The organism is Haemophilus sp. HN_Hi10 (assembly GCF_049821985.1).
GTDB lineage: Bacteria > Pseudomonadota > Gammaproteobacteria > Enterobacterales > Pasteurellaceae > Haemophilus > Haemophilus influenzae_D.
The window spans coordinates 1,323,601-1,784,973 of sequence record NZ_CP187495.1; the positions used below are offsets into that span (position 1 = coordinate 1,323,601).

The 461,373-nt window shown below is 38.4% G+C and carries 448 protein-coding genes, 6 tRNA genes, 1 other RNA gene, 13 pseudogenes, 1 riboswitch and 1 other annotated feature (2 of these 470 cut by a window edge); of the genes and pseudogenes, 247 read left to right on the forward strand and 221 right to left on the reverse strand.

Annotated features, from left to right (window positions below; all coding sequences use genetic code 11):
• The 3 genes from mukB to mukF form a co-directional block, all read right to left on the reverse strand.
• On the reverse strand, window positions 1-3,649 hold the 5' portion of the coding sequence (gene mukB, locus ACPT8Q_RS06525; RefSeq protein ID WP_050949201.1) for a chromosome partition protein MukB. 884 nt of this gene lie to the left of the window's left edge; the window shows 3,649 of its 4,533 coding nt (coding positions 1-3,649); the start codon lies at window positions 3,647-3,649; the stop codon falls past the left edge of the window.
• A complete protein-coding gene (gene mukE, locus ACPT8Q_RS06530; RefSeq protein ID WP_005637804.1) occupies window positions 3,649-4,383 on the reverse strand; it encodes a chromosome partition protein MukE in 735 nt (244 codons plus the stop codon). Before mukE ends, mukB begins: the two co-directional genes overlap by 1 nt.
• Window positions 4,384-4,531: 148 nt before the next feature.
• Window positions 4,532-5,866 (reverse strand): chromosome partition protein MukF, encoded by a 1,335-nt coding sequence (mukF, locus tag ACPT8Q_RS06535; RefSeq protein ID WP_050949202.1) that lies wholly within the window; start codon window positions 5,864-5,866, stop codon window positions 4,532-4,534.
• A gap of 149 nt (window positions 5,867-6,015) precedes the next feature.
• Here mukF and ttcA point away from each other — a divergent pair, with 149 nt between their 5' ends.
• The 5 genes from ttcA to ACPT8Q_RS06560 all read left to right on the forward strand — a co-directional run bounded on the left by ttcA (window position 6,016) and on the right by ACPT8Q_RS06560 (window position 13,102).
• Entirely contained in the window at window positions 6,016-6,948 is a 933-nt protein-coding gene (gene ttcA, locus ACPT8Q_RS06540) for a tRNA 2-thiocytidine(32) synthetase TtcA (RefSeq protein ID WP_050949203.1), read from the forward strand.
• 1 nt (window position 6,949) lies between these two features.
• The gene (locus tag ACPT8Q_RS06545; RefSeq protein ID WP_050949204.1) at window positions 6,950-7,285 is read left to right on the forward strand and encodes a TusE/DsrC/DsvC family sulfur relay protein; all 336 of its coding nucleotides are present in this window, start codon (window positions 6,950-6,952) and stop codon (window positions 7,283-7,285) included.
• A 118-nt stretch (window positions 7,286-7,403) separates the two neighbouring features.
• Window positions 7,404-7,613 (forward strand): TOBE domain-containing protein, encoded by a 210-nt coding sequence (locus tag ACPT8Q_RS06550; RefSeq protein WP_005631673.1) that lies wholly within the window; start codon window positions 7,404-7,406, stop codon window positions 7,611-7,613.
• 163 nt (window positions 7,614-7,776) lie between these two features.
• Window positions 7,777-10,218: a TonB-dependent receptor plug domain-containing protein gene (locus tag ACPT8Q_RS06555; protein ID WP_076773276.1), complete on the forward strand. Its 2,442-nt coding sequence runs from the start codon at window positions 7,777-7,779 to the stop codon at window positions 10,216-10,218.
• A 103-nt stretch (window positions 10,219-10,321) separates the two neighbouring features.
• On the forward strand, window positions 10,322-13,102 hold the full coding sequence (locus tag ACPT8Q_RS06560; protein WP_050949206.1) for a M16 family metallopeptidase: 2,781 nt from the start codon (window positions 10,322-10,324) through the stop codon (window positions 13,100-13,102).
• A gap of 122 nt (window positions 13,103-13,224) precedes the next feature.
• Here the strand turns inward: ACPT8Q_RS06560 and thrS are convergent, their stop codons facing one another.
• Window positions 13,225-15,156 carry a threonine--tRNA ligase gene (gene thrS / locus ACPT8Q_RS06565; RefSeq protein ID WP_050949207.1) on the reverse strand — a complete coding sequence of 644 codons (1,932 nt, stop codon included), beginning with the start codon at window positions 15,154-15,156 and terminating at the stop codon, window positions 13,225-13,227.
• 284 nt (window positions 15,157-15,440) lie between these two features.
• Between thrS and ACPT8Q_RS06570 the strand changes: the two genes are divergently transcribed.
• Complete coding sequence (locus ACPT8Q_RS06570; protein WP_050847130.1) at window positions 15,441-16,025, forward strand: FMN-dependent NADH-azoreductase; 585 nt, start codon at window positions 15,441-15,443, stop codon at window positions 16,023-16,025.
• A 65-nt stretch (window positions 16,026-16,090) separates the two neighbouring features.
• Here the strand turns inward: ACPT8Q_RS06570 and topA are convergent, their stop codons facing one another.
• Window positions 16,091-18,697, reverse strand: coding sequence for a type I DNA topoisomerase (topA, locus tag ACPT8Q_RS06575; protein WP_050949208.1), 2,607 nt, complete (start codon window positions 18,695-18,697; stop codon window positions 16,091-16,093).
• Between the two features lie 95 nt (window positions 18,698-18,792).
• Between topA and ACPT8Q_RS06580 the strand changes: the two genes are divergently transcribed.
• On the forward strand, window positions 18,793-19,710 hold the full coding sequence (locus ACPT8Q_RS06580; RefSeq protein WP_050847132.1) for a LysR family transcriptional regulator: 918 nt from the start codon (window positions 18,793-18,795) through the stop codon (window positions 19,708-19,710).
• Between the two features lie 62 nt (window positions 19,711-19,772).
• On the opposite strand, the gene pntB is transcribed toward ACPT8Q_RS06580, so the two are convergent.
• Together pntB and pntA are read right to left on the reverse strand one after the other, a co-directional pair.
• Window positions 19,773-21,197: a Re/Si-specific NAD(P)(+) transhydrogenase subunit beta gene (gene pntB, locus ACPT8Q_RS06585; protein ID WP_005637794.1), complete on the reverse strand. Its 1,425-nt coding sequence runs from the start codon at window positions 21,195-21,197 to the stop codon at window positions 19,773-19,775.
• A gap of 10 nt (window positions 21,198-21,207) precedes the next feature.
• A complete protein-coding gene (gene pntA / locus ACPT8Q_RS06590) occupies window positions 21,208-22,746 on the reverse strand; it encodes a Re/Si-specific NAD(P)(+) transhydrogenase subunit alpha (protein ID WP_050949209.1) in 1,539 nt (512 codons plus the stop codon).
• A gap of 775 nt (window positions 22,747-23,521) precedes the next feature.
• Between pntA and uspE the strand changes: the two genes are divergently transcribed.
• The gene (uspE, locus tag ACPT8Q_RS06595) at window positions 23,522-24,451 is read left to right on the forward strand and encodes a universal stress protein UspE (RefSeq protein ID WP_005656626.1); all 930 of its coding nucleotides are present in this window, start codon (window positions 23,522-23,524) and stop codon (window positions 24,449-24,451) included.
• A gap of 199 nt (window positions 24,452-24,650) precedes the next feature.
• The gene (locus ACPT8Q_RS06600; RefSeq protein WP_050949210.1) at window positions 24,651-25,487 is read left to right on the forward strand and encodes a DUF4198 domain-containing protein; all 837 of its coding nucleotides are present in this window, start codon (window positions 24,651-24,653) and stop codon (window positions 25,485-25,487) included.
• Between the two features lie 83 nt (window positions 25,488-25,570).
• Here ACPT8Q_RS06600 and purN read toward each other — a convergent pair whose 3' ends face one another.
• Window positions 25,571-26,209 carry a phosphoribosylglycinamide formyltransferase gene (gene purN, locus ACPT8Q_RS06605; protein ID WP_061671202.1) on the reverse strand — a complete coding sequence of 213 codons (639 nt, stop codon included), beginning with the start codon at window positions 26,207-26,209 and terminating at the stop codon, window positions 25,571-25,573.
• Between the two features lie 54 nt (window positions 26,210-26,263).
• Window positions 26,264-27,298 carry a phosphoribosylformylglycinamidine cyclo-ligase gene (gene purM / locus ACPT8Q_RS06610; protein WP_061671201.1) on the reverse strand — a complete coding sequence of 345 codons (1,035 nt, stop codon included), beginning with the start codon at window positions 27,296-27,298 and terminating at the stop codon, window positions 26,264-26,266.
• Window positions 27,299-27,477: 179 nt separating this feature from the next.
• Between purM and ACPT8Q_RS06615 the strand changes: the two genes are divergently transcribed.
• From ACPT8Q_RS06615 to trpA, 3 genes are read left to right on the forward strand one after another with little or no spacing between them, the layout of a single operon-like run.
• Complete coding sequence (locus tag ACPT8Q_RS06615; RefSeq protein ID WP_050949213.1) at window positions 27,478-28,236, forward strand: SDR family oxidoreductase; 759 nt, start codon at window positions 27,478-27,480, stop codon at window positions 28,234-28,236.
• A gap of 19 nt (window positions 28,237-28,255) precedes the next feature.
• Window positions 28,256-29,449, forward strand: coding sequence for a tryptophan synthase subunit beta (gene trpB / locus ACPT8Q_RS06620; protein ID WP_050949214.1), 1,194 nt, complete (start codon window positions 28,256-28,258; stop codon window positions 29,447-29,449).
• On the forward strand, window positions 29,449-30,255 hold the full coding sequence (gene trpA, locus ACPT8Q_RS06625) for a tryptophan synthase subunit alpha (RefSeq protein ID WP_005662346.1): 807 nt from the start codon (window positions 29,449-29,451) through the stop codon (window positions 30,253-30,255). Before trpB ends, trpA begins: the two co-directional genes overlap by 1 nt.
• Before the next feature lie 50 nt (window positions 30,256-30,305).
• On the opposite strand, the gene ACPT8Q_RS06630 is transcribed toward trpA, so the two are convergent.
• Both ACPT8Q_RS06630 and ACPT8Q_RS06635 read right to left on the reverse strand, forming a co-directional pair.
• The gene (locus tag ACPT8Q_RS06630; RefSeq protein WP_005662349.1) at window positions 30,306-30,662 is read right to left on the reverse strand and encodes a DsrE/DsrF/TusD sulfur relay family protein; all 357 of its coding nucleotides are present in this window, start codon (window positions 30,660-30,662) and stop codon (window positions 30,306-30,308) included.
• A 25-nt stretch (window positions 30,663-30,687) separates the two neighbouring features.
• Window positions 30,688-31,641, reverse strand: a complete 954-nt coding sequence (locus tag ACPT8Q_RS06635) for an oxidoreductase (RefSeq protein ID WP_050949215.1) — start codon at window positions 31,639-31,641, stop codon at window positions 30,688-30,690.
• Window positions 31,642-31,699: 58 nt separating this feature from the next.
• On the opposite strand from ACPT8Q_RS06635, the gene ybaK reads away from it, so the two are divergent.
• Window positions 31,700-32,176 (forward strand): Cys-tRNA(Pro) deacylase, encoded by a 477-nt coding sequence (gene ybaK, locus ACPT8Q_RS06640; protein ID WP_050949216.1) that lies wholly within the window; start codon window positions 31,700-31,702, stop codon window positions 32,174-32,176.
• A gap of 45 nt (window positions 32,177-32,221) precedes the next feature.
• Here ybaK and recD read toward each other — a convergent pair whose 3' ends face one another.
• The 16 genes and pseudogenes from recD to ACPT8Q_RS06720 form a co-directional block, all read right to left on the reverse strand.
• The gene (recD, locus tag ACPT8Q_RS06645; RefSeq protein ID WP_050949217.1) at window positions 32,222-34,144 is read right to left on the reverse strand and encodes an exodeoxyribonuclease V subunit alpha; all 1,923 of its coding nucleotides are present in this window, start codon (window positions 34,142-34,144) and stop codon (window positions 32,222-32,224) included.
• Entirely contained in the window at window positions 34,144-37,779 is a 3,636-nt protein-coding gene (gene recB / locus ACPT8Q_RS06650) for an exodeoxyribonuclease V subunit beta (RefSeq protein ID WP_050949218.1), read from the reverse strand. Before recB ends, recD begins: the two co-directional genes overlap by 1 nt.
• 108 nt (window positions 37,780-37,887) lie before the next feature.
• Window positions 37,888-38,241, reverse strand: a complete 354-nt coding sequence (rplT, locus tag ACPT8Q_RS06655; RefSeq protein ID WP_005596075.1) for a 50S ribosomal protein L20 — start codon at window positions 38,239-38,241, stop codon at window positions 37,888-37,890.
• A gap of 65 nt (window positions 38,242-38,306) precedes the next feature.
• Entirely contained in the window at window positions 38,307-38,504 is a 198-nt protein-coding gene (gene rpmI, locus ACPT8Q_RS06660; RefSeq protein WP_005596065.1) for a 50S ribosomal protein L35, read from the reverse strand.
• Between the two features lie 210 nt (window positions 38,505-38,714).
• Window positions 38,715-39,260, reverse strand: coding sequence for a translation initiation factor IF-3 (gene infC / locus ACPT8Q_RS06665; RefSeq protein ID WP_425613348.1), 546 nt, complete (start codon window positions 39,258-39,260; stop codon window positions 38,715-38,717).
• 129 nt (window positions 39,261-39,389) lie between these two features.
• Complete coding sequence (locus tag ACPT8Q_RS06670; protein WP_050949219.1) at window positions 39,390-40,202, reverse strand: D-hexose-6-phosphate mutarotase; 813 nt, start codon at window positions 40,200-40,202, stop codon at window positions 39,390-39,392.
• Window positions 40,203-40,276: 74 nt separating this feature from the next.
• Window positions 40,277-41,722, reverse strand: a complete 1,446-nt coding sequence (locus ACPT8Q_RS06675; protein WP_050949220.1) for a sulfatase-like hydrolase/transferase — start codon at window positions 41,720-41,722, stop codon at window positions 40,277-40,279.
• Entirely contained in the window at window positions 41,722-43,401 is a 1,680-nt protein-coding gene (locus ACPT8Q_RS06680; RefSeq protein ID WP_050949221.1) for a solute:sodium symporter family transporter, read from the reverse strand. Before ACPT8Q_RS06680 ends, ACPT8Q_RS06675 begins: the two co-directional genes overlap by 1 nt.
• 417 nt (window positions 43,402-43,818) lie before the next feature.
• On the reverse strand, window positions 43,819-44,073 hold the full coding sequence (locus ACPT8Q_RS06685) for an IS3 family transposase (RefSeq protein WP_005662443.1): 255 nt from the start codon (window positions 44,071-44,073) through the stop codon (window positions 43,819-43,821).
• 245 nt (window positions 44,074-44,318) lie between these two features.
• Window positions 44,319-45,359, reverse strand: coding sequence for an ACR3 family arsenite efflux transporter (arsB, locus tag ACPT8Q_RS06690; RefSeq protein ID WP_042600632.1), 1,041 nt, complete (start codon window positions 45,357-45,359; stop codon window positions 44,319-44,321).
• 92 nt (window positions 45,360-45,451) lie between these two features.
• The gene (gene arsA, locus ACPT8Q_RS06695) at window positions 45,452-47,245 is read right to left on the reverse strand and encodes an arsenical pump-driving ATPase (protein WP_202860973.1); all 1,794 of its coding nucleotides are present in this window, start codon (window positions 47,243-47,245) and stop codon (window positions 45,452-45,454) included.
• The gene (gene arsD / locus ACPT8Q_RS06700) at window positions 47,196-47,618 is read right to left on the reverse strand and encodes an arsenite efflux transporter metallochaperone ArsD (RefSeq protein ID WP_005662454.1); all 423 of its coding nucleotides are present in this window, start codon (window positions 47,616-47,618) and stop codon (window positions 47,196-47,198) included. Before arsD ends, arsA begins: the two co-directional genes overlap by 50 nt.
• 96 nt (window positions 47,619-47,714) lie before the next feature.
• On the reverse strand, window positions 47,715-47,996 hold the full coding sequence (locus ACPT8Q_RS06705; protein ID WP_005662456.1) for an ArsR/SmtB family transcription factor: 282 nt from the start codon (window positions 47,994-47,996) through the stop codon (window positions 47,715-47,717).
• Window positions 47,997-48,123: 127 nt separating this feature from the next.
• Window positions 48,124-48,381: pseudogene (locus ACPT8Q_RS06710) on the reverse strand (PP2C family protein-serine/threonine phosphatase); the annotation flags it as partial.
• Window positions 48,381-49,226: an SIR2 family NAD-dependent protein deacylase gene (locus ACPT8Q_RS06715; RefSeq protein WP_050949222.1), complete on the reverse strand. Its 846-nt coding sequence runs from the start codon at window positions 49,224-49,226 to the stop codon at window positions 48,381-48,383. The pseudogene ACPT8Q_RS06710 and the gene ACPT8Q_RS06715, both read right to left, overlap by 1 nt.
• Complete coding sequence (locus tag ACPT8Q_RS06720) at window positions 49,223-49,423, reverse strand: DNA translocase FtsK (protein ID WP_050949223.1); 201 nt, start codon at window positions 49,421-49,423, stop codon at window positions 49,223-49,225. Before ACPT8Q_RS06720 ends, ACPT8Q_RS06715 begins: the two co-directional genes overlap by 4 nt.
• A gap of 220 nt (window positions 49,424-49,643) precedes the next feature.
• On the opposite strand from ACPT8Q_RS06720, the gene rhuM reads away from it, so the two are divergent.
• Window positions 49,644-50,648 (forward strand): RhuM family protein, encoded by a 1,005-nt coding sequence (gene rhuM / locus ACPT8Q_RS06725; RefSeq protein WP_050847951.1) that lies wholly within the window; start codon window positions 49,644-49,646, stop codon window positions 50,646-50,648.
• Window positions 50,649-50,696: 48 nt separating this feature from the next.
• Here rhuM and ACPT8Q_RS06730 read toward each other — a convergent pair whose 3' ends face one another.
• The 8 genes and pseudogenes from ACPT8Q_RS06730 to ACPT8Q_RS06765 form a co-directional block, all read right to left on the reverse strand.
• The gene (locus ACPT8Q_RS06730) at window positions 50,697-51,407 is read right to left on the reverse strand and encodes an SIR2 family NAD-dependent protein deacylase (protein WP_050949224.1); all 711 of its coding nucleotides are present in this window, start codon (window positions 51,405-51,407) and stop codon (window positions 50,697-50,699) included.
• Between the two features lie 3 nt (window positions 51,408-51,410).
• Window positions 51,411-52,289: pseudogene (locus ACPT8Q_RS06735) on the reverse strand (5' nucleotidase, NT5C type).
• 58 nt (window positions 52,290-52,347) lie between these two features.
• Window positions 52,348-53,301, reverse strand: a complete 954-nt coding sequence (locus tag ACPT8Q_RS06740; protein ID WP_005662473.1) for a helix-turn-helix transcriptional regulator — start codon at window positions 53,299-53,301, stop codon at window positions 52,348-52,350.
• 64 nt (window positions 53,302-53,365) lie between these two features.
• Window positions 53,366-53,851 (reverse strand): C40 family peptidase, encoded by a 486-nt coding sequence (locus ACPT8Q_RS06745; RefSeq protein ID WP_050949225.1) that lies wholly within the window; start codon window positions 53,849-53,851, stop codon window positions 53,366-53,368.
• Between the two features lie 52 nt (window positions 53,852-53,903).
• Window positions 53,904-54,194: an integration host factor subunit alpha gene (locus ACPT8Q_RS06750; protein ID WP_042602652.1), complete on the reverse strand. Its 291-nt coding sequence runs from the start codon at window positions 54,192-54,194 to the stop codon at window positions 53,904-53,906.
• A 1-nt stretch (window position 54,195) separates the two neighbouring features.
• Complete coding sequence (gene pheT / locus ACPT8Q_RS06755) at window positions 54,196-56,583, reverse strand: phenylalanine--tRNA ligase subunit beta (protein ID WP_050949226.1); 2,388 nt, start codon at window positions 56,581-56,583, stop codon at window positions 54,196-54,198.
• 33 nt (window positions 56,584-56,616) lie between these two features.
• Complete coding sequence (pheS, locus tag ACPT8Q_RS06760; RefSeq protein ID WP_021035163.1) at window positions 56,617-57,606, reverse strand: phenylalanine--tRNA ligase subunit alpha; 990 nt, start codon at window positions 57,604-57,606, stop codon at window positions 56,617-56,619.
• 149 nt (window positions 57,607-57,755) lie between these two features.
• Window positions 57,756-58,481 (reverse strand): hypothetical protein, encoded by a 726-nt coding sequence (locus tag ACPT8Q_RS06765; protein ID WP_050949227.1) that lies wholly within the window; start codon window positions 58,479-58,481, stop codon window positions 57,756-57,758.
• A gap of 45 nt (window positions 58,482-58,526) precedes the next feature.
• Here ACPT8Q_RS06765 and yfaE point away from each other — a divergent pair, with 45 nt between their 5' ends.
• Window positions 58,527-58,775, forward strand: coding sequence for a class I ribonucleotide reductase maintenance protein YfaE (gene yfaE / locus ACPT8Q_RS06770; protein ID WP_050949228.1), 249 nt, complete (start codon window positions 58,527-58,529; stop codon window positions 58,773-58,775).
• Here yfaE and dapB read toward each other — a convergent pair.
• The 6 genes from dapB to ribH form a co-directional block, all read right to left on the reverse strand.
• Window positions 58,770-59,582, reverse strand: a complete 813-nt coding sequence (gene dapB / locus ACPT8Q_RS06775; RefSeq protein ID WP_050949229.1) for a 4-hydroxy-tetrahydrodipicolinate reductase — start codon at window positions 59,580-59,582, stop codon at window positions 58,770-58,772. The genes yfaE and dapB overlap by 6 nt on opposite strands.
• A gap of 16 nt (window positions 59,583-59,598) precedes the next feature.
• Window positions 59,599-60,228 carry a LysE family transporter gene (locus ACPT8Q_RS06780; RefSeq protein ID WP_050949230.1) on the reverse strand — a complete coding sequence of 210 codons (630 nt, stop codon included), beginning with the start codon at window positions 60,226-60,228 and terminating at the stop codon, window positions 59,599-59,601.
• Complete coding sequence (locus ACPT8Q_RS06785; RefSeq protein ID WP_050949231.1) at window positions 60,228-60,719, reverse strand: phosphatidylglycerophosphatase A family protein; 492 nt, start codon at window positions 60,717-60,719, stop codon at window positions 60,228-60,230. Before ACPT8Q_RS06785 ends, ACPT8Q_RS06780 begins: the two co-directional genes overlap by 1 nt.
• Window positions 60,716-61,702 carry a thiamine-phosphate kinase gene (gene thiL, locus ACPT8Q_RS06790; RefSeq protein ID WP_050949232.1) on the reverse strand — a complete coding sequence of 329 codons (987 nt, stop codon included), beginning with the start codon at window positions 61,700-61,702 and terminating at the stop codon, window positions 60,716-60,718. Before thiL ends, ACPT8Q_RS06785 begins: the two co-directional genes overlap by 4 nt.
• A gap of 66 nt (window positions 61,703-61,768) precedes the next feature.
• Complete coding sequence (nusB, locus tag ACPT8Q_RS06795; protein ID WP_050949233.1) at window positions 61,769-62,203, reverse strand: transcription antitermination factor NusB; 435 nt, start codon at window positions 62,201-62,203, stop codon at window positions 61,769-61,771.
• Between the two features lie 3 nt (window positions 62,204-62,206).
• Window positions 62,207-62,680, reverse strand: a complete 474-nt coding sequence (gene ribH / locus ACPT8Q_RS06800) for a 6,7-dimethyl-8-ribityllumazine synthase (RefSeq protein ID WP_050949234.1) — start codon at window positions 62,678-62,680, stop codon at window positions 62,207-62,209.
• A 226-nt stretch (window positions 62,681-62,906) separates the two neighbouring features.
• Between ribH and asnS the strand changes: the two genes are divergently transcribed.
• From asnS to ACPT8Q_RS06815, 3 genes are all read left to right on the forward strand, one after another.
• Window positions 62,907-64,310 (forward strand): asparagine--tRNA ligase, encoded by a 1,404-nt coding sequence (asnS, locus tag ACPT8Q_RS06805; protein WP_050949235.1) that lies wholly within the window; start codon window positions 62,907-62,909, stop codon window positions 64,308-64,310.
• Between the two features lie 75 nt (window positions 64,311-64,385).
• Window positions 64,386-65,081 carry a carbonate dehydratase gene (can, locus tag ACPT8Q_RS06810; protein WP_050949236.1) on the forward strand — a complete coding sequence of 232 codons (696 nt, stop codon included), beginning with the start codon at window positions 64,386-64,388 and terminating at the stop codon, window positions 65,079-65,081.
• Window positions 65,082-65,333: 252 nt separating this feature from the next.
• Window positions 65,334-65,816 (forward strand): YbhB/YbcL family Raf kinase inhibitor-like protein, encoded by a 483-nt coding sequence (locus tag ACPT8Q_RS06815; protein ID WP_230304878.1) that lies wholly within the window; start codon window positions 65,334-65,336, stop codon window positions 65,814-65,816.
• A 342-nt stretch (window positions 65,817-66,158) separates the two neighbouring features.
• Here the strand turns inward: ACPT8Q_RS06815 and infB are convergent, their stop codons facing one another.
• The 5 genes from infB to hldE form a co-directional block, all read right to left on the reverse strand.
• The gene (infB, locus tag ACPT8Q_RS06820; protein WP_050949237.1) at window positions 66,159-68,693 is read right to left on the reverse strand and encodes a translation initiation factor IF-2; all 2,535 of its coding nucleotides are present in this window, start codon (window positions 68,691-68,693) and stop codon (window positions 66,159-66,161) included.
• An 11-nt stretch (window positions 68,694-68,704) separates the two neighbouring features.
• Window positions 68,705-70,195, reverse strand: a complete 1,491-nt coding sequence (nusA, locus tag ACPT8Q_RS06825; RefSeq protein WP_021035153.1) for a transcription termination factor NusA — start codon at window positions 70,193-70,195, stop codon at window positions 68,705-68,707.
• Between the two features lie 16 nt (window positions 70,196-70,211).
• Window positions 70,212-70,667: a ribosome maturation factor RimP gene (rimP, locus tag ACPT8Q_RS06830; RefSeq protein WP_050949238.1), complete on the reverse strand. Its 456-nt coding sequence runs from the start codon at window positions 70,665-70,667 to the stop codon at window positions 70,212-70,214.
• Window positions 70,668-70,889: 222 nt separating this feature from the next.
• Window positions 70,890-70,966 (reverse strand) — tRNA-Met (locus ACPT8Q_RS06835).
• A gap of 185 nt (window positions 70,967-71,151) precedes the next feature.
• The gene (gene hldE, locus ACPT8Q_RS06840; RefSeq protein ID WP_061671200.1) at window positions 71,152-72,582 is read right to left on the reverse strand and encodes a bifunctional D-glycero-beta-D-manno-heptose-7-phosphate kinase/D-glycero-beta-D-manno-heptose 1-phosphate adenylyltransferase HldE; all 1,431 of its coding nucleotides are present in this window, start codon (window positions 72,580-72,582) and stop codon (window positions 71,152-71,154) included.
• 96 nt (window positions 72,583-72,678) lie between these two features.
• Between hldE and ACPT8Q_RS06845 the strand changes: the two genes are divergently transcribed.
• The 4 genes from ACPT8Q_RS06845 to gltS all read left to right on the forward strand — a co-directional run bounded on the left by ACPT8Q_RS06845 (window position 72,679) and on the right by gltS (window position 79,151).
• Window positions 72,679-73,614 (forward strand): Kdo(2)-lipid IV(A) acyltransferase, encoded by a 936-nt coding sequence (locus ACPT8Q_RS06845; protein ID WP_050949240.1) that lies wholly within the window; start codon window positions 72,679-72,681, stop codon window positions 73,612-73,614.
• Window positions 73,615-73,686: 72 nt separating this feature from the next.
• Window positions 73,687-75,585, forward strand: a complete 1,899-nt coding sequence (gene parE / locus ACPT8Q_RS06850) for a DNA topoisomerase IV subunit B (RefSeq protein WP_050949241.1) — start codon at window positions 73,687-73,689, stop codon at window positions 75,583-75,585.
• A 66-nt stretch (window positions 75,586-75,651) separates the two neighbouring features.
• A complete protein-coding gene (parC, locus tag ACPT8Q_RS06855) occupies window positions 75,652-77,895 on the forward strand; it encodes a DNA topoisomerase IV subunit A (RefSeq protein WP_050949242.1) in 2,244 nt (747 codons plus the stop codon).
• A gap of 41 nt (window positions 77,896-77,936) precedes the next feature.
• Window positions 77,937-79,151: a sodium/glutamate symporter gene (gene gltS, locus ACPT8Q_RS06860; protein ID WP_015702357.1), complete on the forward strand. Its 1,215-nt coding sequence runs from the start codon at window positions 77,937-77,939 to the stop codon at window positions 79,149-79,151.
• Window positions 79,152-79,188: 37 nt separating this feature from the next.
• Here gltS and ACPT8Q_RS06865 read toward each other — a convergent pair whose 3' ends face one another.
• Window positions 79,189-80,097 (reverse strand): RimK family alpha-L-glutamate ligase, encoded by a 909-nt coding sequence (locus ACPT8Q_RS06865; protein ID WP_050949243.1) that lies wholly within the window; start codon window positions 80,095-80,097, stop codon window positions 79,189-79,191.
• Between the two features lie 116 nt (window positions 80,098-80,213).
• Between ACPT8Q_RS06865 and ACPT8Q_RS06870 the strand changes: the two genes are divergently transcribed.
• Window positions 80,214-80,477, forward strand: coding sequence for a GrxA family glutaredoxin (locus tag ACPT8Q_RS06870; protein ID WP_005650929.1), 264 nt, complete (start codon window positions 80,214-80,216; stop codon window positions 80,475-80,477).
• Window positions 80,478-80,539: 62 nt separating this feature from the next.
• Here ACPT8Q_RS06870 and fabB read toward each other — a convergent pair whose 3' ends face one another.
• A complete protein-coding gene (fabB, locus tag ACPT8Q_RS06875) occupies window positions 80,540-81,760 on the reverse strand; it encodes a beta-ketoacyl-ACP synthase I (protein ID WP_050847971.1) in 1,221 nt (406 codons plus the stop codon).
• 147 nt (window positions 81,761-81,907) lie between these two features.
• Here fabB and mnmC point away from each other — a divergent pair, with 147 nt between their 5' ends.
• The 5 genes and pseudogenes from mnmC (at window position 81,908) to licD (ending at window position 87,435) form a co-directional block, all read left to right on the forward strand.
• Window positions 81,908-83,920 carry a bifunctional tRNA (5-methylaminomethyl-2-thiouridine)(34)-methyltransferase MnmD/FAD-dependent 5-carboxymethylaminomethyl-2-thiouridine(34) oxidoreductase MnmC gene (mnmC, locus tag ACPT8Q_RS06880; protein WP_050949244.1) on the forward strand — a complete coding sequence of 671 codons (2,013 nt, stop codon included), beginning with the start codon at window positions 81,908-81,910 and terminating at the stop codon, window positions 83,918-83,920.
• An 87-nt stretch (window positions 83,921-84,007) separates the two neighbouring features.
• Window positions 84,008-85,062: pseudogene (licA, locus tag ACPT8Q_RS06885) on the forward strand (phosphorylcholine kinase LicA).
• Window positions 85,062-85,940: a choline transport protein LicB gene (gene licB / locus ACPT8Q_RS06890; protein WP_005650938.1), complete on the forward strand. Its 879-nt coding sequence runs from the start codon at window positions 85,062-85,064 to the stop codon at window positions 85,938-85,940. Before licA ends, licB begins: the two are co-directional and overlap by 1 nt.
• Window positions 85,937-86,638 carry an NTP transferase domain-containing protein gene (locus ACPT8Q_RS06895; protein ID WP_050949246.1) on the forward strand — a complete coding sequence of 234 codons (702 nt, stop codon included), beginning with the start codon at window positions 85,937-85,939 and terminating at the stop codon, window positions 86,636-86,638. The genes licB and ACPT8Q_RS06895 overlap by 4 nt, the downstream gene beginning before the upstream one ends.
• On the forward strand, window positions 86,638-87,435 hold the full coding sequence (gene licD / locus ACPT8Q_RS06900) for a lipopolysaccharide cholinephosphotransferase LicD (RefSeq protein ID WP_050949247.1): 798 nt from the start codon (window positions 86,638-86,640) through the stop codon (window positions 87,433-87,435). Before ACPT8Q_RS06895 ends, licD begins: the two co-directional genes overlap by 1 nt.
• A gap of 37 nt (window positions 87,436-87,472) precedes the next feature.
• On the opposite strand, the gene sppA is transcribed toward licD, so the two are convergent.
• Window positions 87,473-89,320 carry a signal peptide peptidase SppA gene (gene sppA, locus ACPT8Q_RS06905; protein ID WP_050949248.1) on the reverse strand — a complete coding sequence of 616 codons (1,848 nt, stop codon included), beginning with the start codon at window positions 89,318-89,320 and terminating at the stop codon, window positions 87,473-87,475.
• 98 nt (window positions 89,321-89,418) lie between these two features.
• On the opposite strand from sppA, the gene ACPT8Q_RS06910 reads away from it, so the two are divergent.
• Window positions 89,419-89,973, forward strand: a complete 555-nt coding sequence (locus ACPT8Q_RS06910) for an NAD(P)H nitroreductase (protein ID WP_050949249.1) — start codon at window positions 89,419-89,421, stop codon at window positions 89,971-89,973.
• A gap of 43 nt (window positions 89,974-90,016) precedes the next feature.
• On the opposite strand, the gene ACPT8Q_RS06915 is transcribed toward ACPT8Q_RS06910, so the two are convergent.
• The 3 genes from ACPT8Q_RS06915 to sstT all read right to left on the reverse strand — a co-directional run bounded on the left by ACPT8Q_RS06915 (window position 90,017) and on the right by sstT (window position 92,544).
• Window positions 90,017-90,571 carry a TorD/DmsD family molecular chaperone gene (locus tag ACPT8Q_RS06915; RefSeq protein WP_061671198.1) on the reverse strand — a complete coding sequence of 185 codons (555 nt, stop codon included), beginning with the start codon at window positions 90,569-90,571 and terminating at the stop codon, window positions 90,017-90,019.
• Window positions 90,571-91,179 (reverse strand): NAD(P)H-dependent oxidoreductase, encoded by a 609-nt coding sequence (locus tag ACPT8Q_RS06920; protein ID WP_050949251.1) that lies wholly within the window; start codon window positions 91,177-91,179, stop codon window positions 90,571-90,573. The genes ACPT8Q_RS06915 and ACPT8Q_RS06920 overlap by 1 nt, the downstream gene beginning before the upstream one ends.
• Before the next feature lie 120 nt (window positions 91,180-91,299).
• Entirely contained in the window at window positions 91,300-92,544 is a 1,245-nt protein-coding gene (gene sstT, locus ACPT8Q_RS06925) for a serine/threonine transporter SstT (protein ID WP_050949252.1), read from the reverse strand.
• Window positions 92,545-92,829: 285 nt separating this feature from the next.
• On the opposite strand from sstT, the gene ACPT8Q_RS06930 reads away from it, so the two are divergent.
• Window positions 92,830-93,270, forward strand: a complete 441-nt coding sequence (locus ACPT8Q_RS06930) for a LexA family protein (RefSeq protein WP_050949253.1) — start codon at window positions 92,830-92,832, stop codon at window positions 93,268-93,270.
• A gap of 78 nt (window positions 93,271-93,348) precedes the next feature.
• Here the strand turns inward: ACPT8Q_RS06930 and aroG are convergent, their stop codons facing one another.
• From aroG to dinB, 17 genes are all read right to left on the reverse strand, one after another.
• On the reverse strand, window positions 93,349-94,437 hold the full coding sequence (gene aroG, locus ACPT8Q_RS06935; protein ID WP_050949254.1) for a 3-deoxy-7-phosphoheptulonate synthase AroG: 1,089 nt from the start codon (window positions 94,435-94,437) through the stop codon (window positions 93,349-93,351).
• A 216-nt stretch (window positions 94,438-94,653) separates the two neighbouring features.
• On the reverse strand, window positions 94,654-95,904 hold the full coding sequence (gene lolE, locus ACPT8Q_RS06940; RefSeq protein ID WP_050949277.1) for a lipoprotein-releasing ABC transporter permease subunit LolE: 1,251 nt from the start codon (window positions 95,902-95,904) through the stop codon (window positions 94,654-94,656).
• On the reverse strand, window positions 95,904-96,587 hold the full coding sequence (gene lolD / locus ACPT8Q_RS06945; RefSeq protein WP_005693575.1) for a lipoprotein-releasing ABC transporter ATP-binding protein LolD: 684 nt from the start codon (window positions 96,585-96,587) through the stop codon (window positions 95,904-95,906). The genes lolE and lolD overlap by 1 nt, the downstream gene beginning before the upstream one ends.
• A gap of 81 nt (window positions 96,588-96,668) precedes the next feature.
• The gene (gene bioD, locus ACPT8Q_RS06950) at window positions 96,669-97,310 is read right to left on the reverse strand and encodes a dethiobiotin synthase (protein ID WP_061671197.1); all 642 of its coding nucleotides are present in this window, start codon (window positions 97,308-97,310) and stop codon (window positions 96,669-96,671) included.
• 8 nt (window positions 97,311-97,318) lie between these two features.
• Window positions 97,319-98,101 (reverse strand): malonyl-ACP O-methyltransferase BioC, encoded by a 783-nt coding sequence (bioC, locus tag ACPT8Q_RS06955; protein WP_050949256.1) that lies wholly within the window; start codon window positions 98,099-98,101, stop codon window positions 97,319-97,321.
• The gene (locus ACPT8Q_RS06960) at window positions 98,089-98,736 is read right to left on the reverse strand and encodes a pimeloyl-ACP methyl esterase BioG family protein (protein WP_050949257.1); all 648 of its coding nucleotides are present in this window, start codon (window positions 98,734-98,736) and stop codon (window positions 98,089-98,091) included. The genes bioC and ACPT8Q_RS06960 overlap by 13 nt, the downstream gene beginning before the upstream one ends.
• A gap of 9 nt (window positions 98,737-98,745) precedes the next feature.
• Entirely contained in the window at window positions 98,746-99,888 is a 1,143-nt protein-coding gene (gene bioF / locus ACPT8Q_RS06965) for an 8-amino-7-oxononanoate synthase (protein WP_050949258.1), read from the reverse strand.
• Between the two features lie 8 nt (window positions 99,889-99,896).
• Window positions 99,897-101,186 (reverse strand): adenosylmethionine--8-amino-7-oxononanoate transaminase, encoded by a 1,290-nt coding sequence (gene bioA, locus ACPT8Q_RS06970; protein ID WP_050949278.1) that lies wholly within the window; start codon window positions 101,184-101,186, stop codon window positions 99,897-99,899.
• Between the two features lie 21 nt (window positions 101,187-101,207).
• Window positions 101,208-102,389: a lipoprotein-releasing ABC transporter permease subunit gene (locus ACPT8Q_RS06975; RefSeq protein ID WP_050949259.1), complete on the reverse strand. Its 1,182-nt coding sequence runs from the start codon at window positions 102,387-102,389 to the stop codon at window positions 101,208-101,210.
• Complete coding sequence (locus tag ACPT8Q_RS06980; protein ID WP_050949260.1) at window positions 102,389-103,336, reverse strand: 2-hydroxyacid dehydrogenase; 948 nt, start codon at window positions 103,334-103,336, stop codon at window positions 102,389-102,391. Before ACPT8Q_RS06980 ends, ACPT8Q_RS06975 begins: the two co-directional genes overlap by 1 nt.
• 58 nt (window positions 103,337-103,394) lie before the next feature.
• A complete protein-coding gene (gene kdsA / locus ACPT8Q_RS06985; RefSeq protein ID WP_005654784.1) occupies window positions 103,395-104,249 on the reverse strand; it encodes a 3-deoxy-8-phosphooctulonate synthase in 855 nt (284 codons plus the stop codon).
• A gap of 14 nt (window positions 104,250-104,263) precedes the next feature.
• Window positions 104,264-105,067, reverse strand: coding sequence for a SirB1 family protein (locus ACPT8Q_RS06990; protein WP_050949261.1), 804 nt, complete (start codon window positions 105,065-105,067; stop codon window positions 104,264-104,266).
• The gene (prmC, locus tag ACPT8Q_RS06995; protein WP_050949262.1) at window positions 105,067-105,945 is read right to left on the reverse strand and encodes a peptide chain release factor N(5)-glutamine methyltransferase; all 879 of its coding nucleotides are present in this window, start codon (window positions 105,943-105,945) and stop codon (window positions 105,067-105,069) included. The genes ACPT8Q_RS06990 and prmC overlap by 1 nt, the downstream gene beginning before the upstream one ends.
• Window positions 105,945-106,385: an RDD family protein gene (locus ACPT8Q_RS07000; protein ID WP_050949263.1), complete on the reverse strand. Its 441-nt coding sequence runs from the start codon at window positions 106,383-106,385 to the stop codon at window positions 105,945-105,947. Before ACPT8Q_RS07000 ends, prmC begins: the two co-directional genes overlap by 1 nt.
• A gap of 57 nt (window positions 106,386-106,442) precedes the next feature.
• Window positions 106,443-107,525: a peptide chain release factor 1 gene (prfA, locus tag ACPT8Q_RS07005; protein ID WP_050949279.1), complete on the reverse strand. Its 1,083-nt coding sequence runs from the start codon at window positions 107,523-107,525 to the stop codon at window positions 106,443-106,445.
• A 93-nt stretch (window positions 107,526-107,618) separates the two neighbouring features.
• Window positions 107,619-108,155: an elongation factor P hydroxylase gene (locus ACPT8Q_RS07010; protein WP_050949264.1), complete on the reverse strand. Its 537-nt coding sequence runs from the start codon at window positions 108,153-108,155 to the stop codon at window positions 107,619-107,621.
• A 32-nt stretch (window positions 108,156-108,187) separates the two neighbouring features.
• On the reverse strand, window positions 108,188-109,255 hold the full coding sequence (dinB, locus tag ACPT8Q_RS07015; RefSeq protein WP_050949265.1) for a DNA polymerase IV: 1,068 nt from the start codon (window positions 109,253-109,255) through the stop codon (window positions 108,188-108,190).
• A 172-nt stretch (window positions 109,256-109,427) separates the two neighbouring features.
• Between dinB and ssrA the strand changes: the two genes are divergently transcribed.
• The 7 genes and pseudogenes from ssrA to ACPT8Q_RS07050 all read left to right on the forward strand — a co-directional run.
• Window positions 109,428-109,793, forward strand: a transfer-messenger RNA (tmRNA) gene (gene ssrA / locus ACPT8Q_RS07020).
• 80 nt (window positions 109,794-109,873) lie between these two features.
• Window positions 109,874-110,902: pseudogene (locus tag ACPT8Q_RS07025) on the forward strand (tyrosine-type recombinase/integrase); the annotation flags it as partial.
• A 175-nt stretch (window positions 110,903-111,077) separates the two neighbouring features.
• Window positions 111,078-111,920, forward strand: a complete 843-nt coding sequence (locus tag ACPT8Q_RS07030) for a hypothetical protein (protein ID WP_050949266.1) — start codon at window positions 111,078-111,080, stop codon at window positions 111,918-111,920.
• A gap of 243 nt (window positions 111,921-112,163) precedes the next feature.
• Window positions 112,164-112,373, forward strand: a pseudogene (locus tag ACPT8Q_RS07035) (helix-turn-helix transcriptional regulator).
• 116 nt (window positions 112,374-112,489) lie between these two features.
• Complete coding sequence (locus tag ACPT8Q_RS07040; protein WP_050949267.1) at window positions 112,490-112,720, forward strand: helix-turn-helix domain-containing protein; 231 nt, start codon at window positions 112,490-112,492, stop codon at window positions 112,718-112,720.
• A gap of 77 nt (window positions 112,721-112,797) precedes the next feature.
• A complete protein-coding gene (locus tag ACPT8Q_RS07045; protein WP_080358487.1) occupies window positions 112,798-113,460 on the forward strand; it encodes a helix-turn-helix domain-containing protein in 663 nt (220 codons plus the stop codon).
• 215 nt (window positions 113,461-113,675) lie between these two features.
• Window positions 113,676-114,100 (forward strand): annotated as a pseudogene (locus tag ACPT8Q_RS07050) (IS1595 family transposase); the annotation flags it as partial.
• On the opposite strand, the pseudogene ACPT8Q_RS07055 reads toward ACPT8Q_RS07050, so the two are convergent.
• The 8 genes and pseudogenes from ACPT8Q_RS07055 to ltnD all read right to left on the reverse strand — a co-directional run.
• Window positions 114,100-114,302: pseudogene (locus ACPT8Q_RS07055) on the reverse strand (cyclase family protein); the annotation flags it as partial. The pseudogenes ACPT8Q_RS07050 and ACPT8Q_RS07055 overlap by 1 nt on opposite strands.
• A gap of 11 nt (window positions 114,303-114,313) precedes the next feature.
• Window positions 114,314-115,657: a phospholipase gene (locus tag ACPT8Q_RS07060; RefSeq protein ID WP_061671196.1), complete on the reverse strand. Its 1,344-nt coding sequence runs from the start codon at window positions 115,655-115,657 to the stop codon at window positions 114,314-114,316.
• 58 nt (window positions 115,658-115,715) lie between these two features.
• Entirely contained in the window at window positions 115,716-117,182 is a 1,467-nt protein-coding gene (locus tag ACPT8Q_RS07065; protein ID WP_050949269.1) for a GntP family permease, read from the reverse strand.
• Window positions 117,183-117,190: 8 nt separating this feature from the next.
• Window positions 117,191-118,138: a D-erythronate dehydrogenase gene (gene denD, locus ACPT8Q_RS07070; protein ID WP_050847019.1), complete on the reverse strand. Its 948-nt coding sequence runs from the start codon at window positions 118,136-118,138 to the stop codon at window positions 117,191-117,193.
• 55 nt (window positions 118,139-118,193) lie between these two features.
• Window positions 118,194-118,970, reverse strand: coding sequence for a 2-oxo-tetronate isomerase (gene otnI / locus ACPT8Q_RS07075; protein WP_050949270.1), 777 nt, complete (start codon window positions 118,968-118,970; stop codon window positions 118,194-118,196).
• Between the two features lie 2 nt (window positions 118,971-118,972).
• Window positions 118,973-119,605, reverse strand: a complete 633-nt coding sequence (locus ACPT8Q_RS07080) for an aldolase (protein ID WP_050949271.1) — start codon at window positions 119,603-119,605, stop codon at window positions 118,973-118,975.
• The gene (gene otnK, locus ACPT8Q_RS07085; RefSeq protein WP_050949272.1) at window positions 119,602-120,843 is read right to left on the reverse strand and encodes a 3-oxo-tetronate kinase; all 1,242 of its coding nucleotides are present in this window, start codon (window positions 120,841-120,843) and stop codon (window positions 119,602-119,604) included. Before otnK ends, ACPT8Q_RS07080 begins: the two co-directional genes overlap by 4 nt.
• 2 nt (window positions 120,844-120,845) lie before the next feature.
• The gene (gene ltnD / locus ACPT8Q_RS07090; RefSeq protein WP_015702001.1) at window positions 120,846-121,751 is read right to left on the reverse strand and encodes an L-threonate dehydrogenase; all 906 of its coding nucleotides are present in this window, start codon (window positions 121,749-121,751) and stop codon (window positions 120,846-120,848) included.
• 170 nt (window positions 121,752-121,921) lie between these two features.
• Between ltnD and ACPT8Q_RS07095 the strand changes: the two genes are divergently transcribed.
• The 3 genes and pseudogenes from ACPT8Q_RS07095 to ACPT8Q_RS07105 all read left to right on the forward strand — a co-directional run.
• On the forward strand, window positions 121,922-122,680 hold the full coding sequence (locus tag ACPT8Q_RS07095) for a DeoR/GlpR family DNA-binding transcription regulator (RefSeq protein WP_041175318.1): 759 nt from the start codon (window positions 121,922-121,924) through the stop codon (window positions 122,678-122,680).
• Between the two features lie 45 nt (window positions 122,681-122,725).
• Window positions 122,726-123,379 carry an IS1595 family transposase gene (locus ACPT8Q_RS07100; protein WP_050949273.1) on the forward strand — a complete coding sequence of 218 codons (654 nt, stop codon included), beginning with the start codon at window positions 122,726-122,728 and terminating at the stop codon, window positions 123,377-123,379.
• Window positions 123,380-123,400: 21 nt separating this feature from the next.
• Window positions 123,401-124,267, forward strand: a pseudogene (locus ACPT8Q_RS07105) (sodium-dependent transporter); the annotation flags it as partial.
• A gap of 369 nt (window positions 124,268-124,636) precedes the next feature.
• Here the strand turns inward: ACPT8Q_RS07105 and ACPT8Q_RS07110 are convergent.
• From ACPT8Q_RS07110 to modA, 9 genes are all read right to left on the reverse strand, one after another.
• Window positions 124,637-125,863 (reverse strand): fimbrial protein, encoded by a 1,227-nt coding sequence (locus ACPT8Q_RS07110; RefSeq protein WP_050948440.1) that lies wholly within the window; start codon window positions 125,861-125,863, stop codon window positions 124,637-124,639.
• Window positions 125,856-126,485 (reverse strand): fimbrial protein, encoded by a 630-nt coding sequence (locus ACPT8Q_RS07115; RefSeq protein WP_230304877.1) that lies wholly within the window; start codon window positions 126,483-126,485, stop codon window positions 125,856-125,858. Before ACPT8Q_RS07115 ends, ACPT8Q_RS07110 begins: the two co-directional genes overlap by 8 nt.
• 13 nt (window positions 126,486-126,498) lie before the next feature.
• Complete coding sequence (locus ACPT8Q_RS07120; protein ID WP_230304876.1) at window positions 126,499-127,119, reverse strand: fimbrial protein; 621 nt, start codon at window positions 127,117-127,119, stop codon at window positions 126,499-126,501.
• A 15-nt stretch (window positions 127,120-127,134) separates the two neighbouring features.
• Window positions 127,135-129,717 carry a fimbria/pilus outer membrane usher protein gene (locus tag ACPT8Q_RS07125; protein ID WP_050948443.1) on the reverse strand — a complete coding sequence of 861 codons (2,583 nt, stop codon included), beginning with the start codon at window positions 129,715-129,717 and terminating at the stop codon, window positions 127,135-127,137.
• Between the two features lie 117 nt (window positions 129,718-129,834).
• Window positions 129,835-130,542: a fimbria/pilus periplasmic chaperone gene (locus ACPT8Q_RS07130; protein WP_050948444.1), complete on the reverse strand. Its 708-nt coding sequence runs from the start codon at window positions 130,540-130,542 to the stop codon at window positions 129,835-129,837.
• Window positions 130,543-130,619: 77 nt separating this feature from the next.
• On the reverse strand, window positions 130,620-131,258 hold the full coding sequence (locus tag ACPT8Q_RS07135; protein ID WP_230304875.1) for a fimbrial protein: 639 nt from the start codon (window positions 131,256-131,258) through the stop codon (window positions 130,620-130,622).
• Window positions 131,259-131,511: 253 nt separating this feature from the next.
• Window positions 131,512-132,567, reverse strand: a complete 1,056-nt coding sequence (gene modC / locus ACPT8Q_RS07140) for a molybdenum ABC transporter ATP-binding protein ModC (RefSeq protein ID WP_050948446.1) — start codon at window positions 132,565-132,567, stop codon at window positions 131,512-131,514.
• Window positions 132,554-133,282, reverse strand: a complete 729-nt coding sequence (gene modB / locus ACPT8Q_RS07145) for a molybdate ABC transporter permease subunit (protein ID WP_050948447.1) — start codon at window positions 133,280-133,282, stop codon at window positions 132,554-132,556. Before modB ends, modC begins: the two co-directional genes overlap by 14 nt.
• Window positions 133,283-133,403: 121 nt before the next feature.
• Entirely contained in the window at window positions 133,404-134,168 is a 765-nt protein-coding gene (gene modA, locus ACPT8Q_RS07150; RefSeq protein WP_050948448.1) for a molybdate ABC transporter substrate-binding protein, read from the reverse strand.
• A 137-nt stretch (window positions 134,169-134,305) separates the two neighbouring features.
• On the opposite strand from modA, the gene ACPT8Q_RS07155 reads away from it, so the two are divergent.
• Window positions 134,306-135,073, forward strand: coding sequence for a TOBE domain-containing protein (locus ACPT8Q_RS07155; protein WP_050948449.1), 768 nt, complete (start codon window positions 134,306-134,308; stop codon window positions 135,071-135,073).
• Window positions 135,074-135,131: 58 nt separating this feature from the next.
• Here ACPT8Q_RS07155 and lsgF read toward each other — a convergent pair whose 3' ends face one another.
• Genes lsgF through lsgA form a run of 6 tightly spaced genes read right to left on the reverse strand, consistent with a single transcriptional unit; the run spans window position 135,132 to window position 140,807 of the window.
• Window positions 135,132-135,935 (reverse strand): lipooligosaccharide biosynthesis galactosyltransferase LsgF, encoded by an 804-nt coding sequence (gene lsgF, locus ACPT8Q_RS07160; protein ID WP_050948450.1) that lies wholly within the window; start codon window positions 135,933-135,935, stop codon window positions 135,132-135,134.
• A gap of 14 nt (window positions 135,936-135,949) precedes the next feature.
• Window positions 135,950-136,831 carry a lipooligosaccharide biosynthesis N-acetyl-glucosamine transferase LsgE gene (lsgE, locus tag ACPT8Q_RS07165; RefSeq protein WP_050948451.1) on the reverse strand — a complete coding sequence of 294 codons (882 nt, stop codon included), beginning with the start codon at window positions 136,829-136,831 and terminating at the stop codon, window positions 135,950-135,952.
• An 11-nt stretch (window positions 136,832-136,842) separates the two neighbouring features.
• A complete protein-coding gene (gene lsgD / locus ACPT8Q_RS07170; RefSeq protein ID WP_050948452.1) occupies window positions 136,843-137,616 on the reverse strand; it encodes a lipooligosaccharide biosynthesis galactosyltransferase LsgD in 774 nt (257 codons plus the stop codon).
• 11 nt (window positions 137,617-137,627) lie between these two features.
• Window positions 137,628-138,689 (reverse strand): lipooligosaccharide biosynthesis family 4 glycosyltransferase LsgC, encoded by a 1,062-nt coding sequence (gene lsgC, locus ACPT8Q_RS07175; RefSeq protein WP_050948453.1) that lies wholly within the window; start codon window positions 138,687-138,689, stop codon window positions 137,628-137,630.
• A 1-nt stretch (window position 138,690) separates the two neighbouring features.
• Window positions 138,691-139,605, reverse strand: coding sequence for a lipooligosaccharide biosynthesis sialyltransferase LsgB (gene lsgB / locus ACPT8Q_RS07180; RefSeq protein ID WP_050948454.1), 915 nt, complete (start codon window positions 139,603-139,605; stop codon window positions 138,691-138,693).
• Window positions 139,602-140,807, reverse strand: coding sequence for a lipooligosaccharide flippase LsgA (gene lsgA / locus ACPT8Q_RS07185; protein WP_050948455.1), 1,206 nt, complete (start codon window positions 140,805-140,807; stop codon window positions 139,602-139,604). Before lsgA ends, lsgB begins: the two co-directional genes overlap by 4 nt.
• 131 nt (window positions 140,808-140,938) lie before the next feature.
• Here lsgA and ACPT8Q_RS07190 point away from each other — a divergent pair, with 131 nt between their 5' ends.
• A complete protein-coding gene (locus tag ACPT8Q_RS07190; protein ID WP_061671386.1) occupies window positions 140,939-141,682 on the forward strand; it encodes a YdcF family protein in 744 nt (247 codons plus the stop codon).
• 79 nt (window positions 141,683-141,761) lie between these two features.
• On the opposite strand, the gene ACPT8Q_RS07195 is transcribed toward ACPT8Q_RS07190, so the two are convergent.
• Window positions 141,762-142,436, reverse strand: coding sequence for a cytidylyltransferase domain-containing protein (locus tag ACPT8Q_RS07195; protein WP_050948457.1), 675 nt, complete (start codon window positions 142,434-142,436; stop codon window positions 141,762-141,764).
• Window positions 142,437-142,549: 113 nt separating this feature from the next.
• Here ACPT8Q_RS07195 and ACPT8Q_RS07200 point away from each other — a divergent pair, with 113 nt between their 5' ends.
• Complete coding sequence (locus tag ACPT8Q_RS07200; RefSeq protein WP_050948458.1) at window positions 142,550-143,212, forward strand: NAD(P)H-dependent oxidoreductase; 663 nt, start codon at window positions 142,550-142,552, stop codon at window positions 143,210-143,212.
• A 46-nt stretch (window positions 143,213-143,258) separates the two neighbouring features.
• On the opposite strand, the gene apbC is transcribed toward ACPT8Q_RS07200, so the two are convergent.
• The gene (gene apbC, locus ACPT8Q_RS07205; RefSeq protein WP_050948459.1) at window positions 143,259-144,371 is read right to left on the reverse strand and encodes an iron-sulfur cluster carrier protein ApbC; all 1,113 of its coding nucleotides are present in this window, start codon (window positions 144,369-144,371) and stop codon (window positions 143,259-143,261) included.
• A gap of 150 nt (window positions 144,372-144,521) precedes the next feature.
• Here apbC and metG point away from each other — a divergent pair, with 150 nt between their 5' ends.
• Window positions 144,522-146,570 carry a methionine--tRNA ligase gene (metG, locus tag ACPT8Q_RS07210; RefSeq protein ID WP_050948460.1) on the forward strand — a complete coding sequence of 683 codons (2,049 nt, stop codon included), beginning with the start codon at window positions 144,522-144,524 and terminating at the stop codon, window positions 146,568-146,570.
• Window positions 146,571-146,682: 112 nt separating this feature from the next.
• Entirely contained in the window at window positions 146,683-147,543 is an 861-nt protein-coding gene (gene tehB, locus ACPT8Q_RS07215; protein ID WP_050948461.1) for an SAM-dependent methyltransferase TehB, read from the forward strand.
• 43 nt (window positions 147,544-147,586) lie between these two features.
• Here tehB and gloB read toward each other — a convergent pair whose 3' ends face one another.
• Together gloB and ACPT8Q_RS07225 are read right to left on the reverse strand one after the other, a co-directional pair.
• Window positions 147,587-148,303, reverse strand: a complete 717-nt coding sequence (gene gloB, locus ACPT8Q_RS07220) for a hydroxyacylglutathione hydrolase (RefSeq protein ID WP_050948462.1) — start codon at window positions 148,301-148,303, stop codon at window positions 147,587-147,589.
• A 171-nt stretch (window positions 148,304-148,474) separates the two neighbouring features.
• Window positions 148,475-148,546: pseudogene (locus ACPT8Q_RS07225) on the reverse strand (carboxymuconolactone decarboxylase family protein); the annotation flags it as partial.
• Window positions 148,547-148,716: 170 nt separating this feature from the next.
• Here ACPT8Q_RS07225 and ycaO point away from each other — a divergent pair.
• Complete coding sequence (gene ycaO, locus ACPT8Q_RS07230) at window positions 148,717-150,480, forward strand: 30S ribosomal protein S12 methylthiotransferase accessory factor YcaO (RefSeq protein WP_061671385.1); 1,764 nt, start codon at window positions 148,717-148,719, stop codon at window positions 150,478-150,480.
• A 567-nt stretch (window positions 150,481-151,047) separates the two neighbouring features.
• A complete protein-coding gene (gene gyrA / locus ACPT8Q_RS07235) occupies window positions 151,048-153,690 on the forward strand; it encodes a DNA topoisomerase (ATP-hydrolyzing) subunit A (RefSeq protein ID WP_050948464.1) in 2,643 nt (880 codons plus the stop codon).
• A gap of 65 nt (window positions 153,691-153,755) precedes the next feature.
• On the opposite strand, the gene metX is transcribed toward gyrA, so the two are convergent.
• The gene (metX, locus tag ACPT8Q_RS07240; RefSeq protein WP_050948465.1) at window positions 153,756-154,832 is read right to left on the reverse strand and encodes a homoserine O-acetyltransferase MetX; all 1,077 of its coding nucleotides are present in this window, start codon (window positions 154,830-154,832) and stop codon (window positions 153,756-153,758) included.
• 157 nt (window positions 154,833-154,989) lie between these two features.
• On the opposite strand from metX, the gene ACPT8Q_RS07245 reads away from it, so the two are divergent.
• A complete protein-coding gene (locus ACPT8Q_RS07245) occupies window positions 154,990-155,670 on the forward strand; it encodes a SanA/YdcF family protein (protein WP_050948466.1) in 681 nt (226 codons plus the stop codon).
• Window positions 155,671-156,582: 912 nt separating this feature from the next.
• On the forward strand, window positions 156,583-157,893 hold the full coding sequence (locus ACPT8Q_RS07250) for a hypothetical protein (RefSeq protein WP_230304874.1): 1,311 nt from the start codon (window positions 156,583-156,585) through the stop codon (window positions 157,891-157,893).
• Window positions 157,894-157,965: 72 nt separating this feature from the next.
• Here ACPT8Q_RS07250 and folC read toward each other — a convergent pair whose 3' ends face one another.
• Window positions 157,966-159,270 carry a bifunctional tetrahydrofolate synthase/dihydrofolate synthase gene (folC, locus tag ACPT8Q_RS07255; protein WP_050948467.1) on the reverse strand — a complete coding sequence of 435 codons (1,305 nt, stop codon included), beginning with the start codon at window positions 159,268-159,270 and terminating at the stop codon, window positions 157,966-157,968.
• A 1-nt stretch (window position 159,271) separates the two neighbouring features.
• Entirely contained in the window at window positions 159,272-160,162 is an 891-nt protein-coding gene (gene accD, locus ACPT8Q_RS07260; protein ID WP_050948468.1) for an acetyl-CoA carboxylase, carboxyltransferase subunit beta, read from the reverse strand.
• 194 nt (window positions 160,163-160,356) lie between these two features.
• On the opposite strand from accD, the gene ACPT8Q_RS07265 reads away from it, so the two are divergent.
• Window positions 160,357-161,748, forward strand: coding sequence for a DegQ family serine endoprotease (locus ACPT8Q_RS07265; protein ID WP_050948469.1), 1,392 nt, complete (start codon window positions 160,357-160,359; stop codon window positions 161,746-161,748).
• 52 nt (window positions 161,749-161,800) lie between these two features.
• Here ACPT8Q_RS07265 and mfd read toward each other — a convergent pair whose 3' ends face one another.
• The 7 genes from mfd to ACPT8Q_RS07300 form a co-directional block, all read right to left on the reverse strand.
• The gene (mfd, locus tag ACPT8Q_RS07270; protein ID WP_050948470.1) at window positions 161,801-165,241 is read right to left on the reverse strand and encodes a transcription-repair coupling factor; all 3,441 of its coding nucleotides are present in this window, start codon (window positions 165,239-165,241) and stop codon (window positions 161,801-161,803) included.
• Window positions 165,242-165,343: 102 nt separating this feature from the next.
• Window positions 165,344-165,517, reverse strand: a complete 174-nt coding sequence (locus ACPT8Q_RS07275) for a DUF5363 domain-containing protein (RefSeq protein ID WP_005657572.1) — start codon at window positions 165,515-165,517, stop codon at window positions 165,344-165,346.
• Window positions 165,514-167,484, reverse strand: coding sequence for a tRNA(Met) cytidine acetyltransferase TmcA (locus ACPT8Q_RS07280; RefSeq protein ID WP_050948471.1), 1,971 nt, complete (start codon window positions 167,482-167,484; stop codon window positions 165,514-165,516). The genes ACPT8Q_RS07275 and ACPT8Q_RS07280 overlap by 4 nt, the downstream gene beginning before the upstream one ends.
• A gap of 4 nt (window positions 167,485-167,488) precedes the next feature.
• Complete coding sequence (locus tag ACPT8Q_RS07285; protein WP_050846956.1) at window positions 167,489-167,830, reverse strand: SirB2 family protein; 342 nt, start codon at window positions 167,828-167,830, stop codon at window positions 167,489-167,491.
• A 61-nt stretch (window positions 167,831-167,891) separates the two neighbouring features.
• Window positions 167,892-169,562 carry an energy-dependent translational throttle protein EttA gene (gene ettA / locus ACPT8Q_RS07290; protein ID WP_050848571.1) on the reverse strand — a complete coding sequence of 557 codons (1,671 nt, stop codon included), beginning with the start codon at window positions 169,560-169,562 and terminating at the stop codon, window positions 167,892-167,894.
• Window positions 169,563-169,656: 94 nt separating this feature from the next.
• Window positions 169,657-169,920, reverse strand: a complete 264-nt coding sequence (locus ACPT8Q_RS07295; protein ID WP_061671384.1) for a type II toxin-antitoxin system YafQ family toxin — start codon at window positions 169,918-169,920, stop codon at window positions 169,657-169,659.
• Window positions 169,917-170,192 (reverse strand): type II toxin-antitoxin system RelB/DinJ family antitoxin, encoded by a 276-nt coding sequence (locus tag ACPT8Q_RS07300; protein ID WP_050948473.1) that lies wholly within the window; start codon window positions 170,190-170,192, stop codon window positions 169,917-169,919. Before ACPT8Q_RS07300 ends, ACPT8Q_RS07295 begins: the two co-directional genes overlap by 4 nt.
• Before the next feature lie 351 nt (window positions 170,193-170,543).
• Between ACPT8Q_RS07300 and zevA the strand changes: the two genes are divergently transcribed.
• Entirely contained in the window at window positions 170,544-171,164 is a 621-nt protein-coding gene (gene zevA / locus ACPT8Q_RS07305; protein ID WP_050846950.1) for a zinc transporter binding subunit ZevA, read from the forward strand.
• A 2-nt stretch (window positions 171,165-171,166) separates the two neighbouring features.
• Window positions 171,167-172,141, forward strand: a complete 975-nt coding sequence (zevB, locus tag ACPT8Q_RS07310; RefSeq protein WP_050948474.1) for a zinc transporter permease subunit ZevB — start codon at window positions 171,167-171,169, stop codon at window positions 172,139-172,141.
• A 175-nt stretch (window positions 172,142-172,316) separates the two neighbouring features.
• Here the strand turns inward: zevB and ACPT8Q_RS07315 are convergent, their stop codons facing one another.
• Together ACPT8Q_RS07315 and ACPT8Q_RS07320 are read right to left on the reverse strand one after the other, a co-directional pair.
• Window positions 172,317-172,511, reverse strand: a complete 195-nt coding sequence (locus ACPT8Q_RS07315) for a hypothetical protein (RefSeq protein ID WP_050948475.1) — start codon at window positions 172,509-172,511, stop codon at window positions 172,317-172,319.
• 225 nt (window positions 172,512-172,736) lie between these two features.
• Window positions 172,737-172,958 carry an ESPR domain-containing protein gene (locus tag ACPT8Q_RS07320; protein WP_050948476.1) on the reverse strand — a complete coding sequence of 74 codons (222 nt, stop codon included), beginning with the start codon at window positions 172,956-172,958 and terminating at the stop codon, window positions 172,737-172,739.
• Window positions 172,959-173,270: 312 nt separating this feature from the next.
• Here ACPT8Q_RS07320 and ACPT8Q_RS07325 point away from each other — a divergent pair.
• Both ACPT8Q_RS07325 and uvrB read left to right on the forward strand, forming a co-directional pair.
• Window positions 173,271-173,346: transfer RNA gene (locus ACPT8Q_RS07325), tRNA-Asn, on the forward strand.
• Between the two features lie 419 nt (window positions 173,347-173,765).
• Window positions 173,766-175,805, forward strand: a complete 2,040-nt coding sequence (gene uvrB / locus ACPT8Q_RS07330; RefSeq protein ID WP_005628806.1) for an excinuclease ABC subunit UvrB — start codon at window positions 173,766-173,768, stop codon at window positions 175,803-175,805.
• Between the two features lie 30 nt (window positions 175,806-175,835).
• On the opposite strand, the gene ACPT8Q_RS07335 is transcribed toward uvrB, so the two are convergent.
• Complete coding sequence (locus tag ACPT8Q_RS07335) at window positions 175,836-177,761, reverse strand: LTA synthase family protein (RefSeq protein ID WP_050948781.1); 1,926 nt, start codon at window positions 177,759-177,761, stop codon at window positions 175,836-175,838.
• A 267-nt stretch (window positions 177,762-178,028) separates the two neighbouring features.
• Window positions 178,029-180,299: an NADP-dependent malic enzyme gene (locus ACPT8Q_RS07340; protein WP_050948477.1), complete on the reverse strand. Its 2,271-nt coding sequence runs from the start codon at window positions 180,297-180,299 to the stop codon at window positions 178,029-178,031.
• 197 nt (window positions 180,300-180,496) lie between these two features.
• On the opposite strand from ACPT8Q_RS07340, the gene ACPT8Q_RS07345 reads away from it, so the two are divergent.
• From ACPT8Q_RS07345 to ACPT8Q_RS07355, 3 genes are all read left to right on the forward strand, one after another.
• Entirely contained in the window at window positions 180,497-181,117 is a 621-nt protein-coding gene (locus ACPT8Q_RS07345) for a DUF1919 domain-containing protein (RefSeq protein ID WP_050948478.1), read from the forward strand.
• A 96-nt stretch (window positions 181,118-181,213) separates the two neighbouring features.
• Complete coding sequence (rsuA, locus tag ACPT8Q_RS07350) at window positions 181,214-181,912, forward strand: 16S rRNA pseudouridine(516) synthase RsuA (RefSeq protein ID WP_050948479.1); 699 nt, start codon at window positions 181,214-181,216, stop codon at window positions 181,910-181,912.
• A gap of 1 nt (window position 181,913) precedes the next feature.
• Complete coding sequence (locus ACPT8Q_RS07355) at window positions 181,914-183,110, forward strand: Bcr/CflA family multidrug efflux MFS transporter (protein ID WP_061671383.1); 1,197 nt, start codon at window positions 181,914-181,916, stop codon at window positions 183,108-183,110.
• 32 nt (window positions 183,111-183,142) lie between these two features.
• Here the strand turns inward: ACPT8Q_RS07355 and ACPT8Q_RS07360 are convergent, their stop codons facing one another.
• The gene (locus ACPT8Q_RS07360; protein WP_050948481.1) at window positions 183,143-183,943 is read right to left on the reverse strand and encodes a hypothetical protein; all 801 of its coding nucleotides are present in this window, start codon (window positions 183,941-183,943) and stop codon (window positions 183,143-183,145) included.
• A gap of 98 nt (window positions 183,944-184,041) precedes the next feature.
• Here ACPT8Q_RS07360 and ACPT8Q_RS07365 point away from each other — a divergent pair, with 98 nt between their 5' ends.
• Together ACPT8Q_RS07365 and proA are read left to right on the forward strand one after the other, a co-directional pair.
• Entirely contained in the window at window positions 184,042-184,704 is a 663-nt protein-coding gene (locus tag ACPT8Q_RS07365) for a trimeric intracellular cation channel family protein (RefSeq protein WP_050948482.1), read from the forward strand.
• Window positions 184,705-184,724: 20 nt separating this feature from the next.
• The gene (gene proA, locus ACPT8Q_RS07370) at window positions 184,725-185,978 is read left to right on the forward strand and encodes a glutamate-5-semialdehyde dehydrogenase (RefSeq protein WP_050948483.1); all 1,254 of its coding nucleotides are present in this window, start codon (window positions 184,725-184,727) and stop codon (window positions 185,976-185,978) included.
• An 85-nt stretch (window positions 185,979-186,063) separates the two neighbouring features.
• Here the strand turns inward: proA and dnaJ are convergent, their stop codons facing one another.
• Entirely contained in the window at window positions 186,064-187,212 is a 1,149-nt protein-coding gene (gene dnaJ, locus ACPT8Q_RS07375; protein ID WP_425627513.1) for a molecular chaperone DnaJ, read from the reverse strand.
• Window positions 187,213-187,439: 227 nt separating this feature from the next.
• Window positions 187,440-189,347, reverse strand: coding sequence for a molecular chaperone DnaK (dnaK, locus tag ACPT8Q_RS07380; protein WP_050948484.1), 1,908 nt, complete (start codon window positions 189,345-189,347; stop codon window positions 187,440-187,442).
• 252 nt (window positions 189,348-189,599) lie between these two features.
• Between dnaK and ACPT8Q_RS07385 the strand changes: the two genes are divergently transcribed.
• The gene (locus tag ACPT8Q_RS07385; protein ID WP_050948485.1) at window positions 189,600-191,042 is read left to right on the forward strand and encodes a YdgA family protein; all 1,443 of its coding nucleotides are present in this window, start codon (window positions 189,600-189,602) and stop codon (window positions 191,040-191,042) included.
• 144 nt (window positions 191,043-191,186) lie between these two features.
• Here ACPT8Q_RS07385 and mgsA read toward each other — a convergent pair whose 3' ends face one another.
• On the reverse strand, window positions 191,187-191,645 hold the full coding sequence (gene mgsA, locus ACPT8Q_RS07390) for a methylglyoxal synthase (protein WP_005687337.1): 459 nt from the start codon (window positions 191,643-191,645) through the stop codon (window positions 191,187-191,189).
• Window positions 191,646-191,944: 299 nt separating this feature from the next.
• Between mgsA and aceE the strand changes: the two genes are divergently transcribed.
• From aceE to hda, 8 genes are all read left to right on the forward strand, one after another.
• On the forward strand, window positions 191,945-194,605 hold the full coding sequence (gene aceE / locus ACPT8Q_RS07395; RefSeq protein ID WP_050948486.1) for a pyruvate dehydrogenase (acetyl-transferring), homodimeric type: 2,661 nt from the start codon (window positions 191,945-191,947) through the stop codon (window positions 194,603-194,605).
• A 61-nt stretch (window positions 194,606-194,666) separates the two neighbouring features.
• Window positions 194,667-196,565 carry a pyruvate dehydrogenase complex dihydrolipoyllysine-residue acetyltransferase gene (gene aceF / locus ACPT8Q_RS07400; protein WP_425627515.1) on the forward strand — a complete coding sequence of 633 codons (1,899 nt, stop codon included), beginning with the start codon at window positions 194,667-194,669 and terminating at the stop codon, window positions 196,563-196,565.
• A 131-nt stretch (window positions 196,566-196,696) separates the two neighbouring features.
• Window positions 196,697-198,121 carry a dihydrolipoyl dehydrogenase gene (gene lpdA, locus ACPT8Q_RS07405; RefSeq protein ID WP_005657612.1) on the forward strand — a complete coding sequence of 475 codons (1,425 nt, stop codon included), beginning with the start codon at window positions 196,697-196,699 and terminating at the stop codon, window positions 198,119-198,121.
• 158 nt (window positions 198,122-198,279) lie between these two features.
• The gene (gene apt / locus ACPT8Q_RS07410; protein ID WP_014550691.1) at window positions 198,280-198,822 is read left to right on the forward strand and encodes an adenine phosphoribosyltransferase; all 543 of its coding nucleotides are present in this window, start codon (window positions 198,280-198,282) and stop codon (window positions 198,820-198,822) included.
• Between the two features lie 11 nt (window positions 198,823-198,833).
• Entirely contained in the window at window positions 198,834-200,900 is a 2,067-nt protein-coding gene (dnaX, locus tag ACPT8Q_RS07415; protein WP_050948488.1) for a DNA polymerase III subunit gamma/tau, read from the forward strand.
• 139 nt (window positions 200,901-201,039) lie between these two features.
• Window positions 201,040-201,666 (forward strand): uracil phosphoribosyltransferase, encoded by a 627-nt coding sequence (upp, locus tag ACPT8Q_RS07420; protein WP_050948489.1) that lies wholly within the window; start codon window positions 201,040-201,042, stop codon window positions 201,664-201,666.
• Window positions 201,667-201,769: 103 nt separating this feature from the next.
• Window positions 201,770-203,014: a nucleobase:cation symporter-2 family protein gene (locus ACPT8Q_RS07425; RefSeq protein ID WP_050948490.1), complete on the forward strand. Its 1,245-nt coding sequence runs from the start codon at window positions 201,770-201,772 to the stop codon at window positions 203,012-203,014.
• Between the two features lie 65 nt (window positions 203,015-203,079).
• Window positions 203,080-203,775 carry a DnaA regulatory inactivator Hda gene (gene hda, locus ACPT8Q_RS07430; protein WP_005689548.1) on the forward strand — a complete coding sequence of 232 codons (696 nt, stop codon included), beginning with the start codon at window positions 203,080-203,082 and terminating at the stop codon, window positions 203,773-203,775.
• Window positions 203,776-203,804: 29 nt separating this feature from the next.
• On the opposite strand, the gene yciH is transcribed toward hda, so the two are convergent.
• The 7 genes from yciH to cmk all read right to left on the reverse strand — a co-directional run bounded on the left by yciH (window position 203,805) and on the right by cmk (window position 209,237).
• Complete coding sequence (gene yciH, locus ACPT8Q_RS07435) at window positions 203,805-204,125, reverse strand: stress response translation initiation inhibitor YciH (RefSeq protein ID WP_005657626.1); 321 nt, start codon at window positions 204,123-204,125, stop codon at window positions 203,805-203,807.
• A 6-nt stretch (window positions 204,126-204,131) separates the two neighbouring features.
• The gene (gene pyrF, locus ACPT8Q_RS07440; protein WP_005657628.1) at window positions 204,132-204,824 is read right to left on the reverse strand and encodes an orotidine-5'-phosphate decarboxylase; all 693 of its coding nucleotides are present in this window, start codon (window positions 204,822-204,824) and stop codon (window positions 204,132-204,134) included.
• A 23-nt stretch (window positions 204,825-204,847) separates the two neighbouring features.
• The gene (gene lapB, locus ACPT8Q_RS07445) at window positions 204,848-206,038 is read right to left on the reverse strand and encodes a lipopolysaccharide assembly protein LapB (protein ID WP_005652936.1); all 1,191 of its coding nucleotides are present in this window, start codon (window positions 206,036-206,038) and stop codon (window positions 204,848-204,850) included.
• A complete protein-coding gene (locus ACPT8Q_RS07450; RefSeq protein ID WP_005652934.1) occupies window positions 206,038-206,331 on the reverse strand; it encodes a LapA family protein in 294 nt (97 codons plus the stop codon). Before ACPT8Q_RS07450 ends, lapB begins: the two co-directional genes overlap by 1 nt.
• A gap of 75 nt (window positions 206,332-206,406) precedes the next feature.
• Window positions 206,407-206,691, reverse strand: a complete 285-nt coding sequence (locus ACPT8Q_RS07455; protein ID WP_005652932.1) for an integration host factor subunit beta — start codon at window positions 206,689-206,691, stop codon at window positions 206,407-206,409.
• Window positions 206,692-206,813: 122 nt separating this feature from the next.
• Entirely contained in the window at window positions 206,814-208,463 is a 1,650-nt protein-coding gene (rpsA, locus tag ACPT8Q_RS07460) for a 30S ribosomal protein S1 (RefSeq protein WP_050948491.1), read from the reverse strand.
• A gap of 102 nt (window positions 208,464-208,565) precedes the next feature.
• Entirely contained in the window at window positions 208,566-209,237 is a 672-nt protein-coding gene (gene cmk / locus ACPT8Q_RS07465) for a (d)CMP kinase (RefSeq protein ID WP_050948492.1), read from the reverse strand.
• Between the two features lie 168 nt (window positions 209,238-209,405).
• On the opposite strand from cmk, the gene pdxS reads away from it, so the two are divergent.
• From pdxS to ACPT8Q_RS07485, 4 genes are all read left to right on the forward strand, one after another.
• A complete protein-coding gene (gene pdxS / locus ACPT8Q_RS07470; protein ID WP_050838452.1) occupies window positions 209,406-210,281 on the forward strand; it encodes a pyridoxal 5'-phosphate synthase lyase subunit PdxS in 876 nt (291 codons plus the stop codon).
• A complete protein-coding gene (gene pdxT, locus ACPT8Q_RS07475; protein ID WP_021035026.1) occupies window positions 210,282-210,863 on the forward strand; it encodes a pyridoxal 5'-phosphate synthase glutaminase subunit PdxT in 582 nt (193 codons plus the stop codon).
• A gap of 369 nt (window positions 210,864-211,232) precedes the next feature.
• Window positions 211,233-212,831, forward strand: coding sequence for a lactate permease LctP family transporter (locus ACPT8Q_RS07480; protein WP_076773374.1), 1,599 nt, complete (start codon window positions 211,233-211,235; stop codon window positions 212,829-212,831).
• A 287-nt stretch (window positions 212,832-213,118) separates the two neighbouring features.
• On the forward strand, window positions 213,119-215,944 hold the full coding sequence (locus ACPT8Q_RS07485) for a TonB-dependent receptor domain-containing protein (RefSeq protein WP_050948493.1): 2,826 nt from the start codon (window positions 213,119-213,121) through the stop codon (window positions 215,942-215,944).
• Window positions 215,945-216,028: 84 nt separating this feature from the next.
• Here ACPT8Q_RS07485 and ACPT8Q_RS07490 read toward each other — a convergent pair whose 3' ends face one another.
• The 4 genes from ACPT8Q_RS07490 to dsbC all read right to left on the reverse strand — a co-directional run bounded on the left by ACPT8Q_RS07490 (window position 216,029) and on the right by dsbC (window position 220,123).
• The gene (locus ACPT8Q_RS07490; RefSeq protein WP_050948494.1) at window positions 216,029-216,718 is read right to left on the reverse strand and encodes a 5'-methylthioadenosine/adenosylhomocysteine nucleosidase; all 690 of its coding nucleotides are present in this window, start codon (window positions 216,716-216,718) and stop codon (window positions 216,029-216,031) included.
• Window positions 216,715-217,410 carry a thiol:disulfide interchange protein DsbA/DsbL gene (locus ACPT8Q_RS07495; RefSeq protein WP_076773380.1) on the reverse strand — a complete coding sequence of 232 codons (696 nt, stop codon included), beginning with the start codon at window positions 217,408-217,410 and terminating at the stop codon, window positions 216,715-216,717. Before ACPT8Q_RS07495 ends, ACPT8Q_RS07490 begins: the two co-directional genes overlap by 4 nt.
• Before the next feature lie 4 nt (window positions 217,411-217,414).
• The gene (gene recJ / locus ACPT8Q_RS07500) at window positions 217,415-219,142 is read right to left on the reverse strand and encodes a single-stranded-DNA-specific exonuclease RecJ (protein ID WP_032824094.1); all 1,728 of its coding nucleotides are present in this window, start codon (window positions 219,140-219,142) and stop codon (window positions 217,415-217,417) included.
• 291 nt (window positions 219,143-219,433) lie between these two features.
• Entirely contained in the window at window positions 219,434-220,123 is a 690-nt protein-coding gene (gene dsbC, locus ACPT8Q_RS07505; protein WP_050948496.1) for a bifunctional protein-disulfide isomerase/oxidoreductase DsbC, read from the reverse strand.
• Between the two features lie 132 nt (window positions 220,124-220,255).
• Between dsbC and prfB the strand changes: the two genes are divergently transcribed.
• Window positions 220,256-221,354, forward strand: a protein-coding gene (gene prfB / locus ACPT8Q_RS07510) for a peptide chain release factor 2 (protein ID WP_105880429.1) whose coding sequence is annotated in 2 segments (ribosomal slippage) — window positions 220,256-220,330 and window positions 220,332-221,354 — 1,098 coding nt in all. Because the reading frame shifts where the segments join, the coding sequence is not laid out codon by codon here.
• A 152-nt stretch (window positions 221,355-221,506) separates the two neighbouring features.
• Complete coding sequence (lysS, locus tag ACPT8Q_RS07515; RefSeq protein ID WP_050838325.1) at window positions 221,507-223,015, forward strand: lysine--tRNA ligase; 1,509 nt, start codon at window positions 221,507-221,509, stop codon at window positions 223,013-223,015.
• 86 nt (window positions 223,016-223,101) lie between these two features.
• Here the strand turns inward: lysS and mdh are convergent, their stop codons facing one another.
• Entirely contained in the window at window positions 223,102-224,037 is a 936-nt protein-coding gene (mdh, locus tag ACPT8Q_RS07520; RefSeq protein WP_012055457.1) for a malate dehydrogenase, read from the reverse strand.
• A gap of 206 nt (window positions 224,038-224,243) precedes the next feature.
• On the opposite strand from mdh, the gene argR reads away from it, so the two are divergent.
• Together argR and ACPT8Q_RS07530 are read left to right on the forward strand one after the other, a co-directional pair.
• Window positions 224,244-224,699, forward strand: coding sequence for a transcriptional regulator ArgR (gene argR / locus ACPT8Q_RS07525; protein ID WP_050848262.1), 456 nt, complete (start codon window positions 224,244-224,246; stop codon window positions 224,697-224,699).
• Window positions 224,699-225,589: a TIGR01777 family oxidoreductase gene (locus ACPT8Q_RS07530; protein ID WP_050948497.1), complete on the forward strand. Its 891-nt coding sequence runs from the start codon at window positions 224,699-224,701 to the stop codon at window positions 225,587-225,589. Before argR ends, ACPT8Q_RS07530 begins: the two co-directional genes overlap by 1 nt.
• A 65-nt stretch (window positions 225,590-225,654) precedes the next feature.
• On the opposite strand, the gene purF is transcribed toward ACPT8Q_RS07530, so the two are convergent.
• The 3 genes from purF to yfbV form a co-directional block, all read right to left on the reverse strand.
• On the reverse strand, window positions 225,655-227,172 hold the full coding sequence (gene purF / locus ACPT8Q_RS07535; RefSeq protein ID WP_050948498.1) for an amidophosphoribosyltransferase: 1,518 nt from the start codon (window positions 227,170-227,172) through the stop codon (window positions 225,655-225,657).
• Window positions 227,173-227,182: 10 nt separating this feature from the next.
• A complete protein-coding gene (locus tag ACPT8Q_RS07540; RefSeq protein WP_005657117.1) occupies window positions 227,183-227,674 on the reverse strand; it encodes a CvpA family protein in 492 nt (163 codons plus the stop codon).
• A gap of 86 nt (window positions 227,675-227,760) precedes the next feature.
• Window positions 227,761-228,204: a terminus macrodomain insulation protein YfbV gene (gene yfbV, locus ACPT8Q_RS07545; protein WP_050948499.1), complete on the reverse strand. Its 444-nt coding sequence runs from the start codon at window positions 228,202-228,204 to the stop codon at window positions 227,761-227,763.
• 216 nt (window positions 228,205-228,420) lie between these two features.
• On the opposite strand from yfbV, the gene ACPT8Q_RS07550 reads away from it, so the two are divergent.
• Window positions 228,421-229,626 carry an acetate kinase gene (locus ACPT8Q_RS07550; protein ID WP_061671380.1) on the forward strand — a complete coding sequence of 402 codons (1,206 nt, stop codon included), beginning with the start codon at window positions 228,421-228,423 and terminating at the stop codon, window positions 229,624-229,626.
• Between the two features lie 67 nt (window positions 229,627-229,693).
• Window positions 229,694-231,829, forward strand: a complete 2,136-nt coding sequence (gene pta / locus ACPT8Q_RS07555; protein WP_005686526.1) for a phosphate acetyltransferase — start codon at window positions 229,694-229,696, stop codon at window positions 231,827-231,829.
• Window positions 231,830-231,905: 76 nt separating this feature from the next.
• Here pta and smrB read toward each other — a convergent pair whose 3' ends face one another.
• The gene (smrB, locus tag ACPT8Q_RS07560) at window positions 231,906-232,409 is read right to left on the reverse strand and encodes an endonuclease SmrB (protein ID WP_061671379.1); all 504 of its coding nucleotides are present in this window, start codon (window positions 232,407-232,409) and stop codon (window positions 231,906-231,908) included.
• A 130-nt stretch (window positions 232,410-232,539) separates the two neighbouring features.
• On the opposite strand from smrB, the gene prmB reads away from it, so the two are divergent.
• Entirely contained in the window at window positions 232,540-233,484 is a 945-nt protein-coding gene (gene prmB, locus ACPT8Q_RS07565) for a 50S ribosomal protein L3 N(5)-glutamine methyltransferase (protein ID WP_050846899.1), read from the forward strand.
• A 58-nt stretch (window positions 233,485-233,542) separates the two neighbouring features.
• On the opposite strand, the gene cysB is transcribed toward prmB, so the two are convergent.
• From cysB to ACPT8Q_RS07600, 7 genes are all read right to left on the reverse strand, one after another.
• Window positions 233,543-234,514, reverse strand: a complete 972-nt coding sequence (cysB, locus tag ACPT8Q_RS07570) for an HTH-type transcriptional regulator CysB (protein ID WP_061671378.1) — start codon at window positions 234,512-234,514, stop codon at window positions 233,543-233,545.
• A 10-nt stretch (window positions 234,515-234,524) separates the two neighbouring features.
• A complete protein-coding gene (gene rluB / locus ACPT8Q_RS07575) occupies window positions 234,525-235,598 on the reverse strand; it encodes a 23S rRNA pseudouridine(2605) synthase RluB (protein WP_050948500.1) in 1,074 nt (357 codons plus the stop codon).
• Window positions 235,599-235,659: 61 nt separating this feature from the next.
• Window positions 235,660-236,283: an L-threonylcarbamoyladenylate synthase gene (locus tag ACPT8Q_RS07580; protein ID WP_061671377.1), complete on the reverse strand. Its 624-nt coding sequence runs from the start codon at window positions 236,281-236,283 to the stop codon at window positions 235,660-235,662.
• A 121-nt stretch (window positions 236,284-236,404) separates the two neighbouring features.
• Window positions 236,405-237,286: a succinate--CoA ligase subunit alpha gene (sucD, locus tag ACPT8Q_RS07585; protein WP_050948502.1), complete on the reverse strand. Its 882-nt coding sequence runs from the start codon at window positions 237,284-237,286 to the stop codon at window positions 236,405-236,407.
• Window positions 237,286-238,455 (reverse strand): ADP-forming succinate--CoA ligase subunit beta, encoded by a 1,170-nt coding sequence (gene sucC / locus ACPT8Q_RS07590; protein WP_061671376.1) that lies wholly within the window; start codon window positions 238,453-238,455, stop codon window positions 237,286-237,288. Before sucC ends, sucD begins: the two co-directional genes overlap by 1 nt.
• Window positions 238,456-238,490: 35 nt before the next feature.
• Window positions 238,491-239,582, reverse strand: coding sequence for a 23S rRNA (cytidine(2498)-2'-O)-methyltransferase RlmM (gene rlmM, locus ACPT8Q_RS07595; RefSeq protein WP_050948503.1), 1,092 nt, complete (start codon window positions 239,580-239,582; stop codon window positions 238,491-238,493).
• The gene (locus ACPT8Q_RS07600) at window positions 239,575-240,468 is read right to left on the reverse strand and encodes a transcriptional regulator GcvA (protein ID WP_005660440.1); all 894 of its coding nucleotides are present in this window, start codon (window positions 240,466-240,468) and stop codon (window positions 239,575-239,577) included. Before ACPT8Q_RS07600 ends, rlmM begins: the two co-directional genes overlap by 8 nt.
• 606 nt (window positions 240,469-241,074) lie before the next feature.
• On the opposite strand from ACPT8Q_RS07600, the gene ACPT8Q_RS07605 reads away from it, so the two are divergent.
• Entirely contained in the window at window positions 241,075-242,106 is a 1,032-nt protein-coding gene (locus tag ACPT8Q_RS07605) for a branched-chain amino acid aminotransferase (protein WP_050948504.1), read from the forward strand.
• A gap of 50 nt (window positions 242,107-242,156) precedes the next feature.
• On the opposite strand, the gene ACPT8Q_RS07610 is transcribed toward ACPT8Q_RS07605, so the two are convergent.
• Window positions 242,157-242,300, reverse strand: a complete 144-nt coding sequence (locus ACPT8Q_RS07610; protein WP_005689278.1) for a hypothetical protein — start codon at window positions 242,298-242,300, stop codon at window positions 242,157-242,159.
• Window positions 242,301-242,412: 112 nt separating this feature from the next.
• Window positions 242,413-242,457, forward strand: a riboswitch (PreQ1 riboswitch).
• Between the two features lies 1 nt (window position 242,458).
• On the opposite strand from ACPT8Q_RS07610, the gene queC reads away from it, so the two are divergent.
• Together queC and ACPT8Q_RS07620 are read left to right on the forward strand one after the other, a co-directional pair.
• A complete protein-coding gene (gene queC / locus ACPT8Q_RS07615) occupies window positions 242,459-243,151 on the forward strand; it encodes a 7-cyano-7-deazaguanine synthase QueC (RefSeq protein WP_050948505.1) in 693 nt (230 codons plus the stop codon).
• 202 nt (window positions 243,152-243,353) lie between these two features.
• Complete coding sequence (locus ACPT8Q_RS07620) at window positions 243,354-244,109, forward strand: Nif3-like dinuclear metal center hexameric protein (protein ID WP_050948506.1); 756 nt, start codon at window positions 243,354-243,356, stop codon at window positions 244,107-244,109.
• Between the two features lie 55 nt (window positions 244,110-244,164).
• On the opposite strand, the gene ffh is transcribed toward ACPT8Q_RS07620, so the two are convergent.
• Entirely contained in the window at window positions 244,165-245,553 is a 1,389-nt protein-coding gene (gene ffh, locus ACPT8Q_RS07625) for a signal recognition particle protein (RefSeq protein ID WP_050948507.1), read from the reverse strand.
• 280 nt (window positions 245,554-245,833) lie between these two features.
• Between ffh and ACPT8Q_RS07630 the strand changes: the two genes are divergently transcribed.
• The 3 genes from ACPT8Q_RS07630 to ACPT8Q_RS07640 all read left to right on the forward strand — a co-directional run bounded on the left by ACPT8Q_RS07630 (window position 245,834) and on the right by ACPT8Q_RS07640 (window position 248,476).
• Window positions 245,834-247,096, forward strand: a complete 1,263-nt coding sequence (locus ACPT8Q_RS07630) for an HlyC/CorC family transporter (protein WP_040034093.1) — start codon at window positions 245,834-245,836, stop codon at window positions 247,094-247,096.
• A gap of 128 nt (window positions 247,097-247,224) precedes the next feature.
• Entirely contained in the window at window positions 247,225-247,995 is a 771-nt protein-coding gene (locus tag ACPT8Q_RS07635; protein ID WP_005667922.1) for a threonine/serine ThrE exporter family protein, read from the forward strand.
• 1 nt (window position 247,996) lies between these two features.
• A complete protein-coding gene (locus ACPT8Q_RS07640) occupies window positions 247,997-248,476 on the forward strand; it encodes a threonine/serine exporter family protein (protein ID WP_005628250.1) in 480 nt (159 codons plus the stop codon).
• Between the two features lie 46 nt (window positions 248,477-248,522).
• Here the strand turns inward: ACPT8Q_RS07640 and ACPT8Q_RS07645 are convergent, their stop codons facing one another.
• The gene (locus tag ACPT8Q_RS07645; RefSeq protein WP_050948508.1) at window positions 248,523-248,741 is read right to left on the reverse strand and encodes a YdcH family protein; all 219 of its coding nucleotides are present in this window, start codon (window positions 248,739-248,741) and stop codon (window positions 248,523-248,525) included.
• A gap of 120 nt (window positions 248,742-248,861) precedes the next feature.
• Window positions 248,862-249,143 carry a hypothetical protein gene (locus ACPT8Q_RS07650; protein ID WP_050948509.1) on the reverse strand — a complete coding sequence of 94 codons (282 nt, stop codon included), beginning with the start codon at window positions 249,141-249,143 and terminating at the stop codon, window positions 248,862-248,864.
• Window positions 249,144-249,301: 158 nt separating this feature from the next.
• Between ACPT8Q_RS07650 and serS the strand changes: the two genes are divergently transcribed.
• Complete coding sequence (serS, locus tag ACPT8Q_RS07655; protein ID WP_050948510.1) at window positions 249,302-250,591, forward strand: serine--tRNA ligase; 1,290 nt, start codon at window positions 249,302-249,304, stop codon at window positions 250,589-250,591.
• 50 nt (window positions 250,592-250,641) lie between these two features.
• On the opposite strand, the gene selD is transcribed toward serS, so the two are convergent.
• From selD to seqA, 8 genes are all read right to left on the reverse strand, one after another.
• Window positions 250,642-251,682 (reverse strand): selenide, water dikinase SelD, encoded by a 1,041-nt coding sequence (selD, locus tag ACPT8Q_RS07660; protein WP_080358466.1) that lies wholly within the window; start codon window positions 251,680-251,682, stop codon window positions 250,642-250,644.
• Between the two features lie 56 nt (window positions 251,683-251,738).
• Window positions 251,739-252,695 carry a lauroyl-Kdo(2)-lipid IV(A) myristoyltransferase gene (gene lpxM, locus ACPT8Q_RS07665; RefSeq protein ID WP_050848281.1) on the reverse strand — a complete coding sequence of 319 codons (957 nt, stop codon included), beginning with the start codon at window positions 252,693-252,695 and terminating at the stop codon, window positions 251,739-251,741.
• Window positions 252,696-252,741: 46 nt separating this feature from the next.
• On the reverse strand, window positions 252,742-253,509 hold the full coding sequence (locus tag ACPT8Q_RS07670; RefSeq protein ID WP_050948511.1) for a TSUP family transporter: 768 nt from the start codon (window positions 253,507-253,509) through the stop codon (window positions 252,742-252,744).
• A 17-nt stretch (window positions 253,510-253,526) separates the two neighbouring features.
• A complete protein-coding gene (mepA, locus tag ACPT8Q_RS07675; RefSeq protein WP_050948512.1) occupies window positions 253,527-254,387 on the reverse strand; it encodes a penicillin-insensitive murein endopeptidase in 861 nt (286 codons plus the stop codon).
• Between the two features lie 357 nt (window positions 254,388-254,744).
• Window positions 254,745-255,818: a chorismate synthase gene (gene aroC / locus ACPT8Q_RS07680; protein WP_050948513.1), complete on the reverse strand. Its 1,074-nt coding sequence runs from the start codon at window positions 255,816-255,818 to the stop codon at window positions 254,745-254,747.
• Window positions 255,819-255,827: 9 nt separating this feature from the next.
• Window positions 255,828-259,151, reverse strand: a complete 3,324-nt coding sequence (gene mscK / locus ACPT8Q_RS07685) for a mechanosensitive channel MscK (protein WP_050948514.1) — start codon at window positions 259,149-259,151, stop codon at window positions 255,828-255,830.
• 42 nt (window positions 259,152-259,193) lie between these two features.
• Window positions 259,194-260,552 (reverse strand): o-succinylbenzoate--CoA ligase, encoded by a 1,359-nt coding sequence (gene menE, locus ACPT8Q_RS07690; protein ID WP_050948515.1) that lies wholly within the window; start codon window positions 260,550-260,552, stop codon window positions 259,194-259,196.
• A gap of 2 nt (window positions 260,553-260,554) precedes the next feature.
• A complete protein-coding gene (gene seqA, locus ACPT8Q_RS07695; RefSeq protein WP_050948516.1) occupies window positions 260,555-261,160 on the reverse strand; it encodes a replication initiation negative regulator SeqA in 606 nt (201 codons plus the stop codon).
• Window positions 261,161-261,229: 69 nt separating this feature from the next.
• Between seqA and ACPT8Q_RS07700 the strand changes: the two genes are divergently transcribed.
• The 3 genes from ACPT8Q_RS07700 to fur all read left to right on the forward strand — a co-directional run bounded on the left by ACPT8Q_RS07700 (window position 261,230) and on the right by fur (window position 263,099).
• Complete coding sequence (locus ACPT8Q_RS07700; protein ID WP_050948517.1) at window positions 261,230-262,012, forward strand: alpha/beta fold hydrolase; 783 nt, start codon at window positions 261,230-261,232, stop codon at window positions 262,010-262,012.
• Between the two features lie 94 nt (window positions 262,013-262,106).
• Complete coding sequence (fldA, locus tag ACPT8Q_RS07705; RefSeq protein WP_005648709.1) at window positions 262,107-262,631, forward strand: flavodoxin FldA; 525 nt, start codon at window positions 262,107-262,109, stop codon at window positions 262,629-262,631.
• Between the two features lie 27 nt (window positions 262,632-262,658).
• Window positions 262,659-263,099 (forward strand): ferric iron uptake transcriptional regulator, encoded by a 441-nt coding sequence (gene fur, locus ACPT8Q_RS07710; RefSeq protein ID WP_005671209.1) that lies wholly within the window; start codon window positions 262,659-262,661, stop codon window positions 263,097-263,099.
• Between the two features lie 108 nt (window positions 263,100-263,207).
• Here the strand turns inward: fur and gdhA are convergent, their stop codons facing one another.
• The 5 genes from gdhA to ACPT8Q_RS07735 form a co-directional block, all read right to left on the reverse strand.
• Window positions 263,208-264,557: an NADP-specific glutamate dehydrogenase gene (gdhA, locus tag ACPT8Q_RS07715; protein ID WP_050948518.1), complete on the reverse strand. Its 1,350-nt coding sequence runs from the start codon at window positions 264,555-264,557 to the stop codon at window positions 263,208-263,210.
• 361 nt (window positions 264,558-264,918) lie between these two features.
• Window positions 264,919-265,689, reverse strand: coding sequence for a twin-arginine translocase subunit TatC (gene tatC, locus ACPT8Q_RS07720; RefSeq protein WP_050948519.1), 771 nt, complete (start codon window positions 265,687-265,689; stop codon window positions 264,919-264,921).
• 9 nt (window positions 265,690-265,698) lie between these two features.
• Complete coding sequence (gene tatB, locus ACPT8Q_RS07725; RefSeq protein ID WP_050948520.1) at window positions 265,699-266,259, reverse strand: Sec-independent protein translocase protein TatB; 561 nt, start codon at window positions 266,257-266,259, stop codon at window positions 265,699-265,701.
• A 3-nt stretch (window positions 266,260-266,262) separates the two neighbouring features.
• Entirely contained in the window at window positions 266,263-266,490 is a 228-nt protein-coding gene (tatA, locus tag ACPT8Q_RS07730; RefSeq protein WP_021034982.1) for a twin-arginine translocase TatA/TatE family subunit, read from the reverse strand.
• A 217-nt stretch (window positions 266,491-266,707) separates the two neighbouring features.
• Window positions 266,708-267,115: a MerR family transcriptional regulator gene (locus tag ACPT8Q_RS07735; RefSeq protein ID WP_005671199.1), complete on the reverse strand. Its 408-nt coding sequence runs from the start codon at window positions 267,113-267,115 to the stop codon at window positions 266,708-266,710.
• 121 nt (window positions 267,116-267,236) lie between these two features.
• Here ACPT8Q_RS07735 and ACPT8Q_RS07740 point away from each other — a divergent pair, with 121 nt between their 5' ends.
• Together ACPT8Q_RS07740 and fghA are read left to right on the forward strand one after the other, a co-directional pair.
• On the forward strand, window positions 267,237-268,373 hold the full coding sequence (locus tag ACPT8Q_RS07740; RefSeq protein WP_050948521.1) for an S-(hydroxymethyl)glutathione dehydrogenase/class III alcohol dehydrogenase: 1,137 nt from the start codon (window positions 267,237-267,239) through the stop codon (window positions 268,371-268,373).
• Between the two features lie 8 nt (window positions 268,374-268,381).
• Window positions 268,382-269,209, forward strand: coding sequence for an S-formylglutathione hydrolase (gene fghA / locus ACPT8Q_RS07745; RefSeq protein ID WP_050948522.1), 828 nt, complete (start codon window positions 268,382-268,384; stop codon window positions 269,207-269,209).
• Window positions 269,210-269,394: 185 nt separating this feature from the next.
• Here fghA and ACPT8Q_RS07750 read toward each other — a convergent pair whose 3' ends face one another.
• Entirely contained in the window at window positions 269,395-270,834 is a 1,440-nt protein-coding gene (locus ACPT8Q_RS07750) for an alanine/glycine:cation symporter family protein (RefSeq protein WP_050948523.1), read from the reverse strand.
• A gap of 182 nt (window positions 270,835-271,016) precedes the next feature.
• The gene (gene nagK / locus ACPT8Q_RS07755) at window positions 271,017-271,931 is read right to left on the reverse strand and encodes an N-acetylglucosamine kinase (protein ID WP_044332088.1); all 915 of its coding nucleotides are present in this window, start codon (window positions 271,929-271,931) and stop codon (window positions 271,017-271,019) included.
• A 271-nt stretch (window positions 271,932-272,202) separates the two neighbouring features.
• Between nagK and tesB the strand changes: the two genes are divergently transcribed.
• Together tesB and ACPT8Q_RS07765 are read left to right on the forward strand one after the other, a co-directional pair.
• Window positions 272,203-273,063, forward strand: coding sequence for an acyl-CoA thioesterase II (gene tesB, locus ACPT8Q_RS07760; RefSeq protein WP_050948524.1), 861 nt, complete (start codon window positions 272,203-272,205; stop codon window positions 273,061-273,063).
• A gap of 10 nt (window positions 273,064-273,073) precedes the next feature.
• Window positions 273,074-273,940 (forward strand): ferritin-like domain-containing protein, encoded by an 867-nt coding sequence (locus tag ACPT8Q_RS07765; protein ID WP_050948525.1) that lies wholly within the window; start codon window positions 273,074-273,076, stop codon window positions 273,938-273,940.
• Between the two features lie 74 nt (window positions 273,941-274,014).
• Here ACPT8Q_RS07765 and cysS read toward each other — a convergent pair whose 3' ends face one another.
• Window positions 274,015-275,394, reverse strand: coding sequence for a cysteine--tRNA ligase (gene cysS / locus ACPT8Q_RS07770; RefSeq protein ID WP_050948526.1), 1,380 nt, complete (start codon window positions 275,392-275,394; stop codon window positions 274,015-274,017).
• Window positions 275,395-275,496: 102 nt separating this feature from the next.
• Between cysS and ACPT8Q_RS07775 the strand changes: the two genes are divergently transcribed.
• The 4 genes from ACPT8Q_RS07775 to ACPT8Q_RS07790 all read left to right on the forward strand — a co-directional run bounded on the left by ACPT8Q_RS07775 (window position 275,497) and on the right by ACPT8Q_RS07790 (window position 278,008).
• A complete protein-coding gene (locus ACPT8Q_RS07775; protein ID WP_005634038.1) occupies window positions 275,497-276,006 on the forward strand; it encodes a peptidylprolyl isomerase in 510 nt (169 codons plus the stop codon).
• Between the two features lie 54 nt (window positions 276,007-276,060).
• A complete protein-coding gene (locus ACPT8Q_RS07780) occupies window positions 276,061-276,849 on the forward strand; it encodes a TatD family hydrolase (protein WP_050948527.1) in 789 nt (262 codons plus the stop codon).
• A 111-nt stretch (window positions 276,850-276,960) separates the two neighbouring features.
• The gene (locus ACPT8Q_RS07785; protein ID WP_230304873.1) at window positions 276,961-277,479 is read left to right on the forward strand and encodes a hypothetical protein; all 519 of its coding nucleotides are present in this window, start codon (window positions 276,961-276,963) and stop codon (window positions 277,477-277,479) included.
• Entirely contained in the window at window positions 277,472-278,008 is a 537-nt protein-coding gene (locus ACPT8Q_RS07790; protein WP_230304872.1) for a peroxiredoxin, read from the forward strand. The genes ACPT8Q_RS07785 and ACPT8Q_RS07790 overlap by 8 nt, the downstream gene beginning before the upstream one ends.
• Window positions 278,009-278,132: 124 nt before the next feature.
• Here the strand turns inward: ACPT8Q_RS07790 and ACPT8Q_RS07795 are convergent, their stop codons facing one another.
• Window positions 278,133-278,837 (reverse strand): LexA family transcriptional regulator, encoded by a 705-nt coding sequence (locus tag ACPT8Q_RS07795; protein ID WP_061671374.1) that lies wholly within the window; start codon window positions 278,835-278,837, stop codon window positions 278,133-278,135.
• A gap of 239 nt (window positions 278,838-279,076) precedes the next feature.
• Between ACPT8Q_RS07795 and ACPT8Q_RS07800 the strand changes: the two genes are divergently transcribed.
• The 54 genes and pseudogenes from ACPT8Q_RS07800 (at window position 279,077) to ACPT8Q_RS08065 (ending at window position 313,816) form a co-directional block, all read left to right on the forward strand.
• Window positions 279,077-279,343 (forward strand): helix-turn-helix domain-containing protein, encoded by a 267-nt coding sequence (locus ACPT8Q_RS07800; protein ID WP_061671373.1) that lies wholly within the window; start codon window positions 279,077-279,079, stop codon window positions 279,341-279,343.
• 45 nt (window positions 279,344-279,388) lie between these two features.
• Window positions 279,389-281,368, forward strand: coding sequence for a Mu transposase C-terminal domain-containing protein (locus ACPT8Q_RS07805; RefSeq protein ID WP_061671372.1), 1,980 nt, complete (start codon window positions 279,389-279,391; stop codon window positions 281,366-281,368).
• Window positions 281,369-281,371: 3 nt separating this feature from the next.
• Window positions 281,372-281,578 carry a hypothetical protein gene (locus tag ACPT8Q_RS07810; protein ID WP_061671371.1) on the forward strand — a complete coding sequence of 69 codons (207 nt, stop codon included), beginning with the start codon at window positions 281,372-281,374 and terminating at the stop codon, window positions 281,576-281,578.
• Window positions 281,575-282,450, forward strand: coding sequence for an AAA family ATPase (locus ACPT8Q_RS07815; RefSeq protein ID WP_061671370.1), 876 nt, complete (start codon window positions 281,575-281,577; stop codon window positions 282,448-282,450). The genes ACPT8Q_RS07810 and ACPT8Q_RS07815 overlap by 4 nt, the downstream gene beginning before the upstream one ends.
• A 16-nt stretch (window positions 282,451-282,466) precedes the next feature.
• Complete coding sequence (locus tag ACPT8Q_RS07820; RefSeq protein WP_061671369.1) at window positions 282,467-282,679, forward strand: hypothetical protein; 213 nt, start codon at window positions 282,467-282,469, stop codon at window positions 282,677-282,679.
• A 9-nt stretch (window positions 282,680-282,688) separates the two neighbouring features.
• Window positions 282,689-282,880 carry a hypothetical protein gene (locus ACPT8Q_RS07825; protein WP_061671368.1) on the forward strand — a complete coding sequence of 64 codons (192 nt, stop codon included), beginning with the start codon at window positions 282,689-282,691 and terminating at the stop codon, window positions 282,878-282,880.
• Between the two features lie 2 nt (window positions 282,881-282,882).
• Window positions 282,883-283,500 carry a DUF3164 family protein gene (locus ACPT8Q_RS07830; RefSeq protein ID WP_061671367.1) on the forward strand — a complete coding sequence of 206 codons (618 nt, stop codon included), beginning with the start codon at window positions 282,883-282,885 and terminating at the stop codon, window positions 283,498-283,500.
• A 108-nt stretch (window positions 283,501-283,608) separates the two neighbouring features.
• Complete coding sequence (locus tag ACPT8Q_RS07835) at window positions 283,609-283,818, forward strand: ANR family transcriptional regulator (RefSeq protein WP_061671366.1); 210 nt, start codon at window positions 283,609-283,611, stop codon at window positions 283,816-283,818.
• On the forward strand, window positions 283,811-283,975 hold the full coding sequence (locus tag ACPT8Q_RS07840; protein WP_171970181.1) for a hypothetical protein: 165 nt from the start codon (window positions 283,811-283,813) through the stop codon (window positions 283,973-283,975). The genes ACPT8Q_RS07835 and ACPT8Q_RS07840 overlap by 8 nt, the downstream gene beginning before the upstream one ends.
• Window positions 283,972-284,253: a hypothetical protein gene (locus ACPT8Q_RS07845; RefSeq protein WP_061671365.1), complete on the forward strand. Its 282-nt coding sequence runs from the start codon at window positions 283,972-283,974 to the stop codon at window positions 284,251-284,253. Before ACPT8Q_RS07840 ends, ACPT8Q_RS07845 begins: the two co-directional genes overlap by 4 nt.
• Window positions 284,250-284,417 (forward strand): hypothetical protein, encoded by a 168-nt coding sequence (locus ACPT8Q_RS07850; protein WP_171970182.1) that lies wholly within the window; start codon window positions 284,250-284,252, stop codon window positions 284,415-284,417. The genes ACPT8Q_RS07845 and ACPT8Q_RS07850 overlap by 4 nt, the downstream gene beginning before the upstream one ends.
• Window positions 284,418-284,422: 5 nt before the next feature.
• A complete protein-coding gene (locus ACPT8Q_RS07855) occupies window positions 284,423-284,797 on the forward strand; it encodes a hypothetical protein (protein ID WP_061671389.1) in 375 nt (124 codons plus the stop codon).
• Window positions 284,798-284,808: 11 nt separating this feature from the next.
• A complete protein-coding gene (locus ACPT8Q_RS07860) occupies window positions 284,809-285,141 on the forward strand; it encodes a hypothetical protein (protein ID WP_061671364.1) in 333 nt (110 codons plus the stop codon).
• Complete coding sequence (locus tag ACPT8Q_RS07865) at window positions 285,134-285,376, forward strand: DUF551 domain-containing protein (RefSeq protein WP_061671363.1); 243 nt, start codon at window positions 285,134-285,136, stop codon at window positions 285,374-285,376. Before ACPT8Q_RS07860 ends, ACPT8Q_RS07865 begins: the two co-directional genes overlap by 8 nt.
• 9 nt (window positions 285,377-285,385) lie before the next feature.
• Entirely contained in the window at window positions 285,386-285,682 is a 297-nt protein-coding gene (locus ACPT8Q_RS07870; RefSeq protein ID WP_061671362.1) for a hypothetical protein, read from the forward strand.
• Window positions 285,683-285,794: 112 nt separating this feature from the next.
• Window positions 285,795-286,169 (forward strand): hypothetical protein, encoded by a 375-nt coding sequence (locus tag ACPT8Q_RS07875; protein ID WP_061671361.1) that lies wholly within the window; start codon window positions 285,795-285,797, stop codon window positions 286,167-286,169.
• Window positions 286,170-286,172: 3 nt separating this feature from the next.
• Entirely contained in the window at window positions 286,173-286,484 is a 312-nt protein-coding gene (locus ACPT8Q_RS07880; protein WP_061671360.1) for a hypothetical protein, read from the forward strand.
• A 106-nt stretch (window positions 286,485-286,590) separates the two neighbouring features.
• A complete protein-coding gene (locus ACPT8Q_RS07885; protein WP_061671359.1) occupies window positions 286,591-287,142 on the forward strand; it encodes a hypothetical protein in 552 nt (183 codons plus the stop codon).
• Window positions 287,123-287,539, forward strand: coding sequence for a gp16 family protein (locus tag ACPT8Q_RS07890; RefSeq protein WP_061671358.1), 417 nt, complete (start codon window positions 287,123-287,125; stop codon window positions 287,537-287,539). Before ACPT8Q_RS07885 ends, ACPT8Q_RS07890 begins: the two co-directional genes overlap by 20 nt.
• Window positions 287,540-287,605: 66 nt before the next feature.
• Window positions 287,606-287,950, forward strand: coding sequence for a hypothetical protein (locus tag ACPT8Q_RS07895; protein ID WP_061671357.1), 345 nt, complete (start codon window positions 287,606-287,608; stop codon window positions 287,948-287,950).
• A 509-nt stretch (window positions 287,951-288,459) separates the two neighbouring features.
• Window positions 288,460-288,678 (forward strand): hypothetical protein, encoded by a 219-nt coding sequence (locus ACPT8Q_RS07900; protein ID WP_061671356.1) that lies wholly within the window; start codon window positions 288,460-288,462, stop codon window positions 288,676-288,678.
• A gap of 113 nt (window positions 288,679-288,791) precedes the next feature.
• Window positions 288,792-289,217 (forward strand): Mor transcription activator family protein, encoded by a 426-nt coding sequence (locus tag ACPT8Q_RS07905; protein ID WP_061671355.1) that lies wholly within the window; start codon window positions 288,792-288,794, stop codon window positions 289,215-289,217.
• 95 nt (window positions 289,218-289,312) lie between these two features.
• Window positions 289,313-289,816: a glycoside hydrolase family 108 protein gene (locus ACPT8Q_RS07910; protein WP_061671354.1), complete on the forward strand. Its 504-nt coding sequence runs from the start codon at window positions 289,313-289,315 to the stop codon at window positions 289,814-289,816.
• Between the two features lie 168 nt (window positions 289,817-289,984).
• The gene (locus ACPT8Q_RS07915; RefSeq protein WP_061671353.1) at window positions 289,985-290,278 is read left to right on the forward strand and encodes a DUF2644 domain-containing protein; all 294 of its coding nucleotides are present in this window, start codon (window positions 289,985-289,987) and stop codon (window positions 290,276-290,278) included.
• A gap of 8 nt (window positions 290,279-290,286) precedes the next feature.
• The gene (locus ACPT8Q_RS07920) at window positions 290,287-290,538 is read left to right on the forward strand and encodes a DUF2681 domain-containing protein (protein ID WP_061671352.1); all 252 of its coding nucleotides are present in this window, start codon (window positions 290,287-290,289) and stop codon (window positions 290,536-290,538) included.
• A gap of 11 nt (window positions 290,539-290,549) precedes the next feature.
• Entirely contained in the window at window positions 290,550-290,906 is a 357-nt protein-coding gene (locus tag ACPT8Q_RS07925; protein WP_230304880.1) for a hypothetical protein, read from the forward strand.
• Window positions 290,906-291,172 carry a hypothetical protein gene (locus tag ACPT8Q_RS07930; protein ID WP_061671351.1) on the forward strand — a complete coding sequence of 89 codons (267 nt, stop codon included), beginning with the start codon at window positions 290,906-290,908 and terminating at the stop codon, window positions 291,170-291,172. Before ACPT8Q_RS07925 ends, ACPT8Q_RS07930 begins: the two co-directional genes overlap by 1 nt.
• Window positions 291,173-291,174: 2 nt before the next feature.
• The gene (locus ACPT8Q_RS07935; protein WP_061671350.1) at window positions 291,175-291,675 is read left to right on the forward strand and encodes a DUF1804 family protein; all 501 of its coding nucleotides are present in this window, start codon (window positions 291,175-291,177) and stop codon (window positions 291,673-291,675) included.
• Window positions 291,675-291,821 carry a hypothetical protein gene (locus ACPT8Q_RS07940; RefSeq protein WP_005688562.1) on the forward strand — a complete coding sequence of 49 codons (147 nt, stop codon included), beginning with the start codon at window positions 291,675-291,677 and terminating at the stop codon, window positions 291,819-291,821. The genes ACPT8Q_RS07935 and ACPT8Q_RS07940 overlap by 1 nt, the downstream gene beginning before the upstream one ends.
• The gene (gene terL, locus ACPT8Q_RS07945) at window positions 291,822-293,477 is read left to right on the forward strand and encodes a phage terminase large subunit (protein WP_061671349.1); all 1,656 of its coding nucleotides are present in this window, start codon (window positions 291,822-291,824) and stop codon (window positions 293,475-293,477) included.
• An 11-nt stretch (window positions 293,478-293,488) separates the two neighbouring features.
• Window positions 293,489-295,127: pseudogene (locus ACPT8Q_RS07950) on the forward strand (DUF935 domain-containing protein).
• Window positions 295,114-296,391: a phage minor head protein gene (locus ACPT8Q_RS07955; RefSeq protein WP_116954268.1), complete on the forward strand. Its 1,278-nt coding sequence runs from the start codon at window positions 295,114-295,116 to the stop codon at window positions 296,389-296,391. Before ACPT8Q_RS07950 ends, ACPT8Q_RS07955 begins: the two are co-directional and overlap by 14 nt.
• Window positions 296,392-296,501: 110 nt before the next feature.
• A complete protein-coding gene (locus ACPT8Q_RS07960) occupies window positions 296,502-296,987 on the forward strand; it encodes a phage virion morphogenesis protein (RefSeq protein WP_061671416.1) in 486 nt (161 codons plus the stop codon).
• A gap of 251 nt (window positions 296,988-297,238) precedes the next feature.
• Window positions 297,239-298,276, forward strand: coding sequence for a phage protease (locus ACPT8Q_RS07965; protein ID WP_061671415.1), 1,038 nt, complete (start codon window positions 297,239-297,241; stop codon window positions 298,274-298,276).
• The gene (locus ACPT8Q_RS07970) at window positions 298,276-299,199 is read left to right on the forward strand and encodes a Mu-like prophage major head subunit gpT family protein (protein WP_061671414.1); all 924 of its coding nucleotides are present in this window, start codon (window positions 298,276-298,278) and stop codon (window positions 299,197-299,199) included. The genes ACPT8Q_RS07965 and ACPT8Q_RS07970 overlap by 1 nt, the downstream gene beginning before the upstream one ends.
• A 63-nt stretch (window positions 299,200-299,262) precedes the next feature.
• Window positions 299,263-299,568, forward strand: coding sequence for a hypothetical protein (locus tag ACPT8Q_RS07975; RefSeq protein ID WP_061671413.1), 306 nt, complete (start codon window positions 299,263-299,265; stop codon window positions 299,566-299,568).
• Window positions 299,569-299,577: 9 nt separating this feature from the next.
• Window positions 299,578-300,009, forward strand: coding sequence for a gp436 family protein (locus ACPT8Q_RS07980; protein WP_061832748.1), 432 nt, complete (start codon window positions 299,578-299,580; stop codon window positions 300,007-300,009).
• The gene (locus ACPT8Q_RS07985; protein ID WP_061671411.1) at window positions 299,993-300,637 is read left to right on the forward strand and encodes a phage protein Gp37; all 645 of its coding nucleotides are present in this window, start codon (window positions 299,993-299,995) and stop codon (window positions 300,635-300,637) included. The genes ACPT8Q_RS07980 and ACPT8Q_RS07985 overlap by 17 nt, the downstream gene beginning before the upstream one ends.
• A complete protein-coding gene (locus tag ACPT8Q_RS07990; RefSeq protein WP_076773766.1) occupies window positions 300,634-300,810 on the forward strand; it encodes a DUF2635 domain-containing protein in 177 nt (58 codons plus the stop codon). The genes ACPT8Q_RS07985 and ACPT8Q_RS07990 overlap by 4 nt, the downstream gene beginning before the upstream one ends.
• Window positions 300,803-302,212, forward strand: coding sequence for a phage tail sheath subtilisin-like domain-containing protein (locus ACPT8Q_RS07995; RefSeq protein ID WP_061671410.1), 1,410 nt, complete (start codon window positions 300,803-300,805; stop codon window positions 302,210-302,212). Before ACPT8Q_RS07990 ends, ACPT8Q_RS07995 begins: the two co-directional genes overlap by 8 nt.
• A gap of 9 nt (window positions 302,213-302,221) precedes the next feature.
• Complete coding sequence (locus ACPT8Q_RS08000) at window positions 302,222-302,590, forward strand: phage tail tube protein (protein WP_061671409.1); 369 nt, start codon at window positions 302,222-302,224, stop codon at window positions 302,588-302,590.
• On the forward strand, window positions 302,590-302,937 hold the full coding sequence (locus ACPT8Q_RS08005; protein ID WP_061671408.1) for a hypothetical protein: 348 nt from the start codon (window positions 302,590-302,592) through the stop codon (window positions 302,935-302,937). The genes ACPT8Q_RS08000 and ACPT8Q_RS08005 overlap by 1 nt, the downstream gene beginning before the upstream one ends.
• Before the next feature lie 20 nt (window positions 302,938-302,957).
• Window positions 302,958-303,167 carry a hypothetical protein gene (locus ACPT8Q_RS08010; RefSeq protein ID WP_061671407.1) on the forward strand — a complete coding sequence of 70 codons (210 nt, stop codon included), beginning with the start codon at window positions 302,958-302,960 and terminating at the stop codon, window positions 303,165-303,167.
• Between the two features lie 47 nt (window positions 303,168-303,214).
• Entirely contained in the window at window positions 303,215-305,485 is a 2,271-nt protein-coding gene (locus tag ACPT8Q_RS08015) for a phage tail tape measure protein (RefSeq protein ID WP_061671406.1), read from the forward strand.
• Window positions 305,486-305,487: 2 nt separating this feature from the next.
• A complete protein-coding gene (locus ACPT8Q_RS08020; RefSeq protein ID WP_061671405.1) occupies window positions 305,488-306,876 on the forward strand; it encodes a DNA circularization protein in 1,389 nt (462 codons plus the stop codon).
• Window positions 306,860-307,993 (forward strand): phage baseplate assembly protein, encoded by a 1,134-nt coding sequence (locus tag ACPT8Q_RS08025; RefSeq protein ID WP_061671404.1) that lies wholly within the window; start codon window positions 306,860-306,862, stop codon window positions 307,991-307,993. The genes ACPT8Q_RS08020 and ACPT8Q_RS08025 overlap by 17 nt, the downstream gene beginning before the upstream one ends.
• A 1-nt stretch (window position 307,994) precedes the next feature.
• The gene (locus ACPT8Q_RS08030; protein WP_061671403.1) at window positions 307,995-308,630 is read left to right on the forward strand and encodes a phage baseplate assembly protein V; all 636 of its coding nucleotides are present in this window, start codon (window positions 307,995-307,997) and stop codon (window positions 308,628-308,630) included.
• Window positions 308,631-308,699: 69 nt separating this feature from the next.
• On the forward strand, window positions 308,700-309,050 hold the full coding sequence (locus tag ACPT8Q_RS08035) for a phage GP46 family protein (RefSeq protein WP_061671420.1): 351 nt from the start codon (window positions 308,700-308,702) through the stop codon (window positions 309,048-309,050).
• A gap of 14 nt (window positions 309,051-309,064) precedes the next feature.
• Window positions 309,065-310,129 (forward strand): baseplate J/gp47 family protein, encoded by a 1,065-nt coding sequence (locus ACPT8Q_RS08040; RefSeq protein WP_061832746.1) that lies wholly within the window; start codon window positions 309,065-309,067, stop codon window positions 310,127-310,129.
• Window positions 310,129-310,707 carry a YmfQ family protein gene (locus tag ACPT8Q_RS08045; RefSeq protein WP_061671401.1) on the forward strand — a complete coding sequence of 193 codons (579 nt, stop codon included), beginning with the start codon at window positions 310,129-310,131 and terminating at the stop codon, window positions 310,705-310,707. Before ACPT8Q_RS08040 ends, ACPT8Q_RS08045 begins: the two co-directional genes overlap by 1 nt.
• A 12-nt stretch (window positions 310,708-310,719) precedes the next feature.
• Window positions 310,720-312,318 (forward strand): phage tail protein, encoded by a 1,599-nt coding sequence (locus tag ACPT8Q_RS08050; protein WP_061671400.1) that lies wholly within the window; start codon window positions 310,720-310,722, stop codon window positions 312,316-312,318.
• A gap of 2 nt (window positions 312,319-312,320) precedes the next feature.
• Window positions 312,321-312,911 (forward strand): hypothetical protein, encoded by a 591-nt coding sequence (locus ACPT8Q_RS08055; RefSeq protein ID WP_230304895.1) that lies wholly within the window; start codon window positions 312,321-312,323, stop codon window positions 312,909-312,911.
• Window positions 312,904-313,392 (forward strand): hypothetical protein, encoded by a 489-nt coding sequence (locus ACPT8Q_RS08060; RefSeq protein ID WP_061671399.1) that lies wholly within the window; start codon window positions 312,904-312,906, stop codon window positions 313,390-313,392. Before ACPT8Q_RS08055 ends, ACPT8Q_RS08060 begins: the two co-directional genes overlap by 8 nt.
• Before the next feature lie 4 nt (window positions 313,393-313,396).
• Entirely contained in the window at window positions 313,397-313,816 is a 420-nt protein-coding gene (locus ACPT8Q_RS08065) for a Gp49 family protein (RefSeq protein ID WP_076773399.1), read from the forward strand.
• 334 nt (window positions 313,817-314,150) lie between these two features.
• On the opposite strand, the gene trxA is transcribed toward ACPT8Q_RS08065, so the two are convergent.
• The 3 genes from trxA to ACPT8Q_RS08080 form a co-directional block, all read right to left on the reverse strand.
• The gene (gene trxA / locus ACPT8Q_RS08070; RefSeq protein ID WP_050948528.1) at window positions 314,151-314,474 is read right to left on the reverse strand and encodes a thioredoxin; all 324 of its coding nucleotides are present in this window, start codon (window positions 314,472-314,474) and stop codon (window positions 314,151-314,153) included.
• Window positions 314,475-314,593: 119 nt separating this feature from the next.
• Window positions 314,594-315,589: a 2-hydroxyacid dehydrogenase gene (locus tag ACPT8Q_RS08075; RefSeq protein ID WP_050948529.1), complete on the reverse strand. Its 996-nt coding sequence runs from the start codon at window positions 315,587-315,589 to the stop codon at window positions 314,594-314,596.
• Between the two features lie 12 nt (window positions 315,590-315,601).
• Window positions 315,602-316,711, reverse strand: coding sequence for a methionine biosynthesis PLP-dependent protein (locus ACPT8Q_RS08080; RefSeq protein ID WP_050948530.1), 1,110 nt, complete (start codon window positions 316,709-316,711; stop codon window positions 315,602-315,604).
• A gap of 246 nt (window positions 316,712-316,957) precedes the next feature.
• Here ACPT8Q_RS08080 and ACPT8Q_RS08085 point away from each other — a divergent pair.
• From ACPT8Q_RS08085 to ACPT8Q_RS08140, 12 genes are all read left to right on the forward strand, one after another.
• Window positions 316,958-317,033, forward strand: a tRNA-Gly gene (locus ACPT8Q_RS08085).
• 6 nt (window positions 317,034-317,039) lie between these two features.
• Window positions 317,040-317,113, forward strand: a tRNA-Cys gene (locus ACPT8Q_RS08090).
• 27 nt (window positions 317,114-317,140) lie between these two features.
• A tRNA-Leu gene (locus ACPT8Q_RS08095) sits at window positions 317,141-317,227 on the forward strand.
• 75 nt (window positions 317,228-317,302) lie between these two features.
• The gene (locus tag ACPT8Q_RS08100) at window positions 317,303-318,139 is read left to right on the forward strand and encodes a ParA family protein (RefSeq protein ID WP_011271825.1); all 837 of its coding nucleotides are present in this window, start codon (window positions 317,303-317,305) and stop codon (window positions 318,137-318,139) included.
• 1 nt (window position 318,140) lies between these two features.
• Window positions 318,141-319,496 (forward strand): replicative DNA helicase, encoded by a 1,356-nt coding sequence (gene dnaB / locus ACPT8Q_RS08105; RefSeq protein ID WP_040975691.1) that lies wholly within the window; start codon window positions 318,141-318,143, stop codon window positions 319,494-319,496.
• On the forward strand, window positions 319,489-321,189 hold the full coding sequence (locus ACPT8Q_RS08110; protein WP_102703750.1) for a ParB family protein: 1,701 nt from the start codon (window positions 319,489-319,491) through the stop codon (window positions 321,187-321,189). Before dnaB ends, ACPT8Q_RS08110 begins: the two co-directional genes overlap by 8 nt.
• Entirely contained in the window at window positions 321,189-321,740 is a 552-nt protein-coding gene (locus ACPT8Q_RS08115; RefSeq protein ID WP_005653590.1) for a DUF2857 domain-containing protein, read from the forward strand. The genes ACPT8Q_RS08110 and ACPT8Q_RS08115 overlap by 1 nt, the downstream gene beginning before the upstream one ends.
• 149 nt (window positions 321,741-321,889) lie before the next feature.
• Window positions 321,890-323,113: an STY4528 family pathogenicity island replication protein gene (locus ACPT8Q_RS08120; RefSeq protein WP_102703749.1), complete on the forward strand. Its 1,224-nt coding sequence runs from the start codon at window positions 321,890-321,892 to the stop codon at window positions 323,111-323,113.
• Between the two features lie 265 nt (window positions 323,114-323,378).
• Window positions 323,379-324,134: a PFL_4669 family integrating conjugative element protein gene (locus tag ACPT8Q_RS08125; RefSeq protein ID WP_005667775.1), complete on the forward strand. Its 756-nt coding sequence runs from the start codon at window positions 323,379-323,381 to the stop codon at window positions 324,132-324,134.
• Between the two features lie 14 nt (window positions 324,135-324,148).
• The gene (locus ACPT8Q_RS08130; RefSeq protein ID WP_005653583.1) at window positions 324,149-324,622 is read left to right on the forward strand and encodes a DUF3158 family protein; all 474 of its coding nucleotides are present in this window, start codon (window positions 324,149-324,151) and stop codon (window positions 324,620-324,622) included.
• 245 nt (window positions 324,623-324,867) lie between these two features.
• Window positions 324,868-325,290 (forward strand): single-stranded DNA-binding protein, encoded by a 423-nt coding sequence (ssb, locus tag ACPT8Q_RS08135; RefSeq protein WP_102703747.1) that lies wholly within the window; start codon window positions 324,868-324,870, stop codon window positions 325,288-325,290.
• 26 nt (window positions 325,291-325,316) lie between these two features.
• Window positions 325,317-325,835, forward strand: a complete 519-nt coding sequence (locus ACPT8Q_RS08140; RefSeq protein WP_047922027.1) for a membrane lipoprotein lipid attachment site-containing protein — start codon at window positions 325,317-325,319, stop codon at window positions 325,833-325,835.
• A gap of 215 nt (window positions 325,836-326,050) precedes the next feature.
• On the opposite strand, the gene ACPT8Q_RS08145 is transcribed toward ACPT8Q_RS08140, so the two are convergent.
• Window positions 326,051-326,608, reverse strand: a complete 558-nt coding sequence (locus tag ACPT8Q_RS08145) for a plasmid fertility inhibition factor family protein (RefSeq protein WP_012564925.1) — start codon at window positions 326,606-326,608, stop codon at window positions 326,051-326,053.
• 90 nt (window positions 326,609-326,698) lie between these two features.
• On the opposite strand from ACPT8Q_RS08145, the gene ACPT8Q_RS08150 reads away from it, so the two are divergent.
• The 26 genes from ACPT8Q_RS08150 (at window position 326,699) to ACPT8Q_RS08275 (ending at window position 349,350) form a co-directional block, all read left to right on the forward strand.
• A complete protein-coding gene (locus ACPT8Q_RS08150; protein WP_204705054.1) occupies window positions 326,699-328,744 on the forward strand; it encodes a DNA topoisomerase III in 2,046 nt (681 codons plus the stop codon).
• Window positions 328,745-329,628: 884 nt separating this feature from the next.
• A complete protein-coding gene (locus tag ACPT8Q_RS08155) occupies window positions 329,629-330,057 on the forward strand; it encodes an STY4534 family ICE replication protein (protein WP_011271832.1) in 429 nt (142 codons plus the stop codon).
• Between the two features lie 114 nt (window positions 330,058-330,171).
• Window positions 330,172-330,813 (forward strand): DUF3560 domain-containing protein, encoded by a 642-nt coding sequence (locus tag ACPT8Q_RS08160; protein ID WP_011271833.1) that lies wholly within the window; start codon window positions 330,172-330,174, stop codon window positions 330,811-330,813.
• Between the two features lie 34 nt (window positions 330,814-330,847).
• Window positions 330,848-331,255 carry a hypothetical protein gene (locus tag ACPT8Q_RS08165; protein ID WP_011271834.1) on the forward strand — a complete coding sequence of 136 codons (408 nt, stop codon included), beginning with the start codon at window positions 330,848-330,850 and terminating at the stop codon, window positions 331,253-331,255.
• A 100-nt stretch (window positions 331,256-331,355) separates the two neighbouring features.
• Window positions 331,356-331,826, forward strand: coding sequence for a RadC family protein (gene radC, locus ACPT8Q_RS08170; RefSeq protein ID WP_011271835.1), 471 nt, complete (start codon window positions 331,356-331,358; stop codon window positions 331,824-331,826).
• 92 nt (window positions 331,827-331,918) lie between these two features.
• On the forward strand, window positions 331,919-332,515 hold the full coding sequence (locus ACPT8Q_RS08175) for a hypothetical protein (RefSeq protein ID WP_011271836.1): 597 nt from the start codon (window positions 331,919-331,921) through the stop codon (window positions 332,513-332,515).
• A 57-nt stretch (window positions 332,516-332,572) separates the two neighbouring features.
• Complete coding sequence (locus ACPT8Q_RS08180) at window positions 332,573-333,337, forward strand: TraX family protein (RefSeq protein WP_011271837.1); 765 nt, start codon at window positions 332,573-332,575, stop codon at window positions 333,335-333,337.
• A 98-nt stretch (window positions 333,338-333,435) separates the two neighbouring features.
• Window positions 333,436-334,065 (forward strand): lipoprotein, encoded by a 630-nt coding sequence (locus ACPT8Q_RS08185; RefSeq protein ID WP_011271838.1) that lies wholly within the window; start codon window positions 333,436-333,438, stop codon window positions 334,063-334,065.
• A gap of 3 nt (window positions 334,066-334,068) precedes the next feature.
• A complete protein-coding gene (locus ACPT8Q_RS08190) occupies window positions 334,069-334,809 on the forward strand; it encodes a TIGR03759 family integrating conjugative element protein (protein WP_011271839.1) in 741 nt (246 codons plus the stop codon).
• Window positions 334,788-335,546 carry a transglycosylase SLT domain-containing protein gene (locus tag ACPT8Q_RS08195; RefSeq protein ID WP_011271840.1) on the forward strand — a complete coding sequence of 253 codons (759 nt, stop codon included), beginning with the start codon at window positions 334,788-334,790 and terminating at the stop codon, window positions 335,544-335,546. Before ACPT8Q_RS08190 ends, ACPT8Q_RS08195 begins: the two co-directional genes overlap by 22 nt.
• 15 nt (window positions 335,547-335,561) lie before the next feature.
• Window positions 335,562-336,068: an integrating conjugative element protein gene (locus ACPT8Q_RS08200; protein WP_011271841.1), complete on the forward strand. Its 507-nt coding sequence runs from the start codon at window positions 335,562-335,564 to the stop codon at window positions 336,066-336,068.
• Entirely contained in the window at window positions 336,065-338,314 is a 2,250-nt protein-coding gene (gene traD / locus ACPT8Q_RS08205) for a type IV conjugative transfer system coupling protein TraD (protein WP_011271842.1), read from the forward strand. Before ACPT8Q_RS08200 ends, traD begins: the two co-directional genes overlap by 4 nt.
• Window positions 338,298-338,633 (forward strand): hypothetical protein, encoded by a 336-nt coding sequence (locus ACPT8Q_RS08210; RefSeq protein ID WP_005687581.1) that lies wholly within the window; start codon window positions 338,298-338,300, stop codon window positions 338,631-338,633. The genes traD and ACPT8Q_RS08210 overlap by 17 nt, the downstream gene beginning before the upstream one ends.
• Window positions 338,633-339,319 (forward strand): TIGR03747 family integrating conjugative element membrane protein, encoded by a 687-nt coding sequence (locus ACPT8Q_RS08215; protein ID WP_005687582.1) that lies wholly within the window; start codon window positions 338,633-338,635, stop codon window positions 339,317-339,319. The genes ACPT8Q_RS08210 and ACPT8Q_RS08215 overlap by 1 nt, the downstream gene beginning before the upstream one ends.
• Before the next feature lie 160 nt (window positions 339,320-339,479).
• Window positions 339,480-339,800 carry an RAQPRD family integrative conjugative element protein gene (locus ACPT8Q_RS08220; protein WP_005687583.1) on the forward strand — a complete coding sequence of 107 codons (321 nt, stop codon included), beginning with the start codon at window positions 339,480-339,482 and terminating at the stop codon, window positions 339,798-339,800.
• A 3-nt stretch (window positions 339,801-339,803) separates the two neighbouring features.
• Complete coding sequence (locus ACPT8Q_RS08225) at window positions 339,804-340,049, forward strand: DUF3262 family protein (protein ID WP_005687584.1); 246 nt, start codon at window positions 339,804-339,806, stop codon at window positions 340,047-340,049.
• A gap of 19 nt (window positions 340,050-340,068) precedes the next feature.
• The gene (locus tag ACPT8Q_RS08230; protein WP_005687585.1) at window positions 340,069-340,470 is read left to right on the forward strand and encodes a DUF2976 domain-containing protein; all 402 of its coding nucleotides are present in this window, start codon (window positions 340,069-340,071) and stop codon (window positions 340,468-340,470) included.
• 19 nt (window positions 340,471-340,489) lie between these two features.
• Window positions 340,490-340,861 carry a TIGR03750 family conjugal transfer protein gene (locus tag ACPT8Q_RS08235; RefSeq protein ID WP_011271844.1) on the forward strand — a complete coding sequence of 124 codons (372 nt, stop codon included), beginning with the start codon at window positions 340,490-340,492 and terminating at the stop codon, window positions 340,859-340,861.
• Window positions 340,862-340,872: 11 nt separating this feature from the next.
• A complete protein-coding gene (locus tag ACPT8Q_RS08240; protein WP_011271845.1) occupies window positions 340,873-341,517 on the forward strand; it encodes a PFL_4703 family integrating conjugative element protein in 645 nt (214 codons plus the stop codon).
• Complete coding sequence (locus tag ACPT8Q_RS08245) at window positions 341,517-342,386, forward strand: TIGR03749 family integrating conjugative element protein (RefSeq protein WP_011271846.1); 870 nt, start codon at window positions 341,517-341,519, stop codon at window positions 342,384-342,386. Before ACPT8Q_RS08240 ends, ACPT8Q_RS08245 begins: the two co-directional genes overlap by 1 nt.
• A 10-nt stretch (window positions 342,387-342,396) precedes the next feature.
• Window positions 342,397-343,797, forward strand: coding sequence for a TIGR03752 family integrating conjugative element protein (locus ACPT8Q_RS08250; protein ID WP_011271847.1), 1,401 nt, complete (start codon window positions 342,397-342,399; stop codon window positions 343,795-343,797).
• A gap of 9 nt (window positions 343,798-343,806) precedes the next feature.
• Window positions 343,807-344,214 (forward strand): TIGR03751 family conjugal transfer lipoprotein, encoded by a 408-nt coding sequence (locus tag ACPT8Q_RS08255; RefSeq protein ID WP_011271848.1) that lies wholly within the window; start codon window positions 343,807-343,809, stop codon window positions 344,212-344,214.
• A gap of 15 nt (window positions 344,215-344,229) precedes the next feature.
• The gene (locus ACPT8Q_RS08260; protein WP_011271849.1) at window positions 344,230-347,100 is read left to right on the forward strand and encodes a conjugative transfer ATPase; all 2,871 of its coding nucleotides are present in this window, start codon (window positions 344,230-344,232) and stop codon (window positions 347,098-347,100) included.
• Entirely contained in the window at window positions 347,072-347,515 is a 444-nt protein-coding gene (locus ACPT8Q_RS08265) for a hypothetical protein (RefSeq protein WP_005687593.1), read from the forward strand. The genes ACPT8Q_RS08260 and ACPT8Q_RS08265 overlap by 29 nt, the downstream gene beginning before the upstream one ends.
• Before the next feature lie 9 nt (window positions 347,516-347,524).
• Window positions 347,525-347,848, forward strand: a complete 324-nt coding sequence (locus ACPT8Q_RS08270; protein ID WP_011271851.1) for a hypothetical protein — start codon at window positions 347,525-347,527, stop codon at window positions 347,846-347,848.
• 8 nt (window positions 347,849-347,856) lie between these two features.
• Window positions 347,857-349,350: a conjugal transfer protein TraG N-terminal domain-containing protein gene (locus ACPT8Q_RS08275; protein ID WP_011271852.1), complete on the forward strand. Its 1,494-nt coding sequence runs from the start codon at window positions 347,857-347,859 to the stop codon at window positions 349,348-349,350.
• A 55-nt stretch (window positions 349,351-349,405) separates the two neighbouring features.
• On the opposite strand, the gene ACPT8Q_RS08280 is transcribed toward ACPT8Q_RS08275, so the two are convergent.
• Together ACPT8Q_RS08280 and ACPT8Q_RS08285 are read right to left on the reverse strand one after the other, a co-directional pair.
• Window positions 349,406-349,735 (reverse strand): hypothetical protein, encoded by a 330-nt coding sequence (locus ACPT8Q_RS08280; protein ID WP_005667844.1) that lies wholly within the window; start codon window positions 349,733-349,735, stop codon window positions 349,406-349,408.
• Between the two features lie 157 nt (window positions 349,736-349,892).
• A complete protein-coding gene (locus ACPT8Q_RS08285) occupies window positions 349,893-352,898 on the reverse strand; it encodes a Tn3-like element Tn3 family transposase (RefSeq protein ID WP_001143760.1) in 3,006 nt (1,001 codons plus the stop codon).
• Window positions 352,899-353,061: 163 nt separating this feature from the next.
• On the opposite strand from ACPT8Q_RS08285, the gene ACPT8Q_RS08290 reads away from it, so the two are divergent.
• The 3 genes from ACPT8Q_RS08290 (at window position 353,062) to ACPT8Q_RS08300 (ending at window position 354,930) form a co-directional block, all read left to right on the forward strand.
• Window positions 353,062-353,619, forward strand: coding sequence for a recombinase family protein (locus ACPT8Q_RS08290; RefSeq protein ID WP_001235713.1), 558 nt, complete (start codon window positions 353,062-353,064; stop codon window positions 353,617-353,619).
• 47 nt (window positions 353,620-353,666) lie between these two features.
• The gene (locus ACPT8Q_RS08295) at window positions 353,667-354,527 is read left to right on the forward strand and encodes a broad-spectrum class A beta-lactamase TEM-1 (protein WP_000027057.1); all 861 of its coding nucleotides are present in this window, start codon (window positions 353,667-353,669) and stop codon (window positions 354,525-354,527) included.
• Window positions 354,528-354,750: 223 nt separating this feature from the next.
• Entirely contained in the window at window positions 354,751-354,930 is a 180-nt protein-coding gene (locus ACPT8Q_RS08300; RefSeq protein ID WP_005667851.1) for a hypothetical protein, read from the forward strand.
• Between the two features lie 44 nt (window positions 354,931-354,974).
• Here the strand turns inward: ACPT8Q_RS08300 and ACPT8Q_RS08305 are convergent, their stop codons facing one another.
• Genes ACPT8Q_RS08305 through ACPT8Q_RS08320 form a run of 4 tightly spaced genes read right to left on the reverse strand, consistent with a single transcriptional unit; the run spans window position 354,975 to window position 358,788 of the window.
• Entirely contained in the window at window positions 354,975-355,382 is a 408-nt protein-coding gene (locus ACPT8Q_RS08305) for a hypothetical protein (protein WP_005667853.1), read from the reverse strand.
• A 15-nt stretch (window positions 355,383-355,397) separates the two neighbouring features.
• Window positions 355,398-357,398, reverse strand: coding sequence for an integrating conjugative element protein (locus tag ACPT8Q_RS08310; protein ID WP_005687597.1), 2,001 nt, complete (start codon window positions 357,396-357,398; stop codon window positions 355,398-355,400).
• 14 nt (window positions 357,399-357,412) lie between these two features.
• A complete protein-coding gene (locus tag ACPT8Q_RS08315; protein WP_011271853.1) occupies window positions 357,413-358,354 on the reverse strand; it encodes a TIGR03756 family integrating conjugative element protein in 942 nt (313 codons plus the stop codon).
• A complete protein-coding gene (locus tag ACPT8Q_RS08320; protein WP_005687600.1) occupies window positions 358,351-358,788 on the reverse strand; it encodes a TIGR03757 family integrating conjugative element protein in 438 nt (145 codons plus the stop codon). Before ACPT8Q_RS08320 ends, ACPT8Q_RS08315 begins: the two co-directional genes overlap by 4 nt.
• Before the next feature lie 380 nt (window positions 358,789-359,168).
• Here ACPT8Q_RS08320 and ACPT8Q_RS08325 point away from each other — a divergent pair, with 380 nt between their 5' ends.
• The 10 genes from ACPT8Q_RS08325 (at window position 359,169) to ACPT8Q_RS08370 (ending at window position 363,470) form a co-directional block, all read left to right on the forward strand.
• Window positions 359,169-359,525, forward strand: a complete 357-nt coding sequence (locus ACPT8Q_RS08325; RefSeq protein ID WP_005653504.1) for a hypothetical protein — start codon at window positions 359,169-359,171, stop codon at window positions 359,523-359,525.
• Window positions 359,526-359,609: 84 nt separating this feature from the next.
• Window positions 359,610-359,843, forward strand: a complete 234-nt coding sequence (locus ACPT8Q_RS08330; protein WP_005653503.1) for a hypothetical protein — start codon at window positions 359,610-359,612, stop codon at window positions 359,841-359,843.
• Window positions 359,844-359,896: 53 nt separating this feature from the next.
• Entirely contained in the window at window positions 359,897-360,094 is a 198-nt protein-coding gene (locus ACPT8Q_RS08335; protein WP_015701374.1) for a hypothetical protein, read from the forward strand.
• A 3-nt stretch (window positions 360,095-360,097) separates the two neighbouring features.
• Entirely contained in the window at window positions 360,098-360,256 is a 159-nt protein-coding gene (locus ACPT8Q_RS08340) for a hypothetical protein (RefSeq protein WP_005687605.1), read from the forward strand.
• Window positions 360,257-360,386: 130 nt separating this feature from the next.
• Window positions 360,387-361,340: an ArdC family protein gene (locus ACPT8Q_RS08345; RefSeq protein WP_204705046.1), complete on the forward strand. Its 954-nt coding sequence runs from the start codon at window positions 360,387-360,389 to the stop codon at window positions 361,338-361,340.
• A 103-nt stretch (window positions 361,341-361,443) separates the two neighbouring features.
• Window positions 361,444-362,205 (forward strand): N-6 DNA methylase, encoded by a 762-nt coding sequence (locus ACPT8Q_RS08350; RefSeq protein WP_204705044.1) that lies wholly within the window; start codon window positions 361,444-361,446, stop codon window positions 362,203-362,205.
• Window positions 362,202-362,471, forward strand: coding sequence for a hypothetical protein (locus ACPT8Q_RS08355; protein WP_425627516.1), 270 nt, complete (start codon window positions 362,202-362,204; stop codon window positions 362,469-362,471). The genes ACPT8Q_RS08350 and ACPT8Q_RS08355 overlap by 4 nt, the downstream gene beginning before the upstream one ends.
• Window positions 362,468-362,803 carry a hypothetical protein gene (locus ACPT8Q_RS08360; RefSeq protein ID WP_000806926.1) on the forward strand — a complete coding sequence of 112 codons (336 nt, stop codon included), beginning with the start codon at window positions 362,468-362,470 and terminating at the stop codon, window positions 362,801-362,803. The genes ACPT8Q_RS08355 and ACPT8Q_RS08360 overlap by 4 nt, the downstream gene beginning before the upstream one ends.
• 12 nt (window positions 362,804-362,815) lie before the next feature.
• On the forward strand, window positions 362,816-363,184 hold the full coding sequence (locus ACPT8Q_RS08365; protein WP_000567222.1) for a hypothetical protein: 369 nt from the start codon (window positions 362,816-362,818) through the stop codon (window positions 363,182-363,184).
• Complete coding sequence (locus ACPT8Q_RS08370; protein WP_001072467.1) at window positions 363,171-363,470, forward strand: DUF5960 family protein; 300 nt, start codon at window positions 363,171-363,173, stop codon at window positions 363,468-363,470. The genes ACPT8Q_RS08365 and ACPT8Q_RS08370 overlap by 14 nt, the downstream gene beginning before the upstream one ends.
• Window positions 363,471-363,587: 117 nt before the next feature.
• Here the strand turns inward: ACPT8Q_RS08370 and msr(D) are convergent, their stop codons facing one another.
• Window positions 363,588-365,051: an ABC-F type ribosomal protection protein Msr(D) gene (gene msr(D), locus ACPT8Q_RS08375; RefSeq protein WP_000420313.1), complete on the reverse strand. Its 1,464-nt coding sequence runs from the start codon at window positions 365,049-365,051 to the stop codon at window positions 363,588-363,590.
• Between the two features lie 119 nt (window positions 365,052-365,170).
• The gene (gene mef(A) / locus ACPT8Q_RS08380) at window positions 365,171-366,388 is read right to left on the reverse strand and encodes a macrolide efflux MFS transporter Mef(A) (RefSeq protein WP_000417519.1); all 1,218 of its coding nucleotides are present in this window, start codon (window positions 366,386-366,388) and stop codon (window positions 365,171-365,173) included.
• A 1,077-nt stretch (window positions 366,389-367,465) separates the two neighbouring features.
• On the opposite strand from mef(A), the gene ACPT8Q_RS08385 reads away from it, so the two are divergent.
• Window positions 367,466-367,657, forward strand: a complete 192-nt coding sequence (locus ACPT8Q_RS08385) for a cysteine-rich KTR domain-containing protein (RefSeq protein WP_001860868.1) — start codon at window positions 367,466-367,468, stop codon at window positions 367,655-367,657.
• A 59-nt stretch (window positions 367,658-367,716) separates the two neighbouring features.
• On the opposite strand, the gene ACPT8Q_RS08390 is transcribed toward ACPT8Q_RS08385, so the two are convergent.
• Window positions 367,717-368,070, reverse strand: coding sequence for a helix-turn-helix transcriptional regulator (locus ACPT8Q_RS08390; protein WP_001227347.1), 354 nt, complete (start codon window positions 368,068-368,070; stop codon window positions 367,717-367,719).
• A 503-nt stretch (window positions 368,071-368,573) separates the two neighbouring features.
• Here ACPT8Q_RS08390 and ACPT8Q_RS08395 point away from each other — a divergent pair.
• Together ACPT8Q_RS08395 and ACPT8Q_RS08400 are read left to right on the forward strand one after the other, a co-directional pair.
• Window positions 368,574-368,996 (forward strand): sigma-70 family RNA polymerase sigma factor, encoded by a 423-nt coding sequence (locus ACPT8Q_RS08395; protein WP_016399599.1) that lies wholly within the window; start codon window positions 368,574-368,576, stop codon window positions 368,994-368,996.
• Window positions 368,993-369,223 carry a helix-turn-helix domain-containing protein gene (locus ACPT8Q_RS08400; protein ID WP_000857133.1) on the forward strand — a complete coding sequence of 77 codons (231 nt, stop codon included), beginning with the start codon at window positions 368,993-368,995 and terminating at the stop codon, window positions 369,221-369,223. Before ACPT8Q_RS08395 ends, ACPT8Q_RS08400 begins: the two co-directional genes overlap by 4 nt.
• A gap of 261 nt (window positions 369,224-369,484) precedes the next feature.
• Here ACPT8Q_RS08400 and ACPT8Q_RS08405 read toward each other — a convergent pair.
• From ACPT8Q_RS08405 to ACPT8Q_RS08420, 4 genes and pseudogenes are all read right to left on the reverse strand, one after another.
• A pseudogene (locus tag ACPT8Q_RS08405) lies at window positions 369,485-369,667 on the reverse strand (recombinase family protein); the annotation flags it as partial.
• Between the two features lie 14 nt (window positions 369,668-369,681).
• On the reverse strand, window positions 369,682-369,873 hold the full coding sequence (locus ACPT8Q_RS08410; protein WP_005653495.1) for a hypothetical protein: 192 nt from the start codon (window positions 369,871-369,873) through the stop codon (window positions 369,682-369,684).
• Window positions 369,874-369,902: 29 nt separating this feature from the next.
• Complete coding sequence (locus tag ACPT8Q_RS08415) at window positions 369,903-370,109, reverse strand: hypothetical protein (RefSeq protein ID WP_204705025.1); 207 nt, start codon at window positions 370,107-370,109, stop codon at window positions 369,903-369,905.
• Window positions 370,110-370,134: 25 nt separating this feature from the next.
• The gene (locus tag ACPT8Q_RS08420; protein ID WP_204705023.1) at window positions 370,135-370,341 is read right to left on the reverse strand and encodes a hypothetical protein; all 207 of its coding nucleotides are present in this window, start codon (window positions 370,339-370,341) and stop codon (window positions 370,135-370,137) included.
• Between the two features lie 246 nt (window positions 370,342-370,587).
• On the opposite strand from ACPT8Q_RS08420, the gene ACPT8Q_RS08425 reads away from it, so the two are divergent.
• Window positions 370,588-370,875 carry a hypothetical protein gene (locus tag ACPT8Q_RS08425; RefSeq protein ID WP_070583400.1) on the forward strand — a complete coding sequence of 96 codons (288 nt, stop codon included), beginning with the start codon at window positions 370,588-370,590 and terminating at the stop codon, window positions 370,873-370,875.
• Window positions 370,876-371,181: 306 nt separating this feature from the next.
• The gene (locus ACPT8Q_RS08430) at window positions 371,182-371,862 is read left to right on the forward strand and encodes an ArsR family transcriptional regulator (RefSeq protein ID WP_227411644.1); all 681 of its coding nucleotides are present in this window, start codon (window positions 371,182-371,184) and stop codon (window positions 371,860-371,862) included.
• Between the two features lie 276 nt (window positions 371,863-372,138).
• Here the strand turns inward: ACPT8Q_RS08430 and ACPT8Q_RS08435 are convergent, their stop codons facing one another.
• The gene (locus tag ACPT8Q_RS08435; protein ID WP_425627518.1) at window positions 372,139-372,843 is read right to left on the reverse strand and encodes a phosphoribosyltransferase; all 705 of its coding nucleotides are present in this window, start codon (window positions 372,841-372,843) and stop codon (window positions 372,139-372,141) included.
• 236 nt (window positions 372,844-373,079) lie between these two features.
• On the opposite strand from ACPT8Q_RS08435, the gene mobH reads away from it, so the two are divergent.
• The 3 genes from mobH (at window position 373,080) to ACPT8Q_RS08450 (ending at window position 376,258) form a co-directional block, all read left to right on the forward strand.
• Window positions 373,080-374,972 (forward strand): MobH family relaxase, encoded by a 1,893-nt coding sequence (gene mobH, locus ACPT8Q_RS08440; RefSeq protein WP_070583407.1) that lies wholly within the window; start codon window positions 373,080-373,082, stop codon window positions 374,970-374,972.
• A 61-nt stretch (window positions 374,973-375,033) separates the two neighbouring features.
• Entirely contained in the window at window positions 375,034-375,876 is an 843-nt protein-coding gene (locus ACPT8Q_RS08445) for a tyrosine-type recombinase/integrase (RefSeq protein WP_080358713.1), read from the forward strand.
• Between the two features lie 306 nt (window positions 375,877-376,182).
• Window positions 376,183-376,258 (forward strand) — tRNA-Lys (locus tag ACPT8Q_RS08450).
• 223 nt (window positions 376,259-376,481) lie between these two features.
• Here ACPT8Q_RS08450 and thrC read toward each other — a convergent pair.
• Genes thrC through thrA form a run of 3 tightly spaced genes read right to left on the reverse strand, consistent with a single transcriptional unit; the run spans window position 376,482 to window position 381,206 of the window.
• Window positions 376,482-377,759: a threonine synthase gene (gene thrC / locus ACPT8Q_RS08455; protein ID WP_050948531.1), complete on the reverse strand. Its 1,278-nt coding sequence runs from the start codon at window positions 377,757-377,759 to the stop codon at window positions 376,482-376,484.
• Window positions 377,760-377,801: 42 nt separating this feature from the next.
• The gene (gene thrB, locus ACPT8Q_RS08460; protein WP_050948532.1) at window positions 377,802-378,746 is read right to left on the reverse strand and encodes a homoserine kinase; all 945 of its coding nucleotides are present in this window, start codon (window positions 378,744-378,746) and stop codon (window positions 377,802-377,804) included.
• A gap of 12 nt (window positions 378,747-378,758) precedes the next feature.
• On the reverse strand, window positions 378,759-381,206 hold the full coding sequence (gene thrA, locus ACPT8Q_RS08465) for a bifunctional aspartate kinase/homoserine dehydrogenase I (protein WP_050948533.1): 2,448 nt from the start codon (window positions 381,204-381,206) through the stop codon (window positions 378,759-378,761).
• Window positions 381,207-381,241: 35 nt separating this feature from the next.
• Window positions 381,242-381,360 (reverse strand) — a sequence feature (Thr leader region).
• 170 nt (window positions 381,361-381,530) lie between these two features.
• Between thrA and ACPT8Q_RS08470 the strand changes: the two genes are divergently transcribed.
• Entirely contained in the window at window positions 381,531-382,244 is a 714-nt protein-coding gene (locus ACPT8Q_RS08470) for a YggS family pyridoxal phosphate-dependent enzyme (protein ID WP_425622267.1), read from the forward strand.
• Between the two features lie 39 nt (window positions 382,245-382,283).
• Here the strand turns inward: ACPT8Q_RS08470 and ACPT8Q_RS08475 are convergent, their stop codons facing one another.
• The 14 genes and pseudogenes from ACPT8Q_RS08475 to ACPT8Q_RS08540 form a co-directional block, all read right to left on the reverse strand.
• Window positions 382,284-383,420, reverse strand: a complete 1,137-nt coding sequence (locus ACPT8Q_RS08475) for a glycerate kinase (RefSeq protein ID WP_021034965.1) — start codon at window positions 383,418-383,420, stop codon at window positions 382,284-382,286.
• Between the two features lie 8 nt (window positions 383,421-383,428).
• Complete coding sequence (locus ACPT8Q_RS08480) at window positions 383,429-384,688, reverse strand: GntP family permease (protein ID WP_005658366.1); 1,260 nt, start codon at window positions 384,686-384,688, stop codon at window positions 383,429-383,431.
• Between the two features lie 121 nt (window positions 384,689-384,809).
• Complete coding sequence (locus ACPT8Q_RS08485) at window positions 384,810-385,916, reverse strand: PucR family transcriptional regulator (protein ID WP_105882829.1); 1,107 nt, start codon at window positions 385,914-385,916, stop codon at window positions 384,810-384,812.
• Between the two features lie 116 nt (window positions 385,917-386,032).
• Window positions 386,033-386,248: pseudogene (locus ACPT8Q_RS08490) on the reverse strand (GntP family permease); the annotation flags it as partial.
• Window positions 386,249-386,336: 88 nt separating this feature from the next.
• Window positions 386,337-387,092, reverse strand: coding sequence for a class I SAM-dependent methyltransferase (locus ACPT8Q_RS08495; RefSeq protein ID WP_050848306.1), 756 nt, complete (start codon window positions 387,090-387,092; stop codon window positions 386,337-386,339).
• A 158-nt stretch (window positions 387,093-387,250) separates the two neighbouring features.
• Window positions 387,251-387,913, reverse strand: a complete 663-nt coding sequence (locus ACPT8Q_RS08500) for a YadA C-terminal domain-containing protein (protein WP_230306505.1) — start codon at window positions 387,911-387,913, stop codon at window positions 387,251-387,253.
• A complete protein-coding gene (locus tag ACPT8Q_RS08505) occupies window positions 387,897-388,208 on the reverse strand; it encodes a hypothetical protein (RefSeq protein WP_050948537.1) in 312 nt (103 codons plus the stop codon). The genes ACPT8Q_RS08500 and ACPT8Q_RS08505 overlap by 17 nt, the downstream gene beginning before the upstream one ends.
• Window positions 388,209-388,359: 151 nt before the next feature.
• Window positions 388,360-388,941: a hypothetical protein gene (locus ACPT8Q_RS08510; RefSeq protein ID WP_366663783.1), complete on the reverse strand. Its 582-nt coding sequence runs from the start codon at window positions 388,939-388,941 to the stop codon at window positions 388,360-388,362.
• Between the two features lie 243 nt (window positions 388,942-389,184).
• Window positions 389,185-390,333, reverse strand: a complete 1,149-nt coding sequence (gene nagA / locus ACPT8Q_RS08515) for an N-acetylglucosamine-6-phosphate deacetylase (RefSeq protein ID WP_050948539.1) — start codon at window positions 390,331-390,333, stop codon at window positions 389,185-389,187.
• A gap of 52 nt (window positions 390,334-390,385) precedes the next feature.
• Window positions 390,386-391,198: a glucosamine-6-phosphate deaminase gene (gene nagB / locus ACPT8Q_RS08520; RefSeq protein ID WP_050948540.1), complete on the reverse strand. Its 813-nt coding sequence runs from the start codon at window positions 391,196-391,198 to the stop codon at window positions 390,386-390,388.
• Window positions 391,199-391,481: 283 nt separating this feature from the next.
• Window positions 391,482-392,363 (reverse strand): N-acetylneuraminate lyase, encoded by an 882-nt coding sequence (gene nanA, locus ACPT8Q_RS08525; protein WP_050948541.1) that lies wholly within the window; start codon window positions 392,361-392,363, stop codon window positions 391,482-391,484.
• 10 nt (window positions 392,364-392,373) lie between these two features.
• Window positions 392,374-393,240 (reverse strand): MurR/RpiR family transcriptional regulator, encoded by an 867-nt coding sequence (locus tag ACPT8Q_RS08530; protein WP_050846807.1) that lies wholly within the window; start codon window positions 393,238-393,240, stop codon window positions 392,374-392,376.
• Window positions 393,233-394,135: an N-acetylmannosamine kinase gene (locus ACPT8Q_RS08535; protein ID WP_050948542.1), complete on the reverse strand. Its 903-nt coding sequence runs from the start codon at window positions 394,133-394,135 to the stop codon at window positions 393,233-393,235. The genes ACPT8Q_RS08530 and ACPT8Q_RS08535 overlap by 8 nt, the downstream gene beginning before the upstream one ends.
• A gap of 44 nt (window positions 394,136-394,179) precedes the next feature.
• Complete coding sequence (locus ACPT8Q_RS08540; protein ID WP_005648624.1) at window positions 394,180-394,866, reverse strand: putative N-acetylmannosamine-6-phosphate 2-epimerase; 687 nt, start codon at window positions 394,864-394,866, stop codon at window positions 394,180-394,182.
• 349 nt (window positions 394,867-395,215) lie between these two features.
• Between ACPT8Q_RS08540 and siaP the strand changes: the two genes are divergently transcribed.
• The 4 genes from siaP to ACPT8Q_RS08560 all read left to right on the forward strand — a co-directional run bounded on the left by siaP (window position 395,216) and on the right by ACPT8Q_RS08560 (window position 400,019).
• The gene (gene siaP / locus ACPT8Q_RS08545; RefSeq protein WP_005691499.1) at window positions 395,216-396,205 is read left to right on the forward strand and encodes a sialic acid TRAP transporter substrate-binding protein SiaP; all 990 of its coding nucleotides are present in this window, start codon (window positions 395,216-395,218) and stop codon (window positions 396,203-396,205) included.
• 64 nt (window positions 396,206-396,269) lie between these two features.
• The gene (gene siaT / locus ACPT8Q_RS08550) at window positions 396,270-398,120 is read left to right on the forward strand and encodes a sialic acid TRAP transporter substrate-binding protein SiaT (RefSeq protein ID WP_038439053.1); all 1,851 of its coding nucleotides are present in this window, start codon (window positions 396,270-396,272) and stop codon (window positions 398,118-398,120) included.
• A 175-nt stretch (window positions 398,121-398,295) separates the two neighbouring features.
• The gene (locus ACPT8Q_RS08555; protein ID WP_050948543.1) at window positions 398,296-399,423 is read left to right on the forward strand and encodes an N-acetylneuraminate epimerase; all 1,128 of its coding nucleotides are present in this window, start codon (window positions 398,296-398,298) and stop codon (window positions 399,421-399,423) included.
• 161 nt (window positions 399,424-399,584) lie between these two features.
• The gene (locus ACPT8Q_RS08560) at window positions 399,585-400,019 is read left to right on the forward strand and encodes a methyltransferase family protein (RefSeq protein WP_005691502.1); all 435 of its coding nucleotides are present in this window, start codon (window positions 399,585-399,587) and stop codon (window positions 400,017-400,019) included.
• Window positions 400,020-400,061: 42 nt separating this feature from the next.
• On the opposite strand, the gene hflC is transcribed toward ACPT8Q_RS08560, so the two are convergent.
• From hflC to yceD, 11 genes and pseudogenes are all read right to left on the reverse strand, one after another.
• The gene (gene hflC / locus ACPT8Q_RS08565; RefSeq protein ID WP_048951898.1) at window positions 400,062-400,949 is read right to left on the reverse strand and encodes a protease modulator HflC; all 888 of its coding nucleotides are present in this window, start codon (window positions 400,947-400,949) and stop codon (window positions 400,062-400,064) included.
• Window positions 400,949-402,169: an FtsH protease activity modulator HflK gene (hflK, locus tag ACPT8Q_RS08570; RefSeq protein ID WP_048951899.1), complete on the reverse strand. Its 1,221-nt coding sequence runs from the start codon at window positions 402,167-402,169 to the stop codon at window positions 400,949-400,951. Before hflK ends, hflC begins: the two co-directional genes overlap by 1 nt.
• 121 nt (window positions 402,170-402,290) lie before the next feature.
• A complete protein-coding gene (locus tag ACPT8Q_RS08575; RefSeq protein WP_050948544.1) occupies window positions 402,291-402,998 on the reverse strand; it encodes a 4'-phosphopantetheinyl transferase family protein in 708 nt (235 codons plus the stop codon).
• A gap of 60 nt (window positions 402,999-403,058) precedes the next feature.
• Entirely contained in the window at window positions 403,059-404,390 is a 1,332-nt protein-coding gene (locus ACPT8Q_RS08580; RefSeq protein ID WP_061671397.1) for an anaerobic C4-dicarboxylate transporter, read from the reverse strand.
• A 202-nt stretch (window positions 404,391-404,592) separates the two neighbouring features.
• A complete protein-coding gene (acpP, locus tag ACPT8Q_RS08585; protein WP_005627318.1) occupies window positions 404,593-404,823 on the reverse strand; it encodes an acyl carrier protein in 231 nt (76 codons plus the stop codon).
• Window positions 404,824-405,080: 257 nt separating this feature from the next.
• Complete coding sequence (gene fabG / locus ACPT8Q_RS08590) at window positions 405,081-405,809, reverse strand: 3-oxoacyl-ACP reductase FabG (protein WP_050948546.1); 729 nt, start codon at window positions 405,807-405,809, stop codon at window positions 405,081-405,083.
• Between the two features lie 13 nt (window positions 405,810-405,822).
• Window positions 405,823-406,761, reverse strand: coding sequence for an ACP S-malonyltransferase (gene fabD, locus ACPT8Q_RS08595; protein WP_050948547.1), 939 nt, complete (start codon window positions 406,759-406,761; stop codon window positions 405,823-405,825).
• Between the two features lie 240 nt (window positions 406,762-407,001).
• Window positions 407,002-407,952, reverse strand: coding sequence for a beta-ketoacyl-ACP synthase III (locus ACPT8Q_RS08600; protein ID WP_050948548.1), 951 nt, complete (start codon window positions 407,950-407,952; stop codon window positions 407,002-407,004).
• 41 nt (window positions 407,953-407,993) lie between these two features.
• Window positions 407,994-408,116: pseudogene (locus tag ACPT8Q_RS08605) on the reverse strand (phosphate acyltransferase PlsX); the annotation flags it as partial.
• 21 nt (window positions 408,117-408,137) lie between these two features.
• Complete coding sequence (rpmF, locus tag ACPT8Q_RS08610; RefSeq protein WP_005544470.1) at window positions 408,138-408,308, reverse strand: 50S ribosomal protein L32; 171 nt, start codon at window positions 408,306-408,308, stop codon at window positions 408,138-408,140.
• Between the two features lie 22 nt (window positions 408,309-408,330).
• Entirely contained in the window at window positions 408,331-408,855 is a 525-nt protein-coding gene (yceD, locus tag ACPT8Q_RS08615; RefSeq protein WP_050948549.1) for a 23S rRNA accumulation protein YceD, read from the reverse strand.
• A gap of 158 nt (window positions 408,856-409,013) precedes the next feature.
• Here yceD and asd point away from each other — a divergent pair, with 158 nt between their 5' ends.
• Window positions 409,014-409,883 (forward strand): archaetidylserine decarboxylase, encoded by an 870-nt coding sequence (asd, locus tag ACPT8Q_RS08620; RefSeq protein WP_050948784.1) that lies wholly within the window; start codon window positions 409,014-409,016, stop codon window positions 409,881-409,883.
• Between the two features lie 108 nt (window positions 409,884-409,991).
• On the opposite strand, the gene gorA is transcribed toward asd, so the two are convergent.
• Together gorA and ACPT8Q_RS08630 are read right to left on the reverse strand one after the other, a co-directional pair.
• The gene (gene gorA / locus ACPT8Q_RS08625) at window positions 409,992-411,362 is read right to left on the reverse strand and encodes a glutathione-disulfide reductase (protein WP_050948550.1); all 1,371 of its coding nucleotides are present in this window, start codon (window positions 411,360-411,362) and stop codon (window positions 409,992-409,994) included.
• A gap of 218 nt (window positions 411,363-411,580) precedes the next feature.
• Window positions 411,581-412,180, reverse strand: a complete 600-nt coding sequence (locus tag ACPT8Q_RS08630) for a YajG family lipoprotein (protein WP_005648659.1) — start codon at window positions 412,178-412,180, stop codon at window positions 411,581-411,583.
• A 93-nt stretch (window positions 412,181-412,273) separates the two neighbouring features.
• Here ACPT8Q_RS08630 and ACPT8Q_RS08635 point away from each other — a divergent pair, with 93 nt between their 5' ends.
• From ACPT8Q_RS08635 to mnmA, 12 genes are all read left to right on the forward strand, one after another.
• A complete protein-coding gene (locus ACPT8Q_RS08635) occupies window positions 412,274-412,585 on the forward strand; it encodes a BolA family protein (protein WP_021034939.1) in 312 nt (103 codons plus the stop codon).
• Window positions 412,586-412,874: 289 nt separating this feature from the next.
• Window positions 412,875-414,218 carry a Na(+)-translocating NADH-quinone reductase subunit A gene (locus ACPT8Q_RS08640; protein ID WP_050948551.1) on the forward strand — a complete coding sequence of 448 codons (1,344 nt, stop codon included), beginning with the start codon at window positions 412,875-412,877 and terminating at the stop codon, window positions 414,216-414,218.
• Between the two features lies 1 nt (window position 414,219).
• Window positions 414,220-415,455: an NADH:ubiquinone reductase (Na(+)-transporting) subunit B gene (locus tag ACPT8Q_RS08645; protein WP_050948552.1), complete on the forward strand. Its 1,236-nt coding sequence runs from the start codon at window positions 414,220-414,222 to the stop codon at window positions 415,453-415,455.
• Window positions 415,448-416,182, forward strand: a complete 735-nt coding sequence (locus ACPT8Q_RS08650) for a Na(+)-translocating NADH-quinone reductase subunit C (protein WP_021034936.1) — start codon at window positions 415,448-415,450, stop codon at window positions 416,180-416,182. The genes ACPT8Q_RS08645 and ACPT8Q_RS08650 overlap by 8 nt, the downstream gene beginning before the upstream one ends.
• On the forward strand, window positions 416,182-416,808 hold the full coding sequence (gene nqrD, locus ACPT8Q_RS08655) for an NADH:ubiquinone reductase (Na(+)-transporting) subunit D (RefSeq protein WP_005648665.1): 627 nt from the start codon (window positions 416,182-416,184) through the stop codon (window positions 416,806-416,808). The genes ACPT8Q_RS08650 and nqrD overlap by 1 nt, the downstream gene beginning before the upstream one ends.
• Before the next feature lie 3 nt (window positions 416,809-416,811).
• Window positions 416,812-417,408 carry an NADH:ubiquinone reductase (Na(+)-transporting) subunit E gene (gene nqrE / locus ACPT8Q_RS08660; RefSeq protein ID WP_005631374.1) on the forward strand — a complete coding sequence of 199 codons (597 nt, stop codon included), beginning with the start codon at window positions 416,812-416,814 and terminating at the stop codon, window positions 417,406-417,408.
• Window positions 417,409-417,420: 12 nt separating this feature from the next.
• Entirely contained in the window at window positions 417,421-418,656 is a 1,236-nt protein-coding gene (gene nqrF / locus ACPT8Q_RS08665; RefSeq protein WP_050948553.1) for an NADH:ubiquinone reductase (Na(+)-transporting) subunit F, read from the forward strand.
• Between the two features lie 143 nt (window positions 418,657-418,799).
• Window positions 418,800-419,840 (forward strand): FAD:protein FMN transferase, encoded by a 1,041-nt coding sequence (locus ACPT8Q_RS08670; RefSeq protein ID WP_050948554.1) that lies wholly within the window; start codon window positions 418,800-418,802, stop codon window positions 419,838-419,840.
• A gap of 2 nt (window positions 419,841-419,842) precedes the next feature.
• The gene (gene nqrM / locus ACPT8Q_RS08675) at window positions 419,843-420,103 is read left to right on the forward strand and encodes a (Na+)-NQR maturation NqrM (RefSeq protein WP_050948555.1); all 261 of its coding nucleotides are present in this window, start codon (window positions 419,843-419,845) and stop codon (window positions 420,101-420,103) included.
• Between the two features lie 64 nt (window positions 420,104-420,167).
• Entirely contained in the window at window positions 420,168-420,584 is a 417-nt protein-coding gene (locus ACPT8Q_RS08680; protein WP_050948556.1) for a nucleotidyltransferase substrate binding protein, read from the forward strand.
• Window positions 420,566-420,871 carry a nucleotidyltransferase domain-containing protein gene (locus ACPT8Q_RS08685; RefSeq protein WP_050846784.1) on the forward strand — a complete coding sequence of 102 codons (306 nt, stop codon included), beginning with the start codon at window positions 420,566-420,568 and terminating at the stop codon, window positions 420,869-420,871. Before ACPT8Q_RS08680 ends, ACPT8Q_RS08685 begins: the two co-directional genes overlap by 19 nt.
• A gap of 58 nt (window positions 420,872-420,929) precedes the next feature.
• Window positions 420,930-422,081 (forward strand): tRNA 2-thiouridine(34) synthase MnmA, encoded by a 1,152-nt coding sequence (gene mnmA, locus ACPT8Q_RS08690; RefSeq protein ID WP_050948557.1) that lies wholly within the window; start codon window positions 420,930-420,932, stop codon window positions 422,079-422,081.
• A 43-nt stretch (window positions 422,082-422,124) separates the two neighbouring features.
• On the opposite strand, the gene pgeF is transcribed toward mnmA, so the two are convergent.
• Both pgeF and rluD read right to left on the reverse strand, forming a co-directional pair.
• Window positions 422,125-422,859, reverse strand: coding sequence for a peptidoglycan editing factor PgeF (gene pgeF / locus ACPT8Q_RS08695; protein ID WP_425627520.1), 735 nt, complete (start codon window positions 422,857-422,859; stop codon window positions 422,125-422,127).
• A 1-nt stretch (window position 422,860) separates the two neighbouring features.
• On the reverse strand, window positions 422,861-423,835 hold the full coding sequence (gene rluD, locus ACPT8Q_RS08700) for a 23S rRNA pseudouridine(1911/1915/1917) synthase RluD (RefSeq protein ID WP_050948559.1): 975 nt from the start codon (window positions 423,833-423,835) through the stop codon (window positions 422,861-422,863).
• Window positions 423,836-423,942: 107 nt separating this feature from the next.
• Here rluD and ACPT8Q_RS08705 point away from each other — a divergent pair, with 107 nt between their 5' ends.
• Window positions 423,943-424,731 carry an outer membrane protein assembly factor BamD gene (locus tag ACPT8Q_RS08705; protein WP_050948560.1) on the forward strand — a complete coding sequence of 263 codons (789 nt, stop codon included), beginning with the start codon at window positions 423,943-423,945 and terminating at the stop codon, window positions 424,729-424,731.
• A gap of 79 nt (window positions 424,732-424,810) precedes the next feature.
• Here the strand turns inward: ACPT8Q_RS08705 and ACPT8Q_RS08710 are convergent, their stop codons facing one another.
• From ACPT8Q_RS08710 to tal, 5 genes are all read right to left on the reverse strand, one after another.
• Entirely contained in the window at window positions 424,811-425,293 is a 483-nt protein-coding gene (locus tag ACPT8Q_RS08710; protein ID WP_050846780.1) for a surface-adhesin protein E, read from the reverse strand.
• Window positions 425,294-425,324: 31 nt separating this feature from the next.
• On the reverse strand, window positions 425,325-426,065 hold the full coding sequence (gene pflA, locus ACPT8Q_RS08715; RefSeq protein ID WP_050948561.1) for a pyruvate formate lyase 1-activating protein: 741 nt from the start codon (window positions 426,063-426,065) through the stop codon (window positions 425,325-425,327).
• Window positions 426,066-426,195: 130 nt separating this feature from the next.
• Window positions 426,196-428,508 carry a formate C-acetyltransferase gene (gene pflB / locus ACPT8Q_RS08720; RefSeq protein ID WP_050948562.1) on the reverse strand — a complete coding sequence of 771 codons (2,313 nt, stop codon included), beginning with the start codon at window positions 428,506-428,508 and terminating at the stop codon, window positions 426,196-426,198.
• A 41-nt stretch (window positions 428,509-428,549) separates the two neighbouring features.
• Window positions 428,550-429,404 (reverse strand): formate transporter FocA, encoded by an 855-nt coding sequence (gene focA, locus ACPT8Q_RS08725; protein WP_005658158.1) that lies wholly within the window; start codon window positions 429,402-429,404, stop codon window positions 428,550-428,552.
• A gap of 314 nt (window positions 429,405-429,718) precedes the next feature.
• Window positions 429,719-430,672 (reverse strand): transaldolase, encoded by a 954-nt coding sequence (gene tal / locus ACPT8Q_RS08730; protein ID WP_050948563.1) that lies wholly within the window; start codon window positions 430,670-430,672, stop codon window positions 429,719-429,721.
• Window positions 430,673-430,965: 293 nt separating this feature from the next.
• Here tal and ACPT8Q_RS08735 point away from each other — a divergent pair, with 293 nt between their 5' ends.
• The 5 genes from ACPT8Q_RS08735 to oppF all read left to right on the forward strand — a co-directional run bounded on the left by ACPT8Q_RS08735 (window position 430,966) and on the right by oppF (window position 436,513).
• Window positions 430,966-432,591 (forward strand): ABC transporter substrate-binding protein, encoded by a 1,626-nt coding sequence (locus ACPT8Q_RS08735; protein ID WP_050948564.1) that lies wholly within the window; start codon window positions 430,966-430,968, stop codon window positions 432,589-432,591.
• 80 nt (window positions 432,592-432,671) lie between these two features.
• Window positions 432,672-433,592 carry an oligopeptide ABC transporter permease OppB gene (gene oppB, locus ACPT8Q_RS08740; RefSeq protein ID WP_046067751.1) on the forward strand — a complete coding sequence of 307 codons (921 nt, stop codon included), beginning with the start codon at window positions 432,672-432,674 and terminating at the stop codon, window positions 433,590-433,592.
• 9 nt (window positions 433,593-433,601) lie between these two features.
• A complete protein-coding gene (gene oppC, locus ACPT8Q_RS08745; protein WP_005651799.1) occupies window positions 433,602-434,537 on the forward strand; it encodes an oligopeptide ABC transporter permease OppC in 936 nt (311 codons plus the stop codon).
• Window positions 434,538-434,546: 9 nt separating this feature from the next.
• Window positions 434,547-435,518 (forward strand): ABC transporter ATP-binding protein, encoded by a 972-nt coding sequence (locus ACPT8Q_RS08750; protein ID WP_050948565.1) that lies wholly within the window; start codon window positions 434,547-434,549, stop codon window positions 435,516-435,518.
• Window positions 435,515-436,513 (forward strand): murein tripeptide/oligopeptide ABC transporter ATP binding protein OppF, encoded by a 999-nt coding sequence (gene oppF / locus ACPT8Q_RS08755; RefSeq protein WP_050948566.1) that lies wholly within the window; start codon window positions 435,515-435,517, stop codon window positions 436,511-436,513. Before ACPT8Q_RS08750 ends, oppF begins: the two co-directional genes overlap by 4 nt.
• Before the next feature lie 39 nt (window positions 436,514-436,552).
• Here oppF and ACPT8Q_RS08760 read toward each other — a convergent pair whose 3' ends face one another.
• On the reverse strand, window positions 436,553-437,419 hold the full coding sequence (locus ACPT8Q_RS08760; RefSeq protein ID WP_050948567.1) for a VirK/YbjX family protein: 867 nt from the start codon (window positions 437,417-437,419) through the stop codon (window positions 436,553-436,555).
• A gap of 104 nt (window positions 437,420-437,523) precedes the next feature.
• On the opposite strand from ACPT8Q_RS08760, the gene yihA reads away from it, so the two are divergent.
• A complete protein-coding gene (gene yihA, locus ACPT8Q_RS08765; RefSeq protein ID WP_050948568.1) occupies window positions 437,524-438,141 on the forward strand; it encodes a ribosome biogenesis GTP-binding protein YihA/YsxC in 618 nt (205 codons plus the stop codon).
• Between the two features lie 114 nt (window positions 438,142-438,255).
• Window positions 438,256-439,785: a YifB family Mg chelatase-like AAA ATPase gene (locus ACPT8Q_RS08770; protein ID WP_050948569.1), complete on the forward strand. Its 1,530-nt coding sequence runs from the start codon at window positions 438,256-438,258 to the stop codon at window positions 439,783-439,785.
• A 33-nt stretch (window positions 439,786-439,818) separates the two neighbouring features.
• Here the strand turns inward: ACPT8Q_RS08770 and deoC are convergent, their stop codons facing one another.
• Window positions 439,819-440,490: a deoxyribose-phosphate aldolase gene (deoC, locus tag ACPT8Q_RS08775; RefSeq protein WP_050948570.1), complete on the reverse strand. Its 672-nt coding sequence runs from the start codon at window positions 440,488-440,490 to the stop codon at window positions 439,819-439,821.
• Window positions 440,491-440,599: 109 nt separating this feature from the next.
• Between deoC and ACPT8Q_RS08780 the strand changes: the two genes are divergently transcribed.
• Window positions 440,600-441,103, forward strand: a complete 504-nt coding sequence (locus ACPT8Q_RS08780; protein ID WP_050948571.1) for a protein disulfide oxidoreductase — start codon at window positions 440,600-440,602, stop codon at window positions 441,101-441,103.
• Window positions 441,104-441,155: 52 nt separating this feature from the next.
• The gene (rfaD, locus tag ACPT8Q_RS08785; RefSeq protein WP_050848338.1) at window positions 441,156-442,082 is read left to right on the forward strand and encodes an ADP-glyceromanno-heptose 6-epimerase; all 927 of its coding nucleotides are present in this window, start codon (window positions 441,156-441,158) and stop codon (window positions 442,080-442,082) included.
• 50 nt (window positions 442,083-442,132) lie between these two features.
• On the opposite strand, the gene xylB is transcribed toward rfaD, so the two are convergent.
• On the reverse strand, window positions 442,133-443,614 hold the full coding sequence (gene xylB, locus ACPT8Q_RS08790; protein WP_050948572.1) for a xylulokinase: 1,482 nt from the start codon (window positions 443,612-443,614) through the stop codon (window positions 442,133-442,135).
• Between the two features lie 56 nt (window positions 443,615-443,670).
• Window positions 443,671-444,990: a xylose isomerase gene (xylA, locus tag ACPT8Q_RS08795; protein ID WP_042593772.1), complete on the reverse strand. Its 1,320-nt coding sequence runs from the start codon at window positions 444,988-444,990 to the stop codon at window positions 443,671-443,673.
• A 233-nt stretch (window positions 444,991-445,223) separates the two neighbouring features.
• Here xylA and xylF point away from each other — a divergent pair, with 233 nt between their 5' ends.
• From xylF to waaF, 7 genes are all read left to right on the forward strand, one after another.
• Window positions 445,224-446,222 carry a D-xylose ABC transporter substrate-binding protein gene (xylF, locus tag ACPT8Q_RS08800; protein ID WP_021034920.1) on the forward strand — a complete coding sequence of 333 codons (999 nt, stop codon included), beginning with the start codon at window positions 445,224-445,226 and terminating at the stop codon, window positions 446,220-446,222.
• A gap of 50 nt (window positions 446,223-446,272) precedes the next feature.
• Complete coding sequence (gene xylG, locus ACPT8Q_RS08805) at window positions 446,273-447,784, forward strand: D-xylose ABC transporter ATP-binding protein (protein WP_021034919.1); 1,512 nt, start codon at window positions 446,273-446,275, stop codon at window positions 447,782-447,784.
• Window positions 447,785-447,787: 3 nt separating this feature from the next.
• Window positions 447,788-448,915, forward strand: a complete 1,128-nt coding sequence (locus ACPT8Q_RS08810) for a sugar ABC transporter permease (RefSeq protein WP_061671396.1) — start codon at window positions 447,788-447,790, stop codon at window positions 448,913-448,915.
• Between the two features lie 274 nt (window positions 448,916-449,189).
• The gene (locus ACPT8Q_RS08815; protein WP_050948574.1) at window positions 449,190-450,362 is read left to right on the forward strand and encodes a MalY/PatB family protein; all 1,173 of its coding nucleotides are present in this window, start codon (window positions 449,190-449,192) and stop codon (window positions 450,360-450,362) included.
• A gap of 1 nt (window position 450,363) precedes the next feature.
• Entirely contained in the window at window positions 450,364-451,770 is a 1,407-nt protein-coding gene (nhaC, locus tag ACPT8Q_RS08820; protein WP_061671395.1) for a Na+/H+ antiporter NhaC, read from the forward strand.
• A 111-nt stretch (window positions 451,771-451,881) separates the two neighbouring features.
• Window positions 451,882-453,045 carry a XylR family transcriptional regulator gene (locus ACPT8Q_RS08825; protein ID WP_061671394.1) on the forward strand — a complete coding sequence of 388 codons (1,164 nt, stop codon included), beginning with the start codon at window positions 451,882-451,884 and terminating at the stop codon, window positions 453,043-453,045.
• A gap of 75 nt (window positions 453,046-453,120) precedes the next feature.
• Window positions 453,121-454,161 carry a lipopolysaccharide heptosyltransferase II gene (gene waaF / locus ACPT8Q_RS08830; RefSeq protein WP_425622268.1) on the forward strand — a complete coding sequence of 347 codons (1,041 nt, stop codon included), beginning with the start codon at window positions 453,121-453,123 and terminating at the stop codon, window positions 454,159-454,161.
• A gap of 108 nt (window positions 454,162-454,269) precedes the next feature.
• Here the strand turns inward: waaF and ACPT8Q_RS08835 are convergent, their stop codons facing one another.
• From ACPT8Q_RS08835 to cysZ, 3 genes are all read right to left on the reverse strand, one after another.
• Window positions 454,270-455,493 carry an MFS transporter gene (locus tag ACPT8Q_RS08835; protein ID WP_061671392.1) on the reverse strand — a complete coding sequence of 408 codons (1,224 nt, stop codon included), beginning with the start codon at window positions 455,491-455,493 and terminating at the stop codon, window positions 454,270-454,272.
• A 480-nt stretch (window positions 455,494-455,973) separates the two neighbouring features.
• Entirely contained in the window at window positions 455,974-456,924 is a 951-nt protein-coding gene (gene cysK / locus ACPT8Q_RS08840) for a cysteine synthase A (RefSeq protein ID WP_050948578.1), read from the reverse strand.
• A gap of 99 nt (window positions 456,925-457,023) precedes the next feature.
• Window positions 457,024-457,842 (reverse strand): sulfate transporter CysZ, encoded by an 819-nt coding sequence (gene cysZ, locus ACPT8Q_RS08845; RefSeq protein WP_050846777.1) that lies wholly within the window; start codon window positions 457,840-457,842, stop codon window positions 457,024-457,026.
• Between the two features lie 153 nt (window positions 457,843-457,995).
• On the opposite strand from cysZ, the gene zipA reads away from it, so the two are divergent.
• Together zipA and ligA are read left to right on the forward strand one after the other, a co-directional pair.
• Entirely contained in the window at window positions 457,996-458,982 is a 987-nt protein-coding gene (zipA, locus tag ACPT8Q_RS08850) for a cell division protein ZipA (protein ID WP_050948579.1), read from the forward strand.
• Window positions 458,983-459,090: 108 nt separating this feature from the next.
• Window positions 459,091-461,103, forward strand: coding sequence for an NAD-dependent DNA ligase LigA (gene ligA / locus ACPT8Q_RS08855; protein WP_050948580.1), 2,013 nt, complete (start codon window positions 459,091-459,093; stop codon window positions 461,101-461,103).
• Between the two features lie 3 nt (window positions 461,104-461,106).
• Here the strand turns inward: ligA and ACPT8Q_RS08860 are convergent, their stop codons facing one another.
• Window positions 461,107-461,373: the 3' portion of a hypothetical protein gene (locus ACPT8Q_RS08860; RefSeq protein WP_050948581.1), read on the reverse strand. Its footprint extends 33 nt past the window's final position; 267 of the gene's 300 nt are visible here — the last part of the coding sequence; its start codon lies beyond the right edge, outside the window; its stop codon occupies window positions 461,107-461,109.

Genomic DNA, 461,373 nt, shown 5'->3' on the forward strand with positions numbered 1-461,373 from the left:
GACTATCTTCCGACACTCTTAGACTATCACGTAGATATTCATTATCTGCCACTGCTGTACGCAACGCACCTAATGCTTTATCCGACATTGAACGTAATTCATCTGCAGATAAATAAGCAAGTTCTCGGCGATTGAGGCGTTTTTCCATATCAGAGTTGCGGGATAAGCGTAAAACAACACACCAACTCACTTTCGCTGCTACAACTAATTCACGTTGAGTTTTATAATCACGTTCGGTTTTACGAATAAGACGATTTAAGTTGTCCGCTTCACTTTCAATTAATGTCAGTTGTTTTTCTACATAAGAACGACGCTGACGGCTTGTTGAAAGTTGTTGATGTAATTCATCACGACGGATACGGGCACGTTCTTCAGCACCATCATCAGCTCTCACGCCAAGATCGCTAATTTCACCAATCAACTCATTTAAGAGCTGATATTTACTATCGTAAGAGCTTTGTAACTGAATCAATACGCGATTATATTCTGCAAATTGACTTTGTTTTTGACGAACTTGCTCACGTTGCATATCTCGCTGAGCCTGCATTTGTTCTAAACGTTGGCGAAGTTTTTCATTAAGTTCAGAAGTTTCAGCCTGCCCTGCATCTTCATAACCAAAATGCGGTTTACGTTGTACAACATCAGCTAAAGCAAATGCACGTTGTTGAACTTGTTTTTGACGCTCAATCGCTTGAGTTAATTCATTTTTTAAGCCGTCGTAATTTTCTGGATCACTTTGTAAACTATTTGCAATCGGCTCTAATTGTGACAACGTTACGCCATACTGACGAATAAAATATTCATCTTGCTCTGCAATATCTAATTGCTCGCGACATTCTTCAATACGATCAATTAAATCTTCATCAGCTAATACATTGAGTTGTGGAATTAACTTGTTGAGTAATTGCAGTTTTTCTTTTGCATTATCTAATTGAATGCGTAATTGTTGTTCGCCGCTATTAAATTGGTTTAATTCACGATCAATTTCATTGCGTTCGCGATTAATTTCAGACATTAACGCTTCTGGGTTTGGCTGGAACGCAAGCGCCAAATGCAACCCAACAAATTGGCTGAAATGTTCGTGTAAACGTTGGCATTTTTGTACATCAAACGCAATTTGTGCATGTTGTTCTGCCACTTCATCACGTTCAATTTGTAATTCTTCTAAACGTTTTTCACGTGCTGCACGCCCAAATAATGGGATTTCAGGGAATCTTGAATAGCGTAATTCCCGATCAGAAACTTGCACCACAACACCTAGCTCTAGTTCTTGTGCGGATAATACGCTGTCGTCAAATGCGGTAGGATCGCCTTCAATTAAATACAAATCATCAGGACAATCTTCTAATTGCGCAAGTTGTTCACGCACAGCATTGAGATCACGCACAACAATAGCATGACGTGCAGGCCCGTAAAGTGCGGAAAAATAAGGCGCATCTTCAATGGTTACATCATCGTAAAGCTCTGAAAGCAACACCCCACCAAAACGTTCTGTCAGCATATTTAAACGTGGATCTTCTGAACCATCTGGCTGACTTAAACGAGAAATTTGTTCATCTAATTGCAAACGTTTTTGTTCAAGTTGATCACGTTGCATCGTTAGTTCACGTTCTTTCACAAGTTGTGATTGCATAAAGTTCATCACATCTTGGCTATGTTCAAACGTCTCGCCACTTTGTTGCTCTAAGCGTTCTAATGCAGCTTGAGCTGTCAGCCAAGCCGGGGCTTTACGCGCATTTTCACCATAAAGTGCGGTTAAATTTTCACGTTTTTGACGAAGCGTAGAACGGTTTTCCACTTGTTCTGAAAGTCTTGCTGAAATATCTTCAATCAACGCTTCTTGCTCTGCGTGATAATCCTCTAATTCTTCTGCCGTTTGTAAACTTAAATTAGCACGTTGATTAAAATCATTAAGTAATTTGACCGCACTTTGTTGTTGTGCATAACGTTGCTCAAGTTCATGTAATTTTGTGCGAAGTTGTGGCGTTTGTTGTGCCTGCAATTTTTGGCTTGGATATTCACGTAATAATTCTTTCGCACTTTCCCACGCCGCAGAACGAGGCATTTCCCCCGCAATTTTGCATACCAATTGATACGCTTTATCGAACTGAGATTTTGCTGCTTCAGAAATAGACATTTTGTGCTCAAGCTCAAGTACGGTTTCAGTCAAACTTTCTGCATGGGCTTCAAATTCTGTGTGATAATCTTCTACATTTTTAACACTTAAATCCGCTAAACCGCATAATGTTTTCGCTTTTTCAAGAGCTGCAATGGCTTGTTGATATTGAAGTGCACGAGTTTGTTGGGCATCTAATGCTTGTTGATAATCTGCTAATTGGGATCGTACAGCGTCAATTTCGATTTCAGTTTGCTCAAATTGAGCTTGGCTTTCTTCTAACGCATCATTCGCATCTTCAACCACCATTTTTTGTTCTTCTAAACGCTCGGTGAGTTCTGCAATATCTTCTTGATAGCGCGTGATTTTTTCTTGGTGACGCAAAGCGTTTAACACTAAGTTAAGATGATCAACCGCACTTTGGTGATCAACTTCTAAAGTACGTTCATTTTCTGCCAATTCAGCCGCTTCTCGACTTAAATCAACTAAACGATGTTGAGATAAATTCTGCTCTGCTTTTGCTTTATACCACTCGCGACGAGATTCTAATGCAGCCTCAATATTGCCACGGCGTTCATTCGCATTACGCATATAATCCGAAGCAACATAATTAGTGGTTTCAGTAATTAAATGTTTAAATAAATTGCGATCTGATTGCGTGACCTTAATCGCTTCTAAAGTCATACGGTTCTCACGCAATGCACTTTCCATATCTTGGAAAGCTTTGCGCACACCTAAATTTTCTGGCAATAAATAGTCACGTAAAGAACGTGTGATTGCACTGGAAATACCGCCGTATAAAGACGCTTCGATAAGTTTATAGAATTTGCTTCGATCTGATGCTGAACGTAAACGTTTCGGAATAATACCTAAATCGAACATCATGCCGTGATAATCAGTGATGGAATGATATTGTTTGAATTGCGCACCGATATTTTCAATTTTATCTTTGAGTTCGTTTAAATTAAGGACGCGCACTTGACGTTCGCCCACGGTTTCTGTGAAAAGTGCGGTTGGATTTTGAGATAATTCGACGCCTTGAATTGAAAACGTTTTTAAATCAACTTTTTTATCACGACCTGCAATTTGTTGCAGACGCACACCAACAAGAATACGTTGATGACGTGAGTTAATGGTATCTAATACCGCGTAACAAACACCTGGACGCAATTTACCATGTAAACCTTTATCGCGAGAACCGCCTGTGGAGCCAGCCTCTGTTGTATTACGGAAATGTAAAAGGGTTAAATCTGGAATTAATGCGGTCACAAATCCAGCCATTGTGGTTGATTTACCTGCACCGTTACCACCAGAAAGTGTGGTAACTAATTCATCTAAATCGAAAGTACGTGCAAAAAAACCATTCCAGTTAATTAAGGTTAAAGAACGGAATTTACCACGCTCTACACCATTGTTTGCCGTCATGCTAAAAGGCATAGGTGCTTCAACGATTTCTTCGACGTTTTCATTCTCCATAATGACTTCATCGTTCTCTAATTCGATTTCATTTTCTAATTCAAAAACATCAGACATTATTCTTGTTCTCCGTCAAATTCTTCGTCAATTTCATCCGCACTTTCCGTATCGTTTTCCATTAATTGTGCTTGTTTTTCCAACGCTAAGGATTCAGGTGTTGCCGCTTCCCCATCACGAATGAGTCGAGCTTGCGCCTCTAATGGATCATCTCCGCTACGTACTTCCGCACCAAAACGAAATACAGATTCAGAAATCGTAAATTTCCCACTATTCTGTTCGCCAACAGTTTGAATCATACCTAAACGACGTAAACGTCCGATTGCTGCTCGCACTTTTTCTGCCAATTTTTGTTTATCTAAGTCAGAACCACTTGAACGCTGATTAACCGCTTTTAATAATTTTCCTTCATCAGCAAGATTTAATAATTCATCATATACTTCTTGCGTACTGAAAATGCCCTGTTGAGCTAAACGTTCTGGGCTTAAATAAAGATAACAAAGCACTTTACCAACAAGCATTTCCAGCTCAGAAAGTACTGAACGCGCAATTAATGTCGTTGCTTTCGGACGAAGATAGAAAAAGCCTTCTGGAGCACGAATGAGTTCCACGTTATAGCGGCGATAAAATCCATCTAATTCATTTTGGAAATCCATTAAAAAGGCGTGATTATCTAAATGCTCCGTGCTGATATGGCGACCAGAACGTAACAGGCTATCCACCGCTGGAAATATTGGATTTGCAATCGCCACAGCGAGTTTTGGGGAAATTACATCTTGAAGGTTGTCTGTCATAGGTTATTTCTCTATTAAAACTTTATTCAGTTACTTTCTTCGTTAATCATTATTGCCAAATCTCCCCTAGCCCCTCTTTGCTAAAGAGGGTTTGGGCATATTTAACAGAAGTAATTCCGTCGAAATTAGCTTTTAAATTATCTTAAAATCAATACTTATCAATCACATGCGCTTGCACTTCTGCGCCACGTTTATTAATTGCTTGCCAAGCTGGATAAATGCCCGATAAATCATTATTTGCCATACCAAGGCGCACTGCTTGATCAACAATGATTCGAGCTACATCAAAATGACGAGAAAGTGGATAATTTTCCAGTTGTTCTTTTAACACTAAACTCAAATCAATCGGACGGTTATTTTCACGATAAGCAATCAGTAAGCCTTGCATATGCTCTACAATTTGATCGTGTAAATCAGAAAGGGATTCGTATTGCAATTCTTCTGGCAATTCGCCTAAAGCATCATCTTCACGCAGCACTATTTCTTCATCGCGCAGATCGACTAAACGCTCAGCTTGCGCGGTCCATAAGAACCAAGGATGCTCAAAATAATGATGAATAGAATTACGTAAACGTTGTGAGAACACGCGATTTTTATCCATATCAATGGCAGTACGAATAAATTTATGTACATGGCGGTCATAACCAATCCATAAGTCTATGGCTTGTTGCCCCCAGCTAATAATTCGGTCAAGTTTTGATTGTAAATCGGTAATTAATTGATCGATAAAATACAAATCATCTCGCCCAATCACACAATCTTGAATACGCAATAATTGTGCTTGAAGTTTATCCCCTGCCGCATTTAGCGTATCTTGTAATTCGCGCAAATTCCCAGATGTTTCATCTAATAAACGTTCACAGCTTGAAATTGCCGCTTGCCAATCTTTAGTAAGAAGCTCTGCAATTTCATCTTTAATACTTTGCTGGTTTTCATCCATAATGCGTTGTGAAAGATCGATGCTATCAAAAATCTCTGCAACGGAATATTTTAATGGCGCAAACACATTACGACGCCAATAATGTTCACTTTCATTATTCTCCACGCCTTCTTCTGCAGAATCAGACGCGCGTTGAATTTCATCTGCCACAATGGAAAGTTGCACTGAAAGACGCAATGCGGAAAATTCACGCTGACGAATGTAATAATCAGACACGCCAACACCTAATGGCGTTAAACGATAAATTGCCAAGCCTTCAGTAAATTCGCTACTAAAACGATTTAGCAAACGTTGTTTCACTAATTCATTAATTGCATTATTCGCTCGTGTTGCAATGGCATCGGTGGATTGCTCAAAAGCATTCATCGTGTGGCGGAAAATATCCACAAGATCGGCTTCTAACATTTCGCCGTCTAAACGTTCGTTGTTATAAATTGCAATCGCTAGTAGGAAAACCAAGCGTTCGGTAGGTAAATTCAAAGAAAACTCGCGATCTTTTGCCCAAGAGACGAGTTCAGGAATAGTTTGGGATGTTTCAATCATTGAATTGCAAAGCGTTAAAATTGAACAAAAAATTGGAAAGATTATACAGGATTTTTTACGGATCTTAAAAATCTTCTTTTGAATTGACCGCACTTTTCCTATTTTTCACGTATAATGTGCGCCTTTCATGAATAACTAAAGATAACAGAATGACCCAGTTAGCCCAACAAGAAAAAAAACAAAGCTATAATTTCAATAAATTACAAAAACGTCTTCGCCGTAATGTAGGCAACGCCATTGCAGATTTTGGGATGATTGAAGATGGCGATAAAGTCATGGTGTGTTTATCCGGAGGCAAAGACAGTTATACGCTTCTCGATATTTTGTTGAATTTACAGCAAAGTGCGCCGATAAAATTTGATATTGTTGCGGTAAACCTCGATCAAAAACAACCAGGGTTTCCAGAACACGTATTGCCTGAATATTTGGAAAGTATTGGCGTAAATTACAAAATTGTACAAGAAAATACTTACGGCATTGTGAAAGAAAAAATTCCAGAAGGAAAAACCACTTGTTCACTCTGCTCTCGCCTACGCCGTGGGATTTTATATCGTACTGCCACAGAACTTGGTGCAACCAAAATCGCTTTAGGGCACCACCGAGACGACATGTTAGCGACACTATTTTTAAATATGTTTTATGGCGGCAAAATGAAATCCATGCCACCTAAATTAATTTCTGACGATGGCAAACAAATTGTGATTCGTCCGCTTACTTACTGCAAAGAAAAAGACATTGAAAAATATGCTATCGCGAAAGAATTTCCGATTATTCCTTGTAATCTATGTGGCTCACAACCAAATCTTCAACGCCAAGTTGTAAAAGAAATGCTCAATACTTGGGATCGCCAATATCCTGGACGCTTAGAAACTATGTTCAGCGCAATGCAAAACATTACATTGTCACATATGAGTGATCCAAAATTATTTGATTTCAAAGGAATCAAACACGGACAAATGATTAATGGGATTGAAGGCGATACCGCATTTGATGAAGAACAAATCACGCCAATGCAATTTGAGGACGAAGATCAAACTGATTTTTCAAACAACGAAATGATTAACTTTAAAGAAGTGAATTAATATGTTGAATATCAATGGAATTGAAGTTGAAGTTGAAACTGACAAAGACGGTTATTTGCTTAATAGCCAACAATGGAACGAAGATGTCGCTCGCTCTATTGCGCAGTTAGAAAGTCTTGAATTAACAGATGCCCATTGGGAAGTGATTTATTTTGTGCGAGACTTTTATCAAGAATATAACACCTCCCCTGCCATCCGTATGTTGGTAAAAGCCATGGCGGAAAAGCTTGGTGCGGATAAAGGTAATAGCCGTTATTTGCAACGCTTATTTCCTGAAGGCCCTGCAAAACAAGCCACAAAATTAGCAGGTTTGCCGAAACCTGCAAAATGCCTATAAAAGTGCGGTCAATTTTCCAAAAATTTTTAAACACTTGTGTTTTTACTTATGACTTGTCTTTTTTAAGATAAGGAATAAAATACAAGCTCTTTTAAACCCTAACTAACAAAGAAATGTTATGAAAATTAGTGCAAGAAACCAATTAAAAGGTAAAGTTGTTTCAATCGAAAACGGTTCAGTAAATGCAATCGTTCACATTGATATCGGTGGCGGTAACGTGCTTTCTTCAACTGTGTCTTTAGCAGCAGTTAAAGAATTAAACTTAGAAGTTGGTAAAGAAGCATACGCAATCATCAAAGCAACTTCTGTAATGGTTGGGGTAGAATAATTTCTTCCATAAAACAGAATTGAATATAACCGCACTTTTAAAAGTGCGGTTTTTTTTATTTCTTTGATACCTATTTTAAGTCGAATTCCCCTTGTATTCATAAATTTTAAAAATATAATGATAATCATTCTTATTTCTATCTTTTATTTTAGGGAACTATACTATGTATCAAAAAAAGCCATTAATGTTGTTATTCTGCTCAACATTTGTCAGTCCATTTATTATGGGGCAAACTGTTGACACAACCAACAACCAACAACCAACAACCAACAACCAACAACCAACAACCAACAAAAATATATTGCCCGAAATTGTTGTGTATGGCGACAATAATAAATCGCTTTCTTCCGTTAAAACACTCTCTTCTGACGAGATAAGTAAAACGCCTACATCAAACGGTAACATCACTGATTATCTTCGTTCTAATCCCCATATTCGTTATGAAAATAGTGACCAAAATGGTTTTCAACGTGGAGAAATCAAGCCTGAAAATATTTCAATTAACGGTGCCGATCCAAATCAAACCGCCTACTTTGTTGATAATGTCAATATAAATAATGATCTTGCTATTGATAACAGTATTTTTGACGGTGCTATGCAAGTTGTTCCCGGAATTAGTCACACTCAAGCTTATTTTTTTGATGCGACTATGCTTTCTAAAGTGGAAGTACAAGATAGTAATATTTCTGCGAGCTTAGGGGGCTTTATGGGGGGTGCCGTTATTGCTAAAACGAAACAATATAGCGGCACTGATAGCATAAAACTTAAATATCGCACGACAAATTCCTCTTGGGCAAAAATGGAAGCTGGAGACTCAGTACAAAAAATACTTAAACAAGTAAGACCCGATGATTCTGGTGCGGCAGAGTTACAACCTAAATACAATAAACAAACATTCAATATTTTGGCTGAAAAAAGACTAAATGATAATTTAGGAATGGTTCTTGGCTATAGTCGCAGAACATCATCTATTGAACAAAATCGTTTAATTGGTTTTGATGAAAATGCCAATAACAAAGCGCAACTAGACAAACAAAATCATCAACGACTTTCCGATAATCTTTTATTAAATTTCAATTGGACACCGCAAGAAAAAGAACGTATTGAACTCGGTTTACGTTATTCAAATTATAAAGAACTGAAATATTTTAGGGAAAATATAGGTAACAATGTAAGCGATTATCATCAAGCATTGGGGACAACACTAGCTTGGGTGCATTCATTCAACTCTGGCGTTTGGACAAATACTTTAGCATACGATCGTTTTAAAGATAAGCGAAAATCATCCTCGAATAATGTTGAAACAACATCGGTGTTAGATGAAAATTATGATCCACTTTATAATTTCGAAAAAGGCGGATATGGTAATAGCCGTTTAACCCAAGATAATTTACATTTTTCAACTGAATATGTAATGGATCCTTTTTATTTAGCTTCTACCGAGCATTCTGTTTCTATTGGTGGAATTTATCAGGCAACTAAATACCAATTTTATCGCCCACAAGATGTTCATTCAAAAATAATATCATCTACTTTGAAAAATGGGACTATGGATAATTCACCTTTATCAGAAAGTACAACATCAAAAGGTCGCGTTAAAACCACCTATCAGAATATTGTGGCTTATGCTGAAGATTTAATTAAATGGCGTAAATTTGAGTTTCGACCAGGCATTCGCATTGAACGTGATGATTATTTAAAAAATAATAATATCGCCCCGCGCTTTGTTGCACGTTACCGTCCTTGGGATAATACAGGATTTACACTAGGTTTAAATCGTTATTACGGTCGTTCTTTTGCTTCTTTAAAATTAGCGAATGGTATTTTAAAGCTCAATAATGATCAAACACGCCAGCATCAAAACTTTTCATCCCTAAAAAGCCCTTATGCAGATGAATTAAGTTTAAGTTTTGACCAAAATATGGGTAATTTAGCACTCAAACTCGGTTATATTCATCGTGATAATAAAAATCGTATCATATTGAAACGAGAGCCTGTAAAGGGAATAAAGAAAAGTAGTTATATTAATGGACGTCCGTTTGGTGTTGATATTTATACTTTCCAACTTAACAATATAGAACCTTGGAAATTAGGTAAAACTTATTGGACTATGTCACTTGGTTTTGATTGGCTAAATACAAAACGAGCTGATGGCGAAGAATTTGATCTGAATAAACCTGTTTTTTTAGATGGTAAATTAATGACTTATCGTGAAATGTTACGACAAGTTAATAGTAACACCGAAGATTGGATTGCTCGTCTAGGTATTGATATGACGATACCAGATTACGATATTACTTGGTCAAATAAAGTGTATATGAAAGCACCAATTCGTCGTTATGATCCAATTAATGAAGATAACTATGACGACGATGCTCCTCCACGCTATCGTAGCTATCATTACGGCAGACATACACAATGGGACAGTAGTATCCGTTGGCAACCCACCATTCGGGGTAAGCATAGCGTTTATATGCAAGTAGATATTTTAAATGTACTTAATAAAACACGTAAAAATAAAGTCACTACTATTTCCATTAACGATGAATACGGTGTTTATACGCCTGGGCGTGAATTTTGGCTAGAAGTTGGCTATCAATTCTAATTTTTTTCAATGTATAGGGCTTGTGGGCTTTTGAAATATCCACCAGCCCTACTCTACGCTTATTTTATTTAGCGTAGAGTTTTCTTTTTTCTAGGTAAAAATAATGAAAAAAACAACCGCACTTTTTTTGCTTATCTTTTCACTAATTGCTTGTCAATCCTTGGAACTATCGCCCAATAGTGATTTACCTTTTGATCCAAATATTCAGCACGGTAAACTATCAAATGGTCTGCAATACTTTGTATTAAAAAATACTGAACCCAAAGAACGCGTTTATATTCGATTAGTAATTAATGCAGGCTCAATGCACGAAGATGATGATCAAAAAGGCATTGCCCATTTAGTTGAACATATGGCATTTAATGGCTCAAAGAAATATCCAGAAAATCAAATTATTAATGCGTTAGAAAAACTTGGAATGAAATTTGCACGAGATATTAATGCTTTCACCGATTTTGAAAATACAGTCTATACTTTAAATTTAGATAGCAACAATCAGCAAAAATTAGAATTGGCTTTTGATGTCATCAATGAATGGATGAATAATATTACTTTTTTGCCTAAAGATGTGGATGGCGAACGTGGTGTAGTACAAGAAGAATGGCGGAGACGTTTAAGCCCAATGCTACGTATTGGCAATAAGAAAAGTGCTATTGAAATGGCGGGTTCTCGTTATGTATTGCGTGATCCAATTGGAGATATGGATATTATTAAAACAATTTCAGCTAAACGCGTCGCTGATTTTTACCACAAATGGTATCGACCAGATAATATGTCAGTAATTATTGTAGGCGATATTGATACAAAACAAGTAGTAAAACTATTAAAACAAAACCTATCCAAAGAAAACCCAATTACTAAAACAACATTGGAAAAAATTGATTTTAATATTCCTCTTATCAACAAATGGCGATTAGATTCTATTTCTGAACAAGGCACAACAATTCCGAGTATTGAATTAAGTTTTTTTGAAAATGCAATTGAAACCAATACATTAGCGAGTTATAAACAAGAATTAATTCAGCAAATTACCACTCGATTGCTTAACTTACGTTTACAGCAATGGGAAAAGGAAACAGAAAATGGCGTAGATTCTGCAAATTTTTATCGTACTCATTTAGGTAAAGAAACACTACAAAGCATTTTTTCTCTCCAGCTTATAGATACACAATATTCAAAAACAATAGATAAATTATTTGCCTTTATTGCCAGTATAAAACAACAAGGTTTTACTCAAAATGAATTAAACGGCGAGATTAAACGCTTAACTCAACTCAATGAAAAACAATTAAATATTCGTTCTGGTAGTTTAAAAATTACCGATGATCTCATTACTTCTGTGGCAAATAAGCAAGTGGTATTGAGCGTAAATGATCGTTATGAACTCAATAAACGTTTTTTATCTCAAATTACATTAGCTGATTTACAACGCACGTTAAATCAAACCTTAGCATTAAAAGCAAAATTACTATTAATCACTCAACCTTTGCCACAAAAAGCCTTGCCTTTTGATGTAGTAGAAATAGAAACTCGTTGGAACAATGCAATGGAAATGCAACAACATCAATGGGATGAAAAAAAACAACTCGAAAAATTACCGCACTTAACATTTAACACAGGCTCACTTTCTCAAGAAAAATACTGGGATCGTGGCGATATTTATGAATTTCGTTTAAGTAATGGAAGTAAATTGATCTACCACTATAGTGACAAAACTCCAAATCAAGTACATTTTCGTGCTGTTACTCAAGGTGGTTTACGTTCTATCCCAGATAAGGACTATCACTTATTACGTGCTGCCGTTAGTGTAGTTGATGAAACAGGTGTTGGAGAACTTTCTCTTTCTGCGGTTAATCAAATTTTTTCGCGTGATCCATTGGTAATTGCAACTGTGATTGATGATGATAAACAAGGTTTTACTGGTGTATCTAAACCTAAAGATTTGGAAAATTTACTAACATTGTTCCGCTTAAAATTACGTTCTTCGCCTATATCCGATCTTGCCTTAGAAAAATATCGACGTGAAACCCGTGATTATTTCAAACAAATTGATTTAGAAACACAATTTATGCAAGCCGTTTCAAAACTACGCTTTCCAAATATTGAAACTGTCTATAGTCAAAAACAAGCACAGCAATTAGCATTTGATAAAAACCAATTAAGTAACGCTTATCAACGTTATATTTTAAATAAAACAGATTTTACCTATTTTATTATTGGCGATATTGAACTTAATCAAGTAAAGAAATTGGCAGAACGTTATTTAGCTTCAGTTGAATCAAAAACTCAGATACGTCACTTTGTCCCAACTATTATTCATACACCAACTCAATCATTTATTATGAATGGCTTGAAAGAACCGAGAGCTGATGTAGAAATATACCTTACCGCAGATAATACTTGGCGAGCGGAACAAAAATATTTATTCAATATTCTTGCGGATATTGTGCAAGAAAAATTACGCTTAATTCTACGTGAAAAAGTTTCTGGTATTTATTCTGTAAATAGTTGGTTTATGCAAGATGTTCATACACCACAAATTGAGGGAAAAATTGAATTTAGTTGCGACCCTAAGCGCGTAGAGGAACTTACGCATCTTACAAATCAGGTGCTAGATGATATTGTAAAAAATAGCATTGATGAAAATTTATTACGTAAAAAACTAGCGGAACAACATACTCAGATTCGACGTGAATTTGATTCTTTAGTTTCAATTGCTTCAATTATTGAAGAAAGTTACTGGCAACAAGATAATCCAGATGCTATTTATACCGATCAACATTTAGATCAGTTAGCGACAAAAGCCACAATAGATGCGTTGGCGCAAAAAGCTCTAAAAAAATCAGGCAGATTTGTCAGCGTATTAAAAGCAACTACTTATTAGAAAATAAATGAAATCTCAATAGATCTGAAAGAGATAAAAATAACGGCGATCGCTTAAACGATCACCGTTAAATTGAAATTACTATTTAAACAGTAAATTATATTGGTTATTTTTGAGAAGTATTACTCTTCATTCAATAACTTTAATTCACGGCTTCTTACTTGATTTTTCAAGATTTCCGCAAATTCTTCCACTGTAAATGAGCCTAAATCTGCACCTTTACGTGTACGTACAGCCACTTTGCCTTCTGCGATTTCTTTATCGCCACAAACGAGCATATAAGGCACGCGACGTAAAGTATGTTCACGGATTTTGAAGCCCACTTTTTCGTTACGTAAATCAGTTTTCACGCGTAAACCTACATCGGAAAGCTGTTTTGCGACTTTCTGTACATAGTCAGCTTGGCTATCAGTGATATTCATCACAACTGCTTGGGTTGGAGCTAACCACGCAGGGAAGAAACCAGCATATTCTTCAGTAATGATACCAATGAAACGCTCAATTGAGCCTAAAATCGCACGATGAATCATTACAGGGGTTTTACGGCTATTGTCTTCTGCTACATAAGTTGCATCTAAACGACCTGGTAACGCGAAGTCTAATTGAACAGTACCACATTGCCATTCACGACCTAAACAATCGCGTAGTGCGAACTCAATTTTTGGACCATAGAATGCGCCTTCGCCTTCTTGGATTTCATATTCCAAGCCGTTATGTGCTAATGCAGCTGCAAGACCTGCTTCCGCACGATCCCACATTTCATCTGAACCGATACGATTTTCAGGGCGAGTAGAAAGTTTTACTGCAATATTAGTGAAACCAAAGGTGCTATAAATGTCGTACACCATTTTGATACAGCTAGTTACTTCGCTCTCAATTTGATCTTCAGTACAGAAAATATGCGCATCATCTTGAGTAAAGCCACGCACACGCATTAAACCGTGTAAAGAACCTGATGGTTCATTACGATGGCAAGAACCAAATTCCGCCATACGGATTGGTAAATCACGGTAAGATTTTAAACCTTGATTAAAAATTTGAACGTGTCCTGGACAGTTCATTGGTTTAATTGCATATTCACGGTTTTCAGATTGAGTTGTGAACATTAAATCTGCGTAATTTTGCCAGTGACCTGTTTTTTCCCACAACACGCGATCCATCATAAATGGGCCTTTTACTTCTTGATAATCGTATTGTTTTAATTTAGTACGCACGAAAGTTTCAAGCTCACGGAAAATTGTCCAGCCATCATTGTGCCAGAATACCATACCTGGCGCTTCTTCTTGCATATGATATAAATCTAATGCTTTACCAATTTTACGATGATCACGTTTTGCCGCTTCTTCTAAGCGTGTTAAATATTCAGCAAGTTGTTTTTTATCCGCCCAAGCCGTACCATAGATACGTTGTAACATTTTGTTTTTGCTGTCGCCACGCCAGTACGCACCAGCGACTTTTTGTAATTTGAAATGCTGACAGAAACGCATATTTGGCACGTGTGGTCCACGGCACATATCAATATATTCTAAGTGATGATATAACGCAGGCGTTGCAGTACGTTCAATGTTTTCATCTAAAATTGCCATTTTGTATGGCTCGCCGCGTTTTTCAAAGGTATCACGCGCTTCTTGCCAAGTAACACGTTTTTTCACGACGTCATAATTGGTTTTTGCCAATTCCAACATACGTTTTTCGATTGTATCAATATCTTCTTGGGTTAAAGAGCGATCTAAATCTACATCATAATAGAAGCCATTTTCAATGGTTGGGCCAATTGCCATTTTTACATCTGGGAATAATTGTTTAATAGCGTGTCCAAGCAAGTGAGCGCAAGAATGGCGGATAATCTCTAAACCGTCTTCATCTTTTGCAGTAATAATTTCTAACGTTGCATCTTGCTCGATAATATCGCACGCATCGTGACGTTCTCCATTTACACGGCCTGCGATAGTGGCTTTAGCAAGACCCGCACCAATATCTTGTGCGACTTCAAGAACAGAAACAGGATTATCGAATTGACGTTGGGAACCGTCAGGTAAAGTAATAATTGGCATTGTTTTTTCCTTATACAGTGGTCACCCATACGAAAGGTGACGTGTTCGTTTAAAATTCTATAAAAATTAACCGCACTTTTGCCCTACTTGGCTTCATTCCTACCATTGAACGAGCGAAATTAGGCAAAAAATGCGTGGCGAATTCTATCACTTTCTTAAGGTATTGTTAAATAAATGCACATATTTTACAGAAAGGAAATAATGTTTTTCTGACTAGGGGCTTTATATCCTAAAAATAAAGGCTAGAATAACCGCACTTTTAAATACACTGTTAAGGAATAAAAATGAGCAACGTATTAGTATTAAAATCTAGCATTTCAGGAAATAACTCTCAGACTAATCAATTAGTTGATTACGCTGTCGAAAAATTACAAGGTAATAACATTATCGTACGCGATTTATCTCAACAACCGCTTCCATATTTTGATACCGCAGCTGCAATTGCTGTGCGTGGGGAACCAAAAACAATAGAAGAAAAACAACTTCTGGCGTTGTCTGATGAATTAATCGAAGAATTAAAAAACGCACAGACATTAATAATTGGTGCGCCAATGTATAATTTAAACATTCCAACACAATTAAAAAGCTATTTTGATTTTATCGCACGTCCGCGCGTTACTTTCCAATATACAGCAAAGGGTCCTGAAGGTTTGTTGAAAGGCAAAAAAGTCATTGTGTTATGTGCATTTGGTGGGTTGTATGATGAAGAAAATTTAGTAACACAATATATGAAATCAATTTTAGGTTTTATCGGTATCACAGATGTGCAATTTGTTTATGCACAAGGCATTGGATTGGGTGCTGAAGCCATTGAAAAAGCACAATCATCTGCGAAAAATAAAATTAATGAACTTATCACAAGCCTTTAATCTTCAGATAATCTAAAAAATTTATTACAAACAAAAAAGTGCGGTAATTTACCGCACTTTTCTTGTTATTTTTTTCGTTCAACCCATTTTCCGTTGGTGAAATCAACAATCCATTTAGTCGCTTTTCCCTCTTTTTCAGAAGTCACATATTGCTTTTTCTCTTTACGACTAAAACGAACAATCGCTTCGTTCCCTTCAGGATCTTTTTGTGGTGCATCCGCTAAATAAGCTAATTTTTCAGGTAAACGCTCGCGATATTGCACAAGTTCTGAGATTTTAACTGGGCGTGTTTCGCGGGATTTCGGGAAGTTATGGGCTGACATAAACACGCCACTTGCACCATCACGCAATACAAAGTACGCATCAGATTTTTCACATTTTAGCTCAGGGAAATGTACTGGCTCTTCTTTCGGTGGTGCAACTTCGCCATTTTTCAAAATTTTGCGCGTGTTATCACAATTTGTACATCCCATATACTTGCCAAAACGACCAAGTTTTAAATGCATATCTGCACCGCATTTATCACACTCAACAACAGGGCCATCATAACCTTTAATTTTGAATGAGCCTTCTTCAATTAAATATCCATCACAATTTGGATTATTACCACAAATATGGATTTTACGATGGGCATCGATTACATAACTGTCCATTGCCGTTCCACATTTTGTACAACGTTTACGATCCATTAATGCTTTAGTTTCTGAAGATTCATCTAAAACATTCAATAATTCCGCTTCAGGAATTAAATTAATCGTTGTTTTGCACCGTTCTTTTGGCGATAACGCATACCCAGTGCATCCTAAAAACACCCCTGTACTTGCCGTGCGAATTGCCATTTTTCTACCACAAGTTGGGCATTTAATATCGGTTTCCACAAGGCTATTTGGGCGCATACCGCCTTCAAGTTCATCTAATTCAGCTTTAGAAAGTTGGCTAGAAAAATCCTTGAAGAATTGATTCAATTCAGTTTTCCAATTTACTGAACCAGAGGCAATTTTATCTAAAGTATCTTCCATATTCGCGGTAAAATCGTAATTCATTAATTCCCCGAAAGATTCATTGAGGCGATCAGTTACAATTTCGCCCATTTTTTCTGCATAGAAACGACGATTTTCAGTACGAACATATCCACGTTCTTGAATAGTAGAAATAATTGCCGCATAGGTGGAAGGTCTGCCAATACCACGTTTTTCCAATTCTTTTACTAAAGCCGCTTCAGTAAAACGAGCAGGTGGTTTAGTAAAGTGTTGTGTTGGTTGCACTTCTTTTAAAGCAAGTTTTTCTGAAACAGCAACTACAGGCAATTCTTGATCTTCAGGATTTTTACCTATTTGTGGCAATACTTTTGTCCAACCATCAAAACGTAAAATTCTGCCTTTTGCTTTTAAGGTATAATCGCCTGCTGAAACAGTCAATGTACTACTATCATATTGTGCTGGTGGCATTTGACAGGCTAAGAATTGACGCCAAATTAAATCATAAAGACGTACTGCATCTTTTTCCATTCCCTCTAAGGATTCAGGCAATGCGCGAATATCTGAGGGGCGAATAGCCTCATGCGCCTCTTGCGCATTTTCTTTACTAGAATAGAAATTTGGTTTTTCTGGTAAATATTGCGCCCCAAAATGATTTTCAATATAGCTACGTGCCATATTTAGCGCATCTTGACTTAAATTGGTTGAGTCCGTACGCATATAAGTAATATAACCTGCTTCATATAAACGTTGGGCTAACATCATTGTCTTCTTAACGCCAAATCCTAAACGAGTACTTGCCGTTTGTTGAAGTGTTGATGTAATAAATGGCGCACGAGGGCGAGAACTTGTTGGCTTAGTGTCTAAATTTGTGACAACGTAATCAGAAACATTAAGAAAATCTACCGCACTTTGTGCCTCTTTTTGATTCTTTGGATCAAATTTCTTGCCTTTATAATCCGTGACATCCAAACGTATGGCTTGTTTATTTTGATTGTTCGTAAGGACGGCAACTTCCCAATATTCTTCAGGCTGGAACGCTTTAATTTCACGCTCGCGTTCTACTAATAATTTAACCGCAACCGATTGAACTCGACCAGCAGAAAGCCCGCGCGCAACTTTTTTCCAAAGTAACGGAGACACCATAAAGCCCACTACTCTATCTAAAAAACGACGAGTTTGTTGGGCATTAACGCGGTCCATATTTAATTGTTCAGGCTTTTCAAAAGCTTGTTTTATTGCATTTTTAGTGATTTCGTTAAACACCACGCGACTAAAACGATCATCATCTCCACCAATCACTTCACGTAAATGCCATGCAATCGCTTCCCCTTCTCTATCCAAGTCGGTTGCGAGATAAATATGATCTGCTTTTTTAGCAAGCGATTTTAATTCGGAAACTACTTTTTCTTTCCCTGGCAAAATCTGATAATTTGCTTTCCAATCGTGATAAGGATCAATCCCCATACGTTTAACTAAGGCGTTACGTTCCTTTTCTGCTTTAATTTTTGCTTTTTCTTCGGCATCCATACCTTTAGTTGAAATTGGTTTAGCTTTTTCGCCTGTACTAGAACCTACAGTTGGTAAATCACGAATATGTCCGACGCTCGATTTAACCACATATTGGCTACCTAAATACTTATTAATAGTTTTTGCTTTTGCTGGCGACTCCACAATCACTAAGGATTTACTCATTTGATTACCTAATATTACTAGAATTTTATAAAATTGCGGGTATAGTGCAAAGTTATGTAGGCAAAATCAAGCATTTTTTCAAAAAAGGTCTATAAATGGATAAACTCAATGCGATTTCTATTTTCTGTAAAATCATTGAAACCCAAAGTTTTACATTGGCAGCAAAGCAGCAAAATATTTCTGTAGCGATGGCAAGTAAATTAGTTTCACAATTAGAAGAACATTTAAAAATACGATTATTACAACGTACCACCAGAAAAATTATGCCTACCGAAGCAGGAATGATGTATTACCAACGCTGCCAAGGCATTTTGCTTGATTTAGATGAAGCAGATTCCAGCATTACTCAGCTTACCAGTTCATTACAAGGAAATTTACTGATTTCTGTTCCTCGGGATTTTGGTTTACTTTTTATTGCACCAAATTTACCCACTTTTATGGCTAAGCATCCTCATTTGCATATTGAAGTCGAATTTAATGATAAGAAAATCGATTTATTATCCGAAAGCTATGATCTTGCTCTTCGTATTGGTTATATGGAAGATAGCTCGTTGGTTTCACGTAAAATAGGAACTACTACTGTTCATTTTGTAGCATCGCCTAATTATCTTGAAGCGAATGGTATTCCACAAACGCCTGATGATTTAGAACATCATAATGGCTTACTTTATAAAAATTCAATGAATCAGGTAAATTGGGTTGGTTCACGGATAAATCAAACCCAACGTTTCAAAATCCAATCCAAAGTGGTAAGCAATAGCGGTTTTGCCTTATTAAATATGGCAAAAGCGGGATTGGGTATTGCTAATTTACCAAAATTTATTTTAGGTAGCGCCTTTGAAAAAGGCGAGCTTATCGAATTATTGCCAGAATATAAGCAACAAAAATTAGAAATTCATGTGCTCTATCCAAACAGAAGACATTTGCCAATAAAAGTACGGGCATTTATTGAATTTTTATCTGGATTGGGCTTGTGTTCAGAAATTTTGGAATATCCTGAAGATAGTCACTAAATACCATAAAAAAATACCGCACTTAAGCAACCCAAAGTGCGGTTATTTTTATACGTGTTTTTTTATAATGCTTTTAAGATGTCTTCAACACGATCTTTTGCATCACCAAAGAGCATTTGCGTATTCTCTTTGAAGAATAATGGATTTTGTACGCCTGCATAACCTACAGCCATTGAACGTTTGAACACAATCACATTTTGTGCTTTCCATACTTCTAACACTGGCATTCCTGCGATTGGGCTATTTGGATCTTCCATCGCAGCTGGGTTTACCGTATCGTTCGCACCGATAACCAATACCACATCGGTATCAGCGAAATCGTCGTTGATTTCATCCATTTCAAGTACCACATCGTAAGGCACTTTTGCTTCGGCTAACAGCACGTTCATATGACCGGGTAAACGTCCTGCAACAGGATGAATACCAAAACGAACGTTCACACCACGTTCACGCAATTTTGCCGTAATATCAGCGACTGGATATTGTGCTTGTGCCACAGCCATACCATATCCTGGCGTGATAATTACAGAACTTGCATTTTTCAACAATTCAGCCACTTCTTCTGCCGTAGTTTCACGGTGTTCGCCTTGTTCTTCGCTTGAAGAAACTTGAACATCGTTACCAAAACCACCCGCAATTACGCTCACAAATGAACGATTCATTGCTTTACACATAATATAAGAAAGAATTGCACCAGAAGAACCAACAAGCGCACCTGTAACGATGAGCAAATCATTATTCAACATAAAACCTGCTGCAGCCGCTGCCCAACCTGAATAAGAGTTAAGCATTGATACCACAACTGGCATATCTGCCCCACCGATTGATGCCACTAAGTGCCATCCAAATGCAAGCGCAATCGCTGTCATTAATAACACAGGGAAAATGCTTTCTGGATTATTCAAGAATGCAACCATCAATAATGCAGATACCACAAGTGCGGCTAAATTTAATTTATGGCGATGCGGTAACATTAATGCTTTTGAATTAATTTTTCCGCTCAATTTACCAAATGCGACAACTGAACCAGTGAAAGTTACTGCACCGATAAAGATACCTAAAAATACTTCGACATTATGAATATTCGTTAATACCGCTTGCTCTGCCACAAATGCGGCTTGTGCTGCTGCATCTAATCCTTCAGGCATTAATGCCTCATGGTGTAAACCATAGCTATTAAAGCCTACGAGTACAGCCGCTAAACCGACAAAACTGTGAAGAATCGCCACAAGTTCTGGCATTTCAGTCATTTCTACTTTTAATGCACGTTGAACACCGATTGCACCACCGATGATCATTGCAATAATGATCCAAAATGTTCCTTCAGAATGAGGTCCAAAAATGGTTGCGATAAGGGCAATTGTCATACCAACAATACCGAACCAACAACCCGCTTTAGCAGTTTCATGTTTAGAAAGTCCTGCCAAGCTCATAATGAAAAGTAATGCTGCTAAAATATACGCAGCCTGTACTAAACCTTCAGACATTGTGCGCTCCTTAACCTTTTCTAAACATTGCTAACATACGTTGTGTGACACGGAAACCACCAAAAATATTGATGCTTGCCACCAAAATCGCCACAAAAGCTAACGCATCGATAAATAGATTGCCTGTTGGCTGACGAATTTGTAATAACGCCCCAACAATAATAATGCCTGAAATTGCATTTGTTACTGCCATTAATGGTGTGTGAAGTGCATGGCTAACATTCCAAACCACGTAATAACCCACCACGCAAGCTAAAACAAATACAGTGAAATGTGATAAAAATGCAGCTGGTGCTACAGAAGCTAACCAAAGGAATAACACACCAACACCTGCCATCACACCATATTTCATACGAGGATCTGTTGGTTTAGATTCTTTTTTCTCTGCCACTGGTGCAGCTTTGGTCTCTTGTTTTGGTTGTGCAGACACTTGAATTTGTGCTGGTGGAATTTCTTCTCCATCACGAACAACGGTTACACCGCGAAGAACCACATCTTCAAAATCAATATTGATATTGCCATCTTTCTCTTTACACAAAAGTTTTAATAAATTGACTAAGTTTGTGCCATAAAGTTGAGACGATTGCGTTGGTAAACGGCTTGGAAAATCTGTATAACCAATCACTTTCACTTGGTTTTCAGTTGTAACAACTTTCCCTGCTTGCGTATATTCACAGTTACCACCAGTTGCAGCGGCTAAATCCACAATTACCGAACCTGGTTTCATTGAATCCACCATTTCTTTGGTAATCAAACGAGGTGCTGGTTTACCTGGAATGGCTGCCGTAGTAATAATAATATCGACTTCTTTAGCTTGTTCTGCGTAAAGCTCCATCGCACGACGGTTAAATTCTTCCGACATCACTTTCGCATAACCATCACCACTGCCGCCTTCTTCTTTGAAATCAATTTCTAAGAAGCTCGCACCCATACTCTGAACTTGCTCTTTCACTTCAGGACGAGAGTCAAAAGCACGAACAATCGCCCCAAGGCTATTTGCCGCACCAATTGCCGCCAAACCAGCTACACCAGCACCAATTACCAACACTTTTGCTGGTGGAACTTTACCAGCAGCAGTAATTTGTCCAGTAAAAAAACTACCAAATTCATGCGCAGCTTCAATGACAGCACGATAACCAGAAATATTCGCCATAGAAGAAAGTGCATCCAATGCTTGCGCACGAGAAATACGAGGCACTGCATCCATGGCTAACACATTAATTTTCTTCGCTGTGAGTTTTTCCATTAACTCAGGATTTTGCATACGCCAAATAAAGCTCACAAGCGTTGCGCCTTCCTTCATTTGAGCGATTTCTTCATCTGTCGGTGCATTTACTTTGAAGATAATATCCGATTGCCAAATTTCAGCCGACGAACCGATCTTCGCGCCTGCCTCTAAAAATGCTTGATCTTCAAAACTAGCTTTAAAACCTGCATCGTGTTCCACGATCACGTCAAAGCCCAATTTCAATATTTGTTGAACCGTTTTCGGCGTTGCCGCCACACGGTTCTCATTCTCAAGCAGCTCTCTAGGTACACCAATTAACATACTGTTTCCCTCTGATTGATGATTGGGTTGATGAGATTAATGAACAAACTTTCGTCTATTCATCGTTAAAATGACAAAAAGTCAAACAGATACAACTGTATCATTGATTGAATGAAAATAGGTAACGTTTTTAAGTGGTTTTACAAGATATTGTGATAGGGATCACGAAAAATCTCTATTTATAATTTTCTATAAAAAATCAAAAAATAATAGATCTATATATCCTAAGTAATAATATTAGACACTGTAGTGGATTAACATCAATACCAAGCCACAAAAAAGAAAATGACACATTATAAATAAAAAATGCTTGAAAAATCTTATTAAATTTTTGTTGCTAAAGTTAGCTCAAGAACTACTGCAGATTTGCTTAATATTCAACCTAATACATACAGCAATTCTGTTTTATCCAAATTAGCTTTTTATTGAGTGCTATTTAGTACTTGAAGCTCACGGACTTGACAGCATTAAGATTAATGAAAATTACCTAAAGGAAAAAAGACATATAAACAACATAGGAAATTTTTAGAATTAAGGTAAAGCTTGTACTCTCAAAAATATAATGGAATTGATCTAAAATACTTTTCTTTATTCTTAAAGGATATGGATTTAAGCTTAATTTGGGTATATGGAAGGGCAATTGAAAATACTGAAAAATGATGCAAGATTTAGAACCGATCTACTATAGTCCAAAAATAAATTTATCCAAATTAATCTTGTACCTTGCCATTCTTGCTATTCTTTTTTATCCTATGCTCCAATTTTGGAGGCTATTATGAAATTTAAAAATATTCTCGTTGTACTTAATCCCAGTAATGAAAAACAGTACGCCCTAGCTCGTGCAGTGCGTTTAGTTGAAGAACAAAAAAATGAAACTAAGGTAAAAATCACCGCACTTTTATCAGTCTATGATTTATCTTATGAAATGTCAGCTTTACTTTCTTCTGAAGAACGTTCAGAAATGCATCAACAAGTAATAGAAAAACACCGTCACGCTGTTCAATATTACTTAGATAAATATGCAAATCCAGAAATTGAATTACAATCTCATATTGTGTGGAATAGTAATGAAGCTGATGCAATTAACGAAGAAGTAGAAAATAATAATTACGATCTAGTCGTAAAATATACCAAAGACGAAGAAAAACTTACGTCTCTAATCTTTACTCCCATTGATTGGCAACTTCTTCGTAAATGCCCTATTCCTGTCTTAATGGTTCGTGATGGCGATTGGAAACATCAACGCCGTATTCTTGTGGCTGTTAATGTATCTGGAGAGCAAGAATATCAAGATGAATTTAATCAAGAGCTGGTAGAAACTGGTATTTCACTCGCGGAAAATCTAAATCGTGGTAATGTCCATTTGGTGGCAGCCTACCCTTCCGCGCCAATTAATATGGCGATTGATTTGCCTGAATTTAATACTTCAGGTTATGAAAACGGTATTCGAGGTCAGCATCTCATTAATATGAAAGCGTTACGTCAGAAGTTTGGGATTGATGAAGATCATACTCACGTACGTGAAGGTTTCCCAGAGGAAGTTATTCCTGAAGTGGCGAAAGAAATTGAAGCTGAATTAGTGATTTTAGGCACAGTGGGACGCACAGGTTTATCTGCCGCATTATTAGGCAATACTGCAGAACATGTAATTAGTAAATTAAGTTGTAATTTATTAGGCATTAAACCATCGAAAAAAGACGATTAAAACATTTTCCTCAATTTATAAGACGCCCTAAATATTTTGTATTTAGGGCATTTTTATACTATTTCTTATGGTATTTTTCATTTTGTGATCTCGATCACAAATCTTAAAATTTTATTTAAATAGCTATTTAAATGATAGCTATTTTCATTTAGTATTTTGCACTCATTTTTTAACTCCCCCATTCTTATTAAGGAAATATATGAAAAAGACATTAATTACAAGCTTATTGGTTTTATCTGGCATAGCACAAGCTCACGAAGTTTGGGTTCAAGCACCGACGAAATTAGCATCAGGTTCTGTATTAAAAGCAGAATTAGCTTATGGGGATTACCCTTATGTAGAAAAAATTCCTGAAGCACGTTTAAAAATTTTTGCACCAATGGAAATTATTCATCAAAATGGAGAAAAACAAACCTTAATCCAAAAAGGCGAAAACTATCAATATCAATCAGAGAACGCATTGTCTGATGGTTCTTATTGGATAACAGCCACTTATAAACCAACATTTTGGTCACAAAATGCTGAAGGTTGGAAAATGGATAATTTGAAAGGATTAGAAAACCCAACTTATTGCGAACAAACTCAAATGTTTGGCAAAAGTCTCGTTACCGTTGGTAAAAAACCATTAAATGCAGAAATGGCAATGACAAGAGTTGGTTTACCGCTAGAAATTGTTCCTTTGCGTGATCCAAGCAAAGCGAAATCAGGCGAACCGTTCCCTGTTCAAATTTTCTACCAAGATCAACCATTAGCAGGCGAAACTGTCATCGCAACCGCTGATACTATTATCGTGAAAGATCTTGAAGCAAGTACAGGTCATCGTGAACCACAAGGTTTTTCAGGTAAAACAGATAGTCAAGGACGTGTGAATATCATTCCATTAATTGATGGAATTTGGAAAATTAAAGTTATTCATAAAACACCATTTGCAGATCAACAAACTTGTCAGCAATCTGCAAGCTATAGCACATTAATTTTACCGGTTGGTAAAGGATTAGCTAAATTACCACCAAAACCAGAACACCATCATCATTAACCTTGAAAGTGCGGTGGAATTTCACCGCACTTTTGCATCCTAATTAAATAAAAAATACAGAAATAGTCTGCCTAAATCCTAAGTTATTCATCTGCATATCCAGATTTTGGCAAGGGTTTCCCATCTAAATATGCCAAATTATCTTTAAGTCTTAACCGACCTTCGGTAAACCATTTAATCACAAGCGGATAAATTTGATATTCTTGCTCACGGGTTCTAGCTTCCACTTCTTCTATGCTATCTTCGGGGAAGATTGGCACTTTTGCTTGTAAGACAATCGCACCACCATCTACTTCTTCATTGACAAAATGGACGGTTGTGCCGTGTTCATTGTCGCCTGCTTCAAGCGCACGTTGGTAGGTGTTTAAGCCTGCGTATTTAGGAAGAAGAGAAGGATGGATATTTAAAATTTTCCCTGCAAAACGTTGAGTAAATTTTGGGGTAAGAATTTTCATATAACCAGCAAGGACGATCAAATCTACTGCTAGGCTTTGCAAATAATCGCCAATGGCATCGTCCATTTCGAGGTTATTGGCAAAATTTTTGCGAAGAAAGACCGCTTGCGGAATCTGTGCTTGTTTGGCTCGAACTAATCCGTAAGCATCAGCTTTGTTACTTACCACACAAGCAATTTTGGCGGGAATATCGCCTGAATGGCAGGCATCAATAATAGTTTGTAAATTCGTTCCTTGACCAGAAATAAGGACGGCAATTTTTTTCATTTTCTTCCTTATAGAAATCAGCTTAAAAGGGCTGAATTGAAATTTAAGATTTTATTATTGAATCTCAACCTGTGCTTCGTCTTCGCCAAGAGGTGCAATTTTGCCTATAACCCACGCTTTTTCGCCCGCTTGTTCAAGCAATGCGATAGCGGTTTCAACCTCTTTTTCTGGTAATGCAATTACCATACCTACGCCACAGTTAAAAGTGCGGTACATTTCATAACGACTAATATTGCCTTTTTCTTGTAACCAGTTGAAGATCGCAGGCCATTGCCAGCTTGATTCATCAATCACTGCTTTGGTGTTGTCAGGTAATACACGCGGGATATTTTCCCAGAAACCGCCGCCTGTTAAGTGAGCAATGGCGTGAACTTCGGTCTGCTTGATCAGCTGTAAAATCGATTTTACATAGATTTTGGTTGGTGCTAAAAGGTGTTCGCTAAGCGGTTTGCTTTCTAATAAATCCGCTGGATTTGCACCGCTCACTTCAAGCACTTTGCGAATAAGTGAATAGCCGTTTGAGTGAGCACCACTTGAGCCGAGTGCGATAAGCGTGTCGCCCGTTTTTACTGCTGTGCCGTCAATAATCTCTGATTTTTCTACCACGCCCACGCAGAAACCTGCCAAATCATAGTCGCCTTCGTGGTACATTCCAGGCATTTCAGCAGTTTCGCCACCGACTAACGCACAGCCAGACATTTCGCAACCGTCAGCAATACCTTTGATCACATTTGCTGCCACATCAACGTCTAATTTACCTGTTGCATAGTAATCTAAGAAGAAAAGCGGTTCTGCCCCTTGTACGATTAAGTCGTTTACACACATTGCCACTAAATCCTGACCAATGGTATCGTGTTTTTTCAAGTCAATCGCCAGGCGTAATTTTGTGCCCACGCCATCTGTACCAGAAACTAAAATTGGCTCTTTATATTTAGTTGGTAAAGCACATAATGCACCGAAACCACCCAATCTGCCCAAGACTTCAGAGCGGCGAGTGCGTTTTACATCGCCTTTGATACGTTCGACTAATTCATTCCCAGCGTGAATATCTACGCCAGCATCTTTGTAGCTAAGTTGTGTGTTGCTCACGATTAACCTCAATCAGTAGAAATAAAAATTAGGCAGATTATATCATTAAGCAAACGTTTGCGGTATTGTTAAATTAATTCATTTAATGGCATTTTTAAAATTAAAATGAAATTGCTTGCAATCAAAATCCATTTGTACTACTTTAATAGTACAAATAAGCTCAGGATTTAGGAGAAAAAATGAAAACCACAACCGCATTAGTTACAGGCGCAACTGCAGGCTTTGGCTTGGCAATCTGTAAAAAATTGATCGAAGCTGGCTATAAAGTAATTGGCACGGGCAGACGTGCAGATCGATTAGCAGAAATCCATTCACAATTAGGCAATAATTTTCTACCGCTTGCCTTTGACATTCGTGATGAACAAGCCACAATTAACGCTCTAAGCACCCTTCCTGAAGGTTGGCAAGCGGTCGATTTATTAGTGAATAATGCAGGTTTAGCCTTGGGATTAGAGCCAGCACATAAAGCGGATTTACAAGATTGGTATCAGATGATCGATACCAACATCAAAGGATTGGTTACTATCACTCGCCTTGTGTTGCCAAATATGGTGACTCGTAATCACGGGCAGATTATCAATTTGAGTTCAATTGCAGGTACTTATCCTTATGCTGGCAGTAATGTATATGGTGGAAGTAAAGCTTTTGTCACACAATTTAGCTTAAATTTACGAGCCGATCTGGCAGGCACAAAAATTCGAGTAAGCAATGTTGAACCCGGTTTATGTGGCGGTACGGAGTTCTCTAATGTGCGTTTTCACGGCGATGATGAAAGAGCGGCAAAAGTGTATGAAAACGTGCAATCGGTTCAGCCTGAAGATATTGCTAACATTGTATTATGGCTTCATCAACAACCTGAACACGTGAACATTAATCGCATTGAAGTAATGCCAACCGCACAATCATTTGCGGGAATGAGCGTTGCAAAAGATAACTAAAAAATAATAGGAAAAAAATATGTCAGACACACTTCTTAACCCTTATTTTGGCGAATTTGGCGGAATGTATGTACCCGAAATTTTAGTGCCTGTTTTAAAGCAATTAGAACAAGCCTTTGTGGAGGCTCAAAATGATCCTACATTCCAAGCAGAATTTGCCGATTTACTCAAAAATTATGCAGGCAGACCGACCGCACTTACCCTTTGTCGTAACTTAACCAAAGGTACAAAAACTAAACTTTATCTTAAACGTGAAGATTTATTACATGGGGGTGCCCATAAAACTAACCAAGTATTAGGGCAAATTTTGCTTGCTAAACGTATGGGCAAAACGCGTATTATTGCCGAAACTGGTGCAGGTCAGCACGGTGTTGCGACCGCCCTAGCTTGTGCCATGTTAGATATGCCGTGCCGTGTTTATATGGGCGCAAAAGATGTTGAACGCCAATCGCCAAATGTGTTCCGTATGCGTTTGATGGGTGCGGAAGTGATTCCTGTACAAAAAGGCTCTTGCTCTTTAAAAGACGCTTGTTGTGAAGCAATGCGTGATTGGTCAGCAAACTATGAAACCACTCATTATTTACTTGGCACCGCGGCAGGCCCCCATCCATTCCCGACTATCGTGCGTGAATTTCAAAAAATGATTGGGATTGAGACGAAACGTCAAATTCTCGAACGGGAAGCTCGTTTACCTGATGCAGTGATTGCTGCTGTTGGTGGTGGCTCGAATGCAATTGGTATGTTTGCGGATTTCATTGAAGAAACCGCTGTGAAACTCATCGGCGTAGAACCTGCGGGTAAAGGTATTGAAAGCGGTGAACATGGCGCACCGCTCAAGCACGGCACAACAGGCATCTACTTCGGAATGAAATCGCCAATTATGCAAGATAAAGATGGACAAATTGAGGAATCCTATTCCATTTCTGCAGGGTTAGATTTTCCCTCTGTTGGGCCACAACATGCTTATTTAAATGCGATTGGTCGTGCTGATTATGTATCGATTACCGATGAAGAAGCCCTCAACGCATTCCAAGAATTAGCAAAACACGAAGGCATTATTCCTGCATTAGAAAGCTCACACGCCTTGGCTTATGCCTTGAAATTGATTAAACAAAATCCTGAAAAAGAACAACTTTTAGTGGTTAATCTTTCAGGACGAGGCGATAAAGATATTTTTACCGTTGATAAAATTTTAAATGGAGGAACGAACTAATGAGCCGTTTTGAAACGCAATTTGCGACACTTAACGTAAAAAATGAAGGTGCTTTCGTGCCGTTCGTTACCCTTTGCGACCCTACTTTCGACCGCTCTTTTAAGATCATTTGCACACTTGTCGATAACGGTGCGGATGCTTTAGAACTCGGTTTTCCTTTTTCCGATCCACTCCTTGATGGCCCAGTTATTCAATCGGCGAATAATCGTGCTTTAACTGCAGGTCATAGCAGTGAAGATAGCTTTAAACTATTGGAAAAAGTGCGGTCAAAATATCCAGAGATTCCGATTAGTTTATTACTTTGTGCCAATTTAATTTTTGCCAAAGGTCTAGATGCTTTTTATCAACGTTGCGCAGAAGTCGGTGTTGATGCTGTACTTGTAGCAGATATTCCGTTACTCGCAAAAGAAGATTATGTACAAGCGGCTAAAAAACACGGCATTCAACCCGTCTTTATTTGCCCACCAAATGCGGACGAGAAAACGATCCAAGGTGTAGCGGAAAATAGCGAAGGCTATACTTATTTAGTTTCTCGTGCTGGCGTAACCAGCGCTGAAAATCAAGCTCACGCAGCAAATTTGGACACCCTTGTAGAACAGCTTAAAGCCCATAATGCCCCACCAATTTTACAAGGCTTTGGCATTGCTCAACCAGAGCAAGTTAAAGAAGCGTTGTCTTTGGGTGCTGCGGGTGCAATTTCAGGTTCGGCAACAGTAAAAATTATTGAGCGAAATTTAGATAATCATGAGCAATGTTTAGTTGAATTAGCTGAATTTGTTCAAGCAATGAAAGCAGCAACAAAATAAGCAAAAAAGAACCCGCACTTGTGGTGGGTTTCTTTTATCTACCGAGAAAATTAAAAATTTAATACTTTATCGGCTTCCATCGTCCAGTCTGCCAGCTCTGCTAACGTGCCGATTTCCACACCGTCCGCCAACGGTAATTCAGTGATACCACGAGCATTTGTACAGGTTTTACAAAGTTTAATTGTCGCCCTTTGCGCTGTTAAAATTTCCAACATTTGTTGTAAATGATACCCTTCTGCTGGATTTTGTTTTGCTAAACCGCCAGTTACCGCATCAGACATTAAAAATACTTTTAAATTAACCGCACTTTTATGTTGCTCTTGCAACTGTAACGCCAAACGTAATGCACTAAAAAAATGCTCGTCACCATAAGGGGATGAATGGATAATAAATAGAATATTTTGCATACTCTTCTCTTTAATTTCCTTGGTATTAATAACCTTGCTGATAAATTCCTTCCAACAATTTCACTGAAAGTAAGGCGAGATTAAAGCGTTGTTCATCTGCCACAGACCAAAATTCTACGCCATTTTCTACCGCACTTATTTGACTTAAATGAAGTTTTACTGATTCTTCGCCATTTTCTTGTTCTCCATTAAGAACAGGCGTAATTAAGTCTTCTTCTAAAGCGATAAGATCACTATTTTGAGGCTGATAGTCGAAATCATAGTCTGAAAGTGCGGTAACTTTTTGTGCCAATCCATAAAATACAGGCACTTGGATTGAGTGGAATGTAGCACGATCTAATTGAGGAAAAATTCGTTGTAATTGAGTGGATAAATTAGATGTTTGATGCGGATAAACATCAAATGCTAATCTAGTTTTTCCTTCATCTAATGGAATACCATTTAATAAACGGGCTGTTTGTCCCGCAAGTTTCGTCACGGTTTCTGCATCCGTATAAGAAGCCGGCAATAAAGAGGTGACAAACACTTGATTGAGATTAGTCTCTTGTAAAATCGGGGCAAGCGTTAAGGCAAGTTGGCTTACTTGTGGATCAGGCAAGCTAACAATGTTACGTTGTCTCAGTTCAAATAATTGTGATTCATTTACGGTTGGAACAACAACTGGCACATCTGAAAGTGCACTACAAACGCCTAACATATCAATGACAATACAGCCCTGCTCTGCTGCTTGCGCAATATGGGAAACTTGCTCAAGTTTTCCAGCAAAAAAGACATAATTAAAATCAACCCATTCAACTTCATTTGGAGAAAGCTGTTCAACGCCTTTATTGCGAAAACGAATATTTTGTTCTTCTTCAAAAGGTATCATTTCAACAATAGAAACGTTACTAATTTCAAGCTCACTTTGTTCTAAACGCTCTACAATTTTTTCACTTAATTCAAATTCTGCTGCTATCGCAATATTTAAGGTTGCGTCCATTTTTCTCTCCGCTGTAAAATAATCGGCATTATTTTACACCAAAACCAGGAACGAAATAATGACACCTGCAATTGATTTACTTAAAAAACAAAAAATTCCTTTTACCTTGCACACTTATGATCATGATCCAAACAATCAACATTTTGGTGATGAAGCCGCAGAAAAATTAGGCATTGATCCTAACCGCTCTTTTAAAACCTTACTTGTGGCGGAAAATGGCGATCAGAAAAAACTCGCTTGTTTTGTGCTTGCAACGGCCAATATGCTGAATTTAAAGAAAGCGGCAAAATCTATCGGTGTGAAAAAAGTCGAAATGGCAGATAAAGATGCGGCGCAAAAAAGTACAGGTTATCTTGTGGGGGGAATTAGCCCGCTCGGTCAAAAGAAACGCGTTAAAACCGTGATAAATTCAACCGCACTTGAGTTTCAAACGATTTATGTTTCAGGCGGAAAACGGGGGCTAAGCGTAGAAATTGCGCCACAAGATTTAGCAAAAGTATTAGGTGCAGAATTTACTGATATCGTTGATGAATAAGTGATTAATTTACAAATTTAAAGGCGGATTTATTCCGCCTTTTGACTACTTTAACTCTTCCAATAATTTACCCAATCCACTCTGGCGTCTCACTGTTTGGCGAATTGCTGTTTTCCATATTTTTTCATCGGCAAATACAGTGAGTTCTTTTTTTGCACGAGTCACGCCCGTGAAAACTAATTCTCGCGACAATACTGGATTCACTTCTGTTGGAAGCACCATGACGGTATGTTCAAATTCGGAACCTTGAGATTTATGAATCGTCATCATAAAAGCAGGTTCATGTGCTGGAATTCGACTTGTCAGCACTTCTCGATTGCCAAACCATACTTTACCATTTGCCAAGCAAAGTCCAATATCGCCGTTATAAAGGCGAACATTATGATCGTTTTCAGTAATCATAATTGGCTTGCCGATATACCAATCTTGTTCATTACGGAACCAGAGCAATTTTTCCTCTCGCAACGCTAATGCAATTTCTTTATTGAGATTTTCAACTCCTAAATTGTTATTACGAAGTGCGGTTAAAAATCTCACAGAATTAAATTGCGCTTGAATAGCCTCGGCATAGGAAATGCCTTGTTCATTTTTAGCGTTAGGATCAATTTTTTGTTTACGTAAATCGTCCAACATTTTTAAGAAAGTGCGGTAATTTTCCACCGCACTTTTCACCACTTGATTCACCGCATTGCTTTCATCATTTAAGGCATTAAAGTGCAATTCTTGCGGATAATGTTCAAATAACCCAAGGCTATCGTCTGCTTTACCTTTTTGAATGAATTCAGCCAACTTGCCAATACCTGAATCTTTATCAAAACGACGGCTTTCTGTTAGATGGCATAAACAATCTCGTATTGGATTTGAACAATCAGAACCTTCCACTTTATAGCCTGTTGTCACTTGTAAATACGCAGCTTGTTCATGACTATAAGGTTGAGTAACAAATTGAGCTAATTCTCCCAATACTGCCCCCGCCTCAACAGAGGCTAATTGCGCCTGATCGCCTAATAAAATTAATCGAGTTTCAGGCTTTAAGGCATTGATAAGTTTTGCCATCATCGGCAAATCAATCATTGATGTTTCATCGACAACTAACACATCTAACTGCAAAGGATTATGACTGTTATAGCGCGTGTAATCATTAAAGGCATTCACACCTAGTAAACTATGCAAAGTGCTGGCTTTTTGTGGAATCGCATTGAAAAGTGAATCGGATAAATTCATTTTTTCTTGCATAAAACCTAACGCATTTTTAATCGACTCTTCCAAACGAGAGGCAGCTTTGCCAGTCGGCGCAACTAATTTGATATGTAATTTACAATCAAATAATTCTTGTAGAACGAGCAATAAACGCGTAACTGTCGTGGTTTTTCCTGTTCCTGGGCCGCCTGTAATAATCGAAAATAGATTTTTAATCGCCGTTGCCACTGCCACTTTTTGCCAATCTGTTTTTTCCTGTTTTTCAGGGAAATATTTATCTAATTTTTGACGAATTTCATCATAAGAAAAGGCTAAAGTGCGGTTATTTTTTAAGGTGTTTTTTATATATTGTGCGATACGGTATTCATCTTGCCAAGCGCGATAGAAATACAGCACACCAAATTGAAATGCCATTGGTGCAATTTGATTGACGGGATCTTGCGTAAATGCCATATGCCCGCACAACGTATTTTGCCAATCTTCTACAGGTACATAACCAATTTTTTCACGAATTTCAGCTAAATAATCTTTTTCCGTTGTACGATAAGCCAAGCCAAATAAATTATGTTCTAAATAGCGATCTAATTGGCTACAAGTATTTCCCTGCGTATAACGCCAGCTACAAAGCGCGGCTAATAATATGGCTAAATTTTTGACTGGTTCTGCATAATCCGTATGGCATTGTTTATCAGCTATCAACTTAGCAAAATAATAATCACCTTGAGAAAGAATGCCCTGCTCTTTAAGTTTTTGTAATACGGATAACATTAAAACACCCCGTCTAATTCTGTGATTAATTCAACGCTTGGACGATCATAAAATACGCCAGATTGTGGCTCACCATTCATTCCACGTAAGAAAAGATAAAATACCCCGCCGAAATCTCGCGCATAATCATACTTAGGCACAACGCTTTGCAAATAACGATGTAATGCCAGCGTATAAATTAAATATTGCCAATCATAGTGACTGTGTAACATTTCTTTTTTCAATTCCTCTTGATTGTAATCAGCAAGGGTTGAACCTAAGAAATTAGATTTATAATCAACAAGATAATACTTTCCATTATGGCGGAAAACTAAGTCAATTGAACCTCTCACCATGCCCTGAATTTGTTCAAATTGAAGTGGTTCGCTTGGCAAATGATGATGGGCTTTTAACGTGCGATTAAACGCTTCAACATCAAAATGTTCCCAAATAGCCAGATAAAATGGCATTTCTTTAATGCAATCTTTATTTGCCAAATCAGCTAATGCTATTCCTATTTCATTAGAAAGTGGCGTATGTGAAATCTGTTGTAGCCAATTTTGTAGCGGTTCTGTAAAGGTTTCATCTAACTGTAAGGATTGTCTTAATTTGTCAATTTCTTCTGTATTTGCCAAGTCAGAAAAATAGCAATTTTCAAAATGGCGATGCAATGCCGTCCCGACTTGTTTACCTCGTGGTAAATCTAAAATGTTTGATTTATTTTCGTTTAAAAGTGCGGTAGACATTTCAATAGCATTTTGGCTATCGTAATCTTTTGCGTCATCAAAAACAACGTGTTTTTTACCCGCACTTTCAGTGAAATAATGCTGGCGGCGATGTGCTTGTTCAATTGAAGTAAAACTGGTTATTCGCCAATCTTGCTCAATATTGCCCGTAAATTCTGCGGCTTTAAGATCATCATTTTTTGTATTGGTTGATAAAGCCGGCAAAGCCTCTAGGTTTGGCTTAGTGCAGATTTCCACATTATCTTGCATTTTTTCTTTAAAGGTTTGCAACAACGTCTCGGTATTTTTAGAATCTGACAAATTTATTTCTTTGCCTATTTCGCCTTGGCTTAATACATAATGTAAGGCATTCCATTTTTTATCAAATTGACTAGGCAAAGCGAACGCCATTTGATATTTGGCACGGGTTAAAGCCACATAAAGTAAACGTAACTCCTCCGCAAACGTTTCTTCATAAAGTGCGTTTAAATTACGATTTTCCATATCCCATAAGGTTTCATCTCGTTCTTTAGAATAATAAATATTGATGTCTTTTTTACTTGGATCTTTGCTCGGCACAGCTAAAAATGGTAGCCAAACTAAATCGTATTCTAAGCCTTTAGATTTATGGATTGTCACAATTTTTACCAACTGGCGTTCGCTTTCTAAACGAATTTGAGCCTCTTGACGACCTTCGCCTTGAATTTGCTTTTCAAACCAACTGAGCAATGCCGCTTCAGTTTCGTGTAACGTGGCTGCTTGTTGTAAAATTTCTGCCAAATGTAGGAAATCCGTTAAATCTCGCTCGCCCGTTGCTTGGCTTAATAAGCGTTCTGAAATGCCTTGTTCCAATAAAATTTGGTGTAGCATTGCCAATATTCCTTGGCGTTGCCAAGTTTGTTGATATTGAGCAAAGCTATCAGCCCAACGTTGCCAGTCTGCCTCATTTTGCTGAATTTGATGAATATCCGCTGCATTTAAGCCAAAAAGTGCGGTCGCAATTGCGTTCAAAATTGGGCGTTCTGCCACATTCAAACAGGCTTTAAGCACCCAAGCTAATTCTTTCGCAACATTGCTATCAAATACGCTATTTTGATCAGAAAGATAAACCGACGCTATCCCTAATTTTTGCAATTCATTTTTTACTAAAGCCGCTTCATTTTTATCACGCACTAATACGGCAATATTCGCCGCTTGCAATGTTTTACAAGTATCTTCATTTTGAAAAACTGCCTGATTTTCTACCGCACTTTTTAGCCAATGTTGAATAGAAATAGCACATATTTTTGCCATTTCAGTTTTATTCACTTTGTCACTTTCTGTCAGATAAAAACGATAAGCTGGTTCGGCTTTACCGTTTAAATAACATCGCAGATGATCATCACGAGAATCAACAACAGTAAAGTTAATATTTTGATAAATAAATGGCGATTGAGGAAAATCGAATAAAGCATTTACGCCATCAACCAAATGCTTCTCTGAACGATAATTTTTAGTGAGTTCAAAGCGAGATTGGGCTTCGTCCGATGCTTTTAAATAAGTAAAAATATCTGCGCCACGGAAACGATAAATCGCCTGCTTCGGATCGCCAATCATAATAAAACCAGTATTTTTTTCTGGATTATCACGATAAATTTTTGAAAAAATAGCGTATTGTTGTGAATCCGTATCCTGAAATTCATCAATCATCGCGAAAGGATATTGGAAACGAATCATTTCCGCTAATTCATCTCCTTGCGCACCTTGCAAGGCTTCGCAAAGCAAACGCAATAAATCATCAAAGGATTTTTCTTGATGATTAAGTTTATAGTCTAAAAGTTTTTGTTGTAGGCCTTGGCGATAATGATAAAGAGTGAGTTTGCTTAGTAAATCTGGTGTCATTAAGGCATTAACGCGCTTTTCAAGCTCTGCAAAAATCGGGGCATAAAAAGGCGTTGCGGGTTTTTTATCTTTATTTTTATCCGTTGATTCTTCGCAATTTTTCTCAATGGATGATTGTAGGAAATAGTCTTTCAATGTGGTATTAATTTGATAATCTCTAGGATTATTTGACCATTGATTGATTTTATTAATCCAATCCCCTAAACGCTTTACTTGGTACTTTTTACGATTTAACGATTTTAACTGATTTTTTGGATAATCTTTCTCCAGTTCATTGGTAATAATCGCTGAAATTTCATCCGCACTTTCTAACCAAAATGCCTTTAATTCATTCAACGCCTTTTGATACCCCCCCAGATATTGCTGTAAAAAGATTTGTATTGGTACAGATAACGCCTGTTTATTTTCAATCTCCACCTGCAAATCTTTACCTAAATCCGCTTTCAACAAAGACAACACATTTGCTGGTGATACTAATTCTGTCGCGATAAAATTCGCAGATTCAAAATCCAACGGATAAAAATGCTCTCGCCAAAATTCATTAGAAAAACGAACCAACAAATCAGATTGATCTTTTATTAATTCTAAATTGAAGTGAATGCCAGAATGGAAAGCATATTGCATCAACATACGGCGACAAAAACCGTGAATGGTATAAATCGCCGCTAAATCCATATTTTGCTCGGCTAATTTCAAGCGATGAATTGCCTCAAAAATATCTAAATCCAGAGAAAGTGCGGTAAGAAATTCATCATTTTTAAATGAGGATTTATCTTTGGTTTCTGCAAAGGCTGTGAGTTTATCAATCGCATCTGTTATACGCTCACGAATTTTTTTCTTGAGTTCTTCTGTCGCCATTTCCGTAAAGGTTACCACCAGAATTTCTTCCACATTTAACGGACGAGAAAAGTTATTTTCTCCAGCCTTTAATAAAAGTCGGAGATATAAAGATCCAATAGTGTAGGTTTTCCCCGTACCAGCGGATGCTTCGATTAAGCTAATTTGATTTAAAGGCAACGTGATGGGATTCAGTGGGATTGTTTCGGCCATAGATTTTAACAGATGAGAATTAATGGCATTATTTTACAAAATTTGAAGCCATAAATGCAAAAAAGGACGCTTTTCAGCGTCCTAATTCTTTATCTAAACTTTAAAAAATTAAAGTGCAGATTTTGCTTTTTCAACTAATGCAGCGAACGCTACTTTGTCGAATACAGCGATATCAGCAAGAATCTTACGGTCGATTTCAACAGATGCTTTTTTCAAGCCGTTGATGAATTTGCTGTAAGATAAACCATTTTGACGCGCTGCAGCGTTGATACGTGCAATCCATAATTGACGGAATTGACGTTTACGCTGACGACGGTCACGATATGCGTATTGACCAGCTTTGATCACCGCTTGGAAAGCAACGCGATACACGCGTGAACGTGCACCATAATAACCTTTAGCAGCCTTAAGAACTTTCTTATGGCGTGCTCTTGCAATAACACCACGTTTTACACGAGCCATTATTTAATCTCCTATGTAATATTTTTCTAAAATGAACTAATCGTACGTTTTGCTTAAATAACGGCTTATGCGTATGGTAAGCAAGCTACTACTAAAACTTGGTCTGCTTTCGCAACCATTGATTTATGACGTAAATGACGTTTACGTTTAGTTGTTTTTTTAGTCAAAATATGACGTAAGTGAGATTGTTTACGCTTGAAACCACCAGAAGCAGTTTTTTTGAAGCGCTTTGCTGCGCCGCGTACTGTTTTGATTTTAGGCATTGTTAAAATAACTCCGCATTTTTCGTTTAAAACAACATAATCAGGCGAACTTAAAAAGTTACTTGGAAGCACTGATCATTTCCATCATAAGGCAAATTAAATTGCCTTTTCAAAAGCAGTTAGGCTGCGTAGTGTGCCCAACATGCAGTTGTCTTTTCATTTAAGTCAAACTTAAACAAAAAGATTTGCTGAGAAATCTCAGCAAAATTCTTATTTTTTCTTCGGAGCTAACACCATTACAGCCTGACGGCCTTCTAATTTACCTGGTGCAGATTCAACGACAGAAATTTCAGCTAAATCATTTTTTACGCGCTCTAGGACATCAAAGCCAATGTCTTGGTGAGCCATTTCACGACCACGGAAACGCACGGTAATTTTTGCTTTGTCACCGTCTTCTAAGAAACGGATTAAGCTACGTAATTTAACTTGATAGTCACCTTCGTCTGTGCCTGGGCGGAATTTAATTTCCTTAACTTGCACAACTTTTTGTTTTTTCTTTTGTTCTTTAGCGGTTTTACTTTTTTCGTAAAGGAATTTACCGTAATTCATAATACGGCAAACAGGCGGTTCAGCATTTGGGCTAATTTCAACAAGATCAAGTTCTGCTTGCTCTGCCATTTCTAGGGCTTGTTGAATAGAAACAATCCCTGCTTGTTCACCATCTTGGTCAATTAAACGAACTTCTTTTACACGAATCTCTTCATTGATACGGTTTGGGCGATTTACTGCCGGCGCTTTTTTTACGGTTTTAATAATCGTATTCCTTCTATTGGTTAATAGTAAAAATCTTTTCGCTAAAAATAAAAGATTTCAAATTTGTTGCCCGCAAGGAACGAGCAAAATCTTGCGAATTCTATAGTATTCACACCACTTATGCAACAAAATTTAGCCTTTAAGCAAAATTTCTACGCTTAAACTTTCGCCAAATTCAAGCAAGTGATGAATGCGAGCAGTTTCTAAACATAACATTGTTTGATAGCCTGTTTCAGTCATTCCACTCGTTTTCTTGTGCCAAGGATTCCAAAGGACAAATTGGCTTGCATTATGATGATGCAGTGCAATCGTACGATTGAAACTTTTATCTAGGATTTGATTCTGCATTTTTTCTGCGGAATAAATGCAATCAACATTTTCAGAAATGTGACGCGGTGACGGAACGTTTTCTTGTTGTTGGTTTAAGCTATTAAAACAAGTTTCAGGTAAACCTTGTACTTCCACTTGATTAATATCCCCAATATTGAAATAGGTATGCAACGCTACTTGTGCAGGTTCTTCGCCATAATGTGTGAAAGTTAAATGACATTTATCTGTGAACACCATTACAATTTTAGCTTCGATAATATTTAAATCAGAAAACAAGTCAAATTCTAACCGCACTTTATGTGCTGAAATATCGTAATGACTCAATTGCCATAAACGAATACGAGCTGTACCGTGCACAGGTTGTTTTACGCCACCAAACCAAGGATAACAAATCGGTACACCACCACGAATAGCATTGCCATTTTCGAATGGTTCTACTTCACTTAACCATAATATATCTTGCTTCGCATTTTGTGGTTGCCAGCTAAGAAGTTGTGCGCCTTGTAAGGAAATTTTTGCTGAGCCAACAGCGTGTTTTAAATGAAGAACTGGAATATTATTATGTTGAACAAGATGAAGTTCTGGTGTCAGTGTTTTTAGTAATGTTGTTTTCATATTTATTCCTATAATTTTAAAGGTTCAGAGATAACAAAGGGCGTATTAGATACGCCCTTAATCTACGACTTTGGTTAAATTTCGTCAATAATTCGATAAACCCAATTTTCCAGTGGGTCATTCAGACGTTTCATCTCAGCATGCATTTCTTCCAACATCTCTTTTTTGATGCTGTTATATTGTGAATCATAGAATAAATTATGCATTTCTTCTGGATCGTTACGGATGTCATAAAGTTCACACACATCGGTCGCATTAAATACGAGTTTGTAATCTTTACGACGCCACATACGTTGTTCAAAATACACAAAATGCCCCGCAAGCTGACCAAGTACACCTTTTCGTTGGTTATCTTGGTGTTGACGCATAATCGGAAGAACGCTCTGCCCTTCAAAACTTTCTGGCACTTTTTGATTGGCTAAATCGAACACCGTTGAAGTTAAATCGTGAAGATAAACAAGGTTATCATCTTCTTGATTTACACGATTAGAGTTTGGATCTTTGATAATCATCGGAATATTGTAGGTGGTATCAAACATAAACTCCCCTTTTTCAATCATTCGATGTGCGCCCATTGCATCGCCATGATCTGCCGTAGCCACCAAGAAAGTGCGGTCATAAATTCCGCATTTTTGAAGATAATTGAATAATTCACCGATCGCATCATCAATTAAGGTAATATAACCCCAGAATTTTATGATGACTTCTTTCCAATGATCTTCGCTCGCCTCCCACATTCCCCACATTTTTGAAATTGTGCGGAAATGCCCTGGTTTGCCCTCTAACGGTGTAAAGAAACTCTTATCAAGCACCACATCTTCTTTTCGATACATTGAATAATAAGGTTCTGGCACGATACAAGGCGTGTGTGGCCCCCAGAAGTTTATCCATGCAAAGAATGGTTTGCCTTCATCTAATGATTCTTGAATATATTTTTTCGCTTCATCAATGATGAAATAAGGGATGGTTTGCTCTTTCGTGCCTGAAAGTAAACCGCAAAGTTCTTGTACTCGTAAATGTGGGTTATCACCAAAGTAGGCACGACTTACTTCTGGGATGTCATACCCCTTTTCTTCTAACCATTTTTTATAACGATTGGAATGTGTTGGCGGTTGGTTGAAGACTAAATTTTTATATACGCCACTACCAGGATAGCCATAACCATCAAAGTTATGCCCTTTAATCCCATAATCTTCAGGTACAGATTTCGTACCTACGTGCCACTTTCCTACAACATAAGTATTATAGCCAGCCAATTTACCGATATTCGGTTTTTCTTGGCTAATTTCGCCTATACCGCCCTTTTCCCCATTTTTAATAATGCCGTGAGAAGACGGCATTAATCCAGTAAAAAGTGAAGTGCGAGCAGGACCACAAACAGAAGCTGGCGTGAAAGCATTATTAAAGCGAACGCCCTCTTTTGCCAATCGATCTAAATTCTGGGTTTTCACAATTTGGTGACCATAAGCCCCCAACATATCTTTACGAATTTGGTCTAATAAAATGTAAATAATGTTCATTATTTCGCCTCTTTATTTCGTACAACAAATAACAGGATAATTTGTAACACCGCCCATACGCCAAGAACCATTGATGGATTACCATTTTCTGATGCCATACCAAGTGGCGAAAGGAATGTGTAAAGTGCGATTAAGCCTAAAATCAAGGATACGCTAGTCACTTTTAAATATTTCCAGTTGGTTAAATCTACGTCGCCTAAGTTTTCTTTGTTTTCAATGTAAGGTTCGCGGCGTAAGAATTGTCCTAAGATGAGCATTAATACAACATCAAATACGAATAATCCGCCCATAACATACACAAAGTTGATTTTGACATTAAACACCCAAACAATGCTGAAATACAAGATAACATGAGCAAGTAAAGCAATACGTGCCGCTTTGCCAGATACGGTTTTGTTAAACATACCCACGGCAAATAAAGCAACGATTGGAATATTCACAAATCCTGCAAAACGTTTAGTGATTAAGAAGATGCCATCTGTACCAAACATGAGTAACGGTGCGAAAATCATAGTGACAATTGCCATAATGGTAGACACTTTTTTCGCGTAAGAAATTAATTCTGCTTCTGACCGCACTTTTTTACTGATAAATGGCAATAAATCTTTGCAGTAAATGGTTGCTGCTGAATTTAAGAATGAGTTAAAGGTACTTAAAATTGCGCCAAATAATGCAGCAATAAAGAAACCTTGTAACCAAGTTGGCAATACTTTGTTTATGAGTAATGGATAAGACGCATCAATTGGATTGATACCTTCGCCTAAAATATGGAAACTCAATAAACCTGGAAGATTTAAAATAATCGGTAAAGTTAATAAAAATAATGCGGCGATCAAAATCCCTTTTTGACCAGATTTTAAGTCTTTTGCACCTAAACAACGTTGTACGATGGCTTGGTTCGTTGTCCAATAGAAAAAGTGAACCACCATAATACCGGTGAAAATCGTTGGCCAAGGTGTAGCGTCGGTTTCACTACCAATCGCATTCCATTTTTCAATATGCGTTGTTGTAATTGTATGTAAGCCTTCAGAAAAACTGCCATCGCCTAAATACATCAAGGAAAAGAATGGGACAAGCAATGCGCCAATGACTAAAATAATCGCGTTAATAGTGTCAGATACTGCCACCGCTTTTAAACCACCCAAAATTGCATAAATCGCCCCAACAACGCCAATGGCAACAACTGTGTAAGTTATTGCAGCACCATAACTTAAACCAAATGCAGTTTCTAAGTTGAAGATTTTATTGAAAGCGATTGCACCTGTGTAAAGTGCGGTTGGAATTACGATGAAAAGATAAAATACTAAGAAAAGCGTGGACATAATCAAGCGAGTTTGACGGTCGAAACGGCTTTCAAAAAACTCCGGCACAGTGGTGTAACCGTTACGCAAATATTTCGGCAGCATATAAAGAGCCAAGAAACAAAGCGGAATAACCGTTGGAACTGTCCAAGCAATCACGGAAAAATTACCTTTATAGGACACCGCATTGACACCGATAAGTTGTTCAGTTGAAAGCGATGTCAGCACCATTGAGCAGCCAATTACTAAACCGCTTAACCCACGCCCTGCCAAAAAATACCCTTTTGAAGATTTTAAATCATCCCCTTTTGTTTTTAACCAAGAAACATACGCAACCACAGTGGTTACAATGAGGAAGCTGAGTATCGTCATAAGCATATATTATTCTCCCATATCGACTAACACAGCATAAAGATAATATAACGCTCTCTAAAGGGTTATGATAATTGTCATATTAAGATTGTGAGGTGGATCACAGAAATCATAATTGAAGATAAATTCAATGGTTTTTATTTTCTGGCAGTTGAAAAAACAATAAAAAATGCGGTCAAAAAACCATAAAAATTATGACCGCACTTTGATCTGCACCCCAAAACCTAGACACCTAATTTGAGGTGCAGATCAAAGTGCGGTGTGTTTTTGTGGCATTTTTACCGCTTTACATTGGGCATAATAAGCACTTTTAGACACCTCAAAAAGCGCACAAAGTCGTTTGATCCAGCGCGATTTTAACGTCGTGACGGCTTGGTATTTTGCCTCTCGAGAGACATTAAAATCGCAATAGCTTTTTTAGAATTAGCTTGTATTCTTCCAATTCTTTGATGCGTTTTCCAACTCGTAAATGCGCTGTTGTTCGAGGGAAATCGGTTTACTGCGGGGTAAGATATAACCTTGATTCTTCGCTTCAATTTGGCTTATCCAACGATGCAATGCTGTTTCACCGATGTCTAATTCTCGACAGGCTTGCGAAACCGAATAACCACGTTCTTGAATCAATCTAACCGCTTCAGCTTTGAACTCCGGTCTGAAAAAACGTCTTGCTCTTTTCATTGTAAAATCCTCTTGTTGAGGATAGTTTTCCACCTATTGAGGACAGTGGGATTAGTATACCACTACACTTCCACCTCCTAATGGGTATAAGAAAAGCCCTGAAGGTTTCCCTTCAAGGCTTATATTATATTTCTTGCTGATTATATAGTACCACAGACTATAGATGGACATTCTAGAACATATATCTGATCTAGCATTTTGTAAATTAACACTACTTGATTGTTGTTAGCAGTTTTAACTCATATTCAACGATTAAATTTATTTTCCATAGAATTGGCAAACTTTACCAAGGATAACATAACAGGAACCTCAACCAGAACACCTACTACAGTTGTTAGCGTAGATCCTGATACTAGCCCAAATAGAGATATAGAAACTGCAACAGACAGTTCAAAAAAGTTAGATGCACCAATCATGCCACATGGAGCTGCAATTGAATATGGTAGCTTTGCTAAATATGCTATGAAAAATGTTATTGCAAATATAAACAAAGTTTGAATTATCAAAGGTATTGCAATAAGGATAATATTTAGTGGCTGATCCAATATCTTCTGTCCTTGAAATGAAAATATTATAATTAACGTCAACAATAATCCCATCATAGTGTATTTATCAAATGCAGGGATAAAAGTTTTATTTAGGTAGTCTTCCCCTTTATTTTTTATGATTATACTTCTAGTTACCATGCTTAAAATAAGAGGAACAACAATAAATAATACAATGGACAATAAAAGTGTTCCCCATGGAATATTTATATCCCCAACCTTTAATAAGAAGCTCACAATTGGTATATATGCAATCAAAATAATTAAGTCGTTACTCGCTACCTGTACTAAGGTATAACCACTATCACCTCTTGTTAACTTGCTCCATACAAATACCATTGCTGTACATGGTGCAGCGCCGAGTAAAACCGCCCCAGCTAAATATTCTGATGCCAATTCCTTATTAATAAATCCTTTATAAATAATAAAGAAAAATAAGGAAGCGATTAAATACATGGTAAGTGGCTTAATGATCCAATTTATAAACCATGTAATAAATAGACCTTTAGGATTTTTTCCTATGTCTTTTATACTCTTAAAATCAATTTTCAACATCATTGGATAAATCATTATCCAAAGTAAAATTGTTGTTGGTATAGACACGTTGTAGAACTCAAATTTTCCTAACCAATCTGGAATAGAAGGAAAATATTTCCCAATAAATATGCCTATTACCATACAAATTAACACCCAAAAAGTCAGGTTTTTCCCAAAAAAACCAATTCCATTTATTTTCTTCATTCCTAAATCTCCTCAACTTTCTCAATTAATTTATGAACCTTACTTTCAATCTCCTTAATGGTTTTTATAAACTCTTCATCATTTTTTCCCCTCTATATCTGATAAAGTCTATCACCACAAAGGTATTCTTTTGTCCATTCAATGACGGCTAGTTTTCCTGAAGTATGATCTAATATCTTGTTAATCCACTTAACTTCTTCATTTGCTTTAGCAGATAACATCTTGTTACTAGGATTTGCTTTATACAAGGATGAATTAACAATCCACCAATTTGTATGAATTGATGCCCTTGTTAGATCTTCTTCTAATCGATATGCCTCATAAAATGGGGTAGCCTCCGCCAAGCTAACGATTAATACTTCTGTCTCCTCTCCCCTTAATCTAGGTAACAAGTTTTTTACAGATTCAGGTACCTGTCCTTGTGTTCTTTGAACTTCTTGATGATAACTTAAAGTTGAGTCTAACAATAACAAGGTATGACCCGTAGGAGCTGTATCAATCACCACTATTTCATCGTCTGCTTTTTCCACGAGCTCTGCAAAAGCTCTAAATACAGCTATTTCCTGTGTACATGGTGATCTTAAATCTTCCTCAATGTAAGCGACATCATCCTCACTCATTGTTTTTCTTGCATTTCCAAGTACTTCATCTTGATATTTTTTTAATTCTTCTTTTTCATCAATATGACTCATAGATATTCCACTTGAACTATCTATCATAAATTTTATATGGTCAGCGGGATCTGTTGTAGCCAGGTGTACCTTTTTACCAAGTTTGCTTAGCTTGAGGGCAACAGAAGATGCAATAGTAGTCTTTCCTACACCGCCCTTGCCCATAGTAAAGATTACTTTTCTATTATTTTTTATAAGATCACTAACAACATCATCTAAATTAAAGAGTTTGCCTTTTACTTCCACTTTTTGTTCATTTATTTGATCTTTCTTAAGGAGATTTCTTATAGAGTCAATTCCAGTGATGTTGTATGATCTCAGGGCAATTGTGTAGGTATCAAACTCAGTTAACATCTCTGGCATATTTTCAAGGGCTAACTTTTGTTTGTTAAATATACTTTCAGATAAGTCATCATCATAATTTTCTAAGACACAATTAATCACTAATATTTGATTTTTTATTCCAATCTCAGATAGCTCCTTTGATGCTCTGGCTACCTCATTAAGTGGTGTTTTATCAGGCCTTGTAACTAATACTAGGGTTGTTAAACTCTTATCTGATAAATTTTCAACTGCCTTTTTATAGGTTTCTTTTTTAGTCTCTAATCCTGATAACTGCCCTAAACAGGATGCTCCATGCGTACTTTCACTGATAAAATCACTCCAAGCAGAAGGAAGCTGTAACATTCTAAGGGTATGACCTGTAGGTGCTGTATCAAATATAATATGGTTATAGTCTGTATTGAGCTTAGAATTTGTAATGAAATTAGAAAACTCATTAAAGGCAGCAATCTCTACTGTACAAGATCCAGATAGCTGTTCTTCCATATTCTCAATAACAGAATCAGGCAATTTGCCCCTAAAAGGTCCGACTACACTTTCTTTATAGTTATGTGCCGCTTCCAATGGATCTAGATTGATTACTTCTAAATTATCTACTCCTTTAATTGGCTTTGCTTTACCGTCTAATTCTGTTTCAAAAACATCTTGAAGATTTGAAGCAGGGTCTGTACTAATAAGTAGTACTTTCTTTCCTTCATCTGCTAAAGCCACTGCTGTTGCACAAGCTGTAGATGTTTTACCAACACCTCCCTTGCCTGTGAAAAATAGATATTTAGTTAATTTAATATTTGCAAGATTAAATTCCTTCATAATAAATCCCACCTTAGCAACAAGAGCTATTATTTCCACAGCACCCTTGATTTGGTTCTTCATCTTCACTACAGCAAGAATCATTACCTGAAGAACAACAGCTATTTTGGTTACTACTTTCAAGATAATCTTTAGCGATTTGTAAAAGTTCCATTATTTCTTCATTCTTTGGATATCTGCCTTCTATGACTATATCGTCGTCCACAAGGATTAATGGCAGCCTATCGATTCCATTTTTATCCAAAGCATCTTTTACCTTGTTATTATTGATAAATGCCATTGGTTCACTTGATAAATTGTATCTTTCAATAGTGATACCATTTTTCTTCAAGTTGTTAATTACTGTTGAAATACGTACGAGTTCAGGATCGACATTAACTCCGCAAACACCTGTATCACAACACATAGCTGGTTCATAAATTGACATTCTTTTCATTTTTTACCCCTTTCTTCAATTTTTTGAATTAAACATTATTAATGCATCAACTTTTTTTGATGTGAAGAGTATTTTTTTAGTTACCCTTAAAGGTAACTAATTTCTTGCTGTAGATGATAAAAACATCTGTATTATTTTTTGTCTTCCTTGTTCAGATATCGTGTAGTAAACCCACTTGCCTTCTTCTCTTGCTGTAACAATTCCTGACTCTATCAATATTTTCATGTGGTATGACAAGCCTGATTGCGTTAAATCTAGTTTTTCTAGTAAAACACAGGCACATTCTTCCCCATTTTTTAATAAATCTAATATCTCTAGGCGAATCGCCACTGAAAAGGCTTTAAATATCTTTGCAGTTTTTACTAAATCTCTGTTCATAAAAGCTCTCATATCAAATTATTTTGATGTGTTTGTTGTATCACTAATTGTTCTTATTGACAAGTCTTATTTCGTGAGATATTAAAAATGCTTCAGGATAATCTTGTCATCTTATATTATTGTAATTATCGTAGATCGTTTGGCGACTTAGGCTTTCCATTTTGCTTAATAATTGCATTACTAACTTGTTCGCTTTTTCAGGTCGGTTGCTATTGGAAATACCATCTGCCACGCCCACAATAAAGTGCGGTCGGTTTTCAAGACGTTTTTCAGTCGTTTTGAGTTTATATTGAAACACCGCCTCACCATTAAAAAGGACATCTTGGTTGTGTCGCTTGTTGCTACCAATTTGTTGGCAGAAGGTAATTTCGCAAAAATTTTCCATTATTCAACCGCTTGTTGAGAAGGATTTAGAAGACAATCAATCGCTTTTAGCGCATCTAACGCTTTCATTTCGAGACTTAAAAAGTACATTTTCGGCACGCCTGCATCTTGTGGGTTAATACGGATAAATCCCCCTTTTTTTGCTTTCGCCGTACGCTCAGAAAATCGACGCACAGTTGGAATGGCTTTCCCAGCTCCCAGTTCGATGACGACGAGATTTTGCACTTCTTTTAACCACGATTCTAACCGCACTTTTTTAAAATCCTGATATTGGCTTGCATAACTCCAATCATTAAACATTAATACATTTTGACGAGCAAAGCCCCCACAATAAGGACAAGGTGGTTTTTCACTGGTTAAACATAAGTTTTCATTATCCACGATAGGTTGAAAACTTGATGCAGACCAACTTAATCCTCGACAATTATTGACACACTGGAGACGATCCAAAGTACCGTGTACTTCATAAACATGGCTATCATCAAAACCAGCCTTTTGAAAATGCCCATCCACATTACTGGTAAAAACAAAATATCCATGAGATTTAGCTCCCGCCCAGCGTTTTAAAATCTGATACCCTTCGTGAGGAATAGTATTTCGGTATTGAACTAATCGATGTCCATAAAACCAATAGGCAAGTTCCTGATTATGCTTATAAGCTAGTGGTGTCGCGATGTCTTCAAAAGATATATTATGTTCTTTAAACATAGGATAAGTATTCCAAAATCCACCAACGCTGCGGAAATCGGGCAGCCCAGAATCCACGCTCATACCCGCACCAGCTGTAATTAAAATGCCATCCGCTTTGCGAATAAGTTCTACTGCATAATTTAAATCATTTTTCATAATACTTTTCTCTGTCTATTTTTCATTGGTGAAATAATACCCGCTTGTTCCAACTGTTCTAAAATTTGTTCAGCTCGATTAAAACCCAACATAAATCTGCGTTGAATCATCGAGCAAGATGCAACTTTTTGTTGTTGCACATATTTTTTTACATCCTCAAAAAGTGGATCTCTTGCCATAATTACTTTCATTGCCATGATTTGCTCCTTTTTCTTAATTAAAGGCTTTTATAAATATGTAAGAAGTAAAGAATTTCTCTTTATGGAAAAATTATATGAAAGGATGCGACAACTTGTGTCGTTTGCGAATGTTGAAAGCAGTTATTTTTAAAAGATCTTTTACAAATAAGATTATCCTTATTACAATATGTATATTTATCTGGTTATATATACATGTAAATTTGTTAAGGAAAAGAATATGAATCATCAAAATCCGATTGAAATTTACCAAGCTCAAGATGGCACAACGCAAGTAGAAGTGAGATTTGAAAATGACACCGTTTGGCTAAGTTTACAGCAAATGGCTGATTTATTTGGGCGAGATAAGTCAGTTATTTCACGTCACTTACGCAATATCTATACTGATGGTGAGTTAAATAGAGAAGCAACTGTTGCAAAAAATGCAACAGTTCAAATTGAAGGCAAAAGACAAATTAATCGAACAATCGAATACTATAATCTTGATGTAATTATATCTGTCGGTTATAGAGTTAATTCTATTTTAGGTACTAAATTTAGAATTTGGGCAACTGCACGTTTAAAAGAATATCTGACTCAAGGCTATGCCATTAACCAAAAACGTTTACAGCAAAATGCTCACGAATTAGAACAAGCACTTGCACTTATTCAAAAAACGGCAAATTCAGCGGAATTAACGCTAGAAAGTGGTCGTGGATTAGTGGATATTGTCAGCCGTTATACGCATACGTTTTTATGGCTACAACAATATGATGAAGGTTTACTTGCCGAACCACAAACACAGCAAGGCGGTACATTACCGACTTATGCTGAGGCTTGTTCTGCACTAGCAGAGTTAAAATCACAGCTGATGGCAAAAGGTGAAGCAAGTGATCTCTTTGGACGTGAACGAGATAACGGCTTATCTGCGGTTTTAGGCAATTTAGATCAAAGTGTATTTGGTGAACCCGCTTATCCAAGCATTGAATCAAAAGCGGCACATTTACTTTATTTTGTGGTCAAGAATCATCCTTTTTCAGATGGTAATAAACGTAGCGGCGCATTTTTATTTGTGGATTTCTTGCATAGAAATGGGCGTTTGTTGGATCCGAATGGGCATCCAGTTATCAATGATACAGGGCTTGCAGCACTCACTTTATTAGTTGCTGAATCAGATCCGAAACAAAAAGAAACACTCATTAGGCTTATTATGCATATGCTTAAACATAAGCAAGATCAGCAATGATAAATAGCGACCGAAGTCGCTATTTATTTAAAAAGTGCGGTTGTTTTTCTATAATTTTTTAATTTTCTCCAATAACTCGGCGACCACTTTCGGTACGCCCTCACCTGCTTTTTCTTTTATTGCAATCACTTTCTTACGGACAAATCCTGTATTGGGATTAGGATCGATCAAATAGATAAATGAACCATATGGAGTAAGATTTACCAATCCATTAGCTGGATAAACCTGTAATGACGTGCCAATGACAATCACAATATCTGCCTTTTTCACTAACTTTTCTGCTTTAGGAAACATGGGTACATTTTCCCCAAAAAAGACTATATGTGGACGCATTGGATGACCGTGATTATCCTTATCCTCTAATAGTTGATCACCCAAACATGGAACAATGTAATCGGTATTAAAACTACTGCGAGCTTTGTTCAGTTCACCATGTAAATGGAGTACGTTAGTACTTCCCGCTCGCTCATGCAAATCATCCACATTTTGAGTGATTATATGAACTTCATAAAACTCTTCCAACTCAACCAAAGCCAAATGTGCTGTATTAGGCTCTGCAGCTTGAGCATTACGACGTCGTTCATTATAAAACTCCAATACTTTTGCACGGTTTTTCTTTAAGGCTTCAGGCGTGCAAACTTCTTCTATTTTATGTCCTGCCCACAAGCCATCTTCTGCTCTAAAAGTAGGAATGCCACTTTCAGCACTAATGCCTGCGCCAGTTAATACCACGCAAATTGGTTTATTTTTTACCGTCATTTTTCACGCTCCTTTTTGTCCTAAAATTTCATCAATCTGTCTATCTCTAGTCATCATGCCAGATATATTCCCCGCTTTATAAAGGGGTTGATAAGTATAGCTTTCAATATGCAAGAATGGCTTCTCTGAAAGGCATTGGAAATATTGTTTTAGCAGTGATTTTGAGCGTAATAACACGTCATTCCGCTTGAATATGAGCACTCATTGCTTCAATACGTATTTTAAATTCATCACTGAGATAAGGACTGATAATTAAATAGACTGTTTTCTGTTCGGTTGTTGTTTCATTCGCATAAACACATGCCAAATTAAACACTTGCCATTTATAGCGATCTGCAAAAGCACCAATGACTCGGCTTTGCTCCTCATTTTCAACTTGCACAAGGGCGGCTGACTTTTTCAAACAATCTTGCAAAATATCACTTGGTGTAAAAGGCCCACAGCCTAAGTAAGATAAAACGCAATTCCAATTAGTAAATTGTTCTGTACCAAAATGAACATGTTCGCCTTGAAATTTGCCAGCACCATTTTTAGTGCGATCATCAATTAAATAATCGCCTTGGTTGAGATTTTTATGATGGGATAAAATCAATCGTTTGTATAAGGCTGAACCTTTTTCTTCACCGAAATAATGTTGAATCCATTTTACTTTATCACTCCACGCCGATGGATTATGCCAAGGGGCGGTAGAAAGTGCGTAAATATGATATTTCTTCATCAATTTATGCACACATTCGGCATTGGCTCCATTAAGCTAAAAATGCCCTCAACTTCATCATATCGCCCCTCATACTCTTGCTTGGTTTTTTCATCTAATTTTGCAATACCAGACGGAAAATCAACCATCACATTATCCATATCAATGTACACAATCTGGTTCATTTGAATGTCCTCTCTTCAGATAGATTTATCATAAAGCGCAAAGCGACAATTTATGTCGTTATACTGTTTCTTCTAAATATACACGCTCAATTTCTTGATAATTTTCACCAAAGTGAGCTATCCACCACTCCAGCATTTGACTTTCGATCACTGTTGCTGAAATTTCATAATTATCCCCAGAATCTTTCACAGTTTGCTCCGTTGATAATGGTGTTTCTGTTAAAAATCCACCAATATCCTTATTAATGCGGAAAGTTAATCGGATTTTTCGACCATAGGTAAAACCAAACTTTTGGCTTTCTACATAAGATTTCAAATTAAAATCAGGGCGTTCAAATATCATTGTACTCACTGTTACCTTAAGCAAACGATGCAAAGCCAAGTGTAAAATATCGCCATTCTCATATTGTGCAACTAAATAGCTACTTGGTCCTTGTTGTACCAAAGCCAATGGCTTGACCTGTGCCTTATGTTCTTTACCGTGAATACTCCGATAATGCACCTGTAAAAATCGATTTTGATAAAGTGCGGTGCTAATTTGAGAAAAAATTTCTGAATTGATTTTGGCAGGTAATAACGGCTGACTAGTTGGTGCAATAGCAACTTTATTAAGCCATTCTGCCCCTGATTTTTTATGGCTGTCATAAACTAAATTATATTCGGCCTGTTGAAAGAACGCTTCCATTGAGCTCATAATGCTAGAAGGCAAAATGCCATTGAGATATTGTTTAGCAAGCATAAGCACAAGTGATTGCTGTTCATTTAAAATCGGTAAATCCAAGCCTTTAGCATTTGATTTCCATCGATATCCATAAGGTTTATCACGCATATCACGTTCAATTTCAAACTGTTGAGACAAACTTTCTAGCTGGCGTTGGATTGAACGAATATCACGTTGAACACCAATATCAGCAAGTTTTTGTAAGATTTCTTCGGCGGTAATGAAACGTGTTTTTGGAATAAGGCGTAAAATTTCAAGTTGAATTTGAAGTGCGGTTAAGTTTGAGGACATTTTATCTCCCAAATTTGAAAAAAATCATTATAAAAAATGCTGGAAAATTCCAGCATTATACTTTCTAAATCCGTCTGACTTGCCAGAAGGCTTTCGACCAATAAGGGTTATTCATTGAAGAATAGACAACTCCCCCTCTGGTGGAAGCGTGCAGGAATTTGCCTTCTTTTACATAAATTCCCACATGATAGCCATTAGGGCCTCGGCCAGTTTTAAAGAAAATTAAATCACCTGTTTGAATATCTTCTTTGCGTACATGTTTACCATAATTGGCTTGTTCAGTTGTGCTTCTTGGCAAACGAAGATTAAAACGATCGAAAAAAGTTTTCTGCACAAAACCAGAACAATCTACCCCACGACGTGAAACACCGCCGAGCACATAAGGCGTTCCCGCCCATTCATGTTGTTGTTCGCTCAACATGGCTATAGCCATAATAGGATCGCCGATTTGACCTTTATAGTTCATCGCATAATCATCGTTTTGAAAACTGGAACAAGCGAATAAAAACAGAGAGGCAGTAGCGATTAAAAATGATTTATATACTTTCATACCTTTTCATATGAAAAGTGCGGTAGAAATTCACCGCACTTTTTGTTCCTTGCTATTTAGTTTTTTCTACACGAGCACGTAACTTTTGCCCTGGTTTAAATGTCACCACTCGGCGAGCAGAAACTGGCACAACATCACCAGTTTTCGGGTTACGACCTGGGCGAGATGACTTATCACGTAGTTCAAAATTACCAAATCCTGATAACTTCACATCATGACCAGATTCTAGCGATGAACGAATCTCTTCTAAAAAGTTCTCCACCACATTTTTCGTATCTTGTTTAGATAACTGATATTTATCACTTAAATATTCAATAATATCAATTTTGGTTATCGTAGCCATATTAATCCCTTAATTCAGCATTAAAGCGTTGTTTTACCTCCGCTAATACAGCTGAAATCACTGCATTAATTTCTTCATCTTCAAGTGTTTTTTCATTATCTTGGACAGTCAAGCTAATCGCTAAACTCTTATAGCCTTCAGCGACGCCCACACCTTGATATACATCGAACAAGTTCACTTGCACCAATTTTTCGCCGCCTGCTTGTTTACATGCTGCGATCAATTCCCCTGCTGGTACGCTATCTGCTAGGACTAAAGCTAAATCACGACGGTTTGCTGGGAATTTAGAAATTTCTTTTGCTTGCACCACATTACGTGCTGCAATTGCATTCCAAAGAATTTCAAATACAAAAGTTTTGCCATTTAAGCCAAGTTTTTGGCTAATAGATGGATGAATTGCACCAATAAAACCAATTTCTTGGCCATCTAATTCAATAGCAGCAGATTGACCAGGATGTAATGCATCAAATTGTTTTGCAACAAAACGAACTCTATTCCCCCCCTCTGTTAAAGAAAGTACTGATTCTAAATCGCCTTTAAGATCAAAGAAATCAACAGATTCTACTTTACCTGCCCAATGTTCAGATTTTGCCGTTCCAGTAATCACCGCACTTAAAACAAATTCTTGACGCACGCCAAATTCTGCATTGGCATCTGGTACAAAACGTAATCCAGTTTCAAATAAACGAACACGGGATTGTTGGCGATTTTGGTTATAAAGCACAGCACCTAATAAACCACTCATTAAAGACACGCGCATTGCGGACATTTCCACAGAAATAGGATTTGGCAATACAAGTGCTTCTTGATGTGGATGTAATAAACTTTGAATTTTTGGATCCACAAAGCTATAAGTAATGGCTTCTTGATAATCTGCATCTACAAGTGCGGTCTTAATTCGAGCTAAATCTAAATCAGATTCTTTGTGCTCACGCATGCGGAGATGCGCTAATGGCGCATTGTTTGGAATGCAGTTATAACCATAAATACGCGCTACTTCCTCAATTAAATCTTCTTCGATTTCAATATCAAAACGCCAGCTTGCAGAAGTTACCGTCCAAATATCATTTGCATAAGTAACATCGAAACCAAGACGGTGGAAAATTTCTGTTACGCTTTCTGTTTCAATATGATGACCTAAAAGTGCATCTAATTTACTACGGCGAAGTTGAACTGTATTGACTTTAGGAAGATGAGTTTCATTGCTTGCTTCGCAAATTCCCCCTGCTTCACCACCACAGATTTCAAGCAATAATGCGGTTGCTCGTTCCATTGCTTTACGGGCTAATTCAAAATCCACACCACGTTCAAAACGGTGTGATGCATCAGTATGTAAACCATATTGTCTTGCACGGCCTGCAATAGCTAATGGTGCAAAAAATGCGGATTCTAAAATCACATCTTTCGTTTCACTATTCACGCCACTTTCAGCACCACCAAAGATCCCTGCCATTGCTAAAGGCCCATTTTGGTCGGCAATTAATAAAGTATTTGATTGAAGTTTTGCAGTTGAACCATCTAATAATACTAATTCTTCACCTTCTTTTGCTAAGCGAACTTGAACAGGTTGTGCAACTTTGGCCGCATCAAACGCGTGCATTGGCTGACCAAGCTCAAGCAAAATATAGTTAGTAATATCAACAATAGGATCAATAGAACGAATACCACAACGACGCAATTTTTCTTGCATCCACATTGGCGATAGTGCTTTTACATTGACGTTCTTTATCACACGTAATAAATAACGCGGGCAGGCATCTGGTGCTTGTAAATCAATTTGAACTTTATCAGAAATTGTTGCTGGCATCGCTTCAAAGTGCGGTTGATTTACTGGCTGTTTATTTACCACACCAATTTCACGCGCAATACCCGCAATGCTCAAACAATCCGCACGATTTGGCGTTAAGCTAATTTCGATGGCATTATCATTTAAACCCAAATATTCACGTAAATCAGTGCCGATTGGTGCATCAACTGGCAATTCAATAATACCGTCCGCTTCAACATCAATACCTAATTCAGAAAATGAACAAAGCATTCCTTCTGATGGTTGACCGCGTAATTTGGTTTTCTTAATTTTGAAATCACCAGGTAATACCGCACCTTCTGTTGCACAAGCAACTTTTAAGCCTTTACGGCAATTTGGTGCGCCACACACGATATCCAATAAACGATCACCGCCTACATTCACTTTAGTTACACGTAATTTATCCGCATCTGGATGTTGTGCACATTCCACCACTTCACCCACAACGACACCATTAAATTTACCCGCAACGGCTTCTACACCATCCACTTCTAAGCCAAGCATGGTAATTTGCTCGCATAATTGCTCGGTGGACACCGCAGGGTTCACCCATTCTCTTACCCACTGTTCACTAAATTTCATTTGTTGTTATCCTTTTAATTCTAATCCGAGAAATTACTTAAATTGTTTTAAAAAACGTAAGTCGTTTTCAAAGAACGAACGTAAATCTGTGACGTTATAACGTAACATTGTTAAACGCTCAACGCCCATTCCCACGGCAAAACCAGAATATTCATTCGGATCAATACCAACGTTACGCAACACATTTGGGTGCACCATACCACAGCCCAACACTTCTAACCATTTACCGTTTTTACCCATCACATCCACTTCGGCTGAAGGTTCAGTAAACGGGAAATAAGATGGACGGAAACGCACTTGTAAATCTTCTTCAAAGAAAGCGCGTAAGAAATCGTGTAATAAGCCTTTCAATTCTGTGAAATTTGCTTTTTTATCCACATAAAGTAGTTCAATTTGGTGGAACATTGGCGTGTGGGTTTGATCGTAGTCATTACGATATACACGTCCCGGAGCCATAATGCGAATTGGTGGCTGCATTTTTTCCATAGTACGAATTTGCACGCCAGAAGTTTGGGTGCGAAGTAATAATTCTGGATTAAACCAGAAAGTATCGTGATCGGCACGTGCTGGGTGATGTTTAGGAATATTTAACGCATCGAAGTTGTAATAATCACTTTCAATTTCAGGGCCATTTTCAACTGAAAAGCCAAGTTCTGAGAAAAATTTTGTTACACGATTAATCGTCATAGTAACTGGGTGTAAGCCACCAGTTTCAACTTTGCGACCAGGTAAACTGACATCAACACGTTCTTTTTCTAATTTTGCGTTAAGTTCAGCCTGTTCCCACTCCGTTTTTTTTGCATTTAAAAATTCTAACGCAGCTTGTTTTGCTTCGTTAATTTTTGCGCCCATAGCCGGACGTTCTTCTGCTGACACATTACGCAATTCTTGCATTAATTGAGTAAAATGCCCTTTCTTACCAAAATATTCGACACGGATTTCATCCAAAGCCGTTAAACTTTTATCCTGAATGGATTCAATCGCTAATTTCGCTTTCTCAACAAGCTCGTTCAGATGTTGCATAGTTTCCCCTGCTTCTCTTTTCTCTATAAAATAAAAAAACCGAGTAATGATAATACCAAGTCCTTAAAAAGTAAAAGAATAATACGAAAAATCATTGGTTTATCAAAAATAAAAATGGAATAACCTTATCGCTATTCCATTTTGTCTTGTTACCAACAAAATCGTTCATTCACAAAATTTTCTGACCGCTCTTTTTGCCATTTTTCTTTATTTTTTGGATTGCCAAAAAAACGTGCTTGTTCCTGTAAACGTTGAACTAATTTTTCCTCAGCTTCTTTTAATGCTTTTCTACGATCTGCAAATTTTGAGGGCAATGCTGGTAAGAAAATCACTTCATAAGGATGAGTAATTGTCCATTTCACCGCATTTCCTGCAGCACGACTTTGTTTATCAAAATCACAAAACGCATAAGCATTAACAAACTGCCCTACTACGTGGCTGAATCCTGTATTATCCTGTACCGTTTGTTTTGGTAAATCCAATACATAAAGTGCGGTGATCAAACGGTTTTGTCCACGATAAAACCAAGTAACCGCTTCATCTCTTAAGCCAAAATCATAAGCCCGAGCGGCTAATGTGAACATTGTGATTGGGGAAATACGAGCAGGATTTTCTTCTACAAATTTTACCGCACTTTTATAACCTTTTAGCGTATTTTCACGTAACATAGGATCGATTTCTTTATGTACAAATACATTTTCTGCTTTTCCATTTTCAGCAGAATAATAAGGTTTGATATAAACATCCACAGATTTCACTGGAGTTTTACTGATAGAGCTACAAGCCGTAATAAAAAGTGCGGTTATAAAACATAGCATTTTAACAAAATTCAAACAAATCCACTGACTAAGTGAAGTTTTTATCAATAATTTCATATTTTCCTTATATAATGGCACGACAAATTTCAACATATCGTTATTATGAAAATCCACCTTATCCGCCATAACACCACATTAGAATTTAATAATGAAACAAGTTTACTCGATCATCTCGAGAAAAATAATATTCATCATGAATATCAATGCCGCAGTGGCTATTGTGGTTCTTGTCGTGTGAAGATTAAAAAAGGCAAGGTGTCTTATAAAGAAATGCCCCTTGCCTTTCTACAACCCGATGAAATTCTACTTTGTTGCTGTCAAGTAGAAAGCGATATTGAACTTGATTTATAAATTATTTAAATCTAATACATCGGTCATATCAAATAAGCCATTCGCCTTATTTTCTAGCCATTTACCAGCACGCACTGCGCCATTAGCGAAAGTCATACGGCTTGATGCTTTATGGGAAATTTCTACACGCTCGCCAATATCAGCAAACCAAACCGTGTGTTCCCCCACCACATCCGAAGCACGAATAGTTGAAAAACCAATTTCATCACGTTTACGTTCGCCTGTAATTCCTTCACGGCAGAACACTCCGTGAGTTTTTAAATCACGACCTAAGGTTTTCGCGATATGTTCCCCCATAGAAAGTGCGGTGCCAGAAGGTGCGTCCACTTTGTGGCGATGATGTGCTTCGATCACTTCAATATCGCAATAATCCCCCATCACTTTTGCCGCTTTTTCTAAAAGCTTGAAGACTAAATTCACACCAACACTGAAATTTGATGCAAACACAATAGCAATTTTATCTGAAGCTGCTTTAATCGCTACTTTACCATTTTCATCAAAACCAGTTGTACCGATCACCATTTTTTTATTATTCGCTACACAAAATGCAATATGTTCAAGGGTGCCTTCTGGGCGAGTAAAATCTATTAATAAATCGAATTTATTTTTTTGGCATTCAAGATCGTCCGAAACTATTACACCAATTTGACCAATTCCTGCCAATTCTCCCGCATCTGTTCCGACTAAAGATGATCCTTTGCGTTCAAAAGCCGCTCCTAGTTCTACGCTTTCCGCAGAATGAACCGCTTGAATTAATTGACGCCCCATTCTTCCGCCAGCACCAGCGATTGCAATTTTTAATGTCATGTTACTTCCTTTTTTATTAATGAATTATTTCGTTGATGCCATTATAGACAAGCACACAACCAAAAAATAAAAATACAATACCCGCCATATTATCAATATAACGGCTGTATTGACTATATAAACGCTTGGCAATATTACGTGAAAAAATCAATGAAATCACATAAAAATAACAAAATGTTTCAACCACAATTACCATAAAAGCCAAGATAATTTGCCACATTTCAGTGATATTTACTAAGACAAGCGACATCACGCTACTAAAATACACCACGACTTTTGCATTGGATAAATTCACTAAAAGCCCTTTCACAATTTCTTTTTTGATCGTGGTTTGTTGATTGAATTCTGTTGTAGAGTGCGGTTCAAATTGAGCGTGTTTTTTACTGCGAGCCATTAAAAAACCGAGATATGCTAAGTAACTACCACCTAGAAACATAATCACGCCATGTAATGCTGGAATGGTAACGAACAACACCGCCAATCCCAACATAGAAAGCATTCCCCAAAAAGCGACGCCAAGCGTTATGCCTAAAATACCACAAACTGTATTACGACGAGAGTTACTTGCCGCCATTCGGCTTACATAGAAGAAATCAGGGCCTGGCGTCATTAAGCCAAATAAATGCACTATGATTAAATTTAGCATCACAACATCCAATACTGAATTGCAAATACGACAATCACGGCATAAATTGCCGCTAATACATCATCGACCATAATGCCAAAACCACTTTCGAGTTTTTCGTCAAAATAACGAATTGGGAACGGTTTTAAAATATCGAAAAAACGAAATAACGCAAAAGCAGCCAAAATCCATTGCCAAGATAATGACGGGATCGCCGTTAATACAATAAATACACCGACAAATTCATCCCAGACGATAGAACCATGATCATGCACACCCATATCTGCTGCGGTTTTTTGACAAAGGTAGCAACCGAGTAGAAAACAAAGTGCGGTAAAAATTAAAAAGGTTTTTAAGCCTAATAAGGAAAGTAAAATCACGCCTAAAATTGTTCCGGCTAAACTCCCCCACGTGCCTGGAGCAGGATGAATTAAGCCCGATCCAAAACCAACGGCAAGCAAATGAATAGGATTTAAAAGAGAGATTTTTTTAAGAGGATTATTTTCTGTCATTTTGATTCCTTAAAATGATCGAAACCACTTGAAAAAGTTATATTCACAGGTTTTCCATCACGTAAAAAACGAGGCGAAAAGTCGCCGCACTTTTCTGTGATCTTGCCAATGCAAGTACAAGACACATTCAGTTTTTTCAAGCGTAATTCTAATTCATCTTTAGATTCTGTCGGAATAGTAAAACAAAGTTCATAATCTTCTCCGCCAGTTAAGGCAAATTGTTCCGCTTGAACGCGATCATATTTATTCAAAATCGCTGATGAAAGAGGTAATGAAGAAAGTTCAACTTCGGCACTACATTGGCTTCGTTCAAGAATATGCCCTAAATCAGAGATTAACCCATCGGAAAGATCAATGGCTGCATGGGCAATATCAATTAACACCCGTCCAAGTTCAATTCTAGGTGTGGGTCTAAGATGTCGTTGTTGCAAAAAAACATCATCAGAATCAACCGCACTTTTGCCCGATAAAATTTGTGTTAAACCTGCTGCGCTATCGCCTAAAGTACCTGAAACATAAATTAAATCGCCGATTTGTGCTTTATGCCGACAAATCGCCTTCCCTTTTTCAACAAGACCTTGTGCTGTAATGGTAATAGATAAGTTACCTTTTGTAGTATCGCCACCAATTAATGTGACGTTGTATTGTTTTAATGTATGCAATAAACTTTGGCTAAATGTTGAAAGCCAATTTTCATCTACATTTGGCAAAGTTAATGCCAGAGAAACCCATTTTGGCAAAGCCCCCATTGCAGCAAGATCGCTTAAATTTGTTGCAACGGCTTTGTAAGCTAAATCTTCAGGAGAAATACTTGGTAAAAAATGCGTATTTTCCACCATTGTATCCGTCGTAATGGCAAGCTGATAATTCTCAGGAATAGAAACCAGCGCACAATCGTCGCCAATAGACAATTGTACAAAATCATCAACTAATATTTGTTGCTGAAAATATCCTTTAATTAAATCAAATTCACCCATTGCCATTTTTCACCTATCTTATTAAAGAAAAGGCACGCGTTAAAAACGCGTGCCATTTTCAGTTTAAAAGGATTATTTACGCCCTAATGCGGGTGCGATTTTATCAAGTACGCCATTGATATATTTATGGCTTTCATCTGCACCGAAGACTTTTGCCACTTCAATCGCTTCATTGATAACCACTTTATATGGCACATCTAACTCGAAGCGCAATTCATAAACGGCTAAACGCAAAATTGCCGTTTCAATAGGATCAAGCTCATCAAAAGCGCGGTCAGTATAAGGCGAAATTGAAAAATCAACGGTTTCAATATTTTCTACTGTTTGACGAAATAATTTACGGAAGTAAGGTTTATCTACCCCATCCATATCTTGATCTAACACAAAGGCTAATTCCACTTGTTCTACAGTATTGCCGGATATTGCCCAAGAATACAAGGCTTGAACAGTACATTCACGCGCACGACGACGAGCAGAAGGCTTTTTCACTTGTTTTTGTTCTGTCATGGTTTATGCCGCATCAATTTGTTGAATAAGATTAACCATTTCAAGTGCTGTTAAGGCTGCTTCTGCACCTTTATTACCTGCTTTAGTGCCAGCACGTTCAATTGCTTGCTCAATATTTTCTGTGGTTAATACGCCAAAAGCGACTGGGATTTCAGCATCCATTGCAACTTTTCCTAAACCGTTGCTTGCTTCCCCTGCTACATATTCAAAGTGTGCTGTACCACCACGGATAACTGTACCTAATGCCACAATCGCATCAAATTTTTTACTTTCGGCTAAACGACGAGCAACTAATGGCAATTCATAGGCACCAGGAGCACGCACGATAGTGATATTTTCATCTTTCACTTGGCCGATACGTTTTAATGCATCAATTGCACCTTCTAATAAACTTTCATTAATAAAACTGTTAAAACGAGCAATTGCTACTGCAACTTTTGCATTAGGTGCTGCGACTGAGCCTTCTAAAACTTTCATATTTTTTCCTATTATTAGCCATAATGATTTTGACCCGAGATTTTAGCATAAAATCGCATATATTCAATATTAATAAGGCTTTACCCTATTTTATTTAGGGCTCATTTTTAAGGCTATTTTATTGTTCATAGACCGCACCAATACTATATTTTTATGGAAAATTTCCTTTATTAAGGTAAACTATCGGTCATTTTAAATGAATTACATTTAGTTACAGAGGTTTAATATGTCTAAAGTGGCATCGATTGTTGATGTATTACGAGGAAAAGTGGCGATTGGCGAAACCGTCACTGTACGTGGTTGGGTGCGTACCCGCCGCGATTCTAAAGCAGGCTTATCTTTCTTAGCAGTTTATGACGGTTCTTGTTTTGATCCAATTCAAGCGATTATTAATAACGATATTGAAAATTACGAAAACGAAATTTTACGTTTAACAACAGGCTGTTCTGTGATTATAACAGGTAAAATCGTTGAATCTCCTGCAGAAGGACAAGCGGTTGAATTACAAGCAGAAAAAGTGGAAGTGACAGGGTTTGTTGAAGATCCAGATACTTACCCAATGGCAGCAAAACGCCACTCTATTGAATATTTACGCGAAGTAGCTCACTTACGCCCTCGTACCAATATTATTGGTGCAGTTGCGCGTGTTCGCCATTGCTTATCTCAAGCAATTCATCGTTTCTTCCACGAACAAGGTTTCTACTGGGTGGCAACTCCATTAATTACTGCATCAGATACTGAAGGTGCGGGTGAAATGTTCCGTGTTTCAACACTAGATTTAGAAAATCTTCCACGTGATGAAAATGGAAAAGTGGATTTCAGCCAAGATTTCTTCGGTAAAGAATCATTTTTAACGGTTTCAGGTCAGTTAAATGGCGAAACCTATGCTTGTGCATTAAGTAAAATTTATACTTTTGGCCCAACATTCCGTGCGGAAAACTCGAATACCACCCGTCACTTAGCTGAATTCTGGATGGTTGAACCCGAAGTAGCATTTGCAACGTTAGAGGATAACGCAAAACTTGCCGAAGATATGTTGAAATACGTATTCCGTGCAGTGTTAGCAGAGCGTAAAGACGACTTACAATTCTTTGAAAAACATGTAGATAAAGATGTTATTACGCGTCTAGAAAACTTTGTAAACTCAGATTTTGCACAAATTGACTATACTGATGCCATTGATGTGTTATTAAAATCTGGTAAAAAATTTGAATTCCCTGTTTCTTGGGGTATCGATCTTTCTTCTGAACACGAACGTTTCTTGGCGGAAGAATATTTCAAATCACCGGTTGTGGTGAAAAACTATCCAAAAGACATTAAAGCATTCTATATGCGTTTAAATAACGATGGAAAAACGGTGGCAGCAATGGACGTGTTAGCACCGGGAATTGGTGAAATCATCGGTGGTTCACAACGTGAAGAACGTTTAGAGGTGCTTGATAAACGTATGGAAGAAATGGGATTAAATCCAGATGATTATTGGTGGTATCGCGATCTTCGTAAATATGGTAGCGTTCCACATTCTGGTTTTGGTCTTGGTTTTGAACGCCTAATCGTCTATGTAACTGGCGTGCAAAACATTCGTGATGTAATTCCATTCCCACGTGCACCAAGAAATGCGAATTTCTAATTCAATTTAACGTTAATATTGACCGCACTTACGCCAAAGTGCGGTCAATTTTTTCAGAATTTTAAGGAAAGCAAAATGGATAAAATTAAACAACTCTTTGCCAACAATTATAGTTGGGCGAAAAGAATGAAAGAAGAAAATTCGACTTACTTCAAAGAGCTTGCGGATCATCAAACGCCACATTACCTTTGGATTGGTTGCTCTGATAGCCGTGTGCCTGCTGAAAAATTGACAAATCTTGAACCGGGCGAGCTTTTTGTTCACCGTAATGTTGCTAACCAAGTAATTCACACAGATTTTAATTGCCTTTCTGTTGTGCAATATGCCGTCGATGTACTTAAAATCGAACATATTATTATCTGTGGTCACACCAACTGCGGGGGAATTCACGCTGCTATGGCAGATAAAGATTTAGGGCTTATCAACAACTGGCTCCTTCATATTCGCGATATTTGGTTTAAACACGGACATCTTCTCGGTAAACTTTCCCCAGAAAAACGTGCCGATATGCTAACTAAAATTAACGTAGCGGAACAGGTTTACAATCTAGGTCGCACATCAATTGTCAAAAGTGCTTGGGAACGAGGACAAAAACTCTCATTGCACGGCTGGGTATATGACGTAAATGATGGATTTTTAGTGGATCAAGGTGTAATGGCAACCAGTAGAGAAACCCTTGAAATTTCCTATCGAAACGCTATCGCTCGTTTATCCATACTTGATGAAGAAAATATTTTGAAAAAAGATCATATTGAACCAACAGCAAATTGATACTTGCAATATTTCCACTAGAATTTCATTTATCTATTGTAGAATTTTATTGCTTGTAATGTCTTTTTATTTCAGCAGATTTTATAAGTTTAGGTCGAGAAAAACGATAGTGGATAAAATAAAAAAGAAGCTAATTTTCCCGAAAATTTGCAAACCATATCAGAAATAAAAAACATTTGAGCGTTTTTGCACAATTTTAGTTAATAAGATTTCCTATACTGATACCTCATGTACATCAGAAAAGGGAAAATTATGAAAAAAATGATCTCAAGCGTATTTTGTTCGCTTATTGCTGGTACATCTTATGGTTTTGGTTGCAATGGAGGAAATCTGTCACCAGCAATTTCTTGGGCGAATGCCCCGAAAGGGACGAAAAGTTTTGTAGTAACGATCTATGATAAAGATGCACCAACAGGCATTGGCTGGATGCATTGGGTCGTTGCAAATATTCCAGCAAATACGACTACTCTTCCTGAAGGTATTAAAGCTGATGGTACTAATTTACCACAAGATGCACTACAAACCCGCACTGATTTTGGCGTACCAGGCTTTGGCGGAGCTTGTCCACCCGAAGGACAAAAACATCGTTACGAAATTAAAGTCACAGCGGTAAGTGTAGAAACCCTGCCAAATGTGGCGGCAGATACACCAGCTTGGATAATTTTCTCTCCATTTATCCAACGCAAAATTTTTCTACCACGCCTAACCCAAATAACGGCAGGTTGCGTAAAATAGGATTTATCTAGTTTCAATTTATGTCTTTGTATAATGGTATTTTTTTCAGCAAGATTAGGACGAATGGGCATAAAAATTCCTTGTAAAAGTGCGGTCATTTTAAGTAATTTTTTATGAGTGTTCTAAATTATGCTAAACACTCTCCCAATTTTTAAATGAAGGAGCATTTAGAATAATCTGCTACCTATACAGATAAAATTATCGTTCAGTTATGTAATCAAATAATAGATGGAGAAGATTGCGAAGAATTTAACTGATTTATAGCTTTTGATATGATTATTTATAATAAAAAGAGCAGTTAAAAATTATGATATTTTTAACCGCCCTTTGTTTTGTTAAAGGTTAGATTGAACGCTTAACCTCAACCACTTCAAACACCTCGATTTGGTCGCCGACTTTTACATCGTTGTAGTTTTTCACGCCGATACCACATTCCATACCGTTACGAACTTCAGATACATCATCTTTGAAACGACGAAGAGATTCTAATTCCCCTTCAAAGATAACGACGTTGTCACGTAATACACGGATTGGGTTGTTACGTTTCACTACCCCCTCGGTTACCATACAGCCTGCGATTGCACCAAATTTCGGATGACGGAATACATCACGAACTTCAGCTAAGCCAATAATTTCTTGTTTAAATTCAGGCTCTAACATACCGCTCATTGCGGCTTTAATTTCATTCAACAATTCATAAATGATTGAGTAGTAATGTAAATCAATGTTTTCTGCCTCAATGACACGACGAGCTGTTGCATCCGCACGAACATTAAAGCCAACAATGATGGCATTAGATGCTGCCGCTAAAGTTGCATCAGTTTCAGTAATACCACCTACACCTGAACCAACAACTTTAACTTTTACTTCATTAGTAGAAAGTTCATTTAATGCTTGAACAATCGCTTCTACAGAGCCTTGTACGTCGGCTTTCACAATGACGTTCAATTCAGCCACATCGCCTTCAGACATATTGCTAAACATATTTTCAAGTTTCGCTTTTTGCTGACGAGCTAATTTAACTTCACGGAATTTACCTTGACGATATAACGCCACTTCACGTGCTTTTTTCTCATCACGTACAACGGTTGTTTCATCCCCCGCTGCAGGCACACCTGAAAGACCTAATAATTCAACTGGAATTGAAGGACCAGCTTCATCAACTTCTTTTCCGTTTTCATCACGCATTGCACGTACACGGCCGTATTCAAAACCACAAAGTACGATGTCGCCTTTACGTAGCGTACCTGATTGAACCAAGATAGTTGCCACGGGGCCACGACCTTTATCCAAATAAGATTCAATGACTACACCACTTGCCATGCCGTCTTTTACAGCAGTCAATTCAAGCACTTCTGATTGAAGTAGGATAGCATCTAATAAATCATCAACTCCTGTACCTTTCTTCGCAGATACTGGGACAAATTGCACATCGCCACCGAATTTTTCAGAAATGACATCATGTTGTAATAATTCTTGCTCAACACGGTCTGGATTTGCTTCTGGTTTATCGATTTTATTTACTGCAACCACTAAAGGCGCACCTGCTGCTTTTGCGTGTTGAATCGCTTCGATAGTTTGAGGCATCACACCATCATCGGCAGCAACAACAAGAACAACAATATCTGTTGCTTTTGCACCACGCGCACGCATAGAAGTAAAGGCAGCATGTCCTGGAGTATCCAAGAAAGTGATCATTTTGCCATCATCCATTTCTACGTGATACGCACCGATATGTTGAGTAATACCACCTGCTTCGCCTGCAGCCACTTTCGCTTTACGAATATAGTCGAGTAAAGAAGTTTTACCGTGATCAACGTGTCCCATAATAGTTACAACTGGCGCACGCGTTACTTTTTCCGCATTTACATCGCGATCACCTAATACCGCTTCTTCAAGCTCATTTTCATTGCGAAGAATTACTTTATGACCAAGTTCTTCCGCTACTAATTGAGCGGCTTCTTGATCGATAACTTGGTTGATGGTGACCATTTCACCCATTTTCATCATCACTTTAATGATTTCTGTCGCTTTCACCGACATTTTGTTCGCAAGTTCTGCAACGGTAATGGTTTCGCCAATCACAACATCTGCTTTTACTACTTGAACTGGTTTAGTAAAGGCTTGTTGAAGTGCGGTGCCTTTTTTTCCATTTTTACCTTTACCAAACTTAGCATCTTTTTGATTTTTACGATTAGATTCGCGCTCGTTTTTCGAGTTTTTGCTATTTTCATCGTCACGACCGCCTTTTTTTGCTTTTGCTACTTTATTTTTACCTCGACCACGATTTTCATTACGACGATCTTCTTCATCTTCTGCTTCAAGTGCATATCTTGAACTTAAATTGTAATCAGAATAGTCTTCTGAAGAAGATTCATTGTCTGAATCATCTGCTTCAGCATAACGTTTAGCTTCTTCTGCTGCACGACGAGCTTGTTCTTCTGCTTTTTGACGAGCCACTTCTTCAGCTTTACGGCGAAGTTCAGCTTCTTCTGCTTTACGTTTCTCTTTTTCAGGATCAACAAATTTAGCTTTAGAATCTACCGCACTTTTTGCTGGCTTAGCGGTTTCTGCTTTCGCTTTTTCAGCTTTTGATTTTTCATCAGCTTCTTTCTTAGTTGCCGCTTTTTCAGCTTCTAAACGAGCTTTTTCTTCTGCCGCTTTTTGTTCAGCAATTTTTTTCGCTTCCGCTTCTTGCTGTGCTTTTAATTTTGCTTCTTCTTGTTGAGCAATATCGGTTTTTACTGTGCGTTTTTTACGTACTTCTACTTGTACAGCTTTACTTTTTCCACTCGTTGTTGTACCACTCACTGTAGTTTTTGTTCTGCGTTGAATGCTTAATTTTTTTGGCACATCAGCCTTTACATCTTCAGTCATTACAGCTCTCCTTATTCTTCTTCGCCAAACCAACAAATATTACGTGCAGCCATAATTAAATCTGCGGCCTCTTCTGCGGTTAATTCTTCAATATCAGTTAAATCATCAACGCCTTGTTCTGCGAGTTCTTCAAGGGTGGTAATTTGTTTTTCTGCTAGTTTGATCGCAACGTGACGATTCATTCCCTCTAAATTCAATAAACGATCTTCAACATTCGCTTTTTTCAGAGCTTCTTCTTCAGCTACTGCTGCGGCTGTAATCGCATTTTTAGCACGGGTTTGAAGTTCTTCAACAAGATCTTCATCTTCTAAACCATCAATTGCTGTCAATTCATTCATTGGCACATAAGCAATTTCTTCTAAACTTGTGAAACCTTCTTCCACAAGGATTTGAGCAAATTCTTCATCAAGTTCTAAGGCATTCATAAATAAGTTTAACACTTTGTTATCTTCTGCTTGATGTTTTGTGTTTAACTCATCGGTCGTCATTACGTTTAGTGTCCAACCCGTTAATTGTGTTGCTAAACGCACATTTTGACCATTACGACCAATTGCTTGCGCAAGGTTAGCTGCTTCAACGGCAATATCCATAGAATGATTATCTTCATCAACAATAATAGAAGACACATCCGCAGGTGCCATTGCATTGATCACAAATTGCGCTGGATTATCATCCCAAAGTACAATATCAACTCGTTCACCGCCAAGTTCATTGGTAATTGCCTGAACACGTGCACCACGCATTCCTACACAAGCACCAACAGGATCGATACGTTTATCATTTGATTTTACCGCGATTTTAGCACGAGAACCCGCATCACGAGCTGCACCACGAATTTCAATCATTTCTTCGCCAATTTCAGGCACTTCAATACGGAATAATTCGATCAACATTTCTGGTTTAGAACGTGTCACAAATAATTGTGCAGTTTTGCCTTCAGGATTCACTTTATAAAGTACCCCACGAACACGATCTCCCGGACGGAAGTTTTCACGTGGTAACATATCTTCACGTGCAATCATCGCTTCCGCTTTATTGCCAAGGTCTAAAATAATACTGTCTCGACTTACTTTTTTTACGGTGCCTGTTACAATTTTTCCTTCTTCTTCACGAAATTGTTCAACCACTTTTGCACGTTCAGCTTCACGAATTTTAGTGCTAATAACTTGACGTGCCGTTTGCATTGCAATACGGTCAAACGCAATAGATTCAATTTGATCTTCTACATACTCTCCAAGTTGCAAATTTGGATCATCAAATTGCGCCGCTTCCAAAGTAATTTCCTTCGTTGGTACTTTTACTTCATCTACGACTAACCAACGGCGAAAAGTATCAAATTCCCCTGTTTTTGGATTAATTGAAACGCGAATATCGGTTTCATATTCAAACTTCTTCTTAGTAGAAATCGCAATCGCACTCTCCAATGCTTCAAAAATTTTCTCACGTGGTAATAATTTTTCATTGGATACAGCTTCTGCCGCTAGTAAAATTTCTTTACTCATTTCTCTTTTTCTCCTTTTAAAATTTTGCAACAACATTCGCTTTTTGAATGTTTCCAAAGACTAAAATTTGTTCTTGATCATCAACGATTAAAGTAATCATATCCTTTTCAATACGCTCTAACTTACCTTGCCATTTACGGCGTTCCATCACTGGAATTCGCAAATGTACTGCGATATCTTGCCCAATATAACGTTCAAATTGTAGTAAGGTAAATAGCGGACGATCTAAACCTGGTGACGACACTTCTAGATTGTATTTATCCGCAATTGGATCTTCCACGTCTAAAATCGCACTCACTTGACGACTTATATCAGCACAATCATCAACCGTCACACCATCATCTTTATCTATAAATAAACGCACCGTCATAAAACGCCCCGCACGCTGACACTCAATTCCCCACAATTCACAGCCTAAATCTTCTACTGCATCTTGTAGCATTTCTTGTAAATTTTGTTCTAACGTAGCCAATTTCTACTCCTATATAAGGTGCAATTCATTGCACTATATCATAACCTTATGAAACCTTATCCTAAACAATACTTATCTCCTCTATTTTAGTAATAGTAAGAAGATAGTTTATTAAATCTCAGGCATAAAAAAAGGGTTAGGTTCATAAGAACCTAAGCCCAGTTACTAAATTTCTTATAGAAAAAAACCCCAAAACTGGGGTTCTTTTACTGAACTTATTATTGGTTGCGGGGGCTGGATTTGAACCAACGACCTTCGGGTTATGAGCCCGACGAGCTACCAAGCTGCTCCACCCCGCGTCCGAAACATGTGCGACATTATAGTGATAAAAATTTAATATGCAAGGAATTTTGTAAAATCATTGGGATAACAATTTAATAAAATTAACAATATATCTCCTAAAAGTAATCTTTTTTATATAAAAGAAAATACTGGTTAGAAAAATTTATATCATTAACACAAATTAAAATAGTCAATATAAATTCTAATTATTCAATAATTTAATTTTCTCAATCATGTTTGTTGTTGAACAACCATTTTCAAAGTTTAGCACTTTAACATCGCCACCGTTTGCCCAAACTTCTTTTGAGCCAGCAATCTCTTCGGGTTTGTAATCTCCGCCTTTGACTAAAAGATCTGGTAGAATGTCACCGATTAAACGCTGTGGTGTGTCTTCGATGAATGGCACCAACCAGTCCACAGATGCCAAACCAGCCAATACCGCCATACGAGTTTCAAGATTGTTAATTGGGCGATTTTCGCCTTTTAAGCGTTTAACAGAATCGTCGCTATTTACTGCGACAATTAAACGATCGCCTAATTTACGTGCATTTTCTAAATAAGAAACATGGCCTGGATGCAAAATATCGAAACAGCCATTAGTCATCACAATTTTTTCGCCTCGCGCTTTAGCTTGTGCGACTGCATCTTTTAATTCTGCTTCGCTCATAATGCCAAATCCAGTGTCAGGGCGAGCATGAATCGCATTTTCAAGTTCCACGGTCGAAACCGTTGAAGTACCCAATTTACCCACCACAATTCCTGCGGCAACATTGGCTAAATAACAAGATTCTTCGAAAGAACGTCCATCTGCTAATGCGGTTGCTAATACACTAATGACAGTATCACCGGCTCCCGTCACATCAAATACTTCTTTTGCGACAGTTGGCAAATGATAAGGCTCTTGATTTGGGCGTAATAATGTCATTCCTTTTTCAGAACGCGTCACCAAAAGTGCGGTTAATTCAATATCAGAAATTAATTTTAAACCTTTTTCAATAATCTCTTCTTCTGTATTGCATTTGCCCACAACGGCTTCAAACTCAGACATATTTGGTGTCAATAATGTTGCACCACGATAACGTTCAAAATCAGTTCCCTTTGGATCGATTAACACGGGAACATCCGCTTTGCGTGCAATTTGAATCATTTTCTGAACATCTTTAAGCGTGCCTTTACCGTAATCAGAAAGAATCAAAGCACCGTAATTTTTTACCGCACTTTCTAACTTCGCTAATAAATCCTTGCAATCTACATTATTGAAATCTTCTTCAAAATCAAGGCGGAGCAACTGTTGATGACGAGATAAAATACGTAATTTAGTAATGGTTGGATGGGTCTCTAATGCAACAAAATTACAATCGATTTTTTGTTTTTCTAATAAATGGGAAAGCGCAGAACCAGTTTCATCTTGTCCAATCAATCCCATTAACTGAACGGGTACATTGAGTGAAGCAATATTCATTGCCACATTTGCTGCACCACCCGCGCGCTCTTCATTTTCCTGTACTCGAACCACTGGCACAGGTGCTTCTGGTGAAATACGGTTGGTTGCGCCGAACCAATAACGATCAAGCATCACATCGCCTAATACAAGTACTTTTGCTTGCTTAAATTCTGCTGAATATTGAGCCATTTTAAAATCTCTCTATTTGAATAACCAAAATTGTGGCGATTTTACCACAACTCAAATTTACGATAAACTACGCCCCTAACTTACGTGGAAAGAACAATGAAAAACGAAAAACTCCCTCAATTTCAACCGCACTTTTTAGCCCCAAAATACTGGCTGTTTTGGCTAGGCGTGGTAATTTGGCGAAGTATTTTATGTCTTCCCTACCCTATTTTGCGCCATATTGGTAATGGTCTCGGTTGGCTGTTTTCACATTTAAAAGTGGGTAAACGTCGAGCTGCTATTGCACGCCGCAATCTTGAACTTTGTTTCCCTAACATGCCAGAGAATAAACGTGAAGCTATTTTGCAAAAAAATCTTCGTTCAGTAGGCATGGCAATTATCGAAACAGGCATGGCTTGGTTTTGGTCGGATTCACGTATCAAAAAATGGTCAAAAGTTGAAGGCTTACATTATCTAAAAGAAAATCAAAAAGATGGAATTATTCTCGTCGGTGTTCATTTCTTAACACTAGAACTTGGTGCGCGTATCATTGGTTTACATCATCCTGGTATTGGAGTTTACCGCCCAAATGACGATCCAGCATTTGATTGGCTACAAATTCAAGGACGTTTAAAATCAAATAAAAATTTACTAAATCGTAAAGATTTACGCGGAATGATCAAAGCCCTCCGTCACGAAGAAACCATTTGGTATGCACCAGATCACGATTACGGCAGAAAAAATGCTGTTTTTGTACCATTTTTTGCAGTGCCCGATGCTTGCACAACCACTGGTAGTTATTATTTATTGAAATCCTCACAAAACAGCAAAGTGATTCCATTTGCGCCATTACGCAATAAAGATGGTTCAGGCTATACCGTGAGTATTTCAGCACCTGTTGATTTTATGGATTTACAGGATGAAACGGCGATTGCTACGCGAATGAATCAAATCGTTGAAAAGGAAATCATGAAGGGCATATCACAATATATGTGGCTACATCGTCGTTTTAAAACACGCCCCGATGAAAATACGCCTAGTTTATACGATTAAAAGTGCGGTCGAATATCACCGCACTTTTTGATAGAATTTTCTCAAATTTAAAAATTAACGACTCATCTAACCATGACAACCAATTATTCAGCTCAAGAAATTACCGTTCTTAAAGATCTCGAACCAGTGCAAATTCGCCCTGGTATGTATACAGACACAACTCGTCCTAATCATTTAGCACAAGAAGTTATTGATAACAGCGTAGATGAAGCCCTTGCGGGTTTTGCCACAAAAATTGAAGTAATTTTACACCCTGATCAATCCATTGAAGTCACAGACAATGGTCGCGGTATGCCTGTGGATATTCATCCTACGGAAGGCGTTTCCGGCGTAGAGGTGATCCTGACTAAACTGCATGCGGGTGGTAAATTCTCCAATAAAAATTATGAATTTGCCGGTGGTTTACACGGTGTTGGGATTTCTGTGGTCAATGCGCTTTCTGAACGCGTAGATATTCAAGTCAAACGCAATGGGGAAGTGTATAAAATTGCCTTTGAAAACGGCAGTAAAGTAGAAGAATTGGAAGTTATCGGGACTTGTGGCAGACGCACAACGGGAACAAGCGTTCACTTCAAACCAAATCCAAAATATTTTGACAACGCAAAATTTTCCGTTAGTCGCCTACGTCATTTATTAAGAGCGAAAGCAGTCCTTTGCTCAGGACTTGAAATCAAATTTCTTGATAAAGTAAACAATACTCAAGATATTTGGTTATATGAAGACGGGCTTTCCGATTACCTTATCGAAGCAGTAAATGGCTTTGAAACGCTGCCCGAAAAACCATTTGTTGGCGAATTTAAAGGAACAAATGAAGCCGTTAGCTGGGCATTACTTTGGTTGCCAGAAGGTGGCGAACTGATTGGCGAAAGCTACGTAAACTTAATTCCGACTATTCAAGGTGGAACACATGTTAATGGTCTAAGACAAGGCTTGTTAGATGCCATTCGTGAATTTTGCGAATTTAGAAATTTATTACCACGCGGGGTAAAACTTACCGCTGATGATATTTGGGAGCGTTGTTCTTACATTCTTTCCCTTAAAATGCAAGATGCGCAATTCGCAGGGCAAACTAAAGAACGCTTATCATCACGCCAAAGTGCGGTGTTTGTCAGCGGTGTTTTAAAAGATGCGTTCAGTTTATGGCTAAACCAAAATGTACAAGATGCTGAAAAATTAGCAGAAATTGTCATTAGTTCTGCACAACGCCGATTACGTGCGGCCAAAAAAGTCGTACGTAAAAAACTTGTTAGCGGCCCAGCATTACCAGGAAAATTAGCAGATTGCGGCTCACAGGATTTAGAAAAAACAGAATTATTTTTAGTGGAGGGCGACTCTGCGGGCGGTTCAGCAAAACAAGCACGTGATCGCGAATATCAAGCGATTTTGCCGTTACGTGGGAAAATCTTAAACACATGGGAAGTTTCGCCTGATCAAGTATTAGGTTCAACAGAAATTCACGATATCGCTGTGGCTCTAGGGATCGATCCTGATAACAATGATTTATCACAACTTCGCTATGGTAAAGTGTGCATTCTCGCCGATGCTGACTCCGATGGACTTCACATTGCCACCCTACTCTGCGCCCTGTTCTTACGCCATTTTCCGAAATTGGTACAAGACGGCCACGTTTACGTCGCAATGCCACCACTTTATCGTATTGACTTAAATAAAGAAGTCTTCTACGCATTAGATGAAAACGAAAAAGAGGCAATTTTAGATCGGTTGAAAAATAAAAAAGGCAAACCAAATGTTCAACGTTTTAAAGGTTTAGGTGAAATGAATCCATCACAATTACGTGAAACAACAATGGATCCTAACACTCGTCGCCTTGTTCAATTAACTTATGATTTAGGGGAAGATCAAGGCTCAGATACATTAGAACTGATGGATATGTTATTAGCGAAAAAACGTTCCGAAGACCGTAAAAATTGGTTGCAAGCGAAAGGCGATCAGGTTGATTTATCTGTTTAGACTAAATTAATCTCAGCAAATCCGAATTTTAATAAATTAAAAATATATCAATTAACAGAAACAAAAATGACAAATATCAACTATGAAGGCATTGAGCAAATGCCTCTACGTACTTTCACTGAAAAGGCTTATCTCAACTATTCTATGTATGTCATCATGGATCGTGCGCTGCCTTTTATCGGCGATGGTTTAAAACCCGTTCAACGCCGTATTGTATATGCGATGTCTGAACTTGGCTTAAATGCCACAGCAAAATACAAAAAATCTGCCCGAACCGTCGGTGATGTACTCGGTAAATTCCATCCACATGGCGACAGTGCTTGTTATGAAGCCATGGTATTAATGGCACAACCATTCTCTTATCGTTATCCGCTGGTAGATGGTCAAGGTAACTGGGGCGCGCCAGATGATCCAAAATCTTTCGCTGCAATGCGTTATACGGAATCACGCCTCTCTAAAATCGCTGAAATCTTGCTGAGTGAACTAGGACAAGGAACGGTAGATTATCAGCCAAACTTTGATGGAACCTTGGCTGAACCACAATATTTACCTGCTCGTTTACCTCATATTTTATTGAACGGTACAACAGGTATTGCAGTGGGTATGGCGACAGATATTCCACCACACAATATTAACGAAATCGCTGATGCGGCAGTGATGTTGTTAGATAATCCTAAAGCGGGATTAGATGATGTACTTGAAATTGTTCAAGGCCCAGATTTTCCAACAGAAGCGGAAATTATTTCGCCAAAAGCAGAAATTCGTAAAATTTACGAGCAAGGTCGTGGCTCAATAAAAATGCGTGCGACTTGGAAAAAAGAAGATGGCGAAATCATTATTTCTGCGCTTCCACATCAAGCTTCTCCCTCAAAAGTTATTGCACAAATAGCCGATCAAATGACGGCAAAAAAACTACCAATGCTAGAAGATATTCGAGATGAAGCCGATCACGAAAATCCAATTCGTATTGTGCTAGTTCCTCGCTCAAATCGCGTCGATACTGATGCCTTAATGGCACATTTATTTGCGACTACAGATCTTGAAAAAAGCTATCGTGTAAATATGAATATGATTGGGCTTGATCATAAACCAGCGGTAAAAGGCTTATTAGAAATCTTAAATGAATGGCTCACTTTCCGTCGCACAACAGTTACTCGTCGCCTACAATACCGTTTGGATAAAGTACTCTCTCGCTTACATATTTTAGAAGGTTTGATGATAGCCTTTTTAAATATTGATGAGGTTATCGAAATTATACGCCACGAAGACGATCCAAAAGCAGAGCTTATGGTACGCTTTAATTTAAGCGATGAACAAGCTGATGCCATTTTAAATTTACGCTTACGTCATTTAGCGAAATTAGAAGAAAACCAGCTGAAAGCTGAACAAGATGAACTTGAAAAAGAGCGGTTAAATTTAGAAGCAATTTTAGGATCAGAACGCCGTTTGAATACGCTTATCAAAAAAGAAATTCAAGAAGATGCGAAAAAATATGCGAGTCCACGTATGTCTCAACTGGTTGAACGTGAAGAAGCCAAAATGATCTCTGAAAGTGAGATGACGCCAGCAGAACCAGTTACTGTCATCTTATCAGAAATGGGCTGGGTACGTTGCGCCAAAGGACACGATATCGATCCTAAATCATTAAGCTACAAAGCTGGCGATAGCTATCTAGCTCACGCTTGTGGCAAAAGTAATCAAGCCGTTGTATTCATTGATAGTACGGGGCGGAGTTATGCACTCGATCCGCTTTCCTTACCTTCCGCCCGCTCCCAAGGCGAACCACTTACAGGTAAACTCAATTTACCCACTGGTGCGACCATTGAATATGTTGTAATGGCAGGCGAACAACAAGAATTATTGATGGCTTCTGATGCGGGATATGGTTTTATTTGTAAATTTGAAGATTTAATTGCACGTAACAAGGCTGGAAAAGCCTTGATTTCTTTACCAGAAAATGCCAAAGTGTTGAAGCCTAAAAAACTGATAAATTCTACCGCATTTGTTGTCGCGATCACATCAGCAGGCAGAATGTTGATTTTTCCAGCACAAGATTTACCGGTATTATCAAAAGGTAAAGGCAATAAAATTATCACTATTCCCGCAGCGAATGCAAAAGATCGTAGCGAGTTATTGACAAAATTATTGCTTATTTCAGATCAAGCAAGTCTTGAATTTTATTCTGGAAAACGAAAAATTGTATTAAAACCAGAAGATCTGCAAAAGTTCCGCGCAGAACGAGGCAGAAAAGGTTCGACATTACCACGTGGATTACATACCAATCTTGAAATTATGGTAGTCGAGCCGTAACACAACACATCACTTAAACATAACTTAGGGAGATCCAATTTATGAGCTATACTTTTAGCACGTATGAAACCCTTGCATTAGCAAGCTTAGTTTTGCTATTGGGCTATTTTTTGGTTAAACGCATTAATGTATTAAAAACATTTAACATTCCAGAGCCAGTTGTTGGCGGCTTTATTGTTGCCATTGGTCTTTTAATTTGGCACAAAATTGATGGAACATCCTTTAACTTCGATAAAAATCTACAAACCACAATGATGTTAGTGTTTTTTACTTCTATCGGTTTAAGTGCCAACTTTTCCCGTCTAATTAAAGGCGGAAAGCCACTCGTTGTATTTCTATTCATTGCTGCATTATTAATTTTAGGACAAAACGTTATTGGCATTGCAAGTTCAATGGCATTAGGAATCCATCCCGCTTATGGTTTACTTGCAGGTTCAGTAACCTTAACAGGTGGTCACGGCACTGGAGCTGCTTGGGCGGATACATTTGCACATCAATTTAATCTACAAGGTGCAACTGAAATTGCCATTGCCTGTGCAACTTTCGGTTTAGTATTCGGTGGTATCATCGGTGGTCCTGTCGCTCGTTTCTTATTAAATCGCCAAAAACAAGGCGAAAATCCTGAAAATGATGAAGTTGATGACATTCAAGAAGCATTTGAACACCCAACTTATAAACGTAAAATTACTGCACGTTCATTAATTGAAACAATTGCAATGATTTCAGTATGTTTATTAATTGGTCAATATTTAGATGTACAAACAAAAGGTACTGCACTCCAATTACCAACTTTCGTATGGTGTTTATTCACTGGTGTTATTGTCCGCAATATTTTAACCAACATTTTCCGTTTCCAAGTAGCAGAATCCGCTATTGACGTATTAGGTAGCGTAGGCTTATCCATCTTTTTAGCAATTGCTTTAATGTCATTAAGACTTTGGGAACTTGCAGGTTTAGCAATTGACGTATTAATTGTTCTGGCTATTCAAGTCGCATTTATGGCTGCCTTTGCAATCTTCATTACTTATCGAGCAATGGGTAAAGATTACGATGCCGTCGTATTAAGTGCTGGACACTGTGGTTTTGGTTTAGGCGCAACCCCAACAGCAATCGCTAATATGCAAGCTGTTACCAGCCGTTTTGGACCATCACACAAAGCATTTTTAATCGTTCCAATGGTCGGTGCATTCTTTATCGACTTAATCAACGCAGCATTATTGAAAGTCTCATTTGCCGTTGTAAATATGCTCGCGTAAAGTGCGGTTGAAATTGACAATATTTTAAAAAATGCCTTTATCTTAAATTGATAAAGGCATTTATTTCAATATAATCAATTATTTCAGCTGCAATATCAACCCCACTTGTTTTTTCAATCATTTCTAAGCCTGGGCTTGCATTTACTTCTAAAACCAATAATCCATTTTTTGAACGAATTAAATCCACACCAGCCACATCTAAACCGATGGCTTTTGTTGCTCTAATGGCTATCTGTTTCTCGTCATCGCTTAGTATAATTTTTTCAGTTTTTCCACCACGATGACAATTCGCTCGAAACTCGCCATCTTGTCCGATTCGTTGCATCGTTGCTACAACTTGATCACCAATCACAAAACAACGAATATCCGCATTGCCCGCTTCTTCGATAAAATCTTGCTGCAACATAGATATATTAGTTTGCTTAAAAGCTTCCATAATGCTCACCGCACTTTGTGGCTTTTCAGCTAAAATTACCCCAATTCCTTGTGAACCATTTAGCATTTTTAAAATTGTCGGCGAACTGATATGAGGTATCGTCGCCTGAGCTTGCACTTCACAGCCACTTAAAAGTGAATTGGGAACAGGAACACCAGTCTTCAGCAAAAGTTGCAAACTTTTCCACTTATCACGTGCATTTAAAAATGCCTGAGATGAATTTAAACAAAAAATCCCTTTGCCTTCAAAATTCTGCAAGACTGAACATCCCATTTGCGTACTTGTTGTGCCAAATCGAGGCAAAACAGCATCATAATCAGGCAATAAATAAGGTTTAGACCCTGAATTTTCTTGATAAAAAATCTGAAAGTGCGGTGGATTTTGTGAGAGTTTTAAGAGGCAACGATTCGGATCTAAAATATCCATCTCATGCCCTTGACGTTTAGCTGCTTCTTTTAAGCGTTGGCAACTATAAAGACGAGGTTCGCGGCAAAGCATTAATAATTTCATAACATTTAATTTATTATCTACAATGTTCCGTATATTACACGAATAAAAACACTTTATGTAGACGATAAAAATCAGGTAGAATTGCCTGGAATGTTTAACTCAAAAAAGGAAATCTTATGTTCGTTGTTATTTTTGGTCGTCCTGGCTGCCCTTACTGTGTGCGTGCAAAAAACCTTGCTGAAAAATTAAAAGGCGAAGTTGCTGATTTTGGCTATCGTTATGTGGATATTCATGCAGAAGGCATTACTAAAGAAGATTTATCAAAATCAGTTGGTAAACCAGTAGAAACCGTACCACAAATCTTTATTGATGAAAAACCAATTGGTGGTTGCACTGACTTTGAAGCATTAATGAAAGAACAATTTGGTATCGTTGCTTAATTTTTCTTTTAATTTACAAAAAAGCCACTTTCAATCGAAAGTGGCTTTTTCATAGAATCGTTTTAACCGTTATAACGTTTAAAAATTAATGTCGCATTTGTACCACCAAAACCAAAGCTATTTGACATGACAGTTTGTAATCCTGCATTTTCTTTCGTCTCAGTAACGATGTTGCAACCTTCAGCGGCTTCATCTAAGGTTTCGATATTAATACTTGGCGCAATAAAATCATTATCCAACATTAATAACGTGTAGATTGCTTCGTGTGCACCCGCCGCCCCTAAAGAGTGACCTGTCATTGATTTAGTTGAAGAAATCGCTGGGATTTTATCGCCAAATACATTTTTGATTGCACCTAATTCTTTCACGTCACCAACTGGTGTAGATGTACCGTGTACGTTGATATAATCAATTGGGGTATCAACAGTTGCCATTGCCTGTTTCATACAACGCTCTGCACCTTCGCCACTCGGTGCAACCATATCGTAACCGTCAGAAGTTGCGCCATAGCCGACAATTTCCGCGTAGATTTTTGCACCACGAGCAAGTGCGTGTTCTAATTCTTCCACAACCACAACAGCACCACCACCTGCAATAACGAAACCATCGCGGTTTGCATCATAAGCACGAGATGCTTTTTCTGGCGTTTCATTGTATTTAGTTGAAACGGCACCCATCGCATCAAATTCAGTTGCACATTCCCAAGATAATTCTTCCGCACCACCTGCAAAAACCACATCTTGTTTGCCTAATTGAATTAACTCAACCGCATGACCGATACAATGTGCAGAGGTTGCACAAGCAGAACTCATTGAATAGTTCACACCACGGATTTTATAAGGAGTAGCTAAACAGGCAGAAACACTTGATGCCATTGTTTTCGTTACTGCGTAAGGACCAATCGCCTTTACACCTCTAGGACCACGCACCGCATCACAAGCCACTAACTGGTTATGTGCAGAACCCGTACCCGCACCAATCACTAAACCAGTACGATCATTAGAAACTTGATCTTCTGTTAAGCCAGCATCCTCAATCGCTTCACGCATAGAAAGATAAGCATAAGCCGCTGCATCACCCATAAAACGGAACACTTTACGATCAATGTGCTCGCTTGGGTTTAATTTGATTGTTCCGGCAACATGGCTACGCATATTCATTTCAACAAACTCAGGCACAACTTCAATACCTGATTTCCCTTCTTTTAATGAAGCCAATACTTCTTCTTTGTTGTTACCGATACTTGAAATAATCCCAAAGCCTGTAATTACAGCTCTTCTCATTGCTTCTTCCTTATTGTTTTATATGTAAAAATAACGGCACAAAATTACTACGAAATAAAAATATTTCAAGCAATAATTCATTTGTTCGACCAGTTCAGAAAATTGCGTTATTATACGCAAATTTCATTAGGCAAGAAAGAAATAAAAATGACCTTTAGCGTGCAACATGCTGAGATTCACTTCAATCGAAACCATATTCCCGTCTCAGATCAATTCAATGATGTCTATTTTTCTAACGAAAATGGATTAGCCGAAACAGATTATGTTTTTCTACAAGGTAATCAACTTTGGGAACGTTGGATAAGCCACAACGAGGCTAATTTTGTCATTGCTGAAACAGGATTTGGTACAGGATTAAATTTCTTCGCGGTAACCCAATTATTCCGTGAATTTCGCCAGCAACACGAGAATCATCCTTTAAAACGCCTTAATTTTATTTCCTTTGAAAAATATCCGCTAAAAATCACCGCACTTTCGCAAGCGCACCTTGCCTATCCGCAGTTTGAAGATTTAAGCGCTCATTTGCAACGTTATTGGCCTTCATTGATTCTAGGTTGTCATCGTATTCATTTTGGAGAGACAACGTTAGATTTATGGCTTGGTAATGTATCAGAAAACTTGCCACAACTTGGCGATTATATGAATGAACGTATTGATGCTTGGTTTTTAGATGGTTTTGCGCCGAGCAAAAATCCTGGAATGTGGAATGATGATCTCTATAATCTGATGTTTCGTTTCACAAAACCCAATGGTTCTTTTGCCACTTTCACCGCAGCAAGTGCGGTCAGAAAAGGACTTGAATCCGCAGGCTTTAATGTGACAAAACGTAAAGGCTTCGGCAAAAAACGAGAATGTTTAAGTGGGCTAAAAACACAATCAAAATCTACCGTACTTTCCACACCTTGGTATCTTGCTCAGCCTGCGAAAATGGAAAAACAAGATGTCGCTATTATCGGCGGTGGTATTGCTTCTCTTTGTGCTGCCATTTCCTTAGTAAAGCGTGGGGCAAAAGTCACTATTTATTGTGAGGATGACGCGCTCGCACTCAATGCCTCAGGTAATAAACAAGGTGCATTTTATCCACAACTTAGCGATGATAATGCGCTCACCGTTGATTTTTACCTGCACGCGTTCAGTTACGGTCGCCAATTACTTGATTGGGCAATCGCACAAAACATAGCGTTTGAACACGAATTTTGCGGCGTAGCACTATGTGCTTACAACGAAAAAAGTGCGGTTAAATTAACAAAGATTTCTCAACTTGGTTTACCGAACGAAATCTTCCAAATGCTGGATGCTGAACAACTCAGTGAAAAAGTGGGATTACCACTTAATTGCGAAGGCGGTTGGATTGAACAAGGGGCTTGGCTTGCACCAAGACAATTTGTTCAAAATGCCTTTTCATTTCTTGAAAAGCAAGGTGTAATCATTAAAACCTCACAAAAAATTACCGCACTTTCTCAACAAGAAAAAGGTTGGGAACTAGAAAATACGCAAGGTCAAAAATACTGCCATGAAGTCGTCATTCTTGCGAACGGATATAAAATTACTGATTTTATTCAAACAGAAAAGCTACCGCTCTACCCTATCCGCGGGCAAGTTAGCCAAATTCCAACATCAGAAAACTTACTCAAACTGAAATCTGTGCTTTGTTATGATGGCTATCTCACTCCAGCCGATCAATTAAAAACCTCACATTGCATCGGCGCAAGCCATATTCGTGATAATGTTGATCGCCATTTTAGCGAACAAGAACAACAAGAAAATCAACAAAAACTCCAGCAAAATATCATGCAGAATTGGACAAAGGACGTGGATACTTCTGGAAATTTGGCTCGAGTGGGCATTCGCTGCTCTGTAAGAGATCTTGCCCCAATGGTTGGAAACGTCCCGAATTTTGAACAGCAACAAGCGGATTATTACAATCTATTCAACCTCCGCCGCCGTAAACAACCTATTCAAAGTGCGGCCAATTTTCAGAATCTTTTCTTAATCGCAGCCTTAGGTTCTCGCGGGCTTACCTCCGCTCCACTCTTAGGCGAAACCTTAGCTTCAATCATTTATGGCGAGCCATTACCAATAAGCGAAGCCATATTACATAACCTTTCAGCTAACCGAGCTTGGGCGAGAAAGTGGTTGAAAGGTTCAAAAGTTGAATAAATCCATAAGATTCAGAACCTTACAAAAATAACTTTGACGTGTTAAAATCAAACAAAATTTAAATATAAAAATGAATACAAAAATGCTATGCAATCAATCAATCAATCAATCAATCAATCAATCAATCAATCAATCAATCAATCAATCAATCAATCAATCAATCAATCAATCAATCAATCAATCAATCAATCAATCAATCAATCAATCAATCAATCAATCAATCAATCAATCAATCAATCAATCAATCAAATTGTAGGATTTGTTAAAACTTGCTGCAAGCCTGAGGAAGTATTTCATTTTCTTCATCAGCATTCCATTCCTTTTTCCCCCATTGGAGGAATGACCAATCAAAATGTTCTACTTAATATTTCTGGAGTTAAGTTTGTATTACGGATCCCTAATGCCGTAAATTTGTCACTTATAAATCGAGAATATGAGGCATTCAATAATGCACAGGCATATCGTGCTGGTTTGAATGTAGAAACTCCCGTATTAGATGCCAAAAGTGGCGTAAAACTGACTCGTTATTTAGAAAATAGTAAGCCGTTAAGCCAGATACAATTAAACGAACAAAGTTGTTTGTCTCAAGTTGCGAATAATTTATGTCGTTTACACAACAGTGAATTTTTTTTCGCAATGTATTTAGCGTATTCGATGAGTTCCGCCAGTATTTTTCATTGTTAGAAAACAAATCCGCTTTTTATCAAGCAGATCCTAGAATGGATAAACTTTCAGCTGTATTTTGGAAATTTGAAGAAATCAATAAAGAGATAATTTTACGTCCGTGCCACAATGATTTAGTCCCTGAAAATATGCTATTGCAAAACAACCGGTTATTTTTTATCGACTGGGAATATTCAGGCTTAAATGATCCATTATTTGATATAGCGACGATCATTGAGGAAGCTCATTTATCGAAAGAAGCTGCTGATTTTCTATTAGAAACCTATTGCAATCAGACAAATAAATATCACAAGACAGAATTTCAAATCGCTCACAAACGGTTAAAAATCCATCGTTTTTGCCAAAATGTATTGTGGTTTTTATGGACAAAAGTAAAAGAAGAACACGGCGAGAATTTTGGCGATTATGCGTTAAAACGCTTAGACGCAGCATTTAAACTATTAGAGGAATTGCCATAATGCGTGGCTATCTCTTTGGCATACTATCCGCTGTATTTTGGGCATTATCTGGATTGTTATATAATGAATTGCCATTAAGTGAATATGATGCATTAGGGAAAATAATTTCATTGCTTTTTTTAATTGATTTTTGCTCGTTATTAGTTATCGGCATAACATTATGGCGAAAAAGTGCGGTAGATTTTCAAGGCGTTTTTTGGCAACCTGCGTTATCTGGCGTATTAGGTGGGCCAATAGGAATGTCTGCCTATTTATTAAGCATTCATTATTTAACGATCTATTATGCGGCACCGCTTTCATCTCTCTTTCCTGTTTTCGCTGCGTTAATGTCTTATTGGATTCTAAAAGAAAAAATCTCTAGAACAGCGCAGTTTGGATTTGGATTGGCGGTTATTGCTTCTGCATTGTTGGCTATTGAAGTCGGGCAAAAAGCAAACTTCAATACAAGCGGTCTCATTTTTTTAGCCATTTGCATATTAGGGTGGTCATCTGAAATAGTGATATCCTCCTATACAATGCGTTCTCTCTCTGGACTTCAAGTGTATTTTTTAAGACTATGTGGTTCAACTATTGGTTATTTATTGATTCTATTTATTCTTTCCTTGAAAGATTTCTCACTAGATATACTTAGTTTTAATTATGTACAAATTGCTGGCGTAATAATCTTTGGGGCATTATCTTACGTCTGCTATTACCAAGCGATTTATCTGTTAAAACCAATCAAAGCAATGGCATTAAATATCACATATTCTGTATGGGCAATTGGACTTGGTTATCTGCTCTATAAACAGCCAATTAAGCCCATTACCTTACTACTCACCTTATTATTAAGTGCAGGAGTGATCGTTACACTTTATTACAAAGGGGAACAAAAATGAATGCAATTATTTTGGCTGCAGGCCTAGGCAGTCGTTTTAAAGACATCACACAAACCACTCATAAAGCCCTATTAGATATTCATGGAACACCTAACTTAGAACGGACACTCGCTTTTCTACGTCAAGCAAATATCGACAATATTGTCATTGTTACAGGGTATTTACACGAACAATTCGAGTATCTAAAGAAAAAATATGACTGCAGCTTGATTTACAACGAAAAATATCGTGAATATAACAGCATTTATTCCTTTTCTCTGGCACAAGACTTCTTTAGTGATTGTTATGTTATTGATGCGGATGTTGTGCTCAATCGTAATATTTTTCTAACGAAGCCACCACACAGTAAATATTTCACAGTCATCCGTTCTAAAACGTACAATGAATGGCTACCGATTTTAAATAGTAATGGGCAAGTAATACGTATTGAGATTGGATCATTAAACCAGCCCAGCTTGTCAGGGGTATCTTATTGGACAACTCGGGATTGCAATATTATTCTAAATTTGCTCAAAGAATATACAAATGAAGTGCAATTAAAAAATCCCGCACTTTATTGGGACACCATTCCGATGGAATATATAGATAAATTAAATGTTCATACAGAGCAACTTAACCGTGATGATATATTTGAGATGGATAACCTTGATGATTATCAGCATATTTTACAAAAATTGACACCAAACAAGGAAAAATAATGAAAAAATTGACTCTCAGAGAACAACAACTCGTTTGTCTCGATATCTTAGATTATTTCCACGCTCTATGTGAGAAACACCAAATTCACTATTCTCTTGGTGGTGGAACATTAATAGGCGCAATACGCCACAAAGGCTTTATCCCTTGGGATGATGATATTGATGTTTATATGCACCGCGATGAATATCAAAAATTTGTTGATGTTTGGTTTCAAGAAACTCACGAATACTACAATATGGAAACGGCAGAAGATATACTTGCTCAATATACCGGTGAAATGGCAAAAATTTTCGATTGTCGCACTCAAATAACAGATGCTAAGGGAAGAAAAAGCCCGATGTTTATGGATATATTTATCTACGATGGTGTACCGAATGAACCAAAGATCATTTACCCACTGATGAAAAAGCACCGAAGAATTAAACTTCGATTTTCTTCTTGTAAGAAAAGATGGTTAAGATCAAAAGAAAATACTTTGCAAAGAACGATACTTGGTAAATTAAGCCACTTTTTATTTTCCAAAATGCAAAAAAATTTAGCACAATTCCAAATAAAATATCCAATAAAACAATGCGATTATATTGGTCTTGTATTATCTGACTACGGTGGTTGGCAAAAATCTTATATGCCGAAAGAATATTTTAATCACATTGTTTATAAAGAATTTGAGGGGCGACAATTTCAAGTAATGAATGGATATCACGAACACTTAACGCAATATTATGGAGATTATATGAAGCTTCCACCAGAAGAAAACCAAAAGCCACATCATATTCAAGAAGCGTATATTTTGTAAGCGAAAGGGCAGATTTAATTCTGCCCTTTTTCAATTATTACTGAACCTTCCCACAATTCAAACAATACAAATATTGACCTTTAGGATCATTAAATTTAGTTAATACATTCAATTCTTTTTGTAATTTTTGAATTGGAGCTGGCAGACCAAGCCATTTAACTAACTGCTCTTGCGTACCTTTTTTAGTATCGCGCAATAAAGCACTAATTAAACTAAGGTTATCATCTGTAAACCATTCCACGCTAAAATCTTGTACGGCAGTATCTTGGCGTTGATTCACTAATTGCTCTGCTTTATTGACCGCTTCATTAAAAGAACCTATCTCATCCACCAAACCATTTTGGAATGCATCACTGCCTAACCAAACCTGACCTTGAGCAAGTTTATCTACTTGTGTTTTAGAAAGCTGGCGACCTTTGCTGACAATTTCTAAAAATCGGTCATAACCATGCTCAATTTCTGTTTGATAAATATCTTGTACGGGTTTTGCTAATGGAGAAAACGCTGATGTATTAGCTAATTCAGTGGTTGAAACACCATCTGAACTCACTCCGATTTTCTTTATGCTATTTTCAAAAGTCGGGAACATCGCGAAAATACCGATAGAGCCTGTAATAGTGTTTTCATCGGCAATAATATAATCTGCAGTGGATGAAATCCAATAACCGCCAGACGCTGCCATTGCGCCCATAGATACGATGACAGGCTTACCGATTTTCTGTAAGTTTTCTGTTTCTTGACGAATAATTTCAGAAGCAAAAGCACTACCACCTGGTGAATTAACTCGTAAAACAACGGCTTTCACTGAGTTATCATCTTGAGCTTTACGGAGAATTCGCGCAATGGTGTCGCCACCTACATTTTCTTCATCACTTTCCCCATCGATAATCGCTCCCTCCACATTCACAACCGCAATTTTATTCGGTACGTTGTAATGTTCTAAGCGATCAGGCTGTTGAGCTAAATAATCATCAAATTCGATAAGGTTCGCTTTTCCATCGCTTCCTTTGCCAAAAAGTGCGGTGAGTTTTTTATCTAAATCCAAACGAGTTACAACGTCGGTTACTAATCCACGTTGTTGGGCATAAGCGGTACTATTGCCTTTTAACGCTTTAAGATCCGATAAATATTGTTTCGCATTCGGCAAAACGTTATCTTTCTTAATATTACGATTTTCGCTGACGGATAAAACATAATTATTCCACATTTCGCCTAACCAACGCTGCATATTTGCTTTTGCCTCAGCTGACATATCATTGCGTAAAAATGGTTCAACTGCTGATTTATAAGTCCCTACGCGGAAAATATGTGGTGTAACGGCTAATTTGTCGAGCATCTCTTTAAAATACAAATTCTCTTGCGATAAACCGTGAATATCCACGCTTCCAATTGAATTTAAATAAATTTCATCCGCAAAGCTGGCTAAATAATATTGTCCTTGGGAATAATTATCCGCATAGGCGATCACTGGTTTTCCTGCATTTTTAAACTGGCTGATAGCCCCACCAATAAAATCTAATGCAGGCAAATCTGCCCCTTCAAAATAATTAAGATCAAGCACTAATCCTTTAATTTTAGGATCATCTTCCGCTTGTTGAATGGCAAATACCACGTCAAAAGTCGAGATTTTTCGAGGAACACGCTCGCCATTCAATTCGCTTAACGCATCTTGCCAACGAAGTGTTTCATCTCGGTTGTCCGCTAAATAACCATCTAAATTGAGCAATAATGCCCCTTCCCCCGTTAATGTTGTAGATTTTTTCCCGCCACTTGAAAAGCTAATAATCGCCATTAGCAGAAACACAAAACCTAAAAACACGACATTCATCACAAGATCACGAATGAAACACAGTGCTTTCCAACAAAATTTTAATACTCGAAACATATAAATTACCTTTAAAAAAATTTACCCTAGCGTATCACAAAGCCTTGCCAAAAACTATGCTATAATCTACCGCACTTTTATTTATAGGGAATAATAAAATGGATGCACTTACACTTTTAACCACAAGAAAATCAAATAAAAAATTAACCACACCTGCACCTAATGCAGAACAGCTTGAGCGTATTTTCGAAGCAGCAATGCGTTCGCCAGATCACGGAAAATTACATCCCTATCATTTTATTGTAATGGAAAACGAGAGCTTAAATAAATTGGAAGCGCTACTTAAAGCTGCCGTTGTAGAATTTGATCTTGGGGAAGAAAAATTGATGAAAGCCGAAAACCTAGCACATCGCGCACCAATGGTTATTGGTGTGGTAGCAAAAATCGATCCAACTATCGTTAAAGTGCCAGATTGGGAACAAATGCTAAGTGCGGGCTGTGCAACTTACGGAATACAACTGGCTGCTCAAGCACAAGGATTTGATAACGTGTGGATTTCAGGAAAATGGGTTGAGGGAAGTGCATTACGAGAAGCTTTCGGATGTCGTGAACAAGATCGTGTGATTGCCTTAGTTATGATTGGCACAAGCATAGAAAAAGCAGAACGTGAATACCGTATTATCGATACAAAAGATTTTGTAACCTATCTATAAAATATTGCTTTCCTCAAGACTTAGAGGAAAGCAAAATATTGCATTACTCTTCTTCCAATTCATCCGCCATCGCTGCCAATATTTCTCGTGTAAGAATTGCTAATGCACGATAAAAAGGCAAGGTTGCTTGCATTTCTACTTGAGTTAAAAACTTCGCTGCACAAGGCAATAAAGAGGTTTCAAAGAATTCTTGCTGAGCGACTAAAGAATCCAAATTATCTTCAAGCCAAGAGGCTGTAAGCAATAATAAAGCAAAATGATCCGCACTTTCCACCTCTGGCATATTGTGTACAAGGCGAAAATTCATAAATTCTTCAACATCAATGCCATAAGCTGAAATAGCCGTTATCACTTTTCCATTCGCAGCAAATAATTTTTGATACTCTTGGTTCAATAAATTGAGATCAATTTTAGCTTGTAGGCTATTCAGTGCTAATTCACTTTCTTTATCAGTATTTAATGCCCAAACTTGACTCAAACCTTTTTGTTGTAACCAAACAAATGCGTTAGCGAGTACTTTATCTGTTGGAGAACGATAAAAAAGATTACCGAATAATCGACTAATTAATGAAAAATTATTAATTTGTTTTTCAGACATTACGCTTTTTCCTTTAAAAGTGCGGTCAATTTTTCTTGAGTTTTTTGAGCAGCAAGTTCAATCATTGCTTCACGAGCCTTATCATCAATTAAATGAATATCTCCAAATAATTCAAACTCGACATTTTCAATGCCACAGTAATTAAACAATCCATTAATCAAACAATGATTAAGCGATTTATCCACACCAAATTCTTTATATTTATCAACATTACTGCCAATAGTAATAAATTGCTGCATTTGCTTATTTTTGAGCAAACCCACTGATTCGCCGTTTTCTGTTTTATAGGCAAAGCCATGGCTTAATACGCGATCTAAATAGCCTTTCAAAATTGACGGAAATCCCATCCACCAAAGGGGATAAACCAACGTAATTAAATCCGCTTGAAGGATAAAATCGTGCTCTTGCTGAATATCTTCTGGAATAATACCTTTGTTAGCATTTTGCAATTCTTCATGAGATAAAATTGGATTGAAATTCATTTCATAAAGATCACGAAAAAATACATTTACACCATTTTCTTGACTAATTTGCTCAATACGATTAGCAATTGCTCGCCCAAAACTATGCTCTGAATTAGGATGAGCAAAAATAATTAAGTGATTCATTTTTCTTACCTATTTGTAGGGAAATAAAACGTGGCAAAAGTCTATCAAAATAGACCGCACTTTGCATATAAAATCATATAAAAAAAGCGGGCATAGCCCGCTCTCTTATTTGCATCATAATTATGCTGCATTTTTACGTTCTTCTTCCATACATACTGCCGCAGTAAATAATACGTCAGTTGATGAGTTTAATGCAGTTTCAGTTGAGTCTTGTAAAATACCAATAATGAAACCAACACCGATCATTTGTGCTGCTACATCATCAGAAATACCAAATAAGCTACATGCTAATGGGATTAGTAATAATGAACCGCCTGCTACACCAGATGCACCACAAGCACAAAGTGCTGCAACAATACTTAATAAAAGTGCACTAACGAAAGAAACTTCTAAGCCAAGTGTATGAACTGCAGCTAAAGTTAAGATAGTAATAGTAATCGCCGCACCCGCCATATTAATGTTCGCACCCAATGGAATAGAAACAGAATAAGTTTCTTCATCAAGGTTTAAACGTTTTGCTAATTCAATATTCACTGGAATATTTGCTGCGGAACTACGTGTGAAGAATGCAGTTACACCACTTTCGCGTACACAAGTCCACACTAATGGGTAAGGATTGCGACGGATTTTCCAGTAAACCAAAATAGGGTTTACAACAAAAGCAGTAAATAACATCGTACCGATTAATACTGCAAGTAATTGCACATAACCGCCTAATGCAACTAAACCTTTATCAGATAAGGTTTCAGCCACTAAACCGAATACACCAAATGGCGCAAAAGAAATAATCACATGAACAATTTTCGATACGCCTTCTGCAAAATCTGATAACACATTTTTAGTTGCATCAGATGCATGACGTAAAGCCAAACCTAAACCAATAGACCAAGCTAATACACCAATAAAGTTTGCTTTGAAAATCGCATTTAATGGATTATCTACCACATTCAAAATTAATGTTAGCAACACTTGACCAACAGCTTGAGGTGCAGAACTTGAATCTTCTTTCGCAGCCAATACCACTTCCGTTGGGAATGCGAAACCAGCAATAACAGCAACAAATGCAGCTAAGAATGTGCCTAAAAGGTAAAGCACAATGATTTCTTTCATATTACTTTTCGTGCCAATTTTACGGTTTGCAAGGGCAGCCATAACAAGAAAGAAAATTAAAATTGGTGCAACGGCACGCAGAGCCTTTACAAAAATCGTACCTAATACGCCAACTTTTTCAGCAAGATTAAAACCAATGGTTTCTTGTAATGGTGCTGAAATCAATGCAACAATAATACCAAGAACCAAGCCAGCGGCAATTCGTTTTACCAAACTACCGTGAAATAACAGACTAAATAGACGTGATGTGTTCATATTTTTATCTTTCTTTTAGTAAATTTAACTTCAGATTGTTACCAATCCACCTATGGGGAATTAAAGATAGCGTAAAATTTTAATGAAAGAAAATATTTTTTATTATTTTTCACTCTAAAAGTGAACTTTTTTCTAAAGTTATTAGATATTCTCTAAAAACATACTTATAAAAAAATTTTTTATTTAACCTATTGACACCCTGTATGAAACATCAGTAAAATTTAACTGTACAAAAAAACAAGATAAAAGGTTATTTATCCATATTATTTAACGGGAGACAAGAGAATGAACAACCAAACTTTGGCTACACAATATGAAATGGATTTTTCTTATAATCCACTGCCTTTTTTCAGTGATATAGAAGATAACCTTAAATTCAACAAAAAATTAGACTTAAATCTTTACTGTATCAAACGTCCAAAACAAACTTGTTTTATTCATATAACCAACCCAAATATGTTAGCTTGGGGAATTGAAAGTGGCGATATGTTAGTCGTCGAAAAAAATGACGATCTTTATTCAGGTGATCTTGTGGTACTTGAAGAAAATAACGAATTTCATGTCTATGAATTTATGGCACATAACGGTAATTACCTTTTCATGGCATTGGATTCCACAACACCTAATTTAAATGTAAAAGATTGGTCAAATTTGCCTATTGTCGGCACCGTAACCAACACTATCCATCAAATGAAACGTCGCGATAAAATGAAATGGGCAGCCTAGTTGGAATAACTAAAGACAAATAAAAAAGTGCGGTAAAAATCCACCGCACTTTTATCTAGTATCTAGATTATATTTCAATTAATTACTCGTCACTTTACGTCTCGCAATCACTGCATCAGAAAGTTGTTGTAATAATCTTTCAGAATCTTCCCATCCAATACACGCATCCGTAATGCTTTGTCCGTAAGTCTGTGCTTTGCCATCAACTAAATCTTGACGACCTTCCACTAAATGACTTTCCACCATTACACCAAAGATTTGTTTAGAACCAGATGCGATTTGATGACACACATCTTGGCAAACCTCCATTTGTTTTTTATATTGTTTACTGCTGTTTGCATGGCTAAAATCAACCATAACGTGTGGAATACGCCCTGTTTTTTCAATATCAGCACAAACTTTTTCTACATCTTCAGCACTATAGTTAGGGCCTTTGTCTCCGCCACGTAAAATAATATGGCAATCCTCATTCCCTTTTGTAGAAACAATGGCAGAATGACCAAATTTAGTGACAGATAAGAAATAGTGGGGAGCTTCCGCCGCACCAATTGCATCTAAAGCAACCTTTACTCCGCCATTAGTGGCATTTTTAAAACCAACCGCACAAGATAAACCTGAAGCCAACTCACGATGAACTTGTGATTCTGTTGTTCTAGCCCCAATCGCCCCCCAGCTCATAAAATCAGCCAAATACTGAGGTGTAATCATATCTAAAAACTCGCCCGCAGCAGGCACACCAAGATCATTAATATCTGAAAGTAATTTCCGTGCAATACGTAAACCATCATTTAAACGATAAGTATCATTTAAATACGGATCATTAATTAAACCTTTCCAGCCCACAGTTGTACGCGGTTTCTCAAAGTACACACGCATAATAATTTCGAGGCTATCTTTATATTTATCACGTAATGGTTTTAAACGAGTCGCATATTCAATGGCAGCTTTCGGATCGTGAATGGAGCAAGGTCCAATTACAACTAATAAACGCTCATCTTTAGCCTGAATAATATTATGTGCCTCATGACGAGTTTGCTTCACTAATGCCGCAGCATATTCACTCGCTGGATATTTTTCTAATAAGGCAATCGGTGGTAACACCTGATCGACTTTTTCAATTCGCGTATCATCGTTTGCCACGACAATTTCAATTTTCTCTTTAGCCATACATCACTCTCTTGCTTTCAAATGTTGTATTTAAATTATGTAGCTAATCTACACTTATTTCTTGTACTAGTAAACTAGTTCGTTATGTTTTTAGAATAAAATCTACGAAGTTCCTATTAAACTATCTTTACAACCTGCTTGCAAGCTGAATAAACCGAAATAATTAAGTAAATAAAAGATAAAAAAATACCGCACTTTTGTACGGTACTCACAGAATTAATGACTACTTAATACTTGTGCAGGTTGTAATTTAGCGGCTCGGCTTGCTGGATAAAGGCTCGCAATTAAACTCAAGGCAAGTGCAGCGATTAAAACCATCAAAACATCCAACCAATGTAACTCGCTTGGCAAAAAATCCACAAAATACACATCGCCCGATAATAATTTCTTACCGATAATCCACTCAATACCTTGAATAAAAGTGGTAAGATTTAATGCAAGTATAATGCCTAGCACAATTCCAATTAAGCAACCTTTCATTCCTGCCTGTAAGCCATACCAAATAAAAATACATTTGATGAAAGCGTTATTCGCTCCAAGCGTACGCATAATGGCTATATCGCCTTGCTTATCTTTTACTGCCATAATCAGTGTAGAAACAATATTAAAACACGCCACACCAATCACAAGCACCATTGCGATGTACATCACAGTTCGAATAAGCTGAATATCTCGATACATATAACCAAATTTACTAATCCAATTTTGCATATATAGCATCTGCGGATAATCATTAAGCATTGATAAATCCAGATTTCTCACAGAAAAAGGATCATCTAATTTCAATTCAACACCTGTAATTTGATCTGGTTGATAAGTTAAAAACGTTTGTGCTTGAGCAAGCGGCAATAAGGCATAACTATAATCAAGCTGACCATCTAAGCGTAAAATAGCGGTAACTTGCACTGGCTCACGAGTTGGTTGAGTAAATTGTTCATCGCCGTTTTGCTGAGAAATAAGTAAGGTAATCCAATCCCCTACTTTTACATCAAGTTCTTTAGCGATACCCGATCCCAAGACTAATCCGCCTTCTTTCTCAAATTTGTTCCAACCTTGCTCTTGTACAAAATTACCAATTGAACTTACCTTATCTTCTGCTTGTTTTTCAACACCTTTGACCTGAACAACTTTCAATTTCGAGCCATTTTCTACTAATGCAGTAAAACTCACAAAAGGAGAAATGCCTTTAATTTGTGGATTTTGTTGTAAGCGTTTTTCTAAATTTTGCCAATGATGAATTGTGGGATCTTTCGCTTGAGGCGCAGAAAAAATCTCAATATGCGGCACGACTGCCAAAATCCGTTGATTAAGCTCACGCTCAAACCCATTCATCGCACTTAAGCCAACAATTAAAACTGCAACGCCCAGTGCAATACCAATTGCAGAAAATTTTGCAATTAACGCAACCAAAGGATTTTTTTGCTTGCCACGTTGATAACGCCAGCTAATAAAAAACGGCGTATTCATCATGCACCTTCCTTCAAAAGACCATCTTGCATAACCAAACGGCGTGATAATTTTTCCGCAAGCCCCATATCGTGAGTGACTAATAAAAAGGCGATATTTTGTTCTTGATTAAGTTGTTGAATCAGCTCAAAAATGCTTTCAGTGGTCTTGTGATCGAGATTCCCTGTTGGCTCATCCGCCAAAACTAACGATGGATTATTCACTAAAGCACGTGCAATCGCCACACGCTGACGTTCCCCACCAGAAAGTGCAGAAGGACGATGGGTAATTCTATGGCTTAATCCCACCGCACTTAGCATTTTTTCGGCACGATCTTTTGCTTCTGTTTTATTTTGATGACCAATCAACATCGGCATCATCACATTTTCAAGTGCGGTAAAATCCGCCATTAAATGATGGAATTGATACACAAATCCTAAATAACGATTACGCAAAGCAGCTAATTCATTAGCCGATGCTTTTTGCAAAGATTGTCCATTAATAAACACTTCCCCACTACTTGGCTGATCAAGTCCCCCTAAAGTATGCAATAAAGTACTTTTCCCTGAACCTGAGCTTCCTACAATCGCAACCAACTCTGCAGGTTCCATAGAAAAAGAAACACCTTTTAACACTTGCGTTTGATTTTCGCCCTCTTGATAAAATTTATTGATGTTTTCGCATTTTAATAAATAGTTATTCATTTTTTACTCGTTTTAACCGCACTTTAGCGGCAGATAATCCCATCAAAAACTTGCGCGAGTCTATCACACTTTTCCTTGAGCTTAAATTTCAATACACCCAAAGCATTCAAATCCTGTTTCAGAAAAATGTTTTTCAAGATAACCTTTTAAATAGCTTTGGGTTTCTTGACTAATAATAGGATCATATTCTGGGTAACCGTTATACATTACACTTAATACTGAAATACCACGAGTACGACAAGCCTCTAAACTTAATAATGTGTGGTTTATACTGCCTAATTTTCCCGATGTGACTAAAATCAAAGGGTAATTATTTGACTGAATATAATCTAGCGTCGTCGCTTCCTCGCAATAGGGAACCATTAACCCACCAGCGCCCTCCAGCAACACATAATCATATTTTTCTGCCAAAAGTGCGGTGGATCTTTCAATGATTTTTGCATCAATTTTTCTACTTTCTCGCTTTGCAGCTAAATGTGGCGAACAAGGATATTCAAAAACATAAGGGCAGGTTTTGCCTTGTAAATCTTCTTCCGTTAAATCAATCCCTTGAATCTTTCGATGCACAAGCAAATCATCAGCGATATTTTTACAACCTGTTTGAATCATTTTTTGTGTAATCACGGAAAAGCCTTGTTCCATCAACTTTTTAGCATAAATCCCTGTTGCCACTGTTTTACCCACATCAGTATCAATCCCCGATATAAAAATAACTTTGCCCATAAGCTGCCTTATTGTCTGTCCGCCGCAGAATAGCGTGCGATAAAAAATAACGGATGATAAGTCAGGCGCACTTTGCCCGACGGCATACTGAACGCCGACAAGTAATCGTCAATAAATCCATTGAGATTTTTTCTTGTCCAATTTTTTTGGTTCGTGGCTGTTACGCCTGTATATTTAAGGTGTTTGAGTACATCTAACGGCGTATCAAAGTCTAGTATTACCTTAAAATCCTCACACCATAAAAGCTCAAAATCTTTGGCTAACCAAGCCTGCCATTGGGATAAAGTCGGGTAATTTAAGCCTATATTTGTGATTTGGCGGACTTCTTTTAAATTGTCTTCGCCAAAGGTCGCAACCGCCAATAATCCGTTTGCTTTCAAGCCTGTTTTGCAATGGGGGATAAAAGCCTCGGGTTGATGAAACCATTGCACGGCAGATGCGCTTGCGATTAAGTCAAATTGTCGTTGAAAAGGAAAGTTTTCCGCATCACCGCAATAAAAATCAAAGGATTGCGGCAGTTTTTCAGCCAATTGGGTCTGCACATCGCACAAATCATTAAATAACCAATAATCCGCTGAAATCTGTTTTTGCAGCAAGGCACTCAACATTCCTGAACCGCAGCCCAATTCCAATACGTTTTCCAATGGCATATCCGGCAAATAATCTTGCAAATGCGCCATTAAATTAATCGTCATTTTTTGTTGGATTAAGGCGTGCCGGTCATAATCGTTTAATGCTTTTTGGAAAGCCTGCCGAATGCGCGATTTATTTATGGCAGTCAGTGATTCCATAGTGCCGACCAATGGGTGAATCTTGAAAACAGGTAATGTCCGCCGTCAATTTCCCGAACGGTGCAACGCGGTGTCCAATATCGGTGCTGATTGGCAGGCATAAAAATTTTATCGCCCGATCCGACCAAGGCATTTGTCCAGCGGATAAGATCTGTACGTCTATCTTGCCCGATCATCGCAAAAAGTGTGGTAAGTTCTTGATGAATTTCGTCAAACGGACGGGCGGAAAATTGTTGGTAATCTTCAAAAGATGCTTTATCGCCACAGATTCTGCGTTCAAATTTTAAACGGGTATTTTCCGTGAGGTTCTCCAATGTGCCTTTAAAAACGGCATAAGGAATGCCAAAATTGTCATCACAAGGCAAGCCCGTGCCATTCACTGCCGTTGCGGATTTTAATCTTATTCCTTGCAATGCCCTCTCTGCCGCCCAAACGCCCATTGACCATGCCACTACACGAATTTGCTGATAGGCAGAAAAATCAAAATCTAACTTCAAATCTTGATAATCGTAGCAAATTAATAAATCATGATCTGTTGGCAAAATCAAATGAGCCACCGCATCAAGAGGTGTCCCCCAGCCAGCAAAATAAACTATTAAATGCTCACCTTGATGATCATAAAATTTCGTTTTCACATTATTTCCTTATAAGCATGCCACAAACTGTTTTACTTCATCTATTGTCATATCTGCCGTCAAAGATAATCGTATTCTGGATGTACCTTTTGGTACTGTCGGTGGTCTAATTGGCAAGCAATAATAACCTTGCTCTTGCAGAGTTTTCGCCTTAGCAAGGGTTACTTCGTTCTCGCCTAAAATATAAGGAACGATGCAAGTTTGGCTTGGCATTATTTGCGTTCTATGCTCCACTTCTTGGCGTAAAAATGCACTTAACTGCTCAAGATGAGTTCTTTCTTTTGAAAATTGTGGTAATCGTTCAAAAATAAAATGAGTCCAAGCCACATTAAACGGCGGCAATGCGGTTGAAAAAATCAATGGGCGCATTTGATTAATCAAACATTCTTTCAATACTTGGTTGCAGACGGCATACGCCCCCACCGAGGCTAATGCTTTACCGAAAGTGCCGACCAATAAATCAATCTCGGCAATCAGATTATCCCGTTCGGCAATCCCCAATCCGTTTTGCCCATAAACACCGATTGCGTGGGCTTCATCCACATAAAGATAAGTATTGGGAAACTGTTTTTTTAATTGAACAAGATAATTCAAATCAGCTATATCGCCATCCATACTAAAAACAGATTCCGTCACAATAAAAGTGCGGTCAAATTTTCCAGCATTTTTTTCGAGCAGATTCTTTAGATGTTCATAATCATTATGACGATAACGAAAGAATTCACATTGGCTTAAACGAATGCCGTCAATCATACTGGCGTGAACGAATTTATCTGCCAAAATCAAACTTTTCGTCGTCGTCAAAGCAGGCAAAATACCGAGATTGGCGTGATAGCCGCTGTTGAACAATAAGGCACTTTCTCGTTGGAAACGTTGTGCGACAAGCTCTTCCAAATCGGTATAAATAGGAAAGTTGCCCGTTAATAAACGCGATGAAGAACTGGTAAAAGAGGGAAAATTACCGCCGTATTGCTGCAAAAAAGACCGGCGTAAGTTTTCATCTGATGCCAAACCCAAATAATCATTAGACGACATATTTAGCATTTTGCGGTTTTCCCGCGTAATATATCGTCCTTGATGAACTAAGTCTGGAATCGAGCGATATTGATTTTGCGCACTAAGCTTTTCCAGTTGCTGTTTAAAAGCATCCATTTTTCATCCTAATGTTCATATTCCTGTGTTAAAGCCAGAATCATGCCTTTTGTTAATTTCTGAAGTTCATCATCTTTAATCACAAAAGGCGGCATAACATAAATCAATTTTCCGAAAGGTCTAATCCAAACACCTTGTTCCACAAAACGCGGAACTAAAGTTTTCATATTTACCGTACTTTTCATTTCAACCACCCCAATCGCCCCTAATACGCGAATTTCTTTGACATAATCTTTTTCAGCTAAAGGCAAAAGCTGTTGTTTTAAGAAATGCTCAATTCGCTGAATATTTTGCTGCCAAGGGCTTTCTAACAATAAACAAATAGATTCCGCTGCAATTGCACAAGCCAACGGATTTGCCATAAAGGTGGGTCCGTGCATAAAGCATTTAGCCTCACCGCTACAAATAGTTTGCGCAATTTCAGTGGTCGTAATGGTTGCCGATAAAGTTAAATAACCACCCGTTAATGCTTTACCGATACACATAATATCTGGCGAAATCCCAGCATGCTCGGCTGCAAATAATTTCCCTGTACGGCCAAAACCTGTGGCAATTTCATCAAAAATTAGCAATATACCATATTGTTTACAAAGCGCTTGCGCTTTCACTAAATAAGTTGGCGAATAAAAATACATACCGCCCGCACCTTGCACAACAGGTTCTAAAATCAGTGCGGCGATTTCGCTACCTTTTTTCTTAAGTAAATCAGCTAAAGGTTCAATGACACAATCATTCCAAGATTCATTAAATGAAATATTGGGTTGAGGAAGAAAATACTGCACGGGTAAGCTATGATGAAATAAATGATGCATCCCTGTGGTTGGATCACAAACTGACATTGCATTCCAAGTATCGCCGTGATAACCAGAACGAATAGTGGCGAATTTTTGTCGTTGCACTTCTCCTTTAGCGTGCTGATATTGAATAGCCATTTTCATCGCTACTTCCACTGCAACAGAACCACTATCAGCAAAAAAGATCTTATCTAATCCATTGGGCAAAATTTGTACCAATAATTGAGCTAATTCCACCGCAGGGTCATGGGTAAATCCGCCAAACATAATATGGCTCATTTTTGCCAACTGATTCTGTGCAGCCGCATTTAAACGAGGATGATTATAACCATGCAACGCCGCCCACCAAGAGGACATACCATCAATCAAACGACGACCATCTTTTAAAGTTATCATCACGCCATCGGCACGTTCCACCGCATAAAGCGGCATATCAGAAGAAACTGAAGAATAAGGATGCCAAATATGTTGTGTATCAAAAGCTAAAAGTGATTGTTCATCCATCATTTATTTACCATTAAAAACTTATTCGTATCGCAAGGTAGCGGCAGGTTCTACTTTCGCAGCTCGATAAGCAGGATAAAGGGTTGAAAGCAAGGAAAGTAACAGCGAAAATCCAATGACAAAAATCATTTGAACAAAGGATAATTCTGTCGGTAAAAAAACACCTTGAGGATTTACCGCACTTACAATCTCTGTTAAGTTCAAGGTAACTAAAACACCCAAAATAGCACCGAGCAATGTGCCAACAAATCCCACCAGTAATCCTTGATAAATAAACACCGAACGAACTTGGGATTTTGTTAAGCCCTGAGTTTGCAAAATCGCAATTTCCCCTTGTTTATCCACCACCATCAAACTTAAAGAGGTGACAATATTGGAAATCGCCACGATAATAATCAAACTAATCAGCAAACCCATCATATTTTTTTCCATTCTCACTGCTTGGAAAAATTCGCCTTTTTGCACACGCCAATCTGTGATTTTTTGTGTCGGGAAATGTTGTGGGAGTTCTGTAATTTGGAACGGATCATTCAGAAATAAACGATATCCCTGCGCTTGCTGAGGTTGAATACGCATTAAGCGACCAATATCTGTAATATTAGCAAAGGCTTCGTAACCAGATGCTTCGCCATAATCATAATAAATATCGCTAACCGTAAATAAACGCTGCATTGGCACCCGACCGAATGGTGTATATTGGCTATTTTCCGTAATCATCAAACGGATTTTATCCCCAACATTCACGCCCAGTTTTTGTGCCAGTTGATCGCCAATGACCAGTTTAAACTCTCCACTAGGCAAAATTTCATTAAATTTAGCCTGATCAAAAGAATCAACCAAAGGATCATCAGAAAATGATTGAATACCTATAATTTGTCCTGCGCTCACGCCTTTTGTCGTTTGATAAATCACATTTGTTGTATTGATCGGCACGGCTTTTTGGACAAAGTGCGGTAAATTTTCTAGCGTTTTTTCCGTAGAAATAGGCTGATCTTCACTGACAATTGCGTGAGGAATGGAAGATAACACCTGTTGTTTTTGGTAATTCTCTAAACCATTCATCACAGAAAGCACAATGATCAACGCCATAACTCCCAGCACAATCCCCAAACTTGCAAGATTTGTGACTAATCGCCCAAAACGATCCGCACTTTTCGCACGCCAATAACGTAGCGCAATATAAAAGGAAATAGGGAAATTCATTATTTTTGATTTAATTGCAGTACAAATTCTTCAATGTTTTGCATTACTTTGCCAACTAATGTTGTTACCGCACTATCACTCGCCCAAGCAATATGTGGTGTGATAATTAAATTAGGCATTGTTTTTGCGGCTAAAATTAACGGATTATCTTTTTCTGGTGGCTCTTTTACCATTACATCCAAAGCCGCTCCGCCTAAATGCCTCGTTTTTAACGCATCAACTAAAGCAACTTCATCAATCAAAGGCCCACGCCCTGTATTAATCAAAAATGCACCTTTTTTCATTTTAGATAAGGTTTCTGCATTAATTAAATCCTTTGTTGTTTCCGTTAATGGGCAATGCAACGTCACAATATCCGCTTGTTTTAATACTTCATCAAAGGGCGTATAACCTTCACGGCAAACAGTAGCATCCTTATGTTCTGCATAAAGTACTTTTATTCCCACGGCATTCGCCAAACGCCCAACTTCTGTCCCCAAACAACCTTTACCAAATACGCCCAATGTTGAACCACGCACATCTGTAATGGGATAATCAAAATAACAAAATTGTTTACTTTCCGACCATTTTGCTTCCCTTTGATCGCGTAACCAACCAGCTAAACTATGTTTTAAAGCGAAAATTAATCCCATAACATGTTCTGGTACTGTCGTGCTGGAATAACCTGTCACATTACGCACAGCAATGCCCATTTCTTCGGCAGCCACAAGATCAACATTATTTGTACCTGTTGCAGTAATCGCAATTAACTTTAACTTGGGTAATTGTTTTAACGTTTCTCGATCAAAAATGACTTTGCTGGTAATAACAATGTCCGCATCTTTCGATCGTTCAATGGTTTCGGCAGAAGACGTATGATCATATTCAGTCCAAGTATGTTCAAAACTTGGGCGAGGAATTGAAATATGTTTAGGAATAGCCGTGCTATCTAAAAATACGATTTTCATTAATTGCTCCTTTTTATATACAAAGTGCGGTCAAAATTAACCGCACTTTTGATGAAATTTAAATTGAAGTATCCAATTCTGGGAAAGATTTTACTAAATCGTCAATGGCTTTCATTTGAGACACAAAACCTTCAAGAGCAGAAAGTGGTAACGCTGATGGGCCATCACATTTCGCTTGATTTGGATTTGGATGCGCTTCTAAGAATAAACCTGCAATGCCGACAGCTAAACCTGAACGTGCGAGTTCCGTTACTTGCGCACGACGACCACTTGATGCTGCCCCAAATGGATCACGGCATTGAAGTGAATGGGTTACATCAAAAATAACAGGGCTACCCTTAGAGGCTTTTTTCATTACGCTAAAGCCAAGCATATCCACAATTAAATTATCGTAACCAAAATTTGTACCACGATCACAAAGAATAATTTTATCGTTACCACATTCTTCGATTTTTTCCACAATATTACCCATTTGACCAGGGCTTAAAAATTGTGGTTTTTTCACATTAATTACAGCGCCTGTTTTTGCCATCGCTTCAACGAGATCTGTTTGACGCGCCAAAAAGGCGGGAAGTTGAATAATATCTACAACATCAGCAACAGGCTGACATTGATAGATTTCGTGTACATCGGTAATAATTTTTACCCCGAACGTATCTTTTAATTCTTGGAAAATTTTTAAGCCTTCTTCCATTCCTGGGCCACGGTAAGAATGAATAGACGAACGATTCGCTTTGTCAAAAGAAGCTTTAAATACATAAGGCACGCCAAGTTTCTCTGTCACTTTCACATAAGCTTCGCACACTTGCATTGCCATATCACGGCTTTCAAGGACATTCATTCCGCCAAAAAGCACGAAAGGTTTGTCGTTTGCAACATCAATATTACCAATTTTTACAATTTTATTTTGCATAAATTTTCCTTAAATCAATGGAGGGGAAAAGTATCTTTATTAATTTCGCCTTTAAGTTCTAAAAGTTGCGTGCGGATAAATGCCGCCGTTGGATCTTTTGGACAATGTTCCACAAAAAATTCTAAATCTTTCAATGCTGAAGGATAAGCCCCCATCTGAGCTAAAACCAAACCGCGGTCACGGATATGATAAGGATTTTCAGCATCAGTAATCATTAAATTCTTAATATAGTAGTATGCCATATCGTTATGCTCTTCACGAATAAGCGCATTTTTCGCCAGTTGCTCAAAGCGAGAATAAAGTAAAGAAAGATCGGCTCTATCAAGTTCTTCGGGTTGAATTTTCGCCCCAAACCCAAATGCACCTTCATAAAGTTGTTGCAATTTTTCTTGTGAGATATAAGTGCCATCCCAAGGATCAATAAAAGCCACTTCATCTCTGACCTCAGCACGTAGAATTAGCTGTGTTGGGAAATTTACTGGATAAATAGGTAAATCCAATGCCTCAGCTAAATAAAGCACAATTGCCCCAAGAGTCACTGGCATTCCTTGACGATACTCGAGGACATAGGGCAAATATAAATTACGTGCATAGAAATACGCTTCTGGATCGCAACAAAAGCCCCAATCGCCGTAAAATAGTTGTAGCAAATGATGAATCTGCTCTTCTTTCGACCAATCTGGCGAAATTTCTTTACGTGCTTTACGCACAAGCCCACCCATTTTTCCCCGAAGTTGTGCTTCTAAACTGCCATCATCAGAGATAACAAGATAAAAATGCACAAATTTATCGTATAACGCACGTCGATAATATTTCATTACTTCTTCCAAAAACCTAAAGTGACGCGCTCATTGTCGCCATAATCACGCACGGTTTCAACCATTTCCCAATGATTTTCTTGGAAAATTGACCGCACTTTTTCGCCTTGTTGCCATCCGTGTTCAAGCAATAATGCTCCATTAAAATTCAAATAATTCGGTGCTGATTCAATAATATAACGTAAATCAGCATAACCCGCATTATTGGCAACTAATGCAGAAAGAGGTTCAAAACGCACATCGCCTTGACATAAATGTTCATCTTGAGCATCAATATAAGGTGGGTTGCTGACGATAAGATCAAACTGCCCTGTTATATTTTCAAACCAACGGCTCTGCAAAAATTCTACATTTAGCTGATTTCTTTCCGCATTAGATTTGGCTAACGCCACAACATCGGGCATAAGATCCACACCAATGATTTCTAATGAAATTTGTCGTTTTTGACAAATAGAGGAAAGCTCCGAGGCTAATGCTAACGCGATAGCGCCTGTGCCTGTTCCAAGATCAAGAATACGAAAGTGCGGTGGATTTTGTTCCAGTTTTTCCAAAGAAATTTGTAATGCCTTTTCCACCAATACTTCTGTATCTGGTCGTGGAATTAAGGTGCTTTTTGAGACATTTAATGGCAATGACCAAAATTCTTTTTCGCCAAGAATGTAGGCAATAGGTTCTCCGTTTAAACGGCGATCTAAAAGTGCGGTCAATTTTAACCGCACTTTTTCATCAATCTCAGTATCATCAAAAGCAAGGATTTGCGTACGCGGTTTGCCAGTAGCATATTGAAGAAGCACAAGCACATCAATTTTACTATTTTCAGAGGGATTTTTTTGAGCTAAATCCGCCTTCGCTTGTGCCAGCCATTCTTTATAATTCATTAATTTTCGTCTTTTAACACAATCGTGCCAACCACTAAATCAGTTAAAGAACGGCGGTCATCTCGCACCAGTGCAACAATACCGCTAATAATCAATAAGAAACTCGTCCACGCCAATAAAATATCAATAATTTCGCGACCGATGTATTTACCAAATTCAACAGGCTGATTGGTATGATAATTAAATACACGCAAGCCTAACCAGCGTTTTGCCATTGTTTGACCATAAGTTTTCATGAAATATAACTGAAAACCAGCATATACAATCGTTCCGACAACACCGGCAAAATCCCCCAATGCAAAACCGAGACCAACCATCACCCAAAGCACAAGCCCATTAATCATACTCGCAAGCCAGCGTTTAAAACGGCTGGCTTGAGTGGGTTGAGATGGCTGGAAAGCAGAAGAAAACTCCGCATCTTTTTGATTTTCAATAATCATTTTATTTTCCTTTAAAGTTAAAGGGGGCATCTGAGACCAGACTCCCCCTATCATTCATTAATTCTGTTCAGACAATGCCGCCAATTGATCCGCTTGATATTCGGTAATAATCGGCTGAATCAATTCATCAATTTTACCATTCATTACTTCATCTAAACGGTAAATAGTGAGATTAATACGATGATCAGTCACTCGACCTTGCGGATAATTATATGTACGAATTTTATCAGAACGATCGCCCGAACCTAATAAGTTACGACGCATATCTGTTTGTTCTGCAGCTTGGCGTTCTTGCTCTGCCTGAACAATACGTGACGCTAATACTGACATTGCTTTCGCTTTATTTTTGTGCTGTGAACGTTCATCCTGACATTCCACCACAATACCTGTTGGAATGTGTGTAATACGCACTGCTGAATCCGTTGTATTTACGTGCTGACCACCAGCGCCTGATGAGCGATAAGTATCAATACGCAAATCCGCAGGATTAATTTCTGGCATTTCAGATTCCGGCAATTCTGGCATTACCGCAACGGTACAAGCAGAAGTGTGGATACGACCTTGTGATTCTGTTTTTGGTACGCGTTGCACACGATGACCGCCAGACTCAAACTTTAACTGACCATACACACCTTCGCCACTTACTTTTACGATCACCTCTTTATAACCGCCTTGCTCACTTTCGTTAGCACTGAGCATTTCTACACGCCAGCGTTTACTTTCTGCATAACGGCTATACATACGGAATAAATCACCAGAAAAAATACCCGCTTCATCACCGCCAGTTCCCGCACGGATTTCTAAATAGCAGTTATATTCATCATTAGGATCTTTCGGCAATAAAAGAATTTGAAGTTGCTGTTCCACTTCTTCAATTTCCGCTTTGGATTCTTCGAGTTCCATTTGCGCCATTTCTTTCATTTCAGGATCGTCGAGCAATATTTCAGCCTCTTCAATATTTTGATTTAATTGCGTCCAACGATTAAAACATTTCACGACTTCTTCAAGTTGCGAATATTCTTTAGAATACGCACGGAATTTATCCTGATCACTAATTACAGAAACATCGCCTAATAAGGCTTCTAGCTCCTCATAACGTTCTTTTAAACTTTCTAATTTTGCAATAATGGAATCTTTCATCATTTATAAGTCACCGAAAATAAAATCGGCGTATTCTAGCCGATTTTAGGGAAAATTGACAGTGTTAAAAGCGCAGTTAAAAATCTCCGTTTTTTAAATACGCGTCACATCAAATTTACTTAAATCAATACGATCTTCTGTAGCATAAAACATAGCAAGAGCATAGCGTAATGTTTCCGCTCGTTTTGGTAAGCCTTTTTCTACATACGTTTTCACTTGCTCATACACGGCTTGTTTAAAAGGCTGTGTATCGCCCGGATTGCCATTCAAATTATCCGCACTGACAAAATAACGAAAACCAGCCGCAGTCGCCAAAATCCACTCTAATGCTTGCGGTTTCACTTCAACTTTTTCAAAATCACGCTGACGTTCTTCTGAACGTCCATCTGGCTCATACCAATAACCAAAATCTTCTAGTTTACGGCGTTCTTTGCCTGCCACTAACCAATGGGCAATTTCGTGCAATGCACTGCAGTAAAAGCCTCGCGCAAAATAAATCGCGTTATAAGGCACGTCATCATTTGCGGGTAAATAAATGGGTTCTTCACCGCCTTTGACTAAGCGAGTGTTGTATTCATCTTCAAAACATTGATTAAAAATTGCAATAATATCTTCTAATTTATGTTCCATTCTATCGACTCCTAAAAAACTGTGAGATTATATCACCAGAGGCTCATTTGTTCTTGTTTATTTTCTTCGGGTAAATTGACATGTAACCCAATCAAACGAATCGATCGCCCTTTTGCTCGCATAAAAATTTGGGGAAGTAATTGCTGAAAACTCTCCAAAGAAAGGGGCAAACCTGTTTTCTCCAAAGTTGTTACTTGAAAATCTTCAAATTTAAGCTTTACGCCAATTTTACGAAATGCAGATAAGGGTATATTACGGCTAACACGCTCAAGGCGACGAATTAGCTCTTGATAAAGATTATTCAATAAGGCTGAAGCTTGCTCAATTGTGTGAATATTTTCAATCAACGTCTGTTCTACGCCGACTGATTTACATTCACGATGGGCCTGTACTTCACGATCATCAATGCCGTGGCTAAAATCCCAAATACGTTTACCCGCTTTACCAAATTGGTTTAATAAGACAATTTGATCAAAATTTTGAATGTCAGCACAAGTTTCTAATCCCATATCGAGTAATCGTTGTGATGTTACTTTACCTACGCTAGGAATTTTCTTTAAAGGTAAGGTTTTAATAAATTCCTCGACTTCATTCGGCTTAATCACAAATTGCCCATTAGGTTTGTTCATATCCGAAGCAATTTTGGCAAGGAATTTTAAAGGCGCCACACCTGCGGAGGCAGTTAAATTCAACTCATAAAAAATTGCTTGGCGGATTTCTTGTGCGATCCAAGTCGCAGAGCCTGAACATTTTTGGCAGTGCGTGACATCTAAATAAGCTTCATCTAAAGAAAGTGGTTCAATAATATCGGTATAACGCTGGAAGATTTGATGAATTTGTGCCGAAACTTGTTTATACAACGTCATATTCACAGGCACAAGAATGAGATTAGGACACTTTTTTATGGCTTGAGCCGTAGGCATTGCGCTATGCAAACCAAATTTTCTCGCCTCATAATTACAAGTTGTTAATACACCACGCTGACGAGAAGAACCACCTACAGCAACAGGCTTTCCCAGCAAATTAGGATTTTCACGAATCTCAATCGATGCGTAAAAACAATCCATATCAATGTGAATAATTTTTTTATCTTGCAACATAAAAAGTGCGGTTAAATTTTTTCTAATATTAATCAAGCAAACAACTGTTTAAATATACATTAAAATTAATAACCTAGCAATTTAATCTTTTATAAATGCCCTTTAACGCAGCAATTCAATCAATCTCAACTTTCCCTACCTTTCTTTTTTTGTTAGACTAGGGCACGATTTTGGGGCTGATTCTGGATTCGACGGGATTAGCGAAGCCCAAGGTGCACGTCGAGGTGCGGTAGGCCTCGTAAATAAACCGCAAAAAAATAGTCGCAAACGACGAACAATACGCTTTAGCAGCTTAATAACCTGCATTTAGCCTTCGCGCCCTAGCTTCCGCTCGTAAGACGGGGATAACGCGGAGTCAAACCAAAACGAGATCGTGTGGAAGCCACCGTTTGAGGATCGAAGCACTAAATTGAATCAAACTAGCTTAAGTTTAGCGTGTCTGTCCGCATGCTTAAGTGAAATTAAAGACGAGACTAAACGTGTAGTACTGAAGGTAGAGTAATTTCGGACGGGGGTTCAACTCCCCCCAGCTCCACCAAATAACAATCCAAAGCAAACTTATCAAATCCTAAAAGCCCTTGAGAATATTGACTTCAAGGGCTTTTTTATATCCTAAGCGCAAGAGCAATTAGAGAGGAGTATTTATCTTTACTTGCGCAGAATATCGATCCGGCAATCTATCGCCAACAGCAAGAACAAGCGAAACAAAATGAGTTGAATAATACCTATGAGGCGGTGGCGTGGGCGTGGCTTGAGTATCGCAAAACCAAAAAGAACTTTTCAGATAATTATCAAAAAGACGTTATAAGTCTGATCAATCGTTGCTTATTGCCGCACTTTGGCCATTTGCCTATTTCCCAAATTACCGCGTCAATGGCATTAAAGGCATTTAAGCAGTATCAAGACGAAGGGCATTTAGAAAAACTCAAACGGACGATTCAGAAGCATAACGAAATCATCACTTATGCCCTACACTGAGAATTGATCTCTTTTAATCCAACGGCAAATATCGCAAAGGAATTTGACAGCCCAACGGTTGAACATTTTAAAACCCTTAAGCCTGAGGATTTAAGCGAATTTATGTTCACGCTACAAAACGCTCAGATTCACTTACAGACGCGTTATTTGATTTTATGGCAACTGCTCACCATGACAAGACCGAACGAAGCGGCTACGGCGAAATGGGCGGATATTGACGAGAAAAACAGAATATGGACGATTCCGGCAGAGCAAATGAAGCGCGGCATTGAACATAGAATCACGTTATCACGGCAAGCCTTAGCCCTGTTAGGACAAATTAAAAAATTGAGTGGCGGAAAAACTTACCTATTCCCCAGTGTAAAGAACCCGCAATCCCACGTTAATACGCAAACGGCAAATGCCGCGATTAAGCGAATGGGTTATGCCGGTAAATTGGTAGCGCACGGTTTACGCAGTATCGCTAGCACCTATTTAAACGATCAGGGCTTTAATAGTGATTTGATTGAAGTGGCACTATCGCACCTCAATTCAGACCGAGTAAAAACTGCCTATGACAGAGGGGAGAAATTAGAACAGCGATTTAAGCTATTACAGGCATGGGCGGATTTTGTAGAACAATCCTCACAAGGCACTTTGCCGCAATTTCACTTGAAGATTGTGGCTTAGAGACTGATAAAACATGAAGTAAAGTGCGGTCGATTTTGACGGCGTTTTACTGTTTGATAATTTAAAGAATTGGTGCGACTAGGTGCGGCGTAATTAACCGAACCGAAAGATAGTAACCCTTATTGCTATTTGTCGCACTTCTACTAATAAGGGCAACGTTAAGGGACGTTAAAAAATGGCTAAAACCCAACAATATTATAATTCTCGTCCTGAATGTTCTATTATTGATTATGAAGTTATCCCATTACCAGAAGCGGCTCTATTATGGTGTGGTGTAAAATTTGAAGATTTATCAGAAGAAGTTAATTTACTATCAAGAATATCTCAAAGTATTTATTCTCACCCTTATATACCTTGCTTAGAGAAAAAAACAAGAATAATTAACCGTGCAATTAATGAAGGTCGATTAAGAGCAGTTAGAGAGCACGGAGAAGGTGGAGAGGTCGTTATTGATCATCTAGGCAATGTTAAAAAGAATACTAACGGAAGCCCAATTATAGATCACGTTGCTTATGATCGTAGGCACTTTTGGATAGCTGATTTAAAAAATTTTATTTCTGAAAACTATCCAAACGATCGACCTAAAACAATTTTTCACGATGAGGAATTAAAAAATGTAGTAAATTTAGAAGAATATGAACGAATGAGCAAAGAATATCAAAAATTCCTAGCTGAAAATACGAATCTACAAGCAAAAGTGAATGAACTACATACAAAATTATCATCTAAAGAAAGTCAAATTAGAGATCAAGATTTAGCAATGCAATCTTTATCTATTCAACTGCAACAGTCTAAAGCAAGCCAACAAGACGCTGAAGAACGATTAGAAAAAGGTCGTAATGCGTATAGAGAATTGCTAAATAAGCACAATGCGTTATCTGCCAATCCTAACAATAAACTAACCTTAGATAACGCACTTTATTTATTAGGTGAAGTTCTTCTTGCGGTTAAAAATGATAGAAGAAAATGGACGCAAAACGAAATTACCGACAAGATTCTAGAACAACACAAGGTTTAGAGCAACGCACAATTGAAGAGTATTTTGCTAATGCCAACAAGCGAATAAAACCATAATCCACCAACGCCCATTTCAGGGCGTTTTTCATATCTGCTAAAAATCCTTAAAAATCAATCCTATTTTTCGTAACGAAAATATCTTTTTCGTTGCGATGATTCAATATTTTCACTTTTCTACAATCCACTCCGACACAACGAAACCCGAAACGGCTTTAACCATCCCAACCAGTACGGAGTAAACACAATGAATCAATCAGATCGCATTATCCGCCGCCTTGAGACCATGAAAATGTTAGGCGTAAGCAAATCCACCTTTGCCGATTGGCAAAACCCTAAATAGAAGCATTATCGTCCTAACTTTCCAAAGAAAATTCAATTAGAGGTTAATTCAGTCGGTTATCTAGAAAGTGAAATCAACTCTTACATTGCCAAACTGGCAGAAGCAAGAACATAGGAGGGCATTAATGATTATTTCCACCACCAGTAAAAATCGGTCGTTCTTCACGTTGGCGTTATGCCGATGTGATGGCATGGCTTGGTAGTTTCAAACCTGCAGCATAAGGCGGAATTATGGCAATCAATACAACTAGCGTTTATGAACAACAGAAGTTCATTCTACAGTGCTTACATGCACGCCCACATAGTACTAACGAACTACGGGAGCTGGGAATTTACTTCCCACCTGCACGAATTAAGGAACTTAGAGATAAAGGCTTTCATATTGATACTTTTTACCGCAAAGAAAGCGACAGCACTGGCTTACCCCACCGCGTTGGCGTGTATGTACTTCACGAAAATTGAGATATTATAACTAAATCTTTTCTAAATCAACATGTGATTTAAAAAAGATTTAAAAAAATCTTATGAGGAAATCAAAAATGAAAGAATGGTACTCGGCAAAAGAGTTAGAAGGGCTAGATGGATTGCCTGCTCAAGCAACAAATATCACTCGCAAGGCAAAAAATGAAAATTGGAAAATGCGCGAAGCCAAAGGTATAAAAGGCGGTGCGTTTGAATATCATATAAGTTCATTTCCTGATGTAACGAAAAATGCATTGGGCTTTACTAACGACACGGTGCGCGTCGTTAATCTGCATGAACCTTTGGAAAAAAAGACTATCCGAGTAGAAATTTTGGATATTGAAGCCAGTGCAGGAAATGGTACGTTTTTAACCCGTACAGAACAGGGCTTATTGGCGCAAGAGTTCGACTTGGATTTCTTCCGTCGCCAATTTGGGCGCACCGATACTAAAAATTTAAAAATTATTGCGGTGAAAGGCGATAGCATGGCGCCGACATTGGAAAGCGGCGATTTACTTTATGTCGATGTATCAGAAAATTATTTCAGTGCCGATGGGCTTTATGTGTTCACGTTTGATGATCACACATTCATTAAACGCTTGCAAAAACGTGGTCGTGAAATGTGGGCGATTTCTGATAATAAAGAAGAGTATAAAGAGTGGGAGATAAAACAGGATGATCCTGTCTATATTCACGGACGCGTGGTGTTTAGTTTGCCGATGAAGATGAAGAAGTGGTGATAAAATGACGGGATTTCTAGCATTTTTAGTTTTTGTAGCAGCGACTTACGGCTTTTATTATATTTTCCGCCTAAAAGCCGAATGAACTCGATTGGCTTCAGCGCCTCCTGCGGTGATTCTTGGTTGGTTAGCCACGGGGTTGTTTTATGCCTTAGCCACAACAGAGCATTATTTTAGGGGCTGACGTAGATTAGCAAGTGTGCTAGTCTATAAAAATGAATATAACTCATTGTAAATTAAAGAAATTTATACAAAATAAGCTCCTTGAGTTTTTTGTATTAGAAATTACAGCCTGAGCAGCGGCTGATTTACTCGGTATCCAAGCCAATTCAGCGATTTTTTTTACAGAAAAATTCGTGAAGTCATTAGCTATCATTTAGCCCTTGAAGCCGATGAGGTTGTTGATGGTCAAATTGAGCTTGATGAAAGCTATTTTGGCAGTCATCGTAAAGGAAAACGAGGTCGAGGCACAGCAGGAAAAGTTGCTGTATTCGGTTTGTTAAAGCGACAAGGAAAAGTATTTACGGTGGTGGTAGAAAATACCAGAACAGAGACATTAATGCCTGTTATTGTTAGAAAAATCAAGCCTGATAGCAGGGTTTATACCGATACTTATCGAAGCTATGATGCTCTTGATGTTGGCAATTCATTGATACTTAAACCATCTTTTACAAAGTAGCGTCCGCATCCATATGTGTACCGCAATGATTTGGTATTTTAGAGATAAAACTGCTAAATGGTATTATCTCATTTATATCAGTACAACGTATTACTTCAACGACAGGTTCGTCAGGTCAATCTAAATCATTTGGATCTAATGGGTGTGATAAATATATAAACATCATTGATTTCCTTATCTACGTTTTTGGTGTAATAACCATTGTATCACTTCAGGGCTGTTAAATACCGCATCCCATGTATTATGCGCATTATCATTTGCAATACCATTGTCACCCACTTTTTCTGTAGTAAATTCAGTATATTTGACATTTGGTGCATGAAGCTCTTTCAGGATGTTTACGTTAATTCGTGAGCCTTCAACTGGAGAGATTTTATCTTCTTTGCTGTGGAAGAACCACATAGGGATATCCTTAATGGAAGAAAGATTTTCTTTTGTTGCATTACCATCGACCCATTCATACGTATAAGCTTCACGCCCACTCATTAATAATGCACCAGCAAAAAAGTGCGGTCGAGTTAATAAGAGTTTTACTGCACCTTCAGAACCACGAGATAATCCCACTAAATAAATACGTGTTTTATCAATTTGTGGATATTGCATTAAAGTTTCATCAATTATTTTTAATACAAGATCTCGACGGTTTTCCGTTTGCCAATGGATACCACCTTGATGCCCTTTTGTAATATCATCAAAAGGATCAAAAACACTTTGATATTGCGGTGCTAACACGACACCTTCTTCATATTGTAAGGTTGAAATAGCGCCCTTACTTGAAAGCAAATGTGCTATATTATCCGCCCCTACTTGCCCTGAACCATGAAGAAAAATGGTTAAAGGATAAGTTTTTCCTGTTTCAAAATGTGGTGTAAAAATTCTGTAATTTAGAAAATTAGCTTTATCTTTCAAATAAACACTTTTCACTGCAAATTGATCAAGCCAAGGTGTTTTAACATGCTCCAAAATAGCAGGTTGCATTAGCTGGATTTTATCTAAGGTTTTACCATTAGTCAGTTTCAAATACCCAATTTGATTAATTTGATAAATTAACTTTTCACCATAATATTGAGGGACTTTGTTGATTTGTTTTTTCTCAATCACAATCACATTACCATCTTTATCTCTTCCTTTGAATTGCATAGATTGATTATTTTCAGTCTTAAGGCTATAAAGATCGGCATTCTTGTCTTGATTATCTAATTCAATAATGACAAATTTACCTATTTTAGATTGAGCAGATAATGTTGGTTCATTATTTACATAAGCACGTAAAATAGTACGTGGTATAAATTCTTCTCCATTAAGTGCGGTAGAAATTTGATAAGTTTTTCGAAGATCAGAACCTGAAAGTATATTATCTTCATATTCTAATGCTACAGCATTAACCTTTTGACCTTGTGCGGTGATTTCAGCTAAAAGTGTTACTTGAATTGGTTTTATATTTTTAAAAACCTTATCTTGAGCCAAAACATGAAATGCTGCTAGAAGAGAAAGTAGAATGCATATTTTTTTTAACATCATATTCTCCTTAAAATGAAATCCCCATAATATTTTTATCATGGGGATATTTTCTGGCTTAGAGATTTTTATTCTGAAGTTTGATATAGAATAAAATGCTGGCTAACACGACAACAGGGAAAAGTAGATCAAATACAGAGCCATCGTTGCCAAAAATCAAGTTAGCAAGAATTACTGAAATACCACCAATCCCCCAAGCAATCGTGGTTGGTACAGACCAAACGACCATTTGTTTTTTCACATCATTAATTCCCATCATACGGTTAACCACCCAGAATAAACTATCATTGAAATAACCAAAGAAAAGCGATCCCATGGTAGCAGCTTGAGCGGCCAATAGCATATTGACACCGGGTATTTGCGTAAGGATTGGGGCTGAAATTGAAGCAGCGGTAATCATTGCAACCGTACCTGAACCTTGAATAAAACGCACTAAAGTCGATACGATAAATGGAATTAAAATTGGTGAAATAGGTAAGTTTGCGATCTGTTCTGCTAATTGTTTTCCAGCACCACTATCGCGTAATACCGCACCTAATGCACCACCCGCACCTGTTACTAATAAGATAATACCAGCTGTTTTAACACCTTCTTCAAGATGAAGTGCAGTCGTATTTTTATCGGCTTTTGGTAATAATGTGTAAACAGAAATTAATACGCTTAATGCTAAAGCAATAACAGGGTGACCAAGGAATGAAACGATTTGATAAGGTATACTTGTCAATGCTTCAGGTACATCTTTAACGAATAAATGTACAACTGCTTTAATAAAGATTAATATTATTGGTAATACAATTGGTAGTAAAGAAAGCCCTAAACTAGGAAGTTCTTTTTTCTCACGACTTTCAATATAACTATCATATTTTTGTTTTAATTCTTCTTCCGTGAACACTTCTTGATTAAAGTTAGGGTATTTTTTATCTAACCATTTAGCATACAGAACTATTCCTACAACAGGCAAGACAGCCATACACACTCCAGTGAGTAACATTGCACCAATATCTACACCAAATAACCCAGCTACTCCCAATGGACCTGGTGTTGGTGGAACGGTGTGGTGTGTCACAACCAAGCCACCAGCCAAAGCAACGCCTAGAGTTAATAATGAGCGTTTACCATTTTTTGCGAGAGCTTTTGCTACTGGATAAAGGATAACAAATGCAGAATCTACGAAAATTGGAATACTCACTACGTAACCTGTAATGGCTAATGCCCATTCTTCTTTTTTCTGACCTAGCATTTTGATAAAACTATATGCCATTTTTTCTGCCGCACCAGAAACTTCTAAGACGCTACCCATCATTACACCAAGTCCGATAACAATCCCAATACTACCTAGTGTGCCACCAAATCCTTTTGTGATGGAATTTAAGGTTTCATCAGCTGACATACCACCTACTAAACCCGCAATTGAAGCTGCAATTAGCATTGCGATGAAAGCATGAACTCGCGTTCTTAAGACGAGAAAAACGAGAACAAATACAGCGATTAATAATCCAATAATTGGAATAGGTAAGCCAAACATAGTGCCTCCTACATATCATATTCAATAAACTGTTGGATAACATTTTGGAAATTGCTATCCACTTTGAAACCAAGAGCTAATGCCTGGGTGTTATCAATTCTTGCAGGCCAACTAGCAACGATATTGTTAATGCTTTCATCAAACTCAAATTTAATATGTTCTAAAATTGCTTCACCTTTTACTTGAGTGAGATCAGATAACATTTGTTTTACGGTAACACTAAACCCTGGAAGATTAATAGTATGCCAACTACGCAATGGAAGTGATGGAAGTTGTAAAGCATGAATAAAGTTTGCAACTACTGTATTTGGGCTAGATAACCATAAACGTAATTCTTCCGATACGGGACACACAGCATCCTCCCCATGTAGAGGTTCACGCATAATACTGCTAACAAATGAGGATGCAGCTTTGTTTGGTTTGCCTGGTCGAATACAAATGGTTGGTAAACGAATAACAATACCATCTACAAAACCTTTTCGTGAGTAATCATTAATCAGCAATTCACACATTGCTTTTTGTGTACCATAGGTAGATTGCGGTGTGAATGCTGTACTGTCTAAAATAGTTTCAGGTAGTTCTCCACCAAATATGGCTAAAGAACTAGAGAAAATAAACCGCACTTTAGGATTATTTTTGCGACAAATTTCAAGGATATTTCGTGTTGCTAAGAAATTAATTTCATAACCTAAATCAGGATCTTGTTCTGCATGACTACTTACGATAGCTGCTAAATGAAAAATAGCATCCGTTTCTTCAGTAATTAATTCATCTAATCCTGTTGGATAACGTAAATCCATTTCATAACATCGAACACGAGGATCATTATTTGGCGCAATAGGCTTAACAACATCAATTAAAATTAAATCATCAATATGAACATCATTCTGGGCTAATAGCGTTTTGGCTAAACGTTGTCCTAAGAACCCTTGTCCACCAGTAATTACAACTTTCATTGTATCCTCCTTAGATAATATATGTTTTTAAAACCGCAGTTAAATTTAAGAATATTTATTTATACTTCTGAAACCAATCCAATCCCGCTACGGTTTCACCACGTGGTTTATATTCACAGCCAACATAGCCTGTATAACCGATTTCATCTAGTTTATCGAAGATATATTGGTAGTTAATTTCACCTTCGTCTGGTTCGTGGCGTGCTGGTACGGAAGCGATTTGTACATGGGCAAATTTACCGTTTAACTTATCGGTTAAACGAGAGAGATTACCGTCAACATTTTGGGCATGGAAGTAATCCAGTTGAACAAAAACGTTATCGCGATCTACCAATTCTACGATGTCCAACGTGTCATATTGGCTTTTTAAGAAATAGTTAGGTTTAACTTCAGGACTTAACGCTTCCAAACAAATATTAATACCGTGTGGTTTGAATTTTTCAGCAGCATAACGAATGTTTTCTACAAAGGTCTGTTTGTAATCTTCACGATTTGCACCTTCGGGAACAATTGCCGCCATAATATGAACTGTTGGGCAGTTTAAAGTAATGGCATACTCAAGGGCTTGATCAATATGTTGACGAGCTTCAGCTTCGCGTCCGGGAGTCGCCGCAATGCCCCATTCGCCTTTGGTCACATCGCCTGCAGAAGTATTAAATAATACTTGGGTCAAACCATATTGATCGAGTTTGGCTTTTAATTCTTTAGCGGGGTAATCATAAGGCCATAAATATTCCACGTATTTAAATCCAGCGTTAGCAGCAACTTCAAATCGCTCTAAAAATGGTACTTCATTAAACATCATGGTTAAATTAGCTGCAAATTTAGGCATAATTATTTTCCTCTGTGTTCCAAATCTTTAATTTCGTCATCTGTGAGATAACGGATTTTTTGTCCTTTCAATATGAAGAATAATTTTGCGGTTTCTTCTAACTCTTCTGTATTATCTGCCGCATCAAGCAAGTCTGAGCCAGTGACAACAACACCATGATTAGCGAGTAAGAAGGCTTTGCCTGTTAAAGCTCTGTTACTTAATTCTTCTGCAATCTTTGGTGAACCCGGTCTATAGTAGGGAATAACTTGCATTTTTCCCACGCGCATTACGTAATATGGTGTAAATGGCTCTATAGCATTATTAGGATCCAAATTATCTAAGCAAGAAAGTGCGGTCAAATAGGTACTATGTAAATGCACAATGGCTTTGCACTCAGGATTTTTCTTGTACATAGCCAAATGAAATACTGCTTCTTTCGATGGTTTATCGCCCCCTAAAAGATTACCTTCCATATCCAATACAGATAAACGTTCTACACTTAACCGACCGAGTGAAGAACCTGTAGGGGTCACTAACACACGATTGTCATCTAAGCGAACTGATAAATTACCTGCACCGCCCACGGTGTAACCTCGCTCATAAAAAGAACGTCCGAGCTGCACCATTAATTCTTTTTGTGCTAAATCCGTCATAGGAACATTCCTTGTGCATATTCAAAAAAGTCTTCTTTGCCGAAATTGCCTGATTTAAGCGCAAGGAAAATATCTTCTTCTACCGCTTTTAACCAAGGCACACCCGGGGCAATTTGTTTACCAATATGGAACCCAGTAAAACCAAGTTCTTGCACCACAATGCTAGAAGTTTCTCCACCTGCATTAATAAAGTTTGTTACGCCATATTGTTTTAACTTCGCGGCTAATTTAGCAAACGTGTTTTCAATAGCATGGCTGGCTTGATCCACACCAAATTGATGTTGAATCGCTTTTAATGCATCTGGTGGCACTGTTGCATAGACCATAGGGGCAAATTCGCTATCGAGATTTGCTATCACCCACTGATAAAGTTGTTCTATATAATTTTCATTATGGATGGCTTGCTCAACATCGAGTTGAAAGTGCGGTGCTTTTTCACGATATTTTTCCACTTGTTTATTGGTCATTACTGAGCAAGACCCTGAAAGCACCACAGTTTTACCTTTAGTTGGCGTAAAGGCATTGGTGCCTTTTTTGCCACCACTTAAACGTGCAGCCATATAAGCTCCTAAGCCTGAACCGCCTGTCACCAATTTGAAATCCGCCACTGCTTCAGCAAGTACTTCCAACTGCGAATTATCCACGGCATCAACAACCGCATAACGGTAGCCTTGTGCTTTTAATTCCGCAAAGCGCTCTTGCACACGCGAAGCCCCTTTAATCACATCAGAATACGCCACCAAACCAGTTTTACCTTTGGCTTGTGCATCCATTAAACGCATTAAATTAGCATCAGTCATTGGCGTAATCGGATGATTTTTCATGCCTGATTCACTTAAGAGCAGATCACTTACAAATAAATAACCATTAAAAATGGTGCGACCATTCACTGGAAGTGCCGGTGTAATAACGGTGAAATCTTCATTTAATTCATCTAGTAAAGCATCCGTGACAGGACCGATATTGCCTTTCGCTGTGCTGTCAAAGGTGGAACAATATTTAAAATAAAATTGTGTACAACCATTTTCCTTTAACCATTGATAAGCCCTCAATGACTGTTCAATGGCTTGATTTACAGGGTTGGAACGTGATTTTAGACTGATCACAATGGCATCTACTTTGCTGTTTAACGATTGTGTTGGAACACCGTTCATTTGCACCGTACTTAAGCCATTTTCAACCAAAAAACTGGCGATATCGCTTGCGCCTGTAAAATCATCTGCAATAACACCTAACATCGCTACGCTCCTTTTTTCGGTAAGTTAACACCACTAAAAATTTTAATCACTGCACTATCATCTTCTTTACCATAACCCGCATTGCTTGCCTCAGTGAACATAGAATAGGCTGTGCTTGCCAAATGAAGTGGGAAATGAAGTGATTTTGCAGTGTCATTAACTAAGCCTAAATCTTTCACAAAAATATCAACCATAGAAAGCGGCGTATAGTCACCTTCTACTACGTGTTTCATCCGGTTTTCAAACATCCAAGAGTTACCAGCTGCATTGGTCACAACATCATACATAACATCAAGTGGAATACCCGCTTTTGAGGCAAGAGCCATAGCTTCCGCACCTGCTGCAATATGTACGCCGGCTAATAATTGATGGACGATTTTCACCGTTGCACCTAAACCAATTTCTTCACCAATGTTATAAACTTTTGCCGCAGTGGCATCTAAAACAGGTTGTAACAACTCAAATGCTTGTTTTGAACCCGATGCCATAACAGTCATTTCACCTTTTAATGCTTTAGCTGCACCACCAGAAACAGGTGCATCTAACATAATCAAACCTAATTCTGTTAATTTTTGTGAAATTATTTGAGCATCTTGAGCCGCCATGGTAGAAGAAACCATCACCGCTGTACCTGCTTTTAATTTTTTAGCAATACCATTTTCGCCAAATAATACTGCGTTAGCTTGGGCTGCATTAACCACTAAAATCACTACAGCATCAAGTTCGTGAGCGAAGTCATAGCCATTTGCCGCTACAGCTTTTGCACCTGCCGCTTTTAGTTTTTCAAGTGCAACTGGGTTTAAATCAATACCATAGGTCGTTAATCCTGCATTAATGCAAGATACCGCTGCGCCCATACCCATAGAACCAAGACCAATTACTGCGACTGAATAATTTTGATTTTCCATTTTTAATCTCCCAATAGCTCTTAACTAAATTTATCTGTATATTAGCCGATACAATAAATTAAATCTGAGATCTAGATCACAGAATGATAAAAAATGTTATTTTTTGTTAATTTTGGTGATAAAACGTTATGAGCTCATAATCTGATTTGAAATCAGGTATGGAGAAAAAGATGATTCCTGCTGAACGGCAAAAGACATTATTAAACTTAATTAGTAAACAAGGCGTTATTAGTATAAATAACTTAGTCAATATCTTAGGCGTATCGCATATGACCGTACGTCGTGATATACAAAAGCTCGAAGAGGATGGAAAAGTCATCTCTGTTTCGGGGGGGGTTCAATTACTTGAACGTTTATCCAGTGAACCAACACATGACGATAAATCATTACTAGCAACGACTGAAAAGACGGCTATTAGTAAAAAAGCAGTTGAGTTAATACAAGAACATTCCACTATATATCTAGATGCTGGCACGACAACACTTGAAATCGCAAAACAAATCGCTAATCGAAACGATCTACTTGTAATTACTAATGATTTTGTTATTGCCCATTATTTAATGGTCAATAGCCAATGTAATATTATGCATACTGGTGGGCTCATTAATAAATCAAATCGTTCCTCTGTGGGAGAATTTGCTGCCCAATTTCTACATCAAATTTCAGTTGACATTGCGTTCATCTCGACTTCATCTTGGAATTTAAAAGGGCTAACCACGCCTGATGAGCAAAAAATTCCTGTCAAAAAAGCTATTATCCAATTTAGTCAAAAAAATATCCTTGTTACTGATTCATCCAAATATGGCAAAGTAGCAACATTTCTACTATATCCACTTAGTTCACTAGATACGATTATCTGTGATAAAGGATTACCCGAAAATGCTCAAGCTAGAATCGCTGAAATGAATGTTGAATTATTTTTAGTATAAAATAAAGGGGCTGACGTAGATTAGCAAGTGTGCTAGTCTATAAAAATAAAGATAACTCATTGTAAATTAAAGAAATCTATACAAAATAAACTCCTTGAATTTTTTGTATTAGAAGTGACAGCCCGAGCAGCGGCTGATTTACTCGGTATCCAAGCCAATTCAGCGATTTTGTTTTACCGAAAAATTCGTGAAGTCATTAGCTATCATTTAGCCCTTGAAGCCGATGAGGTTTTTGATGGTCAAATTGAGCTTGATGAAAGCTATTTTGGCGGTCATCGTAAAGGAAAACGAGGTCGAGGCGCAGCAGGAAAAATTGCCGTATTTAGTTTGTTAAAACGACAAGGAAAAGTATTTACGGTAGTGGTAGAAAATACCAAAACAGAGACATTAATGCCTGTTATTGTGAGGAAAATCAAGCCTGACAGCTGGGTTTATACCGATACTTATCGAAGCTATGATGCCCTTGATGTGAGCAAATTTCACCACGAACGAATCAATCATTCCGAACTATTTGCGGTGAAACAAAACCACATAAATGGAATAGAAAATTTCTGGAGTCAGGCGAAGAGAATCCTCCGAAAATATAATGGAATCGACCGAAAAAACTTTCCTTTATTCTTGAAGGAATGTGAATTTCGGTTTAACTTTGGATTACCAAAAGAACAGCTTAAAATATTGAGAAAATGGCGTGGTATTTAGGGCTAATCTACGTCAGCCCCTTACATTATCTTGGCAAAGGGTATCATTGGTGGGATTGAACGTTCGGTAAAATATTTAATGCCACTGCTATTTATCTTCTTAATTGGAATGGTTATTCGCAACGTAACATTACCGGGCGCAATGGAAGGCATTACATTCTATTTAAAACCAGATTTCAGCAAAATTACGCCACAATTATTTATCTTCGTTTTAGGTCAAGTCTTCTTCGCATTAAGTCTTGGTTTTGGTGTATTAATTACCCTTTCCAGTTACCTCAATAAAGAAGAAAACTTAATCCATACTGCAGTGATTACAGGTTTCACCAACACAATTATCGCCGTACTTGCTGGCTTTATGATTTTCCCCTCACTTTTCACTTTTGGAATTGAACCAAACGCAGGGCCAACATTAGTATTCCAAAGTTTACCTATCGTATTTTCTCACTTATGGGCAGGTAAATTCTTTGCGATTATCTTCTTCGGCTTATTATTAATTGCTGCTCTAACGACTTCCATCACAATTTATGAAGTAATCATCACGGCATTGCAAGAAAAACTCAGAATGCGTCGTGGTAAAGCCATTATTTTTACGCTTGGAGGGATCTTTCTATTAGGCAATATTCCAGCAATTTTAGGGGATAATCTATGGAAAAGCGTAACCATCTTCGGCAAAAGCATTTTCGATTTCTACGATTACGCCAGTGGAAATATTCTCTTTATGCTGACCGCACTTGGCTGTGCTATTTTCGTTGGTTTTGTATTAAAAGATGAAGCCAAAAAAGAACTTTCTTCAACAAAATATTCAACTTTCATCAAAATTTGGTTTAACTACGTGAAATTTGTTGTCCCCGTGATCATCTTAGTGATTTTTATTAGCAATCTGTTCTAAAAAAGAAAAAACCGAGTAAATGCTCGGTTTTATTTTTTAAAATTTCTACAAAATATTATTAGTTTTAAGCTAATTCCTTGTCTTTCTTTTATTAGCTTTTTTAACCGCACTTTATGCTTGTTTTAGCTTGGTTATTGATATAACAACATATAATTCAATGTAGGGTGGGCGTAAGCCCACGCATTTAATTCAAACAATTATCTTTAGTCATATTTAATTTTTCATGGGCTTACGCCCACGCATTTAACTCAAATAATTATCCTTAGTCATATTTAATTTTTCATAGGCTTACGCCCACGCATTTAACCCAAATAATTATCCTTGTCATATTTATTTTTTCGTGGGCTTACGCCCACCCTACGGGCTTGGTTATTGATATGACAAAGTATAAGTTGCGAGGCCTTCTAATTCTCCACCTTCGATTTTTTTGGAATTATCCAATTTAATTAACTCGGGAGTGAAAGTAATAATATACTCATTTCGTTGTGGAAACTCTCTGGTTAATTTAATTTGGTTTTGAGTGCCTTTTTTAGGGCTGTCAGGTCCAAAACTGATGTAATCACCATTTTTTTGTTTCAGTTTTATGCCAACATTGGCAGTTTGCGCACCGTTATTTTTGTAAATCATTTCAAGTGTATCACTTCTGTTGGTACGATTATTTGCATCGGTAAATACGATCCACGGGTTAATATAAGCGTTTGAACCGCAGTTTACACGAATATCTACATCACTTGTTTTAATAGGCGTGGTAATGTCTGAACTCTTTTTCGTGCCGAAATCTCGAGTATAATCTGCCACTCCTTTAATATTACAGGTTACTGCAGTAAGGCGTATTGTTACGTTACTGCCGTTGATTGCTGTCCCAGCATCTTCGGTAACTACTGGTTTCGGTCCTGAACGACTGTATCCATTTAAAGAAAATGCCCCGAAATACGAGTTTTGTAATTTGAGATCAATATCTCCGCTTGGAAATTGAAAGCCATGTACTAAATGACTAAGATCAATCGGTGTAATTTCCATTATCGGTGTTATACGTAACTCTGCTGTAAATCCACAACCACTTCTAAATGTATTATCATAATCCTGTATATTATGCCAACCTTGAAGCTGAGAGTTTTCCCCAACCCTTGCAGGCTGACCTGATAAGCTAGATCTAACTCTAAAAGTAAAGCCTAAATAAGGGAATTCTTTTAGCTGAAAAATAGTCTGAGATGTATTACTAATCTTATTCCAAATAGAACTATCTAAATGTAATTCAGAGGAAAAACAGGAATGACTTCTTGAGCTTGATTTTCCTGGGATCCGATAAGTTTCCATTGCAATTTCGTGTTTACCTAAAGCTTGGATCAGTTTTGTCATATCAATAGGTTTTGAAGTCAAAACAGGATTATCTCGTGGAAAAAGATAACGTTCTGTTATTACTTGTTTTTTAGGATAATGTACTACAGACTGCCCACCGGGAAAACGAATACACTGTCCTGTATTGCAATCATTATGCCACTCCCCTACCTTATCCGCCTGCACCTCTTGAGGTATAGCATTGAGAATAATAAAAAGTGCGGTCAATTTTTGAAATGTTTTTACAAATTTATTCATAGAATACCTCAAAGGTCATTTCGCTGGCGACTTTGCCAGCTTTGTCTGAAGATCCAGCGGTTAAAGCATAGAATTTGGCTGTCAGGGTAATGTCAAAAGTGTCTCCATTTGCTTTTGCCCCAAGTTGATTGCCAGTGTATCCACTACCAGTGGAAGTATCTGTCGGTAAGGGTGGTTTTATTATATTAATCACTTTTCCAGCCTCACTGCCGCTTGTGGCAAAAATTTGGATACCAACACTATTTTTATTGCCCGAATCTAGCGTATTTTTTAAATAATATTGAAAGCTTAATCCACCAGTTGTAATTACTTTAAGATCAGCATAAGGCGAAACAAAATAGTATTTCAAGCGATTTGCGTTGTTCGTATTCGGTGTTTCGCCACAATTTCTTACAGAAAGAGTAAAGTCTGTTCCGCCAACAGTGGTTCCTTCTCCTGTAAACTGATGGCTTCTTACCCGCCCTAAATCGACGGTTTTACCCGCGGTTTCGGTGGTAATATTACATAGTCTGGCAGCAAGCACCTTACCTGAAAGAGTCACTTTGCCTTGATTTGCAGCATAGCCTTGTGGCAAGCCGAATAGCAAAAATAGCACGCCTGCCCATAAGCTCGTTTTTTTCATTTTAACTCCTTGCTTATTCATAAAAGGCGGCAAAAATCACTTCTGCCCGCACATCGCCTGCTTTATCATTTTTGCCATCTGTAATGGCATAAAAGCGTGCTTTTAAAGGCAATTTAAAAGCGTGCTTTTGCCCTGTTACAGCCTCTGCACCGAGAGTATTCCCATTCGTGCTTGAAACGAGTGTTTCAGTTGGAAATGGTAATGCATTGTATTTAATTTCAATAGGCTTGCCTGTTTTGGTTAATAATTGTACACCAACACCATCTTTATTTGTCCTTGTTTCAAGATTTGGTAACACACCTTTGGCTAATAAATTAGGCTTGTTTGTGGTATTCATTAACACAAATTTCAATTTATTTGTTTCATTGATTAAATCGCCGCATTCTTCCACCCAAAGATCGAAATCTTTTTCGCCTGCGGTATGCTTGGCTATGCTAAGTTCATTGGCATACACAGTGCCGAGATCAACTTGTTTATTTTCATAGCCACTATACACTTGGCAAGTACCGCCATTTTTAATCGTTACGGTAAATTTTACCCAACCATCAGATGCTGAGCCAAAAGGTGTCACAAATAACAAGCTGAATAAGCCTATCATTTGGCGGAATAAACGCTGTCTTTTCACTTTTTTCATTGGTTTATCCTCCATTTATTGACAGACTTTTTCATATTGTTGCATTTGGGTGGCATTGTCTAAATTCACGCTGTAATCAAAATGGCATTGGTTTTGCTCGCCATTTCCCCAGCTGACTTTGATTGTGCCTTTTGGCTGTTGTAAACCACCAGCAAACAGCACGCCATTTTGCACCACATAGCCGACAAATTGCCCTTGTTCGTCATAAGCTTCTGATGCCATTGGTAATAATTCGCCGTTCGTACGGGTTAAGTTAAACAGTACGAGGCGATTACGTTTGGTTTCAAAATCAATCACGTGAATACTATTGGCTCGCGGAATAATTTTTTTCTCCGTACCATCAAATTCAATATTTAACGGTAAATTTTGCGGATCGATACCAATTTCATTAATGCGATAAGGCTGGGTGTAAGGCACAATGGCATTACCGAACCAATCCAACATTTGCCCTTGTCCGCTATTCACTTCCGCACCAGCTGCACCATCTGCATGCACCACCGCAAAACTGTCACCAACAGATTCGCCAAAGGTTATTCCGTGGCGATGCGCAACCACTACACCAGATAAATTAGAACTCATTTGACGAGATCCACGATTATCTCTAGAAGCAGAAGCATCAAAGTCGAAATAAGAATTACGATAACTCATATTTGCTGACATATTGCCATATCCCTCTTGTCCTGAGTTACCATATACGCCATAACTCCATTGGCTATTTTTACCAAAACTTCCATTGATACCAATTTGGCTACTGCTATTACCTGCTGAATTACGTGCGTAATTAGACGAAAGTGAATGGTTATGACCTAACGGCACACTCATACTCAAATAAATTTGGTTATCGCGCTGCCCACTTTGTCGATCAATCGTTTGTGAAAAGCCGATTTGATAACTTAGCCATTTAAAACGATTCGCATAAGAAAGTTGATATTGATGATAACTGCCCGATTTATTCCAATAATTACGTGTTGCGCCAACTAAATATAAACTTCCCCATTTATCAAAATCTTGAATAATGGATAGTTGATACTGATTTTTAGGACGAGGCGATAACACAGAAAAAAAGTTTTTCCCAATGAAATGATTCGCATTAATCACGTCACTTAAACTATAAAAATCACGAGAAGAATAACGATAAGCTGCTAGCGTAATATTGGTGCGAGTGCGGTTAAAATTAATACTGTAATTACCATGTAAACTATAACCTTTTCGCACGCTTGGCTGAGTGTTCATTGCACCATTTTCATCCACAAGACTGTGCGGCAAAAAGGTACTACGAGTCCAAGTACTATCTACAGAAAACGCGCCAATCGGGGTATTCAATCCTAACCCTAAGGCACCTGCCAAGTAATTTTTACTATAAGTCACACCCGTATTAATAGTGATATTATTATACAAACCATATTGCAACATACTTTGTGCGACATTATCAGAATAGATTTCTTCCCCGCTGCGATAACGCCCTGCAGCGAGTTGATAGCGGAATTGTCCCATTCTAATCAAAGGGGCAACATTAGAAAACGGCACGATAAATGACCGCACTTTGCCGTCTGCCTCTTTGATTTCCACCGTGAGATCGCCGTTATAGCCACTAGAATAAAGATCATCGATCACAAAAGGCCCAGGCGTGACATTAGTTTGATAAATGATATTGCCATTTTGATAAATGCTCACTACCGCATTACTATTTGCAATACCCTGCACACGAGGCGCAAAACCAAGTTGTGATGGCGAGAGCATTCGATCATCAGAAGAAATATCAATACCACGTAATGCAAACCCTTCGACCACTTGTCCAGATGTATAAAAATCGCCTAAAGTAACCAGCCCACGAATCGGTGCAAAATCTCTCTGAACATAGGTTTCGTAAGTTTGGTATGGCGTATTGTAGCTTTGCCCTTCACTTTGGCTCCAACTTTTTGAACCAGAATGACGAAATGCCCAGTTACCTAAATTAACCCCTGTTCGCAAATTTAAAAACATTTGCGAAGATTGCGAACCTTGGTTTGCATAACGACTGTGGTTAATATTGTAATCAGCAAATGCTGCCACATCGCCTGTTTGCCAACGGCTTGGCGCAATGTAATCGCGAGGACGATTGATGGTTAAGGCTTGTGCAATCGTAAATTCTAAACGCTGTTGCCCTGTGTTAAATACCGCTTTCCCATCAGGAATTGCGTCTTGAATAAACACGCACTCTTTCTCACTTGGGGAGCGTTTGATAGCAGCTGATTCTAGATCCAACAAGGCTTCTAATTCAGGGGTAAAACAAAGCTGTGCAAAAGGCATATCTGCATTTTCATTATCACGAAAACGCAATGTCATTTCGCCTTTTTCTTTACCATTTACCCAAACGCCAGCAGGGTAGTCTCCAGGTAATACGCTGTTTTTTTGTTGAAAACGTGCAACATCAATGTTAGAACCATTACCGCCCATATTCAAAAAGCCAGCACTAAATTCCACATCTTCATCTTCTACATTCAAGCTTTCTTTTGGTGTATTTGGTACGTTTTCCGCCTTTGTATACAAGGGGAAAAAAGCCAATCCAATTAAAAAACCAATTAGACTTAAATGTGGATTAAAAGAAAATTCTCTCATAATACCTCGTTAATAATTACGTAGATTACGCTCACGATAAAATGAATATAACCAACGATAACAATTTGGAATTAAACGCATGGGCTTACGCTCACCCTACATTAGCTATCTCAGCGGTTAATTGATGGTTGATTCGCCAGCTACGTCGCCGCCATAATCGTTAATTAACGACCATTTCACTTTTTGTCCGTTATTTACACCTTTTACGTCAAATTCTCCTTGGCTAAAAGGGGCGACCATCACAGCTTCAGGGGCGGATTTACCACCAATTGTGGCTTGTGTGAAAGTTAAATAATAAGGTGTTGGGTTGTCTGCCCAAAGTTTGCCTCCTTTAGCAAGCCAAGTGACTTTTTTGTAGGCTTCTGCTGGTGGATAAGGCAAATTGCTTGGACGGTAAAAAAGTTTTAAACGGCTACGCACCGAAAACTGCAAATAATTCGGGTTGTCTTTTAAATAGGCTTTACTTGGTTTGGGTGGAATATCCAATAAGTTAAAATAATAAAGCGATTCGCGATCTTGTGGTAAAGCTTGTGTGCCAGTAAAGGTGATACGCAAGGTTTGCCCTTGATTACCCTCCACACGCGTGACAGGTGGCGTAATAATAAATGGCACCTGTGCTTGGCTGCCTTGTTTGTCTTCAATCCAGCTTTGCACCAAAGCAGGGGAAGAATCTTGATTATTCAGTTGCACATTGAGACTGCTTTGATTCCCTGGGTAAATTAAACGCGTACCAAGAATAATCACACTAGCGTGAGAGGAAAAGGTGGCAAATAAACAGGATAAAATCGCAGAAATAAAAATAGATTTTTTAGAAAAGGACAACATACATCACTCTCTTAGCATAAATAATGATACCGAAAAACCCTCCAAAAGGAGGGCAGGGAATATACGTAATATTTCGATTATTCGTATGCTAAGTCTAATTCAGCTTCGCCTTTTACTTTACCTGCTGTAGATTGACCTGTAGCATAATAACGAGCTACAAATTGAACCACGTGGTTCGCACCATTTGCAGCGGTAACCGGTTTTAATGTATTTTTACTATCTTCTTGCCCAAGACGAATAGAAGTACCATCTAGGTTAGCAAATTGGATATTAACATTCTCAGCTTTACCAGTTTTCTCCAGATTTCTTAAAGTACCATTATTATGGTAATCAATTTTATCCGTTGCATTAAATTGCACAGTGACTTTATCAGTTGTACCAGCTGCGTTAGGCATTCCATTTTTGTTGCAATTTATCAAACGGATTTGCACCAATTTATCAGCCGCGACATCACCAGATTTAACTAATTGATTTGTACCTACTTTTTTCAAAGTAACCGTTTGGCTTCTATCATCTGATTTAATTTCACAAGTATTTGCGACAACTTCGCCTATGACGGTAATTTTAGCGTGAGTTTTACTACCATCAGGATTGTTTGCTCCTGTACGTTGAGTTGGAATTACCTGTTCAACATCTATTACTGGATTACCAGTATAGGCAGCATTTGCAACACCAAATACCTCTAATGCTAATAAAGCAAAGATTGTTTTTTTCATTTTAAAAATCCTATATAAAAACTTTAGAATAAAATTCATCCTAGATTGAATGACCACATTTAAACCCTATTTTTTAGAGTAAAAACTTACCCATTATAAAAAAAAAAAAAAAAATGCAAGCTGTATAAATATTAAGGTAATTTGATAAATTTCTTTATTTTTTAGATGTTAAGCAAAAAAAAACGCTTGTAATATACACTACAAGCGTTTTTTATATTATGTCATATTAGTGTTTTATTCAGTAAAGCGTTTACTACATCACCGACACCGCTTTAATTTGAACATAAACATCTTGCCCAATAGAAAAACGCAGTTCATTTTGCGCCCATTTACTGATACTTGCCCAAATCTTATGTCCATCCACCAGCACCGCAATATCTACCCGAGAATCTTGTATCTCAATTTGTGTAACTTGACCACGTAAAATATTACGAATGCTTGTTTTTTCTGGCTTTTCCAGCGTGATAGAAACATCTGAACTATAAATACAAACTCGTACTCGCTCGCCTACATTTGCAGGCACTTGATGAATCCAAAGCGCTTGTTCGCCTAAGGAAAGTGCGGTCATTTTATAAGGTGGATTATGCAAATGAACTGGCAAGGCGAGCACACTACTCTGTTCGCTTTCCCCTTTCCAAGGGGCAAAAATAGGGCTATTCCAAATTTTTTCTACGCTGTCATAGGCTTTCACAATGCCGTTTTCCATCAGCACAACGCGATCAGCTAAACGCAACAGTTCGTCCAAGCTATGTGTAACATATAAAATCGGGATATTAATTTCTTTAGAAAGACGTTCCAAATATTGCATTAGCTCGCGTTTGCGGGGAACATCAAGGGCAGAAAGTGGTTCGTCCATCAGTAAAATATCAGGATCAGTCAGTAGCGCACGCCCTATTGCCACACGTTGTTTCTCTCCGCCAGAAAGCGTAAGCGGATAACGCTTTAATAAATGAGTAATGCCGAGAAGATCGACAATATAGTTAAAATCATCTTGCGAGACATTTTTCATGCCATAGCGCAAATTACCTTTCACAGTGTAGTGAGGAAATAAGCGTGCATCTTGGAACACATAGCCAATTTTACGCAAGTGGGTCGGCAATGATTCTTGCGTTTCCATATTCACTAAAGTGCGGTCATTTAAACGGATGAATCCTTCGTCTGGTTGTATCAAGCCACTGACAAGATTAATCAACGATGTTTTGCCTGAGCCAGACAAACCGAAAATGGCGGTTACGCCTTGATCTGGCACTTGTATATTCGCTTGCAAGGCAAGTTGCCCGAGCTGTTTTTTCACATTAATTTGCAACATTTCCTTGTCCTAATTTTTTCTGCACTCGCTTGCTCAACCACTCTGACAATAGCAAAGAAATCAATGAAAGAATGATAGCAAATAAACATAAGCGAGCGGTTTGTTCTTCTGCACCTGGTGTTTGAATAAAAGAATACATCGCAAGGGGAATCGTTTGAGTTTCGCCTGCAATGTTCGATACAAAGGTTATAGTCGCACCAAATTCTCCTAATGATCGAGCAAAACCAAGAACCAGCCCAGCTAAAACCCCTGGTAAAGAAAGTGGCAAGGTTATTGTAAAAAATACACGCCAAGCAGAAGCGCCCAATGTTTGCGCTGCTTGCTCCAATTTAATATCAATATTTTCTAAAGAAAGTCGAATCGCACGAACAACCAATGGAAAGGCAACCACTGCAGAGGAAAGCACCGCGCCCTTCCAACTAAAACCAAAAGATAAGCCAAACCACTGATATAAATACTTGCCAATAAAACCATTGCGCCCCATTGCCACAAGCAATAGATAACCGATAACCACAGGTGGCAACACTAAAGGCAAATGAATTACGCCAGTAATAAGGGATTTGCCATAGAAGTTTTTGCGTGCTAAAAGCCACGCAACAAAAATGGCTAACGGCAAACTCCAAAGCATGGAACTGACAGCGACACTCAGGCTTAAATTAATCGCTGAGATTTCCATTGGCGTCAAATTGAAAAATGAAAAAAATTGGGTAAGCAAAATAAATAGCCTCTGTTTAAATGCCTGATTGATAGGAAAAATCCCACATTTGCGAGAGATATAATAACGCTAATAACAAAGGGCAGAAATATCCGCCCTTAATAAATATTAAAATACCATCTTATTTTGCAGAGAAACCATATCCCACCAGCGCTTTCTTCGCTGCATCTGATTCTAAATATTTCAAGAAATCGCGAGAATCCGCATTATCATGACCTTTTACAATAGAAACAGGATAAACAACGGGTTTATGACTATCCGCTGGAAAAACCGCAACCGTTTTAACTTGTTGGCTCACTTTTGAGTCAGTACTGTACACAATACCGTAAGGTGCTTCTGCACGTTCAACTAAAGCCAATGCACCACGCACATCTTTTCCACGCGCTAAACGATCTTGCACTTTATCCCATAAATTTAATTTGGTTAATGCTTCTTCTGCGTATTGCCCCGCTGGTACGTGCGCAGGATCTCCAACAGATAAATAGCTATCTTTTAGTGCGTTAATCCATTCGCCTTTTGCAATATCCACAGAATTTACCGCACTTTTTGCTGGTGCAATTAAAACTAAATCATTACCCACTAAAACTTTTTCGGTTTCTTTCACGGTTAAATCTTTTTCAGAAAGATATTTCATCCATTTATTGCTTGCAGATACAAAAATATCCGCTGGTGCGCCTTCTTCAATTTGTTTTGCTAAAGTTGAAGAAGACGCGAAAGAAAACACTACTTCATTTTTCGGATTTTGTTTTGCGTAATCTTTTGCAACTTGTTGTAAAGCATCTGTCATTGAAGCCGCTGCAAATACAGTCACTTTAGCAGATGCCGCAAAAGAAAATCCTAATCCTACGATTAAAAGTGCGGTTGAAATTTTAGTTAATTTTTTCATAAATCATCTCCTATGATTGAACGTTATATACTTAATTATATATTGAAATAAATAACAATCATATAGCAAAAGAAAAATTATTTAGTAAAATATATAACGCTTAGGCTTACCACTTAGGATTACTTAGGAACAGCAAAATGAAAAACACCGAAATTTTACTCACAATTAAACTTCAACAAGTACTTTTTATCGATCCAAAACGAGTTCGTTTACTCAAAGAAATTCAACAATGCGGTTCGATTAATCAAGCTGCGAAAAATGCAAAAGTGAGCTATAAAAGTGCGTGGGATCATTTAGAAGCCATGAATAAAATCAGCCCTCGCCCATTGCTGGAACGAAATACAGGTGGAAAAAATGGCGGAGGCACGGCACTTACCACTTATGCAGAGCGTTTGCTACAGCTTTATGATTTATTAGAACGTACGCAAGAACATGCGTTTCATATCCTACAAGATGAATCCGTGCCGTTAGATAGTTTACTCACGGCAACTGCACGTTTTTCTTTACAAAGTAGCGCACGCAATCAATTTTTTGGGCGAGTGGTACAACAACGAATCATTGACTCTCGTTGTGTCGTGGATGTGAATGTGCAAGGATTACCAACACCGTTGCAAGTTTCTATTACCACAAAAAGCTCGGCGCGTTTGAAACTGATTACAGAAAAAGAAGTGATGCTGATGTTCAAAGCTCCTTGGGTGAAAATTAGTGAACAACCATTAGCAAATCAACCTAACCAGTTCCCCGTAAATATCAAATCACTAAATGAAGAAGAAGCCATCCTTCAATTTGCTGAAAGCGATATTGAATTTTGTGCCACAGTCCACCAGCCAAATCAATGGCAAATCGGACAACAGGTTTGGATTCACATTGATCAAGAGCAAATTATATTAGCGACGCTGGGGTAATTTCAATGTATAGTTAATACTCAAATTTTAAATACCATATTTAATTTCATCGGATTTCCTATTTACGTAAAAAAGTTTGATAAAGGTTTTTCAATAACGAGGTTGGCAATAAACGAGAACCAAAACGCAATGCAAAAGTAAATAATCCAGATAACAATCCTTGAATACCCAAACGATATTTTAATTTGAACAAACGCCATTCTGCTTTGGCTTGATTGACGCCACGACGGCGGCTTACCATGCCATTTCCGACTCGTGCATAAACTAAAATATCAGGCAAATTCGCCACATATAAACCTTGTGCAACAAGTTTTATCCACAAATAATAATCTTCTTGAAGATCTTCATATCCACCACAATTAATGACCGCACTTTTTTGATATGCCACCGTCATATGATTAAACGGACAACGTTTTTGCGTAAATTTGATAATTTCTTGAGCAGACGTTGGCACATTACGATATGCCACAATATCATTTACATTTTCACCAAATTCAGCAATTTGTCCGCCAAAAATGATGGTTTCAGGATGCTGTTCAATAAACGCCACTTGCTTTTCAAAACGATCAGGCACGCAAATATCATCGGTATCCATACGGAACACCCAGTCATAAGCACAATGCAATAAACCCTCGTTTAAGGCTTTGCCTAAGCCTCGATTTTGCGGCAATTTAACTAATTTTAATGGCAGTTTTGTTTCAAATTCTGCCACAACAAATTCTAATTCTGGCGTTACTGCACCATCAAAAACCAATATAATTTCATCAGCTTGACGAGTTTGTGCCACAAGACTTTCAAAACACGCCCGCAAAAATTGAGGATTTTCCTTAATATATAAGGACATTAGGACTGAAAATTTCATTTTATTTTACTTTCCTACATAAACCGTTTTAAATTAATGGCTAATTTTGGCGAAATTAAAATAACCAAAGTAATAATCAATTGCTTAATACTTTTTGTTTTCTTAAAAATATCAAAGTAATATTTTGCCGCTTTACGCGATAAATTCATGATATGGGGATAAGCCAAAATATAGCTCGCGTTAATATCAAAATTACGAGCTTGCTCTACCGTTTTCACATAATGCTCGCGAATATAATCAATGGCTTTTTGCGTATTGGTAGTATCCGTAGAAACACTTGAACGTTTAGTATGGAAAGTACAATAAGTCAGTGGTTCATTAATTTTATAAGGGGTAAAACTCGGCTCTTGTAGTAGTTTTAATAAGAAATCATAGTCTTCCAAAGAACGAAGTGCGGTGGATAATCCGCCTATTTTTAAAAACATCTCTTTTTTAATTGCAACCATTGGCATGCCACCAATCTTATTGGCTAACAAAATACGTTCTGTCGAGATTTCTTGGGGTTCAATCGGTTGAGTCACATAACTAAACCCTTCATTGACCATTTCACACTTAGCTGGATGATAAATAAAATTAATATTCGGATTTTGCTCAATCACTTTTAGTACTTTTTCACATTTTTCTGGCATAAACCGATCATCATCATCAAGAAAAAGCAACCAATCTCCCTTTGATGCTCTCGCACCAATATTACGACTTTCTGCCGCACCTTGATTGGTTTCGTTACAGATGACCTTTACCAAAAATGGATAAGATTGTGTCACTTCAACGGGGTCTTTCGAGCAATCATCCACAATAATTACTTCAAAATTACTCGATGTTTGTTGATTTAAACTTTCTAATAAAGCAGGCACTTCTGCTTTTCGATTATAAGAAGGCACAATAATGCTTAACATAATTCCTTCCTTTAATTAGCCAAATTTTTCTTAATCGCAAAGATTTTTTTCAATGGATATTTCATTAATTTTTTAAATAAATTATTTGATAAAGATCCACGAACACTTTCTAAATTGCTTATCAATACAGGATTTTCAATAACCATAAGAGGGCGAAGCACTTTATTTCTTATATTAAAATCCTGTTCAAAGAGTAAAAAATCATCCGCTAACCAAAATGGTTTGTTTTGAGAAATTTGCTGGATAAATCTTCTTGCCGCTGATTTTTTTATAAGATAGCCCACCGTTCCTGCAAAATAACTTTTATAAGGGAAAGCGTAATTTACATCGCCTGTTTTTTTGCATAAAAAAGAAAAGGTTGTCGGATAATTAATTTCTAAATCAAAATCATTGAAATCATTAATTTTTGACTGCCCAACCAATACAATTTCAGACTCAAGTTTTTCTGATAAAAGTGCGGTTAAATTTTGCTGAAAATTTGGGTGGAATAAAGCGTCGTCTTCACAGACTAGTGCATAACTATCTTCAGCGATGTCGTTGTCTTCAACAATTTTTTGATATACCGAAAGATGGCTTAATGTACAGCCGATTTCGCCCTTAGTGACATTACGTCCATAATGCGCTTTAAATTGTTCAATATTAAAAATAGTGGCTAATTCATTACAATCTTTTTGCATGGTATTAATGGCAGAAAAAATTTGGAAATCCTCAGTATTTTTTTGAGAAAAGAATAATTCCCGACGCTGAATATCTTTATCTAAAGAGATCAAATATTTTTTTAACATAAAATTATTCCTTATAAAATCCCTTTCCATTCTTCAATAATTTTCTCAATGCCATAATCTTCACTTATTACACGAGATTTTTTTGACATTTGCTGATAAAGTTCAGGATTATTTATTAATAAATCTAAAGCATTAACCATTTCTTCAATATTATTTTTTTCACAAAGAAAACCATTTTTTTTATTTTCAACTAATTGCTTTACGCCCGATGAACAATAAAAAGCAACAATGGGCAAACCAAATGCCATTGCCTCAATAAGCACTAAAGGCAAGCCTTCTGTTTGTGAAGGTAAACAATAAATTGAACTGCTTTCATAATAAAAAGCGACATCATTGGTACGAGGAATAAAATTAACTGAATCTTCAATATCCAATTCTTTAGCAAGATTTTTTAAATTCTCTTCTTCCTCTCCAGAACCCACTATTTTTAAATTCCAATCTGGATATTTTTTTGCCAAAACTTGCCAAACTTTTAATAAATAATCAAAACCTTTATAAGAAAATAAATGACCTACAGATAAAATAGTTTTATTTTCCCATTTTGCTAATTTATTCTTTGGCAAAAGCGTATTTGGATTAGCAATACTGATTATATTGTTCGTTTTAAATTTTTCTTGCCACTGCGTTTTTTCTGCTTCTGTCAATGTAACTATTTTATCGCAAGTTGTTACAGCTAAATATTTACCGAGTGTGCGAACAAGACGATTGCCAGTAAAGTTAAAAGAATAATGCTCCCATAAAATATGCTTTATATGTAAATTGACCAACGCCAAAGCAGAAAAAAGCATAATTGCACCATCAACCACAATTAAGGTATCTAGCTGCAATTCTTTAACCAATTCTCTTAATTTTTTTGTGATAGAAAAATAGTCTTTTTTCAATGAATAGGGCAATTTATTCATTGCGTAAATATTAATTTTTTCATCGACTTGGAAAAAAGGCTTATTACCGCCAATGCTAATAAAAGAAACATCATATCCCTGTTTAACAAGAGCATTAGCAACATTAATGGAAACGCGCTCCGTTCCCCCCGCACTTTCGATATTCATAATAAAGAAACCAATTTTTTTCATCTTAAATTTCCTTATAAATCGTTAATCCAAGCTTAGGGAATGAATCGTAACAGAATTGCCATCTTGGAATACTGGTTCTAATAAAACGAATTTCTACATTAGGATGACTTAATAAATTAAATGCAACAGAACTGAAGAACGTATAAATAATTACTTTTTTATTTGATAAATGTTTAAATACGTAATCTTCAAAAATTAATTCAGATTCAACATAATTTACCCCATCCACTCGATAATCTTCTGCAGGATGGGGGAAATAATAATCAAAAGGAATTTGTTCTTTTAATTTTTTAATTAATGATATGTTTTCCTCTTTTGTATTTAATAATGGTTGTCCGATAAAAAATGAGACCTCGCCATCTATATCACTATTTACTTTATTATTCCATAAGGAAATTGCTTCAATATTAGAAACAATATTTTTGTAATTAGGATAAACCGTATAATGTTTTTTTATTTTATTAAATAACTTATTTACACTATATTTATCACCAATAAAGGCTTTAATCAGTTTATATTTAAACGTGTCAGGCTCTCTCAATAAATTGGGGTGTGGGAAAATATTATCCGAGCCATCATCAAAGGTATAAAGCTCTTTAAATGAAATATGACTAAGATAAGTTTGTAGCCATAATGAATTAAGATTGGCAAGAAAAACCTTATCAAAACCTTTGTGCGTAATTTTATTCTTAAGCTGGCGTATTAACTTGAGAGAATCGAAACCTTTTAGATCTTTTCCCGTATCAATGTTCACCGAATCACTACAAACTTCCGCTAATTTACTCGCGTACAAGGTTCTTTTTTTATCCCATACACCACCAAACATGACGCCAAAAAATTGCTCGTTAGGATGTAATTCAATGATTTTTCTCGCAATTAATACTTGCAATGGTGTGCAACAAAGAATGAGATTCATAGGGTTTTACTCACTTTAGATGTCATAAAATAAAGAATAGGAATAATGGAAAGCGAACCAATAATTCCAGCATAAGGGATATATTTAATTTCTGTAAAAGTTAAAGCCACAAGGCTCGCTACATAAATAATTGTAGATAAAACCGAACATTGGGAAATAAGTTTATTTTTTCCATAATAGAAAAGATAATTAACTAAAATCAAATAAGGAATACTTAATGTGGTCGAAATTAAAAATAAAATAAAATAATATTTCGTTCCCACAAATTGACTACCTAAAATCCAAACTAGCACATCTTCAGGAATAATCCACATTATTAAGGCAGGAATAGGTATCAGCAAAAAGGAAAATAGCGCCCATTTATGTAATTGTTGAATTACTAATTTTTTTTGTTTCAACGCTTCATAAAAATAAGGAATGATCGCTTTATTAAGTGCTTGAATAGCAATAGAGACAACTAAAGCAAGTTGAGCCCCCATGGCATAAAGCCCTAAATCTGTTTCACTGAATTTGTGATAAATAAAAATACGGTCTAACTGCCCTTTTAAGAAAAAACTTGCATAATGTAAAACAAGCGGTAATCCAAATCCTAAAATATAAAATAATGCGGATTGATAATGTTTAAATTGATATTTTTTAGATGTTGCATTCTTTCTGTAAAAAAAATAAGAAAAAAACCAAACAACTAAATTGCTTAATAAAATTGCCAAAATTCTTTTTTCAATAAGATCATTTTGATAATACTCGAGCAATGCGATGGTAAATACCGCACCAGTAACAGTGAGTGAAAATTGAATAAAAGTATAAGACCAAGCCTTTTTCTGGCATTGTCTCACGCTTAACTGAACATTTAAGAAAGACTGAAAAATTGAGGAAAGTGCGGTATAAAATAATATTTCAGACTGAGCAATCCAACAACCCATTAAAATAATACTGCCAATTATCGTGGTATAAGCATAGCCTGTATTCACCACTAAATTTAATGAACGTTTTCCGTAAAAATAAAAATAACGGGAAATTGCGCCTTCTTGAGTTAAAGAAACCACAATCAAAAATAAACTTAAAAAAGTTTGATAATAAGAAAGTGAGCCATAACCCTCTACGCCTAATTTACGCGATAAATAAGGCAAAAGTAAAAAAGGAACTAACTTTGACGATAATTCCCCAACAAGGTAAATGACACTGTCTTTAAAAACTTTCATAAATATCACCGCACTTTTGATGAATTTAGGCGTTTGTTTATCAAAAATAAGGGATTATTTTAACAAAATCAACATAGACAAGCTATGACTAATCATTATAATAAAACCGCTCTATATCAAGGATCTTATCTATGTTAGAACTAGGAAAACTTCTTACCGCACTTATCGCACCGCCTCTCAATACCTTTGTATTACTGATTATTGCAGCGATTCTTTATCTTGTTCATTTCAAAAAATTAGCCAAATTTATTGCGCTTATCAGTTTCACTTGGCTTTATGTCATGAGTGCGCCTTTGACCAGTTTATTGCTAACAGATAATGACGATTCTCCAGCCCTTACCCTAGATGACTATAAACAAGCTCAAGCCATCGTCATATTAGGCGGTGGATCTTACCCAACAAAAGAACTGTATGCAGAAACAACTTCTGGCGCACCGCAACTAGAACGTTTACGTTATGCGGCATTTTTACAAAAAGAAACGGGCTTGCCTATTTTAACTACTGGCTATTCTTTGATAGGCATTTCTGAAGGTGACTTAATGGCAAAAGAACTTAACCAATTCTTTAATGTACCAACACAATGGATCGAAAATAAAGCCCGTAATACGGAAGAAAATGCCAGTTTCACTAAAAATATTTTAGTTAAAGATCATATTCAAAAAATTATTTTAGTAACAAATCAATGGCATATGAAACGAGCCAAATATCTTTTTGAAAAACAAGGATTTGATGTACTTCCTGCTGCAGCGGCAAGCTATAGCAGCAAAGGAAATCTATCTGCACAATCTTTTGTTCCTGACTTAAGTGCGTTAAATAGCAATATGGTTTTACTAAAAGAGTGGATTGGTTATTGGAAAGCCCATTACGTAGAATAATTTACTTGTAAAATCCTCTTTTCTAAATGTAAATAAACAAAATAGACATAAAAAAGACCGCAAAGTGCGGTCAATTTTTTTAGAATTCTTTTGAAATTAAACTTTCGGCTAATTGCAAATCAAGTGTGGAATCAATATCAATGGAACGATAGGTTGGCATTAAATAAAAACGCGTTGGTGCAATAAAAAAGCGTTTTTCTTCAAAGAGACTTTGGATGTCATTAATATAAATTGCGCCATTTGCACGATAAGATTTCGGTAATTTTTGGCGAGGGGCTTCAAAATCCGTTAATTCGTGAATAGGCTGAACTTCAGTGCCTTCTAAAGTGAAGGATTTATAAGGATGATGCTCACATTCGCAAGCGGAAACCACTGATTTATATTTGCCGCCAAGGAAAATTTCCATTGCATTACGAATATCTAAAGCATTGCGCAATGGGCTAGTTGGCTGCAAAAGTACAGTCGTACCTTGTGAAATATTGAGAGTTTCTAAGCAATGCAAAATAGCATCAATGGTGCGTGTATCACTTTGCGCCAAACTTTCAGGGCGAGTCACTGCTTTTGCACCATATTTTGTGGCTTCTTTTAAAATATTTTCGCCATCTGATGTCACCACAATCTGATCAAACATACCCGATTCTTGTGCCGCTAATATCGCACGTCCCACTAAAGAAACGCCACCAACAAGCTGTAAATTTTTATCTTTAATGCCTTTAGAACCTGCTCTCGCAGGAATAATTGCAATTCTTATCATTATTTTCACCCTCTGTGATAAAAGTGCTGACCATTCTAGAATCTTTCCCTTGTTTTAGCAAAAACTAATCTTTAATATGGCACCACATTTTTGTTTAACAAAGAGGAAATAAAATGACTCAACTTACTCGTGAACAAGTTCTAGAACTCTTTCATCAACGCAGTTCAACACGTTATTACGATCCCGCAAAAAAAATCAGTGATGAAGATTTTGAATGTATTTTAGAGTGCGGTCGATTATCGCCGAGTTCTGTAGGCTCCGAGCCTTGGAAGTTTTTAGTGATTCAAAATAAAACCCTGCGCGAAAAAATGAAACCTTTTAGCTGGGGAATGATGAATCAGCTTGATAATTGCAGTCACCTTGTGGTGATTTTAGCGAAGAAAAATGCCCGTTATGACAGTCCATTTTTTGTGGATGTGATGGTTCGTAAAGGCTTGAACGCAGAGCAACAACAAGCCGCTCTCGCAAAATACAAAGCCTTGCAAGAAGAAGATATGAAATTGCTCGAAAGCGACCGCACTTTATTTGATTGGTGCAGTAAACAAACTTATATCGCTCTTGCAAATATGCTCACTGGCGCTGCCGCCCTTGGCATCGATTCTTGCCCAATTGAAGGTTTTCATTACGATAAAATGAATGAATGCCTCGCCGAAGAAGGATTATTCGATCCTCAAGAATATGCGGTTTCTGTCGCCGCAACCTTTGGCTACCGCTCACGTGATATTGCGAAAAAATCCCGTAAAGCGTTGGATGAAGTAGTGAGATGGGTGGAGTAAAAATCCCATTAAAAAAGGGCTGCAAATGCAGCCCTATCTTTTTTGACTATTTCACTTCTTTAAATAAAATCTCACTTGGGATTACAGAACCTTGCCAGTAAAGTTCTGTAGAGACTTTTTCGGCAAGTTGTAGGAACGATTGTGAAATTTCATTTTCAGGCACTCGCACAACAGTTGGATTGCCTGCATCTAAATCTTCACGGATACGAATGTGTAAAGGAAGTTGGGCTAATACTTTCACATTGTATTTTTCCGCCATTTTCTCTGCACCGCCTGTGCCAAAAATCGCTTCGTGATGACCGCACTTACTACAAATATGCATCGACATATTTTCCACAATGCCTAACACTGGTACGGATACTCGCTCAAACATTGAAATACCTTTTACTGCGTCAAGCAAAGCAATATCTTGTGGAGTTGTCACAACCACTGCGCCAGTCACAGGAATTTGTTGTGATAAGGTAAGTTGAATATCGCCAGTGCCTGGAGGCATATCGATAACAAGATAATCTAAACTATCCCATAGGGTTTCATTTAATAATTGGCTTAATGCACTGCTCGCCATTGGGCCACGCCAAATTGTTGCGCTATCTTCATTCATTAAAAAGCCAATGGAATTTGCAGATAAACCATGGGCTTTAATTGGGGTAATGTGTTGATTATCTGGCGAAGTTGGACGTTGATCCGCTGCGCCTAACATATGGGGAATAGAAGGGCCATAAATATCCGCATCTAAAATCCCAACACGTGCGCCTTGTGCTTGTAATGCTAAAGCTAGATTAACAGAAACCGATGATTTCCCTACACCGCCTTTGCCAGAACTCACAGCAATAATATTTTTCACACCTTTTACAGCAGGTTGATTATTTGCACGTTTAAGTGTAGCGATTTGATACGAGATCGCCCATTTAATTGATTTACAATCTGTTGCTTTCAACAACGCATCTGAAACCGCTTGTTTTAACTGTTCTGCACCAGAATTCCATGCAAAAGGTAATTTCAATTCAATGCGTAAAGTATCACCGCCCTTTTCCACTTTTTTCAAAGTATTAAGCACAATCAGATCCTTTTGCAGGGTTGGATGCTGAAATTGTTGAATAATCTGCTGAACTTGATTTTGCTGCTCGGCAGTCAAATTATCAGAAAAGTAGGTTGCCATAATAACTTCCTGTTTAGTAGAGTAAATTTGTCGAGCATATTTAATCACGGAAAGTGCGGTATGTTAAGTTAAAGTTTTTCAAACTAGAAAAAATCCCCTATTTAAAGTAAGATAAGCACAATTTTTGTATGCTAAAAAAGAGAATAATAAATGACAACTCAACCCCGTAAAATTTTAGTCACTTGTGCCTTGCCTTATGCCAATGGGGCAATTCATTTAGGCCATATGTTAGAACATATCCAAGCGGATATTTGGGTGCGTTTTCAACGTATGCGTGGCAATAAAATCCATTTTGTCTGTGCAGATGATGCGCACGGCACACCGATTATGCTGAATGCCGATAAACTTGGCATTACACCTGAAGAATTAATTGCTAAAGCAAAAGCCGATCACCTGCGTGATTTTGCAGGGTTCAATATTAGTTTTGATAACTATCATTCCACTCACAGCGAAGAAAACAAACAACTCACTGCAGAAATTTACAATAAACTCAAAGCCAATGGCTTTATTAAGAGTAAAGTTATTTCTCAGTTATTCGACCCTGAAAAAAATATGTTCTTGCCTGATCGTTTTGTGAAAGGCACTTGCCCGAAATGTAAAGCAGAAGATCAATATGGCGATAACTGCGAAGTGTGTGCATCTACTTACAGCCCAATGGATTTAATTAATCCTCGTTCAGCTGTTTCTGGCGCAACACCTGTTGTAAAAGAATCTGAACACTTTTTCTTTGACTTACCTGTATTTGAAGGGATGTTAAAAGAATGGACATGTTCTGGCTCACTTCAATCTGAAATTGCCAACAAAATGCAAGAATGGTTTGAGAGCGGTTTACAACAATGGGATATTTCACGCGATGCGCCTTATTTCGGTTTTGAAATTCCGGGCGCAAAAGATAAATTCTTCTATGTTTGGTTAGATGCACCAATCGGCTATATGGCTTCATTCAAAAATCTATGCAATCGTGAAGGTATTGATTTCAATGAATTTTGGGCGGAAGGCAGTGATGCGGAGCTTTATCATTTCATCGGTAAAGACATCGTTTATTTCCACAGTCTATTCTGGCCTGCAATGCTTGAAGGCAGTGGCTACCGTAAACCGACTAATGTGTTCACTCACGGTTATGTCACGGTGGATGGGGCGAAAATGTCAAAATCTCGCGGGACTTTCATTCAAGCCAGCACTTATTTGAATCATATCGATCCTGAATGTTTGCGTTATTACTATGCAGCAAAATTAAATGATCGCATTGAAGATTTAGACTTTAACCTTGAAGATTTCGTACAACGTGTAAATACGGATATTGTAAACAAATTAGTGAATCTGGCTTCACGCAATGCCAGCTTTATTGCGAAACGCTTTGAAGGCAAACTTGCGGATAAACTGGAAGATGAAACATTATTTGCAGAATTTACCGCCCAAGCCGAGCAAATCGCCGCTTATTACGAAAGCCGTGAATACAATAAAGCCATTCGTGAAATTATGGCATTGACGGATAAAGCCAATAAATACATTGATGAAAAAGCCCCTTGGGTGATTGCAAAAGAAGAAGGTAAAGAGGCAGAATTGCAAACCGTATGTTCAATGGGAATTGAGCTTTTCCGCGTGTTGATGTCTTACTTAAAACCGGTTCTTCCAAAACTGGCAGAACGTGCAGAAGCCTTCTTACAAGCTGAATTACGTTGGGATAATATTCATCAACCATTACTTGGTCATACCCTTGCACCGTTCAAAGCCTTATTCTCTCGTTTAGAGAAAAAACAAATTGATGCCGTTGTGGAAGAAACCAAAGCCTTATTTGCCGCAGCCAATAAAGCAGCAGAAAAAACTGAAGCAAAACCAACCGCACTTTCTGCCGTTGAACCTATTGCGGAAACCATCACGATTGATGATTTCGCTAAACTTGATATGCGTGTAGCAAAAGTACTGAAATGCGAAGCAGTGCCAGAATCCAATAAACTTTTACGTTTTGAATTGGATCTTGGCGATCATACTCGTCAAGTCTTCTCTGGCATTAAAGCAGCTTACAATAAACCTGAAGAATTAGAAGGTCGTTTTGTGATTATGGTAGCAAACCTTGCACCACGTAAAATGAAATTCGGCGTATCTGAGGGAATGATTCTATCCGCAGGAACAGGCGGTAGTGATTTATTCTTGTTATCTGCCGATAGTGGTGTCACTGCGGGCATGCAAGTAAAATAATCAATTCAATCTAAATGAGGGCAACATCACGTTGCCCTTTTATTTTCTTGTTGAAAATAGGCGACTTATAACCTACTATAACACTCAACTATTTACCTATTTGGAGAATATTATGAAAAACGAATTAATTTGCTATAAACAAATGCCAGTGTGGACAAAAGACAAATTGCCACAAATGTTCCAAGAAAAGCACAACACAAAAGTCGGCACTTGGGGAAAATTAACTGTATTAAAAGGTAAGCTCAAATTTTATGAGCTAACCGAAAATGGCGATGTCATTGCTGAGCATATTTTCACCCCAGAAAGCGAGATTCCTTTTGTTGAACCTCAAGCATGGCATCGTGTTGAAGCGCTTTCTGATGATTTAGAATGTACCCTAGGTTTCTATTGCAAAAAAGAAGATTATTTCAGTAAAAAATACAACATGACTGCCACTCACGGTGATGTAGTGGATGCAGCAAAAATTATCTCGCCTTGTAAAGTATTAGATTTAGGTTGCGGCCAAGGGCGTAATTCACTTTATTTAAGTTTATTAGGCTATGATGTAACCTCTTGGGATCACAATGAAAACAGCATTGCCTTTTTAAATGAAACCAAAGAGAAAGAAAACCTTAATATTTCTACCGCACTTTACGACATTAACTCTGCCAACATTCAAGAAAACTATGATTTTATTGTTTCAACGGTAGTTTTTATGTTCTTAAATCGTGAACGTGTGCCGTCAATCATTAAAAATATGCAAGAACACACCAATGTTGGCGGGTATAACTTAATCGTTGCCGCTATGTCCACTGATGATATGCCTTGCCCACTTCCGTTCTCTTTCACTTTTGCTGAAAATGAATTAAAAGAATATTACAAAGATTGGGAATTCTTAGAATATAACGAAAATATAGGCGAATTACACAAAACCGATGAAAACGGCAATCGCATTAAAATGAAATTTGCCACGATGTTAGCAAAAAAGAAATAATCTGCTAATTTAAAAAATCGCCGCACTTTGTCCTCACCCAATATTAGAAAATATCTTTGGCCTTGCGAAGTGCGGTAAATTCTTCAAGTGTTTTTGCTTGTAAAAACGGATTAATTTCTCGCTCTAGTTTTAAGGTTGTTGGCAAACTAGGTTTATTTTCAGCCCGTTGTGTTTCAACAAAAATACGTTGTTTTTCCACCGCACTTTTTTCTACCGCACTTTTTTCCACCAGCACAGTTTCCGCAAATGCTAAATTTCCCAAGGTATATTCATGAGCAGGGCAAACAATCGTCTCGTCAGGCAATGCATTCAAACGCTGTAAACCTTCAAACATCTGCGCATAATTACCTGTGAAAACACGTCCGCAACCTGCAGAAAATAACGCATCGCCACAAAATAAATGATTATCCACTAAAAAACTAACGTGCTGTTTAGTGTGTCCACCCGTCGGAATGACATCAATTTGATAATGTGTGGTAAGGATCGTCCCTTCGTTCACAATTTGAGTTGCACCTTTTTTCTCACATTCTTGCGGCCCATAAATCGGCACCGTTGGATAACGTTTTTTAAATGCTGACACACCTTGTGTATGATCGTCGTGTTCGTGAGTAAGCAACACCGCTTCAACTGTTGCGTTTTGCTTATCTAGCCATGTAAACAGCTTGTCCGTTTCAGGCAAATCGACAATAATAAGAGGCTGATTTTCTCGTTGATAAAGCCAAATGTAGTTATCATTCAGCGCAGGCAAAGCAAATAACATAATCGTCCTTTTCATTTGTGATGGAGGAATAAAATGATTGTAAACTGGAATGCCAACGCGACCAAATTTTTCTTTTTTGAGTTATCCTAGATAACAACTAAAAATTTGATTTAGGCTAAAATAACCAAATGAAGAAAAGTCGCCTAAGCCACTAGAAATAAAATAAACTTATTTTACCGCAGTTAAAGCCTCGATTGCGGCTTCAGGTGCAGTTTCAACAGTATGAATTTGAAATTTAGACATTGTGTTTCTCCTAAATAAATATAAATAGATATGTTTTGTGTGAGAAATAATACGAAGGTTTTTTAATAAATAAAAAGAAATAAAATGCACTTTATAGATTAGAAAGTTATAACTAACGATCAAATTTTGCTAGAATACGGCAATTTTTAACGATATTAATAAGGTACTTTATGTCTGAACAAACATTTATCCTTGGCAAAGATGCCGCATTGGAAGATAGCATTGCAAAATTTCAGCAAAAATTGACCGCACTTGGTTTTAATATTGAAGAGGCATCTTGGCTTAATCCTGTGCCAAATGTGTGGTCTGTGCATATTCGCGATAAAGACTGCCCACAGTGTTTTTCTAATGGTAAAGGCGCAAGCAAAAAAGCGGCATTAGCTTCTGCCCTTGGCGAATATTTTGAACGTCTTTCCACTAATTATTTCTTTGCTGATTTCTATTTAGGGCAAGAGATTGCAAACGGCGATTTTGTGCATTATCCCAATGAAAAATGGTTCCCGATTGAAGATGATGCTTTACTGCCTAATGGCATTTTAGATGATTATTTATTGGATCATTTTGATCCTAATGCCGAGCTTACGCCTGAATTATTGGTAGATTTACAATCTGGCAATTATGATCGCGGGATCGTGGCGATGCCTTATGTTCGTCAGTCGGACGAACAAACCGTTTACATTCCACAAAGTATTATTGCTAACCTTTATGTCTCAAATGGCATGTCTGCTGGCAATACAAAATTTGAAGCGCACGTGCAAGGCTTGTCAGAGGTATTTGAGCGTTATGTGAAAAACAAAATTATCGCCGAAGCGATCAGTCTGCCAGAAATTCCAAAATCTATGATGGATCGCTATCCATCTATTCAGGCTTCCATTGCAAAATTAGAGGAAGAAGGCTTCCCAATTTATGCTTTTGATGCTTCACTTGGCGGAAAATACCCTGTTATTTGTGTGGTGCTACTCAATCCAAATAACGGCACTTGCTTTGCCTCTTTTGGTGCACATCCAAATTTCCAAGTGGCATTAGAACGTACGGTGACGGAACTTTTACAAGGTCGTAGCTTGAAAGATTTAGATGTTTTCTCACCGCCCTCTTTCAATAACGATGATGTGGCTGAACACGCTAATTTAGAAACCCACTTTATTGACTCAAGCGGTTTAATTTCTTGGGATTTATTCAAAGAAACGCCTGATTATGAATTTTCTGATTGGGATTTCAGCGGTACCACGCAAGAAGAATATAATAATCTAATGGCAATTTTCCATGCGGATGAAAAAGAAGTTTACGTAATGGATTACAACCATTTGGATGTCTATGCGTGCCGTATTATTGTGCCAGGTATGTCTGATATTTATCCTGCAGACGATTTAATTTACGCCAACAACAATATGGGAATGGATTGGTGCGAAATTTTACTGGATTTACCAAACTGGCATCACGATGCGGAAACCTATCAAGAATTATTGGAAGAATTAGATGGGCAAGATATTGACGATGCAACTCGCGTGCGTGAATTTATCGGTATCGTTGCACCTAAAAATAGCGGTTGGACAACCTTACGCATCGGTGAATTAAAATCTATGCTTCACCTTGCATTAGGCGAATTAGAACAAGCATTAGATTGGGCAAACTGGACGCTTAATATGAACAGTTCTGTATTTACTGTAGAACGTGTGAATTATTACCGCACATTAATTTCCATCATTGAATTACATTTAGATCAAAATCGCGACCCAGCACAATATCGTGCAGTGTTTGAGAAAATGTATGGTAAAGATGCGGTTAAACAAGCTTGGGCTGCTGTCTCTGAAGGTGGTAATCCGTTCTACAATCTTCCAGCAAGTGATGAAAATTTGGAAAACTTTAAGGAGCATCAGGCGTTGCTAAAGGCTTATGGGAAGTTGCAGAAAGCGAAGCGAACACATCAAAAATAAATTAGGCTTATTTCGTACTTTCAATTCTTGAAAGTACGACCTACTTTTCTTTGTTTCGCCAAAGAAAATTAGGCAAAAGAAAAGCGCCCCTGCTTTTCCTTATTTCCTTCGTTTCATACAATTTGCTTAACGGAAATTTTCTGAACTCGCCGCAAACGGCTCAAACAGACGAAAATTTCCTACAAATTCTATGAAACAAAGGCGGAAAAGAAGGGACCCCATTTAATTCTACCTACAAATAAAACGACCTATAAAAATCTCCCTAAAACCAACCGCACTTTTTAAATGATCCTCCGATAAACTCGGGCCCCATATAAATCGCCTTTGCGACTTTCAATTTTTAGGCAATTTTCGTCTGTTTGAGCAACGTAGTTGCGAGTTTAGAAAATTGCCGTAAAGAAAATTGAAACAAAGCAAAGATCAGCGATTTAACTGGGGTACTTTTCTTTGCTTACTTTCTTTTGTACAAGCAAAAGAAAGTAAGTCGCCATTAGGCGAAATCCTAATGTAAAAAACATACCTTTATGCTATAATTCGCCACAATTTTTGATCAAAAAAGGAATACCAATGACGGATTCAATCCAATCATCTATCACCCCTGTCAATATTGAAGAAGAACTCAAATCTTCCTACCTTGACTACGCGATGTCGGTTATCGTTGGGCGTGCATTACCTGACGTTAGAGATGGTTTAAAACCTGTTCACCGCCGCGTGTTGTTCTCAATGGATCGCGAAGGCAATACCGCCAATAAAAAATACGTAAAATCAGCGCGTGTTGTAGGTGATGTAATCGGTAAATATCATCCTCACGGCGATTCCGCTGTGTACGATACAATCGTTCGTATGGCGCAACCATTCTCACTTCGCTATATGTTGGTTGATGGGCAAGGTAACTTCGGTTCAATTGATGGTGATGCACCCGCTGCAATGCGTTATACCGAAGTACGTATGCAAAAAATTACGCAAGCATTGCTCACTGATTTGGATAAAGAAACCGTCAATTTCTCGCCAAACTATGATGGCGAATTAATGATTCCAGATGTATTGCCGACTCGTATTCCAGCACTTTTAGCAAATGGTTCTTCTGGTATTGCGGTGGGGATGGCAACTAATATTCCTCCTCACAACTTAAATGAAGTATTAAATGGTTGTTTGGCTTATATCGACAACAATGAAATTACCATTGATGAATTAATGCAACATATTCCAGGGCCTGACTTCCCGACTGCTGCATTAATTAATGGTCGTAAAGGGATTGAAGAAGCCTATCGCACTGGTCGTGGTAAAGTGTATGTTCGTGCTCGTGCAACGGTAGAAACCAACGAAAAAGGACGCGAGCAAATTATCGTATCTGAATTGCCATACCAAGTAAATAAAGCAAAATTAGTCGAGAAAATTGCCGAATTAATTCGCGAGAAAAAAATCGAAGGTATCAGCAATATTACTGACCTTTCAAACAAAGAAGGGATCCGTATTGAAATTGATATTAAACGTGATGCAGTAGGGGAAGTGGTATTAAACCATCTTTACTCGCTTACTCAAATGCAAGTGACCTTTGGTATTAATATGGTAGCATTGGATCACGGTCAGCCACGTTTATTTAATCTTAAAGAAATCATTGAATCCTTTGTGTTACACCGCCGTGAAGTCGTTACACGTCGTTCTATCTTTGAGCTTCGCAAAGCGCGTGAACGTACACACATTTTGGAAGGTTTAGCGGTTGCTCGTTCTAATATAGATGAAATGATTGCGATCATTCGCAACTCTAAAAACCGTGAAGAGGCTGCAACAGCAATTAGTTCTCGTTCTTGGGCATTACATAGCGATATTATTAATCTGCTTGATGTTTCGGCTCGTCCTGATGATTTAGAAGAAAATCTTGGTATTCAAGATGAACAATATTACTTATCGCCAGCACAAGTAAACGCAATTCTAGAACTTCGTTTACACCGTTTAACTGGCATTGCGTTTGAAGAAGTTGTAAAAGAATATGAAGAATTATTAGTTAAAATTGCGGATCTTCTTCATATTTTAAGTAGCGCAGAACGCTTAATGAAAGTGATTCGTGAAGAATTAGAAGAAGTAAAAGCACAATTTGGTGATGATCGTTTAACTGAAATTACCGCTGCGTCTGGCGATATTGATTTAGAAGATTTAATCGCACAAGAAGACGTAGTTGTAACGCTTTCTCATGAAGGTTATGTGAAGTACCAACCACTAACTGACTATGAAGCACAACGTCGAGGCGGTAAAGGCAAATCTGCGACGAAGATGAAAGAAGAAGATTTCATCGAAAAATTACTGGTGGCAAACACTCACGATACAATCCTCTGCTTCTCTAGCCGTGGCCGTTTATATTGGTTGAAAGTATATCAACTTCCGCAAGCCAGCCGTGGCGCACGCGGGCGTCCAATTGTAAATATTCTTCCGTTACAAGAAAACGAACGTATTACTGCAATCTTACCAGTTTCTGCTTACGAAGAAGATAAATTCGTGGTCATGGCAACTGCTGGCGGTATTGTAAAGAAAATCGCCTTAACCGAATTTAGCCGTCCACGTTCAAACGGTATCATCGCATTGAATTTACGTGATGAAGATGAATTAATCGGCGTGGATATTACTGATGGTAGCAACGAAATTATGTTGTTCTCATCACAAGGTCGTGTGGTACGTTTTGCAGAAAATGCCGTGCGTGCAATGGGGCGTTTAGCAACAGGCGTTCGTGGTATCAAACTCGCTTTAACAAACGATATTTCTGACGATGAAAGTGCGGTAGAAATTGAAGAAATTTCTGATGACAACGCTGAAGCATCATTAGACTTAAATATCGATAAAGTGGTTTCTCTTGTTGTGCCAAAAGGCGAAGGTGCCATTTTAACCGCAACGCAAAACGGCTACGGAAAACGCACACAGTTAAGTGAATACCCAACTAAGTCACGTAATACAAAAGGTGTGATTTCGATTAAAGTGAGTGAACGCAATGGTAAAGTAGTTGCCGCAACTCAAGTAGAAGAAACAGACCAAATTATGTTGATCACTGATGCAGGAACCCTAGTTCGCACACGCGTAAGCGAGGTAAGCATTGTGGGTCGTAACACGCAAGGTGTTCGTTTAATTCGTACTGCAGATGATGAACACGTAGTAAGTTTAGAGCGTGTTTGTGATGCAGATGAAGAAGATTCTTTAGAAGAAAGCAGTTCTGAAGAATAACCTATTATAAAAGAACCTATTATAAAAGAAAAAGTGCGGTGAAATTTCACCGCACTTTTTTATGACTAATTACCCGACAGACCATCTCTAATTCGTTTTTCAAACTGATCATAATCCACTAAAAACGCATCGTGTCCGTAGTCTGATGGAAATTCATGAAAATGTAGATCGACGCCACTTTGTTCTAAAAGCTGTTTACTTTTATAAAGGTCAATGGGTTTAAAAAGTTGATCCGTTGTCACAGAAACCAATGTATAGTGCGCTTTAATGCGTGACAATGCCTGTTTAACGTTATCATACCCCAAACTTGGATCATACATATCCAACGCACGCAATAAATGCAAATAACTATTGGCATCAAAACGTTCTAAAAATTTTTTGCCTTGGTAAGAAAGATAGGATTCCACTTGAAAGTAATCGCCCCAAAAACTGCCATCTGATTTTGTGGCACGCCCAAAGGCTTTGGCAAGTTGTAAATCAGTACGGTAAGTCAGCATACCTAGCATACGCGCAATAGATAACCCTTGATCTGGCGGTGTCCCCTCGTAGTAATCGCCACCGTTAAAATTAGGATCATTAATTACTGCTTGACGCATTACGTGATTAAAACCGATGGCTTCAGCACTAAAATAAATGGATGAGCAAAGATTTACGATATTATCCATAAAATCAGGATAATCAATCGCCCATTGGTTCGCTTGCATACCACCAAAAGATCCGCCAATAATAGCTTTTAAATGGCTAATGCCAAGATGATCAAGCAAGGCTTTTTGTACTTTGACAATATCTTGCACGACAATATTAGGAAATTGGCTACCATAAGGTTTACCCGTCTGCGGATTAATTGATGAAGGCCCAGTTGTTCCCTTGCAACCACCTAATACATTCGAACTAATAAAGAAATAACGATCTGTGTCCAACGCTAAACCTTTGCCCATAAAATTCTGCCACCATCCATTGCGACCATCATCGAAATAAGGCTCAGCATCGCCAGTCAAAGCATGGCAAATTAATACCGCATTATTTTTTTCGGCATTGAGTGTGCCATATGTTTGATACGCGACATTAATATGGGAAAGTTTGCCGCCAAGCATCAGAGTTAAAGGCTGTGTGTCAAAAAGCACTACATTTTGCACAGACATTGAAAACCTATCGTAATAATCAGAATGGCGTTTAAACTATCAGTAAGTCGATTAGCTTGTCAAGAAATTTTAGCCGTCTAAACGGCTAAATTATCGCACATCAATGCGATTCACAAAATCCATCAAATTCCCCTTGAAGTGCGGTCGATTTTTCATTATGTTTACCGCTATGCTAGTAAAAAAATTCTCCCCAAAATTCACCGCACTTTTTCGCGCACTACTCTACGCAATCTTTGCATTGATTATACTTTGCTTGCTAGTTGATCGAGGCGTAAGTTTTTATGTTCGCGATAAAATATTCACAAATATTGATGAACTCCCCTTTCGTCCTTACGCCCTTGTGCTTGGCACATCAAAATACACCGTCAGCGGAAAACCGAACGTTTATTACGATAGTCGCTTAACCACAGCTAAAAGCCTAATCGAACAACAAAAAGTGAATTATCTTTTATTAAGTGGTGACAACCGAACTTTGCAATATAACGAACCTCGAGCAATGTTTCGCGATTTACGCAAAATGGGCGTACCAGAAACTTCAATGTTCCGTGATTTTGCAGGCTTTCGCACCCTTGATTCCGTTATCCGCGCCGATAAAATTTTCCAAGTACAAGCATTTACGATTGTCAGTCAAAAATTTCATTGCGAACGCGCACTATTAATTGCCAAAGCACATAATATTGATGCCATTTGCTTTGTGGCAAAACAGCCAGAATTACATTTTTCCACACAAATAAGAGAATTTTTTGCCCGCATAAAAGCGGTTTTTGATTTGATATTAGGGGTTGAGCCTTATTTTTTAGGAGAGCCAGAACCTTTGCCGAAGAAAAATTTTCAGTGAAATAATCGCTGAAATCTAATCAGTATTTCTACCAAAAATTTCCGCTAAAAATTTGCAAGCTTACTTAAAATTGGTTAAAATCTACACGCTTTTGCAAAGAATGTTAGGTATTACGTAAAGTCCCACGTTCAAATCCTTAAATTAGCAAAATTTATCAGGTGAATTATGAAACTCTCCCAAGCAAGCAAAATTGTAAAAAAAACTTCTTAGTATTCTAGTCTCTTCTGCGCTTTCTACTACCTATTATTCACTTAGTACAACTCCAGTCTATGCAGCTTTAACAGAAAATATTACAACAGACACCACGCTTACTGGTGAAACAGATACTCTTCCAGATAATAAACAGCTTTCTGTACAAAACGGTGCACATTTAACATTAAAAGGCGAAGAAACCATAAATGAAACAATTACAGGAGACGAGATAGTTCCCTTATATGTAGAAGGTTCCAAACTAACAGCTGAAACATTAAATATCAATGTCACCCCTAGTGACAAGGCAACAAACAATCGCCCTAAAGGAATGATTGTTCGTGGTAATTCAACTGCCGAGATCAAAAACCTTAATATCAATGTCACAAAATCCAATCGTGAGAAAAATACAAGTCAATCAGCTGATTCTGACGCAGCTTATGGGCTGGCTGTAGGGTATAACTGGAATGGGGGAGTAATACTGGTAATGCTCATGTTAATGTAGAAAACGCAAATATTACAGTAAACAACACTAAAGATACTGTCAGAGGGAATTATACTGGAATTCCTATTTCTGGTGGAAAATTTGAAACTGGCTATCAATATTCTGGTATTAGAGTATATCGTTCAACAGGTTCAACAGGTTCAACACCAGAATTTCATTCTACAGGAAAAGTAGATATTAAAGTTTCTGACGTAAGTACAAATAAAGTCGCAGATTATATGGTGGGGATTTACGTGTCAGGTAATGATGCTAAGGCTATTTTTGACGGAGATACAAATATCAGTGTCACCGCAAAGGGTATTAACTCTGCAGGTATAAAAATCGGTAAACCCGGCAATGGAGATGCGGGTAAAAATGCAACCGTAGAAGCCAATGGAAAATTAACCGTAGACACTACCGCAACGATTGGAACAACTATTGCGAAAAGAAAAACTTATCGCGGTTCAGGTGCGGTACGTTTATTTGATGAAAACTCAAAATTCACTATTACAGGTAAAAATAATACTGAAGCTTCTGAAATTCAAGCCAGTACGAATACTTTAGTTTTCGATACTATTGATTATGAGAATCTTGGGGAAGTAAAAAAATTTTTTACTTTTTACGAAATGCTTGCGAGAGGTAAAGATAATAAAAACAATCAGGTTAGCTTAGTTAATACCAAACTTTCTACTACTTCGGAAACGGATAGCCTTATTCTTGCCAATTCCCGTTTTAAAAAAGAAGGTGACTTGGTGTGGGGAGCAAAGCTATTAGGTAAACAAGACGCTTTACTACGCTATTTTACTTGGGGGGCATTTAATGTAAAAAATGCAACATTTAAACTTTCAGGCGACAAATCCACAGCTACCGCTGCATCAAAGGGATGGGCTGTGTATGCTAAATCAGAAGAAATTGACGAAACCAATAAAACTGCCAAAGCCCATTCAGAACTTACCACCACCTTTAGCGAGGGTGCCCAATTAATAGGTTTAGTTCATCAAGATATTGGTTCAACCTTAACAATGAATGTGGACAAAAAAGCTGTTTGGACGTTGAAGAAAAAAGAAGATTTAGATTCAGACAAACAACGTTCTACTGCAAAATCAGTTACGTTAAGTCAAGGCGGTGTATTAGATGTGGGAAGCAATTCTGGGGAATACATCGTTAAAATATCATCAAATGGTGTAGATAATGACGGAACGTTTACCAACGATCACGGCATCATTACCCTCGCCAATCAATCCTATGAAGATAAACTTACCATTGAAGGGAATTATGATGGTAAAGACGGTGTGTTAAAAGTGAATACAGAATGGAACTCGCCGGGCGATGATCAAGGAGGGAATTCTAAATCTGATTTACTTGAGATCACAGGCAATGCATTAATTGGTCGTGACAAATTAACCGAGAAATTTGACCGCACTTGGTGGGAATTAGGCTTAGGTTCTCAATTCTCCTTAAGTGAAAACACTTACCTTTATGCAGATGCTCGCTACGAAAAATCTTCGATAACAACAGACATAAAGGCTACCAAGGCACTGTGGGTGTGAAATATTCTTGGAAATAATCTTATAAAATAAGGGCTGATTTTAAAGATCAGCCCTTTGTTTTAATGGTAAATTTTATTCCAATACCGCCCAAAATTCAGCAACGGTGTGGAAAGATCCAAAGACTAAAACAACATCATTTTTTACCGCACTTTTGAGCGCTGTACGCACACCATCCATAACAGAATTATCTGATGTAGCTTGAACGTGTGGGAAATGACTTTTCAGTTTATCAGCTAATTCATCGCCTGACTGCCTGCGATAGCCGCCTAAGGTTACACAATGCCATTCATTAATAATAGGCGTTAAATGTGCAAATACCCCATTTGCATCTTTATCTTTTAGCATTCCACATACGGCAATTATTTTGCCCTCAATGTTGCATTTAAGTGCGGTTAATTTTTCAGATAAATATTTTGCAGCGTGAGGATTATGCCCCACATCAACGATAATTGTTGGTAAGGTTTCAACTGATACGCCAAGATAATCCGCTAATTTTTTACGTCTATCTGCTTTTATTGCTTGAAAACGACCAACCAACTCCACCTCTTGCAGAGATTTTCGCAAAGTCTGTTCAGAAATATCAAAAGGTAAACATTGAACAGCAGCAAGAGCCGTTGCGGCATTCGCCAATGGAATCTGACAAAACGGCAAATTTTCTAACCGCACTTTTTTATTTTGCCATTGCCAATTTTCAGCATTTTGCTCAAATGACCAATCCACATCACGACGAGAAACTTGGCAATATAATTTTTCAGCCTGATCTAACATTGTTTGAGGAACATTAGGTTCGCCAATCACGACAGGGCAATTTTCGCGGAAAATTCCTGCTTTTTCAAAAGCAATAGCCTCTCTGGTATTCCCAAGAAAATCGGTATGATCAATATCGATGCTAGTAATCACAGCAAGATGGCTATCCACAATATTGGTCGCATCTAAACGACCACCCAACCCCACTTCTAAAATCACCACATCTAACTTTGCTTGCTTAAATAAATGCAATGCAGAAAGGGTGCTAAATTCAAAATAAGTCAGCGATTCTGTTTTGTTTTCATCAATAAAAGCAAAAGAGGCTGTATGTGCTTCATCGGGCAAATCTTGATTTTGAATGCGTACTCGCTCGTTATAACGCAACAAATGGGGCGAAGAATACACACCCACACGTAATCCGTGATTAAGCAAAATCGTTTCTAATAAGCGGCAAGTGGTGCCTTTACCATTCGTCCCTCCCACTGTTATCACATAAGGGGCTGGATGAAGTAAATCCAATTTTTCTGCCACAGATTTAATACGATCTAAACCGAGATCAATGGGTTTAAAATGACTTTTTTCTAAATAAGAAAGCCACTCAGCGAGTGGCGAAGTGGCTTTAAGTTGCATATTATTCATCTTCTGAAATGAGTTCAGGTTCTACAAAAGGAGAAGGTTGATTCGTTAATTTACTCAGTACACTTGCCAAAGTTTTACGCATTTCTGAACGTTTCACGATCATATCAATTGCCCCTTTCTCAAGTAAAAACTCACTGCGTTGGAAACCTTCTGGTAATTTTTCACGTACGGTTTGTTCAATAACACGAGGGCCAGCAAACCCAATTAAGGCTTTTGGCTCGGCAATATTTAAATCCCCTAACATCGCAAAACTGGCTGATACGCCACCTAAAGTTGGATCCGTTAATACTGAAATAAACGGCACACCTTTTTCACGCATTTGGGCAAGCACCGCACTAGTTTTTGCCATTTGCATTAAAGAAAACAAGGCTTCTTGCATACGCGCACCGCCACTTGCAGAGAAACATACAAAGGGACAATTAATTTCCATTGCTTTTTCAGCCGCTTTAACAAATTTTGCCCCAACTACAGAACCCATTGAACCGCCCATAAAAGCAAAGTTTGATGCAGCCACAACAATTGGCATATTATAAAGTGTACCTGTCATGGTAATTAATGCATCTTTTTCACCCGTTTCTTTTTGTGCCGCACTGATACGATCTTTATATTTCTTTAAATCTTTAAATTTTAAAATATCTTTTGGTTCTAAATCTGCCGCAATTTCTTGGCTTGAATCTTCGTCCAATAAGTTTAATAAACGCTCACGGGCATCAATACGCATATGATGACCGCATTTAGGGCAAACATACAGATTACGTTTGAGTTCTTCACTATAAAGTACTTGTTCACAAGCAGTGCATTTTGTCCATACGCCTTCTGGCACATTGGCTTTTCGAGTGGAAGAAGAAGGACTTTTACTAAAAATTCGGTTAATCCAGCTCATTTTTTGACCTTTTTATTGACTAGAAAATTGCGCGTATTAGAACATAAATTTATAGAATTTGCTACTTGTAAGGCCGTTTTTATACTGCTCCGATTTCCTTTTTAACAAGATAATTTGCTCTCCTCTTATTGAACATTTTTTCTATTTTTTTGTCTTATAGACCACGTTGTCTGAAATCTATTTTGGAGTATTTTATGAAAAAAACACGTTTTGTATTAAATAGTATTGCACTTGGATTAAGTGTATTAAGCACATCATTTGTTGCTCAAGCCACTTTGCCAAGTTTTATTTCGGAACAAAACAGTCTTGCACCAATGTTAGAAAAAGTTCAACCTGCCGTTGTCACTCTTTCCGTTGAAGGAAAAGCTAAAGGAGATTCTCGTTCTCCTTTCCTAGACGATATTCCTGAAGAATTTAAATTTTTCTTCGGCGATCGTTTTGCGGAACAATTTGGTGGACGCGGAGAGTCAAAGCGTAACTTCCGTGGTTTAGGTTCTGGTGTCATTATTAATGCAAGCAAAGGCTATGTTTTAACCAATAATCATGTTATTGATGGGGCTGATAAAATTACCGTGCAATTACAAGATGGTCGTGAATTTAAAGCAAAATTAGTGGGTAAAGATGAGCAATCAGATATTGCGTTAGTTCAACTTGAAAAACCAAGTAATTTAACAGAAATCAAATTTGCTGATTCCGACAAATTACGCGTAGGCGATTTTACTGTTGCAATTGGTAATCCATTTGGTTTAGGTCAAACTGTGACATCAGGTGTTGTTTCTGCATTGGGTCGTTCAACAGGCTCTGATAGCGGTACTTATGAAAACTACATTCAAACCGATGCAGCCGTAAACCGCGGTAATTCGGGTGGTGCGTTGGTAAATTTAAATGGCGAACTTATTGGCATTAATACCGCAATTATTTCTCCAAGCGGTGGCAATGCAGGAATTGCCTTTGCGATTCCAAGTAATCAAGCAAGCAATTTAGTGCAACAAATTTTAGAATTTGGTCAAGTACGTCGCGGATTGCTTGGTATTAAAGGGGGCGAACTCAATGCTGATTTAGCCAAAGCCTTTAATGTGAGTGCGCAACAAGGCGCATTTGTGAGCGAAGTTTTACCGAAATCTGCTGCTGAAAAAGCAGGTCTTAAAGCGGGCGATATTATCACGGCGATGAACGGTCAAAAAATCTCAAGTTTTGCTGAAATGCGTGCAAAAATTGCCACCACTGGTGCAGGCAAAGAGATTAGCTTGACTTACTTACGAGACGGCAAATCCCACGATGTTAAAGTGAAATTACAAGCGGATGATGGTAGCCAACTTTCCTCTAAAACTGAATTACTCGCATTAGATGGCGCAACATTGAAAGACTACGATACAAAAGGCGTTAAAGGCATTGAAATCACAAAAATTCAACCTAATTCGCTGGCTGCACAACGTGGTTTAAAAGCGGGCGATATTATTATTGGTATTAATCGTCAAATGATCGAAAACATTCGTGAATTAAATAAAGTGCTTGAAACTGAGCCATCAGCAGTTGCACTTAATATTTTACGAGGTAACAGTAATTTCTATTTATTAGTGCAATAATCTGCTTGATATATTTAAGAAAAAAGTCCGATCACAATGATCGGACTTCTTTTTATGCAGCAATCGTTCTTAACAAATCCACCACAAATTCTAACCGCACTTTGTTATCGGATAGATCTTTCATAAACTTAAATTTTAATGGACCATCAAATCGATACACAATAGGTTCTTTTTGAATTAATTGAATAAATTTATCTGGATTCACTTGTGCTTTTGCTGAAAACTCAATAAAACCGCCTTGTGTTCCAGCATCAATTCGCACAACTTTTAACGGCTCAACCAATAAACGCAACTCTGCAATTTGTAATAAGTTTTTCGTTGCATCAGGCAATAATCCAAATCTGTCAATCAACTCGACTTTTAATTCATCTAATTCTGCTTTACTCTCTGCTGCAGCAATGCGTTTATAAAAGGATAAACGCATATTCACGTCTCCTAGATAATCATCAGGCAGTAAAGCAGGAACGCGCAATTCAATATCCGCTTGTTGTTGCGTCAGTTCTTCTAAGGATGGTTCTCGCCCTTCTTTTAACGCTTTAACCGCCGCATCCAATAATTCCATATAAAGCGAAAAACCGATGCTTTCGATTTGTCCGCTTTGTTCATTTCCGAGTAATTCGCCTGCACCACGAATCTCTAAATCGTGGGTTGCCAAGATAAAACCAGCCCCAAGGTTATCAAGATTTTCTAACGCATCTAGACGGCGTTCAGCATCTTTTGTCATCATTTTTGGCGGTGGCGTAAGCAAATAAGCATAAGCCTGATGATGTGAACGCCCGACTCGTCCACGTAATTGATGAAGCTGAGCCAAGCCAAAATGATCCGCTCGTTCAATAATAATGGTATTTGCTGTTGGCACATCAATACCTGTTTCGATAATGGTTGAACAAACTAAAACGTTATAACGCTGATGATAAAAATCACTCATCACACGTTCTAGCTCACGTTCTCGCATCTGTCCATGCCCCACAATCACTCGTGCTTCAGGCACAAGTGCGGTGAGTTTTTCCGCTGTATTTTCAATACTTGCAACATCGTTATGAAGATAATAAACCTGTCCGCCACGCAAGATTTCACGCAAAATCGCTTCTCGTACAACAAGATCATCATTCTGGCGGACGAAGGTTTTAATACTTAATCGGCGAGCAGGAGGTGTGGAAATAATGGACAGATCACGAATACCATTCATCGCCATATTAAGCGTACGCGGAATTGGCGTTGCCGTTAGGGTAAGAATATCGATATTCGCACGAAGCTGTTTGATTTTCTCTTTTTGCCCTACACCAAAACGGTGTTCTTCATCAATAATCAACAATCCAAGATCGTTAAATTTGACATCTGATTGAATTAATTTATGGGTGCCAATCAATATATCGACTTTTCCTTCTGCGAGATTTTCCAGAATTTGTTTTTGTTCTTTTGCAGTTTTGAAACGCGATAACACTTCTACGTTCACAGGCAAATTCGCAAAACGATCTTTAAAATTCTCGTAATGCTGTTGGGCTAACAGTGTAGTTGGCACTAGTACTGCTACTTGCTTATGATTCATCACAGCCAAAAATGCGGCACGCATTGCCACTTCAGTTTTACCAAAACCCACATCACCACAAACAAGGCGATCCATTGCCTTAGGCTGGCACATATCCGAAATTACCGCATTAATTGCCATTTCCTGATCGTAGGTTTCTTCAAAAGGAAAGGTTGCGGCAAATTGTTGAAATTCTTCACGATCATATTTAAAGGCAAAGCCTTTTTTCGCTTCACGTTGTGCGTAAACATCTAATAACTCGGCCGCCACATCACGAATTTTCTCCGCTGCTTTTTGGCGTGATTTAGCCCAAGCCTCGTTACCCAATTTATGTAATGGCGCACTTTCATCAGAACCACCCACATAACGGCTAATCAAATGTAATGAAGTCACTGGGACATAAAGTTTTGATTCATTGGCATAATTTAACAGCAAATATTCTGCTTTAATGCCGCCTGTATCTAAGGTGACCAAACCACCATAACGCCCCACACCGTGATCAAGATGCACAACTGGCTGCCCTATTTTCAGTTCGGCAAGATTGCGTACAAGCGTGTCAGGATTAATTGTTTTACGTTTGTCTCTAGAACGTTGTTGAACGCGCTCGCCAAGTAAATTAGCTTCGCCAATAATCGCAACAGGAAGCGATTGTTCAATAATAAAACCTTGTTCAAGAGAGCTGACTAACAAGCTAAATTTTTCATTTTCAGCCTGTTCCAAGGATTGAATTTGTTTTGGTTTAAGTTTTAACGCTGAAAGCAAATCAAGCAAAGTCTCTCGGCGACCTTCCGTCTCCACAGAAAACAGTATATTTCCTTTAAAATGCTCAATAAATTGGCGTAATTGCCCCAATGGTTCTTTTTGCTGGGATTGAATGGTCACTTCTGGTAAAGCGGCAACAGGTAAATTTTTCTGGCGTACCGATGACCGCACTTTTTCCGCTTTAAATGTAATGCGTGGATAAGATTTCAATCGGCGATTAACTTCATCTACATTAAGCCATAATTTTTCAGGCGATAAAAGCGGACGCATCGGATCCACTTTACGTTGTTCATAACGCTGTTTGGCATCTTGATAAAAACGCTCGCCTTGCATTTGGTTGTTTTCCATATCCACAAACAGCGTTTGTTCTGGCAAATAATCAAACAACGTCGCCATTTCAGAAAAGAAAAGAGGCTGCCAATATTCAATGCCAGAAATCAAAGTACCTTTACTGATTTGCTGATAAATATGTTCGGGATCTCGACGAATCTCCCCAAAGGTTTCACGAAATTGCGCACGGAAAAATTCAATCCCTTTGTCATCTGTTGGAAATTCGTGCGCCGGTAAAAGATTAATTGATGTAATTTCATCAAGAGTACGTTGCGTGTCCACATCAAAAGTGCGAATGGAATCAATTTCATCATCAAAAAAATCAAGACGAAAAGGCATCGCACTTCCCATTGGGAAAAGATCCAACAAAGCTCCACGAACAGCATATTCACCATGTTCTAATACTTGCTCCACAGCACGATAGCCCGCGGCTTCTAATTGTAAGCGTATTTTATCGATGACCAAACGATCGCCTTTTTTAATCAGAAGCACATTGTGTTGTAAATATTGTGGCGGGCAAAGGCGTTGCATTAACGTCGAAATCGGCAATAAGAAAATGCCTTTTTTCGCATTTTGTAAATGGAAAAGCGCACTTAAACGAGAGGAAATAATTTCTTGATGGGGAGAAAAGGTATCGTAAGGTAAGGTTTCCCAATCAGGAAAAAGACATACATTTTGGCTGCTTAATTCCGATAAAATCCGTGATAAACGTACCGCACTTCGTGTATCTGGTGTGACTACTACAGTTAAATTTTGATTTTGCTCTGCAATTTCACTAATCGCCAGTGCATCAGCACCTTGTAAGACATTGCCTAAAATTTTATGATCATTAGGTTGGGTTGGAATATCAGGTTGGAAAAAAGCCGTTTTCATAAATATAAATAATGTGTCAATCTTGTATAAAAATTGACGAATAGTGTACTGGAATTTGACCTATCTTTCAATAAATTTACTGTTTAAAAAACCAGTTAATATTTATTTCTTTAAAGAAGATTCTTCTTTCTTCAAATTACCATTTTCATCTTCTGTTGCTGACATAGGCACGCAGCTACAATTAGGTTGATCTAACCCCCATTCTTTAATGAAGTTGTCATATTTTTCAAGTGCGCGTTTAAACCAGCCTTTTGGTTTTGCGGTTTGCTCTGTCATAAAGTTCCTCGCGCTAAATATTGTTTAATTTCTAAACGCAAACATTCTACGCCTTTTTTCTTGTTAATGGGAAGTTGTTTTTTTGTTAAATAAGCGGAAATTAATGGGAAGTTTTCTTTGCCCGCTAATTTTAATAAACGCCTTATCGCAGGAATGCTCGAAAATAAAGTGCGGTGAAAATTAGCGAAGTTTTTTAAGCTCAGCCAATCGAACTCATCAAGCTGCCAATCAAACTGATTTTGCTCAAAATTTATGGCGAACGGATGAAAAGATAAAGGGATATTACGCTGAAATTGTTTGTGTGCAGTATCAACTAAAGCCAAGCCTTCTTTGGAAAGACCTTTAAGAGCAATCGCTGAATAACAACCACTACTCGCTTCTTGATGTTCGCCTAAATGCACCAAAACAAAACCGCACTTTTGCCAAAATTTTGCCAATTCGTCAGTGTAACCAAAACTTACCGAAAGAAAATCCACTTCTGAATTTTCCATAAATTTCATTAGATTTTGACCAATGCCCTTTTGCTGCCAATTTGGTTGCACGGCGATACGTGAAATGCGGAGTGAACGCAGTTTACAGGCTTGGGAAAGATTTTCGTGGAAACACAAGGCTTGTGGCACAAGATTCCCTTTCGGGCGGCGCTTGCCTTGTTGAATTTGAATAATCAATTCGTCATCCGACATATTTCCTTCTTCTAACGCCCAAATTGCACCGAGCAAATTCTGTTGATATTCAGCAAAATAAAAACGTTGATTTTCCCCATCCAGTAAACGACGAAGATCGAGTGGCGATGTGCGGTAGTGAGCAATCGTCATTAGCCCATAAAAATCTCGAAAGAAAAATTGATGACTATATTCCTCTTGGCTGCCCTTGCTTGTGAGGGGTGCTACCGAAGGCTGAGGGGAGCTGGCTATATCTAAGTCCCCCTTCCGCCCTACGGGCACCTTCCCCCGCAAGCAGGGGAAGGAAAGGTTTTTAGCGTTTTTCTCAATGTTATAAGTAATATCGCTATAGTCGAAGTGCTGAAAATCATCTTCGGCATTTAGTAACAAAAGATCATCAATAAAATGTTCTAATGGATCATTTTCTTGCCAACGTAGGGGCTGTTTAAGCTCAAAATGCTGAAAAGTGCGGTGAATTTTCCGTTTAAATTTTAATTCGAAACCACGCCCCGTTCCTTCATAGCTATGAATTGTTGTGCTGAAGACAATATGTTGAAAATATTGAGAATATTGTTGCAATAATGGCAATGGGATCATCGCTGCTTCATCTACGAGCAACCAAGCAGATTGACTAAATTCTGGTTCATTTTGTAACCGAATAGTCAGTTCATCGGGCGCAATAAATTCTATCTCTCGTTCTGAAAATTCAATAACCGAATGTACCGCACTTTTATTTGGTGCAGTGAGATAAACTGGCGCTTGAATTTGGTTAGCAAGCATCCCCAATAATGCGGATTTTCCTCTTCCTCGCTTGGCGGTTAGAAAATAAATATCCTGCTCAGTTTGTAAAATAGTCTCCATAATTTGTTGTTGAGCTAACGTGGCATTTTTGTGATGCTCGTTAGAATAAAAAATGGGAGGAAATTCAACCGCACTTTCCTCTCTGAAAATGGGGAAATGATAGCGTTCAATGCACTGTTTGAAATGATCAATAAAATTAGGCGTGGCGATTGCTGACTGATTTCCATTCCAACGTAAACTATCTTGATCAGTCTGCTGAGATAAATTTTCCCAATCGGATAAGACTAAACAAAATGTACCGCCCATTTTTAGTGTTCCAGCTGCAATAGCCAGCGCTTCAAGATGAATGCCATTTCGTCCATCAAATAAAATATGTTCAAATTCTTGTCCAAGCAAATTTGTTGCTTTAGAAAAAGCAATGCCACTTTCGCCGATAATCAAAACGTTATCAGGCACAAGTGGCAAGGTTTTGCAGATTAAAATTTGAAGATGGCGAGATGGCATCGTGTTATTTTAAATAGGCAATTAATATCGCACCAATAAAACTTACGCAAGCAAGCCAAAAGAAAATGCTTTTGGGTTGAGAAACTTTTTTACTGAAAAATTTTGCAGCAAACAGGATATACAAAATCAGTAATGCAAATTTAGCCACTAACCATAATTCAATATCAAAAGCGAAGAGATATAAAATGACGACACCAGACACAATCAGCAAGGTATCTGATAAGTGCGGTAAAATTTTTAATAATTTTATCGAACGCCAATTTTTACCATTAAGCTGCATTGCACCACGAATTACTAACAATGCCAAACTTACAAAGGCGAAAAAAATATGTAAATGAACTAACATAATCACTCCCAAAAAAGTAAGAAAAGTGCGGTCAAAATCCACCGCACTTTCTCAATCTAAATTACTTCGCAATACGTTTATATTTAATACGATGTGGCTGAGTAGCGGCATCGCCTAAGGTTTTCTTTTTCCACTCTTCGTAGTCTGAGAAGTTACCTTCATAGAACGTGACTTTACCTTCATCGCCGTAGTCTAAAATATGCGTTGCGATACGGTCTAAAAACCAGCGGTCGTGGGAAATAACCATTGCACAGCCTGGGAATTCTAAGATCGCATTTTCTAAGGCACGCAAGGTTTCAACATCTAAGTCATTGGTTGGTTCGTCCAGTAATAGCACGTTACCACCACGTTGTAGAAGTTTAGCTAAGTGTAAACGACCACGTTCCCCACCCGATAATTCGCCTACTCGTTTTTGTTGGTCCACACCTTTGAAGTTGAAACGCCCCACATAAGCACGGCTTGGAATTTCAAAGTTGCCGATAGTGAGAATGTCTTGTCCATTAGACACTTCTTCCCACACGGTTTTCTTGTCATCCATAGCGTCACGGAACTGATCCACCGAAGCAAGTACAACGGTTTCGCCCATCGTAATAGATCCATTATCTGGTTGTTCTTGACCTGAAAGCATACGAAATAAAGTTGATTTACCCGCACCATTTGCCCCGATAATACCAACGATTGCGCCTTTTGGAATACTGAATGATAAATCATCAATCAAAGTGCGGTCGCCATAAGACTTGGTTAAGTTTTGCACTTCAATCACTTTATCGCCTAAGCGTGGACCTGGTGGAATAAAGAGTTCATTCGTCTCGTTTCGTTTTTGATATTCGCCAGAGTTCAATTCATCAAAGCGAGCCATACGTGCTTTGCTTTTCGCTTGACGACCTTTTGGATTTTGTCGAACCCATTCCAATTCTTTCGCAATGGATTTTTGACGCGCATTTTCAGCTGCTTGTTCTTGTTCTAAACGTTTCTCTTTTTGCTCTAACCAAGAAGAATAGTTACCTTCCCAAGGAATACCCTCGCCACGATCAAGCTCTAAGATCCAACCTGCTACATTATCTAAGAAATAACGGTCGTGGGTAATTGCCACAACAGTGCCTTCGTAGTCATGTAAGAATCGTTCTAACCACGCCACAGATTCCGCATCTAAGTGGTTAGTTGGTTCATCTAATAAAAGCATGTCTGGTTTTTCAAGTAATAAGCGGCAAAGTGCCACACGGCGACGCTCTCCCCCTGATAAATGCTCAATTTTCGCATCCCAATCTGGTAAACGTAACGCATCTGCGGCACGCTCTAATTGGTTATCTAAATTATGCCCATCGTGCGCTTGAATAATGGCTTCAAGATTGGCTTGTTCAGCCGCCAGTTTATCGAAATCAGCATCGGGATCCGCATAAAGTGCATACACTTCATCTAAACGAGTCAGTGCATTTTTCACTTCAAAAACTGCTTCTTCCACAGCCTCACGCACGGTTTGTTGCGGTTCTAATTTGGGTTCTTGCGGAAGATAACCAATTTTAATTCCTGGTTGCGGACGAGCCTCCCCTTCAAACTCTTTATCTACGCCTGCCATAATGCGTAAAAGGGTCGATTTCCCCGCACCATTTAAGCCCAATACCCCGATTTTCGCACCTGGGAAGAAGCTCAAAGAAATATCTTTCAAAATATGACGCTTCGGCGGCACCACTTTGCCGACACGGTGCATCGTATATACAAATTGAGATGACATTAATAATTCCTCACAAAAAAATTCGCCCTATTCTACTGGAAAATAGGGCGAAAATATAGAATACCAAGAACAAGATTTACTTAAATTCTTACCATTAACCAAAAATTTCTGAATGAGTATTAAGACGAGCTAGTCTTATTTCATCCCCCACAATTTTATAAATAAGCACGAGATCATTCTTAATATGGCAATCTCGCCAACCTTTCCAATTGCCAGTTAAAGCGTGATCTTTATATTTTTCTGGCAATGGTAAGCTATTCAAAAGACAATACATAACTTCAATATATTCTGGACTATTTATAATAAGAGGAATATGTTTTTTAAATTCTCTTTTATATTCCCCACTCACTGAAATCATGATTTCATCTCCGATAGCATCGCTTGATGGAATTCCTCCAATGTTTTGTATTCACGCCCATTATGATTATCCAACTCTGCCATAGCCATTATCGTTTTTGAGTTAGGCATCTGTTCAGTTTGATAATCTAATGATACTGGAATCGCTTTCGTTTTAGCTATTTGAGCTAAAAACATATTAAGTGCTTGAGTTGGGGAAAGACCATAACTTTTAATCACTTCAAACGCTATATTTTTAGTTTCATCAGGTACTCGAAAGCTAACTGCAGCCATATTATTTTCTCCTTATCAATGATGCTTAACATACACAATAACATACAATGAAATACAATTAAAACACAAAAGATATACAAAAATGCGTTCCTAATAAATTTTAGATAAAAAAAACCACCCGAAACGGGTGGCAGGAAAGTAGTTTAGCTATATTTATGATTATTTTATTTAGGAACTTTATGAATATCAAGCAATTACTTGACGGGAGCAATGTTACTGAATATTCAGAGACGAGGGAAATGCTATTGAGAGTTTTTTTGATTTACATCAATATTTTTGACCGAAAAATTCATTTTTGCGTGTAGAATAAACAACTTCTAATGCTAACGTTCAAAATAATTAGGATTTTTTGTGAAAACGTATTCATTATTACTCGGTCTATTCTTTAGTTGCAGTGCTTTATCTCACCCCCATGCATTTATTGATATACAAAGCACGCCCATTATAGAAAATAATCAACTTACTGGTTTTTCAATGAAATGGACATTAGATGAACCAAGTTCGTCTGCAGTTATTTATGATATGAAACAAGCTAGAACTAAATCGGAGAAACAAAAACTTCTTGATGACGTCATGGGAAATATCGTCAGTGAACATTATTTCAGCTATTTATATGACAAGCAAAATAATAAAATCAAATATTCCCCTCGCCCAAAAAATTACGGCATTAACGTTCAAGGTTTACAACTGCAATATTATTTTGATGTACCACTCGCCCATTCTCAAAAGTTAGAAAAAAACACATTTAGCTTACAAACTTACGATTCCACTTATTATGTGGCGATGACTTACGCCTCAAAAAGTGCGGTAGATTTTTCCGCACTTCCGAAAAATTGCCAAGGAAAATTAATTGAACCTAATGTGGATGAAAAAATCCAAGCCTACGCATCTTCACTTGATAAATCCCAAAAGAACGAAGATGATTCCTTAGGCGTAATGTTCGCACAAAAAATAATAATTCAATGTGAGTAGAAATGAAAAAATATAAAACTGGGCTCGTGTTATTAGTGATTGCACTTTCCTTACTTGTCTATTTTTCCCCTTGGTTTTTCTTACATATTGCTGCATGGCAAAAAGATTTTAATCAACTTATTTCGGAAAATTTACATCAAATTCAAAATAATAGCATCAAGGCAGGCATCACGCTTATTTTCGCCAGCTTTATTTATGGCGTACTCCATGCCCTCGGGCCAGGACACGGCAAATTTATTATTGCCAGCTATCTTTCCACGCATGAAAGCCAATTAAAACAAAGCACTATCTTGAGCTTACTTTCATCCTTAATGCAAGGCATTGTCGCGATTACAGCAACAACATTGCTTGTTGTAGTGCTAAATCTTTCATCACGTTATTTCAAATTAAGTCAGCTTTGGTTAGAACGAACTGCCTTGCTATTATTGGTATTTCTCGGCTGTTATTGGATTTGGCAAGGTTTACGTGCCTATCGTAAAAAAGCTAAATTAACCATTAAATCCCTAAATCCCCTCTCCCTACACGAAAAAAGTGCGGTGAAAAATAACCGCACTTTTCAGCCAAACACATGTAGTTGTGGACACCAACATTTACCAAGCCCCACACAAACTGCACAAGCAACCAATCTAAAATCACAATTTCTAGTCATTTTAACAATTGGTATGCGACCATGTAGTGGTGCAATTTTCGTTTTATTTTTAGCTTATATGCTTGATCTTTATGGCTGGGGAATCTTAGCTGTATTAGCTATGTCTTTCGGCACGGGGCTTATGTTGTCAGCCTTCGCAGGAATTGTACGTTATGCACGAAATACCGCAATTCACTTAGGGCGTTGGTATAGTTCAAAAAATACGAAAGGAAAAAGCGAAAGCATCGTGAAATTAATAGCAGGTGGAATAATGCTATTTTTTGCCTTGAGTTTGTTGTATGGAACGCTAAACCCAGTAAATGGAGGCACTATTTTATTTGGAAATTAATAAGCTATTAAGGCTATTTTATTATCAAGAGATAATAAGTTGCATTGATATTTTATTAAATTATAAAAAACGGTCAGATATAAATCTTATTAGAAAATACCTCTTAATCCACACATCAACAGAATATATTGAACATATTGAATTAATTTGGTACTTCAAACAATAAAAAACTCTCTCAAAAACATTTTTCGTCAGTTGCTTTGATTACAGAATAAAGCTGTGAACCAGTAATAGCATCACTAGAATTTTCAGAGATCTCGCCTGCACCAACGTTTTGGATTTGTCGTTTAACATTGTTATTACCAAAACTTACTGTGCCATTATCGGTTGCGGCAACACCTTTAGATAGCGTAGTGTCTCCGATTTTCATATCACTTACTGCATGTTTAGTAGATGTACTTGAAAATTGACCAATAGCAATTCCATTTAAAGCTTCACGATATTGATCTCCCCAATAATTATTAACATTTGCACGAGAACCAATAGCAATGGAATCCGTCGCTAATGCGTTGGCATATACGCCGACAGTAACTGAACCTTCAAGAGCAACATTTTTCAGAATTTCACTATTAGGATCTGATACGACTGCAACACCTTATTTAGAAATATCATTGTAATTAATAGTGGCAGCATTGCTAACTGAAGCTAGCAATGTTGATGTTATAAGAACTGTAAGAATAGATATGATAAATTGTTTTGTGGCTTTTTGAGTATTATTAGAAGCAAAACTTGCTTTTGCACTACTTTTCGCTAATTCTGAAACAACCTCTTGTCTCTGCGTTGTTTTGTTCCAAATAATTTTAAATACACGATTCATAAATAAATAACCTTCATTTCAGGGGTATAGATAGCCCACATATTTTTTAACACATTTTCTAGATAGTGACGTTTAAATAAGCGTGAGATAAAGGTTGGCGATTATATATATCAATATGATTAATGCTTGTTTTTTGTAAAGATTTGTAAAGAAAGAAGATATTCAAATTAACTTCATAAACATAATGTGGCAACTAATTATCAATTCAATAAATAAAATGTAAATTAAATTTACATTTTTATACATTTTGATTGACAAGGAATGAGCTCCTTATTAAAATGCGCGCCCTATTCCTTGTGATACAAAGTTTATTCCTCCTTAGTTCAGTCGGTAGAACGGTGGACTGTTAATCCATATGTCGCTGGTTCAAGTCCAGCAGGAGGAGCCAATTTTTCTTTTGGTTTAGAGTTTGTTTGTCTCCTTTTACAAATTTCTAAATTAGCAACCAAAAGATTTTAAGTCCATCCTGTTGATGGGCTTTATTTTTATCAATATCATCTCTTTTTTCTATCCACAGAGCCTGTGGATAACTTTGTGGATTAACTTTTTAAAATTTTGCGGATCCCTTGTTCTTACAAGGATTATTCGATCTTGATTACAGATTAGCCTAAATTTAAATTATCATTTAAAATCAATAAGTTAAGTTTTGTCTAGCAAAAAATTAAAGTTTTTTTTATGAATTTGTGAGATCTTCCTCTTGACATCACTAAGTCTGTGTAAAACTTAGATTTTTGCCTAATCAATTTTCCCCGTTAAATATGCTAAAATAGGCATTATTCAAAATTATCAAAAAATCAACCGCACTTTATGTCTGAAAAAATCAACACAAAACCATTCATTCTTCATTCCGACTTTCGCCCCTCTGGCGATCAGCCACAAGCTATCGAAAAATTGGCTGAAAATTTAACGGATGGATTGGCACATCAAACTTTGCTCGGAGTAACAGGCTCGGGGAAGACGTTTACTATCGCCAACGTAATCGCTCAATTAAATCGCCCCGCAATGTTACTTGCACCGAATAAAACCCTTGCCGCTCAACTTTATGCAGAAATGAAAGCCTTTTTTCCAGAAAATGCGGTGGAATATTTTGTGTCTTACTATGATTATTATCAGCCAGAAGCCTATGTGCCTAGCAGTGATACTTTCATTGAAAAAGATGCTTCTATTAATGATCAAATCGAACAAATGCGACTTTCTGCGACAAAATCTTTTTTAGAACGTCGAGATACCATCGTAGTGGCTTCCGTTTCTGCAATTTATGGTTTGGGCGATCCTGATAGCTACTTACAAATGATGTTGCATTTACAACAAGGTGCCATTATAGATCAACGCCAAATTTTAGCGAAGTTAGCGGAATTGCAATATACCCGCAATGATCAAGCATTTCAGCGTGGAACTTTCCGTGTTCGTGGGGAAATTATTGATATTTTCCCTGCAGAATCCGATGATCGTGCGGTGCGTATTGAATTATTTGATGATGAAATTGAACGATTAAGTTTATTTGATCCGCTCACTGGCAGTAGTTTTGGTGCTGTTCCACGTTTTACGATCTATCCTAAAACGCACTATGTTACGCCAAGAGAACGCATTTTAGATGCGATAGAAAACATCAAAAAAGAACTCGTATCACGCCGTGAATACTTCATTAAAGAACATAAACTTTTAGAAGAACAACGAATTAGCCAACGAACCCAATTTGATATTGAAATGATGAATGAATTGGGCTATTGCTCGGGTATTGAAAACTACTCTCGCTATTTGTCAGGCAGAAATGAAGGCGAGCCACCCCCAACATTATTTGATTATATGCCCTCTGATGCCATTTTAATTATTGATGAATCTCATGTGACCGTGCCTCAAATTGGTGGAATGTATCGTGGTGACCGTTCGCGCAAAGAAACCTTGGTTGAATATGGTTTCCGTTTACCGTCCGCATTGGATAATCGTCCGTTACGCTTTGAGGAATTTGAACGCTTAGCCCCACAAACCATCTATGTTTCCGCAACACCAGGGCCCTATGAATTAGAAAAATCAGGCAGTGAAATCATCGATCAAGTGGTTCGCCCGACTGGTTTACTTGATCCGCTTATTGAAATTCGTCCAGTCTCAATTCAAGTGGATGATTTACTTTCGGAAGCTCGCCAAAGAGCGGATAAAAATGAGCGCGTTTTAGTGACAACACTCACTAAAAAAATGGCGGAAGATTTAACGGATTATTTAGATGAACATGGGATCCGAGTACGTTATCTACATTCTGATATTGATACGGTGGAACGTGTGGAAATTATCCGTGATTTGCGTTTAGGAGAATTCGATGTGTTAGTCGGCATCAACTTGCTACGTGAGGGATTGGATATTCCAGAAGTGTCTCTTGTGGCGATTTTAGATGCGGACAAAGAAGGATTTTTACGCTCCGAACGCTCTTTAATCCAAACCATCGGCCGTGCTGCACGAAACTTAAATGGTAAAGCGATTTTATATGCGGATAGCATCACAAAATCGATGGAAAAAGCTATTACGGAAACTAATCGTCGTCGTGAAAAACAAACAAAATATAATGAAGAACATGGCATTGTGCCACAAGCATTGAATAAGAAAGTTGGGGAATTGTTAGATATTGGGCAAGGTGCAAACCAAAAAGCGAAAGCCAATAAACAACGTGGAAAAATGGCGGCAGAACCAACCGCACTTTATAATGCACCGAAAAATGCCAAAGAATATCAACAACAAATCAAAAAATTGGAACAACAAATGTATAAATTTGCACAAGATTTGGAATTTGAAAAAGCCGCGGCAATTCGCGATCAATTACATCAATTGCGTGAACAGTTTGTTTTTGAAAACTAAAAGAAACGCCAGCTTAAGCTGGCGTTCCGTTTATTTATTTTCATCTGAAGAATACAAGCGATTCTTATATAAATAACTGCCTAATAAAGCGTGAGCTAATGCCTCTTTTTTCATTGCATCAGGCACCTCTTTTGGCGTTAAAGTGTCTGTTGATTTATCATAACGATAACCTTGCGCTGCTTTATTTGGCATTTGAATCACCACATCATTATTGCCTTTCATCATTGCTTGAGTTTGATCGTATTGCATAAAGGCACGATCTGGGTTTACATCTTGCGTTAAATCAAAACCAATCATTGGATAATTACCACTTACACCTGCTAAAGAAAGTAACGTGGTTGGCATATCAATTTGGCTCACAAGACGGCTGTCACGACGTGGCATAATGCCCTCCCCGATAATCAAAGCTGGAATATGGAAATGCTTAATTGGCACAAGGCTTGCTCCACCTACACGAGAATCGTGATCCGCAACAATTAAGAAAATCGTATCTTTCCAATAATTAGACTGTTTTGCCATTTTAAAGAAATGACCTAAGGCATAATCCGCATATTTTGCTGCATTATTACGAGTGGCTTTTGGTTGTTCATAAAGCTCAATCCTGCCATCTGGATATTCAAATGGATCATGATTGCTAGAGCTAAACACTAAACTAAAAAACGGTTTACCTTCATTTTGTAATTTCGTGAAAGTTTCATTGGCTTTATCAAATAAATCCTCGTCACTCACGCCCCAAGTGCCAGTAAATTTTGGATTCTGGTAATCTTGTTGATCCCAAATATCTTTAAAGCCATTACCGTAGAAAAAGCTCGCCATATTGTCGAAGTGCTTTTCTCCGCCATAAATAAAGGAAGTGTTATAACCTTGTTTATGTAATAAATCCGCAATAGTAAAGAAACCACTTTGAGCATTATTAAGTTTTACAACTGCACGAGCTGGCGTTGGCGTAAAACCTGCGGTTGTTGCTTCAATACCGCGTACTGAACGTGTGCCTGTTGCATAAAGATTTTCAAATAACCACCCTTCTTTTGCAAGCTGATCCACATTTGGAGAAAGTGGTTTGCCACCGAGCGTTCCAATAAATTGAGCACCGAGACTCTCTTGTAACAAAATCACGATATTTTTAGGTTTACCCTGATAAGTCGCGACATTTTTCGTTAAAGTTGGGTATTTATCTGAAATGTAATCGCTGTCTGGGCGGCCTCGACTTGCTTTAACAATACGAAACATTTCGTCTACATCCATTTTTCCGTACATTTCTGAAGATTTTTCTTCATCTTTAAATTGCTGTGCGGCATAAATCACGGAATAGCCCGAATTAAGCACCAAAGAATTCACTAACGCATCAGAGGAAAATGCCACCATGGCGGGATTAATTCCGCGGTGTTGAAAACTTGAACGCGCCCCAAGGAAGCTCACGACAATAACAAGCAAAGCAATCACAGGGCGAAGTTTCCAACTTATTGAACGTAAATTTTTGACTGCCCAACCAGAAATTTTCCAATAAATCACGGCAGATAAAACTGTGAAAACAAGGCTAAAAATCACCGCACTTAAATGCCCTTCAGCAAGCATTGAAAAAACTTCTTTCGGATAAATCAGGTATTCGATAAATAAACGATTTGGACGGTAATCGTAGGTTTCAATAAAGGCAGGTGTGGCAATTTCCATAAAGATAATAAACACACTACCAAGGGTTAGCCAAAGGCGTAAAATTTTTACCCAAACTTTGCTACTATGGAACAATGTTGTGAGCAATGCAGGTACACCAAATAAATAACAAAGTGCCACAATATCCATTCGTACGCCTTGCAAAAATAATTGCAACCAGCCATCTACGGCGGATACACGTTCTGATTGCCATACAGCTAGTCCCAAACGGGATAAAGAAAGGATGATGAGATTAATCAACACGAATGTGAAGATGGGGAATAAAGGGGAATACGCTTTTTTCATTGTAAAAATCATTAACAAAACGGCATTCAAGCCGTATTAAATTGAAGAAATATAGGTTACTGCCTATCAGCTCCTTTTCGACAAGATAAAAGCCTTAAAGTGCGGTAAATTTTTACATAATTTTCGTTAATCTTAATGTAAACAATATGCCAAATTCTGTGTGGTACATTTTAGCTAATAACATTCAATAGAATGATAAAAATAAAGCCTCGAAAAAAATCGAGGCTTCATTAAATAAACGACAGAAATTTACCGCACTTTTTTCAATTACTCTTGTTGTGCTTTCACTGCTGCATAGGCAATCATATTGATAATACGACGAACAGATGCACCTGGATTAAGAATATGCGCAGATTTATTCATACCCATTAAGATCGGGCCAACGGTAATTGCGGTGGTTGTTCCACGTAATAAGCTATAACTAATACGTGATGAGCTCAAATCAGGGAACACTAATAAATTTGCACATCCTTTCAGTGGGCTATCAGGCATTAATTCTTTTCTGTGTGCTTCGTTCATCGCTAAATCTCCACGCATTTCCCCATCGATCATTAAGTGCGGATTACGCTCTTTGACGATCTGTAATACTTCACGCATTTTTGGTGCACCGAGTGAATCAGAGGAACCAAAATTAGAGTGAGAAAGTAATGCTACTGCAGGTTCAATACCAAAACGATGAATTTCTTCTGCTGCCATTAAGGTAATTTCAGCTAATTCTTCTGCTGTAGGATTACTGTTTACGTGAGTATCTGTTAAGAATACGTTACCAGTCGGTAATACAAGACTATTTAAAGCAGCAGCAGTTTTCACGCCATCTTTTAAGCCAATAATATCGCGAATCGATGCAAGGTGTTTTCCGTATGAACCAAATAAACCACATACTAAAGCATCGCCATAGCCTAAGCTCAGTAACGTAGAAGCTAATACGGTAGTGTTAGAACGCACAACACGTTTTGCGATTGCAGGTGTAATGCCTTTACGTTTGGTAAGTTCGTAATAGTGTTTCCAACATTCTTCATAGCGAGGATTATCTTCGTTATCCACAATTTCAAAATCCACACCTGCAGTTAAACGTAAACCAAGTTTTTTAATTTTTTCTTCAATCACGCTGCGGCGACCAATTAAAATTGGATTTGCCAAGCCCATTGAAATCACTTCTTGGGTGGCGTGTAATGCTTTATTTTCTTCCCCTTCCGCTAAAATAATGCGTTGTTTTACCGCTTTTGCTTGGCTAAAAATAGGGCGCATAAACAAATTAGTTTTGTAAACAAACTGAGTAAGTTGGTCAATATAAATATCCCAATTTTGAATTGGACGAGTTGCCACACCAGATTCCATTGCAGCTTTTGCTACCGCTGGTGCGATACGCACAATCAAGCGTGGATCGAATGGACGAGGAATCACATAATCTGCACCAAAAGTCGCCCCTTCACCACCGTAAGCAGAAGTTACCACTTCGTTTTGCTCTTCTAATGCAAGGTCAGCAATGGCATAAACTGCCGCACGTTTCATTTCTTCATTAATAGTGGTTGCACCCACATCTAATGCACCACGGAAAATGAATGGAAAACAAAGCACGTTATTTACTTGATTTGGATAATCAGAACGGCCTGTACATACAATCGCATCAGGGCGAACCGCTTTCGCTTCTGGCGGGGTAATTTCAGGATTTGGGTTAGCTAAAGCAAGAATAATTGGATGTGCAGCCATACTTTTAACCATATCTTGTGTAAGCGCACCCGCCGCAGAACAACCTAAGAAAATATCTGCATTTGGCATCGCATCGCCAAGTGTACGCCAGCCATTATCTTCAATTGCATAATCTTTTTTGGTTTGATCCATTTTGTCATCGCGACCTTTATATACCACACCTTTCGAGTCGCAAACTGTGATGTTTTCACGTTTCATACCTAAAGAAAGTAATAAGTTCAAGCACGCAATAGATGCAGCCCCCGCACCAGATGCCACAAGTCGAACATCTTCAATTTTTTTACCTACAATACGAAGAGAATTGATGATCGCGGCAGCACTGATGATCGCCGTACCATGTTGGTCATCATGGAATACAGGAATGTTCATTCTCTCACGCAATTTTTGTTCAATATAGAAACATTCTGGTGCTTTAATATCTTCAAGGTTTACCCCACCGAAAGTTGGCTCTAACGAGGCAATAATATCAACAAGTTTATCGGGATCATGTTCATTCACTTCAATATCAAATACGTTGATGCCCGCAAATTTTTTGAACAATACGCCCTTTCCCTCCATTACAGGTTTGCCCGCTAGTGCGCCAATATTGCCAAGTCCAAGCACCGCTGTACCATTAGAAATAACAGCAACTAAATTTCCACGTGCTGTATATTTGTAAGAGGCGGCAGGATCTTTTTCAATTTCTAAACAAGGCTCTGCCACACCTGGCGAATAAGCTAAGGCTAAATCGCGTTGTGTTGCGAGTGATTTTGTTGGAGTAACTTCAATTTTTCCAGGAATTGGAAATTCGTGGAAATCTAAGGCTGCTTGACGTAATTGTTCGGTCATAATAAATGCTCCATTTTCTTGAAACAGGATTGAAATATTGCGTCGATTATATCTGTTTTTTATTCAAAAAATTGTGACGAACTGCAAACTTTTACAACTTTATAACAAAATTTTTTTGATGCGAAGCATTAGCTAGACTTTTCATTTTTCAGCAAAAAAGGTAGGATTTTCGCAACAAAAGCATAAAGGATAAGAAAATGAATCCATTTCAAAAAATTAAAAGTGCGGTGAATAAATGTCAAAGATTTTTCATTAATCGCACTCTGCAACATAAACTAATAAATCAAGGTATGACTGTCATTTCTGCCAATTGCGTGGGGGCTTTTATCTTGCACGATTTACATCAGCCGTTTAATTCGCCTTTTGTAAATCTCTATCTCTCGCCACAAGATTTTTTGCGTTATTTACAAAATATGGATTTCTATCTCAATCAACCTCTCACATTTGTGCAAACAGAAAAAAATTATCCAGTAGGAAAACTTGCCGATCTTGAAATTCATTTTATGCACTATCACAGTGAGCAAGAAGCTAATGAAAAATGGCAACGTCGCACGTCACGCATCAATTTAGACAATCTTTTTATTATGATGGCAGATCGAGATGGCGTGACCGAAAAAGACATTCAACTTTTTGATCAACTCCCTTTTAAAAATAAAGTGATTTTTACTCACAAGCCCTACCCTGCTTTTAAATCAGCTTATTATATAAAAGGCTTTGAGAAGCAAAATCAGGTGGGCGATATTTTTGAATTTTCAGGCTGGAATGGAAAAAAATATTACGATCAATTTGATTACGTGAAGTGGTTTAATCAAGCTTAATCAATAAAGGCTACAGATTAAATGCAGCCTTTTTTGTTTCGTTATAAAAGCAAAAACCTGTACAATACCCAGCGAATTTTAACAAGAGAAAACATAATGAGATTAGATAAATTTATTGCTGAAAATACGGGCTTAACGCGTTCTCAAGCAACGAAAGCAATCCGTCAAAGTGCGGTAAAAATTAATGGCGAAATTGTCAAAAGTGGCTCGGTACAAATTTCACAAGAAGACAAAATTTATTTTGAAGATGAATTATTAACTTGGGTGGAAGAAGGTCAGTATTTTATGTTAAATAAACCACAAGGTTGTGTTTGTTCTAATGATGACGGCGACTATCCAACAATTTATCAATTTTTTGATTACCCTTTAGCGGGCAAATTACATAGCGCGGGTCGCTTAGATGTGGATACAACAGGTCTCGTCTTGCTTACCGATGATGGACAATGGTCACATCGCATCACTTCGCCAAAGCATCATTGTGAAAAAACCTATTTGGTAACTTTAGCTGATCCCGTAGAAGAAAATTATGCCACAGCTTGTGCGGAAGGCATTTTATTACGCGGAGAAAAAGAACCCACTAAACCAGCAAAATTAGAAATTTTAGATGATTACAATGTAAATCTAACCATTTCTGAAGGCCGCTATCATCAAGTAAAACGTATGTTTGCCGCACTTGGGAATAAAGTCGTCGGATTACATCGCTGGAAAATTGGTAATGTAGTGTTGGATCAATCCTTAGATGAAGGGGAATACCGCCCATTAACTCAAAGTGAAATTGAAAGATTAGTGAAATAATATGAATCAACAAAAATCGACTTTCATCTTTATTCTTACCCTCGGTATTCTCTCTATGCTACCGCCTTTTGGCGTGGATATGTATTTGCCGTCTTTTTTAGAAATTGCAAAGGATCTCGACGTAAGTCCAGAACAAGTACAACATACGCTAACCTCTTTTGCCTACGGTATGGCATTTGGTCAGCTTTTCTGGGGGCCTTTTGGCGATAGCTTTGGACGAAAACCGATCATTTTGCTCGGTGTCATTGTAGGCGCGCTAACAGCTTTGGTGCTTACCGAAATAAATTCAGTCGGAAATTTCACCGCACTTCGTTTCGTACAAGGTTTCTTTGGTGCCGCACCAGTTGTGCTTTCAGGCGCATTATTACGTGATTTATTTAGTAAAGATCAGCTATCTAAAGTGATGTCTACCATCACGTTAGTGTTTATGCTTGCGCCTTTAGTTGCACCAATTATTGGGGGTTACATCGTTAAATTTTTCCACTGGCATGCGATTTTTTACGTTATTTCGCTGGTGGGATTGCTAGCCGCTACATTGGTCTTTTTCATCATTCCAGAAACCCATAAAAAAGAAAATCGCATTCCTCTGCGATTAAATATTATCGCTCGCAATTTCCTTCTGCTTTGGAAACAAAAAGAAGTGCTAGGTTATATGTTTGCCACCTCCTTTGGCTTTGGCGGATTATTTACCTTTGTCACCGCAGGCTCGATTGTATATATCGGCATTTATGGGATTCCTGTCGAACAGTTCGGTTACTTCTTTATGATGAATATCATTACGATGATCTTTGCTTCCTTTTTGAATACCCGATTTGTCACCAAAATTGGTGCAGAAACAATGCTACGTATAGCCCTCGCAATTCAATTTATTTCAGGAATGTGGCTAATTTTGACCGCACTTTTAGATCTCGGCTTTTGGTCAATGGCAATTGGCGTTGCCCTTTTCATCGGTCCAAACCCTGTGATTTCATCAAATGCAATGGCATCAGCTTTAGAAAGATGTCCTCAAATGGCGGGGACTACAAATTCTTTGATTGGTAGCGTGCGTTTTGCAGTGGGTGCAATGATGGGAAGTTTAGTTGCGTCAATGAAAATGGATACTGCTGCCCCAATGCTCTTTACTATGGGAGCATGTGTCGCGATTTCCGTATTATCCTATTATTTTCTAACCAGCCGAAATCTAAAAAGCCGTGGATAAATATCCCCACGGCTCAATGATTGTTTTCTTTATTAAACAAATACCATCCATAACGGCAAGCAAGCAGCAATAAATAATAGGATAAATAAGCTATTGGCAGATAATTTCCACTTTTGGAAACCATGCAGAATCAGAATAGCCGCAATAACAAAATGGCAAACAAAATAAATGATGTAGGCAAAAACACTCTCAGAATTAACCGCACTTTCCATGCCATTTAAAAGTAAAAATAAAAACATTGCCAAGGCATTTAAAGCAAGCAATATAATCATGGCTAAGGGCAACAATGCGATAAAACCGTCCAAACGACTACGTGCAATCACAAGCGAAAGATTTGCTAAAATCACACCAGATAAAATCGGTGCAAAAGGGTTATATTCAGCAAAATCACTCGCAGGAAGCACGGTAAAAATCATTAAATAACTCAAGCAACCTAAACCCGCAATTAATGCAGCCATCAATAAAAAGCTGTTACGGATTTTTTCAGTTTTTGGTTGTTTCCAAATAAAATACACGACAGAAAGACCACATACGCTCATCACGTTAGTAAGCGTGTGATTATTTTGTAATAGGCTTATCAGCAACCAAACCGCCCAATAAATGGCAAAAGTGAGATTAACTTTGATTAAACGACCACGTTGTCCTGGGCAAATTTCGCCGCGATAAAATACCAACAAAGAAATTAACTGTGCAACTAACACGCCTACACCTAAATTAGGCATTGTTTGCTTTTCAGATTGCAAAGAAAAAATAAATAGATCGATGCCAAGCACCATTGAGATCGATAATACCGCAAGCAATGCTGCGATATATTTAGAAGATTGTTCTGACATAATTTTGACGTCTGAAAAAAATAATGCGCCATTATGCTAAAAATTCATTAAATTTTAAAGTAGAATGAAACCAATTATAACCGCACTTAGGTACATGAATGTTACTTAGTATTTTATATATCATCGGTATCACTGCTGAAGGAATGACAGGCGCACTTGCGGCTGGTCGTGAAAAAATGGATATTTTTGGCGTGATAATTATCGCATCCGTCACTGCCATTGGCGGCGGCTCAGTGCGTGATGTACTGCTTGGGCATTATCCTCTCGGCTGGGTTAAGCACCCAGAATATTTTTTAATGGTGGCAAGTGCGGCAGTAATTACCGTATATGTTGCACCGTTCATCAATCATTTTATGCGCTACTTTCGCACTATTTTCTTGGTGCTCGATGCGATGGGTTTAGTGGTGTATTCCATTATTGGCGCACAAATTGCGATGGATATGGGACATAGTCTCACTATTGTTTGTATTGCAGGCTGTATTACGGGTGCCTTTGGCGGAGTTCTACGCGATATGCTATGCAATCGAATTCCTCTCGTATTCCAAAAAGAACTCTATGCCAGCATTGCACTATTTGCCACGCTGACTTATTACGCATTAAGCACAATTCAAGTAGAACATACGCTTGCCGTGTTACTCACACTTATTAGCAGCTTTACTTTACGTATTTTAGCTATTCATTTCGAATGGGGGTTGCCAGTATTTAATTACCAAGAACTCACATCGGAAGAACAAGATAAGCTGCCAAATAAAAAGAAATAAATACAATAAAGGGAATAACTATGTTAGAACAAATGGGTAAACAAGCCAAAGATGCAGCATTTATCTTGGCTCAACTCACCACTGCTGAAAAAAATCGTGCATTATCCATTATAGCAGAACAACTCGAACAACAAGCACCGCTTATCTTAGCCGAAAACGCAAAAGATATTGAACTTGCCAAACAAAATGGATTGTCTGATGCCTTGATTGATCGCCTACTGCTCACGCAAGAACGTTTGCAAGGCATTGCTAATGATATACGCCACGTTATTTCTCTAGCAGATCCCGTGGGGAAAATCATAGATGGCGGTACATTGGATAGCGGACTTAAAATCGAACGCGTACGCACGCCGCTCGGCGTCATTGGCACAATTTATGAAGCTCGCCCAAATGTAACCATTGATGTGGCAAGTCTTTGCCTTAAAACAGGTAATGCAGTGATTTTACGCGGCGGTAAAGAAACACAGTTTTCTAACAAGATTCTAATCGAAGTTGTGCAAAATGCTTTAGAGCAAGCAAACTTACCAAAATTTGCAGTGCAAGCTATTACTGATCCAAACCGTGAACTCGTTATGCAATTATTAAAACTAGATCGCTATGTGGATATGATTATTCCTCGTGGTGGTGCGGGTTTACATGAATTGTGTAAACAACATTCAACTATTCCTGTTATTGTAGGTGGCGTGGGTGTTTGCCATACTTTCGTTGAAGAAAGTGCGGATCAAAATAAAGCAATTTTTGTTATTGATAACGCTAAAACACAGCGTCCAAGCACCTGTAACACATTAGAGACGTTGTTAGTACAACGTTCTATTGCTGAAGAATTTTTACCCAAACTCGTCTCTCATCTCGCTGCCAAAAACGTAAAATATCACGCAAAATCCACCGCACTTAATATATTGAAACAAGTGGGTGCGAATGTCTGCGAAGTGACAGAAAAAGAATTGCACGAAGAATGGGGATCATTGGATTTGAATGTGGTTGTTGTGGAAGATATTCATGCAGCTATTGAGCATATCCGCCAATATGGTACGCAACATTCTGAAAGTATTTTAACGTCCTCACAAAACCTAGCCCGTCAATTTATCAATCAAGTTGATGCCGCTGCCGTTTATGTGAATGCAAGCACACGCTTTACTGATGGCGGACAATTTGGATTAGGCGCAGAAGTCGCCGTAAGCACCCAAAAACTTCACGCTCGTGGCCCAATGGGATTAGAAGCATTAACGAGCTATAAATGGGTTTGCGAAGGCGAATACACCGTCCGCAGATAGTGTTATTGAACAAAAAGTGCGGTAATTTTTGAAAGAGATTATTCGCATATAAAAAAGTCCGCAAAAGCGGACTTTTTTATTATCTTTATTTGTCAGATTTACCCAAGTTATCAAAGAATTTTTTCACACCGTCCAAAAATCCTGAAGATTTTGGTGCATGTTTACTTAAATCTTTACCTTGTAAACTTTCTTCAAGTTTTTGAAGTAATTCTTTTTGTTCGCTGGTTAAATTAACTGGCGTTTCTACCACAATACGGCAAATCAAATCGCCCGCGTAGCCACTACGTGTAGATGCGACACCTTTGCCTCGCATACGGAATAATTTTCCAGTTTGGGTTTCTGCAGGAATTTTAAGCTTTACTCTGCCATCTAAAGTTGGCACTTCAATTTCCCCACCTAATGCCGCAATTGCAAAGCTAATTGGTACTTCGCAGTAAAGATTAGAACCATCACGTTCAAAAATATGATGTTCTCTTACGTGAATGACCACATATAAATCGCCAGCTGGTGCACCATTTTCGCCCACTGCGCCTTTTCCAGCTAAACGAAGTTGATTGCCCGTATCTACGCCTGCAGGAATTTTTACTGAAAGATTTTCTTTCTTATGAATGCGTCCTTCTCCATGACAGCTGCGACAAGGTTTTTCAATTTTCTTACCGCTACCATGACAACTTGGACAAATACTTTCAGATACGAAGAAACCTTGCTGACGACGAATTCGACCAGAACCGTGGCAATGCGGACAAGTTTCCACTTTAGAACCTTTTTCAGCCCCTGAACCACCACAGCTATCACAATGTGCAAGGGTATTGATTTGAATATCTTTGGTTGTACCTTTTACAGCTTCTTCTAAAGTGATTTCTAAGTCATAGCGTAAGTCTTCGCCACGAACAACGCGCTGACGACCACGTCCACCGCCACCGAAAATATCGCCAAAAATATCGCCGAACATATCGCCGAAATCAGCACCACCAAAGCCGCCACCGAAACCACCAGCTCCCCCACCTTGTTCAAAGGCTGCGTGGCCATATTGATCGTAGGCTGCGCGTTTTTGATCGTCGCCTAATACTTCATAAGCTTCATTAATTTCTTTGAATTTTTCTTCTGCTTCTTTACTGCCTTGGTTTTTATCAGGGTGATGTTTAGACGCTAAACGTTTATAAGCACGTTTAATATCGTTCTCACTCGCCCCTTTTTGTAGGCCAAGGACTTCGTAGTAATCTTTTTTTGCCATAGTGTTTCGTTTGTAAATTTTATAGAAATTTGACCGCTTGTAACATACTCCCCTCTTTAGCAAAGAGGGGTGGGGGGAGATTTGGCAGAAGTAAATTTAGCTCATAAGAAAATTTGATATCGCTATCAAATCTCCCCTAACCCCTCTTTTCTAAAGAGGGGGATCATTTATATACACCAAAAGGGCGTGTTTCCACGCCCTTTGTTTATGTTAAGAAGAGCGGTGAATTATTTATTATCTTTCACTTCTTCAAATTCAGCATCTACCACACCATCATCTTTTGCTGATGATTGTTGTGGTTGCTCGCCACCAGCTTGTTGAGCTTTTGCTTGCGCTGCTTGCATTAACGGTTCAGAGGCTTTAATTACAGCTTCAATTTTCGCTTCAATTTCTGCTTTATCTTCGCCTTTTGCTGCTGTTTCAAGCTCAGCGATTGCAGCTTCAATTTTCTCTTTATCTGCAGCACTCAATGCGTCGCCAGCTTCTGCAATTTGTTTACGTGTTGCGTGAGCAATGCCATCTGCTTGATTACGCGCTTGAACAACTTCTTCAAATTTACGGTCTGCATCAGCATTTGCTTCTGCATCACGCACCATTTGTTGAATTTCTTCATCAGATAAACCAGATGATGCTTGAATACGAATTTGTTGCTCTTTACCCGTATTTTTATCTTTTGCAGATACGTTGATTACGCCGTTTGCATCGATATCAAATGTTACTTCAATTTGTGGCATACCACGCGGTGCAGGATTAATACCTTCTAGGTTGAATTGACCTAAAGATTTATTGTCTGCCGCACGTTTACGTTCACCTTGAAGAACGTGAATGGTTACCGCACTTTGATTATCTTCTGCTGTTGAGAATACTTGCGATTTTTTGGTTGGAATCGTTGTATTTTTCTCAATTAAAGTGGTCATCACGCCGCCCATGGTTTCGATACCAAGTGATAATGGAGTAACATCTAATAAAAGAATGTCTTTCACATCGCCTTTTAATACACCACCTTGTACTGCCGCACCGATTGCCACCGCTTCATCAGGGTTTACATCTTTACGTGCTTCTTTGCCGAAGAACTCAGCCACTTTTTGTTGTACAAGTGGCATACGAGTTTGGCCACCCACAAGAATAATATCGTGGATTTCACTTACACCTTTACCAGCATCTTTTAATACAGTTTTGAGTGACTCAATTGAGCTTGCCACTAAATCTTCTACCAATGCTTCTAATTTTGCACGAGTGATATTTAATGCTAAGTGTTTAGGGCCAGTCGCATCTGCAGTGATGTAAGGTAAATTGACTTCGGTAGATTGAGCTGATGAAAGTTCAATTTTTGCTTTCTCTGCCGCTTCTTTCACACGTTGTAATGCCATCGCATCATTACGTAAATCGATGTTTTGTTCTTTTTTGAATTCATCAATGATGTAATCAATTACACGGTTATCAAAGTCTTCCCCGCCTAAGTGAGTGTTACCTCCCGTTGCTAATACTTCGAAAGTTTGTTCGCCATCAAAGTTATCAATTTCGATGATTGAAATATCGAATGTACCACCACCTAAGTCGTAAACTGCGATCACTTGATTCTCTTTACTTGAACCTAAACCGAACGCTAACGCAGCCGCTGTTGGTTCATTAATGATACGTTTAACGTCTAAACCAGCGATCTTACCTGCATCAATCGTTGCTTGACGTTGTGCATCATTAAAGTATGCAGGAACAGTAATTACTGCTTCTGTTACAGATTCACCCAAGAAATCTTCTGCAGTTTTTTTCATTTTTTTCAATACTTCGGCAGAGATTTGCGGTGGTGCTAACTTATCACCTTTTACGTTTACCCAAGCATCGCCATTGTCAGCACGAGTAATTTCAAAAGGCATAATTTTAATATCGCGTTGAACTTCTTCGCTTTCAAAACGACGACCAATTAAACGTTTAATCGCAAACAATGTATTTTTCGGGTTAGTGATTGCTTGACGTTTTGCTGGCTGACCCACTAAAGTTTCATTATCTGTATAAGCAATAATTGAAGGGGTTGTACGCGCACCCTCTGCATTTTCAATTACGCGAGCTTTGTCGCCGTCCATTACTGCTACACAAGAGTTTGTTGTACCTAAGTCAATACCAATAATTTTTCCCATTTTGTACTCCTAGTAAAAATTTTAAAATTCGGGGTAATTTATTACGAGTTTTAAGATGTGGATATTCCTTCGCATTTCAAGAGAAAATTTTAAAAATTTTTTATTTCTTAAAGTGCGGTAATTTCCGTTCTTGTTTTTCAAAATAAGTCTCAAATGATGAACTTCAAGGGGAAAACAAAAATTTTCAGGCAAGAAAAAGGGATTTGTGATAAATTTGGCGAAAATTTTTACTTTAAAATAGGAAAGAAATAAATGAAAAAATCAAAAATTGCTGCAGGCGTAGTCGTTGCGCTTGCTGCCGTTTGGTGTACCAGTGCATGGTTTACAGGGAAAAAGGCTGAAGAAGAATATTTACATCAACTAAAACAATTAAATCAACTATTTGCCAAAACTGAGGCATTAGAAGAAAGTAAAATTTTTTATAAAAATATAAAATATGACAGAGGATTATTTGCGTCTCATATTCAAGATCAAATTGAAATTCATAAAGCAAATGAAACGATCATTATTCCTTTATCATCAATACTTTATCACGGGCCTTTGCCGCTTGATCGTGTGGCAAAACTGAATTTCGTTCCAACCATTTTCTCAAGCCAAACCTTGTTAGGAAAAAATGCAACAACTCAGGCACTTTTTGACGTCACAAAATCAGAAAAACCGCTACAACTGAATTTTGCAATGAATTATGCCTTAAACGGTAATGCGGAATTAAAACTTGCATCGGGGCAATATCACAATGAACAATCTAAGGCTGAGCTTGATTGGTCAAATGTCGTATTAAATGTTGATTTAGACAAAAATGAACCCAGCCATTATACGCTATCTGTAGATGCATTTAATTCAAATGTCCCTAATCATACAGCTTCAACCGCTTCATCAATTAAAATAAAAGATCTTGTCGTACAAGGCTCACTACAAAGCACAAAATGGCCATTTATTTATAGTGGAAATATCAATAGTAAAATAGGCTATTTTGAGCAAAATACCGAATCTGCAGAGACTGGCGGAAAATTCTCTCTTATTCAGAAAAACAGCCAAACAAATTTAACTACACAAGTTGAGGGTGATACAGTAAATATCATCAATAAAACAAATCTGGATGAATTACATATTAACGGTAACAACTTAGGTAAAGTGACCAACAATGTAGAATTCAACCATATTGATGGCAATGCATTACAAGAGCTTTTAAACATTTTAGTAGCAATAGGCAAGGCTGATTCAGATATGCCGTTACCTAAACCATCGGTGCAAAAATTACAACAAGCAGGTATGGAAATTGCGAATAATCAGCCTCAAATTAAGTTTTCCCCTCTTTCTATTTCTGATGAAAAAGGCAAAGTGGCATTGGATCTGAATATTGCTTTAGTGCCAAATCCTAAATTTGATTTAATGCGTAGTGGCTTATACAAACAATTCAAAGATTTTTCCATCAATTTTGATGTGAATAAAGAAACTACAATTTCATTGTTATCTAAATTCACACCAGAAAACCAAAAGCAAGATTTAGTTTACAGAATAGATGAATTAGTTGCTGAAGGCGAAGCAAATGGCATTATCGTAAACACCGATAAAACCGTCACATTAACGCTTGCTTTAGAGAATAACGAATTGAAACTAAACGGCAAGCCAATCCCAGAAGAACAATTGAAAATGATCCTCTTCATTCTTGTAATGGGAGGATTTGGGAGATAACTAAAACAGGGCGATAAATTTTGTTCGCGTTTTTCAGTATCGTAGGGTGGGCTTCAGCCCACCGTTTTTATTCATTTTTTATGGTTAATTGGTGGGCTAAAGCCCACCCTACAACTATAAAGTGCGGTAAATTTTCGTTGCAGTTTAAGCTAAACGCTCTTTTAAATACCCTTCATAATCTGGCACGTCAATTTCCACATCTTGTTCAAATAAAACTGAAGTTAAAAGAAAATCTGCAGAACTTTGATTAATAGCAACAGGGATATTCCACACTGTTGCAATACGCATGAGGGCTTTTACATCAGGATCGTGTGGTGCGGCATTCATTGGATCCCAAAAGAAGATCATCATGTCAATTTTCTTTTCTGCGATTAATCCACCAAGTTGTTGGTCGCCGCCCATCGGACCACTTAATAAAGATTGAATGCTTAAACCTGTTTCTCGTTCTAAAATATGTCCAGTCGTACCTGTTGCATAAAGTATATGTGGCTTAAGAGCCTCTTTGTGTTTTTGCGTCCAATTCAGTAAATTTTTTTTGCAGCTATCATGAGCCACTAGTGCAATACGTTTGTGTTGAGTGAGGGTTCGTGTGGTTGTCTGCATTGCTGAGTCCTTTTTGAAAAAAATTTGAAAAAACTTTAAAACAAAGCCCAATGGAATGCAATATTTTACGGGTTATTTTAGCGAACAAAAAAACACGAAAAAATTACCGCACTTTCAAATAATTATTTATGCCAAAGCTGATTTGATATGATGATTTGATGAAAATTCACTATCTTTATCTCAAAAAATCTTCTAAAATTTACAAGATTTGTTAAATGTTTGTGAAAAGCAAATGTTGCCGTATTCGTGTTTAGCCTTGTCTAAACTAATATTCACTCAAAACAGATTAAGGAAAACCTATGTCTGAGATTTTAAAAAATGACGTTGATCCAATCGAAACACAAGATTGGTTGCAATCATTAGATTCATTAATTCGTGAAGAGGGCGTTGAACGTGCTCAATATATCGTTGAGCAAGTTATTGGTCAAGCACGCACAAGTGGTGTTTCATTGCCAACAGGGGTAACCACTGATTACGTGAATACTATTCCTGTGGCTGAACAACCTGCTTATCCAGGTGATCACGCCATCGAACGTCGTATTCGTTCAGCAGTACGTTGGAATGCGATCGCAATGGTTTTACGCAGTCAGAAGAAAGATCTTGATTTAGGTGGGCATATTTCCACTTTCCAATCTGCAGCAACAATGTATGAAGTGTGTTATAACCACTTCTTCAAAGCTGCAACAGAGAAAAACGGTGGCGACTTAATTTTCTTCCAAGGCCATGCAGCACCAGGTATGTATGCGCGTGCATTCTTAGAAGGTCGTTTAACTGAAGAACAAATGGATAACTTCCGTCAAGAAGCCTTTACGGACGGTTTATCTTCATATCCACACCCTAAATTAATGCCTGAATTTTGGCAATTCTCTACGGTTTCTATGGGTTTAGGCCCTGTAAACGCCATCTATCAAGCGCGTTTCTTAAAATACTTAGATAACCGTGGCTTAAAAGATACCAAAGATCAAAAAGTTTATGCGTTCTTAGGCGATGGCGAGATGGATGAAATTGAGTCTAAAGGAGCATTAACTTTCGCAGCACGTGAAAAATTAGATAACTTAATTTTCACTATTAGCTGTAACTTACAACGTTTAGATGGCCCTGTGAATGGTAATGGTAAAATCGTTCAAGAATTAGAAGGATTATTTACTGGTGCTGGCTGGGAAGTCATTAAAGTTTTATGGGGCAGCGATTGGGATAAATTATTCGCTAAAGATACTTCAGGTAAATTAACTCAGTTAATGATGGAAGTGGTTGATGGCGACTATTTAACCTTTAAATCTAAAGATGGTGCGTATATTCGTGAACACTTCTTCGGTCGTTACCCAGAAACTGCGGCATTAGTAGCAGATATGACCGATGATGAAATTTGGGCATTACGCCGTGGTGCACACGATAGCGAAAAATTATATGCAGCCTATGTAAAAGCACAAAATGCAACGAAACCAGTTGTAATTTTAGCCCATCAAGTTAAAGGTTATAAAATTCCTGAAGCGGAAAGTAAAAATACCGCTCACCAATCTAAAAAAATGTCTTACGAAAGCCTTAAAGGTTTCCGTGACTTCTTTGAACTACCATTAACCGATGAACAAGTAGAAAAATTAGAATACATTAAATTTGCTGAAGGCACACCTGAGTATGAATATTTACATGGTCATCGTAAAGCATTAAACGGTTATGTTCCTGCTCGTCGTACTAAATTTGATGTTGAATATAAAGTTCCTGCATTAGAAGAGTTTAAAGCATTATTAGAAGAACAACCACGTGGTATTTCAACCACTATGGCGTTTACTCGTGCATTAAACATCTTATTAAAAGATAAAAACATTGGTAAAACTATCGTTCCGATGATTGCGGATGAAGCGCGTACATTCGGTATGGAAGGTTTATTCCGTCAAGTAGGAATTTATAATCCTCACGGTCAAAACTATGTGCCTTCAGATCGTGACTTAGTTGCTTACTACCGCGAAGCAAAAGATGGTCAAGTTCTACAAGAAGGTATCAATGAATTAGGTGCAACCGCATCTTGGTTAGCTGCAGCAAATTCATATTCTGTCAATAACCAACCGATGATCCCATTCTTTATTTATTACTCAATGTTTGGTTTCCAACGCGTAGGCGATTTAATGTGGGCAGCGGGAGACCAATTAGCGCGTGGCTTTATGGTAGGGGGTACTTCTGGTCGTACAACCTTAAATGGCGAAGGTTTACAACACGAAGATGGTCACAGCCATATTCAAGCTGGCGTTATTCCTAATTGCGTTACTTACGATCCATCATTCGCATTTGAAGTCGCTGTAATTATGCAAGACGGTATTAACCGTATGTACGGCGAAAAACAAGAAGATGTGTTCTATTATATGACTACATTAAATGAAGTGATGGATCAACCTGCAATGCCAGCTGGTGCGGAAGAAGGTATCCGCAAAGGTTTATATAAATTTGAAACAGTGGAAGGCAAAAAAGGCAAAGGTCACGTTCAATTGTTAGGTTCTGGTGCGATTATGCGTCACGTGCGTGAAGCAGCACAAATTCTTGCAAAAGATTATGGCGTTACATCAGATGTATTCTCTGCCCCATCTTTCAATGAATTGGCTCGTGAAGGTCACGATGTGGCACGTTGGAACTTATTACACCCAACAGAGACACAACGTGTGCCTTATGTTACTCAAGTATTAGCTGATTTACCAACAGTTGCTTCAACTGACTATGTGAAAGGTTACGCTGATCAAATTCGTGCGTTCGTTCCAAATCGTCACTATCACGTATTAGGTACAGATGGTTTCGGTCGTTCAGATAGCCGTGCAAACTTACGTGAACACTTTGAAGTCGATGCTCGTTATGTGGTGGTTGCAGCACTTTCACAATTAGCAAAAGAAGGTACAGTTACTAATAAAGTAGTGGCTGATGCGATTGTAAAATTTGGCTTAAATGTAGATCGTATCAATCCGCTTTATGCGTAATTGATAAGAACGCGGTTAAAATTTTGGTAAATTTTGACCGCACTTTAAAAGGAACAAACAAATGTCAAAACAAATTAATATTCCAGATATTGGTAGCGATGAAGTTACCGTAACAGAAGTGATGGTAAATGTGGGAGATACTATTTCTGTTGATCAATCCATTATTAACGTTGAGGGCGATAAAGCTTCAATGGAAGTCCCTGTACCAGAAGCTGGTGTTGTAAAAGAAGTTTTAGTCAAAGTGGGCGATAAAGTTTCAACTGGTACTCCAATGCTTGTATTAGAAGCGGCAGGTGCTGCACCAGCAGCTGATGCACCTACTGCACCAGTGGTTGCTACCGCACCAACAGCTTCAGCTATTGTGGAAGTAAATGTGCCAGATATTGGATCTGATGAAGTCAATGTTACTGAAATTATGGTTAAAGTGGGCGATAGCGTTGAAGTTGATCAATCGATCATTAATGTTGAAGGCGATAAAGCTTCAATGGAAGTTCCTGCTCCAATCGCAGGTGTGGTAAAAGAAATTTTAATCAATGTCGGTGATCAAGTTTCAACTGGCAAATTGATTATGAAATTTGAAACCGCATCAGCTGCTCCAGTTGCTGCAACAGCACCTGCTCAAACTGCTGAGCCTGTAGTTGCTACAACATCTGCAATCAAAGATGTGAATGTGCCAGATATTGGTGGCGATGAAGTCAATGTAACCGAAATTATGGTCGCAGTTGGCGATACAATCACTGAAGAACAATCTTTAATTACCGTTGAAGGCGATAAAGCCTCAATGGAAGTTCCTGCTCCATTCGGCGGTGTGGTAAAAGAAATTCTAGTGAAATCAGGCGATAAAGTTTCAACTGGTTCATTAATTATGCGTTTTGAAGTAGCAGGTACAGCTCCAGCAGCAGCAACATCAGCATCAGCATCAGCACCACAGGCAGCAGCTCCTGCACCTACTGCACAAGCACCTCAATCAAATAACAACGTATCTGGATTAAGCCAAGAACAAGTAGAAGCAAGTACAGGCTATGCACACGCAACACCTGTAATTCGTCGTTTAGCACGTGAATTTGGCGTAAACTTAGATAAAGTAAAAGGTACAGGTCGTAAAGGTCGTATCGTTAAAGAAGATATCGAAGCTTATGTGAAGACCGCAGTTAAAGCCTATGAAAGCGGTGCAACAGCCCAAGCATCAGGCAATGGCGTAGCAAACGGTGCTGGCTTAGGCTTATTGCCGTGGCCAAAAGTTGATTTCAGTAAATTTGGTGAAATTGAAGAAGTTGAATTAAGTCGTATCAACAAAATTTCAGGTGCTAACTTACATCGTAACTGGGTAATAATTCCACACGTTACTCACTTCGATAAAGCAGATATCACTGATTTAGAAGCCTTCCGTAAAGAACAAAATGTATTAGCAGAAAAACAAAAACTTGGTGTAAAAATCACGCCAGTTGTGTTTATTATGAAAGCAGCGGCAAAAGCATTAGAAGCCTACCCTCGTTTCAACAGCTCAATTACCGAAGATGCACAACGTTTAATCTTGAAAAAATACATTAATATTGGTGTTGCTGTAGATACTCCAAATGGCTTAGTCGTTCCAGTATTCAAAGATGTAAACAAGAAAGGCATCATTGAACTTTCACGTGAATTAATGGAAGTGTCGAAAAAAGCACGTGAAGGCAAATTGACTGCATCAGATATGCAAGGCGGCTGTTTTACTATTTCAAGTCTTGGTGGTATTGGTACAACTCACTTTGCGCCAATCGTAAATGCGCCAGAAGTAGCTATCCTCGGTGTGTCTAAATCATCAATGGAGCCAGTATGGAACGGTAAAGAATTTGCGCCACGCTTAATTCTTCCGATGTCATTATCATTTGACCACCGTGTCATTGATGGTGCAGATGGTGCTCGTTTCATTAGCTATCTTGGCTCTGTTTTAGCAGATTTACGCCGCTTAGTAATGTAATCCGTAGGTGGGTTCAGCCCACCTATTAATGAGATCTATTAGAAATCTTTGGTGGGCTGAAGCCCACCCTACAAAGACTACAAAGACCGTAAAAGTGCGGTCAATATTTTTAACGTTTTTACGAGGTAAAAATGAGTAAAGAAATTAAAACCCAAGTCGTTGTACTTGGTGCAGGTCCTGCAGGTTATTCAGCCGCATTCCGTTGTGCGGATTTAGGATTAGAAACTGTTATTGTTGAGCGTTATTCAACCTTAGGTGGGGTGTGTTTAAACGTAGGTTGTATTCCATCTAAAGCGTTATTACACGTTGCAAAAGTAATTGAAGAAGCAAAGCATGCTAATAAAAATGGTATTTACTTTAGTGAACCACGCATTGATCTAGATGAAGTGCGTGCAGGTAAAGAAGCCGTTGTTGCTAAATTAACAGGCGGTTTAGCGGGAATGGCAAAAGCACGTAAAGTGACTGTTGTTGAGGGTTTAGCGACTTTTACCGATTCTCACACATTAGTTGCGCGTGATCGCGATGGAAACCCAACGACTGTTAAATTCGACAATGCCATTATTGCGGCAGGTTCTCGTCCAGTTCAATTACCCTTTATCCCACACGAAGATCCACGTATTTGGGATTCAACAGATGCGCTTAAATTAAAAGAAGTACCGAAAAAACTACTTATTATGGGCGGTGGTATCATCGGCTTAGAAATGGGTACTGTATACAATGCTTTAGGTTCTGAAGTTGAAGTTGTTGAAATGTTCGACCAAGTGATTCCTGCAGCAGATAAAGATGTTGTTGGTATTTACACTAAACAAGTTGAGAAAAAATTTAAGTTAATGCTTGAAACCAAAGTGACGGCAGTTGCAGCAAAAGATGACGGCATCTATGTTTCAATGGAAGGCAAAGCATGCAATGACACCAAACGTTATGATGCGGTGCTTGTCGCTATCGGTCGTGTACCAAATGGTAAATTAATTGATGCAGGTAAAGCAGGTGTTGAAGTGGATGATCGTGGTTTTATTCACGTTGATAAACAAATGCGTACCAACGTGCCACATATCTACGCAATTGGGGATATTGTAGGTCAGCCAATGTTAGCACATAAAGGTGTTCACGAAGGTCACGTTGCCGCAGAAGTCATTGCGGGACAAAAACACTACTTCGATCCTAAAGTGATTCCATCCATAGCTTATACTGAACCAGAAGTAGCTTGGGTAGGTAAAACTGAGAAAGAATGTAAACAAGAAGGTTTAAACTACGAAGTCGCTAAATTCCCTTGGGCTGCATCAGGCCGCGCGATTGCTTCTGAATGTTCAGAAGGTATGACGAAGTTAATCTTTGATAAAGATACACATCGTGTACTGGGCGGTGCAATCGTTGGTTCTAATGGTGGCGAATTATTAGGAGAAATTGGTTTGGCAATTGAAATGGGTTGCGATGCAGAAGATATTGCATTAACTATCCACGCTCACCCAACTTTACACGAGTCTGTTGGTTTAGCCGCGGAAGTATTTGAAGGCTCAATCACTGACCTTCCAAATGCAAAAGCGAAGAAAAAATAATTTCTATTTAAGAAGTTTTAATTAATCTTAAATTGTAAATTCAAACTTAAATAAAAATCCCCAATAGGGGATTTTTATTTTCCTATATTTTTGTTTTTTTATGATAAAATACCGTCCTAAAAACGTTTATTTTTTTACCGCACTTTTGAGCATTATTTATGACTACACAACTTGATTTAATTAAATCTTCTATCAAATCAATTCCTAACTATCCAAAAGAAGGCATTATCTTCCGCGACATTACTACCCTTTTAGAAGTTCCAGCAGCTTTTAAAGCAACAATAGATCTTATTGTGGAACAATATCGAGACAAAGGAATCACAAAAGTACTTGGAACTGAATCTCGTGGTTTTATTTTTGGCGCACCGGTAGCTTTAGCCTTAGGATTGCCTTTTGAATTAGTACGTAAACCTAAAAAATTACCACGTGAGACTATTTCGCAATCTTATCAATTAGAATATGGTCAAGATACTTTAGAAATGCACGTTGATGCAATTTCACAAGGAGATAATGTTTTAATTATTGATGATTTATTAGCAACAGGTGGCACCGTTGAAGCAACGGTAAAATTAGTCCAACGTTTAGGTGGAACTGTAAAACACGCTGCATTTGTGATTAATTTACCTGAATTAGGTGGCGAAAAACGCTTAAATCATTTAGGTGTTGATTGCCATACACTCGTCAATTTTGAAGGTCACTAATTAAGGATTCGATGAGCTATCAAGTCTTAGCCAGAAAATGGCGACCAAAAACATTTGCTGATGTCGTTGGGCAAGAACACATTATCACGGCATTAGCAAATGGATTAAAAGATAATCGACTACATCACGCCTATCTCTTTTCTGGTACGCGTGGTGTAGGAAAAACCTCTATTGCTAGATTATTCGCAAAAGGATTAAATTGTGTTCACGGCGTAACAGCAACCCCTTGTGGAGAATGTGAAAATTGTAAAGCGATCGAGCAAGGCAATTTCATTGATTTAATTGAAATTGATGCGGCATCTCGCACAAAAGTTGAAGACACGCGTGAATTATTGGATAACGTGCAATATAAACCTGTTGTGGGAAGATTTAAGGTTTACTTAATCGATGAAGTCCATATGCTATCCCGTCATTCATTTAATGCGTTGCTCAAGACTTTGGAAGAACCGCCCGAATACGTAAAATTCTTACTCGCGACAACGGATCCACAAAAATTACCTGTAACTATTCTTTCTCGCTGTTTACAATTTCATCTTAAAGCATTAGATGAAACCCAAATCTCCCAGCATCTTGCCCATATTCTGACGCAAGAAAATATTCCTTTTGAAGAACCTGCATTAGTTAAACTTGCAAAAGCGGCGCAAGGAAGTATTCGTGATAGCTTAAGTTTAACGGATCAGGCCATTGCAATGGGCGACCGACAAGTTACAAATAGTGTTGTAAGCAATATGTTAGGGTTGCTTGATGATAACTATTCTGTTGATATTTTATACGCCTTACACCAAGGCAATGGCGAACTCTTAATGCGAACACTGCAAAGAGTTGCAGATGCAGCAGGTGATTGGGATAAATTACTTGGCGAATGTGCAGAAAAATTGCATCAAATTGCACTCATGCAACTTCTTCCACAAAAATCTTCAGATAACAATGAACATTTTTCATTTTTAGCCAAACATATCTCTCCAGAAGATGTTCAGTTTTTTTATCAAGTGATCATTTCTGGTAGAAAAGATTTATCAAATGCGCCAAATCGTCGTATTGGAGCAGAAATGACATTATTGAGGGCATTGGCATTCCACCCAAAGTTCCTTACGGCAGTACCAAAGGCTAACACTACAATTACTCCACCGCCATCAACGCCAAGTGCGGTTGAAAATACTGGTAATTATGTAGATGTGCCAGTACTGTCGCAAAGTATAAAATCAGCTTATTCTCAAGCAAAACCAAATAAAACGAGCATTCCAAATTTGGCAAGCCTTTCCGCTTTAGATGCGCTGGAACATTTAACACAACTCGAAAACCAAGAACGTCAAGAACACAAAGCTGAATCATTAGCTGCAGTAAGTGAGACTTTACATCACATCCAAGAACTGGACGAAGAAAAATCTCATAAAAAAATGACCGCACTTCCCGTGCGAGAAATGACTGAACCAAAGCCCAAGCACATAGAAAAACCAACATCACCACCAAATGCCACACAAGCTCCACAAGAAAATAGCACAGAAGAAAATTCAAGTGATGATAATGCAGAAGTTGCTCAAGATGAACAAGAAATCTTGAGTGCTGACACCTATCGTTGGGAATGGAGCAATCCAGAACTTGCTAAAGCCGATACAGGCGTTCGTCCTTCTGATATAAAACAGGCGATTTTAAAAGATATTACGCCTGAATTACGTTCAAAAATCATTACCCAAACTCAACAACAAGATGAGTGGGCAGATATAGTTGAACGTTCTGGCGTAACAGGATTTAGCAAAGAATTAGCGTTAAATTGTTTCTTACAAAGCAAAACCGATGATGAAATCAATCTTGGACTACATTCAGAAAAATCTCATTTACGCCAAGACAGAAGTATAAAAAATTTGGTTGAAGCTTTAAGTAAATTGCAAGGTAAAGATATTCGATTAACAATCAATCTTGATGATAGCAATGTCACGACGCCAATTGAATATCGCCGTAATATTTACCAAGCATTGCGGGAAAAAGCTCAAAATGAGTTGCAAAAAGATAACAAACTACAAATATTACTCAATGAGTTCGATGCAAAATTAGACGTAGAGAGTATTCGACCAGTTTAAAAATATTGTGTTTTCCCCTCACAATTTCCCTATCAAATTTATAAAACCATCAGAATATTTTTATTAAACTCTACCATTTTGTATGTTTTTAATCTAAAATTCGTCAATTTGTTTTTTAAGAGTCAAAAGGAGAGTGAAAATGAAACTAGTTGAAGTAAAACACCCACTTGTAAAACACAAACTAGGTGTGATGCGTGAAGCTGAGATTGATACAAAAAAATTCCGTGAACTGGCAACAGAAATTGGTAGCCTATTAACCTATGAAGCAACCTCTAATTTAGAAACTGAAAAAGTAACGATCAACAGTTGGAATGGCCCTGTAGAAATTGATCGAATTAAAGGTAAAAAAGTAACGGTTGTGCCAATTTTACGTGCTGGTTTAGGTATGATGGATGGTGTACTTGAACATGTACCAAGCGCACGTATCAGTGTAGTGGGAATCTACCGTAATGAAGAAACCCTTAAGCCAGTCCCTTATTTTCAAAAATTAGCCAGCGATTTAGAAGAACGTCTTGCAATTGTTGTCGATCCAATGCTTGCAACAGGCGGTTCTATGATTGCCACCCTCGATCTTTTAAAAGCAAAAGGTTGTAAACATATCAAAGTATTAGTATTGGTCGCTGCGCCAGAAGGAATTAAAGCTCTTGAGGCTGCGCACCCTGACATTGAACTCTACTGCGCTTCTATTGATAGCCATTTAAATGAACAAGGTTACATTATTCCGGGTCTTGGTGACGCGGGCGATAAAATTTTTGGGACAAAATAATCCCCAAAACAAGACGGCATTTAAGCCGTCTTTTTTCCGTGCGTGAAACACAAGAAAAACTGACCGCACTTTTAAGTTAATTCAAACAGAGAGTTGAAACTAAATGACAAACCAAACTTCTTCTTTTCCTTCGGAAAATCAAAGCAAATTAAAACAATCTTTCGTTGGCCTACAAATGCTCTTCGTCGCATTTGGTGCGCTTGTTCTTGTACCATTAATTACAGGCCTTGATTCCAATACGGCATTATTAACAGCAGGCGTTGGCACTCTACTTTTCCAATTTTGTACAGGCAAACAAGTGCCTATTTTCTTGGCATCATCTTTTGCCTTTATCGCGCCCATTCAATATGGTGTTCAAACTTGGGGTATTGCGACTACGATGGGCGGTTTAGCGTTTACTGGGCTTGTTTATTTCGCCTTGAGTACGTTAGTAAAATTACGGGGAGCAGAAGCACTACAACGTTTTTTCCCACCAGTGGTTGTTGGGCCAGTAATTATTATCATTGGCATGGGGCTTGCACCTATTGCGGTGGATATGTCCTTAGGCAAAAACAGTGCTTATGCGTATAACGATGCGGTATTAGTTTCAATGGTAACGCTTCTTACCACTTTATCTGTGGCAGTATTTGCCAAAGGATTGATGAAACTTATTCCAATAATGTTCGGTATTACCGCAGGCTATATTTTGTGTTTGTTTCTGGGTTTAATTAATTTCCAACCAGTGATTGATGCACCTTGGTTCAGTTTGCCAAAATTAACGACACCTGAATTTAACCTAGAAGCTATTCTTTATATGTTACCAATTGCTATTGCCCCTGCCGTAGAACACGTTGGTGGTATTATGGCGATTAGCTCTGTGACAGGTAAAGATTTTCTAAAAAAACCAGGATTACACCGCACTTTATTAGGCGATGGCGTCGCTACTGCTGCAGCTTCTTTAGTGGGCGGTCCGCCTAATACGACTTATGCGGAAGTTACTGGTGCTGTGATGCTAACACGCAACTTTAACCCCAATATTATGACTTGGGCTGCTGTTTGGGCTATTGCGATTTCATTCTGTGGAAAAGTAGGCGCATTCCTATCAACCATTCCAACGATTGTAATGGGTGGAATTATGATGCTTGTTTTCGGTTCAATCGCAGTCGTGGGCATTAGCACCTTAATTCGTGGCAAAGTTGATGTTACCGAAGCGCGTAATCTATGTATTATTTCTGTCGTAATGACATTTGGTATCGGCAATATGTTTGTAGATGTGGGTAACGTATCACTAAAAGGTATCAGCTTATGTGCGATTGTTGCTATCATCTTAAACCTTGTTTTACCGAAAGCAAAAAATGAAGTAGAATAATCCTCATTTCAAAGGGTTAAATTATCATTTAGCCCTTTCTTACTTAATCTGTACTACATAAACATTTGAATAAACAGCTTCCCTTACCCATTCATCAAATTGATGATGCCACATTAGAAAACTTTTACGGCGATAATAATCTTTTATTGCTTGATTCTTTACGCAAAAATTCATCTGATTTAAAACAACCGTTTTTCTACATTTGGGGAGATAAAGGCTCTGGTAAAACCCATTTACTTAGAGCATTCAGTAACGAATATTTAATCAATCAACGTACTGCTATTTATGTACCCCTTAGCAAATCTCAATATTTTTCTACCGCAGTTCTTGAAAATTTAGAACAGCAAGAATTGGTATGCTTAGATGATTTACAAAGCGTCATAGGAAATGATGAATGGGAATTAGCTATTTTTGATCTATTCAATCGAATTAAAGCAAGCGGAAAAACGCTGTTACTAATTAGTGCAGATAAATCTCCCTCCGCACTTTCTGTAAAATTACCTGATTTAAACTCTCGCTTGACTTGGGGGGAAATTTATCAATTAAATTCATTAACAGATGAACAAAAAGTCGAAGTACTACAGCATACAGCTTACCAACGAGGATTCCAATTATCTGACGAAACTGCAAATTTTTTAATTACACGACTAGCACGAGATATGCATACTTTATTTGAAGCACTTGATCTACTAGATAAAGCATCATTGCAAGCACAACGAAATCTCACAATTCCTTTTGTCAAAGAAATTTTAAACCTATAACAAAAAAGGCACTAATGTTGCCTTCTTAATCATCCACCTGATAATTTAACTTTAAACCCTTTTTGCTCTAATAATTGCTTGAGCAAATCTCGTTTTTCCCCTTGAATTTCAATAATACCATTTTTAACTGATCCGCCACATCCACAACGTTTCTTTAATTCTACAGCTAATTTTTTCAAATCCTCGTCAGATAAATCTAAACCAGTTATAACCGATACGCCCGCACCTTTCCTACCACTTGTTTGTTTTTGGATACGTACAACACCGTCTCCTTTTGGGCGAACTACAGAAGCCTTTTCCTCTTTAATTCGCCCCACATCTGTAGAATACACTAAAACAGAATCTGACATTTATGATTACCCAATAGATACATTAATAGAACGGAGAACCTCCGCAGGATTATCCGCTTGAGTTATAGGGCGTCCAATAACTAAATAATCTGAACCTGCACGAATTGCTGCAGTAGGCGTCATCACACGTCGTTGATCACCAAAATCAGTTCCTATTGGACGAATCCCCGGTGTAACTAATTTAAACTCTTTACCACAAGTATTACGTAAAATTTCAACTTCTTGAGGGGAACAGACTACACCATCTAAACCCGCCCGTTGGGTTAAATGAGCTAAGCGTAAAACTTGTTCCATTGGTGATGCATTAATCCCAATTTGTAATAAATCCAAATCTTCCATACTGGTTAATACCGTCACGGCAATAAGCAATGGTGCATCTTTCCCATAAGGTTCAAGAATTTTCTTCGCCTCTTCCATCATACGCAAGCCACCACTTGCGTGTAAATCCACCATCCATACGCCTAAATCAGCAGCAGAACGAACTGCTCTTGCTACCGTATTTGGAATATCGTGATATTTAAGATCCAAAAAAACATCAAAGTTACGTTGATGTAATTGTTTTACAAAATTAATACCAAGTGTAGTAAACATTTCTTTACCCACTTTTAATCGACACAAACTTGGATCAATTTGATCAACTAAAGCAAGAGCCTCTGCTTCTTTCTCATAATCCAATGCCACAATAATTTTGCTTGTCATAATATTACCTCACTGAGTATCAATTAATTATGTTCTTGATTTGAAACCGGTTTAATACTTTCCCATTGACGGCAAGATGGGCAATTCCACAATAGCTTATGAATTTGATAACCACAATTTGTACAACGATAAGGCGATGTTTGCTTAATCCTTTCGCCAACCATTTTATGTAATAAAATTAAGCTTTCTTTTCCCCGCCCGTCTTCTGCATCATCAATTTGATACTGCATAAAACGATGGAAAATTAAAGTACTTGGATTTTTTGTAAGTTGTTGATAAAGCTTAGCTTGCGCAGCAGACTTACCATCTTTTTCTTCAATTAATTTGACTAGAGCTAGTTCTACTTCATCATTATTAATAATTTGACCTGCACGAATTAAAAATAACTCAAAATTATCTAACTGATTTAATTCTTCATAACAATGTTTTAAAGGTGACAAAATTTCACCCGTATAATCTGGATTTTGCTCCAAAACATTTTCTAAAATTTCTACTGCTTGTTGATATTGACCGTCAAGCATTGCTAAATTTGCAAGCAATAAAGAAGCGCGAACACAAGTCGGAGAAACCGACAAAGCCTTTTGTAAAACACTGCGTTTTTCAACCGCACTTTCAGGCTCTAAACTTTGTGAATATTCACAATAACATTGCGCAAGTTCAATATTATTCTCTTGTGGCTTTATTTTAGCGAGTTTTTCAGCAATATTGACTGCTTTTTTCCATTCTTTTGTTTTTTGATAAATCACTAAAAGTTGCTGTAAAGCATTTTCTGCAAATTCAGGTTCATCTACTAGTAAAATATAAAGATTCTCAGCACGGTCAAAAAAACCAACCACCATAAAATCTCGAGCAAGCTGTTGTTTTGCAAGTAATTTTTGTTCAAAAGTATAATTAGGACTAAGATCTAAAGCTTGATGAATACGCAATGCACGATCAACTTCGCCTCGAGAACGAAACAGATTACCAAGTGTAAGCTCGGCTTCAAATTGGGAGTGGCTTTCGATTTCATTTTCGATTTCTTGCTTTTGCAACATATCTAAAAACAAATCTACAGCTTTATCAGTTTGATTAGAAAGTAAAAAATTCACTCCCGTAACATAATCTCGGGAGAGTTTATTACTTATGTCATCTTGATCTTTCTTCGCACTACGCCGTCCCATATACCAGCCATAGGCAGCAGCAATAGGCAATAATAGAAAGAGTAATTCTATCATTAAGCGACCTTATCGCGCGTAGTCGTCAATTCATTGATTTGTAAAGTCTGACGTTTCACTTGACGAGCTAGTGCCATATTTTTTAATTTTAACTTAATATAGAAAAAAGCAGTAATTAGCCAACCAAGAATTAAACCTAACCCAAATAAAATAGCAACGAGGCTTGAAAGCTGAAACTGACTTTCTGCCACAATATAATTAAATGTAATAATCTGATCGTTATTCGCACCAATAGTAATTGCAACTAACACAATCGCAATAAAGATCACAATGCCTAAAATATATTTAATCATTTCATTTCCTTTAAAATATTTGTAACCCAAAATAAACTTTTTAATCAAAAATATTTTATATTAAATTTTAATCAATTAAGCCTGAACATCCACTCTAGCTTTTAATTCTTTACCCGCTTTAAAATATGGAACAGACTTAGCTGATAAGTTTACTGAATCGCCTGTTTTCGGATTTCTTCCCAAACGTGGTTGCCGATGATGTAAAGAAAAGCTACCAAAACCTCGAATTTCAACACGATCACCATTTTCAAGAGATTGAGAAATAAACTCTAAAATATCTTTTACCATATTTTCAATTTCTTTTGCAGGTAAAGTCGGCTGTTTTGCTAACAATTTTTCTATAAGTTCTGACTTAGTCATCGTCTATGCTTCCTTAATATTATTTAAATTAAGATCTATTGATAATAAATTACACAAATATATTAGCAATAACTCCTAACAAATAAGGCTGGACATCAGCCCAGCCTTATTACGTGAATTAATTATTCACCTTTAGCTGCTTTAAATGCTTCAGCCATTGCATTTGGAATAACAACATCTTCTTGTTTGTTATTTACGCTTGCAACTGCCGCAGCTTCTTCAGCTTGATCTTTTGCTTTCACTGATAAGTGAACAATACGAGATTTACGATCTACCCCAGTATATTTCGCTTCAACAACATCGCCAACAGCTACTTCATTTGTTAAATCAGCAGAACGGATATAACCTTCAACACCACCTGCTAATTCAACTTTAGCACCTTTAGCATCTGCTTCAACAATAGTTGCAGATACTACCGCACCTTTTTTGTTGATTGCGACGAAGTTATTGAATGGATCTTCTTCAAGTTGTTTAATACCTAAAGAGATACGTTCTTTTACTGCATCAACAGCTAATACAACAGCTGACACTTCGTCACCTTTTTTGTATTGACGAACAGCTTCTTCGCCTGAAATACTCCAAGAAATATCAGATAAGTGAACTAAACCATCGATACCACCTTCAAGACCGATGAAGATACCGAAATCAGTGATAGACTTGATTTTACCCGTTACTTTATCGCCTTTGTTGTGAGTATCAGCAAATTGAGTCCAAGGGTTAGCTTTACATTGTTTTAAGCCTAAAGAAATACGACGACGTTCTTCATCAATTTCTAATACCATTACTTCTACAGTATCGCCTAAGCTAACCACTTTAGATGGGTGGATATTTTTATTAGTCCAATCCATTTCAGAAACGTGAACTAAACCTTCAACGCCATCTAAGATTTCAACGAAACAGCCATAGTCAGTTAAGTTAGTTACTTTACCTGTTAATTTGCTGTTTACTGGATGATTTTCAGCAATTGCTGCCCATGGATCTTGACCTAATTGTTTTAAGCCTAAAGATACACGAGTACGATCTTTATCGAATTTTAATACTTTAACAGTTACTTCATCGCCAACATTTACGATTTCACTTGGGTGTTTAACACGTTTCCAAGCCATATCTGTGATGTGTAATAAACCATCAACACCACCAAGATCAACGAATGCACCGTACTCAGTTAAGTTTTTAACGATACCTTTAACTTCTGAACCTTCAACAAGATTTTCTAATACTTGTTCACGTTCTTGGCTGTTTTCAGATTCAATTACTGCACGACGAGAAACAACAACGTTGTTACGTTTTTGATCTAATTTGATTACTTTGAATTCTAATTCTTTACCAAGTAAGTGATCTGCTTCACGCGCTGGACGAGTATCAACTAAAGAACCTGGTAAGAATGCACGAACACCGTTTAACTCAACTGTGAAGCCACCTTTCACTTTGCCGTTGATTAAACCGATAACGGTCGCTTTTTCTTCGTAAGCTTTTTCTAATTCAATCCAAGATTCGTGACGAACAGCTTTCTCACGAGAAAGTTTAGTTTCGCCGAAACCATCTTCAACTGCATCTAAAGCAACATTTACAGTATCGCCAACTTGGATTTCAAGTTCGCCTTGTGCATTTAAAAATTCAGCAACTGGAATTGCAGACTCAGATTTTAAACCTGCATCAACAAGCACAAAGCCTTTTTGGATAGCTACTACAGTACCGCCAACGATTGAACCTTGACGAGTTTCAAGGCCTTTTAATGATTCTTCAAAAAGTTGAGCAAAAGATTCTGACATATAAATAATCTTCTTAATTTAAGTTAATAACATCCACATTAAAATCCATAAAATGCGGGGTTGAGGATAAATGCTTATTCTTCCTTGAACAAACAGTTAAATCTAAACTAATACCTTTTCTTGAATATAAGCTAACGCCTTATCGATCACTTCATCGATACTCAAGCTTGTGCTATCCAATAATAAAGCATCATCTGCTGGTTTTAGCGGCGCAACTTCACGATTTCTATCACGAAAATCACGCTCTTTTATCTCGGCTAAAATCTGTGCAAAGTTACCATTTATTCCTTTATTTTGCAACTGTTTATAGCGTCTTTTTGCACGTTCTTCAGCACTTGCATCTAAAAATAATTTTACTTGTGCATTTGGGAATACAACTGTTCCCATATCTCTACCATCCGCAATTAATCCATCATTTTTCGCAAAATCTTGCTGAAGTTGTAATAAAGCTGACCGCACTTTTTGAAAAACTGCTACTTTTGACGCAGCATCTGCCACTTCTTGCGTGCGAATTAAACGGCTCACATCCATTCCTGCAAGCAAAATGTTTACCTCGCCATTTTGAGGAATAAATTGAATATCTAAATGACGTGCTAATTCTGCTAAATCTGTTTCATTTGTTAGATCAGTTTTACGTTGCAACGCTGCCAATGCAGTAACGCGATAAATCGCCCCACTATCCAACAGTGCATAGCCCAACTTTTCAGCCAACGCGTAACAAAGCGTCCCTTTCCCAGCACCACTAGGCCCATCAACAGTAATAATCATTCCCATACAAATTATCCTTTCATTATCAAAATTTTGCGCATTATAGAGACAATTTCCCCTCATTACCATCCTAGAGATTATTACTAGCTTTTCAAACTTGTTCTAAAGACTTTTCTACATTACAATAAAAAACGTAGCTATCAATACAAATAATCAAATAATGAGGACAAAGAAATGGCTGAAAATCGTTATGAACTAAATAAAAACTTAGCACAGATGCTCAAAGGTGGAGTTATCATGGATGTTCAAAACCCTGAGCAAGCTCGCATTGCAGAAGCTGCTGGTGCAGCTGCAGTGATGGCTTTGGAACGAATTCCTGCAGATATTCGTGCTGTTGGAGGTGTCTCTCGCATGAGCGATCCTAAGATGATCAAGGAAATCCAAGGAGCAGTTAGCATTCCAGTTATGGCAAAAGTTAGAATTGGACATTTCGTTGAAGCTCAGATTTTGGAAGCCATTGAAATTGACTATATCGATGAAAGTGAAGTGCTTTCTCCAGCTGACAACCGTTTCCATGTGGACAAGAAAGAATTCCAAGTACCTTTTGTATGTGGTGCCAAAGATTTGGGCGAGGCCTTGCGTCGTATCGCTGAAGGGGCTTCAATGATTCGTACAAAAGGAGAACCAGGAACAGGGGATATCGTCCAAGCTGTTCGCCATATGCGCATGATGAATCAAGAAATTCGGCGCATTCAAAATTTACGTGAGGACGAACTCTATGTTGCGGCCAAAGATTTACAAGTTCCTGTAGAATTGGTTCAATACGTCCATAACCATGGGAAATTGCCAGTTGTCAACTTCGCAGCTGGAGGAATTGCAACTCCAGCAGATGCAGCCTTGATGATGCAACTTGGCGCAGAGGGTGTCTTTGTTGGTTCAGGTATTTTTAAGTCAGGAGATCCTATAAAACGTGCGAGCGCTATTGTCAAAGCTGTAACTAACTATCAAAATCCACAAATCCTAGCACAAATCTCCGAAGATTTAGGTGAAGCCATGGTTGGTATCAATGAAAATGAAATCCAAATTCTCATGGCTGAGCGAGGAAAATAAATGAAAATCGGAATATTAGCTCTACAAGGTGCCTTTGCGGAACATGCACGAATGCTAGAAAAATTAGGAATTGAAAGTGTCGAACTGAGAAATTTAAAAAATTTTCAACAATATTACAGTGATTTATCAGGTTTGATTCTGCCTGGCGGTGAGTCAACCGCCATAGGAAAACTTTTAAGAGAGCTGCATATGCTGGAACCGATGAAACAAGCTATCTCTTCTGGCTTTCCTGTCTTTGGAACTTGTGCTGGTTTGATTCTGTTGGCTAAAGAGATTACTTCTCAGAAAGAGAGTCATTTTGGAACGATGGACATTGTAGTTGAGAGGAATGCCTATGGACGCCAATTAGGAAGTTTCTATACAGAAGCAGATTGCAAAGGGGTTGGTAAAATTCCTATGACTTTTATCAGAGGACCTGTTATCAGTAGTGTTGGTAAAAAAGTCAATATTCTTGCAACGGTAAATAATAAAATCGTTGCAGCTCAAGAAAAGAATATGCTGGTAACATCATTTCATCCTGAATTAACAAATAACATGAGTTTGCATAAGTACTTTATTGATATATGTAAAGTAACAAGTTGAGAAAATATTTTCTCAATTTGTTACTTGGATAGTATTGAAATTATCTCTGCCACTCTACACCTTTCTCCAAGTCTCGGCTAGTTTCTCCTTGTTTTGATTATTACCACTATCCTTGGCTTATTCGGTACGTATATTTTTATATAATATGTATTCGATTCTGTGAATCTTTTATCTATCCATCTAATCAATATTTCATTTTATTCTATTAATTATCGGATAAATAAAAATTAGTAATAAAAATGTAAAAAATGAAAAAAAAATGTTAAATTTTATGAGATATTGATCACATTTTCTTAAAATAGGTATATGATTTTTTTATATAAATCCATAAAATCATCACATCTTTTACTCTAACTTTGAGGATATTTTATGCTGTCTTTTATTCTAAGTATTTTTCCTATCGTTTTACTGATTTATCTTATGGTAAAAAGAAACGCGCTACCTTCTTATGTTGCCTTACCTTGGATTGCGACATTAGTTATGGGCGTTCATCTTTTACACTTTAATACAGATATTGTTACTATTAGTGCAAATGTTGTTTCTGCAATTGTTGCGGTACAAACTCCTATTACAGTAATTTTTGGTGCGATTCTCTTTAACCGTTTCTCTGAAATTTCAGGCGCAACAAATATTATGCGAAAATGGCTAGGAAATATTAATCCAAATCCTGTTGCACAATTAATGATTATTGGTTGGGCATTTGCCTTTATGATCGAAGGGGCAAGTGGTTTTGGTACACCAGCAGCAATTGCTGCACCTATTTTAGTGGGATTAGGTTTTCATCCATTAAAAGTGGCGATGTTGGCACTGATTATGAACTCAGTTCCCGTATCCTTTGGTGCGGTAGGTACACCAACTTGGTTTGGTTTTGGTGCTTTAAAATTATCAGAAAATATGATTTTAGAAATTGGGTCTATTACAGCATTTATACACTCCGTTGCTGCACTTCTTATCCCATTATTAGCACTTCGTATCTTAGTAAGTTGGGATGATATTCGTAAAAACATCGTATTTATCTATATTAGCGTACTGGGTTGCGTAGTACCTTATTTCTTGATTGCTCAAGTCAATTACGAATTTCCATCACTCGTTGGGGGTGCAATCGGCTTATTTATTTCTGTATGGGCTGCTAATCGCAATATTGGTTTAGCAAAAGTAACAAATAACCTTGATAATAATGCGGTAAGTACGGGAGAAGTAGTTAAAGCATTATTCCCTACAGGTTTACTTATTGCATTTTTAATTGTAACTCGTATTCATCAATTACCATTCAAAGCAATGATGAATGACGCAACTATTTGGTTCTCAACCACATTAGGTTCGTTAGGATTATTTGAAATTAGTAAAGGTTTAATCTTTAGCTTAAAAAATATTTTTGGCTCAAATGTTTCATCAAGCTATAAACTTCTTTATGTACCTGCATTGATTCCATTTGTCATTACAGTACTAATTGCGATTCCTTTCTTTAAAATTTCCAGTTCAAATGTTAAACAGATTTTTGTATCAAGTTTACAACAATCTAAAAATCCATTTATTGCCTTAATTGGTGCCTTAGTGATGGTAAACCTAATGTTAGTGGGTGGCGAACATTCTATGGTAAAAATTATAGGTAGAACTTTTGCTGAAATTTCTGGTAGTAACTGGACTATTTTCTCCTCTTTCTTAGGTGCGATTGGATCGTTTTTCTCGGGTTCAAATACCGTATCCAACCTAACATTTGGTAGTGTTCAACTTTCTACCGCAGAAACCACAGGCATTTCTGTCGCACTTGTTCTTGCTTTACAATCTGTCGGTGGGGCAATGGGGAATATGGTATGTATCAATAACATTGTAGCGGTAAGTTCTGTGTTAAATATTTCAAACCAAGAAGGCACAATTATTAAGAAAACCATTATACCTATGATCATTTACGGTATCATTGCCGCACTTGGTGCACTGTTCTTAGTACCTTTATTTTATAATCTATAAAATTTACGCCAAAAATGACCGCACTTTTGCGGTCATTTCCTATTTTTCTCTTTTATATTTCTACTATCAAAAATGACCTTTAACCCATTAAAGTGCGGTTGATTTAGCGAATGAATTTGCCCATTTAGCAAAAACCAAACTTTCTTTTTCTTTATCTTCTCAACATATTTCCTCTCTAAAAATTAATTTTTTTCATTATTTTTAGGTATTTTCATTAAATCATTCCTTGAAATCCCTCTTATAAAATGGATAATCGTAATCCTTCTCAAAAATAAATAGGAACGATAATGAAGAAAGCTATAAAATTAAATTTAATTACACTTGGCCTAATTAATACGATCGGTATAACGATTACACAAGCTCAAGCCGAAGAAACATTAGGACAAATTGATGTCGTAGAAAAAGTGATATCAAACGATAAAAAACCTTTCACTGAAGCCAAAGCCAAAAGTACGCGTGAAAATGTCTTTAAGGAAACCCAAACCATTGACCAAGTCATTCGGAGCATTCCTGGGGCATTTACTCAACAAGATAAAGGCTCGGGTGTGGTTTCTGTAAATATTCGTGGCGAAAATGGATTAGGTCGTGTCAATACGATGGTTGATGGTGTAACCCAAACCTTCTATTCTACAGCCTTAGACTCTGGTCAATCAGGCGGAAGTTCTCAATTTGGTGCGGCAATCGATCCTAATTTTATTGCAGGTGTAGATGTTAATAAAAGTAACTTTTCGGGAGCAAGCGGTATAAATGCGTTAGCAGGCAGTGCTAATTTTAGAACATTAAGCGTTAATGATGTGATTACTGATGACAAACCATTCGGCATTATTCTGAAAGGAATGACAGGGAGCAATGCCACTAAATCCAATTTTATGACGACGGCTGCAGGCAGAAAATGGCTTGATAACGGTGGCTATGTAGGCGTGGTGTATGGTTATAGCCAACGTGAAGTTTCACAAGATTATCGTATTGGTGGCGGAGAACGATTAGCATCATTAGGGCAAGATATTCTTGCTAAAGAAAAAGAAGCCTATTTCCGCAATGCAGGTTATGTTTTAAACCAAGCTGGACAGTGGACTCCTGATTTATCTAAAGCCCATTGGTCTTGTAACCTAAGTAAGCCTGAATATTTAGGAAGTCAAGATCCTATTGTCACAAAAAATGAACTTACACAAGAAACAGAGACACGCTACACTGATGCGAATTGTAATGTACACATAAACTCAAACAACTATGGAAATGTTTACAAAGATGAAACAAGAAAGAAAATTTTAGAACAACTTATTAAAGAGAACAAAGATCCATCAAAAATTAAAGAATTACAAGAAGGTGCTGATGGAATTAAAAAAACTGATGAAAGCTTTGAACGCAATAAAGAGCAATATAGTGTTGCACCTATTGAACCAGGCAGTTTGCAATCACGCTCGCGTAGCCATTTATTAAAATTTGAATATGGTGATGATCACCATACGCTAGGGGCACAAATACGTACCCTTGATAATAAAATTGGTTCTCGCAAAATTGAAAACCGTAATTACCAAGCCAATTATAACTTCAATAATAACAGCTATCTTGATCTTAATTTAATGGCTGCACATAACATTGGCAAAACTATTTATCCTAAAGGCGGTTTTTTTGCTGGCTGGCAAGTGGCAGATAAACTTATCACAAAAAATGTAGCGAATATTGTTGATATTAACAACAGCCATACTTTCTTACTGCCAAAAGAAATTGATTTAAAAACCACATTAGGGTTTAACTATTTTACCAATGAATACAGTAAAAACCGTTTTCCAGAAGAATTAAGTTTGTTTTATAACGATGCTTCACATGATCAAGGCTTATATTCACACAGTCAAAGAGGGCGATATTCTGGCACAAAAAGTTTATTACCACAACGTTCAGTAATCTTACAACCTTCTGGCAAGCAAAAATTTAAAACAGTGTATTTTGATACCGCACTTTCTAAAGGTATTTATCATTTAAATTACAGCGTGAATTTTACCCATTATGCCTTTAATGGTGAATATGTCGGGTATGAAAGTACGCAAACACAAATTAATGAACCTATTTTGCATAAATCAGGTCATAAAAAGGCATTCAATCATTCTGCCACATTAAGTGCAGAACTGAGTGATTATTTTATGCCATTTTTTACTTATTCACGCACTCACAGAATGCCGAATATTCAAGAGATGTTTTTCTCTCAAGTGTCTAATGCAGGGGTAAACACAGCATTAAAACCTGAACAATCTGACACCTATCAACTAGGCTTTAATACTTATAAAAAAGGTCTATTCACTCAAGACGATGTATTAGGCGTCAAATTAGTGGGCTATCGTAGTTTTATTAAAAACTATATCCATAATGTTTACGGTGTTTGGTGGAGAGATGGCGTACCTACGTGGGCAGACAGTAATGGTTTTCGCTTTACTATCGCACATCAAAATTATAAGCCTATTGTGAAAAAGAGCGGTGCTGAGTTAGAAATTAACTATGACATGGGACGTTTTTTTGCGAATGTCTCTTATGCATATCAACGTACTAATCAGCCAACCAATTATGCCGATGCCAGCCCACGTCCGAATAATGCTTCACAAGAAGACATTTTGAAACAAGGTTATGGCTTATCTCGTGTTTCAATGCTACCAAAAGACTACGGCAGATTAGAGCTTGGCACACGTTGGTTTGATCAAAAATTAACCTTAGGTCTGGCAGCTCGTTATTATGGAAAAAGTAAACGTGCGACAATTGAAGAAGAATATATCAATGGATCTCACTATGAACAAAAGACTTCAGGTTCTCGTACTTACTATGCCGTGAAAAAAACGGAAGAGATTAAAAAACAACCGATTATTTTAGATTTACACGTCAGCTATGAACCAATCAAAGATTTGATTATTAAAGCGGAAGTACAAAATCTATTAGATAAACGTTATGTTGATCCGTTAGATGCTGGAAATGATGCGGCTTCGCAAAGATATTATTCAAGCTTAAATGATTCAATTTGTAGTAAAAAAAATAATGCTTGTGAAGATGGAGGAAAAGATAAATCTGTACTTTATAACTTTGCACGTGGAAGAACTTATATTCTGAGTTTAAACTATAAATTCTAATAGGTTCATATAAAAAGGCATAGCTAATAGCTATGCCTTTTCAATAATGTTTATGAAATTTGTGATCTTATGAAAAGATTATGGCTACAGTCTATCTATCATCTCTAACACTAATGCGGAAGACTGCTTCGCCGCCAATGGTAAAAACTCTTCAAAAGACATACTTGCTTTGCCATCGCCGCCATCAGAAATAGCACGAACCACCACAAAAGGCACATTAAACGCATAGCAAACTTGTGCAATCGCTGTGGCTTCCATTTCAACCCCCGTCACATTCGGGAAATCTGCTTTTATTTGTGTAATTTTGTCTTCGCTATTAATAAAACTATCGCCAGAGCAAATTAAACCACGTTTTACCGATTGCCCTTGCTTTTCTGCAATTTCTTGAGCGAGATCTGCCAATTTTTTATCCGATAAAAATGCAGCAGGATTAGCAGGTAACTGCCCTTTTTCATAGCCAAAAGCGGTCACATCTGCATCGTGGTAGCGTGTTTCATCAGAAATTACAAGATCCCCGACTTTCAAGCCTTTTGCTACCCCACCTGCAGAACCAGTATTGATCACACAATCTGGCTTGGCTAATTGCAATAACGCCGTCGTGCCAATGGCAGCTGCCACTTTGCCAATGCCTGATTGTAATAATACAACATCTTTACCATTAATTTTGCCTTCAAAAATGACCGCACTTGCTACTCGAGTTTCCGTTCTATCAGCCATTAAATTTTTTAAAATTTCGACTTCTTGTGCCATTGCACCAACAATTCCTATTTTCATTGTTTTTGTTCCTGTTCTATTTTATTTACCAAAAAATCTAACACTGCTACGCTATAATCATCGTTATAAAGCGTACTCGCAGTGAGTACATATCTTCCACCAATGACAACGTAAGGATAGGTAAAAACACCATATTCTTCCGTCAATTCAATCGCATTTTGGATCTGTTCTTTTACGCTTTGTGAATTTTCAGTTTGAATAAATAACTGTTTATCTAGCCCTTGTTCTTCCGCCCATTGTTGAATTTTATTTGTCGCAGACAATTCTGTATAACGGGATTTTTCTGAAGTTTCAAATAACAAAACATTGGATAATTCGCTCGCACTTAATGCTTGCAAAGTATAAAAAATACGTGCGCTAAACTGGCTATCGGCAGTTGCAATAGGATATTCTTCCAACGCAACTTTATATGTGCGTATTTGGCTATAAAGTTCTAAAATATCCTGCGCTGAAGAACACACTCGACAATCATAATCAAAAAAGAATTGAATGCGGATTTTTTTATCGGTTCGAGACGCTTGTTCAATAGGTTCTTTATAAGAAAAATAATCCCGTCCATCTTCAAAATAAATTGTGTCCCTTGATGGCAAGTGCGGAGAATTTTGCACTGAAAATTCTTTCTGATTGACTTCTGCTAAAACAAACGACGATAAAAAAAGCAAACAAAATGCCAATATTCCCTTTAATTTCATTCTATCACTCATCTATCGGCTCAATATAATCTACCAATAATTGTAGGCTACGATTGCCACGAAATTCGTTAATATCTAATTTATAGGCTAAACGAGCCTGTTTAATTGAAAGATCAGGATACAATCTTGTATCAATATTAAACGCAATGGCATCTAATAAAACCCCGCCCTGTTTCGGTTCTAGCAACATTTTTAGATGATTTTTATTTTGCCCAATTGCACGCTGGTCTAAAATTTTAAATTCGCCATCAAAGCAAGGCTCAGGAAACCCTTGCCCCCAAGTGCCTACCGATTTTATCAGCTCTGCCGTTTCAAGATTAAATTCATTTGAATTCAGTTCGCCATCTGTCCAAATTACGCCTTGCAGATGTTCTTCATCAAACCAATCGGCAACGGTTTGATTAAAAATATGTTGGAAATCGTCAAAATGTTCTTCGCGAATACTCAAGCCTGCCGCCATTGCGTGTCCACCAAATTTTAAAATCATATTAGGATGTTGCGAATGAATACGCTCCAGAACATCACGCATATGTAACCCCTCAATAGAACGAGCAGAACCTTTCAAAATTCCCTCACTATCTTGTGCAAAGGCAATCACTGGACGATGATATTGATCCTTAATCCTTGATGACACAATGCCTAATACGCCTTGATGCCAATCTGGTTGATAAAGTGTAATCCCCGAAGGTAACTCTTTAAAAAGTGCGGTAAGATTTTGACAAATTTTTATTGCCTCAAGCTTCATACCCGCTTCAATTTCTTTACGAGTTTGATTGAGCTGATCGAGATCTAAAGCTAATTCTCTGGCTTTTGACATTTCGTTCGCCAGCAAAAGTTCTACACCAATCGACATATTATCTAAACGCCCTGCTGCATTTAAACGCGGTCCGATACAAAAACCGAGATCACTTGAAGTAAACTGCTCTACATTACGGTTAGCCACTTCAGCCAACGCAATAATACCAAGACGGCAGTGTCTAGCACGGATACGCATTAAACCTTGATAAGCAAGGATACGATTATTTTGATCTAAAGGCACAACATCAGCGATGGTGCCAAGTGCCACCAGATCGAGCAAATCAGTAAAATTAGGTTGTGTTTCTGCCGTAAAAATACCGAGTTCACGAAATTTTGCTCGTACGGCTAACATCAAATAAAATGCCACACCAACACCAGCTAAAGATTTTGAAGGGAAATGACACTGAGTTAAATTAGGATTAACAATCGCATCGGCTGGCGGCAAAGTTTCGGGGGGTAAATGATGATCCGTGACTAAAACTCGAATGCCTTTGTCTTTCAAAAATGCCACACCGTCAAAAGACGAAACGCCGTTATCCACCGTCATTAAAAGCTGAACGCCCTTTTCAATTGCCATTTCAGCCACGGGAATACTCAAGCCATAACCCTGTTCAAATCGATTTGGCACAAGGTAATCCACATCAGAAAAGCCAAGTTGTCTTAAAGCCAGCACACTCAATGCTGTGCTGGTTGCACCATCAGCATCAAAATCCCCAACAATCACAATTTTTTGCTGTTGTTGATAGGCTTCCACTAATAAATTTACAGCTTGATCAATGCCATATAATTGATTTGGATTAAGCATTGATTTCAAAGTGCGGTCTAATTCTTTGGTGTTTTGAATACGACGAGCGCGATAAAGGCGATCTAATAACGGATGGGTTGAAACAGAATTTCCAACTGGAATTTCACGGCGTTTGATAAGTTTTTTCACTGGATATTAATTCATACCTAAAAGCAAAAAGCTGTTGAAATCAACAGCTCTTTTATCTATACTTTTTCCTGTCGGTCAGGGCTTTTAACCCTGAATGCTGACAGGGGTTAAAAGCCCTGCTGACCATTAGTCTAACTATTGTGTCAGCTAAGGATTTTAATGATGCCTAAATTATGTATTTATATCATAATTTTTGTGTTGTTAATGCTTTTAAGCTCCCCAGCATATTAAGCATTACCGACTATTAAAACACAAGGGGTAGGCAACTGCCCCTTGCTCTTTATTATAAAATTATTGTGCCGTTTCTTCAAGAGCTCTTAATAAATCAGCTGGTTTTAAATAACCGCCAATAACTTCTCCCGTTGAAGTCACAATACTTGGTGTTCCTCGTACACCAAATTGAATACCTAATTCATAATGTTTTTTCACGATATTTGGCGTTTTAACTTCTTTTGGTAGATTACCGTTTTCAGCTTCGTTTAAAGCAAAAACGGGATCTTTCGCCGTCCAAATCGCTTCCATTTGTTTCGCCGTTTGATTATTCATACCTGCGCGAGGGAAAGCTAAATAACGTACAGTAATACCAAGATCGTTATATTCTTTTAATTGCTGATGTAACAAATGGCAATAATGGCAGGTAATATCCATAAATACTGTTACTACGTGTTTTTCATTTTTCGCAGGATAAACAATCATCTCGTTTTTGTAAGAATTAAGTTTATCTACTAAAATTTTACCTGCGACATCAACAGGGCCATTATTTGTGAGTTCATAAAGTTTACCTTCAAAAAGATATTTTCCATCTTCGCTCACATAGAGTATACCTTGATCCGTGACAGCCGTTTTAATGCCTGAAATCGGCGAAGATTTAATAACAATATTTGATATATTAAAAGACTGTAATTTGCGTTTAATTGCCGCATCATCTGCCATTGCATTAGCCGCAGCCACGCACAAAAGTGCGGTAAAAATTTTCTTCATTTTTTGTTCCTAAATTAGCTTGAGTGAGAAAGCCTGAAATTATAGAGAGATTGCTAATTTCTGCAAGGTCAAACTATCCAAAAATCAGAAAATAGCATATAATTCCACACTTTATCACACAGTGAATTTATTATGTTTGAAATCAATCCTGTAAAAAATAAAATCATCGATTTATCTGACCGCACTTCGGTGCTTCGGGGGTATCTTTGACTTTGATGCCAAAGTTGAGCGTTTAGAAGAAGTCAATGCCGAACTAGAACAGCCAGATGTTTGGAATGATCCAGATAAAGCTCAAACGCTTGGTAAAGAACGGGTTTCTTTAGAACAAGTTGTAAATACCATCAAAAAGTTAGAACAAGGTTTAGAAGATGTCGATGGGTTGTTAGAACTCGCTATTGAAGCAGAAGACGAAGACACTTTCAATGAAGCAGTTGCTGAATTAGATGAACTCGAACAACAACTCGAAAAATTAGAGTTCCGTCGAATGTTTAGTGGCGAACATGATGCTTGCGATTGCTATGTGGATTTACAAGCTGGTTCTGGCGGTACGGAAGCTCAAGATTGGACAGAAATGTTGCTCCGTATGTATCTTCGTTGGGCTGAAAGCAAAGGTTTTAAAACAGAACTGATGGAAGTATCTGACGGTGATGTAGCTGGATTGAAATCGGCAACCATTAAAGTGAGCGGAGAATATGCCTTTGGTTGGTTACGAACAGAAACGGGCATTCATCGTTTAGTGCGTAAAAGTCCATTTGATTCCAATAACCGTCGTCACACATCATTCAGTGCAGCATTTGTCTATCCTGAAATTGATGACGATATTGATATTGAAATCAATCCAGCTGATTTACGTATTGATGTTTATCGTGCATCAGGGGCAGGTGGTCAGCACGTAAACAAAACTGAAAGTGCGGTGCGAATTACCCATATACCAAGTGGTATTGTAGTGCAATGTCAAAACGACCGTTCACAGCACAAGAACAAAGATCAAGCGATGAAACAATTAAAAGCGAAATTGTATGAGCTTGAATTACAAAAGAAAAATGCGGATAAGCAAGCAATGGAAGATAATAAATCCGACATTGGTTGGGGAAGCCAAATTCGCTCTTACGTATTAGACGATTCACGTATTAAAGATTTACGTACTGGCGTGGAAAACCGTAATACGCAAGCCGTATTAGACGGGGATTTAGATCGATTTATTGAAGCGAGTTTAAAAGCTGGCTTGTAAAAATTTCTTGCCTTCCCCTGTTTACGGGGGAAGGTGGCGCGAAGCGACGGAAGGGGGCTTTCGATAATATATTTCCTTTAGTCTTCAACAGCTCCTAAAGTAAACAAAGAAAATAAAAATTTCTTATTAATTTATAAAACAAGGTAAACAATATGTCAGAACAAGAAGTTAAAGAATTAGATCTCAATGGCGAAATGCTCGTTCGTCGTGAAAAATTAGCCGCATTACGTGCAAAAGGTAATGCCTTTCCAAACAAGTTTCGTCGTGATGCGCTCGCACAAGATTTGCACAATCAATATGATGCAGAAGATGGGGAAATCTTAAAAGAGAAAGGCATTGAAGTACAAGTTGCTGGTCGTATTATGACTCGCCGTGCAATGGGTAAAGCAACGTTTATCACTATTCAAGATATGAGCGGTAAAATCCAGCTTTATGTTGCACGCGATAATTTGCCTGAAGGTGTTTATAAAGATGACGTTGGTACTTGGGATTTAGGCGACATCGTTGGCGTTAAAGGCACTTTATTTAAAACAAAAACCGATGAACTCACTGTAAAAACCACTGAAGTTCAACTTTTAACTAAAGCACTTCGCCCATTACCAGATAAATTCCACGGTTTAACCGACCAAGAAGTTCGTTATCGCCAACGTTATTTAGATTTAATTTCTAACGAAGAATCTCGCCGCACTTTTATTATTCGTTCTAAAGTTGTCGCGGGTATTCGTGAATATTTCATTTCTAAAGGCTTTATGGAAGTGGAAACGCCAATGTTACAAGTTATTCCAGGCGGTGCATCTGCGCGTCCTTTCGTAACCCATCACAATGCATTAGATGTGGATATGTATTTACGTATCGCACCTGAACTTTATTTAAAACGCTTAGTAGTGGGTGGCTTTGAACGAGTATTTGAATTAAACCGTAACTTCCGTAATGAAGGGGTTTCTGTTCGTCATAATCCAGAATTTACTATGCTTGAATATTATCAAGCCTATGCGGATTACCATGATTTAATGGATAACACCGAAGAACTTCTGCGTAAATTAGCGATTGATATTCTTGGTACTACTATTGTGAAATACGGCGAATACGAATTTGATTTTGGTAAACCATTTGAACGTATTACATTACACGATGCAACCATTAAATACGGAGCAGACAAAGGTATCGTAAAAGAAGATTTATATGACTTTGATCGTGCAAAAGCCACGGCGGAACGCTTAGGTATTGAGGTGCAAAAATCTTGGGGTTTAGGCAGCATTGTCAATGCAATTTTTGAAGAAGTGGCTGAACATCACTTAATTCAACCAACCTTCTTAATGGCTCATCCTGCGGAAATTTCTCCACTTGCACGTCGTAATGATGAAAATCCAGATGTAACAGATCGTTTTGAGCTCTTTATCGGTGGTCGTGAAATCGGTAATGGTTTCTCAGAATTAAATGACGCAGAAGATCAAAATGAACGTTTTGATGCACAAGTGGCTGCAAAAGAAGCTGGCGATGATGAAGCGATGTTTAAAGATGAAGACTTTGTTGTTGCATTAGAGCACGGCTTACCACCAACAGCTGGGGAAGGTTTAGGTATCGACCGCCTAGCAATGCTTTATGCAAATGCACCATCAATTCGTGATGTGATCTTATTCCCTGCAATGCGTCAGAAATAATAAAGATACAAACAAAAGCCACCATTTGGTGGCTTTTTTATTTTAATAAAAAGAGAATTTTATATTCCCTTCTTATTGTTTAACGATTAACCATTAATAAATTTTTCGCCTAATTCAATATCTGCACGTAAAGTTGGCAACATATTTTCTAAAGCTTGTTGTTCAAAATTGCTTAATGGGCCAATTGGTAAAATTTCTTCTACACCCTCTTTGCCTAAACGAACGGGTTGAGAGAAGAAACGAGCATATTTGCCATCGCCTTCAACATAAGTACATTCAACCACTGTCTCGCCACTTAATCCTTTCACTAAAGAACGAGCAAAACGTGCCGCAGCTTGCGCCATTGAAAGCGTTGCAGAACCGCCACCTGCTTTTGCATTGACCACTTCTGTACCTGCATTTTGGATACGTTTTGTTAATGGTTCGATTTCTTCTTCGTTCCATTTTGCATATTGAACTTGAGAAAGTAATGGAAGAATAGTCACACCTGAGTGACCACCAATAACAGGAACGCTCGTACGAGAAACATTTAAACCTTTTAATTCAGCCACAAAAGTTTCAGAACGTAACACGTCTAAAGTTGTCACACCAAATAATTTACGTTTGTCGTAAACACCTGCTTTTTTCAACACTTCAGCCGCAATCGCAACAGTAGTATTTACTGGGTTAGTGATGATACCAACACAAGCTTTTGGGCAAGTAATCGCGACTTTCTCAATTAAACCACGCACGATACCTGCATTAATATTGAATAAATCTGAACGATCCATACCAGGTTTACGCGCAACACCAGCAGAAATTAATACAACATCCGCACCTTCAAGTGCTGGTGTTGGATCTTCACCAGAAAAACCTTTCACATTCACTGCCGTTGGAATATGGCTAACATCCACTGCAACACCTGGTGTTACTGGGGCAATATCATACAATGCTAAGTCGGTGCCTGCTGGCAACTGAAGTTTTAGTAATAACGCTAATGCTTGACCAATACCACCTGCGGCACCTAATACAGCAACTTTCATAAATACTCCTTATGTGTTAGTTAATTTAAAACAGCCTGATTTTAAAATGTTCATCTTACAATTACAAATAGAGAAATATCATTCTATGATCTAGTTCACATTTCTGAGATAAATATTTTCTTCTCTTTATTCTTATTCATATTTCAGTTGATGAAAGTGAATTTTTATGCAATTCTTATGCAAATTTTGACTATTAAAAAATAAAGATGACTGACAATTTAACTCGTGCTTTTAAAGAATTACTCAATCAAGAACGCTTTGGTTCTCAAAATGAAATTGTCGATGCCTTAAAAAAACAAGGCTTTACTGGTATTAATCAATCAAAAATATCGAGAATGCTCAGCAAATTTGGTGCGGTTCGCACTCGTAATACCAAAATGGAAATGGTCTATTGCTTACCAAATGAATTAAGTGTTCCCAATACCAGTAGTCCATTAAAAAATCTTGTCTTAGATGTTGATCACAATTCGATGTTAATCGTAATAAAAACGACGCCCGGTGCTGCTCAATTAATTGCACGATTACTTGATTCCATTGGAAAATCGGAAGGCATTTTAGGCACTATCGCAGGCGATGATACTATTTTTGTCACGCCCACAAGCGATAAACCTATCGACGAATTATTGCAAAATATCCAACGCTTATTTGAAAACGCATTGTAATGAATATTCTATTAACAGGAGGAACAGGACTTATCGGCAAAGCACTTGTCGAACAACTCTGCTTACGCAATGAACAAGTGACGATCTTAACGCGCTCAAGTTCGCCGCACACTTTCTCAAAGCAAAAAAACATCAAATTTATTACCGCACTTTCAGAACTCGATTTACAAGAACAGTTTGATGCCATCATCAATCTTGCTGGCGAACCAATTTTTCATAAAGTTTGGTCGAAAAATCAGAAATCTATTTTACGAGAAAGTCGTTTAAGCCTTACCACTCAACTGGTTGAATTCATCAATCAGTATCAGCAATACCCAATTTTTATATCAGGTTCAGCGACTGGAATTTACGGCGATCAAGACGAACAAACAATTACTGAAACAAGCAAAACAGCAAAAACCTTTACCGCACAATTATGCCAAGATTGGGAAAATATCGCGCGACAAGCTAATGCGAGAGTTTGTTTGATTAGAACAGGAATAGTCTTTTCTAAGAAAGGAGGCGCGCTTGCAAAAATGTTGCCTTTATACAAATGGGGACTTGGCGGTAATCTGGGCAAGGGAGAGCAATATTTCCCTTGGATTGCTTTAGAAGATATTGTAAACGGCATTTTATTTTTACTCGATCATTCAGAATGTAGAGGGGCATTTAACTTCTCAGCCCCGAATCCCATAAAACAGCATAAATTTAACCGCACTTTGGCTGGAATATTAAAACGTCCTGCCTTTGCAACCATTCCCAAATGGATATTACATTTCATGCTTGGCGAACGAGCGAATCTATTACTAGAAAGCCAAAATGTTGTGCCTGAAAAATTACTCAACGCTGGATTCCAATTTCAATATTCTGATTGCGAAAACTATCTAGAAGAAATCCTAAAAAACAAATAAAAAAATCACCGCACTTTTTTAATGCGGTGATTTTTATCGGACTAAATATCTCGCCTTATCGCAATTTATTGTTCATTATAAATTTCAAGATTGGATGCTTGTTTTTCACGTTTTTTCTTTGCACTATCATTGCGTTGAGTTGCGATTTTATTAAGATATTCAGGGCTAATATCGCCTGTAATATATTCGCCTGTGAAAACAGAACAATCAAAACCTTGAATGGCTGGGTTTTCCAATTGAACAGATTCAGTAAGTGCGGTCAGATCTTGGAAAATTAATTTATCTACGCCGATCAAATGTGCAATTTCCTCAACATTTCGACCGTAAGCGATCAGTTCATCACAACTCGGCATATCAATACCATATACATTCGGATAACGAATTTCAGGAGCAGCAGAGGCAAAGTAAATTTTCTTCGCACCAGCTGAGCGAGCCATTTCAACAATTTGCTCAGAGGTTGTGCCACGAACGATAGAATCGTCCACCAATAACACATTTTTATCTTTAAATTCAGCTTTAATGGTATTCAATTTGCGACGAACAGAACTAATACGCTGTGCTTGTCCTGGCATAATAAAGGTACGACCAACATAGCGATTTTTCACAAATCCTTGGCGATAAGGTTTCCCTAGTACACGAGCTATTTGTAACGCAATATCTGTGGAGGTTTCAGGAATAGGAATGACCACATCAATATTATCAATTTCATCCGCCCATTCTTTTGCAATTTTTTTCCCGAGTTTTTCCCCCATATGAACACGTGCCGCATAAACAGAGACGCCATCAATCGTTGAATCTGGGCGTGCAAAATAAACATACTCAAAAATACAAGGATTTAACACCGCACTTTCGGTACATTGTTGTGAATAAAGCTCGCCATCAAACGTTACATAAACGGCTTCGCCCGCAGCAATATCACGTACAAACTCGAAACCGACAATATCTAAAGCCACTGTTTCAGAGGCGAACATATAATCAGTTTTGCCATTTTCTTCACGTTTACCCAACACCAAAGGACGAATACCAAAAGGATCTCTAAATGCAACCATCCCATGTCCAATAATCATCGCTACGCAGGCATAAGCACCACGAATATCATTGTGAGTTTTACGAACGGCATAAAAAATATCTTGTGGATCAAGATGGTTTTGAGGAATGTGATCAAGATGATTAGCGAGAATATTAAGAAGAAGTTCAGAATCTGAATTAGTGTTTACGTGACGGCGGGCAGTTTTAAAGACTTTTTCTTTTAACTCCACTGAGTTGGTTAAATTGCCGTTATGCACCAAAGTGACACCATAGGGAGAATTTACATAAAAAGGTTGTGCCTCTGAGACGCTAGAACTTCCTGCCGTAGGATAGCGAATATGCCCTAATCCAGCATTTCCTTGCAAGCGTAGCATATGCTCTTGACGGAACACATCGCTGACTAAGCCATTAGCTTTACGTAAGCGGAAACGGTTTTCATCATCAACCGTTACAATACCCGCCGCATCTTGTCCACGATGTTGCAAAAGAGTTAATGCTGCATAAATAGATTCATTAACCGGACTTTGGCTAACAATACCGACAATACCACACATTTTGTGTTCCTTATTGATTAAGCGTTGGATTTAAAAAACTTGAACTTGACTGAAGCTGTTGAAAGAACCATTCAATAATAAAACCAAAGTGCGGTATTAATTGAGATTCTTTCCACCAATCAGTTTGTTCAAAATTGGTAAAAGTATCCATAAAAAATAACAACGCAGCCACAATCAATGCACCGCGCACTAAACCGAAAGCTGCACCTAATACGCGATCAGTGCCGCTTAAACCCGTCTTATCTACTAATTGACTAATCACATAATTTACTATTGCGCCCACGATTAAAGTCAGAACAAACAGAATGGCGATTGCAGTTCCATTACGCACATACATTGATTCAATTTGCGTAAGATAAGTGGCAAGATAAGGATAGAACTGGCTTGCTACGATAAATGCCACAACCCAGCTACCAAGTGAAAGTACTTCGCGTACAAAACCACGTAATAAACTGACAAGAATGGAAAAAGCGATAATGCCAATAATAATGTAATCGATCATTAAAAAATCTCTCAATGAAAAACGGCCGTTTAAAACGACCGAGGTATTCTACAAAAATACAGCCAAAAAGAAAACGTTTGCGTAAACTAAATTTCCTGCCAAAAAGCACGTTCAAATTTGCTTTGAGCTTTCCTTAAGACCTCTGCTAAATGTTGATATGTCGGTTTTTCTTGCACAAAAGGCAAGGGTTCATTTTGTTGTTTTAAGCGTTCGCAAATATCGTAAAACCATACCGCACTTTGATTTTCTAATGGCGAATTTGCACGCTTACCAAGCCAATAAAGCCCTTGAAAAGGAATAAGCAAGGTAAAAAGTGCGGTCAAAATTGCGATAGAAAATGCCATTAAATCATTTTTTGCATAAATCTGTTGCCACAGTATTGCAAATACAGCAACAAAAGGCATAAATTTTTGTGCAAAACTCGTGGCTTTCATAATACGGTTTTCAGGGAAAATAATCCCTAACTTCGCCTCCTGCGGCCAAGTATTAAGATAAATTTGTCCCTGTTTAAAAATGGAAAAAAACGCCATAAAAAACACCTCAAAAAATTGACCGCACTTATCATACGCTATTTTAAGTCTATTTTTAGTAAAAATAGTTTAATTTTTCAAAAAATACGATAAAGTTTGTATTTTTTCCTTACCGATGAATTTATTTTATTCATCAAAAGGTGTATCCTATACCTAATTTTTCAAACCATCTTAAATGATGGATTTTTATTAACCTCAATCAAATATAGGGTTCCTATGTCAAAACTTGTTCTTATCCTTAACTGCGGTAGTTCTTCACTAAAATTTGCAATTCTTGATCCAGCAACAGGGGAAGAAAAATTATCTGGCTTAGCCGAAGCATTTTTCTTACCAGAAGCACGTATCAAATGGAAACTCAATGGAGAGAAAGGTAACGCAGATTTAGGCGCAGGCGCAGCGCATACTGAAGCGCTTAATTTTATTGCATCTAACATTCTGACTGATGAACTAAAAAATTCTATCGCAGCAATTGGTCACCGTATCGTTCACGGTGGCGAAAAATACACCCAATCTGTTATCGTAACTGATGAAGTTGTTAAAGGTATTGAAGATGCTGCACAATTTGCGCCACTTCACAACCCTGCTCACTTAATTGGTATTCGCGAAGCATTTAACGCATTCCCACACTTAAAAGATAAAAACGTGGTAGTTTTTGATACAGCATTCCACCAAACTATGTCTGAAGAAGCCTTCCTTTATGCCCTTCCATACTCTTTATATAAAGAGCACGGCGTACGTCGCTATGGTGCACACGGCACAAGTCACTACTTCATTTCTCGTGAAGTCGCCGAATATGTAGGCAAACCCGCAGACCAAGTCAATGCTATTATTTGTCACTTAGGTAATGGTGGTTCTGTTTCTGTTGTGCGTAACGGTCAATGTATCGATACGTCAATGGGTTTAACTCCGCTAGAAGGTTTGGTAATGGGTACACGTTGTGGCGATATTGACCCTGCAATCATATTCTATCTATACAAAACTTTAGGTATGTCTATGGAACAAATCGAAGAGACTTTAGTGAAAAAATCTGGTCTTTTAGGCTTAACTGAAGTAACCAGCGACTGCCGTTATGCTGAAGATAACTACGATAATGCATCTAAACCAGAAGCAAAACGCGCTTTAAATGTTTATAGCTATCGTTTAGCGAAATACATTGGTGCTTATATGGCTGTGTTGGGCGATGATCACTTAGATGCGATTGCATTCACTGGTGGTATTGGCGAAAACTCAGCGCACGTTCGTGAATTAGCATTGAATCACTTAAGATTATTTGGCATTCAAATCGATAATGAACGAAATCTTGCCGCACGTTTTGGTAAAGATGGCGTAATCACGACTGATGATTCCGCATTTAAAGCGATTGTTCTTCCAACTAACGAAGAATTGGTTATCGCACAAGATACCGCAAGACTTTGTTTCTAATTCAACAACAAACTGCCGAATTTTTCGGCAGTTTTTATTTATAACATATACATATTAAGGTTTAACTATGTCTCGCACGATTATTCTTATCCCTGTAAGTACAGGCGTGGGTTTAACTAGCATTAGTCTTGGATTAATCCACTCTCTCGAACAAAAAGGCACGAAAGTTGCTTTTATGAAACCCGTTTCTCAACCAAGCACTGGCGAAGATAAATTGGATCGCACAACCTCTATTATTCGCACTAGCACTAGCCTTGAAACTGCCGAACCCTTTATGTTAAGCGTGGCAGAATCATTAATTGGTCAAAATCAGTCTGACGTATTGTTAGAAAAAATTGTAGCTAACCACCAACAATTAACCAAAAATAATGACATTGTTGTAGTTGAAGGTTTAATTCCAACAAGAAAACACGGTTATGCAAATAATATCAACTATGAAATTGCACAAGCATTAGATGCAGAAATCGTATTAGTTGCAGCACCAGCAACTGAAACCCCAACCGAATTAAAAGATCGTGTAGAAGCAGCAGCCTCTTTATTTGGTGGTAAAAACAATCCAAATCTTTTAGGCGTAGTTGTAAACAAATTCAATGCACCTGTTGATGAATCTGGTCGTACACGCCCCGATCTTGCTGAAATCTTTGATTCATTCCAACACAATCATATTAGCGAAACAGAAGTAAACAAATTATTTGCAGGTAGTGCCATCAAGTTATTAGCTTGTGTGCCTTGGAATGCAAATTTAATCGCTACACGAGCAATCGACTTAGTCAAGCATTTAGGTGCATCAATCATTAATGAGGGGGAAATCAATCGCCGTATTCGTGGTATCACTTTCTGCGCAAGAAGTTTACCAAATATGGTTGAGCATTTCCGTGCAGGCAGTTTATTAGTCGCTTCAGCAGATCGTCCAGATGTGCTTGTAGCAGCCGCTCTCGCAGCGTCAAATGGTATTGAAATCGGCGGTATTTTATTAACAGGCGGTTATAAAATTGATGCTCAAATTAATAAACTTTGCCAACCTACTTTTGAAAAAGCGAAATTGCCGATCTTCCGTATTGAAGGCAATACTTGGCAAACGGCATTAAGTTTACAAAGCTTTAATCTTGAAGTCCCTGTTGATGACAAAGAACGTATTGAAAATATTAAACAATACATTAGCCAACACTTTAATGCTGACTTTATCAATAATTTAGTTGCAGATTCTAGCCGTTTACCTCGCTTATCCCCACCTGCATTCCGTTTCCAATTAACTGAACTTGCTCGTGCGGCGAAAAAACGTATTGTGCTTCCTGAAGGCGATGAACCTCGTACAATCAAAGCAGCCGTACTTTGCGCAGAACGTGGCATTGCGGAATGTGTGCTTTTAGCAGATCCTGCATCCGTTCAACGTGTTGCAGAAGCACAAGGTGTTAAATTAGGTAAGGGTATTACAATCATCAATCCTGCTGACGTTCGTGAAAACTATGTTGATCGTTTAGTTGAATTACGTAAAGCGAAAGGTATGACTGAAACCGCAGCTCGTGAACAATTAGAGGATACCGTAGTGCTTGGTACTATGATGTTAGAAGCAAATGAAGTAGATGGTTTAGTATCTGGTGCCGTTCACACGACTGCAAACACCATTCGCCCACCAATGCAGATCATAAAAACTGCACCAGGTAGTTCAATCGTTTCTTCTATCTTCTTTATGTTATTACCAGATCAAGTGCTTGTTTATGGCGACTGCGCGGTAAACCCAGATCCAACAGCAGAACAACTTGCGGAAATCGCAATTCAATCTGCGGATTCTGCGAAAGCATTTGGTATTGATCCAAAAGTCGCAATGATCTCTTACTCAACAGGTACATCTGGTAGCGGTGCTGATGTGGAAAAAGTGAAAGAAGCAACCCGTATTGCGAAAGAAAAACGCCCTGATTTATTAATCGATGGCCCATTACAATATGATGCAGCTGTGATGGAAGACGTGGCTCGCTCTAAAGCACCAAATTCACCAGTAGCAGGTAAAGCAACAGTATTCGTATTCCCTGACTTAAATACGGGTAACACCACTTACAAAGCAGTACAACGTTCTGCAGATTTAGTGTCTATTGGCCCAATGCTTCAAGGTATGCGTAAGCCAGTCAATGACTTGTCTCGTGGTGCTTTAGTTGATGATATTGTATACACAATTGCCTTAACCGCAATTCAAGCGACACAATAGTTCATACAAAACTGTAAAAGAAAATACCGCACTTTGCCCTAGCAGTAAAAGTGCGGTATTTTTTTATAACGTTTTTTTACAAATCAACTAAAATCAAAATTGCGGCTTCGCCACCCCATTCTCTTGGTGCTTGATGTAATGCCCGCACTTTAGGATGTTGTACTAGCCAACGTGGAATTTGTTTTTTCAATGTAAAGGTGCCATAGCCCGTCATGATACTGGCACAATCAATATGCTCATTTTCACAAGCCAGTAAAAGTGCGGCTAATTCTTGCTTAGCTTGTTCACGGGTTAAACCGTGTAAATCTAAAAACAATTCTGGCGAAAAATCTCCACGACGAAGTTGTTTTAATAAATGGGAATCTTCCCCATCACGTAAATATTTCACAACACCATCATGCTCATTCAGTAACGGCTCATATTCATCAGAAAAATAAAATAACGTATCTTCTTTCGCTCGTAATTCTTTCAATTCTATTTTTTTCTGATCACGTTTTTGGTGAGGGGCAACAAAAGTATCTTGTTTCATTGGCTTAATGCCTTTGGTTTCCTCACGGAATAAATCAAATTCGTCTTGCATTTTTTTCTCATTAATTTCAAATTTTGCGTATCATATCATAGTTCTACATTCTCATCTGTGGTATAACTACGCCAAATTTTCATACCGAATTTTATGCTAACTTTTCTACTCACTTTTATGGAGAAATGCGATGGAAACTTCACATAACCAAGAATTAGTTGCAACTATCTTGGAAGATAATGTTGCAAACGAACTGCAAACCATCCAAGATTTTCTGCGTTGGACGTATAGCATTCTCAATCGTTCTGATATTTACTTCGGGCAAGGGCACGATAATCCTTGGGATGAAAGCCTGCAACTCGTTTTAAGTGGCTTACATTTACCCATTGATTTACCTACCGAATTATTTAACAGTCGATTAACCCCATCTGAAAAAGAAACCTTAGTTCAACTTGCATTAACCCGAATCGAACAACGTGTGCCAGTGGCATATTTAACAAATAGTGCTTGGTTCTGCGGTCACGAATTTTATGTCGATGAACGAACCATTATTCCACGTTCTCCAATTAGTGCGTTAATTCAAGATCGCTTTGAAAATTTAATTTCACAAGAACCTCATCATATTCTCGATCTATGCACAGGCAGCGGTTGTATTGCCATTGCTTGTGCTTATGCTTTCCCAAATGCGGAAGTAGATGCTATCGATTTATCGGTTGATGCACTTAATGTGGCGGAGATCAATATTTCACGCCATCAATTAGAACATCGCGTATTCCCGATTCAATCAAACTTATTTACAAATATTTTAGGACAAAAATACGATCTTATCGTGACCAATCCACCTTATGTGGATGAAGAAGATCTCGCCGATATGCCAGAAGAATTCCATTTTGAGCCAGAGTTAGCCTTAGGCTCTGGCAGTGATGGCTTAAACATTACCAAACAAATTTTAAAACAAGCACCAAATTACTTAACCGAAAATGGCGTATTGGTGTGTGAAGTGGGCAATAGTATGGTGAGCTTAATTGAGCAATATCCAGATGTGCCATTTGAATGGGTAGAACTTAAAAATGGCGGGCTAGGCGTATTTGCTATTCAGCGTAAAGATTTAGTGAAATATCACGATCTCTTTTAATCTTTTAAGTGCGGTTGAAATTCTTATTAAATTTCAACCGCACTTCATTTATACATTGTTATCTTGTTTCTAATTCAATGCCTTCAAATAATTTTTTCACTGAATTGTTATCACGCAAACGCTCGGCTTTTTCTACGACACTACGAGTTAAGTGCGGCGAAAAATATTCCATAAAATCATACATATAATTACGTAAGAACGTGCTATATTTAAATGCAATATTCGTCATACTTGGGCGGAACAAATGGCTTGCATCAATCAGTACAAGATCCGTATCTAGTGCCGTATGTGCCATAGATGCCATAATGCCCACCCCTAACCCCAAGCGCACATAAGTTTTAATAACATCAGCATCGGTAGCCGTAAAGACTATATTCGGTAAAATACCGGCACTATTAAATGCGTAATCTAAATCAGAAACACCCGTAAAACCAAATGTGTAAGTCACAAGTGGGTATTTTCCTAATTCCTCAATGGTCAGTTCTTTCACTTTAGCAAGTGGATGATCGGGCGTAACAATCACGGCACGATTCCACCAATAGCATGGAATTTGAACTAAATCATCAAATAAATAAGGTGCTTCAGTGGTAATTACCAAATCCACTTCGCCTGACATTAAAGCATCGTGAATTTGTGTTGGAGAACCTTGATGAATATGCAAACTCACATCAGGATATTTTTTAGAAAAACGTTCAATCACGCTTGGCAACATATAACGTGCCTGAGTGTTTGTCGTCGCAATACGTAATACACCGTGATTTGGCTGAGTATATTCATCGGCAACGGCACGGATACCTTGCGCTTTAACAAGTAACTCGCGTGCAATCGAAATAATTTTTTTCCCTGCTGGTGTAATTGATTTTATATGCTTACCATGACGCTCAAAAATTTCCAGACCTAATTCATCTTCTAAGAGGCGAACTTGTTTACTGATACCCGGCTGCGATGTGTAAAGTGCATTTGCAGCTTCTGTAACATTCAAATTTTGGTTTACAATCTCAACGATATAACGCAATTGCTGCATTTTCATAAAAAAGTCCTTATTTTTTATAACGTTTATTCATCTCCGAATAACGTTTCACCGCTTTACGAATTTGCCCAGATTTTGGACGACGACTTGCCTGTTTTACATCTAATTTCGTTTCGGTTTCAGCAGGTAATCCCACCAATTCACGCAAATAATTGACGTTTTCAAGATCCATTTCTTCCCAGCCACCACGAGGCAAACCTTTCATTAATTTGATATTTCCATAACGAATACGAATTAATCGGCTAACTTGAATACCTTGGGATTCCCACAAACGACGCACCTCACGATTACGTCCTTCCATCAAGGTTACATCATACCATTGGTTAATACCCACACCGCCTGTAAATTTAATTTCTTTAAAATTGGCAGGGCCATCTTCAAGCTGAACGCCTTTGCGTAAACGTGCTAACATCGCATCATCCACTTGACCAAATACACGCACAGAATATTCACGTTCCACTTCACGGCTTGGGTGCATTAAACGATTTGCTAATTCTCCATCAGTGGTAAAAAGCAATAAACCCGATGTATTAATATCTAAACGCCCTACTGCAATCCAACGAGACCCCGTTAAACGTGGCAAACGATCAAACACTGTGGCACGCCCTTCTGGGTCGCTACGAGTACAAAGTTCCCCTTCAGGTTTGTAATACATTAACACTCGACAAATTTCTTTTTGTGCGTGGCTAAGATTAATGATTTGACCATCAATACGCACTTTCACGCCAGAATGTACGTCAATACGATCGCCTAAAGTCGCAATTTTACCCTCTACGCTCACTCGACCGGAGGCAATCATCGTTTCAATTTCACGACGAGAGCCTTGTCCAGCGCGCGCTAAAACTTTCTGTAATTTTTCGCCCTCTATTTTAGGTTGATTCGAGGCTTTTACAACAGGTTTCGCTTTTGGCTTAGATAAAAATTTGTTATCAGAATTAACCGCACTTTTCTTCGTATTTGCCGTTTCTACGCGTGCAGTACGAGAGACTGAACGTCTATCATTTTTAACTGAAAAATCACTTTTCTTTGCTGAATCTTTGGAAAAGTGCGGTTGTCTTTGAGTTTGTTTTTGACTAGGTTTCATTGTTTTCCTTGAATAATGGAAAGGTCGCTTTCACAAGCGTCTATCTGTTACATAATATGTATTAAATAAAAGGATCAGTGCTTCCACTTCCCTCGCGTAAAATCACTGGCGATTCTTCCGTTAAATCCACCACTGTTGTAGGCTCTTGCCCTAAATATCCACCATGGATAATTAAATCCACTTGATGTTCTAAACGATCACGAATTTCTTCAGGATCGGATTGTGTAGTATGTTCTTCATTAGGCAACATTAACGAACAAGATAAAATAGGCTCGCCTAAAGCTGAAAGTAAATCTAAAGCGATCTTATTATCTGGTACGCGTAAACCAATAGTTTTACGTTTTGATGTCATTAAACGACGCGGTAATTCTTTCGTTGCTGTAAGAATAAAAGTATAACGCCCTGGCGTATTATTTTTAATCAAACGATAAGCAATATTATTTACCGTTGAGTAAGTTGAAAGCTCCGACAAATCACTACACACCAAGGTAAAATTATGTCCTTCAGGCAATTTACGAATTGCTACAATACGATCCATTGCATGTTTATCGCCCATCATACAGCCTAAGGCATATCCCGAATCCGTTGGATACACAATTACACCGCCTTTTTGTAAAATCTCTACAGCTTGATTAATCAAGCGCGCTTGGGGATTTTCAGGGTGGATATAAAAAAATTGGCTCATGTATTTCTTCCTTAAAAAGTGTGCGCTGATTATAGCAGTTTTGCGTTCACTTTATAATGGCGAGCATATAAAAATAAAGGCGTAGAGAGTCAATCTACGCCCTTGTTAAACTAAAGTGCGGTTAATTTTTAGATGATTTTAATACCTTTCTCAAGGCTGAACCAATTTCAGCGAGACTTTTTACACAGGTCACACCAGCGGCGTCTAACGCTGCAATTTTTTCTGCGGCAGTGCCTTTTCCGCCACTAATAATCGCCCCTGCATGCCCCATCCGTTTGCCTTTTGGCGCAGTGATACCCGCAATATAGGCAACCACTGGTTTAGTGACATTATCTTTAATGAAGATTGCCGCCTCTTCCTCTGCGGAACCACCGATCTCGCCAATCATCACAATAGCTTCAGTTTCGGGATCTTGTTGAAATCTTTCGAGAATATCAATAAAACTAGAGCCAGGAATAGGATCTCCCCCAATACCCACACAAGTCGATTGTCCAAAGCCTTCATCTGTAGTTTGTTTTACCGCTTCATAAGTTAAAGTACCAGAACGAGAAACAATCCCCACTTTACCTTTTTTATGTATGTGAGCGGGCATAATGCCGATTTTACATTCATCAGGCGTAATCACACCTGGGCAATTTGGTCCAATCATCACTACGCCCGTTTCATTTAATTTTTGTTTCACTTTAAGCATATCCAATGTAGGTATGCCCTCAGTAATACAGACAATTAACTTAATCCCTGCATCAATAGCTTCAATTATGGCATCTTTACAAAATGGTGCTGGCACATAAATGACCGTCGCTGTTGCCCCCGTATTTTCGACAGCTTCACGAACTGTATTAAATACAGGCAAACCAAGATGACTACTGCCACCTTTATTTAGCGATACGCCACCAACTAATTGCGTTCCATAGGCTAATGCTTGTTCAGAATGAAAAGTCCCTTGTCCACCAGTAAAACCTTGGCAAATCACTTTAGTATTTTTATCAATTAAAATCGCCATTAGTGTTCTCCTTTTGCTGCATTCACAGCTAATTCTGCAGCTTGTTGTAAATTCTGTGCGGTAAGGATATTAACATCGCTTTGCGTTAAAATTTGGCGACCGATTTCAGCGTTCGTTCCTTCTAATCGAACAACCACAGGCACTCTCACGCCCACTTCATTTACTGCAGCAATGACGCCTTCAGCAATCAAATCACAACGAACAATGCCACCAAAAATATTCACTAAAATAACCTTCACGGAAGGATCGGTTAAAATGATTTTGAACGCTTCAGCAACCCGATCTTTCGTTGCACCACCACCCACATCAAGAAAATTCGCAGGCTTCCCACCATAGAGTTTCACAATATCCATGGTTCCCATTGCAAGCCCAGCCCCGTTTACCATACAACCAATATCGCCCTCTAAAGCCACATAGTTTAACTGGAATTTTTCAGCTTCTGCTTCACGAGCATCATTTTGAGTTAAATCTTGAAGTGCTAAGAGATCTTTATGACGAAATAAAGCGTTATCATCAACAGATATTTTGGCATCGAGACAAACCAAATTCCCTTGTTTAGTGAGAACAAGCGGATTGACTTCCAGTAAAGATAAATCTTTTTCTAAAAACAAACGAGATAACCCCATAAAAATATCGGTAAACTGTTTGTTTTGCACACCACTTAACCCTAATTTAAACGCCAATTCACGCCCTTGATAAGGCAATCCTCCAAATAAAGGATCAATGGTAACTTTGTGGAGTAAGTGCGGTGAATTTTGCGCGATTTCTTCAATATTCATTCCACCTGCAGAGGAAGCAATAAACACCACTTTTTGAGAGGCGCGATCAACAACCGCACTTAAGTAAAATTCTTTATCAATATCGCAAGTTTCTTCAAAATAAATCTGGTTTACTGGCTGCCCCAATTTATCCGTTTGAAAAGTGACTAAACGTTGTCCTAGCCATTTTTCTGCAAAAGATCTTGCTTCCTCTACATCCTGTACCAATTTAACGCCACCTGCTTTGCCACGCCCACCCGCATGAACTTGGCATTTCGCTGCCCACTTATCGCCTGAAAGTTGAGCCAGTACCAAATCTACTTCATCAACAGATTGACAGACTGCCCCATTTTTTACGGGTAATCCATAATGCTCAAATAGTTGTTTTGCTTGGTATTCGTGTAAATTCATTCGCGACGTCCTTTTTGGTTATGAAAACAATTCACTCAAGGTTTTAATGCTATATGTACCGTGATTTCTTCACGATCGTGATATAAATGTTTTGCTTGAATCGCAAAATTCAAATTCTGCTCCGCCAACATAACAGCCAAGTTTTCTAAACATAATATCACTTCTTGATAACGTTTTTTCATGGGTAATTTTAAATTAAAGATGGTTTCTCGGCACCAACCATTCAACAACCATTTGCCAATTAATAAAGAAATACGACTTGGTTGTTCCACCATATCACAGACTAACCAATCCACTTTTTTCCTTTTGGGAGGCTGAAATTTAAAGCCATCTTCCACGCAATGTTCAATGCGACCTGTATCATGCAAACTCGTCGCCATTTTTCCGTGATCAACCGCATAAACAAATAAACCACGTTTGACTAATTGATATGTCCAACCCCCAGGGCAAGCCCCTAAATCAACGCCAATCATATTTTCATTTAAACGTTTATTCTCTTCTTTACGCGGAATAAAAGTCAAAATAGCTTCTTCTAGTTTTAACGTAGATCGACTCGGCGCATCTGCTGGAAATTTTAAACGAGGGATTCCCATAAAATGGGGGGAATGATTATCTACATAAGAATATCCCACATAACAGCAATTCGATTTTACAAAAAAACAATGTAAAAATTGACCGCACTTTTGACTCGCTTTTGCAGAAAGCCAGCCTTGTTTTTTCAATGCCTGACGTAAAGGCACGGTAAATTTACGGCAAAAAGTGGAAAGCTCTTTCGCTTCATTGGTATCTGCAGTTTCGACAAAAAGCTCGCTAGATTGAGCAAAATTAACTTGTTGCGATAATGCTTCAAACACCGCCACAATGGGACTAATACGATCAGTGGGATCTAAATCTTCCAATAAATCGGAAATAACTATCATCTGACGAGCAAAAATCAAACGATTAAAAGGAATGTCTCGGGCAAGGCGATCTGCCTCATCAGGTTGATAACATTCAAAAATCACATAGCCCGAATTATCTTGTACTCGTGCAAAACCAAATACTCCTAAATGACTTGCTTGATCAGTAATCTCTGCGGCGACTTCTTTCTCAAAACCTGGGCGACAATATAATGCGAGTTTATTCATTTTCTTCTCGTTTAATTGAGTTAATAATCCATTGGCGGAATGCTTGAATTTTTTGGTCATCAAGGCGATCAAGATGATTGACCACATAAAATGATTTTGGATCAGGCAAATTGGTTGGCAACACCGCTTGCAATGATCCATTTTCAATTTCTTGCAAAGCTAATAAGCGATTAGCTAATACAATGCCTTGCCCGTGAATAGCCGCCTGTAACGCCATAAATGTATGGCTAAATAACGGCCCTTGCTGAATATTTAAATCATCTAACTGTAAATGATTTGCCATCGCTTGCCAATTATCACGGGTATGAATATGAATTAATGTGTGTTTTTTTAAATCTTCAGGCTGAATAATTGGATTTTTATCTAGTAATTCAGGCGACGCAAAAATCAATAAATTTTCTTCGCCAAGACGATCTACTTGAAGATTCTGCCAATTTCCCAAGCCATAATAAATAGCAAGATCAATTTCTTTATTTAACAAGCCTTCATCTTGATCCACGCCTGTTAAACGCACCTCAATTTGCGGATAAAGCTGATTAAATTCACTCAAATGTGGAACTAGCCATTGAATACCAAAAGTTTGTGGCACGCTAATATTTAAATGCGGGTCCGTTTTTAACGTTAATAATCGCTCTGTTGCTTCATTTAAACGACGTAGAATTTTATTAATATCAACAAAATAAGCTTTACCAAGCTCCGTTAATTCTAAAGAACGATTCTTTCGCTTAAATAATTCAATTCCTAAAAATTCTTCTAATAATTTAATTTGATGACTAACCGCCGCTTGTGTCACACAAAGCTCATCTGCAGCTTTAGTAAAACTTAAATAACGAGCAGCAGACTCAAAAGATTTTAGCGAATTCAATGGGGGCAAACGTTTATACATAAGTATTTCCATTCATAAATTTTATGTCTATAATGGACAAGATTTATTTCAAATTAGTTTTTCTAATACCTCAAATAAAAAAACGTCGCTTGTCCTTTCTTGCCCTTTTTTCTTAAAATATCGCCATACTTAATGATTGGTAATTCCTTACTAGTTAATGAGTTTCAGACTTAAGTATGATGTTGTGTTTGCATATAGTTCGGGAAACCGAACTTGAGTAACAATTTGTTACTCATTTACTTCCTGTATATTATTAAACCGATTTGGTTAAATCGCCGCTCCATTGAGCGGCGTTTTTTTCATCCTAATTCTATCACAATTACATATTGATTTCCTGATCCACTTCACAATTTTGACAATTCCTTGTTGATTTCTTGAAATTTGAGCGATTTTGAAAATCTATTATTTTAATCAAAGAGAGAATATTGTAGATTAAGCAACACTTTCACAAAAATATATCACCGTGGGTAAACATACCCACGGCTAATTATAGTAATAATGGTTCCCCTTTGGGGAACATCCTATCTCCCCCAAAGGGGTAGTATTAAAACTAGCCTAGGGTATACTTACCCTAGGCGACATAACTTCATAAAAAAAGGAAGCAAAATGAAAAACTTAGACTGGAATAACCTTGGTTTTAGTTATATTAAAACAGATTACCGTTTCATCGCTCACTGGAAAGAGGGCAAATGGAACGAAGGAAAACTCACGACAGATAGCACATTACATATTCACGAAGGTTCTACCGCACTTCACTACGGTCAGCAATGTTTTGAAGGCTTAAAGGCTTACCGCTGCAAAGATGGTTCAATCAACTTATTCCATCCACAAGCCAATGCAGAACGTATGCAACGTACCGCAGACCGTCTTTTAATGCCACGCGTACCAACTGAATTATTCGTACGTGCGTGTAAAGAAGTGGTTAAAGCTAACCAAGATTGGTTGGGCCCTTACGGCTCTGGTGCAACCTTATACTTACGTCCATTTTTAATTGGCGTAGGCGAAAACATCGGTGTGAAAGCGGCACCAGAGTTTATTTTCTCTGTTTTCTGTTGCCCAGTGGGTGCTTACTTCAAAGGTGGTTTGGCTCCATCAAACTTCATCACGACCGATTACGACCGTGCAGCACCAATGGGAACCGGTGGCGTAAAAGTGGGCGGAAACTACGCAGCAAGCTTACTTCCGCACGAATTAGCAGCAGAACAAGGCACACCAGAACGTAAATTTGCGGATGCTATTTATTTAGATCCAAAAACTCACACCAAAATTGAAGAAGTCGGTGCGGCAAACTTTTTTGGGATCACAAAAGACAATAAATTTATCACGCCAAAATCAGAATCAATTTTACCAAGTATTACCAAATACTCTCTTTTACATATCGCAAAAGAGCGTTTAGGAATGGAAACAATCGAGGGCGATGTGTATATCGATCAGCTAGATCAATTTGCTGAAGCTGGTGCCTGTGGTACAGCAGCAGTAATTACCCCTGTAGGCGGCATTCAACACAACGGCAACTTCCACGTATTCTATTCAGAAACTGAAGTAGGCCCTGTTACCCGTCGTCTTTACGATGAACTAACAGGCATCCAATTCGGTGATGTCGAAGCACCTGAAGGCTGGATTGTGAAAGTAGAATAATTTCTAGCAATATAAAAACCAAAAGAGTGGTTGAAATTAACCGCTCTTTTTTATTGATTCAATCCCCATTGGCGAGAATCTTTATCAAATTTAACACCTGAATGCGAACCTTCTGCGCCGTTAAAATACACATCTTTATTCGCGCAAGCTGAAATAATCAATGTGCCAGCGATAATGAATAACCATTTTTTCATAAATAAACCTTTTTGCTAAATTAAAAACCTGTGAATTGTAGCACAACGACTTCACATCCCAACGAAATATTTCACTTGTCTTGCTAAAATAGAACTTCCCCACTAGAATACCCCCCCCGTAGTTCGCAAACCTCCTACAATAAAAAACTAGGTAGAATATGAATATTTTCAATCCAAACCACGATCGTAAAGCGATTGTCATCTTTTCAGGTGGACAAGATTCCACAACTTGTTTATTCCAAGCTATTGCTAAATACGGCAAAGAAAACGTAGAAGCCATTACCTTTCAATATGGACAGCGTCATGCTATTGAGTTAGAAAAGGCGCGCGCCATTGCGCAAAATTTAGGCATTAAACAAACCTTGATTGATACATCTGTTATGAAAGCTATCACGCATAATGCCTTAATGGATGAACAGTCGCATATTGAGCAAAAAGAGAATGAATTACCAAACACTTTTGTTGATGGTCGCAACGCTCTATTTTTACTTTATGCAGCGATTTATGCGAAAGGTCAAGGCATTCAAGATATTATCACTGGCGTATGTGAAACAGATTTCAGCGGTTATCCCGATTGCCGAGATGTGTTTATCAAGTCTATGAATGTTACATTAAATTTGGCTATGGATTATCAATTCAATATCAAAACACCATTAATGTATCTCACTAAAGCCCAAACTTGGCAACTTGCTGATGAATTAGGCGTATTAGATTATGTACAAAAACATACGCACACTTGCTATGAAGGGATTGAAGAGGGATGCGGAAAATGCCCAAGCTGTATTCTTCGCAATAAAGGCTTACAAGAATATTTAGCACAAAAGTGCGGTAAAAAAACACAAGGAATTTAAACCGCACTTTAAATAAAATAAAAAATTTCTTATTTCCCCTTGATCGCTATAAATTTATGTATATAATGAATCCTGTTTTAGATACTAGATAGTAATTTAATAGTAATGAAACTTGGCTAGTGCATTCCCCCACTCCTTCGCACTAGCCATTTTTTTTGGAATTTTGTACCATATCTCAACTTTTTCCAATCAACGATCCATTATGAATAATCTCGAACTTGAACAACTCATTAACCAAAAACTTTCTTCCGATAAAATCAATGACTATGCCCCAAACGGTTTACAAGTCGAAGGTAAAACAGAAATCAAAAAAATCATTACAGGCGTAACAGCGAGTCTGGCTCTAATTGATTACGCAATCAGTCAAAACGCCGATGCGATTTTGGTTCATCACGGATATTTTTGGAAAAGTGAAAACCCTTGTATCCGAGGAATGAAAGGCAAGCGAATTAAAGCACTTTTAGTAAACGACATTAATTTATATGGCTATCATTTGCCATTAGATGTGCACCCAGAATTAGGCAATAATGCACAATTAGCCAAACTGCTCGACATTAAAAATTTACAACCATTAGAAAAAGGTGCTGTAAGTATTCCTGTTTGGGGCGAATTAAAAGAACCGATGACAGGTAAAGACTTTGCAGAAAAAATAGAAAAAGTGTTAAATCGAAAACCGTTAATTTGCATTGAAAACGGACCGCACTTAATCCGAAAAATTGGTATCTGCACCGGTGGCGGACAAGGTTATATTGATCTTGCGGCAGAACAAGGCTGCGATGCGTTTATTACTGGAGAAGTGTCAGAACAAACGATTCATTCTGCCCGTGAGCAAGGATTACATTTCTTCTCTGCAGGTCATCACGCAACAGAACGATATGGCATCAAGGCATTAGGCGAATGGTTGGCGAAAGAATATGGTTTTGATGTAGAATTTAAAGATATAGATAATCCAGCGTAAAATGCAAAAGTGCGGTAAAAATATTTCTTTTTAACCGCACTTTTATCTTCTGAAATTATCGTTTAAACATTCCGCCTAAACCGCCAAGACCGCCTAAGCCTCCGCCCATTAAGCCTTGCATTCCACGCATCATTTTAGCCATACCGCCTTTACGCATTTTCTTCATCATACGTTGCATTTCATCGAATTGTTTAAGTAATTTATTAACATCTTGCACTTGAGTGCCAGAGCCTAATGCAATGCGACGACGGCGAGATCCTTTGATAATATCTGGGTTCGCACGTTCTTTTAGGGTCATGGAGTTAATGATCGCTTCCATTTTGATAAACATTTTGTCATCTACTTGATTTTTAACGTGATCAGGCAAATTTTTTGCACCTGGTAATTTATCAAGCATAGACATCATACCGCCCATTTTTTTCATCTCGATAAGCTGCTCGCGGAAATCATCTAAAGTGAAATCATCGCCTTTCTTGAATTTCTGCGCCATTTTTTCGGCTTTTTCACGGTCAACAGAACGTTCAAGATCTTCAATCAACGAAAGCACATCGCCCATGCCCAAAATACGGGAAGCGACACGGTCTGGATGGAACGGCTCAAGTGCTTCTGTTTTCTCACCTACCCCCAAGAATTTGATTGGTTTACCTGTGATTTGACGAATTGATAAGGCTGCACCACCACGCGCATCACCGTCCACTTTTGTCAAAATAACACCTGTAAGCGGCAATGCTTCATTAAAGGCTTTTGCCGTATTGGCTGCATCTTGACCAGTCATCGCATCAACAGTGAAAAGGGTTTCGATTGGATTTAACGCTGCATTGACTTGCTTGATTTCATCCATCATTTCTGTATCAACATGCAAACGACCTGCCGTATCCACAATCAACACATCGTAGAATTTCAGTTTTGCATCAGCAAGTGCCGCTTTAGCAATATCAACTGGATTTTGTTTGACATCCGATGGGAAAAAATCCACGCCAACAGATTGAGCCAAAGTTTCAAGTTGCTTAATCGCAGCAGGGCGATATACGTCGGCAGAAACCACTAACACTTTCTTTTTATGGCGTTCACGCAAAAATTTTGCCAATTTACCCACACTGGTGGTTTTACCCGCACCTTGTAAACCTGCCATTAAGATAACTGCTGGTGGTTGGGTTGCGAGATTTAAACTCTCATTGGCTTCGCCCATAGCTTTTTCAAGCTCACGCTGAACGATTTTTAAGAACTCTTGCCCCGGCGTTAAACTTTTATTGACTTCTTCCCCAAGCGCGCTTTCTTTTACTTTTGCGATAAATTCACGCACCACAGGTAAAGCAACATCGGCTTCAAGTAATGCCATACGCACTTCGCGTAAGGTTTCTTTAATATTATCTTCCGTTAAACGACCTTTTCCTGTGATATTACGTAAGGTTTTGGAAAGGCGATCCGATAAATTCTCAAACATGGCTAACAATCCTGTTTTTCTTAAAAAATTAAGCTGATTATACCGAAATTTAGGCGTTTTTCATCATTTCAAATGAAAATGGATTTTTGAGTAGGCGATTTCATGAAGAAAGTATAGGACATAAGGAAAAAGAATGATTATTTAGCCAATTTCAGGTATTATTCTGCCCACTCTTGGCTATTTGAGCAGCTATTTGATTTAGCAAAATCAAATAACAGGTAAAAAGTGCGGTGAAAAATGACCGCACTTTTTGTTGATTAACGAACAAAAGGATTTTCCCTTGGATAGCATTCCCCTTAGTACTTTATTTATTATTCTTATTATCTGTTTAGTTTTATCAGCCTATTTTTCTGGTTCTGAAACTGGACTACTCTCCCTCAATAAATATCGTCTTCGTTTTCTATCTGAACAAGGCAATAAAGGCGCGAAAAAAGCGGAAAAACTGCTAGAAAAGCCAGATACCTTGTTAAGTTTTATTCTTATTTTTAATAACCTTGTGAATATCAGCGCATCTGCAATTGCAACAGTAATTGGTATGCGTTTATATGGCGATGCCGGCGTGGCGATTGCAACGGGTTTGCTCACTTTCGTAATGCTCGTATTTTCTGAAATATTCCCCAAAACGGTGGCTGCAATGCACGCAGAAAAAGTGAGTTTTTTTTCAAGTCATATTTTAACTTCATTGCTTAAAATCTTTTATCCGCTCGTTTGGTTAATGAATATTTTTACTAAATCCTTGATGCAAATAGTAGGGTTAAAACTTGATATGCAAAAACAAGTAATTAGTAGTGAAGAACTGCGTAGTATTGTGTCAGAAGCGGGCGAAGCAACACCAAATGAACAACATCCACAAATGTTGCTGTCTATTTTGGATATGGAGACAGTCACTGTTGATGACATTATGGTTCCCCGCAACGAAATCGGCGGTATAAATATTGATGATGATTGGAGAGCTATTATGCGCCAGCTCAATCACGCCGCACACAATCGTGTTGTACTTTATAAAAGTAGCCTTGATGAACAAGTACTTGGCATTTTGCGCGTGCGTGAAGCATTCCGCTTGCTCCTTGAAAAAAATGAATTTACCAAAGAAACCTTAATTCGTGCCGCTGATGAAGTGTATTTCATTCCTGAAAGCACGCCATTAAAAACGCAACTTGCGAATTTCCGTGCAAATAAAGAGCGCATTGGCTTAGTTGTAGATGAATACGGCGATATTAAAGGGCTTGTGACGTTGGAAGATATTTTGGAAGAAATTGTTGGGGATTTTACCACTTCCACCGCCCCAAGCATTGACAAAGAAGTAATTCAACAGTCTGATGGTTCAATGATTATCGATGGCTCCGCTAATCTACGCGATCTCAACAAAATGTTTAACTGGGAATTAGATACAGAAGATGCTCGTACTTTTAATGGTTTAATCTTAGAACACTTAGAGGAAATACCCGATGAAGGCACGATTTGCGAAATTGATGGTTTGCTAATCACTATTCTTGAAGTGGGCGATAATATGATAAAACAGGCGAAAGTCGTCAAACTTTAATCATAAAAAACTCCGCCAAATTGAACCGCACTTTTGACTTGGATCATAAGTGCGGTTCTTTTTTTGCGCATTTTTTAGAAAAGATTTTTATAATTCTTTCTAGGTATATTTTGATAGAGAACAAAGATATGGAACACGAATATCAACGGGCGGTGACTCGCGTGTGCGTACAAACGGCACTGCTCTTGTTACAACATGGGGCAGAAAGTACCGTGGTGGTACAAATGGCGCAGCGTTTAGGCGTAGCACTTGGCGTAGAAAGTGTAGAATGTGCACTTACGGCAAATGCAGTTGTGCTGACGACCTTATCAGATAATCATTGCATTACTACCGCACGAAAAAATACAGATAAAGGCATTAATATGCAAATGGTCACGGATGTTCAACGCATTGTGATTGCCGTTGAGCATCATTTGTATGAGTTAGAGATCGCACAAAGAAAACTGGATCAATTAAAACCGCTTAAATATAACCGATGGTTAGTTGTATTCATGATTGGCTTATCTTGTGCAGCATTCGCCCATTTATCTGGCGGCGACTGGATAATTTGCGGCATTACCTTTGTGGCAGCCGCCATTGCCATGTTTGTGCGACAAGAATTTTCTAAACGGCACTATAATCCTCTTATCGTCTTTTCCATCACCTCTTTCGTCGCCTCTCTGATTTCTGGCGTGAGCTTAAAATATAACTTAGGTAACGATCCTCAAATTGCCTTAGCATCTAGTGTGTTATTACTTGTGCCAGGGTTTCCGCTGATTAATTCTTTGGCGGATATATTAAAAGGTTATGTGAATATGGGATTAGGCCGTTGGACGATTGCAACTATTCTCACTTTTGGTGCATGTCTTGGTATTGTATTCGCTTTAAGCCTATTACATATTACAACTTGGGGGCATTAAAATGTTATTAGACATCACAATATTTATCTTGAAATTACTCGATGATATGCTATTTGCTGCGATTCCAGCGGTGGGCTTTGCTTTAGTATTTAATGTACCGCCCAAAGCCTTAAAATATTGTGCAATTTTAGCCGCACTTGGGCATGTTACACGCACATTATTACTGCATATTAATATGCCTATTGTATTTGCTACATTCTTTGCCACTTGTGTGATTGGATTTTTAGGCGTGCATCTTTCCCATCGTTATTTAGCCCATCCCAAAGCCTTCACCGTTGCCGCAATTATCCCCATGATTCCCGGTGTTCATGCTTATAAAGCAATGATTTCAATGGTACAAATTCATCATTTTGGCTTTTCTGATGCTTTATTTGAACAGATGATTAGTTCCTTTATTAATACCAGTTTTATCCTAGGCGCAATAGTATTTGGATTGGCTTTACCGGGCTTATTGTTTTATCGACAAAAACCTGTGGTGTAACACTAAAAACAGTGCAACAAAAAAGCCGACATTTGTCGGCTTTCTACTATTCTTGTGATTTTTTCTTGAGGTATTCATAAAGCTCATCTTTAATCCGTAATTTTTCTTTTTTCAAAGCCTCAATTTCCATGTGAGTGGCGAGCTGAATGTTTTCCTGCATATTCTTAATTTCATGATCTAATTCGTTATGCTTTTCAAAAAGACGATCAAAATAAGCATCATTACTTTTAAGCTGGGTAATTAAGTCTCGATATTCGGGAAACATAGCATTGCTCCTATAGTGGTTTTAACTGGTTTCAGTTTACTACATTCACCCCAAATAAACAGAACAGGATCTTAAAAATTTGACAACGATCACAAAAATTTATTTATCGCAAATAATTCTTTATTCTTTTGCTTTTTTATTTCTTCCTGCACCTAAAATCATCATCGCTAACAAACTAAGAATAATTCCAAAGCCAGCACCAATACCCGTTGAGATAACATAAGGTTTCTCTGCCATCACAAGATTAGGCTGTTGAACAAAATGAAATGCCACCAAATTATTATCTAATGGTTGAATAGATTGCATCATCTTCAATTTATTTTGTGAGATGAAAACACTTCCTCGCAAAACCAGTCCGCCACCGATAAGCATAAACAGAAAAGAAAGAATAAATTTTCTCATAATTTACCTAAAATTCAGACTAAATGGGGCTGGGTTCTAACACAAAGTGCGGTCAATTTTTCTTTATTTTTATCCGCTGGCTTTTAAACTGGTTTATTTAAAGAAAGCACGCTAGAATAAGGCTATTTTCATTTCAACGAAAAAAGTAAGGAAATTCTATGATCGATCCAAATTTGCTCCGTAATAATTTATCCGAAGTCGCAGAAAAATTAAAAGTAAAACGCAACTTTATTCTTGATACAGAAAAACTCACTTCATTAGAAGAACAACGCAAGAACTTACAAGTCACTACTGAAAATTTACAAGCGGAACGTAACTCGCGTTCCAAAGCGATAGGTGCAGCCAAAGCGCGTGGTGAAAATATCGAACCATTATTGGCTGAAGTAGATAATATGGGCAACCAATTGACTGAAGCAAAAGCACAATTAGATGCGGTACTTGCGGAAATCAATCAAATTGCATTAAGTATTCCAAATCTACCTGCAGACGAAGTGCCATTAGGCAAAGATGACACCGAAAATAAAGAAATCTTACGTTGGGGCACGCCACGTACATTTGATTTTGAAGTAAAAGATCATGTGGCTTTAGGCGAAGAAGCAAATGGCTTAGATTTTGCCGCAGGAGCTAAATTAGCTGGTGCGCGTTTTGCCGTAATGAAAGGTCAAATCGCTAAAATGCACCGTGCATTAGCGCAATTTATGTTAGATCTTCATACTGAACAGCACGGCTATTTAGAAACCTATGTGCCTTATTTAGTGAATCACGCCACACTTTATGGCACTGGGCAATTACCAAAATTTGGGGAAGATTTATTCCATACGCTTGCTTTAGAAGGCGAACAACCTTACGCATTAATTCCAACCGCAGAAGTGCCAGTCACTAATTTAGTGCGTGATGTAATTATTGATGAAGCAGAATTGCCAATAAAAATGACCGCACATACACCATGTTTCCGTTCAGAAGCAGGCTCTTACGGTCGTGATACTCGCGGTTTAATTCGTATGCACCAATTTGATAAAGTGGAAATGGTACAAATCGTTGATCCAGATAAATCAATGGAAGCACTTGAAGAATTAACAGGTCATGCGGAAAAAGTATTGCAATTATTAAATTTACCATACCGTAAAGTTTTACTTTGCACAGGCGATATGGGCTTTGGTTCTTGCAAAACTTACGACTTAGAAGTGTGGGTGCCTGCACAAAATACTTATCGTGAAATTTCTTCTTGCTCAAATATGTGGGATTTCCAAGCTCGCCGTATGCAAGCACGTTGTAAAGCAAAAGGCGATAAGAAAACGCGCTTAGTGCATACCTTAAATGGTTCTGGCTTGGCTGTTGGTCGTACTTTAGTGGCTGTGCTTGAAAACTATCAAAATGCAGATGGTTCAATCACCGTGCCAGAAGTGCTACGTCCGTATATGGGCGGATTAGAAATTATTGGAAAATAATCCTTCTATAAATAAAAAAGCGTGGATTTTAAAATTTCCACGCTTTTTTATTAAGCTATTTCAACAGCGACATCGGATTCTGATTTAGATTTTAATTCACCTACTTCATATAAATCAATGCCCGCATCTTTGGCTATTTCAATGACCGTTTGAACGCTATTAGGCTCAACTGCCACTAATAAACCGCCTGATGTTTGAGGATCGCACAAAATCGCTTTTTGTTCTTCCGTTAATAAACCCACTTTATGCCCATAACTTTCAAAATTACGCCCTGTTCCTCCGGGGACGCAACCTTGAGCAATATAATCTTTTACGCCGTCCAAGGTTTTAATTTTGTCCGCAAAAACTACCGCACTTAGATTTGAACCTTCACAGATTTCAATTAAATGACCAAGTAAACCAAATCCTGTGACATCCGTCATTGCTGTTACGCCATCCACTTGGGAAAATTGGCTACCAATGGAATTCATTTGGAACATAGCGGCAGTGGCTAAACCTTGATGTTCTGGCTTAAGTTTTCCTTTTTTCTCCGCCGTCGTCAAAATACCGATACCAAGCGGTTTCGTCATATAAAGCTTACAACCTGATTTTGCAGAAGCATTACGTTTCACTTTTTCAGTGTCAATCACGCCTGTCACCGCTAAACCAAAAATAGGTTCGGGTGAATCAATGGAATGTCCACCTGCCAAAGCAATACCCGCTTGATGGCAAGCAAAGCGACCGCCATCAACAATTTTCTGTGCAACTTCTGCAGGTAATACATTAGTTGGAAAACCTAAAATAGCGATTCCCATAATCGGCTTACCGCCCATAGCAAAAATATCACTGATGGCATTGGTTGCGGCAATTCGTCCAAAATCAAAAGGATCATCTACAATCGGCATGAAAAAGTCTGTGGTACTGATAATCGCAGTTCCATTCCCAAGATCATACACCGCTGCATCGTCTGCGGTTTCATTGCCGACGAGCAGATTTGGATCATAAAATTTTTCCAGTTCTGAATGTAAAATTGTCCCTAACACCTTAGGCGAAATTTTACAGCCTCAACCTGCACCATGGCTGTATTGCGTCAGCCGAATTTTTTCTTCCATTTCTTATTTACCTTGTTGAATATTCGTTTTCGAGAATATGACGTTTAAACCTATTCTTAATCATAAAGATCTTCGCCATCTTTCCTTGTACGCAATAATTGCAAAATCCAAACATATTGCTCTGGCGTTGGCGTAACAAAAGATTCTATTTCTTCGTTCATTGCTCGGGCTGATTGTTCAGGATCATCGCTTAAATTCATTGCAGGATGAATTTCCATTTCATATTTGCCGGTTTCAGCGTTATAACGAGGAAACATTGGAATAACAACGGCTTTAGAAAGTTTTGCCATTTTATTTAATCCCGGTAATGTTGCTTTATAAGTCCCAAAGAAATCAACAAATACGCTTTGCTCCGCACCAAAATCTTCATCCGGTAAGTAATAACCCATTTCGCCTTTACGAACATGATTTAAAAAGGGTTTAATACCATTTTGGCGAGCATGCATTTTTCCGCCAAAACGTTGGCGTATAATTGTCCAAAGCCAATCCACCAGTGGATTACGATGTGGATTATACATAGAAGTCATTGGCATGCCTTGAGTGTGCAAAATAATGCCAGACGCATCAATCGCCCAGCCATGTGGCACCATAAGAATAATATTCTTGCATTCAGCTTTTGCCTGTTCGATATGTTTAAGACCGATAAATTCACTGCGTTTTTGCAAATGTTTCTTTGAACGGATGGCAATCTCACCAATACCAAACATAACCTGAGCGACAACCGCAAACATTTTATCAATGACTTGCTCACGTTGTTGTTCAGTCCAATGAGGAAAGCAATATTGCAAGTTAGTTTGCGCGCGCGTACGCTGTTTCTTTGCTTTATGCCCAATCCAAATACCTAATTTTCCCGCCAATTTATCGCGCAGACGAAAAGGCACAAATGCTAACAACAATAAAAAGAAAATACCGAGCCAAATTCCCCAATATTGAGGCTTTAAATACGACCATGAAAAGTGCGCTTCATAGCCCACTCTCGCCGTCAGACGTAAATTTTGTTGATTATCCGACATAATAAAATGAAATTAATTTTAACCGCACTTTTGTGCGCTTTCCGAATTAAAAATGAAACCAGCCCTGATCGTAAACCATTTTGGCCGTCATCATAAAAGACATGATAACAACCATCGGTCGAATCAAGGTTTTACCTTTCGTCATCACCATTTTGGCGCCTAAATTTGCACCTAAAATGCTCCCAGCCATCATCACGAACCCCACTTTCCAAAGAATTTGTCCGCCCAATAAGAAAAGTGCAAAAGAAGCAAGGTTCGAAGTGAAGTTCATCACTTTTGCATGTGCTGTCGCTTTCGGGAGATTAAATCCTAGCAAAGTAACACAGGCCAAACTCATAATTGAGCCCGTTCCTGGGCCAAAGAAGCCATCATAAAAACCTAAAAATGGGCTAATTAAAAGACCAAATAACAGATAATTTAATCGTTGTTTCCGATCTTCATCACCTAATTTAGGGGTAAATAAAAAATACAGACCAATGACTAAAATCAGAAAAGGCAGAATTTTTCTGAAAATCGCCACGTCAATTGATTGAATTAATAATGTACCTAGGGCAGAACCTAAGAAAACCCAAATCAAAATAAACCAAATATCGCGTAAATTGACCGCTCTTTTTCGCAAGAAATAAAGACTTGCGGATAATGCACCGCCCATAGCTTGCAATTTGTTAGTGCCTAACGCCATTGCTGGTGGCATACCAGTCATGAGCAACGCTGGAATGGTGATTAATCCCCCACCACCAGCAATTGCATCGATAAATGATGCGACAAAACCAACACAAAACAATATTGCTAAAAGATCAATTCCGATATCCATATTGATTTACCTTAATTCTATTCTAACCATTCATTTCGATTCGGGGAATTTAAAATTTGTTGGCACAAAAACGGCTCAGGTGGTGTAACTTTAGGTTTGCTCACTGAAGCACCTGGTTTTGGTGGCTCAAACCAAGAATATAATTCGTCTCCACAACCATCACTGGGAGGAACGGGTGCTTGATTTTCACAATAAGACGCATCTGCTGGGCAAGTTAAACGAACATGAAAATGAGAGTCGTGTCCATACCAAGGACGAACTTTGTGTAACCAGCCGCGATCATTGCCAGCAGTTTGACATAATTTTACCTTAATCGCAGGATTAACAAAAATACGTGCCACATTTGGATCTTTCGCGGCTAATTTGATTAACGTCGCATGATTGCTATTCCATACGCGTTCATCCACTCGTTGCGCCTTTCTATCTACAACTAATAAACCTTTACCATCAGAATTCAGCGCATCGGCGTCCGACATTTCGCCCATTCTTAACCAAATATCCGCATCTAATCCCATCTGATGGCTAGCATGACCCGTTAAAAATCGTCCACCACCTGGCATGGCAATATCGCCCACTAACATCGTTGGTAACCCAGCAGCTTTAGCACGTTGTCCCAAACGTTCAAGATACTGAATCATATTTGGATGACCATAATAACGATTGCGATTCATACGAATAACTTGGTAACCGTCTCCTTTCGGCGGTAGTGCTTGCGCCCCAATAATACATCCATTGGTATAACTACCAATAGGTTTTGCTTTCCCATCGCCACTTGGTATTGGACGTTTCACTTTTTGCCAATCTAGAGGAGACGCAGCAACGTTCAGAGAGAAAAGTGCGGTAAAAATTATGGTTTTTTTTAATAAAATTTTATTCATTCTAAAGTTTTGCTATGGGTAAGCATATCTTAGATTTTGCCGTGGGTAAGTATATCCTAGGTCTTGCCGTGGGTAAGTATATCCTAGGTTTTACCGTGGGTAAGTATATCCTAGGTTTTGCCGTGGGTAAGTATACCCACGGTTAGAAAAATAGTTCCCCTTTGGGGAACTTTACACTTACCCCAAAGGGGTAATATCAAACTAACCTAGGGTATACCTACCCTAGGAACAGACTCACATATAGGTACACCTTAAGTTCAGCCCCATTGAAGAACTTTCCACTTACCCCAAAGGGGTAACATCAAACTAACCTAGGGTATACCTACCCTAGGCACAGACTCCCATCTTATACTAAGATTATTTACACTGCGCCTTAAAACGTAATAGATGATCTAATAAGACAATCGCCATCATGGCTTCTGCGATGGGTACAGCACGAATACCCACACAAGGATCGTGACGACCTTTTGTCACAACTTCTACTGGCTCGCCATTAAGATTAATTGAACGACCAGAAATTGTAATACTTGAAGTTGGTTTTAACGCAATCGTGGCGATAATTGGCTGTCCTGAACTAATTCCGCCTAAAATGCCGCCTGCGTGATTACTTTCAAAGCCATTAGGTGTCATTTCATCACGATGTTCCGAACCACGTTGTTCAACCACTGCAAAACCATCACCAATTTCGACGCCTTTTACTGCATTAATTCCCATTAATGCGTGAGCAAGATCTGCATCTAAACGGTCAAATACTGGCTCGCCCAATCCTACTGGCACATTTTCTGCAATAACGGTAAGTTTTGCGCCAATAGAATCCCCTTCTTTTTTAAGTTCACGGATCAATTCATCAAATTTTTCTACCGCACTTTCATCAGGGCAAAAGAATGGATTGCTGTTTACCTTTTCCCAATCAATTTCTCCGATGGTCTGTGGCAAAATTTTCACATGACCGATTTGACTTAAAAAACCGCGCACCTCAATGCCAAAATATTCGCGTAAATATTTTTTTGCAATCGCTCCCGCTGCAACTCGCATCGCTGTTTCACGCGCTGAAGAACGCCCACCGCCACGGTAATCACGAATGCCATATTTTTGCTGATAGGTAAAGTCTGCATGACCAGGGCGAAAACGATCTTTAATCTCGCCATAATCTTGAGAACGCTGATCAGCATTTTTAATGATCATTCCAATACTTGTGCCTGTGGTTTTTCCTTCAAACACACCAGATAAAATTTGAACTTCATCATCCTCACGACGCGGCGTGGTATATCGTGATGTCCCAGGTTTACGACGATCTAAATCTGGCTGAATATCTTGCTCAGATAATTCAAGATTTGGCGGTACCCCATCAACGATACAGCCTAATGCAATCCCATGTGACTCCCCAAAGGTCGTCACACGAAAAAGTTGTCCAATTGTATTACCTGCCATAATTTCCCCTTATTTTTTTACATCAACAAAGGGAATTTCTTCGCCAGTGTCATTATTTTTGATAAATACATCTAATTGATTAAAGGCAATATCAATATTATGTTCTGCAAATAATTCATTAATACGGCGATTAATAGCATCTGTAGTACTGGTACGATCTCCAACTTGTTCTACATAAACACGTAATTCGTGATCCAAAGTACTTGCACCAAAAGTTAAAAAATAAGCAGATGGTTTAGGATCGCGTAAAACAGTCGGCTGTTCATCAGCTGCTTGAAGTAATAATTGGCGTACGAGTGTTAAATCAGAACCATAAGCAACACCAACGCTAATCACTAAACGTGTCATCGTGTTAGATAATGCCCAGTTGGTTACTTGACCTGTTACAAAAGATTTATTTGGCACAATCACTTCTTTGCGATCAAAATCAATCAATGTAATTGCACGAATGCGAATTTTCGCTACAGTACCACTTACACCATTAATGGTTACGACATCGCCAACTCGGATTGGGCGTTCAAATAACAAAATAATGCCCGACACAAAGTTTGCAAAAATCTCTTGCATACCAAAACCAAGACCAACAGAAAGTGCGGCGAATAACCATTGTAATTTTGACCAAGACATCCCTAAGGTTGCAAATGCCCACGCACCACCAATGGCGATAAAAATATAAGTGAGCAATGTCGTAATCGTATAAGGCGTACCTTGTGAAAGATTCACTCGAGAGAAAATTAATACTTCCAAAATGCCTGAAATATTACGAACCAACACATAAGTAATTCCTACGATAACTAAAGCAACAAGAAGATTAAATAAAGTAATGCTTTCCACTACAGTGCCAGCATCGGTTGTCGTGGTTTGTTGCCAAAGTGTAATTTCACGTAAATAGCTCACTACTGTGACTAAATCTGACCATACGTAGTAGAAAATCCCCAATAATGCTGTCCAAATAAAGAGATCTACAAAACGTAATAATTGGCTACGCACATCATTTAACGCCAAACTTTCCTCTGGCTCTCCCACTGCAACCACATCATCAGAGGATATATTTTCATAATTATTTTCAAGTGCTTTTTGACGACGTTTTTCTGCTAAACGGCGATGTGCTAAACGACGAGAAGAAACCGTAATACCACGGTAAATCGTATTGCGTACTAACCACCATACACACCAAGCAATATAAGAATGAATAAAATGCTCAATTAAATTTAAAGCGGTGTAGTAATAGCCTAAAACAATAAGTACGATTAATCCCACAGGAATTAATCTCAAACCAATTTGTACAATTCTTATTAACCAATGATGTTTATTTGTTTCAGGTTCATAAGAGCGAAGTACTCGATTAAAACGAGGGGCAATAATCGCCGCACAGAAAATTAGAGCTGTAATAGTATTAATTTGACCTAACACATCATTAGCTAAACCTGCATCAGTGACATTGCTAAACACAGAAGTATTTAAAAGCAATACAATCACAATAATAATGCGTTGGATAACACCACGAAAACGTTGTGCATTCTCTTTTGAAGATTCAAAATGATTAACAAAAATACCATTTGGACGGAACAATGAAATCCAAAATGTAAAGAACCACCAATAACCCGCCATACTAAATGACCAATGCCAAAATTCTTCTGGATTTTTGAAGAAAAAGAAGCCGATCATTTGGCAAACTGCTAAAAACCAAAGTGTACTAGAAAGCGTTAAAAACGCAGTTAATAACAGGGCAAGTGGCGTACTCCACTGACTATCTGTATCTAAGCGATGTATTTCACGATTAATTTTGTTTAATTGTTGTTTAATACGATTTTTAAATTTAAAAATTGCACCGCCTACAATAAATAACCCTAAGAAATACATAAGTAAATAAGGTAAATTGTCATAATTAGTTGGAAAACCTAATTTTTTCAACATACCATTAAACTGTTCAATTAAAGCTCTTGGCAGCATTTTTATCCAATCTAAATTAATGGGATTATTACTTTTCACCCAAAAACTTTGCTGCTCTAATTTAGATTGAATTTGATCACTGATTTGTGTAATTTGCTGCTGTGTTAATTCCAAAGAAATCGCGAGATTTAATTGATTATTTAAGGATTTAATCAGATCAGATGTCATTTTCCGACGCTCAGTTAATAGCGTTTTAACTTGCGTTCTTTCTGCCTCAGTAAATTGTTTTCCATCTTCACTTTCAACTTTATTAATATAGTTATTTAGATCATAAAGTTCATTGCGTTTTTGAGTAATGTCAAAAATATGCACACGCAAATCGGCAATTTGTTTTGATAAACCTTGAATATTTAAGTTAGTCGGTAATTTTTGTTTTTGTTGCTGGATAATACGTGAAAGAACTAACGTGCCTTGTAATGCACTAATTTGTTCATCAATAGTATGTTGAGTTTGAGTGAGGCTATCTAAAATATTCCGCATTCTTAACTCATCTTGAGTTAATGAATTCGCTTTTTCTGTTTGTTGTAATAGATACTGACCAAGCTGTGCATTGCGATCAAGTTCTTTTTGAATGTAATCATTTTGCACAGTTTTTTGCTGTTGCTGCTGAGCTTGTTCTAGTTGATTTTGTGATTGCTGAAGATTTTTTTGATTAATGACTTCTTGAATCGCAATAATATTTTGTTGTTGCACCTGCAAACGTAAATTCAATAGGTCGTAACGACTTTGATAAAGTAAAGAAAGCTGATCATTATTTTTTAATAAATTTTGATTATAACTATTCTTTAAATCAATCAGTTGTAATTCAACCTGATATTGTTTTCGTAATGAGCTACCAATATCATTATTGGCCAATTGTTGATTAATTTGCTGTGTGCGTACAACATTTTCCGTTAATGCTGCTTGAGCTCGTTCAGAAATAGAATTTTGCCCTGCCAATTGTGCATTTGCCGCGCCTAATGCGTTTTGCGTATCTTGTAATTGATCATTTAACTTAGCGAGACTATTTTGTAAATAGTCCTGTGACTGTGCATTATAATCAGTACTTGTTGCTGTTTCTTGTTGTTTTTTTAATGCTTGAATTTCTGCATTATTCTTTCTAATTTCACTCTCTGAATGGCTTAATGTTGTTTGCAATGCATCATTGATTTTTTGTTGAGCTTGAATTTGCTGCAATAAATCAATTGATGTTTGTAATTCTGCTAACAACGTATTTTTTGCTTCCCCCTCACTCATTTTTTGAGCGTTAGCCAAATCGGCTTTAAGCGATTGCTCCGTTGGTAATACATTTGTTGAATTTGCCCCTAATGCCCCTTGTGAAACACTAAGGGTAAACATTGCCGAGGCAAAAAGTGCGGTAAAAAATGGAGGTGTTTTCATAAGTTTCCTAATCATTATTTTTTCCTAATCTAAATGGTAAAATTAATTTATCTTATCTTGCTTTGCCAGCCAATCGGCAAGCTGTTTACGTGAGATCTTAATGCCTTTCCCAAGCATCAGTGGTAAAGGATAATATGCAATAGGTTGTTTAAAACGTGCGAGTTTATCTTGTAAAAAAAACATTAAATTTTCAACCGCACTTTTGCTAAAGGATTCATTAAAATCCACTAAAGCGACAGGACGCTGACCAAATTCTTTGTTTTTTTGTGGTAAAACAAACACTTGATTAACTGAAGAATGTTGAATAATCACTTGTTCAATTTCTTCTGGCTGAATATTTTCGCCACCAGAAATAAACATATTATCAAGTCGTCCGATAATAACAAGTTCGCCCTCTTGCAAAACACCTTTATCTTTTGTCTGAAGCCAACCTTGGTTATTCGTTAATGAAACAATTTGTCGATCCTTCCAATAACCCATCGCCAAACCTGCACCTTTCAGCCAAATTTCATCATTTACTAAGCAATATTCTCTGCCTAATAGCGGTTGCCCCACACCTTGTTTTTCATCAGATTTTTTGGCAAAAACTGTCGAAGCCATTTCCGTCATTCCGTAGCCAGAATAAGTTTCAATACCATATTTCACTATTTTTTTCGTGAGTTCAGCAGGAATATGCGTACCACCAAGTAAAATATGACGTGTAGAAAATGAAATAATCGAATTTTCCTGTAAATAATCTAACAAACGTTGTAATTGCGTTGGCACAAGAGAAACGTGGGTAGTTTCTAATAATGAAGCATAAAAATCATCTTTTGGGAAATGTAATTGCGCACCACAATATAACCAACGCCAAACAATACCTTGCCCTGAAACGTGATATAAGGGTAATGAAAGTAACCAAGATTGATTACAATCAAACTTCATTAAGTTACATACCCCTTTTGCATTATCCAAATGCGCTTGGACATTATGCACAACTGCTTTTGGTAAGCCTGTAGAACCAGAGGTTAGCGTCATCGTCGCAGGACGAAAAAAATCAGCTTTTTGTGTAAAAACATCAATTTCTTGCAAATTCAGCAAATCTTTATCATAAAAACAAAAATCAATTTGATAAAACTCACATAATTCTGCAATTTTTTCTTGTGGAAAAGCAGGATTGATACCTAAAACTTTTGCACCAAGCTGAATTGTAGCTAGATATAAAAATAAAATTTTCTCTGAATTTTTTCCCACAAAAGCAACCGCACTTTCCGCATTTACTCCTTTTTTTTGTAAAAAAGCCACCGTTTGGTTAATCTTTGTAGTTAATTCTATCCAAGTAAGTGCATCGCTCTGCTTAGTACGTAAAGCGATTTTATCTGAGAAATCAGGTTGAATAGCAAAATGTTGCCAAGGATACATTATTAATTTACCGTGAAATATGATCGTACTTCATCAATCAATGTTTCAGGTAATTCCATAGATTGCATTGCGCCTTCTAGCATTAACATTTTTCGTCCACTATTTGTATTGGTAATAACCCAATAAGGCGTATCTGGAATTTGTTTTGGTTTTGTATGATTGCCAGCCATTAATAATGTCGCTTCATCACGAGCAAAATAAACCCGTGTACGTCCCTGTAAAGATTCTGTGGCTTGAGCAAAACTTTCAGGATTTGTACGATAAAGCACACGTAAAATCGCTAAGAAACGCACCACCGCCTTACTTTCTTCTTTGAATTCATCTGAATTTAATAAAGTTTGGACTTTTTCTACTATCTGATTAATTGCGTTTATTGATTGCTTTTTTGTTGTTTTGATATTTACTTCTTTCACATTAATAGCCTGTTCTGGCTTTTGATCTGCGGATTTGTTAGTTTCTGCTGAAGTAAGAACTAAATCATCAACACTTGAAGTATGCACAGGTAAACTAAGCAAACGACGTAAAATATCCGAAGCACTTTCCCCAATAGAGCGGGTTTGGCTCGCAATATATTGGTATAATTCTTCATCTACTTCAATGATCTTCATTTTTATCTCTCTGTTTGCTAAAATTTTTTCAATTATAACGACTTCTTTACAAATTCTCACGTAAAAATTATGGTAAAATCATTACTCAATTATCAATTTCATCAAGTAAAACAAACGATTAATACGCCTGTTTTAATTTTTATTCACGGTTTATTCGGCGATATGGATAATCTCGGCGTTATCGCGAGAGCTTTTAGTGAACATTACAATATTTTACGTATTGATCTACGCAATCACGGTCATAGTTTTCATTCGGAGAAAATGAATTATCAACTGATGGCTGAAGATGTTATCGAGGTAATCCGCCACTTAAGTTTATCCAAAGTGATATTAATTGGTCATTCTATGGGTGGAAAAACCGCCATGAAAATCACCGCACTTTGCCCAGAATTAGTCGAAAAATTAATCGTAATTGATATGTCCCCTCTGCCTTATAAAGGATTTGGTCATAAAGATGTGTTTAATGGCCTATTTGCGGTAAAAAATGCAAAGCCTGAAAATCGTCAGCAAGCCAAACCGATTTTAAAACAAGAAATTAATGATGAAGACGTTGTACAATTTATGTTGAAATCTTTTGATGTTAATTCAGCTGATTGTTTTCGTTTTAATCTTACCGCGCTTTTTAACAATTATGCCGATATTATGGATTGGGAAAAGGTACGTGTATTTACGCCAACTCTTTTTATTAAGGGTGGAAATTCCTCTTATATAAAAATAGAAAATAGCGAAAAAATTCTAGAACAATTTCCTAATGCAACTGCCTTTACGATTAATGGGAGTGGACACTGGGTTCACGCCGAAAAACCTGATTTTGTTATTCGTGCAATTAAACGATTTCTAAATAAGAATTAAGTGGTTTAAGTGAGAATGCTTTTATGATATAGTTCGCCGAATTTGGATAAGTCTTATAATCAATAGATTAAATTTAATATAAAAGGAAATAAAAATGGCAATAGTTGGTCTTTTTTATGGTAGTGATACTGGAAATACTGAAAACATCGCAAAACAAATCCAAAAACAATTAGGTAGCGATTTAATTGATATTCGTGATATTGCCAAAAGTAGCAAAGAAGATATTGAAGCATACGATTTCTTGCTTTTCGGTATCCCAACTTGGTATTACGGCGAAGCACAAGCAGACTGGGATGATTTTTTTCCAACACTCGAAGAAATCGATTTTACAGATAAACTTGTAGGTATTTTTGGCTGTGGCGATCAAGAAGATTATGCGGATTATTTCTGTGATGCTATTGGAACTGTGCGCGATATTATAGAGCCACACGGTGCAATTGTGGTAGGAAATTGGCCAACAGAAGGCTATAATTTTGAAGCTTCAAAAGCCTTATTGGAAGATGGCACTTTCATCGGATTATGTATTGATGAAGATCGCCAGCCAGAGCTTACCGCAGAGCGTGTAGAAAAATGGTGTAAACAAATTTATGATGAAATGTGTTTAGCTGAATTGGCTTAACATTTTTGCATAATAGGAAGAAAAATTATGTCTGAAGAAAATATTAAATTACTCAAAAAAGCAGGATTAAAAATTACAGAGCCTCGCTTAACTATTCTCGCTTTAATGCAAAATCATAAAAATGAACATTTTTCTGCAGAAGATGTTTATAAAATTTTGCTGGAACAAGGTAGTGAAATTGGATTAGCCACAGTTTATCGTGTGCTTAATCAATTTGATGAAGCGCATATTGTAATCCGTCATAATTTTGAGGGAAATAAATCCGTTTTTGAGCTTGCTCCAACAGAACATCACGATCATATTATTTGTGAAGATTGCGGCAAAGTATTTGAATTTACTGATAACATTATTGAACAACGTCAGCGTGAAATCAGCGAAAAATACGGCATAAAATTAAAAACGCATAACGTATATCTTTACGGAAAATGCAGTGATATTAATCATTGTGATGAAAACAATTCAAAATAAATTAATATCTAAGGCGACAAAATGTCGCCTTTCTTATATTCAAATTTTATCCGAAAAAATAACCGCACTTTATTACAGTGCGGTTATTTAATTTAACTTTTTTATCTGTTAATAAACGCCTTGAGCCAACATAGCATCAGCTACTTTAACAAAGCCTGCTACATTTGCACCAACAACATAGTTAATGTTTTCTTGACCTTCAATTGTGCCGTATTTTTTACAGTTTGTGTGAATATCTAACATAATGCGATGTAATTGAGCGTCCACTTCTTCCGCTGTCCAATATAAACGTTGTGAACTTTGTGCCATTTCTAAACCAGAAGTGGCAACACCACCAGCGTTGGCAGCTTTACCCGGCCCAAATAATACATTTGCAGCGAGTAATGCTTCTGTTGCTTCAATTGTTGTTGGCATATTGGCACCTTCAGCCACTAATTTCACACCATTTTTAATTAAAAGTTGTGCATCAGAAAGTTCTAACTCATTTTGAGTTGCACAAGGAAGCGCGATATCAACTTTCACTTCCCAAGGGCGTTTACCTTCAAAATATTGTAAACCAAACTGCTCCGCATAATCTTTCACACGCCCACGTTTTGTATTTTTAATTTCGAAAAGTGCGGCTAATTTTTCAGTAGTAAATCCATTTGGATCATAAACATAACCCGATGAATCAGAACAAGTTACTACTTTTGCACCAAGCGATAATGCTTTTTCAATCGCGTATTGTGCTACATTACCAGAACCAGAAACTGAAACTACTTTACCTGCAAAACTATCGCCTTTTTCAGCAAGCATTGCTTGAGCAAAATAAACTAAGCCATATCCCGTTGCTTCCGGACGAATTAAACTACCACCGAAAGAAAGACCGCGACCAGTGAAAACACAAGCTGATTGGTTTGATAATTTTTTCATATAGCCCGCTAAATAGCCAACTTCGCGCCCGCCAACACCTATATCGCCAGCAGGAACATCTGTATCAGCTCCTACGTGACGATAAAGTTCAGCCATTAATGCTTGGCAAAAACGCATAACTTCAGCATCAGATTTGCCTTTTGGATCAAAGTCCGAACCGCCTTTTGCTCCGCCCATAGGCAATGTTGTTAAAGCATTTTTAAAGATTTGCTCAAAACCTAAGAATTTTAAGATAGATAAATTTACTGATGGATGGAAACGCATTCCCCCTTTAAATGGGCCTATGGCACTATTAAATTGTACACGAAATGCTCGGTTTACTTGCACTTGCCCTTTATCATCAGTCCACGCCACACGGAATTGAAATGCACGTTCTGGTTCAACTAAACGTTCTAATAATGCTTCTGAACGATATTTAGGATTGGCTTCTAAAAAAGGCCAAATTGATGTGAATACCTCGCGAACCGCTTGTAAAAATTCAGGTTGATGACCATCGCGTTGAACAACTTTTGTTAAAAATGCGTCTAAGGAAGCAACTTTTGACATAATGAATTTCCCTCTTTGTTGATGTTGTGTATATTGTATTTTTATTGTCTTCGCCTCGTGAGGCGCATAGACAATATGCAATGGCTAATTTAATCTTGCAACCATTTTTATAAAGGAAATTTAAAGAAAAGGAAAAAGTAAAGAAATTATCTAAAAAAATATCGTATTCATTAGATAAAAAATAAAAAACGACAGAAAACCATCAGGTAATGATATTTTCAATAAAAATATAGAACAGACTACAAATCATATTTCTAGTAAATCACTACGAAAATATGTTTTATGAAAAAAACAAAATTAGGGTTATATCAATATAATAAAAACGGGGGCAAAGCCCCCATACTATTAACAACTCAATTCATCATTGTGTTTTTTCTGATTCATCATTATTTTCAACCGCACTTTCATCGTCTTTTGGTTGATAAAATCGAGCAACCAATAGACCTAGCTCAAACAGCAAGCACATCGGTACGGCAAGCAAAGTTTGTGAAAAAACATCAGGAGGCGTTAAAAGCATTCCAATAAAAAATGCCACAACAATAATATAAGGGCGTTTTTCGGAAAGAGCCTTTACAGTGGTAACACCAGTCCAGCAAAGTAGAATAATCGCAATTGGCACTTCAAAACAAACGCCAAAAGCTAAAAATAACGCCAAAGCAAAATCTAAATAACTACTAATATCTGTTGCGATGGCAACACCTTCTGGGGCTGTTTGTGTAAAGAAGCTGAATACAAAAGGAAAGACGACATAGTAAGCAAAAGCAACACCGCAATAAAATAAAATCGTACTAGAAAATAACAACGGATAAATCATCCGTTTTTCGTGCTGATATAAAGCAGGTGCAATAAAAGCCCAAATTTGATAAAGCAAATAAGGAACAGAAATAAAAATTGCAACAATCACAGTTAATTTAATTGGCGTAAAGAAAGGAGTTTGAATATTGGTTGCAATCATTGTTGCGCCTTTTGGCATAACAGCCGTTAAAGGTGCTGCAACAAAATGATAAATATCATTGGAAAAATACACCAAAGCAACAAAAGCCAATACCACACAAATTACACAGCGTAATAAACGGTTTCTTAGCTCAACAAGGTGCGTAATTAAAGGTTGAGATTCATCCACATTACTCATAAAAACTCGCTATGATTTAGTTTTTGAAGATTGAGATTTTGACGCTGGAGCGATTTCAATATCATCAGGAGGATAATAGCTAGATAAATGTGTGTTCAGTTCTGCTTTCTCGTGAGTTTCAAGTGCGGTCAAATCTGTAGGTGTTTTTTCTGCTTCAGATAAAGTTTCTGCAGCCTCCTCAACTGAGATTGCATTTTGAGGCTTTTCTGCATTTTCAGCCGCACTTTTGATTTCTTTGATTTGATCTTCCACCGTTGTACCAGCTTGAACCGCTTTATCTTCTAGCTCCGCTTTCATCTTATCTGCTCGAGCTTTTAATTCTTCCACCGTTTTACTCAATTCTGGTGAAAGGGCTTGCAAGTTAAGGGATTCCGCTTTTTTAATACTATCTTGTAATTCTTGCAATTTTAGCTCTTGTTTCAACTCATTTTGAACGTTAGCAGCTAAACCACGAATCGTTTTTACCCAATCCATTACAGTGCGAATTGCTATAGGCAAACGTTTCGGGCCTAATACAACTAATCCCAAAATCATTAGCAAAATAAGTTCTGAAAAACCAATATCAAACACGGATTAAGCCTGTTCTTTCTCTTTTATACTTTCTTTTTTTGCAGAAGCTGTTTCATTATCTATAGACTGAAATTCTGCATCTTTTACTTTTTCATCTTCTTTCATCGCTTTTTTGAAACCCTTCACTGCTGCGCCAAGATCTGAGCCGGCATTTCTTAATTTTTTCGTGCCAAAAATCAATAAAATAACGACTAATAAAATAATCAGTTGAGCGGGGGACAAACCAAACATAATAAACTCCGTTCTGTAAAAAAGAAAAAATTTGGCTCGGAATATACTCTTTTTAGCCATTTAGAACAATAGCTATCGGAGATTATTTTTATGTTATCCTGATCTTAATCATAAAAGTTGATTTTTAACTTATTTATGTAATAAAAAAGTTAAAATTTATCTATCTCTAAAAATTGTATTTTTCTTCTAACTCTGTGATTTAACCACTTTTATCCTTTTAGCTTGTTTCAGGAATCTGCGGTAAATTCACGGCTTCCACCGAGCCTAATGCTTTCGCTTTTTGATAAAATGCTAACTTATATTCCAGTAAGTCTAAATAGCGTTTTAATTCGGCAATTTGACACTTCACATTTTCTGTTTGATTTTCAAATAAGGACAGGCGTTCTTCAATAGTATCGTCGCCAATGATAGTACATTCCGCAAAGCGTTTGATATCTTTTAAGCTCATTCCCGTATTTTTCAAGCATTGTAATAAACTTAACCATTGCAAATCCTTATCGGTAAAACGGCGATTACCGTATTCATCACGTCCGACATTAGGTAACAAGCCTTCTTTGTCATAAAAGCGTAAGGTGTAGGCGGAAATGCCTATTTTTTCAGCAGCTTTAGCGGTGGTGTAAGTCACTTTTTATTCCCTTTAAACAAAAAATGGTAAAAAACACTTGCTTTAGAGTGAACTCTAAAGTGTAAACTGTTGCTATCTTGCTTAGGCAAGGCACCTTTGTCAATGAATTAAGAGGAAAACAATGGAAATTAAACAAATCAACTCAACCATCAAATCTCGTGCGGCGGTGGCATTCTCACCAAACCAACCCTTACAAATTGTGGAAATTGACGTAGAAATGCCACGCAAAGGTGAAGTGTTAATCCGCAACACTCACACGGGCGTGTGCCATACTGATGCATTTACGTTATCAGGAAGCGATCCTGAAGGGGTATTCCCAGTGGTGCTAGGACACGAAGGTGCGGGTGTTGTTGTTGCGGTTGGCGAAGGTGTGTTAAGCGTAAAACCGGGTGATCACGTCATTCCTCTTTACACGGCTGAATGTGGCGAATGTGAATTTTGCCGCTCGGGTAAAACCAACTTATGCGTCTCAGTACGTGATACGCAAGGTAAAGGTTTAATGCCAGATGGTACGACGCGTTTTTCTTATCAAGGTCAGTCTATCTATCACTATATGGGCTGTTCAACTTTCAGTGAATATTCTGTTGTTGCAGAAGTTTCACTGGCAAAAATCAACCCAGAAGCGAACCATGAACAAGTATGTTTGCTCGGCTGCGGCGTTACTACAGGTATTGGTGCGGTACATAACACAGCAAAAGTGCAAGAAGGCGACTCAGTGGCAGTGTTTGGCTTGGGAGCGATTGGTTTAGCTGTGGTGCAAGGTGCACGTCAAGCCAAAGCGGGGCGTATTATTGCTATTGATACAAATCCTGCAAAATTCGATTTGGCAAAACAGTTTGGTGCAACGGATTGTTTAAACCCGAACGATTACGATAAGCCGATCAAAGATGTGCTGTTAGACATCAACAAATGGGGCATTGACCATACCTTTGAATGTATAGGCAACGTAAACGTAATGCGTCAAGCATTAGAAAGTGCTCACCGTGGCTGGGGGCAATCTATCATCATCGGCGTAGCGGGTGCAGGACAAGAAATTTCAACGCGTCCGTTCCAATTGGTAACAGGCCGTGTGTGGAAAGGCAGTGCATTTGGTGGTGTGAAAGGTCGCTCTGAACTTCCGCAAATGGTGGAAGATTCAATGAAAGGCGACATTCAGTTAGAACCGTTTGTGACTCACACAATGCCACTCGATCAAATCAATGAAGCCTTTGAGTTAATGCACGAAGGTAAATCGATCCGCACAGTTATTCATTACTAAGGTACGTTATGAAACTGATTGAACAACATCAAATTTTTGGCGGTTCACAGCAAGTTTGGGCGCATAATGCCCAAATGTTGCAATGCGAAATGAAATTTGCCGTCTATTTGCCAAATAATCCAGAAAATCGACCGCTTGGCGTAATTTATTGGCTTTCAGGCTTAACTTGCTCTGAACAAAATTTCATTACCAAATCAGGCTTTCAGCGTTATGCCTCAGAACATCAAGTGATTGTGGTTGCCCCCGATACCAGCCCTCGCGGAGAGCAAGTGCCGAACGATGTGGCTTACGATTTAGGGCAGGGTGCAGGCTTTTATCTGAATGCGACCGAGCAGCCTTGGGCGACGAATTATCAAATGTATGATTATATTTTGAACGAGTTGCCTGATTTGATTGAAGCAAATTTCCCTACCAATGGCAAACGTTCCATTATGGGGCATTCAATGGGCGGACACGGTGCATTGGTATTGGCACTGAAAAACCGAGAACGTTATCAAAGTGTTTCTGCTTTTTCGCCTATTTTATCGCCAAGCCTCGTGCCTTGGGGAGAAAAAGCCTTTACTGCTTATTTAGGGGAAGATCGCGAAAAATGGCAGCAATATGATGCCAGCTCGCTTATTCAACAAGACTATAAAGTGCAAGGTATGCGTATTGATCAGGGCTTGGAAGATGAGTTTTTGCCGACACAATTGCGTACCGAAGATTTTATCGAAACCTGTCGTGCGACAAATCAACCTATAGATGTGCGTTTCCATAAAGGATACGATCACAGCTATTACTTTATCGCCAGTTTTATTGGCGAGCATATTGCCTATCACGCCGCATTTTTGAAGTAAGTCAAAGAGCGGTCAGTTTTCAACGCAGTTTGGAATAGCCGGCACGAGGGCGGTAAAAAGTGCCGGCAAAAGTTTATTTAATCTAAACTAAAAAGACCAAGCCTGAAACAATATCAAAAATATTTCTTTAAATAAGAATCTAATCCTTTGGAAAGACAGAGCATTTCTTTGTAGCCATTTTATCTTTATTTCCAAATGCGGGAATCAAATATTTTCTTACGCAATTCAGGGTGGTCGTCAATCTTAAACTCTGGTGTTTTTCCTTCTTTAAGCTGGCGTTGATAATCCTTCATTAATTTCCATACGATTGGCGACAACATCAAAATTGCGATCAAGTTAATGATTGCCATGACTGCCATTACCGTATCTGCAAAATTCCACACCACATTACCAGAGCGAACCGCACCGAAATACACGAAAAATAGCACCATTAAACGGAACAACAAGACAAACCAAGGTTTATTTTTTATAAAACGGATATTGCTTTCCGCATAAGCATAGTTACCAATAATAGAAGAATAAGCGAATAACAATAAGATAAACGCCAGGAAATGCACCCCAAATTCACCTATGTGGTATTGCAAAGCATTTTGCGTAAGTGAGATACTTTTGAGCGTTTCGCTACCATAATTATTGGAAAGCAAAATAATAACGGCAGTACAAGTACAAACGATCATTGTATCAACAAACACACCGAGCATTTGCACTAAACCTTGGCTAACTGGATGCTTAACGTGAGCTGCTGCAGCCGAATTAGGCGCAGATCCCATCCCCGCTTCGTTTGAGAATAAACCACGTTTAATCCCCATCATCATTGCTTTCGATACCAATGCACCAAACATTCCGCCAGCGGCAGCATCAAAACTAAATGCACTTTGAACAATACGATGAATCACGGAAGGGATCATATCAATATGCATACCAAGAATAATCACCGCCATAATCAAATAGAAAAGTGCCATCATTGGTACAAGGTTGCTTGAAATAATCGCAATACGCTTAACGCCACCGAAAATAATAAGTGCGGTCAAAATTACTAATGAAATGCCGACATATTCTCCTTTCCAATTCCACGCATTGCTCGTCGCTTCAACAATAGAGTTCGCCTGCACAGAATTAAATGCGAAACCAAATGTAAAAATTAATGCAAGCGCAAAAGCCACTGCCATACAACGTGATTTTAAACCTTGTACAATATAATAAGCAGGGCCGCCACGGAATGATCCATCTTTATCTTGAATTTTAAATAATTGAGCAAGGGTCGATTCAGCGAAAGCACTCGACATACCAATAAATGCCGTTACCCACATCCAAAACACTGCGCCTTCGCCCCCTAAGGCTATTGCCGTTGCAACCCCACCAATGTTACCCACACCAACGCGGCTCGCAAGACCTGTTGTAAACGCTTGGAAAGGTGTTAATGAACTCCCCTCCACCGAACGACCAAACCACATTTCACGAAGGCTTGCAGGGAATAAACGGAACTGCACAAATCCTGTTGTAATGGTAAAAAATAGACCAGTCCCAAGCAAAATAATAATGGTGGCATCCCATAAAGGTCCATCAAGGTGTGCGACTATCCAAGTTAGCACTTCTTCTAACATTTTTGAAAATTCAAATTCCATAATCATCCCTCAAGCGATAAATAATTTGATTGTATGGCTTTTCAATGAAAAGGCGAGATTTTTTAATAATTTCTCTAGAGAAAAGAAACACAAACAAGAAAAAATCTAATAAATTCACAATATTCTAAATATTTTCCAAAATAAAGGGCGTATTATTTGAATACACCCACTAGTTTGTTGAATTATTTGGTTAAAAACAACGCTGCCGCACCACGCACACCACCAGAATCGCCGTGTTTCGCTTTTTTAATTGGCGGAACTTTTGCGGTTCGCATCAAATGAGGCGGAAGCGCTTTTGGTAAAGCCTCATAAAGATAATCAAAATTAGATAATCCACCACCTAACACAATCATATGAGGATCAAATGCCGTAATGATATTGCCAATAGAAATCGCCGCCAACTCAACAAAAAGATTCACAAAATCTACCGCACTTTCATTGCTTTGATAGAACAAATCAATAATTTTACGAGCAGATAATGTTTCGCCTTTCAAATCTTGATAAAGCATTTCAAAACCGCGACCAGACAGATAATTATCCAAACAAGCCTTGTTACCACAACCGCATTGATAAATTGGGGCGTTATCCCATCCCAATAATTTCAAAGCATGATAATTTAATTGTAAATGACCAAGCTCTCCCGCCATTCCCACTTGACCTGAATGAACTTTACCGTTTAAGACAAAGCCACCACCAAAACCAGTCCCAAGAATTAAACCAAGTACAGTTGAATATTGCTGATTTTCCGTATCCCATGCTTCAGATAACGCAAAACAATTTGCGTCATTTTCTGCCCGCACTTCACGGCCCAAACGCGCAGACAAATCGCATAAAATTGGTTTATTATCTGCCACACGAATATTGGCAATTTCGGCTAATCCAGTTTGTTGATTAACAAAACCAGGTACGCCCAAACCTACGGTGCCCACCTCACCAAACTTTTCATCAGCACGATTCACTAAATCCACAATCGTGTTAAGCCATTCTTCATAGTCGGTTTTAGGTGTTGGTACCCGTTCAGAATATAATTTTTCTAATTTTTCATTGAATACGGCAAGCTCTATTTTCGTGCCACCAATATCTAAACCATAATACATAATCTGCTCCTGTATAAAGAAGTGCGGTTAAAATTAGGCAAAATTTTAACCGCACTTAAATCATTATTTTATGACAAAGATCGCCTTTTTCTTCAAAAAGATCAAAATAATGCTATTAATTACTCAAAATAGCAAGTCTCAAATCTAAAAGATATTATGAATATAAGCATTCAACCTTTTTATATCGCAGGCTTTTTGTTTCCAACTTTGGCATTCCCCAAAATCTCCGCTAAAATAACCGCACTTTTATCGTATCTTCAAGGAAAGCAATATGTCAGATATTCTCAATAACCTTATTCATCTTCTTAAACTTGAAAAAATTGATGATTTAATCTTTCGTGGAGAAAGCCAAAATTTAGGTTTTCGCCAAGTATTTGGTGGGCAAGTTGTAGCTCAAGCATTATCAGCGGCAATGCAGGTCGCGCCAGAAGATCGTATTTTACATTCTTGTCATGCCTATTTTCTTGCTCCGGGAGACAGTCAATATCCGATTATTTACGATGTAGAAACCTTGCGTGAAGGGCGTAACTTTTCTGCATTATGCGTAAAAGCCATTCAACATAAAAATACCATTTGTCATGTAACCGCTTCTTTCCAAGTGCCTGAAAAAGGTTTTGAACATCAAAATACAATGCCAAATGTTGGTGAGCCTGAAGACTTTGCGGATGAAAATGTGATGCTACAAAAAGTAGCTCAAACCTTGCCAGAACCACTCAATGAAAAATTTGCAGCAGAGCGTCCATTTGAGGTGAGAACAAAATATTTGAATAACCCATTTAACGGGACAAAATTGCCAGCCGAGCAATATTCTTGGTTTAAAACCAATGGTGAAACGCCGCTTGATATAAAAATTCAGCAATGTTTATTGGCTTATTTTTCCGATTTTCACTGTATTTTGACCGCACTTCATCCGCACGAAAAAGGCTTTTTACAAAAAGGAATGAAAGTGGCAACCATTGATCATAGTATTTGGTTCCATCGTCCGTTTGATTTAAATCACTGGCATTTGCACGCAATTGAAAGCAATAATGCCTTTGGAGGTCGTGGTTTGGCTCAAGGGCAGATTTTCTCGCGAGATGGTCAATTAATCGCAACAACACAACAAGAAGGCTTGATCCGTTTTAGCGAATAAGAGAGAAAAAATGACCGCACTTATTACACAATTTTGGCAACAAGTTGAAACTGCGCTGAAAACAGCAAATCCACAAGAAAAATGTCGTTTAGTCAATGATCTCTACGATAATCTTCTGCCACAAATTCAGTTGATTAAATTAGAAGATTTTCCCGAAGTCGTGCCGCAAGATAATATTGCCGCTTTTCCTGAAAAACCGCTCTTAGTTGCACCGAAAGATGTGCCAAAACGTTCTTTTGCCACAGAAGAAGGCTATGCAGCCACATTGCACGCTATCGCACATATTGAGTTTAATGCGATTAATTTAGGTTTAGATGCAGCTTGGCGATTCGGGCGGAATGCACAAGAAGAACTTGGCAATGGTTTGGCTTTTGTGAAAGATTGGCTGCGTGTCGCTCGTGAAGAAAGCACGCATTTTTCCTTAGTCAATGAACATTTGAAAACATTGGGTTATCAATATGGGGATTTTGAAGCCCATGCTGGATTATGGGAAATGGCGCAAGCCACTGCACACGATATTTGGGAACGAATGGCGTTAGTTCCTCGTGTATTAGAAGCAAGAGGCCTCGATGCAACACCTGTTCTGCAAGAGAAAATCGCACAACGTAAAGATTTTGCCGCAGTGAACATTTTGGATATTATTTTGCGTGATGAAATTGGCCATGTGTATATCGGCAATCATTGGTATCACGCCCTTTCTAAAAAACGGGGTTTAGATGCGATGAAATGCTTTACTGAACTGTTACACAAATATCGTATTGTAATTTTTAAAGGTGTCATTAATACCGATGCTCGTATTCAAGCGGGTTTCACGCAGCATGAGTTGGATTGGATTTATGAAGTGGAACAAACATTGAAATCCTATATTAAGAAATGATGAAAAATAAAAAGACTAAGTTCTATTACATTCTGAACTTAGTCTTTTTAATGAAAGTGATTTAACGTTTGAATTTATTGCTTACGCCAAGTTGTTCCATTCGCACCATCTTCCAATACGATGCCCATAGCGGTAAGCTCATTACGCGCAGCATCTGCAGCGGCCCAATCTTTAGCAGCGCGGGCTTCATTGCGTTGTTTAATCAGTGCTTCAATTTTTGCCACTTCATCATCGTTAGAACCTGCTTGTAAGAATTTCTCTGGTTCTTGTTGAAGTAATCCTAAAATCGCCCCCAATTCACGCAAACGCGCGGCAAGTCCATTGGCTTTCTCAACATCTTCTGTTTTTAACTTATTAATTTCACGCACCATTTCGAATAAAACAGAAAGTGCATTTGGCGTATTAAAATCATCATCCATTGCTTCACGGAAAGTTTCTACAAAATGTTCTCCGCCAAAAGCAACCGCACTTTGATCTGTTCCGCGTAAAGCCGTGTATAAACGTTCCAACGCACCTTGTGCTAAATTCAAGTTTTCTTCGCTATAATTGAGCTGGCTACGATAATGTGCCGTTAATAAGAAATAACGTACAGCCTCTGCATTATAGTGATTTAATACATCACGAATTGTGAAGAAATTGCCGAGGGATTTCGACATTTTTTCTTTATCCACCATAATCATGCCGGAATGGATCCAATAATTCACATATTGGCCACCATGCGCACAGCAAGATTGTGCAATTTCATTTTCGTGATGTGGGAACATTAAATCAGAGCCACCACCGTGAATATCAAAATGTTCGCCAAGCTGTTTGCAGTTCATCGCTGAACATTCAATATGCCAACCTGGACGACCAGCACCCCAAGGAGAAGACCAACTTGGCTCGTTTTCTTTTGACATTTTCCAAAGCACGAAATCCATTGGATTTTTCTTGATTTCATTGATTTCAATACGTGCACCAGCTTGTAATTGCTCAAGATCTTGACGGGATAATTTGCCGTACTCTTTGAAGCTTTCTACATCAAACATCACGTCCCCATTATCCGCAACATAAGCATGTCCGCGTTTAATTAATTTTTCCACAATTTCAATAATTTCTGGAATATGATGCGTCGCACGAGGTTCAAAATCAGGGCGTAATACATTAAGTGCATCAAAATCTTTATACATTTCCTGCACCATGCGATCCACTAACTGATCGCAGGTTTCTTTGTTTTCTAACGCACGTTTAATAATTTTGTCATCTACGTCCGTAATATTACGTACATAAGTTAAATCGTAACCCAAAGAACGCAAATAACGGGCAATCACATCAAAACACACAAAAGTGCGTCCATGACCGATATGGCATAAATCATAAACAGTGACACCACAAACATACATTCCCACTTTATTTTCGTGGATAGGTTTAAAGATTTCTTTTTCTCTCGTTAAGGTATTGAAAATTTTTAGCATTTTTAAGCTCGTAAAATGAAATAAAAACAAACCGCACTTTTATAGCACTTTTACCTCGATTGTGGAATAATACAGCCCTTAATTTTTTAGAAGGAAAACAAAATGGTTACATTACACACAAATTTTGGCGACATTAAAATTAAATTGGATTTTGATAAAGCTCCAGTTACAGCAGAAAACTTCTTAAATTACTGCAAAGACGGTTTTTATAATAACACAATTTTTCATCGTGTTATTGATGGCTTTATGATTCAAGGTGGCGGTATGGAAAGCGGTATGCGCGAAAAAGCAACCAAAGCACCAATTCAAAATGAAGCGAACAATCGTTTAAGTAACAAACGTGGAACCATTGCAATGGCACGCACTTCAGATCCACATTCAGCGACCGCACAATTTTTCATTAACGTGGCAGACAATGATTTCTTAAATTATCGTTCAAAAGAAATGTTTGGTCGTGAAGTCGTTCAAGAATGGGGCTATGCAGTATTTGGCGAAGTGGTTGAAGGGATGGATGTTGTTGATAAAATCAAAAAAGTGAAAACAGGCAACAAAGGCTTTCATCAAGATGTTCCAACTGAAGATGTAGTGATTACATCGGTTTCAGTAGAATAATGGCAAATGGCGGATGAATTCCGCCATTTTTTATCGACCTAAAGGAAAATGCCCATGCCTTTCTTCGACACTCACACGCATCTCGATTATCTCCAACAGTTTACTGAGGAACCTTTGTCACAGCTTATTGATAATGCTAAGCAAGCCGATGTGCAAAAAATACTGATTGTGGCGGTGAAAGAAGCTGATTTTAAAACAATCCAAAATATGACCGCACTTTTTCCTGATAATTTGCACTATGGGCTTGGGCTACATCCTCTTTATATTAAAGAACACGCCGAAAATGATTTGATGCTGTTAGAACAAGCCTTAAAAAATCGTGATACAAATTGCACGGCGGTGGCAGAAATTGGTTTGGAACGTGCGATTCCCGATTTGCTCACCGATGAACTTTGGGCAAAACAATGTCATTTTTTTGAAAGCCAACTTTATTTGGCAAAACAATTTAATTTACCCGTCAATATTCACAGTCGAAAAACCCATGATCAAATTTTTACTTTTTTAAAACGTATTCCATTATCTAAACTTGGCGTGGTACACGGTTTTTCAGGAAGCTACGATCAAGCAAAACGCTTTGTTGATTTAGGCTATAAAATCGGAGTTGGCGGCACCATCACTTATGAACGAGCCAATAAAACTCGTCAAGCGATTGCAAAACTACCACTTGACGCCTTAGTGTTGGAAACAGACAGTCCAGATATGCCTGTATTTGGTTTTCAAGGCCAACCTAATCGACCAGAACGTATTGTGGAAAGTTTCAAAGCCCTTTGTGTCTTAAGAAATGAACCTGCTGAATTGATTAAAAAAGTCACGTGGGAAAATGCTTGCCAGATTTTTTCTTGATCCACGTCACATTACTGAAATTACTTTGAATTAAATACTAGAAAAAAGAAACTGAGCATAATAATATCCGCCTCGTAGAAAGTTTTTCTCAACACACAATAAGGATATATTATGTCGCAAATCTATACTCAGGTGAGAAAGTTAGCGGAACTACAATTTGCAAAACGTTTAATTACTCAAATCTTTGAGTATGCAAGAAATAAAAATATCAAAACCGCATTACATGTATGCCGTGGCAACTGGAGCAAAGATGAAAGCGTATTACTGCGCGAGCCTTATACATCACTAGTGGATTTATTTGAATCGGCACCTGATATTTTAATGCTCGAATTTTCTACGCCAAGAGCGGGAGAATTAAGTTCGTTGTTAGAAAGTGAAATCTTAAGACAAAAATGTATTTTAGGCTTAGGCGTCATCAATCCTCGTTCTGATGAGGTAGAAACCGTAGATCAGATTGTTCAACGAGCAGAAAAAGCCTTAAATTACCTTCCACCAGAGCAAATTTGGCTAAATCCAGATTGTGGATTTGCCACTTTTTCTAACCGCCCTTTAAATGGTTTTGACATTATTGAAGCCAAACTTAACACATTAAATGAGGCAAAATCAATATTGAGGGAACGTTATGTATAACGTACCTGAAAGTGAATGTTTTACAGCGAAATATCGAGCCGTATTACGCGGAGAAGAAATTAAATTATTCACACCGAATGACAGTATTTCGCTCTATTCACAAGTCAATTTCGATAACCAATCTTTACAAAAAAGTGCGGTAGATTATTTTGCTGTTTCTATTTTAGGTGGCATTTTGAGCAGTGTAAAAGCCCATTTTGCTCAACAACGTGCTGATATTGTAGAAATGGAAGGAAAAATTTGGCTCAACCTCGCCAATCCTTTAACCCTACTTGGCGTTCGCGGCTATAGTGAGCAGCCTGTCATTAATGACGGCAAAATTAAAATTTTTATTTCATCAGATTTAACCGATGAAACCTTCACACAACTCACACAAAACGCATTACGCTTGTGGGGTAGTGACAATATTTGCATAGAAAGAAACAAAAAATTTGGCGTGAAAAAATGCGGTGAAGCCCCTGTTTATGGGGCTTTGTTGTTTTTAAGGGGTTGGAGTTATGTAAATAATGAAAATGGTGGGGATTGGTGAAAAATGGGCGAAAATTGTGTTTTTATTTGCATACGAATAAGCGGTTTTTAGATGGTTTTTAAACACTTTTAAAAACCGCTTTTAATTTGAGTTATCAAGTAATACTTGAGAACTGAATTTATGTTTAAAAATTTCGGTAACCCAACACAACTTGACCAATCACAAGCAGGCTGTCCGCCTCTTCTGCTGTGAGTTTTATTGGGCGGTATGCGCTATTGTCGCTGAGTAGCTCTACTCCGCTAAATGTGCGTTGAATGCGTTTTATCAGCATTGATCCTTGATTATTTAAAACAAAGATTTTGCCATCAATTAACGTTTTGCTGGCATGATTGACGATAATGTCTTCGCCGTCTTTTAATGTGTCGTCCATGCTATCGCCGCACACTTTATATTTGCCGCAATCTTCGGCCTTTAACCCTCTTGCGCGCAACCATTCACTTTCTATTTTAGTTTTCTTAATTTCGGGGTAATCTCCATTTATACCGCCATAACCCGCCGTTACAATAACATCGCGGCAATCATCAATGAATTCAAAGTCATTATCAATGGCGCTATGTGAATATTGAGACATTGGCTCTGCTATTTTGTATAGTTTTTCATCTGGCGTTGTCCGTTCGATTTCACCCCTGCCAGCCGCTAGCCACTCTATTTTAACATTAGCTTTATCTGCAACCTTAACCAAATTAGTTCTAGACGGTTCAGCCTCTCCTTTTCGCCACCTTGTAATGGTTGATAGTGTTACGCCTGTTTGACGAGCAAACTCACTAGGGCCATTTAAGCGATTAATCACAAACTCAATTCTTTCAGGAAAGTTATCTTTTTCTGTCATTTTTTACATATCCTCTGTAGAAGTTATGCCGTAATAGTTAATTTGTTAAATCTATTACGGTGAATAAAATTTTTATTTAACCGTAATAGTTAATTTAAGTTATTGTTTTTAAATAAATTGACCACAAAAGAACAATAATTTTCAAAAAATTTAACTATTACGGTGAATTAATAGTTGACACATTGCAACTATTACGTTTAATATACACCACAAGAGATACAACAAAAAAGAGGTATTAAATGAGTGTATTAGAAAGCACAAAAAAAACCGCAGTAAATTGGCATAAAGCCGACATCCTTGCGGAACTTAAAAAGAAAGGCTGGACATTACGTTCTTTAGCGGCTGAAGGCAATGTGAGTTACAGCACATTAAAAACGGTTTTTGATAAGTCTTACCCGAAAATGGAACGACTTGTTGCCAATGCCATTGGAATCGCCCCTGAGATTATCTGGGCTGAACGATTCGCAGAGCGTAATAGAAAGCCAGTCCTAACTAATAAGTTTTAACATCATAAATGAAATTGAACTTAAAAGATACAAAAAGGAACATTTATGGTTGGTCTAGAGTTAAAAACACATTATTCAGTTTATGAATATGCCGAATTCGGAGTATCTGGTTTGCCAAAAGCACCTAAAAATATCCAGGCATTTTTTGAACGAAATAAATGCAAGGCTAGAAAGCGTCAAGGGCGAGGCGGTGGAGTTGAATATGAATTAGCTAGTTTGCCAATGGATCTTCAAACCGAAATTAGAAATAAATTCGCCGAAGTGGTTGTTGCAACAAAACCAAAACAACTCCCAACGGTTAAAAATCTGAACCTTGCCGACCTCACCACCAAACAGCGCGAAATCGCTGACGCACGCATGGCTTTAGTGGCTTATGTAGGCGAGTTGGAACAGGTGCAAAGCCGCATCAAAGCCATTACCCACCTATGCAATGCGGCAAAGTGCGGTGAAATTTCGGCGGATTTGATGGCGTTAGTCTCCAAGGCTAACAGCAAAAATGGCAATAACTGCGGCCGTGTGTTATCACCAAGAACCCTGAATCAGTGGGTGATTGATTATCACAAATGCAAAACAGCGGAAGAAAGATTGCGTGCGTTGGCACCGGGTCAACGCCAGGCGCAAAAGTTGGAAGAATTGGCGTGGTTGCCTGATTTTTTGGTGGTTTATCGCAACACCAATGGCGTGAATGTCACCGAGGCTTACGCAATTTTTAAAGCGCACTGGCAGGCGCACTATGCTGACCAGCCATTAATGATGGCACGTTTGCCAAGCCTTGACAGAGTGCGTCGCGGATTATCCAAACTGCCACGCCACATTCGCGAAATTGGTCGTAAAACAGGTGCAAGCCTGCGCGCCTTAAACACTTACGTTAAGCGCGATTGGTCGGTGTTAAAAGCGAATGATGTGTGGGTGGGTGATGGTCACTCCATGAAGATGAAAGTGCAGCATCCTGATCATGGTCGCCCTTTTATCCCTGAATTGACGTTAGTCATGGACGCACCTAGCCGCTTTATCGTTGGTTGGTCGGTCAGTTTGGCGGAAAACGCATTAGCCGTTGCAGACGCTATCCGTAACGGGATTGAGAACCACGGCATACCGGCTATCTATTATTCAGATAACGGTGGCGGTGAAAAGAACTGGACGCTAGATGCGGATATTACAGGGATTTTGCCCCGCTTGGGCATCAATCACCAAACAGGGATTCCGGGCAATCCACAAGGGCGCGGGATTATCGAACGGGTGAACCAAACTTTAGCGATTCGCATTGCACGCCAGTTTGAAACCTATCACGGACGTGGCGCAGACCGCGGCACCGTGCGACAAACCTCCACGGCAGTGATTTCGCTCGATAAAGCAATTCGCCAAGGGCGCACCGAACTGACCAACAAACAACGTTGGGCGGTGGGTAAATTGCCAACCTGGAAACAGTTTATTGATGCGGTGGAAGAAGGGATCCGTTGGTACAACAACGAACATATCCACCGCGAAATCGGTTGCACACCTGCGCAAAAACGCCGTGAGTTATTAGCCGACACTGAGTTGTTATTGATTACCCCGATTGAAGCACGTGATTTATTCCGCCCAAGTGTTTTACGCAAAGCACAACGCGGTTGGGTATCGGTGTTTAACAATGAATATTTTAGCCAAAAATTGCTTGATGTGGACGGAAAAAGCGTACAGGTGGCAATTGATATACATAACCCAAGTGCGGTGATTATTCGAGATGAATCCGGGGCGTTTATTTGTGAAGCGATTTTAGACGGCAACAAGCGTGACGCCTTCCCAATGAGTTATGTGGAAAAAGCACGTAAAGACAGACACCAACGCCGTGCGAAATTGAAACAAGAACAACTGGACGAAATTAATGAGGAATTGAATCCGGTCATCAGTATCGCTCATAACCAAGGCGCAGAGCTATTACACGGATTACGCGCCAAACAAGTCAACCGCTTTGACGAGGACGAAGAAATTGCGTTGTTACCAAGCGAACTTAGAAGACAGCAACGCAAAGTCTCAGGAGGTTAGATTATGAAAAAACGAACTATCACGAAAGTCCACTGCGGACGGGTTGAATACAACAAGAAGCCGCATTTTGCTTACCGGCTCATTGAATGGGAAGGCAAAACGGTTGAAGTGAGACCAGCCCAAGGCTTTTTAGCCGTTTATACATTAAAAGGCAATTTTATCTGCCACGCATCAAGATTAATTACAAACACATTTGGAGCACTAGCATGAAAGAGCAACTCGCAAGATTTATGCAACAAAAAGGGTTAACCCAAACACAAGTGGCGAAAGCTCTCGGCAAATCTAATGCCGTTATTAGCCAGTATTTAAAAGGCATTTACAAAGGCGTAACCAAAGATATTGACGAAGCGGTGGATCGCTTAATCAAACGCGAAAAAGACAAGGTGGTTGAGCGCAATTTTAACAGCGAATTTGTGCCGACTTATGCCGCAGAACGTTGCATTGATGTGGTGCATATCGCTCACGTAGAGGGCGAAATTAGCGTGGTTTATGGCGCAGCAGGCTTGGGCAAAACCAAAGCATTAAAACAGTATGTCAGCCAAAACCCGGAAACGATTTTTATCGAAGTTGAGCCAAGTTGTAGCCCGAAAGTGTTGCTGAAAAACCTCTGCCACCAGTTAGGGCTAAACGAAACCGGTGCAAACCATGAATTGTTTACCCGTATCACTGAAAAATTAGGCGAAGGTCGCTTAATTATTGTGGATGAAGCGGAATTATTAAGCACCAAAAGCCTGGAATATATCCGCCGAATCCATGACTTGACAGGTTGTGGTGTAGTGCTTGCCGGTATGCCTCGTCTGTTAGTCAACTTAAAAGGGAAATATGGCGAATTAGCGCAACTTTATAGCCGCGTGGGCTTGGCTTGCGATTTGGGCAACCAATTAAGCGAAGACGATATCCACAAACTGGCAGAAAACGGCTTAGGCACGGACGAATTTAACGACATTTTATTTAAAGCCAGCCACGGCAATGCGCGCCGTTTAACCAAGTTAATGCGCGGTGTGATCCGTGTCGCCGAAATGCACGGCAAACAGATTGACGAGAAGTTAATCAACTCTTACGCCGGCATGTTAATCCATTAATCAAAAGGAGACCCAAATGAGCGAACAAATGAACCGCGTAGCCTATGCGTTAAGACGTGAAGGCGTACAAATCGTCGAAAGCAAAGACGGCCGTTTTCCAAAGATGGTGATTTTAAACCCGAGCCGTCGTTTACAAGAAAAAGGCGTGCAAATGACTACGTTTAAAAACGGGGTACATATTGTGCGAAACGTGGCAAATGAACAAGGCGTTATGGTCTATTGGGCTTAAGGGGGAGAGGTGCCTAAATATCGTCAAATCTACGCCGTATATCGCGGAGAAGAGAATCTAGGCGACGGCACGGCGGAAGAACTAGCAAAGAAATTTAATATTAGAAAAAAAACACTGTATGCGATGGGGTCAGAAGCGATCCTAAAGCGTAACAAAGGCAACAGATTGATTGTAATCAAATTAGATAAAGAAGAGGTTTAAACATGAAAGTGATGATTGAAGGTAAAGAATATTGGCGTGATGCCAAAGGCAATTTAACGCCAGCTGAGTTGGTGAAAGAAATCGACAAAGCGCGTGATGCGCTTGTGCGTGAATGGGTGGAAAAAGGCGTGTCCTTAAATAAGGAGATGCGCAATTTTAAAGATGGCATTTTCGGCGATATTCAGGCGTTTATTGAACTTTCGGCTGAAAAATACAATGCAAAAGTTGGCGGTAGTAAAGGCAATATCACGCTTTATAGCTACGACGGAAAATACAAAATCCAACGTGCTATTAACGACCATTTACAATTTGATGAGCGTATCCAGGCTGCCAAAGTGTTGATTGATGAGTGCTTGAATGAATGGAGCGAAGGCTCTCGTCCTGAATTAAAAGCGTTAATTGAACGTGCGTTTAATGTGGATAAGGAAGGTAATTTAAATACTTCTCGCATTTTAGGATTGCGTCGAGTTGATATTCAAGATCCACGTTGGCAAAACGCGATGCAGGCAATTAGCGAAAGCGTACAAGTGGTAAGCAGTAAGGCTTATGTGCGCCTTTACGAACGTGTGGGCGAAAGCGATCAGTATGTGCCGATTGCGTTAGATGTGGCGGGGGCTTAAAGCTTATTTAAATGCCCTTTAAATCTCCCCTAACCCCTCTTTACAAAAGAGGGGGACGGGATGAGGGGCATTAGTAATAGGTTTTAATCATTAACTAAGGAGCAATGTATGGAAAAACTACGAACCTATAAAGATTTTAGCACGCTAGCGGTCGAAATGGAGCGTGCTGGTGCATGGGAAACTGCTGAGGCTGCCTGGCAGAGAGCGGCTATTGTTGCTCGAAAAAGCGAAAATGAAGAATGGGCATTAAACCGCCAAAAGATGTGTGCGCATTATGTCAAAAATCCAAGCAGAAGACCGGAGGTGAAGCATGGCTAAGTATGTGGTGCGCTTTTATTGTTTGGTCGAAGCTGTCGTTGAAGCTGAAAGCAATGAGCAAGTATTAGAAATGTGTGATTTAAATGTGTGTGATGTGAATAAATTACCACATACGATTACAGAAATTGATGATGTGGTTGAAGTGGAGGAAGTATGACTGAGCTAACAAAAGATGACTTGCATGTTGGGCATGTTTACTCTGCAAAAAGTCCTAAAGAACACGGTTTTCCTCCGTTATTAGGGGATAGACAAATACTATGGAAGGGGCTTATTTATGACAATAAAGAGGGGTTTGTTGATGGTTTGCAATATGATAGCCCATCAGTCAGAAACGGGAGACACTATCCAAAAATCAGCATAACCAAGTTTTTAAAATGGGCCGAGGCTGACATTACAGACACAATGCCGAAAGGTAAATGGAGATATGCGAGATGACGGAACAAGAAAAAGTGCGGTTGGATGAAATATTGCAACAAGCAGCAATGCAGCTTATTAAAGCACAAACCTATCTTCGCACAGGGAAAGCTCAATATGCTGCTGTTTATGTGGAAAATGTACAGAATTTGTTGCCAGGGTTGAGAATGAGATTAGGGAGATGAGTGAAATGGAAGAAAAAAAATATGCAGTAACGTTTGAGTTTAAAGTTGGAGTCAGTGATGACGATTTAACTTTTAATGTCAACACAGAATACCATCAAATGACAGCTTTATATGTTAAGGATGCGATGACTTGTTTGATGTTTAAGTTACCTGAAATTGTGAGAGCGGGTTGGATTGTGCTTGAGGGTATGGACGATAACGTTAAAAGTGGTTTCGAACACAAAATAAAATTAGATTTTTGCACCCAAGATGGGGACGAATGGGAGGTTAGTGCGAAAGTCGAAAATCCTAATGAAACTGGCCGTATGTTGATTGGCTTTATTGAAAAAATTCTTTTGAAGGATCCAGTTATTGACGAGATTCTTCAGCGAGCAAAATAAGGGGGATGAAAATGAGCAATAAAACCGAACCCAAAGTACGTGTAGCGCTTGAAGTCGAAATGTTTGAATCTCAAAGAGATGCCTTAGAGATATCCAGTAAGACAAAAGTACTTGAATACGGAAGAATTACTAGATTTGATTGGGAGGGGGATGTTTTTAATGAGGTGGACACTTATAGACAGTTCTTTGATTTAGTACCCTCTAAATTGATGGTGATTGCAACACAGTATGAATATTTAAAAGATGAAAATTTTACGCTTGAATTGCAATTGGCGATTAAACGAGCTATTACGCCGATTATTAAAGCAAAACGCAAAGCAATTTTGGAGGGGAAAAATGAGTAAAAATAATGGATGGATTAAGTGTTCGGAGAGATTGCCTGAATTATATCATACAGTTTTTAGTGGCATTGTCTCAAAAGATGTACTGCTATATGGCATACCATATAACGACGGCGAAGAAGAAATGAGAGTTTTTATTGGATACATGACAGAAGACAACGAATTTCACACGGATGATATTGGTAAGTGTGATGTTGTTACTCACTGGCAACCACTGCCACAACCACCTATCGACTAAGGATAAAATATGAAATATCAATGGGAATATATCGTTTTTGGTAGCAAAGAGCCAACAGTCGAAGATATAGAGGCGAAGATAAAACAAAGTGAAAGTAAAAAGTATGAAAGCGATCACGATGTTGTTGATAGCCTTGTTGAGCAAATTGTTGAAGAAAATAATTGGGATTGGGAGCTGGAGGAAAATGAAAATATTTATATATCAATCTTTCCGAAAGGAAAACCAGAAGAACAAGAGTTATTTGATGTACATCTTAGTTTGGTTATCCAGGCTACCGCATATCATGAGTGGTCAGGGTTAGATTGATAAAACCCATTTACAGCCCATTCAAATCTCCCCTAGCCCCTCTTTACAAAAGAGGGGGATAAATTAGATGAAGTGGGCTGAATAATGTGTTTTCAATTAATAAGGAGGAAAAATGCAGACAAAAATCATTCAATGGTTGGCAGATGATGAAGATGTCGGGTTAAGTAGTAAATGTATGGCGTTTGTGATTGGTTTTGATGTGATACCAAGACGTAAAAGTTATCCGTTTGATCCGAGCGATTTATCTCGTTGCGTGAAGTTATTAGAACGAGTACCGAAAATGCGAGATTATCTTTATAAGATGAAAGAGATTTCCCCGATTTGGGCAAAACTGGTGGAACATTGGGATGAGTTAGAGTGTTTACTCAACGAAGAAAAAGGTTCCGGCAGATGCCCTAAAACATACCAATTAATGAAAAAACTTACTGAAGACGATCAAAATGTTGTATTTCGTCACGGTGGGTTTTCCATTCGAATGGGGGAATAAATTATGGATATCGAATACGAATGGTTACTTATTGATGATCTAGATGACGAAGAACCAGAAAAAGAAGAAGTAGAGAAAATCATTAAAGATAGCGAGTGGTTAGAATTTGACCGAAAAAAACGACCATTTTATTTAGAATCAAGTGTCGCCGAAGAGTTATTTATGCGTAATTATAGCAAATGGGAGTGTTATGAAGAAGATCAATATGTTTTTCTCGCCATCAGAGAACAAGGGAGTGAACGGTACTCAATTTTCCGTGTGAGCTCATGGTATCGGTTAGCACCTAAGGTTAACGAAATTTGTTTTGATGACTAAAACCCATTTACAGCCCATTCAAATCTCCCCTAACCCCTCTTTACTAAAGAGGGGGATTATTTAAGTGGGCTGAGTAATGTGTTTTAAGTTTAAAGGAGTTTTAAAAGTGAAATTATGTCGTTGCCCGGTTTGCCATAGTGACATCCACTTGGATGCGCTGTTGGAAGATGATGCGGGGCGTGAGATGTTGGGGATTATCACCAATTTACGCGGCGACAATGCCCGTGCATTGGTGAGTTATATTGCCCTATTTAGACCTGAAAAATCCGCGTTATCCAACTCAAGAGCATTGAAATTAATGCAAGAAGTGTTGGAGATGTATCAGCCGAGTCCGTTGTTGTCCCATGCTCTCACTGAAACTGTCAGTGGCGTGATGAAAAACCGCCGAGAAACCCGAAATGTGGTGGCATTAACTAATCATAACTACCTTAAAAAGGTATATGAAGGGGCTAAACCCTTGTTTGCCGTGGTGCGCAATGAGCAAGGCCAAAATGCGGTTAAAAATTCGGAGAAATTGGCAGAAGACAAGCGTACAGATGCTATCCAATACATTGAACGCTATGCAGTAATTGGAAAATTAGAATATGTTGAGAAAACACCAGAATATCTAATATGGAAAGCATGGAAAGAGGAACAAAATGCAACCACAAACCCGTAAACAGATGATCCAAAAGATCCACATCGGCAAAGGCATGCTTAAAATGACCGACGACCAATATAAACGCTTTTTGTTGGACACGGTAGATAAACATAGTTGCACCGTAATGACAGATGCCGAATTGATGCAAGTATTGCGCGCCATAAAAGCAAAAGGCGTGGTGTTTAGTGTGAAAAATGCGCCAAAACGTCCCGCACCAAGGGCGGATAAAGCGAAATATATGGCAAAAATAACCATACTTTTAACGGAATACGGCCTGCCACAGAGTTATGCAGACGGCATGGCGAAAAAAGCATTTAACATAGATTTCGTGCATTGGTTGGAGGTGTGGCAGTTGAAAAAAGTGGTGCAAATGTTGGCGGTGTATGACCGAAGAAAACAGAATGTTAAAAATTAGTTGCATAACAACAAATTAAGCGTAAATTAAAGGCTCCTATGGAGCCTTTTTTATTGGAGAAAAATAATGAAAAAACTATTAATTGCTATGGTATGTGGCTTAATTTCTGTTTCGGCCTTTTCAATGACAGATAAAGCCAAAGGAGAACTAAATAAAGCCTTACAGGGAAATTATCAAGCATTACGAAATGTTGCGTTTTCAATGAAAGATGGATCTTTCGGACACGATCATAATCCGATTGCAGGCTGTGCATTACGTAAAATAACATTAATTGTGGCACAAAATGAAACTGACACCAGCGATTATGGTAATGAATATGTAGATTGCAAAGCATTGTCGCCAGATGAATCCGAAAAAGCATGGAAGATGACATTGCAGCTACTGCCACAAGTATTGCAATTAAAAGAATAAAGCCGTAAATAATTATTCAGCCTCAGCGATCAAGTTGGGGCTTTTTTATATCCTGAAACGTTCAGGAACGAACAAATATAAACAAATAAGGATAAATATGAACGTATAACCGCCTAAAACGGGTCAAATTTACGTTTTATTTTAAATTAGTATAAAAGATTGGGATCCGTGGAAAAGTCGCTATACGGGCTTTATATTGGATAATTTGATCAAAAACAATAACTTACACTTGCTTTTGTTTAAAAAAGGATCTAATATAACAATATCTAGTTTGTGTATTTGTTTTATACCACTAGATATAGGGAAGCCCAACCAGTTTGAGCTGATTGGGCTTAATACTTCGGGATCACATTCTCACGACCAATGACCATGTGATTCCATTTAACACAAGACCCCTTGTATATAAACACAGGGTTGTATAAATTTTTCTTGACTTTCTAAAAGTCGAGTAAGATTTTACGTAAAAAGCTGGTTTGTTTCAAGGGGTTTTTCCATTTATAGGTAAAACCATGGAAAAAACATCCGTAAAAACACTGGAAAAAACATCCGTAAAAACACTGGGAAAAACACCCGTACTTGATGATATTGAAGGCTTTACACGTTGTGAAGCACGCTATACCCGTAACAAGGATAAGAGCGAACGACGTTTAATTTATGCCAAAGATTATGGTCGAAAATACTGGATTTTTCCTAAAAAATCAAAAAAACCGAAAACGACAAAACATTAATTCCAAATCCCGCCCCGCGCGGGATTTTTTTATCATATTTTTAGGTGTAGAAACCTGCTTTTTGAAATTTACGTGTGATAATTCGCCCAAAATGGTCATATAGGGGGAATTTTATGCAGTCTAAGTTTGAAAGTGTCGCCGACTATCTGCCTGAAATTGTATTGGAAATGGTGGAACTAGTTGGGTTTACGGATGTAGAGAAGATTATTAATCAATTTGGTGGGGCGACATTCCGTTTTACCGACGGAGCAGTGTATTTCCCGCGACTAAAAGCACTCATCGGGCTTGAAAGTGCGGTCAAATTGCGTCATTATTTTCAGGCGGAGGAAGTGTATATTCCGCGTTGTGAAGTCGCCCTGCGTTTGTTACGCAACGAGCGCCTAAAAGCGGATTTTGACTACATCACGCAAACCGAAAAGAAAAGCGGACGCACGGCAATGTTAGAGCTTTGCCCGAAATATCGTCTTTCCGACCGCCAAGCGTGGGAGATTGTGCGCACGCAACAAACTCCGCAATATCAACAAGCCGCCTTATTTTAGAATTACAGGGTGTGTGGAACTGTCTCCTCCACCCATTCGACCCCATTTAACACAGAATACCCTCAATCATATCAACGATTGAGGGTATTTTTTTTATGTCTTTATCTTTCAAACAAATTTTTGACCGGCTTATCGGGCATGAGGGCGGTTACGTCGATGATCCACGTGACCCGGGCGGCGAAACAAACTGGGGTGTCACTAAACGCACCGCGCAGGCGAATGGCTATACCGGCAACATGAAAACCATGACGCGCCAACAAGCCTATGAAATCTATTACCGCGCATTTTGGTTACGTTACAACTGTGAGCAAATGCCTGATGCCGTTGCCTATCAATTTTTTGATGCGGCGGTGAATCACGGGTTTGGCAATGCGAGCCGTATGTTACAGCGCGCAGTTGGTGTGTTAGATGACGGCATTATTGGTAAATACTCTCTAGAGGCCATCAATCGCAATCCAATCTCTGACACGTTGATGGTGTTAAACGGCGAACGCCTTAATTTTTACACCCGATTAAAGAACTTTGACCGATATGGCAAAGGTTGGGTGAATCGTGTGGCACAAAACTTGAGATATGGAGCACAAGACAATGAAGTTTAGTTTTAAAAACATTTTTAATCTGTTTAGCCGGGTATTTAAACGCTTTAACCCGAAGATTTATCAGTATAAGAAACGTCCGAAAAAATACAGCAAGAATGCGTGGAGTTATATTGCAAAAGGCAAAGCCACGCCTGCCACTGCGTTATATGCGTATATCGGAGCATTATGATGCGTAAATTTTTTGAGTTATTTACTAATGATAATGGGCGCGCCAGTACTACAGGCTTTATTCAGTTTTTTGGATTTTTAGTGCTTGCCGGTGTGCTTGTGTATTCGGTCTATCTCGGTCGTGACAATGCGACCGATCTCTATTTGTATTTTGCGTTTTTCTGTGGCGGGTCGGCAGCAACAAAAGGCGCAGTGATGGCATATCAGTCCAAAAACAAACGCAATAACAATCAAAACTATCAACCACGGCAACGTCAAGATGACGATGACGGGTATCAAAGACCAGGCTTATGAGGTTAAAAATGAATCTATTACATATTGCTATGACTGCTCTTAGCTCTGCCATTTTGTTGTTGTGGGTAATGTGGCGTCGGGCAAAAGCTAAAACGGCTAATTTAGAGCAAGCTAAAAAACAACTCGAAACACAAAATCAAGTGTTACAAACCCGTGTGAATAACCAAAAGGAACGCAGAAAAAATGAAGAAAACGCTCATAGCAGTACTCGTGACGAGCTTATTGACAGCATGCGGAAATCAAACGACTTGCGTGATTAATACGGCGTGCGATGGCTTTGGCAAAATCTATGCCAGCCGTCAAGACACGACCGAAACACTACGCCAAATTAAAGCGCACAACGACACATGGCGGGCAATCTGTGGGGGCGAGAATGGAACTACACATTAACGGCATCATGGTGTTTAACGCGTTAGTGTCCATTGCGGTATTTTTTATCGGTCTTTGGTTTAAACGGTTAGATGGTGAGTTTAAGCAATTACATGATGAGGTTGACCAAGTGAAACGGGATTATCTCTCAAAAGAAGTGGCCGGCATCGTCAACAAAAACGTGATGGAAAAACTAGACGCCATCACCAAGCAGCTAAACTCTATTACTGAAAAACTCGACAGAAAGGCGGATAAATAATGTCGGCAAGAGAACGTAAACGGTTAGAACACGAAGCAGAACAAGCACTAACCAATCAAAAACTAGATGAAATTTTGAATTTAACACGTGAAGTAAACCGCAAAATCGACCGATTGGACGACCGTGTGGACGACATCGACACCCGATTGGAAATGCTTGAAGCGCGTATGGATAAATTGGGTATTAAGTCCGTGATGGCGGGCGGTTTAGGCGGTTTGGTGGTATCGGTTGGCTTTGAGCTCATCAAAGCGAAATTCGGGGGCTGACGATGGCACATGATGAAAAAACCAAGGCTTATGTACGCCGTTACTATGTGTTTGATTGCCTGACGCTTGAACAAGCGTCTGAAAAAGCCGGTGTATCGTACAACACCGCTCGCCGTTGGAAAAAAGAAGCGGAAGCACGTGGTGACAACTGGGACACGGTGCGCGACGCCAATACCATGGCAAGCGGCAAAGTAGAAGACGTGGCGCGCGGTATGCTCACCACTTTTGTCATCTACTTTGAAAAAACCATGGAAGAGCTACGCCATGCGGAAGAGTTGCCAGTCAGCGATAAAGCTAAACTGATCCAAGGTTTGGGTGACAGCTACTCGAAAATGGTGGCGAGCAGTAAGCGGTTATTGCCGGAAGTGTCGGAACTGGCGACAGCGTGGAAAGTTATTGAGATGGTAACTAATCTGATCAAAACAAAACACCCTGATTTATTACCAGCCTTTTTGTCAGTTTTAGATGATTTAGAAGGTATTGTTAAGCAGGAATTTAAGTGATGGAAAAACAAAGTCAAACTATTGTGCACAAGCATTACTATTTCCGCTGGATTGTGCAATTTGTCTGCATTGTATGTGCTTTTAAGTTAATGGCTGCCGGTATCAAAGGTTGGGGCTGGCTTTTATTTATTGCGGTAATGTTATAGATGAAATACAAAGATTTCGAAAAACAGCTCGAACAACTACGTGCTGAATTACAGCGAAATATCGAAGCGAATTTTGAAGGTTGGGATGATAAACCGCATGCGATTGCAGAGCGTCGTCAGAAAGTCTTAGATAAAGAAAAAGGGTTTGAATATTTTGTTCAAGCCTATTTTCCGCATTATGTACGTTCTCCACATAAATCCCAGTTACACGAATATCTGTTTAAAAATCTTCCACTTTCGGTTGAAGAAACAGATAAATCCGTCCGACAAGCTATTGCCGCGCCCCGAGGTGAGGCAAAGTCCACTATCTGTACGCAACTTTTCCCACTTTGGTGTTTAGTGTGTAATTTGAAAAATTACATCATTATTGCCATGGATAGCCGAGACCAAGCCTATGGGATGCTAGAAGCGATTAAAGTAGAAGTCGAATCTAACCCACGCCTTGCTATTGATTTTCCAGAAGTGTCACCGGGCAAGGTATGGCGCGCTGGCGCGATTATGATGGGGAAAGGTCAAAAAGTAGAAGCTGTCGGTGCGGGGCAAAAATTGCGTGGTCGTCGCCATGGAGCGTATCGTCCAGACTTAGTCGTGCTTGATGATATTGAAAACGATGAAACCGTGGAAACCCCAGAACAGCGTAATAAATTACATAAATGGATCTTAAATGCAGTGCTAAAACTGGGCGGACCAGGTGAAAAATCTGATGTAATTTATGTGGGAACAATACTGCACTATGACAGCGTATTAAACCGAATTCTGAATACCAAGGGTTGGAGACGGGTTCGTTTTAAAGCCATTTTGCGTATGCCAGACAATATGGCGTTGTGGGACGAATGGGAAAATATTTATCTTTCCGAAGACGGGGACGATGACACGCTTTCTGATTTGTTCTATCAACAACATAAAGCAGACATGGATGCAGGCGCCGTCGTTTCTTGGCTTGCCCGTCCGATTCTTTATTTGATGAAAATTCGCGCATCAGATGGACACGCCTCTTTTGATTCTGAATACCAAAATGACCCGGTTAGTGGCGATGACGCGATTTTTGCCAATAGTCTTCGGTATTGGACAGAGTTACCTAATAACTTGATTTATTTTGGTGCGGTTGACCCGTCACTGGGTAAAGCAGGTGCAAGCCGTGACCCGTCTGCGATTTTGGTTGGCGGCTATCACAGAGAAACTGGCAAATTGTATGTAGTTGAAGCGCAAATTAAAAAGCGTTTACCTGATTTAATTATTGAGGACGTTATTCGCCTACATACACAGTATAACTGCCATCGTTGGTTTGTAGAGACAGTACAGTTCCAGGAATTTTTAAAAACCGAGTTGGTTAAACGTTCAGCGGCGCGCGGAAAACCTGTGCCTGCTACGGCAACAAAACCCAATAGTGACAAAATGCTTCGCATTGAGAGCTTGCAACCGCATATTGCCAACGGGTTAATTTTATTACATCGCTCACAATCCACTCTTGAGTCACAGTTGAGACATTTTCCGAAAGCAGACCATGATGATGGCCCAGATGCGCTGGAAATGTTGTGGCGCAATGCAGTGGGTAGTTCGGCAGCGATTGAGTGGATTGGGTTAAATCAACTAAATGAGATTGAATCAGATGAATACGAAGATGAAGACGATCTTTATTCAATATGGAAACATTAAAGGCGGATTAAATGGGATTTATTGATAAGGTTAAAAACCTTTTAAAAGGTAATGAAACAGAGCCAACACAAACCGATGATGCGGAAGTAACTGCAACGGGGCGTGTATTAGATGATCACCCCTCTGCAAAAATTACGCCTTCAAAATTAAAGCAGATTTTAGAGGATGCCGAAAACGGCGATATTCAGGCGCAACATCAACTTTTCATGGATATTGAAGAGCAAGATAGCAGTATTGCCGCCAATATGATGACACGTAAGCGTTCAGTTTTAACGCTAGATTGGCGCATTGTCGAGCCACGTAATGCAACCCCTGCGGAAGAAAAATTGCAAGCAGAGATTGATGAGTTATTTTATCAATATCCCAATCTTGAAGACTTGTTTATCGATTTAATGGATGCCGTGGGACACGGTTTTTCCGCGTTGGAAATTCAATGGGCGCAAGTAGATGGCAAATGGGTTCCCAAAGGCTTTAAACCTTGTCCTCAGTCTTGGTTTAAATTGGATAAAGACGATAGTTTATTATTACGCACGCCAGCTAATCAAATGGGTGAGCCTTTACGTCCTTTTGGTTGGGTGGTACATCGCCATAAATCTCGTTCGACACAGTTGGCTCGTGATGGCTTATATCGCACATTGGCATGGCTTTATATGTATAAGCATTATTCTGTGCGTGATTTTGCCGAGTTTTTAGAGCTTTATGGTATGCCGATTCGCATTGGTAAATATGGTGCTGGTGCCACTAATGCGGAGAAACGCACATTATTGCGTGCGTTGGCCGAAATTGGGCATAACGCGGCAGGCATTATGCCTGAATCGATGCAGATTGAACTGCATAACGTCGCTAATGCGGGTGCTGCATCGGGTAATAATCCATTTTTACAAATGGTGGACTGGTGTGAGAAATCTATTGCTCGGTTGATTTTGGGGCAAACCTTAACATCAGGGGCGGATGGTAAAAGCTCTACTAATGCGTTAGGTAATGTGCATAATGAAGTGCGTCGTGATTTAATGATTAGCGATGCAAAACAGATTGCGCAAACCATCACTCAACAAATCATTTTGCCGTATTTGCAAATTAATGTTGATCCGAATATTGCGCCACATCGTGTCCCTTATTTTGAGTTTGATACAAAAGAATATGAAGATTTATCGGTATTTGCAGATGCCATCCCTAAACTGGTGAGCATTGGCGTGCAAATCCCCGAAAAATGGACGCGCGATAAGCTAGGCATACCTGAAGCGCAAGACGGTGAAGTGGTTTTAAAAGCTGTTCAAAGCGATTTTAATCCCGATTTAAAAACACCGGGGAAATCTACCGCACTTTCAGCGCATGTGGTGGGGTGCCAGTGTGCGGGGTGTTTGGGTAAAGGCGCGCGCGTGGCGTTGTCTGCCGGCAATAATGGGGAGACAGAGCAGGATTTGTTGGATAACAGTTTAAGAGGCGTTAAATGTGATTAACTTTAACCGCCAATTAGACCCTGTGGTGCGTCAATTAGCCGTTGTATTAACCGCATGTAATACCTATGAGGAAGCAAGTGATAAATTAGCTGAAATTTACCCGGATTTAGATAACGCAGAACATCAACGTTATTTGACACAAGCCGTCTTTTTGTCCGAATTGTTGGGAGTCAGCAATGCCAAGCGTTAATTTCGTTTTGGGGCTAGAACCGAAAAAAGCCATTGAGTTTTTAAGGGATAAAAAGGCCATATTAGGGCATTTTGACGAAGATGCCTTAATGGATAGCGCCCGAGCCAAAGCAACGCGTATCGCCAATTTATCCAGCCTTGAGATGAGTAAAGACATCTACCAGTCTTTAGTTGATGCACAGACACAAGGCTTACCTTTTAGCGAGTGGAAAAAAGGAATTTTTGAACATTTTAAGAAAAAAGGATGGATTGCCGGGTATGACAAAGAATATTTGCTTGCAGATCCGAAAACCGGTGAATATTTTGGCTCACCACGCCGATTAGAGACGATTTATCGCACCAACATGCAATCTGCTTATTCTTCTCAGCGCTATGCCGAAATGAGAGATAACGCAGATAACCGACCTTATTGGCAATATTCGGCAGTAAATGATGATCGTACCCGCCCAAGTCATTCCGCTATGCACGGTTTGGTTTATCGCTATGATGATCCGTTTTGGGCAACATTTTACCCGCCCAACGGATTTAACTGCCGATGTTCGGTTATCGCATTAGCCGAGCGAGACATTACTCGCCGCAATCTGGTCGTTGGGGATAGCGCAGATCGTTTGATTGATTACGACCGCAAAATCAATGCCACCACAACGGAAAAAACGACTGCATTTAAATTGTCAGATGATAAATGGATTATTACGGATAGAGGCTTTGATTACAATGTCGGACGAACCGTATATAAACCTAATTTAGCACTTTATCCTGAATCATTGGCATACCAATTTGCTAAACGTGAAATGGGCGGCGAGGGATTTAAATTTGATTTTAAACAGTTCGAAAAAGAATTCTCGCCTTATGTTGATGATTATAAAAAGCTAAAAGGCAAAAATGAGCGTGAGGCATTTTTAAACCCGATTCGAGAACGGTTTAAAATGGACTATAAATTTATTGCCGGTGTGTTAAACGAAGATACCAAGCAGCAAATTAAAACTGATTTATCTACAGTTTGGCTTTCTGACGACTCGTTAATTAAGCAAATTGCAAATCGTTACGGACAAGATTTTGATTTTGATGACTATGCACGGTTGCCAGACGTGTTATATAGCCCTGACAAAATAGAACAAGACGGTAAAAATACGTTTAAATTTTACAAAGAAGTGGATTCACGGCGATTGATAGCTGTCATTAAAGTGCTTAATGGTAGCAATGAGATTTACTTGACATCGCAACACTTAGCAAGTGATCGACAATGGCGAAAAGCGTTTAAATAGATATGTCGCCCGGTGGGACTCGAACACCCCCACACATCAATCCCTGCTCCAATAGCATTCGTTCGCAGTTTTCGAGATTCACTGCTACGGGCGACTAGAGGCATTATAACATGATAGACGTAAAAATCAACAACGAAAAAGAACTTATCCACGCATTATCACAATTGGCGCAACATGTGAAATATAATGTGCCGCTTATGCGTACGATAGCAGGTACAATGCAATCTTCAGTTGACCAAAACTTTGAAGCCGGTGGTCGTCCTGCTTGGCTTGGTGTGAAAAGTCGCCCTGACGGAAAACCATTGATTGATAGCGGTGCATTAAGAAATAGCATCCATTCGAGTTGGGATAACAACGAAGCGCAGGTTGGGACAAACCTAAAATATGCGGCTATCCATCAATTCGGCGGAAAAACCAGCCCGCATAAAATCAAACCGGTCACTAAAAAAGCCTTGGCATTCGGAGGAATTGTCAGAAAATCAGTAGATCATCCCGGAAGTGAGATTCCTGCCCGCCCATTCTTGGTTTTAACACCGCAAGACGAGGATGATATTTTAGAGGATGTGCAAGCCTATTTTCGGAGTGTAGTTAAATAAAACATAAAACCGTCCTAAATCGCGCGTATTTGCATTTTTACGATAACAGGAGCGATTTATCGAACGAATTTTTTTAAAACGATTTAAAAGGATTTAAAAAGGTTTTAAAAATGGTTTAAGATAAAAGATACCAATCAAATCTATTTTTTCAAAAATTCAATATTAAGAAGAGTGAGGAAGTCACTCCCCTCTTTTCATTACCACCAATCCATTATTCTGGAATCCTAGATTAACTTTTCAGGATTTTAAGAATGAAACTCACCCTTGCAGCCTGTAGTTTTGAAATAGACAAAGCGAAGTATGGACGCATCCACCTTTTGCCTTACGGAAAATTTAGAGCTACTGACGGCAGACCGACAGATGTGGAGGCATGGTATGTAACCGATACAAATGGCGCGGATGTGGTGGCGTTGGCAAATAATCAACGCAATCCCCTTCCTATTGACTATGAACACCAAATTATTCACTCCCTAAAAAACGGCAAAGAAGCACCGAGTGCGGGCTGGATGGAATATTTCTATTTTACCCCACAAGGGATTTTTGCTGATGTGCGTTGGACTGATAAAGCCGCGGACTATATCAAAAATGGCGAATATCGTTATATCTCGGCTGTGTTTGCTTACGACACAGGCGGCTATGTTCGCAAGATCTTTCATGCTGCATTAACCAATACGCCTGCTTTAGATGGTATGGAGGAAGCAATGGTGGCAGCCAGCGTGAATTTGTTACAAGAGGACAATCCAATGGATAAAAAATTATTGGCAGCATTATGCGCACTGTTTGCTTTAAAAGCAGATGCAAGTGAAGCTGACATTACGGAGAAAGTGACCGCACTTTCGGCAGCTAAAGGCGATAGCCCTGTGGGCGTGTTAGATGTTTACGCCAAATTAGCTGAAAAAGAACAATCGGTAGCGGCGTTATCTACGCAAGTGGGCAACCCTGATCCTGCTAAATTTGTGCCAGTCGATCAGGTGGTTGCATTGCAGGCTAATTTTAATGCGCTTAAAACATCTGTAGAAGCGGACAAGAAAGAGGCATTAATCACAGCGGCATTATCGCAAGGCAAACTGGCTCCTGCATTAAAAGATTGGGCAGAAAGTTTATCTGTTGAGGCATTAAGTGCTTACTTAGAAAAAGCACCTGCAATGGCCGCATTAAGTGGTGAGCCACAAGCAAAAGGCGACCCAGAGCAGAAAATGGCAGCATTAAGTGCGGCAGAGAGTGCAGCAGCAAAAGCGTTAGGCTTAAGCGAAAAAGATTATATGGCAACCTATAAGGAGCAAAAATAATGGATAAATTCAAAAAATCGGAACTTTTAAAAGCCCTTGATGAAGCCTTTAAAAAAGACTTTGCAAGCGGTTTAAACGTGATTAATCCTCAATGGTCAGAAATTGCTATGAAGATTGCAAGTTCTACCGAAACCAATACTTACGGCTGGTTAGGGCATTTCCCAAAATTGCAAGAATGGGTGGGTAAACGTCGTTTACGCAAAATGCAAGCGCAAGGTATGCAAGTATCGAATAAGTTGTTTGAAAGCACTGTTGCTATCCCTCGCACCAATATTGAAGACGACCAGGTGGGCTTATTTAGTCCGATGGTAAAACAAATGGGACAAAGTGCGGCGGAATTACCTGATGATTTAGTATTTGGCTTAATTAAACAAGGTAAAAGCACCCTTTGCTATGACGGGCAGAATTTCTTTGATGACGATCATCCTGTTTTTGCGGAAGTCGATGGCACAGGCAATCAAACCACTCAAAGTAATATTACCAAAGGCAGTGCAGCAGGAAAACCAGCGTTTTATTTGTTGGATACGACGAATGCCGTGAAGCCATTTATTTGGCAAGAACGCTTAACCCCTGAAATTGAGACGAAATTTGATCCGTCTAAATCCGATACGGTATTTATGGAAGATACCTATATTTGGGGCGTGCGTGCGCGTGGTAATGCAGGTTTTGCATTCTGGCAACTTGCTCATCGTGTGGAAGACAGCGAATTAACTGAAGAGGTCTTAATGAGCGTGTTGGCAAAAATGAAATCCTTAAAAGGCGATGGCGGCAAGTTGTTAAATATTCGTCCGAATATCTTATTAGTGCCACCTGCACTTGAATATACAGCAAAACGTTTAGTGGAAGCCGATATTATCAACGGTACCAGCAATGTGTTGAAAGGGGCGCTTAAAGTGATGGTGTCTTCACAGATTGTGGAGTAATCCGTCTCTTTTCTTGCCTTCCCCCACTTGCGAGGGAAGGCAAGAAATGACTAGGAGGAAACTATGGCAAAGAAACAGCAAAACAAGACAGACGATGAAGTGAAAACCGACACGTCCGAAAATACTGCAGAAACCGACCGCACTTTAGATAAGCCGGATGACGCGCCCAAAGGCAGTGATGTGATTCATCCTATTGCCTATGCGGTGACGTTACGTGCAATTCATCCGCAAGCCTCTTATGGTCGCTGTGGTTATCGTTTTAACAAAGAAAGTGCGGTGGAAATTCCAGTTGAAAACTTGACGGGTGAGCAAGTTATTATGCTTGCTGAAGATTCCTGGTTAGAACTTATTCCCATCTGCGATAAATAAGGATGAGTGATGCATTACGCCAGTGCAGAAGATTTTGTGTTACGCGTAGGGGAAGTGCAAGCCATTGAACTGACCGACCGTGATTTGACTGGGCAAGTTAATGACAATTTGCTTGATGTTGCATTATCTGATAGCTCAAGCCAAATTGATGGTTATTTGGCAGCACGTTATACCCTCCCTCTTGTGAGTGTGCCACAAAACTTGGTGCGACTTTGTTGTGATTTGGCACGTTATCGTTTAGCGAGTATGTCTCGTGTGACGATTCCAGAAGAAATTATTACACGCTATAAATTAAGTTTAAAAGAACTTGAGGATATCAGTGTGGGTAAGATTTCACTGGGGTTGCCGCCTACAGAGAATAATGATGCCAACGAACAAGACAATGGTGTGATTTTTACTAATCCGAAAAACAGGATTTTTGCGCGTGATAACCGAAATTGAAAATGCACTGGTTGACCGCTTGACACGTGGCTTAGGACAACTTGCCAACACCGTGAAAAGCTACGGTGGTGAGCTGGACGACGAAAGCCTTGGCACGGGACGTTTGCCTATGGTGTTGGTGACGTTCGGCGGTGCGCGAATTGAGCCGATGGGAGTGCGCGGCACAGCGTTTCGCACCTCTGCTAAATTTGTGGTGATTGTGGCGGTGCGCTCATTGCGCAGTAACCAAGCCGCACGACAAGGCGGGGTGGATAAACGCGAGGTCGGTGCGAATCAGTTGATTTATGCGGTACGCCGCTTGCTGGATACGCAACGCTTGGGCGGATTAGTTAAGCCGTTAAAACCGCTGGCGATTCGGACGTTGTTTAACAATGCGCAGTTTCGCACGGAGAAAGTCACGGCGTATGCCATTGAGTACGAAGCGGCGTTTGATGATATCACTCCACTGGAAGATGGTTTGTATCCGGAAGAAACACAAGACCCGACTAACCCTGATTTTGTGTTTACCCATTATGCGGCCGAACTCTCCCCATCATCGCCAATCCTTGAGCATGTGGACGGCAAATTATATGAGCCGAATAACGATGCCGAGGTCGGATTTAGTGTAAAAACAAAGGATAAAACATGATTGTAAAAGCAACTCCAGGGGTGAAAGTCCCTTTAGAAAATCAGCCGCACGCCTACATCGAGCAGGAGCCGGTTGAAGTGGAAAATACGGTCTATTATCAGCGCAGAATCGCTGATGGTGACTTAATCGAAGTACAACCAACCCGCAAGCAAAGAGGTACAGGCAATGACTAACATTGAATTTGAAAAAATCCCGAACAGCTTACGCAAACCGGGTGTTTATACCGAATACAACGCTAAAGGCTCAGTAACTACACTGCCAACGAACGAGCAAGAAGTGCTAATCGTTGCGCCGATGATTGGTGGGACAACCGCATTTACTCAACCGGTGCGCGTGTATTCCGACTTAGACGCAGCACAAGCATTCGGCGCAGGCTCATGGGCGCATTTAATGACCCGCATAGCCATTACTAACAACTCACTCATCCGTTTATCTGTGATGGGTTTAGCGGATAGTTCTTCCGGCGTCGCGGCAAGCGGTAGTTTGGTGTTGACTGGAACCGCCACCACCCAAGGCGTTATGACGGCAAACATTGCCGGTGTTGACTATAAAGTTGCCGTAGCAAAAGGCGAAAAAGCCAAAGATGTTGCCGCCCGCTTAAACGCTGTGATTAACGGTGCGACAGATTGCCCGGCAAAGGCATCTGTGACCGAAAGCACGATTACGCTTACTGCAAAATGCAAAGGCGCCATCGGCAATGAAATTAATTTAACCGCAACAAATACGGCTAAAGACATGACATTGTCGGCGACAGCATTTGCCAACGGCGCAGAAAATGCGGATTTAGCCCCTGCATTAGCAAGTGTTGCCGGTACGCATTATCACATCATTATTTCGCCATTTGCGGACGACAAAAATGCAAAAGCGTTACGCGAACACTTAGAAGCCGTGTCCGCTCCGTTAGAGAAAAAACCTGCCGTCGGCGTGCTGGCATGGCGCGGCAGTATGGCAACCGGTACGACTTACACCGAAAAAATTAACAGCGAGCGTGTGACTTGCGGTTGGTACAAAGGCGCAATTGAATCGCATGCGCTCATTGCGGCAGGTTTTGGCGCGGTAATTGCGGGCGAAGAAGACTCGGCACGTCCATTAAATACGCTCGAAATTAAGGGCTTGACCGAAGTTGACCCGACACAAACGCCGTTATTGACCGAAGCGAATCAGGCGTTATATCACGGTTTAACCCCGATTACCGTTGTAAATCATCGTGTCCGCATTATGCGTGCGATCACCACTTATACCAAGTCGGCAACCAATACGGATGACCCAAGCTATTTGGATTTAACCACCATTCGCACGCTGGACTATACGCGCAAAGCCATTGAGCAGCGCATTGAGTTGCGTTTCCCGCGCGCCAAGTTATCTGCACGTACACCGGACAAAGTGCGGTCTGAAATCCTTGATGTTTTATTGCGTTTAGAAAAAGAAGAAATCTTGGAAAATGTGGCGCAGCATAAGGCGAAATTGTTGGTACAACGCAACGGTGTTGACCCGAACCGCTTGGATTGTGTCATCCCGACTGATGTGGTGAACGGATTGCATGTTGTTGCTAACCGCATTGATTTAATTTTATAGGAGGCATAGATGGCTCAAGAATTCGCCAGTTTTGGCATTGTCGAAGTGGACGGCCAAGAAATTGAACTTACCAAGCTCGATGTGAAAACCGTAACAGGCCGAAAGCCTGTAAAAACTATTAACCGTAAAGGACGCGTGAAAGGCTTTGCCAAAGGCATTACTGAATATGCGTTGTCAATCACCGTTGTTGTGCCGTTAAACGCGGCAGAGCCTGATTGGGATAACATGACAGATGCCAAAATTACGGTGGAAGAAGAAAACGGTAAACGAATCTCATACACTGGCTGTTTTACCACGGAAACCGGCACAAGCTATACCGTAGATAGCGAAGAAGTACGCGATTTGCAAGTGGTAGCGACAGATAAGGTTGAAGAATAATGAAAACTCGTTTGAAACTTGGCGTGCTGTATAACGGCACGCTACATCATGACGTGTTAGTCAAGATTTTAACCGTGGGTGGCGAATGCCAAGCGTTGGAAGTTATCAGTGACCTTGGGTTAAGTGACAAAGAGACGTTAAGCACATCGGAACAAATGCTGATTGATTTAGCGTATTTGGCGCAACAAGTCGAGTTTGATGGTATTCCGCGTGAGGTAGTGACTCCGGCATTTTTACTGGATAATCTTGCCACTGACGATTACGTGTTGATTAATAACGAAATCAATCAACTACGAAAAAAGCGCATGGACGTTTCGGAAGACCAAGAGACGGCAAACGAAGCGTAAAAAAACGCAATGTCAGCGAAGTGTGGCAGGCGTATGAAAACTACCGCTCAGCAACGATTTTACTGGGTAAGTTTGGATTTACCGCACAAGCCGTCTGGAATATGTGTCACGCGGAAGTCAGCGCATGGATTAACAGCTATTTAGCGAGTCAAGGCGCGAAAAGCCAACAACACACCGAAGAATCTACGACGTCCTATGTTTTTAAGCGTCGTAAAAATAAAGGGGCGTAATGCCCCTTTTTTATTGCTGTTAAATTACGTTTAAACAAGGTTTAAAAATGGCAAATATGGATCTCTCTTTAACACTCAAAGCGAAAGACTACGCCAGTGGCGTGATAAAAAGCGTTGAAAACAGTGTTAGCAAATCAACCAAAAATATTGAAAGCCAAGCCCAACGCAGCGCTACTACGCAACAAAGAGCGGTGCGCCAAACGGCACAAGTAACAGAACAAAGCTATCGCCAAATCCAACAAGCGGCACGCAACCGCGAAATGCTTGGCGTGAGAAGTGAACGCAGTATCCAAAGTGAAATCAACCGTACCCGCTCGGCATACGACCAATTAAAACGCAGTGGTATTGCTTCCGGGCGTGAATTAGACCGCGCCGCTGTGGCGACTAAACGCCGCATTGCGGAGCTCAACGCGGAAATGGGCAAAGTCTCCATGGGGCAACGGTTAGGCAATGTTGGACGTGGCATTGCAGGTTTGGCAGCAGGTGCGACCGCAGCTGGCATGGTGTTGGCGCAACCTATGAAAAAACAAATGGATTATGACCGATCTCTTGCGATGACAGCTAACACCGCATTTGCCGAGCGAGATGTAGCGGGGCGCATTGCCGGTAAAGCAGAGCTAAATAACGCAGTAAAAAGTGCGGTAGAGATTGGCGGCGGAACGAAGGAAGATGCTTTAGGTGCGCTAGATACCATGTTGGCCTCCGGTGCGGTGAAAGCCGAAACCGCCATGAAATTGTTGCCAACATTACAAAAAGGTGCAACCGCAACAGGTGCAAGCACCGATGACTTGGCGAAAATCGCCATTTCGGCGATGCAACAGTTTGACATCAGCGAAGATAAGATCGGCGAAGTGTTAGATAAAGCCGTGGCGGCAGGTCAGGCAGGTAATTTTGAATTGGCGGATATGGCGCGCTGGTTGCCTCAACAAATGGCAGCGGGTAAATCTGCCGGCTTAAAAGGTATGTCGGGGTTTGAGGCATTATTGGTCGCCAACCAACAGGCGCGTGTAACTGCCGGAACATCAGATGAAGCGGGAAATAACTTAGTCAATTTACTTGCAAAATTAACATCAAAAGAAACCTCAGACCGCTTTCGAAAACTCGACATAAAAGGCAAGGATGGTAAAGACCACGGGGTGGATTTTATCGCCTCAATGGAAGCTCAGAAGAAAAAAGGTAAAAACTCCATCGAAGCCTTTATGAGTATTATGGATCAGGTGATCGGTCAGGATGGTAAGTACCAGGCATTGCAGAAAAAACTTAAAAACGCGAAAAAAGAAGATCAAGCTCAAGTCTTAAATGAAATGACGAATTTGGTGGAAGGCACGGCGATTGGGCAAATCATTTCAGACCGTCAAGCGTTGATGGCGTTATTGGGTATCCGTAACAACGTGAGCTTGGGCAAAGAGGTGAAAGAAAGCCTGGATAAAAGCGAAGGCGCAGTGGAAACCTCCCATGCAGTGATTAAAGATACCAACAGCTATAAAGTGGAAGACGCCAAAAATAACGTGGATTTTGCGCAGATGGAAGGCATGAAGGGCTTTAATGATGCATTAGGTGATGTGAGTGTGAAAATCGCTGAATATGCCAAAGCTTATCCTGACTTAACAGGCAAACTCGTTACTGCAGGAACAGTCGTTGCATCTCTAAGTGCAGCCGCCATTACGGCAGCTGGGTCTTTGCGATTATTGGGCGGTAAAGGCGGTTTATGGCTTGGTGCGGGCGATGCGTTAAGTAAGGGGGCTGGCGTGACCGGTGTGGCAGGTGGCGCTGCAGCTGCGGCGAATACGGCAAAAAAGGGGAGTCTTGCTAAGTTTGGGCTAGGCGGTTTGCCGTTGCTGGTGTTCGGTGCAATGTTGGAAGGCTCGGAAAATTATGCACCTTACATGGCACAGCAAGAAGAACAACGGGAAGCTTTTGACGCACAACACAAAGACGCAAAACAACAATTCTATGCGTCGGCTTATCCAGCTAAATCAGCGTTTCAATATGCGCCGCCCATGCCGAAACCTGAAAAATCGGTGTGGTCTTTAGCAAGTGGAGGCTATGCACTTGGTGACGCCGCAAAGCGTAAAGAGATTGCGGACGAACGATTAAAACGAGGCACATTAACGAAAGATGAATATAACCGCCGTGTGCAAGTACCTGACTATAAAACCGAGTTTCAACAGCTTGGAAATACGATTACAGAAGGCATGAAACAAGCCGTAGAAAGTCAAAATTTCACTATTCAAAACCAAATTCGCGTGGACTTAGATGGGCGGACAATTGCGGAAAGCACGTCCGAAAACCAATATCGCGAACTTAAACGGGGGTAACTATGGGATGGACAATGCCAATTCAGCAGGCGTCTTATCGCGGTGTGCGGTTTGATGTGTTAAGTGTGGATGACAACTTAGAGCGTGCCACGATTACGCACGCTTATCCGTTCGTGAACGGGGGCGACATTGAAGATTTAGGTTTAAATCCGCTCACCATCCAACTGCAAGCCGTGTTTTATGGTGAGGGGTATTACACCGATTTTAAACGATTTTTGTCGGCCCTGGAAAAACAAGGTGCGGCGGTGTTGGTGCATCCGATTCGGGGACGATTGCAAAATATGCTTTGCACCTCTGCTTATTTTCATCACGAAGCGGATTTTGTGGACTATGTGACAGTTAGTCTTAGCTTTCAAGAGGCCACGCCGGCAAAACCGATCTTCTTGTTTAATTTTTCTGTACTTGGCTTGATTGATGAGTTATTAACTAAACTCGAAGACTTGGTAGATGATGTATTAGAGCTATATGGCACCTTTATGGAGGGGATCTCTTTTGCCGCTAATATCAAATCACGTTTATTAGGCTCATTCGGTGCGCTTTACGGCTGTTTTGAACAAGTACGTGATTTGTTTGATATGGACAAGAAAAAGTACGTTATTTCCGCCAATACACCATCATCAAAAGACGCATTCAGACAACAAGGTGGCAATGCCGTGCGTGAGATGGCGGGCATGATTCACGACGGCTTAACGGCTATTGCTAACCGTAATGACTTAACCGTGCGTGCGAAATTTGATGAGGTTACCCGCACCGTGAAAAGCCTGCTTGAGATTGCACCAAATTTAAGCAATGGTAAAAACAGCAAATCAAATACCTTGAAATCATTAACGTCATCCTTGACAGCACAGGACACAAAAGAAATCTTCTGTGCCGTGCAGTTGTTGGCTACAGCGAATGTGTTAAAAATCGCCACCCGATTTATTGAGGATGACTCGTTGATTCCGTCTGAGATTGACTACATTGTGACGGAATCGCGCTTACAAGCTTTGGCAACATTGAATACCGTGCGTGCGTTAGTGCAAGCCGAGCAAAACGCGATGACATTACATTACGTCAAAGATGATTTTGGTTTGATGTCATTAAGTGCGAAAAAACAAACAGGCGCAAGACAACTGCAAACACCGAACACGGGGCTTTATACACAGGCTTACAACACAGCAGAAAAACTGCGTCAACAAAGCCATAAATTAACGCAGTTAGCCTTGGCGGCGATTAATCGCAAACCGCCTTTAATTATTCGTAGAGTCGAATTTGATAGCACGATTCAACAGGTCGCGCATTCGTTTTATGGCGACTATACCCGCGCAGGCGAGTTATTGCGTTTAAATCCACACATTCGTTACCCAAACTTTATTGCCCGCGGCGAGGTGCTCAATGGCTACGCAAAATAACGGCTACCCGTTTAACAATGAGATTGTGGTTGAGATTGATGGTAAACAGCACAAAAACTGGAAAAGCTACGACATCGACAGCGATTTTTTAATTCCTGCTGACGCATTTAGTTTTAATGTTGGCGTACCATCAGATAAAACCGTGCTGGAGGATTATTCCGGTAAAACAGCAAAAGTGCTGATTAACGGTGAGCTCGTACTGACGGGCATTGTTGATACGACCCAGCATTCTATTTCAAAAACAGACCGCACTTTTAGCTTAAATGGGCGTGACAAAGCGTCTATTTTGGTGGATTGCTCCGCGCCGATTACCAATGTTAAAGGCTTGACGGTGTTAGATGCGATTAAAAAAATGGTGGAGCCGCTAGGCATTAAAAAAGTCGAATTGCGTGCCGAATCTAACCCGACGTTAGATAAAGTTGACATCGACATCGGCGAGACAGCCTGGAATGCCCTGATCCATTGTGCTAATTCGGCGGGGTTGCATGCATGGTTTGACCCTACTGGCACGCTAATTATCGGCGGTGCGGATTACTCTACGCCTCCGGTAGCAACATTGTGTTGTACGAAAAACGGCAAGCGTAACAATTTTACACAGGCAAGCCTGACCACTGATGTGTCGCAAAGTTTTTCGGAGATTACGTTTTTGGCGCAACGGCACGGGCGCAGTGGTGATAATAACAAGAACGATCTGAAATGGGTGTTTAAAGATAATGCCGTTGAGACCTATAAGCCTAAAACAGTGATTGTGCCGGATGTGGAAAACTTAGAAGCCCTGAAAAAATGGGCGAAAAAGTACATTGCGGACAGTATTTTAAACAGTTTTACTCTGACGATTACCGTGCCTGACCATAAAACGCAGGACGGTGTGTTATGGACGCCAGGGCAACGTGTACATGTGATTTGCGAAGAATACGACATTGACGCGATTTTTTTTCTAATGGGTCGCCGTTTTGCCTTGAGCCGCACAGGCGGCACAATTACGGAACTGCGCTTAAAACAAGACGGTGTGTGGACGCCTGACGCTTATGTGAATAAATCCAAAGCAGCACGTAAGCGTAAAGGTAAAAAAGGCAAGAAAAAGAAAGGCGCTTTGATTGTATTGGATGGGGATTAGTATGAGACGATTGGGACAAGCAATAAGACAACACACGGAAAGCGCCTTGGGCGCAGTACGCCAAGCCTTTAGGGGACAGTTGAATTTAGTCAAAAGCGCAGACAATATCCAAAAAGTGCAGGTATCCGGATTAGCGGACGAAACCTTACAAGATGTGGAATTGATGCAGCAATTCGGCTTAACGTCCGTACCACCAGCCGGTACACAAGTGGTGGTATTGCCCATGGGGGGCGAGACGACCCACTCTATTGTGATTGCCACCGAAAATGGCTCTTTTAGGGTTAAAAACCTGAAATCGGGCGAAACGGCAGTTTACGATGAAAGCGGAAGCACGATTATTTTAAAACAAGGTCGATTAATAGAAATTGATTGTGATATATTAAAAATAACCGCTACCACAAAAGTTGAAATTAGTAGCCCGGTTGTTGAGACAGACCGTGTGTTTACTGCACAAGGGCAAATCAACGGAAATGGCGGCATGGCCGTTCAAGGCGGTTCTGGCGCGTCATTTACCGGTAACGTAACGCAAACAAAAGGTAGCTTTACTACTGATGGCGACGTGACTGCCAACGGTAAATCCCTTGTCAGCCACACCCACCGCGGGGATAGCGGTGGCGTAACTGGACAACCTCAATAATCCCAAATGAAAGGCGGTGTGGAACTCTCTCCCCGCCTTTTTCTTTCCCCTTTCTTTTACTCTGTCAGCATGGACAGAGAAATCAGCCCGCTTACCGGGGACTACACAAATTTACATATCAGTACACTGCAAAATGCTGTGTATATCAGATTGACTACGCCGCTAGGCTCATGGTGGGCAAATGGGCGTGTAGGTTCTCTGCTCCATACTATTCAGCGAGAAAAAGATTTAAGCCGCGTGGGCATGTTGGCGCAACAATACGCCGAAGAGGCGTTGCAACCGTTAATTGATGATGGGCGAGCAAGTGACATTATTGTCACACATGAACAACCGCATAACGGCAAAGTGATCCTTTCTATTTCCGTGACCGACAGCCGGGGCGAACAATACACGTTTAAACACCCCGTAAACGTCATTTAAAAGGTGTTTAAATCGTGTTTATTGTACCCACACTCGAAGAAATCCGCGCCAGTATCTTGCGCGATTATCAGACTTATTACCCAAATGCCGACACATCCGAAGACAGTGACGCTTATGCCCGTGCCAGTAGTTTGGCGGCCTGCGCGGAAGGGATTTATGCACATCAAAAATGGCTAATTAAACAATTTTTTCCTGATACTGCCGACACCGAATTTTTAGAAAAACATGCAGGATTGTGCGGGTTGAGACGTCGAAACGCCACTTATGCAGCAGGCAAAGGTGCTACTGTTAGTGGTAATCCTGATGCAGTGATTGCCGTTGGTTTACAAATCAAAACCGAAGATGGACGTTTTTATGAAACAACCGAAAGTGCGGTAATTCCCGCTAGTGGTTCGGTGATTGTTGCGGTGCGGTCGCTTGCCACCGGTGCAGTACAAAATATCAAAACCGCTACAAAAGGATCGTTTATGGCTGCGCCTGTTAGCGTGAGCACGGATGTTGTACTAAATGACGTGGTGGGGGCGACCAATGCCGAAAGCGATAGCTCATTGTTGGAGCGGTTACTTAATAAAATCCGCCGACCTGCGGCAGGTGGCAATAAATACGATTACAAAGACTGGGCGTTAGAGGTGGATGGCGTTGAACAAGCGTATGTTTACCCGCTACGCCGTGGGCTAGGCACAGTAGATATTGCGATTACGGCTGATAATGGCGTGCCAAGTGATGACACGGTGCGACGCGCACAAGAATATATCGACCAAGAACGTCCTGTAACCGCGAAAGAAAGCAAAGTCGTTAAACCGGATGTGACAAAAATCAATTTTAATATCCAGGTAAAAATCAGTGGCGTGGCATTAAATGACATCAAAACCGCTATTCGCAACGCGCTGACTGATTATTTTAACGGTTTGATTCCGGGCGATGATTTAATTGTGTCGCAGTGTGAGGCTGTTGTAAGTGATTTAATCGGCGTGGTTGACCGCCGTTTTGTTGCCCCGAATGCCAATCGCAAGGCGGATGTTATCAACAAAATCGAATGGTTTCGCTTGGGCGAAATCACCGTGACGGAGATGGGCTAATGCAACACGCCAGCGTATTAAAACAGCTTTATCCGCCCGTGAGTTACAACATCAACGGCGAACATTTTATTGCACAATGTGAAGTGGACGGCAGTGCATTTGACCGCTTACAACAAAGCGCAGAAGAGGTATTAGCGGCAATTGAGCCTGCAACCTCAAATCAAATGTTAGCTGACTGGGAACGCGTTTGTGGGATTAAAACGGATTTAAGTAAGTCTTATCAAGAGCGCGTAAAGCGCGTCATCGTGCAGCTTAATGCCGTGGGTGGCTTGTCTATCCCATATTTTACCCGAATCGCTGAAAGCATTGGTTATCAGATCCAAATCAAAGAGTTTTCGCCCTTACAAAACGACCTGCCTAATCCCGGTGACTTGGTGCAATTTCGTAATGAGCAACGAGATAGCTTGATTTATATGTGGCGGGTGACGGTGTTAAATGGTGACGACAATATTGTGTATTTCCGTGCGGGTAGTTCCTTTGCCGGCGATCACTTGGTTGAGTTTGGCGACCCGATTATTGAGGAGTTCTTTCGCGATTTAAAACCCGCTCACACATACTGTTACTTTGCATATCAATAGAGACCCAAAAAAATGAAAACGTTACTACCTGAAATTAATTCCGCCGACAAGCGCTTTCATGCCGGTAATCCCGCAACAGGTGAGCAAGGCACACGCGTGACAGACACGTGGCTAAACGATGTGCAAGACCGCGTGCGAGACATACAAGCTGAGGCGCATTATGTGCTAACTAAGGCTGGATTTACTCCGAAAAACGAACAACAAACGCAGCTATATCAAGCGATTGTAAAAATTATTGATGATAACCGTAAATCCGCCAGCGTGACACAAAAAGGCGAAGTGAAATTGACTAGCGATACGGGATTGGATAGTGAAGAACTAGGATTAACAGCTAAAGCCGGGAAAGTATTAGCACAAGGCATTGCTGCTTTACGCCTTGCGATGAATAACTACATACCATTAAAAAGCAGATCATCATCTGTAACAAGCAATGATGAAAATGGCGTGGCAACACCAAAAGCGGTCAAAATCGCTTACGACAAAGCCGTCTCTGCAGAAGAAAACAACCTCTATCAAAAAATCTATGTTGGTAAACATGATTTGGAATTAGATCTAACAGATCGTCAGCAAATCATTAATCTTTGGGGGGGTAAATACCGTAATAACGGGCATTTATCATTCGCAGCACACAATAATAGCAACAGCAATATCACCGGATTACCACTTACCAATAAATCTCCCATTGTGATGACCCTTTATCTGATGGGGGGGTATTCTGTTTTTTACTGTGATTATCCATTACTTAATCGGCGTTTTTACAGCAACGTTAATTTTAACAACCGAACATTAACGTATAACTGGATTGAGTACATTACTAGCGCGGGAGATCAGCTTATTAACGGCACTATCTCCGCCAATACTCCACCGGTTAATGCAACCGATGACAAGGTTGTAACAGTCGGCTGGGCAAAACAAGCCGGTAAAAGCTATGTTAAAAAAACAGGCGATACGATGACGGGCAATTTAGAGATTGATAGAGGTGATGACTATGCTGGTATTATTCTCCACAACAAATCCAAAATCGCAATGATTGAGTCGACGCCCGACTCCGAAAATCAATTTTTAAACCTGATTTATCGCACAAGAGACTATCAAAATGTAAATGTGATTAAAGTGCCTAAAAAAACAGGGACTCTAGCACTGCTGGAAGATATTAAAAATGTGCATCGCCGCGATTACAACCGCACAATCAATGGGACATCAAATTGGGATAACGGAAAAAGCAAAACTATTACGTTAACTGGCAGTGTTACCATTTACCCTGATGGACGAATTGTCCAAATCCTACATTTAAAAAATTTCAGAATTATGTGGTTTGATGCCGAATCCCCGACGGTTGGTTATGCCGATCCAGGTTATCGCCATCCATTAATCAAAATCCCGCTATGGTCAGCGATGCCAAATAAAATTCTTTCAGCTATGCCGCAGATAGTACGGACAACGCATCCAACTACCTCAATAACCTATGTAAGCGAAGCAGGCGAATGGATAAGTGCATGGGCGATACGCGAGCAAGGTAATGATAAAGGTAATGTGTATATCAACACGAGACGATTTGCAGGGGGTCAAGATGAAATCGTTGATTTATATGTTGTTATTGAGGGTTATTAAAAATGGCTTTTTATATTAATGTATTAGATAAATTAGGTAATTTTGAAATCATTGACGGCGACCTGGCAGCGGTTTATCCTCATTTGGATTTTACAAAATTAACCGCCTTGACCGACGAACAATATACACAGTTTTGTCAAAAAAGTACGGGAAAAGTTAAATTTATCAACGGTCAATTTGTGTCCGAAGATATCAAGGTGGATTTGACTTTACTTTTATCGACGCGTGACATCTTGATTAAGCAAATTGACAATCATGCAGCAAAAATCTACAGCACATGGACACGTTTTGAGAGTGAGTACCGAGAGCGTCAAGCCGCGGCAGAAGCCTTTAAAGCGGCAAATTATGAGGGCGAATGCAGTCGATATATCACCGATTTTGCACAACGCGCGAGACTGGATAATAAGACCGCCACAAACTTGATTTTGACACAGGCGGCAGGCTTGGAAAAACTACAAATGGAGCTTGCCAACCAACGTATGCGCAAGTACGAAGTCAAAGCCCCTAATCTCACACTTGAGCAACTGCAATCAATCCATGATGACATTATCAAGCAAATGGACTCACTAATGGAGGCTTATAATAATGGCTAATGTTTATTTGGCGCTTTATAAAGGCAAAAAAACAGGTCTGAAACCCGCCGCACTCTTGGCACGATTTTCAGACTGGATTACGCGAAAACTAACAAAAGGGCCTTACTCTCACTGCGAGATTGCTGTTGAGCGTATTGAGTACACATCAGGTCATCACTATGAGCATGAGCTCTATTATGACTGCTATTCGTCATCTATTCGTGATGGCGGGGTGCGTTGTAAAGAGATTGATCTCACCGAAAGAGATAAGTGGGATTTGGTGTTGCTTGATGGCGTAAGCGAAGCTGAAGTTAAGTTTTACTTCGATTCCACAAAAGGGAGTAAATACGATTGGTGGGGCGCTATTGGCATTGTATTAGGCATCAAACAAAAACGCTCTAAATATTTTTGTAGTGAATGGTGTTTCAATGCAATCTCCGGCAAAACCCAAGGTTGGCGATTCAGCCCGAATCAATTGGCAGCGATTTTTAAAAAAGGATAAGAAAATGAACAAATTAACAACCGAATATTTAAACAGTTTAGTGGATAATGCTGAATACGTTCATCAAGGCTTACTTACTATCTGCACAATTACGTTAAAAAATGGGTTTCAGTTAGTCGGCACAAGTGCTTGCGTGAGTGCCGAAAATTACGATGAAAGAATTGGCAGACACATCGCATTCGAGAACGCATTTGCTAAGTTATGGGAGCTGGAAGGCTATGCATTAAAACAACGTATCTACGAAAGCCAAAGCAAAGAAGTTACATTGCGCAATGGTAATAAAGGAGAAGTTGTATATACAAGCCCATTTGGCAAGTCGCTAGTGATTGAAGATAATGGTGACGAATTACCGGCAGTGCATTGGCATAATGCGGGCGGTTCGTTTTATGCGGATTGTAAAAGTGATTTAGATATTATTAATTAACCAATTATGTTTGTTTTAACAATCGAGCTGGAACAAACCTATTTTAAAAGCCCTTTAACGGGCTTTTAATTTTGTTTAATTGTATTTTTATTTGCATAGTCCTTTAGCTTTACATTATGCAAATAAAATCGCTAGGCTATGCAAACAAATTTGCGCGCTTACACGCTATTGTTTTATTTACAATACAATAACCAAAGCCTTTCCTTTAAATATAGAATTTGAGCAAGTGCTTTGATTCTCATCAGGTCGTTCATCAAAATTTTAGACAAAAAATTGCCCCATTAAGGGGCAATCTTATCAATGCGCTAAAGTTACTTATAACTTTAAGCAACGATTAAATATGTTGGTTAATAAAGTTAGCCAATTGAGTTTTTGGTAATGCGCCAACTTGAGTTGCAATAACTTGACCATTTTTAATCAATAATAATGTTGGGATACTACGAACACCAAATTGTGCTGGGGTTGCTTGGTTGTCATCCACATTCATTTTCACGATTTTAACTTTACCTGCAAATTCAGGCGCAAGTTCATCTAACACTGGAGCAATCATTTTGCAAGGACCACACCAAGGTGCCCAAAAGTCTAATAAAACGGGGATATTTGAATTAACTACAACACTTTCAAAATCTGCGTCATTAATGTGTAATACTTCGCTCATTTTGTTTTCCTTATTTTGTGAATGGAATCCCTATATAAGGGCTTTTTTTAAACTTACAAGTGCGGTGCAGAATAACACCGTTTTAAAAAATGTAAACTAATCGTTTTAATTGCCAAAAGCTAAGACGGCAAAACAATATTTTCACACACTTTGCCCGATTTCAATTTATAAACATTTGATAAAGTCACATCCGCAATATTCGTTAGTGCCTCTTCGGTTAAAAATGCTTGGTGACCTGTTAGCAATACATTATGGCAAGAAGATAAACGGCGGAAAATATCATCTTGAATGACTTCGTTAGACTTATCTTCAAAGAACAAATCTCGTTCATTCTCGTAAACATCCATACCTAACGCCCCGATTTTACGCTGTTTTAACGCATCAATTGCAGCTTGAGTATCAATCAAAGAGCCACGACTAGTATTAACTATCATCACGCCATCTTTCATTTTTGCAAAAGCCTCGCGATTTAATAAATGATAGTTTTCTGGCGTTGCTGGGCAATGGAGCGTAATCACATGAGATTTAGCATAAAGCTCATCCAATTCAACATATTGTCCACCAAAGTCTTCCACCACTGGATTTTTGAAAGGATCGTACGCCAAAATATTCATACCAAAACCTTTCAGAATTCGCATCACCGCAATCCCAATTTTACCCGTTCCGATTACGCCGACCGTGCGTCCGTGCATATTGAAACCAATTAACCCCTCAAGAGAGAAATTCGCTTCTCGGGTACGCTGATAAGCACGATGAATTCGACGGTTCAGTGTCATCATCAAACCGATGGTGTGTTCTGCCACTGCTTCAGGCGAATAAGCGGGAACCCGTACAACTTGAATGCCCAATTCTTGAGCGGCTTTTAAATCAACATTATTGAAACCCGCACAGCGCAAAGCCACGACTTTCACACCAAGTGCGGCTAATTTTTCTAATACCTTTCGGCTACCATTATCATTCACGAAAATGCATACTACTTCGCAATGCTCTGCCAAACGTGCAGTACTCTCGTTCAACATAAAATCAAAAAATTCTAAATCGAAATTATATTTCGCGTTAATGAGCTCAATATATTTTCTGTCATAGCTTTTAGTGCTATAGATTGCAATTTTCATGGTTTGCTCCAATTATTTTAAGTTTGCAAAAGCCTGTAATAAATCCGCTTTAATATCTTCTACATCTTCAATACCGACTGAAAAACGCAGCAAGGTATTAGTAATCCCACGAGCTACACGCTCGGATTCTGGAATATCCATATGGGTTTGAGTGGCAGGATAAGTAATAAAACTTTCTGTGCCGCCTAGACTTTCTGCAAAAGTAATCAATTTGATGGATTTTAAGAACGTATTAACCCAAGCTTCATCTTGCAAACGGAAAGACAACATTCCACCTTTATTCGGATAAAGCACCGATTCCACTTGTGGTTGAGCTTTTAAAAATTCCGCAATGGCTTGTGCATTTTCTTGATGGCGTTTCATACGCAAAGAAAGGGTTTTCAGACCACGAATAGTCAGCCAAGAATCAAACGGAGAAAGTACTGCACCCGCACCATTTTGAATATAAGCAATGCGATCACAAAGTTCTTGCCCTTTTGCAACAATCAACCCGACAAGTACATCATTATGACCAGCAATATATTTAGTTCCGCTGTGAATCACCACATCAGTGCCTAAATCTAATGGGCGAGAAAGCACAGGCGTTAAAAACGTATTATCCACGATCAACATTAAGTTATGTTTTTTCGCAAGTTTTGCAATTTCAACTACATCACATTCTTCCATTAAAGGATTTGATGGGGTTTCAATAAAAATCGCTTTCGTATTTGGGTTAATTGCAGCTTCAATTTCTGAAGCAGATGCTGTATTAACATAAACAGGTTTTACACTATTGTTATTTTTATAAGAGAAATCTAATAGTCGATAAGTACCACCATACACATCGCTAGAAACGATCCATTCATCTGGTGCTGTGAAAAGCGTCATCAAAACTTGAATGGCAGCCATACCAGAAGAAAACGCAAAGCCACGATCTCCATTTTCTAATTTAGCTATCGTTTCTTCTAATACTGTACGAGTTGGGTTTTTGGTACGTGTGTAATCAAATCCCGTACTTTCACCGATACCATAATGGCCATAAGCCGTAGAAAGAAAAATTGGTGTAGAAACCGCGCCCGTACGCTCATCACTGCGATTGCCTGCTTGAGCTAATAAAGTATCGATAGCATATTGTTGTGTCATAACATCCTCTAAAAATAATGAAAAAATCAACCGCACTTTACGTGCTAAAAAACGTTTAACATTTTGGCACAAAGGAAAAAGTGATAAAAGTAGAAATTAGAAAATTACATAAAATTCCATTTTTCCATCATTTTCTGTAATTTATTTAAACAAAATGAACTTTTTTTAAACGGTTAGACAATTTTTTTAAATCTGTAATTGACAGTTATCTGAATTTCCGTAAAATGCGCACCACTAACAGCGAATGCGGGAATAGCTCAGTTGGTAGAGCACGACCTTGCCAAGGTCGGGGTCGCGAGTTCGAGCCTCGTTTCCCGCTCCAATTCGTGGCGTGTTAGCAAAGCGGTTATGCACTGGATTGCAAATCCATGTAGCTCGGTTCGACTCCGGGACACGCCTCCATAATACGCAAATGTTAGTTGTCTATATGCCCGAGTGGTGGAATCGGTAGACACAAGGGATTTAAAATCCCTCGCCTTTCGAGGCGTGCCAGTTCAAGTCTGGCTTCGGGCACCATCTAATTCCAAACCAATAATCAGTACCTAGTCCAATACTTAACTTTAATTTTTAATTATCGTTAGGTGAGGAATTATGGACTTCTCTTCTGTTTCTAAAAAACCTTATATTATTACTGTCGCTTGTACTAAAGGCGGTTCTGCAAAAAGTACAAATGCTGCCAATATTGGGGCGTTCTGCGCTGACCACGGTTTAAGAACTCTTCTTATTGATACTGATACTCAACCAACCTTAAGCTCTTATTATGCTTTAACTGAAGAAGCTCCCGGTGGTATTTATGAGTTTTTAACCCGTCGTGATATTGAACCTTCCCATATCATTTCAAAAACATCCATTCCTAATTTGGATTTAATTCAATCAAATGATCCATCAAACAATGTAAGTCAAACTCTACGTAATGCCCCTGATGGTGCAATTCGATTTAGTCACTTAATTAAAAATATTGATAATTATGATGTTATTGTGGTTGATACTCGAGGTACTAGAGACATTACTGTCGATATGTCTGTCTTAGCAGCTGACATCCTATTCTGCCCTATTCTTCCACACATTCTTTCTGCGAAAGAATTTATCCGTGGAACTATCGGAATGTATCAAGATTTAGAAACCTTTGAATCATTTGGCTTCAAATTACCACCTCTCAAAGCTATCGCAAATTGCGTTGATAATACTAATGACGTGAAATTTGTACTCAATCAATTACACGTACTCTTTGAAACCAATTTTGATGAAAGCAAAACCTTCCTTGATTTTTCAATCCCTGCGCATGTGGCATATAGAGAAGCTGCAACTTATTCATTGCCAGTTTATCGCCATAGCCAAGCTGAATATCCTGTTATCAAAGAACTGTGTTGCTTGTTACTCCCTCAATTTAAAACACTTTTTGATAAACCAATGAAAAAGGAAGGCTAATATGACTGATAAACTTATTGCTTCTATTGAAGCGGAAAGTGCGGTCATTGGTGCTCTCATTATTGATAATGACAAATTTGATGAGATCGCAACTTTACTGCGCTCTGATGATTTTTATGTCTCAGCTCATAAAGCATTGTTTGAAGGTGTTAGCCATCTATTAACACAAGGAAAACCCGCTGATATTTTAACTTTGGAGCAGTATTTCAAAGATAAAAAACTGATTGATCAGATAGGGGGATTAGCATACTTAGCTGACATTATTCACAATACCCCTTCTGCATCTAATATCACTGCGTATGCTGAGATTATTTCTCGTTATAGCAAACAACGTCGTTTTTTGACTCTGGGCCAGTTTATTGTAACTGAAATGCAATCTTCAAAAGATGAGATTGAATTAACTTCTTTTGAGGAAAGTGTTGATAAGCAATATACCAATATTGTCATCGAACAAGAGACGGATGGTGTTGCTGATCTTAATGCAAGTTTCGAGCGAATCCTTTCTCGCATGGAAACGTCCTCTATTAATGCCGATCCAGTTAGTGGAACACCAACAGGCATTATTGAATTAGATAGAGCAACAACAGGCGGTCAACCAGGAGAACTTATCATTATTGCAGCTCGTCCAGCAATGGGTAAAACAACCTTTGCACAAACGATTGCCGCAAGTACGTTAGATAAATTTCCTGACAGCCCTATCCAATTTTACAGTCAAGAAATGCCCGCTGATCAACTATTAGAGCGTTTTATGGCAATGCGCTCTCGCGTCAGCTTGCAATCTATCCGTCAAGCGACTGAGCTTGAAGAGGAAGAATGGACTCGTCTTGCTAATGCAATGGGGACAATTAAAAAAGACTGGAAAGGTCGTTTGCTAATTGATGATGAAGCTTCTTTAACACCTCATCGTTTACGCGCCAAAGTACGTAAAAACACTCGTCTATACGGCAAACCTAAAGCAATTTTCATTGATTATATCCAACTAATGAGAACCGGAAATAAAACTGAAAATCGCAATTTAGAACTTGCCGAAATATCCAATGATTTAAAGAAATTAGCCAAAGAAACTGGATGCCCAATTTATGCATTATCCCAACTAAACCGAGGTTTAGAAAATCGAGCTAATAAGCGTCCAATCAATGCCGACTTACGTGACTCCGGCTCTCTTGAACAAGATGCTGATGTCATCATTCATCTTTATAGAGATGAAATCTATAACCCTGACACAGAAGATAAAGGCATTGCGGAAATCATCATTGGTAAACAGCGTAATGGCCCGTTAGCCACAGTAAAAACACTGTTTCAAGGTCAATACAGCATTTTTGAGAATTTAACGACACAGGATAGATATTATGAATAATCCATTTATTGCTAAAAATAAAAAACAACAAAGTCAATTAGACGCGATTGCGAAAGGATTAAATGTTCAACCTATTAATAATCAGTCTGCTGCTTATCAAACAACAACAGCAACACATTATCCTGCGCAATCTAAATACATTACCGTTACGTTAGATAAATTACGCCCTTATGAACACAACCCTCGTAAGACACGTAATCCTAACTTTGAAATGATTAAAGAGTCAATTCGTCGTCGTGGTCTTGATCATAAACCCAATATCACTCAACGACCTGGTGAACCTTTCTATATCATTGCTGACGGTGGGAATACTCGTATTCAAGCATTAAAAGAACTGTTTACGGAGACTCAAGATCAACGTTTTTGGTCTATTGAATGCTTATACAAACCTTGGAAAGGTGAAAGTGCTGATAGCGTAGAAGCGGAATTAGATTTGCTTATTGGTCATTTAATTGAAAATGATACCCGTGCAGACTTAACCTTTATTGAGAAAGCCTTAGGTATTCAGCAAGCCAAAGAATACTACGAAAAAAAGTTAGGAAAATCCCTTTCTTCTCGCGAGCTTTCAAGTGAGTTAGAACATGATGGATACATTATTGCTAATACAACAGTAGCAAAAATGGAACGCTGTATTAATTTCCTATATCCATACATTCCTGATGTGCTATTTAATGGGCTGGGACATGCGCCAATTGATAAATTGCTTGCGATTCGTAATAACGCCTTAGCCATTTGGCAAAATTATCAATTTGAATTGGAAGTGTCCTTTGATGAAATTTGGGGACATAGCCTAGCTCGTTGTAATGATGACCAACCGTTTCATATCAAAGCCTTCCAAGACTATCTCATTGATGAAATGTCATCTATGTTAGGTGATCGTGTGAGTTATGAAGTCCTTTATCTTGAAATTGATCTCGATGAGCAAAAATTCAAGAAAATGGCGCAAAAACAACACGAAATACAGCAAAGCATACAAGAAAGCATCCAAGATGTTCAAGCATTTAATACACCACAGCCACAAGAAACCGTATTAGATACATTATCTCAACCTAGTGTAGTCACTACTCCCAAAATGACCACTACTGAAAAAAAATCAATACCTGCGCCAGTATTAAAGCAAGCAAGTGTTGAAATTTCTCCTTCATTTGAGAATGAAGCAGATGATAAAACAGAAAATGAAGAGTTTAATGAAACTAATGCTAGTTCAGATGGCCTTTCTTTTGATTTTGCTAAAAATTTAACTCAACAATTTGGTATTACTCCAGGCATGAGCATTCAGGAGCAACGCCAACAACGTGCAGAAGAAAATGGATTAGGCTTTGCTTGCGTAGGCCGTCAACCAGTTGATGATATTTGGAAAATTTATCCTGGTCGTCAGCATAAAATAGAAGCTTATTCACTAGCACTCGATATTGCGGAAAGTGTTGGATTAACTGACTACATTGAACATGTAGTAAAAGAGCCTGTTGATTACACTTACCGCGTAAAACCATTAGATAAAGATGTGAGCGGTGTAGCACAGATGTGTTATGACTTCTTAAATTTATTACAAACAGATGTGCACCCACAGACATCTTTCACCTTATTACCGGAATATTTACTCAATACTCAAGAAATTGATGATACCACGCTAGTTAAATTATTCCGTTTAATTCGCCTCGTTCGCTATATTCGTTCAGAAGGAGATGCATAATGAGCATGTTCAGCAATTTAAACCAAGTGGTATTGAATGAGATTTTGGTTAATTTACAAGAAGGCAATATCAATGTTTGCCGGAACTATGGTTTCTCAAAACAAGAATTGCAAGAAATTGAAAAACTCAGCACAGAGGAAGTTTATGAACTGGCTAACACCAAAGCTCCCTTTGCCAAAGTTGAAATTAATCACGATGCATTTTGGCGATTAGTGGCTCGAGTACGCATGTCGTCACAAGAACGTCGCCTTATTGATCGCGCATTAATGTTAGGTGCATCCATCCAAATGCTCAATTCCTACTTCGGCTTAACCACTTCAAAAGTATCTGCTCGTCGTAGCCTACTTGGAAAACAAGAACCAATGGGACGTAAGCCAGCTGCAACCGAAGAGGAAGAAAAATTAATTTGGGATTTATGGCAAGAGCATAAAGGTGATGTTCAAACAATTGAATCAACAGAAGGACTAGAGCTGTTAATTTTAATTGCGGAAGAAACCGGTATTAATTTAACTGAAATTTGGAAACTTGTTAGCCGCTGGAATGCAGCTTAAAAAACATAACGCCCAACCTAGTGCGTTACGTTAAGTTGGGCGTTATTCATATCGTTAGTAAGGAACTTGGGAAAGTTCATTGGCTATTGTAAAGATGTTTAAGCACATTGCAATAATAAAAATGAAATATTCTCAGAGAGAATTAAATTATGGAAACAAAATTACAAGAGCATGGGTTGCTCTTTTTTGGCAACCAGCATGAAACAGTTCCAACCCGTTTGCTATTTGATCCTTATTTAACATCAAGAGCAAAATTGGCATGGCAACTTATAAAATACAAAGCAAGAGAATTTCAATCAGGCATGTTCCCATCATACGAAATGCTTGCAAAATTACTTTCAGATAAACCTTATGATGAAGCTGAACTCTCGCGTAAGCTAGTTAGCCAAACGTTGTTATTACTTAGATTAACTCGTTGGCTAACACTTTGTGAAACTGTACGTAATGAGCAAGGTCAAGTATTGGGTAATTTTTACATCCTTCATGATGAACCTATGCCAATCATTGATACGATTCAATTAAACCATGATTACATCGCACTCCTTGAAAAATCCATTCAGCATCGAGATAACTTTGTGCGAGGTGTAGCAAACCATATTGTAGAAAACCTGCTCTCGGATAATACTCAGTGGCATTATATTTCTCACATTGACTGGATGCGAGCTCGACTTCAAGACTATCAAAAACGTCCAAAAATGGATATTTCAGAGCAAGAAGAATCAACATTTATTCAAGAAAACTTACTGAGTTCCAATAAGGAACTCAGTGAAAAAACAGGGGAACTCAGTAAAAATAACCTTAGTTCCAAAATGGAACTCAGTAAAATCAAACAGAGTTCCAAAAGGGAACTCAGTACCCAAAACGATGATAAGTCATTGATTTCAGGCTTAGTTCCAAAAGGGAACTCAGGTTTTTCACAGTACAGTACAAGTACTAGTATTTATATAAATACGTACTGTACTGGTAATGCGGATGAAATTGACTGGCCGACTAATATTCAGTTTTCATCATTGGAAAAAACAGCAATTATGCAAGCGATGCGTGGACTTGACTTAGGGATCTGTAAAGCGATTTTATTTGAGCTTGAACAGCGTGTGATAAAAGGTGAAGTGAAAAAACCACAAGGCTATGTAGTGACATTAATCCAACGTGCACACCGTGGCGAATTTAAACCGTATTTGTATGAACAATTTTTAGCTACACAAGCGCAATCATTATCATCAAAAAATCGGTTATCACAACATGATGAAACTAGCTTAGTTAATAATGTAAAAGCCGATAGCGCAATAAAGCCAATGCGAGTGCAATCTGAAGAAGAGCGAAAAGCGAGAGCTGATCGTATTCGACAATTTAAAGCTTCAATTTGCAATTGAATAAGCTGTATAAAAAGCAAACTGTGTCGTGTAGAAGGATTCTACAAAGTACAAAATTTAATCACTGTCCAGGGGCTGGACAAAGTACAAAAATTAACCAGTGTGCAGGGACTGCACAGTGAACAATATTTAACCAGTGTGCGGGGACTGCACAGTGAACAATATTTAACCAGTGTGCGGGGACTGCACAGTGAACAATATTTAACCAGTGTAAAGGGACTTTACAAAGTGCAAATTTTAACCAAATGATAAAAGGTGACATAACATGACAACAACATACAACCAACAACTTGGGCCGTTACGCAGTGAGATTACATTTACGCTTCATACTCAGTATGCAACACGTCTTTGGAATGGGCGTGACTTAGTTAAAAATGAAGCAGGGGAAGTTGTTACATCATCAATTCTCAGTATTCCTAATGCTCTATCTCTATTGAGTCAAATTCAGCAAGCTGCTGAACAAGACGATCCTTATGCTGATGATTATCTCCTTCGTTTTGAACAAAAAGTCTTAGGGTTTCGTAAAGAAATGCAAGATATGACCTGGAGAATGGTTAATCTTTACAGTGAGAAAATCCCTGAAAACTTTCAAATTGAGCGTTGCGCCAATATTGCTCCGATTCAATACCCTATTTTTGTGAATACTCAGCTGGGTTATCAATTATTGTATCTCTTGGCTGATTTTGATTCGTTAGCTCGTACAGTGATGACGGCTTCACATATTGCATTACTTACAAAAGATGATGCGTATGATTGGTTAGAGTCCGGAGCTAAATTAATTCGTCGTGCATTTGGTGTGCTTGAGAATTACCGAAATTCCGGTATTACTCGACAAGATGCGCTTGAAAATAACGCTCGCTATCAAGCTGCAGTAAAACGTATGAAATATACCTTAACGCCTGACGTGCTTTCCGGTACAACACGTGCAACATTTGCTCCAACAATTAAAAAATCATCACTTGCTGAATCAGATGATAATGGCTCTGTTGAAGTCCAAATTACAGCAAATAAAACTGAATAATGGAGATTGGGATTATGGATAACGTGCTCATTCCTTCTGATATGTATAAACAATTAGGACGCACAACCCCACTTAATGACTCGCTGAAACAGTTATTCAGTGAGTTAGACTCAGTGCAACAGTATGAATTACTAGCTGAATCCCTTGCTACAGTCCGTGAAGCTTTAATGTTGCAGCAGAATGAAATGTTGCAGAACGTTCGTAAAAGTGAACTTAGTGTATTACCTATTCACATGATCCGAGATAAAGCTTCATCATCCGGTGGGACGTTTTTACGCTGGCGCAGTTTTCAAGCCTCTAAGACTGGTGATGCTGTGTTAAATCCGGTATTTAATAATCCTCAGTTATCTTCAGACTTACGACAAAAACTTGTCTCAGCTGAGAAAGAACGCATTTTGATTAATCTGCAGGTCTCCGTACTAAATTTTATGATGAGACAGGTATCAAGTGCGGTAGATAAAATTAAAGAGATAGAAGATCATTTATAACATTCACATTTGTGAACGTTGGATCTTCTAGTTTGTAATCGGCTAATTTATATAGTTTGTAATCGGCTCACTAAAAGGCCTTTTAAAGGTAAGGGGACAAGCCCCTTACCTTAACGAAAAAAAAGCCTTTGCCTTTCGTGGTTGTGTTAAAAAATCTCTGTGTTTTTTACTGAATTTACCCTTAAGGATTAGATGTAAAAAATGCACAATCTTGACAGTTAATTTGTGATTTAGGAGAAATCAATATGGCTGGAATTAATAAAGTAATTATCGTGGGACATTTAGGTAATGATCCTGAAATGCGAAGCATGCCGAATGGTGAAGCTGTTGCAAATATCAGTGTGGCAACTAGCGAAGCTTGGACGGATAAAAACACCGGTGAACGTCGTGAAGTGACTGAATGGCATCGAATCGTTTTTTATCGCAAATTAGCTGAAATTTGCGGCCAATATCTCAAGAAAGGAGCTCAAGTTTATATTGAAGGACGCTTGCGTACTCGTAAATGGCAAGATCAAAACGGGCAAGATCGTTATACCACGGAAATCCAAGGTGATGTAATGCAAATGTTAGGTACTCGCCCTCAAAGTGCAGATGGTGCAAATAATCCTCAGCCAATGCCACAACAAGATGCATCGGTAAATGCTTTTGATGATTCAATACCATTCTGAACTCAATGTAATTAAGGTTAATCGTGATGAAAAAAATAATTTTTGTTTTATCTGCAGTCGCTGCTTTAAGTGGTTGTGCTGAATTAAACTCATTAAATGATGCGGTTGGTAATGTTGCAGGTCAGCTCAGCAGTGTTCTTGGCGGGGGGAATAGTTCCTCTAGTTCTTCCGGTGTGGCTTACACTCAAAGTTCTCGCTCTCATCGCTATAACGTAGAGGATTCAATTACATCATCTAAAAATATTGATTCTCTTTACGTAAAAATTAAGCGTAATTTAAAATTCAAAACTAGGGATGAAGCATTAAGTGGATTATCCGGGTATGAGCGTCAACGTTACGAATCGCTTTTAGATGAAGAAGGACATGCTCATGAAGCGACTCCTGGGGTCTATTATCACATGGCAAATAGCTATGTTGGCGGTCGAAAAATTGACATAACGCTTGCAAAAGAGGATGGCAAGGTTAGAATTTCCTGGATTGCTTCCTCAAACGAGTCTGATTTTGCTCAGTTTGTTAAATCAGAAGTGATAAAAGCAATAAAATAATACGACAATATAAACATAGTGTAGGTAATCAATACCTCATTCTCCTTTGCCCCAACCTTAGTGGGGCTTTTTTTATTTAAGTTATTTTTAAATTTCAATACCGATAATAACGATTATTTTGTATGATAGATAACGAAACAAATTTGTTTTTTGAGATCCATCCAAACTTTTCCTTTTCCTCATATTGTTTAATATCTCAAGCGTTTACCCCTTGGTTACAAGGGGTATTTTTCTCCTGTAATAGCAAAATATAAATTAAGTGGCTCAAAATGAAGTGAAGATAATGGGCTTGCATACTTTGACAGAATTTTAGCTTTCTCTTTATGGTTTCTAATCAAAATAGGAAACTCCTTTACACCATTTGCAAGCAACCAAAGCGTTCTTGTCATACCATCATTAAGACTACAGCTTATTTCTCCATCTTTAATATGAACATTCACATCTGCAAGTGGAACCGGAGAATCTATACTGTTAGCAAATCCGTTTTCAGCATGATGAAACTTATAATCTTTTCTCCATGTTGACTCATCGCCCGCACATGTATTTTTATCTACCTCATACGGTGATCGCTGCCATAAAGGAAGAAACTTTTGAGCATCTACGATGACAATCATGTTCTCTTGATTAGCCATATTTTCAATATGCTGTGGATAACGCATATACACGACTTTTTGCTCTCTCGTTTTCATTCTAAAAATAATATATTTATCTCGACCTGAATATCTAAGCGTATCAACCATCACACCAATTGATGAAGGGGTCAGTTTTATCATGATTTACTCCTCAATTTAAAAAGAATTCCTAATTGTGGTTTATCTTATTACATCGAAAATATCTCTCAAATATCAATGAGAGAAAACATCATGAAATTATTTTTATGCGAAAAACCATCACAAGGTAATGATATTGCAAAAGTATTAGGCGCGACAAAGCGTGGTGAGGGTTGTTTATCAACACCTGACGGTCAGCTTACAGTTACCTGGGGAATTGGTCATCTAGTAGAGCAATTTAATCCTGAAGAATATGATCCTGCCTTTAAAAAGTGGGCATTTGAGACCTTGCCAATTATCCCGGGTAAATGGGGGCTTTCACCTAAAAAAGAAACAAAAAAACAGTTCAATGTCGTCATGAAACTTATCAAACAAGCTAAACTTGTTGTCATTGCAACCGATATTGATAGAGAGGGCGAAACTATAGCAAGAGAATTGCTGGATTTGGCAGGATTTCGAGGGCAAATAAAACGCCTTTGGTTGTCCGCACTAGATGATGCCAGTATTCGTAAAGCCTTGGGTGCGCTTAAAGATAATGAGGAAACACTACCTCTTTACTATGCGGGGCTTGCACGTAGTCGAGCTGATTGGCTTATTGGTATGAATTTCTCTCGTCTCTATACCTTATTAGCGCAACAACAAGGGTATCAAGGGAAACCTTTAAGTGTTGGTCGGGTACAAACTCCAACATTAAGCCTGGTTGTTAATCGTGACCGTGAGATAAAAAACTTCATTCCTAAGCAACATTTTGCTTTGCAAGTAATGCTTTCTGATGGAAATCAGCATTTTGCTACGCAATACGTTATTCCGGAGCAATATTGTGATCCTGATGGACTTTGTTTATCTGCCCAAGTTATACAAGCAGCAAATCAGCAAATTCGCCAATTGGGCCAAGCGAAAGTGGAATCAGTTGAAACTAAACGTGAAAGACAAAATGCCCCACTTTGCTTTGCATTAAGTGACTTACAATCAGAAGCCAACCGCCTTTATGGGCTGGGTGCGCAAAGAGTATTGGATATAGCTCAATCACTTTATGAGACTCACAAAGCGACAACCTATCCTAGAACAGATTGTGGTTATTTACCGGAGTCTCAGTTTGCAGAAGCTCCTCAAATTATCCAATGTTTGTTGCAATCCGATAATCGATTACAACCCCTTGCAGGTATGTTAAACCTTAATCAAAAATCACGAGTTTGGAATGATAAAAAAATTACTGCTCACCATGGCATTATTCCGACTATGATTAAAGCTGATATTAGCAAAATGTCTGATGAAGAATTAAAGCTCTATGATCTCATACGTCGTCGTTATTTAGCTCAATTCTTACCTGTTTCTGAAACAGATAAGACACAAATTATTTTGAAGTGCGGTCAACATATATTAAGTGCACGTGGGAATGTGCTTATTGCTCCAGGTTGGAAAATTCTATTTGGCAAATCACTTGATGAAGATGATGACGCACCTCAAGCCTTGCCGACGTTAAAGCAAGGACAAGTCTGTCAGATTTCTGATTCAGAAATAAAAACCTTACAAACATCACCACCTAATCACTTCACGGAAGGCACATTGCTCACCGCAATGAAAAATGCAGCTTGCTTTGTAACTGATGAGCGTTTAAAACAACGCTTACGAGAAACTGAAGGGCTTGGTACAGAAGCCACCCGGGCGGGAACGATTCAAGGTTTGATTGATAAAGGTTTCTTGAAAAAGAAAGGTAAATCACTATTAGCGACAGATGAAGCAATGACGCTAATTGATAATTTACCTCAGATGTTAAAAGATCCTGGTTTAACCGCACTTTGGGAGCAAGCGCTCAATCAAATTGCTGAAAGAACGCTTTCGCTAGAGGTGTTTATGCAAAAACAAGAAGTCTTTGTGCGGCATTTGATGGCTGATTGCCTTAAAAAGGGAATGAGTTTGGGGAATATTGAAATTCGTAAATGTCCTAAGTGCGGTGCACCAATGATTAAAAGAAATGGTAAAAATGGGGCTTTTTTTGGGTGTTCTGCTTATCCCAATTGCCAACATATTGAAAATTTTGATAGCAAAAAGAATACTAAGGGCGCGAAAAGTTCTAAGAAAACATCGAGTAAAAGTGTTAGTGAGCAAATTTCATCTTTACGAAGCTTATTGAACTAGGATTTAAGCGCCTGTGAATGGCGAGCCCTCAAAAATAGTGCTATACTAAAGCCTTCGTAAGACCGTTCGTGAATTGTCGGTTATCAATTCACACTAGCCAAAAATGATTCCAGCACGCTGAAAGGAATTTCTCACATTGATTAACGCTCCTTGTGAGGTGTGCCACCTAGTTAATCAGAGTAATGATGGAGTAACGCCCCAATTTACTCTCGACTTTTCAAATCGCTGGCCATTGCGGATTTTTAAAGTGTATTGCAAAGTGCATTTTGAAAATTCGCAATGGCTTGCTACTTTTTCCTTACCGGAGCCCACCGGTGAAACAATGGGTGCCCTTTGTGTCAATTTGATGCCACAGATATAACCGATTGATGGCCACAAAGTAATCGGATAAGGCGAGCCGTAAAAATCCGTATATGGTAACGAACGTATCAGTATTTTTATGAATCAAATTAGTTTGGCCTACTTAATTTTTATTTAATCAATCTATAGTCAAAACTATAAGGTCATTCAGGAAACTGGGTGACCTTTTCTTTTGACTAAAATATCTCCAAATAGAATTTTTAATTTTTTATACATTTAAGGTTTGCTTTAGATTTTAATAACAACAGTTTTTAAGGTGCTGTGAAAACAGCCTTTAAGAAGTTGCACGATTCTTGAGAAGCAACGCCTTGCCTTAGCGCAAGTAGAATCATAGCCAAAATTTTTTCCAGCACACTGAAAGGAGAATCTACGAATAATTCGTAGGTGTGCCACCTTAAACTACCCTTAACCTAAAATAAGATTACTTATTCTAGTTTAATCACAATTTAACCCTTGGCGGGAAACATTTTTCCCGTGTTGGGTAAGGATGTTTCTCCGCTTTTTTACTACTTAGGAGAAACATTATGTCTACTCAAAACGCACAACCAAAATATTTCAATCTTCATACTTCTGGCATTGGTTATTTAAGCGATATTCGCGAAATCAAGCCGAAAAAAGGAGATGCATTTTGGGCTTGTCGAATTGCTGCTCTTACAGGTTCTTCCGATTCTCCGGAATATCGTTTTTTTGATATGAACGTATCCGGTGAAGAAACTGTAAATTTAATCAAACGCTGTCAAGAAGCTGTTGAAGCTAAGAAAAAAGTCTTGGTTTCCTTTGTAATGAGTGATTTGTGGTATGACACATTCACTTATTCAAAAGATAGCGAATATCACAAAAAAGGTGATACTGGCGTGTCGATTAAAGGACGACTCTATCGTATTAACTTTATTAAAGTTGATGGTGAGTTGAAATATCAAGCAAAACGCCAAGATGAGCAAGGGAATGACTAACCTATAAACTGATGAAAGCCAACAACAAAATTTGTTGGCTTTTTCTTTACCCTGAAGGGGAAACTCCCCTTATGGGTGGTTTCTCCTTTTTTATTTCTATTTGAGGAGAAACCTATGAATACTTACGCTAAATTTTGCCCTAATGTTTTTGTTGCTAAATGTCCGGATGCTCACCAAAAAGGTGACGTTATCATCTTAACCAGTAAATACGGTAAAGAGACTGAAGTGGAGATTCATAATCTCGTAAAAACCTCTGAGGATGCGTATTTTTATTCCTTCACCCGGTGTGATGGAGTGAATAGTCAAGTTCGTGCAGAACAAAAAGCTGAGCGTTATCAAAACGCAGCTAATAATGCATTAAAACGCAGTGAACAATATTGTGAAGCTGCTAATGAAGGCCGTGAATTTCTTAGCTTGGGAGAACCAATTAAAATTGGTCATCATAGCGAAAAACGCCATAGAGCCTTGATTGAACGTAATGCAAGACGCATGGATAAGTCTATTGAAGAAATGCGTAAAGCAGAAAGTTATGACGGTAAAATCGCTTATTGGGAACAGATGGCAGGGAAAATTGATTTATCCATGCCGGAAAGTCTTGAGTTCTTCAAGTTTGAATTGGAAAAAGCCAAAGAAAAACACCAAGAGCTTAAAGATAAACCTGAATTGCGAACACATGCTTTTTCTCTCACTTATGCTAAAAAAGCAGTCAATGAGCTTGAGAAAAAAGTAAAATTAGCCGAATTACTTTGGGCGTAAATTTAACTTTTGAAAACATAAATTGGAGAAATATATGTTTTACTATGTAAATAGTGGATTAGAGCTAATTACTTTAACAACGCAAGAGTTTATAAGTGAGTTTCTAGGAAAGGCAACTACCCCTAAAGGGATTGAGCCAAATCATTTCTATGATCCTCAAACCAAGCTAGTTTATGCATGGTACTCTGGCAAATGTGTAGCAACTTCTGAGTACCAATATACACCTCAAGAAGCAGAAGCTTTACTTGTTGAATTGGCATTGGAAAATGCTAGTAATAATGGGGATGGATCAATTATGTTCCAACCTTCGCCAACAAAAGAAGCACTAATTGCTGATATGAGTAATTATTTGGAATATTGTATAGATGATGAATCTGAGCACGATTTAGAATTTGCAGCAAAAATTAAACAGATTATCGACAGTTTAAAAACTTCTGATTAATAACATTAACTTTAATGTGCGATAAGCATTCTTTTCGCACCTTACCCATAGGGGATATATCCCTTATGGGCGATATTCCCTATTTTAGAAGGAATATCGAATGTTTAAATTAAACGAGCAACAACAAGCTATTTTAGAACAGGCACAGGTTATTTTAACTAAAGTGATGGAAGAAAAGCCCTTTTACCAAGGTGCACAGGAATTTACTGAGCCATCAATAGCTAAACTCTATTTTCAAACCATTATAGGTAATGAGGAAAGAGAAAATTTCGTGGTACTTTTCTTGGATAGAATCCACAGATTGATTAAATCTGAGGTGATGTTTCAAGGATCTGTTTCAGAAACTTCTGTGTCAATTCGGGAGATTATTCGACAAGCATTAAAGCTAAATGCATCAGCAATTATCATTGGGCACAATCATCCAACTGGAAATGTTGAGCCTAGTGATGCTGATAAATATATAACCAAGAGATTAAAGGAAGCTTGTGAATTAATGGATATTAAATTACTTGATCACTTTATCGTTTCTGGTTCAGCATCTTTTTGCTTTACTGATAATCATCTTATTTAGCTAACAACCTTTCACCCATTGGGGGATAACACCCTCAATGGCAGTGTTATCCCCTTTACTTTTTACATTTTAAAAATTTAGGAGAAACACTTATGTGTAAGGAAAATCGTATTTTAGAACTTGGAAAAATCTTCGTCTCTCGTCGTATCTTAGCGGAATTAACTACCGAAAAGATCAATGAGGTCATCTCGTGGCATCAAAATGGCTGCATTATCATGCTGGGGAATAAAGATTGGATTGAAAAACCGCCACATCCGCTTTCAGAAATTGTTATGAATTTCTATCAAGCAGATAATGGTAAAGACACCATTCAACTCTCTACTTCAGTAGATGATGACGGGAATCGAACAACTAAGATTTCTTTTTCTGATGAAAGTGAAGATGAGCAAAGAGGACACTTTGATTGGGATATATATCAATCAAAAAGAACACCACTTAAGTTAGGGGATGTTTCGTGTACTATCTGCGCTAAACAGTTATTGGGAATGCCAACCATTCATCGCTTAATTGAAAAACAATTAGGTTATGATTGGGGTGCTACCTGCGTTGAAGATTGGATTGAAAACGATCATGCCGTAGAGAAGGATAAACGCATTGTGAGCCAGCATTTTATTGATGGCGAAAGTGTTTTTGTCATCACTGAAGCAGATCGTAGTTCTACAACGATTATGCTCGGATATGAATATTAATCTATTTACCTTGAAAGCCTATCTACTTTATGTAGATAGGCTTTTCCTTTTTAGGATATGATAAATAAAACTCTTTTTAACAGTATAACGATGCCTTATTTAACTTCTTCACAAACTGAATGCCTAAAATGGTTAGCTCTTATCACGATGATTATCGATCACATTGGTGTGGCTTTTTCAAATGCTTACCCAGCCCTATCCTGGTGTCGGGTGATAGGTCGATTTTCCTACGTGGCGTTTGGATTTATCATCGCGCTTAATTTATCTCGAGATAAAGTAAACTTTAAAAGTTATTTCACTTGGATGATAGCAACCGCATTTTTATCTGAAATCAGTTTTACGCTTTTCGAGCCTAATTATGACCGTTTAAATGTCCTATTTCAGTTTTTGTCTGTAATCGGGGTAATATGGGTATATAAAAACCGTCAAGACTTAAATAGCTGGGTCATGTTTTTTGGATTGGGCTTTTTTATTATTCTTTCCGCACTCTCTGATTATGGTTTACCTGGGCTTTTATATTGCATTGGTTGTTACCTATTCTTGCAAACAAAAGATACTCAATTTCGTCTTATTACGATGCTAACCTGTGTATTGCTCGCACTTTTCGTCAATCACAGTTTTATTGATAATTTCGGGGAAACTATTGTTGAAACAATCAGTGTTGTTACTGTTGTGGTCGGTACAATGATATTTATTCTTCACCCTAAAGGCCTTCGTCAATGTAATATCTCAATCTCTCGAATGCCTAAGCTTTTCTTTTATCTTTTTTACCCGGTGCACTTAACAATTATTATTGGCATTAAATATATTTTTCTCAGCTAATTTTTCTATCTTTACTTCAAGAAGAATAAATTATTCAAATTCAGGTGAGAGTTATCCATATTAAGGCATTATTTAAATACCTTAATTGGAGCCTCATCATGAAAAAATTTCTATTAACCACTTTTGCATTGGTTGTGCTTTCAGGTTGTGCACATAAACAACAAACAGCCGATGAGCAACAAGCACTAGAAAATCCAAATATTCAACAAGGTCAGCATCAAGTTTTACAACCGGAAGATCGAATTGTTCGTCCGGATATTTACACAGACTATCAGCCTGAACGTACAGAAGTGTTACGTGAAGGTCGATACACTTTAATTAATTTCTCTCCAGAAGAAGGTCAAAAATACCTTCTAGACCAAAGTGTCACTGTCAACATGTTAGGTAAAAAGAAACGAGCCTTAACGGCAACCGTTGAGCAGGGATTACGCACGACGTTAAAAGATACAGGCCTTTCACTTTGTCATGGTTTTGGTCAGAATGAACCAACACTTTCTACGCTTTATTCCCGTCCATTACCAAAAGTACATTATCAATTTGGCCCGATGGCTTTACGTGATGCCCTTCAAATGTTAGCAGGGCCGGCTTATGAAATTACTATCAATGACGTTTCTCGTACCGTTTGTTTTAAATTACGCCCAGCTGTACCGGAACGTGCTACAGGGGAAAAGCCGAAAGTAGAAACCACAACAACGACAACAACTACAACAGAAATCATCGAGGAATAAGCAATGAATCATGTCAAAAAAATATCCTATGTGGCGATGATATTAGGGATGTTTTCTACTGCTGTATTTGCTGAAGTCACTGCGGCTAATACACTTGCTACTCAATCCCTCAATCAACAAAACTTGGTGACAAATAAATTAAATCAACAAGAGTTATTAGCTAAGTCTCAAGAGTGGGGTTTAACTGAGCAAGAATGGCAACGCTACCAAGAGCTTAATCAAGGTGCTCGTGGTATATGGTCGCCAGGTCTTGACCCTTTAACCTCGCTTGGTGTGGAGTCTCGAAATGAGCAGGAAAGAGAGCGTTATGCTCGACTACTGGCAAAAAAAATGCACGACCGCATGGAGAGAGAGCTGCAGTTCCAACGCACTTATGATCGCGTATTTGCTGAAATGTATCCAAATGAGCAACCATTTAAGGTTGAACCTCATATTTCAGAGCGGTTTGGACGGGTGATTTATTTTACTCGCCTAGAAAATTGTGACAAATGTGAAGCGAATGCTGATCGTGTACTGCAATATGTGAATGATAAAACGCCTATAGATATTTATTTTGTTGGCGTGAATAATAATGAGCAAATCTATAATTGGGCGAAAAAACATAACATCGACCCAAATAAAGTGAATAGAAAATTAATTACCCTTAATCATGATAATGGAGCCTGGTTACAGTATGCAGATGGCAAAATGCCTGCTGCATTCCAAATTCAACAGGATGGGCAATGGCAACAAATCGTCTATTAAAAATCGTATTTAGCTTAATCGGTCTTGGCGTTGCGACTCACTCCGTTGCATTTAATGGCTTTGGAACTGATATTGATGGCTATATTAAAGATGCATCTAATCGCTACCAGGTCGATGAAGCGATGCTACGTGGGTTAGTAAAAATTGAAGATGGGTGGTATGGAAATGTTTCCCCAACCGGGGCAACCGGTGTGGGGCAATTTACCCGGGGCACCTGGAATTGGCTTGCAACAACTGATGAGGGGCGAGCCTTAGGTATGACTCAAATCACTCGTTACAATCGTGATACACCTTTCGACCCTAGAAAAAACAATCAACTTAACACTCTAGCAACCGCACTTTTAGCTAGATGGCATATTAATCAGTTTTTTGAGCGAGGCATAAAACCATCCCATGAAAATTTATATCTTGCTCATAATATCGGTATAGATGGTTTACATCGAGCGCTACAAGGTAGAGCAACACGTGAAGATATTCTAAATATGAAGCGTAACGGGATGAAAAAAGGAATGTCGGTACAAGGCTTTCTTGTTTATCAAAGTGAGCGTTTTAATGTCAGTAAACAAATAGCTAACTTCCAGCGCCCTTCAGTATCACCACGTTATCAAATTGAGAATAAACCATTACCAGCCAATTTACATTGGGTTTCTCCAACAGAAACCGCTATGCGTTGGGTTGAGCCAGCGTCAAATCAAACAAATCAACAAGCTATTCGTTGGCAAAATCCAACCAATTAATACGAGAACAGAATTATGCAGTATAAATCCTTTTTCCTCTCTTTGGTCTGCTTAGGAGCAGTAGTTCAGGCGCAAGCTGAATTAAAAGTTATTGGTGATTTTGGCGGAGAAAGTGCAGTCCGTTTTTATGAAGCATTACAACCGGATGAATCAATGGTTCAAGCCTACCCTAATAGCGTTCCTTCAACATTGACCGAAGCGGATATTTTACCTGTTATCTCACATAGAATGACACCGGGCCAAATACAACCAGTCAGAATGAATCTTCCTGGAATGTTGCCTATTTTTCTTATTGGAACAGATAACTTATCTAAAAATTGGCTACACGCTAATTATAATTACCTTAAAAAAATTGGTGCAATGGGACTTGTAGTAAGCGTTAAAACAACAAACGAATTAAGCGAGTTACGCCAATTAGCACCGGATTTAACCTTAATGCCAACGCCAGGGGATGACTTAGCTTCAAGATTAAATCTTGCTCACTACCCTGCTTTATTGACTTCAGAAGGATTGTCGCAATGAGTCAAAAACATGTATTAGAAGGTTTACTTAGACCGCCTGTTGAATTTTTTCCAGCTGCCGTCCATGGTACTTGTGCTTTGGTTTGTTGCGGTGCGCCTTGGTCGCTCGCATTAAATCCTCTTATTGGATATGGATTAGGGGCCGCTTTCGCAGGTATGGGGGTTATGCGTTTTCGTCAAGGCATGGAAATTGTACGCTATCACCGAAATTTACGCAGACTCCCTCACTATGCTTTGACCAGTCGTCAAATTCCAGTAAGTAAAAAAGCCTTGTTCTTAGGACGAGGCTTTGAATGGGAACCAAAGCATACGCAACGTCTTTATGACTGTTTCTCTGCAAATGGGCAAATTTATTGGAAAAATGGGAAGTGGTTTAAAGCCGCTCGTGATTATGAAAAAGTGCATGATAATTGGTTATCTAGACTCACTTCAATGGACTCTCCATTAAATCCAGTCAGACCGCTACCGCCAGTTGGCGGCATTCCAGTGATGCATGGTGTGGAGCCGAATGAACGCGATATTATGCTTCCGTTAGGCGACCGTGGCGGTCATACCTTAGTATTTGGTACAACTGGCGTAGGGAAAACGCGTTTTGCTGAAGTGCTTGTTACACAAGATATACATCGAGGTAAAACACCTGAAGAGCGTGAAGTGGTTGTCTTTTTTGATCCGAAAGGCGACCCGGATATGTTAAAACGAATGTATGCAGAAGCAAAACGTGCGGGGCGTGAAAATGAATTTTATGTATTCCATTTAGGGCATCCGGAAATTTCTGCTCGATATAACCCAGTTGGTCGCTTCGGTCGAATTTCTGAAGTGGCAGGACGTATTTCTGGGCAATTAAGTGGTGCGGGAAATAGTGCAGCATTTAAAGAGTTTGCGTGGCGTTTTGTGAATATTGTCTCCCGTGCATTGGTTGAAATGGGAAAACGCCCGGACTATGTGCAAATCTCGCGTTTTGTGCAAAATATTGATGCACTTTTCTTAGATTACGCCAAACTTCATTTTGATGCCGTAGATAAGAAAATATGGCCAACGTTGGCTTCGGTTGCGGCTAACTTAGATGTAAAAAATTTACCGTTCTCGATGAAAGATAGACCGCTGATTGCTGTTATTAACCAATATATTTTAGAGAATAAGATTTTTGACCCGGTACTTGAAGGGTTATCAAGTGCGGTACGTTACGATAAAACCTATTTTGATAAAATTGTGGCATCGCTTTTACCGTTACTTGAAAAACTCACTACAGGTAAAACTGCAGAGCTTCTCTCGCCTGATTACACTGATATTCATGATGAGCGCCCTATCTTTGATTGGGAATCTATTATTCGTAAAAGAGGGATTGTTTACGTTGGATTAGATGCATTATCCGATGCGACCGTAGCTGCAGCTGTGGGTAATAGTATGTTTGCTGATTTGGTATCAATGGCTGGTCATATTTATAAATTTGGCGTAGATGAGGGGTTGCCAGATGCATTTAAAACTAAAAGCAAACCGCCTAAAATCAACCTTCATTGCGATGAGTTCAATGAATTGATGGGGGATGAATTTATCCCGCTGATCAATAAAGGTCGTGGTGCGGGAATGCAGGTAACAGCCTATACTCAAACACTTTCAGATATTGAAGCTCGTATTGGAAGTAAGGCAAAAACGGGACAAACAACAGGTAACTTCAATACACTTTTAATGTTCCGGGTAAAAGAGCCGGCCACTGCAGAGTTTTTAACGCGTCAGCTCAACGATGTCACAATTTATCAAAGCATGGTGACATCAAGTACGACAGATAACAGCAATCCGGATGATGGCAAGGCGTTTACTTCTAATACTGGTGAACGTATTTCTGAAAAAATGGTGCCAATGCTATCGCCAGCACATATTACAAATTTACCAAAAGGACAGGCATTTGCTCTTCTTGAAGGGAGTACGCTTTATAAATTAAGAATGCCTTTACCTGCGGTTGATAAAGATGATGTGATGCCGGAATCACTTCAAGAATTGACGGCTTATATGCGCAAAAACTACCATATTTCTCCAAATTGGTGGCAATCTGCATTTTCTGATTATGCGCCAAGTCAAGATATAGCAACCGCTTTTCAGTCAATGTCATTAAATCGAGCGCCTTCACACGCAGGAGAAGAAATGCTTTTCGGGGATGTTGAAGCTCCAGTTGCTGAAGATATGGAAGATGAAGATATTGATCAGAATGATGATACAGATGAGGATGATTTTGATGACACAGATAATTAATCAGCCGGATATGAACTTGCTTGATATTCCGGATATGAGCGTAGATTTCAATTCAGTCACTAGCTGTTCTTGTGGGCTGGAAAACGCTGATGAATTACTTAATTACTTTTTACCTTATTTGGAAGATTGGAATAATCAGCGTTATACCACACATGAATTTGCGAAAAAGTATGCAAATAAAGGCATCTCACTTTGGACGGCTAATGATGTAAAAAAATCTGAAAATGGCATCCAGGCAATTCAAATTTTTTTAGACGGTGAAGTAAAAGGTTATCTTTTCTTTCACTGTAAATTATCTCCAGCGGGAACATTACAGTAATGGCAGAACAACAAGTCAAAAAAAAGAAAAAGGGTCTTTTTTACTACATTAATGCGGTATTAGCCGCCTTATTGGGTTCCCTGATTTTGAGCATTATTCTTGAATGGTTAGGTATTGCATTTTTATGGCCTGAAGAAGGTCATTTACACAGTCAAAAAATGATGCTAACTGAGCTTGGATGGCTTTCTGATAGTCTAACGAGAGGTCTTTTCTATCATTCTCCAAAAGAGCTGGCTGAAGGTCTTATTTTGTCATTACATGAATGGCTTTTTGTGAAAACAGGTGTAAAAGATTGGTTAGCCAACCCTCGTGAGCATAGTGGCGTAGGTTTGTGGGTGTATCATTATGGGCGAGCGTATATTGAGTCAGTGATTTATGTTTTTATCACCTTTGTTATTCGACTTGTAGTGATTGTTTTTACTTCCCCACTCTTTTTGTTAGCCGCATTTGCGGGCTTTACTGAAGGGTTAATGATGCGTGACCGTCGTAAATTTGGTGCGGGCAGAGAGTCTAGTTTTCTTTATCATCATGCACGTCGATTAATTGGCCCGATTATGTTGTCGGCATGGGTATTGTATCTTTCTATCCCAATTTCTATTTACCCGAATATAATTTTGGTGCCAGCTGCATTTCTATTTGGACTATCCATCTGTGTAACGGCAGCGAGCTTTAAAAAATACCTTTAATATTCCTCTATGTTGTCATTATGGGTGCTTATTTTTCCAAGAATAAGCGCCCTTTTTTATCACTAAAAACTGTTTTGAATTTAAAAAGAGTTTCTCATTAAATTTCCCTCTCTTCTTTGGCACTCTTTGCTTGGAATCTGTTTCAAGTAAGGAGTTCTCCGTGACTAAAAATATTTTCAGTTTATCTCTAGCAATAGGGTTATTGTTTGGCGCTATAAGTGCTCAAGCAACAGAGCAAGAGCATTTAGCGCAAGCAATTAAACAGTTGGATGCAGCAAAACTCTCATTACAGCGAGCAGCTGCAAGTGCAAAGGTTTCTGCGAAAAGTCGTGAATATTTTGATTACGCTTCAGCACATCAAGATATTGCTACGGTACAGGCAGGGATTAAGCAATATATTAACCCTTCCCGGGCAATCCCTAGAAATCCTAAAGCTATTCGTAACTTAAAAGAAGATTATCTCAATCTTCGGAGTCAATAGCAGATGAGTAACGCTAATTTCCCTTCTGTTTCACCATTAGACAGTTTTTATACTGTAAGTGGTTTAGACCCGCTAAAACTGAAAATCATGCTGGCCATTATTTTGGTTGTCGTATTACTGCTTGCGTATATGTGGGCAACTAATCATGGCTACAAAGGCATGGTGAACGACGGTGATATTTGGTCATTCTTTAAACTGATTCTATGGGGCGCAGCATTAATTATATGTGTTGTCAGCTTTTTTATTTAACAAACCATAAGGACATCTCATGAAGTTGATTAAATCCTTCTTTCAGAATGTTTCAAGTCGTTTTCTTGCGGTAGTAACTTTACTTTGGTTATCCGTTGAAAATGCGTTTGCTACAGGCGGTGGTAATGGTATCAATGCCTCTAAAATCCCTGATTTTAAAATCCCAGGCGTAGATAGCAATACCAAAGACCCGATGGAAATCATCTATCTTGTTGCTAAATCATTGGCAACCTTGTGTGCAATTTTATTTGCAGCATGGTCAATCATGACAGTGGTTAAGGCATTAATTAAAACCTATAACGCAGCGACTGACGAAAATGACAAAAAAGGATGGGGCCCATTTATTATCGCTCTTATTCTTGGTTTCATTTTAATTTTCTTCAGCCTCTGGTTGGTGAAATTGGCTATCGGTCTGTTTTAATTATCTCTGTGAGGTCAAGATGTCAAGCGATAAAGAACAAACAATCCCCTTTCTTCCTACTCGATTAAATCGTGAATCGAGTGTGTATGGCGGGTTATCTGTAAGTGAATTTATGTTGGCTGCAGCAATGGGATTTATCTTGGGTGCAGTGCTTGGCCTCCTTTGTTGTTTTGCCTTAGGCTTTGATTTTTGGTTGTTAATTCCGTCTCTCGCCATGTTGTTTTGCATTCTTTCTGTGGTGATTGGCAAAGTGATTATTGCGCGCCTTAAACGAGGTAAGCCGGAAGCCTACTTGAATCGAATGATTGAGGTTAAATTAGATGGAATATTAGGGGGGAATCGCTTTATCTCCCGTCAAGGCACTTGGTCTATTCGCCGAGTTAAAAAATAAGAGAGTTTATTATGAGTAACTTAAAAGGGATTGTTCATCAAAAAAATCGCGAAATCATGACCGGGCGAATTGCTATCGGTGCATTGCTTGTGATTTGTTTGGTGCTATGTGCCATTATTTTTACCGCACCAAGTCGATTAATGATTTATAACCCACCGGATTTACGTGCGGGAAGTCAACGCCCTTGGTGGGAAGTGCCAAAATCAACCGTTTATGCCTTTGCTTATCAAACCTTCCAGCAGTTAAACCGCTGGATGGAGAATGGCGAGGAAGAATACAAATTAAATATTGAAAGAAATAAAGCCTTTATTACGCCAAGTTGCCAAGAATTTTTGAAGAAAGACTACTATGACCGTTTATCTAACGGTGAATTACGTGAACGTGCACGTGGTGTTTATGAAATTGTGGGACGTGGATTTAAAGACAGTAGCGTTATTGTGCATAGTCCAGATAGCTGGACGGTTAATCTTGATTTAAGTGTAGATGAGTATTTCAAAGATGAACCAGTAAAACGTGTTTTAACCCGCTTCCCGGTCAATATCGTGCGCATGGAAACAGATTTACAGAACAATCCTTGGGGATTGGGATTTAACTGCTACAGCTCAATTCCATTACGTTTAGAAGCAAAAGAATTTAGAGAAGGGGATAACCAATAATGAAAAAACTCACTTTGTTACTAAGCGCGGCTTTTATCTTTTCACCAATGACGGCATCTGCCGATGTGTTAATGAAATGGGCGCGCAAACCGTTACCTATTGACTTACAAATCGAAAAAGAACGTATTCTATTCGTAGATAAAAATGTAAAAGTAGGTTATCCACCTGAATTAGATAGCAAGCTTCGCATTCAATCAACTGGCGGTGCGGTTTATTTAAAAGCAACTGCAGATTTCCCAAAAACACGCTTGCAGCTTATGGATGTTGCAACTGGAGAAATAATCTTACTTGATGTGCAAGCGAAGCATTCTGTTGCCAATGCAAGTGAGCCAATTCGCTTTGTTTATGAAAATAAAGTTGAAAAACAAACAACTGCTTATGGCCAAGATGCAAATGCATATAACGAACCAATGCCAAATGCGCGTCCGGCACTCCCCGCTCCAGCTGCATTAACACGTTATGCCGCACAAATGTTTTATGCGCCTTTACGTTCAGTTGAGCCTTTGGAAGGTGTGCGCCAAGTTTCACATCGCCTTCCTACACCGCTTAAAACGCTCTTACCTGCATTGCCTGTGCGAGCTACTCCATTACTCAGCTGGCAACTTGATGAGTATGTTGTCACTGCGGTTCGCTTGCAAAACCAGGGGCAATCTCGCATTGATTTAGATCCTCGAGAGCTTCAAGGTCGATTCTATGCAGCAACATTTCAGCATAATTGGCTTGGGGGGCATGATACACCTGAAGATACCACAACGTTATATCTTGTGACAGAAGGTTCACCTAATCATTCTGTTATCCCTCAGTCAAATTCATATAAACCGAAAAAATTGAAAAAAGTCACCACAACAGTGACAACTCAAACAAAATAAGGAGCGAACAATGCAAATGAAAGCAAATAAAGCGTTCTATGTTATTGGTGGGATTACCGCTCTTGTCGTGACGCTGATGGCTGGATTTCTTTTCTCCGGTAGTAGTTCAACAAATACAGCAGAAACCAAGAAAGAAGATACTTTAGATATCTCTTTTAAAGATTTATCACCGGAAGAATTACGAGCAATGGGGATTGAGGGTGACACATCTAAAGATACGGTAAGAACACTTATAGGTAAAGTGAAAGAGCATAATAAGCGATTTGATGAAGTGATTTTACAAAATGAACGCTTGGTAAAAGAGAATGAGCAGTTAAAAAATCAAGCAAACAATACGGATTATCAAATTCAACAGGCGGTACAAGCAGAAACAGGGGCGTTAATTAATGAGATTAATGCGTTAAAAGATCAGGTTGTACAAGCTGGTAATCAAGTTGTAGGGAATGGAAATGCCCAGGCAAATCCCAATGCTCCTCTACCAATAAACGGAGCAACAACTGGCCCTCAGGTTGAAACTCGAGGGGGAATTAATTGGGTGAACCCTAGTGATATGCCAACTACAGACAGACAAGGGAATGCTCTACAAGGTATTGGTGTAAATGGTGCAGGAATCGGTTTTCCCAAAACCTTCGATAACAATGTGAATGACATCCGAAAATCTAATGATGGGTTGCAATCTAGTACAGGTAATAATGCAATATTTAATACCGCTACACCATTTTTCACAATTGCAGCTAACTCTACTTTAACTAATTCTGTTGCTATGACTGCGCTTGTTGGGCGTGTGCCGATTGACAATAAGGTAACCGAGCCTTATCCGTTTAAATTGCTTATTGGTCGAGATAACTTAATTGCAAATGGCATTGAACTGCCGGATATTGAAGGCGCAATTGTCTCTGGAACAGCAAGCGGTGACTGGACGCTATCTTGTGTTCGTGGTGATGTGAAAAGCTTAACTTTTGTGTTTAGCGATGGCCGCATTGTTTCAACAGACAATTCTGACGATAAAATTGGCTGGTTATCTGATCCACATGGTGTGCCTTGCATTCCTGGAGAACGCAGAACAAATGCTCCGGAATATCTAACGACCAACTTCTTCTTAACGGGGGCTTCAGCAGCTGCACAAGGCTTATCATCTTCTCAATCAACAACAGTGGTTGATGGCGGTGCAGTAATTGGTGCGGTAACGGGTAATAACGGTAAGTATATTCTTGGTCAAGCGTTAGGTGGCGGTTTGAGAGAAACAGCAGACTGGTTCCGTCAGCGTTATGGCCAAATGTTTGATGCGGTATATGTTCCACCGGGTAAAGAAGTGGCTGTACACATCGAAAAACAAATTGATATTGATTATGACCGCATGTCTCGAAAAGTGAAATACGGACAAGCCTCAAGACAATCTAACTTGGATTAAGGAGCAATAATGAAAGTTTTAATGATGATGGGCGTGATTTTAGCCGCAAGCAGTGTTTTGACTGGCTGCTCAACTTCTCAAGGTGATTTATTGCCAACAGGCGATGCAACAATGAAAGATATTTGGAATCGAGGCGGTAATGATAGCAATATTACATCTTATCGGACACCGAATGGCCGTCTTATTGATGCACCAAATTACGTTTCATCTCGTGAACAACAAACTTATACCCGTACAGCAGAAAACGAGGTGAAAAATCTTTTCCCTCGTTTACCAAACCCTGATTTAGTGATGTATGTTTATCCGCACTTAACTGATTCCTCAGAGCAAATGCCTGTACCAGGTTATTCTTCAGTAATTCCATTTTATGGACGTGTGCAATATGCCCAACCGGGTGAGCGTACAAGAATGTACTAGATGAGGTAAGAAACGATGGCATTATTCCAAGACGTGTTAGAGGCTTTCTTCCCTGCTAAAAAAGGTGATAAGCCTCAACCTAAAAAGGAACCTATCCTAACATCCATTGCACCGGAAGAAGCACAGCAGGATGATACCAATAACGTAGAAGAGACGATTGAAATCACTCCTGTTATGCGTAATAGAAAAATGACCAGAGAGCAACATGTTAAAATGCTTTATGGGCGCGATCCCTCTTTTATCTCCAATCTTCCTTATGCGGAATATTTGGAAGAAGAAGGCGTAATGCTTTTTGATGATGCTAAAAGTGCAGGTGCGGTATTTGATATTAAGCCTATAGGAACTGAGGGAAGAAGCAGCGACTATCTTAATCGCGTTCGCACATTGGTTAAAGATGCCTTACAGGATAGTTTCGATGAACTTGATACCAACCCTTACGTTGTACAATTCTATTGCCAGGATGACAAGGATTTAAGCGGTTATGTTGAGAATCTGAGACAGTACATTAAAACCACTTCACCTGAAGCGAGCGGTAGTGAGTTTACAGAACAGTGGCTTGGTGAAATGGAGCGTCACTTAAAAGCAGTAGGTAAACCAGGTGGGCTTTTTGTTGATGACCGGGTAACAAATACGGCATGGGCTGGAAAAGTGCGTAAAACACGCATGGTTATTTATCGTTATGCTGGAAATAATGAGACAGATACAATCGAGAAATTAAATACAGCTTGTGATCGTGTTCAAAGTGCTTTTATCACAGCTGGATTAACCATGGAACGCCAAAATGAAACACAAATTCATCGTTGGTTATTAGAATGGTTTAATCCAAATCCATCACGCTATTTTAACGGACTCGATGATAAAGCTTGCTATGATCTTTTATCACTCTCTAAGGATGAATCTGCTCTACCATTACAAGACCAAGATTTTAGTGAAAATCTCTTTTTTACGCCACCGGAAAGTAAAAATGGCTATTGGTATTTTAATGAGCAACCTCACGAAGTCATTGTAGTTGATAATATTCGTAAGCAGCCGGATGTTGGCCACATGACAGGCGAAGTCACTCGAGGTCGTAATATTAATGCACTATTTGATTTATTGCCGGAATCAACCATTATGGCTATCACTGTAGTCATTCATCCTCAAGATAAATTACAGGCGCATTTAGACAAATTAAGTAGTCGAGCTGTCGGTAATAACTATGAGTCTATCTATTTAAAACAAGATGCCCTCACAGTAACGGAATATTTAAAAGACGGACACAAGCTTTATCAAGCTGGCATGGTTTTCTATGTAAGAGGGAAAGACGATCAAGAGCTACGCATTCGCTCAAGAGAATTAAGAACGGTTTTACTCAGTAATAATTTAGTGCCGGTAAAAGAAGGCAACGAAGTTGCGCCTCTTAATAGCTATTTACGCTGGCTACCGATGAATTTTAATCCTCAATTAGATGCAAAATCTCGTTTTTATACCAAATATTATTGGGTGCAACACATTGCGAATATGTTACCTGTATTTGGCCGTGAGACCGGAACGGGACACCCAGGAATCACCTATTTTAACCGCGGTGGAAGCCCATTAGATTTTGACCCACTAAACCCTAAAGACCGGACTAAAAATGCGCATAAGCTCATTTTAGGCCCTACAGGTTCAGGTAAATCGGCAACATTAACCGCACAAATGGCACAACTGATGGCGGTGCACCGTCCTCGCTTGTTTATTGTAGAAGCAGGTAACTCTTTTGGATTGTTTTCAGATTATGCGGAGCGTTACGGTTTAACGGTTAACCGGGTATCTCTTGAGCCAAGTAGTAACATCGCTTTACCGCTCTTCTCTGAAGCGCATCGTTTATTGGAAATGGATATCGATCTTGAAGTTCAAGATGATGACGATAATGAAGATGAAGGCGAGGAACAACGAGACTTACTTGCGGAAATGGAATTAACCGCTCGCTTAATGATCACCGGGGGAGAAGCGAAGGAAGATGAGAAAATGAGCCGTGCTGACCGCTCGGCTATTCGCCAGGCTATTTTATTAGCTGCAGAGAAAACTTCACAAGAGACCCCACCTCGTCAAGTTTTAACCGGGGATGTAAAAGCCGCACTTGAGGAGTTAAGTCGTCGCCAAGATATTCGCCCGGAACGTGCATCTCGTCTTGCAGATATGGCCGAAGCAATGGATATTTTCTGCACTGGGGTAAATGGTCGATTCTTTAACCGTGAAGGGGAAATTTGGCCTGAAGCTGATATTACACTTGTCGATTTGGCGATGTTTGCACGTGATGGCTATGAAGCTGAATTAGCGATTTCGTATATTTCCCTAATTAACCATATCAACTCATTAGGTGAAAAATATCAACACAGTTTCCGCCCTATCGTGAACATTACGGATGAGTCGCATATCATTACCGTAAATCCACTTCTAGCTAAGTTCCTGGTTAAAGGTTCTAAAATGTGGCGTAAATTGGGTATTTGGTTATGGTTAGCTACACAGAATATGGCTGACTTCCCTGATGAATCTGATAAATTACTCAGCATGGTTGAATGGTGGGAATTACTTAACCTTTCTAATGATGAAGTCGAACAGGTAAACCGTTTCCGTCGTTTATCCGAAGCTCAGAAAATGATGTTGTTATCTGCGAAAAAAGCAGATAAGAAATATACTGAAGGTGTGGTGCTCGCAACCAATATGGAAGCCTTATTCCGTGTTGTTCCACCTAGTCTTTACTTAGCACTAGGGATGACTGAAAAACACGAGAAAGCACAACGTAAACAATTAATGATGGAACATAACTGTACTGAGTTAGATGCGGCATTGATGGTTGCTAAAGACTTAGACAAAAAACGGGGGATTGCAGTCAATGACGAACTTAACTCAATCGCAGCCTAATCCTAATATGACTTTTCATCGTATTTTTGACATTGGGCCTCGCATCCAATCACTTGCTTTTACCTCTGATGAGGTGAAAGCCTACGTGCTGCATTTCATTGCAAAAATTAAGACAAAAATTGGTTCAAACTGCCAATTAAGCGCATTTCCTCAGCGTGTATTTACTCAATCAAGTTGGAAAGTACACGCTAAAGGAGATAAAGGTGAAGTGCATTTATTATTTAATATCTCCGGGCGTTTCCAATTACCTGTGTTTTCTTCCGAAAACTGGCCAGCTAGACTTAATGTGGAATTAACCGATCACGTTGATGCATATTGGTTAATTCAATATTTGCTTTGGAAATTAGCTGCAATTTGGGAATCCCCTGCTGACTTATCCCCAGTTTTTGGGGATAAGACTGTGGGTAATGAATAAGGAGTCCTGATGTCTCAAGGTAAAAAGCCACAATCAAGAGGATGGCTTAAAAATGTACTCCGTTTTATTGCTATCCTTTTATTTTTATTTTTAGCCCTTACTGCAATTGGCATCTTTGCAACTCAATATCTTCAGAATGTTGATATTCGTGCTTGGTTTATTAAAACGCAGTGGATATGGTTTGCAGTACGATTATTACTATATGGTGCGATTATGTTGATGGTCTATTCCATTTCTCGTCGCCAACCATCTTCTATGCCGGCAAAAGCAAAATGGTTAATTGCGATGATTTTAATTTTTGCTGAAGCGATTACACAGATTACTTTAGCTTAGGGGGAAATATGACATTCTCAGTTGACAGTTATCTTGAATATTTCCTGACTCTACTTGGTTGGTTGCTTAATAACGGAGTTTTTGCGTTATTTGTTGGAACAGGGTTATGGCTTCTTCCGCTTATCGGAATGATCTTTAAAATTTGGCGTGACGTAGCTAAACAAGGGGATGATGAAGGTGAGAAAGGGGATTTATTAATCCGCTGGCTCACAATCGAACTCCTTCCAGCAATGCTTATCGTTGTTTTGACATTAGCCCCTCTTATCCCGGTATCATTGAATAACCTTGAATACAATGAACGTTCATCTATTCAATGTGGCTATAAAGTTCCTGCTTCCCCGGATAAATCAGGCTATGCGCCATTTACGACAACATTTGGAGACAGACAAGCCCGAATTCCTATTTGGTGGATGTTGATGCACAAAGTGGATAAAGGTCTAACTTATGGTATGACTGCAGTATTGCCTTGCCAGCGTGATTTACGTCAGGTTAGATTTGAAGTGCAACATCAAAAAATCACTAACCCAGCATTATTAACTGAAGTGCAGCAATTTGTGCAACAATGCTATATCCCGGCTCGTCAAAAATTACAAACAAGCCAACTTGCCTTGAGTCCGGCACAAATCCGCGAAACATCCTGGTTAGGTGGTAAATTGCTTATTAATAACAGCGAGCTCTACCCTCGTTTTAGGGCTCAGCAACCTATTAGCACGTTCCCTTATGATGCAAATCGAGATGCGGCATTACCTAATTCGGGAAAAGGTGGTTTCCCAAGTTGTGATCAATGGTGGGATGAAAGTGGAGCTGGATTAAAATCTCGCTTACTTACAGATATGCGTCAAAACTTATCTGCCCAGGTGAGTGATTTCTTTAACTCTATCGACAACCAAGATGAAGCTTTATTGAGAACACTTTTACGCTCTGAAAACATAGATGTTTCAAAAGGGAAAATGTATCAAGGTTACGGTGGTAGCGTGGATGCTGGATTTTGGAATGCGGTTACTCGACTCACCTCAACTGTAGGAACGGCTGTTGGAAGTTTGGCTATATTCCCAGGCCTAGATGCAATGCGACAAGCCCTACCAATGGTTCAAGCCTTTATGATTATGGCTGTAATTATTTTAATTCCAATTATTACGATTTTAAGTGGCTTTGCTATTAAAACTGTAATGACATTAAGCTTCGTATATTTTGCACTCATTACAACCACATTTTGGTGGGAGTTAGCAAGATGGCTTGATTCATACCTAATAGAAATTATGTATAGTTCTCCATCTCATAATATGCTAAACATCCACTTTTTAGAAAATGCAGAAGATGACATTATTTCTAACTTTGTGATGGGGAGTTTATTTATAATTTTACCTGGTTTATGGTTTGGAGCAATGACCTGGGCTGGAATTCGAGTGGGTGGCGAGCTTAGCGCTGCCATTGCGAAAGGAACTGAATCATCCCAAAAATCAGGGGGGCAATTTGGAGATAAAATTAGTAAAAAAATATAACGTATAAAAAAAGTCCATCTGTTAGACAGATGGACTTTTTTATTTACGAAAATAATTAATCGTCATCATCTCCGTAAACTTTTACTCCGTTAATATAATAGCCAAACCCCTGAAAACCATAATCCCACTTTCCTTCTTCTGATGAATCATCATTTGCAAGTAATTCTGACAACAAAGATGTATCACTTACTGGCTCTTCATCTAAATATTCAATGTTTTTAGAAGGCTTGGTTTTGGAAATTATAACTCCGGCCAAAATTGGACTCGCAGCAAGAGCAGCAGCTGTCACAACAGCTTTACGAGGCTTTCCTGGGAGAAATGACAAAGTGCGGTCAATTTTCTTAAAAAATTGTCCGACAGTATGGCCAAACTTTTGAGCGTCCATATTCTCTCTCCTATTAAAATACTCTGACTTACTCTCATTGTACTCTTATTATTCTTTTATTAAAACCTCGTTTTAAGCAGGAAAAATGTGATTTTTGCGATCCACGTCGCAAATTTTACTAATTGGGGTCTGACGCTCAGTGGAACGAAAACTCACGTTAAGCAACGTTTTCTGCCTCTGACGCCTCTTTTAATGGTCTCAGATGTCCTTTGGTCACCAGTTCTGCCAGCGTGAAGGAATAATGGCCGAGCATATTGATATGTCCGTGGCAAAGCGGGGAGAGGCGTGCGATATCTTCATCATTCAGTGTTTCACCCTGCGCCCGGAGATGATCCAGGGCTGCCTGCATATAAATAGTGTTCCATAACACGACGGCGTTAGTGACCAGCCCCAGTGTGCCCAGTTGATCTTCCTGACCGTCGGTATATCGTTTTCTTATCTCACCTTTTTGACCGTGACAGATGGCTCTGGCAACGGCATGGCGACTTTCTCCCCGATTAAGCTGGGTCAGAATGCGCCGGCGGTAATCTTCATCATCAATATAATTAAGCAGATACAGCGTTTTGTTGATGCGCCCCACTTCAATGATTGCCTGAGTCAGTCCGGAAGGACGTTCACTTTTCAGCAATGAACGGACCAGCACTGAAACCTGTACTTTGCCCAGCTTCAGGGAGCCAGCGGTCCGGATCATTTCGTCCCACTGAAGGACTATTTTTCGGGGATCTGATTGCCCTCTGGCAATATCATTCAGCACGCCATAGTCGGCATCATGGTCCATTCGCCAGAAAACCGAAGCACCGGCATCAGCCAGGCGTGGAGAAAACTGGTATCCCAGCAGCCAGAAAAGGCCAAAGACAAGTTCGCTGGCACCTGCTGTATCGGTCATAATTTCGGTTGGATTCAGCCCGGTCTCCTGTTCCAGAAGACCTTCCAGCACAAAGATAGAGTCCCTCAGCGTCCCCGGTATAACGATGCCATGAAAGCCGGAATACTGATCGGACACAAAGTTGTACCAGGTGATCCCTCTGTTATTACCAAAGTATTTGCGGTTCGGTCCGGCATTGATTGTTCTGACTGGCGTAACAAAGCGCATTCCATCTGCAGATGCCACTTCTCCTCCACCCCATATCTGTGCCAGTGGCAGCGTTGCCTGAAAATCAACCAGTCTGGCATTAGCGCTGGTGATAGTTTCAGCCCGCAGATAGTTCGCTTTTGTCCAGTTCAGCCGGTGTCGGGTCAGTGCAGGAACATTTGATCTGATCAGTGGTTCCAGACCGATATTGCAGGCTTCAGCCATCAGCACGGCGCTGATGCTGACGGGCAGATCATCAACTCTGGCACTGGCTTCACTAGCATGGAAAAACTCATCAGCAAATCCGGTATGGGCGTTAATTTCGAGCAGCAACTCCGTTAAATCCACCGGAGGGAGTAGATCACTGATCATTTTGCTCAGTCGTTTCAGACTGTCCGGCTCATCAAGACTGGCGAGGGGAGAAATTGTCAACCGGGGCTTCGGGCCAGAAACATCGAGTTCGACAGCCTCATTTTCGCAAAGACGTGCAGCAACCTGTCTGTAACGACTATCAAGCTGATGACCCAGAGATTTTATTGCTTCCTGCGGGTCTGTCGGGTGCCCCAAAGAACGATAAACCTTAATCCGGTTTGCCTGCCAGTCAGCACCCTGTAGTAATCTTGCACGAGGATCTCCCCACCGGTTACTGCCGGTAACGTAGACATCCCTCCGCCTCAGACTATCCTGCAGTTTACTGAGAAAGCAGAGCGTGTATCCCCTGCGGGTGATATGTTTTTCCTTGTTAATCACCAGCCGTTTCCATGACCGACTGATAATTTCCGTTGGTGCGTCGTCAAAAAACTGCCGCCGTGAGCTGAACTCCCGGCTGAGGTAGTCACAGGCATTCAGAGTGGTAACCCCGGCAGGTGCGGATGAAAATTTAACGGTATTCAGCAGATGGGGCAGGAAACGACGAACGCGCCCGTACTGCTCCACCATTTCTTCATGAAAATTATCGTCTGAGGGCCGGGCAATTTCACGGACAAGCGTGATGATTTCAGCCAGCTTTTGCCTTGGGATGTAGCTGAACACCTCAGCACGAATCGATTCGTCCGGTGTTTCTTCTTTCAGCAGGTACGAACATGCGCTGGCGAGCGCCAATGCAGATTTATCCAGATCCTTCAGCGAGCGGAGCCGTTTTTTCTGCCCAATCTTTCTGGCGTCACGGATGATAACGGCCAGCATGGCGTCCAGAACGTCCAATGCATCATCCAGCGCCAGCGTTTCCCATGCAAGGACAAAGGCAACCAGAACCGCCATCCTTTTCTGCGGTGACATCCTGGCAATATTGAACACCGAAGTCATACCAGCATAACGTGCGAGATTTTTCAGGCGCACAGCCGGGAGTGTACTCAGGTTTTCAGCATGCAGGCCAAAATCGTTCAGAGTTTTCCAGCGTTCAATTGCTTCATTAAACGCCGGACCACTGATGGTCACAGGGCCCTTTTTCAGTGATTCCAGTAAAGACAGGCGGCTGCAATCAGTTGGCCCCAGCAGCATCTCCAGCTGTGAACGCTGTTCGGCTGACGGTATCAGTGCCAGTTTGTTCCACAGGCGCAACGTCGCCTTTTCCCTTACCTCTGAAATCAACCGGGTCAGCGTAGTGGCTCCGGGGAGAATAATACGATGTTGCATAAGCCACCCTGTCGCCAGATCGAAAAGCAGGCCAGGACGTTCGTTGCTTATCCAGCTCCGGGTATATAAAAGACGGGTAAGGCGAAATGTCCAGGGCCAGGCAAATTCACGATACTGATAGTGCTGACGTATCAGCGCTGCATGCTCACGGCGGGTATTTTCCCTCTGACCGTATTCTGCAAGAACGGTGATATCACGAATCCCGAGCTGTCTGGCGGTAAAATGCCGGACGCCGGAAGGAATATGATTCATATCGGTGAGGAAGGTGCCCAGAAAACGGACACATCCAATTTGCAGGGCAATGCCCAGACGGTTGTGATCACCTCTGCTTTTTCCGATAAATTCCTTGTCTGCTTCATCAAGGTGAAAATATCGTGCCAGCTGAAGCTCATCCGGTTCACCGGTGAATCTGCCATAGCTTTCAGTCTGCTCAGTGGTCAGAAAGTCAACGGGCATATCGGCCTCCCTGCCTGACGGGCATTTAGTAACATTTTTCCAACCGTACGAAATGTTATAAATTATCGGACATCGTAAAACTGTTACATTAATATGTCTATTAAATCGTAAATTTGTAATAATAGACATGAGTTGTCCGATATTCGATTTAAGGTACATTTTTATGCGACTTTTTGGTTACGCTCGGGTCTCAACCAGTCAGCAGTCTCTTGATCTTCAGGTCAGAGCACTCAAAGACGCAGGTGTGAAAGCAAACCGTATATTTACCGATAAGGCATCCGGCAGTTCAACAGACCGGGAAGGGCTGGATTTGCTGAGGATGAAGGTGGAGGAAGGTGATGTCATTCTGGTTAAGAAGCTCGACCGTCTTGGCCGCGACACTGCCGATATGATCCAACTGATAAAGGAATTTGACGCTCAGGGCGTGGCAGTCCGGTTCATTGATGACGGGATCAGTACCGACGGTGATATGGGGCAAATGGTGGTCACCATCCTGTCGGCTGTGGCACAGGCTGAACGCCGGAGGATCCTAGAACGCACGAATGAGGGCCGACAGGAAGCAAAGCTGAAAGGAATCAAATTTGGCCGCAGGCGTACCGTGGACAGGAACGTCGTGCTGACGCTTCATCAGAAGGGCACTGGTGCAACGGAAATTGCTCATCAGCTCAGTATTGCCCGCTCCACGGTTTATAAAATTCTTGAAGACGAAAGGGCCTCATGATACAATAACCCTGGTAAATGTTTCAATAATATTGAAAAAGGAAGAGTATGAGTATTCAACATTTTCGTGTCGCCCTTATTCCCTTTTTTGCGGCATTTTGCCTTCCTGTTTTTGCTCACCCAGAAACGCTGGTGAAAGTAAAAGATGCTGAAGATCAGTTGGGTGCACGAGTGGGTTACATCGAACTGGATCTCAACAGCGGTAAGATCCTTGAGAGTTTTCGCCCCGAAGAACGTTTTCCAATGATGAGCACTTTTAAAGTTCTGCTATGTGGTGCGGTATTATCCCGTGTTGACGCCGGGCAAGAGCAACTCGGTCGCCGCATACACTATTCTCAGAATGACTTGGTTGAGTACTCACCAGTCACAGAAAAGCATCTTACGGATGGCATGACAGTAAGAGAATTATGCAGTGCTGCCATAACCATGAGTGATAACACTGCTGCCAACTTACTTCTGACAACGATCGGAGGACCGAAGGAGCTAACCGCTTTTTTGCACAACATGGGGGATCATGTAACTCGCCTTGATCGTTGGGAACCGGAGCTGAATGAAGCCATACCAAACGACGAGCGTGACACCACGATGCCTGCAGCAATGGCAACAACGTTGCGCAAACTATTAACTGGCGAACTACTTACTCTAGCTTCCCGGCAACAATTAATAGACTGGATGGAGGCGGATAAAGTTGCAGGACCACTTCTGCGCTCGGCCCTTCCGGCTGGCTGGTTTATTGCTGATAAATCTGGAGCCGGTGAGCGTGGGTCTCGCGGTATCATTGCAGCACTGGGGCCAGATGGTAAGCCCTCCCGTATCGTAGTTATCTACACGACGGGGAGTCAGGCAACTATGGATGAACGAAATAGACAGATCGCTGAGATAGGTGCCTCACTGATTAAGCATTGGTAACTGTCAGACCAAGTTTACTCATATATACTTTAGATTGATTTAAAACTTCATTTTTAATTTAAAAGGATCTAGGTGAAGATCCTTTTTGATAATCTCATGACCAAAATCCCTTAACGTGAGTTTTCGTTCCACTGAGCGTCAGACCCCTAATTTTACTGATTTATCTATCCCCTCAATGTACCTTAACACTGCAATATAAAAATAAACCGTACCAGGAGGAGATATGAAAGCTCGTTTTAAAGAATGGCTTATTAGTTTAAATGAAATAGCAATGAATGAATTAGGAATTGATGAAATGCTTACTCATCTTGATGATGAACTGAACATCATTAACGGAAATGAATGTGAACAGGAGATTTTAAATAATTTAATACAAATCTTTAAAAATAGTGAATACCACTAAAAAAATAAGCGGGAAAATCCCGCTTATTTTATCTCTATTTACGCTTATGAAGCTTTCATACTGCGACGTTCAAAGTTTTGAGTTGCACTACCCGCTTTACAGCTCACCGTATCCATTTTACTGCCATTGGTGATATAAAGCATTGGCTCTTCAATACTGTTACTATTGTGTGGTTGCACAAATTGAATCGTGTAACTTGTGCCATTATTTCTCATTTCTAATGAGCTAGTAATAAATCCTGAACCAGTAGCTACATAAGAATCCTGATTAGCAAAAACTTGTTTTACCGGATTTTTAAAAGAAACCTGGCCATAAGTGAATTCATAATCTGAACCATTTTTTGTTACAGACACCGGGCTTCCGTTCTCTGCTGTACAAGAAAAAATATTATTAGCTGCAAAAGCTGGCGTTGCAAACATAGCTACCGCTCCAATAGTGAGTAATTTTTTCATAAAAATATCCTTTATTTATTTTCCTAAAATGTAATCTGCTTCTTGGTTACGACGTTTAGCATTTACACCATTATTATTGTTTTGACGATTTCTTACTGCATTTGCTAGTGCGTTCATATCGCCTGATTGCGCAGATGCCTGGGCTGCAGCAATCACATCTTTTGTTAATGAGCCATAGTTATAGGCATAAGATGTTAATGCGGCTTGGGCATTTGGCGGTAACTTATCCCATGTTGAAGATGATACGTTATTTCTCGCTCTATTTGCAAATTCTTGTGTTCGACGTGCTAAATCACGCTCTGCGTCAGCGCGACTAACTACAGTATCTTTCGTTACTTTGACAATTGTACCATCCGCTTTTGTGATAGTATCTGAACCATATCCAGTGCGATAAGCATTGACATCCCAATATGCTTTATCACTAAACCCTTCAAATTTTTTCAACAACCCTGTAGCTTGATCAAGTGCAGTCCCTTTAATTGCTGGAACTGATGAATAAGAAGTGTTACCTCTACTATTTCCGGATGTACCGCCAGTCCCGGTGTAAGACAGGGAGTTTGACATCTGAGGCACTTCTAAAGTGACATTGTTACGAGGAATATTGATATTGTCAGCATCTGCCAATTCAGCAGCATTGCTATTCGTACCATTAGCTAAATCGCTAATCCGTTTATCTACACTGTCACGTGTAACATTTCCGGTTCCAGTGTTATATTCACGTAGCTCTTTATTTTGTAGGATTGCAACTGCGGAATTCCCGGTAAGTGATTTTTGTAGATCAATCTCCATTCTAATTTGACCTATTTCTCGGTCAATTAAAGTGAGGATCTTTTCTAACTCTTCTTGAGCATCTTTATTGTTGGCCACATTTGGCTCACGCATACCCGTTAAAACAGCTCGACGTGCAAGAAGCATTTTCTCCATTGTTTTAGCTACAGCAATTTCACTGGCTAAACGCTGCCCTAATACTTGAGCATCGGGATCTTCTCGTAAAGACTCAATTAAGCCACGAGTTACAGGAACTGTTGTAGAACTTAATTCTGCAAGTACTTCAACGGAAGGAGTGCTCATGTTAAGCGCTTTTTGTAATTGAGTTACCGTCTTAATATTTTCTTTTTCAATTTCAGGTGTTAAACCAACACCAGCTCGAGAGCTACTAGCAGTACCACAATCTGTTTTACAAGTAGTTAATTGCTTCTCACCGATCACATTCGTTAACCAATCTGTCATATCTTTAGGATTATCCCAAGTTTGACAAAGTAATCCGCTACAACTACTACCGGAGATTCGACCTGATTCTAATACATTACGCTTGTTTTGCATGTTGTAGCCAGCTTTTGCAACATCCTCAACAATTTTGATTGGTTCTTGTCCTTGGCCACCGCGTTTTTTACCCCCGACCCACTCTTTACCTTCCTTACCTTGAGATTCCTCAAGTCTCTTTTTAGCTCGAGTAGCATCTGGTTCAGTTGAAGTAATGTCTTTAAAGGATTCCATATCCGAACTTTGAGACCAACGACCATTTAAAGTTGCGTCTGCAAGCTTCTTAGACATTTCTTCACAGCTGGTTTTTAAGCTATTAAAATCAATTTTACCTTGATATAAACCATTCGTAAGAATATCGTATAACTGAGGATTTGCTCGTTGAATAACCATTGCAGGTAAACTCGCCACAGCTCCTGTGGCTGATTCGATAACGTTACTATAAAGATCTTTAAATCCTTCAGTTAAACCATTTAACTGATTTTTAATACTCGTCTTAATGTCAAAATTACCGCACATCAAGTTAGCTTTCCAACCAATCCCAAATTCAGCTGCAGGAATCGTACCTCGACTCGGGGGAGCCATATAACCTACACCGCCCCCAATTTGATAAAACACCATATCAGACAAAATAGAATCGGCTTTATTAAATCCAAACGGATTACTATTAGAAGCTGATACTGGCATGGTTGAGGATAAGATTGCGCACGATATAGCAATATAAGATGCTTTCAGTGCATGATTTAATTTCATACTCAATTCCTTTATTAATTAGACCAATCAATACTATACAAAAATGTTTGTCCGCGTTTTTTACAGCACTTGTAAGGGCGCCATAATGCCCAGGCATAACTACCATTTTCAGATAGCATACTTGGCGGGTTATCAGGGAAAATAGCACAAGACTGTGAAGTAACCGGGTGAAGCTGTTGCCATTTATGTGTCTTTTCATCCCCTTCTTTCACTGGAGGGGGAAACCACTCACCATTCGATTGATTATCTTTTTTCGCAATCGGTATATATACATGTGGTTGGAAAGTATTTGTCACAACATCCGCTACTCGATGCGCTGTTACAGCTGAAGCTTTATAGTCATGAACTTGTGTTACTGTACCCGCTCGTGGATAAATATTTCCCCAAGTGTCTCCATTTGCTCTAATTTCTCTCATACCTGGAATAAGCGCTTCAGGATAAACCATTTCCGGAACACCAAATCGCCACGCTAAAAAGTCCAAACCACTCAAGTAATAAGGCACAAAAGGCGTTGTCTGACTTTTGCAGTAATACCCTGTACTATTAAGCATTTGACTAATCGCTCCCTGCGGATGACCGATTACATCAACATTTTTAAATGTTGCTTGCGTATAGTCTTTGTGTGGTGATTGATAATCTCCACCTTTTACCCCATTGCTAAGGAAATTCATTTCCACCCAAGGATTTTGAGCCTGATGGTTATAACTTGAAACCACTACCTCGGGAATATAGTGTTTTATTTTCGTAGATGTCCGGATTTTACAGCCGAATTTTGTACAAAATAGCCAAAAACAAGTACCAACGACCTTATAATCTAAACAACTTGTCGAAGCGCTTGATGCCATAATCGATGCAGTGTTTAAAGAAGATTGACCGGACTCCGAAGCTTGTCCTGAAATACTGGTCAACGCAATTGCAATACAAAGCCCGGATAATGTCATTTTTTTCAATTTCATCTTGTCCCCTCTTTTGTAATCTCTCGTTGCCATAAACTTAATGCCTGAGCAATATTGGTTTCACCATATATGACACTATCCTCTTTTCCCGGATATTGAAATAAAACTGCAGGCACCTTCTTGATTCCATTTTGCCAACCACTTATAAGGCCCTGATAAGAACGCTTTAATTGCTCTTCAGACTGTTTCCATTCAGCAGACTGAAAAATCTGAGATGCTTGCTGAGCTGCTACACTAGGATTCGCACTCAATCGCTGACTAATCAAATTTTCCCATTGCTCAACTTGATCAAGTAAATACACCTGGCTTGCAAGCTCTGCGTGAAGAATTGGATAATCTTGTGTTGAATAAACAGTAATTATGGGATTAGGCCCCTGGGCGAACACTGATAGTGGTAACAAACCGAAAAGAAACAGTGATTTTTTTATAGACATAACCATCCCTTACGATGAAATTGGATAGTTGAAACATTAACGAAATGACAGGGGGGAATATATAAAAAATTCTTTTTGATTTTGAGATAAATTCTCCATTTCCAAAAAACAATTTTTAATAGAGATTCGACAGCCTTATTAAGTATGATTGGACTTGATAAGTCGCTGTGCAAACAGCTCTTATAAGTTGCACGATTCTTGAGAAGCAACGCCTTGCCTTAGTGCAAGTAGAATCATAGCCAAAATGTTATCCAGCATTCTGAAAGGATACTCTACGCAATCGTAGGAATGCCACCTTAAAGACCTTCCGAGGGAAAATGATTCCCTTCGGGCATGTCATTTTTCCAAGGAATTTTTTATTTCACATTAGGAGAATGACTATGTCCTCATCCACTCAATTGGAACACTATGATGTTCCATCAAGTAACCCTCTTGAAACTCCAACATTTTCATTTCGTGTGGGAAAACACTTGGGCCGTTTTTTCGTTGCAGCTAAAAACAAAGCAACCGATAAATACAAACAAGTGACATCTGGTATCAATCAAAGCATTGAAGACGAAGAAGCTCGTCGGCTTTGCGAATTACAAATGATGCTAGATAGCCAAGCGGAAGAATATGAGGCAATTATTGATGATGTGCAAAGAACGTGGTTAAAACGAACAACGTTATTTAGCATTTTATTTTTGATTGTCGGTATTGTTGGTACAGTGGGTACTCTTTACTATCTTATGCATTAACATTGCATAAGCTATTCATTTTCAACCCTAAGGGGAATTTTTACCCTTAGAGGTAAAGGTTTCCCTTGCTGTAGGAGAAAACTTATGAAAGTGACATTACATAACAGTTGTTTAGCTTATTTAGCCAAACATAATGACTCAGAATCTCTAATAGAGGAAGTTCGCACTCAAGCATTAAATGCCTGGGAAAATCGAGGAAAAGATGTATCTTCTACTCGTATTATGGTGAATATCCCTAGTCAATACGGACAGAAATATCACTTCTTTACAGTTTCGCCATACGCAAACCGTAAAGATTTGTTAAGTGTAAGGGGGTAAACATGATTAAGCGTTTACTCAAGCTTGTTAGTTCCAATTGGGACAAAAAAACAATGCTGCTGGTTTCTGAAGATTTTCGTAAAATCGGCACTTACATCTTAGGTATTGCGTTTGTCGCAATGTTTGTTCAGAATGACAATATTCCGCTACTTCTTGCCATTATCATTATGATATTTGGCGGAATAGCTTGGTTCTGTGGTGTGTTGTTAGCTAAATATTGCAACAACTTAATGGAGACAGACGGAGCGTAACGTATGAATATTACGTTAAACTGGAATGGGTTCCTCTTTGCAATTGTCTTTGTACTGTTTTTTATGGGAACAGTTGCTTTTATTGGCGTGCGATCATTAAAACGTCAACAAGAGCAAAAAGCACAAAGCAAAAAAACACATTCCATTGGTGTTAATTCATAACTGAATTAATACCTGCAACCTTTACAACAAACCTTGATCATGCCATTGGCGTGTTCAAGGTTTTCTTTTACCCGACTGGGAGCAATTTCCCATTCGGGGGGTTGTTCCCTTTTTTTATTGGAGAACAACCATGAAAAAAAGAACTCAACCTGCCAAAGATTTATATCAACAAATTACAGACCAAATCCTCGAAGCATTAGAGCAAGGTGTGATGCCATGGCAGAAACCTTGGGATAGTGGATGGCCACAAATGGCTATTCCATGCAACGGTGAAAGTGGTCGTCAATACTCCGGGATCAACGTACTTCTGCTTTGGATGAGCGCCATTAGAAAAAACTTTACTCAACGCAAGTGGGTAACTTTTCAAGGAGCAAATCATCTAGGTGGCCAAGTCCGAACAGGTGAGAAAAGTACAGTTATTATTTTCTATAAACAAAATATGTTTGAAGAAAAAGACGATAGCGGAAACATTGTACTTGATGAAAACGGTGATCCGAAAATGAAGTCATCTGTATTTATTCGTGGCCATCACGTGTTTAATATTGAACAGTGTGAAGGCTTAGAAAAATACTATGAAGAATATCCTGAACCGGAAAAATCTTCAGAAATGCAAACTCGTCCGGATTTAGATGTATTACCTAATAAAATGGGTATGCAGCTGTATAACAAGGCACAAGATCGTGCTTGTTATATGCCGAGAAAAGATTGCATTGTGATGCCGGATTTCAAAAAATTCAATACAGCTGACGACTACTATGCAACTCTACTGCATGAATGCGGTCACGCCACCGGGCATAAAGACCGGTTAAATCGTGACGGTGTAGCTAAATTTGATAAATTTGGCTCTGAACAATATGCATTTGAAGAATTAATAGCTGAACTCACAAGCGCCTTTACCTGTGCGCACGTGAATGTTTGCAATAATATTTCACAAAATGCAGCGTATATTGAACATTGGATTAACGCATTAAAAGCCGATAAAAAAGCTATTTTCCGAGCATCTTCTCAAGCACGTGAAGCAACACAATTCTTGTTAAATGCTCTCGAATTAACATCGAATGAAGAGGAAAAATTAGCGGCTTAGCCTCTATTAAACCATTCTAACGTTTTTTTGTTAGAGCTCTCATAAACCACCCTTTGGGGAGTAATCCTCAAAGGGATTGCTCCCGTTATTTTAGGAGTAATCTATGGATTTCGAGAAAAAATTCACTGCACTTTTTAAGTCGATTGCCCCACAATATCGACGTTCTGAAGTGTTTTACGACTTTATTACAATCTTTGCCCTAGAGTTCTATCTTATCCTATATGGTGCACAAGCAGACGAATCGTTGAGACAACGCTATCAGACTGCAGCTGGGCATTATAATGAGGATGAAAAACAAGCTCTCAGTCGCCTTTTCAACATTATTGTTGAAGCTTTGGAGCATAAAACCTATGATTTCCTAGGCTCTGTGTTCATGGCGTTAGATTTAGGTGATCAATATAAAGCTCAATATTTCACACCTAGTCACATTGCACACTTAATGGCAGCAGTAACTCTATCAGATTGTCATAGTTTAATTAAAAAACGTGGCTTTTTGACATTGCAAGAGCCAACTTGTGGATCGGGCGTAATGATTATTGAGGCTTATAATTATTTGCGCGAAGAGGACTTTAACCCTCAGCAACAAATGTGGGCTCAAGCAAGAGATTTGGATTTTACTGCAGCATTAATGTGTTATATACAAATGACACTCTTGCATATACCGGGAGAAGTCATTATTGGTAACACTCTTAAAGATGAGGTGAATTACCATTTATACACACCTGCTCACATAATGGGAAATTGGAACAAAAAATTGGAGAGTGCAGATTCCTATACTGAAGCAGAATATCAAGTTATTAAACCTGAACCAGTAGAAGATCCCCCGCTTGACATTGATTGGGAAAATGAACCTATGTTTCTTTGAAAAAATACACCTCTGGTGCAGTGAGACAAATTGGTGTATCTTATAGTGGCTTCGTAGATGAAAGCTATGCTCTACTATCACTCTTTGATGATGTAGAACAAATTGAAAAAGATAATAGACTTCAGACAGCTATTGATGTTGTCAGAGAACAGTTTGGTTTTTTAGCCATACAAAAAGGAACCGTCCTAACTGAAGGTTCCAGAAATATTGAACGCAGTAAACTTATCGGTGGTCATTCCGCGGGTGGATTGGAGGGATTAAAATGAAACAAGAAAAAAATACAGTACAATTTTCAGAAATCCGTAGCAAAGGATGTAATGATATTGAAATGCTTGAAAGATTTTTACATGGAATCGTTGAAACAGCAACTTCAAAACTTCGTCAGAGAAAACTCAAAACAACTGAAATATCGATACGACTAGTACATGCTAAATCTGAAAACCGATTACCATTGGAATTTACATTTAGCATTAAGCCAACAAGCTCATCTGTGATAATCTATACTGAGGTAATCAATCGCTTTAAAGAATGTTACACAGGTGGGGGAATTCAAGGTTTTACGATTCAATTTGATAAAAATACCCTTGCCTCTGCATAGAAAGGATTTGATATGATTGACCGTTCATATTTACCATTTCAATCAGCAAGAGAGTACCAGGATACAAAGATGCAAAAATGGATGGGCTTTTTCCTATCTGAACATGCATCAGCACTCTCTGATGATACAAACAAAGTAACGTACATGTCTGACTTATCACTAGAGAAGAAATTATTACTCCTCAGTCAAGTATACGCCGGGCAGCTACGCACACGCATTCAAGTGATTGAAAAAAACAAGCGTGTTTCCTACACTGGAACAATACCAAGTCTGACCAAAGATTTCATTTTGATAAAAACTACAACAGGTCACATCAATTTGAAATTAAAAGACATTATTAGTATTGAACTTGTCGAGGAGGTGCTCTATGAATCAGCTTGAGTTTCAGCGTAATCACCTACAAATGGACTATTATAGCGAGAGCTACCAAGATTTTGAACGTGACTTCTACCGCTACTCTAACATGAATATTCCATTGACCTTCCTAACTGATGATATCCTAAAAACAATGGCGACTTCACGTAAGAATTACTTTGTCCTCAATAAGGAAAAGTCCAGAGATAACCGCGATCACTTCTTCATATTTGAAGTAAGTACCGTAGATGAGAATCCGCTAATCTATCATTATACATATAAGAAAACTACAATATATTTAGCAGAAAAATAGGAGCAGTTCAATTGACTGTTCCTATTTTTAATATTCATAAAATCTAAAGTCTTTATACTCTTTAACAATGGAGTCGCCAACCAGAACAGACTATACTGACCAGCGACTACCTTAAATTTAATGTTTCAGATTTATTTTCTTATCTCTAATTTCATAAACTACATCTGCTACATTTTCGAGTAATCGTTTATCGTGGGTGATAAACACGATAGTTCCGGTGTACTCCTTCATTAGTATTTCCAAAGCCTCTAAACTTGGTATGTCAAGGAAGTTACTGGGTTCATCCATTATTAGGATGTTATATCTACCCATGAGCATTTTAGCAAGCAACAATTTTATAATTTCTCCACCGCTTAAAACAGATAAACTTTTTCCAATATCGTTCTGTTTGAACCCCATAGATGCTAGCACTGAACGAATTTCTGATATATTGTAGTCACAATCCTTCTGCATAAACTCCATAACATTCTGATTACTGTTGTACTTGTAACCATTCTGTGCAAAGTAACCTATTTTTGCCTTAGGCGAAATAGAAATTCCTTCTTCATGGTTTAAGATCATTTGGATTAAAGTTGTTTTTCCGATTCCATTACCACCAGTTAACGCCACTTTTGCTCCTAACGGAATTTGAAAAGATGCATTTTCAAACAGAGCCTTATCCCCAAATACTTTATTAATTTCTGCACCGACTATAGGGTATGGATTATGGAGCTCCAATGCTTTACTTTGCCTGAAACGAATTCTGCGAATGCCTTCCGGAGCTTCTACTTTTCCTAAGGCCGCAATCCTGTGCTCTAGGGTTTTAGCAGCATTATACATCTTTTTTTCCTTACTTCCTATTGATTTTTGATGAGCTAAACGCCCTCCGTCTTCAGTACTTTTTTTCTTTGAAGAACCTTTTGCCTTCTGTTCTATTTTACGAGCCTGTTTTCGCTTTTCCTCCGCAGCCCTTTCCAATCGGGCACGTTCCGCAATAAATTGTTCGTATTCTGCAGCTTGGCTCTTACGTTCTTCCTCTTTCTGACGAAGATAATCAGAATAGTTTCCCCAATACTCAGTGATTTTGCCATCTTTCAGTTCCCATATTTTATCTACTATTTCATCAAGAAAATAGCGGTCATGGCTAATAACTAACAGTGCACCTGTAAAATATTTTAGCTGTCCTATTAGAAAATCAATTCCTTCACGGTCTAAATGGCTCGTAGGTTCATCCGCTAAAATACCATGAACCTGTGCCGATAAGGCCTGTGCTATTTTAAGCCTTGTTTCTTCACCACCGCTCATAGTCTGTATATTTAATTGCTCAACACCTAGCTTGCCTACAAGTGCAAAATCTTTTTCCTCCTGCAGAGTTACTTCGTCCAACTGGGGAATATAGGCAAGTTCACCCAGACGATTCATTTTACATCCTGGGGGAGTTAATTCTCCTAAAAGTACCCTGAGTAAAGTGCTTTTTCCAGCACCATTTGCTCCTACTAAACCAATACGGTCATAATCATATACTTCTAATTCATTTATATCTAAAACATCGCGTCCTTTGAATTCCACACGAATGTCTTTTGCTTTTAATATTAATTCCATAACATTTCCTCCTGTCTATAATCGCATGCTTTCATTTGCTTGTATGCAGGGAAAACCCTGCGATTTTAGCAGGAAGAGTTACATGAAAATAAGATACATAAATATTCCTCCAATATTGTTTATTTTAAATCTAATTTTCTAACCTCAGTTATCATTTGGCAAACTATAGCAATGCCAATAATTAAAATACCTGATAGTAAAAACCAATGATTTACACCGATTTTATCAGCAAAGAATCCAGAAAGAATTAACCCAATTGGCATAGCAAGTGACATGATACTTCCGATCAAAGAAAATACACGTCCTAAATATTCAGGCTTAATTTTCTCCTGAAAAAGAGCTGTTTGCACACCGCTATAAAATGGCACCGAAAGCCCCATTATTGCACAGCAAACTACGAATATTACAAATCCATTTGGAGGAAGTATTCCCGAAACGGCTAAACTGGTCCCCATTATAAAAAATGAACTTGTTATTAGTAATACATGCTTTTCGAAGCCCCCTAATCTTCCTAATAATAAGCCTCCTGCTAGCATCCCAAATGCAAAGGAAATTTCCGTAATAGAAATATGCACAGGCGTTCCATTAAAGTGTTCCATGCTTATTAAAGGAAATAGTGCATTGATTGGCATATAAACAAAAGTATATAGTGTTCCTAAGAGTAATAAGGCAAACAATCCTTTGTTTTGTCTCAGAACCACAACTCCTTCTTTCATCTCCCTTATGAAATTTGGTTCTAAACTTTGCACTTGATTACCCAGCTTAGGTATACGTACAATTGCTACCGTAATAGATGCAATCACAGCACCCAATACGTCGATGGCAATAATAGCATTTAAATCCCAAACGGAGTATAAGAGTGCTGCAACTGCCGGACTAACAATATAGCTTATAGACTGCAAAGACTGACTATAGCCTGCGCATTTCGTTAGCTGTTCTTCTGGTACTAAAAGTGGTGTAACCGCATTGAGTGCTGGGGTATGAAAAGCTGTTCCAATGCTACGGATAAACAATACTATCATAATCATCCAGACAGGTAGCTCCATACAGAATGCAACAATAGCAAGCACTGCACCAGCTGCTGCGATAATTAAATCGGCACCAATCATTATCTTCTTCCTATCATGACGATCCACTAGCACACCAATGGCAGGTCCCAAAATCGCATAGGGTAAAAAACCTACTAATGAAGCCATAGACAAGACCATCGCAGATCCTGTTTTTTCTGTAAGGTAAAAAATAATCGCCATTTGCAGGATGGCACTAGTGATTAATGATACTGCTTGCCCTGCCCATATTGCATAAAATTTTCGTTTCCAATTGTTGTATTTTTCCATTTATATTATCTCCTGCATATTATTTTGCTTGAATTTCTATTTTGAATAGCATTCTAGGCAATAAAAAATGCAGGCCAAACCCCACAATGTGGCTTTTGGTCTGCATACATACAATTTGGAAACATTCATATTAAAGACATAGTTAAATAAAGGTATAGTTAAATAACCAATATCCTCACCGTAACTAATGAATGCTCAATATCGTATAAATAAGCACAACAAAAAAGCCTATCATCGGGTATAGATTCTGCTTTTTTTATTGCCAGCTTATCTTAAACGCATTGAGGCTGTCATAGTTTCGGTTCCTCCTACATCTTTGTTTATATCAATTTATAGTATAACACAACAAGATGATATGTTCAATATAAAAGTTATGGAATGAGACTCATACTTCCAATTCGATGCCAGATTTAAAGGATATGACGAAGTTTTCTTCATAGACTGTAACGCTCTGGATTATCTTCCTTAGTAGCAAGCGATTAGCTTTCACAAAATCTTCTGTTTGTAGTTTTAAAAATTCATCAGGATTTTCTAACTCAACCTCAAAATATTTCATTTTACATTCCCTCATTTCATTTATTGATAAATTGAGTTTGCAAAAAAGAGTGGACAATTTTTGTCTACTCTTAACCTTTAAAATAGTTTTTTTTAATCGATTTGAAGTTGCCTAAATTATTACTTATTCGGTAAAATGAAGTATTGCTTTCAACAGATTTCCTTCAACTACACTTCACTTGATTCAAACAAGGTGGGTACATTTCTATTCCCACAAACTCCTTGTCAATGGAAACAAACACGTACCCACAGGGTAAATGGAAATAGAAACTGATAATTTCTAGCTATCACTTCTACTCATTCCAAAAATTTTCTCACTCTGATACTTACCCACCATAAAGCAAAAAGCCTTGCAATCAAGGCTTTCATTATCCCTTTCGTTCAAAGGTTTCTAAGCTTTTACGAGCAGAGCGACACACTCAGCGGTTCGCTATCTCCGTTCTGTCTGCGTGCTAGCACTTGTCAATCACGGACAGCTATCGCATGGGCGGAAGTAAATGCTAATCTTCGTCGTTTTACTCCTTGACTAGCAAACTTACCGCCTCAACATGTCCTGTATGTGGAAATAAAACACGATTAAAGATAAGGGAAGATACTGAATTAAAAAAATTCCCCCTCTATTGTCCGAAATGCAGACAAGAAAATTTAATTGAAATAAAGCAGTTCAAAGTAACTGTGATTACAGAGCCAGACGCAAAGACGCAGAGCCGATAAAATGAGATTAATACAATCTCATTTTATCGGCTCTTTCCGTTATGTATGGATTCTTTTAATTAGTCTTCGATGTTTCTTGCTTCGTTGATACCGCTGGCTAAAGATTCCATTAAGGATAGTTCTTTGTCTGTAAAGCTATCCATGTATTTCTCTATCTGTAATCGTCGGGTGCTTTTTACCAAGTTATTAGCAGGTAAGAAAAATTCATCAACGGAAACATGAAGTAACGATACAAGGTCATAAAGAACTTGTATGCTGGGGTGTTGCCCTTTATTTTCAATATTAGTTAAGTACCGTGGGTCAATTTCAATCAATGCTCCCACTTGTTCACGAGTTAAACCTCGTTTCAATCGAGCTTCTTTAATGGCTAAACCAAAGGCTCTAAAATCATATTTATCTTCTTTTTTACGCATAGTAGACCACCTCTATACATTTTATTGTTCCTACTGAATTAAAAACAGGTATAGAAAAACGTGTTATATGGTTTATAGGTTTATATTTAATAAAAAGCACTACTAAACGCCAATAAAAAAACCGTTATATGGTAGTGCTATTTACGCTGTTAAAATATTGTATATTACTTCCAAATGGCGGTTTGTTGGAGGTCAACGTCGCCATGAAGTACATCATATACAATAAATTTCCTTACATTGGGTTCTTGTCAAAAAAAGTCGTCTATCTGCAATAGATAAGTACGTCCACCAATGTGGTTTTATAAATCATATAGATAGAATAACAGAAGCATGTAAACAGAGAAATAAATCTGTTTATATGCTTTTTTGGCTATTCAGAACTTTTTTACAAAGTTTATTTATCAGTAATGCAACAAATCCCCCTTTCACATTGGGACTAAGAGTGAAAGGAGATAAACGAGCAAGGCTCACTTCCTTTCCTAGACAGAAAGGGGGTGAGAAACATGAAACCATCTTCTTTTCAGACCACAATAGAAAATCAGTTTGACTATATCTGTAAACGTGCTATGGAAGACGAGCGAAAGAATTATATGCTTTATCTTTCAAGGATTGCAAAGCGTGAGGTGTCCTTTTCGGATGTTGGCGATTATCTTGTTAGCCAGTTTGCGACAACAGATAACTATTCAACTGACTTTCAGATTTTTACACTCAATGGGTTATCAGTAGGCGTTGAAAATGATTTGTTGAGTGAAGCATTACGTGAGTTGCCAGACAAGAAACGTGAAATTCTACTGCTGTTTTACTTTATGGACATGAGCGATTCAGAAATTACAGACCTGTTGAAATTGAACCGTTCTACTGTCTATCGGCATAGAACCAGTGGACTAGCCTTAATTAAAAAGTTTATGGAGGAATTTGAAGAATGAAAACACAATATCCTATGATTCCCTTTCCTCTCATTGTAAAGGCAACAGATGGCGATACCGAAGCGATTAACCAGATTCTACATCATTACAGAGGGTACATAACGAAGCGTTCCCTACGACTTATGAAAGATGAATATGGCAATCAAAGTATGGTCGTTGATGAAGTCTTACGTGGAAGAATGGAAACCAGACTGATTACAAAGATTTTGTCATTTGAAATTAAGTAATATCCTCTCTCCTTTCGTGGAAGCGTGCTAAACCATTCCACGCTTCCCGAACAGGGAGGTTTGTTATTCCACCAAAGCATATTGAGCTTTCAATGTGTTTTGATAGGCTAACGAGCCATTGTTCTTTGAAAACTGAATAAAAGTAATCGAATACGTTTCGATAAGAAAAGAGCCAACGGAACTAACCGCCATGACCTATCTTATAAAGATAGCGAGCGATTCATGTTAGTGATCCGAGAAGCAATCTTTAGCAGGATTGCCTGCAACGACATCACCCTCTCGAACATAATCCAGTAGTTCATCCAATTGTGCTTTATTTTTCTCAGCTTTACCGGAATGTTTACCTGAAAAAATTTTTTTACAGCCGTATTCTTTTAATGCTTGAATCTGTTCACTCAAATCCTGCTGTTGAGTTGATACTCGAGCGAATCCTATTAATGCCATCTTTTCTCTTAAAATTATTTAAAAATGTTATTAAATGACTGTTGGTTATTTCTTTTAGCTAAATTTATACCAGCTTTTAATCCCTCTCTAAATGGAGTGCTTCCAAGCGGTGTCAATGGTTGAATAGGTGCTAAAGGTAGCAATGCGGATGCTCCCATAATCATTCTATAACCTTCTTCAAAGCCTTTTTGATAATCATAGTCCATAATTAACTCCTTATTTCTTTGTTTAATACCTATTGAGTGATTTTTTGGATTATTGGATTTTCTGATATTTGACTACTAAAATAATGATAAGAGATCATCAATACTCCAAAGAGTAGAAAGAACCAAAAGAAAGAAAAAATAACCTTGATTTTTTCTTTTCCATCTTTCCCTTTTAGTCCTGACGTTAAATTTATAACCATTAAAAAAAATAATGCTCCTATTAAAGCATAATTCATAAATCGCCTCCTATGTGTGCAAAACTTAAAGCTTTCTTAATTTATCTTTTACATCGTCTAGATTCATTCTTTTTTGGATTTGTTCATATCTTCCTATATTTTTCTTGTTTTTTAGTTTTTTTCCAATAAAACGAAATAAAATAAAACAAAACATAATACAAAAAACAAGAGCGATATTGACAAATGAAAACTCCATAAGGGTATTTTTTGCCTCTTCAAAAGCCGCATCCATTTTTTACTCCTTGCTCAAAATTCAATACTTTTTAGACTACCTAATATTGCCAGTCTAAAATCTTACCCTTCTCTAGTTTTTAGACCGTCTAAAAACCAAAATCAAAGTTTCTAGACAAATAATATAGATTTAGCCCTGTATCATCATTGATAATTTATTTTTATCTTCAGGAGAGTTTCTAAATAAAGCTACTTAGTATTGGATAGGATGTTTAGAATTAGTCATTTTTAAAATACTGACCCAACTATGAAACGCCATCTACTCTATATCACGTGTATTATTGCAACTCAAAGTCTTGAATCTATAGCTAATATAAGAGACCCTCACGAAGGAGGGATTTGTCACGTTGAAGCAGAATACTTTTATCCAGGAGTATGGGAAAAATATGGCGAAAAGGAGTTGATTTGTAACTACTGGAAATTTTTAGGTGATGAAGACCGAAGAACATTAGAATCAGAATTAAACGAAGATACAACTGAATCAGAGAATGAATATAGCGATTATGATAGCCTGGATGAAATGTATAGTGAATAAATCTATCCATTATGAACTAATTAGTTTAAAATAAAGACTGATTTTTAATAAGTAACAATTTGATTTTATTACGTTTCTATGGGGATTTTATAAAAACTATATCTAGATATTAGGGTCGTATAAAGATAAATATACCGTATAAAAATTTATATAGGAGTTTATCAATATGCAAATACAGAGATTTTTATCATTAATCATGACCGTTTTATCAAACTTCAATTTAGATCATTTATCTACCTTTGTAACTGAATTAACCGATCTTTCAATTGGTATTGGATTTATGTTCTTATGTATGAGTCTATTTTTATGGGTGTACAAAAAAAAATGAAATATTGGTCCAAAATGCCGAGTAGATGGGTTATTGACGGTGGTCTAAAAAAATTTAGATACTCATCTAATAACCAAAATCAAATGAATGCAGCAAACATTGCTGCATTAATGATATTTTTAATTATCGTAAGTAAGGCACAAAAAGATGAATTTAATGATGAGTTGATAACAAATTTTACTTATAAAGAATTTTCAGAGAGTCTAGGTATTAGTAGGCAATCTATAAGCATGGGGTTAAAAGTATTGGAATCCAATAATATTATTTCAATTAAGAGAATTGGAAGAACAAACCAATATATAGTGAATCAAAATGAAGATAAAACGTGGTGTAAAGTCCCAATTCATGAGCTAGAAGGCATATTTTGTAGAAGCTTCTCGTTGCGTTCACAAATTGAATTGTATGCACTAAAATTATTCATTTATTTTTCTGCAATAAGAGATAAAAAGTTTAAGTATTCAATGGCATCTTATCTCAAGATAACTGAAAAAACAGGAATTCCAAAAGGGTTTATAAAAAAGACATTATCATTCATGCTGGTAAATGAATTACTCAGCAGAGTTGATAGAGGATACGATAAGGTTAATGGAGAGAAGGTTAATTTACCTAACCAATATTACCTAAAAGATTATAATGAACTGGTATATCCTAATAGATAAAATGATGGGGAGCCAAGCTCCCCATTGTTTCATTATTTTTCTAGCCGCTGCCTAGAACTCCTTCTACTTGCTCATTATAAGCTGGCCGAAGTTGCACTCTGCGGGTCCCTGCTATGTTTTATGACCGAGGGGACATTTACCCTGTCAATCTAATCTCTTAGATGTGCTTAATGTTAAGTATTTACTAATTAAATGTCAATCTAATTTTAACTCTTATGATTAATTCTTATGATTAATTCTTATGATTAATGACAATAGCTAATCGTTACTTAAAACTCATTTAATCGGTGCAAATAATGTAACTGCTGAGATCATTTCAACTTGTTTGCAATATTGTCTAATCACTGCTGCCGCGCTTTCAAATGTTGTTCCTGAAGAAGATATATCGTCAACGAGTAATACATGTTTAGCATCAGCTGGTAATTTTACATGATCACCACAAAAAATATGTAAGTAGCATCTATTCTTCGGAGCTATGTCTTTTATTGATAATCCCCCTTCGCTTCTCTTTAATGCAGTAATTAAGGACTGTTTTTTATCCGGGGGAATTGTGTTATCACTTATAACATCCTCAATCAATGTTTTAGGCGTTTTTTTCCTGAGAAAATTATCAATAATATTTATGTTAAATTTTTGCTGTAATAAACGAGCTAAATTACGCCCAATACTATGTTTAGATGGCATGAGTATGATCACATCAAATGGTTGTTCGATATGTTCTTCAAATGGATATTCATCAATCAGTTTTTTAGCGTATTCATATACAGCATAGATAGTTTCAATATCTGTTGTTAACCCTTCAGCTCCTTTCATGGCATACAACATAGGGCAATTATCACCGATAGGTCTGCATTTCCCTCTTCGTTCTTTATAACGCCTAATTATAGAGTATATAGTTATTTCTCCATTATGTTTTAATATTGTTTCTTTGCTAGGGTAAGAAGCTATAACAACCTGGTTATCTTTAATTTCAAACTTCATATTTTTCTTCTTTTTTTGTAATTGTTATTATTGTAGCAAAAAAAACAAAAGGTTAAAGGAATCCCTAACGGGATTAAGGGTAATGTAATAAAGGTAACCTTTCCAAGGGAAAGGTCCTACCTGAAAAGGCCAAAAGGCTTTCAAAATGGCTGTAATATTTATCTCCGATTTAGAATTATTTATTTATTGAGATCGATGCATAAATCAATATTCTTTTACAAAAAAGGTTCTGAGTTATGCTTTCATCTATTTTTCATAAAATCAGAGGGAAAAAACAAGATTCCCTTAATATCACATCCTCTCTAAAAAATCTTAATTTATCAACATTCAAAGTGGATGATGAGGGATGGATAACCCCCTTTACTGCGTCAGAATTACTCAATTCTGAATTACGCCAGAAATATTTAAACTTACTTTGGCAACAAGTATCAATGACGCAAGATATGTTTAATGAACTCTACAAAAAACCGATCGAGCGCTATGCTGAAATGGTTCAATTATTACCTGCCTCAGAATCACATCATCACTCACATTTAGGTGGTATGCTTGATCATGGCCTAGAAGTTCTTTCATTTTCAGCTAAATTACGACAAAGTTATGTATTGCCACAAAATGCTGCTCCGGAAGAACAATCTAAGCAACGTGATGCTTGGACTGCTGCTGTTATTTATGCTGCATTGGTTCATGACATTGGTAAAGTTATTGTTGATATAGAGATACAATTAAAAGATGGTTCTCGTTGGTTCCCTTGGTTGGGGGTTCCGACTCAACCTTATAAATTCAAATACATTAAAGGGCGAGATTATGATCTGCATCCTGTTATGGGAAGTTTCCTTGCAAACTATTTAATACCAAAAGAAGCGTTTGCATGGTTAGCTGAATACCCGGAAGCTTTTTCATCACTAATGTATGCGATGGCTGATCATAAAGACAAATCAGGTTTACTATCTGAAATAGTACAAAAAGCAGACCAAAACAGTGTAACGCTTGCTTTAGGTGGTGATGTATCAAAATTAACTCAAAAACCTATAACTTCATTTGCGAAGCAACTGGTTATGGCTTTACGTCATTTACTGCAACATAAATTTAAAATTAACACCCCTAAAGGTCCTTCAGATGGTTGGCTTACAGAGGATGCTCTATGGTTAATGAGCAAACCTACTGCAGACCAAATACGAGCTTATTTACTGGAGCAAGGTATCACCGCCCCTTCTGACAATCCTAAATTATTTAGTGAAATGCAATCATTAGGTATTATTGAAAGTACAAATGACGGTACGGCAATTTGGCATTGTCGAATTAAAGCTGATTCAGGCTGGTGCCCACCTAAAGCATTTTCTTTACTCAGAATTAAACCGGAAGTAGCTTGGGAAAATCTTAATGACAGACCGGGTACATTTTTAGGTCGAGTCAATATTGAAAATGAAGAACAATTAAGTTCAAGTGAAGATATTAAAGAAGAAAACTCAATAATTACAGAATCTGAAGTACAACTTCCCGTAATAACTGATACAGTGAATAAACCTGCTTTATCTGAAAATATCCCCTCTCAAAATACTCAAAATTTTGAAACTAAGACGGATATGACTGATTTGGTAATGAATTTATTTTCACCTGTAGAAGAACCTCAAGACTCTACTGATAAAAAACCATCTCAAGAAAGCGAAATAAATAAAATCGCCTCAACCCCATCTATAACAGTGGGTGATGATACAAAGGAAACTGAGGCTGTCTCAGGAGAGATTTTTGTTGAATGGCTAAAATCCGGAATTATCGGTAATACCCTAACTATTAATAATTCAAATGCTAAATTACATATAGTCAAAGGCAAACTTTTCCTTGTAACACCTGGAATCTTTCAGCTATTTTTCAATAGTAAGGGCATTACCAACTTTACTAAAAAAGATATCGAAAATTTGCAATATAGTTTCCAAGATCTTAAATTACACAAGAAATACCGTCAATCAAACAATGATAGTATTAATTTTTGGCGCTGTAAGGTTATTGGCCCAAGAAAAACCTCTCAATTGATTGGGTATTTGATTGATAAAACTGACTATTTTTTCGGTAATAGAATTCCAATTGATAATTTGCATTTATCACTTATTGAGGAAAATGAAAGTGAATAGAACCACATTTGATATGTTACTTAGTAATTTTTTTTTATACCGTCATTTACGTATAGATACTATTAAAAGCTATGAAAAAGCAATTAGACAATTACAGAAAAATTGTAGTATTCAATATCCTGATGAAATATCAGACTCATTAATACTCCAATGGAGAAAGAGAGTTGTTGGACAATCTATCATTGAAGTGACGTGGAACAGCTATATTCGTCAGCTAAAGACTATTTTCAAATTTGGAATTGAAAAACAACTCCTCCCATTTACAAAGAACCCTTTCGATGGTTTGTTCATTAGAGAAGGAAAGAAGAAAAGGAAAGTATATACTTCTTCAGATTTAAAAAAACTTAGCTTTGGAATCACTGAATCAAAGCATCTTCCTCCTATTCTTCGCCCATTATGGTTTACTAAAACCATAATTATGACTTTCCGCTATACGGCAATTCGACGCTCTCAGTTAAATAAATTAAGAATTAAAGATGTAGATTTGCTGAATCAAGTTATTCATATTCCATCTGAGATAAATAAAAATCACGAGTATCATATACTTCCAATATCAACGACACTTTATCCTTATCTAAAGAAATTATTAACTGAACTAAGTAAACTGAATCAGCCTGTAGAATCTCAACTATTTAACATTAATTTATTTTCAAATGCTGTTAAACGAAAGGGAGAGAAAATGACCAATAACCAGGTGAGCTATATCTTCAAAGTTATTTCAAAATATACGGGAATTATCAGCTCCCCTCACAGATTTAGGCATACAGCAGCAACAAATCTAATGAAAAAACCTGAAAACCTATATATAGCCAAACAATTACTAGGACATAAAGATGTCAAAGTTACATTGAGTTATATTGAAGATAATATTGATTCAATAAGAGAATATACAGAATTGCTTTAGATAGGTATGCAAGGAGCATCTAAGGGTGTTCCTTGCAAAAATATTTTTAAAATTAGTACATTCAGGCTTTACAAACTAGTATTTTTGTGTAAGATCTAACCTATCCACAGAGCGTTAGTGGGTAGATCATGGTGTATTGGCTAGGTACACGGAATTGGTCTAAACAAATAGTTTTCAAACTTAAATGATGTACACAAGGGATTTAAAATCCCTCGCCTTTCGAGGCGTGCCAGTTCAAGTCTGGCTTCGGGCACCATTTAAACACCAATCCAAAGATTTTAAAATTTACTTTAAAATCATCTAATTGGGTCGTTAGCTCAGTCGGTAGAGCAGCGGACTTTTAATCCGTTGGTCGAAGGTTCGAATCCTTCACGACCCACCACTTATTAAAATAAAGCAAGCAGCGAAACGTCTTTTTTTATCGCCTAAATTTAATACTACTTTTTCAAATCACTGTCTTATTGATAAATAGCTATTCTTTCTATTAATATAAAACTAATTAGTTAGTACATCCTTATTTTTTATCTTAATACCCTATTTTCTAAAAATAAAATAGCACCTGAAAATCAGATGCTATCCAAAACACAATAAAAATTTACCGCACTTTATGACTTCAATAAGTAAGCCCGTAGTTGTGCAAAATCATTATCCATTTCATCAGAAAGCAATGGTAGCTGATTATGTTTATCCAGTGCTTCAGGTAATGAAAGCTGAATACCAAGAATACGTTCTACGGATTCTTTAAATTTCGCTGGATGTGCTGTACATAGGAAGATTCCTGTTTCACCCGCTTTAAGTTGATCTTTCAGCACTTGGTAAGCTATCGCACCGTGAGGTTCACATAAATAACCTTTCGCCTGCATCGCTTTTAAGGTATCTTCTGTTTCACTATCACTTAGCATACCCGAACCTAAATCAGTTAAATTCCAATCATTTCGTTTACACAATTCTTCCACTCTCGGCCAATTATTTGGGCGACTGACATCCATTGCATTAGAAAGAGTTGCAACTGTCGTTTTAGGCTCCCAATTACCCGATTTTAAATAACGTGGCACTGTATCATTTGCATTTGTTGAGGCAATAAAGCGTTTTATCGGCAAGCCTAAGGTTTTTGCAATTAACCCTGCAGTTAAGTTACCAAAATTACCACTTGGCACAGAAACCACAACATTATCACGTTTTTCTTTTGGCAATTGTGCGACAGCCTCAAAGTAATAACAAACTTGAGCTAATAAACGGCTAATATTAATAGAATTTGCAGAGTTAAGTCCGATAGCTTGGCGTAATTCAACATCATCAAAGGCTTGCTTAATTAAAGCCTGACACGCATCGAAATCAGCGTTAATAGCAACAGTACGAATATTCCCACCTAAAGTACAGAATAGCTTTTCTTGTAATGGGCTGATTTTGCCTTTTGGATAAAGGATAACTACATTAATATTTTCTAATCCATAAAACGCATGTGCTACAGCGGCTCCAGTATCGCCAGAGGTTGCCGTTAAAATAGTGATTTTGCCATCGCCACGTACTGCAGCAAGTGCTTGTGCCATAAAACGACCACCAAAGTCTTTAAATGCTAATGTGGGACCATGAAATAATTCAAGCGCATAAATATTATCTTCAACTTTTTCTAACGGTGCAGTGAAAGTGAATGCATTTTTCACCATCTCATCTAAAGTTGCTTTCGGCAATTCTTCACCGATTAATGCACCAAGAATTTTTTGGCTACGCTCAACAAGAGGTAATTCAAGTAATTCATCAATGTTATTAAGTTGCGGAATAACTTCTGGAAAGAATAAACCTTGATCCCGCCCAAGACCTTGACGAACAGCCTGAGAAAAAGTGACTTGTTCTTCTGGGTGTTTGATATTGTATAAATTCATATTTAATCCGTTTTTAATCTGATTTCATCTATTTAAATTAACTTATTTAATTTCTCTTGTGCCTTCGTTATCGACCTTACATACATGCACAAAACCTTCATTATTTTGTAAATAATGATTCTCTAAATAAGTTGAAAGTTTAATTGCAGTTTGTAAATCAGGGGCAATAGAGAAAATTGTTGGTCCAGAACCTGAAATACCTGTGGCAAGTGCGCCTAAGTCTCGCGTAGCTTGTTTTACTTCAGCAAAATTAGGTAACAGAGATTCACGATAAGGCTCGGCAATGACATCTTTCATCATAATCGCCGCAAGGTTTTCCTGATGGGTATGGCAAGCATGCACAAAGCCACCTAAATGACGACCATGGGCAATCACGTCTTGTCGAGTATAGCTTTTCGGTAAAATTGCACGAGCTTCGGCAGTAGAAACTTCAATTCCTGGATACGCCAACACCCAATACCAATTATCAAAAAATGGCAGTTTTTGACAAATATTGCCAAGCGATTGCACCATAAATTGCACACCGCCAAGATAGCAAGGTGCGACGTTATCATAATGGATTGAACCAGAAATACGACCTTCCAATTCTCCCATCATTTCAAGCAATTCCATTTTCGAAAAAGGTTCATTATGAAACTGATTTAATGCCACTAATGCAGCAACAATAGAACAAGCACTAGAGCCTAAACCAGAGCCAATAGGCATATTTTTTTCCAGCGTTAAACGCAAAGGTTTTACATTTGCTCCGCATAATTTTAATTGCTCAGTAAATAGCACATAAGCTTGGTAAACAATATTTTTTTGCGGTTCTTTCGGTAATTTACGAACAAAATAGCCCGCACTTTCTAACTCAAAACCACTTGAAATAGATTCTATTTGAACCACATCGCCTAACAAAGAACCATCAATTGGAGAGATCGCAGCACCTAAAGTATCGAATCCTACACTAATATTTGCGCTAGATGCTGGAGCATAAATTCTTAACATCTGAAATCCTTATTAATGTTGTAATGTTCTTAAAATATCTGCAAAGATACCTGCCGCAGTAACTGCATTGCCTGCGCCATAACCACGTAATAAAAGTGGGATAGGTTGGTAATAACGAGTGTAAAATGCTAAGGCATTTTCGCCATCTTTTACTTTATAAAGTGGGTTATTCTGATCCACTGCAACAATAGATACTTTGCATTTACCTTCGCGAATTTTTCCAACATAACGCAATACTTTGCCTTCAGCTTTAGCGGTGGAAACACGAGCTTTAAACTCTTCATCAAGCTGTGGCAACATTGCCATAAATTCATCTGCAGATTTTCCTTCAGAAAAGCCTTTCGGCAATACACCTTCAACCTCAACATCGGAAAGTTCAAGTTCAATTCCTGATTCACGAGCCAGAATTAATAATTTACGCGCTACATCTTGTCCAGAAAGATCATCTCGGGGATCTGGCTCAGTAAAGCCTTTTTCTCGCGCAAGTGCGGTAACTTCTGAAAGAGAAAGTCCTTCTTCTAATTTACCAAAAATAAAGGAAAGCGAGCCAGATAAAATACCTTCAAAATATTCAAGTTCATCGCCTGCGGCAAGTAAGTTTTGAAGATTTTCAATAACTGGTAAACCTGCGCCCACATTGGTTTCATACAAAAACTTATGGTGGCTTGCTTGAGCATTTTGACGTAATTCATTGTAATATGCTAATTCTCGTGTATTCGCTTTTTTATTTGGTGTAACCACATGGAAACCTTCTTTTAACGCACGAGCATAAAGCCCTGCGACAGATTCTGCCGAAGTACAATCTACAAATACAGGGTTTACCACGTGATGTAATTTAATGAAAGAAAGCAATACATCAAAATCTGATGGCTGAGTCGCATTTTCTAAATCGGTTTTCCAATCCTCTAAATTTAATCCATTTTCATCAAGCAACATACGATTAGAATTTGCTATAGCGCAGACACGAATTTCAACATTCTTCTTTGCTAAATACTCCTTTTGGCTCTTTACCTGCTCTATTAATTCTCCGCCTACTCCACCAACGCCCACTAAAAACATATCCACGACTTTTTTATTATTGAAAAGTGCCTGATGGGTAGCTTTCACTGCTTCAATTGCTTTATTTTGCGGCACAACTGCAGAAATTGAACGTTCACTAGAACCCTGTGCAATCGCTACAATGCTAATATTTGCCTGTGCTAATGCCGAGAAGAAACGAGCAGCAATGCCTTTCGCTTGCTTCATTCCATCGCCCACAACAGAAATAATGGATAAATCTTTAATCACTTCAATTGGTTCTAATTGATGCACGCTTAATTCATTAGCAAACTCCGTTTCTAATACAGTTTTCGCTACTTCTGCAGATTTCACAGGCACACAGAAACTAATACTATATTCAGACGAAGACTGAGTAATTAAAATAACTGAAATACCTGCGCCTGACATAGCTGAAAAGACACGAGATGCCATCCCTACCATGCCTTGCATTCCCGGACCTGACACATTAAACATCGCCAAATTGTCTAAGTTAGTAATACCTTTAACTTGTAAACCTTCTGATTTCACATTGCCATCAATAATAGAACCTGGTGCAGAAGGATTTCCTGTATTTTTAATGACACAAGGAATATTTTGTGGCAACAATGGGCCAATCGTACGAGGATGAATGACTTTCGCACCGAAATAAGAAAGTTCCATTGCTTCACGATAAGAAAGCGTTGGTAATAAACGTGCATCAGGCACTAAACGCGGATCGCAAGTATAAACGCCATCCACATCAGTCCAAATTTCACATACGCTTGCGCCTAAACAAGCGGCTAAACAGGCTGCAGAATAATCTGAGCCATTACGACCGAGCAGCACCAACTCACCTTTTTCATTACCCGCAGTAAAGCCTGCCATCAGCACCACTTTATCTTTTGCGATACTTGCTGCATCAACACGTTTTGTTGATTCTTCAATTTCAACAGAAGATTCAAGGTAACCGCCTTTTGCCAATAATTGTTTGACAGGATCCACAATATGTACGCTATAGCCACGCGCTTCAAACCAAGCTTTCATCATTGCGATAGAAAGTTTTTCACCACGGCAATCAATGGTCGCTTTAACTGCATCTTCTACTTTTCCTGCCTGACGAATTTCTTCTAATAATTCTTTGATTTGAGCAAATTCAGCATCAATAAGCGCCTTGGTGCCATTTAAGTCGAATTGATTATTTTCGGTATGCAAGCCATTGATGATATTATAGAAAATTTCGATTGCTTCGTTGAAATGTGTATCGGTTGGTTGATTTAATGCAGCTTTTTCAGAAAGGGCGACGAGATGATTAGTTATTTTGGCTGGTGCTGATAAAACACCAGCAGCCTGCTCTTCTAAATGAGCTTGCTCGATCAATTTCGCCGCTTGGGAAAAACGTTCCGGATTTGCAAGCGAAGTGCCGCCAAATTTAAGTACGCGCATAATTGGTTCTCCTAGAGATATTGTGTTTTTAAATTTATAAAAAAACCCGCTATTCAGTTGAATTGCGGGTTTTCAGTATCCTGTTTTTTGCTGCACTAACCCGCACCATTAATTGTAATAATGGTCATCATAATAGTGGTAATTGTGCTAATGATTACGGATAAAGTGCGGTTATTTTTCATTATGTTTTATCTTGAAAAATGAATGCGTAAAGAAATACCGAAATTTCCCGAGCTTGTCAAACAGAAAGTAACAAATTTTTCAGAAATTTTCTCAACCAATAAATTTCGTGTAAACTAACTGCACTTTTATAAAGGAGAACCTATGAATATCCAGCATAATCTCAACCTAATTCAGCAAAAAATTGAAATGGCTTGCGAAGAAGCTAAACGCAATCAAAATACCGTAAAATTACTTGCCGTATCTAAGACCAAACCTATTTCCGCGATTCTTTCGGCTTATCAAGCTGGGCAAATAGCCTTTGGGGAAAATTATGTGCAAGAAGGTGTAGAAAAGATCCAATATTTTGAATCTCAAGGTATTAACCTTGAATGGCATTTTATTGGTCCATTACAATCGAATAAAACCCGTCTTGTTGCAGAACATTTTGATTGGATGCAAACACTTGATCGAGCAAAAATTGCAGATCGTTTAAATGAACAACGACCGACCAACAAGGCTCGATTGAATGTATTAATTCAGATTAATATCAGCGATGAAGAAAGTAAATCAGGCCTCCAACCTGAAGAAATGCTAACACTGGCAAAACACATCGAAAATTTACCGCACTTATGCCTACGTGGCTTAATGGCAATACCCGCGCCGACCGATAAAATCGCTGAACAAGAAGCCGTGTTCAGAAAAATGTCAGACCTATTTGAACAACTGAAACAAGCCTTACCAAATCAACAAATAGATACGCTTTCTATGGGAATGACCGATGATATGCCGAGCGCAATAAAATGCGGTTCTACAATGGTACGCATTGGTACTGCGATTTTTGGTGCAAGAAATTATTCAACATCACAAAATAAATAATCATGGAATAAGGCTCGAATTTAAAACAAGCCTTATTTATTAATGAAATTTAAATGCCAGTACTCTCGCCACATTTTGAGCGGAAGAAATTAAATTTTGTTCGCCTTGTTTGAGAATATCCGATAAATCGCCAAGTTGGTGAATAATAGGAAACACCGCATCAATACCGTGATCAAACACCACATCATAATCTTCACGCAAACACCCTGCGATGGCGATCACTGGCTTATTGAACTGTTTTGCCGTACGTGCCACACCAATTGGCGTTTTACCCATAATACTTTGTGCATCTATTCGCCCTTCACCCGTAATCACCACATCAGCATCTTTTACATAGTCGATTAAACGTAACCGGTCTAACACAATTTGTATACCTGCTTTCAGTTGTACGCTTGGTAATAATAGCAATCCACCACCCATACCACCAGCAGCACCTGCGCCAGCCTGATCACGAATTTGTTTACCGCAATCACGTTCGGCAATTTCAGCAAAATGCGAAAGTGCAGCATCAAGTTGTTTCACCATTTCAGACGTTGCACCTTTTTGTGGTCCAAAAATGGTAGATGCGCCACATTCACCACAGAGCGGATTATTCACATCGCACGCTACTTCAATGTGAACTTGTTGCAAACGTGGATCTAATTGTTGAACGTCAATCTTCACAATATTTGCTAGCTCTGCTCCACCAAAACCGATAGGCTTATCTTGCGAATCTAAACATTGCATCCCTAGTGCTTGCAACATTCCTACACCACCATCGTTGGTTGCGCTACCGCCAATGCCAAGAATGAAACTCTCTACGCCTAAATCTAATGCCAGTTTAATCAACTCCCCTGTGCCGTAACTGGTGGTAAGCAAGGGATTGCGTTTTTCAGGCGGAACAAGATGTAAACCAGAAGCTGCTGCCATTTCGATAATCGCGGTTTTTCCATCTCCCGATAAACCGAAGAAACTTTTCACTTTGTCACCCAAAGGCGCGGTGACTTCACATTCAATGAGCTTGCCTTGCGTGGCATCCACAAGGGATTGAACTGTACCTTCGCCCCCATCTGCCATTGGCAATTTTACATAGTCCGCATCGGGGAATACACGTTTGAAGCCTGTTTCAATGGCGGTAGCTACTTCAAGTGCGGTCAAACTTTCTTTAAAAGAATCAGGTGCAATCACAAATTTCATAACAACTCCTAGAATTTAAATACGCCAAAAATTAAGGTAGAAACGATGGTCATCATCAAACCGACCGCACTTTCATAAGGAATAAGTTTTAAACGTTCTTTGATATCCATATTCACACTACCGCCTGTAGCATGGAAGAAAGAACCATGTGGCATATGATCAAATACGGTCGCCCCTGCATGAATCATTGCTGCACCAGCAAGACTGCTAACTCCAAGTTCTAACAAGGTACTACTGAACACATTGGATGCCACCGCAGTACCTGCCGTGGTAGAAGCTGTCGCTAAAGACATCAACACCCCTGAAATTGGTGCAAGAATGTATGATGGCAAACCTGAATGTTCCAAACCTTGAATCAATACTTCTTTTAAACCAGAATTAGCAATGATGCCAGCAAGCGCGCCTGTACCAAGTAACATAATTGCCACGGGTGTCATTTTACTCAATCCATTGATAGCATAACTATTTATATTGCGAAGTTTGCCCATACAAAGCGCACCAATCAAGCCACCTAACGGCAATGCAATTAATGGATCAACTTTAATATCAAACAATGGACGAAGTGCCAATAGCAAAATTGCCACTAAAGGTGCGACAAGTGCGGTCAGAAATGAAGGTAAATTTTGCGTTTCAAGCACGATTACCTCTTTGTCAGTCACTTTAGAACCTTTGTTGATTAAGCGTTTTGCTAAGAAGTAGGTGAGAATCAAACCAAATAGTGCGGGAATTATACCAGCCATCATCACGGAAGTGAGTGGCAAATGAAAAGTATCTGCTGCCGCAATGGCATTTGGGTTTGGCGACATAATATTACCAGCTTTACCACCGCCAATCATGGCGAGCAAAATTGCAGCTTTCGATAAATCGCTGCGACGCGATAACGCTAAAGCAATTGGTGAAACAGTAATCACTGCCACATCCACGAACACACCCACCGCAGTTAAAATCATCGTCGCTAGTGCCAAGGCGAGTAAAGCTCGAGTTTCACCCAATTTATTAGTAATGGTTTCCGCGATGGAATTTGCTGCACCCGATTCAATCAGCACGCCTGCCAACACACCAGCAGCTAAGATACGCATAACCGCAGTAGTAATACCCTGTGCGCCACCGATCATTAGGCTCACTGTTTGCGATAAATCCGCACCACCAATTAAGCCTCCAACCAAAGCTCCCACCAACATACCATAAGCTGGTGAGACTTTTTTCAAAATGAGGAAGATAGCAACGATTAACGCCACCAACGCACCTATTGCTGAGACTGTTGTCATTTTTTCTCTCCTATAAAAATTAAAACCAAGGAGATTATTTCTGTTTTATAGGGGAAATGCTTTATTAGAGCAAACAAAAAGTGCGGTTAAAAATCATCAAACTTTGTAAAGTTATACAACCTCAATGTTCTAACAACGTTCCGAGATAGAGCGTTAATTTATCATCTATCTTATTGAAAAATAAGCCAGTTATTTGCTCTATTTTGTTCAATCGATAACGCAAAGTATTCGGGTGAACAAATAATTTTTCCGCAGTGAGATAAAGATCACAATTTGATAAAAAATATTGTTGAAGGGTTTTATAAAGTGTCGCATTTTCTTCTGAGAAAAGGGGAGAAAGGGGTTTTATCAATTCGTTCCCTTGCCAAGAATGGGATAATCCAGCAAGTAACACAGGCAATCGATTCTCATCAAACACATAAATACCTTTGCGTGGATGATGTTTTAATCCATAAGAAAGCGTGCTTTGCGCACTTTGAAAAGACAAGGGAAGCTGCTCAAAAAGCGGTAGATTTAGACAAGCGCCTACAGCAATTTTATAATCTTGTTTTGAATAATCTGCAGGTAAAAGCGTTTTCATTTGAGCAGAAAGTACGGTGGAGTTTTGCCAAGTCTTTAAGACCACAACCTGATCAAGGGACAAAATTGCCACATCCTGTGCAAATTCAGACTGTTCCAAATAATTGATCAGATGCTGTAAATTATCCAGGGCTGGATTAAGTAACTTAATCAATACAACCACACGAGATTTATTTAAATCAAAAGAAAAAAATTTCGCCTGCTGTTCCATCTCTTTCCAATTCAAATTGCAATGTAATAATTGTAAAATAAATTCTTCTTTGTAACGACGATGCCAGCTTTCTTGTTCGAGTAAAGCCTGTTGTTCCACAATAAGTTCTGCCGTCATTTTCACTAGTTCGGCATATTGTTTCACCTGAGTTGGCTCACCAGAAATCCCCACCACTCCAATATTTTTGCCTAAATAATGAATCGGTAAATTAATCCCTGGTTGTGCTTCAAAATTCCATTTTTGTGCCAACGCTTGATCAATCTCTACCACACGATTTTCCCGCAACGCCAACACCGCTCCTGTGTGCCGTTGATTCAAACGCGTTGAATTTCCCGACGCAATGATCACACCGTCGTGATCCATTACATTTACAGAGTGATGAATGATCTTCATTGCACGTTTAACAATTTTTTTGGCAGTGTATTTGTCAAGTTGCATATTTGTAATAAAGAAGATAAATGAAGATAAAATATTGAGAAAAAGAAAGTTAGTCAAATATTGTTTTATCTGCAAGAAAAGACGGGAGACTATTCTCCCGCACTGCGTTTTTATCGCTATAATGTTTTATTCTGAACTTGAACATATCCCATAATTAATGCCAAAATTCCTAGTGGAAAAATAAGATCTATTACAGAACCATCATTTCCCCAAATCAAATTAGCAATAATGACGAGACTACCACTTATCGCCCAAGCAATTGTTGTAGGTATTGACCATACAATCATTTGTTTTTTTACATCATTAATCCCCATCATTCGATTCCAGAATAAATAAATTAATATAAATGATCTGCACCCCAAAACTAAACAAATAAGCTTACTCATTAAGGTGCAAATCAAAGTGCGGTTCATTTTTATATTATTTTTGACTACATACAGCAATAAAATGTAATTTATGTTCAGGATCATTAAAGGTTTTGAACATTCTTTTAAATTGCTCACGATTTTCCGCTTTCATCGCATTACGGATGATTTTTAACGTACCGAAAATTCCTTCATCATAAATCATTCCTTTTGGAGAAAGTAATGTCATCTCGCCAGAGAAAGTATCTACATATCTAAAGCCACTTTCTTGGAATATGCCTTTCCATCCATCTTTCGTTAATGGCGTGACAGTCACGTTAATCGCTTTTCGCATATTTTCTAGAATAGTTTGATGATCATTCCCCACCAGCATAACATCGTGAGTAAGCAATAAACCATTTGGTTTTAACACTCGAAAATATTCTGCAATGGCTTTTTTCTTCGCTTCCACGGGTAACATCGTGAGCATCGCTTCATTGATGACAATATCAAAACTTTCATCCTCGAAAGGCAACTTCATCGCATTCGCACGCTGCACATGAATTTTTTCTTGCAAGCCATTTGCTTCGATATTTGCTTGTGCTTTTGCTAACGCATGTTCGTCTAAATCAACACCTTCAATATGGCAACCAAATTGCTTCGCCAATCCAATTGCAGTCGTCCCCATATTACAGGCAACCTCTAACACTTTTTTATCTTGGCTAAAATCGCCATTGGCTATTAACCAATCTGTCGCTTTTTTACCACCTGGACGCAAACGAGTTTTACCTAAACGTGCAAGAAAATTATGCCCTACTTCATCTTTTGCCATATCTATCTCCTAGTAATTAACTTGGTTTTTATATTATAGATAAAAATGATAACTATTAAAATGGCAGATCAAACAAATAAGGCGGAATAATTGTTCCGCCTTTTTCTCTTATTTCTTCAATGCTTTTTTCAATTCAAGTAATTCTCGACGTAACTGTTTCAATTCGCTTTCCATTTCAGCTTGTTTATGCAGTTTTTTTCGGTTTCTACTTGTTGAGAACGCATCATCACTACTTCTTGTCTCAATTGCAAAACTTCCGCAGAATTGACCACACTTTGTGTTGAAACCGCAGGTTTGGATTTGTTACCAAATTTCCAAGAAACACCTACACCAAAAGTTTTTTCCGAACCAGAAAAACTCCCCGCTACATTAAGCAACACATTTTCAGCTGGCTTAAACACTACACCCATTGCCATCGCCTGCGCATTTTTATAGCTTCCTACACCTAAAGATAACGCAAATTTATCATCTTCGCCTAATTGTGCAGGTTTTAATGAAGCCAACGCCGCAGCACTTGCACCAACTCGGTTAATACGTAAATCTGTTCGATTTAAACGCGTATTTACGTGAGTGAATTGATTATCAATTTGTCCAAGTTTAGTTTCTGTACCATCTAAACGATTATTAACTTGTGTAAAGTTATTATTAACTTGAGTAAATTGGTTATCAATTTGACCCAGTTTATTGTCTGTATTATCTAAACGGTTATTGACTTGAGTGAATTTATTATCAACTTGAGCAAATTGATTATTCACTTGACCAATTTTAGTTTCTACCGCATTTAACTGACGAACATTTACTGCATCATTCTTCTGTGCCATCGGCGACATTAACGATTTGGCGGCGGAAATTAGTTGATGAATCACCAACAGAAACACTGTTTTCTCGATCTGCAAAGGACATATAACCTACAGCAACAGAATGTTTGGCAACAGACTTAGCATAAGCTCCTAAAGCTGTTGATTCTTTAGCATATGCTAAAGAACGATTCCCCACCGCAGTACTGTCTTCGTCTACTGCTGTACTGGAACTCCCCAAAGCCGTTGAATATCTGCCTATTGCGGTACTATATGTGCCGTAAGCAGAAGCCGTTAGTGCATGTGAAGATGAATGCATCCCAAAAGCTGTTGCAGCATAGGTTTTTCCATAAATTTTTCTAATTCTTCTGGTGTTTTTGAAAGAGTTCTTGTTGGGCTAGTAATTGAATTGGATAGAATGGCAGTACTGCCAGATTGTCTAACATAAGATTTCTTTAAGGCTTCAAGATCTATTTTTTACTATTTCCATATTCATTATTATACGCCTCAACTGTTTCAACTTTACTAAGCAGACCAACAGCAATAGAACCGTATCCGCCTAGGGCTTTGCTCTCATGTCCTAAAGCAATACTATATTCTTCATTCGCTTCAGACCATCGACCCAACGCCATACTTCGTTTTCCTAACGCTTTTGCATGCGTGCCAATAGCAATGCCTTCCCCATTAACTCCCGTTTCTGAATATGCTCCTATCGCAGTAGAATCCTTACCTAAAGATTTCGCCCCTTCTCCAATGGCAAGACTCAAATATTCGCCAGCCTTAGCACTCGCACCTATGGCAAGTGAATTTGAACCGGAAGCATTGGCTTCATTTCCTACGGCTATAGCAAGTTGTTTAATGGCTTTGGATTCACTTCCAACAGCAACAGTATCCGGTCCCGAGGCATCAGCGTTCAATCCAAATGCAACAGAACGAACGATTGCTTTTGCTCCAGAACCACAAGCGATACTATCTCCATCTTTTTTACATATTGACTGATCAATCGCAAAAAACTGAACAGGATAAAAAGAAGTAGAAAGAAGCAGGCTGATTAAAGAAAGTCGGGTTAGATTATTTTGCTTGCTTGCTTGCTTGCTTGCTTGCTTGCTTGCTTGCTTGCTTGCTTGCTTGCTTGCTTGCTTGCTTGCTTGCTTGCTTGCTTAATGATTTTCATAATATTTTTCCTTTTGTCAAATAAATGATTATCGAAAGGCTTCCAAAAATTACAAAATATTAATAAAAAATCTGTGACGTATATCACAGATTTTTAAATCAATTAGCTATTTAGGCTTTTACTATTTACTCTCTTTCCACTTTCCATTTACTACTGTGCCGATCACTTTATAATCTGGCGTAAACACTGCTAAGTTTGCTATCTTACCTTTTTCTACCGAACCTAAACGATCATCTATACCAATTGCACGAGCTGGGTAAAGGTTACTCATTCTAATGGCTTCCGCAAGAGGAATTTCAACATATTCTACCGCATTTTTAATGGATTCCATCATTGTGATTGATGCCCCTGCAATCGTGCCATTCGCATCATAGCAACGCCCATCTTTGATATAAATTGTTTTTCCTACAAAGGTAAAACTTTCTAGTTCTGGCGGTGCACCTGCGGCTGCAATGGAGTCAGTCACAATACAAAGTTTGTCGCCTTTGATTTTTTTATCAATGCGAACATTGCCGTAATTCACGTGAATACCATCAACAATAATGCCTGTGTAAATATCGCTGTCTAGCACAGCTCCCACGACACCCATTGCACGCCCAGAACTAATTGGCGACATTGCATTATGCAAGTGAGTCGCAAAAGTTACACCTTTATGGAATGCGGCTTTAGCCACCTCATAGCTTGCGTTGGAATGCCCTACAGAGACAATAATGCCCGCTTCCACAAAATCGGGCGTATAGTTAATAGTTGGATTTTCTGCGGCAATGGTAATTTTTGTAATGACATCCGAATTTTCACAGAGAAAATCTTTCATTTCTGGCGTAATTTCACGAATATATTCGGGACGGTGCACGCCTTTTTTCTCAATGCTGAGATAAGGCCCTTCAATATGTAAACCAAGTGCTTGGTTTTTATGCTTGTTTAAATATTCACGCATAATTTTCACCGCACTTTTTATATTTTCATCAGGCGCAGTAATAAAAGTGGGAAGGAAACTTGTACAACCTGATTTTAAGTTAGTTTCCTGCATAATTTCCAAGGTTTCAACGCTAGTTTGGTCGTTAAACATCACGCCACCACAGCCATTTAATTGCAGATCAATAAAACCAGCAGTTAAATTATTACCTTGTAAATCAATGGTTTTGATGTCCTTTTCTAATTCAGTTTGCGGGATCACTGCTTCAATAGTCTCGCCATCAATTACTACCGCATAATCTCGTAGAATTTCATATTTAGTGTAGATCACACTGTTGGTTAATGCGTATTTCATTCTATACCTTCCAAATTTTTTAAGAAAAACGACTGATTGTAAAAATGATAGGTTATTTATCGCTGTAATAAGTCCCAGCAACCGCACCTTCTAATTCAGTAAAATATTTCACGGTTTTCACTTTTAACTCTTGTTGAGCAGCTTCATCACAAACGAGCAAGAAATGACGGTGCATTTGTAATGCACTGACTGTCCATAAATGGTTAATACTGCCTTCAACGGCAGCTTGCACTGCCAGTGCTTTTTGATGTCCTGTTGCTAAAATCATCACTTCTTCTGCATCTAATAATGTGCCAACACCAATGGTTAAAGCATATTTCGGCACTTGAGTAACATCGTTATTAAAGAAGCGTGAATTTGCAATTAATGTATCTTGTGTGAGTGTTTTAATGCGGGTGCGAGAACTTAATGAAGAGGCAGGTTCATTGAATGCAATATGTCCATCCACACCAACCCCCCCCATAAACAGATGAATTTTGCCGTAGGATTTAATTTTTTCTTCATAACGACGGCATTCTGCATTATGGTCATCGGTATTGCCGTTAAGAATATTGATATTTTCAGGTAAAATATCAATATGATTGAAAAAATTGTTATACATAAAACTGTGGTAACTTTCAGGGTGTTCCTCTGGTAAACCCACATATTCATCCATATTGAAAGTCACTACATGTTTGAAACTCACTTTGCCTGCTTGATAAAGTCGAATCAGTTCTTGATAAGTTTTTAGTGGTGTACCACCAGTAGGTAACCCCAATACAAAAGGACGCTCGGCGGTAGGTTTAAAATCATTGATACGATTGATGATATGTTGTGCAGCCCAACAACTGACTTGTTGTTCTGTTTGTAGCGGAATAAAACGCATATTAGCCTTCCTTTATTATTGACCGTAATGATCCTATTCATATCGTAGGCTGGACTGCCCCCCCTACACCAAAGGATCATTATAAGTGCGGTAATTTTCTATCTTATTTTTAAAAAGAAATTCTTTTGCTCCAATAATTTACGACAAAGCAATAGAAGTTGCCCCCTTCCGCCCTTCGGGTACCTTCCCCCGTAAACAGGGGAAGGGAAATTCTTACTGACTTGTTATTCTGTTTGTAACGGAATAAAACAGGGGGAAGGTAAGTTTTTTCTAATTTAAATATTTATGACAAAAATTTCGCTTTCAATTCTTTTGCTTTTGCAACTTGTTCTTCTGTTGCTTTTGCTGTCATTGGCTCACGGCAATAACCTGCATCCACCCCTTCTAATTTAAGCAATTCTTTGATGGTTAAATATAAACCGTTCGCTAAAATGCCTTCGATTAAATCGTTGGTTACATGTTGAATTTCTAATGCTTCAGTTAATTTACCTGCTTTGGTTAATTCAAAAATTTGACGAGCACGAACGCCGTTTACGTTAAAGGTTGAACCAATTGCACCATCCACACCAAGTGCAGCTGCAGGTAACATCATTTCATCGAAACCAGCCCAAATTAAGTGGTTTGGATAAGCTTTTTTCAAACGTTCTAATAAGTAGAAATCACCTGCTGTGAATTTTACCCCTAATACTTTCGGGTTTTTGTAAAGCTCGCCAAATTGTTCAATGCCCATATTCACGCCAGTTAAGAACGGAATAGAGTACACGATCATATTATTGCCCGTTTCAGCAATAATGGTGTCGTAATAATGTTTAATTTCAGGGAAACTAAATTTGTAGTAGAACGGAGTAACTGCAGATAAGCAATCATAGCCTAATTCTGTTGCATATTTACCTAATTCAACTGCTTCTTTTAGGTTTACGCTGCCCACTTGAGCAATTAGTGCGATTTGATCTTTTGCTTCATCTTTTGCAATGCGGAAGATTTCTTTTTTCTCTTCCGTTGAAAGCATAAAGTTTTCGCCTGTTGAACCGCCCACATATAAGCCGTCCACTTTCATTTTGTCGATGTTGTGGCGGATGATTTGGCGTAAACCTTTTTCATTAATGGTGCCATCTTCATTAAATGACACTAATAATGCACTGAAAATACCTTTTAAATCACGCATAAGTTTTCTCCTATTTTATACGTTGTTCAAGAATTACATTGAGAGTTTTTTGTTTAGTTTGAGCGGCAATTTCTTCTTCGCCCTGCACTAACAAAGCATAAATTAAATCCAATACAAAAAGCTGTGCGATCTTGGTGCCAATAGAATCGCCTTGTAACTTGCCTTGTTTATTACCATTTACCAAAACATAATCAGCATATTCTGTCACGGGGGAACGCAAACTATGCGTCAATGCCACTGTTGTTGCACCATTTTGTTTTGCAATTTTGATGGTATGTGCCGTTTCAGCAGAATAACCAGAATGGCTTAAACCAATTGCCACATCAGAAGACGTAAGTAATGCTGCCTGCATATACATAAAATGATTATTACCTGAAGCATCCACTTGAAAACCAATACGCATCAGCTTATTTTTAGCATCTTCCGCCGTTACGCCAGATGAACCCACACCAAATAAAAAAATACGACGTGCTTTTTTAAGTACTTTAACGACTTCTTCAAGCTGTTTTAAATCAAGTAAATTAATCGTTTCTTCCATTACATTAGCAACTGCGGCTTGCAATTTTTGTGCAATAGTGAGCGAATCATCACTTGGCATAATTTCTGTTTCAAGTACGCTTTCATCTTGATTATCTTTCGTCGCAAGTTCAATAGAAAGCTCTAGTTTGAAATCGCTGAAACCTTTAAAGCCAATGGTTCGACAAAAACGGACAAGCGTAGCTTCTCCAACTTCCAAATGTTTAGCGATTTCTGAAAGGGGGCATTGAGAGACCAAATCAGGCGAACGCAAAATCGTATCGGCAATTTTTTTCTCTGATTTAGTTAAGCTCTGGTAAAGCAAGCCAATTCTGTTTAACACATTTCCCGATTTAGCCATAAATTGTTCCTTCAGGCTTATCCAGTAAAACATCTTTTACCCAATAAGCTGCGCCAATTAAACCTGCATCTTGTCCAAATTTAGCGGATTCAATTTCACAACAATATATTGAAGGAAAATCTTGTAAATATTTTTCGACCAAAGGTAAATATCCCTCAGCTAATCCTACACTACCACCAATCGCGATTTTTTGAATATCTAAACTAATCACTAAATCTGCAATTAAATTAGCAATGGCTTTCGCAGAACGCTCGACAAGTGCGGTCGCTTTTTCATCATTTTTTCTAAAACGCTCAAACACTTCTTTTGGCTCACACGGATCTTCCCATTGGGAAGAAATCGCTTCAATTGCTCGCCCTGAAGCAACCGCTTCGACACAACCACGACGCCCACAACCACAGATCACACCATTTGGATCCGCTAATGTATGACCAATATGCCCAGCAATACCACGAGAACCTGTCTGCAAAATTTGGTTCAATACAACGCCACCGCCAACTCCTGTTGAAACGGTAATAAAAACGAAATTTGATACCTGTTCAGAATTTTGCAATTGATATTCCGCATAAGTCGCAGCTTGTGCATCATTTAATAAACCAATTGGTTTATCCGTATGTTTTGCAATACTCGCTTTAAGTGGAAATTCCGCCAAGCCGCCTAAGTTTTTCGGATTTAATGCACTTAAAATACCATTATTGATGATCCCCGTAGATGCCACCGCTACATAATCAAACTGCCCTTCATAATCAGCAAGCAATTTGCCTAACGCTTGGTGCATTCCCTCCACCACATTTTCACGTGGTGTATGAATTTGCTGACGTTGCTCAATTTCGCCATTTTTTACAATCGCCGCAGCAATTTTTGTCCCACCAATGTCTAGTGCTAAACAACGCATAACTTATCCTTATAGTATAAAGTCTTTTCTCACACGTCTTACGACTATCTTGCAGATTTCACTGAATTAGCAAACCAACTCACAATATGTTCAAGACGAGTTAAGGCTGAACCTACAGTCACGCAATCTGCGCCAATTTCAATTGCCACTTTTGCTAATTCAGGCGTGTTATAACGCCCCTCAGCCATCACAAAACAACCCGCTGCTTTTAAATCTTTTACTAATTGATAATCAGGTTCTTTTGGCACTGAGCCACCTGTATAACCCGACATCGTACTACCGACAATATCAAAACCAAGTGCTTTACAATACAGGCCTTCTTCTAAATTAGAACAATCTGCCATTGCCAAACAGCCCATTTCGTGGATTTTTTTCACCGCACTTTCAATATCCACAGGACGCGGACGGCTCGTGCCATCTACTGCAATAATATCCGCGCCTGCATTGGCTAGATCTTCAATATCTTGTAAAAACGGCGTAATACGCACGGGACTATCAGGCAAATCACGTTTTACAATTCCGATAATCGGAACATTCACAAAAGGACGGGTTGCTTTAAGGTTATCAACACCCTCAATACGTAAGCCAGAAGCTCCGCCCATAACCGAAGCCTGAGCCATAGCAGAAACGATTTCAGGTTTATCCATTGGGCCATCATCGACAGGTTGGCAAGAAGAAATAAGACCATATTGAATTTGGGAAAGCACTTCTTGATAAGATAATTTAGACATATAACACCCCTCATTTAAATCTGAATAAATCACTTTAAAATTAATTTAATCCACATAAAACAATCTTTTATAAATTGTAATATGCTTATATTTTCATCATTTAACATTATTATATGAAAAAGAAATGCCATTTTAAAGAATATTTTTGAAGTGTTTTTTCACAAATGTGATCAACTTCTCATTTTTGAAATAAAACTCGTAAAACTATTTTAAATTTGTTTTTTTACTCTTAGAATTGCTCTCGAATCCTATTTTGGGGGAGAAAACATACATTTTTTGCCTGAATTGATTCTCATATTACGGGGTTAATATATAACCCTTTCCAACATAAGTTCACACAGGAGCGAATATGATGAAATTGACAAAACTTTTCCTTGCCACAGCCATTTCTTTAGGCGTATCTTCTGCTGTTCTTGCCGCTGATTATGACTTGAAATTCGGTATGAATGCTGGAACTTCATCAAATGAATATAAAGCAGCAGAAATGTTTGCCAAAGAAGTCAAAGAAAAATCACAGGGTAAAATTGAAATTTCACTTTATCCAAGTTCACAATTGGGTGATGACCGTGCAATGTTAAAACAATTAAAAGACGGTTCTCTCGACTTCACCTTTGCAGAATCTGCTCGCTTCCAGTTGTTTTACCCTGAAGCAGCAGTATTTGCCTTACCTTATGTTATTAGCAACTACAATGTTGCACAAAAAGCCTTATTCGATACAGAATTTGGTAAAGATTTAATTAAAAAAATGGATAAAGATCTTGGCGTTACTTTACTTTCCCAAGCTTATAACGGTACTCGCCAAACGACTTCAAACCGTGCAATCAACAGTATTGCAGATATGAAAGGCTTAAAACTTCGTGTGCCAAATGCTGCAACAAACTTAGCCTATGCTAAATATGTTGGTGCATCGCCAACACCAATGGCATTTTCTGAAGTTTATCTTGCGTTACAAACGAATGCCGTCGATGGTCAAGAAAATCCGTTAGCAGCAGTGCAAGCACAAAAATTCTATGAAGTGCAAAAGTTCTTAGCAATGACTAACCACATTTTGAATGACCAACTTTATTTAGTAAGCAACGAGACTTATAAAGAACTCCCTGAAGATCTTCAAAAAGTCGTAAAAGATGCTGCCGAAAATGCAGCAAAATATCACACTAAATTATTCGTAGATGGAGAAAAAGATTTAGTCACATTCTTTGAAAAACAAGGTGTGAAAATTACACATCCTGATCTTGTCCCATTTAAAGCATCAATGAAACCATATTATGCTGAGTTTGTAAAACAAACGGGTCAAAAAGGTGAAGCAGCTTTAAAACAAATTGAAGCAATCAATCCATAATCCCTCTTTAGTGTGCCGTAATGGCACACTACATTCCCTTATTCTTCATTAAACGGAGTGAAGTATGAAATATATTAATAAGCTTGAAGAATGGCTGGGTGGCACATTATTTATTGCCATTTTCGGTATTCTTATCGCTCAAATTCTTTCACGCCAAGTTTTTCATTCTCCGTTAATTTGGAGTGAAGAACTCGCCAAGCTCTTATTTGTTTACGTGGGTATGTTGGGTATCAGCGTTGCTGTGAGAAAACAAGAACACGTATTTATTGATTTTTTAACTAATCTAATGCCTGAAAAAATCAGAAAATTCACAAATACTTTTGTACAATTATTAGTCTTTGTATGTATTTTCTTATTTATTCATTTCGGTATTCGTACTTTTAACGGCGCATCATTCCCTATTGATGCCTTAGGAGGCATTTCTGAAAAATGGATTTTCGCAGCACTGCCTGTTATCGCAATATTAATGATGTTTCGCTTTATCCAAGCGCAAACCCTAAACTTTAAGACAGGGAAAAGCTATTTACCTGCGACTTTCTTTATCATAAGTGCGGTCATTTTATTTGCGATTTTATTTTTCGCACCAGATTGGTTCAAAGTATTGCGCATTAGCAATTATATAAAACTCGGTTCAAGTTCAGTCTATGTCGCCTTACTCGTTTGGCTCATCATTATGTTTATCGGTGTCCCTGTAGGTTGGTCCTTATTTATTGCTACTCTACTTTATTTTTCTATGACACGTTGGAATGTCGTAAATGCCGCAACTGAAAAATTAGTCTATAGCCTAGACAGCTTCCCATTACTTGCCGTGCCATTTTATATTTTAACGGGCATTCTAATGAATACAGGTGGGATTACCGAACGTATTTTTAATTTCGCTAAAGCCTTACTCGGTCATTACACAGGAGGAATGGGACACGTTAATATCGGCGCAAGTTTATTGTTCTCTGGTATGTCAGGTTCAGCACTTGCTGATGCGGGGGGCTTAGGTCAATTGGAAATCAAATCAATGCGTGATGCTGGTTATGACGATGATATTTGCGGAGGAATTACTGCTGCTTCTTGTATTATTGGGCCATTAGTTCCGCCAAGTATTGCAATGATTATTTACGGTGTCATTGCCAATGAATCTATCGCAAAACTCTTTATTGCAGGTTTTATTCCCGGTGTATTAATTACTTTAGCTTTAATGGCAATGAATTATCGCATTGCAAAAAAACGAGGTTATCCACGTACACCAAAAGCTACGAAAGAACAACTTTGCAGCAGCTTTAAACAATCTTTTTGGGCAATCTTAACGCCGTTATTAATTATCGGTGGTATTTTTTCAGGCTTATTCAGTCCAACAGAATCTGCCATTGTTGCAGCCGCATACTCTGTAATTATTGGTAAATTTGTGTATAAAGAATTAACCTTAAAAAGCTTATTTAATAGTTGCATAGAAGCAATGGCAATTACAGGCGTAGTCGCCTTAATGATTATGACCGTGACTTTCTTTGGCGATATGATTGCCCGTGAACAAGTCGCAATGCGTGTTGCTAATGTGTTTGTTGCCGTTGCCGATTCACCTTTAACCGTATTGGTAATGATTAACGCACTGTTACTTTTTCTTGGAATGTTCATTGATGCCCTAGCATTACAATTTTTAGTATTACCAATGCTTATTCCTATCGCGATGCAATTTAATATTGACTTAATCTTCTTTGGTGTAATGACCACATTAAATATGATGATTGGTATTCTTACCCCACCAATGGGAATGGCTCTCTTTGTTGTTGCTCGTGTAGGAAATATGTCAGTTTCCACGGTAACCAAAGGCGTATTACCGTTCTTGATTCCCGTTTTCGTCACATTAGTATTAATCACGATTTTCCCACAAATCATCACATTTGTGCCAAATCTATTGATACCATAATAAAAAGCGCGGTTGAAAAACATTAAATTTTTTAACCGCACTTTTATCTTTTTCGTAAGTTACATCTGCCGTATCTTACAATACAAAAGGGTGCAATAACTGCACTTTATCAACGCCTATTCAATGCCGTTTAATGAATAGAAAACTGTAAACACAACTCAAAATGGGGTTTATTATGAAACTAACTAAAACAGCATTATGTACCGCACTTTTTGCTACCTTTACTTTTTCAGCGAACGCACAAACTTATCCTGATTTGCCAGTGGGGATCAAAGGAGGAACAGGCGCATTAATTGGCGACACAGTTTATGTGGGATTAGGTTCTGGTGGCGATAAATTCTATACCTTAGACCTAAAAGATCCTTCAGCACAATGGAAAGAAATTGCTACATTTCCGGGTGGCGAACGCAATCAACCTGTTGCAGCCGCAGTGGATGGAAAACTTTATGTATTCGGTGGTTTACAAAAAAATGAAAAAGGCGAACTTCAACTCGTTAATGACGCTTATCGCTATAACCCAAGCGATAATACTTGGATGAAACTTCCTACTCGTTCTCCCCGTGGTTTAGTAGGATCAAGTGGTGCATCTCACGGAGATAAAGTTTATATTTTAGGCGGCTCTAATCTCTCTATATTTAATGGTTTCTTCCAAGACACTGTGGCAGCAGGAGAAGATAAAGAGAAAAAAGATGAAATCGCAGCAGCTTACTTCGATCAACGTCCAGAAGATTATTTCTTTACAACAGAATTATTGAGCTATGAACCCTCAACCAACAAATGGCACAATGAAGGTCGCATTCCATTCTCTGGTCGTGCTGGTGCAGCCTTTACAATTCAAGGTAATGATCTCGTGGTTGTCAATGGCGAAATTAAACCAGGACTTCGCACCGCTGAAACCCATCAAGGTAAATTCACTGCTAAAGGTGTGCAATGGAAAAATTTACCTGACTTGCCCGCACCAAAAGGCAAATCACAAGATGGTTTAGCTGGTGCGCTTTCAGGCTATAGTAACGGTCATTATTTAGTCACTGGTGGCGCAAATTTTCCAGGTTCAATCAAACAATTCAAAGAAGGAAAACTTCACGCACATAAAGGTTTAAGCAAAGCTTGGCATAACGAAGTTTATACTTTAAATAATGGTAAATGGAGCATCGTTGGGGAATTACCAATGAATATTGGCTATGGTTTTTCTGTATCTTACAACAATAAAGTTTTACTGATTGGCGGTGAAACTGACGGAGGTAAGGCTTTAACTAGCGTCAAAGCAATCAGCTATGATGGTAAAAAATTAACCGTCGAATAATTTATCACAGAATAATGCATAAAATTTATAATAATCAAAAGCGGCGAAATTTATCGCCGCTTTATGCAAAATAAAAGTAATTAAAGCAAAATTAACACAAATTTTGACCGCACTTTAAATGCTCTATAAAGAGCTGGCATTTTTATTAATAAGATTTAGCGATGTTATTTATTCCACCACCACTACTCTGTTTATTCATTGCCATAGCAATGTATTTTTTGCCAAAGATTGCTAGTTATTCTGTCCATTTTTCAGTGATTGTTTTTGTTATTTCCCTTTCATTTTTGATTGCTTTAAGCAGCGTTATGCAATTCTTTATATGTAAAACCTCCATTAATCCTCGTGATTTTAAAGGCACAACAAAATTAGTTTGCACAGGCATATTTCGATTTAGCCGTAACCCAATGTATTTAAGTTTGCTGTTAATTTTGCTTGCTTGGACGCTTTGGTTAGGTAATAGTTTGGCTTGGTTAGGCGTAATTATCTTTATATTAGTGATAAACCAGTTTCAAATAGCCCGAGAAGAAACCTATTTGGAAAATAAATTTGGCGATGAATATCGTCGTTACAAACAAAAAGTAAGACGTTGGCTATAAAAAAACACCTTCACGAGGAAGGTGTTTTTATCAAATTAAAATCTATTTTTTCGGTGCCTGCATAAAGCGGAAGAAATCACTATCTGGTTTTAAAATCATTATATTGTCAGAATTTGCAAAACTCGCTTCATAGGCTTTTAAGCTACGCACAAAAGTAAAGAATTGTGGTTCTTGAGCAAAAGCATCTGAATATAATTTTGCTGCAGCTGCATCGCCTGAACCTCGTAATTCTTGTGCAGTTTTATTTGCATTAGCAAGAATTAACGTTACTCTGCGATCTACATCAGCTTGAATAAATGCTGCTTTTTCTTTCCCTTGAGAACGGTGTTCACGCGCCACTGCATCACGTTCTGCACGCATACGTTGGTAAATTGAAGAAGAAACTTCATCTGGTAAATTAATTTGTTTTACACGCACATCGATCACTTCAATACCCAATTCTGCCGTACTGTCTTGTCCTGAATTTAAAGCTTTTTTTGCCCCTTCCATTAATTCCCCACGAGTACCAGAAACAATATCTTTAATCGTGCGTGAACCAATTTCAGAACGTAAACGGTCATTTACTTTACGACTTAATAAATTTGCAGCTTGAGCATAATCGCCACCGCCAGTGGATGTGTAGAATCGTCCAAAATCACTGATTTTCCATTTCACATAAGAATCCACTAGCAAATCTTTTTTCTCAACAGTAACAAAACGTGTTGCAGAGCCATCTAAAGTACGAATACGCGCATCTAAAACTTTGATGCTATCAATTAAAGGCACTTTAAAATGCAAGCCTGGTTCATAGACAACCACTTTGTTATCTGCATCACGCTGTACTTTGTTAAATCGTAACATAATGCCACGCGTACCTTCCGTTACAACGACGATACTAGAATAAACCACTGCCGCAATCACGAAAATAACAGGTAATAAAAATCTACGCATTAGTTAAATCTCCCTTGACGAATCGGCGCAACGGTGGTTGGTTGAGGCTGATAAGAATTTTGACGTTCTGGCGCAGTAAAAGCAGGCGAAGAATTAACCGCACTTGGCACACTTGTTACCGATTTTTTGCCCATAATTTGCTCTAGCGGTAGCACAGTTAAATTATTACCATTATTGCCATCAAGCATTATTTTTGGCGTATTTGCCATCACTTTTTCCATCGTCTGAATATATAAACGCTCACGCAGTAAATCTGGCGCAGCCTTAAATTCTGGCAACAAGCGTTGCAAACGTTCCACTTCACCTTTTGCATCTAACACGATACGATCTTTATAAGCTGTTGCTTCTTCAAGAATACGTTGCGCATCACCGCGTGCAATCGGTTCTTTCTCACGCGCATAGGCTTCCGCTTCACGAATAAAACGTTGTTCATCTTCCTGCGCTTTAATTGCATCATCAAACGCATCTTTTACTTCTTCAGGTGGGCGCGCAGATTGGAAGTTCACATCAATAACCTCAAGTCCCATATCATAGGATTTGATAATTTCATTCAAAGCTTTCCAAGTATTTTCACGCACGACAGAGCGACCTGTGGTTAAAATATCATTCATAGACATATGCCCAATAACATAACGTAATGCACTATCTGTCGCTTGATTCAAACTATCATCTGCATTTGTTACGCTAAAAAGATATTTTGCAGGATCTTGCACGCGATATTGCACGGTCATTTCCACTTTTACCATATTTTCATCTTGAGTCAGCATTGCACCTTGTGTACGCAACTCTTTTACTTGCTCCACATTTACTGGCAATACTTTATCTACAAATGTTGGTTTCCAGTTCAAACCGGGTTGAACAATAGAATGTAACTCGCCAAAACGAAGCACCACACCGCGTTCAGCCTCTTTAATGGTGTAAAAACCGCTTACGCCCCAAATAATCGCACCAATCGCTACAGCAAGTGGAATAACTTTGCCAAAATGAAATGGCGTATTGCCTTGAGAACTGCCATTATTTTGACCGCTCTTTTTATTTCCACCACCTAATTTTTTAAGCAGATTATTAAAAATCTCCTCAATATCTGGCGGAGATTGCTCTTGATTTCCACGATTTTGGTTATTATTCCATCCATTATTGTTGGATGAATTTCCCGGCTGTTGGTCGTTGCTCTGCCCTGGTTTACTCCAAGGATCGCGATCTGAACCGTTCTGTGACATTTCATTCTCCATTTGTCAAAAAATTGTTAAGAGTTTAGCTAAATAAATGGGGCACGTCTATGAAAATACAAGAATTTTTAGGCAATAAAAAATCCTTGATTTTACACAAGGATTTTCTTGATTAATTCACATCATAAAAAACGCATTTTTGAAGTTCTTTTATCTGTAAACTTTCCCCACTCCATTCATAAAAGTGCGGTAATTTTTCTTGATGATTGACAAAAGCAGCTAAATAAATAGGGAGTTCATCAGTAAACCACAACTGCCCCTGCGGACAATAATCCGAAAAAATTTTTTGTTGTTCAGGGAAATGACGAACATTGGATAATTTTACGATCCCAAATCCTTGAGATTTCAATACAGCTTCTCGTAAACACCAACAACGATAAAAAGCGTTCAAAGAATCCTGCTGATGATGAAACCAATCAATTTCTTCTTTTGGTGCAATATGTTCCATCAACGCCGTAAAATTTCTTATTTTAGGAAATTCAATATCAATTCCCACCGCACTTTTTTCTTCATTTCTAATATCTAATATTACCGCCACCCAATCACCAGAATGACTAATATTAAAATCTATTCGCTCATCAAGAAAATAAGGTCTGCCACTTTCAGTACGATGAATTTGAGATAAAAGTGCGGTGGATTTTCTAGATATTTTTAAAAGTTGGAAAAGTAATAAGTGAGCAAGCCGACGGCACTGATGACGCTGAAAAACACGCGAGCTATCCGTTTCAGTTTGATATAGATTTTCTGGAATCAGTTCATCGGGTAAGGATTCCAAAGAAAAAGGTTGATTTATATTGCCGTAGGCGATGTAGGTTGTCATAAAAATAAAAGCACCATTCAAAGGTGCTTTTATATTAAAAGGATTTAGTTTGTGTGTAAATTAGCGAATCACTAATTCCGCCACAGAAACACCGGCCAAGCAAGCAACAACAACCCCAATTAAACCCGGCACCATAAAACTGTGGTTAAAATAATATTTACCAATTTTTGTTGTACCCGTTACGTCAAAGTTTACTGTTGCAATGTCTGATGGATAATTTGGAATAAAGAAATAGGCATAAGTTGCAGGCATTAAACCAACCAAGATTGGTGCTGGAATACCTAAGCCAATACCCACAGGTAATAACATGACTGCAGTCGCAGCTTGGCTGTTAATTACGACAGAAACTGCAAATAATGCCAATGCGAATGTCCAAGGATAAGTTTGCACCATATCAGTAATCGCAGCTTTAAATTCTGGCATTGCATATTTGAAGTAAGTGTCGCTCATCCACGCAATACCATAAATTGCAATCGCTGCTACCATACCAGATTTAAATACCACGCCATTTGGCACAATTTGAGGATTTGTTTTCGTTGCGAGTAAAATCACACCACCAAAGCAAAGCATCATCATTTGAATGATAAGTGACATTGAAATTGCTTTTCCGCTACCGATAGTGCGAATTTCAGGAATCATCGCAATCGCAACAATCACAACTAAAGCAAGTAAAAATAGGTAAACAGATTTTTTTGCCCCTTGCGGAAGGGTTTCATTCAATGTTGTGCTTGTGGTATTTAAAATACGTTCACGCCATACGGGATCTTGTAAGCGACGTTGATATTCAGGATCTTGTTCCAACTCTTTGCCACGACGCATACTGTATAAGGAAAGCGCAATTGTACCCACTAAAGTTGCAGGAACGGTTACACAAATAATATCTAATAAACTAATATGCTCAAAAGCGGGCATTGCTGTAATTTTACCTAGATAAAATACAACAGCTGCAGAAAGTGGGCTAGATGTGATGGCTAATTGCGATGCAACCGAAGACGCTGCCATTGGGCGTTCTGGACGAATTTTATTTTTCAGTGCAACATCGCCGATGATTGGCATAATTGTGTAAACAGAGTGACCAGTACCGAGCATAAAGGTTAATAAATAGACGACTAATGGGCCAAGTAAAGTGACACGTTTTGGATTTTTACGGAGAATGCGTTCAGCAATTTGTAACATAAATTTCAAACCGCCAGCAGCTTCAAGCACCGATGCACAAGTCACTACCGCAAGAATGATAAGCATAACATCAATCGGCGCTTTCCCTACTGGCATACGAAAAACAAAGACTTCAATTGCTAATCCAATACCAGAAACCACACCCAAACCAATACCGCCGTAACGGCTACCGATATAGAGCATTAATAGTAAAAATAAAAATTCTAAGTAAAGCATAAACACCTCAAAAATGAAAAACTATGCAAATAATACTTCTTTTTAGGCATATAACTAAATAATTTTTTAAAGTTTAAACCACGATTTTAAGTAAAAGATAATTTAGATCAATTTTTATGAAAGGGAAAAATAAAAAGTGCGGTAATTTTAAAGAGGATTATTAGAAAAAAATTAGGCGACTTAAAAGTCGCCCAACTTAAAATTATTGATTGTTTTGCACGTAATCAATCGCAGATTGAACAGTGGTAATTTTTTCAGCTTCTTCATCTGGAATTTCGATATCGAATTCTTCTTCTAAAGCCATTACTAATTCAACTGTGTCTAAAGAGTCCGCACCTAAATCTTCAACGAAAGAAGCTTCAGATTTAACATCTTCTTCTTTAACACCTAATTGTTCAACGATGATTTTTTTCACGCGTTCTTCAATACTCATTTGTTTTTCCTATTTTGTTGGTTTTAACTCATAAAAGAGCGGTTAGTGTATGTATTTTTTATCAACTTGCAACTATTTTATAGGCTGGTCGCACCACAAAATGGGCAATCTGAATACACACATTAAAAATAGTTACGTACCTTTGCATACGCTCAAGGCGTAACCAAGCTACACTGCGGCTTGGATTCTAACATTATCTAAAATCTTTGGCTATGATTTTGTTATTCAAAATCTATCAACATAATGCCAAAACGACATTAACTTAAATACAAACCACCATTAACGTGTAATGTTGTTCCCGTAATGTAAGCTGCATCATCAGAAGCTAAGAAAGCAACCGCTTTAGCTATGTCTTTTGCTTCGCCTAAACGACCTGCGGGAACATTAGATAAAATGCCGGCTTTTTGTTCATCCGTAAGCACGTCTGTCATATCTGTTGCAATAAAACCAGGTGCCACCACATTTACAGTAATACCGCGCGCAGCCACTTCTTTCGCTAAAGATTTAGAAAAACCAATCACACCCGCTTTTGCCGCACAATAGTTGGTTTGACCGGGGTTCCCCATTGAACCGACCACTGAACCAATATTGATGATACGACCAAAACGTTTTTTCATCATCGAACGTAACATTGCTTTAGAAAGATGATACACCGAAGTTAAGTTAGTTTGCATAATATCAAACCACTCATCATCTTTCATACGCATCAATAAATTATCGCGAGTAATACCTGCGTTATTCACGAGAATATCAATATCGCCAAAATCATTTTTAATTTGCTCAAGTAAAGTTTCAATAGATTCTTTATCCGTTACATTTAACACTAAACCTTTACCTTTATCCCCTAAATATGCAGAAATTGTTTCTGCACCTTTTTCAGAGGTTGCAGTACCGATAACAAACGCACCTTTTGAACTAAGTTCTTCTGCAATCGCACGACCGATACCACGAGTAGCTCCAGTGACTAAAGCAATTTTACCTTGCATTTTTTTCTCCTTTTTACGCTAAAAATTCTTCTACGGCATTGAATGATGCAACATCATTTACAGATATCGCTTGTAAATCACTCACAATGCGTTTGGTTAAACCATTTAATACTTTACTCGGTCCCACTTCAACAAGCACTTGAACGCCATCTTGTGCCATTTTTTCAACTGTTTCAGTCCAACGAACTGGGCTATATAACTGACGAATAAGTGCGGTACGAATTTCTGTACCTGCAGTTTCTGCTTTCACATCAACGTTATTTAATACCGATGTTGTTGGTGTATTAATTTGAATATTCTCAAGTGTTATCGCTAATTGCTCCGCTGCTGGTTTCATCAAGGCACAGTGAGAAGGCACACTCACAGCTAATGGCAATGCACGTTTTGCCCCAGCTTCTTTACATAATGCAGCTGCACGTTCTACCGCCGCTTTCGCACCCGCAATAACGACTTGACCTGGAGAGTTGAAATTCACTGCTGATACAACTTCGCTTTCCTCTGCTTGTTTACAAGCATTAATAATCGCTTCATTATCCAAACCAATGATCGCATACATTGCACCAGTGCCTTCAGGCACAGCTTGTTGCATTAATTTTCCGCGCAATTCCACTAATTTAATCGCATCTTGGAAATCCAACACACCAGCACAAACTAGTGCGGAATATTCCCCCAAGCTATGCCCAGCCATCACTTCTGGTTTTAATTGAGGAAACTTCTCTTGCCATACGCGATAAATAGCGACTGAAGCTGCCAAAAGTGCGGGCTGAGTTTGCCAAGTTTTATTGAGTTCTTCAGCTGGGCCTTGTTGAACAAGATGCCATAAATCATAACCAAGCGCATCAGATGCTTGTTTAAATGTTTCAGTAATGATTGGATATTCGGTGGCAAGATCAGCAAGCATACCGACAGTTTGGGAGCCTTGGCCTGGGAATACCATTGCGAATTTTTTCATTATGTTTTGTCCTATTGTTTTTTAATTGAGAATTCTTCTTCGGTAATTAAAATCGGGTTTAGCCGATGGCGACTTACTTTTTCTTTGCCTCGCCAAAGAAAAAGTAAGCAAAAAGAAGGGAACCCAATTTGTTCTTTCTCCGATTTAAAGTGCGGTTAAAACTCAAAATATTTTTTGTTCTTAAAATGAATTCAAAACTAACCGCACTTTTTAAACCGCTTACATATTCTAACAAACTAATTAGAAACGCACTAATGCTGAACCCCAAGTCCAACCACCGCCAAAGGCTTCTAATAATAATAACTGCCCACGTTGAATACGGCCATCTCGAACAGCCTCATCTAAGGCAACAGGCACAGTAGCTGCACTGTTGTTAGCATATTTATCTAACGTAACCACCACTTGTGACATATCCATTTCTAACTTTTTAGCCGTTGCCGTGATAATACGTAAATTTGCTTGGTGTGGCACAAGCCAGTCTAAATCTTTTTTATCTAAATTATTGGCTAAAAGTGTTTCTTCCACCACATTTGAAAGTTCACGAACTGCCAATTTGAACGTTTCGTTACCTTGCATCTCGATATAGCCAGATTTTTCTATACCACGTTCTGGCTGAGCTAAAACAAGGGCATTATTTTTATCTGCTGAAGCGTGTAAATGGGTGGAGATAATTCCTTCTTGTTCACTCGCTTCTAAAATTACAGCACCCGCACCATCACCAAATAGCACAACAGTGCTGCGATCTGTTTCATCTAATTTACGAGAATTGAGATCTGAGCCTATCACTAAGGCTTTTTTCACTTTGCCTGCACGAATAAATTGATCAGCTACGCTCAAAGCATAGACAAAGCCTGTGCAAGCTGCGGCTAAATCAAAAGAAATCGCATCATCAATATTTAATAAACCTTGCACTTGGCAAGCCGCACTTGGATAAGCATGTGAGTGACTTGTAGTTGCAACAATAATCAGTTCAATATCTTGAGGATTAATTTGAGCAGCTTCGATCGCATTTTTTGCCGCTTCAAATCCCATTGTTGCAACAGTTTCATCTGCCGCTGCGATACGACGTTCACGGATACCAGAACGAGTGACAATCCATTCATCTGATGTATCAACCATTTTTTCTAAATCCGCATTTGTGCGAATATGGCTCGGCAAATAGCTACCGGTGGATAAAATTCTACTATTCATACTCAATAAGATAAGCAATTAAAAAGGAAAAAAATCTATGGACTATCGCCAAGTAAGAGAAAAGACGACACCGGATTATTTTCCGATGTTAAAGGAATGCAGATAGTAATACGGGGACCTACGTCCCCGCCCATCACATCTAACACTAAGGTTAGACGACCCAAGTGAACACCTATAAGTAAAAATTACTTATTGATCACCTTACGACCACGATAGTAACCGTCTGCAGTTACGTGGTGACGTAAGTGAGTTTCACCACTTGCTTTATCTACTGATACAGCAGCAGTTGTTAAAGCATCGTGTGAACGACGCATATCACGACGTGAACGAGATTTTTTGTTTTGTTGAACAGCCATTGGCTATACTCCTAAATTTAATTTACTTTTGCTTTAAATTAGCTAATACAGCGAACGGGTTCGGTTTTTTTGCCAATTCTTCAGGCAATTCGCCAAAAACCTGTTCCTGCGCGGACACTTCACAGTGTTCAGATGAATGCATTGGGACAAGCGGTAGAGCTAAAATAAGTTCGTCTTCCACTGTACCAATTAAATCTATTTCGCCAAACGCATTAAATTCGATTGGTTCATAAATTTCGGGCAAGTCATCAGCCTGATCCCAATTAGCCACTGGACTATAAGTAAACTCACATTCCAATGTTTGTTTGTAAGACAAATTACACCGCTGACATTCAAGCTCGACATCAACCTGTACTTTACCTTTCATCACCACTAATTTTTGTGGATCAACATAAAACGATAATGTTACCTGTGCATCGCTAAGCACATTTACTACTGATTCCGCCAAACGCTCAAGCTGATTTGCAGCATAATAGCCAACATAATCAAGCCGTCTTTGAGCATCTTTTACGGGATCAACAGTGAGGGGTAGTTTTACCTTTTGCATAGGGCCTGAATATTACCTGTTGTTGCGAAGATAGTCAAAGGGAAATCACATTTTTTATTGGATAACTCAATAAAGGAAATTATCCAGTAACTAAAAAGGTTGGAACTATAACAAAAATTGCTATAATCACGCCTCTTTTTTAACAAGGAAAGATAATGATGACTTCAAATTCTTATTGGCAACGCCTAAAAGTTGCCTTTCAATATGTGATGCCACAAATTTATTTAACTCAAATTGCAGGCTGGTTTGCTAAACAAAAATGGGGCAAAATAACACATTTTGTAATTAAAGCCTTTGCAAAAAAATATAACATTGATATGAGCATTGCGCAAAAAGAACAATTTTCTGATTACGCAAGTTTTAATGAATTTTTTATTCGTCCGTTAAAAGAAAACGCACGCCCAATCAATCAAAATCCTACCGCACTTTGTTTACCAGCAGACGGTCGCATTAGCGAGTGCGGTCATATTGACGATACTCTTTTATTACAAGCTAAAGGGCATTTTTTCAGCCTAGAAGACTTACTGGCAGAAGATAAAGAATTAGTGGAAACCTTTAAAAATGGGGAATTTGCCACTACTTATCTTTCTCCCCGTGATTATCATCGAGTGCATATGCCATGCGATGGTACGCTACGCAAAATGATTTACGTGCCAGGTGATTTATTCTCTGTGAACCCATTTTTAGCCCAACATGTACCCAATTTATTTGCGCGTAATGAACGTGTAATTTGTGTTTTTGATACTGAATTTGGCACAATGGTACAAATTTTGGTCGGTGCAACCATCACTGCAAGTATTGGCACAACTTGGGCAGGCATAATTAATCCACCACGCCACAATGAAGTGAAAACTTGGACTTATGAAGGCGAAAGTGCGGTCAAATTATTGAAAGGTCAAGAAATGGGTTGGTTCCAACTTGGTTCGACAGTAATTAATTTATTCCAAGCAAATCAAGTGCGTTTGGCTGATCATTTAAGCGTCAACGAACCTGTTCGCATGGGCGAAATCTTGGCGTATAAAAAATAAACAGGATTTATTTCCATAAATGACGGAAACAAATCCTGAAAGTAGATATTTTTTACTTATTTAAAGGCAGAATAACCTTACTGCCTTTTTCTTCTTTCATTTGAACAATTAACGCATTGTTACAAATTCCTCTGAACCTGTTGGATGAATTGCCACCGTATTGTCAAAATCAGCTTTTGTTGCACCCATTTTGATTGCTACAGCAAATCCTTGGATCATTTCATCTACGCCGAAACCAATACCGTGCAGACCTACAACTTTTTCATCTTTACCCACACAAACTAATTTCATTTTGCACGGTTGGCGATGTTGAGTTACCGCAGTGTACATCGCTGTGAAAGAAGATTTATATACCTTAACATTTTCTGCGCCGTACTGCTCAATCGCTTGCGGTTCAGTTAAACCTACTGTGCCAATTGGTGGATGGCTGAATACAACGGTTGGAACTAAACTGTAATCTAAATATTCAGTCGATTTATTATTAAATAAACGCTCTGAAAGGCGACGACCTGCTGCAACTGCAACTGGTGTCAATTCAATACCGTTTTCGATAATATCGCCTACCGCATAAATGCCTTTCACATTAGTATTTTGATATTTATCTACTTTGACATAGCCGCGTTCATTTGTTTCTACGCCTGCATTTTCTAAGCCAATTTTATCTGTCGCTGGAACACGACCCGCAGCCCAAATAACGCAATCCACTATAACATCAGATTGACTATCACATCTTACAGTAAGTGAACCATCTGCATTTTTAACAATTTCAGATGGGGTAGAATTGGTATGTAATTGAATACCATCTTGCTCAAGCACTTCCACTAATGTTTCTACGATTAATGGATCTTGATTACGCATTGGCGCATGGCGACGCACTAATAAATGTGTTTCCACGCCTAAGCTGTTTAATACGCCAGAAAGTTCAACAGCAATATAGCCTGCACCGATAACAGCAGCACGTTTTGGTAATTCGGTTAATGCAAAGAAACCATCTGAATCAATACCGTATTCTTGTCCTTTAATATTTGGACGATATGGACGACCACCAGTTGCGATTAAAATATGATCTGCGGTTACTTGTTCTTTTGTACCATCAGCAAGTGTTACTTCGACGGTATGCGAATCGACAAATTTTCCGAAACCATTAATTACATCAATATTATTTTTCGCTAATACATTATTATAAGATGTATGAATACGACCAATATAGGCTTGTCGGCTTTCAATTAGTTTTGAAAAATCAAATTTTTTCACTTCAACATCAAAACCATAATCTGGCGCATAATTGTTGATTGCTTCTGCAATATGTGCGCCATAAAACATCACTTTTTTAGGTACGCAACCGACATTGACACAAGTTCCGCCAAGATGTTTTGCTTCAATGATTGCACATTTTTTTCCATAGCTTGCAGCACGATTTAGAGACGCAATACCGCCACTGCCACCGCCAATAGCAATATAATCATAATGTTTAGCCATAATTTGCTCCTTTTTTTAAACTCAAAGTTTTTTTGTATTCTGCCTAATTTTTATAAAGAATGCTATAAATTGATGTAATTGGTTTTATGAATATTTTTTATTCTTTTAAACAGATAATTAGTCCGAAATGATTTTATGTGAAGCCCAGTATGTAGAATGAAATGGCATCATAGAAAAAGAGGAAGATTGTTTTAATCTTCCTCACTGTAGATATGCGATTAATTAGAATATTGGTTAATCGCAACCGCAACTTCTTGATCTTGATAAATATTGTTCACAATATCATTAAAAGTTTGAGATAGCACTTTATGAATTTCATCATTGTCTGCATTAAATACGCCCTCTTGTGAGTGCGTGACATTAAATGATTTATTATACGAACCTTTCGCACCTTGTACATAAACTGTCGCTTGAATTTTGGTATTGAGTTTATAACGAAGATTACCTTGTTCTACTTGCGTAGCAAATTCACGCACATCCACTGTTACCCACGCATTTGAACCATTTAATTGCCCAATTCTAAAACCTTTACTAATTAAATTTTGCTGCATCACTTGCTGAAATAATTGTGTAACACTTGGGGATGCATTTAATTTAATCAGTTCCCCGTGTTTTGTATAACTCGCAATCTCTTGTATTGCGCGGCTATCTTTTGTTGTAACAGATACAACAGCAGTTCGATTAACATTCATTGAAGCACTTGGTGCAGGAGGTGTGAATGCTAATATATTTGATTGTGCTTGGCAGCCTGCAAGAAATAATGTAGCCGCTAGAATACATACTGATGATAATGTTTTAATTTTGTTTACTAATGCCATAATTTCCCCACAAATCAATTAGAATTGTGCTATTCTTACAAACTTCCTTATTAATGTATAGCGTTTCATTGTAGTTTTTGTGGAGAACTTATAATGTTAATTCAACAAATTATTGAGCAAAAAATTCAAAAAGAATTTCAACCGCACTTTTTAGCAATAGAAAATGAAAGCCATTTACATCACTCTAATCGAGGTTCTGAATCACATTTTAAATGTGTTATTGTCAGCACGGTCTTTAAAAATATTCGAAAAGTACAACGTCATCAACGTATTTATCAATTACTGAACGAAGAATTAAATCATAGTATTCACGCTTTAGCATTACATTTATTCACTCCAGAAGAATGGAAAGCACAAAATGAAACTGTACCGCTCTCAACAAAATGTGCAGGTGTTGGTCGTTAATTTTGTTATAAAAATGTAACATTTTTGATATATCGCAAAAAGTTCTAACAAAAAATCCTCTGTTTGAGTAGCGAAAAACAGAGATTTTCGCTAGAATAAGGCGTTTAATTTAGTCCAAATTCGATTTCTCGGTAAAATTATTAACTGTGAAATCAATCCATTTGAGTTTTTTATTTTGTGACATTAATGTTTTTTAGCGGTTTGTCACACTCAAACGTGAGATTGCTTCTAGGGTATTTTTACTATATTAGCAATTGTATTTTTAACCTTGAAAAGTAGTGCAAATAGTATGATTACAATTAAAAAAGGCTTGGATCTCCCAATCGCGGGAAAACCAGCACAAGTAATCCATAGCGGCAACGCTGTGAATCAAGTTGCGATTCTAGGTGAGGAGTATGTGGGGATGCGTCCTTCAATGAAGGTTCGCGAAGGCGATGTTGTGAAAAAAGGTCAAGTACTTTTTGAAGACAAAAAAAATCCTGGTGTAATTTTTACAGCCCCTGCAAGCGGTACCATCACTGCAATCAATCGTGGCGAAAAACGCGTATTACAATCTGTTGTTATTAATGTAGAAGGCGATGAAAAAATCACTTTTGCAAAATATAGCACAGAACAATTGAATACACTTTCTTCTGAACAAGTAAAACAAAACTTGATAGAATCTGGCTTATGGACAGCATTACGTACTCGTCCATTTAGTAAAGTTCCATCCATTGAAAGTGAACCATCTTCTATTTTTGTAAACGCGATGGATACCAATCCATTAGCAGTCGATCCTGCTGTCGTATTAAAAGAATATTCACAAGACTTCACTAACGGTTTAACCGTACTAAGTCGTTTATTCCCTTCAAAACCATTACACTTATGTAAAGCGAGCGATTCTAATATTCCAACTGCTGATCTTGAAAATTTACAGATTCATGATTTTACTGGTGTCCATCCAGCTGGTCTTGCAGGTACGCATATTCACTTTATTGATCCTGTTGGTATTCAAAAAACTGTATGGCATATCAATTATCAAGATGTGATCGCCGTAGGTAAATTATTTACGACAGGTGAACTTTATGCAGAACGTGTGATTTCTCTTGCAGGTCCTCAAGTGAAAGAACCTCGTTTAGTACGTACAATAATCGGTGCTAATCTTTCTCAATTAACCCAAAATGAATTAAGTGCGGGTAAAAATCGTGTAATTTCTGGCTCGGTGCTTTGTGGTCAAATAGCAAAAGATTCACATGATTATTTAGGTCGCTATGCTTTGCAAGTATCAGTAATCACTGAAGGTAATGAAAAAGAATTTTTTGGTTGGATTATGCCACAAGCCAGTAAATATTCTGTGACTCGTACCGTATTAGGCCACTTTAGTAAAAAATTATTTAATTTTACTACTTCAGAAAATGGTGGCGAACGTGCAATGGTGCCAATCGGTAGCTATGAGCGCGTAATGCCGTTGGATATTTTACCGACATTGTTATTACGTGATTTAATCGTGGGCGATACTGATGGTGCGCAAGCATTAGGTTGTCTGGAATTAGACGAAGAAGACTTGGCGTTATGCTCTTTCGTTTGCCCAGGCAAATATGAATACGGTTCAATCTTGCGTCAAGTATTAGATAAGATTGAGAAGGAAGGTTAAAATGGGTTTGAAAAATCTTTTTGAAAAAATGGAACCCGCGTTTTTACCCGGTGGTAAATACAGCAAGCTTTATCCGATCTTTGAATCGATTTATACCTTGCTTTATACACCAGGTACGGTAACGCACAAAAACACTCACGTTCGTGATGCGTTAGATTCAAAACGTATGATGATTACGGTTTTCCTTGCTTTGTTCCCTGCTATTTTCTACGGGATGTACAATGTGGGTAACCAAGCGATCCCCGCTTTAAATCAATTAGGCAATTTAGATCAACTAATTGCTAACGATTGGCACTATGCTCTTGCTAATTCATTAGGTTTAGATTTAACTGCCAATGCAACTTGGGGCTCTAAAATGGCACTTGGAGCAATTTTCTTTTTACCAATTTACTTAGTGGTATTTACCGTTTGTACTATTTGGGAATTATTATTCTCTGTGGTTCGTGGTCACGAAGTAAATGAAGGTATGTTTGTATCAACCATTTTATTTGCATTGATCGTTCCACCAACATTGCCACTATGGCAAGCCGCATTAGGTATTACTTTTGGTATCGTTGTTGCAAAAGAAATTTTTGGTGGTGTTGGTCGTAACTTTATGAACCCTGCACTTGCGGGTCGAGCTTTCTTATTCTTCGCATATCCAGCTCAAATTTCAGGCGATACGGTTTGGACTGCCGCAGATGGTTTTTCTGGTGCAACCGCACTTTCACAGTGGTCACAAGGTGGTCAAGGTGCATTGCAACATACCGTAACAGGTGCTCCAATTACTTGGATGGATGCTTTTGTTGGCAACTTACCTGGTTCAATGGGGGAAGTTTCTACCCTTGCAATTTTAATTGGCGGTGCTGTTATTGTATTCACTCGCATTGCAGCTTGGCGCATTATTGCTGGTGTGATGATTGGTATGATTGCAACCTCAACCTTGTTTAACCTAATTGGCTCAGAGACTAACCCTATGTTCTCAATGCCTTGGCATTGGCACTTTGTTTTAGGTGGATTTGCATTGGGTATGATATTTATGGCGACCGATCCTGTTTCAGCATCTTTTACTAATACTGGTAAATGGTGGTACGGTGCATTAATTGGTGTAATGGCTGTATTAATTCGTACTATAAACCCAGCCTATCCAGAAGGAATGATGTTAGCGATTTTATTTGCAAATTTATTTGCACCGATTTTCGACTACATCGTTGTTCAAGCAAATATCAAACGTCGGAGAGCGAGAACAAATGGCTAAGTTTAATAAAGACAGCGTAGGCGGCACAATCCTTGTTGTGCTACTACTGAGTTTAGTTTGTTCCATTATTGTTGCTGGTTCCGCAGTAATGTTAAAACCTGCACAAGAAGAACAAAAATTGCTCGATAAACAAAAAAATATTTTAAATGTAGCTGGTCTTTTACAAGCAAATACGAATGTAAAAGAAACTTATGCAAAATTTATTGAGCCGCGTTTCGTTAATTTAGCAACAGGCGAATACACACAACAAGCAGATGATAGCCAACAAGCAATTCCTGCTGATGCTGATAAAGCACGTATTCGTTCTCGTAGCAAAACAACTGAAGTTTATCTTGTAAAAGATGAACAGGGTCAAACCCAACAAGTTATTTTACCAATTTATGGAACTGGCTTGTGGTCAGTGATGTATGGCTTAGTATCTGTTCAACCAGATGGTAATACTATTAATGGAATTACTTACTATCAACACGGCGAAACACCAGGATTGGGCGGAGAAATTGAAAATCCAAACTGGGCAAGTCTATTTAAAGGTAAAAAATTATTTGATGAGCAACATCAACCTGCCATTCATATTGTGAAAGGTCAAGCTCCACAAGATGAACATAGTATTGATGGTTTATCTGGTGCAACTTTAACAGGTAATGGTGTTCAAGGTACCTTTAATTATTGGTTCAGCAAAGATGGCTTTGGTCCATATCTTGAAAAACTTCATTCAGGAGCAAACTAATGTCTGGAAAAACAAGTTATAAAGATCTGTTGTTAGCGCCAATTGCTAAAAACAACCCTATTGCATTGCAAATCTTAGGGATTTGTTCTGCATTAGCTGTAACAACAAAATTAGAAACTGCTTTTGTTATGGCAATTGCAGTTACCTTAGTAACTGGATTATCAAATTTATTTGTTTCCCTAATCCGCAATTATATACCTAACAGCATTCGTATTATTGTACAGCTCGCAATCATCGCTTCGCTTGTTATCGTAGTGGATCAAATTCTAAAAGCCTATGCTTATGGTTTATCTAAACAGCTTTCGGTATTCGTTGGTTTGATTATTACTAACTGTATCGTAATGGGACGTGCCGAAGCATTTGCGATGAAATCCCCTCCCGTTGAAAGTTTTGTAGATGGTATCGGTAATGGCTTAGGTTATGGTTCGATGTTAATTATCGTAGCATTTTTCCGTGAACTTATCGGTTCAGGTAAATTATTTGGTATGACTATTTTTGAAACTATTCAAAATGGTGGTTGGTATCAAGCAAATGGTTTATTCCTACTTGCACCAAGTGCATTCTTTATCATCGGATTTGTTATCTGGGGATTAAGAACTTGGAAACCAGAGCAACAGGAGAAGTAATCAATGGAACATTATATTAGCCTATTTGTTAAGGCAGTCTTCATTGAAAATATGGCACTTTCTTTCTTCTTGGGGATGTGTACTTTCTTAGCAGTATCTAAAAAGGTATCAACTGCGTTTGGTCTTGGAATTGCGGTAACTTTCGTTCTTGGTATTGCAGTGCCAGTAAACCAATTAATTTACGCAAATGTACTAAAAGAAAATGCTTTAATTGAAGGTGTAGATTTATCATTCTTAAACTTTATCACTTTCATTGGGGTTATTGCAGGTTTAGTACAAATACTCGAAATGGTATTAGATAAATTTATGCCGTCACTTTATAACGCATTAGGGATTTTCTTACCTTTAATCGCAGTAAACTGTGCAATCTTTGGTGGCGTATCTTTCATGGTTCAACGTGATTACAATTTCCCTGAATCTATCGTGTACGGTTTCGGCTCAGGTTTAGGTTGGATGTTAGCGATTGTGGCTCTTGCTGGCTTAACGGAAAAAATGAAATACGCTGATATTCCTGCCGGATTAAAAGGTTTAGGTATTACCTTTATCTCTGTTGGTTTAATGGCACTAGGCTTTATGTCTTTCTCTGGTATTCAATTATAAGGAGTGTAATCAATGAGCGATTCAGTAATTCTTGCACTCGGTATTGCCGCATTTACAGTTATTGTATTAGTGTTAGTGGCGATCATCTTATTTGCGAAATCAAAATTAGTCGATTCTGGCGATATCACTATCGGTATCAATGACGATCCTGAAAAAGCGATCACATTACCTGCAGGTGGTAAATTATTAGGTGCTTTAGCAAGTAAAGGTATTTTCGTATCTTCTGCTTGTGGCGGTGGTGGCTCTTGTGGTCAATGTATTGTTAAAGTGAAAAATGGTGGTGGAGAAATTCTTCCCACAGAACTTTCTCACATTAACAAACGTGAAGCAAAAGAGGGCTATCGCTTAGCTTGCCAAGTTAATGTAAAAGGCAATATAGAAGTTGAACTTCCTGAGGAAATCTTCGGCGTTAAAAAATGGGAATGCACCGTTATTTCTAATGATAACAAAGCAACCTTTATTAAAGAGCTTAAATTGGCTATTCCTGAAGGCGAGGAAGTACCTTTCCGCGCAGGTGGCTATATCCAAATCGAAGCTGATCCACATGTGGTAAACTATAAAGATTTCGATATTCCTAAAGAATACCATGAAGACTGGGATAAATATGATTTATGGCGTTATGTCTCTAAAGTGGACGAGCATATTATTCGTGCTTACTCAATGGCTTCATACCCTGAAGAGAAAGGTATCATTATGCTTAACGTGCGTATTGCGACTCCACCACCACGCCAACCTGATGCGCCTCCGGGTCAAATGTCTTCTTACATTTGGTCATTAAAAGCAGGAGATAAAGTCACAATTTCTGGCCCATTTGGGGAATTCTTTGCGAAAGAAACCGATGCAGAAATGGTATTTATCGGTGGTGGTGCGGGTATGGCACCAATGCGTTCGCATATCTTCGACCAATTAAAACGTTTACATTCTAAACGTAAAATGTCGTTCTGGTATGGTGCACGTTCTAAACGTGAAATATTCTATCAAGAAGACTTTGATCAATTACAAGCTGAAAATGATAATTTCGTATGGCATGTTGCATTATCAGATGCATTGCCTGAAGATAATTGGACTGGCTATACAGGCTTTATTCACAATGTACTTTATGAAAACTACTTGAAAAATCATGAAGCACCAGAAGACTGTGAATACTATATGTGTGGGCCTCCAGTGATGAATGCAGCTGTAATTAAAATGTTGAAAGATCTTGGTGTTGAAGATGAAAACATTTTATTAGATGACTTTGGTGGCTGATTTCAGTTAATCAATTCATCATAAAAACTGACCGCACTTTATGATAAAGTGCGGTCAAAATTTAAGATGTTTTTAGAAATTTTCTATGATTACAGGTAAGTTTTGTTGAGTTTGCCAGTAATTCACAAATTTAGGAAATCCAGATGAAAAAATTAATAAGCGGTATTATGGCTGTAGCAATGGCGTTAAGTCTTGCAGCCTGTCAAAAAGAAACAAAAGTTATCTCTTTAAGCGGTAAAACAATGGGGACAACTTATCATGTTAAATACCTTGATGATGGTTCAATAAAAGCAACATCTGAAAAGACGCATGAAGAAATTGAAGCTATCTTAAAAGATGTGAACGCGAAAATGTCCACTTACAAAAAAGATTCGGAATTGAGCCGTTTCAATCAAAATACCCAAGTGAATACACCGATTGAGATTTCAGCAGATTTTGCCAAAGTATTGGCCGAAGCGATTCGTTTAAATAAAGTGACTGAAGGTGCATTGGATGTAACTGTTGGTCCTGTCGTTAATTTATGGGGATTTGGCCCTGAAAAACGCCCAGAAAAACAACCTACACCAGAACAATTAGCTGAACGTCAAGCTTGGGTTGGCATTGATAAAATTACCCTAGATATTAACAAAGAAAAAGCTACATTAAGCAAAGCACTTCCTCAAGTTTATGTTGATTTATCATCGATTGCTAAAGGCTTTGGCGTTGATCAGGTCGCTGAAAAGTTAGAACAATTAAATGCTCAGAATTACATGGTTGAAATCGGTGGTGAAATTCGTGCAAAAGGAAAAAATATCGAAGGAAAACCTTGGCAGATCGCAATTGAAAAACCAATTACAACAGGCGAAAGAGCGGTTGAAGCTGTTATTGGATTAGACAATATGGGGATGGCAAGTTCAGGTGATTATCGTATTTACTTTGAAGAAAATGGTAAACGCTTTGCGCACGAAATTGATCCAAAAACAGGTTATCCAATTCAACATCATTTAGCCTCAATTACGGTGCTTGCGCCAACTTCAATGACTGCAGATGGCTTATCTACAGGGTTATTTGTGCTGGGGGAAAACAAGGCGTTAGAAGTGGCTGAGAAAAATAATCTTGCCATTTACTTAATCATTAAAACAGATAATGGTTTTGTCACAAAATCATCCTCTGCTTTCAAAAAATTAACAAAAACAAAAGAATAGTTATGCAAACTTTATTTTTTACTTTAATCGCTTTCGTCGCAATTATATTGTTGATGTCTATCGGATTTATTATCAAAAAACAAAGTTTAAAAGGCAGCTGCGGTGGTTTATCTACCCTTGGTATTGCCAAAGCTTGCGATTGTGATAAACCTTGCGACACGCTTCAATTAAAATTAGATGCAGGCGATGAACAAGCGAAAGCTGAATATGAGCAAAAATTTGTGAAAAAAGATGATGATTCGCAATTTTATGAAGTGAAATAACTTGCTCAAAACTGACCGCTCTTTTGATGATAGGGCGTTATTAACGCCCTCTTGAGGATGAACTATGCGATCAAATAATCGTTGGCTACAACGTTTCCAAAATTATCAACGATCCCTTTTTCATTTAAAAAATGAAGTAACTCAATATGGAAATACCAATATTGATGTGATTAAAAAAGGAATTATTCAAAGTTTTGAAATCACTCACGAATTGTCGTGGAAATTGATGCAAGATATTCTTCGAGAAGAAGGAGAATCTGAGCTTTATGGATCAAAATCAGCAACTCGTTTAGCTTTTAACCGTGGACTAATTAATCAGGGAGAAATTTGGTTAGAAATGATCAAAAGCCGTAATCTAACAGTCCATACTTATGATCAGCAAATGATTAATGAAGAATTTGATAAAATTATTCATCTATATTTACCTGCATTTACTAGTTTTGAGCAAAAAGTGAGTATGATATGCAGCAATTTGGATTAAGTGATAAACAGCAGATAATTATAAAAAATATTTTAGCTCACTACCCAGAGGTTGAGCTTGCGATTATTTATGGCTCTCGTGCTCAAAACACTTTTAGAGAGGGCTCTGATATTGATTTAACACTGAAAGGTAAACATTTAACCCAAGATATTTTAGGAAAAATTTGGCTTGAACTTGATGATTCCGATTCACCCTATTTATTTGATTTATCAATTTATCAGCATTTGACTCATTCTCAACTGGCTGAAAATATAGAACGAACTGGCAAGGTTTTTTATCAACGATAATCAACTATCTTAACAACTAACCAATGTGCTTCGCCTTAACCGAAGTTACGGGAGAACTATGTTAATTTCAAATACTTATAATCAACACTTTCCTCAATTGACGCAAGAGCAGATTGCGAGCAATGCTACCAAAAAAGTGATTTGTGGTATGTCTGGCGGAGTGGATTCTTCTGTGTCAGCTTTTATTCTTCAACAGCAAGGCTATCAGGTGGAAGGCCTATTTATGAAAAACTGGGAAGAAGATGACGATACGGATTACTGTACTGCTGCAGCTGATCTTGCAGATGCTCAAGCAGTATGTGATAAATTGGGTATCAAACTACATAAAATTAATTTTGCTGCAGAATATTGGGATAATGTCTTTGAGCATTTTCTAACTGAATATAAAGCAGGGCGCACGCCGAACCCAGATATTTTGTGTAATAAAGAAATTAAATTTAAAGCATTTTTAGAATATGCAGCTGAAGATCTTGGTGCCCATTACATTGCAACAGGGCATTATGTACGTAGAGCTGGTGATGATGAAAATGCAAAATTATTACGTGGTTTAGATGCTAATAAAGATCAAAGTTATTTTCTTTATACCTTAAGCCATAAACAAGTAGGGCAAAGTTTATTCCCTGTTGGTGAAATTGAGAAGCCCATTGTTCGCTCTATTGCTGAAGATCTTGGTTTAATTACAGCGAAGAAAAAGGACTCTACCGGTATTTGTTTTATTGGTGAGCGTAAATTTAAGGATTTCTTAGCTCGTTACTTGCCAGCTCAACCGGGTAATATTCGCACTGTAGATGACGAAATTATTGGTCGTCATGATGGTTTGATGTATCACACGTTGGGACAGCGTAAAGGATTAGGCATCGGTGGTTTAAAAAATGCAGGAGATGAAGCTTGGTATGTAGTAGATAAGGATGTAGAAAATAATGAACTTATTGTTGCTCAAGGCCATGATCATCCTCGTTTATTTTCTAAAGGTTTGATTGCTAGCCAATTACATTGGGTTGATCGCGAACCAATTCGAGAGTTATTACGTTGCACGGTAAAAACGCGTTATCGCCAACAAGATATTCCTTGTGTGATTGAACCAATTGATGATGAAACCATTCGAGTGATTTTCGATGAACCCCAATCAGCAGTAACCCCAGGGCAATCTGCCGTATTTTACCTTGACGAAGTTTGTTTGGGTGGCGGTATTATCGCAGAAAGAATATAAAACAAAGATTACTAAAAGCGCATTTTATGCGCTTTTAGACTATTTATTCAAACCAAATGACACTTGCCATTCGGCCTGTTTGATTGTCCCTGCGATAAGAAAAGAACTTTTCTTTTTCGTTGAATGTACAGTGATTTCCACCATAAATTTGCGTAATGCCGAGATTATTTAATCGCTGAGTTGCGATTTGATAAAGATTACCTAGGTATTTACCTTCTTCGATTGCATCAGGTTGAAAGACAAGTTTGGCTTTTTCATCTACCGCAACAAATTGTTTTACAACATCAATTCCAACTTGAAATGCTGTTGGGCCAATTGCTGGGCCAAACCACACGATAATATCTTCAGATTTAGCTTGAAAATATTTCATTGTTTCTTCTAGTACGCCATCGCATAAACCACGCCAGCCAGCATGCACTGCAGCTACTTCATTGCCAGATGTTGTAGTGAATAGAACTGGCAAACAGTCTGCAGTCATAACAACGCAAACTTGATTGGGAACATTTGTATAAACTGCATCCGCTTCAAGATTTTCTCCTGAATAAGGTAATTGAAGTACTCTAGTGCTGTGTGTTTGCGTTAAAAATACAGGTTTTTGTGGCAAGCCAAATTTTTCGACTAATAAAGTGCGGTTGGTTTTTACCGCACTTTTGTTATCACCCACATGATCGCCTAAGTTGAAACTAAAATAAGGCTCTAGGCTCACGCCCCCTTCACGAGTGGTGGTAAAGGCATGAATATTCTTTGGAACGTTCCAATTGGGGTTAATCGCTTGCATATTAATAATCTAACTCATCTTGATGTTCTAGATAGTCGGCTTTGAGTGCATTAAGCAATTCAACGAAATCATCAGGCAATGGTGCATACCATTCCATCATCTCCCCCGTAATTGGATGGGATAAACGTAACATAACTGCATGTAAAGCTTGGCGTTTGAAATTACGCAATACTTCCATAAAGTCTTCACTTGCATTCTTGGGTGGACGAGGGCGTCCGCCATAGGTTTGATCGCCTAGTAATGGATGGGCAATATGTGCCATATGAACACGGATTTGATGTGTACGACCCGTTTCCAAACGTAAACGTAAACGGGTGTAGTTACGGTAATTCTCCATAATACGATAATGGGTCACAGCTGGTTTTCCCATTGGATGAACCGCCATTAAAGTGCGTTTGGTTGCATGACGAGCCATAGGTTGATCTACAGTGCCGCCTTTAGTCATAATGCCTGAAGCGACCGCTTCATATTCACGCGTAATTTTGCGTTTTTGTAAGTCGCGTACTAACTTAGTTTGTGCTGGAATAGTTTTCGCAACAACCATTAGGCCTGTCGTATCTTTATCTAATCGATGCACAATTCCTGCTCTAGGTACTTCTGCAATTGGCGGATAATGATAGAGTAACGCATTGAGTACGGTTCCATTTGGATTGCCAGCACCAGGGTGTACCACAAGATCTTTTGGCTTGTTAATCACAATAATATCATCATCTTCATACACGATATTCAATGGAATATTTTCTGCTTCAAAACGTGTTTCATCTTCCACTTCAACAATAATCTCTATTCTCTCTCCTCCGAGCACTTTCTCTCGTGGAATATTGGCAATGCGATCATTTAATTTTACGAGATCGGCTTCAATCCACGTTTTTAATCGGGAGCGAGAATATTCAGGGAACAACTCTGCAAGTGTTTGGTCTAAACGCTGTCCCATTTGTTCTGGCTGCACTTCAGCCGAAAGGGTAATTTGTGGCATAAATAGCTCTCAAAAATTTTAAAAGTTGGCTTATTGATTAATGTTCTATACAATAGCCAACAATTGTATCTTATTTATTGGTTTTCGTAAAAATTAAGGAAAAAACAATGCGTAAAATAAAATCTTTGGCGTTGCTTGCCGTGGCAGCATTGGTTATTGGATGTTCAAGTGGTTCAAAAGATGTTGAACAAGCATCGGTAAATGAATTATACACAAAAGGTACAACATCATTACAAGAAGGTAGCTACTCTGAAGCCATTCGCTATTTAAAAGCGACGACTGAACGTTTCCCTGGTAGTATTTATCAAGAACAAGCAATGTTAGATTTAATTTATGCAAATTATAAAACACAAGATTATACGCAAGTATTATTGACGGTAGATAGCTTTTTACATCAATTTCCACAAAGCCCAAATCAAGCCTATGCGGTATATATGGCTGGCTTAACTAATGCAGCAACAGGCGATAATGTTATCCAAGATTTTTTTGGAATTGACCGTGCAACACGTGAAACAACCTCTATGCGTACCGCTTTTTCTAATTTCCAAAACTTAGTTCGTGCATTCCCTAATAGCCCTTACTCACAAGATGCTTTAGCTCGTATGGCTTATATTAAAGATGCACTGGCTCGTCACGAATTAGAGATTGCCAAATTCTATGCAAAACGTAAAGCGTGGGTAGCAGTTGCAAATCGTGTGGTAGGAATGTTAAAACAATATCCTGATACTAAAGCAACTTATGAAGGATTATTTCTGATGCAGGAAGCTTATGAAAAAATGGGTTTGACCGCATTAGCAAATGATACTCAAAAAATTATTGATGCGAATAAAGATAAAACTTTTGCACCAATTGAAAAACCAAACGAACCAGACTTAAAAGTGCCAGCAGTTAAATAACAATAACTGCAGAAAAATCAAATACTCTCTGCACCCTAAAAGTTGAATAAAATTTAAACTAATTAAGGTGCAGATTTTTTTATTTTTTATCAACTGAAAATGCTTTACCATAATTCGCACAAATAATCTGAGCAGCATTATAAAGCGTCGTATCAGGTGTTAGACTTAACGTATGTTTCTTTTGCTTTTTAGGTGCTGCACGTAAACCCTGTCCCCAAAACTCATCATAGAAATCAGTTCGCACTTGAGTTAAATGATAATTTGCACAATTTAAAATCTTATACTGACGAACAGAACGTGCATAACGTTTAGGCTCAGGATAAACATACAATCCCTTATCTAAATTCACCACTGCATCAAAATGCACAATTTGTGGTTCTTGGTTATCCACCCAAATAGATTCACTATCGATGTAATAATTCACATTCTTCACCAAACGTACATATCCGCTTCGCACATCAGTCGGTGCTGTCAGCTTCACATCATTTTGTTCAACCTTTTGAGTTTGAGCAGAACAGGCGGTAAGTAGCCCAAGTGATAATGTTAAAATAATTTTTTTCATTATTTACTCCTTATGTTAGCTGACATTTATTTTAGAATTTTACAGTATGCCCATAACCTTCTAGGATTGTTTTAATATGCTCTAACGATTCTTTGGTTGGCGGTAATACATCTTCAAGCTCATAATCTAACCCAAGGGTTTTCCATTTATGTGCACCTAATCGATGATAAGGAAGAAGTTCAACTTTTTCAATATTGGTCATACCTTCAATAAACTGACCTAATAAATGCACATCGTGATCGCTATCGGTATAACCAGGAACAACAACATAACGAATCCATGTACGTTGATTACGTTTTTGCAAATATTTTGCGAATTCAAGGGTACGTTTATTTGGTACTCCAATAAGATTTTGATGAACTTGATCATTAAGCTCTTTTAAATCGAGTAAAACAAGATCTGTTACATCTAATAATTCATCAATAATATGATCATAATGACGTACAAAACCATTTGTATCCAAGCAAGTATTAATCCCTTCCGCTTTACAAGCACGGAACCAATCGCGTACAAACTCTGCTTGTAACATAGCCTCACCACCAGATGCAGTGACACCACCGCCAGTCGAATTCATAAAATGGCGGTAAGTCACTACTTCTTTCATTAAATCTTCGACACTGATTTCTTTGCCACCTTCAAGATCCCAAGTATCACGATTGTGACAATATTTGCAACGCATCAAGCAACCTTGCATAAATAAAATAAAACGAATACCTGGCCCATCTACAGTGCCACATGATTCAAAAGAGTGAATTCGTCCAAGAACTGACATACATAAATTTCCTAAAATTAGATATAGCTAAATTTTACCAAATATTTAGTCTATAAAAAATGAGCCTGATTGAAATCAGGCTCATACATATTATGTTTCCGCCAAAGTGCGGTCAAAAATAAAAATGTTTTTACATTGACTCTGTGAAAGTTCTAGTAATTACATCTTGTTGTTGCTCTTTAGTTAAAGAGTTGAAACGTACTGCGTAACCAGATACACGGATGGTTAATTGCGGATATTTATCCGGATTTTCCATTGCATCTAACAACATTTCACGATTTAACACGTTCACATTTAAGTGTTGGCCACCTTCAACAGTTGCTTCGTGGTGGAAGTAACCATCCATTAAGCCAGCAAGATTACGACGTTGTGCTTCTGCATCTTTACCTAACGCATTTGGTACGATTGAGAAGGTATAAGAAATACCATCTTTCGCGTAAGCAAATGGAAGTTTAGCCACAGAAGTTAATGATGCTACCGCACCTTTTTGGTCACGACCGTGCATTGGGTTCGCACCTGGTCCGAATGGTGCACCAGCACGACGACCATCTGGGGTGTTACCTGTTTTCTTACCATAAACTACGTTAGAAGTAATGGTTAATACAGATTGTGTAGGCACAGCGTTGCGGTAAGTTTTAAGTTTTTGAATTTTCTTCATGAAACGTTCAACTAAGTCACAAGCGATGTCATCAACACGGTTATCGTTGTTACCATATTGTGGATATTCACCTTCGATTTCAAAGTCGATTGCTACGTTAGTTGCAACAACATTGCCATCTTTATCTTTGATGTCGCCACGAACTGGTTTAACTTTCGCATATTTGATTGCTGAAAGTGAGTCAGCCGCAACAGAAAGACCCGCGATACCACAAGCCATGGTACGGTATACATCACGATCATGTAATGCCATTAATGCGGCTTCGTATGAATATTTATCGTGCATATAGTGGATTACGTTTAAGGCGGTCACATATTGTTTTGCCAACCAATCCATAAAGCTATCCATACGAGTCATTACTGTATCGAAATCTAATACTTCATCAGTAATTGGTGCAGTTTTCGGACCTACTTGCATACCTAATTTTTCATCGATACCGCCGTTGATTGCGTATAACAATGTTTTCGCTAAGTTTGCACGAGCGCCGAAGAACTGCATTTGTTTACCCACAACCATTGGTGATACACAACATGCGATTGCGTAGTCATCATTGTTGAAGTCTGGACGCATTAAATCATCGTTTTCATATTGAACTGATGAGGTATCAATCGATACTTTCGCACAGAAACGTTTGAAGTTTTCAGGTAATTGTTCAGACCAAAGAATGGTTAAGTTTGGTTCTGGAGAAGTACCCATGTTGTAAAGAGTGTGTAAAATACGGAATGTATTTTTGGTTACTAATGTACGACCGTCTAAACCCATACCTGCGATGGTTTCAGTTGCCCACATTGGGTCACCTGAGAATAATTGATCGTATTCAGGCGTACGTAAGAAACGAACCATACGGAGTTTCATAACTAAGTGGTCAACTAATTCTTGCGCTTCAGTTTCAGTAATTTTTCCTGCTTTTAAATCACGTTCGATATAGATATCAATGAAGGTTGCAGTACGACCGAATGACATTGCCGCACCATTTTGTGATTTGATTGCAGCAAGATAAGCAAAGTACATCCATTGAATTGCTTCTTGAGCATTAGTTGCCGGGTTAGAAATATCATAACCATAGCTTGCTGCCATTTGTTTTAATTGACCTAATGCACGGTGTTGTTCTGCGATTTCTTCACGTAAACGAATTGTTGCTTCAAGATTTACGCCATCTTCTAAATCTTTTTGTAAAGAAGAGAATTGTGCGTATTTATCTTTCATTAAGAAGTCTACACCGTAAAGTGCTACACGACGGTAGTCACCGATGATACGGCCACGACCATAAGCATCTGGAAGACCAGTTAATACACCAGATTTACGGCAACGTAAAATGTCTGGCGTATAAACATCGAATACACCTTGGTTATGCGTTTTACGATATTCAGTGAAGATTTTTTTCACTTCAGGATCAAGTTCACGACCATAAACTTTACAAGAACCTTCCACCATTTTAATACCACCGAATGGCATAATGGCACGTTTTAAAGGTTCATCAGTTTGAAGACCAACGATTTTTTCTAAATCTTTGTTAATGTAACCGGGTGCGTGGGAGATAATGGTAGATGGCGTATGTTCATCAAAATCCAATGGTGCGTGAGTACGGTTTTCAATTTTAATTCCTTCCATCACAGATTCCCAAAGCTTGGTTGTTGCTTCGGTTGGACCTGCTAAGAAAGAGTCATCGCCTTCATACGGAGTATAGTTTTTTTGGATAAAGTCACGTACATTGACATTTTCTTGCCAATCGCCACCAGCAAAACCAGCCCACGCCAATTTTTGCGCTTCATTAAGTTCTGACATAGTCATTTCCTTTGTTAATTAATAAATAAGTAAGTAAATCTTTAATGCGTTTTGGTTAAATAACGTTGGAATACACCAATACAAATTGCCCCGCCGACAATATTTCCCAACGTTACAGGGATTAAATTCTTCACAATGAAATGGTACAAATCTAAATCTGCATATTTCATCGGATCAACACCGATTTGTTGCCAAAATTCAGGTGTACTAAAATGTGCAGTAATAATTCCCATTGGAATCATAAACATATTAGCCACACAGTGTTCAAATCCTGATGCAACAAACAAACCAATCGGCATAATCATAATAAATGCTTTGTCTGTAACAGTCTTACCAGAATAAGACATCCAAACCGCCACACACACCATAATGTTACATAAAATACCTAGGTTAAAAGCTTCAAACCACGTGTGATGAATTTTATGTTGGGCGGTTGCAAGAATCGTTAAACCCCATTGGCCATTTGCTGCCATTGTTTGTCCACCAAACCAAATAACAGCGGCAATAAACAAACCACCAACGAAGTTGCCTAAATACACCACGATCCAATTTCGAATCATTTGTGTCGTAGTGATTCTACCGCCCACTCGAGCGACTAAAGTTAAAGTAGAAGAGGTGAATAATTCAGATCCTAAAATCACCACCATAATTACGCCCAAGGAGAAGACTAATCCACCTACTAACTTGGTTAATCCCCAAGGTGCACCTGCACTAGCAGTTTGTGTTGTTGTGTAAAATACAAAGGCTAAGGCAATACAAGCACCGGCACTAATGCCGGACATAAACGATAAAAATGGACGTTTATTTGCTTTATAAGTCGCTGTATTTTCTGCATAATCCGTTGCTTCAACTGGCGTGAGAGCAACAGAAGATAGTTTTTGATTTTCTGATGCCATAATCAAACTCCAACTATTGAAATTGAAAAAGTTGATGAAAATTTAATAATTTTAACAAGTTTACGGCTACAAATACTTCTATAATTGGCGTTATTTTACTCTCCTCCCCTTTCATTGCAAAGAAAAGCAAAAATTATTTCAACAAAATTTGATATTTTGCAATGTTTGTTCAATTAAACAAAAAACAAACTAAATTTTTACCGCACTTTTATATCTTAATAAATAAAAAATCTGCACTCAAATTAGTTAAATATTTTCTTTAACTAATTCAAGAGCAGATTGAAGTGCGGTTATTTTTTATATTGAATTATGGATTAAAGTTTTGCTGAAAGCATGGCTTCCAATTTTTCTTGGTCAACAGCAAATTTACGAATACCCTCTGCTAATTTTTCAACGGCCATTGCATCGCTGTTATGTTGCCAGTAGAACTCAGCTTCTGTTAATGGTTGTGGTTTCGCTTTTACTTCGCCTTTGTATTCAAGTTTGCGTACAAGTGCGGTTGAATTTTCTTGTAATTCTTTCAGTAATGCCGGTGCAATGGTTAAGCGATCGCAACCTGCAAGTTCAGTAATTTCTCCTACATTACGGAAGCTCGCGCCCATCACAACGGTGTTGTAGCCATATTCTTTGTAGTAATTATAGATTTTGGTAACAGAAATAACGCCTGGGTCTTCTGCTGGCGCATATTCTTTTTTGTCTGAATTTGCTTTGTACCAGTCTAAAATACGACCTACAAATGGAGAAATTAAGTAAACGCCTGCTTCTGCACAAGCACGAGCTTGCGCTTCAGAGAATAATAAGGTTAAGTTACAGTTAATGCCTTCTTTTTCAAGGATTTCTGCAGCTCGGATACCTTGCCATGTGGAAGCGATTTTAATCAAAATACGATCATTTGAAATGCCAACTGCATTATAAATTGCGATCAATTTACGCGCTTTTTCAACTGTTGCTTGTGTGTTGTAAGAAAGACGTGCATCCACTTCAGTAGAAATACGTCCTGGAACGATTTTTAAAATTTCTAAACCAATATTTACCGCTAATTTATCTTCTGCATCAATAAGTTGTTGTGCTTTATCATTGCTTTGAGCTTTTGCATAAGCTACCGCTTCATCAATTAATGGGGCGTATTGTGGTAATGCTGAAGCACTTAGAATTAATGATGGGTTAGTAGTCGCATCTTGTGGTTGATATTTTTTAATTGCGTCGATATCGCCAGTATCAGCTACGACGACGGTCATATTACGAAGTGAATCTAACTGTGTTGTCATTGTATTCTCCTTGAATGGACTTGTTTAAATCTAATCAGGTTACGATAGCACAATTAGCATTAAAAAGGTAATTTATGTAGGAAAATATTTACAATAGGAAAAATCAATACATCCTAGATCCCCCCTCTCATATCATCACTTTTAGCAATTTTTTTAGCGATTTATTAGACACAACTCACAAAACTCAATTTTTCTTCAAATAATTTCCTGACAAATCTTTACAAAAATGAATTTTTGAGCTAATAAGTAGAAGACTTTTTATAAAAATATCGCCTAATGACAAGGAGGCTCAAATGCAACACAAACTACTCTTCTCTGCAATCGCTCTTGCTCTTTCCTATTCTGCGCAAGCAGTTATAGTGCCTGAAGGAACACAATTAGATGAAAAACAGCATATCGTGTTCAATAATGGGGCTGAACCACAAAGTTTTGACCCACACAAAACCGAAGGTGTGCCAGAATCTAACGTTGCTTATCAATTACTTGAAGGCTTAGTCACCTCAGACTCTGAAGGTAAACTTCAACCGGGTGTGGCTGAAAGTTGGGAAAATACACCTGACTTCAAAACCTGGACATTCCATTTACGTAAAGATGCTAAATGGTCAAACGGAGATCCTGTTACTGCACACGATTTCGTGTTTGCGTGGCGTCGCTTAGTGGATCCTGCCACTGCTGCACCTTATGCGAGTTACTTAAGTTATTTACAAGTTGAAAATGCGCAAGACATTATTGACGGTAAGAAAAAACCGGCTGAATTAGGCGTGGAAGCAAAAGATGATTACACCTTTGTGGTTCATGCAACCAATCCTGTGCCTTATGCAGTCAGTTTAACGACTCACCAATCCTTATTGCCATTACCACAAAAAGTAGTCGAAAAATTGGGTGATGCATGGGTGAAAAAAGAAAACTACGTGGGTAACGGTGCGTATAAGCTGGCTAACCATATCATTAACGAAAAAATCGAATTTGAACGTAACCCACTTTATTGGAACGATAAAGAAACCGTAATCAATAGTGCGACATTCCTCGCCATTGAAAACCCAAGTACCGATGTAGCACGTTATCGTGCGGGCGATTTAGACATGACCAGTTATGGTTTGCCGCCAGAACAATTCGCTAAATTACAAAAAGAATTGCCAGGCGAAGTATACGTTACTCGTACCCTAGCAACTTATTCTTATGAATTAAACAATAAGAAAGCACCTTTTGATAACGTGAATATTCGTAAAGCCTTGAACTTATCCCTTGATCGTAATGTGATCACCGATAAAGTATTGGGCCAAGGTCAAACACCAACCTATGTGTTTACCCCAACTTACATCGAAGAAGGTCATCTCATTCAACAACCTGCTTATTCAAAAGAACCGATGGCACAACGTAATGAAGAAGCCATTAAACTCTTAGAAGAAGCTGGTTACAGTAAAGCGAATCCGTTGAAATTCAGCATTCTTTATAATACCAATGAAAACCACAAAAAAGTGGCTATTGCTGCAGCATCTATGTGGAAAGCGAACACCAAAGGTTTGATTGATGTGAAATTAGAAAACCAAGAGTGGAAAACTTACATTGATAGCCGTCGTGCAGGTCGTTACGATACGGCGCGCGCAGGATGGAGTGCGGATTACAACCAAGCAACAACATTCGGCAACTATTTCTTATCTAATTCTAGTAACAATACCGCGAAATACGCGAACCCAGAATATGATAAAGCGATGGCAGAATCTTACGCAGCAACTGATGTAGAAGGTCGTGCAAAAGCTTATGCGAAGGCCGAACAAATTCTTGCAAAAGATTACGGTATCGTACCAATCTTTAACTATGTGAATCCACGCTTAGTGAAACCTTACGTAAAAGGTTATTCAGGCAAAGATCCACAAGATCATATTTACTTACGCAATCTTTATATTATTAAACATTAATTCGTTGCTCGTATTTAAGTGCGGTTAAAAATCGTCGTATTTTTTGACCGCACTTTTCGCCCATTTTGGTTGGAGTTGTTATGCTCAAGTTTATTTTTAAACGGCTGTTGGAAGCCTTGCCGACGCTGTTTATTTTGATTACTTTTTCTTTCTTTTTGATGCGTCTTGCCCCTGGCAGCCCGTTCACTTCTGAACGCGCTTATCCGCCAGAAGTCATGGCTAATATCGAAGCGAAGTATCATTTAAATGAACCATTATATAAACAATATTTCCTTTATTTAGAAAATCTTTCCAAAGGAGATTTTGGTCCCTCTTTTAAATATAAAGACCAATCAGTCAATGATTTAATCGCGTCAGCTTTCCCTGTTTCCATAAAATTGGGAATGGCTGCCTTCGCCTTTGCAGTCGTGCTAGGAGTAACAGCAGGTACGCTCGCCGCTCTCAATCAAAATAGCCGTTGGGATTATATTTTGATGAGTTTCTCGATGCTTGGGGTCATTATGCCAAGCTTCGTATTTGCACCTGTTTTAGTGCTAATTTTCGCCATTTATCTAGGATGGCTGCCAGCTGGCGGTTGGAACGGCGGTACCGCCATGTACATGATCTTACCTGTAGCCTCCTTAACTATCGCTTATGTTGCAGGGATTGCGCGTATCATGCGTGGTTCAATGATTGAAGTGTTACATTCCAACTTTATTCGAACCGCCAAAGCTAAAGGACTTTCCATGTCGAGAATCATTTTAAAACATGCTTTGCGTCCCGCACTTTTACCCGTGATAACCTATTTAGGACCTGCTTTCGTAGGGATTATTACCGGCTCAATGGTCATCGAAAGCGTATTTGGTTTACCTGGCATGGGATTATTATTTGTAAACGGCGCATTGAACCGCGATTACTCTTTAGTTTTGAGCCTCACCATTTTAGTGGGGACATTAACCATTTTATTTAATGCGATTGTGGATATTTTATACGCCATCATCGATCCAAAAATTCGTTATTAAGGATAAATTATGACAGATTATCGTACTCAGCCGATTAATCAGAAAAATGCGGATTTTGTGGAACAAGTGGCTGACCGTATTGAAGAAATGCAACTGGAAGGCCGCAGCCTATGGCAAGATGCGAAACGCCGTTTTTTCCGAAACAAAGCTGCTGTTGCCAGTCTGATTATTTTGGCGTTTATTATTATATTTATCACCGTAGCGCCTTGGTTCTTCCCATTTACCTATGAAGATACCGATTGGAATATGATGAGCGCCGCACCAACAATGGAAGGCTATCACTTCTTCGGTACCGACGCATCGGGTCGAGATTTATTGGTACGCACTGCTATCGGTGGACGGATTTCATTATTGGTCGGTATTGCTGGTGCTTTCATTTCCGTGACTATCGGCACAATTTATGGAGCGATTTCTGGCTATGTAGGCGGTAAAACAGATATGCTGATGATGCGCTTTTTAGAGATTCTCAGCTCATTTCCATTTATGTTTTTCGTGATTTTGTTGGTGACTCTTTTTGGCCAAAACATTTTCTTAATTTTTATCGCTATCGGGGCCATTGCTTGGCTTGGTCTTGCACGTATTGTACGCGGACAAACCCTCAGCCTAAAAAATAAAGAATTCGTCGAAGCCGCCATCGTTTGTGGCGTACCTCGTCGCCAAATCATTTTGAAACACATTATTCCGAATGTATTAGGCTTAGTGGCAGTTTATGCCTCGCTTGAAGTGCCTGGGCTCATTCTATTTGAATCATTCTTAAGCTTCTTAGGATTAGGAACTCAAGAACCGATGAGTAGCTGGGGTGCACTCTTAAGTGATGGTGCTGCACAAATGGAAGTGTCGCCTTGGTTATTAATTTTCCCGGCATTTTTCCTTTGCCTTACCCTATTTTGTTTTAACTTTATCGGTGACGGGTTGCGTGATGCGCTCGATCCGAAAGATAGATAGGAGCGAATAATGAATCCTTTATTAGATGTAAAAAATCTCTACGTTCGCTTCAAAACACCAGATGGCGTCGTTACAGCAGTGAATGACTTAAACTTCACGCTGAATGCAGGAAGCACACTGGGCATCGTAGGCGAAAGTGGATCAGGCAAGTCACAAACAGCCTTTGCTTTAATGGGTTTATTGGCAGCCAACGGTGAAGTGGAAGGCTCTGCCATTTTTGAAGGGAAAGAATTAGTTAATTTACCGAATGCTGAATTGAATAAAATCCGCGCCGAGCAAATTTCCATGATTTTCCAAGATCCAATGACGTCGCTAAATCCTTACATGAAAATCGGTGAACAACTCATGGAAGTGCTGCAATTGCACAAGGGCTATGATAAACAAACTGCCTTTGCCGAATCCGTGAAAATGTTAGACGCAGTTAAAATGCCAGAAGCTAAAAAACGCATGGGCATGTATCCGCACGAGTTTTCTGGCGGTATGCGTCAACGGGTGATGATTGCAATGGCCTTATTATGCCGTCCCAAACTACTCATTGCAGATGAACCAACAACCGCTTTGGATGTGACCGTTCAAGCACAAATCATGACCTTGTTAAATGAGTTAAAACACGAATTTAATACTGCGATTATTATGATTACCCATGATCTTGGGGTAGTGGCTGGTATCTGCGATCAAGTTATGGTGATGTATGCTGGACGAACCATGGAATACGGCACAGCGGAACAAATTTTCTATCATCCAACCCATCCCTATTCCATAGGCTTAATGGATGCGATTCCTCGCTTAGACGGCAATGAAGAACACTTGGTAACCATTCCTGGCAATCCACCGAATTTATTGCATTTGCCAAAAGGTTGTCCATTCTCACCTCGTTGCCAATTTGCTACCGAACAATGCCAAATTGCGCCAAAACTGACTACATTTAATCACGGTCAATTACGTAATTGTTGGTTACCAGCGGAGAAATTTAACCTATGACAGTCTCAAACAACAAAGAATTACTCCTTGAAGTCAATCACTTAGGCGTCAGTTTTAAAATTAAAAATGATAAATCCCTTTTCTTCGCCAAACCGCAAACCTTAAAAGCGGTGAAGGATGTGTCTTTTAAACTTTACGCAGGTGAAACTCTCGGCGTAGTAGGTGAATCTGGTTGTGGTAAATCCACACTTGCACGCACTATTATCGGTTTAGTCGAAGCGAGTGAAGGGGAAATCTTGTGGCTTGGTAAACATTTACGAAAACAATCAGCGAAACAATGGAAAGAAACGCGTAAAGATATTCAAATGATTTTCCAAGACCCACTAGCCTCTCTCAATCCGCGAATGAATATTGGCGAAATCATTGCTGAGCCATTAAAGATCTACCAACCGCACTTAAGTGCCGCCGAAGTGAAAGAAAAAGTGCAAGCTATGATGTTGAAAGTTGGGCTTTTACCGAACTTGATTAACCGCTACCCACATGAATTTTCTGGTGGTCAATGTCAGCGTATCGGTATTGCTCGTGCATTAATCATTGAGCCCAAAATGATCATTTGTGATGAGCCCGTTTCAGCGTTAGATGTGTCGATTCAGGCTCAAGTGGTGAATTTATTGAAATCCCTGCAAAAAGAAATGGGGCTTTCCTTAATTTTTATCGCTCATGATTTAGCGGTGGTAAAACATATTTCTGACCGCGTATTAGTGATGTATTTAGGCAATGCAATGGAATTAGGCAGCGATGTGGAAGTATATAACGATACCAAACATCCTTATACCAAAGCTTTAATGTCTGCTGTTCCGATCCCCGATCCAAAATTGGAACGCAATAAATCCATCGAATTACTTGAAGGTGATTTGCCTTCGCCAATTAATCCACCGTCTGGTTGCGTATTTCGTACTCGCTGTCTAAAGGCTGATGAGAATTGTGCGAAACAAAAACCACCTCTCACCAGCCAAAACAACAGCCATTTTGTGGCTTGCTTGAAAGTCTTATAAAACAAAAAGTGCGGTTAAAATTCACCGCACTTTTTACTTTTACAATCCTAATTTTTCTTCAATTACTTTAGCCAAATCATCTAGCATCGCATAACGTTTACGATACATGGAACGTTTTTTACTTGGCACATCATCCAGATTTCTATCCATTTCTAAAGGCAATTCCCAGTAATCTTTTAATTCTCCGCCTGATTCGCCAAAAATCGCATCATAATCCACCGTGTATTGTTTACTTTGAATGAAACGAGATTTATTTTGGTATTTTTGCGGAATGCCAAGCAATTTATCGTAGCCTAAGATTTTCGTGAGTGATTTCATGGTTTCAACCATTAAATAGGCTGGGCGCAAACCGTGGCAAGATTTAGTTAGTTGTTTTACCATTTCCTTTGAGCCTTCAAAATTTGGCCCTTGTACAACAGCAATAAGAAGCGCATCGCCCAATTTGGCAAAGGTAAGCAAATAAACTAATTCATTTCTTGGTTTATGCCATAGCTCCAATACCCAATACCCCTCCATCGGTTGATGGGTTGTCATGCTTAATGTCATTTCAAAATCAGGAATGACTTCGCCAAAACTTAATGGTTTTTCCCATAACGGCGTAGAAAGTGCGGTAAGTTTTTTGGGTAAAAATAAAAGATTCTCACAAATGGCATTAAATCGTTGTGATGCATTGAAACGTTTATCGAGAAAACGACAAGCAACAGGATAACTATAATCCAAGTGCGTATTAAAAATATCGACGAGAAAAGGATGTTGATTGATAAATTGTTCAAAGCGACGAATTGAACCACGATTTAAAAAGCTACGTAAGTTATAACGCCAATGTTTTGGTGCATCAAAACGCCCTGGTCGATATGGATAAAGATCCTTAGATTGAGGCCATTGGTAAGTTGTTTTTGTTGTCATCTGGAGTGCCATTAGTTGATTATAATTTCGGAGAGAATTTTGACATAATTTCAGGAAATTTTCCATTTATGCTATTCTAAACACAATTTTTAAAAGGAATCCTTATGTCTGAAATTAAACTTAATTACCACAAAACCCACTTTTTAACGAGCGCGCCGAATATTCGTTCTATTCCTGAAGATACGGGCATTGAAATTGCATTTGCGGGTCGTTCAAATGCAGGAAAATCAACCGCACTTAATGCATTAACCAATCAAAAAAGTTTAGCCCGTACCTCAAAAACACCGGGGCGTACCCAACTAATCAACTTATTTGAAGTGGAACCAAATTGTAAATTGGTGGATTTACCGGGCTATGGTTATGCTGCCGTGCCAGAGCAGATGAAAATTCAATGGCAAAAATCCTTAGGCGAATATTTACAAAAACGCGAATGTTTGGCAGGGTTAGTTGTGTTGATGGATATTCGCCATCCGCTTAAAGATCTTGACCAACAAATGATTGAATGGGCGGTTTCAGCTGATTTACCAGTTCTTTTATTACTGACTAAAGCCGATAAATTAAGCCAAAGCTCACGTAGTAAACAAGTAAAAATGGTGCATGAAGCAATTCTTCCATTTCAAGGCGATATACAAGTTGAAGCTTTTTCTGCACAAAATAAAATTGGAATTGATAAACTTGCAGCGAAATTAGATTTTTGGTTTTCGCCACTTTTTGCGGAATAAAATACAAATATTGCGATCTAGATCGCAAAAAAAGCACGGGATGAATGATTTCATTACGTGCTTTTTTTATAGTGCCAAAACTATCTCCATTTTTACCGCACTTTAAGGATTATAATGTCTCTTGCTATTGTTTACAGCCGTGCCTCTATGGGGGTGCAAGCGCCGCTTGTTACTATTGAGGTACATTTAAGCAACGGAAAACCCGGATTTATACTTGTTGGTTTGCCCGAAAAAACCGTGAAAGAGGCACAAGATCGGGTGCGTAGTGCATTGATGAATGCACAATTTAAATACCCAGCCAAACGCATTACCGTGAATCTCGCACCTGCGGATTTGCCTAAAGAAGGCGGACGATTTGATTTGCCTATTGCCATCGGAATTTTAGCTGCATCGGATCAGCTTGATGCGAGCTGCTTAAAGCAATTTGAATTTGTAGCGGAGCTTGCACTTACGGGGCAATTACGTGGCGTACACGGTGTAATTCCCGCTATTCTTGCAGCACAAAAATCAAAGCGAGAGTTAATCATTGCGAAGCAAAATGCCAATGAAGCCTCACTTGTTTCTGATCAAAATACTTATTTTGCGCAAACACTTTTAGATGTGGTGCAATTTCTCAATGGTCAGGAAAAATTACCTATCGCCACTGAAATTGTGAAAGAAAGTGCGGTAAATTTTTCGGGTAAAAATACATTAGATTTAACGGATATTATTGGACAACAGCACGCTAAACGTGCATTAACCATTGCCGCAGCGGGGCAGCATAATTTACTCTTTCTTGGCCCACCGGGTACAGGGAAAACCATGTTAGCCAGCCGATTAACAGGGCTTTTACCTGAAATGACTGATTTAGAAGCGATTGAAACGGCATCTGTAACGAGTTTAGTGCAAAACGAGTTAAATTTTCATAATTGGAAACAACGTCCTTTTCGCGCCCCGCACCATAGTGCATCAATGCCAGCTTTAGTTGGTGGTGGAACGATCCCAAAACCTGGTGAAATATCCTTAGCAACAAATGGGGTACTTTTTCTTGATGAACTTCCAGAGTTTGAACGAAAAGTGTTAGATGCGCTACGTCAGCCTTTGGAAAGTGGTGAGATTATTATTTCTCGTGCTAATGCAAAAATTCAATTTCCAGCTCGTTTTCAATTGGTGGCAGCGATGAATCCAAGCCCCACAGGTCATTATACTGGAACACATAACCGCACTTCACCGCAACAAATTATGCGTTATTTAAATCGACTTTCAGGGCCCTTTTTAGATCGCTTTGACTTGTCTATTGAAGTGCCTTTATTGCCACAAGGTAGCTTACAAAATACGGGCGATCGTGGCGAAACCAGCGCACAAGTTCGTAAAAAAGTGTTAAAAGTGCGAGAGATTCAAATGGAAAGAGCGGGAAAAATTAACGCTTATTTGAACAGTAAAGAGATTGAGCGTGATTGCAAGTTAAACGATAAAGATGCCTTTTTCCTTGAAAAAGCACTGAATAAACTTGGGCTTTCTGTTCGGGCTTATCATCGTATTTTGAAAGTGTCTCGAACCATTGCCGATCTACAAGGAGAACAACAAATTTCTCAACCGCACTTAGCGGAAGCCTTGGGCTATCGAGCAATGGATCGTTTGTTGCAGAAATCGTCGAATATGTAAAAACGCGTGGAAAGAATACCACGCGTGAAAGGATTAGTAAGTGCTTTGGGTATCTTGCGTACCGCTAATAATTGCAATGCCCGCACTTGCACCAATGCGAGTTGCACCCGCTTTAATCATCGCAAGTGCCGTTTCAGTATCTCGCACGCCGCCTGATGCTTTAACACCAATATTGCCGACCGTTTGTTTCATCAATGCAATATCTTCTACAGTCGCACCACCTTTATTGAAGCCTGTTGATGTTTTAACAAAAGCCACACCGATTTCTTTACAAATTTCACAGGCTTTCACTATTTCATCTTTAGTGAGCAAACAAGTTTCTAAAATCACTTTTAATGGCGTACCATCACAAGCATTAAACACCGCTTGAATATCTTGTTTTACTGCATTCCATTTTTGCGATTTTATCCAACCTACATTAATCACCATATCAATCTCATTTGCTCCCACTTTAATAGATTCTTGTGTTTCAAATGCTTTGACTGAGGTTAAATTCGCCCCCAAAGGGAAGCCAACTACGGTACAAATTTTTACATTTGAGCCAGCAAGTTTTTCTTTAGCAAGTGGAATATAACCAGAATTGATACATACAGAATAAAATCCATGTTCAATCGCTTCATTACAGAGTGTCAAAATATCTTGTTCATTTTTTTCTGCAGTCAGTGCAGTGTGATCGATATATTGAGCAAGTTGATTTGATGTCATTATTTTCCTCCTTTATTTATGTTTTACCTATTGTAGCAAAAATTCTTTATTTTTGACTGTTGTTTTATGCTCAATTACAATCATCTCAACAAGATAAGGAATAAATAAAATGAAGATTAAAAAATTACTCAAGAATGGATTATCCCTCTTTTTAACTTTTATTGTGATGACTAGCATACTGGATTTTGTTCGTCGCCCTGTAGTGCCAGAGGAAATAAATAAAATCACGTTACAAGATCTTCAAGGGAATACGTTCTCTCTTGAAAGTCTTGATCAAAACAAACCCACATTACTTTATTTTTGGGGAACTTGGTGTGGCTATTGTCGTTATACTTCGCCAGCAATTAATTCTTTAACGAAAGAAGGCTATCAAGTTGTATCCGTGGCGTTACGCTCAGGCAATGAGGCGGAAGTGATTGATTATTTAAGAAAAAATGACTACCACTTCACTACAGTAAATGATCCGAAAGGCGAGCTTGCACAACAATGGCAAATTAATGTGACGCCCACAATTGTGCTGTTGAGTAAAGGCAAAATGGATCTTGTTACAACAGGCCTCACGAGTTATTGGGGATTAAAAGTGCGGTTGTTTTTCGCAGAGTTTTTTGGCTAAGCGGTAGAAAATCTATTACAATACGCAAACTTATTTTAAAGAGGACAGAATTATGATTATCGTAACAGGTGGAGCAGGTTTTATTGGCAGCAATATTGTCAAAGCATTGAATGATTTAGGGCGTAAAGATATTTTAGTGGTAGATAACTTAAAAGATGGCACTAAATTTGCCAATTTAGTTGATTTAGACATTGCAGATTATTGTGATAAAGAAGATTTCATTGCTTCTATTATTGCAGGCGACGAATTTGGCGATATTGATGCGGTATTCCACGAAGGGGCATGTTCTGCAACCACAGAATGGGATGGCAAATACATTATGCACAACAACTACGAATATTCTAAAGAGTTGTTACATTATTGCCTTGACCGAGAAATCCCTTTCTTTTATGCCTCAAGCGCAGCAACTTATGGAGACACCAAAGTATTCCGTGAAGAACGTGAATTTGAAGGTCCATTAAATGTTTATGGCTATTCTAAATTCTTGTTCGATCAATATGTGCGTAACATTTTGCCAGAAGCAAAATCGCCAGTATGTGGTTTCCGTTATTTCAATGTTTACGGGCCGCGTGAAAATCATAAAGATTCTATGGCGAGCGTGGCATTCCACTTGAATAACCAAATATTAAAAGGCGAAAATCCAAAATTATTTGCAGGCAGCGAACACTTCCGCCGTGATTTTGTTTATGTGGGCGATGTGGCTGCCGTGAATATTTGGTGCTGGCAAAATGGTATTTCAGGTATTTATAACCTTGGTACAGGAAATGCAGAAAGTTTCCGTGCAGTGGCTGATGCGGTAGTGAAATTCCACGGTAAAGGCGAGATTGAAACCATTCCATTCCCAGAACATTTGAAATCTCGTTATCAAGAATATACTCAAGCAGATTTGACTAAACTTCGTTCAACAGGCTACGATAAACCATTCAAAACAGTCGCGGAAGGCGTGGCTGAATATATGGCGTGGTTGAATAGAAAATAAATTATTAATGTAGTAAATCCCCTATAGACTCTCGGTATAGGGGATTTTATTTAGTATAATTGTGATAAATGTTTTAAATAACGCTCGTAAGAACTTTGATAATTTTTCACCTGTGATAAGTTAGGATAAGTTTTGGAGTTTTCATCTAAGTGAATGAAGGTGTCGCATAAAAATTCAAGTTCTCCTTCTCCATTTGCCCACATAGCTTGAATTGCCCCTCCTAATGCAGCAGCTTCTTCTTCCTGCAAACATACCACTTCGGTATTCATTACATCAGCAATCATTTGTCGCCAAAATAAGCTTTTCGCACCACCTCCAATTAGGCGAATTTGTGAGGTTTTGAGACCAGCTTGACGAAATAAATCTAAACCATAGCGAAGCGTAAAAGTGGCACTTTCCATCATTGCTCGACAAAGATTTTCTCGTGTGAAATTACTTGAATCTAATCCTAAAATGCTCGCTTTTGTATTGGGTAAAGGTGGAACTCTTTCACCATTAAAGAATGGTAAAATAGTGATGCCATTTGCGCCGATAGGTGCTTGTTGAGCAAGTTGATTTAATTCTTCAATATCAATATTTAGCAAATTCATTAGCTGTTTATTTGAGGAGGTTATATTCATCACACAAACTAGTGGTAACCAGCCATTATTACTTGAACAAAAATTTGCGATCATTGGTGGTAAATTAAGTAATGGCTTTTGCGTATAAGCATACAAGGTACCAGAAGTACCGAGACTCATCGTAGCAATCCCTTCTCGAATATTTCCTGTACCAATTGCTCCCATCATATTATCGCCTCCACCTGTGGAGACGATGACATTATCATTAAAACCAAATAAAGTCGCAATTTCAGGTTTAATCACACCGATTTTTTGTTCGGCAGAAAGTAATTTAGGTAACACTTCATCCATATTTAATTCTGGCGCAAGATATTTGAAGACTTCTCTTTTCCATTCTCTTTTCACAACATCGAAATAACCACTACCGGAAGCATCACCAAATTCAGTGCAGAATTTTCCTGTTAGCCAATAATTTAGATAATCGTGTGGCAGCATAATTTTGCGAATATTGGCAAATTTATCAGGATAATTTTGACGAAACCAACTCAGTTTTGAAGCCGTGTAACCAGTTTGGCAAATGATACCTAATTTTTCAAATGCGGCCGTTTGTCCGCCTAATTTTTCGATCAGTATATCATTTTCCGTAGCGGTTTCTGTATCACACCAAAGCTTAGCCTTATATAGAGGACGATCGTTTTTATCTAACATTACCAGTCCATGTTGTTGTCCTGAAATTCCTATTCCCTTCACTAAATTAGGTGAAAAGTGCGGTGAATTTTTTGCTTGTTTCAATGCAATTTGTAATGCTTGTTGTAATGCCTCAATCCACCAATTTGGTTGTTGTTCACGTCTTCCATTGGATTGTGTAATTAATCCATGTTTTGCGTAACCAACTCCAATCACTTTTTTTTGGACAGAATCAAGCACTATCGCCTTTGTTCCTTGTGTGCCACAATCAATTCCTATATACATAATGTCTCCTAAAATAAAAAAGTGCGGTGAAATACAACCGCACTTTTGCTTCATTTTTAGCTATAAATAACTTGGTTTACCAAATTTTCCAAATATTCTTGCTGACCTGAAACTGGTTTTGGCGCTAAATCTTTTTGTTGGACTAGTTGTGCAAGTGTTTCAAGTGAAGTTTTGCCTTGCAAAATATGCTGGCCAAGTTCACTATTCCAACCTGCATAGCGTTCATTAACAATTTTTTGTAAGGTTTCCTCTTGTAACATTTTTGCTGCACGTTTTAAGGATAATGCCAATACATCAATTGCACCGATATGAGCGTAAAATAAATCATAAGGATCAATACTTTGTCGGCGAATTTTCGCATCAAAATTAAAACCTCCAGTAGTAAAACCACCATGTTTTAAAATTTCATACATAACTAACGTGTTTTCTTCAACACTATTTGGGAATTGATCGGTATCCCAGCCTAATTGTGGATCGCCACGATTAGCATCAATTGAGCCAAAAATATCTAATGCACAAGCTGTTGCAATTTCATGTTGAAAGGTATGGCCAGCAAGCGTCGCGTGGTTAGCTTCAATATTAACTTTAATTTCTTTTTCTAAACCAAATTGTTTTAGGAAACCATACACTGTTGCCACATCATAATCATATTGATGTTTAGTTGGTTCTTGCGGTTTTGGCTCGATTAATAATGTACCTTTAAACCCAATTTTATGCTTATGTTCTACCACCATTTGCATAAAACGACCAATTTGTTCACGTTCACGTTTCAAATCGGTATTCAATAAAGTTTCATATCCCTCACGTCCACCCCATAATACGTAATTTTCTCCACCTAAACGTTGAGTAGCATTCATTGCATTAAACACTTGTGTTGCAGCCCAGGCAAAAACCTCAGGATTAGGATTGGTTGCTGCACCAGACATATAACGAGGATTAGTAAAACAATTTGCAGTTCCCCATAAGAGTTGTATACCCGTTTCTACTTGTTTGCGTTCTAAAATATCAACAATATGATGAAAATTTTGTACATATTCCCGCACTGAATTACCTTCAGGTGCAATATCTACATCATGAAAACAATAATAAGGTACGCCTAACTTATTCAAAAACTCAAAAGCAATATCGGCTTTTTGTTCTGCGCCAGCAAGCAAATTTGGATTTTTCTGCCAACTTCGTTCCAAAGAACCTAGCCCAAACATATCATTCCCATTCCAGCAAAAGGTATGCCAATAACACACAGCTAAGCGTAAATGTTCAGCCATAGTTTTACCTAAAATTACTTGATTAGCATCATAATGTTTAAAAGCAAAAGGATTTGTGGATTTTTCTCCCTCAAAGGAGATTTTTTCAATTTTATCGAAATAGGTTGTCATAACATTTTCCTCTCTAGATGATGAAGTTTTTCGTATTTTTGTGAAAAACTAGCTTTTCATCAATTATGTTATTTAATTTTTCTATGTTGATTATTTACAACTGTGGAGTGGATCACAGTTGTGAAAAAACGTAATAATGGAGAAAGATTTTATAATTGAAAGCCTTTTTTAAAGTGTGAAAACTAACAACTGGAGCAATAACTAGTCCTTCACTTAACTATTGAGGTATCAATATGAAAATCAAATCAGCTTTACTTACCCTTGTTGGTGCATTAACTGTATTTAGTAGTTCTGCCCATTCCAAAGATCTTAAAATTGGTTTATCCATTGATGATTTACGTTTAGAAAGATGGCAAAAAGATCGAGATATTTTCGTAAACAAAGCAGAATCAATGGGGGCAAAAGTATTTGTCCAATCTGCGAATGGTGATGATTCAGCACAAATTTCTCAAATCGAAAATATGATCAATAAAAATATTGATGTATTAGTAATTATTCCTCATAACGGTGAAGTATTAAGTAACGTTATTTCTGAAGCTAAAAAGGAAGGAATAAAAGTATTAGCGTATGACCGTTTAATCAATAATGCAGATTTAGATTTTTATGTTTCCTTTGATAATGAAAAAGTGGGTGAACTACAAGCTAAAAGTATTGTAGCTGTAAAACCAGAAGGTAATTATTTTTTAATGGGGGGATCTCCTGTAGATAATAATGCAAAATTATTTAGAAAAGGGCAAATGAAAGTATTAGATCCTTTAATTGCCAGTGGGAAAATTAAGGTTGTAGGAGATCAATGGGTTGATTCTTGGTTAGCTGAAAAAGCGTTACAAATTATGGAAAACGCATTAACAGCTAATAAAAATAATGTGGATGCTGTTGTTGCATCTAACGATGCTACTGCTGGAGGTGCGATTCAAGCCCTTAGCGCACAAGGCTTATCTGGGAAAGTCGCAATTTCTGGGCAAGATGCAGATTTAGCTGCAATTAAACGTATTGTCAATGGCTCGCAAACTATGACTGTTTATAAACCAATTACGAAACTTGCAGATAAAGCGGCAGAAATTGCGGTTAAATTAAGTAAGAATGAAAAAGTAGAAGCTAATGCAGAACTGAATAATGGCTTAAAAAATGTTCCTGCGTATTTACTTGATCCTATCGCTGTTGATAAACGTAATATTAATGAAACTGTAATTAAAGATGGTTTTCATACTAAGGAAAGTATTTATCACTAACTTTAAGAGGGAAGAGAAAACTCTTCCCTTACCTCTTAGGGAGTTACGATATGGCATTGTTGGAAATGAAACATATCACAAAAAAATTTGGTGATGTGACCGCACTTCATAATATATCTATTGAATTAGAAGCAGGGGAAATTTTATCTTTATGTGGTGAAAATGGATCTGGAAAATCTACATTAATGAAAATACTTTGCGGTATTTATCCTTGTGGAGATTACAGCGGTGATATTTACTTTTCTGAAAGTGAACTAAAAGCAAGGAATATTAGAGATACTGAAGAAAAAGGCATTTCAATTATTCATCAAGAACTTACTCTCGTAAAGAATATGTCTGTATTGGAGAATATTTTTTTGGGTAACGAAATAACTCATAAAGGTTTGACAGCAGATAATGAAATGTACTTACGTTGCAAAAATTTATTACAGCAGGTGCAATTAGATGTCGATCCCAATACACGAGTAGGAGAATTAGGTTTAGGGCAACAGCAATTAGTTGAAATAGCTAAGGCCTTAAATAAACAAGTAAGACTTCTTGTCTTAGATGAACCAACGGCTTCACTTACCGAAAAAGAAACGGAAATTTTATTAAATCTTATTAAGGATCTTAAAGCACACAATATCGCTTGTATCTATATTTCCCATAAACTCAATGAAGTTAAGGCGATATCTGACAAAATTTGCGTCATTCGTGATGGTGAACATGTTGGAACGAAAGACGCTTCAACAATGACAGAAGATGACATTATCACCATGATGGTAGGTCGGGAAATTACCTCACTTTATCCACATGAACCTCATGAAATCAAAGATGAAATTTTACGAGTAGAAAATCTTTCTGCTTGGCATCCAATCAATACACATATTAAGCGTGTTGATAACGTAAGTTTTAGTCTTCATGAGGGGGAAATTTTAGGTGTTGCAGGTTTAGTTGGTTCAGGTCGTACAGACATGGTGCAATGCTTATTTGGGTCTTATGAAGGTAAGTTTGAAGGAAATATTTTTATCAATCAAAAACAAGTAAATATCAAAAATTGTGCCCAAGCGATTGAACATAAAATTGTGATGGTTCCTGAAGATCGGAAGAAACACGGCATTGTTTCTATTATGGGAGTTGGCAAAAACATTACGCTTTCTTCTTTAAAATCTTATTGCTTCGGAAAAATGGTAGTTAATGAAGCAAAAGAAGAACAAATAATTGGCTCAGCCATCAAACGACTAAAGGTGAAAACTTTTTCACCAGATTTGCCAATAGGACAACTTAGTGGCGGTAATCAACAGAAAGCGATCCTAGCAAAATATTTATTGTTAAATCCTAAAATACTGATTTTAGATGAACCAACAAGAGGAATTGATGTTGGTGCGAAATATGAAATTTATAAGTTAATTAACCAATTAGCACAAGAAGGGATTGCGATTATTGTCATTTCATCAGAACTACCAGAAGTTTTAGGCATTAGTGATAGAGTTCTTGTTATGCACCAAGGTAAACTTAAAGCTAGTCTTATCAATACTGCTCTTACTCAAGAACAAGTTATGGAAACAGCACTTAAGGAGTAATCTATGTTTAAGTTAAAATCCGTAAATTTACAAGTTTACATTATGTTAATAGCTATTGCCGTCATTATGGCATTCTTTAGTGTTGCTACTGATGGCGCTTATTTAAGTGCAAGAAATATTTCTAACTTGTTACGCCAAACTTCAATTACTGGCATTCTTGCAATTGGAATGGTTTTTGTCATTATTTCTGCTGAAATTGACTTATCTGTTGGTTCACTTATGGGCCTACTGGGCGGATTTGCAGCTATTGCCGATGTTTGGTGGGGCTTCCCATTACCTGTAACTATTATTGCAACAATTGCTCTTGGTTTAATTTTTGGTATTTGGAATGGTTGGTGGGTGGCTTATCGCAAAGTGCCATCCTTTATTGTTACACTTGCAGGTTATCTCGCATTCCGTGGAATTTTGATTGGTTTGACTAATGGCACAACTGTATCTCCTATTAGTGGAACTATGATAGTTATTGGGCAAGGTTATTTATCAGATATTGCAGGGTTTATCTTAGGTGGTATTGCAGTTATTGGATTTGTTCTTTGGGGAAATTATCAACGTAGAAGTCGCCAGCAGCTTCAGCTGGAAGTGTCTGCATTATCAAAAGATTTTACGAAATATGCTTTGTTTGCAGTAATTGTATTAGGAGCAATTTATTTACTTAATGATTATCGTGGCATTCCATTTCCTGTTTTAGTACTGGCAGTTCTTGCAATCTTAGGGTTATTCCTCTCTCGTAAAACTTCATTCGGCCGCCACGTTTATGCGATTGGTGGCAATATTGATGCGGCAAAATTATCTGGTATCGATGTAGAGAAAACAAAACTGATTATCTTTGCAATGAATGGTGTGTTAGTTGCAATAGCAGGGTTGATTTTAAGTGCTCGTTTAGGTGCAGGCTCACCATCGGCAGGGCAAAATGCAGAACTAGATGCGATTGCAGCTTGTGTAATTGGAGGGGCAAGCTTAGCGGGAGGTGTAGGAAGTGTGTTTGGGGTTGTTATTGGCGCACTTATCATCACATCGCTTGATAATGGTATGAGTATGCTTGATGTGCCAACTTTTTGGCAATATATTGTCAAAGGTGCCATTTTGTTACTTGCTGTATGGATAGATACTAGTAATAAGAAAAAGATGTAATTATTAATTTTAAACCGTCATTTATAAAATGGCGGTTTTTTAATTTTATAGAAATGGTTACCTAACATACTGCTTTCTAGATGATGAAGTTTTTCATCTTCTTATGAAAAAACAAGTTCTTATCCGTTACATTATTTAATTTTTTATAGTGATTATTTACAATTGTGGACTAGATCACAGTTGTGAAAAAACGTAATAGATAAAGTAGTTTTAGTAATTTTAATTCTTTTCTTCTTTGACTAAAGTAAATTTGCTTTATACATCAGGAGGAATAATGAATAATTTTTATAATTTTGATGTGATTATTGATCGCCTAAATACATTTAGTGCTAAATGGAATGTAGATAATGATATTATTCCAATGTCTGTTGCGGATATGGATATTCCAGCCCCTCAGATAATGATAGATGAATTAGAAAAATTTAATCGTTTAGGAATTTATGGTTATACTGAATTACCAGCCGACTATTACAAGATAATCAGTGATTATATTTTCGAACAATATCATTATTCTGTTCTCTCTGAAAAAATTGTATTTTGCCCAAGAATAATCCAAGCCGTATCTATTTATATACGAGCATTTACAAAAGAAACTGATGGGATATGTATTCTATCACCTTCATATGGTCCAATATTAAACACGATAAAATTAAATGACAGAAAATTATATAAATGTCCTTTGGTTTATGAGAATAGAAAGTATCGTATTGATTTTAATTTATTAGAGGAATGTTTTGAACATTCTAAAGTATTTGTTTTAATTTCTCCTCATAACCCAACTGGAACGATTTGGAACAAAGAAGTCCTTATTAAAATTATAAACTTAGCTAAAAAACATAATGTATTTATCATTTCCGATGATGTCCACGCAGACTTTACACTAACAAATGACTCCCACTATTTAATATCATCATTAGATGAATGGGTAGCAAATCACTCAATGATCTGTTTATCCCCAGCAAAAACTTTTAATATTCCTGGATTGGAAATAGCTAACCTAATTATTGAGAATAAAGAGATTCGAGAAAAATTTATAAAAGAAATGATGGCATTAGGTATACATAATCCAAATTATTTCTCTATACCAGCTATTATTTCGTTATATAAATATTGTACTGACTGGGTAATCTATCTAAAAGAATACATAAAGAATAATAAGAAGATAGTAAAAGAATTTTTCAATGAGTATATTCCATTATTAGATATTACTGAAAGTGATGGAACTTATTTACTTTGGATAAACTATAAAAAGCTAAGTATAAATGAAAATGAATTAGCTTATTGGATTAATAATTTATCAAGAGTAAAAGTATCTTTGGGGAGTGAATTTAGCAAAGAGGGAGACGGTTTCTTTCGTATGAATGTCGCTATGCCTAGAGAAAAATTATTAGAAGCATTGAATCGAATCAAAAATGGGTTTTGTTTATTAAACAATAGGGAGATTTAATATGAAAACCACTCATCGCACAAGAATGCCAACAACATTAGAAGCTTTTTCACCAATCATTGTGATGCTATTACTGTTAGGGCTTGGGTATGCTTTATTTGATTTGCCAGCAGAGCCATTAATGATTATTTCAACGGTATTTGCTGGTTTTTTAGTTATTAAATTAGGTCATTGCTATTTAGATATTTTAGACGCCATTTCAGAAAAAATAGCTAAAACAATGCCTGCACTATTAATTTTAATTACTGTAGGATTATTAATTGGAACTTGGATTAGTGGAGGAACAATTCCTATGATGATCTACTACGGACTAAAAGCGATATCACCAGAATATCTTTATGTGACAGCCTTATTCCTTACTGCTATTGTTTCCATTTGTGCCGGAACCTCTTGGGGGGCAGCAGGGACTGTTGGTGTGGCATTTATGGGAGTTGCGATTGGATTAGACGCCAATTTGGCTGCTACGGCAGGTGCTGTGGTCGCTGGTGCGTATTTTGGAGATAAATTATCGCCATTATCTGATACAACCAATATTGCATCCGCAGCTGCTGGCGTAGATTTATATGAGCATATCGCTCACTTACTTTATACAACATTACCATCCTTTATTCTTTCGGCTACTGTCTATGTGGTATATGGTTTAAACTACGATTTTTCTAATGTAGCGACTCCAGAAAAAGTAAATACAATGATTCATGAGTTAGAGCAAGTTTATCATTTTAACTTTCTATTACTTATTCCAGTCGCTATTGTATTATGGGGATCTATTACTAAGAAACCGACTATTCCAGTAATGTTATTATCAGCATTTATCGCAATTATTAATGCTATCTTAATTCAAAAATTCTCTCTATCTGATGTGATTAATAGCGCAGTTAATGGATTTGATACCTCAATGATTCACCATACTTCAGTTAGCTCTGATTTAAGTCGTTTGTTGAATCGTGGTGGAATGAACTCAATGATGGGAACACTATTAATTTGTTTCTGTGCATTATCATTTGCAGGTGTATTACAATTGAGCGGTGCATTAACCGTGATTATTCAAAAATTACTCACCTTTGTTCATTCAACTCTTTCTTTGATTATTACAACGATTCTTTGCGGTTTAACAATGATTGGGGTTACTTGTAATGGGCAAATTTCTATTCTAATTCCAGAAGAAATGCTTAAAGATGCGTATGTAGAAAAAGGATTACATCCAAAAAATCTAAGTCGAACAGCAGAAGATTCCGCAACAATTATTGAACCTATTTTGCCATGGACTGCCGCAGGTGCATATATGGCAGGCACATTAGGTGTTGCAACATTGTCTTATTTACCTTGGGCAATTTTATGTTGGAGCGGTATTATCTTTGCTATTATTTATGGTGCAAGTGGAATAGGTATTGCGAAGCTAAAAAAATAAATGTGGTATTGGATATAAAAATGGCCAGTTATTCTGGCTATTTTTATCTTGAAGCTAAATATCTTTTCTATTATAACTTAAATAGCAATTTCCCATAGATAAGGATATAAAATGACGGAACAATACTACAAAATTGCCCTCTTATTTAATGCAAACAAAGTATATGATCGGCAGGTGGTGGAGGGTATTGGACAATATATTCAGGCATCGCAATGTATGTGGGATATTTTTGTAGAAGATGAATTTATCTATCATACTGATACCATTAATCAACTTTCTATTGATGGTATTATTGCAGACTTTGATGATCCAAAAACTGTTGAATTATTGCAACACACTCTTATTCCTACTATAGCAGTTGGTGGATCTTATAAACAAGCTGATTTTTATCCGCACTTTCCTTATGTAGCAACAGATAATATGGTATTGGTTGAAATGGCTTTGTCTCATTTACAGGAGAAAGGACTGTCACAGTTTGCATTTTATGGTTTGCAAGTAAATACTCATAAGCATTGGTCTATAGAACGAAGAGATGCTTTTGTAGAGTTGATGGAGAAAAATCATTACCCTATTTACCTATATGAGGGTGTGCAGGTTCATGCTCAAAATTGGTTGGAAGAGCAACAAAAGCTAATTGTCTGGTTAAAATCTCTTCCTTCTCATACTGGTATTATTGCTGTTACGGATGCGCGTGCTCGTCATTTATTGCAGGCTTGTGAGTACAGTAAAATTGCTGTACCTGAAGAGCTTTGTGTGGTTGGTATTGATAATGAAGAATTGATCCAATATTTATCGCGTGTGTCCCTTTCCTCCGTAGAACAAGGCACGAGAGAGATTGGTTATCAAGCTGCGAAATTATTACACAAATTACTCAATGGTCAAAAAGTTTCACATACCCCTATTTTAATTCCACCGATTACCGTTCACTCTCGAAATTCTACAGATTATCGATCATTAACAGATCCGCTTGTCATTCAAGCAATGCATTATATTCGTCATCGTGCCTGTCATCGAATTAAAGTAGAACAAGTTTTAGATCATCTTGAAACCTCACGTTCTAATCTTGAACAACGTTTTAAGAATGAAATGAATAAAACAATTCACCAAGTCATCCACGAAGAAAAAATTTCCCGAGCAAAGAATTTATTACAACAAACAGATATTTCTATTCAAGAAATTGCTGAGATTTGCGGCTATCCATCAATTCAATATTTTTACTCTGTTTTTAAGAAAGAATTTGAAATGACTCCTAAAGAGTTTCGACTAAATTGTTAAAGGAGCATATTTTTATTCAACTCTGTGCCATAATAACAAGTATTTTTGACCGCACTTTTATCTGAAAGACAGAAAATGAATATTCTAATTATTGGCCCATCTTGGGTTGGCGATATGATGATGTCGCACAGTTTGTACCAGCAACTGAAAATTCAATATCCAAACTGCAATATTGATGTGATGGCACCGAATTGGTGTAAGCCTTTGCTTGCGCGTATGCCAGAAGTGCGTAAGGCGATTGAAATGCCATTAGGGCACGGAGCCTTTGAATTGGGAACACGTTATCGTTTAGGAAAATCTTTGCGTGAGCAATATGATATGGCGATTGTTTTGCCTAATTCATTGAAATCTGCGTTTGTTCCTTTCTTCGCAAAAATTGTTCATCGTCGTGGCTGGAAAGGGGAAAGCCGTTATTTCTTGCTTAACGATTTACGCAATAATAAACGTGATTATCCTATGATGGTGCAACGTTATGTCGCGTTAGCTTTTGAGCAAAATGCGGTACCGAAAGCGGCTGATATTCCTGTTCTAAAACCTTATTTAACCGTTGATCCCACTCAACAAGCTGAAACCTTAAAAAACTTTAAAAAACAAACCGCACTTTTAGGCGAACGTCCAATTATTGGTTTTTGTCCTGGTGCAGAATTTGGCCCAGCAAAACGTTGGCCACATTATCATTATGCAAAATTAGCAGAAATGTTAATTACCCAAGGCTATGCAGTGGAGCTATTTGGTTCTGCTAAAGATGAACATGTGGGCGAGGAAATTCGTCAAGCACTGCTAGAAGAATTACGTGAGTTTTGTGTTAATTTAGCAGGAAAAACCAACTTAAATGAAGCGGTGGATTTAATTGCAAATTGTACAGCAGTCATGACAAATGACAGTGGTTTAATGCATATTGCAGCAGCAGTTAATCGCCCATTGATTGCACTTTATGGCCCAACGAGTCCGCAATACACGCCGCCGCTTTCGGATAAGGCAACGATTATTCGTTTAATTGAAGGTGGATTGATTAAAGTCCGTAAAGGCGACAAAGAGGGCGGTTATCATCAAAGTTTGATTGATATTACGCCGGAAATGGCATTAGAAAAACTGAACGAACTGTTAGCAAAATAATGAAAATTTGCTTAATGAAAATAAAACTTATAAAGATATTACTTATAAGATGACTTGTTTCATAAAAAATGCTCGCACTTGGCGAGCATTTTCATCTTTTATATTTTCTTAGTCTAAGGCTTTACCTTTTAATTCAGGGATTAAGAAAATTGTCGCTAACATATCAATTATGTAGATAATCGCAAGTAGGGCGATGGCAGTTTGGAAAGAGTAGGCGAGTACAACAGCGCCCACAACCACAGGCCCAAATCCCCCTACGGCACGACCAATATTGAAAAGTACGTTTTGTGCCGTTGCTCGAGCTTCTGTTGGGTAGGCTTCTGCCATTAATGCACCGTAACCGCCTATCATTCCGTTCACAAACATACCTAAAAATGCCCCAGCAAGAAGCATGATGTCAGGATCGGTAAGTTGTGAGTAAACCACGATACTTATCACTGCGCCTAATTGGAAAAGTAAGAAACTTGGTTTGCGTCCGATGCGGTCGGCAAGTTGTCCGAAAATCCAAATGCCAGCCATCATACCGCAGACGGTAACGGCTGTCCAAAGTCCAGATTTAGTTAAACTGAATCCAAGTTGTTTTGATAAGAAATTAGGTAACCAAATCATAATACCGTAATAACCGAAGTTTTGTACGGAAGTAAGTACGACGATACCAAGGCTAATTTTGCTCGTGTCTTTGTCTTTAATAAGAAGCTGGAATGAACGTAATTTATCAGTAAATCTGGATTGAGTTGAAAGTGCGGTTTGTTTTTGAGTAAAAATTTCAGGTTCGTGTAGATGAGAACGTAAGAACCAAGCGACAAATGCAGGGAAAATACCCACCAAGAACATTCCACGCCAGCCAATATGCGGGAGCAATAATGGTGTAAGTAATGCGGCACCTAATACACCAGCTTGCCAACCTAATGCAACATAAGATGCTGCTTTCGCTCGGTGACGTGCAGGCCATGCTTCTACTGCTAGAGCCATCCCAATTCCAAATTCACCGCCTAAGCCAATGCCAGCAATTGTGCGATAAATCAGTAAATCCCAGTAACCTTGTGCAATCGCACATAAACCAGTAAATACCGCAAAAAGAAGAATGGTCCAAGTAAGTACCCGTACACGACCGTATTTATCGCTTAATGCACCAAATAAAATACCACCAAAAACTGCACCAATAAGCGTCCATGTCACGAGAGAGCCACCTTGGGCAGGTGTCAGATTTAAGTCTGCGGAAATTGCACTAAGCATGAAACCTAAAATGAGAAGATCGAAACCGTCCATTGCATAGCCGACGGCGGAGCCAATTAAGGCTTTCCAGCCATAACTGTTTACTTTGTTTGTCATGATGTGTCCTTTTGTTACTCGCGGGTAACATTTAAAGTGAAAAGAAAGGTGATTAAAAATCGGTGGCTAGTTTACTGCATTAATAAAAAAATTCAATGAACAGAATACGAAAAGAAGAATAAAAAATTAATTTTGAATAAGAAGGAAAGGATAAGGCGATTAAATTAGGATGCTAGTGAGAAAGAACAACAATTTTAACGCTTATGCCTTGATTTTACTGGAGTTTAGTAGTGTTCGCTTATGTTTACTGAGATCAAAGATAGGGTGCAATGTAAATTAATTTGTGATTAATAACAACTAATTACGCAAGTTTAATGCGTATTCCCAAAGAGCATCGGGATCTACATTTAAAGGAATGTGAATAGCGTTTTAACAACAGTGAAACAAAATCTCAAATTTCAATTTTAAAATAATTAGTTAAAGGGAATTTGGTCTAGGTAAAAGTGCGGTGAAAATTCACCGCACTTTGTTCTTTTTTGTTTATCCTTCAATCCCTTCAAAAAGTGCTGTGCTTAAATAGCGTTCAGAAGCTGAAGGCAAAATAACAACAATGAGTTTATCAGCAAATTCTGGTAATTTAGCTAAACGATCTGCAGCCGCGACAGCTGCACCAGATGAAATACCTGCAAGAATGCCTTCTTCCGCCATTAAACGACGAGCTGTGGCAAGTGCGGTATCACTATCAACAGTTTCTACGCGATCAATAATAGATAAATCTAAATTTTTGGGAATGAAACCCGCACCGATACCTTGAATTTTGTGTGGGCCTGGTTTTACTTCTTCACCCGCTAAAGTTTGACTAATGACTGGAGATTCCACTGGCTCAACGGCAACAGAAGTGATTTGTTTACCAAAATCTAATTTAATCGCGCGAGAAATACCCGTAATCGAACCACCTGTTCCTACGCCAGCAACAACAACATCGACTTTGCCATCCGTATCTTTCCAAATTTCAGGCCCTGTTGTTTCTCGATGAATTTGTGGGTTGGCTGGATTTTCAAATTGTTTAAGCATGACATAGCGGCTTGGATCAGAAGCAACAATTTCTTCTGCTTTCGCAATAGCGCCTTTCATTCCTTTTGCGCCTTCGGTAAGCACTAAATTTACACCCAATCCGCACAATAAGCGTTTCCTTTCAAGACTCATTGTTTCTGGCATAGTGAGCGTGATTTTATAACCTCTAGCCGCCGCAACATAAGCCAAAGCGATACCTGTGTTACCACTCGTTGCATCTACAATTTCTTTTCCTTTCGTGAGCGTGCCATCTTTTTCTGCTTGCCACACCATATTCGCCCCAATACGGCATTTCACGCTGTAGCTTGGATTTCGCCCTTCAATTTTAACTACCACATTGCCGTTGTGACCAAAATGTTTTAAACGCACAAGCGGCGTATTTCCGATAGAATAAGAATTGTCTGCATAAACTGTCATAATATTTCCCTTTTGTTGGACTTCGTTAATGTTGGTTTATTTATAGTACCGTATTTTTGATTAAAAAAATAGTTATTTGATCTATTTTATAACCGCAAGCTATTTAACAATCCCTGTATTTTCTGAATGAACATCAAGCCCCGTTTGAGAGGAAAAAGGTCTATTCATATTAAAACGTAAGCCATTACGATAATTTTCTACCCACATTAGCGTCGCTCCACATACTGCAACAGGCATAATTAATAAATTAATCACAGGCACAAACGTACAGCACGTAACCAATCCTCCAAAAGTTAAATTTTGAGTTCGTTGATTGCCAAGCGCATTCTTCATTACATCAAAAGAAACTTTATGATTATCAAAAGGATAATCACAATATTGAATTGCCATCATCCAGCAAGTGAACAAGAAAGTAAGTACAGGCACGATGGTTTGCCCAACCAAAGGGATAAAACTCAGTAAAAACAAGGCGATAATTTTAGGCAGGCTATAACGTAATTTTTGCCACTCTCGAGCAAACATACGAGGCACATCTTTTATTACATCAGCAAGACCATCATCATTAATATTTTCCCCCGTCAGCATTTTTTCTACTTTTTCCGCCAATAAACCATTAAAAGGAGCAGCGATAAAGCCAGAAAGCGTGGTAAAAGTAAAATAAAAGAGCAATAAAATAGTTAAGATCGAGAATGCCAGTAAAATAAAACTGAGAAAACCAAGCCAATCAGGAATAAAATTCATTACCCAATCAATGGCACTGCTGATTTGGCTAATAAAAAGCCAAAATAAACCACAAAGCAAAACGGTATTGAGTAAAATTGGAATAATAACAAACCGACGTAAACCTTTTTGTGTGATGAAATGCCAGCCCATCACAAAATAATGGAAACCCGATTTTAATTCATTAAGATTCAACATTTTTCTTTCCTTTCAATAAAAATATACTTAAAACAGACCGCACTTTTCCTTTAAAATTCCACACCTTGAAGTATTTTTTTCACCTACTGAAATATGGTAGCATTAACACCGTTTATAGCACTCTTGCCGAACTATCGCACGTAAGGAATAAAAATGGATTTAAATACAATTTTGATTATTATGGGTATCGTGGTACTTGTCGCCTTAATCCTGCACGGATTATGGTCAAATCGTCGTGAGAAATCAAAATATTTCGATAAAGCCAATAAATTTGACCGCACTTCTCCAACATCTAAATCCCATACGCAAGAAGAAATGGTACAGCCAAACAATATTTCGCCAAATACCTATGTGGAAAATAGGCATACACCAATTACTCAACCAACCACAGAAAAAGCACCATCAGAAGCTGAATTGATCGATTATCGCCAAAGTGATAAAAGTGTGGATGACATCAAAATTTCTATTCCTAACGCGCAACCTATTTATGATATGGGCAATCATCGTTCAGAGACAACACAACCAACGCAGCCTCAATACGATATGCCGACCTCAAATAATGTCGCAAGTATGACCTTAGAACAACTTGAAGCACAAAGCCAAAATGTTGATTTTAATGGCATTAATTCATCATCGCCAGAATTAAGAGTGCAGCTTGCAGAATTATCTCACGAAGAACGTCAAATAGATTACAACGTCTCGTTTAATGAACCAAAAGCAGAAACGACAGCTCAGCCAAAACAAACAACTGGCTATATTCAACTTTATCTTATTCCAAAATCTAGCGAAGAATTTAATGGTGCTAAATTGGTGCAGGCTCTTGAAAATTTAGGTTTTATCTTGGGTAAAGATGAAATGTATCATCGCCATTTAGATTTAAGTGTGGCAAGTCCTGTGCTTTTTAGTGTGGCAAATTTAGAACAACCAGGCACATTCAATACTTATAACTTAGCAGAATTTAACACCATAGGAATTGTATTCTTTATGCAATTGCCCTCTCCGGGTAATAATCTTGCTAATTTACGTATGATGATCCGAGCTGCCCATACATTAGCCGAAGATTTACAAGGTGTTGTGCTGACTGAAGAACAAGAAGTCTTTGATGCAAATGCAGAGCAAACCTATCTTGCTCGTGTGTAAATTCATACTTTAAATTTACCGCACTTTTATTCATTGAGACAAGCTTTATGCCTGTCTATTTTCACTCTAAACAAGCAAAAAGTGCGGTCATTTTTCTCCGAGAATTTTATGACAGATATTCAAACTAAAATAAACAATCTACGCAAAACCTTGCACCAATATGAATACGAATACCACGTTCTAGATAATCCAACCGTGCCTGATAGCGAATATGATCGTCTCTTTCATCAACTAAAAGCTTTAGAACTAGAACATCCTGAATTTCTTACTTCAGATTCGCCAACTCAACGTGTGGGTGCAAAACCACTTTCTGGGTTTAGCCAAATTCGTCACGAAATTCCAATGCTCTCTTTGGATAATGCTTTTTCAGATGCAGAATTCAATGCTTTTGTAAAACGCATTGAAGATCGTTTAATTGTATTGCCTAAACCACTTACTTTCTGTTGCGAACCTAAACTTGATGGCTTAGCTGTGAGTATTTTATATGTTAATGGTGTACTTACCCAAGCTGCCACTCGTGGCGATGGCACTACAGGAGAAGATATTACGGCAAATATCCGCACCATTCGTAATATTCCGTTACAACTTTTAACAGACAATCCTCCAGCTCGTTTAGAAGTGCGAGGCGAAGTTTTTATGCCACACGCAGGCTTTGAGCGTTTAAATAAATATGCGCTAGAACATAATGAAAAAACCTTTGCTAATCCTCGCAATGCAGCGGCAGGTTCTTTACGCCAACTTGATCCTAATATTACCAGTAAACGTCCACTAGTATTAAATGCTTATAGTATTGGAATTGCTGAGGGTGTTGATCTGCCGACTACGCATTATGCTCGTTTGCAATGGCTAAAATCTATCGGTATTCCAGTAAATCCAGAAATTCGTTTATGTAACGGTGCTGATGAAGTTTTAGATTTTTATCGAGATATTCAAAATAAACGTAGCTCGTTAGGTTATGATATTGACGGAACGGTATTAAAAATCAATGATATAGCCTTACAAAATGAACTAGGATTTATTTCTAAAGCACCTCGCTGGGCGATTGCTTATAAATTCCCCGCCCAAGAAGAATTAACGGTGCTGAATGATGTTGAATTCCAAGTGGGGCGAACTGGCGCAATCACACCAGTTGCCAAATTAGAGCCAGTGTTTGTTGCAGGAGTTACAGTAAGTAATGCCACCTTACACAATGGCGATGAAATTGAACGTTTAAATATCGCTATTGGCGATACTGTTGTTATTCGTCGAGCAGGCGATGTAATTCCACAAATTATTGGCGTATTACACGAACGTCGCCCTGATAATGCTAAACCAATCATTTTCCCAACAAATTGCCCTGTGTGCGATTCTCAAATTATTCGTATTGAAGGCGAAGCGGTAGCACGTTGCACGGGAGGATTATTCTGTGCGGCACAACGTAAAGAGGCGTTAAAACATTTCGTCTCTCGTAAAGCCATGGATATTGATGGTGTAGGCGGAAAATTAATAGAACAATTAGTCGATCGAGAACTGATTCATACACCAGCCGATTTATTTAAACTCGATTTAACCACGCTCACACGCTTAGAAAGAATGGGCGTAAAATCGGCAGAAAACGCACTCAATAGTCTTGAAAAGGCAAAAAGCACGACGCTTGCTCGCTTTATTTTTGCTTTAGGCATACGTGAAGTAGGCGAAGCCACTGCATTGAATCTTGCTAATCATTTCAAAACCTTAGATGCGCTTAAAGACGCAAATCTTGAAGAACTTCAACAAGTGCCTGATGTAGGGGAAGTTGTAGCGAACCGAATTTTTATATTTTGGCGTGAAGCGCATAATGTTGCAGTCGTGGAGGATTTAATCGCACAAGGCGTACATTGGGAAACCGTGGAAGTAAAAGAAGCCAGTGAAAACTTATTTAAAGATAAGACCGTCGTCCTCACAGGCACCCTCACTCAAATGGGTCGCAACGAAGCAAAAGCATTACTACAACAGCTAGGCGCAAAAGTAAGCGGCTCAGTTTCCAACAAAACGGACTTTGTTATCGCAGGCGATGCAGCAGGCTCTAAACTTGCAAAAGCACAGGAACTAAATATTGCAGTATTAACAGAAGAAGAATTTTTAGCACAGATAACAAGATAAATTTTATCTAAAATAGTGATAATTATAATGATACCCAACGCTTGGTGTGACTGGAAGAACAGGCAATACACGTCTTGTTCTCGTTTTAACTTTATTGTCACTTTGGTTTAATTTTAAACTTGTATCAATTTGTTGCGTTATTTTATCCTTTTGAGTTTGCGTAACAGTATTACCACTAATAACTCGAGCATTATATTCTTGTACAGTTTTCATATCGTAAATAGCTTGACTACTTTGCTCTGACTGAGATGAACATCCAACCAAACTTAA

Coding starts and splice junctions, on each gene's coding strand:
- mukE (WP_005637804.1), bottom strand. CDS start 4,383: ATGACAGACAACCTTCAAGATGTAATTTCCCCAAAACTCGCTGTGGCG.
- mukF (WP_050949202.1), bottom strand. CDS start 5,866: ATGATTGAAACATCCCAAACTATTCCTGAACTCGTCTCTTGGGCAAAA.
- ttcA (WP_050949203.1), top strand. CDS start 6,016: ATGACCCAGTTAGCCCAACAAGAAAAAAAACAAAGCTATAATTTCAAT.
- ACPT8Q_RS06545 (WP_050949204.1), top strand. CDS start 6,950: ATGTTGAATATCAATGGAATTGAAGTTGAAGTTGAAACTGACAAAGAC.
- ACPT8Q_RS06550 (WP_005631673.1), top strand. CDS start 7,404: ATGAAAATTAGTGCAAGAAACCAATTAAAAGGTAAAGTTGTTTCAATC.
- ACPT8Q_RS06555 (WP_076773276.1), top strand. CDS start 7,777: ATGTATCAAAAAAAGCCATTAATGTTGTTATTCTGCTCAACATTTGTC.
- ACPT8Q_RS06560 (WP_050949206.1), top strand. CDS start 10,322: ATGAAAAAAACAACCGCACTTTTTTTGCTTATCTTTTCACTAATTGCT.
- thrS (WP_050949207.1), bottom strand. CDS start 15,156: ATGCCAATTATTACTTTACCTGACGGTTCCCAACGTCAATTCGATAAT.
- ACPT8Q_RS06570 (WP_050847130.1), top strand. CDS start 15,441: ATGAGCAACGTATTAGTATTAAAATCTAGCATTTCAGGAAATAACTCT.
- topA (WP_050949208.1), bottom strand. CDS start 18,697: ATGAGTAAATCCTTAGTGATTGTGGAGTCGCCAGCAAAAGCAAAAACT.
- ACPT8Q_RS06580 (WP_050847132.1), top strand. CDS start 18,793: ATGGATAAACTCAATGCGATTTCTATTTTCTGTAAAATCATTGAAACC.
- pntB (WP_005637794.1), bottom strand. CDS start 21,197: ATGTCTGAAGGTTTAGTACAGGCTGCGTATATTTTAGCAGCATTACTT.
- pntA (WP_050949209.1), bottom strand. CDS start 22,746: ATGTTAATTGGTGTACCTAGAGAGCTGCTTGAGAATGAGAACCGTGTG.
- uspE (WP_005656626.1), top strand. CDS start 23,522: ATGAAATTTAAAAATATTCTCGTTGTACTTAATCCCAGTAATGAAAAA.
- ACPT8Q_RS06600 (WP_050949210.1), top strand. CDS start 24,651: ATGAAAAAGACATTAATTACAAGCTTATTGGTTTTATCTGGCATAGCA.
- purN (WP_061671202.1), bottom strand. CDS start 26,209: ATGAAAAAAATTGCCGTCCTTATTTCTGGTCAAGGAACGAATTTACAA.
- ACPT8Q_RS06615 (WP_050949213.1), top strand. CDS start 27,478: ATGAAAACCACAACCGCATTAGTTACAGGCGCAACTGCAGGCTTTGGC.
- trpB (WP_050949214.1), top strand. CDS start 28,256: ATGTCAGACACACTTCTTAACCCTTATTTTGGCGAATTTGGCGGAATG.
- trpA (WP_005662346.1), top strand. CDS start 29,449: ATGAGCCGTTTTGAAACGCAATTTGCGACACTTAACGTAAAAAATGAA.
- ACPT8Q_RS06630 (WP_005662349.1), bottom strand. CDS start 30,662: ATGCAAAATATTCTATTTATTATCCATTCATCCCCTTATGGTGACGAG.
- ACPT8Q_RS06635 (WP_050949215.1), bottom strand. CDS start 31,641: ATGGACGCAACCTTAAATATTGCGATAGCAGCAGAATTTGAATTAAGT.
- ybaK (WP_050949216.1), top strand. CDS start 31,700: ATGACACCTGCAATTGATTTACTTAAAAAACAAAAAATTCCTTTTACC.
- recD (WP_050949217.1), bottom strand. CDS start 34,144: ATGTTATCCGTATTACAAAAACTTAAAGAGCAGGGCATTCTTTCTCAA.
- recB (WP_050949218.1), bottom strand. CDS start 37,779: ATGGCCGAAACAATCCCACTGAATCCCATCACGTTGCCTTTAAATCAA.
- rplT (WP_005596075.1), bottom strand. CDS start 38,241: ATGGCTCGTGTAAAACGTGGTGTTATTGCAAGAGCACGCCATAAGAAA.
- rpmI (WP_005596065.1), bottom strand. CDS start 38,504: ATGCCTAAAATCAAAACAGTACGCGGCGCAGCAAAGCGCTTCAAAAAA.
- ACPT8Q_RS06670 (WP_050949219.1), bottom strand. CDS start 40,202: ATGAAAACAACATTACTAAAAACACTGACACCAGAACTTCATCTTGTT.
- ACPT8Q_RS06675 (WP_050949220.1), bottom strand. CDS start 41,722: ATGAACATTATTTACATTTTATTAGACCAAATTCGTAAAGATATGTTG.
- ACPT8Q_RS06680 (WP_050949221.1), bottom strand. CDS start 43,401: ATGCTTATGACGATACTCAGCTTCCTCATTGTAACCACTGTGGTTGCG.
- ACPT8Q_RS06685 (WP_005662443.1), bottom strand. CDS start 44,073: ATGAAAAGAGCAAGACGTTTTTTCAGACCGGAGTTCAAAGCTGAAGCG.
- arsB (WP_042600632.1), bottom strand. CDS start 45,359: ATGAAGAAAATAAATGGAATTGGTTTTTTTGGGAAAAACCTGACTTTT.
- arsA (WP_202860973.1), bottom strand. CDS start 47,245: ATGAAGAACCAAATCAAGGGTGCTGTGGAAATAATAGCTCTTGTTGCT.
- arsD (WP_005662454.1), bottom strand. CDS start 47,618: ATGAAAAGAATGTCAATTTATGAACCAGCTATGTGTTGTGATACAGGT.
- ACPT8Q_RS06705 (WP_005662456.1), bottom strand. CDS start 47,996: ATGAACAGAGATTTAGTAAAAACTGCAAAGATATTTAAAGCCTTTTCA.
- ACPT8Q_RS06715 (WP_050949222.1), bottom strand. CDS start 49,226: ATGAAAAATGATTTAAATTATGCAGTAGAACTTATTCGCAAAGCGGAT.
- ACPT8Q_RS06720 (WP_050949223.1), bottom strand. CDS start 49,423: ATGGCAATGAAAGTAATTATGGCAAGAGATCCACTTTTTGAGGATGTA.
- rhuM (WP_050847951.1), top strand. CDS start 49,644: ATGAATCATCAAAATCCGATTGAAATTTACCAAGCTCAAGATGGCACA.
- ACPT8Q_RS06730 (WP_050949224.1), bottom strand. CDS start 51,407: ATGACGGTAAAAAATAAACCAATTTGCGTGGTATTAACTGGCGCAGGC.
- ACPT8Q_RS06740 (WP_005662473.1), bottom strand. CDS start 53,301: ATGTCCTCAAACTTAACCGCACTTCAAATTCAACTTGAAATTTTACGC.
- ACPT8Q_RS06745 (WP_050949225.1), bottom strand. CDS start 53,851: ATGAAAGTATATAAATCATTTTTAATCGCTACTGCCTCTCTGTTTTTA.
- ACPT8Q_RS06750 (WP_042602652.1), bottom strand. CDS start 54,194: ATGGCTACGATAACCAAAATTGATATTATTGAATATTTAAGTGATAAA.
- pheT (WP_050949226.1), bottom strand. CDS start 56,583: ATGAAATTTAGTGAACAGTGGGTAAGAGAATGGGTGAACCCTGCGGTG.
- pheS (WP_021035163.1), bottom strand. CDS start 57,606: ATGCAACATCTGAACGAGCTTGTTGAGAAAGCGAAATTAGCGATTGAA.
- ACPT8Q_RS06765 (WP_050949227.1), bottom strand. CDS start 58,481: ATGAAATTATTGATAAAAACTTCACTTAGTCAGTGGATTTGTTTGAAT.
- yfaE (WP_050949228.1), top strand. CDS start 58,527: ATGAAAATCCACCTTATCCGCCATAACACCACATTAGAATTTAATAAT.
- dapB (WP_050949229.1), bottom strand. CDS start 59,582: ATGACATTAAAAATTGCAATCGCTGGTGCTGGCGGAAGAATGGGGCGT.
- ACPT8Q_RS06780 (WP_050949230.1), bottom strand. CDS start 60,228: ATGCTAAATTTAATCATAGTGCATTTATTTGGCTTAATGACGCCAGGC.
- ACPT8Q_RS06785 (WP_050949231.1), bottom strand. CDS start 60,719: ATGACAGAAAATAATCCTCTTAAAAAAATCTCTCTTTTAAATCCTATT.
- thiL (WP_050949232.1), bottom strand. CDS start 61,702: ATGGCAATGGGTGAATTTGATTTAATTAAAGGATATTTTCAGCAACAA.
- nusB (WP_050949233.1), bottom strand. CDS start 62,203: ATGACAGAACAAAAACAAGTGAAAAAGCCTTCTGCTCGTCGTCGTGCG.
- ribH (WP_050949234.1), bottom strand. CDS start 62,680: ATGAAAGTTTTAGAAGGCTCAGTCGCAGCACCTAATGCAAAAGTTGCA.
- asnS (WP_050949235.1), top strand. CDS start 62,907: ATGTCTAAAGTGGCATCGATTGTTGATGTATTACGAGGAAAAGTGGCG.
- can (WP_050949236.1), top strand. CDS start 64,386: ATGGATAAAATTAAACAACTCTTTGCCAACAATTATAGTTGGGCGAAA.
- ACPT8Q_RS06815 (WP_230304878.1), top strand. CDS start 65,334: ATGAAAAAAATGATCTCAAGCGTATTTTGTTCGCTTATTGCTGGTACA.
- infB (WP_050949237.1), bottom strand. CDS start 68,693: ATGACTGAAGATGTAAAGGCTGATGTGCCAAAAAAATTAAGCATTCAA.
- nusA (WP_021035153.1), bottom strand. CDS start 70,195: ATGAGTAAAGAAATTTTACTAGCGGCAGAAGCTGTATCCAATGAAAAA.
- hldE (WP_061671200.1), bottom strand. CDS start 72,582: ATGGCTCAATATTCAGCAGAATTTAAGCAAGCAAAAGTACTTGTATTA.
- ACPT8Q_RS06845 (WP_050949240.1), top strand. CDS start 72,679: ATGAAAAACGAAAAACTCCCTCAATTTCAACCGCACTTTTTAGCCCCA.
- parE (WP_050949241.1), top strand. CDS start 73,687: ATGACAACCAATTATTCAGCTCAAGAAATTACCGTTCTTAAAGATCTC.
- parC (WP_050949242.1), top strand. CDS start 75,652: ATGACAAATATCAACTATGAAGGCATTGAGCAAATGCCTCTACGTACT.
- gltS (WP_015702357.1), top strand. CDS start 77,937: ATGAGCTATACTTTTAGCACGTATGAAACCCTTGCATTAGCAAGCTTA.
- ACPT8Q_RS06865 (WP_050949243.1), bottom strand. CDS start 80,097: ATGAAATTATTAATGCTTTGCCGCGAACCTCGTCTTTATAGTTGCCAA.
- ACPT8Q_RS06870 (WP_005650929.1), top strand. CDS start 80,214: ATGTTCGTTGTTATTTTTGGTCGTCCTGGCTGCCCTTACTGTGTGCGT.
- fabB (WP_050847971.1), bottom strand. CDS start 81,760: ATGAGAAGAGCTGTAATTACAGGCTTTGGGATTATTTCAAGTATCGGT.
- mnmC (WP_050949244.1), top strand. CDS start 81,908: ATGACCTTTAGCGTGCAACATGCTGAGATTCACTTCAATCGAAACCAT.
- licB (WP_005650938.1), top strand. CDS start 85,062: ATGCGTGGCTATCTCTTTGGCATACTATCCGCTGTATTTTGGGCATTA.
- ACPT8Q_RS06895 (WP_050949246.1), top strand. CDS start 85,937: ATGAATGCAATTATTTTGGCTGCAGGCCTAGGCAGTCGTTTTAAAGAC.
- licD (WP_050949247.1), top strand. CDS start 86,638: ATGAAAAAATTGACTCTCAGAGAACAACAACTCGTTTGTCTCGATATC.
- sppA (WP_050949248.1), bottom strand. CDS start 89,320: ATGTTTCGAGTATTAAAATTTTGTTGGAAAGCACTGTGTTTCATTCGT.
- ACPT8Q_RS06910 (WP_050949249.1), top strand. CDS start 89,419: ATGGATGCACTTACACTTTTAACCACAAGAAAATCAAATAAAAAATTA.
- ACPT8Q_RS06915 (WP_061671198.1), bottom strand. CDS start 90,571: ATGTCTGAAAAACAAATTAATAATTTTTCATTAATTAGTCGATTATTC.
- ACPT8Q_RS06920 (WP_050949251.1), bottom strand. CDS start 91,179: ATGAATCACTTAATTATTTTTGCTCATCCTAATTCAGAGCATAGTTTT.
- sstT (WP_050949252.1), bottom strand. CDS start 92,544: ATGAACACATCACGTCTATTTAGTCTGTTATTTCACGGTAGTTTGGTA.
- ACPT8Q_RS06930 (WP_050949253.1), top strand. CDS start 92,830: ATGAACAACCAAACTTTGGCTACACAATATGAAATGGATTTTTCTTAT.
- aroG (WP_050949254.1), bottom strand. CDS start 94,437: ATGGCTAAAGAGAAAATTGAAATTGTCGTGGCAAACGATGATACGCGA.
- lolE (WP_050949277.1), bottom strand. CDS start 95,904: ATGAATACGCCGTTTTTTATTAGCTGGCGTTATCAACGTGGCAAGCAA.
- lolD (WP_005693575.1), bottom strand. CDS start 96,587: ATGAATAACTATTTATTAAAATGCGAAAACATCAATAAATTTTATCAA.
- bioD (WP_061671197.1), bottom strand. CDS start 97,310: ATGGGCAAAGTTATTTTTATATCGGGGATTGATACTGATGTGGGTAAA.
- bioC (WP_050949256.1), bottom strand. CDS start 98,101: ATGGAATCACTGACTGCCATAAATAAATCGCGCATTCGGCAGGCTTTC.
- bioF (WP_050949258.1), bottom strand. CDS start 99,888: ATGGATGCTTTTAAACAGCAACTGGAAAAGCTTAGTGCGCAAAATCAA.
- bioA (WP_050949278.1), bottom strand. CDS start 101,186: ATGGATGAACAATCACTTTTAGCTTTTGATACACAACATATTTGGCAT.
- ACPT8Q_RS06975 (WP_050949259.1), bottom strand. CDS start 102,389: ATGAATTTCCCTATTTCCTTTTATATTGCGCTACGTTATTGGCGTGCG.
- ACPT8Q_RS06980 (WP_050949260.1), bottom strand. CDS start 103,336: ATGAAAATCGTATTTTTAGATAGCACGGCTATTCCTAAACATATTTCA.
- kdsA (WP_005654784.1), bottom strand. CDS start 104,249: ATGCAAAATAAAATTGTAAAAATTGGTAATATTGATGTTGCAAACGAC.
- ACPT8Q_RS06990 (WP_050949261.1), bottom strand. CDS start 105,067: ATGAAATATTATCGACGTGCGTTATACGATAAATTTGTGCATTTTTAT.
- prmC (WP_050949262.1), bottom strand. CDS start 105,945: ATGAATTATAAAGAATGGCTGGCACAAGCGAAGGCGGATTTAGCTCAA.
- ACPT8Q_RS07000 (WP_050949263.1), bottom strand. CDS start 106,385: ATGATTATTGAAAATCAAAAAGATGCGGAGTTTTCTTCTGCTTTCCAG.
- prfA (WP_050949279.1), bottom strand. CDS start 107,525: ATGAAAGATTCCATTATTGCAAAATTAGAAAGTTTAAAAGAACGTTAT.
- ACPT8Q_RS07010 (WP_050949264.1), bottom strand. CDS start 108,155: ATGGAACATAAATTAGAAGATATTATTGCAATTTTTAATCAATGTTTT.
- dinB (WP_050949265.1), bottom strand. CDS start 109,255: ATGTTGCAAGATAAAAAAATTATTCACATTGATATGGATTGTTTTTAC.
- ACPT8Q_RS07030 (WP_050949266.1), top strand. CDS start 111,078: ATGGCTAAAACCCAACAATATTATAATTCTCGTCCTGAATGTTCTATT.
- ACPT8Q_RS07040 (WP_050949267.1), top strand. CDS start 112,490: ATGGCAATCAATACAACTAGCGTTTATGAACAACAGAAGTTCATTCTA.
- ACPT8Q_RS07045 (WP_080358487.1), top strand. CDS start 112,798: ATGAAAGAATGGTACTCGGCAAAAGAGTTAGAAGGGCTAGATGGATTG.
- ACPT8Q_RS07060 (WP_061671196.1), bottom strand. CDS start 115,657: ATGTTAAAAAAAATATGCATTCTACTTTCTCTTCTAGCAGCATTTCAT.
- ACPT8Q_RS07065 (WP_050949269.1), bottom strand. CDS start 117,182: ATGTTTGGCTTACCTATTCCAATTATTGGATTATTAATCGCTGTATTT.
- denD (WP_050847019.1), bottom strand. CDS start 118,138: ATGAAAGTTGTAATTACTGGTGGACAAGGGTTCTTAGGACAACGTTTA.
- otnI (WP_050949270.1), bottom strand. CDS start 118,970: ATGCCTAAATTTGCAGCTAATTTAACCATGATGTTTAATGAAGTACCA.
- ACPT8Q_RS07080 (WP_050949271.1), bottom strand. CDS start 119,605: ATGACGGATTTAGCACAAAAAGAATTAATGGTGCAGCTCGGACGTTCT.
- otnK (WP_050949272.1), bottom strand. CDS start 120,843: ATGTTAGGTGTTATTGCAGATGATTTTACAGGCGCAAGCGATATCGCC.
- ltnD (WP_015702001.1), bottom strand. CDS start 121,751: ATGGAAAATCAAAATTATTCAGTCGCAGTAATTGGTCTTGGTTCTATG.
- ACPT8Q_RS07095 (WP_041175318.1), top strand. CDS start 121,922: ATGATTCCTGCTGAACGGCAAAAGACATTATTAAACTTAATTAGTAAA.
- ACPT8Q_RS07110 (WP_050948440.1), bottom strand. CDS start 125,863: ATGAATAAATTTGTAAAAACATTTCAAAAATTGACCGCACTTTTTATT.
- ACPT8Q_RS07115 (WP_230304877.1), bottom strand. CDS start 126,485: ATGAAAAAAACGAGCTTATGGGCAGGCGTGCTATTTTTGCTATTCGGC.
- ACPT8Q_RS07120 (WP_230304876.1), bottom strand. CDS start 127,119: ATGAAAAAAGTGAAAAGACAGCGTTTATTCCGCCAAATGATAGGCTTA.
- ACPT8Q_RS07125 (WP_050948443.1), bottom strand. CDS start 129,717: ATGAGAGAATTTTCTTTTAATCCACATTTAAGTCTAATTGGTTTTTTA.
- ACPT8Q_RS07130 (WP_050948444.1), bottom strand. CDS start 130,542: ATGTTGTCCTTTTCTAAAAAATCTATTTTTATTTCTGCGATTTTATCC.
- ACPT8Q_RS07135 (WP_230304875.1), bottom strand. CDS start 131,258: ATGAAAAAAACAATCTTTGCTTTATTAGCATTAGAGGTATTTGGTGTT.
- modC (WP_050948446.1), bottom strand. CDS start 132,567: ATGTTGCAAATTAATGTGAAAAAACAGCTCGGGCAACTTGCCTTGCAA.
- modA (WP_050948448.1), bottom strand. CDS start 134,168: ATGAAAAAATTAACTAAAATTTCAACCGCACTTTTAATCGTAGGATTA.
- ACPT8Q_RS07155 (WP_050948449.1), top strand. CDS start 134,306: ATGAAAAACACCGAAATTTTACTCACAATTAAACTTCAACAAGTACTT.
- lsgF (WP_050948450.1), bottom strand. CDS start 135,935: ATGAAATTTTCAGTCCTAATGTCCTTATATATTAAGGAAAATCCTCAA.
- lsgE (WP_050948451.1), bottom strand. CDS start 136,831: ATGTTAAGCATTATTGTGCCTTCTTATAATCGAAAAGCAGAAGTGCCT.
- lsgD (WP_050948452.1), bottom strand. CDS start 137,616: ATGTTAAAAAAATATTTGATCTCTTTAGATAAAGATATTCAGCGTCGG.
- lsgC (WP_050948453.1), bottom strand. CDS start 138,689: ATGAAAAAAATTGGTTTCTTTATTATGAATATCGAAAGTGCGGGGGGA.
- lsgB (WP_050948454.1), bottom strand. CDS start 139,605: ATGAATCTCATTCTTTGTTGCACACCATTGCAAGTATTAATTGCGAGA.
- lsgA (WP_050948455.1), bottom strand. CDS start 140,807: ATGAAAGTTTTTAAAGACAGTGTCATTTACCTTGTTGGGGAATTATCG.
- ACPT8Q_RS07190 (WP_061671386.1), top strand. CDS start 140,939: ATGTTAGAACTAGGAAAACTTCTTACCGCACTTATCGCACCGCCTCTC.
- ACPT8Q_RS07195 (WP_050948457.1), bottom strand. CDS start 142,436: ATGATAAGAATTGCAATTATTCCTGCGAGAGCAGGTTCTAAAGGCATT.
- ACPT8Q_RS07200 (WP_050948458.1), top strand. CDS start 142,550: ATGACTCAACTTACTCGTGAACAAGTTCTAGAACTCTTTCATCAACGC.
- apbC (WP_050948459.1), bottom strand. CDS start 144,371: ATGGCAACCTACTTTTCTGATAATTTGACTGCCGAGCAGCAAAATCAA.
- metG (WP_050948460.1), top strand. CDS start 144,522: ATGACAACTCAACCCCGTAAAATTTTAGTCACTTGTGCCTTGCCTTAT.
- tehB (WP_050948461.1), top strand. CDS start 146,683: ATGAAAAACGAATTAATTTGCTATAAACAAATGCCAGTGTGGACAAAA.
- gloB (WP_050948462.1), bottom strand. CDS start 148,303: ATGTTATTTGCTTTGCCTGCGCTGAATGATAACTACATTTGGCTTTAT.
- ycaO (WP_061671385.1), top strand. CDS start 148,717: ATGTCTGAACAAACATTTATCCTTGGCAAAGATGCCGCATTGGAAGAT.
- gyrA (WP_050948464.1), top strand. CDS start 151,048: ATGACGGATTCAATCCAATCATCTATCACCCCTGTCAATATTGAAGAA.
- metX (WP_050948465.1), bottom strand. CDS start 154,832: ATGTCTGTGCAAAATGTAGTGCTTTTTGACACACAGCCTTTAACTCTG.
- ACPT8Q_RS07245 (WP_050948466.1), top strand. CDS start 154,990: ATGTTTACCGCTATGCTAGTAAAAAAATTCTCCCCAAAATTCACCGCA.
- ACPT8Q_RS07250 (WP_230304874.1), top strand. CDS start 156,583: ATGGTGGGGATTTACGTGTCAGGTAATGATGCTAAGGCTATTTTTGAC.
- folC (WP_050948467.1), bottom strand. CDS start 159,270: ATGCAACTTAAAGCCACTTCGCCACTCGCTGAGTGGCTTTCTTATTTA.
- accD (WP_050948468.1), bottom strand. CDS start 160,162: ATGAGCTGGATTAACCGAATTTTTAGTAAAAGTCCTTCTTCTTCCACT.
- ACPT8Q_RS07265 (WP_050948469.1), top strand. CDS start 160,357: ATGAAAAAAACACGTTTTGTATTAAATAGTATTGCACTTGGATTAAGT.
- mfd (WP_050948470.1), bottom strand. CDS start 165,241: ATGAAAACGGCTTTTTTCCAACCTGATATTCCAACCCAACCTAATGAT.
- ACPT8Q_RS07275 (WP_005657572.1), bottom strand. CDS start 165,517: ATGACAGAGCAAACCGCAAAACCAAAAGGCTGGTTTAAACGCGCACTT.
- ACPT8Q_RS07280 (WP_050948471.1), bottom strand. CDS start 167,484: ATGCCATCTCGCCATCTTCAAATTTTAATCTGCAAAACCTTGCCACTT.
- ACPT8Q_RS07285 (WP_050846956.1), bottom strand. CDS start 167,830: ATGTTAGTTCATTTACATATTTTTTTCGCCTTTGTAAGTTTGGCATTG.
- ettA (WP_050848571.1), bottom strand. CDS start 169,562: ATGTCATCTCAATTTGTATATACGATGCACCGTGTCGGCAAAGTGGTG.
- ACPT8Q_RS07295 (WP_061671384.1), bottom strand. CDS start 169,920: ATGATTTCAGTGAGTGGGGAATATAAAAGAGAATTTAAAAAACATATT.
- ACPT8Q_RS07300 (WP_050948473.1), bottom strand. CDS start 170,192: ATGGCTGCAGTTAGCTTTCGAGTACCTGATGAAACTAAAAATATAGCG.
- zevB (WP_050948474.1), top strand. CDS start 171,167: ATGAAAAAATATAAAACTGGGCTCGTGTTATTAGTGATTGCACTTTCC.
- ACPT8Q_RS07315 (WP_050948475.1), bottom strand. CDS start 172,511: ATGAAAATCGGAGACACTACGCTATCTAAAGGTGTTGCCGCAACCGAT.
- ACPT8Q_RS07320 (WP_050948476.1), bottom strand. CDS start 172,958: ATGAATCGTGTATTTAAAATTATTTGGAACAAAACAACGCAGAGACAA.
- uvrB (WP_005628806.1), top strand. CDS start 173,766: ATGTCTGAAAAAATCAACACAAAACCATTCATTCTTCATTCCGACTTT.
- ACPT8Q_RS07335 (WP_050948781.1), bottom strand. CDS start 177,761: ATGAAAAAAGCGTATTCCCCTTTATTCCCCATCTTCACATTCGTGTTG.
- ACPT8Q_RS07340 (WP_050948477.1), bottom strand. CDS start 180,299: ATGACCGAACAATTACGTCAAGCAGCCTTAGATTTCCACGAATTTCCA.
- ACPT8Q_RS07345 (WP_050948478.1), top strand. CDS start 180,497: ATGAATCCATTTCAAAAAATTAAAAGTGCGGTGAATAAATGTCAAAGA.
- rsuA (WP_050948479.1), top strand. CDS start 181,214: ATGAGATTAGATAAATTTATTGCTGAAAATACGGGCTTAACGCGTTCT.
- ACPT8Q_RS07355 (WP_061671383.1), top strand. CDS start 181,914: ATGAATCAACAAAAATCGACTTTCATCTTTATTCTTACCCTCGGTATT.
- ACPT8Q_RS07360 (WP_050948481.1), bottom strand. CDS start 183,943: ATGTCAGAACAATCTTCTAAATATATCGCAGCATTGCTTGCGGTATTA.
- ACPT8Q_RS07365 (WP_050948482.1), top strand. CDS start 184,042: ATGTTACTTAGTATTTTATATATCATCGGTATCACTGCTGAAGGAATG.
- proA (WP_050948483.1), top strand. CDS start 184,725: ATGTTAGAACAAATGGGTAAACAAGCCAAAGATGCAGCATTTATCTTG.
- dnaJ (WP_425627513.1), bottom strand. CDS start 187,212: ATGGCAAAAAAAGATTACTACGAAGTCCTTGGCCTACAAAAAGGGGCG.
- dnaK (WP_050948484.1), bottom strand. CDS start 189,347: ATGGGAAAAATTATTGGTATTGACTTAGGTACAACAAACTCTTGTGTA.
- ACPT8Q_RS07385 (WP_050948485.1), top strand. CDS start 189,600: ATGAAAAAATCAAAAATTGCTGCAGGCGTAGTCGTTGCGCTTGCTGCC.
- mgsA (WP_005687337.1), bottom strand. CDS start 191,645: ATGCAGACAACCACACGAACCCTCACTCAACACAAACGTATTGCACTA.
- aceE (WP_050948486.1), top strand. CDS start 191,945: ATGTCTGAGATTTTAAAAAATGACGTTGATCCAATCGAAACACAAGAT.
- aceF (WP_425627515.1), top strand. CDS start 194,667: ATGTCAAAACAAATTAATATTCCAGATATTGGTAGCGATGAAGTTACC.
- lpdA (WP_005657612.1), top strand. CDS start 196,697: ATGAGTAAAGAAATTAAAACCCAAGTCGTTGTACTTGGTGCAGGTCCT.
- apt (WP_014550691.1), top strand. CDS start 198,280: ATGACTACACAACTTGATTTAATTAAATCTTCTATCAAATCAATTCCT.
- dnaX (WP_050948488.1), top strand. CDS start 198,834: ATGAGCTATCAAGTCTTAGCCAGAAAATGGCGACCAAAAACATTTGCT.
- upp (WP_050948489.1), top strand. CDS start 201,040: ATGAAACTAGTTGAAGTAAAACACCCACTTGTAAAACACAAACTAGGT.
- ACPT8Q_RS07425 (WP_050948490.1), top strand. CDS start 201,770: ATGACAAACCAAACTTCTTCTTTTCCTTCGGAAAATCAAAGCAAATTA.
- yciH (WP_005657626.1), bottom strand. CDS start 204,125: ATGTCAGATTCTGTTTTAGTGTATTCTACAGATGTGGGGCGAATTAAA.
- pyrF (WP_005657628.1), bottom strand. CDS start 204,824: ATGACAAGCAAAATTATTGTGGCATTGGATTATGAGAAAGAAGCAGAG.
- lapB (WP_005652936.1), bottom strand. CDS start 206,038: ATGATAGAATTACTCTTTCTATTATTGCCTATTGCTGCTGCCTATGGC.
- ACPT8Q_RS07450 (WP_005652934.1), bottom strand. CDS start 206,331: ATGATTAAATATATTTTAGGCATTGTGATCTTTATTGCGATTGTGTTA.
- ACPT8Q_RS07455 (WP_005652932.1), bottom strand. CDS start 206,691: ATGACTAAGTCAGAACTTATAGAAAAATTGTTAGCAAAACAGCCGACT.
- rpsA (WP_050948491.1), bottom strand. CDS start 208,463: ATGTCAGAATCTTTTGCTCAACTTTTTGAAGAATCATTAAAAGGCCTT.
- cmk (WP_050948492.1), bottom strand. CDS start 209,237: ATGGGAATGATTATTACTGTTGATGGGCCTAGTGGTGCTGGGAAAGGG.
- pdxS (WP_050838452.1), top strand. CDS start 209,406: ATGGCTGAAAATCGTTATGAACTAAATAAAAACTTAGCACAGATGCTC.
- pdxT (WP_021035026.1), top strand. CDS start 210,282: ATGAAAATCGGAATATTAGCTCTACAAGGTGCCTTTGCGGAACATGCA.
- ACPT8Q_RS07480 (WP_076773374.1), top strand. CDS start 211,233: ATGCTGTCTTTTATTCTAAGTATTTTTCCTATCGTTTTACTGATTTAT.
- ACPT8Q_RS07485 (WP_050948493.1), top strand. CDS start 213,119: ATGAAGAAAGCTATAAAATTAAATTTAATTACACTTGGCCTAATTAAT.
- ACPT8Q_RS07490 (WP_050948494.1), bottom strand. CDS start 216,718: ATGAAAATAGGAATTGTTGGTGCAATGGCACAAGAAGTCGAAATTTTA.
- ACPT8Q_RS07495 (WP_076773380.1), bottom strand. CDS start 217,410: ATGAAATTAAAGGGAATATTGGCATTTTGTTTGCTTTTTTTATCGTCG.
- dsbC (WP_050948496.1), bottom strand. CDS start 220,123: ATGAAGAAAATTTTTACCGCACTTTTGTGCGTGGCTGCGGCTAATGCA.
- lysS (WP_050838325.1), top strand. CDS start 221,507: ATGTCAGAACAAGAAGTTAAAGAATTAGATCTCAATGGCGAAATGCTC.
- mdh (WP_012055457.1), bottom strand. CDS start 224,037: ATGAAAGTTGCTGTATTAGGTGCCGCAGGTGGTATTGGTCAAGCATTA.
- argR (WP_050848262.1), top strand. CDS start 224,244: ATGACTGACAATTTAACTCGTGCTTTTAAAGAATTACTCAATCAAGAA.
- ACPT8Q_RS07530 (WP_050948497.1), top strand. CDS start 224,699: ATGAATATTCTATTAACAGGAGGAACAGGACTTATCGGCAAAGCACTT.
- purF (WP_050948498.1), bottom strand. CDS start 227,172: ATGTGTGGTATTGTCGGTATTGTTAGCCAAAGTCCGGTTAATGAATCT.
- ACPT8Q_RS07540 (WP_005657117.1), bottom strand. CDS start 227,674: ATGATCGATTACATTATTATTGGCATTATCGCTTTTTCCATTCTTGTC.
- yfbV (WP_050948499.1), bottom strand. CDS start 228,204: ATGGCGTTTTTTTCCATTTTTAAACAGGGACAAATTTATCTTAATACT.
- ACPT8Q_RS07550 (WP_061671380.1), top strand. CDS start 228,421: ATGTCAAAACTTGTTCTTATCCTTAACTGCGGTAGTTCTTCACTAAAA.
- pta (WP_005686526.1), top strand. CDS start 229,694: ATGTCTCGCACGATTATTCTTATCCCTGTAAGTACAGGCGTGGGTTTA.
- smrB (WP_061671379.1), bottom strand. CDS start 232,409: ATGCAAGACGAATTTGATTTATTCCGTGAGGAAACCAAAGGCATTAAG.
- prmB (WP_050846899.1), top strand. CDS start 232,540: ATGGAAACTTCACATAACCAAGAATTAGTTGCAACTATCTTGGAAGAT.
- cysB (WP_061671378.1), bottom strand. CDS start 234,514: ATGAAAATGCAGCAATTGCGTTATATCGTTGAGATTGTAAACCAAAAT.
- rluB (WP_050948500.1), bottom strand. CDS start 235,598: ATGAAACCTAGTCAAAAACAAACTCAAAGACAACCGCACTTTTCCAAA.
- ACPT8Q_RS07580 (WP_061671377.1), bottom strand. CDS start 236,283: ATGAGCCAATTTTTTTATATCCACCCTGAAAATCCCCAAGCGCGCTTG.
- sucD (WP_050948502.1), bottom strand. CDS start 237,286: ATGGCGATTTTAATTGATAAAAATACTAAAGTGATTTGCCAAGGTTTT.
- sucC (WP_061671376.1), bottom strand. CDS start 238,455: ATGAATTTACACGAATACCAAGCAAAACAACTATTTGAGCATTATGGA.
- rlmM (WP_050948503.1), bottom strand. CDS start 239,582: ATGAATAAACTCGCATTATATTGTCGCCCAGGTTTTGAGAAAGAAGTC.
- ACPT8Q_RS07600 (WP_005660440.1), bottom strand. CDS start 240,468: ATGTATAAACGTTTGCCCCCATTGAATTCGCTAAAATCTTTTGAGTCT.
- ACPT8Q_RS07605 (WP_050948504.1), top strand. CDS start 241,075: ATGAAAAACTTAGACTGGAATAACCTTGGTTTTAGTTATATTAAAACA.
- ACPT8Q_RS07610 (WP_005689278.1), bottom strand. CDS start 242,300: ATGAAAAAATGGTTATTCATTATCGCTGGCACATTGATTATTTCAGCT.
- queC (WP_050948505.1), top strand. CDS start 242,459: ATGAATATTTTCAATCCAAACCACGATCGTAAAGCGATTGTCATCTTT.
- ACPT8Q_RS07620 (WP_050948506.1), top strand. CDS start 243,354: ATGAATAATCTCGAACTTGAACAACTCATTAACCAAAAACTTTCTTCC.
- ffh (WP_050948507.1), bottom strand. CDS start 245,553: ATGTTTGAGAATTTATCGGATCGCCTTTCCAAAACCTTACGTAATATC.
- ACPT8Q_RS07635 (WP_005667922.1), top strand. CDS start 247,225: ATGGAACACGAATATCAACGGGCGGTGACTCGCGTGTGCGTACAAACG.
- ACPT8Q_RS07640 (WP_005628250.1), top strand. CDS start 247,997: ATGTTATTAGACATCACAATATTTATCTTGAAATTACTCGATGATATG.
- ACPT8Q_RS07645 (WP_050948508.1), bottom strand. CDS start 248,741: ATGTTTCCCGAATATCGAGACTTAATTACCCAGCTTAAAAGTAATGAT.
- ACPT8Q_RS07650 (WP_050948509.1), bottom strand. CDS start 249,143: ATGAGAAAATTTATTCTTTCTTTTCTGTTTATGCTTATCGGTGGCGGA.
- serS (WP_050948510.1), top strand. CDS start 249,302: ATGATCGATCCAAATTTGCTCCGTAATAATTTATCCGAAGTCGCAGAA.
- lpxM (WP_050848281.1), bottom strand. CDS start 252,695: ATGTCGGATAATCAACAAAATTTACGTCTGACGGCGAGAGTGGGCTAT.
- ACPT8Q_RS07670 (WP_050948511.1), bottom strand. CDS start 253,509: ATGGATATCGGAATTGATCTTTTAGCAATATTGTTTTGTGTTGGTTTT.
- mepA (WP_050948512.1), bottom strand. CDS start 254,387: ATGAATAAAATTTTATTAAAAAAAACCATAATTTTTACCGCACTTTTC.
- aroC (WP_050948513.1), bottom strand. CDS start 255,818: ATGGCAGGTAATACAATTGGACAACTTTTTCGTGTGACGACCTTTGGG.
- mscK (WP_050948514.1), bottom strand. CDS start 259,151: ATGAAAACACCTCCATTTTTTACCGCACTTTTTGCCTCGGCAATGTTT.
- menE (WP_050948515.1), bottom strand. CDS start 260,552: ATGTATCCTTGGCAACATTTTGCTATTCAACCTGATTTCTCAGATAAA.
- seqA (WP_050948516.1), bottom strand. CDS start 261,160: ATGAAGATCATTGAAGTAGATGAAGAATTATACCAATATATTGCGAGC.
- ACPT8Q_RS07700 (WP_050948517.1), top strand. CDS start 261,230: ATGGTAAAATCATTACTCAATTATCAATTTCATCAAGTAAAACAAACG.
- fldA (WP_005648709.1), top strand. CDS start 262,107: ATGGCAATAGTTGGTCTTTTTTATGGTAGTGATACTGGAAATACTGAA.
- fur (WP_005671209.1), top strand. CDS start 262,659: ATGTCTGAAGAAAATATTAAATTACTCAAAAAAGCAGGATTAAAAATT.
- gdhA (WP_050948518.1), bottom strand. CDS start 264,557: ATGTCAAAAGTTGCTTCCTTAGACGCATTTTTAACAAAAGTTGTTCAA.
- tatC (WP_050948519.1), bottom strand. CDS start 265,689: ATGAGTAATGTGGATGAATCTCAACCTTTAATTACGCACCTTGTTGAG.
- tatA (WP_021034982.1), bottom strand. CDS start 266,490: ATGTTTGGTTTGTCCCCCGCTCAACTGATTATTTTATTAGTCGTTATT.
- ACPT8Q_RS07740 (WP_050948521.1), top strand. CDS start 267,237: ATGGAAATTAAACAAATCAACTCAACCATCAAATCTCGTGCGGCGGTG.
- fghA (WP_050948522.1), top strand. CDS start 268,382: ATGAAACTGATTGAACAACATCAAATTTTTGGCGGTTCACAGCAAGTT.
- ACPT8Q_RS07750 (WP_050948523.1), bottom strand. CDS start 270,834: ATGGAATTTGAATTTTCAAAAATGTTAGAAGAAGTGCTAACTTGGATA.
- nagK (WP_044332088.1), bottom strand. CDS start 271,931: ATGTATTATGGTTTAGATATTGGTGGCACGAAAATAGAGCTTGCCGTA.
- tesB (WP_050948524.1), top strand. CDS start 272,203: ATGTCAGATATTCTCAATAACCTTATTCATCTTCTTAAACTTGAAAAA.
- ACPT8Q_RS07765 (WP_050948525.1), top strand. CDS start 273,074: ATGACCGCACTTATTACACAATTTTGGCAACAAGTTGAAACTGCGCTG.
- cysS (WP_050948526.1), bottom strand. CDS start 275,394: ATGCTAAAAATTTTCAATACCTTAACGAGAGAAAAAGAAATCTTTAAA.
- ACPT8Q_RS07775 (WP_005634038.1), top strand. CDS start 275,497: ATGGTTACATTACACACAAATTTTGGCGACATTAAAATTAAATTGGAT.
- ACPT8Q_RS07780 (WP_050948527.1), top strand. CDS start 276,061: ATGCCTTTCTTCGACACTCACACGCATCTCGATTATCTCCAACAGTTT.
- ACPT8Q_RS07785 (WP_230304873.1), top strand. CDS start 276,961: ATGTCGCAAATCTATACTCAGGTGAGAAAGTTAGCGGAACTACAATTT.
- ACPT8Q_RS07790 (WP_230304872.1), top strand. CDS start 277,472: ATGTATAACGTACCTGAAAGTGAATGTTTTACAGCGAAATATCGAGCC.
- ACPT8Q_RS07795 (WP_061671374.1), bottom strand. CDS start 278,837: ATGACAGAAAAAGATAACTTTCCTGAAAGAATTGAGTTTGTGATTAAT.
- ACPT8Q_RS07800 (WP_061671373.1), top strand. CDS start 279,077: ATGAGTGTATTAGAAAGCACAAAAAAAACCGCAGTAAATTGGCATAAA.
- ACPT8Q_RS07805 (WP_061671372.1), top strand. CDS start 279,389: ATGGTTGGTCTAGAGTTAAAAACACATTATTCAGTTTATGAATATGCC.
- ACPT8Q_RS07810 (WP_061671371.1), top strand. CDS start 281,372: ATGAAAAAACGAACTATCACGAAAGTCCACTGCGGACGGGTTGAATAC.
- ACPT8Q_RS07815 (WP_061671370.1), top strand. CDS start 281,575: ATGAAAGAGCAACTCGCAAGATTTATGCAACAAAAAGGGTTAACCCAA.
- ACPT8Q_RS07820 (WP_061671369.1), top strand. CDS start 282,467: ATGAGCGAACAAATGAACCGCGTAGCCTATGCGTTAAGACGTGAAGGC.
- ACPT8Q_RS07830 (WP_061671367.1), top strand. CDS start 282,883: ATGAAAGTGATGATTGAAGGTAAAGAATATTGGCGTGATGCCAAAGGC.
- ACPT8Q_RS07835 (WP_061671366.1), top strand. CDS start 283,609: ATGGAAAAACTACGAACCTATAAAGATTTTAGCACGCTAGCGGTCGAA.
- ACPT8Q_RS07840 (WP_171970181.1), top strand. CDS start 283,811: ATGGCTAAGTATGTGGTGCGCTTTTATTGTTTGGTCGAAGCTGTCGTT.
- ACPT8Q_RS07845 (WP_061671365.1), top strand. CDS start 283,972: ATGACTGAGCTAACAAAAGATGACTTGCATGTTGGGCATGTTTACTCT.
- ACPT8Q_RS07850 (WP_171970182.1), top strand. CDS start 284,250: ATGACGGAACAAGAAAAAGTGCGGTTGGATGAAATATTGCAACAAGCA.
- ACPT8Q_RS07855 (WP_061671389.1), top strand. CDS start 284,423: ATGGAAGAAAAAAAATATGCAGTAACGTTTGAGTTTAAAGTTGGAGTC.
- ACPT8Q_RS07860 (WP_061671364.1), top strand. CDS start 284,809: ATGAGCAATAAAACCGAACCCAAAGTACGTGTAGCGCTTGAAGTCGAA.
- ACPT8Q_RS07865 (WP_061671363.1), top strand. CDS start 285,134: ATGAGTAAAAATAATGGATGGATTAAGTGTTCGGAGAGATTGCCTGAA.
- ACPT8Q_RS07870 (WP_061671362.1), top strand. CDS start 285,386: ATGAAATATCAATGGGAATATATCGTTTTTGGTAGCAAAGAGCCAACA.
- ACPT8Q_RS07875 (WP_061671361.1), top strand. CDS start 285,795: ATGCAGACAAAAATCATTCAATGGTTGGCAGATGATGAAGATGTCGGG.
- ACPT8Q_RS07880 (WP_061671360.1), top strand. CDS start 286,173: ATGGATATCGAATACGAATGGTTACTTATTGATGATCTAGATGACGAA.
- ACPT8Q_RS07890 (WP_061671358.1), top strand. CDS start 287,123: ATGCAACCACAAACCCGTAAACAGATGATCCAAAAGATCCACATCGGC.
- ACPT8Q_RS07895 (WP_061671357.1), top strand. CDS start 287,606: ATGAAAAAACTATTAATTGCTATGGTATGTGGCTTAATTTCTGTTTCG.
- ACPT8Q_RS07900 (WP_061671356.1), top strand. CDS start 288,460: ATGGAAAAAACATCCGTAAAAACACTGGAAAAAACATCCGTAAAAACA.
- ACPT8Q_RS07905 (WP_061671355.1), top strand. CDS start 288,792: ATGCAGTCTAAGTTTGAAAGTGTCGCCGACTATCTGCCTGAAATTGTA.
- ACPT8Q_RS07910 (WP_061671354.1), top strand. CDS start 289,313: ATGTCTTTATCTTTCAAACAAATTTTTGACCGGCTTATCGGGCATGAG.
- ACPT8Q_RS07915 (WP_061671353.1), top strand. CDS start 289,985: ATGCGTAAATTTTTTGAGTTATTTACTAATGATAATGGGCGCGCCAGT.
- ACPT8Q_RS07920 (WP_061671352.1), top strand. CDS start 290,287: ATGAATCTATTACATATTGCTATGACTGCTCTTAGCTCTGCCATTTTG.
- ACPT8Q_RS07925 (WP_230304880.1), top strand. CDS start 290,550: ATGGCTTTGGCAAAATCTATGCCAGCCGTCAAGACACGACCGAAACAC.
- ACPT8Q_RS07930 (WP_061671351.1), top strand. CDS start 290,906: ATGTCGGCAAGAGAACGTAAACGGTTAGAACACGAAGCAGAACAAGCA.
- ACPT8Q_RS07935 (WP_061671350.1), top strand. CDS start 291,175: ATGGCACATGATGAAAAAACCAAGGCTTATGTACGCCGTTACTATGTG.
- ACPT8Q_RS07940 (WP_005688562.1), top strand. CDS start 291,675: ATGGAAAAACAAAGTCAAACTATTGTGCACAAGCATTACTATTTCCGC.
- terL (WP_061671349.1), top strand. CDS start 291,822: ATGAAATACAAAGATTTCGAAAAACAGCTCGAACAACTACGTGCTGAA.
- ACPT8Q_RS07955 (WP_116954268.1), top strand. CDS start 295,114: ATGCCAAGCGTTAATTTCGTTTTGGGGCTAGAACCGAAAAAAGCCATT.
- ACPT8Q_RS07960 (WP_061671416.1), top strand. CDS start 296,502: ATGATAGACGTAAAAATCAACAACGAAAAAGAACTTATCCACGCATTA.
- ACPT8Q_RS07965 (WP_061671415.1), top strand. CDS start 297,239: ATGAAACTCACCCTTGCAGCCTGTAGTTTTGAAATAGACAAAGCGAAG.
- ACPT8Q_RS07970 (WP_061671414.1), top strand. CDS start 298,276: ATGGATAAATTCAAAAAATCGGAACTTTTAAAAGCCCTTGATGAAGCC.
- ACPT8Q_RS07975 (WP_061671413.1), top strand. CDS start 299,263: ATGGCAAAGAAACAGCAAAACAAGACAGACGATGAAGTGAAAACCGAC.
- ACPT8Q_RS07980 (WP_061832748.1), top strand. CDS start 299,578: ATGCATTACGCCAGTGCAGAAGATTTTGTGTTACGCGTAGGGGAAGTG.
- ACPT8Q_RS07990 (WP_076773766.1), top strand. CDS start 300,634: ATGATTGTAAAAGCAACTCCAGGGGTGAAAGTCCCTTTAGAAAATCAG.
- ACPT8Q_RS07995 (WP_061671410.1), top strand. CDS start 300,803: ATGACTAACATTGAATTTGAAAAAATCCCGAACAGCTTACGCAAACCG.
- ACPT8Q_RS08000 (WP_061671409.1), top strand. CDS start 302,222: ATGGCTCAAGAATTCGCCAGTTTTGGCATTGTCGAAGTGGACGGCCAA.
- ACPT8Q_RS08005 (WP_061671408.1), top strand. CDS start 302,590: ATGAAAACTCGTTTGAAACTTGGCGTGCTGTATAACGGCACGCTACAT.
- ACPT8Q_RS08015 (WP_061671406.1), top strand. CDS start 303,215: ATGGCAAATATGGATCTCTCTTTAACACTCAAAGCGAAAGACTACGCC.
- ACPT8Q_RS08020 (WP_061671405.1), top strand. CDS start 305,488: ATGGGATGGACAATGCCAATTCAGCAGGCGTCTTATCGCGGTGTGCGG.
- ACPT8Q_RS08025 (WP_061671404.1), top strand. CDS start 306,860: ATGGCTACGCAAAATAACGGCTACCCGTTTAACAATGAGATTGTGGTT.
- ACPT8Q_RS08030 (WP_061671403.1), top strand. CDS start 307,995: ATGAGACGATTGGGACAAGCAATAAGACAACACACGGAAAGCGCCTTG.
- ACPT8Q_RS08035 (WP_061671420.1), top strand. CDS start 308,700: ATGGACAGAGAAATCAGCCCGCTTACCGGGGACTACACAAATTTACAT.
- ACPT8Q_RS08045 (WP_061671401.1), top strand. CDS start 310,129: ATGCAACACGCCAGCGTATTAAAACAGCTTTATCCGCCCGTGAGTTAC.
- ACPT8Q_RS08050 (WP_061671400.1), top strand. CDS start 310,720: ATGAAAACGTTACTACCTGAAATTAATTCCGCCGACAAGCGCTTTCAT.
- ACPT8Q_RS08055 (WP_230304895.1), top strand. CDS start 312,321: ATGGCTTTTTATATTAATGTATTAGATAAATTAGGTAATTTTGAAATC.
- ACPT8Q_RS08060 (WP_061671399.1), top strand. CDS start 312,904: ATGGCTAATGTTTATTTGGCGCTTTATAAAGGCAAAAAAACAGGTCTG.
- ACPT8Q_RS08065 (WP_076773399.1), top strand. CDS start 313,397: ATGAACAAATTAACAACCGAATATTTAAACAGTTTAGTGGATAATGCT.
- trxA (WP_050948528.1), bottom strand. CDS start 314,474: ATGAGCGAAGTATTACACATTAATGACGCAGATTTTGAAAGTGTTGTA.
- ACPT8Q_RS08075 (WP_050948529.1), bottom strand. CDS start 315,589: ATGAAAATTGCAATCTATAGCACTAAAAGCTATGACAGAAAATATATT.
- ACPT8Q_RS08080 (WP_050948530.1), bottom strand. CDS start 316,711: ATGACACAACAATATGCTATCGATACTTTATTAGCTCAAGCAGGCAAT.
- ACPT8Q_RS08100 (WP_011271825.1), top strand. CDS start 317,303: ATGGACTTCTCTTCTGTTTCTAAAAAACCTTATATTATTACTGTCGCT.
- dnaB (WP_040975691.1), top strand. CDS start 318,141: ATGACTGATAAACTTATTGCTTCTATTGAAGCGGAAAGTGCGGTCATT.
- ACPT8Q_RS08110 (WP_102703750.1), top strand. CDS start 319,489: ATGAATAATCCATTTATTGCTAAAAATAAAAAACAACAAAGTCAATTA.
- ACPT8Q_RS08115 (WP_005653590.1), top strand. CDS start 321,189: ATGAGCATGTTCAGCAATTTAAACCAAGTGGTATTGAATGAGATTTTG.
- ACPT8Q_RS08120 (WP_102703749.1), top strand. CDS start 321,890: ATGGAAACAAAATTACAAGAGCATGGGTTGCTCTTTTTTGGCAACCAG.
- ACPT8Q_RS08125 (WP_005667775.1), top strand. CDS start 323,379: ATGACAACAACATACAACCAACAACTTGGGCCGTTACGCAGTGAGATT.
- ACPT8Q_RS08130 (WP_005653583.1), top strand. CDS start 324,149: ATGGATAACGTGCTCATTCCTTCTGATATGTATAAACAATTAGGACGC.
- ssb (WP_102703747.1), top strand. CDS start 324,868: ATGGCTGGAATTAATAAAGTAATTATCGTGGGACATTTAGGTAATGAT.
- ACPT8Q_RS08140 (WP_047922027.1), top strand. CDS start 325,317: ATGAAAAAAATAATTTTTGTTTTATCTGCAGTCGCTGCTTTAAGTGGT.
- ACPT8Q_RS08145 (WP_012564925.1), bottom strand. CDS start 326,608: ATGATAAAACTGACCCCTTCATCAATTGGTGTGATGGTTGATACGCTT.
- ACPT8Q_RS08150 (WP_204705054.1), top strand. CDS start 326,699: ATGAAATTATTTTTATGCGAAAAACCATCACAAGGTAATGATATTGCA.
- ACPT8Q_RS08155 (WP_011271832.1), top strand. CDS start 329,629: ATGTCTACTCAAAACGCACAACCAAAATATTTCAATCTTCATACTTCT.
- ACPT8Q_RS08160 (WP_011271833.1), top strand. CDS start 330,172: ATGAATACTTACGCTAAATTTTGCCCTAATGTTTTTGTTGCTAAATGT.
- ACPT8Q_RS08165 (WP_011271834.1), top strand. CDS start 330,848: ATGTTTTACTATGTAAATAGTGGATTAGAGCTAATTACTTTAACAACG.
- radC (WP_011271835.1), top strand. CDS start 331,356: ATGTTTAAATTAAACGAGCAACAACAAGCTATTTTAGAACAGGCACAG.
- ACPT8Q_RS08175 (WP_011271836.1), top strand. CDS start 331,919: ATGTGTAAGGAAAATCGTATTTTAGAACTTGGAAAAATCTTCGTCTCT.
- ACPT8Q_RS08180 (WP_011271837.1), top strand. CDS start 332,573: ATGATAAATAAAACTCTTTTTAACAGTATAACGATGCCTTATTTAACT.
- ACPT8Q_RS08185 (WP_011271838.1), top strand. CDS start 333,436: ATGAAAAAATTTCTATTAACCACTTTTGCATTGGTTGTGCTTTCAGGT.
- ACPT8Q_RS08190 (WP_011271839.1), top strand. CDS start 334,069: ATGAATCATGTCAAAAAAATATCCTATGTGGCGATGATATTAGGGATG.
- ACPT8Q_RS08195 (WP_011271840.1), top strand. CDS start 334,788: ATGGCAACAAATCGTCTATTAAAAATCGTATTTAGCTTAATCGGTCTT.
- ACPT8Q_RS08200 (WP_011271841.1), top strand. CDS start 335,562: ATGCAGTATAAATCCTTTTTCCTCTCTTTGGTCTGCTTAGGAGCAGTA.
- traD (WP_011271842.1), top strand. CDS start 336,065: ATGAGTCAAAAACATGTATTAGAAGGTTTACTTAGACCGCCTGTTGAA.
- ACPT8Q_RS08210 (WP_005687581.1), top strand. CDS start 338,298: ATGACACAGATAATTAATCAGCCGGATATGAACTTGCTTGATATTCCG.
- ACPT8Q_RS08215 (WP_005687582.1), top strand. CDS start 338,633: ATGGCAGAACAACAAGTCAAAAAAAAGAAAAAGGGTCTTTTTTACTAC.
- ACPT8Q_RS08225 (WP_005687584.1), top strand. CDS start 339,804: ATGAGTAACGCTAATTTCCCTTCTGTTTCACCATTAGACAGTTTTTAT.
- ACPT8Q_RS08230 (WP_005687585.1), top strand. CDS start 340,069: ATGAAGTTGATTAAATCCTTCTTTCAGAATGTTTCAAGTCGTTTTCTT.
- ACPT8Q_RS08235 (WP_011271844.1), top strand. CDS start 340,490: ATGTCAAGCGATAAAGAACAAACAATCCCCTTTCTTCCTACTCGATTA.
- ACPT8Q_RS08240 (WP_011271845.1), top strand. CDS start 340,873: ATGAGTAACTTAAAAGGGATTGTTCATCAAAAAAATCGCGAAATCATG.
- ACPT8Q_RS08245 (WP_011271846.1), top strand. CDS start 341,517: ATGAAAAAACTCACTTTGTTACTAAGCGCGGCTTTTATCTTTTCACCA.
- ACPT8Q_RS08250 (WP_011271847.1), top strand. CDS start 342,397: ATGCAAATGAAAGCAAATAAAGCGTTCTATGTTATTGGTGGGATTACC.
- ACPT8Q_RS08255 (WP_011271848.1), top strand. CDS start 343,807: ATGAAAGTTTTAATGATGATGGGCGTGATTTTAGCCGCAAGCAGTGTT.
- ACPT8Q_RS08260 (WP_011271849.1), top strand. CDS start 344,230: ATGGCATTATTCCAAGACGTGTTAGAGGCTTTCTTCCCTGCTAAAAAA.
- ACPT8Q_RS08265 (WP_005687593.1), top strand. CDS start 347,072: ATGACGAACTTAACTCAATCGCAGCCTAATCCTAATATGACTTTTCAT.
- ACPT8Q_RS08270 (WP_011271851.1), top strand. CDS start 347,525: ATGTCTCAAGGTAAAAAGCCACAATCAAGAGGATGGCTTAAAAATGTA.
- ACPT8Q_RS08275 (WP_011271852.1), top strand. CDS start 347,857: ATGACATTCTCAGTTGACAGTTATCTTGAATATTTCCTGACTCTACTT.
- ACPT8Q_RS08280 (WP_005667844.1), bottom strand. CDS start 349,735: ATGGACGCTCAAAAGTTTGGCCATACTGTCGGACAATTTTTTAAGAAA.
- ACPT8Q_RS08285 (WP_001143760.1), bottom strand. CDS start 352,898: ATGCCCGTTGACTTTCTGACCACTGAGCAGACTGAAAGCTATGGCAGA.
- ACPT8Q_RS08290 (WP_001235713.1), top strand. CDS start 353,062: ATGCGACTTTTTGGTTACGCTCGGGTCTCAACCAGTCAGCAGTCTCTT.
- ACPT8Q_RS08295 (WP_000027057.1), top strand. CDS start 353,667: ATGAGTATTCAACATTTTCGTGTCGCCCTTATTCCCTTTTTTGCGGCA.
- ACPT8Q_RS08300 (WP_005667851.1), top strand. CDS start 354,751: ATGAAAGCTCGTTTTAAAGAATGGCTTATTAGTTTAAATGAAATAGCA.
- ACPT8Q_RS08305 (WP_005667853.1), bottom strand. CDS start 355,382: ATGAAAAAATTACTCACTATTGGAGCGGTAGCTATGTTTGCAACGCCA.
- ACPT8Q_RS08310 (WP_005687597.1), bottom strand. CDS start 357,398: ATGAAATTAAATCATGCACTGAAAGCATCTTATATTGCTATATCGTGC.
- ACPT8Q_RS08315 (WP_011271853.1), bottom strand. CDS start 358,354: ATGAAATTGAAAAAAATGACATTATCCGGGCTTTGTATTGCAATTGCG.
- ACPT8Q_RS08320 (WP_005687600.1), bottom strand. CDS start 358,788: ATGTCTATAAAAAAATCACTGTTTCTTTTCGGTTTGTTACCACTATCA.
- ACPT8Q_RS08325 (WP_005653504.1), top strand. CDS start 359,169: ATGTCCTCATCCACTCAATTGGAACACTATGATGTTCCATCAAGTAAC.
- ACPT8Q_RS08330 (WP_005653503.1), top strand. CDS start 359,610: ATGAAAGTGACATTACATAACAGTTGTTTAGCTTATTTAGCCAAACAT.
- ACPT8Q_RS08335 (WP_015701374.1), top strand. CDS start 359,897: ATGCTGCTGGTTTCTGAAGATTTTCGTAAAATCGGCACTTACATCTTA.
- ACPT8Q_RS08340 (WP_005687605.1), top strand. CDS start 360,098: ATGAATATTACGTTAAACTGGAATGGGTTCCTCTTTGCAATTGTCTTT.
- ACPT8Q_RS08345 (WP_204705046.1), top strand. CDS start 360,387: ATGAAAAAAAGAACTCAACCTGCCAAAGATTTATATCAACAAATTACA.
- ACPT8Q_RS08350 (WP_204705044.1), top strand. CDS start 361,444: ATGGATTTCGAGAAAAAATTCACTGCACTTTTTAAGTCGATTGCCCCA.
- ACPT8Q_RS08360 (WP_000806926.1), top strand. CDS start 362,468: ATGAAACAAGAAAAAAATACAGTACAATTTTCAGAAATCCGTAGCAAA.
- ACPT8Q_RS08365 (WP_000567222.1), top strand. CDS start 362,816: ATGATTGACCGTTCATATTTACCATTTCAATCAGCAAGAGAGTACCAG.
- ACPT8Q_RS08370 (WP_001072467.1), top strand. CDS start 363,171: ATGAATCAGCTTGAGTTTCAGCGTAATCACCTACAAATGGACTATTAT.
- ACPT8Q_RS08390 (WP_001227347.1), bottom strand. CDS start 368,070: ATGCGTAAAAAAGAAGATAAATATGATTTTAGAGCCTTTGGTTTAGCC.
- ACPT8Q_RS08395 (WP_016399599.1), top strand. CDS start 368,574: ATGAAACCATCTTCTTTTCAGACCACAATAGAAAATCAGTTTGACTAT.
- ACPT8Q_RS08400 (WP_000857133.1), top strand. CDS start 368,993: ATGAAAACACAATATCCTATGATTCCCTTTCCTCTCATTGTAAAGGCA.
- ACPT8Q_RS08410 (WP_005653495.1), bottom strand. CDS start 369,873: ATGGACTATGATTATCAAAAAGGCTTTGAAGAAGGTTATAGAATGATT.
- ACPT8Q_RS08415 (WP_204705025.1), bottom strand. CDS start 370,109: ATGAATTATGCTTTAATAGGAGCATTATTTTTTTTAATGGTTATAAAT.
- ACPT8Q_RS08420 (WP_204705023.1), bottom strand. CDS start 370,341: ATGGATGCGGCTTTTGAAGAGGCAAAAAATACCCTTATGGAGTTTTCA.
- ACPT8Q_RS08425 (WP_070583400.1), top strand. CDS start 370,588: ATGAAACGCCATCTACTCTATATCACGTGTATTATTGCAACTCAAAGT.
- ACPT8Q_RS08430 (WP_227411644.1), top strand. CDS start 371,182: ATGGGTGTACAAAAAAAAATGAAATATTGGTCCAAAATGCCGAGTAGA.
- ACPT8Q_RS08435 (WP_425627518.1), bottom strand. CDS start 372,843: ATGAAGTTTGAAATTAAAGATAACCAGGTTGTTATAGCTTCTTACCCT.
- mobH (WP_070583407.1), top strand. CDS start 373,080: ATGCTTTCATCTATTTTTCATAAAATCAGAGGGAAAAAACAAGATTCC.
- thrC (WP_050948531.1), bottom strand. CDS start 377,759: ATGAATTTATACAATATCAAACACCCAGAAGAACAAGTCACTTTTTCT.
- thrB (WP_050948532.1), bottom strand. CDS start 378,746: ATGTTAAGAATTTATGCTCCAGCATCTAGCGCAAATATTAGTGTAGGA.
- thrA (WP_050948533.1), bottom strand. CDS start 381,206: ATGCGCGTACTTAAATTTGGCGGCACTTCGCTTGCAAATCCGGAACGT.
- ACPT8Q_RS08470 (WP_425622267.1), top strand. CDS start 381,531: ATGAATATCCAGCATAATCTCAACCTAATTCAGCAAAAAATTGAAATG.
- ACPT8Q_RS08475 (WP_021034965.1), bottom strand. CDS start 383,420: ATGAAATTTGTGATTGCACCTGATTCTTTTAAAGAAAGTTTGACCGCA.
- ACPT8Q_RS08480 (WP_005658366.1), bottom strand. CDS start 384,688: ATGACAACAGTCTCAGCAATAGGTGCGTTGGTGGCGTTAATCGTTGCT.
- ACPT8Q_RS08485 (WP_105882829.1), bottom strand. CDS start 385,916: ATGCAACTTGACAAATACACTGCCAAAAAAATTGTTAAACGTGCAATG.
- ACPT8Q_RS08495 (WP_050848306.1), bottom strand. CDS start 387,092: ATGGCAAAAGATGAAGTAGGGCATAATTTTCTTGCACGTTTAGGTAAA.
- ACPT8Q_RS08500 (WP_230306505.1), bottom strand. CDS start 387,913: ATGGCACAGAAGAATGATGCAGTAAATGTTCGTCAGTTAAATGCGGTA.
- ACPT8Q_RS08505 (WP_050948537.1), bottom strand. CDS start 388,208: ATGCATTCATCTTCACATGCACTAACGGCTTCTGCTTACGGCACATAT.
- nagA (WP_050948539.1), bottom strand. CDS start 390,333: ATGAAATACGCATTAACCAACAGTGTGATCTACACTAAATATGAAATT.
- nagB (WP_050948540.1), bottom strand. CDS start 391,198: ATGCGTTTTATTCCGCTACAAACAGAACAACAAGTCAGTTGTTGGGCT.
- nanA (WP_050948541.1), bottom strand. CDS start 392,363: ATGCGTGATTTAAAAGGTATTTTCAGTGCATTATTAGTGTCATTTAAT.
- ACPT8Q_RS08530 (WP_050846807.1), bottom strand. CDS start 393,240: ATGGCTAAATCGGGAAATGTGTTAAACAGAATTGGCTTGCTTTACCAG.
- ACPT8Q_RS08535 (WP_050948542.1), bottom strand. CDS start 394,135: ATGCGTTGTTTAGCACTAGACATTGGTGGGACAAAAATTGCTGCGGCG.
- ACPT8Q_RS08540 (WP_005648624.1), bottom strand. CDS start 394,866: ATGTCTAAATTATCTTATCAAGAAGTGCTTTCCCAAATTCAATATGGT.
- siaP (WP_005691499.1), top strand. CDS start 395,216: ATGATGAAATTGACAAAACTTTTCCTTGCCACAGCCATTTCTTTAGGC.
- siaT (WP_038439053.1), top strand. CDS start 396,270: ATGAAATATATTAATAAGCTTGAAGAATGGCTGGGTGGCACATTATTT.
- ACPT8Q_RS08555 (WP_050948543.1), top strand. CDS start 398,296: ATGAAACTAACTAAAACAGCATTATGTACCGCACTTTTTGCTACCTTT.
- ACPT8Q_RS08560 (WP_005691502.1), top strand. CDS start 399,585: ATGTTATTTATTCCACCACCACTACTCTGTTTATTCATTGCCATAGCA.
- hflC (WP_048951898.1), bottom strand. CDS start 400,949: ATGCGTAGATTTTTATTACCTGTTATTTTCGTGATTGCGGCAGTGGTT.
- hflK (WP_048951899.1), bottom strand. CDS start 402,169: ATGTCACAGAACGGTTCAGATCGCGATCCTTGGAGTAAACCAGGGCAG.
- ACPT8Q_RS08575 (WP_050948544.1), bottom strand. CDS start 402,998: ATGACAACCTACATCGCCTACGGCAATATAAATCAACCTTTTTCTTTG.
- ACPT8Q_RS08580 (WP_061671397.1), bottom strand. CDS start 404,390: ATGCTTTACTTAGAATTTTTATTTTTACTATTAATGCTCTATATCGGT.
- acpP (WP_005627318.1), bottom strand. CDS start 404,823: ATGAGTATTGAAGAACGCGTGAAAAAAATCATCGTTGAACAATTAGGT.
- fabG (WP_050948546.1), bottom strand. CDS start 405,809: ATGCAAGGTAAAATTGCTTTAGTCACTGGAGCTACTCGTGGTATCGGT.
- fabD (WP_050948547.1), bottom strand. CDS start 406,761: ATGAAAAAATTCGCAATGGTATTCCCAGGCCAAGGCTCCCAAACTGTC.
- ACPT8Q_RS08600 (WP_050948548.1), bottom strand. CDS start 407,952: ATGAATAGTAGAATTTTATCCACCGGTAGCTATTTGCCGAGCCATATT.
- rpmF (WP_005544470.1), bottom strand. CDS start 408,308: ATGGCTGTTCAACAAAACAAAAAATCTCGTTCACGTCGTGATATGCGT.
- yceD (WP_050948549.1), bottom strand. CDS start 408,855: ATGCAAAAGGTAAAACTACCCCTCACTGTTGATCCCGTAAAAGATGCT.
- asd (WP_050948784.1), top strand. CDS start 409,014: ATGACTTCAAATTCTTATTGGCAACGCCTAAAAGTTGCCTTTCAATAT.
- gorA (WP_050948550.1), bottom strand. CDS start 411,362: ATGGCTAAACATTATGATTATATTGCTATTGGCGGTGGCAGTGGCGGT.
- ACPT8Q_RS08630 (WP_005648659.1), bottom strand. CDS start 412,180: ATGGCATTAGTAAACAAAATTAAAACATTATCATCAGTATGTATTCTA.
- ACPT8Q_RS08635 (WP_021034939.1), top strand. CDS start 412,274: ATGTTAATTCAACAAATTATTGAGCAAAAAATTCAAAAAGAATTTCAA.
- ACPT8Q_RS08640 (WP_050948551.1), top strand. CDS start 412,875: ATGATTACAATTAAAAAAGGCTTGGATCTCCCAATCGCGGGAAAACCA.
- ACPT8Q_RS08645 (WP_050948552.1), top strand. CDS start 414,220: ATGGGTTTGAAAAATCTTTTTGAAAAAATGGAACCCGCGTTTTTACCC.
- ACPT8Q_RS08650 (WP_021034936.1), top strand. CDS start 415,448: ATGGCTAAGTTTAATAAAGACAGCGTAGGCGGCACAATCCTTGTTGTG.
- nqrD (WP_005648665.1), top strand. CDS start 416,182: ATGTCTGGAAAAACAAGTTATAAAGATCTGTTGTTAGCGCCAATTGCT.
- nqrE (WP_005631374.1), top strand. CDS start 416,812: ATGGAACATTATATTAGCCTATTTGTTAAGGCAGTCTTCATTGAAAAT.
- nqrF (WP_050948553.1), top strand. CDS start 417,421: ATGAGCGATTCAGTAATTCTTGCACTCGGTATTGCCGCATTTACAGTT.
- ACPT8Q_RS08670 (WP_050948554.1), top strand. CDS start 418,800: ATGAAAAAATTAATAAGCGGTATTATGGCTGTAGCAATGGCGTTAAGT.
- nqrM (WP_050948555.1), top strand. CDS start 419,843: ATGCAAACTTTATTTTTTACTTTAATCGCTTTCGTCGCAATTATATTG.
- ACPT8Q_RS08680 (WP_050948556.1), top strand. CDS start 420,168: ATGCGATCAAATAATCGTTGGCTACAACGTTTCCAAAATTATCAACGA.
- ACPT8Q_RS08685 (WP_050846784.1), top strand. CDS start 420,566: ATGCAGCAATTTGGATTAAGTGATAAACAGCAGATAATTATAAAAAAT.
- mnmA (WP_050948557.1), top strand. CDS start 420,930: ATGTTAATTTCAAATACTTATAATCAACACTTTCCTCAATTGACGCAA.
- pgeF (WP_425627520.1), bottom strand. CDS start 422,859: ATGCAAGCGATTAACCCCAATTGGAACGTTCCAAAGAATATTCATGCC.
- rluD (WP_050948559.1), bottom strand. CDS start 423,835: ATGCCACAAATTACCCTTTCGGCTGAAGTGCAGCCAGAACAAATGGGA.
- ACPT8Q_RS08705 (WP_050948560.1), top strand. CDS start 423,943: ATGCGTAAAATAAAATCTTTGGCGTTGCTTGCCGTGGCAGCATTGGTT.
- ACPT8Q_RS08710 (WP_050846780.1), bottom strand. CDS start 425,293: ATGAAAAAAATTATTTTAACATTATCACTTGGGCTACTTACCGCCTGT.
- pflA (WP_050948561.1), bottom strand. CDS start 426,065: ATGTCAGTTCTTGGACGAATTCACTCTTTTGAATCATGTGGCACTGTA.
- pflB (WP_050948562.1), bottom strand. CDS start 428,508: ATGTCAGAACTTAATGAAGCGCAAAAATTGGCGTGGGCTGGTTTTGCT.
- focA (WP_005658158.1), bottom strand. CDS start 429,404: ATGGCATCAGAAAATCAAAAACTATCTTCTGTTGCTCTCACGCCAGTT.
- tal (WP_050948563.1), bottom strand. CDS start 430,672: ATGACAACACAGTTAGATTCACTTCGTAATATGACCGTCGTCGTAGCT.
- ACPT8Q_RS08735 (WP_050948564.1), top strand. CDS start 430,966: ATGCAACACAAACTACTCTTCTCTGCAATCGCTCTTGCTCTTTCCTAT.
- oppB (WP_046067751.1), top strand. CDS start 432,672: ATGCTCAAGTTTATTTTTAAACGGCTGTTGGAAGCCTTGCCGACGCTG.
- oppC (WP_005651799.1), top strand. CDS start 433,602: ATGACAGATTATCGTACTCAGCCGATTAATCAGAAAAATGCGGATTTT.
- ACPT8Q_RS08750 (WP_050948565.1), top strand. CDS start 434,547: ATGAATCCTTTATTAGATGTAAAAAATCTCTACGTTCGCTTCAAAACA.
- oppF (WP_050948566.1), top strand. CDS start 435,515: ATGACAGTCTCAAACAACAAAGAATTACTCCTTGAAGTCAATCACTTA.
- ACPT8Q_RS08760 (WP_050948567.1), bottom strand. CDS start 437,419: ATGACAACAAAAACAACTTACCAATGGCCTCAATCTAAGGATCTTTAT.
- yihA (WP_050948568.1), top strand. CDS start 437,524: ATGTCTGAAATTAAACTTAATTACCACAAAACCCACTTTTTAACGAGC.
- ACPT8Q_RS08770 (WP_050948569.1), top strand. CDS start 438,256: ATGTCTCTTGCTATTGTTTACAGCCGTGCCTCTATGGGGGTGCAAGCG.
- deoC (WP_050948570.1), bottom strand. CDS start 440,490: ATGACATCAAATCAACTTGCTCAATATATCGATCACACTGCACTGACT.
- ACPT8Q_RS08780 (WP_050948571.1), top strand. CDS start 440,600: ATGAAGATTAAAAAATTACTCAAGAATGGATTATCCCTCTTTTTAACT.
- rfaD (WP_050848338.1), top strand. CDS start 441,156: ATGATTATCGTAACAGGTGGAGCAGGTTTTATTGGCAGCAATATTGTC.
- xylB (WP_050948572.1), bottom strand. CDS start 443,614: ATGTATATAGGAATTGATTGTGGCACACAAGGAACAAAGGCGATAGTG.
- xylA (WP_042593772.1), bottom strand. CDS start 444,990: ATGACAACCTATTTCGATAAAATTGAAAAAATCTCCTTTGAGGGAGAA.
- xylF (WP_021034920.1), top strand. CDS start 445,224: ATGAAAATCAAATCAGCTTTACTTACCCTTGTTGGTGCATTAACTGTA.
- xylG (WP_021034919.1), top strand. CDS start 446,273: ATGGCATTGTTGGAAATGAAACATATCACAAAAAAATTTGGTGATGTG.
- ACPT8Q_RS08810 (WP_061671396.1), top strand. CDS start 447,788: ATGTTTAAGTTAAAATCCGTAAATTTACAAGTTTACATTATGTTAATA.
- ACPT8Q_RS08815 (WP_050948574.1), top strand. CDS start 449,190: ATGAATAATTTTTATAATTTTGATGTGATTATTGATCGCCTAAATACA.
- nhaC (WP_061671395.1), top strand. CDS start 450,364: ATGAAAACCACTCATCGCACAAGAATGCCAACAACATTAGAAGCTTTT.
- ACPT8Q_RS08825 (WP_061671394.1), top strand. CDS start 451,882: ATGACGGAACAATACTACAAAATTGCCCTCTTATTTAATGCAAACAAA.
- waaF (WP_425622268.1), top strand. CDS start 453,121: ATGAATATTCTAATTATTGGCCCATCTTGGGTTGGCGATATGATGATG.
- ACPT8Q_RS08835 (WP_061671392.1), bottom strand. CDS start 455,493: ATGACAAACAAAGTAAACAGTTATGGCTGGAAAGCCTTAATTGGCTCC.
- cysK (WP_050948578.1), bottom strand. CDS start 456,924: ATGACAGTTTATGCAGACAATTCTTATTCTATCGGAAATACGCCGCTT.
- cysZ (WP_050846777.1), bottom strand. CDS start 457,842: ATGTTGAATCTTAATGAATTAAAATCGGGTTTCCATTATTTTGTGATG.
- zipA (WP_050948579.1), top strand. CDS start 457,996: ATGGATTTAAATACAATTTTGATTATTATGGGTATCGTGGTACTTGTC.
- ligA (WP_050948580.1), top strand. CDS start 459,091: ATGACAGATATTCAAACTAAAATAAACAATCTACGCAAAACCTTGCAC.